Origin of the sequence: Mesorhizobium sp. B2-4-1 (assembly GCF_006442185.1) — a bacterium.
Taxonomy (GTDB): domain Bacteria; phylum Pseudomonadota; class Alphaproteobacteria; order Rhizobiales; family Rhizobiaceae; genus Mesorhizobium.
Map to the genome: position 1 here is coordinate 56,659 of NZ_VFVN01000006.1, position 368,598 is coordinate 425,256.

A 368,598-nucleotide genomic window follows, 5' to 3' on the forward strand; every position below is an offset into this window, starting at 1 on the left:
GGCGATAGGCATCGCGGAAATCCATCTTGGCGCAGAAGCTGCAATTGTAAGGGCAGCCGCGCGACGCCTCGACTTCCGCGCCGAACCCCACCTGGTGGTCGTCGAACCTGTGATGGTGGTGCGCGTGCGCGGCGATCCAGTCCGATGGCCATTCGAGCGGCGGATGGTCGATGAACGAACTGGCGTGAACGCCGCCGTTCGAGATCAGCCTTGCTTCGCTAAAGTAGGCGGTTGACGACACCGCACTCCAATCATCGCGCCGTGCAAGGTCGGCCACGACCTCCTCGCATTCGCCGCGCACGATGATGTCGACGCCGAGCTTGCGCAGCGTTGGCGCCGGTGTCGCCGAGCCATGCGGCCCGACCGCGACGGTGCGCCCGCCCCGCCCGGCAAGGCGGTTGAGAAAATCGGCCGGCACGCGCAATTCCGGCGGCGCGCAGCGCCAGAACAGATAGGTCGGCGCTGTGGTGACGACCGTCATTGCCGGCGCGAACTCGGCCACCCGTTCGGAAAGGCTGGAATTGTCAAGCTTCTGAAGCTGTCCGTCCAGCATCAGCACCTCATGGCCAGCCCGTTCGAGCAAGGCTTTCGAGTAGCCGAGTTCCAGGGGTAGATGCGGTTGGCGGCAGCCGAAATAGATGCTGTCGTCGTAGGTCCAGAATGGGTTGACCAACGCGATTTTCATGCGACGTACCTCTCGGCTTCGGCGTGGGGTTCGAGCCGGTGACGCTGCAACCATTCGGCGAGGTCGCGGATGCCTTCTCGCCACGAAACATGCGCCGTCCAGCCAAGCGTGGTTTGCATCTTTCTCGTATCGGCGACGAAGAAGGGCTGGTCGCCCGTCCGCTCTGCCTCATAGCGGATCGACAGTGCTCGATCCGTCAGGCTGCCGATCTCGCTCAACAGCATGCGCAGGCTGAGCGCATTTTTCGGTCCGCCGCCGAGATTGAACGCCTGGCCCGTGATCGTCTCGATCCGGTCGAGCACGGCCCTGTAGGCTGCAACTGCATCGGAGACGTGCAGGATGTCGCGCACCTGCCTGCCGTCGCCGTAAATGGTTATCGGCCGCCCCGAAAGCGCGCAAAGGAGGAAGTGCGCAACCCAGCCCTGGTCCTCCGTTCCGAACTGGCGCGGGCCGTAGATGCAGCTCATCCGCAGGACCGCCGTCGGCAAGCCATAGGACTTGGCGTAGTCGAGCACGTACTGGTCGGCCGCGCCTTTGGAGCAGCCATAGGGTGTGCAAAAGTCCAGGCTGCGGCCCTCGCCGATGCCCTCGGTGCGGATCGCAGGGTCGCAGGGCACATAGCGCTCGCCCTCCGGGCGAACCGCAATGTCGGGGAGGCTGCCGTACACCTTGTTGGTGCTGGCGAAGATCACCGGGATTCGTTCGCCGCTCTGTCGCGCCGCCTCCAGGACGTTGAAAGTTCCTCTAAGGTTAATGTCGAAATCCTCGCCCGGCCGAACCAGGCTGGTGGTAACGGCGGTCTGCGCGGCCAGGTGGAATATGGCTTTCGACCCCGTGAGGGCCGAAGCCAAGGCGTTGGCGTCGCGCACATCGACGGTTTCCACGGTGAGGCGGCTTCCATGCTTGTGCGACAACCATTCAAGGTTCTGTTCGACACCAGCGCGACTGAGATTGTCGATCACCAGCACCGGCTCGCCGTCCGACAACAGGCTGTCGGCAAGATTGGACCCGATGAAGCCGCTGCCGCCGACGATGGCGACAGGTGCTTCGCGACGGTTGCGCCTACCCGGCTTCATGACACCAGCCCGCGTTCTTCGAGTTCGCGTTTCATGTCGGCGCCGCGATCGATGGCAATCGTGTTGCGCACCCAGGAAACGAAGTCGCCGAGGGAATTCTCCAACTGCCGCCCTGGTTCGAAACCCAGCAGTTCGCGCGCCTTGGAAATGTCGGCGAAGCAGTTGCGAATGTCACCGGAACGCGCTTTGCCGAGCAGCTCGGGCGAGCGGTCCGGCGTTCCCATGGCCTCGGCCAGCAGCCGCGCGACATCGCGGATCGCATAAGCCCGGCCGCTTCCGATGTTGATGACGTGGCCTTTTGCCTGGCGTTGCTCCAGTGCCAGGCGAAAGGCGCGGGCGACGTCACGTACATGAACGAAATCGCGCTTCTGCTGGCCATCTTCGAAGATCATCGGCCGCTTGCCGTTGGCCAGACGCGAGGCGAAGTTGGCCAGCACGCCGGTATAGGGGTTTGAAAGCGCCTGTCCGGCGCCGAAAACGTTGAACAGGCGCAGCGCCACCGCATCGACGCCATAGGCTTCGCCGAAGATCAGCACGGCGCGTTCCTGGGCATATTTCGTCAATGCATAGATGGAGGCGAGATCGATCGGCTTTTCTTCGTCTGTCGGCAACGGCGAGAGAGGTTCACCGTCCGCCGACAAGGGATCCCACTGTCCGCCTTTGAGGTCGTTGGCCTTGCGCCGGGCGTTGCCGACGCGCCGGCCGTCGGGCGTGGCATACAGACCTTCGCCGTAGACGCTCATCGAAGACGCGACGACGATCCGCTCGACCGGGTGCTTGATCAACACCTCGAGCAGTGTTGCAGTGCCGAGATCGTTGGCGCCGACATAGCGGGCGATCTCGTACATGGATTGGCCGACGCCGACTTCCGCAGCCAGGTGAACCACCCCGTCGACGCCCTTCAGCGCCTTGGTGACGGCTTCGCGATCGCGCACGTCGCCCTTGATCAGTTCGGCTCCAGCGGGAAGGTTGACCGCTTCGCCGGCATGCACCTGATCCAGCAATGCATCTAGGATGCAAACCGAATAACCGTGATCGGCGAATTCTTGTGCGACGTGGCGACCAATGAAACCACAGCCCCCTGTGACCAGTATACGTTTCACGACAACTCCTCGGACTGGTGACCTCGGCGCCCCCAACTTCTCGGCAAAAGCTTTGTTCCCTGCGCATCAACAAAGTTCTCCTGGCGGTTTCATTCGACAGCAGGCGCATCGCACCACGCGACGGGTGCTGGAACATTGCCTGCCGTGTGCTGTTAGGACGCTCAACAGTTGCCGCGGTGCGTGCGCGGCGAGAGAGCTGGCTGAAAGGAGATTTCAATGTCGCAATCGCAGACGACCACCAATCACGAGGAGATTCGCAAATGGGCCGAGGAGCGGAACGGCCGGCCGGCAGTGGTGCGAACCAAGGGCGAGGGCGGCATCCTGCGGATCGATTTCGGCGAGCCCGAGGAGGCATTCGAACCAGTCGAATGGGATGAGTTCTTTCGGATATTCGATGAGAACCGTCTGGCTTTTCTTTACCAGGCCAACACCGGCGGCGGGCAAACCAGCCGTTTCAACAAGTTCGTCGAGCGTGACCAAAAGGGCTGACCGAGGGCCGGCTGGCGATCAATCGGAAACCTGGTTCGGCTCAGTTCAGAAGCCTTGCGCCGCCGGACTTTGCCAAATCGCGCATGATGGCGTTAAGCCAGTCTTCGGTGGACTGGCCGATCCGCCTTTGGTCGATGTCACGGATCGCTCGCTCGAGCGTCCTTTCGACAAGCCGGTCGGAGGCTTCCACATCCCCCAGCAACAGACGTGCCGCAAGCCTGAGCTTGGGCAGGAGCGAAAACACGTCATCCGGCGAACTTGGCACAAAGCCGCTCGCCTCAGCCGGGCCTTGCGGCGGGAAAAGGGCGTTGAATACAGCCCCGCTGCCCGAGGATTTTCGCAGGTTGCTGGCATGCCGGAGATGTTCGGGAATGGCGATATCGCTGTCACCGCTGAAAAACACGAACGGGACGCCGCGGCGCATCAGTTCGTCCGCGATCGGAAAGACACGTCGCCCGTTGAGGTTGACGTCGAGGATGGCAGCCTCGGCCGATTCAGTGTGCAATGATGCTTGTTCGACCGTCGCTGCCGGTCCCAGGATGATCGCACCCATATTGCTGAAATAGCGGGCGAGATCTCCGGCTACCATCCATTCGTCTTCGACGATCAGAAGATGCACCCCTTGCAGATCGCGCACCCGGTCATCCTTTCTCGAGCAGTATCTGGTGGAAACAGTGTCCCTCGCCGAGCCTGCTGGCGTTTCGGCACGAGCCCGGCAATTCCACGCCGCTGACTCCATGTGCGTCGGGAGCTTTGTTTCAGATGGACGTTTGGTCATTGAACACGTGAACTCCAAATTCAACGCCATCCGTCGCGACTTGTTCCGTATCTCCGCCGCGCCTATGCTTACCTGCTGTCCAGCCTGCTTCATAAGTGATTTCGCACACAGGTGCCGAAAGGGGAACTTCCAGTGACAGCCCAGGCGAAAAGATTTCCCATCGTGGGCGTCGGCGCGTCCGCCGGCGGGATTCCGGCGATGGAAGGGCTGTTCAAGGGGATGACCGATCAGCCCGGCATGGCGTTCGTCGTCATTACTCATCTCAGCCCTAAGCGAGAGAGCCTGTTGCACGAGGTCGTCGGCCGCTACACCGAAATGGCGGTCGAAATCGCGGCGGACGGCATGGTCGTTCAACCGAACCACGTCTATGTCATGCCGCAGAACGTGACCATGACCATCGACAAGGGAATGCTGCGCCTGCGCCGGCCCAATGGGTTCAGCCAGGAGCGCAAACCCATAGACATCTTCTTCAGCGCACTGGCCGAAGACCAGGGCGAACATGCCGTCGGCGTCATCCTGTCGGGCGGAGATTCCGATGGAACCTTGGGCGCCAAGGCGATCAAGGAGCATGGCGGGCTCACCGTTGCGCAGATCTCCGACGGCTACGGCCCGCGCAACCCCGATATGCCGCAGAGCGCCATCACCAGCGGACTTATCGATATAGCCGCGCCCGCCGAGGAGATCGGCACGAAACTGGAAGCCTTCACGCGCGGCTTCGACGCGTTGAATGGGTTGGCGGAGGAGGATAGCGTCCGCACGGCGGGTATGGAAAAGGTCCTGTCTCAGATCTACGGCATCCTGCGCAGCCACTCAGGCCATGATTTCTCGGGCTACAAGACCAAGACGTTCCTGCGACGCATCAAGCGGCGCATGCAGATCGCGCAGATGCAATCCATTGGCGCATACGTGGAATGGCTGCAGAAGGACCCTCGCGAGGTGATGAACCTTTTTCGCGACCTGCTGATCAACGTCACCAACTTCTTTCGCGATCCCGAGGCCTTCGAGCTGCTCGAGCGAAAGATCGTACCGCAACTCTTCGAAGGCAAGACCGCCAACGACATCATCAGGGTGTGGATTCCCGGCTGCGCCACAGGCGAAGAGGTGTTCTCCATCGGCATCCTGCTACGCGAACATGTGGAAAAGCTCCCGGTCGTTCCGCGAATCCAGATATTCGCGACCGATATCGACGAACCGGCGCTGGCGGTGGCGCGGGCAGGGCGCTATCCCGAAGCCTTGCTGCAGGGACTTTCCCCCGAACGCCGCCAACGGTTTTTCAATGGCGACGGCGACACCTATGTCATCAGCAACGAGATACGGGAGCTGTGCATCTTCTCGCCGCACAGCGTCGTTCGCGACCCGCCTTTCTCACGCATGGACCTGGTCTCGTGCCGCAACCTGCTGATCTATTTCGGCCCAGCCATTCAGAGCCGGGTCATTCCTATTTTTCATTACGCCCTGAAGCCTGGCGGTTACCTTTTCCTCGGCACCTCGGAGAGCGTCGGACAGAACGACGATCTGTTCGCCACCGTCGACAAGAAACATCGCATCTTCCAGGCGCGGGAGCATGCCTCGCCGCATGTCAGGCTGCCGGCCCTCATCGGCGATGGCCGTTCAGGCGCATTCCCGTCCGAGAGCACTGGCTTGAGGAAGGGAGCCGCCGGTTATCCCCTACGCCAGGCGGTCGAGGCGCAGGTGCTGGAGCGCTTCGCCCCCCCGCATGTGCTGGTCAACGCCGAGGGCGATGTCGTCTACTACTCAGCTCGCACCGGCAAATATCTCGAAGCGCCGCAAGGCATTCCCAGCCGGCAACTGTTGACAATGGCGCGCCGTGGGCTGCGACTCGACCTGCGCGCCGCGCTGCGGGAAGCGACGTCGACGCGCCGGACCGTCATACGGGAAAATCTCACGGTCGAGGAGGATGATGAGCGGATCCAGCCGATCAAGCTCACCATTGAGCCGCTGGCGGAACGCGACAATGGCGAGCCGCTCTATCTCGTCCTGTTCGAACCGTCGGGACCTACGCAGATCCGCACAGACCAAGGCGGCAGCCATGACACCGACAGCACCGCCGATCTGGAGCGAGAACTGCGCGATGCGAGGGAGCGCCTGCAATCGACGATCGAGGAATATGAGACCGCACTGGAAGAGGTGAAATCGTCCAACGAGGAACTCGTCTCTGTCAACGAGGAGGCCCAGTCGACCAATGAGGAACTTGAGGCCTCGAAGGAGGAAATGCAGTCGCTCAATGAGGAACTGAACACTATCAATGCCGAGTTGACGAACAAGATCGAGGAACTCGATCACGCCAACAGCGATCTGCGCAACCTGTTCGAAAGCACGGAGATCGCGACCATTTTCCTCGATCGCAATCTAGTGGTGCGGACCTTCACGCCCGCGGCTTCGTCGTTCTTCAGTCTGCGACCCTCCGACGTCGGCCGGCCGCTGACGGACCTGTCGAGCCAGTTGGAGTATCCCGAGTTGAAGCAGCATATCGCCGAGGTGTTCGAGACAGGCGAGACCCTGAACCACCACCTTGCGCGCGACAGCGCCGGGCGGTTTCACATGGTCCATATCAATCCCTATCGGGACAAGAGCAACCGCGTTCAGGGTGTGGTCGTGACACTGGTCGACGTCACCACTCTGGCTCAGGCGGAAGAACATCAGCAGGTTCTCATCTCTGAGCTCAACCACCGGGTCAAGAACATGTTGGCGGTGATCGTCAGCATTGCGAGCCGCACGCGGGAGAAATCCGTGTCGAAGGATGAATTCGCGGAAGCCTTGATCGGACGCTTGCATGCGATGTCGCGGGCCTATGGATTATTGAGCCGGAAAAGCTGGAAGGAAGCTTCGGTCAGCGAACTGCTTCACCAGGAGCTCGAGCCGTTTGGCATTGAACGGTTCGAACTGAACGGCCAGGAGATAGAACTTGGACCGCAACAGGGCCTTTCCCTTAGCATGGCCGTCCACGAACTGGCCACCAACGCGGCCAAATATGGCGCTCTTTCCAAACCTCGTGGCAAGGTGGTGGTGATGTGGTCGATCGCTGACGACATGTTTACGCTTACCTGGCGCGAGAAGGACGGTCCCCCTGTCAATGAACCCGTCGGCAGCGGCTTTGGCCTCACGCTGCTGCAGGGAGAGATCGGCTACAGGCTTGGCGGCCATGTCGAAACCGTTTTTCGCAAGGAAGGCCTCAACGTTCAGATCGCATTTCCCGTTAACCGGAAGGAGGGGTCGTGAACGGCGGACCGCGCGTCCTGGTTGTCGAGGATGAATGGCTAATCGCGGAAGACACCGCGTTAGTCCTGCGTAGCGCCGGTTACCAGGTGGTCGGTCCCGCGCCTTCGGTAGCCGCGGCGCTTCGTCTCGTCGGCTCGGACAAGATCGACATGGCGTTGCTGGACATTCAGTTGAACGGTGAAACGAGCCTGCCCCTCGCGGAGACATTGCAGGCGCAGGGTGTTCCCTTCGCCCTCATGACGGGATTTGGCGCGCGCGACCTACCGGCATCCTTTCGCGACTGCAAATTCGTGCCCAAGCCGGCGACTGAAGCAGCTATCCTGGCTGCGTTGGCCGACCTGGGGTCGCTGCGCGACGTTTCGCGTTGACGGGCACTCGAAGGGCGCCATAGGATCAGTCCAAGGGCTTGTCCGTCGGTCGCGGAGTCGTGCTGGGCTGACGGGGACGACCGGCATTTCGATTGGCTGTGGGATTGTCCAGGGGAGGGGCTGAAGGGTGAGATCCTCCGGCAGTCTTCGGCGTCGGCGATTTCGCCCCTGCGTCCGTATCACCGGCGTCTCGCCTCGGGTGTGGCAAACCATCGGTGTTCGGAGACCGAATAACGGGTTTCGAGCGAGAATTCTCGTTGGCCATGGCGGCACCCTTCTTCCGAACCGAACTCAGCGGGTCAATCGCCGACACAACAGAAAGTTCCGAACTGCCAATGCCGATCGGGCGGGCGTCCAACGGATGCCGGGAATGAGACAGCTCTTGCCTCTGGAACCGCGACATCTCAGCCATGCGGCCGCATAACCACCTTGATGCAACCATCCTGCTTGTCTCGGAAGGTCTTGTAGAGGTCCGGCCCGGCTTCGAGCTCGGCTCTGTGGGTGATGACGAAAGACGGGTCGATCTCGCCATTCTGGACCTTGGCCAGAAGTGGTTCGAGATAGCGCTGGGTATGGGTTTGGCCCATTCGGAAGGTCAGCCCCTTGTTCATCGCGGCGCCGAACGGGATGTGATCGACCAGGCCGATATAGACGCCGGGAACCGAGATGGTGCCGCCCTTGCGGCAGCAATAGATCGCCTCTCGCAGCACATGCGGCCGATCGGTGCCGAGATAGACGGCGGCCTTCACCTTGTCGAGCATGGCGTCGGCGCTGGCGCCGGGGTCGGATTCAGTGCCGACGCAGTCGATGCAGCGATCCGGGCCGCGGCCGTCGGTCATCGCCATCAGTGCGTCGTAGATATTGGAATTGCTGAAGTCGAGCGTCTCTGCTTTGCCGTGTTCACGCGCCATGGCCAGCCGCTCCGGCACCTTGTCGATGGCGATGACGCGGCCGGCGCCGAGCATCCACGCGCTCTGGATGGCGAATTGGCCAACCGGGCCGCAACCCCATATCGCGACCGTATCGCCCGGCTCGATGCCGGCGTTCTCTGCCGCCATGTAGCCGGTCGGGAAGATGTCGGAGAGAAACAGCACCTGTTCATCTTCCATTCCCTCCGGCACCTTGATCGGACCGACATCGGCGAACGGAACCCGCAGATATTCCGCTTGTCCGCCCCAATAGCCGCCGACAAGATGCGAATATCCGAAAAGGCCGGCCGGCGATTGACCCATCGCTTCGGCGGCCTGTTTTGCGTTGGGATTCGAGCGGTCGCAAAGCGAAAACAGCCCGTTCTGGCAAAACCAGCACTCGCCGCAGGAAATGTTGAACGGCACCACCACCCGGTCACCCTTCTTGAATTTCGAATGGCCCTGACCAACCTCCACCACTTCGCCCATCGTCTCGTGGCCAAGCACGTCGCCCGATTTCATCGTCGGCATGTAACCGTTCATCAGGTGGAGGTCGGAGCCGCATATGGCGCAGCAGGTAACCTTGATGATCACGTCGCGGTCATCCTCGATGACGGGATCGGCCACTTGGTCGCAGCGTATGTCGCCTTTGCCGTGCCATGTAAGGGCTTTCACGATGTTGCTCCTGAGTTTCGAGGGTGCGTTTCATTGGTGAGACGCGCGTTTCTCGTGCGTGGCGCCGGAGATGCCGCCGGTCAGTCCTGGGACGCCGAGCCCGGCGCAGCCATCTCGCGGTGCTGTTCGGCCAGCGTACCCGCTGGCGTGACATGCGCAGCGGCGACCTGCAGCTTGTTCTTCCAGCCGCTGACCACCTGTTCTTCGCCAGTCATCATCGCTTCGTAGCCGGCCTTGGCAACGTCGGCCGGATTGTCCTTCTCGTCGGTGCCGACCTTGGTGTCCATCATCTCGGCGCGTTCGAAGAAGCGTGTCTGCGTGGCGCCGGGCATCAACACGGTCACCGTGACGCCGGTGTCCTGCAATTCGTGACGCAAGGCGATCGCGAAGGAATCGATGAATGCCTTGGTGCCGTTGTAGACGGCTTGGAAAGTCCCGGGCATGAAACCGGCGATCGACCCGGTGAAAAGAATGCGCCCGCGCCCGCGGCGAGCCATCTTGGCGCCGAGTTCATGCGCGAGATACACCGTTCCGGTGATATTGGTGTCGATGATGCGCCGGATCTTCCCCCAGTCCTGGTCGACGAAGCCATTGCCGAGCCCGCGTCCAGCGTTGAGAAACAGCAGGTCGATGTCACGCTCGCCAATTCGGGAGATCAGCCGATCCACGCCTTCGACGGTCGCGAGATCGGCCTCGACGGCTTCGACTGCGATATTATGTGAGCCGAGTGCCTCGGCGGCCTGCTGGATTGCCGGTTCATCAGCCGCAACGACGAGATTGTAGCCATCCTTCGCGCAGAGTTTCGCAAGTTCCTTGCCTATGCCGCTCGAGGCGCCGGTGACCACTGCGAGTTTTGCATCCGTCATGATTTCCTCCGTCGTGCCGGCCGAACCAGCAGAGGAGATGATTGTTCCGTGGATCGGTATCGTCCGGTCGGCGCCTGTCGGGAGTCTGACTTCTGCTCTTGGCCGGGCGATGGATTTTCGGAATTCGGGCGGGAACAACCGGATGGTCCCGCAGTTCGGCGCGTGCAGGAGGAACATGATGCAACATGCTGATAAGATCGCGCTCCGGCGTGTGAAAATGCTGGTCGAGCAATATGTGCTGACCAGGAGCAGGCGATATGATTTCGTGTCGACGGAGTTGGCTTGCAGGGCCATTCGTGAGGTGATGCGCAGCCCGATCGAAGATGCCGAACTGGATCGGATGTTGGCCAGAAGCGCGGCCAGGCAGGGGCTTTCGGTGCGATTCGACCGGATGGAAGCTTGGCAGGCTGCTTCGCCATCTCCCACCGAAGGAGTATCGATATGAGAGCCGTGTTGCTGATGCTGGCACTGGTCTGTCTGGCCGGGTGCAACAATCCCGATCCCGACAAATCCAAAGCGGATACGAACAGTCAGCCGGTCGACAAAAACCCCACAACCGACACGAACCCCACCCCACAAACCACCACCGGCGGAGATCAGCAAGGCACCCAACCGGCCCAGCCGGCATCCCCTAAGCCGGCTGGCGGCTAGCTACGGCCTGGCCCACCAGACTGGGACCGCCATAGAGCAGTTCATCGTCTGCGGAAACGGCTAACCACTCTGTGTTGTTGTTTTTGCGCAATTCCTAAGGGAAAGCGCACCGCGCTTTTCCCTGGAAAGCCGTACACACTTTTCCTGGATTGCTTTAGTGGCGCGCCGAGCTTCTCGTTTTGGGTTCCCTGGCAACAATTCTGACGGGAACCGACTTTACGGCGGGGACGTGAGCCTTCTTGGCCCGGTGCCACAGAGGAACCAGGGGATTGAGTTCCGGATAATAACCGGCGCAGTTGCCTTCGGGCACGGAGTAGGGGGTGATGCGCAAACCTCGAACCCGCCGCTCCACGCCATCGTCGGCATGGGTTTCCAGATCGATTTCCTGCCCGGCGCTCAATCCGAACCGCTGAATGTCGGCCTCGTTCATCAACAGGACCATGCGTGTGCCGTGTATGCCGCGCAGTCTGTCATTGTACCCATAGACGGTGGTATTGAACTGGTCATTGGAGCGCACCGTTATGAGCGTCAGCACATTGTGACCCGAAACATCGATGTCCGGGTCTGTTTCAAGCGTCGTCGGCAGCTTGAAATTGGCTTTCTTGTTCGGCGTCTCCCAGACCCGTTTCGAGGCCTTGATATCGCGGTGAAAGCCTCCCGGCGTCAGGAACCGCTTGTTGAACTCACGAAAATGCTGCGGGTAACAACGCTCGATCTCATCGCGGATAAGGGAATAATCGGCGACCCATTTATCCCACGGGATCGAACTCACCCCCGATACGGTGGCCTTGGCCAGTTCCGCCACGATCTTCGGTTCGGAAAGCAGATGCGGTGAAGCCGGCGGACGCGAACCGAAGGAGCCGTGGATACAGGCGGTGGAGTCCTCCATCGAAACGGTCTGGTCGCCGCTCGCCTGATGGTCCCTTTCCAGCCGCGACAGGCAGGGCAGCAGATAGGTCACCGCCCCCGGCAGGAGATGACTGCGGTTGAGCTTGGTGGCGACTTCGACATGCAGCCCAAGCCGACGCCATGCTTTCTCGATCAGGCCGGTTTCGGGCACGGCGCGAACGAAATTGCCGCCGAGTCCGATGAAGCCTTTCACCGAGCCGGCGATGACGCCCTCGCAGGCCTCGACCGTGTCGAGACCCTTCTCGCGTGGCGGCTCGAAATCATAGAACCGGGCGAACTTGTCGAGCGGAACGAGCTCGGGTTTTTCGGATATGCCGACAGTGCGCTGGCCCTGTACATTGGAATGGCCGCGCAGCGGTGAAATGCCGGCGCCGGGCTTTCCCATGTTGCCGCGCATGAGCAGCAGATTGCATAGCATCTGGACGTTCTCGGTACCGTGCCGGTGCTGTGTCAAATCCATGCCGTAATTGCCGATCACCGCGTTGGAGCGGCTGTAGACCTCGGCAACATGTTCGAGATCCGCCTGCGCAATTCCCGAGCGCCTGACGATGTCCTCCCACCTGGCGGCCCGCAGGTAAGCCTCGAATTCGGCAAAACCATCCGTGTGCTCGGCAATGAAATCGCCGTCGAGGACACGCGGATCCCCGTGTTCCCGTGCCGCGTCGTCGAGCGCCAGCACCGCCTTGGCGATGCCGGTCATGGCGGCGATATCGCCGCCGCTGCGGACCTGGAAGAAGTCGCTGGACATCTTCGTGCCGGGGCCCGGCGACAGCATCTCAAGGGGATCTTGCGGATTCTTGAAGCGCTTCAGCCCCCTTTCCGGCAAGGGATTGAAGGTGAATACCGGCACCCCACGTTGACGAGCCTCTTGCAGCGGATGCAGCAGCCGCGGCGCCGTCACCCCGGTGTTGTGGCCAAAAAAGAACATCATGTCGCACTGGGAGAAGTCCTCGAGCTGCACGGTTCCAACCGGCGAGCCGATCGATTCGGGCAGCCCGACCGATGTCGATTCGTGGCACATGTTGGAAGAATCGGGCAGGTTCGATGAGCCATAGATACGCGCAAAGAGCTGATACATGAACGAAGCCTCCAGCGAGGCCCGGCCGGATGTGTAGAAGACGACCGATTTCGGATCGAGCCGCCGGAGCTCCATGCCGATCTCGAGGAATGCGTCATCCCAGGAAACCGGTTCATAGCGGTCAGTGACGGCATTGTAGCGCAGGGGATCCGTAAGCCTGCCTTGTTTTTCGAGGTCACGATCCGGCCAGTCGAGCAGTTCGGTGACCGTATGTCGCGCGAAGAAATCGGGGCCGCAACGCAGCTTCGTCTGATCCCACATGGTCGCCTTCGCGCCATTTTCGCAGAACTCGAAGGGCCGCGGATCGGCCGGCTTGGCCCATGAACAGGAAACGCACATGTAGCCATCGGCTTTGTTCTGCTTGAGCAGCGTGCTCCATATGCCCGACATCAGCAGGCCTTCGCCGTATGCCTTGCGGACCAATGACCTCAGGGATTCCCATCCGCCGGTGGGATGGTTGTATTTTTTTGTTTCGATACGGTCGGTTACGGCAGGTTTCATCGAGATCGTCCTTGAAGAACCGATACCGAACCTCGCCCGTCACCGATTGTTCCCGCGGCTCCGTGCAGTATTGGCGTCGAATCTTGCGTGTCGAAGCCGACGCGACCGAGGAGCGATCGCGGCCGGTCGTGGAACTATTTTCGTGATCGGCTGTTCGGCTTGGGAAGGGAGCCTGGCAATGGTGCGACGCAATGCAGTGCTTTCGCTCGTGATAGCCGCCATCATCATCATCGGCTTCCTCATAGGATTTCTCTATGCCGACATGGGCTGGCATACCTCGCCACTGAAGCGGGCGCCTGAACAGAACCGGGGCGGTAACGCGCCGACGGATACTTCGCCAGCCGCGGGTGTCCGGAAAAATCCCCAGGAAAACACCGAAATGCCGGGGCAGCAGTAGCGACCTCGAACGGGATCCCGCGCGAAAGGATGTCATGCTGTCAGATCCTACCGTGCTGATCTTGATGTATTTTCTGCTGCCGGTCTGGTTGGCCGCCGGATTTGCCGACTGGCTCTGCCATCGCGCCTCTCACATCGAATCGACGACAGGCGCCAAGGAATCGTTGATCCACCTTCTGATGTTCGCCGAGGTCGGAATACCTTTGCTGGCCGCCATGTTTCTTGACGTGAATGCTCTCATCATTCTCGTCATGATCGTTACCTTCTTCGTCCACGAGGCGACAGCGATGTGGGACGTCAGCTACGCCACCACCGCCCGCACCGTCACGCCGATCGAGCAGCACGTTCACAGCTTCCTGGAGATGATCCCGCTGATGGGGCTGGTCAGCGTCATTTCCCTCCACTGGGGACAGTTCCTCGCCTTGTTCGGGGCGGGGACGGAAACCGCGCGCTTCGAACTTGTCTGGAAATCGGAGCAGTTGCCGGTGACCTACATTGCCTGCGTGATGGGCGTGATCCTGATTTTCGAACTGCTTCCCTATCTGGAAGAGCTCGTCAGGGGATTGCGGGCCAATGCCGGGAAACTGATCCCGTCGAAGGCCAGGCGAGGGGATCCGGGCCAGACGACATTGCGTTGACGTGATCGCGCAGCGACACTCCTCCGGCCACTGGCATCGGATATCCAGCCGGTCTGCAAATGCCAGGATCGTTGTGCGGAACATTTCTGTCGGGCGAGCCATTGAGAGAGCGGGCACGGCAGCGATGGGGAGTGCGACGATGGGATTTCTATCCGACCTCGACAAGAAACTGACGGACAATGTCTACGAACATGGCAGCCAGCTCACCGATTCCGCCGCGGATCTCCCGCAGACGGTCGGCGAAATTGTCGAACGGCTGATGCCTTTCGTCCAACCTGAGGCGCGCGAGACGGTCAAGGCTCAGATTCTGGGCCTGATCCACGAGTACAAAGCCGAGCGCACCCGGAGCGCCGCCGAGCAGGATCATCCAGACTGAACTACCCGTTCTGGTCTATCGCGTGAGGCGCCGGCTGGCTGCCGCCCCCGCTGCCCGATGTATCGCGCCCGAACCATATCCAAGCCGCGACAAGCACAATCACCACGATGGCTATCCAGGCAATGAGACGGGGCATCGAGGGATCCTTCCCTGCCAGTCGATCATTTGGGGGCGCGACGATCAGGATGGAAATCGAACCGCCCCGCCGCCTCCTCGTTAATCCGGCTACCGATCCTTTGTTCCGCTCGCGCTGGTCCCTGCCTCGGTTGACGGGGAGGGCGGGCGCGCTAGATCAAAACTTACGCCGAACATGGTTTTCGTTGGTGGGGGAGGTCATTCGTGTGGCGGGTCCAACGCCGGATCTAATTCTTAGCGGTCGTCGCCTTGGCCGCAACAGCGCATGCCTGCTGTTGCTCATGGCCATGTCGACCGCGTGCTCGTCCTCGGACCAGATCGAACAGCAATCCCGAACTGCCGCCTCGACGGCGCAGACCGTATCAATGACGCTTGATGCCTGGGCGGCGGGAGCTGCCCCTTCCAAATATGCTTCGGGCACGCTGCAATCGGCCGGCACGACACTGGCCGATATCGACGCGAAGATCCGATCGGCCACTACGGCTGAACCTGCCGAGCAGGCTGCGTTGGCGGAGGCGGTCAAGGACCTGTCGATCGCGGTGAACCGCGCCCAGGCGGGAGTGCAAGCGGACCGCCGCCCGCAAGTGCAGGAGGCTCAGGAAGATATTCGGACGGCCACGCGCTCCCTGGCCGCCGCTTACTTCAGATATTTCGCGCCGAAGCCATGAAGAAGCTCCTGGAAATATCGCTGGGCATCGTCACCAGTGTTGGCGGCTTCCTGGAAGTCGGATCGATGGCGACGGCAGCCCAGGCAGGTGCGACCTTCGGGTTTCAGCTGATCTGGGCGGTGGTTCTCGGCACCATCTGCATCATTTTTCTGGTCGAGATGGCCGGCCGGTTTGCCGCCGTGAGCCATCACACGATCTCTGACGGGATCCGGGAACGATTTGGCTTCAACGTTTCGCTATGGCCATTGCTTGCCGCCCTGCTGGTCAATTTCATGGTGCTGTCCGCCGAGATCGGTGGTGTTGCCATCGCGCTCGAACTTGCCACCGGCATTGGCTTCCAATGGTGGGCTTTACCCGTGGCTTTGATGGCATGGCTGTTGCTGTGGAAAGGCACGTTCGGACTGATCGAGAAAGGCGTGTCGATACTCGGCCTCGTGACGCTGTGCTTCGTGGTCGCAGCGGTGATGCTGAAGCCCGATTGGACAGCTGTCGCGTCCGGCGCGGTGCCTACACTGCCGGCCCACGACGCGGCGAATTACTGGTACATGGCGGTCAGCATTCTTGGCGCTTCGATATCGCCTTACCTGTTCATGTTCTATTCCTCGGGGGCGATCGAGGACCAGTGGGACAGAAGTTATCTCGGAACCAATCGGGCCATCGCCGGACTGGGCATGGCGTTTGGCGGCACCATTTCGATCGGTGTCTTGATGGTGGCCGCGCTCGTGCTTGCAACGCACGGCATCGATCAGGTCGACGACTATCATCAATTACCGTTGATGCTGATCCCGATATTCGGCTTCTGGGGGTTCGTCCTGTTCGTTGCCTCGCTCGCCATCGCTTGCTTCGGCGCCGCACTCGAGGTTGGGCTGCAACAGGCTTATCTGGTGGCGCAAGGGTTTGGATGGAACTGGGGCGAAAACCTCAAGCCACGCGACGATCCTGGCTTCAGTGCCGTCTACACGGTATCATTGTTTCTGGCCGCCATCCCCATCATGCTTGGGCTCGATCCGCTGAAGCTCACCATTTTTTCCATGGCGCTGACCGCCGCCAGCCTGCCGCTGACGGTAATTCCTTTCCTTTTCCTGCTGAACGACAAGCGCTATGTCGGCGAGCACCGCAACGGCATTGTCTCGAATGCCGCGGTGATCTTCATCATCGGGCTTGGTTTCGTGCTCGCCGTGGTGACCATTCCCCTGCAGATATTCGGAGGCACGTGATGGATTTGCTGCGCGACATCCTCGACAAGCAGATCGTCGACCGCGAGCAGGTCAAGATCGGCAAGATCGACGGGCTGGTGGCGGAGTTGCGGCCGGGCAAGCCGCCGAGGATCATCGCGGTCGAGCTCGGCTCCGTCACCTTGGCGCGTCGCCTCGGCGTACGGCCAGGGCGTTGGATGACGCAGCTCGCGGCAGCGTGGGGCGGCAAACGCCATGGCAAGCCGCACCGGATCGCCTGGAACAAGGTGCAGGACATAGGCGTCGACATCCAGTTCGATATCGATGTGCGCGAAACCTCGATCTTCGCCTGGCAGGAGTGGCTGCGCGACCATGTCATCGGACGCATTCCTGGAGCTTGATGATGTCCACCGTCAACCTCGAACATCTGGCCGGGCGACGCGTTCTCTCGCGGCAAGGCGAAAGCATCGGCTATATCGAGGAGATACGAGCCGAACCGGCCGGCGACGACTTCGTCGTTACCGAATTCCATGTCGGTATCTACGCCGCTTTCGAGCGTCTCTCGGCCTCGACCATCGGCACGGCGGTGCTGGATTTCTTCCGGTTGCGCCGTCGCGACGGCCTGTACCGTATTCCCTGGGACAAGCTCGACATCTCCGATCCTGCACGGCCGCGGCTGCTGTGTTCGACAACGGAACTTTCCGGCATGAAGGGCGCCCCCGAATTTCATCCACGAGGGAGGCAGGATCGATGACGACCCAGGCGGACGGCCGCGCGAAAGTGCTCGAACTCAGCCAAGGTTGTCTGATGCTGTCTGCACCCAGGATGATGCGCCTTACCGCAGCAGGCTGGCTGCCAGGAACACCGCCGCCGCTATCAGCACGACGGCCGCAATCACCATTAGCGGCCAGTTGCTGCGGGGCTGCAGTTCGGGCTCGTTCTCCACCGGCCGCATCGCGTTGGCGAAGCTGGCATCGTTTTCGAATTTTGGCCGGCGAGAACGTTGCGGACCTGCTTCAGTGACCGGGTTCTGCGTGTCCGCCGCCTCGGCGTCGGTCTCGAACGGGGCAACGGCGGGATCGAATCCGGGCGTTTTGTCCCGTGTGGCTCCGGCCTGAACTTCGCCCCTGGCTGCGGCAGGCGTGGAATTTGAAATCTTGGCCATGAACTCTCTCCTCGGAGCTCAATTCGGCAGGTTCGCTCGGTCGACAGATTGACGCTCATGGGTCGCATTTAAAATCAAATCTCGCAGCCGTCGATTTGTTCCGCGCCGCGGTCCCGATGTTGAACGTCTTGTTGATCCTGGCCGGCTGTGGGGCCTGTCCGAGGGCGCTTGCGGCGCATCGCACGGCGCCGGAACAAAGCACATCCTGGCTTGTTAGGGCGCATCGTAAGTTCGCGCATCGACAAGGACAAAGCCAATGAAAACGCGACACCTTCTTGCCTCGCTCGCCGCTGCTTCCATGCTTATCGCAATGCCTGCTTTGGCTGCTGCCGACAGTGCCCAGGATTTCGTCGACAAGGCCGCCGTTGGCGGCAAGTTCGAGGTCGATTCGAGCAAGATTGCCCAGGACAAGGCCCAGGATCAAAGCATCAAGAATTTCGCGCAGACGATGATCCGGGATCATGGCGCGGCCAACGCCAAGCTGGAAACAATTGCCGGCGAACAGAAGTTGAAGGTGCCGACGGCGCTCGATGCGCAGCATCAGGCCGATCTGGATAAGCTCCAGAAGGCACAGCTGCCAGTCGATCCGGCCTATGTGGACATGCAGCGCAAGGCGCACGCCGATGCCGTCAATCTGTTTGAAAGCTACGCCCGCGACGGCGACAACGCGGCCCTCAAAACGTTCGCCCAGCAAACGGTCGGCACCTTGAAGATGCATCGGCAGATGATCGAAAAGATCGCCGCCGCCCAGGACTCCATCACGGGAGCGACAACGCCCGCTGTGAAAACCACGAACACGCCCAATGCCGCGGCCCTGGTGCCCGGCGCAAACAGTTTCACCGAGACCCAGGCAAAGAGCCGCATCGAGGATGCCGGCTATTCCAATGTGTCGAAGCTTGCCAAGGACGATCAAGGCATCTGGCGCGGGCAGGCGACCAAGTCAGGCCAAAGTGTCGCCGTCGGGCTCGACTATCAGGGCAACGTCGTCGCCGACAGCAAGTGAGCCCGATCAGGAGATATCAAAATGAAAACCGTAACTGCACTGTTCGACAACTATGACGACGCAGCCGACGCGGTCGGCGAACTGGAAGCGTCCGGAGTGCCACATTCCGATATCAGCATCATCGCCAACAACTCGGATGGCTGGTACGAGAGAGATCGTTCCGAAGCCGCTGAAGATGCCGCGAGCGGTGCAGGGATAGGGGCCGTGGTCGGTGGCGCCGGCGGTTTGCTGACAGGGTTGGGCGTCATGGCCGTTCCGGGCGTCGGACCTGTGGTTGCGGCCGGATGGCTTGCCGCTACCGCCACCGGGGCGGTTGCCGGCGCGGTGGCTGGTGGTGCGGCGGGCGGTATCATTGGCGCTCTGACGGATTCGGGCGTTTCCGAAAACGATGCAAATGTCTATGCAGAGGGCGTACGTCGTGGCGGTACCTTGGTGACGGCCAAGGTGGACGATGGGCTTGTTCCGGAAGCCGAGGACATTCTGGGTCAGTCCAGCTCGGTTGACGTAATGGAACGCCGCAGGGCTTACGAGGCGGATGGCTGGACCGGCTTTGACGTCAACGCGGGCGACTATGTCCCTGAGCGCGACGGCGGCAGGGCAATAAACCGGCCCTGAAGAACAAGCCTGCCAGGGCGGCGGGGCACTTTGCAGCCAGGCCGGCGTGGGTGCCTCGCCCGAAATTTGATCTTCGGGACATGTACGAGGGATGTTTGGACCGTTGATCGAGTTTGCTGTGAGCCACAGTAGCTACAATCAATCCTTGTCCTGATGATAGAGCCGATCGGTGGCTCGATCGCTTTCTCTGCGTTCTGCGGGACCGCGACGACGTCGAGTGACAATGACGTAGGCCAGCAATACGAGCAGCAACAATGGCCCGCCGGCGACGACGATCAACCACATGACGCTTTCAAACATGGGACGTCTCCTTTCCCTCACAACCGGCAAGGAGAAGAACCGTTCCGCGCGTGGACGACGGCGTCTGGATCAAACTGCCTTCAATTATCGGCCACGTTCGTAGGTTCCGACGAGTTCTGCCTGCTCCAGCAAATGTTTTTGCGCCTCCTGCCAGATACGCTCCACGCCCGTGCTTGCGGGGATAGCAAGGTTCGGCGTGTCGAGCGCCGCCAGCCGGAAGTGGTAGTGATGGACACCGTGGCCCGCAGGCGGTTCAGGGCCGTCGTAATAGGCGTTGCCGAAATCGTTCCGCGCTTGCCTGAGGGCCTGTGGACCCGGTCTGCCGCTTTCCGCTTCGGGCAACTCCTGCACCTCCGGCGAAATGTTGAACACCCCCCAATGGCCGAACATTCCGCTCGGCGCGTCGGGATCCTGGACGACAAGGACGAGGCTCTTTGTGCCGTCCGGTACCCCGGCCCACTTCAGAGGCGGAGATACGTTCTTGCCGTCACGAGTATAGGCTTCGGGGATCTCTCCGCCGTCGGCAAAGGCGGGGCTGCTGAGCGTCAGGGGCATGGTTCGCACTCCTTTGGGGGAACATTCGATCGCATCACCGCCGCCTCGCAAAGCGTGCCGGAATTGTTTGCGGCCATCGAATTGCTTGCGAGCACGTTCCGGCGCGGCTAAGCGCGCTGCGGCTCGAAAGGATTCTAAGATCCCGTCATAAGCGGCTTGAGGACGAATATGGCCAAGAGGCCAATAAAAAACACGGCGGCGATCACGACACCCCAGGTGATGAGCTTTCCGGTACCGCGTTGCTCTTCCTCGCGAGACAGGTCTTCCGGCATTGCGCGGATCCTCCTGTAAGGTTCGGTGATTTTAACAACCTGTTTTGTCGAGGTCCCGGCAGCCAAATCCAGAGCAGGACCCGCAGTTCAACTCGAACGCACCCCGCTCTGGACAGGAAGGCTGCCGGGCGCTTAGCGCCGGGCTGCCCCGCGGCTAAGCGGCTTTCTCAAGAGCCCGCTCATTGACCCCGCCTTCGCCTAAGCCTGTAAGCGCTTCATCGGTTGCCACTTCCTCTTTGAGCGTCTCGTTGAGGAGCTTGACCGCGTCGCTCTTGCCAAGCTGTTCAGCCCACGCGATCAACGTGCCGTAGCGTGCGATTTCATAGTGCTCGACCGCCTGTGCCGCTCCGACCAGTCCTGCATCCAATGCTGGGTCGCCCTTATAGTCGTCGAGAATCTCCGAACCCTCTTCGAGAATGCCGTCGATTGCCGGACAGGTCTTGCCGCGGGCTGGCTTGTCCATCAGGTCGAACACCTGTTCGAGGCGGTCGACCTGGCCTTCGGTTTCCACGCGATGTTTCTCGAACGCCGCCGCGACCTCCTCGGACTCGGCACCCTTGGCCATCTTGGGCAGCGCCTTTAGTATTTTCTTTTCGGCGTAATAAATATCCTTCAGCCCGTCGAGGAACAGGGCTTCCAGCCCTTTCGTCGCCGCCTTCTTCGCAGTCGCCATGTCTTCGTCTCCCTAAGGTTGTCATGAAAGCTCCACCACCGGTGTAGCTTTCCATAACCTTGAACACGGGCCGTTGTTCCCGCCGGATCGAGACAAAGACAAGGACGGCCGTATCTCACACGATCGCACTGTCCCAGCTGACATAGTGCGCATCGCTTGACGCTGGCTGCGGTCCAGCTACCTCTCACCAGCCGGCTGGAGAGAGTGCGTAGCGGGTTTTCGACCTTCTAGTCTAGGTTCGGCCCGTACGCGTGCTGGCGGCCTTCTGCGCTGCTTTCTTTCTTCCGGCAGCACCCTTGGTGCGGACCGCCTTGCGTGCGGCGGCGGACCGGCCTGCAGTGCCCTTCGTCTCCGAGGCTTTCTTGGCTGCGGCCGAGCGCTCCTCGGCCGTCCGGCGCGACGCCGCCTGCTTGGTCTGTCTTGAAAGCGCCTCATGGGATGCCGTGTTCTTCGGCTCGTGCTCGAGAACCTCGGAAACGGCCTTCGAGACCTTGGGGCTGCGTTTTGGCTTACGTTCGCCCTGGCCAACTTCATAGGCGTATTCGGCGCTCTTGCGGGTGCTCTCCTTGACGCTTCGTTTCTTGGGCGGAGGCAGGTCGACGCCTGCGCGGCGCGCCTCCGAAAGGCCGATGGCGATCGCCTGCTTGGTCGAGCGCGCGCCGTGCTTGCCGCGACGGACCTTCTCGATCTTGTCATGCACGAATTCGCCGGCCTGCGTGGTGGGCGATTTACCTTCGCGCTTGTCTTTTTTCGCTTTCTCGATGGTTTTCTTATCCGGCATCGCTTTCTCCTCGTTGGATACAGCGGGACTGGTGGCGGTGCGACGTCGCGACCTCCAGAAAACCCAACGCATCGATGGCGCAAATGATCCGGAGGAAAAGAGACTTTCTCCGCGAGGATCTATGGGCCGGCCGGACGCCACGAGAGCGCCGACAGCGTCGCGAGGCAGAGTGCTGCAAATACAATCGCGGTATTTACCGCATGAGAATATTCCCATTGCTGCCTGAGCGCTTCCCAGTTTGCAGGAACTGTCGTCCAGTTCTGCGTCGCCTGGTTGGCGGGGAGCGTCCAGACAACGAAGATCGCAAGCATGATCGCGAAACACAGCGCCGCAAGCAGGGCGAGCCAAAACGGCCAAGCCTGTGCGCGCACGGAGATCGCCAGCAGTGCATTCACGATCAGCGCGGCAGGCCAGAGAAAACCGAGAATCGCCCATCCGTAATAGATGCCTTGGACGGTGAAATATTCCGGCTGCGGCAGAGATATCTTGTTGGGAAGAGCAGCGAGATGGGCCCCTGCCGGGATGAGCGCGAGGGCCGAAATGACAATGGCGAGAAATTGCAGAACCTTGACTGTCATGGAAACGTCTCCGCGGAATGACTCTTAATGCGCCGACGGCCCAATCGATCTGGCTCTCGGATGAGTCGAGGGCGATGGCTTTGGCCTCACGCCGGCAGTTGGCGCAGGAACCATTGGATCGCGAAGTCCGCGACGTCTTCCAGCGCGCCGGGCTCCTCGAACAGGTGCGTCGCAGCCGGCACGATGGCCAGCTCCTTTTCACACCGCAGCGCCGCGAACGCCGAACGGTTGAGCGCGATCACCTGCGTGTCTGCGCCGCCGACCACGAGCAGCGTTGGTGCCCGGACGTGGGGCAGGGCAGGTGCCGCAAGATCCGGACGCCCGCCGCGCGAGACGACGGCGACCGCTCGATCCGGGCGCTCTGCCGCAGCCATCAGCGCCGCGGCAGCCCCTGTGCTCGCGCCGAAATAACCGACGCGCAGCGCCGACGTTTCCTCGGACATGTGCAGCCAATCGGTGACCTGAACCAGGCGATCGGCGAGCAAGCGAATGTCGAACCGCAACTCGGCGGTAATCTGGTCGATACGCTCCTCTTCGGTCGTCAACAGGTCGATGAGCAACGTGGCGAGTTCCGCCTCGTTCAGCCGTCCGGCCACATAGCGGTTGCGTGGGCTGTGCCGGCTGCTGCCGCTGCCGTGAGCGAAGAGGACGAGCCCACGGGCTTCCTGCGGCAGCGACAGGTTGCCTGCGAGCATTGCGCCGCCGGCGGGAACCTGCACGGCCTTCTCGTTTGTCTTCAGGACTGAGACCATGGCGATCTCCAATTCAATTGGATCGGGCCCTAAACCCCGAACGGATAGGTCTCCGCGAGCTCGCCGGCGTCCCATTGCGAGCTGCGCTCCAGCGGCTCAACCGCCCGCGTCTCGTCGAAATGCAGCAGCATGTCGAATTGCGCGGCAAGGTCGGCATGGAAGTAGTGGCTGGCCCGTTCGGTCTCAGGGCGGTAGATGACGCCGATCGCGCGCTCCAGGAGCCGTCGCGGCAGGGCTTCGCCGTCGCCGCGCAGATCCAGCTGGAAGCGATCAGCCGGGACTGCATGCAGCAGCGCCTCATAGCTGCGCGCCAGGGCAGGCCGGACAACCTTGCGCTCCGCGGGGCCGTCCCAGTTCGATGCCGCCGTCACCGTTCCTTGATACGTCGTGAAGCCGACGAGAAAGGCGTCGCGCTGATGCTTTTCGCGGATAAGCTGTCCGAGGTTGATCTCGCCATGCAGGCTCCTGTCTGTCGCCCTGGCGTCGCCGAGATGGGAGTTATGCGCCCAAACCACGATCTTCGGCGATCGCCCGAGCCGGCCGAGATGAGCGGTGAGAGCGTCGAACGTCTCGGCCATGTGCCGATCACGCAGGTTCCAGGTCGATTCGGGCGCCAGGAACATGGCGCGATAATAGGCCTCCGCATTCTTCACCAGGCGGGCGTTTTGCTGCGCCGCGAAGAGTTCGTCCGCGATGGCGCCTTCGCGTGGCTCGGCCTTCGCCGGGCGCCGCTTCAGCATCTCGACCAGCTGTGCGACCACAGCCTCCTGGCAAGATTTGTCGACCTCATTGCCGGCTATGAAGCCATAAGCCTGCGGGTCAGGGCCGAAATGATCGAAACAGGCATAGCGGCGACGCGCGATCTCCGCCGCGGCCGGGTCGGCCTTTTCGAGATAGCGCAGCACCGCCTTCATCGCGCCATGCAGGGCATAGAGGTCGAGCCCATAGAACCCGACTTTCGGATTGCCCTTGCCGGGCGCTTCATTGTGCCGGCGCAGCCATTCGACAAAATCGACGACGACCCTGTTCCGCCACATCCAGGTCGGGAAGCGTCGGAAATCGGCGAGCGCCTCTTCGGCGTCGATATCCCCGCCTGTTCCCTGAACATAGCGGTTGACCCGGTATGTGTCGGGCCAGTCGGCTTCGACAGCGACGGCGGCAAAACCCTGCTCCTCGATCAGCCGCCGCGTGATCCGCGCGCGCTCCTCATAGAATTCGTGTGTGCCGTGCGAAGCTTCACCGAGCAACACAAAGCGCGCCTCGCCGATCGCCGCCAAGAGCTCGTCGTAGTCTCGCGCGTCTCCGGAGAGCCGAACGACGTGCTTGTGCAATCGGTTTGCCGTATTCTGCGGCGCATCGCGGCCGGACGGTGCGGTTGGTCGCCCCGCCTTGGCGAGAAGGGCGCGGACCTCGTCGTCGCTGGTTTGGGAGAAGTCTTCATACCAGCGCCCGACGCCGATGAGCGGCTGCGGCGTCGTCGCACAGACGACCTCGTCTGCCTCGCTCTCCATCGCCTCGCAGGTGTCGGGACTGCCGACCGGAACGGCCGCAACTATACGGGCAGGCCGCTTTTCGCGCAGCGCCCTGACCGCCGCGCGCATGGTCGACCCAGTGGCGAGCCCATCGTCCACGAGAATGACGATTCGATCCTCCACAAGGAGCGGTACCCGCTCGCCGCGATAGAGGTGCTCGCGGCGTAAAAGCTCCCTCTCCTCGCTGGCAGTGACCGCATCGATGACGTGGGCCGGCACAGCGAGGCCTTCCACGATCTCGTCGTTCAGGACGCGTACGCCGGAGGTCGCGATTGCGCCCATGGCCAACTCTTCGTAACCGGGAACGCCGAGCTTGCGCACGACGAAAACGTCGAGCGGTGCCTTCAATGCCTGTGCGACTTCGTAGGCGACAGGCACGCCGCCGCGCGGCAGCGCCAGCACGGTGACATCATCGCGCGCTGCGAAGTGGCCGAGCTTATCAGCGAGAACGCGTCCTGCCTCGCGACGATCCGAAAAGACAATAGTCATGATCTCAAGCCCAATATTTGCGCCGCGCCCACCCTTTGGGGTCCCGCTGCAAGGCTTTGATTGGCCGAGGCCACACGGGGCGGCAAGGCGTGGCGCAGGCACATCATTGGCGTGTTCGTCGCCAAGAGTTCGAGCGGCGGGCACTCCCAAGTCATCCACCACTGCGCCGATGCTCGGAAACGGCCTAATCCCCCAAGGGTTCCGTGTCGCTCCGGTGCGGCCAGTCCGGATCGCTCCAAAAGCGTTGCCTTTGTTTCCGGAGGGAACAAAGCGGCCTGCCGGAGATTGGAGCACGCAGGAGGAGTTTCCAATGGACAAGGAAGAACTCATAAAGCGACGAGCCTACGAGATCTGGGAGCGCGAAGGCCGCCCGCCGGGCCGAGAGCAGGAGCATTGGGACCAGGCCGTGCAGGAAATAGAGGCGGAAGGATCGGAAGCCGAGCGCGGTCCGGTGGTGCCCGATCCGACCATCGGCAGCGGGTCGGAGCCTCGAAGCTCCTGAAGCGACGTCACTTGCCGCCAAGGAGGAAAAATGCGTCGACCGACTGTTCATTCCGTCGACGCATTCGAGATGGCGTCTCGGTCAACGTCCGAGCAGCGCCCTGAGCCTGGCGAAGATATTGAAACCTTCGCCCATGGCGGCGCGCACGCGAACGGCGACCCACCCGGCTTTCATGGTCGCACCGACGTGGCAATCGCAGACGATGTTGTGCAACTGCCAGTTGGACAGTTCGAAAAAGCGCTTTGCCTCGCCATAGGTGTCGCCTTCCAGACCCTGCGCCCGCAGTATCGGATCTTCGAACGCGACGCTGATGGGGGATTGCACGCAGTAGGCGTTTTCGCGCATGTCGGGGCTCATATATTCGGTGCCCGGAAGCGCTCCGAGGCGCCGTTCAGGATGACGCTCAAGAAGACTTGCCCAGCGCTCCAGGCGTTGGTTCCGCGTCATTGTCGGGCACACCGTATCAACTTGCGCGATTGCGTGTAGTTGTTCGAGTGTATGGGACTTCATGGTCAGCTCCTGTTGATCCAGGTTCCTCCCGCTTCAAGGTGAGTCGCGAGATCACGACAGCGCGCTCGCCGTCGCCGCGCTCCGAACTCTTTGTTGTCGCTGAAGTTCCATCATTTTGAGAATTTGAAGGCTGGTGCGGCGGCAACTCGGCAAACCCCAGGGCCGTTGCGCCACCTCGGTCGGTGCTGGGTCAGCCCCTTCCAACTCCACGCTCCTGGCCCCGGCCGCCTTTCGGCGCAGGAGTGTCGGTGTTCAATGCTGGAGATCGTCGGGCGGGTCCTCCAGGCTCCTGCTGGGGTGAATTTCGTTCGAGAGGGGGATATCCATCGTGCAGATCACCTCGGCATCGGTGAAGCGCAGCGAGCCAGCTCCGCCGATCTCATAGGGCACCACCTTTTCGATCAGCTCGGATCCGAAGCCGCGTCGCGCAGGTATTGCTGCCGGACCATGCAGGTCCTCGATCCAGCGGATCTTCAGCTCCTGTCTGGCGGGCGTGCCACCCACTTTCCAGCTTACGCTGATTGATTTGTCGGCTGCCGACAGCGCGCCATATTTCATCGAGTTGGTGGCGAGTTCGTGGAACGCCAGGCCCAAGGTCTCCGCCGTCTTTCCGGACAAGGAAATATCCGGGCCATCTATGGTGAACTGATCTTCCGTCCGGCCGCCTTGGGACGCAAGCTCGTCAAGGACAAGCATGTCAAGCTGCACGGTGGCCGAGGCCGATCGCATCAGCACATTGTGCGTGCGTGCAAGCGCATTGATGCGGCCCTCGAGGTGAAAGGCATAGTCCTCGACATTGTTGCTGTTTTCAACCGACCGGCGAGCGATCGAACGGACAATGCTCAACGTGTTGCGAACGCGGTGCTGCAATTCGGCGGCAAATGCCTTCGTCGCCTGGAGGCGGTCGCGTGTGACCTGGAGTTCGGCTTCGAGCCGGGCGATATGATCGTCACGTTCGTCCATCTGTTCATCGACATGGCTGAGCCGCATCGACGCGGAAGCATCGCGTTCTTCGGCGGACACACTTTGCGGACGGGAGAATGTACCCGTGACGTCTTTCTTGGGAGGTCTTTTTCCAGCCACCTGTCAGTCTTTCAACCGTTCATCGATCATGCGCGGTGCCAAGCGCATCGTCTCGTCGGCCTTTGGCTCGCGTTCACGCGCCCAGGATTGGCTTTCGTGCCGCCGCGCGCGGTTTTCAGCCGGCGAAAATGATACCGTCGAGCCGGCAGGAGCATTAATGCCGCCGCTGTCGGCGGAAATATGGAGGGCGATAGCAGCGGCCCAGCGGATCGATCGTACCTGCCGATCCGCCGATCAAATCGCGCTTGGCCATCGCTCGCTACCGCCTCCGGTCACGCCGAACCGGCAGAAGCAGGCCAGGTTCCCTATGATGTTTCATTTTTGCGCTCCACTCGATGAGGCCGTGCCTGATCATGCAAAAGGCTCCCTGACGTCCAACAGATGAAGGTAATCAGGATTGAAAAAGGCCGCCGCCTCCAGTTTCGCCAGGTTCTTGATCGTTACAGTGCCGTTGTTGAACGAAATGAGGCCATCGCGCCTGAGATCCTGAAGCGTACGGTTGATGTGCACGTTCGAAAGACCGAGCGTATCGCCCAGGGTCGCCTGGGTTACCGGTAGGGGATAGCTCTTGCCGGCCGTTTCACCAATTGCGTGAAGCCTGTGGAACAGCTCGCAAAAAAGGTGAGCCATCCGCTCATAAGCAGTCCGCTGGCCGATGTTGACGACCCATTCGCGGGTGATCGCCTCGTCGAGCAGCGTGGTCCACCAGAGCGCACGCGTAAGATTGGGATAGCTGTTGGTGAAGCCGAGGATGGCGCTCTGCGGGATCGCCGCAACCTTGGAGCGGCTGAGAGCACCGATCGAGTGGTCCATGCGCCGCAGCAGGAACACGTGAAGATCGCAAAGGTCGCCCGGCACCAAATAGGCAAGGATCTGTCGCCGACCGTCTTCGAGAATCTTGTAGCGGCAGGCAAATCCTTCGAGCAGCAGGTTGACCCCGCCTGTCCGGTCGCCCCTTTGGATGACGTCATCGCCGGCGGCGAATTCGGCGACCTTTGTTGTCGCGCTCTCGATGGCGTCGCATTCTTCCACGGACAGGACCGTGAAATTGGACAGCTTGCGGATAAGCGGGTGCCGCGCGGTCTTCGCTCTCAGGCCAACCGCCGGCTCGCTTCTCTCGTTCATCGCGTGTCATGTGCCGTCGCGGCAACGAACTCGACAATGCTGCCGAATTCCAGAGGCTTTTCAAATCGCCTGATCCCGCCGAGCTCTGCTGGAATGGCCGTCTGATCATAGCCGGTGGCGAAGGCGATCGGAACGCCTTTCGCCAACGACTCGCGGGCAATCTCGAATGTCTGCTCGCCGCGCAAGTTGATATCGAGAATCGCAAAATCGCATTGACCGCTGTTCAGCAATTCGATTGCGGGCTCGACCGTGGCGACCGGGCCGAGCACTATCGCCCCTTGTGTGACGAGAGCCTTACGCAGGTCATCGGCGAGAAAATATTCGTCTTCCACGATCAAAACGCGAATCCCGCCCAGAAAGGCTGATTTCGCCGCTTCCCCGTCCATGGTGCAAGAGCTCTCCCTTTGCAGCGGCCATCACTTGGGACACTACACCGCAACCCGCTGCACTCCCAGTTATATTTCCACCGATGCAGCGGAGGTGAACTCCAAAGCCACCGCCAGCCCCTATTTTCCTGAATCGACATCTTTTTCGTCTGCCGTTTTAACAATTGTGATGGCAGGTTTCGGTGTCCGTCAACACAGTGAGAAAAACGGGGAAATAAGGAGGAGGAACCGATGCCTGTGATCGATATGACCTCGAAGGAACTGATCCGGGCCATCGATCACTACATCAATTCCCGCAGAAATCTCGAATGGCCAATTTCCACGGCGCAGGCGGTGTCAGCCATCCGTTACGAACTGCCAGAATGCACTCTCTCCGACAAAGAACTGGCGGACATTGTTGCCAGCTCAGCAATTCAAAAGCATCGCAACATCGCATTTGACCTGCAGTCGTAGCCATGCTCATGCATGTCGCCCAAAACGCCTCGGTTTGGAACAAAGACATGCATGAAAACAGAAACCTGACACAGGTCGCCCGCCTCGACGCATGCCGGGGCGGGCGCTTTGGAACATGCGGTCATTGAAGGACCTGGACGATTTTCCGGGTTTCCGGGTCGACCAGAACTGTTCGATTGTCGACCACGACGTAGCGGTATTTCACATCGGGAACTTCATGAAGTTCGACCGTATCAGGCACGGTGGATCCGACATTGAGTTCCACGCCGGGCAGTTGGACCGAGGCCAGCGGCTGCTTCTTCACATACTCCTTGATAACGGTTTCTTGCTCCGGCTGGATGACCACATCTTGCGCCGCGGCCGCTCCGGCCCCCGCAAGAAACAGGATGCCCACTGCCGTTCCCAGTAGATATTTTTCCACTTCTGTCTCCATCAGATGTTGGGCAGGGCGCCAAGCCGACGACGCCACCGGCGTTTCGGCAGGTGCGCCCTATGCGCCGAACTTCGCAAAATGCCGGCAGTTCCATCCGCTCCGGAATATATTAGCCTTCGGTGGAACAATCACGGGGTGGCAAAGTTTTGCCGCGAAGGGACTGCCATCCTAGGAGATTTCCCATGAGAACCACTCTGATCACCAGCATGTTAGCGCTTACCCTCGGATGTGGGGCGGCAATCGCGCAGACCCAGCAGCAGTCGGGCGAAGCGGCCCAATCGGGTGGGGCAGACACTTGCGCAGCCGGCTCGGCCAATTGCCAGAAGGGCGGCAGCACCGAGCAGCAGACGCAAGGCAAGGCCGGCATGAAGACCGACGAGCAGGCGCAAGGCAAGGCCGGAGCGAAGACCGATGAGCAGGCGCAAGGCAAGGCGGGCGTAAAGACCGACGAGCAAGCGCAGGGCAAGGCGGGCATGAAGACCGACGAGCAGGCGCAAGGCAAGGCGGGCGTAAAGACCGACGAGCAAGCGCAGGGCAAGCCCCGCATGAAGACCGACGAGCAGGCGCAGGGCAAGGCGGGCGTAAAGACCGACCAGCAGGCGCAAGGCAAGCCCCGCATAAAGACCGACGAGCAGGCGCAGGGCAAAGCCGGCGCGACTACCGATCAGCAAGCGCAGGGCAAGGCCGGTATGACGACCGACCAGCAGGCGCAGGGCAAGGCCGGTACGACTACCGATCAGCAAGCGCAGGGCAAAGCCGGTACGACGACTGATCAGCAAGCGCAGGGCAAGGCCGGTACGACGACCGACCAGAGTTCAACCGCTTCAATCAACAATATATCCGTCGAGCAGAAGACCGAAATCACCAACGTCATCCGCGAGACGAAGGTGGAACCGGTCTCGAACCTCGACGTGGACATTTCGGTCGGCGTGAAAGTGCCGAAGCAGAAGGTGCGGCTGCATCGACTTCCGCACCGGATCGTCGAAATCGTTCCTGCCTATGAGAGCTATGAATATTTCCTCCTGGCCGATGGCAGGATTGTTATTGTCGATCCGAACTCATATGAGATCGTCGCTATCCTGAGTTAGGAACCGAGCCGACCAACAAAAGCCCGCTCTCCATCGAAAGCGGGCTTTTGCGGCGCCTTCGGGCTCGAAAAATGCCAGTCGTGCGTCCCCTATTCACTCCGCTGCCATGTCGGGTGCCCGGCTTCGTACCGGGCCTAGCGCGTCGGCGTTCTGCACCAGTGCGCGCATGTAGCCCAATGCGAAGGCCTTGCCGGCGTGCCATGGCGCGTCGCAGGCCATCTCAGGCGTGTGATCGGGTATCATGACGCCTTGATAATTCTCGTCGCGCAGAATGCGCACAATCTCGGCCATGTCGATGTCGCCGTCGTCGACGAAGGTCTCATGATATTTCGGCACTTTGCCCCGCACATTGCGGAAATGGATATAGCCGATGCGGCCACGCCGCGCGAAACGGCGCACATGGCTGTAGATCTCCTCGGTCTGCGGCATCTCCTGCAGCGAGCCGAGGCAGAGTTCCAGCCCGTTGGCGGGCGAGTCGACGATATCCATCAGCCGATCATATTTCTGCGGCCGGTTGACGAGGCGCGCCGTGCCGCGCAGCGCCTCGGCGGGTGGATCGTCGGGATGCGCAGCCATCACGACACCGGCCTCTTCGGCCACCGGTACGATTTCGCGCAGGAAGACACCAAGCCGTTCCCACAGTTCTTCTTGCGAGACCCTGACAGGCGCGGCGCCGGCTCGGCCCGGCCGGTAGCGCATATTCCAGACCACTCCGTCGGGCAGCGGCAGGTCTGGATCGATGTCGGACAAATCGAGCCCCACGGACATGGCGTCGCCGCGCGCGAATGGCCCGCGCTGCCAGCCCCACACGCCCGCGATCGAGAAGTTGTAGCCTATGCAGGGAATGCCGGCCCGGCCGGCGTCACGCACCAGCCGCTTGAGTCCTTCGAGCTGCCTCGCCCGGTCGGGGCCGCCGAGCAGCACGTCGGACCAGAAGCGCGGCGACAGGTTTTCAATGCCGGCGATCTCCAGGCCATTGTCGCGTACGGTCTTCACCAGTCCGGTGAAATCCTCATAGCTCCACAATCGATCCGTTGAACAATCGCCCCAGCCATCCGTTTCGCTGCCGGCCGACAGCGAGGGATCGCGGCCGCGAAAATAGTTGGTCAGATGCGCAACGACATGCGTTGCGCCGGCCTGTCGGGCAAAGCGGAAATTCTCCGGCGTCAGCGAATCGCGATAGAGGCCAAGTCCGATCTTCATCCGCGCCGCCCTACTTGACGCCGATGCCGGCGGTGAGGCCGCCATCGATCTTGTAGTCAGCGCCTGTGCAGAAGCCGGCTTTCGATGAACACAGGAAAGCGATGAGTTCCGCCACTTCCTCCGGCTCGCCGATACGGCCGAGCGGATGGGCGGCGCCGAAGCGCCTGTAGGCTTCTTCGACATCGGCGTCGCTGCCATTGTCGCCACGCGCCGCCTTCTCGAGGATTGGCGTGCGGATCGAGCCCGGGCTGACCGAATTGACCCGGATGCCGGCCGCGGCATAGTCGAGCGCCAGCGAACGCGTCAACGTGTGGATGGCGCCCTTGGTCGTGGCATAGGCTGCGACGTTCTGCTGGCAGGCGAACCCCTGCACCGAGGCGACATTGACGATGGCACCGCCGCCTCGGCGGATCATTTCGGGAATGCCGAAATGCGCGGTAAGGTAGATCGACCCGACATTGACCGTCATCGCCCGGTTCCAGGTTTCCCAGTCGGTGGTGGTCGCCGTGCCGTAGGGGTGGACCGCCGCCGAATTGACAATGATGTCGATGCCGCCGAACCTCGCGACGCCCGCTGCGACCGCGTCGCGCACCTGGTCGGAAACGGAGACATCCACCGTTTGCACCAGCGCATTCGCTCCGGCCTTGGCGAGGCTCTCCTGCATGGCGGTATTGGCCGCCCGGTCGATGCCGCAGGCGATGATCGCAGCGCCGCCTTGCGCCAGGCGACTCGCAGTGGCGAGCGCGATGCCGGTCGTGCCGGTGATCAGCGCCACCTTGTTCTCAAAATCAGACATGATGCAAATCCTTGGAAGATGCCGGACCCGGATGCACCGGGTTTGCCGCCGACATACGGGCGTTTTCGAGGTCGTCGGGAACGAAGCGCAAGCCGAAATCGAGATGCCGGCTCATCAGGTAGCAGTAGGCAATGCGGTCGCGCGCGCGCAGCGCCGCGATGATCTCGCCATGCGCGTGGCGTGTTTCGCTCAGCACCGGCCGGATGGATTTGCCGACGGTCATGATGTGCAGGATGACCGGCGACAGGAACTGATAGGTCTGCACCAGCATACGGTTGCCGGCGAGCTTCATCAGCGCCAGATGAAAATTGAAATCGCGTTGCGCGGCTTCCTGGACATCCTTGCTGGTCTCGATCAGGTCATTGACCTCATCCAGGGCTTCAAGTTCGGCGGCACTGGCATTGAGGATGATGTGGTCGCCGACGCTCACTTCGATGATGCGGCGAAATCCTTGTATGTCGTGAAAGGACGTTTTCGATATGTCCATCTGCGCGGCGAAAAAATTCTGGATCGCGACATTCTGGCGATCGGCGAGCACCGCGCCGACGCGCGGCTTGGGATCGATCAGCCCATAGGTTCGGATGGTGCGCAGCGCCTCGCGTATCGTGTTGCGGCTGGCGCCGAACAGTTCGCCAAGCTCCCGTTCGGTGGGCAGCACATCGCCGATGGACATGGCGCGATTGCGGATGAGGTCGAGGATCTGCCGCACGGTCTGGTCGACGGCGGAACTGCTGATCCCGGCTTCGTCTGCCGCCTCCATCGAATCGTGGCTCGCCTGTTCCACCGCAAAACTCCTTGCTATTTGTTGGACCACCCTAGGGCTCGATCCACAGGAAATCAACTGTATGGCGACGGAAAGGTTCTGTTGACAGGCTTGTGGTCCGACAATATGGTCGCCGCCAACCCTGAGGAGGCTTCATGGAAAAGTGCTGGCGCTGGTATGGTCCCGATGATCCGGTGACGCTTGAACATGTCAGGCAGGCCGGCGCCACCGGCGTTGTCTCCGCGCTGCACCAGATCTATGACGGCCGCGCCTGGCCTGAGGCCGATGTGCTCGAGCGCAAGCGGATCATCGAGGCGGCCGGCCTGAAATGGTCGGTCGTCGAGAGCATTCCGGTGCACAATTCCTTCAAGGTCGGCGCGCCCGAGCGCGAGCGCTATGCCGGCTACTACCGCGACAGCATCCGGGCGCTCGCCAAGGCCGGCATCGAGACGATCTGCTACAATTTCATGCCGGTGGTGGACTGGACCCGCACCGACCTAATGTATCGCCTGCCGACAACCGGCTATGCGCTGCGCTTCGATGCGATCGATTTCGCGGCCTACGATCTTTTCGTGCTGCAGCGCAAGAACGGTGCGGCAAGCTATACGCCGGCGCGTATCGCCGAGGCCGAGAAGCGGCTGAAGATGCTGACGCCAGAGCAGATCGACCGCATCGAGCGCAACCTCATTGCCGGCCTGCCGGCGACCGAACGCAGCTATAACAGGGACAGTTTTCGCGAAGCCCTGGCTGAATACGATTCGATCGGGCCGAAGGAGTTGCGCGACAACCTCGCCTGGTTCCTGCGCGAGATCATTCCGGCGGCCGAAGAGGAGGGGGTGCGCATGTGCATCCATCCCGACGACCCGCCATTCTCGCTCTACGGCCTGCCGCGCGTGGTTTCGACGGCACAGGACGCGCGTTTCATCCTCAACGCCGTCGACAGTCCCGCCAATGGACTGACCTTCTGCACCGGCTCCTATGGCACGCGCGCCGACAACGACATCGTCCCCATGGTCAAGGAATTCGCCGACCGCATCCATTTCGTCCACCTGCGCAACATCACCATCGAAGAGGACGGCTCGTTCTATGAAGCCGAGCATCTCGAAGGTGGCACCGACATGGCGCACGTCATCCTCGCTCTGATGCAGGAAGAAAAGCGTCGTCGCGAGCAAGGCCGGGCCGACTGGCAAATCCCGATGCGGCCGGACCATGGGCATCTGCTTGCCGACGACATCGGCAAGAAAAAGATCAACCCCGGCTATTCGCTTATCGGACGGCTCAAGGGGTTGGCTGAACTGCGCGGCATCATGCGCGCCGTGGAGCGTTTCGATCTGGCTTGAACCCTGCATCGGCCAGTCGGGAGGATGTGTGTGCTTTTTGCGCAAATGAAAACAAGTTGCGCATATGAAAAATGGTGCTAGTGTCGATGGCGAGCCGGCTATTGCCGGTGCCGGGAGGATTTGAGTGGCATGACGAAGCTGCGCGGACTGGCGTGGGATCATAGACGATGCTGGGGTCCGCTGGACGCCAGCATCGAGTCCTATTGCGCCGCGCATCCCGGCCTGGAGATCCAATGGGACCGCCGCAGCCTCTATGAATTCGGTGAGGGCGCCCTCGGTCCGGTGCTCGGCACTTACGATCTGGTCGTGTTCGACCATCCCTTCATCGGCGATATCGCCCAGGATGAACTGATGGTCCCGTTCGACGCTTATCTGTCGGCCGAACAGATGCATTTCTTCGAACGTGACTCAGTCGGGGCGTCCTGGCGCTCCTACCAGAAGAACAGCCGTCAGTGGGCGCTGCCGATCGATGCCGCCTGCCAGGTCGCCTCCTATCGGCCGGATTTGCTGGAGCGCTACGGGCCGGTGCCCAGCACGCACCAGGACGTGCTGGAGCTTGGCCGGCGCGCGCGCAGCGACGGCAAGTGGCTCGGCCTGCCCTTCGTGCCGACCGACGCCATGTGTCTGCTTCTGACGCTTGGCCGTCCCCAGGAAGATGGCGAGCAATTCATCGCGAAGGAAATGGTCGAGCAGGCGATTGCGCAATTGCGCGAGCTTGTCGCGCTTTCGCACCCGGACTCGTCGAAATGGAATCCGATCCGCTGCTACGACCACATGATCGCGCATGACGACGTTGTCTACGTGCCGTTCGCCTTCGGCTATGTGAACTACGCCTCGAAACCCGACAGACCCCATCTGCGCTTCGCCGACGTGCCCACCCCGCAAGCCGCCGGCGCCTTGCTCGGCGGTGCCGGCATCGGCGTCAGCGCCCAATCGAAGCACAAGCAGGCCGCGATCGACTACGCGCTGTTCCTGTGCTCGCCCGAATACCAGCGCGGCGACTATGTGAAATCTGGCGGACAACCGGGTTCGCTGGCTGCCTGGAAGGATGCCGGGGTCAATGGTCTTTCCGGCGATTTCTTCGGCTCGACGCTGCGGACGATCGCCTCGTCCTATCTGCGTCCGACCCATCCGGGCTTCATCGCCTTCTTCCGCGAATGCGCGCCGCATGCCGCCGCAGCCATAGCCGGTGACATGTCGGCGACCGAACTCGCAGGCCACGTCAACAGCCTCTACCGCGAAACCAGGCAAGTCCAGCCGGAACGGAGCGTCGCCTGATGGCCGCCAGCGTTGCCGAGACGCTCGACGAGGGCGAAAGCGGCCGCAACGGCTATCGCGTGCCGGCGGTGGAGAAGGCGCTCGACGTTCTGGAATTCATGGCCTCCAGCGCCGAAACGCTGACCCAGACCGAGATCGCGACCGGCCTCGGCCGCTCCATTCACGAGATCTACCGCATCCTGCTTCTGCTGGAGAAACGGGGCTATATCTTTCGCACGCAATCGGACCGTTTCCGGCTGTCGTTGAAGCTGTTCGAACTGGCGCACATGCATCCGCCGGTAAACCGGCTGGTAGAATGCGCTCTGCCGGTGATGCGCGAATTGACCGCCAATGCCGACCAGAGCTGCCATCTCGTGGTGCGCGAGGGCCAGAACGCACTGGTGGTTTTGCAGATCGATTCGCCGCTGCCGATGCGCTACTCGGTAGCACTCGGGTCGCATTTCCCGATCCTCGAAACAAGTTCGGGTGCCGTGCTGCTCGCCCATTCGAACCGGGCCGAGCGCGACCGCATCGTCGAGCGCATCGTGGCCGCCGGTGAGGGCCAGGGCACGCGGGCCGAAATCGAGGCGCGGCTGAACGAGGTCGCCAGGCTCGGCTACGAGATGCGCGCTTCCTTGGCCGTTGCGGCCTGCACCAACATCTCCATGCCTGTGCACGATCACACCGGTGCCGTCATCGCCGCGCTAACCGTGCCGCTGCTGCCGCAGAAGGCGGCGCGGTTCGACAGCGAAACCGTCTTCGAAAGCACCCGCGCCGCCGCCGAGAAGATATCGGCGGCACTCGGCTGGGGCGAAGCCACCAACTCCTTACGTGCCGACCCGGAACGGCGGGACTATCCGTTCAGCGACTAACAAAAGCGATAAATCTGGGAGAAGAAAATGCTCTGGTCCAAGTCAATCCTGTTTGCGTCCGCCGCCGTGCTGGCGCTCGGCGCCGCCGCCGCGCATGCCGAGAACATGCCCAAGCGCATCGGCTACGTCACCAACTACGCCACCCATGAGTGGTATCAGAACGTCATCAAGGGCATGAAGGCTCACGGCAAGGAACTCGGCATCGAGGTCGAGGTGCAGGATGCCAATCTCGACATAGCCAAGCAGGTCGCCGCGGCCGAAGACTTCATCGCCAAGGGCGTCGACGTGCTGATCATCACCCCGGTGAACGAAGAAGGCGTGGTGCCGCTGCTGCGCCAGGCCAAGGCCGCCAACGTGCCGGTCGTGCTGGAAGGCAATCCGGTCAAGGGCATGACGACCATGGTCGCCATCTGCGACTACGACACAGGCTATTTCTCCGGCGTCGAGGCCGGCAAATACGCGAAGGAAAAGCTCGGCGGCGTTGCCAAGGTGATGAATGTCGGCCTGCCGCTGCTTTCCGCCACCGTGCTGCGCTCCCACGGCTTCATGGACGGGCTGAAGACCATCATCCCCGATGCGGTCATGGTCCACGATCTCGACGGCGGCGGCAATCCGGACCGCGCTCTCGAAGTGTCCTCCGCGGCACTGGCCAAGAACGCCGATATCAACATCATCTACGGCATCAATGATTCGTCTTCGTTGGGTGGCCTGCAGGCCTGGAAAGCGGCGGGCAAGTCGCAGGATGGCCTGTTGACGGTCGGCACGGGCGGCGAAGGGCTTGCCTTCATCAACGCGATGCAAAACGAGCCTTCCTACCGCATCGAAGCCGCGATGTTCCCCGAGAAGGAAGGCTTTACCGCCATCGATGCCGCGGTGAAGCTTTTCAACAATGAGGAAGTGCCGGAGCACATCGTCAGCCCGACCGCGCCGATGAACGGCGACGATTGGAAGAAGTTCTATGACTATGACGGCACCACCCGCACCATCAAATGGGATGCCGTCAACGCGCTGCAGCCGCCGGCAAAGTGCATGAAGACCTCCGCCGACCTGAAGAAATAAGGCCGGCCGATATCGCCCTTCCCGTGTTGCGGGAAGGGCAGGCGGCCAGGACCTTTCGGTGGCCAAGACAAATGCCGGGTTCGACACGATAGGTTCCAGAGGGACCAGGCAAACGGCCGGGAATGGACTGAAATGAGCGAGCTTACACAGGCCTCCGCGTCGAAGCGTTTCATCGGCGGCAACCTTCTGGGCAGCAGCCAGCTCGTGCTGGGCGCAATCCTGGCCGTGCTGTGCATCGCCATCTCGATCGCGGCGCCGCAATTCTATTCGGAGGCCAACATCATCGCCATCCTGCGCCAATGCGCTCTGGTGCTGATCGTCGCCTCGGGCATGACCATGCTCATCATCACCGCCGAGGTCGACTTGTCGGTCGGCGCGTCGCTCGCCTTCGTCGGCTGCATCGGCATGGCAGTGCTCAATTCCACCCATAGTCTTACGCTCGGCATGCTGGCGGCGCTCGCCTTTGCCGGCGGGGTCGGCCTGTTCAACGGGCTGGTCGTCACCAGGCTCAGGGTGAATTCGCTGATCGCCACCATCGGCACGATGATGATGCTGCAGGGCGGCGTCTATCTGTTCACGCGCGAGGCGGTGCAGAACCACAACCAATTGGCAAGCTTCACCGATCTCGGCGCCGGTTATGTCGGCCCCGTGCCGGTTCCCGTCATCCTGGCGGCGCTGATCTTCGTGGTTGCCTATGTGACGCTGCGCTTCACCACGCTCGGCCGCTACCTCTACGCGGTCGGCGCCAATGAAAAGGCGGTGCGCCTGTCAGGCATTCGCTCGGAACGGCTCAAGCTGTTGGCCTTCGTCGTCACCGGCCTGTGCGTCGGTGTTGCCGGCATGATCCTGTCGTCGCTGATGAATGCCGGCCAGCCGACCGCCGGCCGTGGCTTCGAACTGACGGTGATTGCCGCCGTCATCCTCGGCGGCACCAGCCTGCTTGGTGGCCGCGGTTCGCTGTTCGGTACCTTGCTTGGCGTTCTGGTGCTGAAGGTGATCGACAACGGCATCATCATCCTCGGCTGGAACCAGGATTTGCAGATGGTGGTGCCGGGCATCGTCATCATCCTGGCAACCTATCTCGACATCATCCGGAACAGAGCCAATGTCCGTTGATTTCCTGCATCCTGGCGAAGGCGCGGCCATCGATACCGATGTGCCGGCGCTGGAATTGCGCGGCATCGGCAAGCGCTTTCCCGGCGTCGTGGCGCTCGACAATGTCGACTTCACCCTGGAGCCCGGCAAGATCCATGCGCTGATGGGCGAGAACGGCGCCGGAAAGTCGACGCTGATCAAGATCATGGCCGGCGTCTACGGCAAGGACGCCGGCTCCATTCGCATGCGCGGACGCGAGGTCGACATCAAATCGCCGCGCGACAGCTTGAAGCAAGGCATCAAGGTCGTGTTCCAGGAGATCGCGCTGATCTCCGAATTCACCGTTGCCGAGAACATCTTCCTGGAAGGCTATCCGACCGGCAGGACGGGCTCCATCGACTGGAAGAAGATCCGCGCCGATTCAGCCGCGCTCTTCGACCGCATCGGCTTCAACGTCGATCCGGCGGCGCGCACCGGCTCGTTGCCGGTCAGCCAGCAGCAAATGGTCGAGATCGCCCGCGCGCTCGCTCATGAAGCCCGAGTGGTGGTGATGGACGAGCCGACATCCTCGCTGACGCCGAACGAGGTTTCGCTGCTGTTCACCGTCATCCGCCGGCTTGCCGGCCTTGGCATCGCGGTGGTCTATGTCAGCCACAAGCTCGACGAAGTGTTCGAGATCGCCGACACGGTGACGGTGCTGCGCGACGGGCGCCACATCTCGACCAAGCCGATCGGCGAGCACACCAACGACACGCTGATCCAGGACATGATCGGCCGGCGCATCGAAAATCTGTTTCCCCGCAAGCGTGGCGCACCGGCTAGCAAGGTAGCCCTGTCAGTGGACAAGCTCAGCACGGCGAAGAAGCTCAACGGCGTGTCCTTCGAGGCGCGCGCCGGCGAGGTGCTCGGCTTCTTCGGGCTGATGGGCGCCGGTCGCACCGAACTCGCCAAGGCGATCGTCGGTTACGATCCGATCACTTCGGGCACGATCACCGTCGACGGCCAGCGCCTCTCGCCGCACGATACGCGCACCGGCGTCAGGTTAGGTATCGGTCTGCTCACCGAGGATCGCAAGAGCGAAGGGCTGATGGGCGAGCTGCCTGTCTACCAGAATGCCAGCCTCGCCTCGCTCGGCGCCTTCGCCCGCATGGGCTTCGTCGATAGGGCCAGGGAACACAAAGCGGTGCAGGATTACGTCGACCGCTTCCGCATCAAGACGCCCAGCCTGTTCCAAGAGGTGAAAAACCTCTCAGGCGGTAACCAGCAGAAGGTGCTGATCTCGCGCTGGCTGATGCGTGGCCTCAAGGTCATCGTCGTCGACGAGCCGACCCGCGGCATCGATGTCGGCGCCAAGTCGGAGATATTCGCCTTGATCGACCGGCTCGCCGGCGAAGGCCTGGCGGTCATCATGATGACGTCGGAAATGCCGGAGCTTACTCGGTCTTGCCGACAGGGTCGCGGTGATGTGCGAAGGCCGCCTGACCGCGATCATGCCGCGCGACGAAGCCACGCAGGAGAAGATCCTCAATGCGGCGATCGGATAAGACATGAGCGTTGTGAATACAGTCTCCGCGAAAGCCCGGCCGTCCATGCTGGCGCGGCTCTTTGCCCGGCAGGAACTTGCGCTGCTGGTCTGCCTCGTGCTGGTGCTGGCTTTCTTCTCCGTTACCGTCGAGAATTTCTTCTCCGTGCGCAACATGACCAATGTGCTCGGCCAGGCCTCGCTCGCGCTCACCGCCGGCATTGGCTGCGCCATCGTCTTCATTTCCGGCGAGGTCGATATTTCGATCGGATCGCTGCTGGCGACCATTGCACTGCCGCTGATCATCATCATGAACGACACCAATTCGCTGCTGCTCGGCGTCGGCGGCGCGCTGTTGTTCGGGCTGATCATCGGTGTCGTCAACGGCTATCTCACCGCCTATGCCGGCATCAACTCGCTGATCGTGACGCTGGGCACGATGTTCATCATGCGCGGCGGCGTCTATCTCTACACTGGTCAGCGCGCGATCCCTGACGATGCCAGCCTCGACAGCTTCATCGCGCTGTCGGATGGCCGCCTGTTCAACGTCATCCCCTATTCGGCCGTCATCGCCATCGTCCTGCTCGCCGCCTTCGCCTACATGATGCAGCACCGGCCGTTCGGACGGCAAATCTATGCCGTCGGCGGCAATCAGGAAGTGGCCCGTCTTGCAGGCTACGACGTGCGGCGGGTCAAGTTCATCTGCTTCATCATCAGCGCGCTGCTGGCGACGGTCGCCGGCATCATCCTGGCCGCGCGGGTCGGCTCGGCACAGCATACGGCGGGGCTCAATTTCGAATTCCAGGTGGTTGCCGCCACCGTGCTCGGCGGGGTCAGCCTTGCGGGGGGCATCGGCAGCCTGACCGGCATGGCGCTGGGCGTGCTGATCCTGCAATTCCTGTCCAACGGCCTGCGCGGACTTGGCCTGCCGACCGAGTGGCAGTTGGTCATCACCGGCATGATCATCATTGCCGCGGTCGCCCTTGATGAAGCGAAACGCCGGCTTGCGAATGGAGGCTGAAGATGGCTCGTCTTGAAGCAAAAATCGCCGTCATCACTGGTGCGGCCGACGGGATCGGCCACGCGATCACGCAAGCGATGGCGCGCGAAGGGGCGCATGTCTTCCTGGGCGACATCGCCGACAGCGCTGGTGAGGATTTCGCGGCCGCACTTCGCGCCGCCGGCCACCGCGCCGACTATCTGCATTGCGACGTTTCGCAGGAGGCCGACATTTCAGGCCTCATCGACAGTGCCGTCAAAAAGACGGGACGCCTCGACATCCTCGTCAACAACGCGGCCATTGCCATTGGCGGCATGCCGGTGCACGAGATGACCGACGAGCAGTGGCACCGGCTGATAGCAGTCAACCTGACCAGCGTGTTTCGCGGCTGTAAATACGCGCTGCCGCACATGATCGCGCAGAAATCGGGCTCGATCATCAACATGGCCTCCGCGCAAGGCCACATCGGGCTTGATGGCTGGACCGCCTATGCCGGTGCCAAGGGCGCGGTCATGGCGATGACACGCCAGATGGCGGTTGAATTCGGGCCGCTGAACATCCGCGTCAATTCGATCTCGCCGGGCACCATCAACACGCCGATGAACGACAAACTCATCAAGGAGATCGGCGGCAATCTTGCCAAGGCCTGGGTCAAGATGCATCCGCTCGGCCGTATCGGCGAGCCTTCGGAAGTGGCCGAGGCCGCCGTCTATCTTGCCTCCGATGCCGCCGGCTTCACCACCGGCACCGACCTGCGCGTCGATGGCGGGCTGACGGCGGCGCCGCGCTACGTTCCCGAACTGCTTTGAAAATTTTGAAACGAGACATGACATGAACAAGGCCCTCGAAGGCGTCCGCATCCTCGATTTCAGCCATCTGCTGCAGGGGCCGTTCGCTACCCAGCTGCTCGGCGACATGGGCGCCGATGTCATCAAGATCGAGCGCGCCGGCGCCGGCGACATGTTCCGTGGCATGACCTTCTTCGCCAAATGGGTCGGCGGCTCGGAGAGCCCGAACTTCCTCGCCTGGAACCGCAACAAGCGTTCGATCGCGCTCAACCTGAAGAGCCGCAAGGTGCATGCCATCATCATGGAAATGGCGAAAAGCGCCGACGTGGTGGTGCAGAACTTCCGCCCAGGCGTGCTGGCCAAGCTCGGCTATGGTTATGAGGATTTCAAGACCGTCAATCCGCGCATCATCTATTGCTCGGGCTCGGGCTATGGCGAGGAAGGGCCTTATGTCGAGCGCCCCGGCCAGGACATGCTGATCCAGGGGCTCGCAGGGCTGATCGCCAACACCGGCCGCGGCGATCAAGCCCCGGTTCCCGCCGGCGCCGGCCTCGCCGACCAGATCGGCGCCATGAACATGGTCTACGGCATCCTGTCGGCGCTCTATTATCGCGAGAAGACCGGCAGGGGCCAGAAGATCGAGGTCAACCTGCTGGCCGGCCTCTTGGCGCACCTCAACCAGGAATATGTCGCGGTGCTCAACCTTGGTGAGGACTTCGTGCGGCCGAATTCCGGGATCGGCCATCCCGGCATGCAGGCGCCGTTTGGCATCTACGAGACCAGCGACGGCGGCTACGTGTCGATCGCCATGAGCCCGTTCAAGACGCTCTACGAGGTGCTGGAGGCGCCGCAGCTTGCCGTCTACGACGATCTCAAGACTTTGTTCGACAAGCGCGATGAAGTCTTCGAGAAGGTGAATGCCGAGACCAGGAAATTCGCCACGCAGGATTTGTTGGCGCGGCTGCTGGCAGCCGACATCTGGTGCGCCGAGGTGAAGGATATCCGCCGCGCCGCTGAGGACCCGCAGGTCAAGCACATGGGCATGATCACCAGCTACGACCATCCGCGCGGCGGCAAGGTGCAGGTGGTCGCCCCGGCGGTCAAGATGAGCGAGACGCCCGCGACCATAGAACGGCCGGCGCCGCTGGTCGGCCAGCACGGCCGCGAGATCCTGGCCGAGTTCGGCCTCTCCAAGGACGAGATCGCCGCATTGGAGGCGTCCGGTGACATGACCGTGGACGCCGCCTGACGATGCGCGCCTACCAGACACTCACGGTCGAAACCGCGGGCCGCGTCGCGATCGTCACCTTCCGCCGCGCCGATCAGCTCAACGCCATGAACCGGCTGATGCAAGGCGAGATCACTGAAACCTTCGAGTCGCTATCCGGCGATGCAAGCATCGGGGCGATCGTGGTGACAGGGGAAGGGCGCGGCTTCATGGCCGGCGCCGACATCAAGGAATACGCCGCCCAGACCGGACCGGAATTCGACATTTTCCAAGCTGCCGGCATGCGCATGTACGCGGCCATCGAGAACAACCGCAAACCGGTGATCGCGGCGGTCAACGGCTTCGCGCTGGGCGGCGGCATGGAGCTGGTGCTGTGCTGCGACCTCGTCATCGCCAACCAATTCGCCAAGCTCGGCCTGCCGGAAATCAAGCTCGGGCTGATCCCCGGCGGCGGCGGCACGCAACGCAGCGTGGCCAAGCTCGGCCGCAACCGCGCCAATTTCCTGCTGATGACCGGCGCCATCGTCCCGGCCTCGGAATTCGTCGCTGCCGGTCTGGTCAACGAGATCGTCGAGGTCGACCGGCTGATGCCGCGCGCGCTGGAACTGGCAGAAATGATCGCCGCCGAGCCTGCTGCCGCAATCGAGGGACTGAAGGCGCTGACGGCGCATGCCGTGTCCGGTGATCTGGACGATGGGCTCACCATGGAGCGCGACATATTGGGTGAGCTCTATCGCAGCGAGATCGGCCAGCAGCGCGTCAAGGAGTTCGCCGAGCGGAGCACGACAAAGGCAAAGAAGGGCGGGCCGTGAACGCGGGCGACGATTATCGCGGATTGGGCTGGGCGCATGGCGCGCTGACTGTCCAGCGGCTTGGCGCGATGCTGGCGCCGGTTACGTTCATTCTGGAGGACGGTCGGCAGGTTTCGCCGATGCACATTGCGCCGTGGTCGAACGAGCCGCAGGCGCAAGCGCTGCCAGGCATCCTGCGCAAGTTGCGCGGCGAATGGCCCTGCGTGCCCTTTGGCTATTCGGTGCCGGCCGATGGATGGCCCGAGGACTGGGCTCGGGTGATGGGCTCGCCGGAGGAGGGCGAGGAAGCCCATGGCCATAGCTCCAACCATGACTGGCAATGGCGCGAGAGCGCCAAAGGATCGTTGTCACTGACACTCGCCTATCCAGCCGGAAGCCCGGTCGGGCGTGTCGAGCGGACGGTGACGCCCGATCCGTCGATGCCAGCCGTCGACGTTGAATTCAAGATCGTCGTTCGCCATGCCTGCCGATTGCCGATCGGCTTGCATCCGGTGTTCCGGCTGCCAGCGGAGATCGGCGCCGCCGCGCTGGAACTTGGTTCCTTCGATCACGGTCGCACCTATCCACACGATGTCGAAACTAGCGCTGAACTGTTCGCCCGGAACGCGTCCTTCACTGACTTGTCGAGCGTACCGGCCCGCGCGGGCGGCATGGCTGATGCTTCGCGACCGCCGCTGGTGGCCGACACGGAGGAATTGTTGCAGATCGAGGGCCTGGATGGCACGGTGGCGCTCGCCAATCATGCGGACGGGTACCGCGTGAAACTTTCCTGGCAGAAGGAGCATTTCCCGAGCCTTTTGCTCTGGTACTCCAATCGTGGCCGCAAAGCAGCACCCTGGAACGGGCGCCATGTCGCCATCGGCATCGAGCCGATCTGCTCGCCCTTCGGGGTCGGCCCGGCGACAGCGTTGGCCGACAATCCGATCGCGCAATCCGGCATTGCGACGGCGCAGGAATTCTCGCCTGAAAAACAGTTCGTGACCCGCTATCGCATCGAGGCATCCGCGCTGTGACGAACCGTGCCGCAATGTCCCTGGTCAAGCCGAACCGGCCGCGCTTCACGGATGTCGAAGGACTGGCCGCGATGGTCGGCCATGGCGAATCGTTTGGTGTCGGCGGCCACCATTTCGCCCGGCTGCCGATCGCATTGCTGCGTGCGATAGCCCGGTCGGGCGTCAAGGATCTGCATTACATCTGCTGGGCCGGCGGCTTGCCCCTCGAACTGCTGCTCGAAGCGCATGCCGTGGCTGAGATCGACCTCTGTTTCTCCAGCCTCGACATTTTCGGCTTGCCGCCAAAATTCCGCGCAGCCGCCGAAAGCGGCGCGATACCGGTTCGCGATTGGACGGCGCTGGCCATGATCCAGGCTCTGCGGGCGGCGCAGCAGAACCTGCCCTCGATGCCGTTCCAGCTTCCGCTGGGATCGGGCATGCTGGCGCGCGTGCCGGGTGCGAGCGCCAGACCTGATCCGATTGCCGGTACCGAAAACGGATTCGTCCCGCCGCTGCGGCTCGACACATTCGTCGTCCATGCCCAGCGCGCCGATGAAAGCGGCAATGTGCAGATCATCGGGCCCCGCGCGCTGGACTTCGCCATGGCGGGTGCGGCGCGCAAGGTGCTGGTCACGGTCGAGGAAATCGTGCCGGGCAGGACGCTGCGCCAGGACGGCCGCCAGAGCGTGCTGACCCGCAACCAGGTTTCGGCGATTGCGCTGGCGCCGGCCGGCGCCTATCCGGCCTCGTGCCTGCCGTTTTACGTCACGGATTATCAGCGATTGTCGGAGGCGTTCGCCGACCGGCAAACGCCTTTGGCGGACAATCTGCGCCCGCCTTCCGAGGGCGTGCCGAAGCCGTTGCAAAGAGCTGCGAAGGTTCGAGCTAACACAGCGCTTGCCATGCCGGCGCTTGCGCGCGCCGAAGAGAAAGCATCCGTCGACGAGATCATCGCCGCTCGCATCGCCGCCGAACTCACCAATGAGAGCTTCGCCAGCGCGGGTGCGGTCTCGCCGCTGGCCAACGTCGCCTACCGGCTGGCCAAGGCCACGCACGCGCCGGACATGATCATCGCGACGATGAGCTGCGGCCATCTCGACATCGCGCCGAGCCCGATGATCCTCTCGCTGATCGAAAGCTTCGATTGCGAAACGGCTGTCGCGCATGCCGGCGGCGACGACACCTACTCGACCTATTACCAGGCCGGCGCGGTGACGCACGAGATCGTCGGCGCGGCACAGGTCGACCGGCGCGGCCGCGTCAACACGATCGCACTGCGCAAACCAAGCGGCGGCCTCATCCGGTTGCCGGGGCAAGGCGGCATGGCCGACGTCGCCAACATGCACCGCGATTACCTGCTCTACATCCCCCGCCACTCGATCCAGTCGCTGGTGGACGAGGTCGAGATCGTCAGTTCCGCCCGGGGGTTGCTGACGGCGGCCGAACGCGAGCCGATGGGCTATCGCACCGGCAGGGCGCTGGTCTTCACCGATCTCTGCGTCTTCCGGCTCGACGAGACTTCGAGGGAATTGATCGTCGTCGAAACCATGCCGGACGTCACGCAGCAGCAGATCCGTGACGCCACCGGATTTGCGGTGTCGTTCGACCCCTGTTGCCGCGAGGTCTCGCTGCCTTCCGACAACACGCTCGCCATCTTGCGAAACCGCATCGACCCGCTCGGTCTGCGCCGTCTGGAATTCGTCAGCGCCAAGGAGCGCGGCGCGCTGATCGCCGAGATTCTTGAAGCCGACCGCGCGATGGTCGGACGCTGCATCACCGCGCAGACGGCGCTTGTCGAAAGCTGAGATCCCATGGCCAAGCCGTTGCTCGACATGTCAGCCGCGCGCGTTTTCTTCGACGGCATCTTCACCAGCCCGCGCGTCGCGCATCCGGAGGGCGTGGCCGTTCACCGCGATGGCTCGATCTGGTGTGGCACCGAAACCGGCGACCTGCTGCGGCTGGCCGCCGATGGCGGCTCGGTCGGGCGCATGGGCGGCACCGACGGTTTTCTGCTCGGCATCGCTTTCGACAGCGCGGGAAACTGCTTTGCCTGCGACCTCAGGCATGCCGCGATTTTCCGCTGGGATGCCGCGACAGCGCGCATGGAGCGCTTCGCGTCGGCCGGCATTCGCGTGCCGAATTACCCGATCGTCGACGAGGCGAGGGGTTGGCTCTTCGTTTCGGACAGCGTTGGCCAGGACAATCGCTCGGGCATCTTCCGCTACGATCTCAAGACGGGCGAGGGCGGCCTGTGGTGCCGGGAGGCGATGTCGTTCGCCAACGGCATGGCGATGGCGCCGGACGGCAACGGCCTCTATGTCGTGGAAAGCGACGCACCCTGCATCAGCTATGTGCCGATCCTTGCTGACGGATCGGCGGGGGCTCGTGAGATCGTCGTCGAGGGCGTGCACAATGTTCCGGACGGAGTGGCCTTTGCGCCTGACGGCTCATTGTTCATCTCATGTTATGAGCCCAGCCGTATTTATCGCTGGCAAAAGGACAAAGGTCTCGAAGTGCTGATCGAGGATCCCGCCGCAACCACGCTGGCGCACCCCACCAACATCGCCTTCAAGGGCGACAAGCTCTATACCGCCAATCTGGGTCGCTGGCATATTACCGAGATCGACTTGAGCCTTCTCCAGCAAGGGAAGTAGCATTTCGCAGAAGGTCAACTCGTCGGGCGAAAGGGTTTTGCCAGCGAGGCCGGGAAGTGCAGGGCCAGCATCTGGCGGTTTCGTGAGATCAGCACCAGAACGATGATGGTGGCGAGATAAGGCAGGGCCGAGAGCAGTTCGGATGGCACGTCCAGCCCCAGCGCCTGACCTTGCAACTGAAGGATCGTCATCCCGCCGAACAGCCACGCGCCAAGCAGGATGCGCAGCGGCCGCCAGGTGGCGAAGACCACCAGCGCAAGCGCGATCCAACCCTTGCCGGCAGTCATGTTCTCGACCCAGAGCGGCGTGTAGGCGACCGACAAATAGGCGCCTGCCAGGCCTGCCATCAGCCCGCCGAACAGCACGGCCATGTAGCGGATCCTGATCACGGGATAGCCGATCCCATGCGACGTCTGCGGCGACTCGCCGATCGTGCGCAGCACCAGGCCAGCTTTCGTGCGGTAGAGAAACCAACTGATGGCGACGAACATCAGCAGGGCCAGATAGACCATCGGATCGAAGCGGAACAGTAGCGGACCGATCAGCGGCAGATCGGACAGAACGGGGATGTCGAGGCGGCGCAGTGCCTCGATCGGCTCGCTGCCGAAGCCGCGCCCGAGGAAGGCAGAGACGCCCGAACCGAAGATCGCCAGCGCCAGGCCGGCTGCATATTGGTTGGTCAGGAACGTCAGCGCCAGAACGCCGAACAGCAGCGAGGCGGCCGCACCCGCCAACGCGCCGGCGAGGATCGCCACAGGCATCGGATAGCCCGCGGTGACGGCCCAGAATGCCAATGCGGCGCCCATCAGCATCATGCCTTCGATGCCGAGATTGAGGACACCCGACTTCTCCACCACGAGCTCGCCGAGCGCGGCGAATATCAGCGGTGTGGCGGCAATGACGGTGCCGGTGAAGATGGCGATGAACAGATCCATCAGGCTGTCTCCCGCACGACCCGAAATCCGCTCATCGTGCCGTCTCCAGCGCATGCGTGTCCCGGACGGGTCGCACCAGTCGAACGCGATAGAAGATGAAGAAGTCGGCGGCGAGCAGGAAGAACAGCAGGATGCCCTGGAAGATCCGCGTCAGGGCCGAAGGCAGGCCGAGAGTCATCTGCACACCTTCGCCGCCGAGGAAAAGCAGCGACATCAACAGCCCGCCAAGCACGATGCCGAAGGCGTTCAGCCGTCCGACGAAGGCAACGATGATGGCCGCGAAGCCGTAGCCTGGTGAAATCTGAGGTGAGAGCTGCCCTAGCGGCCCGGCGGCTTCCGCCATGCCGGCGATGCCGGCCGCGGCACCTCCCGCCAGCAGTCCGATCCAGACCGCAGCCGATTCGCGAAAGCCGGCATAGCGGGCGGCAAGCGGTGCAGCCCCGCTCACCGACATCTTGTAGCCGAGGAAGCTGCGGTCGGTGAACAGCCACATCAGGAGCACGGCGACGACCGTGATGAAGATCGACGGGTTGAGCCGATAGGCGGGGTCAAAGGATTCGAACAGGGCCGCCGTCGGCAGAAGTGCCGTCTGCGGATAGTTGAAGCCGGCCGGATCGCGCCACGGTCCGTGCACGAGATAGGACAGGAACAGCGTCGCGATATAGGTCATCATCAGCGTGACCAGGATCTCGTTGGTGTTCATGCGGGCGCGCAGAAAGGCGGGGATTGCCGCCCAGGCCATGCCGGCGCCCATGCCGGCGATGAACATCAGCGGCAACAGCAGCACGCTTTCGGGGTTCGGCCAGAAAAGCCCCACGCCGCTGGCCGCGATTGCCCCCATGGTGAACTGGCCCTCGGCGCCGATATTCCAGACATTGGCGCGGAAGCCGACCGCCAGCCCGCAAGCGATGAGGATCAGCGGCGAGGCCTTGAGCAGCCATTCGGACAGGCCGTTCATGGAAGAGAGCGGCTCGATGAAGAAGGCATGGAGGGTCGCCAGCGGATCATGTCCGAGGGAGGCGAAGAAAATCGATCCGACGATGACGGTCAACAGGGTCGCCAGTGCGGGCGCGGCGACGCGCATCAGCGAGGAGGGCTCCGGCCTTTGTTCAATCCTGAAGCGCATTGTTGCCACCTCCGTTCGCCAATGCGCCGTCGCTCATGCCGCGGCCCGTCATCAGAAGTCCGATCTCCTCGCGATCGGTCGTCTTGCGCTCCAGCGGCGGGGAAACCTTCCCTTGGCAAATGACCAGCAGCCGGTCGCAGATCTCGAACAACTCGTCGAGTTCCTCGGAGACGACGAGCACCGCCGCGCCGGCGCGGCTGAGATCGACGATGGTCTGCCGGATGAAGGCGCTCGCGCCGACGTCAACCCCCCAGGTCGGCTGAGACACCAGGAGGAGCTTCGGCTGGAGCGCGATCTCACGCCCGACGATGAATTTCTGCAGATTGCCGCCGGACAGGCTTTGCGCGGTCGCCTGCGGCCCGTTGGCCTTGACCTTGAACCTATCGATTATGCCGGCGGCGAACGCCTTGGCCCGGCGCCGGTCGACCAGCCCGTTGCGCACCGTGCCGAAGCGGTGCGCGGTCAGCACCGCATTCTCCCACAGCGTGTGCGAGGGCACGGCGCCGCGCCCGAGCCGCTCTTCGGGAACGAAGGCGACGCCGAGCTTGCGGCGCTCGTGCGGGCGAAGGCGGGCTGCGCCGGTTCCGCAAATCCGGATGGCGTCGCTGCGCTCATGCGTGCGCTCGCCGCTGAGCAAGGCGATCAGCTCGGCCTGGCCATTGCCGGAAACCCCGGCCAGGCCGACAATCTCGCCGCCATGCACCTTGAAAGAAATGTCCTTCAGGTCGACGCCGAAATGATCCCGGGACTTCACCGTAAGTCTGTTGACCTCGAGCACCGGTCTGTCGCTTGGCGTCGGCGGGCCGACATGCATTTCAGGCAGCTTCGAACCCACCATCATGCGGGCAAGCTCCAGCGACGTCGTCTCCTTCGGACGCGCGGTGCCGGTGACCTTGCCGTTGCGCAGCACGGTGGCGGTGTCGCAGAGCTCCTGGACCTCGTCGAGCTTGTGGCTGATATAGACGATGCTGCAGCCCTCGGCGGCAAGTTGGCGGAGCGTCTCGAACAGCTTCACCACCGCCTGCGGCGTCAGCACCGAGGTCGGCTCGTCGAGGATCAGCAGTTTCGGCGACTGGAGCAGGCAGCGCACGATCTCGACGCGCTGGCGCTCGCCGACCGACAGGTCGTGCACCTGGCGATGCGGGTCGATGGGCATGCCGTAGCGGCGCGACAGATCGCGGATCTTCTCGGCGAGCGAGGGCAGGTCGTACGCGCTGCTGGCCGAGAGCGCTATATTCTCGACCACCGAAACGGATTCGAACAGCGCGAAATGCTGGTAGACCATTTCGATGCCGAGCGCGCGTGACATCGCCGGGGTGTGCGTGGCGATCGGATTGCCATCGCAAAAGATCTCGCCGGAATCGGCTTGCGTCGCCCCATAGATGATTTTCATCAGGGTGGATTTGCCGGCGCCGTTTTCGCCCAGCACGGCATGGATCTCGCCGGGTTGAATCGACAGCGACACATCGTCATTGGCGACGACGCCGGGATAACGCTTGCAGATGTTGCGCAGTTCTAGTCGCGGATGCATGGCGGGTCCTGCCGTGGCGTGAAGCGAGGTTGGACGGGAACCAGGCAAGGAGACGCCGAAGATATGGACTTGGGCGTCTCCCGGCACTTTTACGGCGATCAGCTCAGCCTGCCGATCATCCCCTTCACGAACCAGTTCATGCCGCGAATGTCGTCATCGGCCAGAACCGAACCGGCGGCAACCTTGACGTTGCCGTCCTGATCCTTCAGCTCCCCGGCGTAGGGATGAAGCTTGCCGCTGCCGATGTCGGCCTCGAGCTGCTTGAGCTTGGCGCGCGCATCGGCGGGGATACCCTCATTGTAGGGGGCCATTTTCACCACCCCGGCCGCCAATCCGTCCCAGCGGACTTCCGGCTTCCAGGTACCGGCGGCCACGGCCTTGGCTGCGCCGACATAGTCGCTGGTCCAATCGAGAACGAAAGAGGTCAGCTGCTTGCCCGAGGCGAATTTCGACATGTCGCTGGCATAGCCGATCGACCAGGCGCCACCTTCGCCGGCGACCTGTACGCCGGTCGCGGTGTCCGTCATCGAGCAGACCACGTCGCAGCCTTGAGAGATCAGCGTCTTGGCCGCCTCCTTCTCCTTGCCCGGGTCGAACCAGGAATTCAGGAAGATGGTGTTGCAGGTCGCGTTTGGATTGACGCTCCGCGCGCCAAGCAGCAGCGCATTTGCCGGACCGACGATGTCGGGGATCGGAAAGCCGCCGATGAAACCGATCTTGCCCGATTTGGACATGTAGCCGCCCGCCGCGCCGGCGACGAAGGTGCCTTCGTAATATTTCGCTTCGAAGGTTCCCAGATTGGCTAGGTGGACGATGCCTGAGCAGTGTTCGAACGCCACCTTGGGAAAGCGCGGCGCCACCTTCTGCATCGGCGTTCCATGCGAAAAGCTTGTGCCGAAGATCAGCCTGTTGCCGGCGCTGGCCAGTTCGCGGAAGACACGCTCGGCGTCCTGCGGCATGAAGATGTTGTCGATGACGGTGAGCTCGACCTTGTCGCCGAATTCGGCCTTGATGGCCTCGACGCCGAGGCTGTGCTGCTTGGTCCAGCCGATCTCGGCGACCGGCGAGACGTAGACGGCACCGATCTTCAGCACCTCCTGCGCCTGTGCGATGGTGCTCAGCGCTCCCGCGCCAAGAGCCGCGCCGGCCGCGCCGCTGTGTTTCAGGAATTCACGTCTCGTCAGTTTCTTCATGATGGTAGCCCTCTGTTGGTCTTTTTTGTTGATGCCCGGCTTGTCGGTGCCCGGTCTGTTCTGGGGATATGGAGGTGGAGATGCGTTGCCGCGTCGCCGCCGCCGGATGCATTCGACAATCTTCGCAGCGGCACAGTCGCGCCGTCGGCCTTGCCGTCGAGATAGGGCGCTAGCGCTTCGGCAGGCGTCATCTCTGGAAACACTGCGCGATCCATGATGTAGCCGCGCACCACCGCGCGGTGGTGGGTGTCGATCAGGTCCATGGCCGGTTTCAGCCGGCCCTTCTCCAGCAGGTCGACGACCCGCGAGTGGTCGTCCAGCAGATTGCAATAGTCGAAATCGGCTGAAATGAGGGAGCGCAGCAGCGTCGTGCGGCGCACCAGCTGCGCGTGGATTTCCTGCATGACCTTGTTGCGGCTGAGGCGTACGAACACGGTATGGAACTCTTGGCCCAGCACGTCGGCCAGCGCATCGTTGCCGGCGGCAACAGCTTGGCGCTGGCGCTCGACATGCTGGCGCAGTTCGGCCCAGCCGGCCGGCCCAAGGCGATCGCTGAGCTGTGCTGCGACGCCCTGTTCGACGAGCGTCAACGCGTCGTAGATCTCCATCGCCTCCTGCATGCTCGGCTTGGCGACGAAGGCACCGCGGTTGCGTTCGATCTGGGCCAGCCCGTCATCGGCGAGCCGGATCAGGGCCTGGCGCACCACGATGCGGCTCACGTTGAATATTTCGGAGAGTTCGCGTTCGCCGAGCTTGCAGCCGGGCACGAGGCGATGGTCGATGATGGCGCGGGTCAGCGTATCCGCGATGGTCTGGGAACGGCTGCTCAAGGCATGGTTCTCCGCCATTTCGACGACATGATCAGCGGGCTTTCGTGATGGCGACATGCCTCGTCAGGACATGACATATCCCAGGTTCAGCTTTCTCATATCGGAATTCAATCATCATAATCTGTCAACACAAAAAAGGATTTTGGACGACAAAAAAATGTTGATTGGTATCCAATCTTGTGGTTTCGTCATCCCGAAACGTCGGGCTAGGTTCATGGTGAAGGGCTAGCCGAGTTGGGAGGGAAGCCGATGGCAACCCGTTGCGTTGACCGCGAGCTTTTGAACGACTGGCACATCGTCGCGGATCAGGAATCGCTAAGCCAGGATACGCGGTTTGCCACATGCCTGCTTGGGGTCGCTCTCTCCGTTCACAAGTGTTCAAACAAGATCGAAGTCGTTCGCAGCGATACGGGCGCCACGCTGAAAAGCGCCCAGCGTTATGGCTTCATCTGGACCTGCCTGGACAAGCCCTGGCGCGACATCATCTATATCCCTGAGGCCAATGAGGCAGACCGGCATCTGGTCAGCGGCGGTTCGATCGCGGTCAAGGTGTCGGGCCTCCGCGCGGTCGAGAATTTTCTCGATATGGGGCATTTTCCCTTCATTCATACCGGCTGGCTCGGCGAGGAGCCGCATACCGAGGTCGCGCCCTACAAGGTTGAGATCACAGCGCAGGACGAGGTGCTGGCGACCGAGTGCAAATTCTATCAGCCGGTGGCTTCGCCGACCGCCAAGGAAGGCTTTGTCGTCGACTACATCTACAAGGTGATCCGGCCCTACACGGTGGCTCTCTACAAGAGCAACCCGATCCAGAAGGACCGGCTCGACGTCATTACCCTGTTCGTGCAGCCGGTGGACGAGGAAAACTGCATCGCGCATCCTTACCTCTGCTATCTTAAGGAAGGCATGGAGGCGGCAACGGTGCGCAGCTTCATGCAATTGATCTTCGCCCAGGACAAACCGATCCTGGAGAACCAGGTACCCAAGCGCCTGCCGCTCGATCCGCGTGCCGAGACCCCGATCCGTGCCGATGCCGTGTCGGTTTCCTACCGGCGCTGGTTGCGTGATCGGGCCGTCACCTATGGCGCGATACCGGCACAAGCCTGATGACGTTCGAGGGCATCCAGAGGATAAAACGATGACAAAATGCTCGGATCCTGTGATCCTCAATCTCTGGCATCCCGTAGGGGCGATCGCCGAGACCATTCCCGGCGCTGTCCAGGACACCGTTCTGCTCGAGGAGCGCCTCAGTTTTGCGGTCGATATGGATGGTGAGCCCGTCGTCTGGCGCTCACGTCCCGATGTAGAACGGGTGGATCGTGTTCCAGGCGCCGACAGACTGCCGGCAAGAAGCGCCTACGGCTATGTCTGGACTTCGCTCGGCTCGCCACCGGCCGAGCTGTTCCCGATCCCGGAATATGAAGAGCCGGACCGCCGCAAGCTCAACGCGGCCACGTTTGGCGTCAACGTCTCGGCACCGCGCGCCATCGAGAACTTTCTCGACATGGGCCACTTTCCCTATGTGCATACCGACATACTCGGCGTCGAGCCGCATACCGAAGTCAAGGAATACGACGTCGAGATATCCCTCGACCGTGACGAGATCCTGGCCACGCGCTGCCGCTTCTTCCAGCCGATGGCTTCGACCGCTTCCGGTGGCGGCGCCGACGTGGACTATGTCTATCGCGTGCCGCACCCCTATTGCTCCGTGCTCTATAAATCGAGCCCGGTCGACGAGGCACGGCGCGACGTCATCGCCATCTTCCTGCAGCCGGTCGACCAGGAGCATGTGCGCTCCCACATGCTGCTTTGCGTGCTCGACGAAGACAATGAAGACAAGGTGATCAAGCGCTTCCAGCAGACGATCTTCGGCCAGGACAAGCCGATCCTGGAAAACCAGGTGCCCAAACGCCTGCCGCTCGATCCGCGCGCCGAAACGCCCATCCGGGCCGATAAGTCGGCCATCGCCTACCGGCGCTGGCTCAGCCAGAAGGGCGTGACCTACGGTGTCATTCCGGTTGCGGCCTGACGAGATTCTTGGAGACGATTGATGTTGGAAGAAGCCAGAAGCCAGTGGCATCCGATCGCCGCTTCCCATGATTTGCCGTACCGCCACGTTTTCCATGGTCAATTGCTCGGCCGGGAATTCGCCGTCTGGCGTGCCGATGACGGCTACGTCAACATCTGGGAAAACCGCTGCCTGCATCGCGGCGTCAGGCTGTCGATAGGCATCAATGACGGGCGCGAGCTGAAGTGCCAGTATCACGGCTGGCGTTATTCGAACCGCACCGCCGGCTGCACCTACATTCCCGCGCATCCTGCCGACGCGCCGGCCCGCACCATCACCAACCGCACCTTCCCGGCGGTCGAGCGCTACGGTCTTGTCTGGTCGTCCGAGGAGCCTCGTGGCGAGGTGCCGGATGTTGCCGCGCTGACCGAAGGCAAGCTGCTCGCCTTGCGCGGCATCGCGGTCAACGCGCCGGCCGACAAGGTCGTCGAAAGGCTGAAGGCCTATCGCTTTCAGCCCAACGCAGCGATCGAAGGCGAGGGCGCGGAAACCATCATCGAGGCCGCGCGGGATTTTGCCGTGGCGCTGCACTCGCACGATGGTGGTGCCGAGACGCGCGGCGTGTTCTTCGTGCAGCCGGTTGATTCAAACCGTTCGGTGATCCGTGGCGTGCTCGATCAGGAGGCCGAAGGGGCCACCCGCATCGCCATCCTGCGCCACCACAATGAGCGGCTTTCCAAGCTGCGCGACAAGGTCGAGCGCGACGTCGCGAACGCACCGGCGCCCGCACCGATCGAGCCGGTCTACGAAAGGGTGTCGGCCGAACTCGCCGAAATGCCCGAAGTGACCGCGCATGGCCGCAAGGCGGCGCTGCGCGTCAGCGTGGCCAGGAAATGGCAGGCGGCCGACGGCGTTGCCGGTTTCGAGCTCCGCCCGATCAAGGGCATCCTGCCGACGTTCCAGCCTGGAGCCCATATCGACGTCCATATGCCCAATAGCGAGATCAGGCAGTATTCGATCACCAACGGCCCTGGTGAAACCGACAGCTTCATCATCGGCGTCAAGCTGGAGCGCGATTCCAAGGGCGGTTCGAAATGCATGCACGAGACTGTGCGCGAGGGGGACGTGCTGGCGATTTCCGAGCCGCGTAACAATTTCCCGCTGCGCCGTGACGCGATCAAGACGCTGTTCGTCGCCGGCGGCATCGGCATCACGCCGCTGCTCGCAATGGCGCAGGCGCTGAAGAACCAGGAACTGGCGCACGAACTGCACTATTTTGCGCAAGGGCAGGAACACCTCGCTTTCGCCGATCGGCTGAAGCATCTCGGCGATGCGCTGAAGCCGCATCTCGGGCTGTCGCCGGACGCGACCGGCGCCGAGCTTCGAGGGATTCTCGCCGGTTACCGGGACGGCATGCATCTCTATATCTGCGGTCCCGGACCGATGCTGGAAGCCGCGCGCAAGATCGCCGCCGAGCAGGGCTGGCCGGATACCGCCATCCATTTCGAATATTTCAAGAACACCAACAAGATCGACGACAGTTCGAGCTTCGAAGTAGCGCTGGCGCGCTCCTGCGTCACGCTGCAGGTGCCGGCCGGCAAGACGATCATGCAGGTCATGCGCGAGAATGGCATCGATGTTCCGTCGTCCTGCGAGCAGGGCGCATGCGGCACCTGCGTCGCCACCGTGATCGAAGGCGAGCCGGACCATCAGGACGTCTACCTCAACGATGCCGAGCGCAAGGCCGGAACCAGGATCATGACCTGCGTCTCGCGCGCCAAATCGGCACGCCTCGTGCTCGACGTTTAGGAACTCCCGATGATCACGCTTTACGATTACGAACTTTCGGGCAATTGCTACAAGCTGCGGCTGCTGATGAGTTTTCTCGGCATCGACTACAAGACAGTGCCGGTCGACTTCTACCCCGGCCGCGAACACAAGTCGGAATGGTTCCTGAAGCTCAATCCGCTTGGCCAGCTGCCGGTCATCGAGGATGAAGGGCTGATCCTGCGCGACGCCCAGGCGATCCTGGTCTACCTCGCGTCGAAATACGATCCGTCGGGCACATGGTATCCCCGGAACAGACCGGCCCTGCTCGGCGAGATCAGCCAGTGGCTGGCCTTCGCCGACGGCATCACTTCGACGGCGTCGGCCGCCCGCCTGCACGACGCGCTGTTCTACGATTTCGACATCGATGCCGCACGCGCCGGCGCGCACCGGCTGTTCCGTATCCTCGACGAGCATCTGTGGTTCGGCGAGCAGCAGGGCCGCGGCTGGATCTGCTCGGCCGATCATCCGACCATCGCCGATATTGCCTGCTTTCCCTACATCATGCTGTCGGAGGAGGGCGGCATTACGCGCCAGGACTATCCCGCCATCCGGCGTTGGTGCGATCGTGTCAAACGCATCAAAGGCTTTACCGTGATGTCGGGCGTGTTCCCGGCGGGGCCGGCCAAGGCCGCATGATTTCTATCGCAACGCCGGGCGATCGATCGTTCCGGCAAGCAAGTTTGGGAGAAAGAAATGAAAACCCGCGCCGCTGTTGCCGTTGCTGCCGGAAAGCCGCTTGAGATCATGGAGGTCGACCTCGACGGCCCGCGCGAGGGCGAGGTGCTGGTCGAGATCAAGGCGACCGGCATCTGCCACACCGACGAGTTCACGCTGTCGGGCGCCGATCCCGAGGGCCTGTTTCCGGCCATTCTCGGCCATGAGGGCGCCGGCGTGGTAGTCGATGTCGGCAAGGGCGTCACCTCGGTCAAAAAGGGCGACCACGTCATCCCGCTCTATACGCCCGAATGCCGCCAGTGCCCGTCGTGTTTGTCGCGCAAGACCAATCTGTGCACCGCCATCCGCGCCACGCAGGGCCAGGGCCTGATGCCGGACGGCACCTCGCGCTTCTCGATCGGGGGCGAAAAACTGTTTCACTATATGGGCTGCTCGACCTTCTCCAACTTTACGGTGCTGCCGGAGATCGCCGTGGCCAAAGTCAATCCCGACGCGCCCTTCGACAAGATCTGCTACATCGGCTGCGGGGTGACCACCGGCGTGGGCGCGGTCATCAACACCGCCAAGGTCGAGCAAGGCGCGACCGCGGTGGTCTTCGGCCTCGGCGGCATCGGGCTGAACGTCATCCAGGGCCTGAAACTTGCCGGCGCCGACATGATCATCGGCGTCGATCTCAACAACGACAGACGAGCCTGGGGCGAGCGCTTCGGCATGACGCATTTCGTCAATCCGAAGGAGATCGACGGCGACATCGTTCCCCATCTCGTCAACATGACCAAGCGCGGCGCCGACCAGATCGGCGGCGCCGACTACACGTTCGACTGCACCGGCAACACCAAGGTGATGCGCCAGGCGCTGGAGGCTTCGCATCGCGGCTGGGGCAAGTCGGTGGTCATCGGCGTGGCGGGCGCCGGCCAGGAGATCTCGACGCGGCCCTTCCAGCTGGTCACCGGGCGGACCTGGATGGGCACCGCCTTCGGCGGCGCGCGCGGCCGCACCGACGTGCCCAGGATCGTCGACTGGTACATGGACGGCAAGATCGAGATCGACCCGATGATCACCCACACGCTCAAGCTCGAGGACATCAACAAGGGGTTCGACCTCATGCATGAGGGCAAGTCGATCAGGAGTGTCGTGGTTTACTGAGGGCGGCCACACGCCGCGGGCCCGAGGACATCCCCGCTTGGACCGACAGGAGCCCTGTCGGCTTGAGAAGGCGGGCCACAGAAATGCCCGGACTTTTCGCTACCTCCAGCCTCCCGGCCAGGTCGGCGTGTTCCCAAAGTCCGGCGTCGACCGGCGGCGTGACCAAGGTGCACCTCGGTTACGCCGCCGGTGCTGTTTGCAGGGCTGAAGGTTGCGGGTGCGGTGGCCGGCAGCTATGTCGGACCGAAAGGTCATGACGAAAAGGCAGAGTTGATGAAAGTCGTTTCCACGTCCAAGTCGCATGGCGGCGTCCAGGGTGTTTACTCGCACGCTTCAGAGGTCTGCGCCTGCGACATGACCTTTGCCGTCTTCGTGCCGCCGCAGGCCAAGGATGGGCCGGTGCCGGTGCTGTGGTATCTTTCGGGTCTCACCTGCACCCATGCCAATGTCATGGACAAGGGCGAGTACCGGCGCCTGGCGGCCGAGCTTGGTCTCATCGTGGTCTGCCCCGACACCAGCCCGCGCGGTGCCGATGTGCCGGACGAGAAGGATAATTGGCAGTTCGGCTGCGGCGCCGGTTTCTATGTCGATGCGACGCAGCAGCCTTATGCCAGGAACTACCGTATGTATTCCTACGTCCTCGACGAGCTGCCGGGATTGATCGCCGCGAACTTCCCTGCCGACATGGCGCGCCAGGGAATATCGGGTCATTCGATGGGCGGACACGGCGCTTTGACGATCGCGCTGAAGAACCCCGACCGCTTCAGGAGTTGCTCGGCCTTCGCGCCGATCGTTCAGCCGACGACCGCTGGCTGGTCGCGGCCTGCGCTCGAGAAATATCTCGGCGCCGACGACAGGGACTGGCGCGCCTATGACGCCACGCTGCTTATCGAGGACGGCCGCCGTTTTGGCGAGTTCCTGGTTGATCAGGGCACGGCCGATGGGTTCCTTGACGAAGGCCTTCGTCCGTGGCTGCTCGATGAAGCCTGCAAGAAGGCCGGCATCGACCTCACCTTGCGCATGCAGGAAGGCTACGATCATTCCTACAACTTCATCTCGACCTTCATGGACGATCATCTGAAGTGGCACGCCGCTCGGCTAGGCTGAAGAACCGCCGGCATCATCAGCGGTAGGGCCTGTGCATCGGCGAAGGCGACATAGCCATGGCGCAAGCGGCGCACGGGTCCGCGCCCGATATCGCGGGCGAGGGCATCGTCAATCCCTATGCGATGATCGAATCCACCCGCATGCTGCTGCAATGACTTGGCCACAACCGCGGCGCCATCGTCGCTGCCATCGAGAAGGAAACTGAAAATGTCCTCGCATAGGATCGCCGTCATCGGCGGTGACGGTATCGGGCCGGAGGTCGTCGAAGCCGGCGTGAAGGTGCTGGAAGCCCTGACCGCTGTCGAGCCGGGTCTGGCCTTCGACTTCAAGCGCTTCGACTGGGGTTCCGATTATTACCGCCGCAACGGCCGCATGATGCCGCAGGACGGCCTCGGGCAATTGGAGGGTTTCGATGCGATCTATTTCGGCTCGGTCGGCGATCCGGACCTTCCCGACGACGTCACCCTCTGGGGGCTGCGCCTGGCCATCTGCCAGGGGTTCGACCAATACGCCAACGTGCGGCCGACGCGCCTCTTGCCCGGGCTGACCGGCCCGTTGCGGCCCGATCTCGGCAAGCAGATTGACTGGGTGATCGTGCGCGAAAACAGCGAAGGCGAATATGCCGGCGTCGGTGGTCGCGCCCATCGCGGACTGCCTATCGAGGTCGGCATGGATGTCGCCGTCTTTACCCGCGCCGGGATAGAACGCATCGCACGTTTCGCCTGCGAGCTTGCGCTGTCGCGCCCCCGCAAGCTTCTGACGGTTGTCACCAAGTCGAATGCGCAGCGTCACGGCATGGTTCTGTGGGACGAAGTCGTGCGCGGCGTGCTTCGCGACTATCCCCGTCTCAGCGTCGACTGGATGCTGGTGGACGCCATGACCCAGCGCATGGTCAACAAGCCCGGCAGCATCGACACGGTTTTGGCGACCAACCTGCATGCCGACATCCTCTCCGACCTGGCCGCCGCGCTGGGTGGATCACTCGGCATCGGCTCGACGTCGAACATCGATCCCTCGCGCAGCCGGCCGTCCATGTTCGAACCCATCCACGGTTCGGCCTTCGACATTACCGGCAAGGGCGTCGCCAATCCGCTCGGATCGTTCTGGACGGCGAGCCTGATGCTTGAGCATCTCGGCGAGCAGGCCGCCGCGCGGCGCCTCATGGTTGCGATCGAGCTTGTCACGGACCGGGCGGAATATCTCAGCCCCGATCTCGGCGGCACCGCGAGCACCGCCGAGGTTACCGCCGCGATGATCGCGGCCCTTCGCGCCAATTAGAGTAATTCCAGGAAAAGTGTGTACGGTTTTCCCGGGAAAAGCGCGTAGCGCTTTCCCTTGGGAATTGCGACAAAAACAAAGAGATAGCGCGGCACGAACAGGCAAGCATGTCATCGAGGGCGTGGCCTCAGGAAGTTCGCGCGCCTTCGGCGTCCGTTCCCCGATATTTAACATGCTCTATGAACGCGCGCAGCTTGGGCAGAACCTGGCGTCTGTCGGGATAATACAGAAAAACGCCCGGCGTCGTGACGGCGAAGGGCGTGAGCAACGCTTGCAACCGGCCATCGGCAATCGGGGCTTCGGTGAGAGGGCCGGGCACCTGTGCAAGTCCGACACCTTGGATCGCCGCGCCAAGCAGTGTCGGGTAATCATGCGCGACCAGCGGCCCGGAGACGATTGCCTCGACGGTCTTGTTGCCGTCGATGAAGGGCCAGGGCGCGATCGATCCGTTGGAGCGGCGCATGCGCAGGCAGGCATGGCCGCGCAGATCGTCGAGGCGCTCCGGCCGTTTCTGCCGGCGCAGATAGCCAGGGCTGCCGACGACCACGAGCGGGAACGGCGGCGTCAGCCGAACCGCGACCATGTCGGCGGCGATGAACTGGCCGAGCCGGATGCCGGCGTCGAACCCCTCGGCCGCCAGGTCGACCAGCTCACCGCTTGCGGCGATCTCCACCTCTACTTCGGGATAGGCCTGGCAAAAGGATGCCACCAGCGGCTCCAGCAGGATCGGCACCACGGCGCGCGGCACAGAGAGGCGCAACAGCCCAGTCGGCCGCTGCCCAAGTTCACGTGCGACTTCGCTTGCGGCGACCAGTTCCTCGAAAGCGGGCTTTGCGCGCGAAAGGAATCGTTCGCCGGCTTCGGTCAGGCCGACGCTGCGCGTCGTGCGCATGAAGAGCGCCGCGCCGACGCGCACCTCGAGCGCGCGCACCGCCTGGCTGATCGCCGATGGCGTGACGCCGAGCTCCGCGGCCGCTGTTCGGAAGCTGCGGTGTTGCGCGACGCCGAGGAACGCCTCCACGCCGTCGAGCGCACCTTTCCGGACTGTGAAGTTCTGCTTCATGCCCCGTCAACATTATCGCGAATAGTCGACCGTTGGAAGCGGGCGTAAATTGCGCCTTACATCTCTTGAGAGGCCATATGTCGCCTGCAACCATTTTCCTGTTACATCTCGCTCTAGGCTACGTGCCTTGGCTGCTCTGCGTCGGCGTGTATGTCTTGCCCCGGCTCAGATCCGTCAACCTGGTCGAGGCGCAACGTGTCATCGCCACGCTGCACAGCTTCCGCTTCTTCGGGCTTGTCTTCATCGTTCCAGGCGTCGTCGGGCGCGATTTGCCGGCTGATTTCGCCACCTTCGCCGCCTATGGCGACTTCGCAACCGGAGTGTTGGCCATGCTGGCGCTTTTGACGACGAGGATACGTCCGCTGTTCCGGTTGTCCGTCGTCGCGTTCAATCTCGTGGGGACGATCGATATCGCCGTCGACTACTATCACGGCAGCCAAGCCGGTCTTCCTGAGCTGGCGGGGCAGTTGGGCGCTGCATACGCGATCCCCGTAATCTATGTCCCACTGCTGATGATCACGCACGTCGTCGCGTTCTACCTGATGGTGCGCCCCCAGATCCAGGCAGCTCGAGTCTTCGCAGGCGACGCGGCCGCATCTCCGTGAGGCAGCAAGTGCCGGTGTACCGGCGCGCCGCGGCGCAGACGCTTCGCGGCGCGCCGGTATTCGACTAATAGGTCGTGCGCCCGCCCGACAGGTCGAAGGTCGAGGCGGTGGTGAAGCTGTTTTCCTTTGAGACGAGCCAGGCGACCATGGCGGCGGCCTCGTCGACCTCCAGCAGACGGCCGCGTGGAATGCGCGAGCGCATGTATTCGATGTGCTCGGGCGTGAGCTGTTCGAGGATTCGAGTCTGCGCGGTGGCCGGCGAGATGCAGTTGACCGCAATGTCATACTGCGCGAGCTCCTTGCCGAGCGACTTGGTCATGCCGATGACCGCCGCCTTCGAAGCGGAATAGGCGGCGGCGTTGGGATTGCCTTCCTTGCCAGCGACGGAAGCGATGTTGACGATCCGCCCGTAATTGCGCGCCTTCATCCCGGGCACCACGGCGCGGTTGACGTAGAAGGTGCCGTTGACGTTGATGTCGATGATCTTCTTCCACGTCTCTATGTCGTAGCTGTCGAGCGGGGCGGCGGGACCGGCAATGCCGGCAGAATTGACCAGGATGGAGATTTTGCCGGCGCTCTCCTCGGTTTTTGCCCGCGCGGCGTCCACCGTCTCCCAATCCGCAATGTCGACGACCAGGGTCGTGGCGGCCTTGCCAAGGTCGCGCTTGGCCGCTTCGAGGCGCGCCTCGTCGACGTCCCATAAGGTGACCGTCGCGCCGGAGGCGACGAAACGTTTAGCCATCGCGAAGCCGAGGCCTTGCGCGCCTCCGGTGACCACGGCGTGTTGGCCGTCAAGATCGATCCTGTTCATGCCGAGCGTTCTTTCTGGTTGCTGAATTGAGGTTGCCCGTTGCGGGCGGGCGATGTCGCTACATGGTAGCGCCGAGGTTCCAGGGCACGAACTCGTTGTCGCCGTAGCCCAGCGATTCCGATTTGGTACGCGCGCCCGATGCCACGCGCAGGATCTCTGCGAAGATCTCCTGGCCTTTGTCGTCCAGCGTGACGCCGTCGAGGATGTCCCCGCAATTGATGTCCATGTCCTCGCGCATCTGCTCGAAAATGAAGGAATTGGAGGCAAGCTTGATCGAGGGCGTCGGCTTGCAGCCGAAGGCCGAACCGCGCCCGGTGGTGAAGCACAATATGTTCGCGCCGCCGGCGACCTGGCCGGTTGCCGAAACCGGATCGTAGCCGGGCGTGTCCATGAAGACGAGGCCGCGTTCGTTGATCGGTTCGGCATATTCCAGCACCGCGCGCAGATTGGTCGTCCCGCCCTTGGCGGACGCGCCGAGCGACTTCTCCAGGATCGTCGTCAACCCGCCGAGCTTGTTGCCGGGAGACGGGTTGTTGTTCATCTCCATGTCGTGCTTGGCTGTGTAGTCCTCCCACCAGCGGATACGCTCGATCAGCTTCTCGCCGACCGCGCGGTTTTCCGCACGCATGGTGAGCAGATGTTCGGCGCCGTAGATCTCCGGCGTCTCGGACAGCACCGCCGTGCCGCCTTGCGCGACAAGCAGGTCCACGGCGGCGCCAAGCGCCGGATTGGCGCTGATGCCGGAATAGCCGTCCGACCCGCCGCATTGCAGCGCGAGCACCAGTTCGGAGGCCGGTTGTGGCGTCCTTTGCGCGGCGTTGACCATGGGCAGCATATCGACGATCGCCTTGACCCCTGCCTCGACCGTCTTGCGTGTGCCGCCAGTCTCCTGGATCGTCATCGTGCGGAAGGTCGTGCTCTCCTCGATATTGTAGGACTGCATCCAGCGCGGAATCTGGAACGCCTCGCAGCCGAGCCCAACCATCAGCACGCCGCCGACATTGGGGTTCGTGGCAAAACCCCACTGCGTGCGCTTCAAGAGGTCGTAAGCGGGGCCTTTGGTGTCAATGCCGCAGCCAGTGCCATGGACGAGCGAGATCACGCCGTCGACATTGGGATAGTCGCGCAGGATGCCGCAGCGGTTGACCTCTTCCACGATGAAGCGGGCGACGCTGGCCGAACAATTTACCGAGGTCAGGACAGCGATGAAGTTGCGCGTCCCGACCTTGCCGCTCGGCCTGCGGTAACCCATGAAGCTCGCGCGCTCGGCTTCAGGGACGACAGGCGTTTGCCTGGCGTTGGTGCCGAACAGATAGTCGCGTTCGAAATTGCGCAGATATACATTGTGCTCGTGAACCCAATCGCCGGCGGCGATCGGTCCGCGGGCGAATCCGATGGTCTGCCCATATTTCACGACCGGCTCGTCCGAAGCGATGTCGCGGATCGCCATCTTGTGGCCGCGCGGTATGCGCGCCTTCGCGGGCATGTCGCCTGCCTTGTCGCCGATCATCAACGGATCGATCGCCAGAAGGATGTTGTCGGCATGCGAAAGCTGGATGAACCGCGCCATTACAAACTCTGAAAAAGCCCCCGTCGGCACAATGCCGCCGAATGGATCGGAATACTAATATAATAGATTGTCAACGGTCAAGCTGCGAACACGGCTCACCAGGCATCGGCAAGCCGGTCGGATGCCAGGTTCGGGACCTCAAACCTGCGCCGCCCGTCTCAGCGCTCAGTCGAGGTCGTCAGTCGAGAAGCTCGGCGGCGACTTCGAGCGTGTTGCGAAATGACGTCTCGAGGTGATGCTCCATTGCCTGTGCGGCGCCCTCGGCGTCGTGACGCTTCAGCGCGTCCAGAATGGCCTCGTGCTGCTCGATCGTCTGCTCGCCATAGCCGGGCTTCGGAATGGCGAGATAGCGGCCGCGATCCATCTGCGCCTTTGAGATGTCGACGGCGCGCCAAATCATCGGCAAGCCGCATATTTCAGCAATGGTGCGGTGAAAGACGTCGTCGAGCTGAATCGCTGTGGCGTACCTGCCGCGCGCAATGGCGAGCTTATGCGCGGCCATGTTGTCTTCCAGCAATTCACAGGCAGCCGGCGTCAGCTTGGCGGCGGCGCGCCTGGCGCTCTCCATCTCCAATGCACGCCGGATGACATAGGCTTCCTCGAGGTCGGCCCGGCTGATGGGAGCAACGTAGGTGCCGGTCTGCGCCAGGATCTTGACGAGCCCTTCGTCGCTGATGCGTTTGACCGCTTCGCGCACGGGCGTGCGCGAGACGCCCAGCGCTTCGGCAATTGCGATCTCATTGATGACCTCACCCGGTTTCAGCCGTCCGACGACGATCATGTTGCGGATCTTGTTGTAGATCTGGTCGCGCAGCGGGAGGGCTCGATTGAGGGTCGAAGGATCTAGATCCATGGAAAATCCCATCGTTCGTCCACCTGAAATGGCAAAATTATTCGAATGTCAAACGGAATGCACCTGCTTGCGACGCGGGGTTCGTTGCGATCCGACGCCAGTGACGGGAGCGGTCAGATCCAGCTTGCCAGAACTATTATATTAGTGCAATAGTGCCGCCCGTTGCGTGATTTTCAGCCTATGGTGAAGTGCCTGGTGCGGATGCGCTGAAAGGGGCCTTCGGGCCGGCTCGAGGCGGGCCGAACCGTGCCTGGAAATGCATTATACTAACATAACGCTGCCAGCCGCGTGCTACCAGGGAGGACCAAGCCTAGATGAGTGCCGCCGCCGATTGTGCCCTGGACATGAGAGGCATCTCCAAGACTTTTCCCGGCGTGAAGGCCCTGTCGAACGTCAATTTCGCCGTCCGGTTCGGCACCGTCCATGCGGTCGTTGGCGAGAATGGCGCCGGCAAGTCGACGCTGATGAAGGTGCTCAACGGATCCTACGCTCCGACCGCCGGCACGATCCTCGTCGGCGGCGCCGAAGTGCGCATGCGGCGTCCCGCCGACGCCCAGGCGCTCGGCATCCGCATGGTGCACCAGGAGATCAATCTTGTTCCCGACCTGACCGTCGCGGAGAACGTCTATCTCGGCCGCATGCCCGGCAAATGGAGCTGGCTGCACAAGGGCGAAATGGTCAGGAAGGCCGCCGCCGTCCTCGACGAGCTGGGCGCGGCCATCAACCCGCGCGCGCGGCTCGGCGACCTGTCGATCAGCCAGCAGCAACTGGTCGAGATCGCCAAGGCCTATGCGGCGCAGCCCAGGATCATCGTGCTGGACGAGCCGACATCGAGCCTGAGCGAGCACGAAACCGCGGCGCTGTTCCGGATCCTTCGCAAGATGCGCGATGACGGCATCGCCATAGTCTACATCAGCCATAGGCTGAAGGAGGTTCTCGAGATCGCCGACGAGGTGACCGTGCTGCGCGACGGCTCAATGATCGAGACCCGTCCGATCGACGGCATAACCGCGGCCGAAATGATCAGGCTGATGGTTGGCCGCGAGGTCGCCAACGTGTTCCCGAAAAGCCCGGCCGCGATCGGCAAGTCCGTGCTGCGTGTCGAACGCATCGGCGACGGGGCGCATTTCCGCGACGTCAGCTTCGATGTGCGCGCTGGGGAGATACTGGGCTTGACCGGACTGGTCGGCGCGGGTCGCACCGAGGTAGCACGCGCCATCTTCGGCCTGTCGCGGCTGGTGGAGGGAACGGTCAGCGTCTACGGGCGCAAGGTCGCCATCAACTCTCCTTCCGAGGCGGTGCGAGCCGGGATCGCCTACGTCCCCGAGGACCGCAAGGGCGACGGCATCATTCCGGGCACGTCGGTCCGCGAGAACATCAGCCTGTCGATATTGCGGCGTCTGACCAGCTTCGGCCGTATCAGGCGCAGCGCCGACCGTTCGCTGGCGGCGACCTCTGTGAAGCAGTTTTCCATTTCGCCGCCCGACGGGGAGCGGCGCATCAACCTGTTGTCGGGAGGCAACCAGCAGAAGGCGGTCATCGCCAAATGGCTCGCGGCCAAGCCCACCGTGCTCATTCTCGACGAGCCGACGCGCGGCGTCGACGTCGGCGCCAAGGCCGAGATCCACAGCATCATCGGCCGGCTTGTCGCTGACGGCATGGCGGTGGTGATGATCTCGTCGGAACTGCCCGAAATCCTGGGCGTCTGCGATCGCGTCGTTGTGATGCGCGACGGCCGCGCATCGGAGGCGCTCGCCCGCGCCGAACTGAGCGAAGAGCGCATCATGGCGCTGGCGACGGGGGAGGCTGCATGACTGATGCGGCCATGGAGACCAGCGGGGCGACCCGCAATGACCGCTTCACGCGCGGCAGCAGGCTTGCCGATGTCCTGTCCAAGGCGGGGCTTGGCTTCGCTATCCTTGCAGTGGTGCTCTACGGCTCATTCGTCAGCCCCGCCTTCTTCACCACAGGCAATCTGCTCAACGTCCTGACCTCGATGTCCATTGTCGGCATCGTCGTCGTCGGCATGACTTTCGTGCTTGTGGCCGGCGGCTTGGCCGACCTGTCGGTGCCGGCCACCATCGCCTGCGGGGCCATCCTTTCGCTCGGGCTGCAGCCAATGATCGGGCCGGTTCCTGCCTTCGTCCTGGCGGTGGCGCTTGCGGGCCTTATCGGCCTGCTCAACGGCGTGCTGGTCGGCTATGTCGGTATCAATCCCATCATCGCCACGCTCGGCATCGGCACCATCGGGCTGGGCATCGTGCAGGCGGCCGTCGGCGGCGTCATCGTCTATGGCAACAATCCCGCATCGGCCGATTTCGCCAAGGGCCGGCTCTTCGGCGTCCCGGTCGTGGTGCTGATTTTCCTGCTGATCGCTCTCATAGGGCATTTTGTCCTCTCGCGCTCCTTCTGGGGCAGGTGGACGCTCGCCACGGGCGGCAATTACAGCGCCGCCGAGGCGAGCGCGGTGCCCGTGCGAGCGGTGAAGGCCGGTGCGTTCGTGATCACGGCGTTGGCTTCGGGCGTCAGCGGCGGCCTGCTGGGCCTGACCCTGCAAAGCGCGCGGCCGCTGATCGGCGCCGGCTACGAGTTCAGCGCCATCACCGCGGTCGTGGTCGGCGGCGTGTCGATCATCGGCGGTTTCGGCTCGGTGCCGAGGGCGATCGCGGGCCTGATCTTCGTGCAGCTTCTGACCAACGTCATGGTGCTCGACGGCGTGCGCACGCCGATCCAGGGTTTTGTCCTCGGCATCCTGATCGTCGGCGCGGTCGGCATGGACGCGGCATTGCGCAAGAGGGGGGTGGCGTGATGAGGTTCCTGGCGCTTGCCTCGCGGCACAGGGTGGTGATCATCCTCGGCCTGACGCTGATCATTTCCGCCCTGGCGGTTCCGGGTTATTTCTCCGCATCGACCCTCGGGCTCGGCCTCGACCGGGCGGCGACGATCGGCCTGATCGCTATCGGGCTTACGGTGCTTCTCGTCGCCGGCCAGATCGACCTCTCCGGCGGCGCGGTGTTCGCGCTGGCGGGGATCATGTCGGTCATCCTGCAGCGCGAGATCGGCATCCTGCCTGCCGCACTTGTCGGTATCCTGGTCGGCATGCTGGCAGGCGCCATCAACGGCGCGCTGGTCGTCGGGCTGAAGGTGAACTCGCTAGTGCTGACGCTGGCGACGATGCTGATCTTCCGCTCGCTCGCGCATTGGATCACCAACAGCCAGCCGGTGACCGGCACCGACATCATGCTTTCGCTGGCGTTCGCCAAGATCCATCTCGAAATCTTCACCATCCGCAGTGCGCTGTTCATCGTTCTGATCGTGCTGCTGCATGTCTGGCTGACGCGTACCATACCGGGCCGAAATGTCTTTGCGGTCGGGTCCAATCCCGCGGCGGCCAAGGAGAGCGGCATCGCCTCCGATCGCATCGTTTTTCTGGGCTTCGTCTTCGCCGGCACGCTCGCCGGTCTCGCAGGCGTTCTCCAGAGTCTCGTCACCAACACCGGTTCGCCCGTCTTCGGCTCGGAACTGACAGTCGCCGTCATTGCCGCGGTCGTGGTCGGCGGAACCCGCCTCGAAGGCGGCAAGGGATCCGCGCTCGGCACGCTTGGCGGCGTGCTGACGATCGGCTCGCTGACCATCGCGATGGAGTTCCAATCCGTTCCCGCATACGTCCAGCAGGTCGTGTCGGGGCTTATCCTGATCCTGCTCGTCGTGCTCGATCGGGCCGTGACTACCAAGGGGAGGGCGCCGGGCACAGGCCCCGCGCTCATTCGCGACAATCCAATCACTCAAGGAGGAAATACATGATCGGGAGGAAACCTATGGTTGGCAAGAAAAGCATGCTCCACATTGCCGCCACGGCGGTAATATTGGCCTCGACGGGCTGGGCCAGTGCAAAGACGGTCTGCTACGTCACGGCCGCGGATTCGCATGCCTATGCGACGCCGGCCAACAAGGCGCTCCAGGCGCGCGCCGGCGAGCTCGGCATCGAGATCCTGAGCCTCAGCCAGGATTTCGACGTCCAGAAGGGCACCGAGCAGCTCAACACCTGCGTCGCGCGCAAGGTTGACGGCATCATCCTGTGGCCGCTCGACCCGCAGGCCTACATACCGGGCCTGGCCCGCGCACAACAGGCGAACATTCCCGCGATCCTCATCAACTCGCCGATGAGCGACGATGCCAAGCCGTTCATCAAGTCGTTCACCGGGCCCGACGTCTACGAGGAAGGCAAGCTTGCGGCCGACTCGCTCAGCAAGGCGCTTGGCGGCAAGGGTTCCGTCGTCATCATCGCCGGCCAGGCCGGCAACGGCACGACGATCGGCCGCGTTGGCGGCTTCACCGATCGTCTCAAGGAAACCAACGCCGACATCAAGGTGCTCGACACTGTCAACGCCGATTTCGACCAGCAGAAGGCGCTGGTGGTCAGCCGCGACCTGATCACCCGCTTCGGCGACGAGATCAGCGGCGTCTACGCCAATGACGACACCATGGCGCGCGGCTTCATCGACGCCTGGAAGGAGGCCAATCCGTCCAAGGCGGCACCGCCGATCGTCGGCATCAACGGCCAGAAGGATGCGTTCGAATCGATCCGCACCAACGAAATGTACTCCACCATCGTGCAGTCGCCGGTCGAGGACGGCCGCCTGGCGATCAACACCATGGCGGAGATCATGGACGGCAAGGAGGTCAAGGACCGTTTGCCGATCCCGCTGACGGTCGTCACCAAGGACAACGTCAACGCGGTCGAGCCGGCGTTCTGATCCCTTGGGGCCGGCTCGGCAGAACCGGGCCGGCTCCTTCGTCTTCTGGCGCGGACGGACGATCCGGCTGCGCTGCTCGTTATAGGAAGGCCTGCCAGCCAAGGCTGCCCGGCACAGTTGGAACTTCCGTTTGCGCCCAGGATTATCCATCCGGGAGAACGCCAATGCCTTCTACGGCCATCCGCAGCACACAGTACCATTTCGCCACCAGGGTGCTCTCGGTCTGGTTCGTGCCGAGCGGAAACCGCTATGACTACGAAGACGTGGAGCCCGAGACCTACGCTGCCTTCAAAGCCGCCTCTTCCAAGGGGCGCTTCTTCAATGAATTCATACGGGATCGCTATAGGTTTCGTCTGGTCGAACGCGCCCCTGAACGCTGATGCACGCCAGCAACAAAGCGCGGTATCGCGGGACTGTTCGTCGGTCACGAATTCGTGCTGACAGGCATACGCCGAACAAGATCAGCAACTTAATTGCCGGATAGTCGTTTCATGATGTCCTCGAGGCCATGAAATGTCTCAAGTTTACGATCTTGCATCCGGTCTGGTGCGGCGGATCTACGAAAAGCGCATCGACGCGCCGGCGATCCTCGATACCGCCAGCGAATTTCCAAACGCCACCAAGTTCATGGCCGCCTGGCAGGCCATCCGCGACGAAGCGCTTGCCGTGGGCAAGGCGCCCCGCTTCCACGACATCATGCCTGAACAGGCCGACATCTCGGCCAATGACGGTCGCGACTGGCGTATGTTCGTGCTCAAGGCTTACGATGTCGCGGTTCCGCAAAATCTCGCGCGAATGCCGGTCCTCGACCGGCTGCTTGCAGAATGCCCTGAAGTGAAGTCGGCGGCGATCTCTTTCCTAGCTCCGGGCAAGCACATTCCCAGCCATCGCGGCCCTTTCAGGGGCATAATGAGGTTCCATCTCGGCCTGGTGATCCCTCGACAGGCAGATGGTCGTCCGGCGACGGTCATGATGATCAATCATCAGGAGAGGCGGATCGCCGACGGCGAGTGTCTGTTGTGGGACGACACGTTCCCTCATGAAGTGACAAACAACGCCGACAAGCCTCGCGTGGCCCTGCTTTTGGATATCTGGCGTCCACGAATGCCGCCCGACATGGAAATCCTGTCACGGCTGATCGTCCACGGCGTGCAGGCAGGCATGCGCCGCAGAGGCGTGTCCTTTTCTGCATGAGGGGAAGGCCCGAGCGCCTTGGCGCGTCAGTCGCGTGGGCCCGCCACCATCCGTGCGATCCGTGTCATGTCCGTGCTCATTTCACGGTCATCGTCAAGCGGGCTGACAAGGGAGCGCACGGCGGCGAAGGTGCGCTGCGGTCCGTCGCCCATGCTGTCGACGACACCGCGCAATTCCACCCCCGTAGCCGCAAAGATCAGTTCCATCGCAACGAGATAACGCAGCCGCTCGACGATCTCGGCTGTCTTGGCCACCACGCGCGGGGCCATCGACGACTGATCCTCGATGCCGTCCGAAACGGCAAGCGGGCTGAGCGACATCGGGTTGGCGAGGTGCCGGATCTCGACTTCCAGCGCGGCAAGCGGTTTCTGCAGCTCCGCATAGCCCTGGCGGCTCCCACCCCTGGCCGACAGGAAGCGCGGCAGCTCCGCCGTTATCGGCGACATCAGCTTCATGCAACGGTTGGCGGTGCCGACCGCGCAATGCGCAAGCGCCTGGCCGAGCTGTTCCCAGGCCAGCGTCATCGCCGTCAGGTCGAAGTTGCCGTTCGAGACGACCCGCTCGATCTCCGGCAGGATAACCGGGTTGTCGCCCGAATGAGCCAGTTCGATCTCCGTCGCCAGCTTCGCCTGTTCGAACGCATGCAGCAGGCCGCCCCACACCTGCGGCACGCAGCGATAGCTGAGCGGGTCCTGGAGACGCCGCGCGGCGTTGTCCTCCCACAGGCCGCTTCCCGCCAGTTCCGCCCGCAGACGCGCGCCGATCTCGCGCTGGCCGAATGCCGGGCGGGCTGACAGCGCCTCCTCGGTGATTGCGCTGACGGATGAGCGGAATGCCTCATAATTGAGGGCCACGGCAGCCAGCGACCAGTCGATAAGATGGGCGACGTCTTCCAGGCACAGGCATGCCGTTCCGGTCGAAAGGCTGTTCGCGACGATGATGGCGTGGCCGTCCTTCTCGCGCAGGTTGAGTGGTTCGAGCCCGGCGAGAGCCAGCGCCTCGGCCGACGGCATGATCTTGCCCTGGAACTCCGCTTCGCCGTCGCCGCGCAGCGCCCTTGCCATATGCCCGAGGGCGGCAAGGTCCGCCGCCCCGATCGATCCCCAACTGGGGATCACCGGATGGACCCCGGCGTTAAGTGCCGCCACAAGGCCCATGACCACATGTTCGGAGGTGCCGGTGCCGCCGGCCGCCATGCCTGAAATCCTTGCGGCCATAAGCGCCCGCACGGCCTCCGTCGGAAGGGCGGGGCCGATGCCCATACTGTGGCTGAGCGGTACGCTATGCTGGAACGCGATCAGGTCGGCCTGCGCAAGCGGAGTATCCACGCACGCACCGAGACCGGTGGTGACGCCATACATGGGCTCGCCAAGTTGCGTGAGATGCTCGATGAGCGTACGGCTCTCGCGGATGCGGCGCATCGCCTGACCGCCCAACTCGAGGCGGGCATTGCGCCGTGCGACCTCGGCCACATCGGCCGCACTGAGCGGCTTGCCGTCAAGCACTACCATTCTGAGTGTCATATCCTGCCCCCATGATCGCTGCCGCCAATGCCGCGCCGGCCTGGCCGCATGCGGCTTGCGGCTGCCAGTTTTGCTGTTTCCGCGGGCCAAACTGCAAGCCATTCCCGTTCCGCGGGCTTCGCCGCGGCAATTCCCGTGTCGACGCCGGCCCATCGCCGCCGGCTTGCCACTTTTCTCGTACACATGGATACCTATATCCGAGAATGAAGCTTTCCCCTAAGCTGACGATGCGTGAAATGGGAGCATGGATTGCGCGGATTTGGCGAAGGCTTGATCGAGAGGCCGCAAACGGTTGCCGAGCAGGTCGCCAATGTCTTGCGCGAGGCCATTGCCAGCGGGACCCTGACGGCCGGCACGACGCTGCGCCAGGATGATCTGGCCGAGCAGTTTGGCTTCAGCCGGATGCCGATCCGGGACGCGCTTCGTCAGCTCGAGGCCGAAGGCATCGTGTCCATCCACCCGACAAAGGGTGCGCACGTCGCCAGAATGGACGGCGACGAGATCCGAGAGATCTATGCCGTGCGCGAACTGCTCGAGTGCGAGGCACTGCGGCTCTCCATTCCCGGCCTGCCCGGCGGCAAGCTGGACGAGGCCGAACAGGTGCTCGATCAGATCGATGCCGAGCGCAATGTCGGCAGGTGGGGCGTGCTGAACCGGGCCTTTCATCTGGCGCTTTATGACGCCTGCGGCAATCGCCGGTTGCTCGGCCTGATCGAGGCGCACCATAATGCGGCCGACCGCTACGTCCGTATCCTGTTGTCGAACCTCGACTACCGCGCCCGCTCGCAGACGGAGCATCGCGACCTCTTGGCCGCTTGCCGGCGACGCGACGCCGGCGAGGCCGTCAGCGTTTTGACGCAGCATCTGCGCCAAGGCAGCGAGACACTGGTCAACGCCATAGAAGGCGACGGTCTGTCGCGAAAATCTTAGAATCTTTGTCCAATTCCGATGGGCGCGCGTGACGGGCTGTACGCCTTCGTCTAGCCGCTGCCGCCAGGGACGCTGCTTTTCAGCCTGCCTGATTTGATCAAATGGAAGAATTGGTTCTGGATTTCTCCCTGAAAATGCGTTTTGAAGAGCACTCCAAATAAAAGTGTGATCAAATTGGAAAGGCTGGGCTATTGACGGTGCAAAAAGAAGAGATCGACATCCAGAATGCGCTGGCTCTTGCCGAGCGCTTCACGATGGCTGGCCGGCGCGCCTTGGTGACCGGCGGCAGCGTCAGCATCGGCCGTGAGATCGTGCGGGTTTTTGCCGAGGCGGGCGCCGATGTGGCCGTCCATTTCGCTCGCGACGCCGACGTGGCATTCGGGCAGCCGGATGCGGCCGCCGAAGCTGTCCGTGAAATTCGCGGGAAGGGCAGGCGCGGCGTCGCCATCGATGCTGATTTCGCTCGGGCCGGAGAGGCGGCTCGCTGTGTCCAGGCGGCGATCGAGGCGTTGGGTGGTGTCGACGTGCTTGTCGTCTGCGCCTCGATCCAGTACCGCACGCGTTTCCTCGATCTACCCGCCGAGCAGATCGAGCACCAGATCCAGATCAACTTCAAGGCGACGATCGAATTGCTGCAGGCCGCCTTGCCCGGCATGAAGGACAATGGCTGGGGCCGTGTGCTGACGATCGGCAGCATCAACCAGACGCGGCCCGAATCCGATCTCGCCGTCTATGCCGCGCTGAAGAGCGCGCAGCACAATCTGTCATTCAACCTTGCCAAGGATTATGCGCCACACGGGGTGACGATCAACAACCTGTCGCCCGGCCTTGTCGTTACCGAGCGCAATCGCTGGCGCCGCGAGGACGCGGCCAAATGGGCGGAGATCCAGAAGGGGTCCGCGCCGATGCAGCGGGCCGGCGAGGCGCGCGAGATGGCGGGAGCGGCGTTGCTGCTTTGCTCCGACGCCGGCAGCTTCATCACCGGGGCGGACCTGCAGGCGACGGGTGGCCGCCATCTCGGCTGGCAATAGCCGAGATTAACCGGCAAAAGCCGGCTCCGGCAGTCCCGCCACGCCGACGTCGAGTGCAAGCAGGCAACCCGCCAGGGGCTCGTTGGCCAGTTGATCCTCCGTCAGCTTCTGCGTTGCGGTCGTCACGTACAGTGTCTTCAGGCCTGGACCGCCGAAGGCGCAGGAGGTCGGCTGAGTGACTGGCAGAGGGACCAGCCTGTCGAGCCGGCCATCGGGCGCGAACCGCGCCAGCGAGCCGCCTTGGTAGCGCGCATTCCAGAGGAAGCCGTCCGCATCGACGGTGGCGCCGTCGGGCTTTCCAGGCGCCGCGTGCCGGTCGGCGAACAGAGACCACGGCCCCACAAATCCGCTCGCCGGGTCGAAATCCGCCCGCTCTATATCGCCTTGCCGCGTATCCGTGAAGTAGACAGTGCGGCCGTCCGGGGCAAAGGCGATCGCATTGGGCACGGCGATCCCGTCGCGGATCCGGCTCGAACTTCCGGCGGCGTTGATCCGGTAAAGCGCCCCGGACGCATGCAGCCCATAGTCCCACATGCTGCCGCAGATTATGCCGCCGCCGGGATCGCACTTCATGTCGTTCAGCCGATGCTCGGGCGGCCCATCCTCCACGCGCGCCAGCAGGCTCAGTGCGCCGCTGGCGGGATCAAATGCGTGGAGACCTTGCCGCAAGGCCACGACGACACCGCCCGATGCTCGTGGAACCACCGAGCCGATGACCTCAGGCATCGGCCACGATGTCACCGCTCCTGTCTCGGGCCGCAGCCTGTGCAGGCAAGGACGCCGCAGATCGACCCAGAACAGCTCTCCGCCCCGCGCCAGCCATGTCGGCGATTCGCCCAGCGTATCGCCCGTCGACGCCGCGACCTCGAACCCGGCCGTCATTGCCGGCCGATATCGGGTTTGGGATCGACGGCGATGCGCGCCAGGAGGTCGTGTTTGGCCTTTTCGATATGCGCGCCCATCAAGGTCGCCGCCGAGCCGGCATCCTGGCGCTCTATGGCCCGGATGATGTGGCGATGATCGTCGATGACGCCATGGAAGCGCCCCTCGTCATAGCCGTAGCGTTGCCAGATCGCCGCCACCAGCAGCCAGTTGCGATCCACCATCGACAGCGCGCCCGGATTGCCGGCCGCCTCGTTGATGACGCCGTGAAAGATGTTGTTGGCATGCGGGACGGCAAGGAAGTCGTCGCTGGCCACTCTTTGCTCAAGCATGTCCTGCGCGGCCTTCAGATCGCGCAGGTGCTCGGCGGTGCGCCTTTCGCTGGCGCGCCGCGCCAGCATCGTTTCGACGGCGCTGCGGATATCGAACAGGTCGATCACAAACGACATGTGGACCGTCCTGACACTGGCGCCGCGATTGGGTTCCAGCACGACCAGTCCCGTGCCGCTCAAGGCGCGCAAGGCCTCGCGGACCGGCATGTGGCTTACGCCATAACGGCCGGCGAGATCGTCGATCCTCAGCCTTGCCCCGAATGGAATGGCTCCGGAAACGATGTCGTCACGAAGAAGCTTCTGAACGTCGGGAATACGCGCCATGCATCCAAGCCTACCCTGATTTGAGCAAATATTGCTCGCACGGCGATCGAAAGAAGTCAATTTTGCCCTTGCCAAGGCGACATTTGATCAAATATTGAGATTTGAAGAGATTGCCACGCTCGCGACGGTTTGGAAACGCCAATGCCACTGCCTGCCTCCGGTGCCGACAAAATCGACGGCCTGCCGCCATTCAGTGGCTACAGGCGGGTCGATGGCCGCGCCGGAATCCGCAATTATGTGCTGATCCTGTGCATCAATGGTTTGGCGCTGCGTGTCAGCGAGCGAATTGCGGCGGGTCTCGAAGGCGCGCTTCTGGCCGCGACGAGCGCGGGCAGGGGGCACATCGAGCCGGACCTCGGCCTGCACCTTGATCAACTTGTCGGTCTCGGCCGCAATCCGAACGCCGCCGCCGTTCTGGTGGTCGGAGTGGATTCGGCGACGACCGAGATGGTCGCGGCCCGCATTTCGGCTTGCGGCAAGCCGGTCGCCAGCGTTTCCTTCGCCGAGCAGCATGAGGACATGCTGTCGGTCATGGGCGAGGGCATCAGGCGCGGCGCGGCGTTGCTGCGCGAGGCTTCGCGGATCCGGCGCGAGAACTTGCCCGGCGCGCAGCTGGTGGTCGGCATCGAATGCGGCCATTCCGACGCGACGTCGGGTCTGGTCAGCAATCCGGTCGTGGGGGCCGCGGTCGATCTTCTGGTTTCGCATGGCGGTACCGTCATTGTCGGTGAGACCGTCGAGTGGCTGGGGGCAGAACATATACTCGCGGCGCGCGCTCGCGATGCAACGGTGGCACGACAGATCCTGCAGGCCGTGGAGCGCAAGGAACGCTTCGCCGCCGCTTCCGGCCACAGCCTGACCGGCAACAATCCGGGCGAGGAGAATATACGCGGCGGGTTGAGCACGATCGAGGAGAAGTCCCTCGGTGCCCTGGCCAAGACGGGAACTTGCCGCATCGACGGCGTGCTCGGCATGGCCGAGCCGGTCACCGCCGGCGGCCTTTACCTCATGGACGGCCCGTCCTTCTCGCCGGAATCGATGACAGGCTTCGCCGCGGCCGGTGCCCAGATCATGCTGTTCACAACCGGGCCAGGCAACAGCACCGCGAGCGCGCTCGCGCCGACGATCAAGATCACGGCGCGGCGCGAGACGGCTCGCCGGCTGCCTGAGCAGATCGATTTCGACGCCAGCCCGGTTTCGGAGGGGATCGAAACCGTCGCCGAAGCGGCGAACCGGCTGCTGGCGACCATCCTCGATGTCGCCGGCGGCACCCTCACCTTCGGCGAGATTTTGGGGGAAGGGCTCGAAGTTCCGACCCGCGTGCGGGGCTCGTTGTGACGGCTATCTCCTCGAACGATGCCGGCCAAAGGACAATGCGCTTTGCGCGCCTGACCAGCCTGTTCGTGTATTTGCGCACGATGGGCCTGTTCGTCCTTGCCTGGTATGTCGGCTCGTTCTTCGTGCCTTCGAAGCTGCTCTTGCCGTCGCCGGTCGCGGTTGCGCTTGCGCTGCGCGATACGGCCCTCAACGGCGAACTGCTCGGCAATGCAGGGATCAGTCTGGCCCGTCTGCTGGTAAGCGTCGCGGCTGCCGCGGCGGTGGCGGTGCCGCTCGGGCTGCTGATGGGCCGCAGCCGGCTCTGGAACGATCTGCTCGAACTGCCGGTGGAGATCCTGCGGCCGATAGCCGGCATCGCATGGATACCGCTTGCGCTATACATGTTCGGCATCGGCCATCGGCTGCCGCTGTTCATCATGTTCTATACCGCCTTCTTCCCGCTGCTGATCGGCACCGCCGCGGGCGCCGCCGCCGTCGACAGGCGGCTCGTCGCGGCGGCCAGCACGATGGGCCTGTCTGGGCGGGCGATCATGCGGCGCGTCATCGTTCCGGCGGCGCTGCCGGCGATCCTGGTCTCGGCACGGCTTGCGGTGGCGGCCTCGTGGACCGCCGTCGTCGCTGCCGAACTGGTAGGAGCGCCGAACGGCCTCGGCTACGCCATCGAATACTACCGCAGCATGCTGTCGACGCCGACGGTGATGGCTTTCATCGTCGCCATCGGCCTGCTCGGCTTCCTGACGGACAAGGGGTTGCGCTGGCTCTCTGATGTCTTGACTCCGTGGGCGCGGACGGAGGTGGCGCGATGAACAGGTTTGCGCTTCGCCTCATCGTTCCCGTGCTGCTGCTGGTCGTCTGGGAAGCTCTCGCGTCCGGCTCCGCCCAGGCGCCACGCCCCAGCACGGTGGCCGAAACGGCCATTTCCATGCTGCGCGACGGCGATCTGGCGGCCGGTCTCGCCACCAGCCTCGGACGGGTCTTCGCCGGCTTCGCGGCGGCGGCCCTGTTGGCGATCCCGCTTGGCATCGCCATGGGCAGCATGCCGGCCGTCGAGCGCAATCTCGATCCGCTGGTCGAGACCTTCCGGCCGATAGCGGCACTTGCCATCCTGCCCCTGGTTATCCTCTGGTTGGGCTCGGGCTCCGGGGCAGCTGTCGCCATCGTTGCCTATGCCGCCTTCTTCCCGATCCTGATCAACACCATCTCGGGCGTGAAGCGTATCGAGCCCAGTCTGATGCGCGCCGCGCTGACCATGGGGCTGGCGCCGCTGACGCGGATGCGGATGGTGCTGCTGCCGGCCGCCTTGCCATCCATTCTGGTCGGCATGCGCATCGGCCTCGGCATCGCCTGGACGGCGATCATTGCCGCCGAGCTCGCGGTCGGCGCCAAGTCCGGCAGCAGCGGCGGCATCGGCCAGATGATGTTCGTCTTCTACGCCTACTCGATCAACCTCAACGGCATGGTGGTCTGCATGATCGCGGTCGGCATCGTGGCCTTCGCGCTCGACCGCATCCTGCGTGCCGCACTCGCCTTCGCCGTGCCGTGGAGCCAGCCATGAGCGATGCCAAGATCCGCCTCGACGGCGTCAGCAAATGCTTCGGGGAATCTGCGTCCGTGGTGGCGGTCGACAGCCTGTCGCTGGACATCAAGGCCGGCGAGTTCATGGCTATCGTCGGCCCGTCCGGATGCGGCAAGACGACCGTTCTCAACATGCTCGCCGGCCTCGACAGGCCGACGTCGGGTACGATGAGCCTGAACGGCAGGCCGATCGAAGGACCGGGGGCCGAACGCGGCGTGATGTTCCAGGACTATGCCCTGTTTCCCTGGCGCACCGTGCGCGGCAATGTCGAGTTCGGATTGATCTATGGGCCGGCCGGGCGAGGGCTTTCGCCCGCGCAGCGCGCCGACCGCGTCAACCGCACCGTCGAAATGGTCGGCCTGACCGGCTCCGAGGACAAGTACCCGCACCAGCTATCGGGCGGCATGCGCCAGCGCGTGGCACTGGCGCGCCTGATGGCGAACGAGCCGGAAATCCTGCTGATGGACGAGCCGCTAGCGGCGCTGGACGCGCAGACCCGCGTCATCCTGCAAGACGAATTGCTGCGCATCTGGGGGCAGGACCGCCCCGCTGCCGAGCGGCGGACGGTCGTCTTCATCACGCACGCCATAGACGAGGCGGTGTTCCTGGCCGACCGGGTCGCGGTGCTAAGCAGCCATCCGGGCCGCCTGAAGCAGGTCATCGACATCGACCTGCCCAGGCCACGCGGCGACGAGACGCGGCGCTCCGGCGATTTCGCCAGGCTCAGCCAATCGATCTGGGAACTGATCCGCGAAGAGGCTTACCGCGCAACGATGAACTGAAACGACAACAGGGAGAGGATTGTCATGAGGAAACTTCTGGAAACCGCATTCAACCGACGCGCAGTCCTGAGTGGTGCCGCGGCTGCCGCGCTGGCCATGCCATCGATCGTGCGGGCGCAGGACCGCAAGCCGGCCAAGGTCTCAATCGGCCGCCAGCCCTACGCGGCTGGCAACTCGCCGCTGACGCAACGCATGATCAACGAAAAGCTGCTCGAGAAGGCGGCCGCCGAACTCGGCTACGACCTGACAGTCGACTGGCGCGACTATCCTTCCGCGCTGCCGATGGTGGAGGCTTTCGTCTCCGGCGATCTCGACATCGGCATGTGGGGCAACACCCCGATCGTGCGGCTGCTTTCGCAGGCGCAGCCGATCAACATTCTCACCGTCGGTGAGGGCCACATGCGCATGGTGCTGGCGACCCGCAAGGGCTCCGCCATCAAGAACATCGGCGACCTCAAGGGCAAGACCGTCGGCGCGCTTGTCGGCGGCGACCCCTACAACGCGCTCTCGCAAATGCTGCTGCAGGAACTGGGCGACGCCGACCCGCGCGCCTTCGGCATCAACATCGTCAACACGCCGACCCAGGCCGTTGCCGCGTCCCTCCCGGAGGGCATGGACGCGTCGGTGGTGATCTACCCGGCCTTCCTCAAGGCGAATGCCGAAACCGGCCTCACCGGGATCATGAATTCGTTCGGCTATACCGAGGCCGGCTACAGCGGACCCGCGGGCGAGGGCGAAGGCCACATGCTGCCCGGCGTCAAGAAGTCGAAATTCTACCCCGACGGCTACTATTTGCACCGTTCCTTCTGGATCTGCAGCGACCGCATCGTCGGCGACGATGCCGCGCTCGGCCAGGCCTTCCTGACGGCCGCGCAACGCGCGCTTGCCGATCTCCAGAAGATCGACCCGCGGGAGATCTCGCAGTCGGTTGTCAAATATTGGGGGCTCGATCCTGCGCTGGGCGCCAAGGTCATCGGCGACGAGGTGCTTTTCCAGCGCGGCTGGATCTGGCCGACCGAAGGCGATGCGGCGGCAATCAGCCAAATCTCCCAGTTCATGGTTGCCGGCAAGATGATTCCTGAGGCGCTGAGCTGGGACCAGGTCAAGGCCGCCTTCGGCAAGGCGGCGCCGCTGCTTCAGAAAGCGTATGAGGGCACGGGCAAGGTGCCGGACGAAAGCGGCTTCACCGACAAGAATGCCAAGGATCTGCGTGGCCTGCCGGCATGGCAGCTCGACCAGTGGAAAGTGCCGTCCTGAGGAGTTCGGGCGGCACGCGCATTCGCAGCAGAGTCATTCAGGGAAGGAAGTTGATCCATGACGTCAGTCGGTTTTGTCGGACTTGGAACCATGGGCGCACCCATGGCCCGCAACGTGCTCAAGGCGGGACACGCGCTGACGGTCTTCGACCTCAATCCCGTGGCGGTGAAAAAACTCGTCGAGGCCGGCGCTCGGGCGGCGGCGTCGCCGCGCGAGGTTGCACAGCAATCGGAAATCGTCATCACCATGCTGCCGGATGCGCCTGATGTGGAGGCCGCCGTGCTCGGTGCCGACGGCATCGGTCATGGCCTCAGGGCCGGCAGCCTCTATATCGACATGAGCACGATCGACCCGCAGACCACCCAGCGTATCGGCGCATGGCTGGCGCAACGCGGCGTCGACATGATCGACAGCCCTGTTGGCAAGACGGTGGAGCACGCCATCGCCGGAACCTCGACGCTGATGATCGGCGGCGATGCCGCCGTGCTGGAGCGCGCGCGCCCGATCCTGTCGAGCATGGGGGCCGACCTCATCCATTGCGGCGGGCTCGGCATGGGGCAGGCAATGAAGCTCACCAACAACCTGCTGGCCAGCGTGCTGATAACGGCCAGCTCCGAGGCGCTGGTCGCCGGCGCCAAGGCGGGCCTGACGCTCGACACCATGATCAACGTGCTGAAGACGACGATGGCCTGGAACCAGCAATTGGCGGTGGCGATGCACAATCGCGCGCTCAAGGGCGACTTCGAGCCAGGCTTCATGGTCAAGCTTGCCCACAAGGATTGCCGGCTTGCCCTGGCGATGAACGACGCGCTCGGCGTCGAGACGCCGGTCGGGGGCGCCACGCTCGCCGTGCTCAGGGAGGCGATGGATGCTGGCATGGCGGGCAAGGATGTCGGCGCCGTGCTGAAGCTGCGCGAAGACGCGACCGGCGTCCAGGTCCGGCTTGCCGGCGCATGACCAAGCCTGGAGCCATAGTGCTGCACGCTGACGACGACGTGGCTGTCCTCGTGGAACCGGTCGAGGCAGGCGCCGAAGTGACGACGCGAGGCGCCCGCGAGGGGGTTGTCCTCAAGGCCGGCGCCGCGTTGCAAGCCGGTCATAAGCTGGCGTTGCACGACCTGGCCGCCGGCTCCACCATACGCAAATACGGCGAGGCGATCGGCCGCCTGACGGCTGCCGTGGCGGCCGGCGATCACGTCCACGTGCACAATCTGCAAAGCCTGCGCGGACGCTGACGCCGGGTCAGCACCCGAACAGGCCAGACCTTATCGATCGACCATGGCCACGCCGTCCTCGCGGTTGCCTCCCGGGCGGTTCACTGCCACATATCGCAACATCATTCGTTCGATATGAGGCCCTCCATGTCCCCCGACAGCCGTCTGCCGGCACGTGCCCTTGCTCCCCGCCGTCATGACGAGATCCTGAGGCGCCTGGGTGTCCAGGGCTCGGTCAGCGTCGCCGAACTGGCCGGCTTTTTCGACGTCTCGCGAGAGACCATCCGCCGCGACCTGAAGCTGCTTTCTGACCAGGGACGGCTCGGCATCGTGCATGGCGGCGCCGCTCGCTTCGAGCCGAGCGAGCCGGCAATGGGCCTGCGCAGCCGGGAGAATGCGCGTGGCAAGGCGGCCATCGGCAGGGCGGCGGCCGGCCTCGTTAGCAGCGGTATGGTGGTCTTCCTCGATTCCGGCACCACCACCTTGGCCGTCGCGCAGGCCATGAATGATCTGCGCGATCTCACCATATGCACGGCCAGCCTGAAGATTGCACTGCATCTGTGCCATGTGCCCGGCATGCGTGTGCACATACTGGGCGGTGAAGTCGACCCGGGCGAGGAGGCCGCTTCCAGCATCGATGCGCTGGATGCAATGGCGCGCTTTCGCGTCGACATCGCCTTTCTCGGCGGCGGCGCGCTATCGCCGGATGGCGAAGTGACCGATTTCACCAGGGCCGGCGCCGAGCAGCGCGGCCGCATGATCGCGCTCGCCGGCAAGGCCTATTTCGTCCTCGACAGCAGCAAGTTCGGCAAGCTGACGCCGCTGAGGATTCCGAACTTCGACCGCACCGCCGGCGTTATCGTCGACGCCCGGCCGCAACCTGCGCTTGCCGACGCGCTTTTACAAAAAGGGCCGGAACTGATCATCGCATCTTGATGTGATATTTTGTGGCTTTTTGACTTGATATTTGACTTTCCTGTGTTAGCTTGCCGACCATCCCTCAAGATGGCGGAACCCTCATGGCACATGAATTTCCAACGCACGCACGCGTCGTGATCGTCGGCGGCGGCATCATCGGCTGCTCCGTCGCCTATCACCTGACGAAGCTCGGCTGGGCCGACGTCGTCCTTCTCGAGCAGGGTCAGCTCAGCGGCGGCACCACCTGGCATGCGGCGGGTCTGGTCGGGCAATTGCGCAGCCATTCCAACATGACCAGCCTGATCAGGTACTCCACTCAGCTCTATGGCGAACTGGTGGCCGAGACCGGTCTCGCGACCGGCTGGAAGAATTGCGGCTCGCTGTCGGTGGCGCGCACCGCCGACCGCATGACGGTGCTGAAGCGTACGGCTGCGTCGGCGCGCGCCCAAGGCGTTGAGATCGACGTCATCTCGCCGAGCGAAGCCGGCGATCTGTGGCCGGTCATGGCGACGGACGATCTGGTCGGCGCGGTCTGGCTGCCTGGCGACGGCAAGGCCAATCCGACCGATCTCACGCAATCGCTCGCCAAGGGCGCGCGCAATCGCGGCGCGAGGATATTCGAGCGCGTCAAGGTCACCGGCATCACGGTGAGAAACGGCGTCGCCTGCGGTGTCGAGACCGACCGTGGCGACATCGTCGCCGAGATCGTCGTCAACTGCGCCGGCCAGTGGGCGCGTAAGGTCGGGCTGATGTGCGGCGTCTCGGTGCCGCTGCATTCGGCCGAGCACATGTACATCGTCACGGGCCGGATCGAGGGTGTGCATCCGGACCTGCCCGTCATGCGCGATCCGGACGGCTTCATCTATTTCAAGGAAGAGGTCGGCGGGCTGGTCATGGGCGGCTTCGAACCGCATGCCAAGCCGTGGGGCATGAACGGCATCCCCGAGAATTTCGAGTTCGCGCTGCTGCCGGACGATTGGGATCAGTTCGAGATTCTGATGGAAAACGCGCTGGTGCGCGTGCCGCAACTGGCGCAAGCCGAGGTCAAGAAGTTCTACAACGGTCCCGAAAGCTTTACGCCCGACAACAATTTTCTCCTCGGCGAGGCGCCGGAGCTGAAGAATTTCTATGTTGGCGCCGGCTTTAACTCGATGGGCATCGCCAGCGCCGGCGGTGCCGGCAAGGCGCTGGCCGAGTGGATCGTCAACGGCGCGCCGACCATGGATTTGTGGCCTGTCGATATCAGGCGCTTCGCCGCCTTCAACAACAATCCGCGCTGGCTGCATGATCGCGTCAAGGAGACGCTCGGTTTGCATTACGCCATGCCGTGGCCGAACCGCGAGCTGGACACCGCCCGACCCTTCCGCCGCTCGCCGCTCTACGACCGGCTGGCCGCCAGGGGCGCCTGCTTCGGTTCCAAGATGGGCTGGGAGCGCGCCAACTGGTTCGCGGCCCCGGGAGAGAGGGCCGGGAACGATTATGCCTTCGGCCGCCAGAACTGGCATGAGGCAGTCAAGCGCGAAATGAAGGCGACGCGCGAGGCTGTTGCCGTATTCGACCAGACCTCTTTCGCCAAGCTTCTCGTGCAGGGCCGCGACGCCTGTGCCCTGCTCAACCGCATCTGCGCCGGCAATGTCGATGTACCGGTCGGTACATCCGTTTACACGGGCGTGCTCAACGCGCGCGGCGGGTACGAAAGCGATCTCACCGTAATGCGACTTGGTGCGCAAAAATTCCTCATCGTCACCGGTTCGGCGCAAGCGGTCCACGACGCCGACTGGATCGCCAGGAACATCCCACCGGACGCACATGCCATCGTGACCGACGTCACCTCGTCCTACGCGGTGCTGGCGCTGATGGGGCCGCGCTCGCGCGATCTCCTGGGCAAATTGTCGTCGGCCGATCTTTCCAACGCCGGCTTCCCCTTCGCCACCATCCGCGAGATCGATATCGGCTACGCTACCGCCTACGCCAACCGCATGACCTATGTCGGCGAGCTCGGCTGGGAGCTGATCGTGCCGACGGAATTCGCCGTCGGCGTCTACGAGGCGCTGCACGAGGCTGGCGGCGAATTCGGCCTCCTGGACGCCGGCTACTACGCGCTTGATGCCTTGCGCATCGAAAAGGGTTTTCGCGCCTGGGGCCGTGAGTTGACGCCTGACATTACCCCCTGGCAGGCGGGGCTTGGCTTCGCCGTCGCCATGGACAAACCGGGTGGCTTCATCGGCCGTGACGCGCTGGTCGAGGCCAAGCCGTCGACGGCGCCGGCAAAACGCATCGTACTGTTCACGCTCGACCATGCCGAGCCGATGCTGTGGGGCGGCGAGCTGATCCTGCGCGACGGCAAGCCCGTCGGCGAGGTCCGCTCGGCCGCCTACGGTCACACGCTTGGCCGCTCGGTGGCGCTCGGGCTGATCGAGAACGAGACGGGCGTCGACGCTGCGTTTCTGGCTAGCGGCCGTTTCGAGATCGATCTTGCCGGCGTTCGCCACGCGGCCAAGGCACATTTGCGCACCCCTTACGATCCGAAGTCGGAACGGGTGAAAGCGGATGTGGAGGAGATCAGGGCCGCCGCCTAATCCGCCGACATCGAACGCGCCATGTCGAGGAAGGCGCGCACCAGCTTGCCGCCGCTGCGTTCGCGCAGGCAGATCAGTGCTTCGTCCATCAACGTCTCAGGCGCGTCGAGCGCGATCGCTACCAGCCGCGAATCCTGGCCGAATTCGGCCGCCGAGACAAAGCCGATGCCGGCACCCGAGGCGACGATCTCGCGGACGGCTTCACGGCCTTCGGCCTCGATCACCGGCCTGAGTTCGACCTTCGATGCCGCGGCCAGATCCTCGAGCTTCTGGCGCGTCTTGGAGCCGCGCTCCCGCATGACCAGCGATTCCTGCGCGAGTTGCTTGAGGCTCAATGATTTCTTGCCCGACAGCGGATGATCGACGGACGCAAAAGCGATGATCGGCGTCGAATTGAGTTTCAGCACCTCGAAGTCGCGTCCGGTCGGCACCTCGCCCAGCACGCCGATGTCGGCATCATAGCTGTAGAGGCTGCTGATTACCGTCTCGGTGTTGCCGGCGCGCAGCGAAACCTGGACGCCGGGATAGCGCGCGCGAAAACTGCCGAGGATGTGAAGCAGATGATGCGCGGCGTCGGCGACGATGCGCAGCGTGCCGGAGCGCAGGGCGCGCGATTCCGTCAGAAGCTCGAGCGCCTGCTGCTCGGTATCGAACATGCGGTGGGTTATTTCGAGCAGCTTCTGGCCCGAATGGGTCAGCGTGACCTGCTTCTTGTTCCGGTTGAACAGCAGCACGTCATATTCTTCCTCGAGCTTGCGCACCTGGTCCGAAATTGCCGGCTGCGTCAGGAACAGCGCTTCCGCGGCACGTGAAAACCCGCCTGATATCGCCACCTGGTGAAAGGCTCGCAATTGAACGTAGCGCATGTTCTCACCTTTCTAGATCCGAGTTCCGGCTGCCAACCTATCATAAGCCTCGCAGGCAAAAAGGCATGAAGGAACGATTCTTCTTATATCTGGGGATGATCGCCCACGGTCACGCACGCGTCATGGATACCACGCAGGCTGCGCTCGGCTGGAGGCGCGATTATCCCGCCGGGCAATAATTCGACTGCAAGCCAGATCATCGGGTGAGCTTATACATCAATACAAAATAACGATTTTACAAATACGTCGTTCCAGCCAAGAATGGCCCCACGTAAAAAGCAGCGGAGGACACTATGCTCGCCGAGACGAAATTTGCCGCGGAGCCGTTGGCCGGTCCGGCGCTGGGCGAGCCATACCTGCTGACGCCCGGGCCGCTCACCACCTCCTATCCGGTCAAGCAGGCGATGCTGCGCGACTGGGGATCCTGGGACGGCGATTTCCGCGCCATGACGTCAGACATGCGCCGCCGCCTGCTGGCGCTGACCGGCGATGCAAAAGGCGAATTCGACTGTGTGCCGATGCAAGGCAGCGGCTCCTTCTGCGTCGAGGCGATGCTGGGTTCGTTCGTGCCGAAGGACGGCAAGGTTCTGGTCCTGGCCAATGGCGCCTACGGCCTGCGCGCGGCCCAGACCATGCAGTATCTCGGCCGCGCCTATACGCTGATCGACAAGGGCGACTACCTGCCGCCGCGCGGCGACGAGGTGGCCGCCGCCCTCGAGGCCGATCCTGCCATCACGCATGTGATCGCCATCCATTGCGAGACCAGTTCCGGCATCCTCAACCCCGTCGCCGAGATTGCCGAAGCCGTCCATGCCAAGGGCCGCAAGCTGCTGGTCGATTCCATGAGCGCCTTCGGCGCCATCGCGCTCGACGTGAACGAGATCCGCTACGAGGCGATGGTCTCGTCCGCCAACAAGTGCATCGAGGGCGTGCCGGGCTTCGGCTTCATCATCGCCCGCAAGAGCGAATTGGAAGCCGCCAAGGGCCGCAGCCATTCGCTGTCGCTCGACGTCCATGCGCAGTGGGCGCATATGAACAAGACCGGGCAGTGGCGCTACACTCCGCCGACCCATGTCGTCGCCGCCTTCCTTGAAGCGCTTCGCCAGCACGAGGCCGAGGGCGGCGTTGCCGGCCGCGGCGCCCGCTACACCAGGAACCGCGACGTGATGGTGGCCGGCATGCGCGAGCTCGGCTTCGAGACTTTGCTCAGGGATCGCTGGCTGTCGCCGATCATCGTCACCTTCTTCAACCCGGCCCACGCCAACTTCGCCTTCGACCGCTTCTACGAGCTGATGAAGGACAAGGGCTTCATCATCTATCCGGGCAAGCTGACCGTCGTCGATAGCTTCCGTATCGGCTGCATCGGCCAGATGGACGAACATGTCATGCGCCGCGTCGTAGAGGCGGCGGCGCAGTCGCTGAAGGAGATGGACGTCGACACCGCCGCTCCTCCCGCCGCGGCAATCGCCGAGCGCGCCAAACTCGCCGCCTGAAGCGGCAGAATTTTTGAGGATTTCGATGAACCAGATGTCTCCCATCAACGTCGCGGTCAACGGCCGCACCTACGCCTGGCCACGTGTGCCGGCCATCGCCATCTGCCTCGACGGCTGCGAGCCGGCCTATCTCGACGAAGCCATCAAGGCCGGGCTGATGCCGGCGCTGGTCAGGATCAAGCAGAAAGGCACGGTGCGTTTTGCGCATTCTGTCATTCCGAGCTTCACCAACCCCAACAATCTGTCGATAGCCACAGGCCGCCCGCCCTCGGTGCACGGCATTTGCGGCAACTACCTCTACGAGCGCGAAACCGGCAAGGAAGTGATGATGAACGACCCGCGCTTCCTGCGCGCGCCCACCATCTTCCAGGCCTTCTACGATGCCGGCGCCAAGGTCGCGGTGGTCACCGCCAAGGACAAATTGCGTGCGCTGCTCGGCAAGGGCCTCGCCTTCGACGACGGCCGCGCGCTGTGCTTCTCGGCCGAAAAATCCGACACCACCACCAAGGCCGAGCACGGCATCAACAATGCCTCGAAGCATTTTGGACTGCCGGTACCGGAAGTCTATTCGGCCGAACTGTCGGAATTCGTCTTCGCCGCCGGCGTCCAGCTGCTGAAGGAATTCAGCCCCGACATCATGTATCTGACCACCACCGACTATGTGCAGCACAAATACGCGCCCGGCGTGCCCCAGGCCAACGCCTTCTACGAGATGTTCGACAAGTACCTGGCCGAGCTTGATGCGCTGGGCGCGGCAATCGTGGTGACCGCCGACCATGGCATGAAGCCCAAGCACAAGCAGGATGGTTCGCCTGACGTCGTCTATGTCCAGGACCTGCTCGACGAATGGCTGGGCAAGGATGCCGCGCGCGTCATTCTGCCGATCACAGATCCCTATGTCGTGCATCACGGCGCGCTCGGCTCGTTCGCCACCGCCTACCTTCCTGACGGCGCCGATCAGGCCGACATCATGGCGCGGCTGGCGAAGATCGACGGCATCATGCTGGTTGTCGACAGCCCGACCGCCTGCGAGCGTTTCGAACTGCCGGCCGACCGCATCGGCGACATCGTGCTGATCTCGACGCAGAACAAGACGATCGGCACCTCGGAACACCGCCACGACCTGGCAGCCCTCAACGAGCCGCTGCGCTCGCATGGCGGGCTGACCGAGCAGGAGGTGCCGTTCATCGTCAACCGCGTGCTGGCCGATTTGCCTGATGAGCCCGTGCTGAGGAACTTCGACGCGTTCTACTACGCGACGATGGCGGCCGCGCTCGCGTGACGGATGGGTCGGGTGCCGGTGTCGCCTCCAAGATGGCGCTGGTCGACCCCACTCCGCCTCGCTCCGCTCGGCACCTCTCCCCGATCGACGGGGGAGAGGAAAGGCGCCAAGCCTGGGGCGCTGACCTCACCTGATTTCCTCTCCCCCGTCGATCGGGGGAGAGGTGGCCCGAAGGGCCGGAGTGGGGGTCGACCCTCGCCGCGACGTACCCAAGAATCTGCTGGAGCAGAGCACATGACCCAACTCGACCCTGCCATCAAAGTTCGCCACGAGCCGATGCGCATCGCCGGCAAGAAGGTTGATGCCGACGACGTTGTCGAGGTGCGCTATCCCTGGAACGACACCGTTATCGGCACCGTGCCTGCCGGCCGCGCCGAGCATGCCCGCCAGGCCTTCGAGATCGCCGCCGGCTACAGGTCGAAGCTGACGCGCTACGAGCGCCAGCAGATCCTGTTCCGCACGGCGGAAAAACTCGCGTCGCGCCGGGAAGAAATCTCTGATCTCATCACGCTCGAGCTCGGCATCTCCAAGACGGATTCGCTCTATGAGGTCGGCCGCGCCTATGACGTGTTCACATTGTCGGCGCAGATGTGCATCCAGGATGACGGCCAGATCTTCTCCTGCGATCTCACCCCGCACGGCAAAGCGCGCAAGATCTTCACCACGCGCGAGCCGCTGAAGGCGATCTCGGCGATCACCCCGTTCAACCATCCGCTCAACATGGTCTCGCACAAGGTGGCGCCGGCGATCGCCACCAACAATTGCGTGGTGGTCAAACCGACCGAACTGACGCCGATGACGGCGCTGCTTTTGGCCGACATCCTCTACGAAGCCGGCCTGCCGCCGGAAATGCTGTCGGTGGTGACCGGCTGGCCGGCCGACATCGGCAACGAGATGATCACCAACGACAACATCGACCTGATCACCTTCACCGGCGGCGTGCCGGTCGGCAAGATGATCGCCCGCACAGCCGGCTACAAGCGCCAGGTGCTGGAGCTCGGCGGCAACGATCCGCTGATCGTCCTCAACGATCTCTCGGACGACGATCTGGCCAGGGCCGCGGATCTCGCCGTCGCCGGCGCCACGAAGAACTCCGGCCAGCGCTGCACGGCGGTCAAGCGCATCCTTGTCCAGGAAAGCGTCGCCGACCGCTTCGTGCCGCTGGTGCTGGAGCGGGCCAGGAAGATCCGCTTCGGCGACCCCATGGACCGCACGACAGATCTTGGCACCGTCGTGCACGAGAAGGCGGCGGCACTCTTCGAAGCCCGGGTCCACATGGCCGCCGGGCAGGGCGCCGAAATCCTCTACAATCCGGGCCGGCAAGGCGCGCTGCTGCCGCCGATCGTCGTCGATCGCGTGCCGCACACATCCGAACTGGTGATGGAAGAGACCTTCGGCCCGATCATCCCGATCGTGCGCGCACCGGACGATGACGAGGCGCTGATCAGGCTCTCCAACTCGACCGCCTTCGGCCTGTCGTCGGGCGTCTGCACCAACTCGTTTCCGCGCATGCAGAAATACATCACCGGCCTTGAGGTCGGCACCGTCAACATCTGGGAAGTGCCGGGCTACCGCATCGAGATGTCGCCGTTCGGCGGCATCAAGGACAGTGGCAATGGCTACAAGGAAGGCGTCATCGAGGCAATGAAGAGCTATACCAATGTGAAGACGTTTTCGCTGCCCTGGTCCTGACCGGACGGCTCGGCTGACAGAACAACCGAGGGAGCGTTCCACGCTCCCTCATTCGCGTTTCGGAGATGGTTATGGCCGCGATCAAAGAGCTTGTGCATACCGAGGGCGATTCCAACACCACGGCGGCCCGCAGCCGCTGGGATTCCGGCCAGGACGATCCACGCATCCGCGGGCTGCTTGACCGCGACGCTTCGGCCTTCATGCACCAGAGCCTGTCCAGCCCTTGTCTTTCGACGATCGCCAAGGCCGAAGGCATCTGGATCGAGGACACCGCCGGCCGCCGTTTCATGGATTTCCACGGCAACAGCGTGCACCATCTCGGCTATGGCCATCCGAAGCTGGTCGCCGCGATCAAGAAACAGCTCGACGATCTCTGTTTTGCGCCGCGCCGCTTCACCTGCGAACCCGCTGTCGAACTGGCCGAGAAATTGGCCGAGTTGGCGCCCGGCGATCTCGGCAAGGTGCTGTTCACGACAGGCGGTTCCGACGCCATCGAGGTGGCGCTGAAGATCGCGCGCGCCGCGACCGGCCGCTTCAAGACGGTTTCGTTCTGGGATGCCTTTCATGGCGCTGGCTTCGGTGCCGCAAGCGTCGGCGGCGAAGCGACCTTCCGTTCCCATATCGCCGGGCCGATGATGACCGGCACCGAACATGTCGCGCCCTGGGACGGCTACCGCTGTCCTTACGGCCACGGCACCCTGGAAGCCTCCGGGCTCGCCTGCGCCAACATGATCGCCTATGTGCTCGGTCGCGAACAGGATGTGGCCGCGGTCGTCGCCGAGCCGATGCGGGCAACGCCCAACCCGCCGCCGCCCGGTTTCTGGAATCGGGTGCGCGAGGCCTGCGACCGGCACGGCACGCTGCTGATCTTCGACGAGATCCCGACCGGCCTTGGCAAGACCGGAAAATTCTTCGCCCATGAGCATGACGGCGTGACGCCGGACATCGTCGTTCTCGGCAAGTCGCTCGGCGGCGGCATCCTGCCGATCGCCGCTGTCATCGCCCGCCGCGATCTCGACGTCACCGGCGGTTTTGCCATCGGTCACTACACCCACGAGAAGAACCCGGTGACGACGCGCGCGGCGCTGACGACGATCGATATCATCCTGGAAGAAGGACTGGTCGAGCGTGCGGCCGAGCTTGGCCGGCATATGCTGGGACGCATGCAGGATCTGATGGGGCGTTCGCCCCATGTCGGCGATGTCAGGGGCAGGGGACTGATGGTCGGCGTCGAACTTGTCGAGGACCGTACCTCGCGCCAGCCCGCGCGCGATCTTGCCGAACGCGTCTTCTATGCCTGCCTCGAACGGGGGCTGAGCTTCAAGGTCAGCCACGGCAACGTGCTGACGCTGTCACCGCCGCTGGTGATTTCGAAAGCCGATCTCGACCGTGCGCTCGACATCGTCGAACGCGCCGTGCTGACGGCCTGACCGTGAAGGCCGTCCGCACCGACCGCGAGCTCGAATGTCCAGGCATCGATGCCGGCTTGCGGGCAAGGGGTGTCGAGCTGGTGACGCTGCCGGACGGCATTTCCGAGGCGGAGCTCAAAGCCGCGGTCGCCGACGCCGATCTGCTCTTGATGTGCTACACGCCAGTCACTGCGGAGGTGATCGACGCGGCGCCCAGGTTGAAGGGCATCGTCAAATATGGCGTCGGTATCGACGCCATCGATATCCCCGCTGCCATGCGGCGCGGTATCCCCGTTGTCAACGTGCCCGAATATGCCGAGGAAACCGTCGCCGAAGGTGCTTTCGCCATGATGGTCGCGCTGGCCAAGCGGCTGCCCGCCATCACCGCGGCGGTATCGCGCGATGGCTGGATCTGGCCCGAGCCGCGCTGGCTGGGACGCGACATTTCAGGCGCCACGCTTGGGATCGTCGGTTGTGGCAAAATTGGCCGCAGCATGGCGCGCATGGCCGGCCAGGGATTTCGTGCGCGGCTTCTTGGCTTCGATCCCGGTGTCGACGCCGAAACGATGCGCGCCGCCGGCATCGAAAAAGCCGACGACCTCCAGGCAATGCTTCGCGCCTGCGACTTCGTCTCAATCCATTGCGTGCTGAACGACAGCACGCGCGGCCTGATCGGCAAGGCTGAACTCGCCTGCCTCAAGCCTTCCGCCATCATCGTCAACGTCTCGCGCGGCGCGCTCATCGACGAGGCGGCCCTTGTCGAGGCGATCGTTTCCGAGCGCATCGGCGGCGCCGGGCTCGACGTCTATTCGGTCGAGCCGCTGGCCAAGTCGGGCCATCCGATGGGCGCGCTTTTCGGCCGCGACGACGTCATCCTGTTCCCGCACCTCACCTTCTTTACGCATCAGGCGATGCGCCGGCTCGAGGACGACACGCTCGCGCGCTGCTTTGAGATTCTCGACGGCCGGCCGGTGATCGTGCGCTCGTCCGACCCGCGGTTGCGGGCGCAGACTTCTGGCGTTTCATTCGTCTGATCATCACCTGCTCAAACGCTTCGACGGCCTGCCCTGAGCAGGCCGAAATATGTTCGCGACATGACTGCGACGGTTCCATGACAACTATCAGATGAAGTTTGCCTGTCATAAAATAAATAGATTTTACTTATCGATTCCCAATCCCCAGAGTTGTCCTAACGACGACGCTGCCGGTACTAATCGAAGCAGAAGCAGAAGCAGCCGGCGCCGTCGCCACAGTGCATCGCAGAATGTGCCATCAATCAAAAAGGGGAACTGGACATGAAATCACGCAACGCAACCACGGTCGCGGCTTTCGCCGCGTTGCTGGCGTCGGCTGCCCTCATCGGACCGGCGATGGCAGATGGCGTCGTCACCATCTACTCCGCCGATGGCCTGCATGACGGCAACGGCAGCTGGTTCGAAACCGAGTTCGCCGCCTTCACCAAGGCCACCGGCATAAAAGTGCAGTATATCGAGGCTGGTTCGGGCGGTGTCGTTGAGCGTGTCGCCAAGGAGAAGTCGAACCCGCAAGCGGACGTGCTGGTGACATTGCCGCCCTTCGTGCAGCGCGCCGCCGCCGGCGGCCTGCTGCAGGATTACAAGCCCGAAGGGGCGGACCAGATCGACGGCGGCACCGACAAATACCGGCCGCTGGTCAACAACTACATGAACTTCATCTACAACAGCGCCGTGCTTTCGGAAGCGCCGAAGAGCTACGACGATCTGCTGGACCCGAAATTCAAGGGCAAGATCCAATACTCGACGCCCGGCCAGGCCGGCGACGGCACCGCTGTCATGCTGCAGATCATCCATGCCTTCGGCGGCGAGGATGCAGGTTTCGAGTTCATGAGGAAATTGCAGGACAACAATGTCGGCCCCTCCGCTTCGACCGGCAAGCTGACGGCGCTGGTCAACAAGGGCGAGCTGCATGTCGCCAACGGCGATTTGCAGATGAACATGTCGCAAATGGCCGACAATCCCAACATCAAGGTGTTCTGGCCGGCGGGGCCTGACGGCGTGCGCTCCACCTTTGCGCTGCCCTATGAGATCGGCCTGGTAACCGGCGCGCCCAATGCCGACAACGGCAAGAAGCTGATCGACTTCCTGCTCTCAAAGGAAGCTCAGTCGAAGGTCAGTTCCGTGGCTCTTGGTCTGCCGGCCCGCAAGGATGTGACGCCGAACGACGCCAATTTCGCGAAGGCGCAAGAGGCGATGAAGGGCCTGACCATCTGGTCGCCGAACTGGGATGACGCTCTGGCCAAGCTGCCTGACTACGTCAAGCGGTGGAACGAAGCGACCGGAAGTTGATCCCTGCCAATCCGGAGGACCATGCCATGTCGGCCGCCGCTTTTACTGGGACCAGTGTCATGGACATCGACGCCGCGAAGGTTCGCGGCGCCGGCTCCAACGTCCATTTCGACAAGGTTGTTGTCGCCTATGGCGCTCACGTCGTCTTGCATCCGCTGACCCTGGATATTGCTCCCGGCGAGATCCTGGCGATGATCGGCCCATCCGGCTCCGGCAAGACCACCGCCTTGCGGGCGGTGGCCGGCTTCGTGCGGCCGAGAAGCGGACGAATCCGCATTGGCGCGACGGATGTGACCGATCTGCCGCCCTATGAGCGCGGGCTCGGCATGGTGGTTCAAAACTACGCGCTGTTTCCGCATATGCGGGTCGAGGACAACGTCGCCTTCGGCCTCAGGGCTCAGGGAGCCGACAAGGCGCTGATCGCCGAGCGGGTCAAGGATGCACTCGGTACCGTCGGCATGGCTGCCTATGCAGGACGCTATCCGCGCGAGCTTTCCGGCGGCCAGCAGCAGCGTGTCGCGATTGCGCGCGCTCTTGCCGTGCGGCCCCGCGTGCTGCTGCTTGACGAGCCGCTTTCGGCGCTGGACGCACAGATCCGCCGCAATATGGTCGAGGAGATCGCCAGGCTGCACCGCAGCCTGCCGGGCCTGACGATCCTCTATGTCACTCACGACCAGACAGAGGCGCTCACCCTCGCCGACAAGATCGCCATCATGCGCGACGGCTCGGTCTGTTCGCATGGACCGACGACCGAGCTCTACCGCCGCCCGCCCAACCGCTTCACCGCCGAGTTCCTCGGCCGCGCCAATCTACTGCCGGTCACCATTGCCGAGGCTGCCGGCTCCAAGGGTTTTGCCGCGGCAAGGCATGGCGACGCGGTGCTGATGGGCACCGGCCGTGACGAGAAGGCCGGCGACAAGAGCCTGCTTTGTATCAGGCCCCAGCACCTCAGCCTGACGGCCGATGGCGACCATACCAATCGCATTGTCGGCACGCTCCTGGAGGTGCACTGGCAAGGCGAACTCACCCATCTCGTGCTCGATGTCGACGGCACGACGGTGCGCGTCTCGGCGACGAGACTGCCGATGGCCCTGCCGGAACCCGGCGCCAAGGTGCCGCTGTTCTTCGCGCCCACCGACACCTCGCTCGTTCCGGAAGACGCCGGTGTCTGAGGCTGTCGCTATCGCCTCGCCAGCGGTCAGGAGAGAGCCTGGCAGATTCTGGATCGTGCCGCCGGCCGCACTCCTGGCCCTGCTGTTCTTCTATCCGCTGGCGCTCATCGCCCGGCAGGCCTTCCTGGACGACAGCGGCGTTGCCAATGTCGCCGAAGTGATCCGCGTCCTGCATTCGCGCTTCTTCCTCAACGCGCTGATCAACACGGTGACGATTTCGGTTACCGCGACTGCCGGGTGCCTGATCGTCGGTCTCGTGCTGGCACTGATCCTGGCCTTCGTTCCGTTCCCCGGCAGCGGCTTCATTGCCAGGCTGATCGACACCTTCATCGCATTGCCGACCTTCCTGGTGACGCTCGCCTTCACCTTTCTCTACGGCTCCGCAGGCATGCTCAACGCAGGGCTGATGGAGACCTTTTCACTGCCGTCGCCGCCCGTCGATTTCCTCTATTCGAGCTGGGGCGTGGTGCTGGCCGAGGTCACTGTCTACACGCCGTTCATCCTACGGCCGCTGCTTGCCGCCTTCTCGCTGGTGGACCGCGGCCAGATCGAAGCGGCAAGCGTGCTCGGCGCGCGGTCGTTCCGCATCGTGCGCCAAATCATCCTGCCGGCCGCCATTCCGGCACTCATTGCCGGCGGGAGCCTCTGCCTGCTGCTCACCGTCAACGAGTTCGGCATCGTGCTGTTCATCGGCGCCAAGGGGGTCATCACGCTGCCGCTGCTGATCTATGGCAAGGCGATCCAGGAATCGGCCTATCAGGTCGCCTGCATCATCGCCCTGATCAACATCGCGCTGTCGCTCGGCCTGTTCGGGCTCTATCGTTTCGCAGCCGGCCGGCTGGGGGTCTAGCCATGCTGGTTTGGTCCCGCTCCGGTCGCCTCGTTCTGTGGCTCCTCTTCGCGCTGATCTTCGGTGTGCTGTTCCTGGCGCCGCTTGCGGTCATTCTCCTGTCCAGCCTTGCCGGCCAGTGGAACGGGGTGCTGCCGAGCAGCCTGACGACGGAACACTACAGCGACGTCTTGCATGGCGCGGCCGGCGATGCGGTCAAGGCGAGCCTTCTCACCGGTTTTGCAGCCAGCGCGCTGGCGCTGGTCAGCGGCACCTGGGCGGCGCTGTCGCTGCGGGTCCAGGGGCATGCGCTGCGGCGCCTGCTGGGCCTGTTGTTCTTCGTCCCCAGCGCCGTGCCTTCGGTCTCCGTCGGCCTTGGCCTGCTGGTCGCCTTCAGCCATCCGCCGCTGCTGCTCAACGGTACGATCGCGATCGTCATGATCGCGCATTTCGTGCTGATATCGGCCTTCACCTTCGGCAATGTGTCGGCCGGACTGGCGCGGCTCTCGCCCGACTTCGAGCAGGTGGCATCGAGCCTCGGCGCGCGGCCGGCCTACCGCCTCTGGCACGTCACCTTGCCTCTGCTCGCACCCTATCTGGTCGCAGCGTTCGGGCTCAGCTTCGCACTGTCGATGGGTGAACTCGGCGCCACCGTGATGGTCTATCCGCCGGGTTGGGTGACGCTGCCGGTGTCGATCTTCAGCCTCACCGACCGAGGCGACATCTTTGCGGGAGCAGCGCTCACCATGATCCTGGTGGTGGCGACCCTGGCGCTGCTGCTCGGTCTGGAGCGCATCACCGCCCGCGCCACGGGATCGTAGCGCTGCCTCAGCCGGGTTTGCGTTCGACGATGTAGATGTGATCCGCGGCCAACACAACTTCGTCGCGCTGGTTGATCACCTCGCAGCGTTCGATGACCCGGCCCGCGGCCGGCCGCTTCGGATCGTCCTGCTTGGCTGCGATGGTGGTGCGCGTGCGGATCGTGTCGCCGATGAACACCGGCTTGATGAAACGCAGCCGATCATAGCCATAGGAGAAGGCAACGGGATTGACGACGCTTGCCGTCAGTCCGATGCCGACCGAGAACACCAGCGTGCCGTGCGCGATGCGCTGCCCGAACGGCGTTGTCTTCATGAACTCGGCGTCCATATGGTGCGGGAAGAAATCGCCTGTGTGGCCGGCATGGACAATGAAGTCGGTCTCGGTAATGGTGCGGCCGCTGGTCAGCCGCGAAGAGCCGATCTCGTAGTCCTCGAAATAGGTGATCTGTTCCATGTCCCGCCTATGGCTTTTCGGCCAGCGGCGTCGCCGGCGCCGCACTCGATTTATAGGCGGCTTCCACCAGCGCCATGGTGTTCCAGGCGTCCTCGACCGAACTGACCAATTCGTCGTCTTCGCCCGCGGCAAAGCGCTGCACATTTGCCATGCGTCCGACGAAAGCGTCGGGGAACCATTCACCGGCGAGCGGCACACTGATCCAGTCCGTTCCGCCTCTTGGATAGATTTCCAGGACGTCGGGTTCGCCGCGCGGATAGTCGAGATTGAGGCCGAGCTTGAGATAGGCGGCCCCTTCGGTGCCGCAGATGCGAAACTCGCAAGCCTGGTGCCGGCGGCCGAACTTGTGGTCGTGGTTGATCGACAGTGCGCAGCGAACCGTGTCTCCATAGTCGAGAATGGCGCTAGTGCGAGTCTGCGCCACCTCGTGGTTGGGATGGCCAAGCGTCTTGGCGTGGACGCCCTTGGGGTCGCCGAGCAGTTGCCGGATCAGGTCTAGATAGTGGATCGAATGCATGGCGATCTCGACACGCGGCGCCTTGAGCAGGAATTCCCACAGTTCCCAAGGTGTCGCCAGCGCCAGCCAGGCGTCGAAGTCGACGATCTCGCCGAGCCAGCCCCTGGCGATGGCGTCCTTGAGGCCCAGCATCATCGGCGCGAAGCGCAGCTGGAAATTCACGGCTGCCTTGAGTTTTCTGGCGCGGCAGATTTCGAGGATTTCGGTTGCCTCGCCGAGGTAGTTGCCCATCGGCTTCTGGATCAGCGCGACCGAACCGTCGGGCAGAGCCTTCAGGATCTCGGCGTGCCGTCCTGGCGGCGTCGCCAGATCGAAGATCGCATCCTTGACGGCCGCCGCTTCCTCGACGGAGTGGAAGGCCGTCACATTCCATTTCTCGGCCAGGGCCTTCGCCTTGGCCTGGTCCGGATCATAAAGGCCGGTAATCGGGAACCCCGCTTTTCGGTAGGCGGGAAAATGGGCATCGCCGACAATCGAACCTGCGCCAAAGGTGACGATCGGCCGGGGCTTTGTAGGCTTAGGCCAGGACTGGATGAGTGAGGCAGGGTCGAAACCGCCTTCAGTCATGATGGAAGACCTCGTCCATCGAAGCCCACCATTCGCCCTCCTTGCGGGTCGCCAGCGGCTCCTGGCAAGGCATGCAGAGGGCCCACCATTCCTGTGTTTTCGGGTCTGCCGCCATCTTGGCCATGTCGGCGGCATAGTCGGTGCCGTGGTATTCGAAATAGGCAAACAGCAGGTTCTCCGGCCGCTTCAGGTAGATCGAATAGTTCTCGATGTTGCAAGCCGAGATCATGGTCAGCACGTCGGGCCAGACGGCGGCATGGAGGCGCACATATTCCTCGACCTTTTCCGGCTTCAGTCCCAGAACCATTCCCATCCGCTGCATGTTCGTTCCCCTATTTCGTGATCGCCGTGGTGAATTCGGCGATGCTCATGGCCTTGACCGCGTCCCAGTCCCAATCGATGCCGATGCCGGGCTCCTCGGGTGCCAGAGCGTGCCCATCCTCGATGCGCATGCGCTTGCCGGTCAACTGGTCAAGCTGCGGAATGTACTCGACATACCGGCCGTTCTGAACAGCGCAGGTGAGGCTGACATGCAATTCCATCAGGAAATGCGGACAGACCGGGATGTCGAAGGCCTCCGCCGCATGCGCCACCTTTAGCCAGGGCGTGATACCGCCAATGCGACCGACATCGACTTGCACGATCGAAGAGGCGCCTTTCTGCATGTATTCGCGGAAATGCCTGATGGAATAGAGCGACTCGCCGATGGCAATCGGCGTCTGCGTCGAATTCGACAGCCTGACATGGCCATCGATGTCGTCGGCCGGCAGCGGCTCCTCGATCCAGGCGAGATCGAGTTCACGCAGCCTCGCTGCGCGGCGGATCGCTTCGTCGACGGAGAATCCCTGATTGGCGTCGGTCATGATCTCGTAGCCGTCGCCCACCGCCTTGCGCACCGCCGCCAGCCGCGCCAGATCTTCCGATCCGTGCGGTTTGCCGATCTTCACCTTCGAGCCGCGAAATCCCTTGGCCTTCGCGGCCAGCGCGTCATCGACCAGCGCCTGCGTCTCGATGTGCAGCCAGCCGCCCTCCGTCGTGTAGAGCGGGCAGCGGTCCTTGGCGCCGCCCGCCAGCTTCCACAGAGGCAGCCCCTGCTTCTTCGCCCGCAGGTCCCAAAGCGCGGTGTCGATCGCCGCGATCGCGATGGCCGTGATCGCGCCGATCGTGGTGGCGTGTGTGGCGAATTCGAGATCGTGCCAGATCGCCTCGATCATGTCGGGGTCGCGGCCGATCAGGCGCGGCGCCAGATGGTCGGACAAGAGCCGCATCACGGACGAGCCGCCGGTGCCGATCGTGTAGCTGTAGCCGGTGCCGACGGCGCCGTCGGAATCGGTGATCGTGACGAGAGGCGTTTCCTGGCTGACGAAACTCTGGATCGCGTCCGTGCGCTTGACCTTCGGCACAAGGTCCACCATCCGCAGTTCTATCTTTTCGATCGTGGCCATGTCGTCAGCTCCGCAATGACTTTCCCGTGTCGGCGGCAAACAGGTGCGCCTGCGACAGGTCGAGGTTCATGGCCACCCGCTCGCCCGATCTCAAAGCTCTTGGGTTCAGCATGCGCGAAACCCAGTCTGCGCCATTGAACTCGACGAACACCAGCGTCTCGTTGCCGAGTGGTTCGGTGACCGTGATCGGCAATTCGATCTGGTGGACGTCTGCGGCACCACCGGAACTGATACCATGGCCGGTCGGGTAGATGTCGTCGGGCCGCAACCCGAACACCACCTTGTTACCCTTGGCGACATTGGCTTTGAATTGGCTAGGCAATGGCAGCTTTTCGCCGCTGGCGAAAACCAGCTGGCCGTCATCGATCGTCGCCTCGTGCAGGTTCATCGGCGGCGAGCCGATGAAGCCCGCGACGAACCGCGTCGCCGGCCGTCGGAACACCTCGTCTGGGGTGCCGACCTGTTCGATATGGCCGTCGCGCATGATGACGATGCGGTCGGCAAGCGTCATCGCCTCGACCTGGTCATGGGTGACATAGATCACCGTCGACCGCACCTTGGCGTGCAGCTTCTTGATTTCGGTCCGCATCTGCGTGCGCAGTTTGGCGTCGAGATTTGAAAGCGGCTCGTCGAACAGGAACACGTCGGGATCGCGTACGATGGCGCGGCCCATGGCGACGCGCTGGCGCTGGCCGCCGGAAAGTTGCGACGGGCGACGGTCGAGCAGCGTGTCGAGGCCGAGGATGGCCGAGGCTTCGGCGACGCGGCGCTCCATATCCTCCTTGGCGGCCCCGGCAATCTTCAGGGAGAAGCCGAGGTTCTCGCGCACCGTCATGTGGGGATAAAGCGCGTAGGACTGGAACACCATCGAGATGTTGCGCGAACGCGGCGGCAAATCGTTGACGACGCGGCCGCCGATCTCGATCGAGCCGGCGCTGATCTCTTCCAGCCCTGCGATCATCCTGAGCGTCGTCGACTTGCCGCAGCCGGAGGGGCCGACCAGCGCGATGAATTCGCGGTCCGCGATGTCGAGGTCGATGCCGTGCACGATCCCGACATTGCCGTAGCGCTTGGTCAGCTTTTGGAGGGAAACCGTTGCCATGGGATCAGCCTTTCACCGCGCCGGAGGTCAAGCCGCCGACAAGGTGTTTCTGGACGATGTAGGTGAGGGTGAGCGCCGGGATGATCATCACCACGGCGAGCGCGCACATGCCGCGCCAGTCGATGGTGAATTCGGCCGTGTAGTCGAGCAGGCCGACCGGCAGCGTCTTGGCGCTGACCGAGCGGGTAAGCTGCGAGGCCAGCGCGAACTCGTTCCAGCAGGTCAGGAAAGCAAAGATCGCGGCGGAGGCGATGCCGGGCCCGGCAAGCGGGAACTCGACCTGCCAGAAGGCCTGCCAGCGGGTGCAGCCGTCGATCTGGGCGGCTTCCGCGAGGTCCTTCGGCACCTGGCGGAAGAAGCCGTCGATCAGCCAGATGGTGAACGGCACGTTGAGCGCGACATAGGCCAGGATCAGTCCGAAATGCGTGTCGATGATGCCGAGCCTGACATAAAGGAAGAACAGCGGCAGCGAGAGCGCGATGCCCGGCACCGTGCGCGTCAGCATCAGGCCGAGGAAGACGCCCGACTTGCCGCGGAAACGGTAGCGCGCGAAGGCATAGCCGCCGGCCATGCCGATGGCCACCGCGATCATCGTCGAGGTCACCGAGATGATCAGCGAGTTGCGGAAATATTCTATGACCGGGATGCCGCCCTTGCCGATCCCTGAGAACATCGCGACATAGGCGTCGAACGAGATCTGCTGCGGGATCCACACCGGCGGCTTGGCCATGATCTCCACCGTCGGCCGCAGCGACGAAAGCACGATCCACAGGCCGGGCAGGCAGATGGTCAGCATCGCCAGGAACAGGCCGATGCGATAGGCGATGCCCAGCAGCCGGCGCTTGAGGCGGGCGGAAGAATTCTCGTCCATCACCACTCCGCGCCGATCTGCGTGCGCGCCGCGGCGAGCTTGTTGAAGAAGTAGACGGTGAAGGCGATCGACAGCAGGATCGAGAAATAGGCCATGGCGTTGGCCATGCCCATCCGCCCGTCGCTGTAAGCGGTGCGCGCCACCAGCGTCCACAACAGCTCGGTGCGGCCGGCCGGCCCGCCATCGGTCATGATCTTGACGATGTCGTAGGCGCGCGCGACGTCGAGCGAACGGATGGTCATGGCGATGTAGGCGAAAGGCATGACGAACGGCCAGGTCACATAGCGGAATGTCTGCCACGGCGTGCAGCCGTCGACGCGCGCCGCCTCGATGGGCTCCTTGGGCATGGCGAGCAGCCCGGCGAGGATCAGGATGGCGAAGATCGCCGTCGACGACCAGATCTCGGCGATCGAGATGGCGATGAAGGCGAGATGGCCTTCGATCAGCCACGGAATGGCATCCCTGGTGATGCCGAGCGATTGCAGGGCGTTGTTCACCAGGCCGATATTGTCGTTGAACATGAACTTGAACTGGAAGCCGACGAGGATCGGCGAGAACATCATCGGAAACATCATCAGCGTGCGCAGGATGCGCTGGCCGCGCGTCGCCTTTTCGACCAGCATGGCGAGGCCGAGGCCCAGCAGCATTTCGAGATTGAGCGCGATGGTCAGCAACAGAACCGTGCGGCCGAACGCCCACCAGAAACCGGCGTTCGCCAGGATCGAGAGATAATTGCGGAAGCCGACAAAGACGAAGAACGTTTCGGGCTTGGTCAGGCGGAAAGGCGTGAAGCTGGAATAGAGCGACAAAAGCAACGGCACCACGACGACCGCCGCCAGCACGATGATCGCCGGAAGCAGCAGCAGGAATGGCGCGGATGGCTTGAAGCCCTTCATTGGGACCCTGTGAGTTGCATTCGATTGCCGCCTGTCGAGCCGGGCGGGGCAGGCATCGTCATCGTGGGAACACCCGAGGCAGTGCGCGCCTTAAGACGCGAGCGCCTCCCCCATGACTGATGGGGGAGGCGGTCTTGGGAGCGGTTCTACAGCTTGCCGGCGTCTTCGAGAATTTGCGTCGCCTTGGCGGCGGCTTCGTCGAGCGCCTGCTTGGACGTCTTGTCGCCGAGGATCGCCGCCTGCAATTCGGGATAGACGGCGTTCGAGATCTCGATCCATTCAGGCGTCTGCGGCACCGCGAAGGCGTGCTTGGCTTCTTCCTGGAAGGCGGAGAGGACCTCCTTCTTGTAAGGATCGTTTTCGGCCTGCTTCAGGTCCCAGTCCCAGACCGCGGTGCGGGTCGGCAGCGGGCCCGCGGCGGCTTCCAGCTTCTGGCTGTCCTCATTGGTGAGCCACCACACCAGCGATGCCGCGGCCTTCTTGTTCGGGCAGGTCTCGGTCACCGAGAAGCCATGGAAGCCAGACCAGCCGGTGCGCTTGCCGGACGAGCCTTTCGGCGCGACCTTGACGCCGACATTGCCGGCGACCTTCGACGACTTCGGATCGTTGAAGAAACCGGCCCAGCCCGGCCAGTCCAAGTTGATGGCGACGGTGCCGGAGGCAAAACCCTGGCCGAGATCGTCCCAGAGATAATTGGTGGTTCCGGCCGGCACGGCCTTGGCCTTGTAGAGGTTGACGAACCAGTCGAGCGCTCGCACGCCGGCTTCGGAGTTGAAGACCGGCTTGCCGTCCTTGTCGAGATACTCGCCGCCCTCGGCCACCACCATCTCGTAGAAGCGGCCGTTGATCGCCTCTTCCTTGCCGGCGAACTGCGTACCGTAGAAATTCGGCGGGTTGGCGAAGAACTCGGCCTGGTCCGTGACCTCTTTCCAGGTGTCCGGCGGCACCAGATCATAGCCGTATTTCGCCTTGAACTTGGCCTTGTTGTCGGCGTTCTCGTAGAGGCTCTTCTGGTAGTAGAGGGCAGAGACGTCGAACTGCGCGCGCGGCAGCATCTCCAGCTTGCCATCTATGGTCGCCGCCTTGATCGCCGATGGCACGAAGGCGTCGATCTCTTCCTTGGGCAGCAATTTGCTGAGGTCGGTATAAAGGCCGGTATACTGCGGCGCGAAGGAGGAATGGTTCCAGCCGACGCACCAGTTGGTGCTGCCCGAGGCGATGTCGGACTTCAACTCCTTGTCGATGTCGAAGCCGTTCTTCTTGGTCAGGATGTTGACCTTGGCGCCGGTCGCCTTCTCCCATTCGGGGATGCGCTCGTAGAGCTTTTCATATTGCTGGCCGCCGATCAGCTTCACGTCGACGGTGACGCCTTCGAACTTGCCGGGCAGGTCGCCGGCAAGGGCTGCGCCTGCGCCTGACGCGAGCAACAAAGCGCCGGCGCACACGCCGGAAAGCAGTCTGTTCATTGGTATCCTCCCTGGGGTGCGCCTTAGCGGCGACCGCAACTCGTCTGATGACAAGAAGCGCTACATTCATATACAAACAAAACATTCATGGAAACGTCAAGGCGAAATTTGTTTCCGCCGGCTGCGTTCCTGCGTATATGAAGAATCGATTTTACTGGAGGGAAGGTCTATGGATGACAGCGAAGACGAGCGGTATCGCGCGCCGGCGCTCGACAAGGGGCTCGACATCCTGGAACTGCTGGCCGGCGTCGACGGCGGCCTGACGCAGGCGGAAATCGCCAAGAAGCTCGACCGCAGCCCCAACGAGTTCTACCGCATGCTGGACCGGCTGGTGCGGCGCGGCTATGTCACGCGGCTCGACGGTGACCGGTATTCACTGACGCTCAAGCTGTTCGGCCTGGCGCAACTGCACGCGCCGGTGCGGCGGCTGGTTTCCTATGCGACGCCGTTGATGCGGGAGCTGGCGGAGACGTCGCAGCAGGCCAACCAACTCGTTGTTTTTGATCGCGGTTCCGCCGTGGTCATCGGCCAGCAGGAGGCGCCGAACTACTGGGGCATCTCGATCCGGGTCGGCGCCCACATCAGCCTGTTCGACACCGGTTCGGGACATGTGCTGCTCGCTTTCCGTTCGCAGGAGGAGCGCCAGATGATGATCTCCGAACATGTCCGCAGCACCGACAATACGGCGCAGCCGCCCGAGTTCTTTGCCCGTCTCGACCAGATCAGGGAACGGGGATATGAGATGATGGCCTCGATGCAGACTGCCGGCGTCTACAATCTGTCGGCACCGGTGCGCGGCTCCGACGGCAAGGCGATCGCGGCGCTTTCGATTCCTTACATCACCGTCGTCAACGCACCGTCCGCGCCGGACATGACCCGCACCATCGAACTGCTGCTGGCCACATGTGAAAAGCTGTCGCGTCTGGCCGGGTCGGCCGTCGGTTCATCGGCGTAATTCTTATTTGAATGAAGAATTCCTCCGTGAGATGATGTGAAAGATACGGGAGGAGCCCTGCCATGATCATCGACACCCACCTGCACCTCATCGACCGCTCGGCCTTGCGCTACCCGTGGCTTGCCGGCGTGCCCGCTCTCAACCGCGACTTCTCCTATGAGGAGTACGGCGTGGAAGCTCAACGTGTCGGCGTCGAGCGTGTGCTGCATATGGAGGTCGATGTCGACCCCGCCGATATCGAGGCCGAGACCGAACGTGTCGAAGGCCTGTCGAGACAGGCCGGCAGCATGCTGGCCGGGGCGATCGCCGCCTGCCGTCCGGAAGAGGCCAATTTTGCGGCCTATCTCGAGCGCCAGCGAGCAAAGCCGTTCGTCAAGGGTTTTCGCCGCGTCCTCCACGTCATGCCCGATGAACTCTCGGAAGGCGCGCTATTCCGGGACAGCATCCGGCGGCTCGGCGGCACCGGGCTCACCTTCGATCTCGTCGTGCTACCGCATCAGATTCCCAAGGCGATCGCGCTCGCCGATCTGGCGCCCGACGTCCAGTTCGTGCTCGACCATTGCGGCGTCCCCGACATCAAGGGCAATGGCGAGCATCCGTGGCGCGAACACATGAGCGAAATCGCGCGGCGTCCCAACGTCGTGGCCAAGATTTCCGGCGTCGTCGCCTATGCGGATCCCGGCAGTTGGACGGTCGAGACGCTGCGGCCCTATGTCGAACACACGATCGGTTCGTTCGGATGGGATCGTGTTGTCTGGGGCAGCGATTGGCCGGTCTGCACGCTGGGTGGCGGTCTCTCGACCTGGGTGGCGACGACCCATGCGCTGCTTGCCGGTTGCAGTGTTGCGGAACGCGACAGGCTCTTGTCGGCGAACGCCCGCAAGCTCTGGCGGCTTTAACCGGCTCCGCTTGGGGTTCTTCAGATCGTCGCCGAAACGTGCCGTTCGCGCCCGTAGAGCGAAACCAGCAGCACGATGATGAAGCCGAGTGCTGCCTGCACCGCCGAGGGCTGGAATCCGAGCCCGATCAGCAGCGTGTTGATCTCGGTCAGCACCAGCACGCCGGCGATAGTGCCGAGATAGCTGCCGCGCCCGCCGACCAGCGCGGCGCCGCCGACGACCACGGCCGCGATGGTCTGGAACAGGTAGGGCTGCCCGACATCGCCATAGGCCGAGCCGGTGAAGCCGAGCAGCAGCACGCCCGCCACCGCGGCGAAGAAGGCGCTTGCCGCATAGGTGATCACCCACATGCGGACGGGATCGATCAGCGCCAGAGGCGCGGCACCCGGATTGCTGCCGAGTGCGTAGAGCCGGCGCCCATAGGGCGTCCGCTCCAGCACCAGGACGACGAGCGCCACCAGCACGACAAGGCAGGGCACCAGCCATGGAACCGGCAGTGGCCCGGCCGATCCGCCGATCGACACGAAGCTCGAAACCGCTTGCGGCGCGGAGCCTGAAGGGAAGCCCGCGGTCCATAAAAGCACCAGCCCTTGCACGACCATGCCGATGCCGAGCGTGACGATGAGCGGCTGGATGTCGAGGCTGCGCGCGATCAGCCCGTTCAGGCCACCGATAAGGATCGCCAGCACGCCGACGAGGCCGCAGACGAGGACAAAATTCCAGCCATCGCCGTAGAGTTGCGCGGCCACGACATTGGCAAAGCCGATGACGAAGGGGATCGACAGGTCGATGCCGCCCATGATGACGACCAGCGTCTGCCCGATCGTGGCGACGGCGAGCAGCGAGGCAAGCACCAGCATGGCGCGCACCGCAAACGGGCTGGAGTAGCCCGGAATGAGGATGGTGCCGGCAAGATGCAGAAGGGCGGCAACACAGAAGGCGCCGACGACACGGGCATTGGTTGTCGCGAATAGATTTCGGCCAGCCATGTCAGCGCCTCCCGATGGCAAAGCGTTCCTGCAGCGCGGTCAGCATCACCGCCAGCACCAGTATGGCGCCGTAGGCGATCTGCAGCACGAAGGTCGAGACGTTGAACGTCGTCAGCACGCTTTGCAGCAGGAAGATGTCGACAGCGCCGATCGCGGCACCCGCGACGCCACCACGGCCGCCGGCAAGGCTGACACCGCCGAGCGCCACGGCGGCGATGGCGATCAGCGTGTAGGTCGGGCCGATGTTGGGATCGGCCGACCCGATCAGCGCAGTCAGCATCAGTCCGGCGCAGCCGCCCAGGATGCCGGTCATGACATAGGCGATGAAGCGCACGAGCGTGACGTCGACGCCGGCCGTATAGGCGGCGCGATCGTCGCTGCCGACCGCCATCAGCTGGTCGTAATAAGGGCTGCGCCGCACCAGCCACCAGAAAAGGAACATCAAGGCGAGCGGCAGAAGCGAGAGTGGGCCCGCCAGGGCTTTCAGCCAGGCCGGCGCCGGGCCGATCGGCGCCGGCAGGATGGTCAGCGTCACCCCCGTCAGGATCAGATAGGTGCCGAGCGTGGCCACGATCGGCTGGATGCGCACGATGGTCGCCAGAAACCCGTTCGCCGCCCCGACCAGCGCACCGATGAGCAGCGCCGCCGGAACAAGCGCCAGCGGCGAGGATATTCCGGCGCGCAGAAAGAGCACCTGGATCACGATGGCGTTGACGAAGCCCATCAGCGGCCCGACCGAAATATCGATGCCGCCGCGCCCGGCGAGGATCACCGGCGTCGAGGCGATGGCCGCACCGATCAGCGGCGCCGCCAGACCAACCAGCGCACCCCAGGAGCCCGGCTGGAACCGTGCCGGGCTCAGCATCAGATTGATCGCCAGCAGGGCGATCAGCAGTACGACGGCGAAGCCGACGCTTCGGCCGAGGGACAGGATGCGTGCGAAGGGTCTCATGCCGCGCGTCCGAACATGGCTGCGATCACGTTCCCGGTGGTCATCGCCTGGCCGGCGATTTCCGCCACGACTTCATTTTCGCGGAACACCAGCACGCGATGGCAGAGAAGAAGGATCTCCTCGATCTCGCTGGACAGGATGACGAGCCCCATGCCGTCGGAAGCCAGCCCGCGAAAGACGTCGTAGAGAACATGCCGGGTCGCCACGTCGACGCCGCGCGTCGGGTCGTTGAGAAGCAACATTGCGGGGTCCAGCGCCAGGGCCCGCGCCAACAGCACCTTCTGCTGGTTGCCGCCGGACAGGGTGGTGATCGGCGCGTCGGGCCGAGGCGCCGATATCGACAGCCTTTCGCGATAGGCCTCGTAGCGCGCCTTGCGCGCCGCCGGGCTGATCAGGCCGAGGCGGGTATCGCGAGACAGCGTCGAGACGGCGAAATTGTCGAGCACCGATTGCGTCGGGAAAATGCCTTTGGCACGCCCGCGCGGAAGATAGGCGATGCCGCTCGATACGGCCTTGCGGAAGCCGGTGATGGCGCGGGATGCGCCGGGCAGATCGAGGGTTATCGAACCGCCAAGCGGCGCGACTAGGCCGGCGAGCATCTCGAGGAAAAGCTCCTGGCCGTGGCCATCCAGGCCGGCGAGCCCAACGATCTCGCCGGCGGCGACCGCCTGCATGATCGGGCTGGCGTCCGGTGCGATGACGAGGTCGCGGATAGTGAGGGCGGCGCGATCAGCCATGCGCCAGCTCCGCGGCGGTGCGTGGCGCCATCGCCTTGAGAAGCTCCGCCGGCGTCGAAGCGCCGCGCTCCTCGGTGCGCACCACGCTGCCGCCGCGCAGGATCGAGATGCGATCCGAAAGCGACGTCACCTCATCCATGCGGTGGGTGATGAACAGGATCAGGCAGCCTTCGCCGGCAAGCGTGCGCATCAGCGAAAAAACGGACTCGCGGTCGGCGAAGTCGAGTGCTGCGGTCACTTCGTCGAGGATCAGGATCTTTGGATCGCGCACGACCGCACGAGCAAGAACGACGAGTTGCTGTGCTGCGAGCGGCAACTGCCCGGCGGGCATGTCGAGCGGAACGTTGGTGACGGCGAAACGTTTGAGGGCGGCGGCTGCCCTGTCGCGCCGCTCGTTGCGGGGAACCGCGCGCCGGACCAGGCCGTCGAGGCCAAGCAGGATATTGTCGGTCACGCTGCGGTCCGGCGCGATCAGCACTTCCTGGAAGACCGTGGCGAAGCCTTGCGCCTGGAAGGCCGAGGGGGTTCCGCCCGAAAACGGCCTGCCTTGCAGCAGGACCGTGCCGCTGTCGGGCTGAACGATGCCGGACAGCAGCTTGACCATGGTGCTCTTGCCCGAACCATTCTCGCCCAGGATGGTGTGGATGGTTCCTGCCCGGAACGCGATCGAGGCGTCCGCAAGCGCGACCGTCTCGCCATAGCGTTTGGATATGTTTCTGATTTCAAGCATGTCGCGTTTCGAAGCTGGCAAGCCGGCCCTCCGAAAGGAGCCGGCTTGTCGAGGTCTTATCTGGCCCAGGCGTCACTTCGCGCAGGCGTCTGGCACCTTCGAATAGTCCCATCCCTTGGTCGGCGCCGGGTTGGAGAAATAGGCGTCGAGCCATTCTTCCGGCATCGGATCCTTGGGCGGCACCGGGAAGATCGATACGGCATCCGTCGTCATGCAGTCCTTGTACCAGGCGCCGAGATCGGCATTGTGGACCGGCGGAATCGGAATGAGCAGCGTGTTCAGCTTCGGCTTCTGGCCGTCGAGCATGCGTTCGCCGACGCGAAACAGCGTTTCGGCGGTCCAGTGCGGCAGCACGGCATGGCCCTCGAAGCGGTACTTGTCGGGATTGGCCTTCCAGTAGCCCAGGGCATCGCCGGTGATCGAACCGGTGATCAGCGGCGCCGGCCGGCCGGCTTCGGCGAACGCCTCCGCGACGACGCGGCTTTCGCTGCCTGTCGTCCACACCGCATCGATCGGCGCCGGGTTGGTGGCGATCGCCTGCAGCACCACCGTCTTGGTGACATTGGCCGTCCAATTGCCGTTGACCGTGCGCGAGATCTTCAGCTTGGGGTTTTCCGCCAGCGCCTTGTCGGCGCCCTGGCGCTCCTGAACCACGATCGGGTGGCCGGCGATGCCCTCGACCAGCAGGATGCTGGCGCCATCAGGCTTGGCCTTGCCGATCGCCGTCATCATGTCGTAGCCCCAGCGCGCATAGTTGGAATCGACATTGATCGCGTTCGGGCTGGTCACCGAACCGGCGGCGGTGATGAACGGGATGCCTGCCTTGGCGGCCGCATCGATGGCGTCATCGAGCGCTGTTGCCGAGCCCGGGATCGAGGTGATGATCGAGCACTTCTTGTCGATGAAGGCGCGGATCTGGTTGATCTGCTGGCTGGCGTCGTTGTTGGAATCCGACACTTCGAAGCTGGAGACGGTGCCGTCGGCGATCAGCCCGTCGACCAGGCGCTTCAGCTCCTTGGTGACGGTGACCCGCCAGGGGTTGCCCTGGTAGGATTCCGAATGGCACCATTTCCATGGCTTGGACGGCGGGTTGAAATTGTCCCAGGCCGATGGCAGCACCTTCTGCGGCGCGCCGTCATATTGCGCCTTGAGTTCATCGGGCAGCCCGCTGATGACGCCTTGCACGTCTTCGGCAAAAGCTGTCGTTGCGAGTGAGGCGAAGGCGGTTGCGGCCACAAGGCCGCGGATCAGGCTTTTCATTTGTCTCCTCCGTTCGATTTTTTCAGGCTCCTCCACCGGCAGTGCCGGTCGCCTGCGCCGGGGCGCTCTGCCGAAACAGGCGATTGAGATCGGCAATAACCTGGCTGGAACGATGCCCTGAGGTCATGCCGGAATTGACGCGGTCGGACGCGGCCTGCTGGAACGCCATGTAACCATCATGGCGAGGCCGCACCCATGCGCCCTCCAGGGTCGCGCGCGTATCGCGATAGAAATTGCCGGTCGCCGCATTGACGGCCTGATCCTCCCAGGCCGCGGCATGGCCGGGCTGTCCGCCGGCCGCGGCATAGGGGCCACGCTGGACCTCGCCGCTGGCGAGCCAGTAGGCGAAATCGGTTGCCGCCTCTTTCGCCTTCGAGAAGGCCGACACCGCTATGCCTGTGCCGCCAAGCGCCGTGCCAATCGGGCCGCTGGATCCGACAACAGGGATGTCGCCAAATGCCAGGCGATGTGGGCGAAACCCGGCCATCGCGTAGGAAACATAGCCGTAGATCAGCGGTGCGCAGACGATCGGGGATCCGGCCTGCGCCATCCGCTCCGAAACGGCGATCGGATCCATCTCGAAGCAGGCCGGGTCGACCAGCGCGGCAATCTCGCGCATTGTCTCGAAGACTTCGCTGCCGGCCTCGCCGTCGATGAGATCGTTGGACGGGTCGGTCGCGCAAGCATGCCCGAGATTGCCTGCGAGCGTGAAGAACACCATCATCGAATGCGGTGGCCGCAACGGCAGCAGCACGCGTGCCTGCCGGGCGAGATCGAGCACTTCGCTCCATCGCGATGGCGGTGCGCCAAGCGCATCGGGCCGCCATGCCTGGACCTGCGTCGCGGCATCGATGGGAAACGCCCAGTGCCGTCCCTGCCATGTGTAACTCGGATAGGACTGGCCGACGCTGCCGGAGGAAAGTGCCGCGCGCTCCGCCTCGCGGCCGGCGACATCGAGCGGCTCCAGGCAGCGTTCGGCGGTGATCTGGCCGACATGCGGATGGTCGATGACGATCAGATCATAGGCGCGCGCCAGTTCCTCGACCGGGAAGGACTCGAAGTCCTGCAGCGAACGCTTGTCCCATTCGACGGCAATGCCGGTTTTCTGCTTCCACAGCGACGAGCAGGCGACCATCGGATCATAGCCGCGCGGATGGTTCCAGGTCATGCCCCTGAGCGTGGGCTTTAGGAAGCGCGTGGTCACAGGCCGAACTCCTCGCGGATCGCGGCGCTATGCTCGCCGATGCGCGGTGCTGCCCGGTCGACCTTGGCCCTGATGCCGTCGACCCTGAGCGGCGAACTGGTGGTAAGGATCGAGACATCGTCCTCGCGCGTCACCGTCTGCAGCATGTCGAGCGACTGGAAGCCCCCGCTTGCCAGCATTTCCGGCCAGGTCAGCACCTTGGCGCACCAGATGTCGGCGGGTTCGAGAACATCAAGCCACTCGTCGACCGTCCTGGTCGCGATCCGCTGCGCGACGATCGCCTTGATGTCGTCGCGCGCGGTGAACCAGGATGCCGGCTTGTCGCGGTAGGGCGCCAGTTCCTCCAGCGACAGCAGGTCGGCGAGTTTCGGGATCGGTGTCATGGCGATGGCGAGATAGCCGTCCTTGGCGGGATAGACGCCGTAAGGTGCCGACAGATAGGCATGCGCGCTGCGGAAGCTGGAGCGGCGCGGCAAACGGCGGCCGTCATTGAGATGCGTGGTCAGTACCTCGAACTGGAAGTCGACCAGCGCTTCCAGCAGGCTGGTTTCGATATGGCTGCCCTGGCCGGTGATGCCGCGCCGCACAAGGGCGGCCAGTATGCCTTGCGCGCATGCCGCGCCCGCCAGCATGTCGCCGATAGCAAGCCCGAACGGCACCGGCCCCTGGTCCTCGTCGCCGTTCAGCCACATCACCCCGGAGCGCGCCTGCGCCAGGAGGTCCTGGCCGGGCCGCTTGACCCATGGGCCGTCCTCGCCATAGCCGCTGATCGAGGCATAGACCAGGCGCGGGTTGATCTTGCGGACCGCCTCGTAGTCGAGGCCGAGCCGTTCGATGACACCCGGCCTGAAATTCTGGATCAGCACGTCGGCCTTCGCCAGCAGGCCGCGCAGCGCCTTGAGATCCGCCTCGTCCTTCAGGTCGATGGCGAGGCTTTCCTTGGCCCGGTTGATGGCATGGAAGATGGTGGAATCACCGCCGATCTCGGTGTCGCTGAGATAGAGCCGGCGCGACAGGTCGCCGCCGTCCGGACGCTCGATCTTGATGACGCGGGCGCCGAGATCCAGCAGCCTGAGCGAGCAGTAAGGCCCGGACAGGAACTGGCTCATATCGACGACGACGAGACCGGCAAGCGGCAATTCGGCTGCTGCCGGCATTTCTACTTCTCCGTCTTGCCGACGAAATCGGCAGGGTTGCGGTACTTCACCGTCTGCAGATGCTCGCAATAGAGAACGAGTTCGCCTTCGCCCTTGAACACCTCGTAGCTGGCGCGGATCAGCCCCATGTCCTTGTAGCGCGGCGTCTTGTCGAGGTTGGAGCGGATCGAATAGATCGTATCGCCGATGAAGACGGGCTTTATGAAGCGGAGCTTGTCGTAACCATAGGAAAACGCATTGACGCAGTTGGTGGCGACGAGCCCCAAGCCAGCCGAGAAGACGAAGGCGCCCGCCACCAGCCGCTTGCCGAAAATGCCCTCTGTCTCGGCAAACATCTGGTCCTGCACGTAAGGATGGATGTCGAGCACCAGCGTGTTGAAAAGGTGGCTGTCGCCTTCCGCCATGGTGCGGCGCAACGAGCGGATCTTCTGGCCGACCGGCCAGTCCTCGTAGAACCAGTTCTCGGCGTTCCAAACCGGCAGGGCGGCATGCGCCTCGGGCATGTTGGCCGGGTGCGTCGAGGCGACGCCGACGGTCGATGAGAACTCGTTCATAGCTGGCTCCGGAAGCTCTGCGCGAGGCACGGCACAAGTTTCGGAACACGCATCAAGGCGCCAGATTGCACGACGTCTCCTCCCGTCAGTCTTCTTTTGTAAATACTATTTTCACATATGGGGTTGCGTTGCAAGCGAGGACGGGCGAAATTTTGGCTGTTTCCGCTGCGCTCGAGCGCCGGCGAAACAGGGAGGAAAACATGCGCGATGCCTGTCTGGTCTTTGTCGGCAGCCTGAACCGGGAGGCGCCCTATTTTCAGGGCGCACGCGGCGTCGGCCTCGGCGTCTACAGCTTCGACGAGGAGACGCTGGAAACACGAAAGCTGGCCGAGACCAGTGACATCGACAATCCGACCTTCCTTTCGGTGACGCCGGACGGTTCGCGCCTCTACGCCAATTCGGAAGTCTTCCCCTGGCGCGAAGGAACGGTTTCGGCCTACGGCTTCGACCGCGCCTCGGGCACGCTCACTTACCTGAACAAGCAGCCGTCACTCGGCAGCATCACCGCGCATAACACCATCACCCGCGATGGCACGAAGCTGCTGGTCGCCAATTACGGCATGGGCGAGGGCGGTCCGGATCGCGCAGTCGCGGTCTATGGCTTCGACGGCGATGGCGCCTTGTCGGCTCCTCTGGCTAGCGTTTCGCACAAGGGCACTGGCCCGAATCCAGCCCGGCAGGAGCGCTCGCATGCCCATAGCGTCACCGAAACCATCGCCGGCGGAACGGCCATCGTCGCCGATCTCGGCATCGACCGGTTGGTGTCCTACCGGATCGAGCATGATGGCAATCTGACCAAACTGGCCGAATCCGCTTTGCCGCCGGGCGCCGGTCCGCGCCATCTCGCCTTGCATCCGAACGGCCGTTTCGTCTTCGTCATGAACGAGCTGGATTCGACCATCGTGTCGATGGCGCTGGACGAGGCGAGCGGCAAGCTCTCGATCATCGACACCAGGCCGGCCGTGCCGGCCGAGGCGCGCCATGCCAACCACTGCGCCGATATCCAGATCTCGCCCGACGGCCGCTTCCTCTACGGCTCCAACCGAGGCCATGACAGTGTGGTCGTTATGGCCGTCGACCAGCAAAGTGGCGCGCTGAGCCTTGTCGGCCATGTCCCTTGCGGCGGCGCCACGCCGCGCAACCTGGCGCTGACGCCGTCGGGCGACCACCTGTTCTCGGCCAACCAGAATGCCGACCGCATATCGATCTTCGCGCGCGACGCCGAGAGCGGCCGGCTGACCGACACCGGCCGTGCCATCGAGATCGGCACGCCGATGTGCGTCAAGATCGTGCGGTGAACCGTGCGCGACATCGGCATCGAAGCTTCGGACTGAAACGGGCCGGAGCTCAGGCCGGGCGATCCGGGTTGACGGGTGGCTTCGCCGGAGCTGTTGACGGAGCATTGAACGAAAAAACCCGCCTGCGCGGCGGGTTCCTGGCGCAACTCAGCACCATAGATAAATATCTACCATAGCTGCCTTCACCCAGTCAAGAAAAAATTCCTATTTTGAGAGCTGCCGGCCATGGAGGCTGCTGACACAGCCGGACCGGCCGTCGTCAGGCCGCCTTTGTCAACGCGAGTTCGCACGCTGGAGCTCAGGCCTGTTGGATTGCCGAGAGCTTCCAGCTCGAGCCATTCTGACGCGTGAAGGTCCACAGCTCCGTCGTCTCCGTGGGATGATCCTCGTCGCCCTCGACGACCTTGCCGCTGGCCCGTTCGCGCATCACGTCGCGCGATTCATAACGCAGGGCCGCCGTGGCATAGTCGCGGTCATCCTCGCGCCAGCTTTCCGCGATGTCGGCCTGCAGGAGGGTGACGTCGGATACCTCGTTCCTGAGGCCCTTCTTCGCATTGTCGGCCAGCTCTTCAGAGAGATAGGACACCATTTCGGGAGTCGTCGTCTTGCGCAACGCGGCATGATCCTCACGCCCGAACGCTTCCTGGACATCGCTCAACAGCTGCTGGAATGCGTCGAGGTCGGTCTGGGCGAGCCGGATTTCATCGGAACCGGTGGCCGCCGCGGAGCCTCCGCCTGAACCGCCGCCAAAGCCGGGAATGGCGAAAGAACGCGCATTGTTGGCATCGCTCTGTCCGGCTGCGCGGTTTTCAAATCGCGAGGCATTGCCAGCGCCCGCGAGCGCAGGGGCGGGGCCACGCGCGGATTGCGACCGGAAGAACCTGATTGCCAGCATGATGGCGCCACCGATCAGCACGGCCTGCAGCAGGAAACCGAACATGCCTGCCAGCCCGCCGAAGCCCTGGCCCAGGAGCAGCCCGATCAGGCCGCCGATCAGCAGGCCGCGCATCATCGTTCCACCGAAGCCGCTCATGAAGCCGGGCCTCTGCGGGCCGGCCTGCGGCTGCCGGGCCGCGGTGTTCACGCCGGTATTGGGCGTCATCGAACGCTCGACCGGAGCGGTCGGCGCCGGAGCGGTCCTGGTCGGCGGCGCTGATTGGAACGTGCGCATGCCGCGGCTGCCGAAACTGCCGCCGCGACGGGCCTCGGCATGGTCTACCGCGACCATGGAGAATGCCAGGAACAGTCCGGCAAACAGGGCGGCAAATCGGCTTGTGCGGGAAATCATCTGGACGGACCTTTATCGATGGGTTTCGGAAATTTTCGACAGACGTCGGGCCGGCTACCGGCGTGCGGTCAATCGAACAGCTCTTCGAAGAACGATTTCTTCCGTTTCGGATAGCGGTGGCCCTGCGAGCGCGCATAGTCGTCATCGCGGTCCCGGCCATGCTGGGGCTGGGAGAACGCTGCCGGCTGTGGCGCGGGCGAGGCCTCCTTGGCCGATCGCTCGATGATCTTGTCGAGTTCGCCTCGGTCAAGCCACACGCCACGGCACTGCGGGCAATAATCGATCTCGATACCCTGGCGTTCGCTCATCACGAGCGCGACGCGGCAGGAGGGGCAAACCAATCCAAGAAGGGAAGACGATGTCATATGGGGCTCCAAACCAAAAGAGATGAGCCCGCTTGACCGAAAGGATGGAAACGGGCCCGTTAAAGCGGTCCGACATCACGGTCGCGAGGTGCGACAGTCAGAGGGGCCCGGCCCGCATGCGAGAATTAGGAATGGAGAACCGCGCCTTCAAGAGCGACATTGTCCGCGAGGATCGAATTTGTTCCCCATCGCTGACGTCATTGCGCTTCGAGCGCTGGGTACCGCGCCTGCGCCAACGACCCCGGCGTCCCTGCTCAGACCGTCACCACGATCTTGCCGAACTGCTCGTTCGACTCGAGATAGCGATGCGCCTCGACGATCTGCTCGAACGGGAAGGTTCTGTCGATGATCGGCCTCAGCGTGCCGGCCTCCAGCCCTTCGAGGATGAACGCCTTGGCGGCTTCCAGCTTCGCCGGGTCGCCGGTGATCTCGTGGACGAGGTAGCCGCGCAGCGTCAATGTCTTGCCAAGCACGGCGGGCAAGGGAAACGGCGTCGGCTCGGGGCTCAACCCGCCATATTCAATGAGAATGCCGCCCCGGGACATCGCCGCCGCGAGCGGCTCGAAAATCGGGCCGCCGATCGCGTCAAACACGATGCGCACGCCTCGCGGCCCGGCGATCCGGCCTAGCCGCGCCTCCAGATCCTCCTCGGCCAGGACCACGACTTCAGCCGCGCCGGCGTCGAGCAGGGCCTGCTTCTTCGTCGAGGTCCGTGTCACCGCGATCGCCGTCGCGCCGACGCTGTTGGCGATCTGGATCGCGGCAAGCCCGACGCTGCTCGAGGCTGCCGTGATGACGACGAAGTCCTCGTTGCGCAGCCTGGCGATGTCGATCAGCGCGCCATAGGCGGTGAGGTACGGCATCCACATCGCGGCCGCGGTCTGCCAATCGAGTGATATCGGGTTTTTGACGACGAGCCCGGCGGGATAGGTAACAAGCTCTCCATAAGCCGGCCAGCGGATCATCGATTGCGGCGGGATGACGCTGACGGCATCACCCGACGCCAGAGCCGTCACGGCTCCGCCGACCGTTTCGATGAGGCCTGCGGCCTCCAGGCCAAGCCCGGAGGGCAGGGTGGGCGTCTCGATATAGGTGCCCGCGCGCAGCAGCGCCTCGGCGCGATTGAGGCCGAGCGCCTTGACGCGGATCTGAACCTCGCCCGGGCCGGGTAGGGGAAGATCCACATTTTCGATCCGCAGGACCTCGGGGCCACCATGCCGATGAAAGCGAACGACGCGCGCCATTGGGTCTACTCCAAATTGTTTGAACCGAAAGGAGCTATGTCGCCAAGGCGAAGTTGGATAAATAGCAATGGGAGCAGAACAGTAGAAACCAGGAGTTTCGAATATGGATCGCCTTGAGAGCATGGCCGTGTTCGTCAGGGCGGTCGACCTCGGCTCGTTCGCGGCGGCCGCGGCCGCACTCGATCTGTCCGGACCGATGGTCGGCAAACACGTCCGGTTTCTGGAGGAGCGTCTCGGCATGCGCCTGCTCAACCGCACCACGCGCCGGCAGAACCTCACCGAGTTCGGACGCGCCTATTACGACCGCTGTCGGCTGGTGCTGGCCGAGGCCGAAGCGGCCGATCAACTCGCCGCCGACCAGCTCTCGCAACCGCGTGGCAAGCTGCGCGTCACCATGCCGGCGCATTTCGGCCGGCACTGCGTAACACCCGTGCTGCTGAAACTGGCGCGGCAATATCCGATGCTGGAACTTGACCTGTCGCTCAGCGACCGCTTCGCCGATCTTGCCGAGGACGGCTACGATCTTGCCATCCGAACCGGCGATCTGGAGGACAGGGCAGGCGTGATCGCGCGCCGCGTCGCGAGCCAGGACATGATTGTCTGTGCGGCGCCGTCCTACCTGAAAATTCAGGGCGAGCCACGGCGGATCGAAGATCTCGCCAATCATCATGCCATCGTATATCGCCGGCTCGGCCAAGCCGTTCAGCCTTGGCTGTTCCCGCGCGAAGGACAACCAGCACAGGAGATCATGCCCGGCGGCCGGCTGCGGCTCGACGATCTCGATGCCATCGCGGATGCTTCGGCCGAGGGCATGGGGCTCGCCTGGTTGCCTTGGTGGCTGGTTCGCGAGCGTATCCAGGCCGGGGCGCTGGTCGAGCTCTTGCCGGACCAGCCGCGATATCTCTATGACTGCCACGCCCTTTGGCTGCAGACGCCCCATTTGCCGCTGAAAGTTCGGCTGGCCGTCGATGCGCTGGCGGCCGCCTTGCCGAAACGGATGGCTTGATCGCTAGCGCTCGCGGCCACTCTCGTTTGGGATCGCGCGGACATTCCGTGGAGAGGCGCCTCGGCTCTTTGAGGCATCGCTTTCCAGTGCCATATGAGGCAAAGCTGGCGGCATGCAGGCGCATTGCAGGAGAGACGGTTGATGACCAAAGGTTCGGATCTGTTCGTGGCGGCCCTCGAGAACGAAGGGGTCGACCGGATATTCGGCATTCCGGGCGAGGAGAATCTCGACATCGTCGAATCCATCCGCCGCTCCTCGATACAGCTCATCCTGACCCGTCACGAGCAGGCGGCCGCCTTCATGGCCGCGACCTATGGCCGGCTCACCGGCAAGCCAGGTGTGTGCATCACCACGCTCGGCCCCGGCGCGCTCAACCTGACGACCGGCTCGGCCTATGCGCTGCTCGGCGCCATGCCGATGATCATGATCACCGGCCAGAAGGGAATCCTCTCGTCCAGGCAGGCACGGTTCCAGATCGTCGACATCGTCGCGGCGATGAAACCGCTGACCAAGCTGTCGCGCCAGATCGTCTCGCCCAAGATGATCCCCTCGCTGGTGCGCGAAGCCTTCCGCGTCGCGCAGGAAGAGCGGCCTGGTCCCGTGCATCTGGAACTGCCGGAAGACATTGCGGCGGCGGAGTGCGATCCGGTTCCGCTGGTGCCGACGCATCCGGTCGAACTGCCGCTGGCCGGTGCGGGCGCGCTCGACCGCGCCGCCCGCATGATCATCGAGGCCAAACGTCCGCTGCTGATGTTCGGCGCCGCGGCGTCGCGGCCGCGCGTCACGCCCGATGTCGCCCAGTTCGTGCTGCGCACCCAAATTCCCTATTTCACCACGCAGATGGGCAAGGGCACCGTGCCCGGCGGCACCGAACTCTACATGGGAACGGCGGCCCTTTCGGAACGCGACTACGTGCACGAGGCCATCGAACAGGCCGACCTGATCATCACCATCGGTCACGACACGGTCGAGAAGCCGCCCTTCATCATGGGCGTCAACGGGCCGAAGGTCATTCATGTCGGCTATCAAACCGCCGATGTCGAGCAGGTCTATTTCCCACAGACCGAGATCGTCGGCGACCTCGGCCCTTCGCTGGCGCTGCTGGCGGATCGCATCGAGGGCAAGATCCCCAACGCGCAGGCCCTGTTGCCGTTGCGCGAAGGCATTCTGAGCCGCATCGCCGCGCGCGCCACGGAAGACCGCTTCACGCCGCAACGCATCGTGCATGACGTGCGCGCCGTGATGCCCGCCGACGGGATCCTTGCCCTCGACAACGGCATGTACAAGATCTGGTTCGCGCGCAACTACCGCACGCGCATGGCCAACACGCTGCTGCTCGACAATGCGCTGGCCACCATGGGCGCGGGGCTGCCGTCGGCGATGATGGCGGCACTGCTCCATCCGCAGCGCCGCGTCATGGCCATCTGCGGCGATGGCGGCTTCATGATGAACAGCCAGGAACTGGAGACCGCCGTCCGGCTCAAGCTCAATCTTGTCGTCCTGCTGCTCGAGGACCACGCCTATGGCATGATCCGCTGGAAACAGGCGGTCGACGACTTTCCGGATTTCGGCATGACCTTCGGCAATCCCGATTTCGTCAAATACGCCGAGGCTTATGGCGCCAAGGGAACCAGGGTCGGCGCGATCGCCGAATTCCGGCCGGCGCTGGAACAGGCTTTTGCCGGCGGCGGCGTGCATCTCGTCGTCGTGCCCATCGACTATTCCGAAAACATCAGGGTGCTCGTCGACGAATTGCGTGAGCGGCTGCCAGCGGTGCAGGCGACCTGACGGCGGCCGGCGCCAAGGCCGTCGATGCCGCGATGCCTGGCTGGCTGGTTGCGAAGGCGTTTTCATCTGGCGTCGGGGGACCATTCCGTCTCGATCAGGGGAATCTGCGGCGCGGCGTCACGCGGCAGTGTTCCCTTGATCCTGGGATCGTCGGCGATTTCGAAGCCGGTCGCAAAGGGCTCAAATCCGCAGGCCCTGTAGAAACCGATGACACTGTGATGGTCGAAGCTGCTGGTATGCAGCCAAATGCGGCTGGGCCGGAGACGCCATGCCTGGTCGAGCGCGCCGGCCATCAGCCGCTTGCCGAAGCCACGGCCGGTCAAGGAGGGGAACAGGCCGAAATAGGTGATCTCGATCTCGTTGTCCTCGGCCACCGAGAACTCGACCATGCCGACATGGGCGCCGCTTTCGTCATGGCCGTAATAGAGATGCTGGCGCGGATCGGCGAAATGCGCGGCGATCTCGGCATCCGACATTTCGGCGGCGCGGTCCCAGAGCCAGCGAGCGCCGATCTCCAGGAAGACCGCGCGGTAGGAAGCATTGTCGGGTTTCGTGATCCTTGTCATGGTCAACGGCCGCGCGAGACCCGGCACCGGCGCGCGCGCTTCCATCCATGTCACCGCATTGACGATCTTGCCGGCCGGCACCCGCCGATAGCCGACCGTTAGATTGGTGATTTCATCAGGCAATCTGCCTTCGGTGACCAACATCTGTCCTCGACCTTCCCCACCGGCGCGCAAGAAGCTGATGCCAACTCTGCGCTCGCCTGCCAAGAGGCTCCCGAGGTGGGTCAAGATTTTTGGCCCACCTGTCCCTTGCGTTTCACAGAGATGGCATATGAGATATGATACACCATCGAACGGAAAGCGGAATATCATGCCTGAGCGAATTGCCGACGAGGCCATTTTGAACGCGGTCGACGACGGCTTCGCGCGGCAGGTGGAATTCCTCGCGAACCTCGTGCGCTTCCCCTCGCAACGCGGCGAAGAACACGCGGCGCAATCCTTCATGGCAGCCGCGTATGAAGCAGATGGCTATACGGTGGACATGTGGCGTGTCGATGTCGATGCGATCCGCGACCTGCCGGGTTTTTCGCCCGTGGCCGTCTCCTATGACGACGCCTTCAACGTCGTCGCCACCCACATGCCGCGAAACGCGACCGGCCGCTCGCTGATCCTCAACGGCCACATCGACGTCGTGCCGACGGGCCCGCTCGATCGCTGGCTGCGCGATCCCTATGATCCGGTCATCGAGGACGGCTGGATGCATGGTCGCGGCGCCGGCGACATGAAGGCTGGGCTCTCGGCCTGCCTCTACGCGCTGGCCGCACTGCGCCGCCTCGGCTATCAGCCGGCCGCGAAGGTCTTCCTGCAATCGGTGGTCGAGGAAGAGTGCACCGGCAATGGCGCGCTCGCTTGCCTGCAGCGCGGTTACCGCGCCGACGCAGCCTTCATCCCCGAACCGCTGGAGCCGAAGCTGATGCGGGCGCAGGTCGGCCCGATCTGGTTTAGGGTCGAGGTCGACGGCGATCCCCAGCATGCGTCGGGCGCTTTCTCGGCCGGCGCCAACGCCATCGAAAAGGCTTTCCTCATCATCCAGGCGTTGAAGCAGCTCGAAATCGTCTGGAACGCGCGCAAGGTCGACGACAGGCATTTCTGCGATCACCCGCATCCGATCCGTTTCAATCTGGGCAAGATCGAAGGCGGCGAATGGACATCGAGCGTCCCCGCGCGCTGCGTGTTCGAGATGCGTGTCGCCACCTATCCCGGCCAGAAGCTGGAGGATGCCAGAGCCGAGCTCGAGGCCTGCATCGCCGACGCGGCCCGCGCCGATCCGTTCATGGCCAACCGCCCGCCCAGGATCACCTACAATGGCTTCATGGCCGAGGGCTATGTGCTGGAGGGCGCCGACGAGATGGAAACCGTGCTGCGTCGTAGCCATACCGCCGTCTGGGGCGAGCCGCTGCAGGAACACGTCACCTCTGCCACCACCGATGCGCGCTTCTTCGGCCTCTACGCTGACACGCCGGCCATCGTCTACGGTCCGATCTGCCGCATGCCGCATGGCTATGACGAAGCGGTGGACCTTGATTCCGTACGCAAGGTCACCCAGACAATCGCACTGTTCATCGCCGACTGGTGTGGGCTGGAGCCTGTCGACCCCGAGGCAAGGCCATGACCGGCGCCGTGACCAATGCATTCGGCGAGACGCTGGCCGAGGACGCGCCCGATGTCTCGATCGCCGATGCGCTTGCCATCCTGCGCCAGCACTACGGCCTTGCCGGCACCGCTCAGCCCTTGCCCGGGGAGCGCGACCACAATTTTCACATCCGCACCGATGGCGAGGGCGAATTTGTCCTGAAAATATCGCATCCGGCGGAAGAGGCCGGCTTCACCGATTTCCAGAACAAGGCGCTGGACCACATCCTTGCGGTCGATCCCGCCTTGCCGGTTCCCTCGGTGCGCAAAAGCCTCGATCGCGATGCGCAGTTTACGGTCAGCATCGGCGGTTCGCAGCCGCGTATCGTCCGGCTGGTCACCTATCTGCCCGGCCAGTTGCTTTCGCGCTCGCCGGTGTCGGCTGCGCAAGATCGCAATCTCGGCATCTTCCTCGCTCGGCTTGGCAGGGCACTGCGCGGCTTTTTCCACCCGGCCGCCGGCAGCGATCTTTTGTGGGATATCCGCAAGGTCGCCAAGACGCGGCCCATGCTGGCACATATCGCCGATGCCGGGCGCCGCGCCATGGTCGAGCGCGTCATCGATGCCTTCGAGGAGCACGCCGCGCCCATTATTCCCAGCCTGCGCGCCCAGATCGTCCACAACGACATGAATTCCTACAATGTGGTGATGGACGCATCGCGGCCCGAGATCGTCAGCGGCATCCTCGATTTCGGCGACATGATCCATTCGCCGCTGATCTGCGATCTCGCCATCGGCGCCGTCTACCGCTGGCCGGCCGACGGCCACCCGCTGGCGCCCGCCGCACGCTTCGTTGCTGGCTACCAGTCGGTGCAGCCGCTCGAGGCCGAGGAGATCGGCATCCTGTTCGACCTGATCCGTGCCCGCCTTGCGCTCATCGCCAACATTGCCACCTGGCAGGCGGAGCGCTTCCCGGCCAAGCGCGACTATGTGCTGCGCCTCATCACCGAGGTCTGGGCCTCGCTCGAGCGGCTGGACGGACTGTCACACAGCGATGCCCGCCGTTATTTCCTCGATCATTCCAATCCGGAGTAGACGCTCGTGTCCCAATCCTCGCCCGCAAATGCCTCCGCCGATGCCGGTGCATCAGCATCCGCGCTGCTCGAGCGCCGTGCCAGGCTGCTCGGCCCGACCTATCGCGCCTTCTACCGCAACCCGATCCATCTCGTGCGTGGCAGCGGCGTTTGGCTCTACGATGCCCACGGACGCAAGTTTCTCGATGCGTACAACAACGTCGCTTCGGTCGGGCACTGCCACCCGCGCGTCGTCGAGGCGCTGTCGGGGCAGGCGGCCACGCTCAACACCCACACGCGTTACCTCAGCGAAATCATCCTCGACTACGCGGAAAGACTTCTCGGCACGCTTCCGCCCCATCTCGGCCATGCCATGTTCACCTGCACCGGCAGCGAGGCCAACGATCTCGCCATCCGCATCGCCCAGCATTCGAGCGGCAATACCGGCGTGATCATCACCGATTTCGCCTATCATGGCGCCACCATCGCCACCGCGCAGCTGTCGCCGGCCGCGGTCGGGGCGAAGGGCGTGCCCGCGCAGCACAGGACCGTGGCCGCCCCGGATACGTTTCGCGATCAGGGCCGGGCCGCACGCGATTTCGCCAGGAATGTCGCCGCCGCCATTGAGGACATGCGCGCACAGAACGTGCGCCCGGCGGCGCTGCTGATCGACTCGGCATTTTCCAGCGACGGAATTTTCTTCCCCGATGCGTCGGCGATGCGCGAGGCCGCCGATCACGTCAGGAAGGCGGGCGGCATCGTCATTGCCGACGAAGTCCAGTCCGGCTTCGGCAGGCTCGGCCAGGGCATGTGGGGTTTCGCCAATTACGGCCTCGAACCTGACATCGTCACCATGGGCAAGCCGATCGGCGACGGGCATCCGATGGCCGCGGTCATCGTGCGGCCGCAGCTTGTTGCCTCCTTCGGTTCCAACACCGGCTACTTCAACACATTCGGCGGCAATCCTGTCGCCGCCGCCGTCGGCATCGCGGTGCTCGATGTCATCGAAGGCGAGGGACTGGTCGAGAATGCGCGCACGGTTGGGGCCTATACGGGCGAGCTGCTGCGGGCTCTGCAGAACCGGCATGCCATGGTCGCCGATGTCAGGCATAACGGCCTTTATTTCGGCGTCGAGTTGACGGCGGAGGAGGACGAGGCGCTGGCCGCCACCAGGACGTCGGCGGTCGTCGAAGCCATGCGCGAGGACGGCGTGCTGATCTCGTCATGCGGTCCGCGCGGGAACGTGCTGAAGATCAGGCCGCCATTGCCGTTCGCCAGGGACAATGCCGAGCAACTTGCCGAAACGCTCGATCGCACCCTGTCGCGCTGGTGAGGGGATAGGAAAGGGTGCGGCAATCGACATGCTGAAGCTCGAACATCAGACCCTGAACGACCGCGCCTATGGCGCGCTCAAGCAGGAGCTGATTTCGGGCGGCTTCAGCCCGGGCCAGACATTGGTCATCCGCAAGCTTGCCGAGACGTTCGGCATTTCGACGACGCCGATCCGCGAGGCGCTGCAACGGCTCGTCGCCGAGCGGCTTCTGGAATTGCAGAACAACCGCTCGATCATCGTGCCCTTGCTGTCTGCGCCGGCCTTCGAGGAACTGACCCGCATCCGCGTCGCGGTGGAGGGGCTGGCGGGCGAGATGGCCGCCTCGCGCATCACCGAAGACGGGCTGGTCGACATACAGGCCACGCTGGCGGGCATGCAGCGCGCGATCGAGGCGGGCGACGCCGGGGCCTATCTCGCGCTCAACGAGGCCTTCCACTTCGCCATCTACCGGCATGCCGGCGCGCCGATCCTCCTCAACATGATCCGTGATCTCTGGGGGCGGGTTGGGCCCTATCTCAAGCTCCTGATGCAGGCTGAGCGCTACAAACCCCAGTCGAACGAGGCGCATCGCAAGATCGTCGAGGCATTGGCGCAGCGCAACGGCGCCGACGTCAGGACCTCCATAGAACAGGACATCGCCACGGCGGCAGCGGTGCTGGCGGGGAACCTTCGCGCGGCCGAATGACGACGCGATCCCGTCGCGCCCCGGCGATCGGCCTATCCGGTCTTGTCCAGCCGGTCGCGAAGCATGCTCCACGGCAGCAGCGCGTTCGGCGCGAAGCGCAGCAGGCTGTGGAACGGCATCGGCGACGGTGGCCCGAAGGGCAGCGGCAGATCGCGGGCGTCGGTTCCACCAGCCCAGTCCGCAAGCACCTTGCCCATGGCCGTGGTCATGGCGATGCCGCGACCGTTGCAGGCGCGACCTGCGATCAGCCCCGGTCCGAGATCGATGAGGTGGGGCAGGAAATCGGGTTCGACTGCTGCCATCCCCGACCAGCCATAGGCGAGCGGCGGCAGGTCCGGGAGCTCGAGATGCCGGGCCAGCCGCCGCTGGATCGTCTGCGGCAGGCGTCGGTCCGCACCGGGGCCGAAGACATGCATGCCGCCGCTGATCAGCCTGTTTTCGGCATCGAAGCGGTAGGTGAAGAGATTGCGTCTCGTGTCGCCGACGCCTTGCCCGCCGGGCAACAGGCGGCTGCGCACCTCGCGCGGCAGCGGCGCCGTCGCGATCTGGAAGATTTTCAGCGGGAAATAGGTTTTCCGAAGCCCCGGATTGAGCTGTCCGCCATAGGCGTTGGTGGCGATCAGCACCTTTCCTGTGCGCACCGAACCCATTTGCGTCTTCAGCGACCAGCCGTCCGCGATACGGTCGATCGCGGCGACGCGCGTGTGCTCGAACAGGCGCGCGCCGGCTTTTTCCGCCACGTCGGCCAGGCCGCGCGCATAGGCGACCGGATTGAGCACGCCTCCTGAACGATCCATCCAACCGCCGACATAACCGCGGGCGCCGGTCAGCGCCTCGATTTCTTGCCGGTCCAACACGACGGCCGGTCGGCCGCGCTCCGCCCATTGCCCCGCGCGTGATTTGACCTTTTCGAGCGCGACAGGGGAATGTGCCGGCTGGATCCAACCGTTCTGCACCGCGTCGCACTTGATGTCGTGCCGCCTGATCAGGCCGAAGACCAGGTCGGCGCTGCCAGCGGCGAAGTCGATCAGCCTCTCGCCGCGCGCGGGGCCTAGATGGGCCTTTATCGCATCCGGATCCATTTTGGCGAAGTTCGGTACGATGAAGCCGGCATTCCTGCCGGTAGCGCCCCAGGCGATGGTTTCGGCCTCGAGAACGGCGACCGAAAGACCTCTGGCCGCGGCATGCAAGGCCGTCGAAAGGCCGGTGAAGCCGCCGCCGACGATGGCAAGGTCGACATCGAGCTCGCCTTCCAGCGCCGGGCGGAGGCGGGTCTCACGGCTGACCGCGTGCCAAAGCGAAAGCGCTTCCTGCCGGGCCATTGCGGTCACGAGCCGCTCTCGCTGGCGGCCACCTTCGCCCGCTTGCCGAGCCGTGCCCGCCGCGGCCGTTCCCCGAACAGTCCGTTGGGGCGGACCAGGAGGATAATGCACAGCATGACGCCGATTGCCACGATCTGCAGGGATGCGGCGCGGGCCTGTTGCTCCGGCGGGAACAGCGCGCTGGTGAGCGTGCCCGACCCGGCCCATATCCCCCAGACCAGGATGCTGCCGATGACGGCACCGGCATTGCTGCCCGAGCCGCCGACGATCAGCATCACCCAGACCTGGAAGGTCAGGATCGGCAGGTAATTGTCCGGCGCAATGAAGCCGGTGAAATGCGCCTGCAAGGCGCCCGCTAGGGCCATGATGGCGCCGCCGACCGCGAAGGCCTGGACACGGTAGAAGCGCGCGCTCTTGCCGAGCGAGATCGCCGCCCGCTCGTCCTCCCGCAGCGCCTTCAGCACCCGGCCCCACGGGCTGCGAGACAGGTGCTCCAGCGCCAGATAGGCGACCAGCGTGACCGCCGAGACGACGGCAAGGTTCGACAGGTTGAACAGCAGCGGCGTCTCGGCGAGGCTGCCGAAAGGGCGCGGGATGAAGCCGATGCCGAACGGACCGCCGGTCAGTTTCTGCGCATTGAGCGCGACCAGTTGCACGACCACGGCGACGCCGAAGGTGGTGATGGCAAGGTAGTCGGATCTGAGCCGCAACGTGGCGATGCCCGTCAGGGCCGCGGCGATGCCGCCGACGACCATGGCGCCGACCCAGCCGGCCAGGATCGGTAGCCCAAAACCGCCCAGACGCGCGGCATCGTCCGGCGTCGTCAGCAGCGCCGATGTATAGGCGCCGATGGCGACGAAGCCGGCGAGCCCGACATTGAAGAGCCCGGTCAGCCCCCATTGCAGATTGAGCCCCAGCGTGACCAACGAAAAGATCAGCGCCGTGGTCAGGAAGAAAGCGCCATAGCCGAGCAGGTCCATCAGCGTTCCTTCACACCAAAAAGGCCGATCGGCCGCACGAACAGCACCGCCATCAAGATGATGAAGGAGACCGCGGCGCGCCATTCGGCGCCGATCAGTTGCACGGCGCCCGCTTCGGCGAGCCCGATGATCAACCCGCCGAGCACGGCGCCCGGGATGCTGCCGATGCCGCCCAGAATGGCGGCCGCGAACATCGGCAGCAGCATGTCGAAGCCCATGAATGGGCGGATCTGCACCAGGATGCCGATCATCACGCCGGCGACGCAGGCAAGCGCTGCGCCGAGGATCCAGGTGACACGCACCACCTTGGCGACATCGATGCCGACGATGCGGGCAAGGGCCGCATTCTGGCTCAGGGCCTGCATGGACCGGCCGGTCTGCGTGCGCGTCATCAACAGGTGTACGCCCAGCACCAGAATTGCTGTCAGCAGCAACAGCGCGATCTGGTCCGGCGTGATGCGGATGCCGAAGCCGACCGGCATGGCGATCTGGATGGCGCGGCTGAAATAGGTCGGGCGTGAGGTGAAGGTGAACTCGAGCAGGCTTCGCAGCGCCATCGAGGCGCCGAAACTTGCCATCACCACGATGATGGCCTGGCCCTGAGAGCGCAGCCGCGCGAACAGCACCTTGTCGAGCAGCAGCGCCAGCAGGGCGGTGAATGCCATGCCGACGACCAGCGCGACGATGAGCGGCCAGCCGAAGGAAAGCGGGGCGATCGGCGCCACCTTGCCGATCGTCGCGCCGATGGCGCCTACGACGGCCAGCGTCGCATAGGTGCCCCAGGCCATGAAGTCGCCATGGGCGAAGTTCGAGAAGCGCAGGATCGAATAGGTCAGCGTCACGCCGATGGCGCCGAGGCCGATCATCGAGCCCGTCAGCAATCCGTCGACGATGAATTGCAGGTTCATGCCGCACTTCCCTTGCCTGAAGGCGCGGCCTTGCCGGCGCTGTCCGGGCGCTGGCCAAGATAGAGCTCGGCGACCACCGGATCGCTCCACAGTTCAGAGGCGATGCCCTCGTGCCGGTCCTTGCCTTCGACCAGCACATAGGCGCGGTCGCCGATGGCGAGCGCCGCCTTGGCGTTCTGTTCGACCAGCAGGATGGTGACGCCGGACTTGCGGATGCCGGCCAGCATCTCGAACACCATCGAGACGAATTTCGGTGACAGGCCGGCCGACGGCTCGTCCAGCACCAGCACCTTGGGATGGACGATCAGCGCCCGCGCCACGGCCAGCATCTGGCGCTGCCCGCCCGACAGATTGCCGGCGGCGATACGGCGCTGGCGCGCCAGGTCGGGGAAGGTCGCGTACATCTCGTCGATGCGGGCGGGAACCTCGCGGCGCTCGATAATGCCGCAGGCAACCCTGAGATTGTCGTCGACCGACATCAGTGGAAACACGTTCTCGGTCTGAGGCACGAAGGCGAGCCCAAGCCGCACCATGGTGTGGGCCGGTGCGGTGGTGATATCCTTGCCGTCGAGGAGAACGGTGCCGCCGGTGACCGGGACGAGACCGGCAATTGCCTTGATCAGGCTCGACTTGCCGGCACCGTTGGGGCCGAGAACGACGACGATTTCGCCCTTCCTCACCGTGATCGAGGCACCGCGCACGATCGGCACGCCGGGCTCGTAACCGGCTTCGAGGTTGCGGACGTCAAGCACGGTCCCGCTCATGCCGCGCCCCCGAGATAGGCCTCGATGACGCGCGGATCGCGCGCCACCTCGTCGGCCGTGCCCTCGCACAGAAGCTCGCCGCCCGCCATCACCAGGACGCGATGGCAAAGCCGGGTCACCATGTCGATGTTGTGCTCGATCAGAAGAAAGGTGATGCCGCTTTTGTTGATGTCGCGGATGCGGTCGATGATGACTTCGAGCAGCGTGGCGTTGACGCCGGCCGCGGGCTCGTCGAGCAGGATGATGGCCGGGTCGGCCATCATCACACGGGCAAGTTCGAGCAGTTTGCGCTGGCCGCCGGAAAGCACCCGCGCCGGTTCGTGCGCCAGCCGGGTGAGCGAGACGAGTTCAAGCAGTTCGGCAGCCTTCTCGGCGGCTGCCTTCTCTTCGGCGGCGACCCGCCACGGGATCAGGAAATTGGCGAGCAGCCGCTCCCCTGCCTGACGTTGCGCGGCGAGCATGACGTTTTCGATCAGCGTGAGATTGGGCAAGGGCCGGGGAATCTGAAAGGTGCGCCCAAGACCGCGGCCAATGCGCAGGTGCGCTGCTTCGCCGGAGACGAGCGCCTCGTTGAGACGTATCTCGCCGCTTGTAGGCAGGATGCTGCCGGCGAGCAGGTCGAACATCGTCGTCTTGCCGGCGCCGTTGGGGCCGATCAGGCCGAGGATCTCGCCCGGGCGGACCTCGAACGAGACATCGTTGACGGCGACAAGGCCGCCGAAACGCCGCACGACGTTCTTTGCTGCCAGAACCGGCGCCTGGGTCTCCGTCCCATGCCGTTTCGCCGTGTCGTTCATCAAGCCCTCTGGCCGAAGCGATCTTTGCCGCTTTCTGATTTTTTGATTTGTGATCACACTTGCTTTGATCACGCTAATCAGCTTTAATTTTCTCCGCAAGCCGAAAACAGGCCAGGCCGTCGAAAAGGCCAAGATCGGGAACGCCATGCAAAGGGCTGCTGTCGAGCGCACCAACGAGGTCATCGCCGCGCAACTCGCGCCGGTCGGCCGCGAGACGGTGCAGGACCGCGTCTATTCCGAATTGCGCCGGGCGCTGATTGGCGGTCTCTTCGAGCCGAGCCAGGTTCTGACCATACGCGGTCTTGCCGATGCGCTGGTCACGTCTACCATGCCGGTGCGCGAGGCGCTTGGGCGGCTGATCACGGAAAAGGCGCTGGAAGCGCTTCCAAACCGCTCGGTGCGGGTGCCGCCGATCACGCTGGAACGCATCGACGACCTCCTGCGCGCCCGTGCCCTGATCGAAGGCGAGGCAATCGCGCTTGCCGCCGCGCGCATGGATCCGCGTCAGATCGCCACCATCGAAACCATTCTCGGTGAATGGGACGAGATGCGGGCGCTGAAGCACAAGAAGGATGTCGACCGCGAGGTGACGCTCAATCAGAGCTTTCATTTCGAAATCTATCGCGCCTGCGGTTCCGCCGTGCTGATCCCGATGATCGAGAGCCTCTGGCTGCAGTCGGGACCCTGCATCCGCGTTGCGATCTATGCCTTTTCCGAGGCCGGCGAGGTCGACACCGCCCATTATCATCGCAGCATCGTCGCCGCGCTTGCGGCGCAGGATGCCCAGGCCGCACGCGAGGCGCTGGTGGCCGACATCAGCCGCCCTTTCGCTTTCCTGCGCGACAAGCTGAAGTTGACGGCAAAAGCGGAGTGAATGCCTGATATGACCAGACGCATCATCAGGATCACCGAGCCGCATTCCGAGCTGTCGGTGACGGCGCAGTTGCTGCCGGAAAAAGCGCCAGAGAACGCAACGTTCCTGTGGTCTTACCTGGCCGAGCCGCGCGTCGTCGCGGGCATTCATGCCATGTGGACCGGCCCGGAAATCTCCTGTCCGATCCCCGCGGCGCATCTGGACGGCGAGGCCTTTGCCCAGGCCTTGCCGGCGGAGAACGCGACGCTGACGCCGCAGCCCGGCGACATCGTGCTTTCCTATGTGCCGCCGCGCATGTGGGGCGGCAACCCGCATGCGATCTTCGACATCGGCCTGTTCTACGGGCAAGGCGCGCGCCTGCTGTTTCCGATCGGCTGGCTGGCGGGGAGCGTCGTTGCGCAGGTGCTGCCTGAGCAACGCGATCAGTTCGCATCTGCCTGCGGCATCATTCGCCGCAATGGCGCCTGCGACGTCACCTTCGCGCGGCTGGAGAGCTGAAATGGCTGAACGCGACGACAGCTTCGAACTTTTCGACCTCCGCGTCGAGGCTGTCGTCCCCGAGGGCAAGCCGGTGTATTGCGGCGCCAGGCCCGGCGACTATTTCGAGCTGAAAGGCGAGATGCTGTCGATGCCGGTGGGCCAGGGATTTTCGATCTATTCCATAGCGGCCGTGCTGCCGCTGCTGGCGGCGAAGCAGCGCCCCACCCATGCCAATGACTGGATGACCTCGGATGCCGAGATCGCCTGTCCCGATCCCAATTGCGCCAGCAGGCTCAGGATCGTCAGGACCGGCAAACGGCGGTTCAGCCACGCCGAGACCACGGCGGTGCCGCTGCCGAAGGAGAGTGAGCAGAGATGACCGCCAAGACTTTCGAACTCAGCCCCGGCTACACAATCTCGCGCGTCATTCGCGGTGGCTGGCAGTTGGCCGGCGGCCACGGCGCGGTCGACCGTCAGCAGGCAGTATCTGACCTGATCGCCACGTTCGACGCCGGCATCTGGACCTATGACTGCGCCGATATCTACACCGGCGTCGAGGAGCTGATCGGAGCGGCGCGGCTGCGTCTGGCCAACGAACGTGGTCTCGATGCCGCCGCCAGGATGAGGGTGCACACCAAGCTCGTGCCAGACCTCGAGCGGCTCGCCGGCATCAGCCGCGATTACATCAGAGGCATAGTCGACCAGTCTCTGCGGCGGCTGAAGACCGAGCGGCTCGACCTCGTGCAGTTCCACTGGTGGGACTATTCAGTGCCTCGCTATGTCGACGCGATGGGTTGGCTCGACGAGCTCCGGCTGGAAGGCAAGGTGCGCAATGTCGGCACCACCAATTTCGATACGCAGCGTCTGGGCGAAATCCTGTCGGCCGGCGTGCCAGTCGTCAGCCAGCAACTGCAATACTCGGTCCTCGACCAGCGTCCGGCGGCGAGCCTCGCCGCGCTCGCCGCGCGCAACGGCGTCAGCTTTCTCTGCTACGGTTCGGTGGCCGGCGGCTTTCTCGGCGACAGATGGCTCGGCGTCGCCGAGCCGGACATGCCGCTCGAAAACCGCTCGCTGGTCAAATACAAGCTGATCATTGACGACTTCGGCGGCTGGGAGCTCTTCCAGGCCCTACTCAGTGTGCTGAAGCGGATCGGCGACCGCCACGGCGTCGACATCGCCACTGTCGCCAGCGCCTGGGTGCTCGAGCAGCCGCAAGTGGCGGCCGTCATCGTCGGCGCCCGCAACCAGGCGCATGCGCTGGCCAATGCGAAGATCATGGATGTCGCGCTCGGGGCCGAGGACCGGGCGGAGATCGGCGCCGTGATCGCCCAGAGCCGGGGTCCCCTCGGCGACGTCTACACGCTGGAGCGCGACCGTCACGGCCGCCACGGCTCGATCATGCACTACAATCTCAACGCGGCCCGGCCATGAGCGCCACCACCGAAAGCCTGTTTTCGCGGGCCAGCACCGAAATCGTCGAGTTGCATCGCTTCTTCGTCGACTGGTTCGTCGCATCGCGCGCCGGCAAGGCCGATTTCAGCCGCTTCGAACGCGTCATGGGCGAAGGCCTGGCCATGGTCACGCCTGACGGCACGGTCCTCGATCGCGATGCGGTGGTCGACCATGTCCGCGCAAGCTGCGCTTCCTGCGACGAAGCCTTCGCCATCTCGATCGAGGACATCCGGCCGGGCTGGCAAACCGGCGGCGCGATCGTCGTGCTCTATGTCGAGGCGCAGTTGCGAGGCGGCAAGCATAGCCGCCGTCAGTCGAGTGCGCTCTTCACCACCAATCCATCGGCGCCCAACGGCGTCGAATGGCGACATCTGCATGAAACCTGGCTGCAGATGCCGGAAAGCTGAACAGGCTCCAGGCGTGAAATTTGGTTCGTGTAACTCGATTCGTGTAGCTCAAGGGGAACAACAATGAGAAAGACGATACTCCAACTCACCACCGCGCTCGCTCTCGTGATGATTGCCAGCGCGGCCCATGCCGCCGACTGCAAGATCACGGTCGGCCTCGTCATGGAATTGACCGGACCGGCCGGTGAATACGGCCAGGCCGGCGCGAAATCGGTCGAGATGGCCTTCCGCGACATCAACGACGCCGGCGGCGTTCGCGGCTGCGATCTGGTGACCGACACGCGTGATAGTCAGAGCCAGGGCAATATCGCCGTCGATGCGGCGACCCAGTTGGTTCAGGTCAAGAAGGTGCCGGTGATCATCGGCGGCATCATCTCCTCGGTGTCGATCCCGATCCTGACCTCGGTCACCGCCCCGGCCAAGATCGTGCAGGTCTCGCCGGCTTCGTCCTCGCCGACGCTGACCGCACTCGGGCGCGACGGCAAGACCAACGGCATCTTCTTCCGCACCATCACCTCCGATGCGCTGCAAGGCGTGGCCGCCGCGAAATACGCCATCGACAAGGGCTTCAAGAAGCTGTCGATCATCCATGTCAACAATGATTTCGGGGTCAACATGGTGGCCGAATTCTCCCGCGCCTACAAAGCGCTCGGCGGCACCGTCGTCTCCGACACGCCCTACAATGAGAAGCAGTCGAGCTATGCCTCGGAAGTCACGGCGGCCATGGCCGGCGAGCCTGACGGGCTTTATCTCGTCAGCACGCCGGTTGACGGCGCCACCGTCGCCCGCACCTGGATTTCGCAAGGGGGCGTGCAGAAATTCCTGCTCAATGACGGCATGAACAGCCCGGACTTCATCGAGTCCGTCGGCGCCGACTATCTCAAGGAGGCCTATGGCACCTCGTCCGGCACCAGCCCGACCGCCTCCACCGACTACTTCACCAAGAACTACAAGGCGTTTTCGGGCATCGAACCGTCCAATCCCGCGGCCGACCGTTCCTATGATGCCGGCGCCATCGTCGGCCTGGCAATCGCCATCGCCGGCTCAGAGGATCCGGCCAAGATCAAGGACGCCATGTACAAGGCGGTCGATCCGGCCGGCGCGCCCATCTTTGCTGGCAAGGAAGAATTCGCCAAGGCGCTCGGATTGATCAAGGACGGCAAGCCGATCCGCTACGAAGGTGTAATCGGCCCGGTCGCCTTCGACAAATATGGCGACATCACCGGTCCGTTCCGCTTATGGAAGATCGTCGACGGCAAGGTAACGACCGACGGTGAAATGACCACGGACGACGTCAACGCCCTGCAGGCGAAGCTCCAATAGGCCGCCACATCAGGCAGTCCGGCACCGATCGCTCGATGCCGGACTGCTCGCAACCTGCCTTGGCCTTGCGCTCTGAAATTCATGTCGTCCACAACAAGGGCTGCGGGCTTCATTCTCCCGACCCGCGTGACAGCCAGCGCCTGCGTCTTTCGCGCTGTTCGGCGAGCTCGGCCTCGTCCCAGTAGCCGATCAGCACGCCGGGCTCGATCAACGGATCGAAGTGCCGCAGCTTGTCGTCGTTTCCCGTCAGCCATTCCTCGGTGGCGGTGATGCGGTTGTTGGGCAGCGCCAGCCAGCGGAACAGCGCCTGCCGTAGTCGTTCGATGTCGGCCGCCGCCGATGCTTCGGTGCCGAGATCGCGCAGTTCGTCCGGATCGCCGTTCAGATCGAAGAACATCGGCGCCAGGCCCTCGCCATGGACCAGTTTGAAGCGGCCGTCGGTGATCATGTAGAGCTTGCAGTCGGCGACCGGCATACCGAGCTTCAGCCGCGCGGCATCGCCGCCATAGTCGTACTCGCTCACCGCGTGGCGCCGCCAGTTCACGTCCTGGCCGGCCAGCAGCGGCGCCAGCGACCGGCCCTCGAGAACGTGCGGCTTCGCCTTGCCGCCGAAGAAGTCGAGGAAGGTGGGCGCGAGGTCGATCATCTCCACCAGCGCCTCCGACGTAGTGCCGCGCGTCGCGTCGGCCTGCCGGCGCGGATCGTAGACGATCATCGGCACCTTGGCCGCGACATCGTGGAACAGGTATTTTTCGCCCAGCCAATGGTCGCCGAGATAATCGCCGTGGTCGGAGGTGAACACGATCAGCGTGTTGTCGAACAGACCGCGCTCCTCCATGAACTCGAACAATCTGCCCAACTGATCGTCGATCTGCCTGATCAGGCCCATATAGCAGGGAATGACCCTTTCGCGGACCTCGTCGCGGGAGAAGTTCCTGGAATAGCGCTCCTGCTGGAAGGCTTCGAAGATCGGGTGGGGCGAGACGCGTTCTGCTTCGCTGCGCACGACCGGCTTTATGTCGGCCTTGCCGTACATGTCGTGATAGGGCGCCGGCACGATGTAGGGCCAGTGCGGCTTGATGTAGGAGAGATGCGCGCACCAGGCTTCGCCCCTTGCCTCGGCCTCCTCGATGAAGCGCATGGCGCGGCGCGTCATGTAGGGTGTTTCCGAATGCTCCTCGGGAATGCGCGCCGGCTTGTCGGCATGGACGAGCAGCCAGCCGTTGAAATTTTCGCCATCCTCGCCTTCACCGGAATTGGCCCAGTGCTCCCACGGATTGGCGGCGTTGAAGCCGTGCTCGCGCAGATATTGGTCATAAGCCGGATCGGGATCGTAGGCGGATGACGGATGCAACCCGTCGTCGCGCTCGAACGGTTCGAAGCCGCATTCGGCGACGCGCACGCCGATGATGGACGTCTTGTCGATGCCGAGGCGCTCCATGCCTTCCTCGTCGGCCCTCATATGCGTCTTGCCGATCAGCGCGCAGCGCACGCCGATCTCGCGCAGATGGTCGCCGAGCGTAGGCTCGCCGACCCTGAGCGGCACGCCGTTATGCGTCGATCCATGCGAGCGGACATAGCGGCCTGTATAGGCGCTCATGCGCGAGGGACCGCATACGGTCGATTGTACATAGGCGTTGGTGAAGCGCACGCCGCGGCTGGCCAGCCGGTCGATATTCGGCGTGTGCAGGGTCTGGTGTCCGGCGCAGCTCAAATAGTCGAAGCGCAGCTGGTCGCACATGATGAAAAGGACGTTGCGGCGGTCTGTCATTGGTCGTCCGTCATTGTGGTTCGCGCAAGACCGGTGTGCCAGAACGGCCGATGTCCTACAACGATGCCTCAAAATATCATTTTACCCAACCAGATGCCTCATGCACTGTGGGAGCCGGGAGGGTCGAAATCGTGCCGTTCGTCACCATTGGCGGCCTTGCGCTGCACCACCGCTATGTCGAGGCGACCGGCACCGCGCGGCCGGTGATCTTCATCAATTCGCTGGGTACCGATTTGCGCATCTGGGACGATGTCATCTCGCAATTAAGCGGTGACATGCCTCTGCTGGTCTACGACAAGCGCGGCCACGGACTTTCCGATATCGGCAGCGGCATCCGGTCGATCGATGATCATGTCGACGATCTCCTGGGCCTCATCGATCATTTCGATCTCGGCAGGGTCGTGCTGTTCGGCCTGTCGGTCGGTGGCTTGATCGCGCAGCGGCTCTATACCCGTCATCCCAGCTGCGTTGAGGCTCTGATCCTGTCCGACACGGCGCACAAGATCGGCACGGACGAGAGCTGGAATAAGCGTATCGCCACCGTCGAGCGCGACGGGATCGAGGCGATAGCCGACGGTGTGATGGAAGCATGGTTCACGCCCGGCTTCCATGCCGCGCGTGCGGCCGACCTTGCCGGTTGCCGCAATATGCTGACCAGGCAGGCGCTGCCGGGTTACATCGGGACATGCATGGCGGTCCGCGACGCCGACCTCACCGAGGCCGCGCGGCGTATCGCGGTGCCGACACTTTGCATGGTCGGCGACCAGGACGGCTCGACACCGCCCGATCTCGTCCGCTCGCTGGCAGCGCTGATCCCCGGCGCCCGCTTTGAAATCATTCCTAATGCCGGCCATGTTCCCTGCATCGAACAGCCGGAGGCGGTGGTCGCGCTGATCCGCGATTTTGTCGCGTCGCCTCCTCCGGGGCAGAAACCTTTGAGCGCGGCTACCCCTTGATCGCCGAGCCGACGATGGAATCGACGAAAAAGCGCTGCAGCAGGACGAAGAGGATGAGCGGCGGCAGCACGGCAAGCGTCGCGCCGGCCATCACCAACCCGGTGTTGACGGCGCCTCTGTTGTAACTCAACAGCCGGCTGAGGCTGATGACGATCGGATAGGCGTCGGCGTTGCCTTGCAGCACGGTCAGCGGCCACAGATAGCTGTTCCAGTGATAGACGAAGGCAAACAGCGCCAATGCCGCGATCGCCGGCGCCACGCTGGGCGCCACGATCTTGAACAGGATCAGCAGTTCGGAGGCGCCGTCCATGCGCGCAGCGTCGATCAGATCGTCAGGCACGCTTGCAATGAACTGGCGCATCAGGAAGATACCGAAGGCATTGGCGAGGTTGGGCACGATGATGCCGGCGAGGCTGGCATTGAGGCCGATCGAGCCGACGAGGCGATAGAGCGGGATCAGCGTCACGATCGGCGGCAGGAACATGGTCGCGATCAGCACCGAGAACAAAAGCGAGCGGCCGGGGAAGTGGTATTTGGCGAAGGCGTAGCCGGCCATCATGCTGGTGATGAGGATACCGGCTGTGGTGATCGAGGCGATGACCAGGGAATTCCACATAGAACGGCCGACATTGACCACGCCCGAAACTTTCCCGTAGGCGTCGAGGCTCGGCGTGTGCGGGATCCACACCGGCGGCACCTGCATGCTCTCGGCCGGAGTCTTGAGACTGGACAGAACCATCCAAACCAGCGGAAAGGCCGACGCCACGGCCACGAGCAGCATGAGCGTGGCCAGCAGCGCCTTGCGGCCGGCGGGGCGTCTGCGCGGCAACCGGCTCGACGATCCCGCGCTCATTCCTGATCCTTCCGGTTGGCAAAGGCGAACAGAGCGCAGACCACGACGATCAGCGACAGCATCAGCATGACGGCCATGGCCGAACCCAGTCCGCCCTGCGCGCGCTCGATGCCGACGCGGCGTATGTGATAGGTCAAGACATTGGTCGAGCCGACCGGCCCGCCCTGCGTGATCAGCGCCACCGGCTCGAACACCTGCACGGCGTTGATGATGGCGATCACCGCGCTGAACAGGAGTGTGCGCCGCAGCAACGGCAAGGTGATGAAGCGGAACTGCTCGAACCGGTTGGCGCCGTCGAGTTTTGCCGCCTCGTAGAGGCTGCCGGAAATCTGGGTCAGCCCCGCAATCGCCAGCACCGTGAAATAGCCGACCTGCTGCCACACATTGAGCAGGACGATCGAGATCAGCGCCGAGCGCGGGGACGACAGAAAGGGCTGCGGGCCGACGCCGATCAGGCCGAGCATCTGATTCAGCGGCCCTTCACCAGGCGAATAGAGTTTCGACCACACCAGCGCCACCGCGATCATCGGTACCATATAGGTGGAAAACAGCACGGTCCGCAGCGCCGTGCCGCCGCCAACATCGTGCTGGTGGACCATCAGCCCGAAGGCGACCGAGAGCGGCAGGATGAGGATGACGGAAAGCGCGGTGTAGATGGAGGTGTTGATCAACGCGCCCTTGAAGTCGCGTCCGACCGATGAGGCGCCGAAAATCTCGCGAAAATTGTCGAAGCCAATGAAGGCCGCATTGGAAAAAGGCGTCTGCGTCGACCAGTCCTGGAAGGATAGCCAGACGGTGAGCAGCATCGGCAACAGGATGAAGATGCCGATCAGCGTCACGGCGGGCGCCAGCATGATGCCCGCCGAGGCACGGTACCTGTTGATCATGGTTCGGTCTACTTGGCGGCGCGCTCCAGGATCGAGGCGGCGTCCGCTTGCGCCGTCGCCTGCGCATCCTTGGCCGAGACCTGGCCGTACTGCAACGCCTCCAGCGTCTGCTGCAGGGATTCCGAGAACTCCTGTCCGCCCGGCACGACCGGGAAGGGCTTGGCGTCGGCCAGCACGCTGACATAGCCCGACAGGAATTCCGAGCCGAGCTTGTCCTTGTGGGCCTCGATATCGGAGCTGCGCGAGGGCAGGATGCCCATCGACATCAATATGTCGGACATCGCCGAGGCGCCGTTCTTGCCGGATTTCGGATTGTTGAGCCAGGCCAGGAATTCCCATGCGGCCTTCTGCTCGGCCTGGCCGGCATTGCCGTTGACCACCGTCATCCAGGAATAGGAGATCGAATGCGGCTTGTCGCCGCTCGGGCCGACGGGGATTGGTGCGGTGGCGATATCCGCGAACCTGTCGCCCATGCCTGCCTTCAGCGCGCTTTCCCACCAATTGGCCATGATGATCATGCCGGTCTTGCCGGAGACGAAATTGTCGAGGAAGGGGCCGGTGGTGTTGGCGTCTGCCGTCGCCATGGCCGGCACGCTGGCGCCCGATTTGATGAGCTCCTCATAGAGCTGGAAGGTCTGCGCGGCCTGCGGAGTGTCCAGCGCCGGCTTGCCGTCCTTGACCAGGTCGCCGCCATTGGAGACCAGCAGCGAGGCGAAGGGGTGGACGACGCCCGCCGCCCAGGAATTGATCATGCCGAAACCCTGCTGGCCGGCATCCTTGTTGGTCAGCTTCTTCGCCGCCTCCTTGAACTCGTCCCAGGTTTTCGGCGCGGCGGCAATGCCGGCCTGCTTGAACAGTGCCTTGTTGTAGTTCAGCGCGTAGACGTCGATCTCGTTGGGAATGCCGTAGAGCTTGCCGCCGACCGACGCGGCGCTCACCACGCCAGCGGGCCATGCTCCCTTGACCTCTTCGGCGACGGGGTCGGGGGCGGGCGCGACGAGCTTGTCGCGGGCGAGCTCAGGCAACCAGAGATCGTAGATGCCGCCGATCGTGGGACCGTCCGCGCCGCCGCCCTGGGAGCGCAGCGTGGTCAGGAGATCGCCGAAGGGAACGGCGCGCACGGTGACGCTGACATCTGGATTTGTCTTCGCATAGTCCTTGGCCGCCGCTTCCAGCAATGCGACCGTCTCCGGCGACCAATGGGTGAGATAGGAGATGTTGACCGACTGCGCCCAGCCGCTGGCGGGCAGGATGGCCAGGCTCGCGGCCAGAGCCAGTTTCGAAGTCCAGGCAAGAGACATCCTCATCCTCCCTCAGGCTAGCGATCACGATGACGTTATGACAACATGAAGCATTGGCGCAAGGGCCCGATTGCGAAAAAGCTGCGCATGGCGCTGTCCCTGATTTCTCTGCTGTCCGTTCACATACGAAATTTACGGTTGAAATACAGGTAGCTATGAAGGAATCATGGTTGATTGGCTTAGCCCAGCCGTTCCCGGAGGGAGTGTCAGACCTCTTGCGGATGCCGCTATGTCGTTATAATGACTTTCCTGAGGAATGACTCTCCGCGGCGTCGATAAAGCCGTGGGACGCCAAGGACAGATAAAAATGGGAGACTGGCAATGAGCATGCTTTCAATTCACCGACGCGCAGCCCTGGGCCTGATCGGCGGCCTTGCCGCCTGCGCTGGCCTGTTCACCAGCCTGCCGGCGCGGGCCGACAGCACGGTGACGCTGTGGAGCTGGCGCACCGAGGACGAAGCCGCGATGCGCCGCATCTTCGATGCCTTCGAGGCCAAGAACCCAGGCATCAAGGTCAACATCCAGTTCACGCCGGATGCCGACTACCAGAACCGCCTGAGCACGGCGTTGCGTGGCGGGCGCGGGCCCGACATCGCCCAGCTCAAGGCCTATGGCGAATTGCAGCCCTTCGTCGAGGCGGGCTATCTCGACGCGCTTGACGAGAGCGTGCCGGAACTGAAGAACATGCCGGACGCGGCCCTTGGCGGCGCGCGCGGCCGCGCCGACGGCAAGCTTTACGGCGTGCCCTATTCGGTGCCGATGATGGGCGTCTTCTACAACAAGGATATCTTTGCCGCGCAGGGCATCGAGGTTCCCAAGACCTACAAGGATTTTGTCGCCGCCTGCGACAAGCTGAAGGCGGCCGGCATCACGCCGATCGCCACCGGCGGCGCCAACGGCTCGGCGTGGGAGCTGGAGATCGGCGTCGGCGTCATCGGCCCGACCGTCTACGGCCCCGGCTTTTACGACGAGATGATGACCGGCAAGGCGACCTTCGAGGATCCGCGCTATGTCGCGGCGCTGAAGCGCTTCGCCGAGCTGAAGCCTTATTTCCCCGACGGCTTCGCCGGGATCGACTACACCACCGCCACCCAGCAGTTCATTGGCGGCAAGGCCGCGATGTTTCTTGGCGGTTCGTTCGAGAATGGCAGCTTCAAATCGCAGAACCCGAAGCTGAAATTCTCGATCTTCCCGTTCCCCGCCGACGATGCGGGGGCAAAGCTCTACACCTCGGCCTTCTCGGACGGCTCCTACGGCCTCGTCTCCGAAAGCGCGAACAAGGAAGCCGCGATCAAGGTGCTGGACTTCATGGCCTCGGCCGAATTCGCGCAGATGTTCGCCGACGAACTCGGCTGGCCGCCGGCCCGCACCGATGTCACGGTGAAGGACCCGGTATTGGCCGAGATGATGGAGATGTCGAAGAACTCGACGCCCTACCTGACGCTGGTCGGCTTCCGCTGGCAGTCGCCGACCGCCTCTTCCGTCCTGCAAGCGGAGATCATCGACATGGTCGAAGGCAACATCGCACCGGAGAAGCTGGCGGCCGACATGCAGGCCGCCGTCGCCACCTGGTTCAAGCCGAAGCAGTAAGGAGCCGGGCCGGCCGCAATGCGGCCGGCCTCCCACCGGGCAAGCCACGCATGATCGATCGTCGCCGCAAAAGCAGCCTGAAGCGAACGCAGCAGCGCATGGCCGTGCTTTTCATCCTGCCGGCGCTGGCCGTCTACGCCCTGTTCGTCCTCTATCCCTTGGCGATGTCGCTGTGGGGCAGCTTCTTCATCTGGAAGGGGCTGCGCATCACCGAGTTCGCCGGCCTGTCGAATTTTTCGCGCCTGTTCGTTTTCCCCAGTAGCGCCAGGCTCTACGGCGCGCTCTGGCACAACACCGCCTGGTTCTTCGGCATCATGGTCTTCCAGAACGGCATCGGACTGCTGTTCGCCTGGCTGCTGTTCCTGCGTGATCGGGGTGCGGCCTTCTTCCAGTCGGTGTTTTTCTTCCCCGCGGTGCTGAGCCCGGTCATCGTCGGTGCGCTGTGGCGCCTGCTGTTGGTGCCGGGCGGCGTGGTCGAATGGGCGCTGAACGGGCTTGGCCTGCATCAGGGCAGCCTGACCGTGCTTGGCAACAGCCACACCGCGCTGGCCATGCTGGTCGCCGTCGACGCCTGGAACTGGATGGGCCTGCCGGTGCTGATCTACACGGCGGGCCTGCGGCAGATTTCGGGCCAGATCTTCGAGGCGGCGAAACTCGACGGCGCCGGCAATGCGCGCATGCTGTTCTCCGTCGCGCTGCCCTTGCTGATGCCGGCGCTGGGCACGCTGACGACTTTGTCCTTTATCAACACCTTCAACCAGTTCGACATCGTCTATGTGATGCAAGGCGTGCAGGGCAATCCGAGCTATTCGACCGACACGCTGGTGACCTATTTCTACAGGCTGGCCTTCGGCGCGGAGGGCGCCGTCGGCATCACCGACATCGGCCTGGCGCTGGCGTTGGGCACCATGCTGTTCCTCATCCTCAGCGTCGGCACGCTGTTGATGCTGCGTTTCTTCGACCGCCGCACGGTGCAGCTATGAGCGCGCTGACCATGGCAGGCAATCCCGTGATCTCGCGCCGGCTTTCGCGGCTGCCCGGCTGGACGGTGCTTGCCCTGTGGACGGCGGCCGTGCTGCTGCCGCTCTACATCCTCGTCGTCTCCTGCTTCAAGTCGACGGCCGAAATCTACGACAACCGGCTCGGCCTGCCGGCAAGCTGGGCCTTCGACAATTTCGTCAACGCCTGGACGCGCGCCGACCTCGGCCACAATTTCATCAACAGCCTGATCGTCACCGCCGGGACGGTCATCCTCAGCATCGTCGTCTCGGCCATGGCCGCCTATCCGCTCAGCCGTTACCGGCTGGGCTGGAACGCCATCATGCTCGGCCTGTTCCTGTCCGGCATCATGCTGCCGATAAGGCTCGCCTCGGTCGAGCTGTTCACGCTGATGCGCAATCTCGGCCTGCTGGATTCCCTGACCGGACTGATCCTCGTCTATTCGGCGATCCGCATTCCCTTCGCCGTCTTCATCGTCGCCAATTTCATGCGCGTCCTGCCCTCCGAACTCGACGAGGCGGCACGCATGGACGGCGCCGGCGAGGTCCGCATCCTGTTCCAGATCATCCTGCCGATGGTGAAGCCGGCGGTGTCGATCGTCGCCATCTTCACGGCGATCGCCGTGTGGAACGACTTCTTCTTCCCGCTGATCTTCATCTTCGACGACCGCTACAAGACCGTGCCGCTGGCCATCAGCGTCTTCGTCGGCCAGTACCGCACCGATTGGGGCCTGGTGTTCGCCTCGCTGGCGATCTCCATGGCGCCGATCCTGATCATGTATTGTCTGCTCGCCCGCCAGATTCGCGAGGGCGTCGGCGCCGGGGGAGGCATGAAATGATCGAGGACAGGATCTATGCCGCCAAATCCATCCTGGTCGTCGGCGCGCATGCCTTCGATGCCGAGGTGATCGCCGGACCGCTGGCGGCGGCCGCCGTACTGAGGGGCACCACGGTGACGTTCCTGCACCTGAGCATGGGCGAGCAGGGCCATCCGTGCCTGATCCCCGAGCATTATTGCGCCCAGAAGGAAGAGGAAGCGGGCAGGGCCGCCGCTCGCCTCGGCGTCGCCATGCGCAATCTAGGCCTGCATGACGCCTTCCTGCCTTCCGATGACGAGACGGCGCTGAAACTGTGCGATGTCATTCGCGAGCTGAAGCCGGAAGTGGTCATAACCCATTGGCACGGCAGCTGGCACAAGGACCATCGCGCCGCAGCCAAGCTGACGCAGACCGGCATCTTCTTCGCCGCCTTGCCGACCGTTGCGCGCGACCATGCCGCCTTTACGCCGGGCTTGCTGCTGTTCGGCGAGAACTGGGAGGACGATGACGGTTTCCGCCCCGAGCATTTGGTCGACGTCAGCGACGGCTTCGAGGCGTGGAGCGAGGCGGTGCATGAATACGAGCTGGCGCGGGGCCTGAGCAGCTTCCCCTATGTCGATTACTACAGCGCGCTCTACCGTCTGCGCGGCTGCCTGCGCGGCACGCGCCATGCGCAGGCCTTCGCGGCGGCCTCGCATTCCTGGAACGCCGGCAGCGGTCTGTTCGCGCCGCCGGCTGCCGGAGGGCGCCGATGACGCGGGTTCTGGCCATCGATCTCGGCGGCACCAATCTGCGCGCCGCCGTCCAGTCCGGCAATGTCAGCGCGCTGGAGAGGCCGAGCCGCGAACCGGCGCCGGCAAGCCTTGATGCCTTCGTCGCCCGTATCGCGGCGCTTTGCGCCGAGGCTGGCGCGGTCAAGGCGTTGGGCCTGGCGGTGCCAGGTCTCGTCGAGGGGTCGGTCTGCCGCTGGATCCCGAATCTCCCTTGGCTCGACGGTGTCGACATCGCGGCGCTGTTCCCGCAATTGCGCGTCGCCGTTGGCAATGACGCGCAGATCGCCCTGCTGGCGGAAGCCGTTGAAGGCAGCGCGAAGGGCATGTCGGATGCGATCCTGCTGGCAATCGGCACGGGCATAGGCTCGGCGGTGCTCGCCAACCACCGCATCGTCGCCGGCACGCATGGCGGCGCCTGCTCGTTCGGCTGGGCCTGCGCCGACATCAAGGACCATGGCGAGGAGCGCAGCGGCTGGCTGGAGCGCGTTGCATCGGGCCGTGCGCTTGACGCGCTTGCCGGTCAGGTCGGCCTTGCCAGCGGCCGCCAGCTGATCGCGGCTGCCCAGGCGGGCGAACTCGCGGCACAGACCTTGCTCGAGCTGCCGGCGCGCCGGCTGGGCACCGCGCTTGCCGGCGCCGTCGCGCTGCTCGACCCCCAGGTGATCCTGGTTTCCGGCGGCCTTGCCGATGCGCTTGACGTCATCGGACCGCCGCTGCTTGCCGCGCTGCGGCGCCAACTGCCGCCGCATCTGCGCGGCATTTCTCTCAAGGCTGGCGCGTTCGGCCCTGGCGCAGGCCTGGTCGGTGCGGCAGTGGCCGGGCAGGCCGGAAGCGGGTGGAGACAGATCCGATGAGTGAAGCCAGTTTTCAGCAGCCGGATCGCAGAAGGCCCGAGCCGCTCTGGTATCAGGTCGAGGAGGCCATCCGCGCCATCGTCAAGAGCGGCGAATGGGCGACGGGCGACCAGATCCCGGCCGAAGACCGGCTGGGCGCGCTGTTCGGGGTCAGCCGCATCACGCTGCGCCACGCTTTGCGCAATCTGGAGGAAAGCGGATTGCTGCGCCGCGAACACGGACGCGGCACCTTCGTGCGCTCCACCACGCTCGTCGCCGGCACCCGCGAACTGACGAGCTTCACTCAGGAGATGGGCAATATCGGCGTCGTTGCCGGCTCGCGCCTGCTCGATTGCAGCCTCACCACCGCCAATGCGGCAGCGGCCGGCGCGCTGGAGATTGAGGAGGGTGACCCGGTGGTGCGCATCCGGCGGCTGCGGCTCGGCAACAACGAACCGATCGGCATCCAGACGGCGCAGCTCTCAGCCGCACGTGTGCCGGGCTTCCTCGACGCCGGCCTGCTGCAGGGATCGCTGTACGAAGCGCTGGAGCGCCACTACGGCATCGTGCCGGTGGCGGCGCGCGAGAATTATCGCGTCGGCGCGGTTGGCGCGGCGGATGCCGAGCTGCTCGATCTGCCGATCGGCAGTCCGGCTTTCGTGGTCGAGCGTATCGCCACCGACGAGCGCGGTCCGTTCGAGTTCACCGTCTCCATCATGCGCGGCGACCGCTACGAGATACGCTCGACGCTGCGCGCCGGGCGCGTCCCGTCAAATCCGCGAAGCTGATCCATCATCACCCAAGCAGACACTTAACAGGAGTACCCACGTGTCCGACCTCTACATTCACCGTCTCGCCGCCCTCATCGACCAGGCAGCGAAAACCAATGAAGCGGCCTTTGGCCAGGCAGCCAGCCGCTTTGCCGACTCGCTTGAAGGCGGCGGTCTGATCCATCTCTACGGTTCAGGCCATTCGGTGCTGCCGGTGCAGGAAGTGTTTCCGCGTTACGGCAGCTATGTCGGTTTCAACCCGCTGACGGACCCGCGCGTGATGTGGCACAATGTGCTCGGCGCCGGCGGCGTGCGTGAGCTGCTGTGGCTGGAGCGCACCGAGAAATACGCCGAAAAATTCCTGGATCATCAGCCGCTCAACAAGGGTGACTCCATCATCATCTTCGGCCACAGCGGCCGCAACTCTTCCGGCATCGATACGGCGCTCTATGCCAGGAAGCGCGGCATCTTCGTCGTTGCGGTCACCAGCAAGAACAATCTCGACAAGCCCGCGACGCACTCCTCCGGCAAGCGACTGGCCGACGCGGCCGATCTCGTCATCGACACCTGCTCGCCGATCGAGGATGCGATCGTGCCGGTCGAGGGCTGGAGCCGTCCGGTCTCCGGCTCTTCGACGGTGCTCGCCATGATCCTGGCGCATGAGCTGGTCGCGCGTACCGCCGAGCAGCTCGCCAAGCGCGGCATCGAACTGCCGGTCTTCGCCTCGCCGACGATCGCGGGCGTGACCCTGCACGACACCGATGTCATCTACGGCGTCTACCGCGAACGCATGCTGGAAGCACAGAAAAAGCACCTGCCGGCCTTCCAGGCGACGATGCGGGGCGAATGATGTTCGGGGCGGGAGGCGTCGCGGACGCCTCCCGCCCATGGATGCGCCCAATGCGAACTTATCATCGTCGATGCAAGACCCGGGCCTATCCCCTTGGCTTCCTTCCGAAGCTCCAGTGTTGCTTTGAAAGCGTAAATAAATAATTTGACGCGCGTAATGACTCTGCGATCTATTGGGAACCGTTAAAACTTGACTGGACAAGTTCGGTCGAGCATTGCTGCTTCCAGGCAACGGCCGCGTGACTGGTGTCGGCCGGGGCGGCGGGCGAGGGCAAGGGACCCTGAATATCGATGGCGGAAAAGACGCACCGCACGATGGATGACTTCGCCCGGGCGTGCGGCGTGTCACGGCCGACCCTGTCGAAATATTTCGATGATCCGACGAGCGTCAAGCCGGCGACGCGCGCCCGCATCGAGGCCGCGCTTCGCTCCTCGGATTATCAGCCGAACCTCTTCGCCCGCAATCTCAACCGCAAGCGCACCCGCAATGTCGGCATCGTCGTGCCGGCGATTACCGATCCGTTCTATGCCGAGATGGTCAGCCGCATTGAACTGCGCTGCCGCGACGAGGGTTTTTGGCCGATCGTCATCTCCTCGCACGGTTCGCCCAGGCTTGAGTCGGAATCGGTCAAGACGCTCACCTCGCTCAAGGTGGCCGGCGCCATCGTGGCCCCGCTGGGATCGGTCTCCGAGCCGGGCGTCTTCGAACGGATGGGCAAAGACATCCCGATCGTCTATTTCGACACCTATATCGAGGGTGACACGCCCTTCGTCGGCAACGACAACCACCAGAGCACGTCGATCATGGTCGATTATCTCTGCCGGTCCGGCGAGCCGCCGGTGTATGTCGACATCCCGCACGTCAACCACAATTCGGGCGAGCGACTGCAAAGCTATATCGAGACGATGCGGGCCGCCGGCCTTGAGCCTGTCGTCATCAACGCGGCGCGCGACTACACCTGGGACTTCGAGCGGATCGGCCATGAATGGATGGAAAGGACGCTCGACAAGGGAGGCCTGCCTGGTCGCACCATCCTGTGCGCCAATGACCGGCTCGCCTTCGGCATCATGTCGGCCGCTTTCACGCGCGGGCTGAAGATCGGCCGCAAGCCCGATTGCGACTTCCGTGTCGCCGCCCATGACGACCACCCGTTGAGCCGCTACACCTGTCCGCCGCTCACCACCATGGCGCAGGACTTCGCCGCAATGGCCGGCCGCAGCGTCGAGATATTGCTGGCCTTGCTCGACGAGGCCCGCCCGCCCGCGCATGACCTCGTGCGAAACGTCAAGCTCGGCGCGACCCTGGTGATGCGTCAGTCGGCCTGAGCGCGCGTCTGCAATTGGAGCCAGGCCGCGGCCTCGCTCATCGCTTGCCGCGCGGCGAGAATGTAGCGGCCCATCGAGACGAAGCCGTGGATCTGGCCCGGCCAGTGCCGCAGGACCAGCGGCACCCCTTCAGCAAGCAGGCGTTCGCCATAGGCGGTCCCTTCGTCGGCCAGGATATCGTGACCGGCGGTCACGACAAACGCCGGCGCCGCGCCTGCAAGGCTCGGTGCCGGCAGCGGCGAAACGCGCCAGTCCTTGATGTCGTCCGGGGTGCGCACATAGTGGTCGCGGAACCAGGCCATGGTGGCGGCGGTCAGTCCAAAGCCGTTGCCGAAACGGCGGTAGCTGTCCGCCGTCTGGCAGGCATCGGTGTTGGGATAGATCAGGATCTGGGCGGCAAGCGGCGGTGCTTGCCCATCGCGGGCGAGCAGTGCCAGCACGGCGGCAAGATTGCCGCCGGCGCTGTCGCCGGCAACGGCGATACGGGCAGGATCGATGCCGAGCTCCCCGGCGTCTTGCGCGATGAAGCGGAGCGCTGCCGCGCAGTCTTCGAGCCCGGCGGGGAATTTGTGCTCTGGTGCCAGTCGATAATCGGGGCAGACGACGAGGGCATTGGCCAGATTGGCCAGCCAGCGGCAGATCTCGTCATGCGAATCGAGATTGCCGATGACCCAGCCGCCGCCATGCAGATAGAGCACGGCGCGCGCGCCGGTTCGCGGTGCGCCGATGCCGCGATGGATGCGGATCGGAACCGGGCCGTTCGGTCCGTCGATCTGCCGCTGCGACGTCGCCGCGACCGGCTCATGTTCGCCCTGCTGCGCCGGGAACGAAGCGTTGTAGGCGGCCCGCGCCGCCGCCACGCTGCCGTTCTCGAACGGCGCACCGCCGGCCGCGCGGCCGATTTCCAGGGCACGCAGAGCATCAGGATCGAGCGTCATCGCAATCTCCGTCATGATTGCATCTAGGCGAGCAGGCCGCGCGCCTCGTCCTCCGAGAGCAGGGCCGGCTGGACGACATCGCCAGCAATGGCGACCGGGTTTTTCGTTTCGCCGGAGTGCAGGATCGCCTCCATGATCTCCAGCACATGCAGCGCCAGATTGCCGGACGCCCGGGGCGTGGCACCTGTCGCGAGCGAACGCACAAGGTCGGCGACGCCGAGCATGCGATAATTGGCGCGGTCGGGCGCGGCATAGGGCCAGTTGCGGGCGCCGTAGAGTTCGCCCTCGCTGGGGAAATCCTTCCACTCGGCGCCGCGCTCGGACAAGGACACGGTGCCGCCGAACGTGTCGGGGTCGGGCAGGCGCAGCGAGCCCTCCGTGCCATGCAGTTCGATCGGATGGTTGGAGTGCTTGAAAACGTCCCATGAGGCGCCGAAGGTGACTGTCGCGCCCGACCGGAATTCGAGCAGCGACAGCACGTTGGTCGGCGTGCCGACCTTGAAGGTCGTGTTCTTGAACGGTCCCTCGGCTGATATCAGCCGCTCCTGCTGGCCCAGCGTCGCCATTGCCATGACGCGTTGGACGGGACCGAGCAAATTGACCAGCATGGTCAGATAGTAGGGGCCCATGTCGAACACCGGGCCGCCGCCCGGCTGGTAGTAGAATTGTGGGTTGGGGTGCCAGTGCTCCATGCCGCGGCCCATCATGAAGGCTGTGCCGGTCACGGCGCGGCCGATGGCGCCATCGTCCATCAGGCGGCGCGCCCGCCGGCCGGCGGCGCCGAGGAAAGTGTCGGGGGCCGAGCCGAGCAGCAGCCCCCGCTTGGCCGCCTCCGACACCAGGCGGCGCCCGTCGCTGGCCGAGGTCGCCAGCGGCTTTTCGGTAAACACATGCTTGCCCGCCGAAAGCGCCGAAAACGAGACGTCGAAATGTGCCGCCGGGATGGTCAAGTTGAGGACGAGATCGATCTCGGGATCGGCCAGCATCGCATCGACGCCGAGCGCACGAATGCCATATTCCTTGGCGCGCAAGGTAGCCATGTCGGCCGAGATGTCGGCGCAGGCGCGCAGCTCGATGCCGCCGAAAAGCGCGGCATTGCGCAGGTAGGTCATCGAGATGTTGCCGCATCCGACGACGCCGATCCCAAGCTTCGTCTTCGATTGTCCGTGCATTTTCTTGTCGTTCCTCCGATGCGGCCACGCTCTGCCCGATCCGTTGCCCGCCAATGGATCATTCCTCGCAGCCGCTATACAACATATTGAATATTGACGCGCGTAAAATTTTTATAGACCATGCGAAACCCAGGGGCGCCAAGGAAACCCAGGGCGGCGTCAAGGAATGAACGACATGACGAAGACGAAGCTCAAGGTCGGCTGCCAGACCTTCACCTGGGAGATGCTCGGCAAGGCCTGGACCGGCGGCCCCAACGATCTCCTGAAGGCGATCGCCGATGGCGGCTATGCCGGCATCGAGATCACCGACACCATGATCGGCCGCTATGCAGGCAAACCGACGGAGTTCGCCGCGGCGCTTGGAGCATCCGGCCTGACGCTGGTCTCCTTCGCCTTCGGTTCGAAAAGCGGGTTCACGCTGAAGGACGAGATCGGCGCCGACCTCGAAGCCGCGAGGCGCTGGATCGATTTCGCTGCCGCCTTCCCAGGTGCGCTAGTCTCGATGGGCTCGGCGACCGTCGTCTCCAACGGCTCGCGCGACGACAAATTCGCTATCGCCGCGGAGGTCTACAACAGGGCCGGCGAGATCGGGCGAAAGGCCGGCGTCCAGGTCGCAGTGCATCCGAGTTCGCACCACAACACGCTGCTGTTCGACCGCGCCGACTACGACGCGATCTTTGCCTTGCTCGAACCCGACCTGGTCGGCTGGGTGCCCGATACCGGCCACATATTGCGCGGCCACAAGGACATGGCCGATACGCTTACCACCTACCGCGACCGCATCCGCTACATCCATCTGAAGGACGTCGACGCCAAGGGCGATTGGGCGATGCTGGGTAAAGGCGTCTGCGACACCCGTGAAGTGATCGAGATCGTCGGTAGGGCGCCGCGCTTCAACGGCTGGCTGGTGCTTGAGGAAGAATCCGACACGGCCGCCGCCGATCCTGCCGGCGCGGTCAAGACCAACCGCCAGACGATGCGCGGCTACGGAGCCTGAGACGATGATCAGGAAACAGGACAGGCGCCTCAGGGTCGGCGTGCTCGGCTGCGGCCCCATCGCGCAGTTCGCGCATCTGGAATCCTGCGTCAAGGCAGGCAATGCCGACCTCTACGCCATCTGCGACGCCGCACCCGACCTGCTCGCCCGCATGGGCGTCAGCTATGAGCCGCGGAAGATGTATGCCGACTATGACGAGATGCTCGCCGATCCGGAGCTGGAAGCGGTCATCGTCGCCACCTCGGACGCCTATCACGTGCCGATGTCGATCAAGGCGCTCGACGCCGGCAAGCATGTGCTGTGCGAAAAGCCGATCGGAACTTCGGTCGAGGAAGGCGAGGCGCTGGCGGCGGCGGTGAAACGCTCCGGCAGGATCCTGCAGGTCGGCCACATGAAACGCTTCGATCCGGCGCTGGAGGCGGCGCGCGACTTCGTCCGCGACGAAATGGGCGAGGTGCTGGCGCTGAAGGCCTGGTATTGCGATTCCACCCACCGCTACACCAACACGGATGCGGTGCAGCCGCTGCCTGTCACCAGCAAGCTGGCGAAGAAACCGTCCGGCAATCCGAAGGCGGATCTCCGGCAGTATTTCATGCTGGCGCACGGCTCGCATCTCGTCGATACGGCCCGCTTCCTCTGCGGCGAGATCACGGCCGTACGCGCCCGTCTCAACGAACGCTTCGGCGCCTATTGCTGGTTCGTCGAGACCGAGTTCGCCAGCGGCGCGCTCGGCCATCTCGATCTCACCGTCGCCGTACGCATGGACTGGCACGAGGGTTTCCAGCTCTATGGCGAGAACGGCTCCGTCATCGCCAAGACGTTCAATCCCTGGTACTTCCGCGCCAGCGAGGTCGATATCTTCCATGAGAAGGACGCGACCTCGCGAAAACCGCTCGGCGCCGACGGCCATTTCTTCCGCCGCCAACTGGAAGGTCTCGCCGACACGGTGCTGAACGGCGCGCCGATGCGCGGCGCCAATGTCGAGGACGGCATTGCCTCGATCCGCGCCATGGTCGCCATTGCCCGCTCTGTCGAGACCAGCGAGCGGATCGAGCTCGCTTCCGTCTCGGGTGCGGTCTGATGCGTCTCGGCGTCTTCGCCAAGACCTTTGCGGGCACCGAGCCGGCTGTTGTGCTGGAAGCAGTGCGGCAGGCGGGCTATGAGACGACGCAATTCAATCTCGCTTGCGCCGGCCTGCCGTCGATGCCCGATGCGGTGCCGGACGCAGCCATTTCGGCCATTCGCGCCGCCGCCCGATCAACAGGCGTATCGCTCGCCGCCCTGTCGGGCACCTACAACATGGCGCATCCAGACAAGGCGGTGCGCGATGATGGTCTTCGCCGCCTTGCCGTCGTCATCGATACAGCCGCCGCCCTCGACATTCCGCTGGTCACGCTCTGCACCGGCTCGCGCAATGCAGCCGACCAATGGGCCTATCATCCCGACAACGCCACACCGGCCGCTTGGTCCGACATGGCCACTGAGATGGAAAAGGCGCTGGCGCTGGCCGAAGGCGCAGGCGTCGATCTCGGCATCGAGCCCGAACAGGCCAACATCGTCACCTCGGCGAAGGATGCCACCCGCTTGATCGCCGACATGGGCTCGAAGCATCTGAAGATCGTGCTCGATCCGGCGAACCTGTTCGAGCATACGACGCCGGAGGAGGCGCGCGCCATCGTCGCGGCGGCGATCGACGAGGCCGCTGCCCATATAGCCATGGCGCATGCCAAGGACCGGCATGCCGACGGCCGCTTTGCCACAACAGGGGAGGGCATTGTCGATTTTCCGGATTTCGTCGCGCGGCTGAACACTGTGAAATTCGATGGCCCGCTTGTCACGCACGGACTGTCGGCCGACGAAGCTCCCGCCGTTGCCGCCTTTCTGCGCCGCCTGCTCCGATGAGCGTCGCACCGACGACCATGCTTCGCGACGATGCTGCGCTTCGTATCTTCGACACGGAGCAAGGCAGGCTTTCCGTCGTCTTCCAGCACGGTCTCGGCGGTGATGCCGCCCAGGTGGCGCAGAATTTTCCCGACAGCCCGTCGCGACGCCGGCTCACCGTCGAATGCCGGGCCCAAGGCGGCTCCGGTGCCGGCCATAAGCGCCCCTTTTCGATCGCCATGTTCGCCGACGACGTGCTGGCCGCCGCCGATGCGGCCGGCATCGAACGCTTCGTCGCCGGCGGCATCTCGATGGGTGCGGCGATCGCGCTGCGCCTGGCCGTCCGGCATCCCGAGCGCGTCAGCGGCTTGGTGCTGGTCCGGCCTGCCTGGGCCTTCGACGCGGCCCCTGAAAACATGCGTCCCTATGCGGAAGTGGCCGAGCTCATCCGAAACCGTCCGCCGAACGAGGCGCGCGCCGTCTTTGCCGCTTCGGCCACGGCCGCCCGGTTCCGCGCCGAGGCACCCGACAATCTGGCTTCCCTTCTCGGTTTCTTCGAGCGCGACAATGCAGCGGACTTCGCCGAAATGATGCAGGCAATCGCTGGCGATGGGCCCGGCGTTTCGCGGGCCGCAGCCTCTGCGCTCTCAATCCCCACACTCGTCGTCGGAAGCGGCGTCGACCTCGTCCATCCCTTGGCGACTGCCCGCGAACTGGTGAAGACAATCCTCAACGCGATCTTCACCGAGGTGACACCGAAGGCCACCGACAGGGATCGCCACTTCGCCGAAATCCGTGCCGCGATCGGCGGCTTTCTCGATAAAAATTTCAACAACCAGGACCAGTCATGATCTCGAAACCCCTTTCAGGCCCGGCCGCCATCGCCGCATTGCCGCGCGATCGTCTGATCGCCGAGTTCTCGCTCTGGTCGGCCGATCTCGCCAATTTCGAGAGCGACCTCAGGCGCATCGAACCCTATGTCGATCTTCACCACATCGATGTCGCTGACGGCTACTTCGCGCCGTCCTTCCTGTTCTTTCCCGATCTGGTCGCCCGTATTGCCAAACTGACGGCCAAGCCCATCCATGTCCATCTGATGGTCGACGGGACAATCGTCGAGGAACAGACGCGCCAATTCATCGAGGCCGGCGCCGACATGATCAGCGTCCATGCCGAGAATGGCGAAGCAGGATTGCGCGCCGTGCGGCTGGCGCGCGAACTTGGCGCCGAAGCCGGCGTCGTGCTGCGGCTGGAAACGTCCGTCGAAGCGGTGAGGCCCTTCGTGTCCGAAGTCGCGTTCGTCACGCTTCTGGGAACCGCGATCGGCGTCAAGGGGCAAGGCCTTTCGGAGAAAGCCTGTGACAGGCTGGGCGCTGCCCGCGCCATCCTGAGGAAAGCCGGCCGCGAGGCGGACGTGGTTCTTGCCGCCGACGGCGGCATCCGCCACGAGACGGTGCCGCTGCTGCGTGCCGCGGGCGCCGAGACCGTCGTTCTTGGTTCGCTCGCCTTCGGTGACAAGGATCTGGCCGGCCGCATCGGCTGGCTGCACGGGCTGAAAGTCGCGGCATGAGCAACGAGGCCGCTCTCGCGATCGATCTGGGCGGCACCGAGCTTCGTGCCGCCCTGGTCGACCGTGATGGCAAGATACTGGCGTTCGCGGCGGTGCCGACGCAGGCGCAGGCCGGTCCCGAAGTGGTGATCGGCCAGATCGAGGCTCTCGCCGCGACCATCCATGCCGAGGCGCCGGCGCTCGCCATCCTTGGCGTCGGCGTCGGCGCGCCGGGACCGCTCGATCCGCTGGCCGGCATCGCCGTCGGGCCGCCGACGCTTGCCGGCTGGCTGGACGTGCCGCTCGCCGACATTCTCGAGCGGCGGCTCGGCCTGCCGGTGCGGCTGGAGAACGACGCCAATGCCGCGGCACTTGGCGAGTGGCGCTTCGGCGCCGGCCACGGTGCCCGTTCGCTTGTCTTCGTCACCGTCTCGACCGGCATTGGCGGCGGCGTCGTCGTCGACGGGCGCATCCTGCACGGCCGCCGCGGCCTTGCCGCCGAGATCGGCCATATGACCATCACCAATGAAGGCGAGCGCTGCATGTGCGGTGTCGTCGGCTGTTTCGAGGCCATCGCTTCGGGCACCGCGCTCGGCCGCCGCGCCAATGCCGCGACGTCGGCCTTCGACGGCTCGACGCTGCGCCGCCTCTCGGCCAACGGCGAGGTGACGGGCCGCCATGTCGTCGATGCGGCGCGGCTGCAGGACGATCTCGCCCTGGCCTTGCTCGAGGAGGAAGCGCGCTGGCTCGGCGTCGGCTTCACCAACCTCCTGCATCTCTATTCGCCCGACGTGCTGGTCGTCGGCGGCGGCATCGCCAATGGCCTCGATCTGATGGCTCCGGCAATAGAGGCGACCATCCGCCAGCGCGCCATGCGCGCCTATCGCGACGTGCCGGTGGTTCAGGCCCAGCTCGGCCGCCACGCCGGGCTGGTCGGCGCGGCAAGCCTTGTCCTGTTCGACGACGGCACAGCCCGCGTGCCTGTCGAAGGGCCAAGCAGATATCCCGGACACGAGGGCGGACACTGATGGTCGAGCTCAAGCTGCGCGGCGTGCGCAAGTCCTGCCGCCTCACACGGTGAACACACGAAAAATGGCCGGAGGCGGCGATGCCTCCGGCCATTTACTATCGCTGTGCAGCCGTGCGGATTACTCGGCTGGAACGATGTCCGCCGGCAGGCTATCGTCGGCCGTTCCCGCCAGCGCCCTGGCCAGTTTGGCCTCGTCGAGTTCGCCTTCCCAGCGCGCCACCACCAGCGTCGCCACCGCATTGCCGACGAAGTTAGTCAGCGCCCGGCATTCCGACATGAAGCGATCGACGCCGAGGATAAGCGCCATGCCGGCGACAGGCACGGCCGGCACCACCGAAAGCGTGGCGGCAAGGGTGATGAAGCCGGCGCCGGTGATGCCGGCCGCCCCCTTGGAGGAAAGCATCGCCACCAGGAGCAGCAGGATCTGGTCGCCGAAGGAGAGGTGGATGTTCGTCGCCTGCGCGATGAACAGCGCGGCCAGCGTCATGTAGATGTTGGTGCCGTCGAGGTTGAAGGAATAGCCGGTCGGGATGACCAGGCCGACCACCGAGCGCTTCGCGCCGGCCTTCTCCATTTTCTCCATCAGCGAGGGCAGTGCCGCTTCCGAAGACGAGGTGCCCAGCACCAGAAGCAGCTCCTCCTTGATGTAGCGGATCAGCGACAGGATGGAGAAGCCGTTGTAGCGGCAGACGGCGCCCAGCACGATAAACACGAACAGGAAAGCGGTCATGTAGAAGGTACCGACCAACATGGCGAGGTTGATGACCGAGCCGATGCCGTACTTGCCGATGGTGAAGGCCATGGCGCCGAAGGCGCCGATGGGGGCTGCCTTCATCAGCACGCTGACCAGCTTGAACATCGGCGCCATCAGCGCCTGCAGGAAATTGAGCACCGGCGCGCCCTTGTCGCCGACCAGCGCCAGAGCGATGCCGAACAGCACTGAAAAGAACAGCACCTGCAATATGTCGCCGTCGGCGAAGGCGCCGACGATGGTCGTCGGGATGATGTTCATCAGGAAGCCGGTGACCGACTGGTCGTGCGCCTTGGCGGCGTAGCTGTTGACGGTCGCGGCGTCGAGCGTCGCCGGGTCGATGTTGAAGCCGGCCCCGGGCTGCACGACATTGGCCACGATCAAGCCGATGATGAGCGCCAGCGTCGAGAAGGTGAGGAAATAGAGCATCGCCTTGCCGGCGACACGCCCGACCTTCTGCAGGTCGCTCATGCCGGCGATGCCGGTGGCGACGGTCAGGAAGATAACCGGGGCGATGATCATCTTGACCAGCTTGATGAAGGCGTCGCCAAGCGGCTTCATGCTCTCGCCGAGCGACGGATAGAAATGGCCGAGCAGGATGCCGACGGTGATCGCCACCAGCACCTGCACGTAGAGTTGGGCGTAGAGCGGCTTGCGCTGCGCGGCGGGCGCGCGTGATTGGTCTGCCATGTGCATCTGCTATCTCCCTGGCCGGAGGGAACGGCACGCGCCGCTCCGCAAGACTTCTCCCATCGCGGCGCTCCGGTCGCTCGCCGCTGTCGGGAGTTTTGCAAGCGCCGTGCCAGATCGAGAAAAGGCCGGAACCCTGGATTCCCGGCAGTTTTGTCCCCGCTTCGATGGAGGCCTGTGCGGATTTCCGCACTCGCCCTTGTTTGCCTGGGCGGAGTTTCGCATTACAGTGGCTGCTGAACAGCGAACGGTGGAGAGGGCAGACGCCGCAGGCAGACACCGATAGCGCATCCCCGGAGTTCGCCGGCCGCGACCTGCTGCGCGAAGCGATGGCCAGGCTGCGTGACGGCCGCTGGCTCATTCTCCTGATCGGCCTGGCAATGCTGGCGGGAGCGGTCGCGATTGCCGGGCGCCTTGCCGCCAACCAGGCTGCCGGCGATCTGCGCGACGGAGCACTGGCAGCCTTGCCGCTGGCGGCGGGCACCTTGACCGGCGAAATCGAAAAGCAGCGTCTCGTTCCCTTGGTGCTGGCACGCGACGATGCCGTGCGCGACGCGTTGCGCCGGGCCGGCAAAACGCAAGAGACGGCGCTCGACGACAAGCTCCGGGCCATTGCCGCCGATGCCTCGGCATCCGCCATCTATGTCATCGACACGGCAGGCATCGCGATATCGGCCAGCAACGCCGGCGAGCCGGGCAGCTTCGTCGGCATCGACTACAATTTCCGCCACTATTTCACCGACGCCATGACCAAGGGCGCCGCCAGCCAGTATGGCCTCGGCACGATCAGCGGCAGGCCGGGACTTTATCTCGCCAGCCGCGTCGATGACGGCAAGACGCCGCTCGGCGTTGCCGTACTGAAGGTCGAACTCGACGGCGTCGAAGCCAATTGGCGCTCCAGCGGCTTTGTCGTCTTCGTCACCGACGAGCGCGGTGTCGTGCTGGCGACCAGCCGGCCCGAGTGGCGGTTCCACGCGCTTGCGCCGCTCTCGGCCGCGGATGCCGCGACAGCTCACGCGCAGCTTCAACTTGCCGAAACCGGCTTCGAACCGCTGCCGATACGACGCGGTGCCGGTGACGGCCTGGCGACAATCGACAATGCCGGAAAATCGCGCCAGTTCGTCGAAGTGGCGCAGGACCTGCCCGGCGCCGTTCCCGGTTGGCGTCTGTGGCTGCTCACGCCTGCCGATGCCGCTTTGACGTCGGCCGCCAACACGGCACGCCTGACCACGCTGCTGGCGCTGCTGTTCACGGGTTTACTTGCCTACGTGCTTCTCAGGCGCCGCCGTGCGCGCCGCGTGAGGCAGGAAGCGCTGGCGCGCATGAATGCTGAACTGGAGAGCAGGGTAAGCACGCGAACGGCGGAACTGACCCGCTCCAACACCGCCCTTGCCGGCGAGATCGCCGAGCGCGAAAACGCCGAGGCCAAGGTCCGCCGACTGCGCGACGACCTCGCCCAGGCCAACCGGCTTTCCATCCTCGGCCAGATCGCCGCCGGCGTCGCGCATGAGATCAACCAGCCGGTGGCGGCGATACGCACCTACGCCGAGAATGCCGGCCGCTTCCTGCATGGCGGCAAGGTCGAATCCGTCTCGGGCAACCTGACATCGATCGTGTCGATGACCGAGCGCATCGGCGCCATCACCAGCACGCTGCGCACCTTCGCGCGGCGACCAAGCGTCGCCGCCTCGCCATTGCCCGTGCGCGAAGCGATCGACGGCGCGCTGTCGCTCCTGTCCGGCCGCATCCGCGATTCCGGCGTGACCGTCGTCAAGCCGCGCGGCACCGCCTCGCCGACGGTCATGGCCAGCCGAATCCGGCTGGAGCAGATCCTGGTCAATCTCTTGCAGAATGCGCTGGATGCCCTGAAGGACCGGCCCGATCCGCGCATCGAGATCGAGCTTGCCGAGCGCGACGACAGGGTGCTGGTTTCGGTGCGCGACAATGGACCTGGCCTCGGGCCGGAAGCGGCCGGCAATCTGTTCATGCCGTTCCAGACCACAAAGGAAAAGGGGCTTGGCCTCGGTCTGGTGATCTCGCAGGAGATCGCCCAGGAACTGGGCGGCACGCTGCGCCTCGATCCGGGCAGCACGAAAGGCGCATCCTTCACCATAGATCTGAGGCGAATTGAATGACTGAGGGATCAGGGCTGGTCGCGCTCGTCGAAGACGACGCGGATCTGCTTCACGCCACCACGCAATTGCTCGAGCTTGCCGGCTTCGGCGTGATCGCGTTCAAGGCCGCGGAGGCAGCGCTTGCCGCCGTCGACCGGGATTTCCAGGGCGTGGTTGTCAGCGATATCCGCATGCCCGGCATGAACGGCTTGCAGCTGTTCGATCGCATCAGGGCGATCGACATCGACATACCGGTGATCCTGGTCACCGGGCATGGCGATGTCGATCTCGCGGTGGCGGCGCTCAAGGACGGCGTCTACGATTTCATCCCGAAACCCTATGCGGGCGAGCGCCTTGTCGAGGCATTGAAGCGGGCAAGCGAAAAGCGGCGGCTGGTGATGGAGAACCGGCGGCTGCACGAGGCCGCCGCACAGGCCGCCGACGGCCTGCCGCTGATCGGCGAGGCGCCCGCCATCCGCCGCCTGCGCGAGACCTTGCGTCAGATCGCCGACATGGATGTCGACGTGCTGGTGGAAGGGGAGACCGGCACCGGCAAGGAGGTGGTGGCGGATCTCCTGCACCGATGGAGCCGGCGCCGCGCAAAGCCTTTCGTGGCGCTGAATTGCGGCGCCCTGCCGGAGACCGTCATCGAGAGCGAGCTGTTCGGCCACGAGCCGGGTGCGTTCACCGGAGCGCAGCGGCGGCGGATCGGCCGCATCGAGCATTCCAGCGGCGGTACGCTGTTCCTCGACGAAATCGAATCCATGCCGCCGCCGCTCCAGGTCAAACTGCTGCGGGTGCTGGAAACGCGCAGCCTCACCCCGCTCGGCTCCAACGAAACGCGCCGCCTCGATCTGCGGGTCGTCGCGGCAACGAAGGTCGATCTAGGCCGGCCGGACCAGCGCGGCGATTTCCGCGAGGATCTCTATTTCCGCCTCAACGTGGTGACGCTGCGCATCCCGCCGCTGCGCGAGCGGCGCGGCGACATCCCGATGCTGTTCGGGCATTTCCTAGGTAACGCCTCGCAGCGTTTCGGCCGTCCTGTCGCGGCCGTGAATGCCGCGGTGAGCGACCATCTCCAGTCGCATGACTGGCCGGGCAATGTGCGCGAGCTCGCGCATTTTGCCGACCGGGTCGCGCTTGGCCTCGGGCCCGACGAGGAGGCCAGGGCAACGTCCGCGCGCTTGCCGGAGCCCTCGGCGGCGCTGCCCGAACGGGTCGGCCGCTACGAGGCGCAACTCATCCGCGAGGCCTTGCGCGATCATGCCGGCGACGTGCGCGGGGCCATCGACGCACTCGGCGTGCCGCGCAAGACTTTCTACGACAAGCTCAAGCGCTACGGCATTTCCGCCTCCGAATTCCGCAATGGTGGCACCCCGGACCGGCACCCTGTTCGGGGACGGACATAGGCGTTGCGCAGGCGCTCCGGCCTTCGTAACTCTGTTCGTCTCCCGTTGCGCATTTCGGATGAGCCATGATCACGACACTTGAAACGACGGCAACCCCCTTGCCCGAGGAGCTCGCCTTTCTCGGCGAGCGGTTGATGGCGTTCAACGACGGCGATGTCGGCGCTTCCGAAAGGAAGGCCCTTGCGGTGTTCGTGCGTGATGAAGCCGGCGCGATTGTCGCGGGCATTTCGGGCTACACCGCCTGGGGCTGGCTTTACGTGCAATGGCTGTGGGTCGACGAAAGGCTGCGCGGTCGGCACATGGCCGGCACGATGCTGGACGCGGCTGAGAAGGAGGCGATGGCGCGCGGCTGCCAGAACGCCTGGATCGACACCTTCAACCCCAACGCCGCCAGGGTCTATCGGCGCCAGGGCTATCAGCCCTTCGGAATACTCGCCGATTTCCCCGTCGGCCGCAGCCGCGTCTTCCTGCAGAAAAAACTGTCGGCGGGCTGATCAACCGGCCAGCCGTCCGCCGCGCATCGGCTGCGGCGCGCCCGTCGTGCTGGGGAAACTGATCGGCAGGCCGCGCAGCACGCGCACCGCCAAAAAGGCAAAACACTCCGCCTCCACCGCGTCGCCGCTCCAGCCGAGGCTTTCGGCCTGCACCACCTCGACACCGGCGCGGCTGGCGATCATTGCCATCATCGTCGGGTTGTGGCGGCCGCCGCCGCTGACCACCAGTCTTTTCGGCCGGCTCGGCAGAAGATCGAGTGCCTTGCCGACCGCGGCGGCGGTGAAGGCGGTCAAAAGCGCGGCGCCGTCCTCGGCGCTCAGGCCATCCGCCATGGTGGCGCCGAAGTCGAAACGGTCCAGCGATTTCGGATAGGGTTTGGTCAAATAGGGGTGTTGCAGCAGCTTGGCGAGCCGGGCTTCGTCGACCGTTCCCCCCCGGCCAAGCGCGCCGTCGCGGTCCATTTCGCCGAGCCCCTTTGACTTGATGAAGTCGTTGAGCGGCGCGTTGGCGGGGCCGGTGTCGAAGGCAACGACATTGTCGCCGCCGTCCCACCAGGTGATGTTGGCGACGCCGCCTAGGTTGAGCACGGCTACCTCGCCACTGGCGCCGGCGCTGCGCATCAGCGCGGTGTGATAGGCGGCCGCCAACGGCGCGCCCTGTCCTCCGGCGCGCATGTCGGCAGAGCGGAAATCATAGGCGACCTTGGTGCCGAGGATCGCATGCATCAACTCGCCGTCGCCGAGCTGCCGGGTCTGTCCGAGCCTGCCGATTTGCGGCGCGCGATGCAGCACGGTCTGGCCGTGGAAGCCGACGACGCCGATATCCGCCATTGTCATCCCATGGCCTTCGACGAGCTCCCTGACCGCCGCCGATTGCGCGCGCGTCAGCGCCTCCTCGGCCTCGCGGAAGATCGCCGGCTCCGGTCCGGCAAAATTCCAGCCCCGCGCCTGCTTAAGCGTCTCTTCCAGCAGCGAGCGGATCGACGGGGGGTAGGGCATCAGCCGGTAGGTGCCGAAATCGTCGATGCGCTCGCCATCTGTCTTGATCAGGGCGACATCGATGTTGCCGTCCAGCACGGTGCCGGTCATCAGGCCGACGGCCCAGATGGATTCCATTATCGAACTCCATTGATGAGATCGCCGACCGCTTGGCGAAGCGCGACGATTCCGCTGTCGAAGTGACGTGTCGGATGGATCCGGTTGGTAAGCAAGGTCCAGGCCTTTCCCTTGTCGAAGTCGATCCACAGCCCCGTACCGGTAAAGCCGGTGTGGCCTATCGTTTGCGGGCTGCACAAGGCGCCGCCGGACCAGCCGTCATAAGGACGCTCCCAACCGTGGGTGCGGGTAGCGGACAAGGGCGTGCGCATCAGCGCGATCGACCGTTCGGATGCGCCGTCCAGCAGCCCTTGGGCGAAATCGAGCACCGAGGCCGCCGTGCCGAACAGGCCGGCATGGCCGGCGCCTTGCAGCGCCGCGCAATTGTCGTCGTGAACCTCGCCGGACAGAACCCGATGGCGCCAGGTGCAGTCTTCTGTTGCAGCGGCGAGATCTGGCTCGGCGGACCACGCAAAGCCCGGACCGGGCTCCATGTCGCGGATGGTTTTGCCCGACAGCCGCTCGAGCGCAAAACCGAGCAGGATGAAATTGATGTCGGAATAGACCGGATCGCGGGCCCGCCATTCCCGTTGCAGGATGAAGGCGCGCAGCAAGTCGGGGTCGCGCCCGTAAGTGTAGATCGGTTCGACGGCCGGGAAGGGCGTCTGGTGCCCGAGGCACTGGCGAAACGTCACCTTCCGCTCCCAGGCACTCGCGTCATATTGGCGAAGGTCCGGCAGCACCGAGACGAGTGGTGCGTCGAGATCGATGGCACCGTCCTGAGCCAGCGCCAGAATGCGCGGCGTGGTGAAGATCACCTTGGTCAGGGATGCCAGGTCGAACCAGGTCTCCTCACGCATCGGTCGCTGCTTAGGCACGAGTTGGGCTGAGCCGATCGCCCTGGTGATGCGGTCGCCATTCCTGTCAACGATGCCGAGCACGCCACCGGGGATGCGCTTGGCGGCAACTGCCGCTGCGAGTGGTTGGAACGCGCGGTCGAAGATCTGGGCGAGGTTGGTCAATGCGGGCCTCCTGAAAGGCCGAGTTCCGTCACACCCCCCTCTGCCCTGCCGGGCATCTCCCCCGCAAGGGGGGAGATTGGCAGAGTTGATGTCCCGCCAGCCTTCCAACATCGGAGATTGGCGAAAGCCGAGGCGACATCCGATCTCCCCCCTTGCGGGGGAGATGCCCGGCAGGACAGAGGGGGGTGCTGTCCCGCCGACCTAACCGAGCCCAGGGCACCATGCATCACCCTTCCACCCTCGCCATATGATCTACCCCAAATTCCTCCCATCTCGCCGGCGCCGGCTCAAACCCTTGCGGGCGCACCAGGGAAGGCACCTGGCGTGTGTCGACCTCGAAACGCTCATGCCGCCGGTCGATGGCCGGAACCGCTGATATGAGCTTCTTCGTGTAGGAATGTTTCGGCGCCGACAGCACCGAGGCCGCGTCTCCGATCTCGACGATCTGGCCGGCATAGATGACGGCGATGCGATGAGCGATCCGCTCGACGACAGCCATATCGTGTGAGATGAACAGATAGGCCAGCCCGAACTCGCGCTGCAGGTCGACCAGCAGCTCCAGCACCTTGGCCTGAACCGAAACATCGAGGGCGGAAACCGCTTCATCCAGAACGACGACCGACGGGTTGAGCATCAGCGCGCGGGCAATGCACAGCCTTTGCCGCTGGCCTCCGGAGAATTCGTGCGGATAGCGCTGCAAACTGTTCTGCGGCAGGCCGACGCGCTCCAGCAGGCTCGCCATCCTGGCTCGCGTTTCGGCGTCCGCCCGGCCGCCATTGGCGATCACCGGCTCCGCCAGGATGCTCTCGATGCTCAGCCGCGGGTTGAGCGAAGCGTAGGGATTCTGGAAAACCATCTGCACGGGCTTGGCGCTGTGCTTTGCCGAGGCCGTCCGGGCGCCCACCGAGAAGCTGCCGCGCGTCGAGCGCACCAGCCCAAGGACTGCTTTCGCGGTGGTTGATTTGCCCGAGCCGCTCTCGCCGACAATGGCCAGTGTCTCTCCCGGCATCAGGTCGAAGTCGATGCCATCCACGGCGTGCACCGCGCCGCTGGCATGGCTGAAGAAACTGCTCTTGAGCGGAAACCGCACCACGAGGCCGTTGACCTCAAGGGCCGGGTCCTTCCTTGCGTTCTTGTCGCGCTGCCCGTCCGTGCGTGTCGCGCGGCCGTGGGCGAAGTGCGGCACAACCCGCAACAGATGCTGCGTATAAGCGTGCTGCGGCCTGTCGAGGACCTGGTTCAGTTCGCCCTGTTCCACGGCCTGCCCGTTCTGCATCACCATTACCGTGTCGGCGATGCCGGCGACAAGGCCGATGTCGTGGGTGATGAAGATCATCGACATGCCGCTTTCCTGCTTGAGCTCCGCAAGCAGCGCCATGATCTGCGCCTGTACCGTCACATCGAGCGCCGTGGTCGGTTCGTCGGCGATCAGCAGACGCGGATTGCAGGCGAGCGCAATGGCGATCATCACCCTTTGCAGCATGCCGCCCGACAGCTGGTTGGGCGTGTATTTCAGCCGCCTTGCCGCATCGGGGATGCGCGACCGGTCGAGCGCGTCCTTGGCCGCCGCCGTGGCCTGCCGGCCGGTCAGGCCGCGATGCAGCCGGAACGATTCCTCGATCTGTGTGCCGATCGTCAGCACAGGATTGAGCGAGGTCATGGGCTCCTGGAAGATCATGCCGATCTCTGCGCCGCGAATCCCGGTCAGTTGCCGCTCGGTCGCGGTCGTCAGGTCGAAGAGACTGCCGTCGGCCCGTTTCAGCGTCATGGCGCCGCCGGTGACGCGGCCGCCGCCGAAATCGATGAGACGGTTGATCGACAGCGCGGTGACCGACTTGCCCGAGCCGCTTTCGCCGACGATGGCCAGCGTTTCGCCGTCGGCGAGGTCGAAGCTGACGCCGCGCACCACCTCATTGGCTTTCGGGTCGCGGCCGAAGCCGACGTTCAGGTCGCGGACCGACAGAAGCGGGATCATGCGAGCGCTCTCCGCATCCTCGGATCGAGGATGTCGCGCAAGGCGTCGCCCAAGAGGTTGAAGCCCAGAATGCTGATCATGATCGCCAGGCCGGGGAAGATCATCAGCCATGGGGCGGTTTCCATCAGATTGCGGCTGTCGCTCAGCATCAGGCCGAGCGAAGCGGCCGGCGGCTGCGTGCCGAGACCGAGGAAGCTCAGGCCGGCCTCGGTCAGCAATGCCCAGGCGAGCGCCAGCGTCACCTGGACGGTCAGCGGCGCGACCAGATTGAGCAGCAGGTGCCGCGTGACGATGTAGCTGGAGCTGCTGCCGAAGGTGCGCGCGGCGTCGACGAATTCGCGCGCTTTGAGCGACAAAGCAGGGCCGCGCACCACTCGTGTGAAGATCGGCGTATAGACGATGCCGATGGCGACCACGCTGGTCCATGTGCCCGGTCCGGCAACGGTGACGATCAGCAGCGCCAGAAGAATGGCAGGAAAAGCCAGCAGCACATCCATGATCCGCATCAGCACGCCGTCCCAGCGACGCCCGAGCCAAGCGGCGGCGAGCCCAAGCACGGTGCCGGCAAGCGCGGCGAAGGCGACCGAAAGAAAGGCAACGGTGAAGGACTGGCCGACGCCCGCCATCAGCCGGCTCGCCACGTCGCGGCCGAACAGGTCGGTGCCCATCCAGTAGGCGGCACTGGGCGCGTGCAGCCGGTCGATCCGGTATTGCGTGATCGGATTGTGCGGCGTCAGTCCAAGCAAACCGAGGATGGCGACCAGGAGATAGACGCCGACGATCACGCCGCCGATACGACCGCTGCCGTGCCCGAGGATGGCGCGCAGCATGCGCATCACTGCTCGCCCAGCCGGATGCGCGGATCGAGCGCGACATAGGCGAGGTCGACCAGGAGATTGACGATCATGAAGTTGAAGGCGATGAACAGCACGCTGCCCTGCACCAGCGCGTAGTCGCGCTGGAGTATGGCGTCGAGCACCATGCGGCCGAGGCCGGGCAGGGCATAGATCTGCTCGACGATGACCGCGCCGCCCAGGAGATAGCCGAATTCAATGCCGCTCAGCGTCACCACGGGGATCAGCGCGTTGGGGAGCGCATGTCGCCAGATGACGCTGCGCGCCGAGGCGCCCTTGCTGCGGGCGGTGCGCACATAGTCGTCGCTCAACACGTCGAGCATGGCCGAGCGCGAGATGCGGGTGACCGAGGCGGCGAAGGCGAAGCCGAGCGTGATGGCAGGCAGGATCAGCTGGCTGAGATTACGCAAGGGATCCTGCCAGAGCGGCGTGAATTCGCCCATGGCCGGCAGCACGCCGAAGCCGGCCGACAGCGCGTAGATGATCAAAAGGCCGAGCACGAAGCTCGGCGTCGACTGGCCGATCATAGCGACGACGCGCACACCGAGGTCGGACAGTTTCTCACTATGCGTGGCGGCGTAGATGCCCGCCGGCATGCCGGCTGCGAGTGCGATGATCATCGACAGCACGGCCAGTTCCAGCGTCAGCGGGAAGCGCTCGAGGATGACGTCCAATACCGGCCTACCATAGGTGACGGAGATGCCGAAATTGCCGTGCAGGATGCCGCCGATCCAGCGCCAGTACTGGACGAACCAGGGCTGGTCGATGCCGAAATAGGCGGCGAGCGCATCGCGCTGTGCCGGCGTCAGCAGGCCGGCTTCGGTGCCCAGCATCGCGGTGATCGAATCGCCCGGCACCATCCGGATCGCCACGAAGACCAGGATCGACACGCCAAGCAGGACGAGAGGAAACGCCGCAAGTCGTCGCATCAGATAGTTCACGCGAAGAAGACCTCTCGTCTAGAGCATGATGCCGAAAAGTGTGAAACGGTTTTCGGACGACATCATGCTCTATCCCTTTGATCTGGAGGCGGATTCAGATTTCAGGTCGATTCAACCTGAAATCATCCGTCTCCAGGGCCGCCCACGGCTACTGCTGGATGGTAACCTTGCTGAGGCTGAACAGCGTGCCCGTCGGCGTCGGCACGAACCCGGCGACGTTCTTCTGCTGGGCGGTATAGCTGTAGGACGTGTAGAGCCAGATCCAGGGCGAGACTTCGGCGAGGTGCTTCTCGAACTCGGTGAAGATCGCCTTGCGCTTGGCCGGATCGGTCTCGGCGCGGCCTTTCTGCATCAGGCTGTCCAGCGTATCGTCGATGTAGTTGGCCACCTTCTGCAGATTGCCTGATTTGGTCCAGTAGCGGTTATACATGGTGTAGGGGTCGGCGCGGCCGCCATTGAGCGCGATCGCCATGTCGAAATCGCCCTTCAGCCAGGCGTCGACATAGACGTTGAGCTCCATCATCTTGATGTCGAGCTTGACGCCGATCTCGGCGAGCTGCGATTGGATGACCTGGGCTTCTGCCGCCGCCGTCGGCGGCTCGCCGGTGGCGCCGATCACGGTCGCCGAAAAGCCGTCGGCAAAGCCTGCCTCCGCCATCAACTTCTTGGCCTTCTCGACATCACGCTTGTAGCAGAAGAGCTGGCTTGGATCGGTCGCAAGTGCTGGGATGGTCAGCGGTCCGGTGACCTTGCCTTCACCGAGCGCGGCGGTGTCCAGAACCTCCTGCCGGTCGATGGCGCAGGAGATCGCCTGGCGCACCTTGAGTTCGGTCATCGGCTTGCGTGACGGATTGAGCTGCAGCACGTTATAGGCCAGCACCGGCGCGCGGTTCAGTTGCAGGCTAGCCTCCTTCGGCACCAGCGTGGCGACGAGCGGATCGTTGAGCAGCGCGAAATCGACCTGCTTGGTGCGCATGGCGGCGAGGATCGCCGCTTCATCGGGCAGCACGCTGATTTCGATACCGTCGACGCCGGTCGCGCCGCCGGCCCATTCCTTGTTGGCGCTCAAGACTTCCTTGGCGTTGGGGTCCCATCTATCGAGCTTGAACGGGCCGGAGCCGACCGTTTTGGTGCCGATCGAGCCGGCCTTGATCTCGGCCGCCGGCACGATGGCCGCGTTGATGTCGCTCATCGCCGTCAGGATCGGCGCGTCGGGCTGCGATAAATGGAACACGACGGTTCCAACGTCCGGCGTGTCGATGCTGGCGATCGACAGGAAGTTGGCGCGGGCGGCGGCGCCTGTCTTCTCGTCCAGGATGCGCTCGAAAGACGCCTTGACGTCGGCCGAGGTCACGGCAGCGCCGTCCTGGAATTTCGCCTTGGGATCGAGCTTGAAGGTCAGCTCCTTGCCGTCCTTGGAGAATTCCCAGGACGTGGCGATGGCCGGGATGATCTGCAGGCTGGCATCGACCCGCACCAGCGGCTCATAGATCAGCTCCAGGAGCCGCAGCGAGGAAAAGGCCGTCTGCTTGTGCGGATCAAGTCCCGTTGCGTCCTGCGACCAGGCCATGTGCAGCGTCGCCGCCTGCGTCGAGACCGTGGCGATGCCGAGCATGGCTGCGAGCGTGACGCCCGACAGCAGCTTTCTTGTGAGGTGAACCATTCTCGTCTCCCATCTTTGCTTGAACCCGATGCCCTTGCAGTTTCTGCGGACCGCTTCCAAGACACACGCGCTTTGGAGCATCGGCCCAGTCTATGCGGCTTCGCGCCGTCTTGTGTAAAGCAGCTTCACGCCGTCTGGTCTCAAGCGCCTTCATGCGTCTCGTCGCTGATTGCCTTTCGCAGGAAACCCCTTGCCTTGGCGAGGGCTGCGCGCGCCTCCTCGACCTCAAGCCCGGTGATGGTCAGCAGGATCGCCAGCTTCACGTCGTTGCCGGTCCGGCCGAGCGCCTGGCGCGCCTGCGCCGCCGTGCAGCCTGTGGTCTGCATCACGATTCTGGTTGCCCTGGCGACCAGTTTCCTGTTGGACGGATTGAGGTCCACCATCAGGTTCTGGTAGCTCTTGCCGATGCGGATCATCGAGGCCGTGCTCAGCATGTTGAGCACCAGCTTCTGCGCCGTTCCGGATTTCAGCCGCGTCGAGCCGGTCAGCACCTCGGGACCGACGACCGGCGAGATGGCGATGTCGGCAATGCCTGCTATGGTCGATGCCGGATTGCAGGACAGGGCGACCGTCGTTGCCCCCACCTGCTTGGCATAATTCAACCCGCCGATCACATAGGGCGTGCGCCCGCTGACCGCGATGCCGACCACCACGTCGTCCGGGGTGAGCTTGATGTCCTGCAAGGCCCTGGCGCCCATCTTGGGATCATCCTCGGCCCCTTCGGTCGAGCGCACCAGCGCGTCGGGCCCGCCGGCGATCAGGCCAACGACCATGCCTTCCGGCACGCCGAAAGTGGGCGGACATTCCGAGGCGTCGAGCACGCCCAGCCGGCCGCTGGTGCCGGCGCCCATATAGATAAGCCGAGCGCCTTTCTGGAAGGCGAGGACGATGCGCTCGACCGCGGCCGCGATGTCCGGCAGCACCTTTTCGACCGCTGCCGGAACCACCCGGTCCTCGTCGTTGATCTTGCGCAGCACATCGATCGTCGGCAGCAGGTCGATGTCCATGGTCCGCGGATTCCGGCCTTCGGAAACCAGCCGGTCCAGCTCGGACATCAAACCTTGCTCGCTCATCCCAGTGCTTTCAAAAATCAGGCCGCTCAGCCTGTTCGGAAGTGGTTCCTCTTTGGCTCCGGCACACGCGTATTTCGTTATGCTACCCCGTTTCGTTAACGTATTAGAATTCAATATTCGGTCCGTCAACGGAAAGATGGAATAAATTATTCCTTCCGCGCTAATGCTTGCCGAGTGACCTGCGGGCAAGAATGATCGCCCCGGAAACCGCGTCGCCATCGGCGGCTTTCAGGCGCCGGCGAACGTCGGGTGCGAGCCATGGTTCGAGCGGACTGGCGAGCCCGCCCAGCAGGGCCACGCGCGGCGCGCCTTTTTCGACCAGAACCCGCACCAGCGTGTCGATCTGTTCGGCGGCCTTTTGCACGATGCGCCGCCCTGCCGGATCGCCTTGGTCGGCGTGGCGCATCACCATCGGCGCCAGGGCCGCATAGTCGGTGGCGCTGGCGCGGTCCATCCAGGCCACGGCTTGCATCGGGTCGTTCTCGAAACGCTGCATGACTTCCGCCAGCAGTGCCGTGCGCTCATGCCGGCCGTCATGGGCGCGCAACGCCAGCTGCACGGCCTTCAAGCCGAAATCGGCGCCGCTGCCTTCGTCGGAGATCGGAAAGCCATAGCCTCCGGCGCGCAGGTCGCGCCCTTCGACGAAGCCGAGCCCGATCGAACCGGTGCCGGCGATGACGATGGCGCCGTCCTGGCCCGAATGCGCGCCAAGGCAGGCGGCGACGCCGTCGCTGACGAAATCGATGCTGGCAAAGGGATGCGCGATCGCCCGCAGCGCCTCCAGCGCGCCCTTGCGGCCGATCCCGGCAAGACCGATGCCGGCGTGGATCCGGGTGGTCTCGGCCGCGCCGAACCCTGCCTCCTCGATCGCCGCGCCAAAGGCCTTGGCAACCGACGCCCAGGCCGCGTCGATGCCGAGCCGCGTCGACGCCGGACCCGAGAGGCCTTGTCCCAGCACGATCCCTTCGGCGTCCTCGATACGGGCGCGGCAGCCGGTCCCGCCGCCGTCGACGCCGAGAAAATAATCGGGGCGGCCGTTGTTCATGCGCTCAGCCGCTCGATGTCGGCGCCGCACAGACGCAGCTTGCGGTCCAGTTGCTCATAGCCACGGTCGAGATGATAGACCCGGTTGATGGTCGTCTCGCCCTCGGCGACCAAGGCCGCCAGCACCAGCGACACCGAGGCGCGCAAATCGGTGGCCATGACTTGCGCGCCATGCAGTTTCTCGCCGCCGCGCACCAGCGCGGTGGTGCCTTGCAGCTTGATGTTGGCGCCGAGCCGCATCAGTTCGGGAACATGCATGAAGCGGTTCTCGAAAATGGTTTCGCGCAGCAGCGACGCGCCCTGCGCGCAGCACATCAGCGCCATGAACTGCGCCTGGAGATCGGTCGGAAAGCCCGGATAGGGTTCCGTCGTGACGTCGGCGGCCTTGAGCGGCCGCTCGCGCGACACGATGAGCCCGCGGTCGCCCGGCCAGACGCCGACGCCGGTCGCCTCCAGCAGTTGCACCACCGAGGCCATGTGCTCGAGCCGGGCATGCGTCAGTTCCAGTTGCCCGCCGGTGATCGCCGCGGCGATGGCATAGGTGCCGGCCTCTATCCGGTCCGGAATGATGTCGTGCCTGGCCGCGCGCCAGTCCGTGTCGCCGGCGATCAGGATGCGATGTGTGCCGGCACCTTCGACACGCGCGCCCATCGCGTTGAGGCAAGCCGCGAGGTCGGCCACTTCGGGCTCGCGCGCCGCGTTGAGGATTTCGGTTTCGCCCTTGGCCGTGGTCGCCGCCATCATGGCGGTTTCCGTCGCCCCGACCGACGGCGAGCTCAGGACGATGCGCGTGCCGGTGAGCCCGTTCGGCGCCGAGGCGACGATCAGCCCGTTCTCGATGGCGATGCGGGCGCCCAGCGCCGCGAGTGCAGCGACATGCATGTCGACCGGCCGCGCGCCGATAGCGCAGCCGCCAGGCAGCGAAACCCGCGCATGGCCGAAACGGGCGAGCAGCGGCGCCAGCACCAGCACCGTCGCGCGCATCTTTCTGACGGTGTCGTAGGACGTCTCTCTGGAAACGGCGGCACGGGTGTCGATCGTCGCGGCATGGGCCGATCGCGTCACCTCGGCGCCGTGCAGCCGCACCACGCCGAGCATGTTCTCGACGTCGGTCACATCGGGCAGGTTGGTCAGTTCGAGCGGGTAGGGGCTTAGCAGCGCCGCCGCGATCTGCGGCAGAGCGGCGTTCTTGGCGCCCGATATGGTGACCGCGCCTTGCAGTCTTTGCCCGCCGACGATGCGCAGTCTGTCCATGGCTGAAACCTTGTGCGCCGGGCCGCGTCCGGGCGCGGCGCTCTCGAAAGCTGTTCCCGAGCTCAATCCGGCCCGCTTGAGAATTAATTCCGCGTTCTTGGCTGTCAATCGAAATTGGAATAAATTATTCCTTGGCCGTGCGGCTGGACGCCAAAGCGCAAGGGGGATCATGTCCGTTCTGAACAGGATCAATGCCAAGCTCGACGGCATGGCGCCCGGCGATCGTGAGATCGGCCAGTACATCGTCGAAAATCCCGAGGAGATGCTGCGGCTGTCGACGGCTGCTCTTGCGGCTGAGATCGGGCGCAGCCAGTCGAGCGTCGTCAAATTCAGCCAGAAGCTCGGCTATGCCAGCTACCAGGAGCTCAAGCTCGCCGTCAGCGAAGCCAAGGCGCGGGAATGGCAGGTGCCGGCCGGTATGATCCACGGTTCGATCGAAGTCGGCGACGGCTATCAGGTCATCTTGAAGAAGCTGATCGGCAGCAAGCTTCTGTCGATGGAGCGGACCGTCGCCGCCAACAGCGAGCGGATCATCTCCAGGGCGCTGGAATTGCTGGATGGTGCGCGCCGCATACATCTGGCCGGCGTCGGCGCCTCCTCGCTGGTGGCGCGTGATTTCTCCTACAAGCTGATGAAGCTTGGCCGCAATGTGCTGCATGACAGCGACAGCCATATCCAGATGGCCAATGCCTCGACGCTCGGGCCTGACGATGTGCTGTTCGCGCTCTCCCATTCGGGCGCCAGCATCGAAACTCTGCGCATCGCCGAGCTTGCCCGCAAGCGCGGCACCATGGTGATCGCGGTCACCGGCCTGCACGACAATCCGCTGAGCCGCGTTGCCGATATCTGCCTCTACACCATCGCCGACGAGGAGCGTGCGCGCTCATCGTCCATCACCGCGCGCGATGCGCAGCTGACTCTGACCGACCTTCTGTTCATCCTCCTGGTGCAGAAGCAGCCGGACGCCAATGACTACGTCCACAACAGCGAGGCGGCGGTCTCGGTGCTGAAGGCCGAATGGTCTTCCTGACATGCCCGGACCGCGTCAGCCCTGACGAGGCACGCCCTTGGCAAGCAGGTAGACGAGATACGGCCCGCCGAGCAGTGAGGCGAACAGGCCGACAGGCAGTTCGTACGGGAAGGCCGCCATGCGCGACAGCCAGTCCGATATGGTCATCAGCAAGGCGCCCAGAAGCATCGCCCCGGCAAGATGAATGCGTGCGCGCCAAAAGCCGAGGAGCCGGGCAAGGTGTGGCGCGATCAGGCCGACGAAGCTCAACGGGCCGACGATCAAAGCGGCCAGCGCGGTCAGGAGCGCGCTGACGACGACCAGCATCAGCCGCCCGCCGGCTACGGGCACGCCAAGTCCGCGCGCGCTGTCGGCCCCGAGCGGCAGGATGTCCAGCCAGCGCGCGGCAAGAAAAAGCGGCAGCGTCAGTGGCAACAGGCAGGCCAGTGCAACGGCTGCGTCCAGGGCGGTCGCCTGGCCGGTCGAACCGCTCAGCCAGCGCAACAGCACATAGGACTGTGTATTGCCCATCGCGATCGTCGCGGTGATCAGCGCGCTGCACAGTGCGCTCATGGCAATGCCGGCAAGCAGCAATCGGTCGGCGCCGAACTTTGCCTTGGCGGCGATGGCCAGCATGGCGGCCAGTGCCGCCAGTGAGCCCGCGGCCGAGCCGGCGAGCTGCCAGCCGAGCCCGGTCGTTGCGCTGACCGTCAGCACGGCGGTCAGACCGGCGCCCGCGCCGGTGCCGACGCCAAGCACTTCGGGGCTCGCCAGAGGGTTGCCGGTAACGCGCTGGATGACCACGCCCGCCGCCGCGAGCATCGCGCCGGCGGCCGCGGCCACGCCGACACGCGGCGCGCGCCAGGAGACGAGATCGGCCAGCAGGTCGCAGCCGGCGATCGACCACCCTGCCGGTCCACGCCCGACGACGAGAGCCAAGGCGGCGGCGGCAAATGTGAGCGCAAGCAGGACGAAGATGATGAGCCATGGCCGGCGAGCCTTGCGCGGTGCCGCGCCATTGGAACCGAGATGCGGCCATTCGAACATGCGCAGCCTCGGCAACAGCCACAGCAGCAGTGGGCCGCCCAGAAGCGCGGTTCCCGCGCCGGTCGGAATGCGCTCGCCGCCGGCTCCGGCGGCGAGCTGGACCAGCCCGTCCGTCAGCCACAGCAGTACTGCGCCGATCAGCGGCGCGGCGACCAGCTTCTGCCGCAGGGTGCGCGCGCCCGAAAGCATGGCGAGCGCCGGCGCGGCAAGGCCGACGAAACCGATGACGCCGATCTGCGCCGCGACAGTCGTTGCCATCCACACCGCAAGCGCGATGATGAGAAAGCGGCTGGTGTGGCGGGCAACGCCAAGGCCGCGCGCCGAGGCGTCGTCGAGGCCAAGGATGGTCAGCGGCCGCAGCAGCATCAGCGCCGCGGCGGCGCCGGCCGCCAGCCTGATCGTCAGCGCGATGGCCGGTTGCCAATCCTGCTGCACCAGCGACCCGCCGCCCCAGATGAACAGCGAGAACAGGTAGTCGCCATTGGCGAGGATCAGCGCGGCGCTGACGGAACTCGCGGTCAGCGCCACCATCATTCCGGCGAGCACGACCGACACCGGCTCCAGCCCGCGCCGCCAGGTGAACGCCAGCACCAGCAGCACAGCGGCGGTGCCGCCGGCAAAGGCCACCAGCCCTTGCGATCGCTCCATCAGCAACGGCGCGTAAAGCGAGGCGAGCGTCATCGCCAGTTGCGCGCCGCCCGAAATGCCGAGCGTCGATGGTTCCGCCAGCGGATTGCGCAGCACATGCTGCAACAGCAGGCCGGACAGGCCGAGCACGGCGCCCGCCAGCACCGCTACGACGGCGCGCGGCAGCGAGCTGTAGAACAGGATGACATGCTGGAGATCGCCCGGCACCGATGCCGGCTGCTGCATGCCGACGCGCCATGCGAACAAGAGTGTGGCCAGCCCCGCGAGCAGGCCCCACAGGATGATGGGCGACAGCGCGCCGCCGATGGTGCGGTGAGGTATCTCGCTTCGGGCCACAGCGCGCTCCGTCACGAAGCATGACCCGCAAGCGCCGCCGTCGCCAGCCGCGCGAAGCGGCGCGCCGACGGCAGGCAGCCGAAATGGTTGATCGCTTCGAGCACCGCGACGCGGCCTTTGCTCACGGCCGGCAGCGCGTTCCACAACGCATTGGTGGGAAGCGAGCGCCCGACATCCGCCGGCAAGGGCGAGACGATCAGGATGGAGGCCTCGGGCACCCGCGCCAGCGCCTCCAGGCCAACGGGTGCTGCCGCGCTGTAACTTGTCTCTTCGGACCAGGCATTGACCAGGCCGAGCCGTGTGAGCACGTCACCGAACATGGAGTCGCGGCCGAAGGCGCGGAAGTGCCTGGAATCGCCGAGGCTGATGACAAAGACCGGCCGGGCAGACGTTGTTGGCAAGGCGGCGCGACGCCGCGCTATGTCGTCGGCGGTTTCGTCGAGGTAACGCTTCGCCTCGGCCGGTCGTCCGAGCTTCTCGCCCAGCGCCAGCGTCGCTGCCTCGGCAAGAGCGTAGGGCGGTACTCCGGCCTCGTAGACGGTTTGCGCGAACACCGGCGCTATGCGTTCCAGAATCGGGCGTTGGTACTCGTAGAAATTGGAGATGACGATCAGGTCCGGCGCGACGATGCGCAACAGCTCGTAGTTGGGCGTGCCGCGCAGTCCGAGATCGGTCACGGTTTGGGGAACGGCAGGCTCGACCGCAATCCTGCGGAACTGGATCAGTTCGGCCGCCGCCGCCGGCTCGATGCCGAGCGCCAGAAGCGTTTCCAGCATGCCCCAATCGATCGCGGCAACATTTGTCGTCGTAGTCCTGCCGGCAACCGGCGGCAGCAAGGCCGCGGCCGTTAGCGCAAGCACCTGCCGTCTGTTGGGCGGATGGATCATCGCCGGCGGGTTCGGTCCATGATTACCAACTCGTGTGCGCCTTCAGCTTGAAGGAGCGGCCTTCGCCGTAGGAGCAGGTGAGCGTTGTCTGGCAGCTCGACACATAGGTCTTGTCGAAAAGGTTGGTGATGTTGAGGTCGACGCCCCAGTTCTCCTTCTCGTAGCCGAGCTTCAGGTCGGCCAGCGTCACCGCCGGAACCTTCGCCGTATTCTCATTGTCTGCCCATGAGGAGCCGATATAGCGCAACCCGCCGCCAATCGAGATGCCGTCATACCAGTCGCCACGGAAGGTGTAATCGACCGATGCGGAAGCCATCACTTCCGGCACGATGAAAGGCGTCTTGCCGATGAGCGCCGGGTTGGCGTCCTTGGTGATGTCGATGTCGTAAGCTGTGAATGCACCGGTAACCCGGAAATCCTCCGTCACGTTCACCTTGCCTTCGAGTTCGACGCCGCGTGAACGCACCTCGCCGGTCTGCATCTGGGTGAAGGGAGTGACATTCGACGGCACGTTCTGGCGGGTCAGGTCGAACAGCGACAGGGTGAACAGGCCATCGATAAAAGTCGGCACGTATTTCACGCCGACTTCGTATTGCGTGCCCTCTTCCGGCTTGAACAGATTGCCCATCGCATCGGTGCCGATGATCGGATTGAAGAAGGTGGCGATGCTGGCATAGGGGGTTACGCCGTTGGCAAACTCATAGGCCAGGCCGGCGCGGCCGGAGAAATCGCCAACCGTGCTGCTCTGCGTGCTGGAGCCCGCCGAGTAATAGGTCGGGCGGTTGTCGGCTTCGAGCCAGCCACGGTCGTAGCGGCCGTTCAGCGTCACCAGCCAGCCGTCGCCGAAGCGCATTTGATCCTGTGCATAGAAGCCAAGCTGTTTCTGCGTCAGGTCCTGATTGAGATAGCTGACGCGAGGTGTCAGCGGCGAACCGTACACCGGATCGAAAGCGTCGATTGGATTGTCATAATTGGGATCGTAGAGGCCGGACGACTGTACCTGGTCGATGTTGTAATATTTGAAATCGACGCCAGCGAGGATCGTATGTTCGATCGCTCCGGTCGCCACCTTGCCTTCGATCTGGTTGTCGGCGAGGAACGTCTTGGCCGTGGTGTCATGATCGAAATTGATCCGCGCCAGCTCGGTCGGCCCTCCGATCGTTGACCAGCCGTTCGGATAGACGCTGACCTCGTTGATGTCGGCGGCGGTGAAACGGGCGCTGGAGCGAACGGTCCAGTCATTGTCGAACGTGTGCTCGAACTCGTAGCCGAGGGAGCCCTGTTCGCGCTTGTAGAGATCGATGCTCGGCTCCGTGAAGTTCGCATCGGGATCGATGCGGCCATAGTTCACGCCGCCGACAATGTGATCGACCACGGTGCCATCGTAGGGCAGGAAGCTGCCGCCATTATGGTTCTCGTCGATGTGGCTGTAATTGGCCAGTATGGTTAGCGTGGTCGCTTCGTCTGGCTTCCAGCTAATGCTCGGCGAGATGAAGCCGCGCCAGCCGTTCTGCAGGTCGCTGTAGGTATCGCCGCCGGCGACCTTGCCCGTCATCCGGTAGCTGACCGTGCCGTTGCTGGCGACATCGCCGATGTCGAAGCCGAGATAGACATTGCCGGCATCGTTGATGCCGGTTTCGACATAGCGCGTGCGTTCGAAATCCGGGCGCTTGCTGACATAGTTGACCAGGCCGCCCGGATTGCTGCCGCCATAAAGCACCGAGGCCGGCCCCTTCAGCACTTCGATGCGCTCAAGGCCGAAGCTGTCGACATAGAAACCGCCGAAACCATAACTGAACAGCTGGAGGCCATCCATGTAGGTGCCGGTGGCCGTTGCATCGAAGCCGCGAATGTACATCCAGTTGGTGTCGCTGTCGGGACCGAAAGGCTGCGCAAAGAGGCCGGCGGTGTAGCGCAGCGCCTCGTCAGCTTTCTGTGCACCCTGATCCTCGATCTCCTGCCGTCCGACCACCGAGACGGATTGCGGGACCTCCTTGATGTCGGTCGCCGTCTTGGAGCCGGTTCTGGTTGTCTTGGCGACGACGCCGTCGACCGGCCCGGTCGCGCTGTCTCCGGCCTCGCCCTCGACAACGACCGGTTCGAGCTGGGTGCTGGATTGCGCCGTCTGCGCGAACGCCGGCATTGGCGGGATCGTCGCGGCAGCGGCGACGCCAGCCGCCAGAAGCGCCTTGATCCGGTAAATTCTGCTCATCAGGAAAGTCCCCGTCTGTCGTCGTTGAGATACTTGATGATTTACCTCAACTTATCAACGGGTCATTGGACTGATTTGGGCGGCTTGTCCATTCTTGTCCAAACCACTGATATCGCGGTGCCGTGTTGCGGAAATGTCACCGGCGGCCGGCGCTCTTCATCCACGCACCCGGGGTCAATCCGACCACGGACTTGAACACGCGGGTAAGGTGCGCCTGGTCGAAGAAGCCGGTGGCCTGCGCGATGTCGCCAAGCGAGGCAGCCTCATGCGCCATCATCGCCTTTGCCCTGTCGATCCGCGCCTGCATCTGCCAGCGATGCGGCGGCACGCCCGTTGCTGCCTTGAAGGCATGGCTCATCGCGGTTTCGGACAGGCCGGTCAGCGCGGCAAGATCAGCAAGGCGGATCCTGTCCAGGCAGTGGGCGTCGATGTAATCCGTGACGAGGCGCAGTTTGCGGCGGGGCAGGGGCGACCGGCGCCTGGCGGCACTTGGCCGGTCTATCTGGAAAAGGCATGCGAACAAGGCGTTGAGCAGACCTTCGCCATAAAGATCATGCAGGTTCCACTCGCTGCCGCATTCAGCGGCGATAAGGCCGGCAAGCGTGGCGATCCGATCATCGCGAAACTGGAGGCGCGAGATCTGCAAGGCATCGCGATCGAGGCTGCGGCCGAAGCGGCGGGTCAGTGTCGCGGCGTCGAAATGCAGGTCGAGATGCCTGATCCGTTTGAGTCCCTCGACGCGGCCGCGGATCGGCACCCCGGCCGGTATATAGGCTGCGGAAAACGCCTGGTTGTGGCGGCGCGGTTCGCCCTGGGCGCCTTCGACGACGAAGGCACCGTCGCCGTCGATATCGAGAGCGACGAACAGCCGGGGGTCGGGAGAGACGTAATAACCCTCGGCATTGTCACCGCATGAGACATCCCAGAGGTCGGCGACGACGCCGTCCCAGACGTGCCATTTCAGCTCGCCGATCACGGCAAATCCCTGAATCCGGCTCTCCATGCGCGCGACGAAGGTCAATTCTGCTTATCCCGGGCATAAACATGATAGAAAAGATCATGTTTATGCCCGGTCAGCGACAGCACCGCAAGCCCTTGCGTTCGAAGGTCGTGCTGAACCGACGCCGCTGCTGTCGGTCAGCGCAGCCTCAGACGCTTTCGAGATAGGTCTCGATCTCGAAGTCGCTGACGTTGAGCGCGAATGTATTCAGTTCCTGGCGTTTGCAGGCGATGAAAGAGTGGCGCAGGATCGCCGGGAAGATCTCCGCCACATGCGTCCCGCTTTCAAAGGCCGCGATCGCGGATGCCCAGTCCGGCGGCAACTTGGCCGGGGCAAGGCCTTGCCCATCATTCCCGGTTGGGTCGCCCGGTGACATCTGCCTTTCGATGCCGACCAGTGCCGCGCCCAGTATGGCGGCAAGCACAAGATAGGGATTGGCGTCCGCTCCCGACACGCGATGCTCGATCCGGCGCGCACCGGTCGGGCCGCCGGGAATGCGGATCGCGACCATGCGGTTCTCGTAACCCCAGGCGACGGCGGTCGGCGCGTAGGATCTCGGCCGGAGCCTGCGGTAGGAGTTGAAATGCGGCGCGAACACCAGCGTGCTCTCGGCCATCGCCGCCAGCAGTCCGCCGACAGCGTGGCGCATAGTGCCGGAGCCCTGGTCGGTGCCGTCGTCGAAGACGTTGCGCCCGTTGGCGTCGACAAGGCTGAAATGGACGTGGAAGCCGTTGCCGGCTCGGTCGCCATAAGGCTTGGCCATGAAGCAGGCGGCAAAGCCGTGCTTGCGGGCAATGCCCTTCACCGTGCGCTTGAACAGGACGGCGTCGTCGGCCGCCCGCAGCGCGTCCGCGACATGGTTCAAATTGATTTCGAACTGGCCGACGCCGTTCTCGGCAATGGCGGTATCGACGGGAATGCCTTGTGCTCGGCAGGCTTCGTAGATGTCGTGGATGAAGGCCTCGAAGTCGTCGATCTCGTCGATTGACAGTGCCGCGTCGGAATCCAGACGCCGCCCGGTGACCGGCGAGACAGGCCCGACCGGTCGCTGCGATTGCGGGTCGACAAGATAGAATTCGAGCTCGGTGGCGGCCACAGGCGTCAGGCCCAAAGCCTTGTAGCGGTCGAGGATACGGGCCAGTGCCCGCCGGGGATCCCCGAGATACGGTGCGCCGCCTTCGTCGGCGAGCCAGAGCGGGATGAGGGCGGTCGGATGCGCCGTCCAGTTCACCGGAAGGATGCCGCGGCCGGTCCATTGGCACAATCCGTCTGCGTCGCCGGTCGAGAACACCAGCGCGTTGCCTTCGATATCCTCGCCCCAGATGTCCAGCCCGATCAGCGAATAGGGCATGCGCAGCTTGCCCTCCAGTGCCTTGCGCGCCTGCTCGACGGGGATGCGCTTTCCCCGCATGATGCCGTTGAGGTCGCACACCGCGGCCCTCAGGCTCTGGATGTCGTTTCGGCTCTCAAGCCAGCTCAGAACGTCCGCAATTGCATCGCCCAATTTCCAACCTCTGGTTTCGAAGGTGCCCGAGCCCTGATCGGCCGCGCTGTCCCTGGTAAAAATGGCTTGTGAGTTTTCGGGATCCATATCTGGCCGCAGCCGGATGTTTCCCTATTTATTCAAGTCATTAGCTGGGATGTCGGGAGGCATTTCAAAACCAGTTGCGCGATCTGCGACCGAAACATAGAGGCAAGAGCGTGGAAAGCCAAGGCTCGGCATCGGGCTTGGCGCGCGCAGGGTGAAGCCGGGATGCCGGCATCACTCTCGGGCATGCGCGGCCGTCGTGGGGATATGAAACGTCCCTATCACAAATCTTGACCTTCCCCGCACTTGCACCTCTGGCCGCTCTCTGGCTTTTTGGGACACCCATCCGAGCGGACTGATTCGTCACGCCGCTCTGCGTCGATTGCCGTTTTGCGGTGTGATCGATCTGGCGGGGCGTGAAGCGCGAGCGACTGGCGAAGGAGAAGACGCATGGCCGAGTTCAAGAAGCCCGAGATCTCCGAGATGAGACCCAAGATCACCGTTGTCGGCGTCGGCGGCGGCGGCGGCAACGCCATCAACAACATGATCGCCGAGCAGCTTCAGGGCACCGAATTCATTGCCGCCAACACAGACGCGCAGGCGCTCACCATGTCCAAGGCGACGCGGCTGATCCAACTCGGCGCGCATGTAACCGAAGGGCTGGGCGCCGGATCGCTTCCCGAGATCGGCCGCGCCGCGGCCGAGGAATCGCTGGACGAGATCATGGACCATCTGGCCGGCACCCACATGTGCTTCGTCACCGCCGGAATGGGCGGCGGCACCGGAACCGGCGCCGCGCCGGTCATCGCCCAGGCGGCGCGCAAGGCAGGCATCCTGACGGTCGGCGTCGTCACCAAGCCGTTCACTTTCGAGGGCAGGCGCCGCATGCAGATGGCCGAAGAGGGCATCGAGCGGCTGCGCGAAAGCGCCGACACCGTGATCGTCATCCCCAACCAGAACCTGTTCCGGATCGCCGACGCCAAGACCACATTCGCCGATGCCTTCGTCATCGCCGACCGGGTGCTCTACGCCGGCGTCAGCTGCATCACCGATCTCATCGTCAAGGAAGGCCTGATCAACCTCGACTTCGCCGACGTCAAATCGGTGATGCGCGGCATGGGCCGCGCCATGATGGGAACCGGCGAGGCGTCAGGCGATAGCCGGGCGATGAAGGCGGCGGAAGCCGCCATCGCCAACCCGCTGCTGGACGAGATGTCGATGAAGGGCGCCAAGGGCGTGCTGGTCTCGATTTCCGGCGGCCGCGACATGACCCTGTTCGAGGTCGACGAGGCCGCCACGAGAATCCGTGAAGAGGTCTATGAAGACGCCGACATCATCGTCGGCGCCATCTTCGACAAGAGCATGGAAGGCCGGTTCAGGGTTTCGGTGGTGGCCACCGGCCTCGACCGCGGGCTCGGCGTGGAAGATGCCGATGCCGGCATGGCGCACGACCATTCCATGCCATTCGCGGCGCGGACGTTGCAATAGGCGCTGCTCGCCGGCGGCCTTGGCCGCTGCCGGGCACCTCGACGTCGCCGGCGCACCACCAAGTTCAGCCTGGACCTGATCACCCGAAAGCGGCTTGCCGAATGGTGCGATCCGCTCACCGGCGAACGCTGGGCGCCGCCGCTTCACCTGGACGGCGGCGACGGTGATCGGATTCCTGCGCTTTCGCTGCCGCTGTTACCCTGACCGGTGCCACGCCCGGTGTTCGCTCGTCCATTCTCGTTGAAAATCAGCGTTTGCAGGCGCTTGGCGCTTGACTCCGATGCGTCCATGTGAAAAATTTTGCAGAAACTGAAAAAAATATCAGAGGGCGGAACGTGGTTGGATTTGGAAACGGCCTCTTGCGCGATGATGAAACCGGCATGGCGGCACGCGCCGCCTGGCTTCATTACGCTGGCGGCCTGACCCAGTCCGAGGTTGCCAAGCGCCTCGGGCTGACCAGCCTCAAGGCCCACCGCCTCATCACCAAGGCCAATCAGGAAGGGCTGGTGAAGGTCTATATCGACGGCGAAGTCTCGGAATGCGTCGAGCTCGAGGACGAGCTGTCGCGCCGCTACGGCCTCGATTATTGCGAGGTGGTTCCCGATTTCGATTCCGAGGAGTTGCCGCTCAAGGCGCTCGGCATCGCCGGCGCGCAATTCCTCAAGCGTGAGATCGAACGCGGCGAGCAGGCGCTGATCGGCGTCGGCCATGGCCGCACGCTCGCCGCCTGCGTGGAATACCTGCCGCGCAGCTCGACAGACAAGATCCGCTTCGTTTCGCTGCTCGGCGGCTTGACGCGGAAGTTCTCGGCCAACCCGCATGACGTCATTCACCGCCTCGCCGAGCGCACCGGCGCCGAAGCCTATGTGATGCCGGTGCCGATGTTCGCCAACACGGTGGACGACCGCGCGGTGTTGCTGGGACAGAAGGGCATCAGCGAGGTTTTCGATCTCGCAAGATCCGCCGACCTTTTGTTTGCCGGCATCGGCACGGCCGAACGCGAAGCCTCGCTCGTCGCCACCGGCATGATCGAGAAGGGCGAGATGGAGGAGATCCGCCGCAATGGCGGCGTCGGCGAATTGCTCGGCCATTTCTTCGACGATGCCGGCAAAGCGGTGGCGACAACCCTTTCCAATCGGGCGCTGGCGCTGGCGCGCGAGGACATCGCCAGCCGCCGGATCGTCGCGGTCGCCGGCGGCAAGGTCAAGGTTCGAGCCGTCAAAGCGGTGCTGGAGGGCCGCTATCTCAAGGGCCTGATAACTGATGAGCGGACAGCGCGATCGCTCGTGGAGGAGACGCCAGTCGGGTAGCCGGCGTCGGTTCAGTTAAAACTACCCTGTGGAGGAGAAGACCAAATGCATGAGAAAGAGAAAGACCTCATTGACGCTTTCCTGCGCGGACAAGTCGACCGTCGTGGGCTGATCAAGGGCCTGGGTGCGATGGGCCTTGCCGCCGGCACGGCCGGTACGCTGCTCAATCTTGGGCAGACCCGGGCGCTGGCCGCCGACTTCGACTGGAAGGCGCACCAGGGCAAGACCATCAAGCTCCTGCTCAACAAGCATCCCTATGCGGATGCGATGATCGCCAACCTCGAAAACTTCAAGCAGTTGACCGGCATGAATGTCGTCTACGACGTGTTCCCGGAAGACGTCTATTTCGACAAGGTCACGGCCGCGTTGTCGGCGAGCTCGCCCGAATACGATGCCTTCATGACCGGCGCCTATATGACCTGGACCTACGGCCCAGCCGGCTGGATCACCGACCTCAATGAATGGATCAAGGATCCGGCCAAGACCAACCCCAACTATGCCTGGGATGACTTCCTGCCGGGCGTCAAGAACTCCTGCGCCTGGAACGGCAAGCCGGGCGGGGCTCTGGGGTCCGAAGACGCCAAGCAATGGTGCATTCCGTGGGGCTTCGAGCAGAACAACATCACCTACAACAAGGGGATGTTCGACAAGGCAGGCGTCAAGGTTCCCGGCAATATGGACGAGATGGTGGCCGCGGCCGCCAAGCTCACCAAGGATGTCGGCGGCGGCGTCTACGGCATTGGCGTGCGCGGGTCGCGCTCCTGGGCGACGATCCATCCGGGTTTCCTTTCGGCCTACGCCAATTTCGACCAGAAGGATCTGAACGTGTCGGCCGACGGCAAATTGTCGGCCGCCATGAACACCGCCCAGTCCAAGGCTTTCCACAAGCAATGGGTGCAGATGATCCAGGAAAGCGGTCCGAAGGACTGGTCGACCTACACCTGGTACCAGGTCGGCGCCGATCTCGGCGCCGGCGCCTCGGCGATGATCTTCGACGCCGACATCCTCGGCTACTTCATGAATGGCGGCGACAACAAGATGGCCGGCAAGCTTGCCTTTGCCGCCTTCAAGGCCAACCCGGAGGCCAAGGCGCCAACGCCGAACATCTGGATCTGGTCGCTGTCGATGTCCAACTTCTCCAAGGACAAGGACGCCACGTGGTACTTCATGCAGTGGGCCTCCGGACCCGAGCATGCTCTGTTCGGCGCCACCAAGATGGATTTCGTCAATCCGGTCCGCCAGTCGGTCTGGAAGGATGAGACGTTCCGCGAGAAGCTGAACAAGAGCTATCCCGGTTATGTCGAGATGTTCGACGCCTCGGCGCCGGGCGCCTCGATCAAGTTCACGGCGCAGCCGCTGTTCTTCGATCTCACCACCGAATGGGCGGCGACGCTGCAAAAGATGGTGGCCAAGGAAGTGCCGGTGGACGAGGGTCTCGACAAGCTGGCCGAAAGCATCAACGGCCAGCTCAAGGAAGCCGGCCTCGGCTAGATGTAACAGAGGACCGGCCAGCCTTGGCAGGCCGGTCCTCACCTGACCTTTTCAAGATTGCGACGCGGGGCCGTAAGGTGGCCGCCAATTCGCCCGACCGGCCGCCTTGCTCCCTTGGGCGGCCGGCAGGGCGGAGCGACAGGGACAACGGAGCAGCACGATGACTGCGGTGGTATCGCAAAGGCCCAAGCCCTCGGGCTTCAGGATCAGCAAGAGAGTGCTGCCGTACGTGCTCAGCCTGCCGGCTCTGCTGGTCTGCATCGGCATCCTGATTCCGTTCCTGACCTCGGTCGTCTATTCCTTTCAGCGCTATCGGCTGAGCCAGCCCTGGGCGCGGCAGTTCAACTGGGGCGACAACTACATCTCCTTCTTCACCGATCCGAAGTTCTGGAACACGCTCAAGATCTCGCTGCTCTATGCCGGCACCACGGTGGTGCTGGAATTGCTTCTCGGCCTGGCCATCGCGCTGCTTTTGCAGAAGCGCTCGACCCTGAACAACTTCATCTCGATCATGCTGCTGATGCCGCTGATGACGGCGCCGGCACTGGCCGCGCTGATGTGGAAGCTGATGACCAATCCCGGCTTCGGCGTGCTGAGCTATCTTGCCAGCCTCATCGGCTTACAGGATTTCCGCTGGGCCTCGTCGCCGTCGACGGCTTTGTTCACCGTCGTTCTCGTCGATATCTGGGTCTACACGCCCTTCATCATGATCCTGCTGCTTGCCGGCCTGCGCAGCCTGCCGACGCAGCCCTTCGAGGCCGCGGCCCTCGACGGCGTGCCGAGGAGCTTCGTCTTCTTCCGCATCACGCTGCCGATGCTGACGCCGTATATCCTGACGGCGACTTTGTTCCGCCTGCTCGATTCCATCCAGCAGTTCGACATCATCTACGCCATGACGCAAGGAGGACCGGGCGACACGCTGACCGTCTTCCAGGTCGAGGCCTATCTCAACTTCTTCCAGTCGACCAATGTCGGCCGCTCGGCGGCGCTGATGATCATCCTGTGGGCGATCACCTATTTCCTCTCCAACATCTTCATCAAGAACTGGCTCAGGCTGCGCGAGCGCGCCCGTGGCCAGGCATAGGACGAGGCAGCCATGGAACACACCTCCTTGCTTGAACGCACCCTGCGCGGCGCGGCACTCACGCTGGTCGTGATCTTCTTCATGTTCCCGATCGTCTGGATCCTGATGATGTCGTTCCAGACCAACGAGACCATCCTGCGCATTCCGCCGCAGCTGGTCTTCGAGCCGACGCTTGCCAACTACACAGCGCTGATCACCGGCAAGCTGACGACCGCCGCCGGCACGCTCGACATCGCCTTCATGCGCAACCTGTGGAATTCGGTGTTCCTGTCGGTGACCTCGGTGGCGGTCTCGCTGCTGCTCGGCGTCCCGGCGGCCTACGCCTTCGCGCGGCACAAGTTCCGCGGCTCGGAGGACATCGCCTTCACGCTGCTGTCGTTCAGGTTCGCGCCGGCCCTGCTGGTGCTGTTGCCGCTTACGCTCTATTTCCAGAAGCTCGGGCTGGCCAACACCTATATCGGGCTGATCTGGGTCTACCAGCTGATCTGCCTGCCGCTGATCCTGTGGATCGTGCGCGGCTATTTCGAGGATATTCCGGCCGACATCGAATATGCCTATCGCATCGGCGGCCATTCCTGGTTTGCCACCTTCCGCAAGATCGCGCTGCCGCTCGCCGGCCCCGGCATCGCCGCTGCCGGCCTGCTTGCCTTCATCTTCGCCTGGAACAATTTCGTTTTCGCGCTGGTGCTGGCCTCGGCCGACAAGCAGCCGGTCACGGTCGGCGCGCTCGCCTTCATCACCTCCTCGGGCATCCAGTACGGCCAGATCTCGGCGGCCATCGTCCTGTCGATCACGCCGACGCTGGCGCTCGCCCTCTATGCACAGCGCTATCTGGTCGAAGGCCTGTCGCTCGGCGCGGTGAAGGGGTAGTTCCATGGCCAGCCTCGAACTCAGAAACCTCGTCAAGCGCTACAAGAGCCAGACCGTGCTCGACAATCTTTCGCTGACCGTCGCCGACGGTGAGACGCTGGTCCTGTTCGGACCCTCCGGCGCCGGCAAGACGGTGCTGCTGCGCCTCGTCGCCGGCGTCATCGACCCCGACGAAGGCAAGATCCTCATCGGCGGCGAGGACATGACCGACGTCGACGCCGAATTTCGTGGCGTCGGCATGGCGTTCCAGAATTTCGCACTGTTTCCGCATATGAGCGCGTTCGACAACATCGCGACGCCGCTGGAGGCCAAGCGCTCGTCGCAAGGCGCGATCAAGGCCGGCGTCGAGAGTGTCGCCAAGCTGTTGAAGATCGCCCATGTGCTCTCCCACAAGCCGCGTGCGCTCTCCAATGGCCAGAAGCAGCGCACCGCGCTTGCCCGTGCGCTGGTCGGCTCGCCACCGCTGCTGCTGCTCGACGATCCCTTGCGCAATGTCGATGCCAAGCTGCGTTTCGAGATGCGTCTCGAACTGCCGCGCCTGCTAGCCGACCGCGGCGCCACCGTCGTCTACGTCACCCAGGATTATAAGGAAGCCATGGCGCTCGGCGACCGCATCGCGGTGATGTCGCAAGGCGTCATCAGCCAGCTCGGCACGCCCGAACAAATCTATCGCGAGCCGGCCAACATCGAGATCGCGCGGCTGTTCGGCGACCCGACCATCAACCTGCTCGACGTCAAGCCGGCGCTTGGCGCCAAGGGAATCCATGTCGCCCTGTCGAATGTGCAGGTCCATCTCGGCGGGGCTCCCGAGACCGCGGTCGGCCGCGACTGCATCATCGGGCTCAGGCCGGAAGCACTGCATTTCGTCGGAGAAAATGAACCCGGCGCCATTCCGGTGACGGTCGAGGCCGAAACCCCGCTCAACGAAAAGATCGTCACGCTGGTGCGCACGTTGCGCGGCCGCGAGATCCTGGTTTCGCGGCCGGCCGGAACACCGGGCCGCAGCGAAGGCAAGGCCCACATTGCCGTCGACGGCAAGAGCGCCCTGTTGTTCGATCGCGCCGGCGGCGAGCGCATCGGCTCGAAGAATGTCGTCAGTTTGCGCAACGGAGAAGCCGCATGAGCGCGAGCGCACTCACCATTTCCGGCGTCGACAAATTCTATGGCCCGATCGACCGGGGCGTCCATGCCGTCAAGAAGCTGACGATGGAGATCGGCAAGGGCGAGATCGTGGCGCTGCTCGGTTCGTCCGGCTGCGGCAAGACCTCGACCTTGCGCATGATCGCCGGCTTCGAGGAGGTGTCGCGCGGCGCGATCTCGGTCGCCGGCCGCCAGGTGCACACGCTGCCGCCGGTCAGGCGCAACGTGGCGATGGCCTTCGAGGGCTATTCGCTCTACCCGCCGCTGACGGTGCGCGAGAACATGGCCTTCGCGCTCAAGGCGGCCCGGCTGCCCAGAAGCGAGGTCGAGGCCAGGGTCGCCAGCATCGCCAAGCTGCTCGAGATCGAGGATATATTGGAGCGTTACCCAAGCTCTATCTCCGGCGGCCAGCAGCAGCGCGCCAGCCTCGGCCGGGCGCTGATCCGCGACGCCGATTTGCATCTGCTGGACGAGCCGATGGGGCAGCTCGAGCCGCAGCTTCGCGCCGTGCTGCGCGGCCGCATCAAGCATTTCATCAAGGAGCGCGGCTTGACAGCGATCCTGGTCACGCACGACCAGACCGAGGCCAATGCGCTTGCCGACCGCATCGCGGTGATGGAAGGCGGCGTGCTGCAGCAGTTCGATACGCCGGACAGGATCAAGGAGCGTCCGGCGAACCTGTTCACCGGCACCTTCGTCGGCGAGCCGCCGATGAATGTCTTCGAGGCCTATGTCGGCGCCACCGCCGGGCGCATCAATCTCAGGCTTCCCGACGGGCTGTCGCTGGACTACGACAAGGACGCCTTCAGCGCTCCCGTCCGCGACCAGTTGCTCAGCCGCGAGCGCGTCGTCATCGGCATCAGGCCTTATGCGGTGCGGCGCTCGAAGGAGGGTGTTCCCGCCAGGGTCTCGGCCAACCAGTGGCTTGGCGACCAGACCCATATCGCGGCCGATTTCGCCGGCGGCTCGCTGGTCCTGGTCGAGCACGACCGCACCCGGCTGGACCTTGGCGCGCCGATCAATGTCAGCATCGACCCGAAGAACCTGCATGTCTTCGACCAGGCGAGCGGCGAGGCCATTTCGCACGGCATGGAGCTCGCCTGATGCGTGATCTCTTGATCGGTATCGACGCCGGTACTTCCGTCATCAAGTCCATCGCCTTCGACACGAAAGGCCGGCAGATCGCCGCCGCGGCAACGCCGAACCATTACGAGACGCTGCCGGGCGGCGGCGCCGAACAGGATCTGGCTTGCACATGGGCGGATGCGGCGGCGACCTTGCGCCAGCTTGCCGACAAGGTGCCCGATCTCGCCAGCCGGACGATCGCCATCGCAGTGACCGGGCAGGGCGACGGCACCTGGTTGATCGACGGCAAGGGCGAGCCGGTGGCAAAGGGCTGGCTCTGGCTCGACGCGCGCGCCGCCGGCGTCGTCGAGGAGATCCGCGCGCGGCCGGAAGACAGGCTGCGCTTCGAAAAGACCGGCAGCGGGCTCGCCGCCTGCCAGCAGGGCTCGCAGTTCGTGTTCATGAAGCGCAACATGCCCGAAATGCTTGGCAAGGCGGCGACGGCGTTTCACTGCAAGGACTGGCTCTATTTCAAGCTGACCGGCGAGCGCGTCACCGACCCCTCCGAGGGAACCTTCACCTTTGGCGATTTCCGCACCCGCGACTATAGCGAGGATGTGCTCGACGTGCTCGGCGTCGCCGACCTCAGGCATTTGCTACCGCCGGTCACAGACGGCACCAGGCACAGCGCCGGTCTGTCGCAGGCGGCGGCCGCCGCCACCGGCATGCTTGCCGGCACGCCGATCGTGCTCGGCTATGTCGACGTCGTCTGCACCGCGCTTGGCGCCGGCCTGCTCGACCGCGAGCGCAAGCCCGGCTGCACCATCATCGGTTCCACCGGCATGCATATGCGGCTGGCCGAGACGCCGGATGACGTGCAGCTCAACGAGGCCGCGACCGGTTATACCATGGCCATGCCGGCGCCCGGCGTGTTCGCGCAGATGCAGTCCAACATGGCGGCGACGCTCAACATCGACTGGGTGCTTGGGCTTGCCTCCGGCATCCTCGCCTCGCAAGGCATCACCCGCAGCAATGGCGAGATGATCGCGCTCGTCGATGCCTGGATCGCGGCCTCGCAGCCCGCCTCACTGCTCTACCAGCCCTATGTGTCGGAGGCCGGCGAGAGGGGGCCGTTCGTCGATGCCAATGCCAGGGCCGGCTTCGTCGGCATTTCCTCGCGCCACGGCTATGCCGACCTGGTGCGCGCCGTCTTCGAGGGATTGGCCTTCGCCGCGCGCGATTGCTACGCCGCCATGGGGCCATTGCCGCGCGAGATCCGGCTGACCGGAGGCGCCGCCCGAAGCCCGGCGCTGCGCAAGATCCTCGGAGCCGCCGTCGGCGCAGACATCCGCACCAGCCAGCGCGAGGAGGCCGGGGCGGCCGGCGCGGCGATGATAGCCGCGGTCTGCGTCGGCCTGTACAAGTCGATGGACGAATGCGTCGCGGAATGGGTGACGCCGCTGCTTGGCGAGGCGGAGCCGAGTGATCGGGACCTCGCCGCGATCTACGACAGGATGACCCCGTCCTACATGTTGGCGCACCAGGCGCTGCGGCCGGTCTGGCGCGCGATGGCTTCGGTGCAGGCAAATTGAGAAGTCGAGTATGCCCAGGAAAATAGCGATCATTGGTGACAACTTCATGCTTCCGGAGGTGTTTCGCGCCAAAATCGAGAAGGTCGCGAGCGGTGACCTCGATGTCAGGACATTGCAGACCGCCTGGCCCGACGAGCCGATGGAATTCGGCGATCCGGCGCTCGGCCTCGACAAGGTCAAGGAGTATTTCGGCCGTCCCGACGAGGTCGTCGAGTTCATTGGCGATGCCGAGATCCTCGTCACCCAGCTTGCACCATTGTCGGAGGGCATGATGCGCCGCCTGCCGGCCCTGAAGCTGGTCGCGGTGTCGCGCGGCGGCCCGATCAACATCGACATGGAAGCGGCGCGCGCGCATGGCATCACCGTCGTCAACGTGCCCGGCCGCAACGCGACCGCCGTGGCCGAATTCACCATCGGCGCCATATTGGCCGAAACGCGGCTGATCCGGGTCGGCCACGAAGCGCTGCGCAGGGGCGAATGGCGCGGCGATCTCTACCGCGCCGACCGCACCGGCCGCGAGCTTAGCGAGATGACGGTCGGCGTCGTCGGTTACGGCAATATCGGAACAAAGGTAGTCAGGCTGCTGCGCGCTTTCGGCTGCCACGTTCTGGTCAGCGACCCCTATGTGCAGTTGAGCGCAGAGGACCGCAACGCCGGCGTCGAACTGGTCGCGCTTGACGATCTCCTATCCCGCTCCGACGTGGTCACGCTGCATTCGCGGGTGACGCCGGAGACGCGCGGCCTGATCGGCAAGGACACCATCGCGCGGATGAAACCCGGGGTGATCTTCGTCAACACGGCGCGCGGGCCGCTGGTCGACTATGACGCACTCTATGAGGCGCTTGTTTCAGGCCAGATCGCCAGCGCCATGCTGGAGACGTTCGCGGTCGAGCCTGTGCCGTCGGACTGGCCCTTGCTGCAGCTTCCCAACGTGACGCTGACGCCGCATATCGCCGGCGCCTCGGTGCGCACCGTGACCTATGCGGCCGAGCAGGCCGCCGAGGAAGTGCGCCGCTATATCGCCGGGCTGCCTCCGGTCAATCCGTGCTGAGGCGGCAGCCATGGTGTGTAAATCCGGCAGCGAGATCGTGACGAGATGAGTGGCGGACCCGAAATCGTCGACCTTTTCGTCATCGGCGGCGGCGTCAACGGCGCCGGCATAGCCCGCGATGCAGCAGGCCGCGGCCTCTCCGTCATCCTGTGCGAAAAGGACGATCTGGCGGAAGGCACCAGTTCGCGATCGGGCAAGCTCGTCCATGGCGGCCTGCGCTACCTCGAATATTACGAGTTCCGCCTGGTGCGCGAGGCGCTGATCGAGCGCGAGGTACTCCTGGAATCGGCACCGCACATCATCTGGCCGATGCGCTTCGTGCTGCCGCACAGTCCTGACGACCGGCCGGCCTGGCTGGTGCGGCTCGGCCTGTTCCTCTACGACCATCTCGGCGGCCGCAAGCGGCTGCCGGCCACCCGCACGCTCGACCTGCGCACCGCGCCCGAGGGCGCGCCGATCAAGGACGAGTTCAAGCGCGGTTTCGAATATTCCGATTGCTGGGTCGACGACGCCCGTCTCGTGCTGATCAATGCGCTGGATGCGCGCGAGCGCGGAGCGAAGATCTTCACCCGAACCGCCTGCACCGCCGCCCGCCGGGAAGGCGGCCTCTGGTCGGTGGAGATGCGCGACGGCAAGACCGGCGTGAAAACCACCGTGCGGGCGCGGGCGCTGGTCAATGCCGCCGGCCCTTGGGTCAACGACATCATCAACCGCGTTGCTGGCCAGAACTCGACGCGCAATGTCCGGCTGGTCAAGGGCAGCCATATCGTCGTGCCCAAATTCTGGGAGGGCCGCCAAGCTTACCTCATCCAGAACAGCGACAAGCGGGTGATCTTCATCAATCCTTATCAGGGCGATCTCGCCTTGATCGGCACCACCGACATTCCCTATGACGGCCGACCCGAGGACGTGGCGGCGGATGAGAGCGAGATCGAATACCTGATCAGGGTGGTCAACCGTTATTTCAAGCGTGGCCTCGCGCGCGGCGATGTCGTCTATTCGTTCTCCGGCGTCAGGCCGCTCTATGACGACAATGCCGACAACCCGAGTGCCGTGACCCGCGACTATATTTTCGAACTCGACGCGCCGGATGCTGAGGCGCCGCTGCTGTCCGTCTTCGGCGGCAAGATCACCACCTTCCGCAAGCTCGCCGAGCATGCGCTGGACAGGATCGCTCCGTTCTTCCCCCGGATGGGCAAGCCTTGGACGGCGAAGGCGCATCTGCCTGGCGGCGACATCGCCAATGCCGATTTCGAACAGTTTCTAGGAGATCTCGGGCGGGAGTATCCATGGATGCCTGCATCGCTGCTCAAGCATTACGGTCGGCTCTACGGCACCAGGACACGTCTTCTGGTCGGCGCGGCCCGTTCGCTCGCGGAACTCGGGCGATGTTTCGGCAAGGATTTCTTCGAGCGCGAGGCCAGTTACCTGTTCGAGCAGGAATGGGCTGAGACACCGGCCGACATTCTCGAACGGCGCACCAAGCACGGCCTGCATCTTTCCGCCGAGGAGAGATCGGCTTTCGAACACTGGTGCGCGAGCCGGCTGGCGAGGGCAGGGTGATGGCAATCATTGCCAATGTAGCGCGACAGGGCTGAGAGGATCGCGATCTTGGCATTCACGCTCTCCCTCAACACCAATCCGCTGGTCAATCGCTTTGCCGAGCCTGACGACCTGGTTGATACCATTGCCTACGACATCGGCATCAGGGACATTCAGCTCACGCATGAATTCGTCAATCCGGGCTGGCCGGCGGCGACGATCGTGAAATTCGTCCGCCTGTTTCGTGGCGCACTCTCCCGCACGGGCGTGCGCGTGACCTCGGGCATGACCGGTCCTTACGGCCGGCTCAACCATTTCGGCCATCCAGACGCGGACGTGCGCCGCTACTATGTCTGCTGGTTCAAGACCTTTGCCGACATCTCGGCCGAGCTTGGCGCCGGCGGCATGGGTACCCAATTCGCGATCTTCACCCATCGCGATTATGATGATCCCGCGCGCCGCGCGCGCCTGTTCGACATTGCACTGGAATGCTGGCGCGAGGTCGCCGAACACGCCCGCGCGGCCGGGCTTAACTACCTGTTCTGGGAGCCGATGTCGGTCGGCCGCGAGTTCGGCCACACGATCGAGAATTGCAGGCTGCTGCAGAATGCGATCGACGCGGCCGGCATGGCCATTCCGCTGGAGATGATGGTCGACATCGACCATGGCGACGTCACCTCCAGCAACCCGGCTGATATCGATCCCTATGCCTGGGCTGAGGCTTTCCCCAGGAAGTCGCCGATCATCCACATCAAGCAATCGTCGATGAACAAGGGTGGTCATTGGCCGTTCACAGCGGCTCACAACAGGGACGGCCGCATCACGCCTGAAAAGCTGCTGGAGACGGTGCGGCGCGGCGGCGGCACCGACAACGAGATCTGCCTCGAACTGTCGTTCCGCGAGCGCGAACCGGTCGACCACCAGGTGGTCGCCATGATCCGCGAATCGGTCGACTACTGGGCGCCCTTTATCGACACGGGCAGGCCTGATCTGCTGCCGAAAACCGGGTAGAGGTCGGGGCGGCAGCCGATGCCACTCGCGCCTGTTGGCGGTCCAACCGGTTGGCCCGCCAGCGAAGCAATCAGATATCCCAGATACATTACATAATGCGAGTATTGCGGCAGCCTGCGTCGCTGATTGCTATAAAAGTACAATGCGAAAGATACTTTTGTTTAACTTCGCCATGCATACTGCGAATTGGTCCGATTTGTTTGTCCGGCTTCCCTCGCGAACTAGAGAATCCGCATGTCGGTTACACGTCGTACGCTGCTCACGGCCGGAAGCGTCGGCTTGCTGGTCGCGCAAGCTCGGGCGGCCAATACTCCAGGACAGCAGGCGGAGATCGCTCCCGTCGTCGGCGACAATGCGCTGCGCATTGCAATGCCGGCCTTTGCCTCCGATCCATTCTTCCCGGCCGATGGATCGGGGAACAGCGGCATAGACATGGAACTGGCCCGCGGCATAGCAGCGGAGCTCGGCGTCGAGCCGGTGTTCGACCGATCCGCCGCAACGTTCGACGGCATGGTGAAACAGCTGACTTCCGGCCAGGCGGACATAGCCATCGGCAAGCTCAGCCGAACCCTTCGCCGTGGCCGCTCAATCCTCTATTCCCGGCCCTATGCCATGCTGCACCAAGGCCTCATCGCCAATCGCCTCAACCTGGCGCGCATCGCGCAAGGCAAACCACCCGAGCAGATCATCCGCGATTTCTCGGGCGATCTCGGCGTGATCGAGGGCTCTTCATTCGCAACCTATGCCGCGACGACCTTCCCGCATGCACAAGTTCATCGTTTTGCAGGCTGGGACATGGTTGTCGATGCGATCCGCGATGGGACGATCGACATGGCGTATCGCGACGATTTCGAGATCAAGAAGCTGATGGTCGACGATCCGTCGATGACGGTCGCCGCGCGCTCGATCACGCTGACCGACAAGGTAGACACGATCGCAATCGGTGTGCGACCGGACAATCCGCATCTCGCGGCGTTTATCGACCTTTACCTCGATCTCGCGCGCGGTCAGCAGGTTCTCAACACTGACGAGATCATCGCGCGCTACCGGTTGGGGAGCAAAGCCTGACGATGGCTGTCACGGAAGCAGCCGGACCCTTGGCTTTCGATTGGCGCCTGGCGGCGAGGCGCATATTGCGCTCGCCCGCGACGACGATTGCGATGATCGGGGCGGGAATCCTTTGCGGCCTCTATTATCCAGCATTTGCCCATGCGATCAGCCCGGTGGCGCAGCTCTACCTGAATTTCCTCAAGATGGTCGTCCTGCCCTACCTGGTCTCGTCGGTCATCTTCTCGATCATGTCGATGGTTCAGGATCCCAACTCGGTCCGTTACCTTGGCCGGGTGGGTATGGCGGTGCTGGTCGTGTCGTTCCTGAGCGTATTGGTGAGTGGCACCTACTCGCTTGTCCTTCAGCCGGGCCAGATCGAGAATCCTCAATCGCGCATCGAGCTTGGCGAGTTCATCAATTCGCAGGGCAGTGTATCCACCGATCTCGCATTCCCCTACCAACCACCACCCAATGAGGGATCCGACACCGGGCATTCGATACTGCTCGATCTTGTACCGAACAACGTCTTCAGCGCGCTGGCCTCCGGTCAAACCATCCAGGTCCTGCTGTTCTGCCTGCTTTTCGGGCTCGCGATGGGCAAGATTCCCCAGCCTTCGTCCATGAGCCTGTCTCAGGCGCTGAACGCGGTTTACCGGGCCTGCACGGTCCTTACCAACTGGTTCATCTGGGGATTGCCGTTTGCAACCTTCATCCTGATCGCGGATCAGACCGCGTCGACCGGAACCAAGCCGCTCACGCTGATGGGCGGTTATCTGCTGGTGATGGGTCTTTCCTGCCTCACATTCATCGCCGGCGCATTTGGCGTTATCGCCATCCGCTCTCGGCGAAGCTACTGGGCCACGATCAAGACCTGTCAGCCCCTTCTCATGGTCGCCATCACCACGCGCTCTACCGTCGCCTCGCTTCCGTGGGTCATAAACCTGCTGAGCGAGCGTCTGCGGTTCAGCCTCGTGGTCGTCGAACTGCTCGTGCCGCTGCAGGCGGCATTGCTGCGGACAGGCCCGGCGCTGCTTTACACGTCTGGTGTTCTTTTCATCGCTCAGCTCTACGGCCGTCCGCTGGCAATCCCCGACCTCCTGCTCGTCGGCATCACCTCGGCGCTTCTCGCGCTCACGACCGGCGGCATGGGCAGCCTGCTCATCCTGTCCCAGATGTCGATCGTCTGTGGCTACCTGAAGATTCCCTTCGAGGCGGCGTTCGCCCTGTTCGTCGCGGTCGACGCGGCCGTCGACACGTTCATGACGCTGTCTAGCGTCTGCACCGTTGCGGCGAGCACCGCAATGATCGCGCCCAGCCACAGGGAGACAACGCAGTCTGTCGAAGCGGCGTCGGAACAGCTCGAAGCCGAGCCCGCTCGATGATCGACCATGGCATCAGCCTCCAGCTCGGCGTCATTGGCGGCCTCGGGCCGTTGGCATCGGCTGACTTCTACTTCAAGCTGACCCGAATGACCCAGGCGTTCCGGGACAATGAGCATGTGCCCGCCGTCATCCTCAGCGTGCCACAGCTGCCTGACAGGACCGAGGCGATCCTTGCCGGCCATGACGGTGCGCTGGCGTCTTTGAAAGCCGCGGTCTCGACGCTCAATGCGCTCGGCGTTGCCTGTATCGCGATGCCGTGCAACACCGCCCATCATTGGTATGAGCAGTTGGCGGCGAGCTCGCAGGCGCGGATCATCCATATCGCCGACGCGGTCGTAGCTGAAACCCATCGTAGCCTGGGCCGAGGCAAGGTTACGATCCTCGCCACGCAGGGCACGCTGGTCTCCGGCTTCTATCGGGACAGGATGTCGGCGGCGGGATTTGAGCTCTGCTTTCCCGCCGTCACGGAATTCCAGGGTCGCGTCGATAGAGCGATCGGCCTGGTCAAGGGTGGTTCGATCGCGGAGGCGGCGAGCGAAACCGAGCGCGCGCTTGAAATCGCGCGATCGGCCGGCGCCGATACGGCCGTTCTCGGCTGCACCGAACTGTCGGTGGTGGCCGCCAGCCTCAACCCTACGAACGGATTGGTCGTCATCGACAGCAATGCAGCCCTGGCGCGAGCCTGTTTGACACGGTTGGGCTTCGCCGCGCAGGACGTTCCGCGACCTCGGCCGGTGTTCTCATCCCGTAAAGAGCTGGAGCGGTTCGGCGGTTCTATCCAACACTGAACCGCTCCGGGAACTGGTCGTTTAGCCGAATTTCGGATCGAGGCTGCCCGCTTTGTAACGCTTGGCCATTTCCGAGACCGGCAGCGGCTTGATCTTCGGCGCGTTGCCGGCGGTGCCGAACTGCTCGAAACGCTCCTTGCACAGCTTCCTCATCGCCGCCATCGCCGGCGTCAGATATTTGCGCGGGTCGAATTCCGAGGGATTTTCCGTCAGCACCTTGCGGATCGCGCCGGTCAGCGCCATGCGGTTGTCGGTGTCGATGTTGATCTTGCGCACGCCATGCTTGATGCCGCGCTGGATCTCTTCCACCGGCACGCCCCAGGTCGGCTTCATCTGCCCGCCATATTTGTTGATGATCTCCTGCAGATCCTCTGGCACCGAGGACGAACCATGCATGACCAGGTGCATGTTCGGCAGGCGGCGGTGGATTTCCTCGATGACGTTCATCGCCAGCACCGCGCCATCCGGCTTGCGCGAGAATTTATAGGCGCCGTGGCTGGTGCCCATTGCAACCGCCAGCGCGTCGACATGGGTGTCGCGCACGAACTGCTCGGCCTGCACCGGATCGGTGAGCAATTGGTCGTGGCTGATCGCGCCTTCGACGCCGTGGCCGTCCTCCTGCTCGCCGCCGCCGCTCTCCAGCGAGCCCAGCACGCCGATCTCGCCCTCGACCGAAACGCCGCCCCAATGCGCCATGTCGACGACGCGCTTGGTGATGCCCGAATTATAGGCGTAGTCGGCCGGCGACTTGCCGTCCTCCTTGAGTGATCCATCCATCATTACCGAGGTGAAACCATGCTGGATCGCGGTGACGCAGGTGGCCTCGTTGTTGCCGTGGTCGAGGTGCATGCAGACCGGGATGTCGGGATGGATCTCGACCAGCGCATCGATCAGCTTGGCCAGCACCACGTCATTGGCATAGGCACGCGCACCGCGGCTTGCCTGCAGGATGACCGGCGACTTGGTCTCCTCCGCAGCCTCCATGATGGCGAGGCCCTGTTCCATATTGTTCATGTTGAAGGCCGGCACGCCATAGCCGTATTCGGCGGCGTGATCGAGCAATTGTCTCAGTGTGATGCGAGCCAACGAATAGTCTCCCGTATCTGGTTTCGAACCTGTGGTTGCAGGCTGTCCGCGCATCGTCCAGCCCACCGATGCTTCTGGCCGGATTTCCGTGCAACCGCAACCGTCAGACACCGTCCCGGCAGCAATTCTTGTTACAGGGCCGTGATGAAAGCCACGGGAATATCCCAGGAAAACATCTCATTATCACAAAAATCATGATAGTTTCAGGAAGAAATATGTTATCTTATCGAGGAGCCAGCGTCGGTTGGCGGACATCGGTAGCAATGAAGAGCGATAGCAGGCGTCAAGGCATCATGGACTTTCTGATGGACGTCGGCGCGGCGAGCGTCGACGATCTTGCCTCACGCTTTGGCATCTCCAGGATGACGGTGCATCGTGACCTCGACGACCTTGAGGAGAGCGGTTTCCTGCGCAAGGTGCGTGGCGGGGCTTCGATCCAGCCGAGCGGTCTCTTCGAAAGCGATTTCCGTTACCGGCAAAAGCAGGCGACAGGGGAAAAGCAGCGTCTTGCGGCGGCCGCCGTGGCAATGATCGAACCCGGCCAGACTGTCATCATCGACGACGGCTCGACGGCTGGCGGCATCGCGCGGCATCTCGCCGATTTCAGGCCGCTGACGGTGATCTCCAACAATCTGGCCGTCATCCAGGACCTGGCCGGCGCCGGGGGCATCGACCTGATTGCGCTCGGAGGCCAGTACAGCAAGAAGTTCCACGGCTTCTTCGGCCTGCTCGCCGAGGCTTCGCTGAGATCGCTGCGCGCGGACGTCGCCTTCCTGTCGTCATCGGCTATCCACGGCGCCTCCGCTTTCCACCAGGACCAGGAGGTGGTGCAGATCAAGCGGCTGATGATGGAAGCAGCGACCCGCAAATATCTGCTGGTCGATCATGGCAAATTCGGCCGCACGGCGCTGCATTTCCTGACCGACCTCGAGGCCTTCGACGCCGTCTTCACCGGGCGCGAACCCGAGCCGGGAATTCGCGGCACGCTGGATGCAGCCGGCGTTTCGTTGACGGTGGTCGCCAACAAGGATTGAGGATCAAGGAGCGCAGGCGTGGTTTATTGGGTCGGTACAAGCTGGAAGATGAACAAGACGCTCGCCGAGGCGCTGGATTTCGCCGGGGCGTTAGTCGGCTTCGTGCCAGGCTTCGACGAGCGCATCCAGCCTTTCGTCATCCCGCCGTTCACGGCGGTGCGCGAGGTCAAGCAGGCGCTGTCGTCGACGCGGGTCAAGGTCGGTGCCCAGAACATGCACTGGGCCGATGCCGGGGCCTGGACCGGCGAGATCTCGCCGCTGATGCTGAGCGACTGCGGTCTCGACATGGTCGAACTCGGCCATAGCGAACGGCGCGAGCATTTCGGCGAGACCGATCGTACCGTCGGCCTGAAGACGGCGGCCGCCGTCAAGCACGGACTGATACCACTGATCTGCGTCGGCGAGACGCTGGCGGAGCGCGAAAACGGCAAGGCCGATGCGGTGTTGACCAGCCAGATCGAGGGTGCATTGCAGTTCCTCGAAGGCGAGGCGAAGGCGGCAAAAATCCTGTTTGCCTATGAGCCGGTCTGGGCGATCGGCGACAAGGGTATTCCGGCCAGCTCCGTCTATGCCGAAAAACAGCAGGCGCTGATCAAGAAAGTGGCCGGCGGCCTGCTGCCGTCCATCCCGCCGGTGCTCTATGGCGGCAGCGTCAATCCCGGCAACGCGGCCGAGCTGATCGGCCAGCCCAGCATCGATGGCCTCTTTATCGGCCGCTCGGCCTGGCAGGCGGAGGGCTACATCGACATCCTCAGGCGCGCCTCGGCGGCGATCTGAACAAACGAAATCTCATCCAAGAAAGGAGACGACCATGAAAATAGCCATTGGAGCCGACAGCGCCGGCAAGCCGCTGCTCGATGTCATCGCCGCGCATCTCGCGACAAAGTCCGGCCTCACCGTCAGCGACCTCAGCCAGGCCGGCTTTTATGCCGACCTGTCGCAAAAGCTCGCCCAGACGATCATCGATGGCGAGAACGACCGCGGCATCCTGTTCTGCGGCACCGGCATCGGCGTCTCGATCTCGGCCAACAAGGTGCCCGGCATCCGCGCCGCACTCACCCATGACACCTATTCCGCCGAGCGCGCCGCCAAATCCAACAACGCGCAGATCATCACCATGGGCGCCCGGGTCATCGGCCCGGAACTCGCCAAGGCGATCGTCGATACCTGGTTGGCCTCGGAGTTCGACGAGAAGGGACCGTCGGCCGGCAATGTTCAGGCGATCAACAAGCTCGATGAAGCGAAGCAGGCCTAAGCCAGGCTTTCGCGCAACGCCTCGATGACGGTCACGGCCGAGGCGGCGCCGGGGTCGATGTGGCCGAGCGAGCGTTCGCCGAGCCGCGAGGAGCGGCCCTTGGCGGCGATCATGTCCTTGGTCGCTTCGGCCCCCAGGCGCGCCGCGTCCACTGCCGCGTCGAGGCTTTCGGCAAGACCTTTTCCCGCCGCATTGCTGGCGCCGGCCGCTTCCGCCGCCGGCAACCAGGCGTCGATCATCGTCTTCTCGCCGATCTCGGCCTTGCCGCGATCGCGCATGCCTTGCGCCATCGCCTGGAACAGCGCGACGACATCCGCATCAGCTAGCGTGGTCTTGCCCTTGACGGCAGCGGCGGCGCGCATGAAGGCGGTGGCATAGAGCGGGCCAGACGACGCACCGACCGCGTTGAGGAACGATTTAGCCGCCATGTTGAGAAGCGCGGTCGGCTCGGTCGCCGCCAGGTCGAGTGGCGCCAGCGCGTCGCGCACTGCGTTGAAGCCGAGCGCCATGGCGATGCCGTGATCGGCGTCGCCGATGACGCCGTCGAGCTGGCAGAGCCGGTCCTTGTCGGCTTCGATCGCCACCGCGATCGCATCGAACATTCTCTTCAGGTCAGCGCTATCGATGCTCACGGATCACTCCTCAGCCGGCACGGAACATGGCGCAGTCGCACGGATGGTCGAGCATGGTCTGCAACTCGCCATCAAGATGGAACAGCGTCACCGAGGCGCCGGCCATTTCGAGCGACGTGCAGTAATTGCCGACCCAGGTCGCATGGATGGAAACGCCGATGTCGTCGAGACGCTGTTTGACACGACGGTTCATGATGTAGAGCTCCATCAACGGTGTCGAGCCCAGCGAATTGACCAGCACCGCAACCTTGTCGCCAGGCGAAGGCGCCATCTCGGCGAGGATCTTGTCCAGCATCTCGTCGGTGATCTCGTCGGCGGTCCCGAGCTTGCCGCGCGCGATGCCCGGCTCGCCATGGATGCCCATGCCGATCTCCATCTCGTCGGCGCCGATCTCGAAATTCGGCCGCCGGGTCTGCGGCAGCGAGCAGGGCGACAGCGCCACGCCCATGGTGAAGGTATGGTCGTTGGCCTTGCGCGCCATGCGCTCGCATTCATCGAAGGAGAGCATGCGGTCACAGGCCGCGCCGGCCGCCTTGAAGACGAAGAAATTGCCGGCGACGCCGCGACGCTTCTGCCGCTGGTCGCGCGGTGCCGAGGCGACATCGTCGGTGGTCAGCACCGTGCGCACCTCGATATCGTCCATGGCGGCCATTTCGGCCGCCATGTCGAAATTCATCACGTCCCCGGCATAGTTGCCGTACGTGAACAGGACGCCGGCGCCGCCGTTCGCCGCCTTGGCGCATTCAAGGATGGGATCGGGTGGCGGCGAGGCAAAGACATTGCCGATCGCCGCCGCGTCCGCCAGGCCCTTGCCGACAAAACCGAGAAAGGTCGGCTCATGGCCGGAGCCGCCGCCGACGACGAGCCCGACCTTGCCGGGACGCGGTCCGTTGCGGGCGATGATCGAGCGCGGGCTGCCGTCCGCGCTCCTGAGATGGCTGGGATGCGCGGCCAGAATCCCCTCTAGCATCTCGTCGACGGCACGGTTGCCGTCATTGATGATCTTCTTGGTCTGCACCGGCATCCTCCCGAACTCGGCATTTTCCCGAGATACTACAGGCTGTTACCGCGATTTCCACCCCGCTCTCGGCTGTTTCAGGCGGCGATGTGCCTTCGCGCCGCCAGAATCTGGAGGCATGCGCCGGCCGCTTCCTTGCCCTTTACCTGGAAGTGCTCGAGGAAGAAGCGGTGGTGCTCGGAGCTGTCGTGGTAATTGTGCGGCGTCAGTACCGCCGAAAGCACCGGCACGCCGGTCGTCAACTGCACATTCATCATGCCGTCGATGACCGCGCCGGCGACGAATTCGTGCCGGTAGATGCCGCCATTGACGACGAAGGCAGCGCCGAGGATCGCGGCGTAGCGACCCGTCTCGGCCAATGTCTTGGCGTGCAGCGGGATCTCGTAGGCGCCGGGCACGTCGAAGATTTCGACGGCAAAGCGGCCGTCGCCCAGTGCAGCAAGCTCCGCCTCGAAGGCAGCGACACACTGGTCGACGATATCCGCGTGCCAGCGCGCCCTGACAACGGCAACGCGGGTCGTTTCATAGTCTTTGTGGGAATGCTGATTCATGGGTCCATCCTTCCGTTTCGAACCAGAATCAGGACGCACGATACGAAAACCGGCCGCCGGGGCGGTCCGTCTTCCGTTTCGTTCTCTTCCATCCGGACTGTAACCGTCGGCTCCGGAATCACACCGGATCTGCTGACCCTTCCGGTTTTGCCGGAAAGCGCTCGCGGGCTTGGGTCCCGCGCATGACCCCGAAAACCGGACCGGTTTTCGGAAAGAAATCATGCGCAATCAGGAGTCCTTACCGCCGGTGGGGACTTTCACCCCGCCCTGAGAACATTAACGGCTTTGTATGGAAGGGCAGGGGCGCCGCTGTCAACCGCGCGCGGGCTGGTGGCCCATCACGTCCTGTGTGGCTGGCGCGTGCGCCAGGCGGCGGCCGAAGCCGCGACCAGCATCAGCAACGCCGCCACCATTGCCGATGCGGCAAAGCCGAAATCCGAATACAGCGGCCCGAAGCCGGTGGTGCCGACAAAGACCGCCAGATATGTCACCGCGCTGTTCAGGCCCATGACCGTGCCGCGCCGTGACGGATCGAGCGCCGACAGGCGCATCACCAGCATGTTCAGACCGAAATGATTGGCGAGACCCCAGGCCGCCACCATGGCGAGCATCATGCCATAGCTGTTGCTTGTCGCGGCGATCGCGACATAGACGATGGCGACGAGCAGGTAAGCGAAGGGCATGACGCGGCGAGCCCCCAGACGATCGATGATGCCGTCGAAGAGCGCCGCCGTGCCGAACCCGGCGCCATAGGCGAGTGCGGCCAGGCCGTTGGCGCTGACCGGCTGGCCCAGCCCGCTGTGCAGATGGTCGCCAAGATAGCCATAGACACCGTAGAAGGCGGTCATGAAAGCGCCGCAGGCGATCAGAAGCGGCACGATGCCGGGAATGCCGAGCGCCTCGAGCGGCGCTGGAGCCGGGCCGGCCTTTCTGACATCCGGGAGTGACGATGCGGTAAGGCTGCCAAGCGCCAGCGCCGCCAGCAGCGCCACGGCGGCAAAGACGGCCCGCCAGTGCACGAGATCGGCAAGCACCGCCGACAGCGAAACGCCGGCCACCATGCTCAGCGTCCATCCGGTCAGCACAACGCCGATCGTCCCGCTTTCCCGTCCAGGTGGGGCAATCGCCGCGGAGCTGGCATAGATTGCCGGCATGGCGACGCCGGCGGCGATGCCGGCGAGAAGCTGCGCGGCGACCAGCGCCGTCACCGTCGGCGCCACCGCGCTTGCGACAAGCGCCAACGTCAGCAACAGCAAGGCCGCCTGAAGCATCCGGCGCGCGCCGACCCGGTCGATGTAGCGTGCCAGGAACAGGGCGCTCGCCGAGGTGCCGAGGCCGAAGGCGGCGGCCGCCATCATAACGACAGGCACGCTGGTCGCTACACGGCCATGGCGGGAGCAATTGGACCCAGCACCAGGGAGTTCGAGCCGATGACGGCGATGCATCCGGTCAAGAGATAGGCCAGCGCCGGGATGGGCGGCCGGGCATTCGCACCCAAGGTTGCTGCTTGATCGCTGTTCGACATATATTCATAATGGCCGTATTTTATTCGGCTACAATCGGGAATTTCCACTATGGACGAAGAAACAAATGGCATTCCGCAGAACAGGCCGGCGCCCCGCGATCTCGACGCGATCGACAGAAAGATATTAGGCGTTCTCGTCGACGACGCCACGGTCAGCTATGCTGAGCTTGGCGATCGTGTCGGCCTCTCGCCGCCCGCCGCGCATGAGCGCGTCAAGCGCCTTCGGCGCAGCGGCGCCATTCGCGGCACGGCTGCCATCATCGACCCCAAGGCGGTCAAGAAGCCGCTGCTGGCATTCGTGCATATCGACACCAAGGGCTGGGGCAAGACGCCGGAGCTGATGGCGGTTTCGCAATATCCGGAGGTCGAGGAGATCCACACGGTTGCGGGCGACACCTGCATGCTGCTGAAGGTCCGCACGGAGGACACGCGGGCGCTCGAAGGCCTGCTGTCGCGCCTCTACGAGACACCCGGCGTCACCTCGACGCGCAGCTACGTGGTGCTGTCGACCTATCTCGAGCGGCCGGTGCAGCCCGGCGTCACGACGCAGTGGCCGGCGCCCAGGCACATGGCCGAGCCCCTGTACTAAGGCCTGATGCCGATAGCGAAGCGGTTTTCGGACGACGTCATGCTCTATCTCTTTGATTTGGAGCTGGACTGGTCGTCTCCGCCGAAAACGGCGCAAAACAAGCAATGATATGCTAATCTCCCGAGCCTCTAGGCAGAGGGCGGGTGATGGCAACGCTGGAAACGGACAAGGTATTCGCTGGCTCCATACCGGAAAACTACGACCGCTATATGGTGCCGTTGATTTTCGAGCCGTTCGCTGCGGATCTTGTAGCGCGAGCAGCGTCCCTGTCGCCCGCCGCGGTTTTGGAGACGGCCGCCGGCACCGGGGTCGTTACCCGAGCATTGGCGCCGAAATTGTCTCCCGGCGCAAGCTATACCGTAACCGACCTCAACCAGCCGATGCTCGACTACGCCGCTTCGCGACAACCTCCCGACGGTCGCATCACATGGCGTCGGGCGGACGCCTTGGCGCTGCCGTTTGAAGATGCGGCCTTCGACCTCGTCTGCTGTCAGTTCGGTGCGATGTTCTTTCCCGACCGGCCATCTGCCTACCGCGAAGCCAGGCGTGTCCTGAGGCCGGGCGGACATTTCCTGTTCAGCGTATGGGATCGCATCGAGGAGAACGTCTTTGCCGATGATGTGACGAATGCTCTCGCAAGGATCTTCCCCGACGATCCGCCGCGCTTTCTGGCACGCACGCCGCATGGCTACCACGACAAGGCAGTGATCCGTCGCGAGCTGGAGGAGGCTGGCTTTTCTCCTGTGATGATCGAGACGAGAGCCGAACAAAGCCGTGCATCCTCGCCGCGCCTTCCCGCCGTCGCTTATTGCCAGGGAACTGTGCTTCGCACCGAAATCGAGGCCCGGGAGGCAGGGAAGCTGCAAGCCGCGACCGACTACGCCGCATCCGCGATTGCAGACAGACATGGCAGCGGCGCGGTGGCCGCCAAAATTCAGGCCCACGTCATCATGGCAACGGCTTAGAGCAATTCCAGGAAAAGTGTGTACGGTTTCCCGGGAAAAGCGCGTAGCGCTTTCCCTATGGAATTGCGCAAAAACAAACATCTAGCTTCCCGACCGGATCGTCTCGAAATAGGCGTCGGTGCCGACCTGGCCGCCCTTGAGCGCGATTTCGAGTCCATCGATTGCGCCGCCGCCATGGGCGACACAGAGCGGTGATCCCGGCGATTGCGGCAACGGCATGCGCACGGTCAGCGCGTCGATGGCCAATTGTCCGAGCGCGTGACTGGAGGTGTCGCCGCCGGCGATCACCGCGCGCTTGAGTTTCTGTTCCACGATTAACCGGCGCAGGATTGTTCCCAGCGCTCGCCCGAGCGTGTTTCGCGCACCTTCGATCCGGTCGATCTCGGCGCCACGGTCGGCCTGTGGGCCAAGCGCGGTGTAGAGGATGACGCTGCGCCCCGCAGCCAGGCTTGCCAATCCGCTCGCGACGGCGCGCTCGATTGCCTCCTTGGCGCCCTCCGTGACCAGTTGCATGGCATCCATCTCGACGCCGTCGAAACCGTGGGCAAGGGCGTGGCGGATCTGCTTTTCGGTGGTCGGCGACACGCTGCCCGAGACCACCGCGAGGCGGTCTACCGGTCCCGGCGGCGCGAACGACGCCTGCCCGGAGGCAATGCCTTTGCCGGCCCATTCGGCAAGCAAGGCATATTCGACGCCCGAGGATCCGACGACGAAGCCATGGCCTTGGTCATGGATGCGCCAGATCTGTTCGCCGACGCGTCTCTGTGTCTGGCGGCTTTCGACATCAAACAGGATGACCGCCCTGTTTTGCACGGCCTGGTCGACCGTTTGCGCGAGATCGTCGGTCTGCAATGCAGCCAGGTCGACAAGGCCGGAGCTGAGACTGGTCTGGCGCGAGAGATGCACGAGCAGGTCTGCTTCGTTCATCGGCGTCACCGGATGCCTGCTCATCACCGGATGCCTGTCGATGCGGAAATACTCGCCGCGGAACGCCGCGAAAAGATTGCCGAAGGCCGTGTAGCGCTTGAGCTGCGGCGCGCCGACGACCATCGGCACGCTACTCTGGCCGAAGATGCGCCGGCCGATCTCGATGGCGCGGCCGATATTGCCGACCGTCGGGCTGGAATCGAAGGTCGAACAGATCTTGTAATGGCAGATCGCCGCTTCGAGGCTCTTCAGCCATTCGAAGGCGGGCGCCAGATTCTGCTCCATCCATTGCGGCGTTTCGCTTCGGCTGGTGCCGGCCAGTCCGACGGCGCGGCAATGGAAAAATCGCGCCAGCAGGCGCTCATCGGGCCGACGCATGAACAGCACCGTCGGCACGCCGCCGAGCTCGAGCGCCTCCATGACATCCGTCGAGCCGGTGAGGTCGTCGCCATAATAGCTCAGGAGCAGGTTCTGCATGGCTTCGCTCAGGCCGCCTTGCCGTCGCTGAATTTCTCGATCGAGCGTGCCAGCTCGGCATGGTTGCGCGCGAATTCGTCGAGGGCAATGCCCTCGACCGCGGCCTGCCACGCTTGCAGCACCGCGCGCACCCCGGCGCCGGGCCCGTCCGGGTGGCTGACGATGCCGCCGCCGCAGAGATAGAGGAGATCGACCGTGCGGCCGGTGCGCTCATAGGTCTCGGGCGCCTGGCCGCCCCATTGGCCGGAGCAGGCCACGGGCAGCGCGCAATCGTATGATGAAAACAGCGGCGTGGTCACCGCTTCGAAAGAGCGGATGAAAGAATCGTCCGGCTCCCAGTATTTCGAGCCGATACCGTTGATCTGGAACTGGTCGACGCCGAGCAGCCGCCAGAATTGCTGCCATACCTTGAAATCCATGCCGAGGCCGGGATGGCGGGTGAGAATGTCCCAGCCATTGCGGTGCGCATGCAGCGCCAGCCCGGAGCGCTTCCTGAGGAAAGCCATGCCGCCGAATCCGATGGAGTTGATGTTGACGACCGCGCAAGTGCCGCCGGCTTCCAGCACCAGATCGTGGTTGCGCATCATCTCGTCGGGATCGGCATGCGAGATGCCGAAGGCGTACATCACTTTCTTGCCGGTCTTTTGCTCGTGGTCGCGGATCAGCGGCATGATCGCCTTCACCCGCTCAGCGAGCGGCGAATAGGCCGGGCTCATCAGCTTCTCGTCGTCCTTGATGAAATCGACGCCGGCTTCGATCAGTTCGCCCACCATCGCGGCTGTCTCGTGCGGCCTGAGGCCAAGCGCCGGCTTGACGATGGTGCCGATGATGGGACGGCCCTCGACCCCGGTCAGCCTGCGGCTGCCGGCAACGCCGAATTGCGGGCCGGGATGGGCGCCCCGATATTGTTCCGGCAGCTTCATGTCGATGACCCGGATACCGGACAGGCCCCTGATCGAATAGGTGCCGCTGATGGCGATCGTCATCAGCGCCGACAGGTCGGTGCCGATGGCGTCGAACGGGAAGCCGATATCGACATCGGCGCGCCGGAAGGGGCCGTTCCCGGATCCGGGAAGCGACGGCTGCTCGGCATCGGGCAGGGGCCTGATCGCCAGCACACGAGCCGCCACACGCGCCTTTAATTCCTCGGTCTCGCCGGGCAGTGGGACGAAGGTGCCGGTCGACTGGTCGCTCGCGATCTTGGCCGCCAGCGCTTCGATGCTGCCAGAGGTTTCGATGCGATAGGTAAGCGTGATCATGGTCTGTCGGCCCGCTCGAAAAGGGTTCGAAAAAAGTTTTGTCGCGCAGGAAATCTGGTATAATGAGTACCTAAGTATTGCAAGCAATATCCCGACTTCGGCAAGAGGGCCGGCTTCGGCAATTCCGGGAAATGAGCGGCGTTTTTCGTTCGGAATGCCTGGAACAAACAGCTGGCGCGGCTTGGCGATTGCATGAAATCGCGGGACCGCTCCAGGCGCAGGCATTCCGGTAATCCTGCCTGGAATGCTAAACAGGAACCGGGCCAGGGAGTGATTCGTCACGATGAACCGTTCGGAGCCGATCGTCCGGCGCAAACTTTCCGACGAAGTCTTTGCAAGGCTGAAGCGGCTGATCACCAGCGGCGAGCTGCAGCCGGGCGACGACATGCCGTCCGAACGCGAGTTGATGGAGCGCTTCGAGGTCGGCCGGCCGGCGATCCGCGAGGCCATGCAGGCGCTGAGCAATATGGGACTGGTCGCCATCTCGCATGGCGAGCGCGCCAAGGTGCTGCAACTAACCGCCAAATCGATCATCAAGCAGGTCGACGGCGCGGCCAAGATCATCCTGTCTTCATCCAGGGACACGCTGGAGCACCTGAAGACGGCGCGCATCTTCTTCGAGCGCGGCATGGTCAGGGAAGCCGCGGAAAAGGCGACCGCCGAGGATGTGCAGCGGCTCAGGGCAACGGTGGCCGAGCAGCGCGCCGCGCGCGGTGATTCCGAAGCCTTCATCTCCGCCGACATGAAGTTCCACACCCAGATATCGGCGATATCGGGCAATCCGATCTATGTCGCCGTCAGCGAAGCCACGCTCGGCTGGCTGAAGGAATACCACACCGAGATGCTGATCTGGACCGGCAAGGAACAATACACGCTTACCGAGCATGAGGAGATCATCGACCGCATTGAGCACCGTGATGCCGACGGCGCCGAAAAGGCGATGATCAAGCATCTCGAACGCTCGCGTGCGTTCTATGTGATGAATTCCGATAAGTAGCTCTAGCCAACCCGGACAATGGCGTAGGGCGACATCGTAAGATGGCCCTGACCCAGTGCCGAAACATCAACAGGGACGTCGTTCGCCGTCAGGTTCGCCAGCCAGACGACAACGTCGCCCGAGGCGGCGCGACCGGCCAGCGCCGCAACACGCGTCTCGTCGCTTGTTTTCGCGGCAACATGCGCGAGCCCAGCCAGTTCGCAAAGCCCTTGGACGGCCCGGAAAATCGGCCGCGGCGATCCCTCGGCGACAGGTTCGCCGGATGCGGCCAGCACGCCGAATGGTCCGGTGATGCTGGACAGTGTCAGCATCTCCAGCCCGGCCGGCGCGACGCGCGCGGCATAGCCAATGGTCCAGGCGGCGGCAAACTGCGCGGCATGGCGGGGATCACGGTTCGCCATGGCAATGCGTTGGCCGGCAAAATTGTCCTTGGTCGCGCCGCCATAGGGGTTCTGTCGCATGGCAATGGTCGACGGGCCGATCCGGTAAGGCTTGTCGCCGAAGATCGCCCGGGTCGACCGGGTGATGAAGGGCAGCGCCTCCAGCGATTGCATGACGCTGAGATCGTCGGCGGCGTGAACGATCGGACAGGTGCAGTGCGTGACGAAATCGAGTTGGTCGGCGGGCACGCGCTTACGGTTGAGCTCGGTGAAATAGCTGAACATGCCGCCGCCGAGGCGGATCCCGGGAAAGGCGCGCCGCGCCGCGGCATAGATTTCTTCCAGCGGCGGGCATGCCGGCCAGGCGCTGCCCGGCGGCGTCGACTGGCGGTCGACCGAAGGCGAGACGGCAACCGCATCGAGCCGCAGGCCGACCCGGCGCACCATATCGGCGACATCGGAGAATTCGGCATCGAGGTCGCCCGTGCAGGCCACCACGCATTCGAGCGTGGTCGAGGCGGGATGCGCCGCGGCGAGCCGGGCATGGGCGTCCAGGCCGTGGCCGCGCGTCGGATCGAAGTGGAACAGGAGTTGCTGCGGACCGAGCCTTGCGAGCATCGGCAGTTCGGCCAGCGTTGCCTCTACGTCCTCGGGATAGACGATCACGCCGACATCGGGCAGCCTTGGCCCGGTCTCGCCGAGTTCGATGCGGACCGGTTCGGCACTCGCGGTCGCGGCGGGCATCCCGGCGCCGCCGGTGAGGCGCAGGCTCACCGTCTGGCGCAGCGGTTCGCCGGCCGGCAGCACATAGGGCCACGGCAAGGCCAGCGGCCGCACATAGGTCTTGTAGGAGGCGTCCGACCAGTTGCGCTGGTCCTCCATTTCGAAAGTATCGCCTTCCATCCTGCATTCGGCGCTGACGCCGGGACGCGCTGCATGGGTGATGGCACGCAGGTCCTTGAAGGGCTGCCATGGGTCGATCAGATCAGGCAGTTCCGTGTCCACCACACTGCCATCGGTGTGCTCCACCGTCACCGGGCTGCCGGCGAGGCCGGCGATCGGATGCAGGATGCAGAAGCCGCAGCGGTTGGTCTCGAAATCGCTCTCCGGCAGTGCGGCCACATCGAAGACCAGCCTGCCGTCGGCGGAGCCTTCGATCGTCGCGTGGAAGCGCAGGCTGCTGCCGCCCGGGCCGGTGCAATTCGCCTCATAGCTTACCGAGAAACGGTCGACCTTCTGGTCGATGGTCAGGTCCGTGAGCTCCGGCTCATAAGTGCCCCAGTCGCGGTCGCGTACGATATAGGCGATGGCGCGCAGCACTTCGGTGCCGGCATGCCGGATTGTGCGCAGATTGCCATTGACCAGCTCGGCACTCAGCGCGCCCGCCTGCAGCAGGATCGGTGCCGCTTCGGCCGCCCGTGTGCCGTAAAGATCGAACACGTCGGCCGTCATTGCAGCAAGGCTTCGATCTGCACCGGTTCGCGGCTCGCAGCACCCGCATAGGCGGCCTCGACCAGGGCGAATGTCTTCAGATTGTCGGCGCCCGAGGTCGCCGGCTCCTTGCCGCCGACAAGGCAGTCGACCCAGTGCCGCTGGATGGCCAGCACGCTTTCCTGGATGTTGTGCCATGGCCGCGAGGCCCAGGGCAGGAGCGGCGGCGAGACATCGCTCACTCTGGTTCCGCTCTTGCCGGTGACGGTCAGCCGGTAGCCCTGCGCCAGCCGGATCGTGCCGTCGACGCCGTCGAGTTCGATAAGTGTTTCCGGGAACGGCTCGGTGGCAAGCTTCGTCGCATAGCTGCAATCGACAACCGACGTGGCGCCGCCGGCATGATCCATGAGCATCGTCGCCACATCCTCGCCGGCGATGGCGGGGTTGATGCGTGTGGTCCGCGCGGTCAGGCTCGTGACGTCGCCGAGCAGGAAGCGGGCGATGTCGAGGATGTGGATGCCGAGGTCCTCGATGATGAAGCGTTTTCCGGTCGCCAGATAGGGCTGGCCGGAAAACACGTCATAGCCGGAGCGGAAGGAGATGCGGCCGAAGAACGGCGTGCCGATCTCGCCCTTGTCGAGCAGGGCGCGCACCGCCTGGATCGGCGACTGCCAGCGGAAGTTCTCATGCACCATAAGCGGCACGTCGGCCTTGGCACAGGCCGCGACCATCGCCTTGGCATCGCCAAGCGTCGGCGCGAACGGCTTCTGGCAGATGACGGGAACACCATGCGTGGCCGCCATCTCGACCAGCGGTCGATGGCTGCCGACAGTGGTGGCGATGTCGACGAAGTCGAGCGTCTCGGCGGTGAAAAGTTCCGCCGCATCGTTGTAGCGCCGCGCCACGCCGAACTGGTCGCCGACGATCCGCAACCGCTCCGGATCGCGGTCGCAGATGGCGACGATCGAGGCGCCCTCTATGTCGCGCCAGGCATGCATCTGGTTGACGGCGAAGAAGCCGCAACCGATCAGCGCTCCACGCAACTCCGCCATGCTCAGCCCGCCTTTGCCATCTGCATCAGGGTAACGCGCTGCTGCAGCCGGCGCTGCGCCTGGTCGACGACGACGGCGACGATGATGACGAGGCCCTTGATCACCATCTGCCAGAACGAGCTCACGCCCATCATCACCAGCCCGTCCGAAAGGATGCCGATGACGAAGGCGCCGACGATGGTGCCGCCGATCGTGCCGCGGCCGCCCGACATCGAAGTGCCGCCAAGCACCGCCGCGGCGATGGCGTTGAGCTCAAAGCTCTCGCCCGTCGCCGGATGCGAGGCCATCAGCTCCGACGAGATGATCAGCCCGACGATTGCCGCGCAGAAGCCGGAGAACATGTAGACGAACATCTTGACCATGTTGACGCGCACGCCCGAGATGCGCGCGGCGCGCTCATTGCCGCCGACGGCGAAGATGTGGCGGCCAAGCGGCGTGTAGCGGGCGAGATAGGCCGCCCCCAGCGCCACCACGATCAGGATCCAGATCGAGACCGGCAGGCCGAGCAGCCGGCCGGCCCCCAGGAAGCCGAAGCCGGTGGTGCCGAGTTCCGGCTTGCCGACGAGATTGGGGAAAGTGCGGCCGTCGGAGGAAAGCAGCGCGAAGCCGCGCGCCACATAGAGCACGCCGAGCGTGGCGATGAAGGGCGCGACGTTGAGCCTGGTGATCAGCAGCCCGTTGACGGCGCCGATCAGCATGCCGACCGCGAGCGTGATCAAGGCGATCTCGACGACATTGAAATAGATGGTGTAGCCGATCTGCAGGTCGATGCCGTTGAGCACGAGGTAGCCGGCCACCATGCCGCACAGGCCGACGATCGAGCCAACCGAAAGGTCGATGCCGCCGGTGATGATGACGAAGGTCATGCCCATGGCGAGAAAGGCATTGAGCGCCACGTGCTTGGCCATCAGGATCAGATTGGCGGCCGACAGGAAGTTCGGCGCGGCGATCGAGAAGAACACCAGCACAGCGATCAGCGCAATGAAGGTTCTGAGCTTCATCAGCGTCAGCAGCGCCGAGCCGCTGGAGGCGGAGGAAGCGGCAGCCTTGGCCGGAATGTCAGTCATCAGCGTTGCTCCCCATGTGCGGCCGGTCCGTGGCCCAGCGCCGACGCGGCGACGATCGCCGCCTCCGTCGCTTCGGCGCGGTCGAATATGCCGGTCAATCTGCCATTGCTCATCACCGCGATGCGGTCGGACAGCGCCATCACCTCGTCGAGGTCCGAGGTGGCGAACAGGATGCCCAGCCCGTCGCGCGAAAGCTTGCGCATGGTGCGGAAGACATCGGCCTTGGCGCCGACATCGATGCCGCGGCTGGGCTCGTCCATCAGAAGCACTTTCGGTCCGGTGAGCAGCGCCTTGCCGATCACCACCTTCTGTTGGTTGCCGCCCGACAGCGACGAGACCTCCTGCGCCGGGTCGGCGACCTTGATTGCGAGTTCCCGCACCATCTGCATCACGGCTTGCCGCTCGGCACCGCCGCGGATGTGAAACAGGCGCACGAAGCGCGACAGGCTCGCCATCGTCAGATTGCTGGCGACCGACAGGATCGACACCAGGCCCTCGCGCTGGCGGTCCTCTGGGATCAAGGCCAGCCCTCGCTGGATGCGGCGCGTCGTGTCGCGCTCCTTCACCTGCTTTCCGGCGATGAAGATCCTGCCGCTGGCATGGCCGTGACGGCCCATGATGCAGTCGAACAGCTCGCTGCGCCCCGCACCCATCAGCCCGTATATGCCGAGAATCTCGCCGGCGCGCAGCGACAGCGAGACGTGGTCGACCGCCAGCCCGCCGGTGACGCGTGGCAGGCAGATCTCCTCGGCGCGGAAGATTTCCGCGCCCGGCACATGGCCTTCGGCCTTGGCGAAGTCCTTGGCGTCCGAGCCGATCATCTGCCGCACGATCCACTGCGTATCGACGTTTTTCATCTGCTCCTGGCCGGTGATGCGGCCGTCGCGCAGCACGGTGATGTAGTCGCCGATGCGGATCAGTTCCTCCAGCCGGTGGGAGATGTAGACGATGGCGACGCCGCGCGCCTTGAGGTCGGCGATCACCTTGAACAGGATCTCGACTTCGGCGGCGCTCAGCGCCGAGGTCGGCTCGTCCATGATGAGGATCTTGGCGTCGAGCGAAACCGCCTTGGCGATCTCGACCAGTTGCTGCTGGCCGATGCGCAGATCCTCGACCAGCATGTCGGGCCGGATGCCGGCTTCCAGCCGCTCCAGGAATTCACCGGCCCGGCGCTCCTGTTCCTTGCGGTCGATCTTGCGGAAGCGGTTGGTGATCTCGCGCGTGGCGAAGATATTCTCGGCGACCGAAAGGTTGCCGAACAGGTTCAGCTCCTGGAACACCATGCCGATGCCGCGGTCGACCGCATCTCCCGACGACGAGAAAGAGACCTCTTCGCCTTCGAGCAGGATGCGCCCTACGGTCGGCTGCTCGACGCCGGCGATGATCTTCATCAGCGTCGACTTGCCGGCGCCGTTTTCCCCGACCAGCACGTTGACCGCGCCCTTGCGCACTTCGAAATTCGCCTGCTTGACCGCGACCGTGCCGGCATAGACTTTCGAGACATCCTCCAGCTTGAGGATGACGTCATGGCCATTGGCCTGGCTCATGGCTTCGGCCCGATCTCGGCCTCCGCCGGCGTCACCAGCGGCAGGTCCTGGCCGCCTTCGATCGTATAGGCGCCGAGCACCTTGGCGGTGCGGCCTTCCAGCGCCTCGCGCGGCAGCTTGGAGAGCACCGTCTTGGCCGCATGGGCGTTGAAAGCTTTGCCGAACTGGGCGAAGTCGATCTGGTTGGTGAAGTCGTTGAACTGGACGAAGTCGAGGCTGTCGCGCAGTGCCGTGCCGCGCATCGCCGGCCCGATCTGGACGCGCGCGTCCGCCTTGCCGTCACCCTCGACGTCGACGTCGATGGTGGCCGCGCGCGACTGCGTATTGGCGGCGACGATCTTGCCTTCGACGCGGACCGCGAAAGTCCATGGCGAATTCGCCTGCTTCTTCGGATTGCCGTATTTGGCGCCGGCCGCGGCCGGATCGGTCTTCGCCAGCGCATGGACCTCGGCGAACGGTCCAGCCTTCTGCTGCAGATAGGGAATGACTTTCGCCGCCCAGATGTCCTCGACCATCTTGTCGGAGTTGAAGGCGGAGGCATTGCCGTCGCCTTGCGCCGATGGCGTCGGAAGGATCTTGCAGGCGCTGAGCGCGATGCCGGCGGTCAGGGCAAGGATCGGCCAACTCGGCTTTTTCTGCATGGCGGTCAAGGGCATCCTGGTGAAAAGGAGCGAGGGACGAACCTCGGTTCGCCCCCCGCTGTTCGCGTTGCGCCGGCTCAGTTCTTGAGCGCGAAGGTTTCCAGCTTGGCGGCATTGTCGCCATTGATGAGCACGCAGTCCATCAGCTGCTTTTCCTTCTCGGGCGACTTCTTGTTCTTGATGAAGTCGTTGGCCTGTTCGACCGCCATCTGCGCCTGTGCGTAGGCAGGCTGCAGCACCGTCGCCTTGATGCCGCCCGAGGTGATGGAATCGCGCACGTCGTTCGATCCGTCGAAGCCGACGACGATGACGTCCTTGCGGCCGGCCGCGGCAAGCGCCGCATAGGCGCCCATCGCCATCGTGTCGTTGCCGGAGATGACGCCCTTGATGTCAGGATTGGCCTGCAGGATCGATTCCATCTTGGAATAGGCCTCGGTCTGGCTCCAATTGGCCGACTGCTGCGCGACCATCTTCAGGTCCGGATAGTCGTCGATGACGTCGTGATAGCCCTTGGAACGGATGCCGGCATTGGTGTCGGATTCCTTGCCGACCAGCTCCACGAAATTACCCTTCTCGCCCATCAGCTTGACGAATTCCTGCGCGCCGAGCTGGGCGCCCTGGTAGTTGTTGGAGACGATCTGAGCCACCGCGACGCCGGTGGCGTTGATCTCGCGGTCGATAAGGAAGGAGGGGACGCCGGCGTCCTTGGCCTTCTGCACGGCGGCGACGGTGGCGTCGGCACCGGCATTATCGAGGATGATCGCCTTCGCGCCTCGGCCGATCGCGGTGTCGATCAGCTCGGACTGCTTGTTGGCGTCGTCGTCATGGACCAGCACCAGCGCCTCGTAGCCCAATTCCTTGGCCTTGGCTTCGGCGCCGACGGCTTCCGCCTTGAAGAACGGATTGTCGTGCGATGGGGTGATGATGGCGATGAGATCCGCCGCGTAGGCGGGCATCGCCGTGCCGAGTGCCAGCACGCCTGCGAAGGCAGCAAGCGTCATTCTGCGTGTCAGTTTCATGAAGTCCTCCCGTTGAAACCCATGCCTCGATCGTTTCGAGGCCTCTATCTACGATTGAATTCGTCAGGCAGGGCCGGCAGCGCGCCGCCCGGATTTCAGAGCCGATCGCCGGCTGTCATCCGAACTGCTCCTCGCTCCGCTCCCGCCGTCCTCACTCGCATCAACTTCAAACTTCAACGAAGCATGACCGATCCGAGTCCGGGAACAGCTAAAGCTAACTGGTATAATGAGTCAACCACTAATTCAGGTGATCTGTATCTAAGCGGCGGCCCTCAGGTAATCCGCTGGATGCTGGCTGCGATCTCTTCCGGTTCGAAGACCCGCTTCCAGTCGTCGCGCATCAGCACCGGCTTGCCGAATTCGATGGCCTTGTTGCAGGCGTCGGAGAACACGCCTTTGGTTTCGCCGAAGATTACGGCGCCGAGCACATTCATGTGGCCGAGCAGGAAATCGAGGGCCGCCTGCTGGTCGACGCCCCGCGCCACGACCTCGTCGACAGCTTCCTTCATGACCACCAGCAGCGAGGCGCACACGGTCTCAGAAAGGCCGGGCTCGAGCAGCGCCATCTGCTCGACGGAAACGCGGTGCGAGCGCATCACCGGCGCCCAGATGATCTTGGCGATGGCCTCGCCCTTGGCGTAGTCCGCTTCCGGTCCCTGCATCAGTGCGCTGACCATGTGCTGCTTGGCCTTGACGCCGCCGAAATAATCCTTCTTGGCCGCCATGTCGGTTTCGTCGTTGAAGATCGGCGGATGGCAGGGGTGGGTGACGAAGTAGGTCAGGTCGGGACGATCAGGCAAATGGCCGGCAAACGGCGCCGCGGCATCGAGAACGATCACCATCGTGCCCGGCGCAAGCTTGCTTTCGATGCTTGCCGCGACCTTGCCGATATGGGTGTCCGGAACCGCCAGGATCACCACCTCGGCGCCTTCCAGCGCCTCGTCGGCACTGACCGTATCGAAGCCCAGCCCGGTCTTCAGCCGCTCGCGCCCGGCGTCGCTGACTTCGACATGGCGGATCGTATAGGGCGAGCCGCGGAAATTGGTCGAAAGGCGGTAACCCATTTTGCCGCCGGCACCGAACAGCGCGATCGTCGTCATCTAGCCTTGCTCCTAAACATTGAACGATGGTCTCGCCAATCGTCACCTTATATACTGGTATGATCACTCTACCATCTTGGCAAGAGAAATCATTGTCACTGCGGCCTGATTGCCGCAGCGCCCGCCTTAGGTTTCGCCGTGGCGTCGCCGGCTGCGCTCTCGAGGGCGGCGGGGTCGATGGCGGCGCGCCGCGACAGCACCTGCCGGCCGGCCAGCGCCAGAACGAAAATGACCACGATGCCCTGGACGATGTCCTGCGCGCCGGGCGGCAGGCCGATGATCTGCATGGTCGTGACGATGAGGATCAAAAGGATGCTGGCGAACAATGTGCCGAGCGCCGTCGCGGAGCCGCCGAAGATCAGCGTCCCGCCCAGCACCACCGCGGCGATGGATTGCAGGAGATAGGGCTGGCCCATTTCAAGAAAGGCGCCGCCGATATAGGCGCCCAGCAGCAGCCCGTTGAGCGAGGCCAGCACCGAGGAGATGATGAAGGCCGAGGCGATGACCCGGTTGTTGCGGATCGCTGCTAGCCGCGCCGCCGCGCGGTTCTGGCCGACTGCCGAGAGCAGTTGTCCGTAAACGGTATAGCGTAGCACGAACGACGTTGCGGCGACGCCCAGGATGGCGATGACTGCCATGATCGGCACGCCCGCGACGCGGCCCGTCGCCAGCGTCTTCAACAGCGGACTGACGGCGAAGCCCGATATCGCGCGGTTCGACAGCAGCGTTGCGGTTGCCAGCACATAGCCCGTCGCCAGCGTGGCGATGATGGCCGGTATGTTCAGCCCGACGACGAGCAGCGCGTTGAGAGCGCCGACCGCAAGGCCGAGCAGGATCGCGGCGCCGACGCCGACGGCGAGGTTGGCGTCCTGGCCCTTGATGGTCAGCAGCGCCACGAAAGCGCTGAGCGTGATCACCGAGGCCACGGAAAGGTCGATATTGCCGCGCCCGGTGGTGACGACGAACATCTGGCCGATGCCGACGACCGTTAGGAACGAGGCCGACAGAACGATACCCGACAGGCTGGAGAGGCTGAAGCGGTTGGTGACGATGGACAGCACCAGCCAGAGCAGCAGCACCCCGATCGCCGACCAGATCCAGCGGTTTTTCTGCGCCCAAGGGCTGAAGGCGGCAAGCGCGTTCATTGTTCGCTCCTGCGGTCCGCGGTCAGGCTGCGCAAGGTCAGCAGGGCGATGAGGATCAATCCCTGCGTCGCCGCATTGAAGTCGCTGCTCACGCTCAGCGTGCCGAGCAGGGCGCCGATCAACGCCAGCGTGACCGCGCCGGCGACGGCGCCGACCGGCGAGATGACGCCGCCCAACAGCGAACAGCCGCCCATCACCACGGCGGCGACGCTGAGCAGGGTGAATGAATTGCCGGAATTGATGTCGCTCGCCGTGTTGATCGCCGTCAGCGACAGGCCGGCGGCGGCGGCGAACAGCCCGGCGACGAGGTAGCGCACCAGCGCGTAGCGCGTCGGCGACCAGCCGGAACGGATCATCGCGGTCGGATTGTTGCCGAAACCGCGCAGCACCACGCCGAGCGGCAGCCGGTCGATCACGAACACCACGATTGCCACCGCGGCGATGAGGATGATCGAGGTTGGCACGAAGCCGAGCGACCAGTTGAACATTGCCGACAGCCATTCGGGGCTGGCGCCGCCCGGCGTCGGCTGCAGCGCATAGCCTATCCCGACCCAGATGAAGGACGCGCCCAGCGTGACGACGATGGCCGGGATCTTGCGCGCCTGGATCAGGCCGCCGAGGCCGGCATAGGCGGCGATCGCCGCAGCCAGCGCCAGCGCGCCGAGCCACGGCTGGTCGTAGAGCAGCGTGGCGCTGAGCACGCTGACGAGCCCCGCGAACGCGCCGACGCCGAGGTCGATCTCGCTGCCGCCGACGATGAACATCTGCGCCGCGGTCACCAGTACCAGCGACAGCGCCGGCATCAGCAAGAGGTCGAGCCCGAAAATGGAGGCGACCGCCGGATTGGCCGAGATCATCACCGCCAGCACGGCGGCGAGGCCGATGAAGGGGGCAGCATTCACCAGCCTGCGGGCAAGCCCGGCGCCGGCAGCGCCGCTGCGTCCCGCACTGGCGGCTTTGTCCGTCTGCTGGGCAAAGGACGCTCCAACGACGGCTGATTCCGTGATCGCCTCGCCGGCCAGTTCCTTGACGATGCAGCCGCCTGAAAACACCAGCACGCGGTCGCAGGCCAGGAGTTCGGCATCTTCGGTCGTGTGCCAGATGAGCGTGCGCCCGCCTCGCGCAATGTCGTTGCAGAGGCGGTAGAAGTCCTGCTTGGTGGCGATGTCGACGCCGCGCGTCGGGTCGTCGAGCAGGACGATCGGCGTGTCGGCGACGAGCGCCCGGGCGACGAGCGCCTTCTGCTGGTTGCCGCCGCTGAGCTCCAATATGTTGGATCCGAAGCGGGTTTCGTCGAGCCGCAGCCGGCCGGCGGCATCCGCCGCTGCCGCGCGGTTGGCGCGGTCCGAGACCAGGCCCAGCGCCGGGCGGCGTGCCAGGGCGCCGATGCTGATGTTCCCAAGCACGCTCCACAAGGGGAACACGCCTTCCTTCTGGCGGTCGCCCGCGATGAAACCGGCTTCACCGTTCCTGGCGACGGCCGCATCCGTTCCGGAATCGGGCTTGAAGATTGCGTGCAGCAACTCCTTCTGGCCGCTGCCTTCGAGGCCTGCCAATCCGATGATTTCACCGCGGCCGATCTCGATGTCGCGGCCGAGTTCGGCCGTCAGGAACCCGGACAATCGCACCAGCGCTTCGCGGCTGCCGGTGGTGGCGGTACCATGCTGGTGGATCGAGTTGGCGTCGCCCCCCATGAGCTGCACCAGCCTGCCGATCGACGTCTCGGCCACATCGCCGCGCCAGGCGGTGCGTCCATTGCGCAGCACGACCACCTGGGTGGCGATGTCGATGATTTCCTGAAGCTTGTGGCTGATGAAGATGAAGGCGAGGCCGGATTTGGCCCGCTCGCGGATGAAGGCCCGCAACTGTCTCGAGCGATCGAGATCGAGCGAGGAGGTCGGTTCGTCAAGAACGATCAGCTTGACACCGGGGGTCGCGGCGGCGCGCGCAATCTCGACCATTTGCCGTTCGGCGATGGAGAGGTGGCCGACTTCGGCATTCACATCGATGCCGTTTGCGGGGAAGACGGCGTCCAGCGCCGAGCGGGCGCGCGCCCTGTAGAGTGCCCGCCAGCCCGGCCGGTTGGCGGCATCCGCCGGAATTTCCAGGAAGAAGTTTTCGGCCACCGAGAGGTTGGCGCACAGCGACAATTCCTGGTGCACCATGCGGATGCCGCGGCGCTGTGCTTCCGCCGTGTCGTAGCCGGCGAAGCCGATATTCTGGCCGGCAAACGAAATCGAGCCCAGGGTCGGCCACATCGCCCCGCACAGGATGCGCATCAGCGTCGATTTGCCGGCGCCGTTGCCGCCGACCAGCCCGATGATCTCGCCGGTGGAGACGGCGAGGTCGATCTCTGCATTCGCCAGCGTCGGTCCGAAGCTCTTGGTGATCCCGGAAAGCGAAACAACGCTCTGCCGGGTCGGATCGGTGAGCACCGCGGCGGCTGCGCCTTCCGGGGCTACGGCGAGATGGGACATTCGTCCTCCGTTTCTTCACGGGCAGGGACCGGGCGCGGCCGTTCCGCGGCGCCCGGTCCCTGGCATTGCCAATCTTACTTGCTCAGCAGGTTCTGCTTGACCCAGTCGAGCGAATAGCTGGGGCTGATGATCTGGCCGCCAGGCAGCTTTGCATATTCCTTGAGGTTGCCGGCATCGACGGTGGCCACCGGCATGATCATCATCTTGGGTGCCTTGGCGCCCTTGAGCAGCGACAGGCCGAGCCAGAAGGCGGCGCCGCCAATGCCGGGCGTCGTGTTCATGGATACCGTCTGGTAGCCGTTCTTGGCGTTCTCCTCGGCCCACCATTTGACGAAGTCGGTGCCGCCGCCGCCTTCGATGATCGGCATCTTGCCGGCATAGTCGCCGCCATACTGGACGAATGCCTGGGCGATGCCGACATCGTCGCTGCCGCCTTGTGCGAGCACGGCGTCGACATGCGGCAGGGAGGGCAGCACGTTGGCGATGGCCGCCTGCGCGACCGACGCGGTCGCCTGGCCATAGACCGTGGCGACAACCTTGACATCGGGATATTTGGCCAGCACCGACTGTTGCGCGTTGAACATGTCGTTGTCGGGCGCCGAACCCTTGACGCCGCGCACCTGGATGACGTTGCCTTTGCCGCCGATCATCTTGAAGACGGCCTCGGCCTGGGCTGCCTTGTAGCCCTTGAAGTCGAAGTTGAGCTGGTAGTTGCAGGGCGCCGAGGCGACCGAATCGAACGAAACGACGATGATGCCGGCCTTGCAGGCTTTTTCGATGATCCCGTTGACCGCGGTTTCCGACGCGGCATCGACGGCGAGCACGTCGACCTTCTTGAGGATCAGCTCGGCGATCTGGCTGTTCTGCTGCGCCACCGAGCCGTCGCCGTTCATGACGATGTAGTCGGCAATCTGACCGGCCGCCTTGGCTTCCTTGGCCGAGGCTTCGAAAGCCTCCACCATCTGGTGCCGCCAGGTGTTGCCGTAATAGGCGTTGGCGAGCGCGATCACCGGCGCATCCGGTGACGCCATTGCCGGCACAGCCGAGACGCTGACTAGCGCGGCGCCGGCAAGCGCCGCCACGGTTGAAAACTTCATGATATTTTCCTCCCAAAAAACACCGGCCGATACGTCGGCCTTCTGCCATTCCGTTACGACATCCTCCGAAAGACGCCATACCAGCTACATGTTATACCAGCATACCAAATAGGCAAGCGGGCACCGGAACCTCGATTGCCGAAACCTCCTTTGATTTAAGGACGAGACGAGCTCAGCCGTCGGCTTCGTTCTTTCCTTGGCCAAACGGAGCCGGCCTGCCCCGGCAACTGGCGACCGGTCCAAATCCGGCCGTAGACGGACGTTAGGTCATCATATATGTAATGTCAATCGATGGCGGGACCCTTGTCTGCCGACGCGACTCGGGATCGATTGTTCCGCGAACACCCAGGGAGGGACGGATGGAGCCGGTCCAGAAAAAGAAACTGTATGTGGAGGTGCTTGACCGGTTGATGGCGGCAATCTCGACATCCGAATTCCCGCCCGGCTCTCAATTGCCGTCGGAAAAGGAACTGATGACGATGATCGGCGTCGGCCGGCCCTCGATCCGGGAAGCGATGCTGTCGCTGCAGCAGATGGGACTTATCAGGATCTCGCACGGAGAACGTGCCCGCGTCATCAATCCGACGCCTGATGTCATCGTCGATCAGGTCTCAGCGGCGATGGTCATGATGCTGGCGACGAACTCTCGCGGGCTTGAAGAACTCAAGGAAGTCAGGCTCTTGCTGGAAACCGGCCTGGTTCGGATAGCCACGCGGCGCGCTACGGCCAAGAGTTTGGAACGCCTCGCGGAGACCTTGCGTCATTTGCGCGAGGCAAAGGGCGACCAAGCCCGGTTTGTAGCTGCCGACATGGAGTTCCACGCCGTCATTGCGGAGATGAGCGGCAATTCGATGATAGCGGCGGTGGCGAAGGGAATGCTCGAATGGCTGTCCCGTTTCAAGCGGGATCTGGTGGCGATGAAAGGCGCCGAGCGGCTGACGGTCGAGGAGCATGAGCGGATCTACAAGGCAATCGCCGGCGGCGATCCGGAAGGCGCGAGCGCGGCAATGGCCGACCACATTGGCCGCGCCAACGAGCTCTATTCGAAACTGGCCGGCGGCGGAGCCGGCTGAGCGGCCGCCGAAATTTTTTTGCCCGAGAAAACTCATATGATGACATGATTTCTTTTTGGTGCTAACGGTCACTCCGTGAACGTCATTCCAGTCGGGAAGCCTGCATTGTCCGGTCGCCTCCGCGCCACCTATCTGATCGAAACCCGCTACCCGCTGGAGGTTGCCGCGGCTGCGATGGCGGGCGAACAATCAAGCGGGACTTTCCGCGCCATACCCGGAGAAACGCCGGAGCTGCTGCGCAAGTTCGGAGCCCGCGTCGAATTCATCAGCGATGTTGCCGAGGTCGACAGCGAGGCGTTGCCGTTCTCGCGCTCGCCAAAAAATGCGACCGTGAGGCCGCGCCGGGCCAAGGTGGGCCTTTCCTGGAACATCGAGAATACGGGGACGGTGCTGGCTTCGGTCTGGTCGACGGTTCTCGGCAATCTGTTCGAGCTGCATCATTTCTCGGCCATGCGTCTCCTCGACGTTACCTTTCCCGATGCCTTCGCAGATGCCTATCCAGGGCCGGCCTTCGCCGTCGAGGGAACGCGTCGCCTGACGGGCGTCGAAGGACGCCCGCTGATCGGTACCATCGTCAAGCCGAGCGTTGGTCTTACCCCGCAGGAGACCGCGACCCTGGCCGACACGCTGATTGCCGCGGGTCTTGATTTCATCAAGGACGACGAATTGATGGGAGACCCTCCGCATTCGCCGTTCGAACACCGGTACGAAGCGGTCATGGCGGTGATAGACGGGCACGCCGACAGGACCGGGCGCAAGGTCATGTATGCGGCCAACATTTCCGGTGACATCGACGCCATGCGTCGCCAGCTGGATCTGATCGAGCGCCGTGGCGGGACCTGCGCCATGCTGGTCCTGAATTCCGTCGGCCTGTCCGCCGTCATCGAGATGCGTCGCCACTCCGCCGTTGCGCTGCACGGCCATCGGGCCGGCTGGGGCCTCTTCAGCCGCTCTCCCGATCTCGGCATGAGCTATCTCGCCTATCAGAAATTCTGGCGTCTGGCGGGCATCGACCACATGCACGTCAACGGGCTGTCCAACAAGTTCTGCGAGCCGGACGAATCGGTGATGGCGTCGGCCCATGGCTGTCTCACCCCGATGTTCGAGCGGGCTGGCCGTCCCGATACGGTCATGCCGGTGTTTTCGTCTGGACAGACCGCTGTGCAGGCGGCCGAGACCTATACGAGGCTCGGCTCGGACGATTTCATCTATTGCTGCGGCGGCGGGATCATGGCGCATCCAGGCGGGCCGGCCGCCGGCGTTCGAAGCCTGCATGATGCTTTCGAAGCCGCGGCGGCAGGGGTTCCCGCACGCGACTACGCCGCCACGCATCCGGAGCTCGAAGCCGCGCTGCAAGCGTTCGGCTGAATTTGCGCCATCGGCGCGCCATCAAGGCAAATGGGAGAGAAGCAAATGACGACATCCGTGGCGGTGCTTGGAGCCGGAGGGAAGATGGGCTTCCGCGTGACGCGCAAGCTTATCGAAGCGGGCTACGATGTCCGCGCCGTGGAGATCGGCGAGGCCGGCCGCAAGCGGCTGGGAGAGGCCGATATCGGCGCCGTCGCCATGGACGAGGGCATTCCCGGCGCCAAGGTGGTGGTAATGGCCCTGCCGGACAATATCATCGGCCAGGTGGCGCGGCAGATCTCGCCGATGCTTGCCGCGGGCACCATGATCCTCATTCTGGATGCGGCAGCGCCCTATGCCGGCGACTTGCCCGCGGATCGGCCGGATCTCACCTATTTCGTCGGCCATCCCTGCCATCCGCCGCTGTTCGGCGAAGAGACGGAATGGGCCGCGCGTCGCGATTACCATGGCGGCATCGCCAGGCAATCGATCGTCTGTGCCCTGATGCAAGGTCCGGAAGAGCACTATGCGCTTGGCGAGGAAGTGTGCAGGGCCATGTGGTCGCCGATCATCGACAGCCATCGCGTCACGGTCGAACAACTGGCGATCCTGGAGCCGGGCCTGTCCGAAATGGTGGCCATGCCCTTCGTCGACACCATGGTCGAGGCCGTCGAGGAGTGCGAACGCAAATATGGCATTCCCAGGAAGGCCGCGCTGGACTTCCTGATAGGTCATCTGAACGTCGAGATCGCCATGTGGTTCGGCTTCTCTCCGAAAGTGCCGTCCGATGCGGCGCTGCGCCTGATGCGATTCGCCAAGGGCGTCGTGGTCCGGGACGACTGGCGCGAAGCGCTCACACCGGCCAAGGTGAAGGAAGCTTCGGAATTGATCGTCTACGGCAAGGGAGCCTGAGCCCTGCCTTCGCCGGCCCGGATCATATCGGTATCGACCGCGCTCTTCGATGGCTATCCCATGGAATTGGCCCTCGAGGAGATTGCGGCGGCCGGCGCCCTCCATGTCGAGCCGGCCTTCATCCGCGGCTATGTCGATTTCGACGAAGGCATGTTTGCGGCTGCGCACGCCGCGAAGCTGCGCCAGGCAGCGGAACATGCCGGGCTGGGGATCAATGCCGTGTCGGCTCATCTCGACCTGTCGGGGGCCGATGCCGTCGACGCCTTGTCCCGCCGCATCGGCTTTGCCGCCGGTCTTGGCGCGTCCTTCCTGATTACCAATGCCGGCCCGGCGAGAAACAGCGCGGCGATCCGCAAAACGATTGACGCCCTCCTGCCGAGGCTGGAGGAAGTCGGCATCGTCCTGGCGCTCGAGAATCCCGGACATGGCCAAGGCGATCTGCTCGGCAGTGCCCGGATGGGGGCAAGCTTCATTCGGGACATCGGATCGCGACACGTGCGCCTGAACCACGACGCCGGAAATGTCTTTACCTACAGCAACGAGACGGTGCAGCCGGCGCAAGATATCGCTGATGCCATCGATGCCGTTGGGCATGCCCATCTGAAGGATGTCGCGAGCACCGGCGAGGGATGGGCGTTTTGCGCCATCGGCGACGGCTCGATCGGCTACGGACCGTACTGGGCAGCGCTTCCCGCGACGCTGCCGGTCAGCATCGAACTGCCATTGCGGCTGCAGCGCCCCCAGCGCCGTGATCCCCAACGGCGGAGCGCGCCGGTGGATATCGCCACCATTCGGAGCGCGCTGCGGCGTTCACTGGATTTCGTCAATTCGCTGGAGATCGCAAAGAGCAGCACCTTCTGAACAGCGAAAGGTGGTTCCTTGCCTTTGCGAGAGCCGGCTATCCACGCTCCGGGAACATCGCCTTCAGCCCTTCACGCGAGGCCTTGGCGACGCCGCGTTCGGTGATCAGGCCGGTGACCAGCCGCGCCGGCGTCACGTCGAAGGCGGGGTTTGCCGCGGGCGTCGCTTCCGGCGAGACGCGCACCTGGGCGATCTCGCCGCTCGCGGTCTTGCCCCACACCAGCGAAACCTCGTCGCCGGAGCGTTCCTCGATCGGGATTTCGGCAAGTCCGTCGCCCACCGTCCAGTCGATGGTCGGCGAAGGCAGCGCAACGTAAAACGGCACGTCATTGTCTGCGGCGGCGAGTGCCTTCAAATAGGTGCCGATCTTGTTGCAGACGTCGCCGTCGGCCGTCGTGCGGTCGGTGCCGACGATGACCATGTCGATTGCGCCGCGCTGCATCAGATGGCCGCCGGCATTGTCGACGATCAGCGTGTGCGGCACGCCGTGGCCGGCCATCTCCCAGGCCGTCAACTGGGCGCCCTGGTTGCGCGGCCGCGTCTCGTCGACATAGACATGGACCGGAATGCCGGCCTCCCTTGCCAGGTAGATCGGCGCGGTGGCCGTGCCGTAGTCGACGGTAGCCAGCCAGCCGGCGTTGCAATGGGTCAGGATGTTGACGGTTTCGCCCGGCTTTTTGCGCGCCGCGATGTCCTTGATGATGGCGAGACCGTTCTCGCCGATGGCGCGATTGAGCCCGACATCCTCGTTGGCGATCTCGCTGGCGCGACGATAGGCGGCTGCGGCGCGTTGTTCCGTCGGCAGCGGCCGCAGGAGCCGCCGCATCTCATCCAGCGCCCAACGCAGATTGATCGCCGTGGGACGCGTCTCGTGGAGCGTCTCCCAGACGGCATCGAGCGCGGCATCCGCCGGATCGTCCGCCATCTGCATGGCAACGCCATAGGCAGCGGTGACACCGATCAGCGGCGCGCCGCGCACCCACATGTCGCGGATGGCGGTGGCGATGCCGTTAACGGTATCGACCTTCACGACACGGAAGTCATGCGGCAGCCAGCGCTGGTCGATGATCTCCACCGAGCGCCCATCGTCGCTCAGCCAGATGGTGCGATAGTGGCGCTCGCCGACGTTCAAATGCGGTTCTCCTGTTCGATCAGCGTGGCCAGTTTGTTGACCTCGTCGATGCTGTGAATATGACGCCTGTTGACGGCGATGTGGCGGCCGAACTCCAGCGCCCTCGCTTCACATGTGGCGCGCAGGTCTTCGTCGGCAATGGTTTCGAAATCGGCATTGTGGGCGAGGCCGAGGATGCGCCGGTGCACCTCGATGCCGGCAAAGCCGAGGAGGTCGTCCCAGATCTGGTGCAGCACATGGTCGAGCGCCTGCTCGGCGCCGAGCCTGTCGCCCTGATCCTCGAACAGGCTCTTTTGATAAAGCATGCCGTTGCGTTCCGTGCGCCACAGATGCGAGAATTCGGTGCGGAACACCGACCATGTCTGCGCTGTGACATCGAGCAGATAAGCGCGCATGGCGTCGCGCTTGCCGCTCTGCTCATGACCCCGCTGCGAGAAGAAGGCCATCCAGAAATTGGCGAGCAACATGCCGACGTCGAACGCCATCGGCCCGTAGAAGGCGAATTCAGGGTCGATCATCCTGGTCTCTGTATCCGTGATCATGATCGAGCCGGAATGCAGGTCGCCATGCAGCAATGTCTCTGCATTGGCGGCGAAAAGATGCTTCAGGCGCTGCGCTTCCACCTTGAGGTCGCGGTCGGCGCGCAACTCGGCGACCAGGGCGTCGAGTTGCGGCGAAGTGTGCCGGTTCATCTTGGCGTCGAAGTAGGGGTCGGAGAACACCAGATTCTCGGTGATGTCGCACAGCTCGACATTGTCGGCGAACAGCGCCAGATCCGCTTTGCGATCCTTGGTCACCATCGAGAAGTCGGAGCCGCGGAACAGGGTGCGGGCCATGAACAGCCCGATATCCCTGGCGATGTTCGGCAATTGCCGGCCCTCGATCAGCGCCCGCCGCAAAATGATGTGCGGCGACAGATACTCCATGATGATCAGCGCCTGGGTCTCGTCGAAATGGTAGATGGCCGGCACCGAGCCCGGCGCGCGCGCCTCCTGCCGTGTCAGCGCGTGATATTCGAAGAAGGAACGCTTCAGCGGCAGCGGCCAGCTGTCGCCGACCAGCCGGACATAGGGCAGGGCCTGCTTGACGACAGCCGCGCCCTTGTCACCCTCGACGATGAAGACGAGGTTCAGATTGCCATCGCCGACCTCGCGCACCTTCCAGCGGCTGGTGTCCTCGCCGATGCGCTGGGTGAGCGCTTCGTTGCTGCCGAGCCGCGTGGCGAGCGTCTCCACCGACAGTGCTTCGAACGGCGTTTTCCCGGTCATCCTCACCTCTCCTGCTCGTCCCTCATAATAGCGGAGCCACGGCGGCGGGGCCAAGCTAGGTAGCGCTCTGGCAATTGTCAATCGTGTTGACAATTGCCGATGTAGCCCATAGCGTCACCGTCAGGGAGGAACGCATGGTCGGCAATGCCGTGTTCCGCGTAGAGGGACTGAGGAAATCCTTTGGCCGTAACGAGGTGCTTGGCGGCGTCTCGCTCGAACTCCATGCCGGTGAAGTGACCGTCCTGATGGGTGCCAACGGCGCCGGCAAATCCACCCTCGTCAAGATCGTCAGTGGCGTCTACGAACGCGATGGCGGTACCATGACCCTGGCCGGCCAGGACTTTGCGCCGGGACGGCCGGCGGAAGCGATCCGCGCTGGCGTCGTCACCGTTCACCAGAACATCAATGACGGTGTCGTCGCCGACCTTGACGTGGCGACCAATCTGACATTGGACAGGCTGAGCGGCAGTGGCGCCACGGTGCTCTTCAACCCGGTCCGTGTGCGTCGCGAAGCCAAGGCGGTTGCCGACCGCATGGACCTGGCGATCGACTTGAAGGCGCGCGTCAGCGATCTCTCGCTGGCCGATCGCCAGATGGTGGCGATTGCCCGCGCGCTGGCACATCAGCCGAAAGTGCTGATCCTCGACGAACCCACCTCATCGCTATCGAGCGCCGAAGCCGATCGGCTTTTTGCGCTGGTCGACAGGCTGCGCGCGCAAGGCGTGGCGATCCTCTATATCTCGCACCGCATGTCCGACATAAGGCGGCTTGCCGACCGCATCGTCTCGATGCGCGACGGCGCCGTGTCCGGCGTCTTCGACAAGAAGCCGCTCGACTACGAAGGTGCGGTCAATGCCATGCTCGGCCGCAAGATCCACCTCGACCAGATCGTCGCCAGGCACTCGGCCAAGGCGGTGCTGACCGTCGAAGGCCTGCGCATCGCCCAGGGCGCCAGGCCGATCTCGCTGGCCCTTGGCGACGGCGAGGTCGTTGCCGTCACCGGGTTGGTCGGCGTCGGCAAGACAGCGCTTGCCGAGACGCTGTTCGGCGTGCGCAGGCCGCTCGCCGGCACCATGACGATGAACGGCAAGCCCTACGCGCCGCGCTCGGCCGGCGACGCGATCGCCGCCGGTGTCTTCCTCGTCGCAAAGGATCGCGCCACCAGCGGCATCGTCGGCGGCTTCAACATCGAGCGCAATGTCAGCCTGCCGTTTCTGAGAAGGATGTCGAACCTGGGCGTGCTCAAGCGCCGCCTGGAACGCGCCACGGCGCGCCGGCAGATCCAGGAATTGGGCATCGTCTGCCGCTCCGAGAAGGACGAAATGTCGGCATTGTCCGGTGGCAACCAGCAGAAGGTGATGGTCGCCCGCTGGATGGCGCAGGATGCAAGGCTGTTCATTCTCGACGAGCCGTTTCAGGGCGTTGATATCTCGGCAAGGCGCGACATCGCCGCCAAGCTGAGGGCAAGCGCCAATGGCCGCGCGACGCTTTTGTTCGTCACCGAACTCGACGAGGCGCTGGAGACGGCCGACCGTATCCTGGTGATGTCGGAGCAGACCATCGTCGGCGAACACCGCAACGCGGACATCGATCTCGATCGCCTGCTGGCCGAGGTGGCCGGTGGGCTGCCGCACAGCGCGGCGTGACCTGCTGGAATTGAAGAGCTGACGATGACAATTGGAATGGAGAGCATGGGTTCGAGTTGGGTAAAAACGGCAGCGGCGCGCGGGGATGCTGAATGACGCAGCGCAACCACGCCATCCGCTACGGTTTCATCGTCCTGTTGTTTGGGCTCGTCGCTTATTTCGCGATTGCCGCCGACGGTTTCGTTTCGCCGCAAAGCGCGGTCTTCATCTTCCAGTCGGTCGCTATCACCGGCGTGCTGGCGCTTGGCGTCACCGCCACGCTGGTCGTTGGCGGCTTCGACCTGTCGATCGGCTCGGTCGCCACGTCAGCCATGATGGCTGCGGCCTATGTGATGGTGGTGCTGGAGCAGAACGCTGTCGTCGCGGTCATCGTCTGCCTGCTGATCGGCGTTGTCGTTGGGCTCATCAATGGTTGGCTGATCGTCTATATGCGCGTGCCGGACCTGCTGGCGACGCTCGGCATGATGTTCCTGCTGGTCGGCCTGCAGCGCATCCCGACCGAAGGCCGCTCGATCGCCACCGGCATGACCATGCCCGATGGCTCGGTCGCCAACGGCAAGTTCGGCGAGGCGTTCCTGGCGCTCGGCCGCCACCGCTTCGACTTCTTCATCCCCAATCTCATTCCGGTCTCGGTGGTCGTCCTGGCGGTGCTTGCGGTGCTGATCTGGTTCTTCCTCGAATACACCCGCTTCGGCCGCATGATGTATGCCGTCGGCTCCAATGAGCGCGCCGCCGAGCTCGCCGGCGCGCCTGTCAAGGCATACAAAATCTGGGCCTATATCATTTCAGGAGTTTTTGCCTCGATCGGCGGTATTTTGCTCGCCGCCCGGCTTGGACGCGGCGACATCGCCTCGGGTAATAATCTTCTGCTCGACGCTGTCGCCGCGGCGCTGATCGGCTACGCGGTGCTCGGCGCCGCCAAGCCGAACGCGTTCGGCACGGCTGTCGGCGCCGTCTTCGTCGGTGTCCTGCTGCAGGGCCTGACGATGATGAACGCGCCGTACTACACGCAGGATTTCATCAAGGGCGCCGTTCTGGTCGTCGCCCTTGTCTTCACCTTCGCTCTTTCCGGCAGGGGCAGGACATAGATTTCGACCGGGTTGCATTTCAACAAGTGGAGGAAACGACGTGAACATCACAAGAAGACTTTTGGGCAAGGCAGCGCTCGGGCTCGCCGGCGCGGCGTTGCTGATGCAGGGGACGGCCCTGGCTGCCGATCGCCCGGCACCGTTCGACAAGCCTGGCGTCAAGATCGCCCTGGTGCGCTATCTCTCGACCGGTGACTTCTTCCAGGCCTATCTGTCCGGCGTCGAGGCGCAGGCCAAGGCCCTCGGCGTCGACCTGCGCGTGCTCGACAGCCGCCAGGACGCCGCCCTCCAGGCCGACATGGTCGACCAGGCCATCGCGCTTGGCGTGCAGGGTATCATCATCCAGCACGGCCTGACGGAATCGATGAAGGACGCCGCCCAGCGCGCGGTCGACGCCGGCATCAAGGTGGTCGCTTTCGACGTCAACGTCGACAACCCCAAGATCCCGCAGATCGAGCAGTCAGACCGCGACCTTGCGCGCCTCGCGCTCGAGCAGGCGGTCAAGGACAATGGCGAGAGCTGGAAGGCCGGCTATGTCTATGTCGCGGGCATAGCCCCGCTCGACCGCCGCAATGAAACATGGGTCGACGTGAAGAAGAAATACTCGGGCATCAACGAAGTCGCCATGTTCGGCACGCTGGACAACCCGATCGCCAACTCGGTCGCCAACCAAGCGCGCTCGGTGCTGACCGCCCATCCCGACATCAAGGTGATGTTTGCTCCCTATGACGAGTTCGCCAAGGGCGTGAAGATCGCCGTCGACGAGGCGGGCCTGAACAAGGACATCAAGATCTATTCGGCCGACATCTCGACCTCCGACATTGCGGCGATGCGCGAGCCCGACAGCGCCTGGGCGGCAACCGCGGCCACCAATCCGGCCGTCGTCGGCCAGGTCTCGGTGCGTGCGCTGGCGCAGCTGCTGGCCGGCGAAGACCCCGGACACAACGTCGTCGTGCCGCCGACGCTGATCACCCAGAAGGACCTTCTCGACAAGGACATCAAGAATATGGAGGACCTGTCGGCCAAGCTGCCGCAGTTCGCCCATGCCGATGTCGCCATGCCGGCCTGGATGCCGAACCCGAACGCGAAGTAGGCCAATCGATATTGCAATTCGCTCACACTTGGAACAGCCGCTTGCAGCAACTGCAGGCGGCTTTTTTGCTGTCTTCATTCGTTGAACAGATCGGAGTAGGAGCCGGTGCGGGCAAGCCGCAGCTCATCGTCGGCAATGCGGTAGATCAAGAGCCAATCAGGTTCTACATGCGCATCCCGATAGTCTTTCCAGTCGCCTTTTAGAGGGTGATCCTTATAACGCGCCGGCAGTTCCAGTCCGGCGATGAGCAGGCCCAACAACTCGCGCAATTTATCGAGATCTTTGCCACGCTTCTCCATGCGCTTAACGTCCCCGCGGAATTGCCCGGAGTGAACGGGCGTCGGCATGTCAGATGCCCAAATCCTTGAACAATTCGTCGGCTGACGCGAAACGCTTGCCTTTGCCTTTTTCCAATTCGGCCATGGCCTTTTGGGTGGTTGCGTTCGGCACCTTCACCGGAAAGGGAAATTCCTTGTCGGCGGCGACGCGGACCAGCAGCAGCCGAATGGCGTCGGAGACCGACAGTCCCATTGCCGCCAGGGCTTCGGTAGCCTGGTCCTTTGTCGCGGCATCAATTCGAGCGCGGACAACCGTGTCCGTAGCCATGTTGCGACTCCCTACTGTTGAGCCACAATGTAGCTACAAACGGGTGTTCTTGCAAGCCTGCCGTCTGCGCTGTGCGTGACGGTGCTACCGCAGCGCCGCCGCGATATTGCCCCCGTCGACCGTCGTTACGTCGGCGGTTGTGCGGTCGGCCAGCGCGTGGTGCAGGAAAGCCTGCGCCACGTCCTGCGCTGTCACCTCCTGGCCGAGCAGATTGCCGGACATGTATTCTTTTTCCGAGACACCGCGCGCGCCGGAACGGCTTGCGATCATGGCGTCGGTCAACAGCCCGGAGCGGATGCGGTCGGCATTGACGGCGTTGGAACGGATGCCATGCGCGCCGTAATCCAGTGCATATTGCCGGGACAGGAACAGCGTCGCCGCCTTCGGCACGCCATAGGCGCCGAATTTCGGACCCGGATTGACCGCCTGCTTGGAGGTGTTGAACAGGAGAGCGCCGCCGGTGCCCTGTTCGAGCATGATGCGCACCGCGTTCTGCGCCACCGACTGGTGGGCGAAGAAATTGAGCTCGAAGCTCTTGCGCAGCAGCGCGTCGTCAAGTTCGCCGATCCGGCCTTCCCAGGCAGCACCGGCATTGGACACCACTATGTCGACGCCGCCATACACGGCGACCGCCTTGTCGAAGGCTGCACGCACCTGCGCCGGATCGGTGATATCGGCGGCGACGCCGATCGAATTGTTGCCCGCTTTCTTGGCCGCATCAGCGGCTTTTTCGCCATCGAGATCGACGACCACCGCATGGGCGCCATTGTCGGCGAAAAGCTTGGCTGTCGCGGCGCCGATCGCACCGGCTCCGCCAGTGATCAGCACGACCTGGCCGGTCAGCGGCTTCGGCTTGTTGGAGGCGAGTTTGGCCTGTTCCAGCGACCAGTATTCGAGCGGGAACAGGTCGGCCTTGGAAAGCGGATGAAAACGGCCGACCGCCTCGGCGCCACGCACGGCCTCGATCCACATTTCGCCGACATCGGAAGCGATCCTGGCATCCTTGAGCGTGCGGCCATGGCCGAACATGCCGAGCCCTGGCACCAGCGTCAGCCGCGGCATCGGGTCGAGCATGGTGCGTTTGACGTCGTCGAGCGCGTCATTGGTGTCGAAATAGGCGCGGTATTCCTTGGCGAAGGCGTCGACATGGCTCTTGATGACGGCCTTGTAGTCGCCGGCCTTGTCCGCATCTGGCGCCGGCACCGCCATCGGCCCGGTCTTGATGCGGATCGATAGGTCCGGCGTCGACACGCCGCGCGCGGCGTAGTCGGCGATCTCGGCCGAATTGATGAAATCGACGATCGCATCCGAGGTGCGGAAATCGCTGATCATGCGGTCGAAGCGGCCTTCGCCGCGTGCCACCGCCACGGCGCCGCGCAACATAGGAGCGATGGAAGCCGGCGTCGCGAGCTTCGCCGGAAGCGCGGCCTTTGCCGCCTTGGGCTTGGCATGCTTGGCTACATACTCCTCGGCGACATTCACATAGTGGATCATCCGGTCGTAGGCCTGCTTGGCGTCGTCGCCGAAGGTGAAGATGCCGTGCTTGTCGAGGATCAGGCCTTCCACATCAGGGTCGGCGTCGAAAACGTCGGCAGCCGCCTTGGCGAGGTCGAAGCCCGGCATGATGTAGGGCACGTAACCCATCTTGGCCCCGAACACCGTCTTCACCAACGGCTTGCTGTCTTCCTGGTCGACGATCGCCAGGATGGCGGTCGAGTGCGTGTGGTCGACGAATTTGTGCGGCAGGAAGGCATGCAGCAAAGTCTCGACCGAAGGATTGGGCGAGGACGGATCGATGAGGTTCGCCCGCTGCAGCGCGACCATGTCCTCGTCGGAGAGCTTGTCCAACGCGCGCGCCTTGATGAGCGCGCCCATCTTCACCGCCGGCAAGCCCTGCGGCTCGATGACGGCCATGTCCCAGCCGCTGCCCTTGACGCACAGCACGTCCCATTCGTCGCCAACGAGGTCGGTCGCCTTGGTCTTGCAGGAAGTGTTGCCGCCGCCATGCAGCACCAGTCGCGGTTCGCCGCCCAGCAGGCGCGTCGTGTAGACGCGCAGCGCGAGATCGCGTCCGACGCCTTTCTTTGCATAGTCGGCAACCATCTTCTCCGCGTCGCCGTCATTCCACAGGTTCTTCATTAGCTTCGTCCAGTTGCTGTCATAGTGGTGAAACAGGAATGCCACGACGCCTTGATGACGGCCGCGGCAGGAATGGTCTCTAGGATACCTTTTTGCCTGGCGCTCCGGCATGATCCAGAAGCCGCTGCGCCATATCGGCGCCGACCACCAGATGCGTGCAAAGGCCGCCGGCGATCGCCGCGAGCAGGGGTTCGAACTTGCTGTTCTCCTGCACCACCATCAGCCGCTTCTGAATGGCGCGCAGCGAGGAAAGCTCCGCCGAGATCACCCGCCGGTTGTAGCCGCAGTCGAGCACCTTGCCCTCGGCATCGATGATCTGCCCGGCAATGACGCCGGCCGCGCCCGCCTTGCGCAGGTCGGCCATTTCGTCTGATGTCAGCGCGCCGCATTTGACCAGATGGCTGTCGGCATCGACGGCGCCGACCGAATACAGCGCCAGATCGCATTCGTGGATGCTCGACAGCTGTTCGCGGATTACAGGCTCGGCGCGCAGGCCGCGCGCCAGCTCTTCGGTGGTCAGCACGAGCGGCGCGTAGAAATTGATGCCCTTGGCGTTGAGCCGCCGGGCGATCTCCATCGTGCACTGGTCGGGACGATAGGAATAGGGCGCGCCGAGATTGCCGCAGAGCTGCACCACGGTGACATCCTGGAGATCGGCGTAGGACATGATGTCGGCGATCATGTAGACGGTGCGTCCCCAGGCGACGCCGATGCGGTCGCCTTTTTTCACCAGTTCGAGAAAGACGCTCGCCGCCAGCACCGCGATGTCGGTGGCGGGATCGGCGATATGGCCGTTTTCCGGCGCGATCCAGACCGCGTCGAGACCGAGTGCATCCTCGAGCTTGCGCGCCATGACGTCGTCGGTGAAAAGCTGGGTCGAGGTCGAGATGTTGACGATGCCGGTCTCTCGCGCCTTGCGCAGATACATGGCAACGGAGGCGCGGGAAATGTTAAGCTGGCTCGCCACCTGGTCCTGGCGCAGGCCATGCGCATAATAGAGCCAGGCGGCCTTGTGGATAAGTTGTTCTGCCGGTCGGATTGCCATGCCTTCTCCTCGGCTGACATTAGTCACGGCTCTCGACAAAAGTCAAACCGCGCGGAGGTACGCAATGCCTTTACGCGCGCCAAATCTAGACCATCATTGCGCCAGACGCGCTTTGTCGTGGCATCGTTGCTGGTGACGCGGCCCGAGCCTGTGGTTAGAACATGTCGGCAAAGGGACATACGGGGAGGACAGGATGGGCAACCCTTACGAACAGGATCTCGACAGGAACGCTGCCAACCACCAGCCGCTGACGCCGCTCACCTATCTGGAGCGGGCAGCCAAGACCTATCCCGATCATGTCGCCATCATCCATGGCCGGCAGCGCGTGACGTATCGCGATTTCTGGCGGCGTTCGCTGCAGCTCGCCTCGGCGCTCTCCAGGCGCGGCATAGGCAAGGGCGACACGGTGACGGTGATGCTGTCGAACACGCCGCCGATGCTGGAGGCGCATTTCGGCGTGCCAATGACCAAGGCGGTGCTGCATTCGCTCAACACTCGCCTCGACGCCGCCGTGATCGCTTTCCAGCTCGACCATGCCGGGACCAGGGTGCTTATCGTCGATCGCGAATTCTCCGAAGTGGTTCGGCAAGCGCTTGACCTGGCCAAGGTGAAGCCCCTGGTCATCGACTATGACGATCCCGACTACGCCGCGGACGCTCCCTATCCGAAGGGCGGTCGCATCGGCACTCTCGACTACGAGGCCTTCGTCGCCGAGGGCGAGGGGAATTTTGCCTGGTCGATGCCTGACGACGAGTGGGACGCCATTTCGCTCAACTACACCTCGGGCACGACAGGCAACCCGAAAGGCGTCGTCTACCATCATCGGGGTGCTGCCCTGATGGCCTACGCCAACACCGTCCATGCCGGCATGGCCAAGCATGCGGTCTATCTGTGGACGCTGCCGATGTTCCACTGCAATGGCTGGTGCTTTCCGTGGACCTTGGCCGTCCAGGCCGGCACCCATGTCTGTCTGCGCTGGGTTCGGCCGAAGCAGATCTACGACGCCATCGCCGACCATGACGTCACCCATCTGTGCGGCGCGCCGATCGTCATGTCGGTGCTGATCAACGCCAGGGATGAGGACAAGCGCCAGTTCCCGCAAGCCGTCACCTTCAACACGGCCGCCGCGCCGCCGCCGGAAGCGGTGCTCACCGGCATGGCCGATGCCGGCTTCGCCGTCACGCATCTCTATGGTCTGACCGAGACCTACGGCCCGGCGGTGGTGAACGAATGGCACAATGAGTGGGATCATCTGGAGAAGGGGCAGAGGGCCACGAGGAAGGCCAGGCAAGGCGTCCGCTACGCCGCGCTCGAAGGCCTCACGGTGATGGATCCCGAAACGATGACGCAGACGCCCGCGGACGGCCAGACCATCGGCGAGGTCATGTTTCGCGGCAACATCGTCATGAAGGGCTATCTCCGGAACCGCAAGGCGACCGACGAGGCGTTCGCCGGCGGCTGGTTCCACTCCGGCGATCTCGGCGTCATGCATGCGGATGGATATATCCAGCTCAAGGACCGCTCCAAGGACATCATCATTTCGGGCGGCGAGAACATTTCCTCGATCGAGGTCGAGGACGCGCTCTACAAGCACCCGTCCGTTGCGTCTTGCGGCGTGGTGGCGCGGGCGGACGAGAAATGGGGCGAGGTGCCGGTCGCCTATGTCGAGCTGAAGCCTGGCAAGACGGCGACCGAGGCAGAGATCATCGAGCATTGCCGCGCGCTGCTTGCCCGCTTCAAGCTGCCGAAAGCGGTGGTGTTCGCCGAGATCCCCAAGACCTCGACGGGGAAGATCCAGAAATTCCGGCTAAGGGAGATGGCGAAGGAGGCGTAGGCCGCATGGCCGCTCTTGCCATGACCTCGACAATTTGCGGCGGGCCTTGTGACTTCGTCATCCCAGGGCGAAGCAAGGACCAAGCGACGCGGCGCAGACCCTAGGATCCATGCCCTGATGTCAGTCAAAAAATGAGGTGGATCAGGAAGTTACTGTAGCCTACAGCAGCCATCCTCGACTGCCGGAGCACGGCCGCAAGGCCACGGCATGGATCCTAGGATTTCCGCGACGTCGCTTCGCGACTGCTCCACCCTGGGATGACGAAGTGCGAGGCGAGCCACCCCCCTCACTGTCACCATCTGTCACCATTTTGTACGCGTACGCCGAATCCGCGTTGACATCGCGTTCCTTTCGATTTACGAGTGACGAAAATCAAAATTCATCACTAGTAAATCGAAAGAGGCTATGTCCGAAACCGCCAACCTCGTCGCCGATGCCGCTCGCCAGGAGAATGTAACGCGCATTCTCGATTGCGCCGAGCGCCTGTTCCGGCACTATGGCTACGGCAAGACCAATGTCGCCGACATTGCCCGCGAACTCGGCATGTCGCCAGCCAACATCTATCGCTTCTTTGCGTCCAAGGTCGAAATCCACCAGGCGGTCTGTGGCCGGATGCTCGGGGCCAGCTACAGGATGGCCTACGAGATCATGCATTTGCCGATCAGCGCCGAGGAACGGCTGCGGCGCTACGTGCACGCGCAGTACAAGATGACGATGGAGGTCATGCTCGACGACCAGAAGGTCCATGAGATGGTCATCGTCGCTCTCGAGCGCGATTGGGGCGTCATCGACAAGCATGTCGACAGTATCCACGATCTTTTTGCCGAGGTGATCCGCGAGGGCATCGCGGCCGGCGAATTCAGGGAACAGGATCCGGTGATTGCGTCGCGCTGCTTCGGCGCCGCCACGGTCATTTTGTGCCACCCGCAGATGGTGGCCCAGTGTCTTGCCAAGACCAACCGGGCAATGCCCGACGACCTCATCGACTATGCGATCAAGGCCTTGAAGAAATAGCCGCCGCCCGCCGGGCGCCGGCAACGACAATCAATCTCCAGTTTGGGAGTGCTAAGGTGTCTTCGTCCAATTCCATTATCCGCTGGCTGCCCGTTGCCGGCCTGATCGTCGCGGCACTCGGCCTTGCCGGTTGTTCCCAGGAGAAGGCGGAGGTCAGGGATATCATCCGCCCCGTCAAGGTCGTCGAGATCGGCGCGGCGCAGACCACCCGCCAGCTCGATTACTCCGGCTCGGTGCGTGCTCGCACCGAGATGAATCTCGGCTTCCGCGTTGCCGGCAAGGTCACCGAGAGGCTCGTCGACATCGGCCAGCATGTCACCTCGGGCGACGTCCTCGCCCGCATCGATCCCTCCGATTACGAGCTTTCGGTCAAAAGCGCCGCGGCGAGCCTTGACGCCGCCGAGCGCCAGGTCGAGACGGTGGATCTCGCCAGGAAGCGCGCCGAGCAGCTTTATGCCAAGAATTTCGCGCCGAAATCGCAGCTCGAGCAGGCGACGCTGGCCTACAACCAGGCGGTCGCGACGCGCGATGCCGCCCGCTCGACCCTCGCCCAGGCTCAGAACCAGGTCCACTATACCGACCTCAAGGCGAGCGAGAACGGCATCGTCACCGCAGTCAGTGCCGATGTCGGCCAGGTGGTCGGTGCCGGCACGCCCGTGATGACGGTTGCCGTCGATGGCGAGAAGGAAGTGCTGATCGCGGTACCGGAAATGGATATTGCCGGCTTCAGGCCGGGCAAGGAGGTCAAGGCAAGCTTCTGGGCGGACGATGCGCTGACGCTTGCCGGCAAGGTCCGCGAAGTGGCCGGCAGCGCCGACCCGCAGTCGCGTACCTTCGCCGTTCGCGTCTCGCTTCCCAACGATCCGCGCGTGCTGCTCGGCATGACCGCCAACGTGCAGGCGTCGATCGACAGCAAGACCCAGCTGGTCTCGATCCCGCTCAGCGCCCTGGCTGAAAAGGACGGCCAGAAGATCGTCTGGGCCGTGGACCGCGGCAGCGACACCGTGCATTCGCGTCCGGTCAAGATCGCGAACTTCACCGCCGATGGCGTCGCGGTTGCCGACGGCCTCAAGCAGGGCGACGTCGTGGTTGCCGCTGGCACCCAGTTCATGACCGACAATCTGAAGGTCAAGCTGTCCGGCGATAGTCTCCAGCAGTCCGCCTCGGCGGCGGACGACGCTGCCACCAGCAGCCTGCGCTGACAGCCAGGCACTACGAAAGCCCCCCTGTCTTGGCGGCGCGAGCCGCAAGACCGGGCAGGCCATGGTTTCCGGGCGGCAGGCGCCCGATCGTCGAGACGCCGGCAAGATGGCTCCCCCGCATCATTGTCGCGTCACACGCGATGCGAGTCTCTCCGCTTGAGGGAGCTTCGCCGCCCGGAAGCCAGACGAAGAACGCATGAACGGCATGATGAACCTGCCCTGCAGATCAATTGGACTGGACTGGCGCCATGACCACCGACAGCAACACTGAAAAGCGGCCTTTCAACCTCTCGCGTTGGGCGATCGGGCATCCGAGCATCGCACGTTTCCTGTTCGGCCTGATCATCCTTGCCGGTGCGCTCGGCCTGATGCGCATGGGCCAGAAGGAAGATCCCGATTTCACCTTCCGCGTCATGGTCGTGCAGGCGATCTGGCCGGGTTCTTCGATCCAGGAGATGGAAGACCAGGTCGTCAACAAGATCGAACGCAAGCTGCAGGAAACGCCGCATCTCGACTTCGTGCGCTCCTACACGCGCGCCGGCAGCGCCATCATCACGGTTCAGATCAAGGGCGACACCAATGCTGCCCAGGTCAACGACGCCTTCTATCAGGTGCGCAAGAAGGTCGGCGACATAGCAGGCGATCTGCCGCAGGGCCTGCTCGGCCCCTATTTCAACGATGAATTCGGCGACACCTTCATCACCTTGCATTCGATCAGCGGCGATGGCTTCAGCTATCCCGAATTAAAGAAGTTCGCCATCCAGGCCCGCGATATGCTGCTGACGACGCCCGGCGTCGAGAAGGCGGTCATCATCGGCGACCAGCCCGAGAAGATCTATATCGACGTCTCGTCCAAGGCGCTAGCCGAGCGCGGCCTGACGCTGACCGACCTGCAGAACGCGATCAAGGGACAGAACAATGTCGACCCGGCAGGCTCTGTCGACACCGGGCTGCGCTCGGTCCGCATTTCGGTCGAGGGCGACGTCACCAGGGCGGCCGACATTCGCGAGCTGCGCTTGCGCGCCGGCAACCAGGTAACGCGCCTTGGCGATATCGCCACAGTGAGCTCGGGGCTGGAGGATCCTTTCGAGCGCAAGTACCGGTTCAATGGCCACGAGAGCGTCCAGCTCGGTGTCGTCATGGCCAAGGGCTTCAACGTCACGGATGTCGGCAAGGACGTCGAGGCGACCTACAAGCGATTCGAGGAGGCGCTGCCCTATGGCGTCTCCGTCGATCAGATATCGGACCAGCCCGAGGTCGTCAGGGACGCTGTCAGCGAGTTCATGCATGCGCTCGGCGAAGCGCTGCTGATCGTGCTCGTCGTCTCGTTCCTGTCGATCGGCTGGCGCTCCGGACTTGTCATTGCCATCGCCATCCCGCTGGTCCTGGCCGCCACCTTCGCCATCATGTACGAGATCGGCATCGACCTGCAGCGCATTTCGCTTGGCGCCTTGATCATCGCGCTCGGCCTGCTTGTCGACGACGCCATGATCGTCGTCGAGATGATGGAACGCAAGCTGGAGGAGGGGCTGGTCAAGATCGAGGCGGCGGGTTTCGCCTACTCCTCGACCGCCTTCCCGATGCTGACCGGCACGCTGATCACCACCGCCGGCTTCATTCCGGTCGGCTTCGCCGCCTCCACCGCCGGCGAATATGTCCGCACGCTGTTCTACGTCGTCGGCATCGCGCTCGTCGTGTCCTGGTTCGTGGCGGTCTATTTCACGCCATGGCTGGGATATATGATCCTCAAGCAGCGCAAGCATGCCGGTTCCCATCACGACGTCTTCGACACCAGCTTCTATCGCCGGCTTCGCTCGACCGTTACCTGGGCCGTGCGCCATCGCATCATCGTGCTGACGATGACGCTGGTGACCTTCGCCACCAGCCTGTGGACCTTCCAGTTCATTCCGCAGAACTTCTTCCCGCAATCGTCTCGCCCGGAAATCCTCGTCGATCTCTGGCTGCCGGAAGGCACCAGCATCAAGGAAGTCGAGACGCAGGCCAAGGCGCTGGAAGCCAAGATGATGGACGACAAGGACAAGCGCTTCATCGCCACCTATATCGGTGAAGGCGCGCCGCGCTTCTTCCTGCCGCTGGACCAGCAGCTCAGGAATCCTAACTTCGCCCAGCTTCTTGTGATGGCCAATGACGAGCCGGCGCGCGAGCGGCTGATCGTCAAGCTGCGCACCATCCTGGCGCAGGACTTCCCCTCCATCCGCGGCAAGGTCGACCGCTTGTTCCTCGGCCCGCCGACAGGCTGGCCGGTGCAGATGCGCGTCATGGGCCCGGACCGCCAGGAAGTGCGGCGCATTGCCGACCAGGTGAAGGCAAAATTCCAGGCCAACCCGCTGCTCGGCGCCGTCCATGACGACTGGCTGGAACCTGTGCCGGCGATGAAGCTGGTCATCGACCAGGACCGCGCCCGTGCGTTGGGCGTCACCTCGCAGCGCATCCGCCAGATGCTGCAGGCGTCCATGTCCGGCGCGCCGTTGGGCGACTTCCGCGACGGCGAAGAAACGGTGTCCATCGTCGCCCGCGAACCGGATGCCAGTCGCACCCTGCTGTCCTCGGTCGATTCCATCTACATCCCGACCGATTTCGGTGGCTTCGTGCCGCTGTCGCAGGTGGCCAAGGTTGTGCCGGTGCTGGAGCAAGGCGTCGAGTGGCGGCGCGACCGCTTGCCGACCATCAGCGTGCGGGCGACCTTGCCCGACGGCGTGCAGTCAAACGACGTCGTCACCAAGATGTACAACGACATGAAGGGCCTGCGCGACGGCTTGCCGCCCGGCTACAAGATCGAGATCCAGGGCGGTGCCGAGGATTCGGCGGAAAGCCAGGCTTCCATCGCCGCCAAGGCGCCGATCATGCTGGCCGTCATCGTCATATTGCTGATGGTCCAGCTGCAGCATTTCGGCAAGGCTATGCTTGTTCTGGCCACCGGTCCACTCGGCATCATCGGTGCGGCCGCGGCCCTTTTGATCAGCGGCGCGCCGTTCGGCTTCGTCGCCATCCTCGGAGTCATCGCGCTGCTCGGCATCATCATGCGAAACTCCATCATCCTCGTCGACCAGATCGACCAGGACATCGCGAAAGGCATGGAACGCTCCGAAGCGATCATCGGCTCGGCTGTGCGCCGTTTCCGGCCGATCGTGTTGACGGCAATGACCGCGGTGCTGGCGCTGATCCCGATCTCGCGCGGCGTGTTCTGGGGGCCGCTCGCCTACGCCATGATGGGCGGCATTCTGGTTGCAACCGTGCTCACCATCCTGGTGCTGCCCGCTGGCTACGCCCTGTTCTTCGGCCGTGAGCGAAAGAAGGTGCCGACCGACGAACAGACGCCCGAACCGGAAACCGTCGAAGGCGTCGAGAGGCCGCAACTCGCTTTGGCGGCTGAATGAACCAAATCGGCCGGTCTCATTTGAGACCGGCCGATTTCTGTTCTTGCGGAGCCGAAGGCCGCTTGCCCGTCAGGCAATCAGATGACGAAAAACCAGTTGGCGATCAGCATTACCGCCACTCCGGCGACCAGCGTCAGATAGGGCAGCATGCCCGCCTTTTTCACCGAGAGGTCCGCTCCCGCCATGCCGAGGTCGGCCAGCATGTGGTCGGGGAACTTGCCGCCGTCCTGGATGTAATGGCGGAAGCAGAACACCGGGATGATCAGCGCCGCGGTGATCAGCCCGGCCCACAGCGCCATCGGGTTCCACACCTTGGCGCCGGCGCCCATGAAGATCGCGTTGACATAGGCGAAGATCGCTCCGACGCCGAGCAGCCAGCTCGGGGCCTTCCACGGCCGCGCGATATGGCCGTTGTCGATGCGATGGATCCAGCCGGCATTGAGGTTGAGGAAGTTGAAGATGATGTAGCCGCAATTGGATACGGCGAGGATGAAGAAGAAGCTTGTCGCGTCGGCCGAGGCGATCGCCAGCACGATCAGGTTGAAGCACAGATCGGTCCACATCGCCCGCGTCGGCGCGCCATGCTCGTTGACGTGGCTGAGGTAGCGCGGCAGCCAGCCGTCGACGGAGCCCTGGTAGAGCGTGCGCGAGGAGCCGGCCATAGCCGTCATGATGCACAGCACCAGCGCCAGGATCATCAGCATCACCAGCAGGCTGTGGATAAGTCCGCCGCCGCCGACCATGCCGGCGAGAGCATCCGCCACGCCTGAGCCGTCGATGATCGGCGTCGCCAGCATGCCGTTGAGGCCGAGCACGCCCTGGAAGGTGAACGGCACCAGGATGAACAGCAGCATGCAGAGCAGGCCGGAATAGAAGATGGCCTTGAAGGTATCGGTGCCCGGGTTCTTGAACTCGGAGGTGTAGCAGACGGCGGTCTCGAAGCCGTAGGTCGACCAGGCGGCGATGAACATGCCGCCGAGCACCAGCGTCCAGCCGGCGATGTTCCAGGCGCCGGGCTCTGGCGCATAGGCGGCGGCCAAGGGAACCAGCGGCGAGAAATTGGCCCAGTTGATCTGGCCGGTGAAGATCGGCACGACGCCGACGATCAGCATCGGGACGATGACCAGCAGGCCGATATATTTCTGCACATTGGCGGTGCCCAGGATACCGCGATGCTGGATCGAGAAGATCATCAGCATCAGCACGGCGCCGATGAAGAAGGTGGCGTTGAAGGTGAAGGACACCGGACCCAGTGTGTGGCTGAACGCCGACCACGTGCGGATCGCCGGAGTCGCCGCCGCGGTCACCGCGGTAATGGCGTCGCCGGCGCTCGTTCCGGCATGTGCCGCGATATAGGCGGCGACCTCGGGCGACGTGTCGGTAAAGATCGGCACCGGCGCCAGCGCATTGAGGATATAGGCGGCGGCGATCGAGCAGCCAAGCGAGAGCACCGGCGACCAGGCAAACCAGTTGCACCACACCGACAAGGGCGCGATGAACTTGGAGTAGCGCAGCCAGGCGGTGGCGCCGTAGATCGAGGCGCCGCCCGATTTGTTCGGGAACAGGCCGGCGATCTCGGCATAGGTGAAGGATTGCAGGAAGCCCATGACCATGGACACCGTCCAGATCAGGAAAGCGAGCGTCCCGGTCGTGCCGGCAATGCCGCCGATCGAGAACAGGACAAGGGCTGGAACGCCGCTCGCCACCCAGAAGGCGCCGCGCCAGTCGATATGCCTGAGCAGCTTGCTTTCGGCAGGCTGGTCCAGGACCGTGCTTATGGTGCTCATGTCGGTGAATTCCCCTTTTTGATGTTCCCCGCCGGCGACGCCTCGGCTGTGCGAAGCTTGCTCCCGGCCAATATCGCCGCGACTTCAGTGTTTCCACTCAGTCGTATTTTTTTCTTAGGAGTGAAGATTGATCCGGCGCGCTTTCACGTCAAGCGTTTTGTCGCGCCGTGCACATCACGCTTGCGGGCGGGCGCACAAATGTGCCCCGCGGCGCCGCCGACGGGCAATCCCGTATGCCCGGAAGGCCGCGGTCAGGAACGCGGCCTGGTCTTCTGCGGATCGTAATGGGCGAAGGCCACGACTCGCGCCGGCAGCCGCTTGGCGTGGCCGTCGAGCTTGCCGATTTCAACTCGCGCGCCGATGGCGGCGTGGGTGACATCGAGCCGCGCCAGCGCGATGGTCTTGTTCAGCACCGGCGAGCGCATGCCCGACGTGACGACCCCGATCTGGGCGCGGCCGACATGCACGCAATCGCCATGGCCGACCGCGACGTTGGCATCGATGTCGAGCCCGACCAGTTTGTTCTGCGGGTTCTCCTTGCGCCGGATCAGCGCCTCGCGGCCGATGAAGTCGTCGGTCTTGGACTTCAGCGGCACGGTGAAGCCGATGCCGGCCTCGAACGGGTCGGTCTGGTCGGAGAACTCGTAACCGGCGAAGATCAGCCCGGCCTCGATGCGCACCATGTCCAGCGCCTGCAGGCCCATCGGCTTCAATCCATGCGGCTGGCCGGCGGCCCAGATCGCGTCGAAGACCTTTTCGGCGTCGCGCGGATGACACCAGATCTCGTAGCCGAGTTCACCGGTATAGCCGGTGCGCGAGACGACGACCGGAACGCCATTGCCGCCGCCGATGCGCGCGACGGCGAAGCGGAACCATTCCAGTTCCTCGATCGACGGCTGCAGCGGCGAGGTCCAGATCACCTTCCTCAGGATATCCCGGCTCTTCGGCCCCTGCACGGCGATATTGTGCATCTGGTCGGTGGACGAGCGCACCAGCACGTTGAGGCCGAGCTTTGTCGCCGTCTCGCGCAGCCATTCGCCGGACAGATCGTCGCCGCCGACCCAGCGGAAATTGTCCTTGCCGAGCCTGAGCAGCGTGCCATCGTCGATCATGCCGCCATGCTCGTAGCACATGGCGGAATAGGCGACCTGGCCGACGCCGAGCTTCTTGACGTCGCGGGTCAGCGTGTACTGCAGCAGCGCTTCGGAATCCGGGCCGGTGACCTCGAATTTGCGCAGCGGCGACAGGTCCATGATCACGGCGTCCTGCCGGCAGGCCCAGTATTCGGCGATCGCGCCTTCCCTGGCGAAGGAATTGGCCAGCCAATAGCCCCTGTACTCGACGAAGTCGCGGGTGTGCTTGGCAAAGCTCGAATGAAAGGAGGTCTCGCGGGTCATTTTCGGTTCCGAATCGGGCGTCATGCGTCTGGCGATCGCACGCGAGAATTTGTGCTGGCCGGAATAGGTGCGCACATGGATGTCGGTCAGGTCCCAGCCATTGGCCGGCGTCGTGTCGTCGGGGCAGGCGGAGGACACGCAGACGATGTCGGTCAGGGCCCGCAGCAGCACATAGTCGCCGGGCCGCGACCATGGCTCGTCGGAGACCATGACGCCATGCGCGTCGATCGCCGTGTTGAAGAAGAAGTTGATCGCCATCCAGCCGGCGCGTGGTGTGACGCCCTTGTCCGACAGCGCGCGGTTGAAATTCTCCGAGCAGTTGGCGTGGCCGGGATAGCCGATGTCATCGTAATATTTGGCGGCGCATGCGAGCGCGAAGGCGTCGTGCCGGCCGCATGTGTCCTGCACCACTTCGACCAGCGGCTCCATGTCCTGGTCGTAATATTTCGAGTGCAGCCCCGGCATCGGATAGCTCGCGCCCATCAGCGTGCGTGTCGTCGTCACATCGAGCGGATGGTCGAGCCCCTTGTCCAGCTTGCGCGCCGAAAAGCACTGGAAGTCGGTGCACTGGCGGCCATCGACGTCGATGATCTGCAGATAGTCGCCGGCTTTGACGAAATAGGATTCCGCCGTCGCCGAATGGACGCGCAGGTCGAGCACCGGATCGGCGAGCGGGTCGGCCAATTGCGACTTCGCCGCCGGACGGATGGTGGCACGCCGCACGATCACGGTAAGCGGCGTCGCCGTATCATGGCCGTCGACCAGCATCGGCCCGCCGGGCGCGGCGATCACCACCGAGCCGACGCGCGCAACGCTGAAAGCCTGTTCGGTGCCGGCCGGCGTGGCGCCGCCGAATACGCGCACCGCCTTGGCTTGGTCGAGCTGCACCTGCCGGCGCGCGAGCCCGCGCCGCAGGGACGCGAGACTGTCATCGCCCTCGGCAAGCAGCGCCTTGATGCCGGCGGCATTGCTGTTGGATTTTTCCCCGAGGATGGAGGGATCGGTCGCACCCGTGCCGTCCCACGCCAGCAGTTCGCAAGCCTGGCCGCCCTCGACATTGCGCACCGTGATCGTGTCGCCGGCCTCGGCCTCGATCAGCACCGCACCATTGCCTTGGACCGTATAGCGCTCCATGCCCGGCGGCAGCGCGATCTGGCCGGGCCGCAGGATCAGGCTCGGCCGGGGTGGTCCGGATGCGACGGCAGGGTAGGGCGACTGGCTCATCTCAGCCTTGCGGTTCGAGAAACAAGTTTGCCTGTGTGTGAAATTATTTTAGCAGCAAGAATAGCAGTGCGGGTGGGTTTGGCAAGGCGGTGGTGGGGCAGGTTCTTCCTTCTCCCCTTGTGGGGTCTGAAGGACGGGGCGAGATCCGTGGCTCGCCCCAGGGCGGTGGATCAGTGCGCAGCGCCGAGACGGTCGAGGGGGTGGGTGACGGAGTGCCGTCATTGCCAAGCTGGAGCACCGCTCATCCGACCTCGCTCCGCGCGGCCACCTTCTCCTACAAGGGGAGAAGGGAAGGGCGCGCGCAAGGCTACGTCACTTCCTCGGAATGGCTGATATCCACACCATATTCCGCCGCCGCATCGAGCATCGTGTGCCACAGGCTCTCGGCAAAGGTCGCGAAGACCAGAGCGTTGAACATCGGCTGTCCGTCCGCCCGATCATTCCCACGCCAGAGCGAGACGCTGGTGTGATCCATCGAGGTTGCGGCGGCAGAGCCGACCGCGAACACACCGGCATGCAGATCGAGCGATGAAAGCTTGGCCAACATCGCCCGCGCCTTGTCACCGGAGATGCTGATCAGCGCCCGCGCATGCGACTGGTCGGATAGCGAAGCCGATCCGGCAAGCAGAGGAGCAAGCGCCTTCATCCCGTGCTTGCCACTCTTCGACAGCACGAAAAACTGATCCGGCCCGGACCAGATCAGCGTGGCGTCCGCAATCCGCACCGCCTTGGGCGCATCCGGACCGGCAATGCCGAAACACGCCGTCGCAGCCCTGGCCAGGTCACCCGCCTTGCCGCGGCGTGCCATCACTTGCACGAGGTCGAAATTGCGGATCTCGGTCAGCGAAACGCCGGCATCGCCCTGCGCGCCATGCGGACCGACGACCAGCGTGCGGTCGAGAGGGCTGCGCGCATCCCAGGTAAATTCAGCCACGCTGGCGCCCTCCATCCGGATCGTAGAAGACGGGATTGCACAGTTCGACATCATACTCCTCTGCGCGCAGCGGATCGTGCGCGCGCACGGTCTCGCCGATACGCTCGCGACCACGTTCCACGAGAGCAAGCCCGATCCATTGATCCGATGTCGGCGAGAAGCAGACTGAGGTGACATAGCCCTGGTCGTTATCAGGTCCGGGCGTCTGGCCCTTCGGAACGATGTGCGCGCCGGAGCGCAGCCGCCGCGCCTTGTCGGTCGGCTTGATGCCGACGACGACCTGCCGGTCCGGCGCGACCAGCGCCTCGCGCCCGGCCATGATGCGGCCCACAAAATCCTTCTTGGTCGACATCATCTTGCCCAGGCCGAGGTCGGCGGCCGTGGTCGTGCCGTTCAGTTCCGGTCCGGCGACATGGCCCTTTTCGATGCGCATGACGCCAAGAGCCTCGGTGCCGTATGGCGTCACGCCGAACGGCTTGCCGGCCAGCATCAGATTGCGCACGAGCGCCTCGCCATAGCGCGCCGGCACCGAAATTTCGAACGCCATTTCGCCGGAGAAAGAGATGCGAAACAGCCGTGCCTTGATGCCGCCGCGCAACGCAACTTCGCGCGCGCCCATGAACGGGAAGCCCTCGTTCGACAGATCCTCTGTCGGGTCGACGATCTCCTTCAGCAGATCACGCGTCTTCGGCCCGGCGATCGAGAATTGCGCCCACTGGTCGGAGACCGAGGTCAGTTGCACGTCCAATTCGGGAAACAGCACCTGCCGGCAGAATTCGAGATGCTGCATCACCAGCCCGGCCTTGGCGGTGGTGGTGGTGAGGAAATAATGATCCTCGGCCAGCCGCGAGGTCGTGCCGTCGTCGTAGACGAACCCGTCCTCGCGCAGCATCAGCCCGTAGCGCGCCTTGCCGACGGCGAGGCTGGAGAAGGTGTTGATGTAGACGCGGTCGAGGAAGGCGCCGGCATCGGGGCCGTGCACGTCGATCTTGCCGAGCGTCGAGACATCGCAGAAGCCGACGCCGGAACGCACCGCCTTGACCTCGCGTGTGACGGATTCCAGCCAGTCCTTCTCGCCCGTGCGCGGATACCATTGCGCGCGCTTCCACAGGCCGGTGTCGACGAAGACGGCACCCTGTTCGACGGCCCAGTGATGCGAAGGCGTCAGCCTTGTGGCGTGGAAAGTCTCGTCGCGGTGATGGCCGGCAAAGGCGCCGATCGCGACCGGCACATAGGGCGGGCGGTAGATCGTGGTGCCGGTTTCGGGAATGGACTTGCCCGACACCGCGGCCATGATGGCAAGGCCGGCGACGTTGGAGGTCTTGCCCTGGTCGGTCGCCATGCCGAGCGTGGTGTAGCGCTTCAGATGCTCGACCGACTCGAAGCCCTCGCGCTGCGCCAGTTCGATGTCGGAAGCAGTGACATCGTGCTGCTGGTCGACGAACGCCTTGCCCTTGCCGGCGACATGCCAGAGCGGCGTCAACGAGAACGCCTCGTCATCGGCGATCGGCGCTGTGCCGGCCTTGCCGCTGCGCCCGGCGTCGAGCGCGGCCGCCGCGCCTGCTGCAAACCCTCCCGCCAGGCAGGCGCCGAGACCGCACGAGCCATTGGCTGCACCGGCGGCGACCATGCCGGGAGGCGCTCCGTCGGGCACGAAGGCGGCGATGTCGTCGCGCCATTTCGGCCGGCCGCGATGATAGGAGGTGAGCCCGACCGCCGGGTTCCAGCCGCCGGAGACGGCAAGCCCGTCCGCTTCCACTTCGGCTCGCGCGCCGCCGGTGAGAGAGACGGAGATTTTCCTCACACCGTCCTTGCCGCCGTCCGCACGGCTGACGGCGCCATGCAGCACCGGGAAGCCGCTCTTCGAGGCGAGCGAACGATGGGCGGGCGAGACGTCAGGCCGTGCGTCGATGACCGCCGCAATCTGCAAGCCTGCGCCGAGTACTGTCTCGACCGTGCGCCAGCCATCCTCATTGTTGGTGAACAGCGCGATGCGTTTTGCCGGCGCGGCGGCATAGCGCGCGACATAGGTCCGCATGGCCGAAGCCATCATCACGCCGGGCGTATCGTTGCCGGCAAAGACGACCGGCCGCTCGAGGGCGCCGGCCGCGACGACGCAACGCCTGGCCACGATGCGCCACATGCGCTGGCGCACCTGGTGCTCGGGCGGCGAGGGCAGATGGTCGTTGACCCGCTCGATCGCGCCATAGGTGCCGCCATCGTAGACGCCGAACAGCGTCGTGCGGGTCATGATGCGGACATCGGGCATTGCCTCGAGTTCCGCCAGGGTTCGCGACAGCCACTCGGCTGCCGGCAGCCCGTCGATCGTGCCGCCATCCGAGAGCAGGCGGCCGCCGGGAATAAAATCCTCTTCGCACAGGATGACGCGGGCGCCGGAGCGGCCGGCGGCAAGGGCTGCCGCAACGCCGGTCGGGCCGGAGCCGGCGACCAGCACGTCGCAATGCGCCCAGGCCTTGTCGTAATGGTCGGGATCGGCAACGCCGGCGGCGCGGCCGAGGCCTGCGGCGCGGCGGATCGCCGGCTCGTAGATCGCCTCCCAGAATTTCGCCGGCCACATGAAGGTCTTGTAGTAGAAGCCGGCGACGAAGATCGGCGCGAAGAGCTGGTTGACCGACATCACGTCGAAATGGAGCGACGGCCAGCGGTTCTGGCTGGCGGCCTCGAGCCCTTCATAGAGCTCGGCGGTCGTGGCCTTGGTGTTCGGCTCGCGGCGTGCGCCGGTGCGCAGTTCGACCAGCGCGTTGGGCTCTTCCGAGCCGGCGGTCAGAATGCCGCGCGGACGGTGGTATTTGAACGAGCGGCCGACCAGCTTGACGCCGTTGGCGATCAGCGCCGACGCCAGCGTGTCGCCCTCGAAGCCGAAGAACGTCTTGCCATCGAAGCGGAAGCTCAGCGGTGACGAACGATCGACGAGGCCGCCAGTGGAGAGACGATTGGACTGGGAGGAAATCACGATGCAGCCCCATGCACTGGCGTCGCGCTGCCCCTCATCGCCCTGCCGCTTCTTACCCTCCCCCTGGTGGGGAAGGTCGCTGCGAAGCAGCGGGGTGGGGGGGCGGCGCCGACCCCCACCCGGACCTGCGGTCCGACCTCCCTACAAGGGGGAGGTAAAGACGTACCGGCCTTCACCGCGGCGCTGAGCTGGACAGAAAAATTCATTTCGCAACCTGCCTCGCCCCGGCGCCCGCCGCCGGCTCCACGGCCGAAATTTCGTGCGTCAGCGTGTTGCGGGTGACCTTCAGCCACGCTCGGCAGCCGCCGCCGTGGTACCAATTCTCGTCCATCACGCCGGCGACATTGTCGCGCAGGTAAACGTAGTCGAAGACGTCGTCCTCCGAAGCGCCAGCCTCCGGACGCATCGGCTTGGCGTCGCCGAGACAGGTGAACTCGCCGAGGTCGCGTTCGCCGCAGAAGGGACAGGTGATGCGCATGGCAGGGCCTTCAGTGCAGGTTCGGTTGGGCGCCCTGGCCCTTTTCGTCTATCATCGCACCAGACCGGAACCGGTCGAGGCGAAAGCGGGCGGCCTCCTTGTGGGATTGGTCGCGGGCCAGCAGGTGGGCAAAGACGAGGCCTGAGCCCGGCGTCGCCTTGAAGCCGCCATAGCACCAGCCGGCATTGAGGTAGAGCCCGTCGACCGGCGTCTTGTCGATGATCGGCGAGCCGTCCATCGACATGTCCATGATGCCGCCCCACTGGCGCAGCAGGCGCACGCGGCCGATCATCGGCATCAGCGCCATGCCGCCTTCGCAGACGTCTTCCATCACAGGCAAATTGCCGCGCTGGGCGTAGGAATTGTAGCCGTCTATGTCGCCGCCGAAGACCAGGCCGCCCTTGTCCGACTGGCTGACGTAGAAATGGCCGGCGCCGAACGTCATCACATTGGGGATGAGCGGCTTGATCGCCTCGGAGACGAAGGCCTGCAGCACATGGCTTTCGATCGGCAGGCGCAGGCCCGCCATCGCGGCGACACGCGAGGAGGAGCCCGCGACGGCCATGCCGACTTTCCCGGCGCCGATCTTGCCACGCGAGGTCTCGACGCCGGTCACCTTGCCGTTGGCGTCGCGCACGAAGCCCGTCACTTCGCAATTCTGGATGATGTCGACGCCGAGCGCGCTCGCCGCATGGGCGTAGCCCCAGACCACCGCGTCGTGCCGCGCCGTGCCGCCGCGCCGCTGCAAGAGCCCACCTTGCACGGGAAAGCGCGCATTGTCGAAATTCAGGAACGGCATCATCTTCTTGACCGCGGCAAGGTCGAGCAATTCGGCATCGATGCCGTTGATGCGCATCGTGTTGCCGCGCCGCGCATAGGCATCGCGCTGCGCATCGGAATGGTAGAGATTGATGACGCCGCGCTGGCTGACCATCGTGTTGTAGTTGAGGTCCTGCTCCATCCGCTCCCACAGCTTCATGGACAATTCGTAGAAGCCGGTGTTGCCGGGCAGGCCGTAATTGGAGCGGATGATGGTGGTGTTGCGGCCGGCGTTGCCGGAGCCGATCCAGCCCTTTTCCAGCACGGCCACATTCCTGATGCCGTACTCGCTGGCGAGGAACCAGGCGGTGGCCAGACCATGCCCGCCGCCGCCGATGATCACCACGTCGTAGCGGTCCTTCGGGCTGGCGTCGCGCCAGGTGCGCTGCCAGTTCTTGTGGCCGGAGAAGGCGGCGCGGGCGAGCGAGAAGATCGAATATTTCATACGTTCATTCCGAGGTCGCTCGCACGCTGCGCCGGTCAGATGTCCAGCGTGTGGTCGCGCTCCCATTGCGTGAAGTGCGAAGCATAGGAATTCCATTCCTGGTGCTTCAGCTTTAGATAAGCCGACGAGAATTCCTCACCCAGCGCCGTCTTGAGCGATTTGTCATTGTCGAATTCGCGCAACGCGTCGAGCAGGTTGAGCGGCAATTTCGGCGCGCCCTCCACCGTGTGACCGTGCTGGTACATATCGATGTCGTAGCGCCTGCCGGGGTCGGCCTTGGAGCGGATGCCGTCGAGGCCGGCGGCGATGATGACGGCTTGCAGCAGATAAGGGTTGGCCGCGCCATCAGGCAGCCGCAGCTCGAAACGGCCGGGGCCGGGCACGCGCACCATGTGGGTGCGGTTGTTGCCGGTCCAGGTCACCGTGTTTGGCGCCCAGGTGGCGCCTGAAATGGTGCGCGGGGCGTTGATGCGCTTGTAGGAGTTGACGGTCGGGTTGGTGATGGCGGCGAGAGCCGAGGCATGTTTCATGATGCCGCCAAGAAAGTTCTTGCCCTTGGCCGACAGGCCGAGCTCCATCGAATTGTCGGCAAAGACATTGGTCTTGCCTGTTTTGTCCCACACCGAGATGTGCGCATGGCAGCCATTGCCGGTCAGTCCCTGGAAGGGCTTGGGCATGAAGGTGGCGCGCAGGCCGTGCTTTTCCGCGATCGACTTGACCATGAACTTGAAGAAAGAATGCTTATCGGCGGTCGCCAGCGCATCGTCGAAGGCCCAGTTCATCTCGAACTGGCCGTTGGCATCCTCGTGGTCGTTCTGGTAGGCGCCCCAGCCGAGCGCCAGCATGTGGTCGCAGATCTCGGCGATGACGTCGTAGCGGCGCATCAACGCTTGCTGGTCGTAGCATGGTTTCGCCGCCGTATCATATTCGTCGGAGATCGTTTTGCCGTCGGGCGAGATCAGGAAGAATTCCGCCTCGACGCCGGTCTTGACATGCATGCCGTCGTTAGCGGCTTCCGCGATCAGTCGCTTAAGCGTGTTGCGCGGTGCCTGGTCGACCTCCTTGTCGTCCATGATGCAGTTGGCGGCGACCCAGGCGACGTCAGGCTTCCAGGGCAGCTGGATAACCGAATTCGGATCCGGCACCGCCAGCATGTCGGGATGTGCCGGCGTGAGGTCGAGCGAGGTAGCGAAACCGGCGAAGCCGGCGCCATCCTTCTGCATATCTGATATCGCCTGCGCCGGCACCAGCTTGGCGCGTTGCCCGCTGAACAGGTCGGTGTAGGAGATCATGAAATATTTGACGTTTTTCGCCCTTGCGAACTCTGCAAGATCAACTGTCACGGAAGTTCCCCATTTTTTGTCGATTGTTGGCCCTAGAGCATATGGCCTTCGGCCCTTTGTTGATCAGAAGCCGTTCTTCCCCGGTATCCAGTTGGTGCCGGCCAGCGGCACGCCGGCCATCGCGGCGGCCTCGATCGTGAGCGCGACGAGATCCTCGGGTTCGAGATTGTGCAGGCTGTTCTTGCCGCAAGCGCGGGCGATGGTCTGCGCCTCCAGCGTCATCACCTTGAGATAGTTCGCCAGCCGGCGGCCGGCGGCCACCGGATCGACCCGCTTCATCAGTTCGGGATCCTGCGTGGTGATGCCGGCCGGGTCGCGGCCCTCGTGCCAATCGTCATAGGCGCCTGATGTGGTGCCGAGCTCGTTGTACTCCGCCTCCCAGCGGGGATCGTTGTCGCCGAGCGCGACAAGGGCAGCCGTGCCGATGGAGACCGCGTCGACGCCGAGCGCCAGCGCCTTGGCGACATCGGCGCCGTTGCGGATGCCGCCCGAGACGATCAGCTGCACCTTGCGATGCATGCCGAGATCCTGCAGCGCCTGCACCGCCGGCCTGATGCAAGCGAGCGTCGGCTGGCCGACATTCTCGATGAACACTTCCTGCGTCGCCGCCGTGCCGCCCTGCATGCCGTCGACGACGACGACGTCGGCGCCGGCCTTCACCGCAAGCGCTGTGTCGTAATAGGGGCGGGCGCCGCCGACCTTGACGTAAATCGGCTTTTCCCAGTCGGTGATTTCGCGCAGTTCGAGAATCTTGATCTCGAGATCGTCCGGCCCGGTCCAGTCGGGATGGCGCGAGGCCGAGCGCTGGTCGATGCCCTTGGGCAGCGTGCGCATCTCGGCGACGCGATCGGAGATCTTCTGGCCGAGCAGCATGCCGCCGCCGCCGGGCTTGGCGCCCTGGCCGACGACGACCTCGATGGCATCGGCGCGGCGCAGATCGCGCAAATTCATGCCGTAGCGCGACGGCAGGTATTGGTAGACGAGCTGCTTGGAATGGCCGCGCTCTTCCTCGGTCATGCCGCCGTCGCCGGTCGTGGTCGAGGTGCCCGACAGCGTCGCGCCGCGCCCGAGCGCTTCCTTGGCCGGGCCCGACAGCGAGCCGAAGCTCATGCCGGCGATGGTGATCGGGATTTTCAGCTCGATCGGCTTCTTGGCATGGCGTGAGCCCAACACGACTGATGTGTCGCAGCGCTCGCGATAGCCTTCGAGCGGATAGCGCGAGATCGATGCGCCCAGGAACAGAAGGTCGTCGAAATGCGGCAGCTTGCGCTTGGCGCCGGCGCCCCGGATGTCATAGATGCCGGTGGCCGCGGCGCGGCGGATCTCGGAAAGCGTGTAGTCGTCGAAAGTCGCGGATTTGCGCGGCGTCGTCGGCGGGTTGCGATAGGTCATGCTGCCTCAATACGCGTCGGCGTTGTCGATATTGAAATTGTAGAGCGTGCGCGCCGAGCCGTAGCGCTTGAATTCAGACGGCTTGACACCGGTGACGCCGGCGCGGTCGAGCAGGCCCTGCAGCAATTCCAGGTGTTCGGGCCGCATTTCCTTGGCGATGCAGTCGGCACCCAGGCTGCCGACCTTGCCGCGCACGAACAGCCGTGCCTCGTAGATGGAATCGCCGAGCGCGTCGCCGGCATCGCCCAGCACCACCAGATTGCCGGACTGCGCCATGAAGGCCGACATATGGCCGATATTGCCGTGCACGACGATGTCGATGCCTTTCATCGAAATGCCGCACCGCGAGGACGCATTGCCCTCGATGACGAGCAGCCCGCCCTTGCCGGTGGCGCCGGCATATTGGCTGGCGTCGCCTTTGACTGTTATCGACCCCGACATCATGTTTTCGCCAACGCCGGGTCCCGCCGAACCATGCACGGTGATGGCACTGCCGGAATTCATGCCGCCACAGTAATAGCCGACGCTGCCGCGCACATCGATGCTGACCGGCTGGTCGACGCCAACGGCGACCGAATGGCTGCCCTTCGGGTTCAACACTTCCCAGGCGGTCTCGTTCGAGCCTGGCGTCAGATTGTGCAGTGCCTGGTTGAGCTCGCGCAGCGACATCTGGTCCAGGTCGAACACCCGGGAGGCATGGTCGCTCGCCGCCGCGGTTGAAAGTTTTGTTGCCGGCATGAACTCAATGCTCCCAGAAATAGACGGTTGCGGGTTCCGGTTCCCAGACTCTCGCATTGTCTATGCCGGGCAGTTTGGTCAGCGCGCGATATTCCGAGCCGAAGGCGACATACTGGTCCGTCTCGGCCATCACGGCGGGCTTGCAGGCGATCGGGTCGCGCACCACGCCGAAGCCGTTCTTGGTGCCGACGACGAAGGTGAAGAAACCGTCGAGATCTGAGAGGGTGCCCTCCAGCGCCTCGCCGAGGTTCTTGCCATGCGCCATCTGCGAGGAGAGATAGGCGGCCGCCACTTCGGTGTCGTTCTCGGTCTCGAATTTCATGCCTTCGCGGACCAGTTCGCGGCGAACGTTGTTGTGGTTGGACAGCGAGCCATTGTGCACCAGGCACTGGTCGGCGCCGGTCGAGAACGGATGCGCGCCCATCGTCGTCACCGCCGATTCCGTCGCCATGCGGGTGTGCCCGATGCCATGCGTTCCGGTCATCCCACGGATGTCGAAGCGGTCGACCACAGCCTCGGGCAAGCCGACTTCCTTGTATATTTCCACGGCTTCGCCGGCACCCATGATGCGGATGTCGGGCCTGAGCGACTGGATGGTCTCACGCGCGGCATCGACCTTTTCGGGCGTGGTCCTGATGACGGCATGCGTCGATTTTACCATGACGCTCACCGGCACGCCGAGCGCCTTGGTGAGTTCGGCGTCCAGTCCACGGAAATCACGCTCCGGCCTCGGCGACTGGATGGTGATCTTGGCCTCGTTGCGGGACGGCGCGCCATAGATCGCGATGCCGGCGCTGTCGGGTCCGCGATCGCTGAGCGATACCAGCATCTGCGACAACATCGCACCGAGCTGCGGCTCCAGCGCCTTGTCCTTGAGGAAAAGTCCAACGATTCCGCACATGCCAGCCTCCAGACCCTTTGTAGCTAAAAATGATGTATCGAATGAGTTCGGGGAATTCAATTGGTATGAAAAAAATATTCCTCTCGTTACGCGTTGTGTTTTGTCCCATCCGGCGGCCCATCGCCTTGTCGGCGCATGGAATGGGCCCATTTGGCGGTCCGGATACGAGCCATCTTGTAGGCGTCGAGGATCGACAGCGCATAGATCAGGAAGCCGCCGGCGTGGCGGCCGACAAAGCTGGCGTCGGGCGGGGCGATCTTCGCCGTCACCCAGGCCAGGATGACCATGAAGAAAAGAAACTGCAGGCCGCGCGTCGGAACGCCCAGCATGACGTGGCCGCTGCCCGGTAGCAGGGTTGCCGCGCCCAGGACGATATATGGGCTGGTAGGTCCGGGCGAGGGGGTTGCGCCGGTCATGCCGCTTTCCGTTCGTTCCTGTTGATCGCGTCGCGCAGTCCCGAAAGGGATACGAGCAGCCGCGAGATCAGCGCCGGGTCGATTTGCGCGTCACCGAAAGCGGCTTGCCGGAAGACACCGTAGCGGGCCCGCTCGGCTTCGGCCAGCAGCCAGACGATACGCACACCCTTTGGCGTGATCAGTAGCTCCTTGGCGCGTCCTTCTGAAAAGGGCTCCAGATGGTCGGCGATGATGTTTTGCGGGAAGCGCACGCCTCTGCGGTCCGTTCGAAGCACCGCCTCGGCGGGAAAGCCGGGCGCCTTCGGCAGCGTGTGGTCGAGATGGTCGAAATTGGAGAATGTCGTCGGCGAGCCCGGCCGCATCATCATGTCGAAGGTGCCGGGCACGGCTGTTTTCTCCGTTATCGATACGCTGAGCCAGCGCGCCGGCAGCTTTCTCGTCGCCAGCGTGTCGACGATGGTGCGCAACTGCACGCGCTGGCCGTTCCACGAGCCTTCCCACGTAACGACGCCGGCAGTACCGTCCGAGACATCTTCGGCGTCGGCAATGACGGCGCGGATGCTGGCCTGGTCGGCGGCGCGCGCCACGGCAGCCCTGTCGCGGCTGCGGCGTGCCAGCCAGGCAAAGTGCAGGACGAGAGCCAGGACAGCCGCCCCGGCAAGCAGTGCTGACGTCACCTCGGACATTTCGTCATGCCAGGCCCGCCCAATTCGGACGGGCCTACTCCCATCAATAGCCCTGCGGTTTCGGCCACGGCATGGTGAACTGGTCGCCGCGCCGTACGAATTTGTAGCGGTAGAAATGGAACCACAGCGAGATCAGGAAATAGAACGCGACCATGGCGATGAGCTGCGAGCCGAAGCCGAGGAAGATGGCGAAGAAGGTCACCACGCACAGGCAGAACAAGACGATCGCCGGCAGCGGGTGAAAGGGATGCGTGTAGCCGCGGCGGATCGAACCCAGAGGCCACTTCTTCCGGAACATCATGATGTTGATGCTCATGAACGTATATTGCAGCACGCCGGACAGGATCGAGAAGGTGATCGCCTGGTTGAGGTCGGCGATAAAGGCGAAGGCGAGCGCGATCGGCAGCAGGAACAGGATCGAGCGGTAGGGTGTGCGGTATCTCGGGTGCACCGCCGAGAACCAGCTCGGCAGGTAGCGATCGCGGCCGAGCGAGAACCAGGCGCGCGCCGCGTCGTTGATGCAGCCATTGGCGGACGCCAGTGCGGCAAGCAGCGTGGCGATGAACAGCAGGTTTTCCAGCAGCGGGTTGCCGGTCAGCTTGCCGGCGTCCCACAGCGGATAATAAGTGATGCCGAGATATTCCCAGGGCATCAGCGAGGCGCAGACATACCAGGTCATGGCGGCGGCGATCAGAAGCGTGATCATGCCGGCCATCGTGCCATAAGGCAGCGAGCGCGCGGGCGAGCGCACTTCCTCGGCCGCCTGCGTGGTGCCCTCGATGCCGAGATAGTACCAGATGCCGAACTGGAAAGCGGCGATGACGCCGATCCAGCCATAGGGCAGCGCGTTCTCTGGGGTGACCAACTCGTTGAGCTTGAGCACCGCGCCTTGCGTCCACGGGCTGACCGAGAAGAACAGGATGACGATAGAGATGTAGGCAATCGCGGTGATGACGAAGTTGACGTTGAGCGTCATCAGCACGCCGCGATAGTTGAGCCATGCCAGGACGACGATGGTGGCGGCGATGAAGGAGTTGTGGGTGAGGCCCTCGACGCCCGCCTTGGCGACGATCGTGTCGCCGAGCAGGATGGCGTCCGACACTTCGAGCATGGTGTAGGCAAAGACCAGGAACAGCGCGACGTTGAAGGCCATCAGCGGCCCGACGATGTGCTTGGCCTGCGCATATTGGCCGCCCGCGGCGGCGACCGTCGACGTCACTTCGGAATCGATCATGGCGACCGAGGTATAGAGCAGCCCGACGACCCAGCAGACAATCAGCGCGGCAAGCGCGCCGCCCTTGTCGGCGGAGAAATTCCAGCCGGTGAACTCGCCGACCAGGACGATGCCCACACCCAACGCCCAGACATGGGCCGGGCCAAGCACCCGAAGCAGCGAGACCCTGTCGCCATTTGTTGCCGAACCCGCAGTTTCAACCACGACCGTCATCGATCAATCCCCACTCAGATCCGGTGTTTTTCGGAAGCGGCTTCAAGTTCGCCTTCGCGCGAGGACGTCAGCACATCCTCGGAGTAGGTCGTATCGACCTTGAACCAATCGTAGAGCATCCACAGCGCAAGCACGATCGAGATGCCCCAGCATGCGTAAGAGAGTACTATCCACATGGTCTGTCCCCGGATTATTTCTCGTCGAACTTCTCGTTGATGACGTCGCGATATTCACGGTCCGATGCCCGGAACAGGAACACGAAATAACCGATCAACACGGCTGCCATGACAACCAGCGTCGGCCAGTCGATGATGTAGTGGAAACGGTTCTGGATGATGTCGTGCGCGGTCTCGGGCGTATAGCCGAGCCTTTCCCAGATCGACGCCATGGTCGGGTTCTGGCCGAGCGCCTCCCAGGTCTTGGCGTCGAGCGCATCGATGGACTTGGCTGCTCCCGCCAATCCCAGTTTCAGCGGCAGCCACAGCGCCACGAAGATGGCGACCACGACGACGGCGATATCGAAGACCTGCCCGGCCTTGCTCTGTTGCGGCGGCGTGTAGCGGGACATGCTTCTCTCCCCCCCTCAGGATTTGCGGTTGCGGTCGTAATTCTTGATGTCGAGCCCGTAGATGAACTCCTTGTCTTCCTTGTAGTGGTTGACCATGGCCAGGATCGCCGCCGTGTTGAAGATCAGCACCGCGGCGGCGGCAATCGCGACGACGGCCTTGATGCCGTCATGCGGGATATGCGGCCATGTCATGAAGAGGACGAAGAGGATCGTCGCCCACAGGCAGATGATCAGGAGCGCGGATCCGCGCAAGTCGGAACGGTACAGCGCCTCGATGCGCTGCTGCAGGTCTGACATCGGTTTTCCCCTTTTTCGACGTCCGGTTCCGAATCCACCGCCCGCCGTTCTCTTTCAAGAGAGTGAAATTTTTTTCATAAATTCAGACCGAATTCGGAAATTGTCAAGACGAATTTACGCAGAGTTAACCGCCTTGTTCGGATGACGAATTTGCCTGACAATGAAATTATTTGCTTTCAGGGGATTGCAGGCCTCCCGCGTTTGCGATCAATATTCGCTCAAAGCTCCAGCCCACGCGCACAGGAGCAGGGAACATAATCAAAATATCAAACGGAGGATCGGATGACGGCATCCTGGAGATTTTCAACCCTGGCGGATCGCCATCGCGCGCTGGGTTCGAAACTCGAAGACTGGAGCGGCATGGGCACCGCCTGGACCTACGACAAGGATGCCGACGAGGAATACATCGCTATCCGCACCAAGGCCGGGCTGATGGATGTCTCGGGCCTGAAGAAGGTCCACATCACAGGCCCGCACGCCTCGCACCTCATCGATCTCGCCACCACGCGCGACGTCGAAAAAATCTATCCCGGCAAATCGGCCTATGCCTGCATGCTCAACGAGGCGGGAAAATTCACCGACGACTGCATCCTCTACCGCACCGGGCCGAATAGCTGGATGGTGGTGCATGGCTCGGGAACCGGACATGAGGAGTTGCAGCGGGCGGCGATGGGCAGGGACGTGTCGCTGCGCTTCGACGACAATCTGCACGACCTCTCGCTGCAGGGGCCGGCGGCGGTCGACTATCTTGCCAGGCACGTGCCGGGCATTCGCGACCTCAACTATTTCCATCACATGCAGACGCAGCTCTTCGGTTTTCCGGTGATGATCTCGCGCACCGGCTATACCGGCGAGCGCGGCTATGAAATCTTCTGCCGCGGCCAGGATGCCGGCACGATCTGGGACAGGATCCTCGACGAGGGCAAGAGCGCCGGCATCATCCCGTGCCGCTTCACTACGCTCGACATGCTGCGCGTCGAGAGCTATCTCCTGTTCTATCCCTACGACAATTCGCAGAAATATCCGTTCGAGAATGAAGGCCCCGGCGACACGCTGTGGGAACTCGGCCTCGACTTCACCGTCAGCCCGGGAAAGACCGGCTTTCGCGGCGCCGAGGAGCACTACCGTCTCAAGGGCAAGGAGCGCTTCAAGATCTATGGCGTGTTGCTCGACGGCAAGGAGCCGGCCGACGAGGGCGCCCCGGTCTATCGCGATGGGAAGAAAGTCGGCGTCGTCACCTGCGCCATGTATTCGCCGCTGGTCGAGAAATCGATGGGCATCGCCCGCCTCGACGTCGACTGCGCCGTCAAGGACACAAGGCTCGAGATCCGCAACAGGAGCGGATCGATCAAGGCGACGGCGCAGCCATTGCCGTTCGACGACCCAAAGAAGACCAAGCGCACGGCGAAAGGCTGAGGCATAGTCGAAGGCGAGGGTTCGAGGCACGAAGCAGAGAATGGCAGCCAAGTCGATCATCAGCCGGCCCGTCTACGGAACCTTGTCTCCGCAGCCCGGCAAGCACCATCTTTTCATCGCCGATGCCGAGGGTGCGCTCGCGATAGCGGACATGGCCAAAACGGCTCCGGACGGGTTCTTCGACGGTGCCGAGATCGTCTTCATTCCCGGGCCGGACGACAGGCAAGTCGCCGCTCTCGAAGCGCTGAAACCGGCGCGCTTCCACCAGGCGCCGTCCTTCGCCAGTCTGCTGCCGCGGCTGAAACAGACGCTTGATAACGCGCATATGGGCCTGCGCCTCTATCTCGCCGGTACCGAAGGGCTGATCGGCCAGGCCATGCAGGTGGCGCTCGATGCCGGCATCGACCACACCGCGATCCAGACCGAACATCGCGGCTCGCTGGCGCGCCGCGTGCAGTGCGTGCATTGCAAGGGCATCACCGAGAATGTAACGACGCAACCCGCCACCTGCTCGCATTGCGGCCTGCTACTTCTGGTACGCGACCACTATTCGCGGCGGCTGGCGGCGTTCCAGGGCGTCTGCATCAATGCCGAGGATCGCAGCGAAATTCCTCCGTTCGAGGAGGTCTTCCGATGAGCACCGGCACCACCAAGCTCGACGTCGTCGTCAGCGATGTTGTGCCCGTCAACGAGCTGGTCACCCGCTTTCATTTCCGCCGCCGCGACGGCGAGCTGTTGCCGACCTTTTCAGGCGGCGCCCATGTCGTGGTCGAGATGCGCGACGGCGACCGCACAAGGCTCAATCCCTATTCGCTGATGGGCTCGCCGCTCGACACGCGCGAATACACGATCTCGATACGTCGCGACGATGTCGGCCGGGGCGGCTCGCTGTTTATGCACCGGAGCGTCAAGCCCGGCCTGGAGATGGTGATCTCCTATCCAGTCAATCTGTTCTCACTCGATCTCCGGGCGAAGAAACATTTGATGCTGGCGGGCGGCATCGGCATCACGCCCTTCATGGCCCAGACCGCGCAGTTGGCAGGCGAGGGCGGCAATTTCGAACTGCACTACACCTGCCGCACGGCTTCGCTCGGCACCTATGCCGATGTGCTGCAACAGCGCTACGGCCGCCGGGTCCGGCTCTATCACGACGACCGCGGGGAACGCATAGACCTCGACCGGCTGCTGTCGTCGCAGCCGCTCGGCACGCATCTCTATGTCTGCGGTCCGGCAGGCATGATCGGCTGGGTGCGCGAGCGCGCCGCCGCGCTTGGCTGGCCACCGGAGACCGTGCATTTCGAGCATTTCGCGGCGCCGCAACCGGGATTGCCCTTCGATGTGACGCTGGCCGTCAGCGGCAAGAGCATCCGGGTCGGCGAGCAGCAGAGCCTGCTCGAGGCGATCGAGGCGGCCGGCGTCGATCCGCCCTATCTCTGCCGCGGCGGCGTTTGCGGCCAATGCGAAACCAACGTCATCGCGTCCGACGGCAAGTTCATCCACAACGACCATTGGCTGAGCGAGGAAGATCATCGCTCCGGCTGCAAGATCATGCCGTGCGTGTCGCGCTTCGAAGGCAAATCGCTGGTCTTGGAAAGATAGGAGGCGAGCTTGGGCATCACCTTTCGCAAGGAAACGTTTCGCGACGACTTCACCTTCAGGAACAGCCCTGAGCACATCAGGCGGTTCCCGTTTCCGTTCCATGAAGACAGCTACATGTATGCGGTCAACATCGAGCCGCATGTCGTCGGTCCGAAGGGCAGCGTGCTGGAAAACCTGATAGATGTCGATGAGCACTATGTCGCCGAGATGCAGGACCGCGCTCTGGTCCTGGCCGAGGATCCGTTGCGCTGCCAGTCGCTGCCGCACATGACGCTCGCCGGCTGGGATCTGCTCGAACTTCTGATGGAGCAGCAGGCGCTGGGCTATCCCGAGCATTTCACGCTGACCCGAGACGGCGATCGCTGGCGCTGGATCAACCGGCCGCTCGGCATCGATGACACCTTCACCTTCGGCGACACAACGACGCTGCCTTACGGGCCGATGGAGTACATCACCCGCCAGAGCCAGGGCGATTTCTGCATCCTCGATCAGCGCGACGGCAATCTTTGGATGGATGCCGGAATGGTCACCACCCAGGCCGACTGGTCGCTCGATTTTGACATCGGCATGAACTTCTTCGAGTGGCACGCGCCGGTACCGCTGGCACATGAAAAGGGGATTTTCGTCAGGGCGCTGAAGTTCCTCATCAACATCCAGCAGGGCAAGCCGGCGCGTCGCCTGAACTGGACCATGACCGTCAATCCGCGCCTCGACACCAGCCCCGAGAATTATCACAAATGGGGCCCGGACCGGGCGACGGTGACGCCCGACAATGTCGGCGACAAGGTGCATCTGCGCGTCGAGTTGCAGAGCTTCTGGCGCCTGCCGCGCTCCAACGCCATCGTCTTCCCGATCCGCTGCTACCTGATCAAGATGGACGAGCTGGTGACGCAACCGAAATGGGCGCGCCGCCTGCACCGCGTCGTCCGCGACCTGCCCGAGGAGCTTGCCACCTACAAGGGGCTGACGCGCTACCGCCCGACACTGGTCGAGTGGCTGTCGAAATTGGATGATGGCAGTGCGACGAGCCCGGGATTCGGGCCGGATTGATTGCTGTATTGACGCTGCCCTCCAAGCAGCCAATCTCCCCCCAAGAGGGGGAGATGCTCGGCAGGGCAGAGGGGGGCGCCGTGGAGCGCAGGCCTTGCCCAATGTCCAACCTCTAACGCTCCGCGAAACTCACCCGCCGCCCAGCCCGGCCACAATCACGACATGCTGGCAGACACTGTCGATGTCGCGGATAACATCGTCGTTCCAGAAGCGCAGGACGGTCCAGCCCAGGGCTTCGAACTTGGCGGTTCTTGCAGCGTCCAATTCCAACGCTTCGGCTTGGCCATGCTGGGAACCATCAAGCTCGACGATCAGCTTTTTGTCCGGGCATGCAAAATCGACGATATGGCCGGCGATAGGCATCTGGCGCCGAAACCCCAGTCCCATCAACCTATGTGCCCTGATCTCATTCCAGAGCTTGAGTTCGGCGTCGGTCATCACCTTGCGCATCCTGCGCGCATTGCGGCGGTTGTTGGAGGATACGAGATTATGCGTCATCGCGGTCCGCCCCCCTCTGTCCTGCCGGACATCTCCCCCTCAAGGGGGGAGATCGGATGTCACTTCGGCTTTCGCCAATCGCCAATGCTGTAAAAAAGGAAATAGAGCCCCGTTAACCCGCGCTCTGCGGATAGCAAATAATCGACAGATAGCGCATGGGCAGTTTCGTCAGCTGCTCCGGTCCGTGCGGGGCGTCGGCGTCGAAGAACAGGCTGTCGCCGGGCTTCATCGGGTAGAGATTGCTGCCGTGTCGGTAAACGACCTCGCCCTCCAGCATATAGAGGAACTCCATGCCCTCGTGCTGGAAGGTCGGGAACACGTCCGAATCCTCGGTCAGCGTGATCAGATAGGGCTCGACGACGACGCCGCTGGTGTTTGAGCCGATATGGCCAAGCAGATTGTACTGGTGGCCGGCGCGCGTGCCGCGGCGCTCGACGTCCAACCCTTCGCCCGCCTTGACGAAAACGGCGCTGCGCTCCTCTTCGAAGCGGCGGAAGAAGGCGGTGACGGGAACACCCAGCGCCCGCGACAGCGCCTGCAAGGTGGTCAGCGACGGCGAGGTGATGCCGTTCTCGATCTTCGACAGCATGCCCAGCGAAATGTCGGTGGCGACCGCCAGATCGGCGACGGTGATGCCGAGCTTCTTGCGGAACGCGCGCACCTCGCGGCCGATCGCCACTTCCAGCACCTTTTCACGCGTGTCGCGGATGGCGTGCGGGTTCTGGGTCAGCGGCGCGCGGATGGTCTTCCCGTCCACCGAGACCTTTGGCAGCGGCTTTGCCTTTGCGCCGCCGGCTCCAGCACCGGCCTTTGGATTTGAAGCGTTTTTCGCCATGTCGCCCCCGGACTTCGCGGATTTATTTCACTCAAGGTGAACATATTCGGTGGCGATACATGAGCGCAGCCGCGTCGGCAAGCCGTCTTATGCCGCATGCGCCAATCCCGCGATTTCGGCCAATGCGGGTTCTTCGCCAGGAATCCGCCTTGCGCAAACGCCGTTCCCGCAGATGGCTGTTGACAGTGCCGGAGGGCCAATTACTGTCACTGCCAGTGAAATTTGTTTCGCTGGGGAAATCAAAAAAATGGAGGCCCGGACATGAACACTCGCGTTGCCGTCATCGGGGCCGGACCGTCCGGCCTGGCACAGCTCAGGGCCTTCAAGTCAGCGGCCGACAAAGGGGCAGACATTCCCGAGATCGTCTGCTTCGAAAAGCAGTCCGACTGGGGCGGCCTGTGGAATTATACATGGCGCACCGGCCTCGACGAGCATGGCGATCCGGTGCACGGCTCGATGTACCGCTACCTCTGGTCGAACGGACCGAAGGAATGCCTGGAATTCGCCGACTACACGTTCGAGGAACATTTCGGCCGGCCGATCGGCTCCTATCCCCCGCGCGCCGTGCTGTGGGACTACATCAAGGGCCGCGTCGAAAAGTCAGGCGTGCGCAAATGGGTGCGCTTCAACAGTCCTGTGCGCATGGTGACCTTCTCGGACGAGACGAAGAAATTCACCGTCACCGCGCATGACCGCACCAACGACGTCACCTATTCGGAAGAGTTCGACAATGTCGTCGTCGCGTCCGGGCATTTCTCGGTGCCAAACGTTCCCTATTTCGAGGGGTTCTCGACCTTCAACGGCCGCATCCTGCACAGCCACGATTTCCGCGACGCGATGGAATTCAAGGGCAAGGACATCCTGATCATCGGCCGCTCCTATTCGGCCGAGGACATCGGCTCGCAGTGCTACAAATACGGGGCGAAGTCGATCACCTCGAGCTACCGCTCCAAGCCGATGGGCTTCAAATGGCCTGAGAACTGGAAAGAGGTGCCGCTGCTCCACAAGGTCGTCGGCAAGACCGCGCATTTCAAGGATGGTTCAACCAAGGATATCGACGCAATCATCCTGTGCACCGGCTATCTCCATTCCTTCCCCTTCCTCACCGACGACCTGAAGCTCAAGACCGCCAACCGCATGTGGCCGCTGGATCTCTATGAAGGCGTCGTTTGGGAGAAGAACCCGAAGCTTTTCTACATTGGCATGCAGGACCAGTTCTACACTTTCAACATGTTCGACGCGCAGGCTTGGTTCGCGCGCGACGTCATCATGGGCCGCATCAAGCTGCCGTCCGCGCAGGCAATGGCCGAGCACGGCGCCAGATGGCGGGCGCGCGAGGAGACGCTGGAAGACGCCGAGCAGATGATCTGGTTCCAGGGCGACTACACCAAGGAACTGATGGACCAGACCGACTATCCCGGCTTCGACGTCGAGGCGGTCAACCAGACCTTCATGGAATGGGAGCATCACAAGGTGGAAGACATCATGAGCTTCCGCGACCATTCCTACCGCTCGTTGATGACCGGCACCATGGCGCCGCTGCATCATACGCCGTGGCTGCAGGCGCTGGACGATTCGATGGAGAGCTATCTGGAAGTGAAGGGCGTCGCGGCGGAGTAGCGGCTTTCAGGCCGGCAACACGACCCAGTCGTGGCGGCTTTCGCCATAGACGGCTTGCGTCGGCGCAGGGAAAGACGGATCGGCGAAACAGCCGACCGCGACAGCGACCGCCTCCGGTTTGCGCGACGGATACCAGAACACCGTCGAGCCGCAGTTTCCGCAGAAGTGGAAAGTGACGGGAAAGCCGCTGTCGGAATTGCGCCGGAATGTCTGGGATGAGCCCTCGATGTCGATCGCGTCGGCATCGAAAAAAGCCGCTATCCCGAACGGACTGCCGGTGCGCCGCTGGCAGTCCAGGCAGTGGCAAAGCGATATTTTGGCCGGCTGTTGCGGACAGCGGATCTGCAATTGGCCACAGGTGCAGCGGGCAATCCTGCTGGTCATGTCTTCCTCCCTTGATAAGTTCGCCGGTTGAGCTTTAACCCAGCCTCGCCCGTGCCTTGGCCGTCCAGGCATTGAACAGCCGGTCGGCGACGATGCCGATGAAGGCGATGGCGAGCCCTGCGACGATGCCGCGGCCCGAATCGGCCTTGGACAGCGCGATGAACACCTCCTGGCCGAGATCACGGGTGCCGACCATGGCGCAGATGATGATCATCGCCAACGCCATCAGGATCGTCTGGTTGACGCCCAGCATGATCTCGGGCAGCGCGAGTGGCAATTGCACGCGAAAGAAAGTCTGGCGCGGCGTGCAGCCCGAAACCTTGGCCGCCTCGATCAGTGCCGGCGGCACCTGCCTGATGCCGTGATTGGTGTAGCGGATCCCCGGCACCACGGCGAAGGCGATCGTTGCGATCATCGCGGTGACGTCGCCGACGCGGAAAAGCATCACCACCGGAATGATGAAGCAGAAGGAGGGCAGCACCTGCAGCGTGTCGATGACGGGCGTGGTCACCTTCTCGAAGCGGTCGCTGCGCGCGGCCATCAGGCCGATCGGAATGCCGATCAGGCAAGCGATGAAAGCCGAGATGCCGCAGAGATAGACGGTCGCCATCGTCTTTTCCCACAGCCCGGTGACGGCGCAGAAGGCGGTCAGCACTGCCACCAGAGCGGCCAGGCGCAACCCGGAAAGCTGAAAGCCGGCAAGGCCGAGCAGGAACACCGCGCCCAGCCACGGAAAGCCCTCGCAGAAGGCCCGCACCGGGTTCAGCACGTTAAGGATCAGCGCCACGCGGAACGCCTCGATGACATCGAAGAAGTTGATCGTCACCCAATTCACCGCCGCTTTCCACAATGGCGCGGTGGTGAAGGTGATCGCCTTCGGCACCGCCGCGAAGGCAGGCACGAAGAGGCCAAGCAGTGTGGTGACGATCAGGATGGCGACGGCCAGCGTCAGATTGCGCCGCCAGAAGGCGGGCTGGACTTGCCGGTGGACGTGACCTTTTGCATGGTTGGCGGCGATGGCCTGGCTCAGCCGGTCGAGCGCGATGGCTAGCGCCACGATGGCCAGCCCCGCTTCCATGGCTTCGCCGACCTTCAGCGCACGCAGCGCCAGCAACACGTCATAGCCTAGCCCGCCGGCGCCGATCATCGAGGCGATGATCACCATGTTCAGCGCCAGCATGATCACCTGGTTGACGCCGACCATCAGCGTCGGCCGCGCCGACGGCAAAAGCACGCGCCACAGTTTCTGCCGCGCCGTGCAGCCGGCCATCTCGCTGAAATCGTCGATCTCGGACGGCACCCGCGACAGGCCGAGCATCGTTGCCCGCACCATTGGCGGCGTGGCGAAGATGGCGGTGGCGATCATCGCCGAAACCGGGCTGTTGCCGAACAGAAGCAGCATCGGGATGAGGTACGCGAAGGTCGGGATGGTCTGCATCAGATCGAGGGCAGGGGAGACCACCAGCCGCTCCGCCCAGGGTTTCCGCCAAGCCCAGATGCCGACGAACAATCCCGTGGCGATGCAGAATGGCACGGCGATGGAAATCAGCGCCAGCGTCAGCATGGCGCTGGTCCATTGGCCGAACAGCGCGATGTAGAGAAAACAGCCGCCGACCAGCATGCCGAGCTTGCGACCGCCAGCGGCATGCCCGGCGAGGAAGGCCGCCGCGCAGATGCCGATCCAGGACAGGCGCGGCAGCACATAGGCGTCGGCGCCGTGGCCGATCTTGAAATTCTTAGCCAGAAGGTCGAGCGCGAAGTCGAGCGGCACGCCGAGCACGGCAGTGATCGACCGCGTCAGCCATGACAGGTTTATTTTTATCCAGCGCATCAGGGCGCTGATCCAGTCGGCGACCGGCACGATCGCCTCGGCCGGATAATTGACGGCCCAGGGGAGACTGTCCTGGAGCAGGAACACGACCAGCACCACGCCAAGCGCTGCGGCCCAGACCAGCAGCCGGGTCTGCGCCGGTCGCGGCCTCGTCCCACTGGCGCTTGCCGTTACTGTCATGCACCGGCTCCTGACCTCTCGATGCCGGCGAGCAGGTCGATCACCGCTTGCGGCGTCACCTCGCCGATCGGCTTGCCGCTGCCGTTGATCACCGCGAACGGTCTGCCGCCCGCCACGATGCTGGCCGAGAAGCTGGCAATCTTGGCCTCCGGCGCCACCGTGCCGCCATGCTCGGCGCCGTCGCAGGCGCGCATCAGGCTCTTCGCCGAGATCACCTTGGCGCGGTCGACGTCGCGGGTGAATTCGGCGACATAGTCTGTCGCGGGATTAACCACCAGTTCCTCCGGCGTGCCGATCTGGATGACTTCGCCATCCTTCATGATGGCGATGCGGTCGGCCAGCCTTGTCGCCTCGTCGAAATCATGGGTGATGAAGACGATGGTCTTGTGCAGCATGGTTTGCAATCGCATCAACTCGTCCTGCATCTCGCGGCGGATCAACGGGTCGAGCGCCGAGAACGGTTCGTCGAGGAACCAGATCTCCGGCTTGGTCGCCAGGCTGCGGGCGATGCCGACACGCTGCTGCTGGCCGCCTGAAAGTTCGCGCGGATAGAAATGCTCGCGGCCGCGCAGGCCGACAAGCTCGATGACTTCGCGGGCGCGTGCTTCGCGCGTCGCACGGTCCTGCCCCTGGATGCTGAGCGGAAAGGCGATGTTGTCCAGCACGTTGAGATGCGGCAGCAGCGCGAAATTCTGGAACACCATGCCCATGCGGTGGCGCCTGAGTTCGATGAGCGCTGCATCCGAGATCTTGAGCAGGTTCTTGCCCTCGAACTCGACCTTGCCGTGCGTCGGCTCGACCAGACGCGACATGCAGCGCACCAGGGTCGACTTGCCCGACCCCGAGAGCCCCATGATGGTGAAGACCTCGCCCTGGCGGATTTCAAGATCGACGCCGCGTACCGCCCCGACCAGTCCGGCAGCGGCGACATCGGCCATGCTGGCCTTGCCGTCGCGCTCGCGGATGAAACTCGCCGCGCTCGAACCGAACAGTTTCCAGACATTGCGGCAAGCCAGCTTTATCGGGCGGGCATCCTTTGGCGCGCCCGCAGCGTTCGGTCCGTGTTCGGTCTTGTCAGGCATTCAAGCGTCCTTCTGGAATATCGACGATTGAGGCCCGGCCGATCGACGGCCGGGTCTCATTCTCCAGTCGGAGCGATCACTGTGCCCAGGCTTTCCAGTCGGCTTCGTGGGCGGCGATCCAGGCGGCGGCGACGTCCTCCGGCGTCTTGCCGCCGAGGTCGATCTCGCCGCTCATCTTGTTGAGCTCGTCGGTGTCGACCGTGTAGGCCTTGGCCACCTTGTAGGCGACGGGCCATTTGTCCTTCATGCCGTTCCAGGCATATTTCCAGATCTCGCCATGCGGCTTGCCGCAATCATATTTGGCGTCGGGATTCGTGCCCCATTTCGGGTCGCTGTAGCATTCGGGCGTGTATTCGGGGAATTGAACCCATTCGCCCTTGTATTTGGCCGGCGCCCAATGCGGCGAATAGATCCACAGCATGATCGGCGCCTTGCGCTGGTAAGCGGAATCGAGCTCCGCGAACATCGCCGCGTCGGTGCCGGCGTGGATGACGGTGAATGGCAATTTGAGTGCCTCGACGCGCTCGTCGTCAAAACCCTCCCAGGTCACCGGACCGCCGAGATAACGACCCTTGGGCGCCGTCTCGGCCGTCGAAAAGGCCTCGGCGCATTTCGGATCCTTCAGCGCTTCCCAATTGGGCAGGCCCGGGCATTTCTCCTTCATATATTCGGGGAACCACCACTCTTCCTTGGCCTTGGGGCCGAGCTTGCCGAGGCGCTCGGTCTGGCCGGTGGCGTCGGAAGCCTTCATCGCCTCGCCGGCGGTCGTGTCCCAGAATTCCAGGCCGATATCGAGGTCGCCATTGGTGAGACCGGTGGTCAGGCTGGAGAGGTAATCGGCGGTCGGATATTCGACGGTGTAGCCGAGCTTTTCGAGAATACCGCCGAGAATCTTGGCGTTGAGATTGACGCTGGTCCAGTCGAACAGCGCGATCTTGATGGGATCGTTGGATTCAGGGGCTGCGGCGTGGACGGAAAGCGTTGGCAGGCTCAGTGCCGCGAGCGCGGCGGCGCCCATGGACAGTTTAGAAACTCCGCTCCGAAATGACATGCTTGTTCTCCTTCAAGCTGTGACGGTTATCGTTCGTTCCCTTCTTGCGTCTTTCTGCCCTTGCTGGGTTTTTTCTTGATTGTGTTGGAAAGACCTGCCGTTGCGCAAGGCCGTTTCCGCCATCGCGCGGCCAAAACCGGCGCAGGTGGATTGTGCTGAGTGTTTGATTTGCGGAAATGGTGCTGAAAGGTCGGCGTCATAGCTGCCGACGGATCGCTGCGACAACGATCACCTGCGGGTCGATTGCCAGCCTTATGACGCCCTGCAAAATGCGAGCCATCAGGGTCCCCTGACCTCGGCTATCGGCCCGGCAAGCCCCATCGCCAGAACCGTTTCATGAGATGAAATTATATATACCAACACTTATCGCGCGCAATGACTAAGGCTTGCTGGATGCATAATTCGGACCGCAGGCGAGGTCGCACCCAACCCACCTGCCGAGCCACCTTACCAGCAGACGTAGCCGCCATCGACGATCAGGTCGAGGCCGGTGACGAAGCTCGACGCGCGGCTGGCCAGGAACACGGTCGGCCCGACCATTTCCTCGGGCGTCGCCATGCGCCCCATCGGCGTGTCGCGCTTGAAGATCTTGATCTCCTCCGCCACCTCGGGCCTCTTGTTCATCGGCGTCAGCGTGTAGCCCGGGCTGACCACGTTGACGCGCAGGCCGCGGTCGGCCCACTCCATGGCGAGGCTCTTCGACATGTGGATGACGGCGGCCTTCGAGGAATTGTAATGCGCCTGCGTCAGCCCGCGATTGACGATGGTGCCCGACATCGAGGCGATGTTGACGATCGAGCCCTTGCGCCGCGCCAGCATCTTGCGCGCTTCGGCCTGGCAGGAAAGGAACACGCCGGCGACATTGACCTCGTGCACCTTCCGCCACGTCTCCAGGGCCATTGTCTCGGCCGGCTCCGATCCGGCGATGCCGGCATTGTTGACGGCAATCGTCAGGGCGCCGAGTTCGCTCTCGACGCGGTCGGTCGCCGCCGCGAGATCGCTCTCGGACGTCACCGTGCCCGTCAGCACCAGCGCCTTGCGCCCAAGCGCGGTGATACGCTGTGCGGTCTCCTCCAGCCCGCCCTTCGATGCATGGCCGAAACAGGCGACGTCGGCGCCGGCCTGCGCCAATCCGATCGCGATTGCCTGGCCGATGCCGCTGCCGGCACCGGTAACCAGCGCGACATCGCCGTCCAGCTTGAAAAGATCCATCGATAACCCTCCCTGCTTCAGGGAGGGTATGCGCTGTCCCGCGTTCCGATCAAGCCTTCAGCGCGGGCATTGCGACACGGCTAGAAATAGCCGTCGGAGGCGGCCGTGGCTTCTTTCGGGATCTCGACGCCGTCGACCAGGATCTTGTCGACCAGTTCGTGATGGAAGCAGACCAGGCCCTTGATGCGCTCCGCCTCATGCACCGGCTCGGGATAGTACCAGACGAGGTTCTCGTGGCGCTTCTTGCCCGTCGTCACGTGATAGTAGTTGGAGATGCCCTTGTAGGGGCAGCGCGAGATGTAGCGGCTGGGCGCGAACATATCGAGCCGCGTGTCGGAGATCGGCAGATAATGGCGTACCGGATGGCCGGTCTCGAACAGGAACACGCCGCGCCGTGAATCGGCGACCTGCTCGCCGTCCAGGATGACCTGCACCCGCCGTGAGGACGGCAGGCAGTCGACCCGCCGGAACGGGTCGCGGGCGTGGACGAAGATCTCCTCGTCCTCCTCATACCAATGCGTCATCTTGGGCCAGTAGAAGGACATGTAGTCCGCGATCGGTGGGCAGCCCTTGACCGGGTCGAGATAGCGCCAGGCGGCATCCTCGACCAGCGTGATGCCGGTGTTGAGCGAGTAGTGCGTGGCCAGGCCCTTGAACGGATCTTCCGTCGTCGTCCTGCTCGGCAGCAGGAATTCCTCGCGCACGTCGCTCATCGGGAAATAGTAGACCGGCAGGTGATCGGATTCGTAGAACACCAGCGCCCTGGTCGTGTCGGCGACGATCATCGATCCCACTTGCACGCGCAGCCGCTTCTGCATCGGCATGGTGAAGGCGACGTAGCCGGGCTCGAACTCATACTGCACGATCGTGTCGAGCAAGGGAAAATGCGGCCCGCGGCCGCGCAAATGAGGCTTGCGAATGGTAGTCTCCCGTTTCTTTTCTTTTGTCATAGAGTGCTGGCGCAAAGCGAGATGGACCTGGATTGAGTCGTCTCGGAGTGGGTTTCCGGGCGGCGGGCTTCTCCTGAGTCGAGCGGCTCGAACGATGGCCCCCCATCGCCCTTCGCAGCCCCGCTGGCGGATAGCCTCGCCGCCCGAAAGCAGAAATTGTCCATCCAGCCTCTATCCCAGCGACACCCGGTCGAGCAGCAGGCCGGCGGCGATCGGCGGCAGCCCGCTGACATTCTTGCGCACCGGCACCAGGAGGTCGGGGAAATAGCTGAAGATGACAGGCGTCTCGTCGAGCAGCAGCTTCTGGATGTCTGACGCCGCCGCCCGCTGCGCGCCGATGTCGAGCGCCTTGAGATAGGAATTGACCATGCCGTCATAGGCGGCGCTCTTGAAATGCGCCGCATTCCACGGGCCGTCGCTGACCAGCGGGCTTTTCAGGAAGACGTTCGGCACGCTGCGATGGGCGTAGTCGGTGATGCCGAGCGGGCTGTCCAGCCAGTCCGATTGACCGAACACCGCCTTGCCGTAATATTTGTCCTGGTCCTCGATGTTGAGCGAGACGCGCGCGCCGATCTCCTTGGCGAAGTTCTGGAACAGCTGCGCGTAGCCGGGAATGTCGGAGTAGCGCAGCGTCGTCAGCGTGATGTCGAAGCCGCTGCCGAGGCCCACGGCTTCCATAAGCTGCTTGGCCTTGGCGATGTCCTGGGCGCGCTGCGGCACCGTTCTGTCGGTCGCGGGGAAGGCCGCCGCAAACGGGCTGTCATTGCCGGTCGCCGCCATCCCGCGGCACAGCCCATCCACCAGCTTGGAACGGTCGATGCACAGCGCCAGCGCCTGGCGCACGCGCTTGTCGGTGAAAGGCGCCATGTCGCAGCGCATGTGGAGCTGGCGGTGCGCGGTCGAGGCGACGCGCAGCACGGTGATGTCGGGGCTGTTCAGCACCACTTGGCTGACATCGAGCGGAACGGCGTCGAGAATGTCCACTTCGCCGGCCTGCAGCGCCAGGATGCGCGGCTGGACATCGCCGTAGAATTTGAACTCGAGCCGGTCGGGCAACGCCTTCTCGCCCCAATAATCGGGGTTGCGGATGAAGGTAGCGCCGACTTTCGGCGTGTAGCTCTCCAGCCGGAACGGGCCGGTGCCTTCAAAGGTCTTTTCGTAGTCGCCCTTGTAGCTCGCCGGCAGGATGACGGCATTGTAGTTGTCGATCGACACCGAATAGGGAAAGCTGCCGTTCGGCACGTCGAGATGGAAGGCGACGGTGTGGTCGTCGACCTTGCGGGTGCCGCCCTTCGACAGCAGGCCCTTGAACACCGAAAGCGCGTTCGAGGCCCCGTCCGGGTCGGCCAGCCGGTCGAAGGTCGCGACGACGTCGTCGGCCTTGAAGTCCTCGCCATTGTGGAATTTCACGCCCTTGCGCAGCTTGAACGTCCAGACGCTGCCGTCCTCGTTCGGCGACCAGCTTTCCGCCAGCACCGGCTTCAGCGTGAGGTCCGGCTGTGTGACGCAGAGGAATTCGGCGGTCTGGAAAACCAGCTGGTAGCTGCCGCTGTCGTAGTAGGTGACGGGATCGATGGCCCCGCCTGGCGGCGCCACGCCGGCGCGCACCGTGCCGCCCGGTTTGCCTTCGGCGCGGGCTTCTTGCGTGCCGAGACCGGCGGCGGCGACAAGGCTGCCCAAGAACGGCAGCGAAAGGCCGAGAACGCTGCCATGGCGCAGGAAATCGCGCCGGTCGAGCCGGCCGGCCAGCAATTCGTCGACAGCGGAATTTTCGATTGCAGTGAGATTCCGGCGGGCGATGTCGATCCTCTCGAAATGCTTCGGCATGGCTGCAATCCTCGCTTGTCTTGGGGCAGGCCATCTAGTTCATCGTTGACCGCGAGCGGAAAGCGATATTTTTTGATAGGGGCCATCGGAATTTTCGATGCGGAGAGCCAAGGCATGGACACCGAAAACCTGCGCAGTTTCCTGGAGATTGCCGAGCATGGCAGCTTCACCGTCGCGGCCAATCGGCTGAACCTTGCCCAGTCCACCGTCAGTGCGCGGATAAGAGTGCTGGAGGAGCAGTTGGGGCGACGGCTTTTCATCCGCGACCGCGATGGCATCACGCTGACGCCGGCCGGCCGCCAGTTCCTGCCGCATGCGTCCGCCATCACCCGCACCTGGGAGCAATCGAGGCAGGACATCGCCGTTCCCGATGGCTATGAAACACTGCTCCGGCTGACCGCGCCCGCCTATCTGTGGGAGCGCATCACTTCGCCATGGGTCGAATGGATGCGCGCCGAGCGGCCGAACGTTGCGTTACGGCTCGAGGGCAGTTTTCCCGATCTGGCGATCGACCAACTGGCCGAAGGCCTGCTCGACATCTGCATCCTCTATCTGCCGCGGCCGCATCCCGGAATCGTTTACGAAACGCTGGCCGTCGATCAGGTCGTGCTTGTCCAGCATGCCGCGCAGACGAAGCCATGGACCGAGAACTACATACTGATGGACTGGGGGCTCGAATTCCGCATCGAGCATGATCGGGCGTTTGCCGGCATGGTCAAGCCGGCCATTTCGGCCGGCCTGGTCTTCATCGGTTTGCAGCACGTGCTGTCGCAGCAAGCCGCCGCCTATCTGCCGCTCAGCGCCGTCAGCGGCCATATCGAGCGCGGCGAAATGAAACGCGTCGCGAACACGCCCGTGTTCCAGCGGCCGATCTATCTTGCCTATCCCAGCAATCCGGCGTCGTCGGATGTGCTCGACGTGGCCTTGGCGGGATTGCGGGCACTGACGAGGGATTGGGCCGGCGAGCAGGGCTTTGCCGAGGGCGACCGGTCCTTCAGCATGGCCGGCCATCCGTGAAGGGCAGGGGCCGTATGTTCGGCTACGCCGGCTCGGTATCGACCGCTGCCGGCCTCTGCAGCCTGGCGAGTTCCACATAGGGAATATGGCAACGGATCGAGTGTCCGGGGCGCGCCTCGGCCAGCGGCGGTTCCTGTTGTTCGCAGATCGGGCCGATCTTGCGTGGGCAGCGCGTGTGGAAGACACAGCCCGGCGGCGGATTGGTGGCGCTGGGGATTTCGCCGTCGAGACGGATGCGCGCCGTCTCGGTCTGGTCGAGCCTGGGCACGGCCGACAGCAGCGCTTCGGTGTAGGGATGATGCGGGCCGGAGAAAACGTCCTCCGACGGCCCAAGCTCCATGATGCGGCCGAGATAGAGCACGGCGATTTTGTCGGAGAGGTAGCGCACCACGCCAAGATCATGCGAGATGAAGATGTAGCTGACGTCTTCCTTCGCTTGCAGATCGGCGAGCAGGTTCAGGATCGCGGCCTGCACCGACACGTCGAGCGCCGAGGTCGGCTCGTCGCACACGACGATGCGTGGATCGCCGGCGAAGGCGCGCGCTATGGCAACGCGCTGTTTCAGTCCGCCCGACAGCTGGCGCGGCTTCACGGCCAGATGCCGGTCGGTCAGCCGCACCGAGCGGACGAGGTCGTCGAGGCGGGCCTTGAGCGCCTTGCCGCTCAAGCCCGCCAGCCGCTTCAGCGCGCGGCCGATCAGATGCCTTATCGAATGCGACCGGTTGAGTGCGGAGTCCGGATTCTGGAAGACGATCTGCATCGCCTTGACCTGGTCGTCGCTGCGGTCCCCCAGCCGCGGCGCCAGCGCCTTGCCCTCGAGCTCGATGCTGCCGCCGTCGTCGGGCGGCACGAGGCCGAGCAGCAGCCTGGCGAAAGTGGTCTTGCCGCTGCCGGACTCGCCGACCAGCCCGAGCGTTTCGCCCGGCCTGAGATCGAGCGACACGTCCTTCACCGCGCGCAGCGAATGGCCATGGCTGGCAAAGGTCTTGTTCAGCCCGGCGACCCGCAATACCGGCGTGGCTGCGGCTTTCGGCGCGGCGGGCGCGTCGCTGGGCGTCGTGCGCGGGAGGGATTGCGCCTTCTCGTGATAGTGACAGCGCGACAGCCGGCCGCCCAGCTCGTAGAGCGGCGGCAACTCGTTGCGGCAGCGGTCTGTAGCGAGAGCGCAGCGGTCGGCGAAGGGGCAGCCCTTGATGTCGGCCCCGATGCCGGGCAAAAAGCCCGGGATGGTGTCGAGGCGGCCCTGGTCCTTGCGCTGGCCGCCGCGCGGCAGGCAGCGCAGCAGCGCTACCGTATAGGGATGGCGCGGATCGTTGAAGACGGCCTCCGTCGGCCCTTCCTCGACCAGCATGCCGGCATAGAGCACGCCGACGCGATCGCACATGTTGGAGACGACGGCGAGATTGTGGCTGATGAACAGGATCGAGGCCGACAATTCTTGCCGCAGCTGCGCGATCAGGTCGAGCACCTCGGCTTCGACGGTCGCGTCGAGGCCGGTCGTCGGCTCATCCAGGATCAGCATCGAAGGATCGTTGGCCAGCGCCATGGCGATCGCCACGCGCTGCTGCATGCCGCCGGAAAGCTGGTGCGGATAGCGTTGCATGACGCTGGCCGGATCGGAGATCCGCACCCGGTTGAGCATGGCGATTGCGCGATCCTCGGCTGCCTGCCCCGTTTTGCCCCCAAGCTCGAAGATCTCGGTCAGCTGGCGACCGATGCGGATCGACGGGTTGAGCGCCTTGCCGGGGTCCTGATAGACCATGGAGACGCTTTCGGCGCGCATTTGCCTGAGCGCCTCGGCATCGAGCTTCATGACGTCCTGGCCGTCGAGCGAGATCGCGCCGCCTGATATCGAACCGTTTCGCGGCAGGTAGCGCACGACGGAAAGGGCGACTGTGGATTTGCCGCAGCCGGATTCGCCGACCAGCCCATAGGCCTCGCCTTGGCCGATGGTGAGACTGAGATTGCGCAGCACCGCCCGGTTTCGGCCCGAAACACGATAAGCGACCGACAGGTCGTCGAGGTCGAGTGCGTTCTGGGCCTTGGCCTTCCGGGTCTTGGAGGGTTCAGTCATTGAAGGCTCCATGCACGCCGTCGGCCGCCAGATTGACGCCGATCACCAGCGAGGCGATGGCGAGCGCGTCGAACAGCACGGTCCACCAGAAGCCGCCGCCGATCATGCCGTAATTGCTGGAAATCGAGAGCCCCCAGTCCGGCGACGGCGGCTGGATGCCGAAGCCCATGAAGGAAAGCGTGGCAACCGCGAAAATGGCATAACCAAGCCGCACGGTCGTTTCAACCAGGATCGGCGGAATGACGTTGGGCAGGATCTCGACGAACATCGTATGCAGCGCACTCTCATGCCTGAGCTGGGCCGCGGCGACATAGTCGAGCTCGCGCTCAGCCAGCACCGCCGAGCGCACGGTGCGCGCGATGATCGGCGCGAAGCTCAGGCCGATGACCACGATGACGGTGGTCTTGGACGTGCCGAGCGCCACGATGGCGAGCAGCGCCACGATCACCACCGGGATTGCCATGAAGGCTTCCAGGATGCGGCTGACGACATCGTCGACGATACCGCGGAAGTAACCGGTGAGCAGCCCGAGCGCCGTGCCGGCCACCGTCGCCAGCAATGTCGCCAGCGGCGCCACGGTCAGGATGTCGCGCGAGCCGACGATGACGCGCGAGAAGACGTCGCGGCCGATCTGGTCGGTGCCGAACCAGTGTTCGGCCGAAGGCGGCGCCAGCGCGTTGATGATGTCGTCGGCGAGCGGATCGTAGGGCGCGAAATGTTCGCCGAACAGCGCACAGGCGACCCAGAACAGCACGATGGTGATGCCGACGAGGAAGGTGCCGGAGCGAAGCAGCGAGGACAAAACCTCCGCCAGGGGGCTGCGCTGGCGGGTGTCGTCCTGTCTGGCGGGACTGGTCTGGACGGCGCTCATTGTTCTGACCCCAGCCGGATGCGTGGATTGAGCACGGAATAGAGGAAGTCGGCCACAAGGGTGGCCACGGCATACACGATGCCGATGGTCAGGATGCCTGATTCCAGCATCGGGAAATCCTTGCCGCGCGCAGCGGTGAAGATCAGCGAGCCGATACCCTGGTAGCGGAACAGCGTCTCGATCACCACGAGGCCGCCGATGAGATAGCCGGTCTGGGTGGCAATGACGGTGATGGTGGGCAGCAGCGCATTGCGCAGCACATGGCGCCAGATCACCGTGCGCCAGGGCAGGCCCTTGAGCACCGCGGTTCGCGTATAGTCGGAATCGAGCGCCTCGATCATGCCCGAGCGCGCCATGCGCGCGATATAGCCGAACAGCACCAGGAACAGCGGCAGCGCCGGCAGGATCAGGTAGTAAAGCTGCGTGAAGAAACCGGCATCACGCGGCCATGCCGCCGAGATCGGCAGCCAGCGCAGCCAGACACCGAAGATCAGGATCAGGATGATGCCGGTGACGAACTCCGGCAGCACCGTCACCGACAGGCCGCCAAGGCTGATGATGCGGTCGAGCGGCCGGTTGAGGTTGAGGGCCGCGACGACGCCGCCAAGGATGCCGATTGGCACCACCAGCACGAAGGCGACCGCCGCCAGCTTCATCGAATTGCCCAGCGCATCGATGACGAAGGGGGCGACCGGCGAGCGGAAGATGTAGGACGTGCCCATGTCGCCCTGGACGAAGTTTGAAATCCAGCTCCAGTACTGGGCAAGCAGTGGCCGGTCGACGCCGAGCGAATGGTTGAGCGCATCGACGGCGCGCTGGTCGGCGAACGGCCCCAATATGGCGCGCCCGACATTGCCTGGAAGCACCTGTCCGCCCAGAAAGACCATGATGCTGAGCAGGAACAGCGTGACGAGCGAAAGCGAGACGCGCCGGACAAGGAAGGAGAGAATGGCTAACACTCCCTGAGTAGCCAGCTCCCGTCAGGAAGCTGGCTGTTATAGGATTGGCTTTCCCTTCCGCTCAGGCCTTCGACGCCTTTTCCAGGAACAGCTGCGACATCGCGGTCGGCTGCACGCCGGCCACGCCCTTCGCCGTCGCCGTCAGATAGTCGTAGAAATAGCCGAAGATGACCGGCGTCTCCTCGAGCAGAAGTTTCTGGATCTTGCCTGCCGTCGCCTTCTGCGCTTCGAGATCGAGGGCCGCGATATAGCTGGTCGCCAGCGCGTCGTAGTCCTTGTTCTTGAAGTGCGCCGCGTTCCACGTGCCTTCGCTCTTCAGCGGGGCGGCAAGATAGACGTTCGGCACGCCGCGGTGGCCGTAGTCGGTGATGCCCATTTCCGAGTCCAGCCAGTTCGATTTGCCGAACACGGCGTCGCCGTAGTAGGCGCTCTGGTCGAGGATGTTGAGCTCGAGCTCGATGCCGATTTCCTTGACCCAGTTCTGGATGAGCTGGGCGTATTCGGGGATTTCGAGATAGCGCTCGGTGGTCAGCGTCATCTTGAAGCCCTTGCCCGCGCCCGCCGCCTCCATGAGCTGCTTGGCCTGCGCGATGTCCTGCTTGCGCTGCGGCACGCTCGCATCGGTCGAGGGATAAACCGGGGCGAACGGGCTGTCGTTGCCGGCCACGGCGCGCCCCTTCATCAGGCCCGCGACTAGCTTGTCGCGGTCCAGGCTGAGCGCGATGGCGCGGCGCACGCGCGCATCCTTCATCGGCCCGTCGTCGCAGCGCAGGTGCAGTTGCTGGTGCGCCGACGATTTCAAGCTGATGATGTCGATGTTGGGATCGTTGAGCAGCGCCACGCCAGACAGGACAGGCATCTGGTTGATGATGTCGACCTGCCCGCCCTGCAGCGCCAGGATCATTGGCTGCATGTCGGCAAAGAACGTGAATTCGGTGCGTTCCGGCAGCGCCTTCTCGCCCCAGTAGCCTTCGTTGCGGACGAAGGAAGCGCCGACCTTCGGCGTGTATTTGTCGATCTTGAACGGCCCGGTGCCGTCGAAGCTCTTTTCGTAGTCGCCCTTGTAGCTCGCCGGCACGATGACGGCGTTGTAATTATCGGACGACACCATGTAGGGAAAGTTGCCGTTCGGGGCGTCGAGGTGGAATTCCACCGTGTAGTCGTCGACCTTCTTGCTGGCGCCCTTCGACAGGATACCGGTGAACACCGACAATGCGTTGGACGAGTTGGCCGGGTCGGCGATCCGGTCGATGCTGGCCACCACGTCGTCGGCCTTCATTTCGCCGCCTGAGTGGAACTTCACGCCCTTGCGCAGCTTGAAAGTCCACACCGAGCCGTTGTCGTTCGGCTTCCAGCTTTCAGCCAGCGCCGGCTTGAGCACGAGATCGGGGCCGTCGACGCAGAGGAACTCCGCGACTTGCTGCATGATCAGCAGGCCGCCGGCATCGGCGATGGTGACAGGGTCGATCGTCGCCGCCGGCACGCTGCTTGCGACGCGGATCGTGGCGCCTGGCGCGCCTTGCGCCCGGGCGAGCGACGGCATGGCACCGAGGCCCGCGGCCGTGGTGATGCCGCCCAGCAGCGGCAGCGACAGGCCGAGCAGGCTGCCATGGCGGATGAAGTCGCGGCGGCTGACACGGCCGTCGACGAGACCGTCGATGAGGTGATTTTCGAGCGGCGAGCGATTGCGCCGGATGAGGTCGAGAATGCGATAATTCTTGCTCATGGGTTTGACCCTTTCCCCTGTTTCTTATGGTTGACGAAAATTCGCGACTATACCGTTTCCGGTCGCCAGAGGCCTGTAGACCGGGACTGTAGCACGCGGTTTTGTCCGGTCCATCCAGTCCTTGGCGCGGACGTGCCGGTTTCTGGGCTGCACTGCTTCCTCTAGTCCGTGGCCACCCTTTCCGACCGGGATCGCGGCGGCTGGCTTCTGCTGTTGTGGCCGGCCGCCCTCATCTAGTTCAGCGGCAAACGACGGTAAGTTCCGGGCTTTGCCGGATCGTGATATTTGTTGCAGGGCCCGTTCTCGGCGAAGTTGCGATGGCAGGCAGCGAGCCGTTCTCGCGACAATGTGATGCCGAGACCGGGCCCCTCCGGCACAGGCACGACATTATTCCTCGGGCAAAACGGTCCTTCCTCGGTGATGTCGGTCGGTTGCATGCGAAACAGCGACTGGTTCGGTTCCCGTATCCAGCCGAGCGCCGCGCATAGATGCAGGTAGGCGGCGCTGCCGATGCCGCTGTCGCCGCTGTAGCACCAGAAATCGATGCCGGCGTGCTCGCAGGCGCCGACGAAGCGCAGCATGCGGCCGATGCCGCCATGCGCGGTTGGATTGCCGACGAAGGCGTCGGGCACCTTGAGGTCCATGGCGCGGGCGATGTCGATGTTGTGGGTCGAGAACGGGATCGAGCAATGGCGCCTGAGTTCGCGCATCTCCTCGATCGTCGCCACTGGATCCTCCCAATTGCGCACGCTAAGCTCTTCCAGCGGCCGTGCCAGTCGCCGGGCGGTGCTGAGCGAATAGGCCTGGTTGGAATCGATGCGGATCATCGCATCGTCGCCGAGCTTCCTGCGGATCAATTCGATCATCTTCAGCGAGATTTTTGGATCCTGCGTCGAGAACTTCCCTTCGAAGAAGGTCGTTCCGTGGGTCTCATGAAGCTCGACGCAGTAGTCGGCGACTTCCTCCGGCGTCGTCTCGCCTTTCACCCTTGGCCCGTCGCCGCGCAGCGAAAAGTAATCGGTGAACGGGATCTCCTTGCGCACGGCGCCGCCGAGCAGTTGGTAGAGCGGCTGGTTCCACACCTTGCCGCGCAGGTCCCAGAGCGCCATCTCGATCGCGCCGAAGGCCATGATGCGGGCGCGGTCGTTGATCGACTGCACGCCGGTCCAGTAGGGGAGGCAGACATGCTCGGCGCCCGCGATGTCGAAGGCGTCGCGGCCCACGAGCCGCGGTGCCAGGATGTCGTTGATGATCGCGGCTGCTGCCGGCGTCGGTGCTTCGCCGAGGCCGATCAGGCCATCTTCGGTCTCCACTTCGACAATGGTCGGCGAGAAGCCGTCGAGTTCACCGAACACCCAGGCATAAGGCGCCTCGAGCCTGAGGTTGATCGGCGTCGCCTTGATGCCGCGGATTTTCACCGGCCGACCTCGAAGAAGGGCTTGCCGAGAAGATCCGGGACGACGTCGATGCCGAGGCCCGGACCATCCGGAACGCCCATGCGGCTGCCGGTGACCGGCGGCTTGTTCGACGCCGTGCGCACCGTCACCCATTCGTGGAACGCGATGGCGTGCAGGCGGCGCTCCTGCGGCGTCGACAGCGACAGATGCGCCATGGCTGCCGTGTCGATCTCGGCGCCGCCGGTATCCTCGACGGTGATCATGAAGCCGAGGTCGACGGCGACATCGCGGATCAGCCGGGTCCTGCCGACGCCGCCGAGCCGCGAGATCTTCAGCGTCAGCCCGTCGGCCGCGCCTCGGCGATGGATTTCCAGCATGTCCTCGAGCGAGGTGACGGATTCGTCGAGCACCATCGGCTTGTCGAGCATGCGGCGCACCGACATGTTTTCCTCGATCGTCGTGCAGGGTTGCTCGAATGTGTAATCGATCGAGCGCGTCGCATCGGCGAACTGGCGCGCCTGGTAGGGCGTCCAGCCGGCATTGGCGTCGCAGAAGATGACAGTGTCTTTCGGCACTGAGGCGGCGACCGCCGTGACGCGTTCGATGTCGTCGCGGACGTTGCCGCCGACCTTGACCTGCAGCCGGTGGAAGCCGTCCTGGACGATGCGCTGCGCAAGGGCGGCCATGGCATCGACGCTGCCATGGGTGACGACCTTGTAAAGCTCGGCCGTATCGCTCTCCTTGCCGCCCAGCATCGTCACCAGCGGCACGTCGGCGGCGCGCGCGGCGAGATCCCAGCAGGCCATGTCGAGCGCCGACTTGATGTAGGGATGCCCTTTGAACACGATGTCCATCAGCCGGCCGATGCCGGCGAGGCCGCGCGGGTCGTGGCCGATGAGGTGCGTGGCGATCTCCATAACGCCGGCACGGGCGCCCGCCGGGAAGGCGGCCGAATAGAAATTGCCGAGCGGCGCCATCTCGCCCCAGCCGGTGATGCCATCGTTCGAGGTGATGGCGACGATCACCGCGTCGAAGGCGTCGGCGACGCGCCCCTTCGACATGCGATAGGGGCCGTCCACGAAGGGCTGCGCGACATGGTAGGCTTTGATGGTTGCGATCTGCACGTTGATGTCCGTTGTCCGCTGGGGAAGGATCAGGCGCCTTTCGACGGGCGCCGTTCGAGAGCGCGCGCGTAGGCAAGAAGCTCTTCGAAGTCGTGGTCTATATGCTCGCGGGCGTGGCGCTGGGCAGCGCGCATGTCGTCGCCCTTGAGCAGCCGCACGTAAGTCTCGTGAACGTTCTCGGCAGGCACCGCTTCGTTGCGTGCCTGCTGGTGCAGGGCAAAATACATCTGCAACCGGCTGGTCAGCCGTTGCCATGTTTCCAAAAGAACGGAATTGTCGGCCCATTCGTGAATCAGGCCATGCAGTTGCAGCGCGGTTTCGATCTGCCTTGTGGTGTCGCGGTCGCGCGTCGCCTGCTTCACCGCCTCATGGCGCCGGTCGAGCTCATCGAAAAAGCGCCGATCGCGCAGCTCCCATGTCCGCTCGATGGCGAATTCGTCGAGCACCTTGTTGAGCGAGTAGACATCGTCGATGTCCTTGGCGGTGACATTGATGACGAAGGTGCCGGCATAGGGGATGCTGGTCAGGATGCCTTCCTGCACCAGCTCGCGCATCGCTTCGCGCAAAGGCGCGCGGCTGACGCGCATCTGCTCGGAAATCCGCAGCTCGTTGAGCTTCTGGCCCGGCTCCAACTGGCCGGTCAGGATTGCCCGTCGCAGCAGCGCCACGATCTCCGCGCGTCGGGTCGTATCCGCGATTGGACTGAAATCCGCCTTTGCCATCCCGGCCACTCCCGACGAAACAAGGGCAAGACAAGCAGATTGTCGACAATCTAACAAGGACTTTTGCGGCTTTTTTCACATGGCCGGTACTGGTCGGGCGGAGCTGCTCGCAAAAGCGGCGCCCGCGACCTGTGGGAAGGCCGGGGCGCCGCGCTGAAACCGGGCCTGCGGGGGAGTCAGGTGGCCGGTTTCTGTGGCAGTGGCGAAATCGGCATTCCAGGGCCGATCTTCTGCAGATTGCCTGTTATCACCTGGTCGCCTTCCGTGACTCCGCTCAGGATGGCCACCAGGTCGCCGCTGGTCGGCCCGGTCGAGACCAGCCGCTGGTCGACCGTGTTGCCCTTGCCGACGACGTAGAGATATTTGCCGAGCTGGCTCGAACCCAGTGCCACCTGCGGCACCATCAGCGCATCGGGCTGCTGTTTGACGTGCAGCCGGACGCGGACATATTGGCCAGGCAGCAGCGCGAACTTGGCGTTGCCGATGGTGGCGCGCGCGGTGATGGTGCCGGTCGAATGGTCGATCGTGTTGTCGATGAAGGTGAGTTCACCCTTCTGATGGGCTTCGGTCTCGCCCGGGAGCAGCACCTCGACCTCGATCGGGCCGGCGGCACGAGCTTCCTCGATCTGCGCCAGATCGCTCTCGCTCGGATTGAAGGTTACATAGATCGGGTCGAGCTGCACCAGCGTGTTGAGCACCGTGCCGGCGACGCTGACCAGCGTGCCGATCGAGGCCTGGTTACGGCCGATGCGGCCTGCGAAGGGAGCGCGAATCTCCGAATAGCTCAAATTGAGCTCGGCCGAGCGGACCGCCGCCTGGTTGAGCGCCAGCGACGCCTGCGCCTCGCGCAAGGTGCTGGTGCGCTGGTCGAAGCTGTCCTTGGCCAGATAGCCGCTCTTGGCGAGCTCGGTGCCGCGGCCGAGATTGGAGCGGGCATAGTCGAGCGTCGCTGTATCACGCTGCACCTGCGCCTTCGCCTGGTCGAGCGCCACCTGGAAGTCCTGCGGCGCGATCCTGTAGAGGAGGTCGCCTTTCCTGACGTCGGCGCCGTCTTCGGCGGCTTGCTCTTCCAGGTAGCCCGGCACTCTGGCCTGCAGCGTGACGCTGCGGATCGGTTCGGTGCGGGCGGCATAGTCGAGATAGATCGGGATCGTCTTCTTCACCACGCTGGTCACCGGCACCGGCATGACGAATGCCGCGGGAGCGGGCGTTGCCGCTCCGGCCGTGCCGGCATTGAGGCTGAGGCTGCCCATATCGAGCAGGTGAACGCTCGCCACCGAGATTGCGCCCAGCGCGACAGCGGCGCCCAAAGCGATTTTCCATTTACGCATGTTCAGTCTCCAATCTTATTCGGCCGCTTGCGCCATGGGCGGCAAGGCGGGTTCGGCAGTTGGTTCGGAATGCAGGGAAGCGGGCTCGTCGCCGCCGCGGCGTTCGCGCAGCTGTTCGATGACCGCATAGAAGACCGGCACGAACACCAGCGACAGGATGGTCGCCGCCACCATGCCGCCGAAGACGGTGGTGCCGATCGATTGACGGCTGGCAGCACCGGCGCCGGTCGCGAACATCAGCGGCAGCACGCCCAGGATGAAGGCGAAGGCCGTCATCAGGATCGGCCGCAGCCTCAGCCGTGCCGCTTCCATCGCCGCTTCGACGATGCTGAGCCCTTCTTCGCGCCGTCGCCGGGCGAACTCGACGATCAGGATGGCGTTCTTCGCCGCCAGGCCGATCAGCATGACGAAGCCGATCTGCGAGTAGACGTCGATCTGCATGCCGCGCACCCACAGCACCACGAACGCGCCGAACAAGGCGAGCGGCACTGCCAGCAGCACCATGAACGGCATCGCCCAGCTCTCATATTGCGCCGCCAGGATCAGGAAGACGAAGACGATGGCGAGGCCGAAGACGACCGACGCAATCGATCCCGCCTTGAGCTCCTGGAAGGTGATGCCGGTCCATTCGAAGCCGAAATCCCTTGGTAGAGCCGTGGCGGCGGCCCGTTCCATGGCGGCGACCGCCTGGCCCGACGAATAGCCGGGCGCGGCGCCGCCATTGATCGAGGCCGAGGCGTTGTTGTTGTAGTGCGGCACCGTTTCCGGGCCGACGAACGGCACCAGCTTGCCCAGCGTGCTGAGCGGCACCATGCCGCCGGAGGCATTGCGCACATAGAGCCGCGAAATGTCGGCCGCACCCGCGCGTGCATCCTTGTCGGCCTGGATGGTCACCCGGAAGGTGCGGCCGAACAGGTTGAAGTCGTTGACGTAGAGCGAGCCGAGATAGATCTGCAGCGTGTTGAAGACGTCAGGCAGGTTGAGCCCGAGCAGCTTCGCCTTGGCGCGGTCGAGGTCGTAGTTGAACTGCGGCGTCGAGGTCGAGAATGGCGAGAAAAGCTGCTGGGGGTTGATTTCCGGCTGCTTGCGCGCCTCGGCGATCACGGCTTGCGTCGCGTCGTTGAGCGCGGTGCTGCCGCGGCCGGTAAGGTCCTCGACGACGAATTCGAAGCCGCCCGTGGTGCCGATACCCGGGATCGAGGGCGGATCGAAGGAGAGCGCGAACGCCTCCGGGATCTGCATCAGCTTGCCGCGCACGTCGGCGACGAGCTTGGAGGCGCTCTGGTCGGGACCGCGCTCCTCCCACGGCTTGAGGATGGCGAATTCGACCGCGGAATTCGACTGCGCCGCGCTGGTCAGGAAGTTCAGGCCGCTGATCGAGCCGACGATGTCGACGCCGGGCGTCGCCTGCAGGATGTCGCGCGCCTTCTGCGCCACCGCGTCGGTGCGTTCCAGCGAAGCGCCGTCGGGCAACTGGATGACGACGAAGAAATAGCCCTGGTCCTCGACCGGAAGGAAGGTCGAGGGAAGCTTCGCCCAGACGAAATAGGTGGCGACCAGCCCGGCTGCGAACAGGCCGAGCATGATCCAGCGCAAACGGATGAGGATGCGCACGCCATTGGCATAGGCATGCGACAGCCTGTCAAAGCCCGTATTGAACCAGCGGAACAGCACGAATTGCGTGCCTTGGCGATGGCGCAGGAAGGCGGCGCTCAGCGCCGGGCTCAGGGTCAGCGAATTGAAGGCGGAAATGCCGACCGAGATCGCCACCGTCAGCGCGAACTGGTTGTAGAGGCGTCCCGAAACGCCGGGGATGAAGGCGACCGGCACGAAGACGGCCATCAGCACCGCTGTCGTGGCGATGATCGGACCGGTGACTTCGGCCATGGCGGCCTTGGTAGCCGCCAACGGTTTCAGCCCGGCCTCGAGCTGTCGTTCGACATTCTCGACCACCACGATGGCGTCGTCGACGACAAGGCCGATCGCCAGCACCATGCCGAGCAGGGAGAGCATGTTGAGCGAGAAGCCCATCATCTCCATGACGACGAGCGTCGCTACCAGCGACACCGGGATGGCGATCGTCGGAATGATTGTGGTGCGCCAGCTTTGCAGGAAGATGAAAACCACGGCGACGACGAGGACCAGAGCCTCGCCGAGCGTGATCAGCACGTCATGCATGGAGGCCGAGACGAAGCGCGTCGTGTCGTAGTGCATGGCATAGCTGACGCCCTTGGGGAAGCGGGCGGACAGCTCCTGCATCTTGTCCTTGACGCGCTGCTGCAAATCGAGCGCGTTGGAGCCGGGCATCTGGTAGACGGCGAGCACCACGGTCGGGTCCTTGCCGAAAAAGGCCGACGACGAATATTGCAGGGCGCCGAGTTCGATGCGGGCGACGTCGCGCAGCCGCACCAGCGAACCGGTGGTGGTGTTGGCGCGCACGACGATGTCGCCGAACTCCTTGGGATCGCTCAACCGGCCGACGGCATTGACCTGCATCTCGAAAGCGGTGCCGGCAGGCGCCGGAGACTGGCCGATCTTGCCGGCGGCCACCTGGACGTTCTGCTCGGCAATGGCGTTCTGGACGTCGACAGCGGTGATGCCGAGATTGGCGAGCTTGTCCGGATCGAGCCAGACGCGCATCGAATAGCGCCGCTCGCCGAATATCTGCACGTCACCGACACCGGGCAGCCGCTTCAGCGGGTCGACCACTTGCAGATAGGCAAGGTTCGACAGCGCCACCGGATCGACGGAACCGTCGGGCGAGGTGAGATTGACGATGAGGACAAAGTTCGGATTCTGCTTCTTGATCGTCACGCCGCCCTGATTGACGATCGCCGGCAGCGACGAGGCAGCCTGCGAGACGCGGTTCTGGACGTCGACGGCGGCGGTGCTCAGGGAATAGCCGACATCGAAGGTGATGGTGATCGTCGAGGAACCGTCATTGGAGCTGGTCGACGACATGTAGGTCATGCCTTGCACGCCGTTGATCTGCTGCTCCAGCGGCGTCGTCACAGTGTCGGCGACCACCTGCGCGCTGGCTCCCGGATAGTGGGCGCTGACCACGACCTGCGGCGGTGTGATGTCGGGAAACTGCGAGACGGGCAGCAGGAAATAACAAATCGTCCCGGCGAGCACCATGATGATGGCGATCGCCGAGGCGAAGATCGGGCGGTGAATGAAGAAGTTTACCACGACACGCACGCCTCTCCGGCTGCTCTTGCCCTGCCGAACGCAGTGGCAACCCTGGACAGCCTCTGGCCGCGTCCGAACTCTTCCGACGAACGGAGCAACGGCACCTCGCCGCGCTGCGAACCGGCAAGCGTGCGCAGCATTGTTTCGAAAGCGCGCGGATCGACCCCGTCGGCTTTCATGACCAGCCGGATCATCGGATCCCGAACGGCTTCATCTATGGTAAGATCGCGGCGCTGTGGCATTGGCCGGCTCCTTGTCTGTCGATTCGCAGCCCATGCTCGCGAACCGTTTTTCATCTCTTCACCGGCCGGAGCCGCATGAAATGCAATTTTTCGCCCGCCCCGATCTGGCCGGACCAGATCACGGTCTTGTTATTGACGGCGGACGCCACAGGTGTTACCAGTAAGTAACATTCTGGAAGTTACAGACCGGTAACACCCTAGTCAAGAGGTGGCCGAGGGATTTTTGGAAACGAAAGGAGATCAATGATGACAGACGGCGTCGTGGAGCGTCCTCGTCCCCGGGATCGGATCCTGGAGACGGCGCGCGACATGTTCCACAAGCACGGCATCAAGGGCGTCGGCGTCGACGCCATCACCGAGGCTGCCGGCACGAACAAGATGACGCTCTACCGTCATTTCGAATCCAAGGACGATCTGATCATCGAATGCCTGCGCGCCACCGCATCAAAGGCCGGCGCGATGTGGGACGCATTCGAAGCCGAGCATCCGGGCGACAAGCTCGCGCAACTGCATGCCTGGGTTCGCAAGGCGGCCGAGATGCTTACGGCCGATTGCCGGGGCTGCGACATGGCCAACGCCGCGGTTGAGCTGACTGAACCCGACCATCCGGCCAGGCGCGTGATCAAGGAACTCAAGGAAGCCCAGCGCGAGCGCCTGGTGGCGCTCTGCCGGGGCGCCGGCATCGGCCAGGCCGAACTTCTGGCCGATACGCTTTCGCTGCTGTGCGAAGGCGCGCGCGTGAGCGTGCAGACCGTTGGCACCGAAGGTCCCAGCGCGCAATTGGTGCGCATGGCGGAAGGGTTGATCCAGTCCTTCAGGGGCGGAGCCGCCGCGGGCTGATCCATCGGCAAGGCTCATTGGCGCCGGACAGCGCGTGCGCTTCCGGTCTGCCGTGGCTTTGATGTTGCGTGGATTCCCTGCCGTTCCCGGAAATGTCCGGCATGCAATAAAAAAGCCCGCTGCCGGGAGGAGGTGGCAGCGGGCTCGATTTCGAATGTGGTGCGGGAGGAGGTGCACCCCACTCAGCGCCGGCATCGCATCTGGGAGGAGTAGATGGCCGACAACCAGAAGCTATGAGTTGCCCAATGATTCGGCAATCGTGAATCGTGCATAGCAGCTGTGCAGATTCGCCGTATCGCTCGCGACGTGACCGGAAGGCCTCGCGGGCCGCGTCACTGCACCGGGACGTTTTCCCGGAAGATCAGCCGCGGCTCGATGAATTTCCGCGTCAGGTAGGGCGCCGATGATGCGATCGAGCCAAGCAGGCGGATGACCGATTGCTCGGCGATCAGCCTGGCATTCTGGTCGATGACGACGTCGGCCAGATCGTCGACGAGATAGCCGCGCGTTTCCCTCGTCAGGTCGTGACAGATGAATACCGGTTTGCGGTTGGGCCTGGCCTCCCGGATGGCCTTGGCAACGCCGGAGCGTCCGGCTCCAATGCAATAGATGCCGAGCAGTTCCGGCTCGTTGCGCAGCGCCTTCATGGTTTCGGCATAGCTGGCATCGGTCTCGTCGTTGATCTCGACGGCGCTGCTGACGCTCAGGTTGGGGAACTCCTCGCCGAGCACGGAGCGGAAACCCATCTCACGTTCCTCATGGCCGCGATAGGAGCGCGAGCCGACCACCATCGCCAACTGGCCCTCGCGGTCGCCGAGGAAGCGCCCCATCAGGAGTGCGGCGGTCCGTCCCGCCACCCGGTTGTCTATGCCGACATAGGCCGAGCGTGGTGCGGCCGGAATATCGGACACCAGCGTCACCAGGCGAATGCCGGCCTCGACGATGTCGCGCAGGATGTTGCGCGTCCTGGGATGATCGACGGCGATGACGCCGACGCCGTTGGCTTTCAGCGACAGGTTTTCGACGGCGGTCTGCAAAGCGTTCGGCGAGATTCCGGCGAGGTTGTGGATCCGGCACGAGGCAACGAGCGGCAGGCGCGAGGTATAATCCTCGATATGCATGGCCAGATCCTGCATGAAGGCGTTGCTGCCGATCGGCAGGAAGAATTCCAGATTGGCCGGCCGCGAGGGGAGCGTTACCTGATCGGCGACCGGCAGATAGCCGAGCTGCTTGGCGGCCTCCATGACGCGCTGCCGGTTGGCCGCGCTGACCCCCTTCCGGTTGTTGAGCACCCTGTCGACCGTCGCCGTCGACAGTTCGCAGTTCCTGGCGATGTCAGAGACGGTGGCTTTCATGCCGCAACCCTATTGCCGATGCGATGGCACGCCAGACGGCCGATTTGAGCGGCGCCGATCGCGCCCATCGCCCGGACGCCCATTCTGCTGTTTCGCAGGGATGTTGCCCTCGTCCTCAATGCGATCCCTTGCCATCGGCGATGGCGTCGCGGATCTCCTTGTCCGACATGCCGGTGATGACGCGTTCAACCTCCGCCACGCTGGTCGTCTTGGGGTCGATGTCCCCGGCCACCACCTTGCCGCGCCGCATGACGACGATGCGGTCCACCACCTGGAAGACATGGTGGATGTTGTGCGCGATGAAGATGCAGGAATGGCCGGAATCGCGCGCGCTGCGCACGAAGCTCAGCACGCCCTGGGTTTCGGCGACGCCAAGATTGTTGGTCGGTTCGTCGAGGATGATGAGATCGCTGTCGAAATGCATGGCGCGCGCGATCGCCACCGCCTGGCGCTCGCCGCCGGAGAGCGAGCCGATCGGCGTGGTCGGCGGAATGTTCTTGGAAATGCCGACCTGCTTGAGCAGGTCGCGGGCGACCGTGTTCATCGCCTCCTGGTCCATGCGGTTGAGGAAGCGCGGCGGCTTGATCGGCTCGCGCCCGAGGAACAAATTGCGGGCGATCGACAGTTGGGTGACCAGCGCCGAATCCTGGTAGATGGTCTCTATGCCGTTGGCGATGGCGTCGCTGGTGTTGCGCAGGTTCACCTTCTTGCCGCGGATGAAGATGTCGCCGCTGGTCAGCGGCACCGCGCCCGACAGCACTTTGATCAGCGTCGACTTGCCGGCGCCATTGTCGCCGAGCAGGCCGACGATCTCGCGCTCGTTGACATGGAAATTGGCGTCCACCAGCGCCTGCACGCGCCCGTAGGACTTGCGGATGTTCTGCATGCGGATCAGTGGCTCGGCCATGGTTCACGTCCCTGCCTGATGCCGGCGTTCCAGCCATGAATGAAGCGCCATCATGCCAAGGATGATCGCGCCGATGAAGATGTTGTAGGCAAGGCCGGGCACGCCGATCAGCACGATGCCGTTGCGCATGACGCGCAGGATCAGGATGCCGAGCACGGTGCCGATGATGGTGCCGCGCCCGCCCGTCAGCGCCGTGCCGCCGATCACCACCATGGCGATGACCTCGAGTTCGTAGCCGGTGCCGCTGTTGGGGTTGGCCGCCGAGGTGCGCAGCGAGGAGATGACGCCTGCAAGCGAGGCCATGACCGAGGACAGCACGAACAGGCCGATCTTGACGCGGCTGACATTGACGCCGCGCGCCCTCGCAGCGTTCGGGTTGCCGCCGGCGGCCTGGATCCAGTTGCCGGTGCGGCTTTGCGTCAGCACATAGCCCAGCGCGATGGCCGCGGCGATGAACCAGAACAGCGACATGTAGATGCGGAACGGGCCGATGAAGAAATCGCCGACCAGCGCCTCCGCCAGCCAACTGCCCTCGGCGCTCCAGGTGCGCTGCGGAAAGCCGTCGGTGACGAACAGCGCGGTGCCGCGCACCACCAGGAGCATGCCGAGCGTGACCAGAAAGGACGGGATCTTGAGCTGCGTGACGAACCAGCCATTGACCAGGCCGATGAAGGCGGCGACCAGCAGCGCGAGGACGAAGCCCATCTCCAGCGAGGTGAGGCCGCTGTTGAACAGCGTCCACATCAGCACCGGCGAGAAGCCGAACAGCGAGCCGACCGAAAGGTCGAATTCGCCCGACGTCATCAGCAACGTCATCGCCAGCGCGATCAGCCCGAGCTCGACCGTGAAGGCCAACGTGTTGGAGATGTTCTGGGGTGACAGGAAGTCGTGGTTGAAACCCCAGAAGACGGCGATCTCGACGACGAGCAGCACGAAGGGGCCGAATTCCGGCCGCGCGATCAGGCCTTGGACAAGCGAACGATTTTCCACGTGTAACCCGCGACTGGTTGGAATGGGCCGGACCATCGGGCCGCATCAAACGGCTCGATACCAGGCGAAAGGGCGGGACGCCGCACGCCCGGTGGACGCGCGGCGCTGGAGATCAGGGGCTATTTGCCGGACAGGATTTTGTCGTAGATCTCGGCGGTGTCTTTCTCATAGAGCGCGCCGGTGATGACGTTGAAGCCCGGGGGAATGCCGCTGGCGGCCATGTTGGCGAGCGACAGCGCGACATAACTGGTCGCCTGCGGATCCTGCCACTGGCCGGCATTGACGTAGCCGTTCAGCACTTCCTGGGTGGTGTCGAGCGAGTTGCCCCAGCCGACGACGGGGATTTCGCCGGGCTTGACGCCGACTTGGTCGAACACGCGTTTGATCGAGCCGGTGACGAGGTCGCCAAGGCCGATGATCGCCTTCACCTTAGCCTTGTTGGCGGTGAGATAGTCGACCATGCGGTTGATCACCTCGGCCTGGTCGAGCGTCGCCTCGGTCACCTCATAGGTGATGCCGAGCGGCTCGAACACGCTCTTGATGCCTTCCTCTTCCTGCACGCCGTAGGTGGCGCCGGGAATCTCGACAGGCATCCAGACGAAGTCGCCCTTCTTCACCAGGCCCTTGTCGACCAGATACTGCGCCCAGTGCTTGCCGAAGGTGACATTATCGCCGCCGACATAGGCGTTGAAATTGGCCTTGGGATCGGGCGTGTTGAAATTGATGATCGGAATGTTGGCCGCGCGGGCTTCCTTGACGATCTCGACAAGGCTGCCCGGATCGGGGCTGGTGGTGGTGATGCCGTCGGCCTTGGCCGAGATCGCGGCCCGCACCGCCTCCTGCTGCGAGGCGACGTCGCCATTGTGGAACGAGGTGTTGACGGTATTGCCGGTGTCCTTGGCCCATTGCTTGGCGCCGGCAAGGAAGTATGTCCAGACCGGATCGGCCGGGCCGCCATGTGAAATCCAGTAGAACGTCTTGGCCTGCGCCGCCGCCGGAATGACCGTCAGCGCGACCAGCAGGCCGTATAGAACCACTCTTAGCCGTGTCAGCATTTGATTTCCTCCCGTTTGAAACTGATCAGTTCGAAACCGCCCTCTTGATCGGGCAAGACCGCGTCCTCCCCGCCAACGTCGTGTTGGATGATCAGAGCATCCTCTTTTTCGACAAATGGCAAGCCTCCGCCCGTCAGTCGTAGTCGGCGCCTGACGGGGCGCCATCAGCGGTCCCATCAGATTGCATCAGTTCGGATGATTTTCCGCGGCAGGTGATACCGGCCTCGAGGGTCGCCGGAGCGATGATTGACCGCCCTCGGGTGAACCCAGAGCTAGAGGAGGCCGGCCCTGGCAAGATCGCGCATCAGATGGCTGGCGCCGTAGGTCCAGTGCGGGCAGTCCGGCGACAGTCGCACCCGGTTGACCAGCGCGCCGAATTTCTCCGACGAGATGGTGACGATGTCGCCGACCTTATGGGTGAAACCCTTGCCCTTCTCGCCGCGGTCCTTCGAAGGCACGAACATGGTGCCGAGATAGAGCGCCAGGCCGTCCGGGTACTGGTGATGCGGGCCCATGGCGGCCGCTACGAGCTCTTCGGGAGAGCGGCTGATCTCGGCCATCGAGCTCGCGCCCTCCAGCGAGAACCCGTCCTCACCTTCCACTTTCAGCCGGACCACGGCCCGCTTTACGTCGTCGATGGAGAACGTGCCGTCGAACAGGCGGATGAAGGGGCCGAGCGAGGCGGAGGCGTTGTTGTCCTTGGCCTTGCCGAGCAGCAGCGCGGAGCGCCCTTCGACATCGCGCAGATTGACGTCGTTGCCGATGGTGGCGCCGAGGATCCTGCCGCTTGAGGCGGCGATCATGGCGATCTCCGGCTCCGGATTGTTCCAGGTAGAGACGGGATGCAGGCCGACATCGGCGCCGAAACCGACCGAGGCCATCGGCTGGCATTTGGTGAAGATCTCGGCGTCGGGGCCGATGCCCACTTCCAGATATTGCGACCAGGCGCCGCGTGCGATGAGCTTGGCCTTGATCTCCATCGCTTCCGGCGAACCGGGCTTGAGCTTGGACAGATCGTGGCCGATCAGCCCGGCAATGTCGGCGCGGATGGCGTCGGCCTTTTCCGCCGAACCGCGCGCCTGTTCCTCGATGACGCGTTCCAGCAGGCTGACGACGAAGGTGACGCCCGAGGCCTTGATCGCCTGCAGGTCGACGGGGGAGATGAGATAGGGCCTTGCCGGATCACGCGCGGCCTCGAAACTGTTGGCCGCGATATCATCGAGCGAGCCGATCGGCTTGCCCTTGGCCGAGCGCACATAACCGGGCGGATCGGCCATCTCGCAGATATCGCGCACGGTCGGCGCCGTGCTCGACGTGATGTCGAAGACGGTGCCATCACGCACCGTGACCACCAGGGGATGCGCGGCGTCGCTGCTTCTGGCGCGCCCGACAAAAAGGCCTTCGGCGGGCAGATGCATCGGGTTTGTCATGCGTGCGGTCCTCTGATCATCAAAAATGCGGCTCGCTGGTTCGGCGCGGCACTTTCACCGGATTCCTGTCAAAGGTCTATCCCGTTTGTGGTGAGCCAGGCGCCATGTCTGCCGGCGTCGTCGGCGATTGGCGTACCGCAAGGAAGCACTCCTTCGGGGGTTGAATGCATGCGGCGGTGCGGGAGTCCCGACGCCTGCGTCATTTTTCCGGCTTGCACATGTTCTCGTTTTGTTCTAATATGCCCAACCTGAGTCAATGGGCGGACGAAATCAGTGAGTGGGCAACCCGCATTCGGAACCGCGAAGAACGGCCAGGCCTTTTTCCGATGGGAACAGGCCGGGAAGCATTTCCACCGGCTGTTCTTTGCCATCCTCGTCGGCAGCGCGATTGCTGGTCGTCTCGCGCGAAAGGCCATTGCCTTGAACCGTGAGTTCGGATTGCAAGGCTGGCTGGTTCCGGAAAATCACATCCACATCTCGCTTGTCGGCCTCGGCGACCATGAGGAGTACCCGCAGGAGTTGGCAGAGGCCGCCTGTCATATCGGATCGATGATCGTTGCAAAGCCCTTCGAGGTCTCGTTCGATCGCCTGTCGGCTTTTGGCGGTGGTGCACTGGTCCTGCGCGGCAGCGATGGCAATCCGTCGCTGCAGAAGTTCTGGCGTGACCTGACGGCGGTGATCTCGGACAGCCCGCTAAAACCCTTTCTCACCAGGTCCATCGAACCGCATGTTACATTGCTTCGTGATGAAGTGGGCGTCCCCAGCATTCGCGAGCGGTCGATCGACCCGATCGGCTGGACTGTCCGGGATTTTGTGCTGATCCACAGTCTCATTGGGAAGGGCGCCTACAAGCAGCCCGGACGTTGGCGGCTGACCGGCCAGGACGATGCACTGCCCGCCATGTGAGAGCCTGCATCGTCCTCGCATAGTCCGCGCGGTCCATCATCCTGACATGGCATGTCAGCTACCAGACGGCACGACGATGGCAGGCCGCCAACCTTTCCCTATTTGCAATGCGTCTGAACAGGAGGAACACATGACCAACACGGAAATTGCCAAGGATTTCACGGAGCTTCTCAAGCGCGGTGACTACGAAAGTGCTGCCGAGAAATACAATGCCGACGACATCGTCAGCTATGAGGCCATGGAGGGGCCGATGGCCGTCTGCCGCGGCAAGGACGCCGTCAAGCAGAAAGGCCAGTGGTGGCAGGAAAACAACGAAGTCCATGGCGGCTCGGTCGAGGGCCCTTATGTCAACGGCGACCAGTTCGCCGTACGCTTTACATTTGACATAACGCCCAAGGCCACGGGCCAGCGTGTCACCATGGACGAGGTTGGCCTGTACACGGTCAAGAACGGCAAGATTGCCGAAGAGCGCTTCTATTATTGAGACGGGTTTTCGGCTGTCGGCACATTTCGCCGCATCCTGAGCGGCCAGGATCATGTCCTGGCCGCTATCCGACCTGATGCACATCGTCGTCACGGATGGGCGACCGCGCGCCCGCCATTGAATAAACTTACTCTTCGATGGTTCTGCCGGGCCGCTGGCAAAGCGCGCCGGGGCTGCTTAATCTGCGGCCAGATTCGAAGTCCGGAAGGCACCTGTTTTGACGATCACCATGTACGGCATCACCACCTGCGACACGATCAGGAAGGCCCGCGTCTGGCTGGAGGGCCACGACGTGCCTTACCGGTTCCACGACTATCGGGCGGAAGGCATCGAGGCGGGCAGGCTGGATGGCTGGGTCCGCAAGGTCGGCTGGGAAAAGCTGCTCAATAAGGGCAGCACCACGTTCCGCGAGTTGCCGGACAAGGATAAGCCGGGCCTGGATGAAAAGAAGGCCAAGGCACTGATGCTGGCCAAGCCGACGATGATCAAACGGCCTGTGCTCGAGGTTGGCGACCGCATCCTGGTCGGGTTCAAGCCGGATGTTTATGAGGCGGCGGTGGTCGGGAAGTAGGGCGCGGTACACTCTCAGTTCGTCATCCTAGGGCGGAGCAGGGAGCGAAGCGACGCGGCGCAGACCCTAGGATCCATGCCGTGACTTTTGGGCGTCGCAGCCGTGCTGATTCTGCTCCGTTGCATTTCCGGACGGACGTCACGGCATGGATCCTCGGGTCAAGCCCGAGGATGACTAAGGGACAGGTCACTGTCCTCTCAGATACCCCGCCAGTGCCACGGCATTGTTGTGCGCCTCGTCATGGGCGCCGTAGAGCAGCGTCACCTTGCCGTCGCGGAGCAGGGCGCGCAGTTGCGCCACGGCCTCGCCATTGCCTTCCAGTTCGGCACGATACCGCTTCTGGAACTCGGCCCATCGTTCGGGCTCGTGCCCGAACCACTTGCGCAAGTCGGTGCTCGGCGCGATGTCCTTCAGCCATAGCGCCAGCGCGGCATGCTCCTTGCTGACGCCACGTGGCCAGACACGATCGACCAGGACCCGCTGCCCGTCATCGGGCGAGGGTGGTTCATACACCCGTTTGACCGCGATCTCGAAGGTCATCCGCTCTCCTTCGTGCGCTCCCGTCAGGCCCACTCGCCCTTGCGCATGACCGGCACGCGACTGCCGTCCCTGCCGACGCCGTCGATGTCGATCTTGTCCGAGCCGATCATCCAGTCGATGTGGATGAAGCTCTTGTTGCCACCGCGCTCCGCGATCTCGGCCTGGCTGAGCGAGGCGCCGTCGACGAAGCACTTCGAATAGCACTGGCCGAGCGCGATGTGGCAGGCGGCGTTTTCGTCGAACAGCGTGTTGAAGAACAACAGGCCGCTCGCCGAGATCGGCGAGGAATGCGGCACCAGCGCCACTTCGCCAAGCCGGCGTGCGCCCTCGTCGGTGTCCAGCACTTTCTTCAGCACGTCCTCGCCCTTCGAAGCCTTCGCCTCGACGATCCTGCCGCCCTCGAAACGCACCGAGATCTCGTCGATCAGCGTGCCCTGGTAGGAGAGCGGCTTGGTCGATGAAACATGGCCTTCAACCCGCCGCGCATGCGGCGTGGTGAAGACCTCCTCGGTCGGGATGTTGGGATTGCAGGTGACGCCGTTCTTGGCGGTGGAGGCGCCGCCCATCCACTCATGGCCGTCGGCCAGCCCGACCGTCAGGTCGGTGCCCGGCCCGGTGAAATGAAGCGCATGGAAAGCATGGCCGTTGAGCCATTCGGTGCGGCTGCGAAGGGCGGCATTGTGCGCCTTCCAGTTGCCGATCGGATCTTCCACGTCCACCCGCGAGGCGGCAAAGATGGCGTCGGCGAGCTTGGCCACCGCAACGTCGTCGGCATCATCGGGGAAGACCTGCTTGGCCCAGGCGAGATCGGGATAGGCGACGATGTTCCAGTTGATGTCGAAGCCGGTGATCTTTTCCAGCGCCGGCTGGTAGGCCATCGAATTGGCCTTGTTGGCGCGCGCCACGTTCGCCGGGTCCTGCGCCGACAGGAGCGAAGGATCTTCGCCGCGCACGGCAAGTCGCGCCGCATTGTTGGAGAAGGCTTTGGCCATGCCTTCATAGAGCCAGCCGGCGGCGCGGTCGAAGCCGGCGTCGGCGCCATAGCGAAAGCGCGCCAGCGTGATCTCGTCATCGTTGAAGATCGGCGTCACCAGCCCCGCGCCGGCCTTGTAGGCATGCTCGACGATGCGCCGGGTCAGCGGCAGCGCGGCGATGGAGGAGGTCAGCACCAGGTCCTGCCCGGGCTGCAATTGCAGCCCCACCTTGATGGCGACTTCCGCCAGCCTGTCGAGCTTCACCCGGTCGATCGTTGCGGAAACGCCGCGCGAATGTGTGGTCATGATCCTGCCTGCCGTAGTTTGATGTCGGACTCTACATAGACCGGCGCCACGGTGCTTTCCACCGTGATCGCATCGCTCGTGCCCGTCTTCGCGGAGCCGAACCGCGCCATCGTCGCCTCGATCTCTTCCCTGATCCAGAGCTTGAAATCCCGGACCTTGCGGCTTTCGGCCTTGGCGGCGGAGGTCACCAGCCAATAGCCAAGCCCGCTCTGGGCGCGGATCCCGAACGGCGCGACGAGCCGCCCGTCCGCCAGCGCGTCGGCGGCGAGCAACTGCCAGCCCAGCATCACGCCATGGCCGGCAATCGCCGATTCCAGGCAAAGCATCGGATCGGTGAAGCGAGCGCCCTTCAGGAAGGTGACGGGTTCGACACCGGCCGCGGCGAACCAGCTTTCCCAGTTGATCATCGCCCGTTCGTCGGTGATCGCGCAGGTCTGGGCAAGGTCTTCGATCGATTTCAGTTTCTTCGCTATCGAGGGTGCGCAGACCGGGAACACCTCTTGTGCCAAAAGCAACTCCGCCTTGCCGCCCGGCCATTTGCCGTCGCCGAGCCGGATGGCGATATCGATATCGGAATGGTCGAGGTCGGCCAGCCGCACCGAGGCGTCGATGCGCAACAGCACGTTGGGATGCCGGGTGAAGTGATGCGACAGCCGCGGCAGCAGCCATTTCGAGGCGAATGCCGGCGCCACGGAAACCACCAGCGTGCATTGGCGCGCCTCGTCGGCCAGCGCCACGGCCTGGGTGAGCTCGCGGAAACCCGCGCCGAGGCGCATCGCGAACATGGCGCCGAATTCCGTCAGGACCAGCCCCTTGGCCGTTCGCTCGAACACGGCCTGGCCGAGCTGCTGTTCCGCGCGCTTTATCTGCTGGCTGACGGCGCTGGCCGAAACGTTGAGTTCGCCGGCGGCCGCGGCGAGCGAACCGAGGCGGGCAACGGTCTCCACGGCGCGAAGGCCGTTGAGGTGGACGCGGTTGAGCATGGCCATTGAGTTTTTCTAAACCAGCGGGGCTGAAATCTCAATTGAAAGTGATGCCGAAAACGCAGACTTTCACGGGACAGGCCTGCGGAGGCTGACATGTTGAGGCTGTTATCGTCGCTCAAGATAGTATTCCCTGTGCACGAGCCGCCATACGGTGGCGAAGCGGTCGCCTGGCTGGCCGATCCGCTTGCGCATCCCGTGCTCGACGCCATGTCGGAGCGTGAGCTCGGCGACATACCGTTCCGGCTGACGGCGCGACGCACCGCCCACGAGACGGCGCAAGCGGGCTGCCGCTGATTGGTGCTGACGGTCCGGCGCCTGGCCCAACGCAAGCACGTTGTGTCGCCGGTCTTCGCACTTATTGTGCACCGCGATGACATCCGCCACCTCAACAGCGCTGCGGTTCGCTTTCGCCGGCATGATCGCCATGGCTGTCGCCATGGGCATTGGTCGTTTCGTCTATACGCCGATCCTGCCCGGCATGATGGAAGAACTCCATCTGTCGGCGGCCGATGCGGGCTGGATCGCGTCGGCCAATTATCTCGGCTACCTCGCCGGCGCCTTTGCCGCGGCGGGCGGCTGGGCGCATGGGCGCGAGCGCCTGCTGATGCTGGCCGGCCTCGGCGCCAGCGCCTTGCTTGCCGCGCTGATGGGGCTGTCGGATACGATCGCCGCGTTTCTCGTCATCCGCTTTCTTGCAGGCCTGGCCAGCGCCTTTGTCATGGTGTTCCTGGCCAGCATTGTTTTCAGCCATCTTGCTGCGGCCGGCCGCAGCGATCTGCAGGCGTGGCATTTCGGCGGCGTCGGCCTCGGCATCGCCCTGTCCTCGGTGCTGATGGCGGCCCTGGTCAGCGAACATGCCGGCTGGGCGGCGGGCTGGCTGTGGTCGGCGGCGATCTCGGCTTGTGGCTTCGTCGTCGTGGCGCTGCTGGTGGACAGCGGTCCGCTGGCCAGCGGCGATACCGGCCGCGAGCCGGCGCTGCCAAAAGACCGCTCGCTGACCAAGGTGATCGTCGCTTACGGCTTGTTCGGCTTCGGCTACGTGGTAACGGCGACCTTCCTTGTCGCCATTGTCCGGCAAGGCGGCGGCGGACGCGTGTTCGAGGCGGTGGTCTGGATGGTCACCGGTCTTGCCGGCTTTCCCTCGGTCTGGCTCTGGCAGAAGATATCGGCACGGATCGGCCTTTACACGACCTATGCGCTGGGATGTTTCGTCGAAGTCGTCGGCATTGTCGCAAGCGTCGCGGCAGGCGGGCGCACCGGGCCGCTGCTCGGCGGCCTGCTCGTTGGCGGCACGTTCATTGCCATCACCGCGATCGGCCTGCAGACCGCGCGGCAACTGGCGCCACAAGCTCCCCGGCGGACCTTCGCCTTGATGACGGCTTCGTTCGGTCTTGGCCAGATCATCGGCCCGATTGCCGCCGGGCTCCTGGCGCAGGCGTCGGGCGATTTCTTCCTTGCCTCGATCGCCGCCGCGGCCGTTCTGGTCGCCTCCGGCGTCATCATATGGTCGGCCGCGCCAAAATCGCCATGATTGTGGGTTTGCTCGGTGCCGGGCATCGGGCATGGGCATTTTCTTTCCCCCTAATGTGTGACTTTATGCCCGCTGAACTCAGCTGATTTGCGCAAAAACCGAGGAATTCGCCACAGTGTTCGTATCCTTCTTCCCGCAGCCGAAGCTGTTTTTCTCTTCGGCCGCCGTCTGGAGCCTTGCGGCGATCCTGTTCTGGTTTTTCGGGGGTGAGCAACTGGGCGCCGTCTTCGGCCTGCCGCCGGCAGCAGCCGGTGCACCGCCCATTATCGGCATCGCCGTCCTCGTCTCGAAGCCGTTTCTCTGGTTCTACATCTACTTCGCGTTCTGCGTGGTCGCTTTCTATGCGTTCTGGAGCTGGTATTCGCCGCATCCGTGGCAACGCTGGTCGATCCTGATGACGGCGGTCATCCTGTTCTTCATCTATTTCAATGTGCAGGTCAGCGTCGCCGTCAACGCCTGGTACGGGCCCTTCTTCGACTATGTGCAGGGGCTGATGTCGGGCACCGGAAAATCGACCAACGCCGAATTCTACATTGGGCTGGCCGATTTCTCGTGGCTTGCGCTGGTCGGCATGAACGTGCAGGTGGTCAACGCCTTCATCGTCAGCCATTGGATCTTCCGCTGGCGCACGGCGATGAACAACTATTTCGTCGAGAACTGGGGCAGGCTGCGCCACATCGAGGGCGCCTCGCAACGTATCCAGGAGGACACGATGCGGTTTTCCCAGATCATGGAAGATCTGGGTTCCAGCTTCGTCCAGTCGATCATGACGCTGATCGCCTTCCTGCCGGTCATGATCCAGTTGCAGGCCCATATAACCGAGTTGCCGATCATCGGCGCGATCCCCCAGCCATTGGTGGTCGCGGCACTGGCCTGGTGTCTGTTCGGAACGATTTCGGTCATGATTGCCGGCATGAAGCTTCCAGGGCTGCAGTTCCGCAACCAGCGCGTGGAGGCGGCCTACCGCAAGGAGCTCGTTTACGGCGAGGATCATGCCGACCGGGCCCAGCCCGCCACCACCGCCGCGCTGTTCGCCAATGTTCGCCACAATTATTTCCGGCTGTATTTCCACTACATCTATTTCAATGTCGTCCGGTACACCTACCTGCAGGCCGACAATATTTTCTCGCTGCTGATCCTCGGGCCGTCGCTGGTCGCCCACAAGATAACGTTCGGCGCGCTGAACCAGATTTCGAATGCATTCGGCAAGGTGACAGGTTCCTTGCAGTTCCTGCTCACCTCCTGGTCGACCATCGTCGAACTGCAATCGGTGCATAAGCGCCTGCGCGCCTTCGAGGCGACGCTGCAGGGCGAGCCGCTGCCGGAAATCGACCAGCGCTATCTGGCGCGGCAAGGCGCCGAGGATCCCGCTTAAGTCAGGAAAGACCTGGGTGCGAAACGGGTCGGCGGCTCAGCCGCCGACGGAAGCCTGCTTCTGGCCAGAACCCTGCCGCGAGATGTAATCGCGAAAACTGATGCATTCGACGTCTGATTTGACGCAGACCTCGCCGGCAAAACGCTCCAGCGCGTTCCAGTAGGCGCCGTCATTCATCAGCGCGAAATGGAAGCCGAGTTGCAGCGGAACGCGCTTGCCCCGGTATTGATCCTCGAAGGCGGCGCGGAAAGCCTGGTAGGTGCGGTCCGCGAACTCGCCTGCCTTGCTAGGCCGCTCGAAGCCGCCGGAATGCCTGACATAGAGATTGTAGTCCATGGCGATCACCGGCCGCGATTTCGGTCCTTCCGGGATCTGCGGCAGTGAAAAGCGCGCGAGGCCGGCGGTGGTCGGCGGCTGGACCGGGCCGCGCGAGACGCCGCTGGCGTCGAACCGGTAACCGGCGGCGGGCAGCGCCTCGTAGAGCGCCTTGCTCGTCGACAGATAGGGCGCGCGGAAGCCAACCACCGCATGCCGCGCGAAATCGCGCCAGCCGGTCGGCTCGGGCTCGATGCCGTTGATCGCATAGGCGTTTTCGAGGATGTGCTCGAACGAGGCGAACTCCTTCAGCCAGTCGGCCTTGCTCCAGTCCTTGCCGTCGAAATGGCCGCAGCCATGACTGGCGATGTCATGGCCTTCCGATGCCGCAAGCCCGATCTGCTCCAGCCGCTGGCTCACTTCCTGCGTCGAGGCGGCGAAGCCGATGTTGGATTTGCCCGATGTCTTGCCCGGCGCGGTGTATTGGCTGCGCGTTTCGGGTGACAGCAGGAAGACACAGGAGAGGAAATAGGTGAAATGCGCTCCGGTGCGCTTCGCCAGCGCCCGGCTGCGCTTCCATTGCGAGATGTCGCGGGCGCTGTCGAAGGAGATGATGACGACCTGCTTCGGCCTTGCCGGCAAAGGCGCCCGCGAGCCGGGTGGATCGGCGAAAGCCGCACCGGCCGTGGCAAGCGAAGCGAGACAGAACGCGGCAACGCGAGACGAAAAGAATATTGGCAACAGCTACTGACCCCGGACGGTTTTGGCCCCGCTATAGCGCAAATGTGGCGTGGGTGCGGTGGCCTTTTCGTCCGTTTGCCCCGCGAATAGGTGATTTTCCGGTCGAACCCCTTCCATGCCGACAAAATTTCGCTAAAACGCGGGCTCGCGAACGCTCCGGCCCGGGGCAGGAATGGTTTTATTGATGTCCGACGACAGTTTTATCCGTGAAGTCAACGACGAGATCCGTCGCGAACAGGCGCAGAAGCTGTGGGACCGTTTCGGCCCGGCCCTGCTTGTGGTCGCGGTGCTGGTCGTGCTCGGCACCGCCGCCTTCGTCAGCTACCGCTACTGGGACGAGACCCGTGCCAACCGTTCGGGCGATGCTTTCTCGCAAGCGTTGAAGCTGGCCAATGACGGCAAGAACGACGAGGCGCTGACCGCGCTCGATCAACTGGAGAAGGATGGCTACGGCGCCTATCCGCTGCTCGCCCGCATGCGCGCTGCCACCGTCAAGGCCGACAAGGGCGACGTCGATGCCGCCGTCAAGGATTTCGACGAGGTGGCGGCCGACGCCGCCATTCCCCAGGGCATTCGCGACATGGCGCGGTTGAGGGCGGCGCTGCTGCTGGTCGATCACGGCTCCTTCGCCGATGTGTCGAGCCGCGTCGAGGCCCTGACCTCGGACACCAACACGCTGCGCCACACCGCGCGCGAGGCGCTCGGGCTGGCCGCCTGGAAGGAAGGCAAGACCCAGGATGCGCTGAAGCTGTTCGACCAGATCGCCGCCGATGACGGTGCCCCGCGCAACACCCGTGAACGGGCGACCCTGATGTCCGAGCTGATCCGCGGCTCGGGCAGCGCGTCGTGACATATGAGCTTCAAAGTCGCCATCATTGGCCGGCCTAACGTCGGCAAATCGACTCTTTTCAATCGGCTGGTGGGAAGGAAGCTGGCGCTTGTCGATGACACGCCGGGCGTCACCCGCGACCGCCGCGTCCATGCGGCAAAGCTTTACGACCTGCATTTCGACGTCATCGACACTGCGGGTTTCGAGGACGCCGCCGCCTCGACGCTGCCCGGCCGCATGCGTGCGCAGACCGAGATCGCTATCCGTGAGGCCGACCTGATCTTCTTCACCGTCGACGCCAAATCCGGCCTGTTGCCGGACGACCGGACCTTTGCCGAGATCGTGCGCAAATCCGGCAAGCCGGTCGTGCTGGTCGCCAACAAGGCCGAGGCGAAGGGCGCGCAGGGCGGCATGCTGGAGGCCTGGGAGCTCGGGCTTGGCGAGCCGGTTCCGGTCTCGGCCGAACACGGCCAAGGCATGCCCGACCTGCGCGACGCGGTGATCGCCGCACTTGGCGAGGCGAGAGCCTTTGGCGAAGATGAGGACGACGACGAGGAGATCGCCTCCAGCGAGGTGCTGATCGGCGAGGATATCGCCGATCCCGACGCCGACGAGGTGCCGGCCTATGACGACACCAAGCCGATGCGCATTGCCGTCGTCGGCCGCCCCAATGCCGGCAAGTCGACGCTGATCAACGCGCTGATCGGCGAGGAGCGGCTTTTGACCGGACCGGAAGCCGGCATCACCCGCGATTCCATCTCGGTCGATTGGGACTGGCGCGGCCGCCGTATAAAATTGTTCGACACCGCCGGCATGCGCCGCAAGGCCAGGATCCATGAAAAGCTCGAGGTCATGTCGGTGCAGGATGGCCTGCGCGCCATCCGCTTCGCCGAGATCGTCATCATCGTGCTCGACGCCACCATCCCGTTCGAGAAGCAGGATCTCCAGATCGCCGACCTGATCATCCGCGAGGGCCGCGCGCCGGTGATCGCCTTCAACAAATGGGACCTGATCGACAATCCGCAGGAACTCTTGGCCGAACTGCGCGAAAAGACCGAACGGCTTTTGCCGCAGGCGCGCGGCATGCAGGCGGTGACGGTTTCGGCCGAGACCGGACGGGGCCTCGACAAGCTCATGGAAGCCGTCATCCGCACGCACAAGGTCTGGAACAGCCGCGTCTCGACCGGCAGGCTCAATCGCTGGCTGGAAGGCATTCTTGCGCATCATCCGCCGCCCGCGGTTGCCGGTCGCCGGCTGAAGGTCAAATATGTCACGCAGGCCAAGACGCGCCCGCCGGGCTTCGTCGTCTCGTGCTCGCGCCCGGATGCGATGCCGCAATCCTATGTCCGCTATCTCACCAACAGCCTGCGCGAAGCCTTCGACATGCCGGGCGTACCGATCCGCATGGCGTTGAGGACTTCGGACAATCCCTTTGCCGGCAGGGCCAAGAAGCGCTGACGTCCGGGGGAAGGGTGCCAACCCTTCGACGCGGTGTAGACCCTGGAATGACGAAGAGGGGTTGCGACCAGGGCCTAGGCGACCTTCAGCAGGTTCTCATCCGTCCGCGCGCCCTCCGGTAGTGCCTGCCGCGCCGCTTCCAGCAGGATATCGGCGAGGCGGGCGGCCACCGGTTCGGGTTCGGCATCCCTGCGGTGCAGGAACAGCGTCATCCTGGGCAGCGCCGGCAGACCGGCAATCTCCGGCGTCATCGCGCTGACGCTGGCCGGCAGGCCGATGTCGGTGCGGATCGTCAGCCCGAGCCCGGCTGCAACAGCCGCCCAGATGCCACCAAGGCTCGGGCTGGAGAAGGCCATACGCCAGGGCAGGCCGGCGCGGTCGAGCGTTTCGGTTGCGACCGTGCGCAACAGGCAAGGTGCTTCCAGCGCCACCAGCGGCAGCGGCTCGCCATGGCGCAGGCTGGTCTCGATGCGCTTTGCCGGGCCGATCCAGCGCATCTGCACGTCGGCGACATGCTGGCTGTATGGCAGCGTCGCGCCGCTGTGCCAGGCAAGTGCGATGTCCAGGCTGCCCGAGATGATCCGCTCCGCGAGCTCATGGCTGCGCGCGATGCGGGCCTCGATCTTGACTTTGGGATGGGCACGGGCGAAGCGGCCGAGCACGTCAGGTAGCACCGCCTCGCCAAAATCCTCCTGCAGGCCGAGCCGCACCCAGCCTTCCAGCTCGACATCATGGATGGCGGCTGCCGCCTCGTCATTGAGCTCGACCAGCCGCCGCGCATAGCCGAGCATGGTCTCGCCGGCTTCCGTCAGCGCCAGCCCGCGTCCCGACTTGCGGAAGATCGGCGTCGCCGCCTGCTCTTCCAGCTTCTTCAACTGCGCGCTGACCGCCGAGGTCGAGCGGCCAAGCCGGTCGGCCGCCTTGGCGAAGCTGCCAAGCTCCATTCCGGTGACGAAGCTTCTGAGGACGTCGAGGTCGAATGTCACGCGTCGCATGATAATCCCGTTTTTTAGGATTGTGCGTCAAAAACTTCCTGATTTTATGGACAAAGCTATGGCGATAGACATGCGCCGTCAAGGCCGGTCACCGGGCCGCAAACGGGAATGAAACCATGTCCGCCACCGTCACCCGCACCGATTGTCAGTCGACGCCACGGGCCGAAGGCTCCGGCTCCAGGACCTTCGCGCCCAACCACCGCTGGAAGGTGCTGGGCATCGGCGTCGCCGCCAATGCCGGTTTTTCCGCTACTTTCTCCGGCATACCGGCAACCGCGGTGCTGATGCGGCAGGGCTATCATCTCGGCAATGCTCAGCTCGGCCTGGCGCTTGGCCTTCTCGGTCTGGGCGTTGCGCTCAGCGAACTGCCCTGGGGCCTGCTCACCGATCGCTGGGGCGATCGCCGTGTGCTTTTGACCGGGCTCGGCGCCACGGCGGCGTGGCTGTTCCTGATGGCGTTGCTCATCGTTCCATCCTCGTCCGGCGAGCCGGGCGTTCATGTCCTGGCCGCTGCCTTGCTCGTCACCGGCCTGCTCGGCGGCAGCGTCAACGGTTCGAGCGGCCGCGCCATCATGGGCTGGTTCCGCGAAGGCGAGCGCGGATTCGCCATGAGCATCCGGCAGACGGCGGTGCCGCTTGGCGGCGGGCTGGGCGCTCTTGTCCTGCCCTCGCTTGCCGCCAGGCATGGCTTCGCGGCGGTCTATGGCCTGCTCGCCGCCTTCTCCGTGATCTCCGCCTTCTTCGCCTGGCGCTGGCTGCACGAACCGCCGACGCAGGGTTCGGCCGCGCCGACCGTTCTGGCCGGGCCCCCGCCGCTGCGCAATGTCGAGGTCTGGCGCATCGCAGCGGCCATCGGCCTGCTGTGCTTTCCGCAAGTGGCCGTACTCACCTTCGCATCGGTCTTCCTGCACGACTTCGCCGGCATGGGGACCCTGGCCACCAGCGCAAGCCTCGCCGCCGTGCAGACCGGCGCCATGGCGATGCGCGTCTGGAGCGGCCGCTTCACCGACCGCCACGGCAACCGCCGGCCGTTCCTGCGCCTGTGCAGTGCGCTCAGCGCGCTTGCCTTCACGCTGCTCTGGCTGCTGGTCCTGGCCAGCCCGACCATATCAGGCGGCCAACCCGTCGTGATGGCCACGCTTCCCGTGATGCTGATTGTCGCAGGCATCCTGGTCTCCGCCTGGCATGGCGTCGCCTACACCGAGCTTGCCACGCTTGCCGGCGCTGGCCATGTCGGCACCGCGCTCAGCCTGGCCAACAGCTTAGTTTTCATAGGTTTCTTCCTGGTTCCGGTGGCCATTCCGGGGCTCTTGCATCTCTGGTCCTGGCCCGGCGTTTGGTTGTCGGCGGCGGCGTGCGCGTTGATCGCGTGGCCCATCTTCCTGCGGCCGGCCTCCATGTCCGTCCCGCCGCAAAACCGCCCCACTTCGCAACCACGAGCCTGAGCCGACCGGGAAAACCCGATCGAAGCTGTTAACGTCCCATCAAGGTTAATGCATCATTTTGCTCTCCAGTGGGGTCAGTAGCGTTCCTGGAGAGAGTTCCGTGCATCGACGTGTCTTGACGCGCCTTGTTGCCGTCGCCGGTGAGAAGAAACGCAGCCTCGTGGCACCTTTCATCGTCGGCCTCGGCATCTGGATCGGATTTCCGACGGTTTCCGCCTACCAGGATATGACGAGCCTCGTTTCCGGCCTCGAGGCGCCGACCCGCTGGAATTCCTATGTCGAGAAATCCGTCGCCGGATCGGTCCATGCCGCCGAGATGCCGTTTGTCGACGACGCTGTGACGGGTTCGCTCTCCGGATCGGGGGTGCGCCTGCCCGGCGTCGGCGCCGTCTCCTTTCGCGGCAAGGGCGGCAAGGTCAGCACTACGCCTGATGAGGACCGCATCGTGCGCGCCGACAAGAAGGGCCGCATCGTCCAGATCTCTCCCGTCGCCCCGCCGAAGAACTTCAACGCCGGCTCGATCTTCGAGCGCACCTCATCCCTGCTGCGGCCCAGCATGGACAGCGGCCTGAAGATGGCTTTCGCCAAACCCCAGATCAAAGGCAAGGAAATCCAGATCGCCGCGGCATTCCACGCGCGTGAGGACAAGAAGCCGGATCCCGGCGTGTCGCCCATGCTTGCCGCCCTGGTCAACAACGATCATCCGGATGTGCTGGCGACGGCCTATGCGCAGGCCGCGCCCGATTATGCCAAGGCGTCGCCCTTCGAGGCCCTGCTCCAGGACGAGGAGCCCAACAACGGCCGTTTCATCCCGCCGATGGCCAAGGGCGACCATTCGTGGATCCAGAATCCACTTCCGGCGAGCGTCTTCTCCAAGCCCGAGCAGAAATGCCTGGCCAACGGCATCTATTTCGAGGCGCGGGGCGAATCCGTGCGCGGCCAGGCCGCCGTCGCCCAGGTCATCCTCAACCGTGTCCGCAATCCGGCCTATCCCAATTCGATCTGCGGCGTCGTCTACCAGAACGACAGCTGGTTCAACCGTTGCCAGTTCTCCTTCGCCTGCGACGGCAGGAAGAAGCGCATCGACAACCCGGTCGCCTACAAGACTGCGCAGGACGTCGGCATGGCGGTGACCGCCGGCAAGGTCTTCATTCCCGAAGTCGGATCGTCGACCCATTACTATGCCAATTACGTCCATCCCAACTGGGCGGGTACGATGCAGAAGATGACCAAGATCGGCCTGCATATCTTCTACCGCACCTATGGCGGCGGCTGGAGCTGAACGCCCGATAGGCGTCCATATTTTTGCGCGGCTGCGCGGTCTCTCGAAGAGCCGTCGCGCGGAGGATTCGCTCAAGGCGTCCGCGCCGCCATGGCGGGCACGATGTCGCACCTCTCTATTATATTGATTTCATTGTATAAAATACATGGTAACGAACTTCCGCCCGTGGCTTGACGGGCGCAAACCCTCTAACTATGTTGCCGGCGACTTTAGAAGCGGACGGACGGTGACGGTCTGCCCGGGCAGGGGGGTTGCGATGGCCGATGAAACTGGGCCAGGCGGAACCGGAGAAACCGGCCGCGGCAAGCAGCACGAAGCCGCCATCCGCGACGACGAACTTGAGCGCCGCCGGCGTGAACTTGAAGCATCGCTTGCGACAAGACGGCCGGACCGGCTCGAGGGGAAAGACGCGAAACCAGTGACCGGGTACGGTCAGGCACTCAAGCTGTCCAGCGAGTTCATCGCCGGGGTGGTGGTCGGTGCCGCCATCGGCTGGATCATCGACCGTCTGGCGGGGACATCGCCATGGGGTCTGATCGTGTTTCTGCTGCTTGGTTTTGGCGCGGGCGTGCTCAATGTCATGCGTTCGGCAGGCGTTGTGGCGGAATTCGGACAGGGCGACAAATCGCGCTCTGGCCGCGACGACAGCAAGTGACCGCCCTTCAGGCGGCATTTGGAAATAGCCGCCTTTCGACGGGCGGCATGGTAACAAGGCCGCATGCGGCACTGACGGGGTTTGAACGTGGCAGCTGACAAGGTCGATCCGATCCACCAGTTCCATATCAACAAGCTGATACCGATCGATATCGGCGGCTACGACTTGTCCTTTACCAATTCGGCGCTGTTCATGGTCGCGACCGTGGTTGTCGCCGCGGCATTCCTGTTTCTGACGACGTCGAGCCGCAGCCTCGTTCCCGGCCGGCTGCAATCGATCTCCGAAATGGCCTATGAATTCGTCGGCAACATGTTGCGCGACGCCGCCGGCACGCAGGGCATGAAGTTCTTTCCCTTCGTGTTTTCCCTGTTCATGTTCGTGCTGGTCGCCAACCTGCTTGGCCTGTTCCCCTATTTCTTCACCGTCACCAGCCACATCATCGTCACCTTCGGCCTCGCCGTCTTGGTTATCGGCACCGTGATCGTCTACGGTTTCGGCAAGCACGGCCTTGGTTTCCTCAAGCTGTTCGTGCCGCAAGGCGTGCCGGTGTTCCTGCTGCCGCTGGTGGTGCTGATCGAAGTGATCTCCTTCGTCTCGCGCCCTGTCAGCCTCTCGGTTCGTCTGTTCGCCAACATGCTCGCCGGGCACATCACGCTGAAGGTCTTCTCCGGCTTCGTCGTCAGCCTCTCGGCGCTGGGCGCGGTCGGCGTCGCTGGCTCGGTGCTGCCGCTGGCGATGGCCGTGGCGTTGACCGCGCTCGAACTGCTGGTCGCCTTCCTTCAGGCCTATGTGTTCGCGGTGCTGACCTGCATGTATCTCAACGACGCCCTGCACCCGGGGCACTGATAAAAAATTTCCGGCGCAAGAGTTTTCAACATTGCCGCCGGAATGGAATCGCAACGGAATTTCAGATCCAAAGGAGTTGAACAAATGGACGTAGAAGCAGCAAAGTACATCGGCGCCGGCATCGCTTGCCTCGGCATGGGCGGCGCGGGCATTGGCCTCGGCAACATCTTCGGCAGCTATCTCTCGGGCGCGCTGCGCAACCCGTCGGCCGCCGATGGCCAGTTCGGCCGTCTGATCTTCGGCTTCGCCGTGACCGAAGCTCTGGGCATCTTCTCGCTTCTCATCGCGCTGCTGGCCCTGTTCGGCTGAGCCCCTGTTTGGCTGAGCCGCTATTTGGCTAAGCTATGGGAAGATTGGACAGGCCGGCCGCGAGAGCGGCGGGTCTGATATCAGGGGATAGTCCATGTTCGTGACATCTGCCTTTGCGCAAGAGTCCGCGCCTGCCACCGAGGCTGGCCACGCTGCGACGGAAGGCGACACGCATTCCGGCACCAGCGTGCCTGCCGAAGCTCATGGCATGTTTCCGCCATTCGATCCGGCGACGTTTCCGTCGCAGCTTCTTTGGCTGGCGATCACGTTCGGGCTCTTCTACCTCTTCCTGAAGAGGGTGGTGGTGCCGCGCGTCGGCGGCATCATCGATGTCCGCAACGACCGTATCAGCCAGGATCTCGATCAGGCCGCGAAGTTGAAGGGCGAGGCCGACGCCGCCGTTGCTGCTTACGAGCAGGAGCTGGCGGAAGCCAAGAAGAACGCCAACGCCATCGGCCAGCAGGCCAATGACGCGGCCAAGGCGGAAGCCGAGACCGCGCGCAAGAAGATCGAGGCCGCGCTCGACGAGAAGCTCGGCGAGGCCGAGGCGCGCATCTCTTCCATCAAGGCCAACGCCATGAAGGAAGTCGGCAGCATCGCCGAGGACACTGCCTCGGCGATCGTCGAGGCGCTGGTCGGCGGCAAGGCCAGCAAGGCCGAGATCGCGGCCGCGGTCAAGTCCGTGGCCGGGTGAGGAGCGCATCATGGACGCCACATCTCTTGCAACGCTCTGGGCCACGATCGCCCTGGTCATCTTTTTGGGTATCGCCATCTACATCAAGGTGCCCCGCCTGATCGCCAAGGCGCTCGATGCCCGCGCCGCCAGGATCAGCAGCGAGCTTGACGAGGCGCGCAGGCTGCGCGAGGAGGCCCAGCAGTTGCTTGGCCAATACCAGCGCAAGCGCAAGGAAGCCGAGCAGGAGGCCGCAGACATCGTCGCCGCGGCCAAGCGCGAAGCCGAACTGCTCGCCGCCGAGGCGCACAAGAAGACCGAGGACTACGTCGCGCGGCGCACCGCTCTTGCCGAACAGAAGATCGGCCAGGCCGAGCGCGAGGCGATCGGCGAAGTGCGCGCCAGCGCCGTCGACATCGCCGTCGAAGCCGCTCGCACGCTGCTCGCCGGCAAGATCGACGCCAAGGCCGGCGCGGATTTGTTCAAATCCGCGCTCCAGGATGTGAAGGCGAAGCTGAACTGAGCCTTGACCGACGCAGAACAATCAAAAGCCGCCTGGGCAACCTGGCGGCTTTTTTGTTGGAGCAGTGCGCAGAAGCTGCCAATCTCCCCCCTCGTGGGGGAGATGCCCGGCAGGGCAGAGGGGGGCGCTGTCCCGCCAGCCTGTCAGACAATCCCTCAGACAATCCCTGCGCTGCCTTGCGACTTCTGCGTGAGTAGAAGTAGTTCTGGAAGGTAGCGATCTTTCGCGCCCCCCTCTGTCCTGCCGGACATCTCCCCCACGAGGGGGGAGATCAGCTATATCGCTGCCGGCTCACTCCAGCCCGGCGAAGCTCTCTTCTTCCACCACCTCGGCACCTTCAAGCCTGAATGGCGCGAACGACACGCGGTGCAGCCGCGCCACCGGCCCGTGCGTCTCGATCGCGGTGCGATGGCGGACCGTGGCATAGCCCATATGCACTTCGAAGCCGTAGTGCTGGTGATGGCTGCCGCAGCCGCACATCATGCGGTCGCGCATCACCTTGGCGACGATCGAGGCGGCGGCGATGGATTGCGAGCGCTGGTCGCCCTTGATCAGCGCGCGCCCCGTGCAAGGCAGGCCCGGCGGCACGTCGCGCCCATCGGCAAGCGCGAGCTTCGGCTGCACCGGCAGGCCGGCGACCGCACGGCGCATCGCCTCCAGGCTCGCCTTGAGGATGTTGCTGCCGTCAATGCCCTCGGCGCTGACCGAGGCCATCGACACGCCGAGCGCGGAGCCGATGATGCGCACGAACAGCGCCTCGCGTTGCAAATGGCTGAGCCGTTTGGAATCGTCGAGGCCGTCAGGGATGTTGGCAGGGTCGAGCACGACCGCAGCCGCCACCACCGGTCCGGCCAGCGGGCCGCGTCCGGCCTCGTCCATCCCCGCGACCGGCCACAGGCCTTCGGCCATCGCCTTCGTCTCGAAGGAGAAATCGGGTTTCTCGACGATTTCGAAGAGAGGCGGAGAATCAGAACGCGCGCGAGCCATGTTGCGGCGAGGTTCGCATCGGCTCTGATTCTCCGCAAGTCCCTCCGGGTCGGGTGGGGCGCCGGACCGGGAGGGCACCGTCTGCAGGCCGGGGCAGGCCGGACGGGATTTTTTCGCCACGGCGGCAAACAGCCGCGGTCGTTCAAAGCAGCATCAACTGCTCCTGGTCCTTGCCGGCGGCGACGAACTGGTCGGTCCGCAGCGTGCGCCGCTCGGCATTGAGACCGAGCCGCTTGGCGGTGATTTCGAAGCGCCGGCCGATCTGCCAGGCGTAAGGACCCGCGCCCTTCATGCGCTTGCCCCATTCCGAATCGTAATCCTTGCCCTCGCGCATCGAGCGGATCAGCGACATCACATGGCGATAGCGGTCGGGATAGTGGCGCAGCAGCCAGTCCTTGAAGATCGGGCTGACCTCGAGCGGCAGACGCAGCACGACATAGCCCGCCTCGCGTGCGCCGGCATGGTGCGCCGAATCGAGGATGCGTTCCATCTCCTGGTCGGTCAGCCCGGGGATGATCGGCGCCACCATGACCGAAGCAGGGATGCCGGCATCCGCAAGCTGCCTGATCGCCTCCAGCCGCTTGGCCGGCGTCGAGGCGCGTGGCTCCATGGTGCGCGCCAGCATGCGGTCGAGCGTCGTCACCGACAACGCCACCTTGGCGAGGCCCCGTTCGGCCATGCGTGACAAGATGTCGATATCGCGCGTCACCAGAGCGGATTTGGTGACGATGCCGACCGGGTGGCCGCGCGCCTCCAGCACTTCGAGGATCTCGCGCATGATCCGGTGCTGCTTCTCGATCGGCTGGTAGGGATCGGTATTGGTGCCGATGGCGATGGTCCGCGGCTGGTAACCGTCCTTCGACAGTTCCTTGTCGAGCAGGCGCGCCGCGTCGGGCTTGGCGAACAGCTTGGATTCGAAATCCAGCCCCGGCGACAGGCCCATGAAACTGTGCGTAGGCCGCGCAAAGCAATAGACGCAGCCATGCTCGCAGCCGCGATAGGGATTGATCGAGCGGTCGAACGAGATGTCGGGCGATTCATTGCGGGTGATGATGGTACGCGGCTTCTCGACCTGTACCTCGGTCTTGAAGGGAGGCAGTTCCTCCAGCGAGTTCCAGCCATCGTCGAAGACATGCCGGCTGACCGGCTCGAACCGACCGGACGGGTTGATGCCTGCCGACCGGCCGCGGTTGCGGTCGGGGCGGACGCGCATGCCGTTCTGCTCGATCATCGCGTTGGCCATTTCGGCTCGTCCTGCTCCGAAGGCGGCAATGTCGGCGCGCATGATCGGTTCCATCTTCGCCCGCTCCCAGGGACTGTCCATGTTGTTTCGAATCGCTCTGCTCATGAATTTAATCCTATTTGCCGAACGAGAACAAAGCAAGAACTTTCTATGGTGCGCCGCAAAAACTGGCGCTGCGTTCCGCTTTCCGCTATTCGGCACACGATGCTCACCGTTCTTATCGAGACCCACAATGACGAGGAGGGCCTCGCCCGCACGCTGGCGACGCTGATCGGCGGCGCGGTCGAGGGCGTGGTGCGCGAGGTCATCGTCTGCGACACCGGTTCCACCGACCAGACCCATCGCGTCGCCGAGCATGCCGGGTGCCAGTATGCGACCGACGGCGTCGCGGCGGCCATCCGGCACGCGAAAGGCGATTGGCTGTTGCTGCTGGAACCGGGCGCGCGGCTGGTCGACGGATGGATCGACGATGTCGTTGCGCATACAGCGAGGCAAACCATGGCGGCGCGGTTTTCACGCACACGCGCCGGCCGCGCGCCATTCCTGGCCCGTATCTTCTCGGGAAACCGTGCCTTGGCCGACGGGCTGCTGATCAGCAAGCGCCAGGCCACATCCTTGTCGAAAAGAGCCGGCAGCGCCGAGGCTCTCGCTCGCGGCCTGGCGACCAAGCGGCTGGATGCCGAAATCTGGGCCGCTCCGGCAAAACAAGAGCACCGCCCGTCCAAATGATTTTGCAGCTGCTCTGTCTACGTGCGTTGCACATGTGACGCGCAGCTAGCTTCCGATCACGCGGGTGCCGGCGCGCAGGCCGCGGCTGATGAAGGAAGTGGTTTCGGTGTCTCGCGGTCCTCGCGCCGGCGCTTCCACGGCGAGCCGGTCATTCGCTAAAACGCATCTCCACAGGCATCCAGCGAAGACGACGTCTGGCTTGACGCTCTGCCTTGCTTTCCGCGTCGTAGTCGACCGGGATCGGTTCCTGACTGAACGACCTTTGATCGTCCAGGGCGTTGATGATGACGATTGCCCTGGCATCGTCCTCTCCGGCGATTGCGGCGGTATAGACACCGCATTCACCGCAGATCAGGTAGTCGGCCGTCCCCAATCCAAAACGGTATTTCTTCAATCGCTGGATGTCCTTGACTGAGATGACCAGCCTGCCGTCCGGATCGGCGACGGCGCGCGAGCCATGCTTGGTACAGAACGAGCACTGGCAGGCGCGAACCTCGATTGTCGATGGATCGAGCTCGGTTGAAAATCGAAGGCGTATGTTGCCGCAATGGCACCCGCCATTATGCACTGTCATCGCGTCCGCCCGTCTTCAACGGCGATGGCCGCCGCCGCGAGACGATACGTCCTGCCGCATCCGGTTTGGAATGGTCTTTCGAAGGCGAAGGCGGTGTTCTGCCTGGCAAACGCGGCGTGAAACCAGCGCCTTGCCTCGGCTTTCACGGAGCCGACATGCCGCGCCGCAGGTGCTCGTCCAGGCGCGGCATGATCTCGACGAAGTTGCAGGGCATGTGCCGGTAGTCGAGCTGCGCCTTCAAGATGCCGTCCCAGGCATCCTTGCAGGCGCCGGGCGAGCCCGGCAGCACGAAGACGAAGGTGGCGTTGACGACGCCGCCGGTCGCCCGGCTCTGGATCGTGGAGGTGCCGATCTTGTCGTAGGAAATGCGGTGGAACACCTCGGAAAAACCATCCATGCGCTTTTCGAAGATCGGCTCCAGCGCGTCCGGCGTCACGTCGCGCCCGGTGAAGCCGGTGCCGCCGGTGGTGATGACGACGTCGATGTCCTTGTCACGCGACCACGCCAGAACCTTGTCGCGGATCTTGTCGCGGTCGTCGGTGACAATGTCGCGGGCGGCGAGGATGTGGCCGGCATCCGCGATGCGATCGGCCAGCGTCTGGCCGGACCTGTCGTCGGCAAGGCTGCGCGTGTCGGAAACGGTCAGCACCGCGATGCGGACCGGAATGAAGGAACGGCTCTCGTCAGTCCTGGCCATGGGCATCTGCCTCCGCCGTCATGCTGCGCGTCGCGGCGACGAACCAGTCGGGTTGCCGGGCGCGGATGTCCGCGGCCGCGCGCTTGGCGACATTGCCGGTCTCGAACAGGCCGAAGCACGTGGCGCCGGAACCCGACATGCGGGCACAACCGGCCCCGGCCTTGTTCAGCACCGAAAGTGCCTTGCCGATGGCGGGCTCGATGGCGCGGGCCGCCGGCTCGAGATCGTTGCGCGTTATCTCCAGCCAGTTGCGCAGGCCGTGGAAGTCAACCACATGCGGCAGCGGCGGCAGCGCATCATTGTCGCGCCGCGACAGCGCGTTGAATACGTCGGCGGTCGAGACCGCCTTGCCGGGATTGACCAGCACCAGTCCGAGCGCCGAGAAATCAGGCACGATCGACAGCTCCTCGCCGATGCCGCGTGCAATCAGCGGCCTGGCTGCCAGACACATGGGAATATCGGCGCCAAGCGAAAGCCCGATCCGCGCCAGCGCGACATCGTCGATGTCGAGTTGCCAGCTTGCCGCAAGCCCACGCAGAACTGCTGCCGCATCGCTCGACCCGCCGCCGACGCCGGAAGCGACGGGCAGGTTCTTTTCGAGCTTGATGGCGACCGGCGGCGTGCCGCGAGGACCGGCTGCCTGCCGCAGCGCGTCACGCGCCCTGAGCACCAGATTGCTGCCGTCGACGGGAACATCCGGAGCGTAGCGGCCGGACACGCTGAAATCGTCTCGCTCGGCAAGCGCGATCTCGATCCTGTCGCCAAAGCGCGTGAACACCGCCAGGCTTTCGATCAGATGATACCCGTCATCGCGCCTGCCGGTGACATGCAGAGCGAGGTTTATCTTGGCGGGCGCCGGCCATATCCGGACGCGCTGGCCGGATTCCAGGCTCTCGATTGCGAGTGAAATGAGGATCAGTCCTTGGCCAGCCGGTACTCGCCGGTCTTCGGATCCTTCACCAGCGTCCCCATCGCGCCGTTTGCCGTCTGCTTTTCGGTGCGCCGCACCTTGGCGGTTACACGCTCGGCCTCGCGGATGAAGGTGCGGTAGCCAAAATAAGCGGCGATCCCGACGACGGCGAAGAAAATGATCTGCGGCATATCAAAACTCCTCCCACGCTGGGCCGGCGAAGGGCGGCCGGTCGGGTCGGTTGGCGCATGTCGTCCAAAGGCGGTTTCTGGAGAAAAACGACATGCATGGAACTTCGAGGTTCATGCTAGACGGTTTTGCCGGGTTTTCAAAGCCCGAAGCGCGCCCACAAAGCGCGCTCTTGCGCCGCATCGATCACGCCCCCGGTGGCAGCGGCGGCAATATCGGGCGCCGAAAATCCCTTGCTCGAGCCGAACAGCCCGAAGCGGCCGAACAAACCGCGCGGCGCCGAGATCAGCTTGAGTTGGGTTTTCGCCCCGAACCGCGTCTTGAGCACGGATCGCATGTCGCCGAGCGCATCGACAAGCCCAAGCTCCAGGCCGCGCTTGCCGGTCCAGAACAGGCCCGTGAACAGGTCGGGATCGTCCTTGAGCTTGGTGCCGCGCCGCTCCTTGACCAGATCGATGAAGGTTTCGTGCACTTCGAGCTGCAGCGCCTTCAGCCGTTCGATGTCTTCCTTTTTCTCGGGCTTGAATGGATCAAGCACCGACTTGTTCTGGCCAGCGGTGTGGACGCGGCGCTCGACGCCGATCTTCTTCATCAGCTCCGGGAAGCCGAACGAAGCCGAGACCACGCCGATCGAGCCGACGATGGACGACGGGTCGGCGAAAATCTCATCGCCGGCGACCGCGATCATGTAGCCGCCCGAGGCAGCGACGTCCTCGACGAAGACCAGCACCTTTCTGTTCTTCTCGATCGCGAGGTCGCGGATACGCTTGAAGATCAGCCGCGACTGCACCGGCGAGCCCCCGGGCGAATTGATGGAGATGGCGATGGCAGGCGCGTCGAAGGAAAACGCCTTTTCGATCAGCCCGGCGGTGGAGGCAAGCGACAGGCTGGGACGGAACGGGCCGCCGCCCGCCAGGATGGTGCCGTGCAACCGGATAACCGGAATGGTGACGACCGTGGAACGCCAGGATTTCGGCAGCAGGCGGTTGAAAAGGCGTTTCACTGAGGTCGATCTCCGCTCGATGGGTTGCCAGCATGTAGGAATTTCAAGGCCAACGGCAATGCCGCGGCCATCGCGGCCAGTTTGTGTTCAATCTCCGAACAGGGAGGCGAGGCCGTTGTTGATCATCTCCGTCCGTTCCGACGGGCCGTCGCCCGTCTGCGCGTGAAGCATCAACGGCGGCCGGATGGCGAGTTTGCCGCGCGCCCCGAACGTTGCCCTGACGATGATGCGGATCGCCGCGGCATCGGGACGGGGATGCACGGCCAGCATCTCGGCGTCGCCGAAACGGCCCGCGATCGCATCGAGAAGCGAACCGAGTTGCTCGGGCCGCGCGATGACGGCAAGCCCGCCGCGCGGCCTGACCACTGCTGCGGCACTGCGGATCCAGCCCTCTAACAGCCCGTCCTCCATGACATGCGCTTCCTTTCTCAAGCGCTCGGGCGTGGCGCGGTCCTGCGCGGCGTTGAAGGGCGGATTCATGATGACGAAATCGAAATCATTGTCGCCGAGGCCGGCCGCCGTCCTGGCGCGGCCCGAAAGCGCGACATTGGCGACGAGCACCGAAGCGCGGTCGACGAGGTGAGCGTTGCCGGGATGCGCGAGCGTGGCCGCGGCGAAAGCCGCCATTTCCGGCGCGCGTTCGACCAGCACGGCCCGGGCCGTCGGGCAGCGCGCCAGAACGGCAAGTGCCGCGGCACCGGCGCCGGCGCCGAAATCGGCGAGACGCCCGCCGAAGGAGGACGGCACGGCAGCCGCCAGCATCATGGCGTCCATGCCGGCGCGATGGCCGCCATGCTTGGGCTGCACCAGCCAGAACCGGCCGCGATGGAAGGCATCGACCGTGTGGGCTGGCGTGTCCGGGGCGAGGGCGGCTGGCGCGGCGGACATTATTTTTGGCGGATCTCGTTGGCGATGCCGGCATCCGTCAGGATGCGCCGCGCCGCGTCGGCCTTGTCGGCGTCGACCATGACGCGCCGCGGCAGGATGCCGAGCGAGCCGTCGAGCACGCTCATATTCTGGTCGGCCACGAAGCAGCCGATGCCGGCATCGCGCATCAGCGATTCGACGAAGGAGATGATGACGGCGTCGTTGGTGCGAATGAGCTCTATCATCGGACGAAACTCTCAGTTTGCCGCGTTCATGTAAACGCATGCGAGGCCCGAAACCAGAGAAGCCGCGCCAATTCGCCACTTGCCGTGGCCGCGTTCGCCGCCCTAGAGTCCGTAACGGAACTAAGGGTGCCGTCGCACGCGTTACATCAGACGGGAGAGTTTGTCGTGGGTGTCGTTCTCAACATCGAAAACGGAAAGCGGGAACCCGCCTCCATCAAGGATCTGATCGACCTGACGGCGGCCGACATGGGGCGCGTCAACGAATTGATCCTGTCGAAGGCCGGATCCGATGTCGAGATGATCCCGGAGGTCGCCAACCACTTGATCTCGTCGGGCGGCAAGCGGCTCAGGCCAATGCTGACGCTCGCCGCCGCACAGATGTTCGGCTATGCCGGCGAGGGCCACGTCAAGCTCGCTACATCGGTCGAGTTCATGCACACGGCGACGCTGCTCCACGACGACGTCGTCGACGAGAGCGGCATGCGACGCGGCAAGAAGACGGCCCGCATGATCTGGGGCAACCAGGCGAGCGTGCTGGTCGGCGACTTCCTGCTTGGCCAGGCATTCCGCATGATGGTCGATGTCGGTTCGCTGGAGGCGCTCGACATCCTGTCGAGCGCGGCCTCGATCATCGCCGAGGGCGAGGTCATGCAGCTTGCCGCCGCCAAGAACCTGGAGACCACCGAGGACGAGCATTTCGCCGTCATCAAGGCCAAGACCGCGGCCCTTTTCTCGGCTGCCGCCGAGGTCGGCCCCGTCATCGCCCAGGCGACGCGCAACGACCGCGCCGCCTTGCGCTCCTACGGCATGAATCTCGGGCTCGCCTTCCAGCTGATCGACGATGCGCTGGACTATGGCGGCACCAGCAAGGATCTGGGCAAGAATGTCGGCGACGATTTTCGCGAGGGCAAGGTGACGCTGCCGGTCATTCTCGCCTACCGGCGCGGCAGCAAGGCCGAGCGCACCTTCTGGAAGCGGGCCATCGAGGACAATGTCACCGATGACGCCGGCCTCGGAAAGGCGATCGGGCTGATGACCCACCACGGCGCGATCGCCGACACGATCGGGCGCGCCCGTCATTTCGGCGAGATCGCCCGCGACGCGCTGGCGCCGCTGGAGGCGACGCCGCAGAAATCGGCGCTGATCGACGTCATCGACTTCTGCATCAGCCGGGTGAACTGAGCCGCTGCCTTTCACGCAGCTCTCCTCTGGCTCGTGCTGGGGAGAAATCCGTGAATCCTTCTCCGCCGCCTCGACAAGCTGCCCGGCTGCAAATTATCTATAAAACATGGCAAAGGGCACGGACGACACCATCGCGGTGCGCATCGGCAAGGTTCTGGCGGATCGCATCATCTCGGGCGCGATCGAGCCGGGCGCCCGGTTGCGGCAGGACCATGTCGCCGAGGAGTTTAATACCAGCCATGTGCCCGTGCGCGAGGCCTTTCGCCGCCTCGAGGCGCAAGGCCTCGCCGTCAGCGAACCGCGCCGCGGCGTGCGCGTGGCGGCTTTCGACCTCGGCGAGGTCAAGGAGGTCGCCGAAATGCGGGCGGCGCTCGAAGTGCTGGCGCTGCGCCACGCGGCGCCGCATCTGACCTCCGCTATTCTCGATCGGGCCGAGGAGGCCAGCAAGGCCGGCGACAAATCCCGGGACGTCAGGTCGTGGGAAGAAGCCAACCGCGCCTTTCACCGGTTGATCCTGACGCCATGCGGCATGTCGCGTCTTCTCGCCACCATCGATGACCTGCACGCCGCAAGCGCCCGTTTCCTGTTCGCCGCATGGCGCTCGGAATGGGAGACCCGTACCGACCAGGACCACCGGGCGATATTGGCCGCCTTGCGGCAGGGCAACACCGAATCGGCCGCGGCGACATTGGGGCGGCACGTGCAATGGATTGGCCGCAAGCCGGTCAGGACAGCCTCCGGCACCACGCGAGAGGCCTTCGCGATCGTGGGCTAACCGCCTTGCGCAAGGCGTGCCTTGCCATCGTCCGAAAATTGTGGCTTCGATAATAGATCGAAGGCAAAAATTATCTATAATTTTGGATCGACCAAGGGAGCCCCTATGACCGACATCGCGTTCTCGTCCGCAAAACCGTCCTTCAGCCCGCTCCGGCTTCAGGAGCGATCGCTCGGCTGGCAGGCGGGCGCCGTCGTGCTCGGCACCCTGTTCCTGGCGCTGTCCTCCTACATCGAGGTGCCGATGGTGCCGGTTCCGGTGACGATGCAGACCTTTGCCGTGACGCTGGTCGGCGCGCTCTACGGCTGGCGGCTGGGCGCGATCACCATCGCCGCCTGGCTGGCCGAGGGTGCGGTCGGCTTCCCGGTTCTGGCCGGCGGGGCTGCCGGCGTACAACATTTTATTGGCCCGACGGGCGGCTATCTCTTCGCCTTCCCGGTTGTCGGCGCACTGGTCGGCTGGCTGGCGGAGCGCGGTTGGAACGGCGGCAGGGTCGTGCTTGCCTTTGCCGCCATGCTGCTCGGCAACCTGCTGTGCCTAGCCCTTGGCACGGCGTGGCTCGCCGTCATCATCGGCGCCGAGAAGGCTGTTGCCTTCGGCTTCCTGCCGTTTGTCCTCGGTGGCCTGCTCAAGTCGGCGCTTGGCGCCGCCACGCTGATGGCGCTCCCGCGCGGCAAGGCGAAATAGCGCCAGCCGTGACGATAAGGCTGCGCGCTCATCACCTCCTTTGCCTGCTCACCTATGTGGGCAAGGGATACAGCCCCGCATTCACGGCCAACTACGACGGTATCGCGCAGCGCCTTGGCCGGGGCGAGGACATACTGGTCGTGTCCGGCCCGGACGACATCTGCGCACCGTTGCTGGATGAACAGGAGCCACATTGCCTGCGGGACAGCGCCGCCGAGCGGGACCGGCTTGCCGCCCACGATGCCGGCGCCTTGCTCGGGCGACCAATCCGGGCCGGTGCGCGCCTCGATCCCGGTGCGGACATGCTGGCGCGGATGCGGCAGGCCTTCTCGGCCGGCCTCACGCGCGAGGCCTGCCGAGGCTGTGAATGGAGCGGCCTGTGCAGCGCGGTGGCGTCAGGCGGATATCAGGGCGCGCGCCTGCGGCCCTCCGGTCTTCCGGGCACTCCTGACGCCGATGCGCCGGTTTCGGGCTGAAAGCCGTTCTTTGCCGGCATGGTTTGTTAATCGGGTGACCCGATTGTGAATTCGAGGCGGATTGAAGCGTGACCCCAAAAAGGCCATGCTTTTCTCCGAAAGATCGAATCTACGTCGATCCCGCTGACGCGGAGATGGCGCCTGGCTGAAAGGGATACGATGCAGCAGGGACGTGCGCGCTGGCTGACAAGGCTGGCACTTGTGACGGGCATGGCGATTTCGGCGCTGCCGGCCTATGCCAAGCAGACCACCGAACCGGTGAAGATCACATCTTTCTCGGGAGCCTATCTGGCTGCCCGGATCGCCGAGGGTGACAACGACCTGGATAATGCCATTGCCTACTACAAGCAGGCCCTGGCCTTCGATCCAAGCGATACGGGCCTGCAGCAGAGCCTGATGCTGTCGCTGATCGCGCAAGGCCGCTTCGACGAATCCCTTGTCTATGCCGACAAGCTCAAGGAAGTTCCCGACGTCGAACGGTTCTCGCGCCTGGCGCTGGCGGTCGATTCCTTCCACAAGAAGGATTTTTCCAAGGCGCAGTATTGGTTGAAGCTGTCGCTGGAATCCGATCTCGACCGGCTGATCTCCGGCGTCATGTCCGGCTGGGCCCAAGAGGGCGCCGGCGACCCCAGCGAGGCGATGGCATCCATCGACAAGCTGCAGGGGCCGGACTGGTTCGGCCTGTTCAAATCCTTCCACCGCGCGCTGATCGCCGACGCGTCCAACATGCCTGAGAAGGCCGACGCGATCTATGCCGCGACCATGCAGGACACCGCCGCCGGCAGCGCGGCTCCCGAAACATGGATGCGCAATGCGCAGGCCTATGCCTCGTTCCTGGCCCGCAAGGGCGACAGGGCCAAGGCGGTATCGGTGCTCGATCAGGCCGAGGCGTTTTCGCCGGGCAAGCTGGAAATTGTCGCCTTGCGCGACAGGATCAGCAAGGGCGACAAGATCCCGCCCTTCATAGCCGGCCCATCCGACGGCGCCTCCGAGATATTGCTCGATCTGGCAACCGCGCTCAATCGCGGCGGCGGTGAGCCTTTCGTCAGGCTCTATCTGCAATATGCGCTGGCGCTGAAACCCGACAGCGATGCCGCCCTGGTGCAGCTTGCCGCCGTTTCCGAACAGCTGAAGGACGGCGAGGGGGCCATCGCGCTCTACCGACGGATACCGGATACCTCGCCGCTGAAGGAGCTTTCGGACTTACAGCTTGGCCTCAATCTGGCCGATCTCGATCGCCATGACGAGGCGATCACGCATCTGAAGGCCTTCGTCGATAAGCATCCCAACGACATGCGCGCCTATCTGGCGCTTGGTGGGGTCTATTCGTCGAAGGAGGATTTCCGTTCCGCCGCCAATCTCTACGACAAGGCCGTCGAGGCGCTGAAGACGCCGACCGCCGCCAACTGGAATATCTTCTACCAGCGGGGCATCGCCTATGAGCGGCTGAAGGAATGGCCGAAGGCCGAGCCGAATTTCCGCAAGGCGCTGGAATTGCAGCCCGACCAGCCGCAGGTGCTGAACTATCTCGGCTATTCCTGGGTCGACATGAATATGAACCTGAAGGAAGGCCTGGCGATGATACAGAAGGCCGTCGATCTCAGGCCGAGCGACGGTTACATCGTCGACTCGCTGGGCTGGGCCTATTTCCGCCTCGGCAGGTACGATGACGCGGTGCGCGAAATGGAACGCGCGGTGTCGCTGAAGCCGGAAGATCCGGTGCTGAACGACCATCTCGGCGACGCCTATTGGCGCGTCGGCCGCAAGCTGGAAGCCACCTTCCAGTGGAACCAGGCGCGCGACCTGAAGCCGGATCCCGACGTGCTTGCCGCCTTGCAGCAGAAGCTGATGAAGGGACTGCCGCCGATCGAGTCCAACACGGCGCAGGAAACCCCCAAGGTCAAGCCGGCACCGGCTGCGCCGAAGGGCTAAGATGAAATGATGTTGCTCGCGAACGGGGCCCTTGTCGGGCTCCGTTTTCGTTGGCAGCCGTGTCAGAACAGCTTGCGGTAGACGACGAAGCCCGAGCGTTCGCCGATCCTGTCGTAGAGCTTCATGGCGGTGTGATTGGTCTCGTGCGTCAGCCAGTAGACCCGGCCCGAACCGGCCGCCTGCGCCCGCTCGTAGACGCCCTCGATGAGAGCCCGGCCGATGCCCTTGCCGCGCAAGGTCTCGTCGGTGAAAAGATCCTGCAGATAGCAGTTCGGCGCGACCGCCGTGGTGCTGCGGTGGAAGAGGTAGTGCACGAGGCCGACGAGCCGTCCTTCACTTTCGGCAACCAGCGCATGCACCGGCTCATAGGCGTCGAAGAAGCGCGACCATGTCATGGCGGTGATCTCGCTTGCCAGCGCCGTCTCGCCCGAGCGCCCGTAAAACGCGTTGTAGCCGTCCCACAGCGGCAGCCATTGCGCGAAATCCTGGCGCGTGACCGGGCGGACGGTGATGGAGTTGGGCATGGCTGACCTGTTGTCTGGCGAGACGGAGTTGTGAGCGTTCACCAGAAGGCACGTGCTCATCGCCGGCAATGGGCCAGCCGCTCGCAAAGCTTTCGACATGCCTCGCGACGCCCGCGCCTTGCTTGACGCTTCGCCGCCGTGTCTCTAGGACGGGGCCGCAAGTCAGCCCTTGCAGCCGAGGCCACCGTGACGATTGAAATCCCCGCCCATATGCATCCCAGCCGCTCCTTTCAGGGGCTGATCCTGACTCTGCACAATTACTGGGCGGACTATGGCTGCGTGATCCTCCAGCCCTACGACATGGAGGTCGGTGCCGGCACCTTCCATCCGGCCACGACGCTGCGGGCGCTTGGACCGAGGCGCTGGAACGCCGCCTACGTCCAGCCTTCGCGCCGCCCCAAGGACGGCCGCTACGGAGAGAATCCGAACCGGCTGCAGCACTACTACCAGTATCAGGTGATCCTGAAGCCCAATCCGCCCAATCTGCAGGAGCTCTATCTCGGCTCTTTGGCGGCGATCGGCATCGACCCGCTGCTGCATGACATCCGCTTTGTCGAAGACGATTGGGAAAGCCCGACGCTGGGCGCCTGGGGCCTTGGCTGGGAATGCTGGTGCGACGGCATGGAGGTGTCGCAGTTCACCTACTTCCAGCAGGTCTGCGGCATCGAATGCGCGCCGGTTGCGGGCGAGCTCACTTATGGTCTGGAACGGCTGGCCATGTATGTGCAGGGCGTCGACAATGTCTACGACCTCAATTTCAACGGCCGCGACGGCGCCGACAAGGTCACCTACGGCGATGTCTTCCTGCAGGCCGAGCAGGAATATTCGCGTCACAATTTCGAATACGCCGACACGACGATGCTGCTGCGCCACTTCGACGATGCCGAGGCCGAATGCAAGGCACTGCTCGATGCCGGTGCGCCCGCATCGAACGACAATCTGCCTGTGCACCGCATGGTGTTTCCCGCCTACGACCAGTGCATCAAGGCCAGTCACGTCTTCAACCTGCTCGACGCGCGCGGCGTGATCTCCGTCACCGAGCGGCAGAGCTACATCCTGCGCGTGCGCAATCTGGCGAAAGCCTGTGGCGAGGCGTTCTTGAAGACGCAGGCCGGCGGATTGGCGGCCTGATCTCAGGCACCCTCCCTCATCAAATCGAGGGAAGCGTTGATCGGCGATAGAATCTGGCCGCTCGGGCCGGCTATTATGCGCAATGCTTGGCGCACGCCCGGCATCGAGAAGGCGCCATGGGCCTGAGCGGTGAAGCAGGCGCTGAGCGCCAGGATTTGCAAAAGTCTGGATACCGTGTTCATGGTCGTTCAGCCAATAGCTCTCTGCCTGAGCGTGGGTCGCTTCAGCGCTGCGTTCGGTTCATGGAAATCTTTGATCCAAGGACGGGTGGGATCATCCCGTCCCGACAGGACGCCCAAAATTTCTGGAAAGGGTGACAGCGGCCAGCCGAGTTGCTATGGCCTCTTTACCTCCCCCTGGATGGGGGAGGTCGCCGCGAAGCGGCGGGTGGGGGTGACAGCGCGACTTCTCATGCCGAAACTCGATCGGTTCAAACTGCGGTCGGTGCAACGGCTTCGTGCGGCGATGACCGACGAAGAACGCATCTTGTGGCGGCACCTATGGCGCATCCCGGTGGAAAGGCACTCATTTCGCAAGCAGGCGTCGGTCGGTATTTACTTCCCTGATTTCATCTCGCACCGCCTGAAGCTGATCGTCGAGGTGGACGGCGCTCACCACAGTTTCGATCGTCAGCAACGACACGACGAAATTCGGACAAAATGGTTCGAAAGTCAGGGCTATCGTGTCATCCGTTTCTGGAACCACGAAATCAAAAACGAACTGGATTCCGTGCTCGATACGATCTATGCGGCGGTGGAAGAACGAAAATCAGACCTTCGCCCGTCAGACGCCGAAGGCGCTTGAGATTGAGACGCCGCCACCCCACCCCGGCGCTGACGCGCCGACCCTCCCCATCGAGGGGAGGGTGAGGAGCTATCCATGCCTGACCTGCTTCTAGAACTTCGCTCCGAGGAAATCCCGGCCCAGCCGCGCGCCCGCAGCGCCGGAGGCGCGAGGACGCGCGAACAGGAAAATGGCATGCGGGCGGAGACACTCTGATGCCGGACCTTTTGCTCGAACTTCGCTCCGAGGAAATCCCGGCCCGCATGCAGCGCAAGGCGGCTGGCGATCTGAGGAAGATGCTGACCGACGACCTGGTCGAGGCAGGGCTGACTTACGAGGCGGCGCGCGAGTACTGGACGCCGCGGCGACTGGCGCTCGATATCAGGGGGCTGACCGCGCGCTCGAAGGATATCAGCGAGGAGATCAAGGGGCCGTCGACGACGGCGCCGGAACAGGCAGTCCAAGGCTTCCTGCGCAAGGCCGGGCTTTCCTCGGTCGCCGAGGCACACGTCCATTCCGACCCGAAGAAGGGCGATTTCTACGTCGCCCATGTCTCGAAACCGGGCAGGGCGGCGGAAGAGATCATCGCCGGACTGGTGCCTGATATCATCCGCAATTTCCCGTGGCCGAAATCGATGCGTTGGGGGCCGGCCTCGGCCAAGCCCGGCTCGCTGCGCTGGGTGCGGCCGCTGCAATCGATCCTGTGCACCTTCGGTCCGGAAACCGAGGAGCCGGTCGTGGTCGATTTCGAGATCGACGGCATCCGCTCGGGCAATGTCACCTACGGCCACCGTTTTCACGCGCCCGGCGCCATCATCGTGCGTCGCTTCGACGACTATGTAAGCAAGCTGGAAGCGGCCAAGGTCGTGCTCGACGCCGACCGGCGCAAGGAGATCATCCTTGCCGATGCCCGCAACCTCGCTTTCGCCAACGGGCTGGATCTGGTCGAGGACGAGGGGCTTTTGGAAGAGGTGTCCGGGCTGGTGGAATGGCCCGTGGTGCTGATGGGCGCGTTCGAAGACGCTTTCCTGGCCATTCCGGCCGAGGTGATCCGCCTGACCATCCGCGCCAACCAGAAGTGCTTTGTGACATCGCGCCCAATCTCCCCCCTCGAGGGGGAGATGTCGGCGAAGCCGACAGAGGGGGTCGGCACGACGGGACGCGACTCCCTTTCGCACACAGAGGACGCCGGCGCTCCACATGAGACGACCCCCTCTGCCCTGCCGGGCATCTCCCCCTCAAGGGGGGAGATCAGCGAACTTTCCAACCGCTTCATCCTCACCGCCAATATCGAGGCTAGTGACGGCGGCAAGGAGATCGCCCACGGCAACGGCAAGGTGGTGCGCGCGCGCCTCTCCGACGCGCTCTATTTCTGGACGACCGACCAGGGCGATCTGCCTGATCTCGCTGAGCTCGAGGGGTCGGCGAAAAAGTTCGGGCTTGACCTGAAGAAGCCTCTCGACCAGCGCATCGCGCGCCTCGACCACCTCAATGTGACCTTCCATGCCAAGCTTGGCACGCAGGGCGCGCGCGTGGAGCGGATCAGGCGATTGGCGGAGGAACTGGCGCCGCTCGTCGGCGCCGATCCCGCGCTCGCCGCTCGCGCCGCGGTTCTCGCCAAGGCCGATCTGACCACCGAAGTCGTCGGCGAGTTCCCGGAATTGCAGGGCGCCATGGGCCGCAAATACGCGCTGCTCCAGGGCGAGCATTCGTCCGTGGCCGCAGCCATCGAAGAGCACTACAAACCGCAGGGGCCGTCCGATTACGTGCCGAGCGATCCGGTGTCGATCGCCGTCGCGCTCGCCGACAAGCTGGATACGCTTGTCGGCTTCTGGGCCATCGATGAAAAGCCGACAGGCTCGAAGGATCCTTACGCGCTGCGTCGCGCTGCGCTCGGCGTCGTGAGGATTTTGGTCGAGAACCGCATTCGACTGGGGCTGACGACGATCTTCGGCAGCGCCTCCATGAATTACACGGTTGGCAGTACGGATCAGGTCCGAGACCTCCTCGCCTTCTTCCACGACCGCTTGAAAGTCTACCTGCGCGATCAGGGCGCTCGCCACGACCTGATCGACGCTGTCATCACGCCGCAGTCGGATGACCTGCTGCAGATCGTACGCCGCGTCGAGGCGCTGGGCTCTTTCCTAGATACCGAGGACGGCAAGAACCTGCTTGCCGGCACCAAGCGCGCCGCCAACATTTTGGCTGCCGAGGAGAAGAAGAAAACGGCGATCGCCGAAACCGTTGAGCCGGCGCTGTTCCGCGAGGATGCCGAGAAATCGCTGTTCGCGGCGGTGAATCAGGCCGAGAGGCAAGCCGGCGAAGCGATTCAAAACGAAGACTTTTCCGCCGCCATGCTGGCGCTTAGCGTTTTGCGCGAACCGGTTGATTCATTCTTTGAACGCGTTCTCGTGAATGATGAGTATCAGGCCGTGCGCGCCAATCGATTGGCGCTGCTCGCCCGCATCCGCGCGGCCACCGACCAGGTTGCGGATTTCTCCAAGATCGCGGGCTAAAGAGACTTCAGGCGGCGACACTCGTCCACGGCGCAAAAGCGGCCTGTCCGGCAATGGTGCCGGACGCCGGACCGACGTCAAGACAGCCGCTACTTGAGCTTGCCGACCCCAGGGACGGGCTGCTGCGCTGCCGCCGCCGGCGCGGCTGCCGGTGATGTCGCCGGGGTCTCCTGCCCATTCGCCGCTGGTGCCGCTGAAGCGGTGGCGGTTGCAGGGGCAGTGGCCGGCGCCTTGGCCTGCGTGGGCGTCGAGAAGGCGCTGCCGACAATACCGCCGCGAATGATCATCGGGTTTTGCAGGAAGCCGTGCCGCGCCTCAGGCGCGTTCGGGATCGCTGCCACTTTTTCATAGGTGACGTCAGGTTCACCGAGCGCGGTGACCGACCGCATATCGCCTGCCTTGGCAGCATCGGCTGCCTCCAGCGTGACAATGGACGGCGTTGCGGACGGCGCGCCGGGAAAGACCAGTGACGAGGCCTGGGCCCCGCCGGCCATCGCCGCCAGCGTGATAGCAAGCGTTCCCCAAATACGCACAGACACGATGAAAGCTCCCCATTACCCGAAGCCGCACGATAGCGGGTCGGAATTGATGCCGGCTTTCGCGGAACCGTAGCATTTTAGGGATTGTTAAATCGCCAAGGGCCGGGCTTGCCCCTTGGACGCCATCGTACTACGCAGCCGGCATTCGTGAGGTGACCAGAGTGGCTGAAATTCTTGCCGTCGGCGAGGCGATGGAACGGGCATTGGCGCTGCTTGAAAGCGGCGATGTGGTCGCCATTCCGACCGAGACCGTCTATGGGCTCGCCGGCGACGCCACCAACGGCGTTGGCGTGGCGCGTATCTTCGAGGCCAAGGGTCGGCCGCGCTTCAACCCTCTGATCGCCCATGTCGCAGACATGGCGATGGCCGAGCGCATTGCTTTGTTCGATCCGCTGTCGAGGAAATTGGCGCTTGCGTTCTGGCCGGGTCCTTTGACGCTGGTGCTGCCGCAGCGGCCCGGCAACGGCATTCATCCGCTGGTCAGCGCCGGGCTCGACACGATCGCCTTGCGCATGCCGAGGGGCTTTGGCGGCGACCTGATTGCAAGGCTTGGCCGGCCGCTTGCGGCTCCCAGCGCCAATTCCTCCGGCAGGATCAGCGCGACGACGGCGCAGGCCGTGGCGGCTGATCTCGGCGCACGCATAAAGCTGGTCGTCGATGGCGGCGCGACGCCGGTCGGGCTGGAATCGACCATCGTCAAAGCCGAAGAGGGAAAATTGCGTCTGCTGAGGCCCGGCGGCATTGCCGCCCAGGAAATCGAGGCGGTCGTCGGCATGGACCTGTTGCGCGGCGCCAACGCCGGTGTCGAGGCGCCGGGCATGCTTGCCTCGCACTATGCGCCTGACGCCGCGGTGCGGCTCAACGCCGGGACCGTCGGCGAAGGCGAGGCGCTGCTGGCCTTCGGCAAACGTCGCGCCGAAGGCTGGCAAAAGGCGGCCGCCTGCCTCAATCTGTCCGAGGCCGGTGACCTGCGCGAAGCGGCGAGCAATCTTTTCGCCTACATGCAGCAACTCGATCGCAGCGGCGCGCGGACCATCGCCGTGGAACCCGTTCCCTTCGACGGGCTCGGCGAAGCGATCAACGATCGGCTTTCACGGGCCGCCGCGCCGCGTGACAATAGCTTGCCGCCAACCTAGTTTCGCGCACATGACCGACATCGCCGAGATTCCCGACACCGCTCTCATCGACCGCTTCGCGGCGATCGTAGGCGAAAAATACGCGTTGCGCGACCAGCGCGATATAGCACCCTACATCACCGAACGGCGCGGGCTATGGCATGGCGCGACATCGCTCGTGCTGCGGCCAGGCAGCGTCGAGGAGGTCAGCCGGATCCTGCGGCTGGCGACCGAGACGGCAACGCCAATCGTGCCGCAAAGCGGCAATACCGGGTTGGTCGGCGCCCAGGTGCCGGACAGGTCCGGCCGCGAAATCGTGCTGTCCCTGTCGCGGCTGAACCGCATCCGCGAGATCGATGTCTTATCCAACACCGTGACGGCGGAGGCCGGCGTCATCTTGCAGACGTTGCAGGAAGCGGCCGATGCCGCAGACCGGCTGTTTCCGCTGTCGCTGGCCGCGCAGGGCTCCTGCCAGATCGGCGGCAATCTTTCCTCCAATGCCGGCGGCACCGGCGTGCTGGCCTATGGCAATGCACGCGAGCTCTGCCTCGGCGTCGAGGTGGTGTTGCCGACCGGCGAAGTGTTCGACGATCTGCGCAAGCTGAAGAAGGACAATACCGGCTACGACCTCAAGAACCTGTTCGTCGGCGCCGAAGGCACGCTCGGCATCATCACCGCCGCCGTGCTGAAACTGTTCCCGAAGCCGAAAGGTCGCGAGGTCGCGTTCGTCGGCCTGCCGTCGGCCGAGGCGGCGCTGTCGCTGTTCAGCCTGGCGACGGACCGCGCCGGCGCCGCGCTCACCGCCTTCGAACTGATCGGCAAGCGGCCCTACGATTTCACGCTGGCGCATGCCCAGGGCGTGGTGCGGCCGCTGGCGCAGGATTGGCCGTGGTATGTGCTGATGCAGATCTCGTCCGGCCGTTCACCAGAAGATGCCAGGGCCTTGATCGAGGACGTGCTCGGGGCCGGGCTGGAACAGGAAATCGTCGGCGATGCGGTGATCGCGGCCAGCCTTGCGCAAGGCGATGCCTTCTGGAATTTTCGCGAGGTGCTGCCCGACGCGCAGAAGCCCGAGGGCGCCTCGATCAAGCATGACATTTCGGTCCCGGTGGCATCGATCCCACGTTTCATCGAAGAGGCCGCCGGCGCGGTGGCTTCGGTCAGCCCCGGAGCGCGCGTGGTCTGCTTCGGCCATATGGGCGACGGCAATCTCCACTATAACATCTCGCGGCCCATCGACGGCGACGACCAGGCGTTTCTCGATCTCTACCACCCCATGAACAAGGCCGTGCACGACGTCGTGCGCTCCTTCCACGGCTCGATCTCGGCCGAGCACGGCATCGGCCAGTTGAAGCGGGACGAACTGATCGCCACCGCCCCGCCGATGGCGATCGACCTGATGCGCAGGGTCAAGCAGGCCTTCGACCCGGCCGGCATCATGAATCCTGGTAAGGTTATCTGATCCTTTCGGATTCAAGCGCTCGGTCGCATTCCGATAACCATCCCCGTGATCAGCAAAATTTAACCGACTTTCTTAAGCGCGGCGGTAAGGAGGCCGCGCTACTGTTTCCCCATAACGAGGCCGGGAAAACTGGCCCGGAGAGAACCGGACACCGGCTCTCAGGAGAAACAGGAAGGCATTCAATGAACACTGGACTGAAGCCAGTCTGGGCGGGACGCAACATGCGCCTCGACCCATTCCGCCTGCCGCAGGTGGTAAGCTACGCCACGCGCGACGACTATGGCGACGTGACCTTCACCATCGACCACCGTGGCGCCGTGATCCGCCGCCTGCTCGAGATGAGCGGCGTACCGGCGATCATCGCTCTGCCCGCCAATGCGTTCCGCGGCGTTGCCGCCCGCGCGATGGAGGACCCGGAAGGTAACGTCACGGTGACTTTGGAACTCCTGCACAATGATCCGATGCTGTCGGTGCCGCTGCTGGTGGCCGACGATCTCGACGACGTCGCCGCCGACTGGCGCGCCTGGGCCGACGCCTATCGCCTGCCGATGCTGTTGATCGAATCGGACGGCATCGCCCGCACGCTGGAGGAATCGCTCGGCGCCGCCATCAAGACGCTGCCGCCGCAGGACCGCCGCAAGGGCCGCGTTTCGACCATGCGCCGCCCGCGCTTCCTCGCCCGCCGCAGGGCGGGTGACCTCGGTCTCAGGCTGGTGATCGGCGGCGAGGAGATCATCGCGCGCGAATAGGCTGAAATTCTGTCTGGAAGGCTGGCGCCGGCTAGCGCCACCTTCTCTCCGTAAACGGGGAGAAGGAAAAGAAAACTACACCAGTGGCTTCAGCGCCACCCACAGCGCGCCGCCGATGAGGCCGAGGAAGATCAGCCAGCCGACCTGGTTGTTCGACCTGAACAGCCGCAGGCATTGATCCGGATTGTCGATATCCAGCACCAGGATCTGCCGCGCCATGTGGGCGCCGGCGGCGATAAGTCCGGCCAGAGCCACGACAGGGGCCTGCGCTGACGCGAAGGCGATGGCGAAGCAGACAAGCGCGCCGCCGTAAAGCCCGGCCAGCCACGACTTGGTGTTGTCGCCGAACAGGCGCGCGGTCGAGCGTACGCCCACGATGGCGTCGTCTTCCTTGTCCTGGTGCGCATAGATCGTGTCGTAGCCGATCACCCACAGGATCGAGCCGAGATAGAGCATGATGGCCGGCCCGTCGAGGTCGCCGAACTCAACCGCCCATCCCATCAGCGCGCCCCAGGAAAAGGCAAGGCCGAGAACCAGTTGCGGCCAGTTGGTGATCCGCTTCATGAATGGATAGATGGCGACGATGGCCAGCGAGCAGACGCCGAGCAGGACGGCGAAGCTGTTGAACTGCAAGAGCACGGCAAGTCCGACCAGTGCCTGCAGGATGACAAACAGCCACGCCCCACGCCGCGTGACCTTGCCCGACGGAAGCGGCCGCGAGCGCGTGCGCTCGACCTGATTGTCGATGTCTTCGTCAGCCAAGTCGTTGTAGGTGCAGCCGGCGCCGCGCATGGCGATGGCGCCGGCCAGGAACAGCACGAGATACAAGGGCGCCGGCAGCAGTGAAAGCAGCGGATCGCCCGGGCGCGGGTAGGCGCTGGCCGCGAGAGCCGCGGACCACCAGCACGGCCACAAAAGCAACTGCCAGCCGATCGGCCGGTCCCATCGGGCAAGCTGTGCGTAGGGCCATATCGGCCGCGGCAGCACGCGGTAGACCCAATGGCCGTTCGGCGCGTCGGCGACGCGGCCCTGGGCTGCTTTCGACTGAACCGTTTCCATGACGATGGAGTGGCAGCAGCCGCGCAAACCGTCAAGCGGCGAGCAGGGCAGTGGCATTCGTCAGCGCTTCAGGAGGCGAAGATGTCGCGGGTGGAGAACCAGCCCTTTGCCACGTCGATGAAGGCCAGCACGGCATTGGGCAGGCGCTGATGCGTGTCATGGGTGAGGATGATGCGCTGCATGGGCAGCGGATCGGAAAGCGGTTTGCAGACGAGAGGCAAGCCGTCATAGCTGCGGTCGCCATGCGGCCTCGTGTAGCTGACGGCGACGCCGAAGCCGTTGGCCACCATGCTGCGCTGGAGTTCGAACGAGCTTGTCTGCCTGTCGGCGATCGGCGACAGGCCACGGCTGCGGAACAGGTCCAGCATGTGCTGCCAGCTATGCGGCTGGTCCGTCGTGATCAGCGGATAGGCGGCCAGATCGGCCAGGCTGACATCGGGACGATCCGCCAGCACGTGTCCGGCCGGCAAAAGCGCATGCGGCCTGAGTTCATGCAGCAGGATACGGGCGAAATGCGAAGGCAGGCCGAGATCGTAGGTGAGCCCGAGGTCGACGGCGGCATCGCCGAGGCGCCGCCCGAGCGTCTCGAAGGTCTCGTCGCGCACGATCACTGCAACCTCAGGATGGCGTTCCGAGAAGGCGCGGATCAGGGCCGGCGCGAAATAAGGCGCCAGATCTTCGAAGCATCCGAGCACCAGTTCGCCCCCGAGCGCCGACTTGCGCGAGCCGAGACCGATGAGCTCGTCCGTCTCGGCAAGGACCTGTTTCGCCTTGGCCACCACGGCGCGGCCGAAGGATGTCAGCGAAACGCCGCTTCCGCGCTGGCGCACGAAGAGTTTCTGGCCGAAATCCTGTTCGACCGCGTCGATGGCCACCGAAATGGACGGCTGTGAAACGTTCAACGCCCTGGCCGCGCGGGTAACGCTGCCATGGCGAGCGACGGCAACCAGATAGCGCAATTGCGTGAGGGTAGGGCTCATAGAATATAACTATATGACGGATCAGAAGTTATTATTTTACTGAATGAAAGAGGGTTGCGATAGTGGCATCGATCCCTGAAAGGAGAATGCCATGGCTTCCCGGACCGCACCTCGCGCGATCGACACAGGCTTGATCGATGCGCGGACAATAGCGGATTACCAGCGCGACGGCGCTGTCTGCATCCGCGGCGCTTTCAAGGACTGGGTCGAAACGATCGCCGCCGGCATCGAGCGCAACATGCAAAACCGCAGCGCCACCGCCTCGGACATCGCCAACGGCCGCGGCAGCTTCTTCGACGACTACTGCAACTGGGAACGCATTCCCGAATTCGTCAAGCTGGTGCGCGAATCGCCGGCGGCCGAACTGGCGGCCGCGGTGATGCGGTCGCGCACGGCGCAGTTCTTCCACGATCATGTCCTTGTCAAGGAACCGGGCACCCAGAAGCCGACGCCCTGGCATCAGGATATCCCTTACTACTTCGTCGACGGCCGGCAGACGGTGAGCTTCTGGATCCCTATCGACCCTGTAAAGGAGGCAACGCTGCGGCTGATTGCCGGCTCGCACAAATGGGACAAGATGATCCTGCCGGTGCGTTGGCTCGACGACAGCAATTTCTATGCCGACGAGGGCGACTACCTGCCGGTGCCGGATCCAGACACGGACCCCTCGCTGGAGGTGCTTGAATGGGAAATGGAGCCGGGCGATGCCATCCTGTTCGATTTCAGGACAGCGCATGGCGCGCGCGGCAACCTGACCGCGGCGCGGCGGCGGGCGCTTTCGCTGCGCTGGGTCGGCGACGACGCCCACTATGTCGAACGGCCGGGGCGCACCTCCCCGCCCTATCATGGCCATGGCATGCAGCCGGGGCAGAAGCTGCGCGAGGACTGGTTCCCGGTCGTCTTCCAGGGCTGAGGCGCTTGCCCGAAATCGGCGGCGGAGTACGCCGCCGATTTCGGGCGGGGGTAACGTTCCCGTGCGCAATTCCGATCAAAGCGCCCGGATGCCTTGACCCGTCGTCCAGAGAGCAATAGCGGGTTCTCTGGAAGATTACAGGCATCAAGAGGTGGCCATGAACGTTCTTCTTCTCGGCTCCGGCGGCCGCGAACATGCGCTCGCCTGGAAGATCGCCGCGTCGCCCTTGCTGACCAAGCTTTATGCTGCGCCCGGCAATCCTGGCATCGGCCGCGAGGCGGAGCTGATCAAGCTCGACATCGCCGATCATTCCGCTGTCGCCGCCTTCTGCAAGGACAGAGAGATCGGCCTCGTAGTGGTTGGGCCGGAAGGGCCGCTGGTGGCCGGCATATCAGACGATCTGCGTGGCTGGGGCATCCGCGTCTTTGGCCCGTCGCGTGCGGCGGCGCGGCTCGAAGGATCGAAGGGCTTCACCAAGGATCTCTGCGCCAGATATGACATCCCCACCGCCACCTATGGCCGTTTCTCAGACCTGGCATCGGCCAAGGCCTATGTCGAGAAGATGGGCACGCCGATTGTCATCAAGGCCGATGGCCTTGCCGCGGGCAAGGGCGTCACGGTCGCAATGACGATGGATGAGGCGCTGGCCGCGCTCGACGCCTGTTTCGACGGCTCTTTCGGCACGGCCGGCGCGGAAGTGGTGATCGAGGAGTTTCTGACCGGCGAGGAGGCCAGCTTCTTCTGCCTGTGCGACGGCACTACAGCACTGCCCTTCGGCACCGCGCAGGATCACAAACGCGTCGGCGACGGTGATGTCGGCCCCAACACCGGCGGCATGGGCGCCTATTCGCCGGCCCCGGTAATGACGCCGCAGATGGTAGAGCGCACCATGCGCGAGATCATCGAACCGACCATGCGCGGCATGGCTTTAACGGGTGCATCCTTCGCCGGCATTCTCTTCGCCGGGCTGATGATAACGGACGAAGGGCCGAAGCTGATCGAATACAACACCCGCTTCGGCGACCCCGAATGCCAGGTGCTGATGATGCGGCTGAAGGACGACCTGCTGGTGCTGCTCAATGCCGCCGTCGATGGCCAGCTCGCGCACATATCGGCGCGCTGGAGCGACGAGGCGGCACTGACCGTCGTCATGGCCGCGAGGGGCTATCCCGGCACGCCCGAAAAAGGCTCGGTCATTCGCGGGCTCGATGAGGCTGCCAGCGAAGGCGCCCAGATTTTCCATGCCGGCACCGCCATCAATGGCGGTGCGCTGGTCGCCAATGGCGGTCGCGTCTTGAACGTCACCGCGGTCGGCGCGACTGTCGGCGAGGCGCAGGAGAAGGCCTATGCCGCGCTCGACCGTATCGATTGGCCGCAGGGCTTCTGCCGCCGCGACATTGGCTGGCAGGCCGTGGCGCGCGAAACGGCAGGAGCAAGCTGACCGCAAGCATCCGGTCGCGCGCTTTCAGCGTTTGCCCCGGTCGAGTTCGGTAGAAGCGGTGCTCACCGGGTCCGCCGCCGCAGCGAAGGCGGCTTCGAGTTGCGCTGGAGTGCGCTGCCCGGTGCGCTTCCAGGCGACATATTGGACGATGCCGAAGATCGGCCGCCGCGGCACCGTCTTCACGACAGGCATGCGGAACCCGTCGCGGAATTTCGACCAGCGCGAACCAAGCACCGCGACCATTTCCCCGAAACTCGGCGGCGTCGCCACATCGGCGTAGATGAGGGTGGTCTTGCCGGCCAAAGCGGCTTCGCGCGAGAGCGGCACCGGTACGCTGGCGAGATAATCCGCCGGCACGTCGATCAGCCCGCCGAACGGCCATTGCTGGCGCAGCGTGGCGGCATTTGTCGGCGCGACGTTGACGTCGATGTCGTCCGGCGTCCCGGCTACCCTGTAGGGGCAACGGAAGCGGCCGCAATTGGCCTGGGCCGAAAACTGCCAGAGCGCATAGCCTTGCCAGTTGCCGATGGGAAAATGCACGTCGATGTCAGGCTTGTAGCGCGCGTACCAGAGCGGCAGCCGCGACAGCAGCCGGTATTTGTAGCTGTTGTCGGCGATATACTGGGCGGTCTTGCCATTGGTGTAGAGTACCGGGAAGCGGCCGATGCGCCGATGCACCTGGCGCACGAACGCCTCGGCGTCGTCGAGCGACATCCATTGCGCGGGATCGATGCCTTCGATGTCGAGGGCCATGAGGTCGTCCGGCGCGGGATCGGCGAAATCGAGGAAATTATTGGCCTGCTCGACCGGATTGCCGGGGCGGGCGAGGTGATAGGCGCCCCATTTTAGGCCGAGCGCCTTGGCCACGACCTTGCGCGTCTGGAACAGTTCGCGTGTCACCGCATGGCGCTTCCACAGCGCCTTGCAGAGTTTTACCCCGGTATCGTCTCCGGAGCAGGAATAGGGCGGCGACATGCCGTCGGAGGCTTTGTTGATGAAGCCGACGACGCGCTTGTCCGTGGCAAGCTGCGCCCAGTCGATGGAGTTGTATTCGTAGGCGTCGACGACAAGCGCCCGATCGGCACTTTTCCACGGCTCGGAGAAATCCGAGGCCCTTGCCGCCGGTGTCAGCGCCATCATCGCCGCGAGAGCGATCGCTGGGCGGCGAAGAAGATGCGCCGTTCTTTTCAAACAGGGAATCCCCGTTGATCGAAGGCAGATCCTGAACCGCCATGGTTAAGGATTTGCTTTCAAGGCAATGCGGTCCGTCAGCCGAACAGCTTCAACGCCGTCGCTACCGATAGGAACAGCGACAACGGCCGGTCTTGAAATGGCCTGAAACCATATTTGCAATAGAAGGCGGCGGCCATGTCGTCCTTTGCGTCGACGATCAGTGCGAAGGAAGCAGGAGCAGCTTGGGCGCAGCGCCGAAGTGCATCCACGATCAGTATCGATCCTACTCTTTTTCCCTGATATCGGGTATCAACTGCCAACCTTCCGATCAATATGGCGGGCAGGACCGGGTAACGCGGTACGCGTCTTGTCAGGTCTTCCGGCAGAGAAGTGATGGGCACATTTGACGCTGCAAGAGTGTAGTATCCGGCAATGAGATCGACATCACGGTCCGCGGCGACAAAGCAGTTGCTAACTCGGCGTTTGACGTCCTGGCTTGCCAACTCGTGTAGATATTGGCCGAGTGCCAGCACGCCACAGCTGAATGTCTTACGATCATACGATCCGCCCAGCGGCTCGATGATCAAGCCTAGACTCACCGGGATTCGACGACAACTCGCTTGTAGGCGTCGGCGGCTTTGCGCAGCGCTTCATTAGGTTCGGGCGGATTGAGAATGGCCTCTACCAGAGCGAGCTGATCCTCGATGGACAGGCGGATGATAGCGATCTCCTCAATGGTGCGTTGTGCAGCTTCCTGCGCTGCGGAGACCACGAAGTCGCTGACGCTGCGGCCCTGGATTTCGGCGGCACGTTTCACCACACCCAGCATATCCGGGGATATCCGAGCTTCGAGACGGGAGGTACGGGTCAGTTGGTTTGTCATTTCGATCACCTCTAGCACGGTATGTACGGGAATACATATCAAGTGCGACGGTCAGCGCGGCCGAATGGCTGAACTTCAAACGGATCCGGCGCGGGCTGTTGCGGCAGCGTGCCTTCGGCCGCGCGTTTGCGATGATGGGCGAGCGAGCATTTCGGCGAGCACAATATACCGCGATCCGACCAATAGGCGGCGCCGTTTTCCAATTCACCGTGATAGTATGAGAACCCCGCCGCCCGGTAGGGCAGGCCGCACTCGATACAACGGTAGGCGTCAGGTCTGGCAAGCATGAGTTGGTTTCCAGTCGGCTGGTTCTGGTCTGTTGCCGGTCGATTTTGACCCGGCGTCCATCGCATTTAATACGAGCCGGCGCGATTACAAAATCAGCGTGACAAAATTTGACGTTTACGTAAAAAGAAGATGGGCGATCGCCCAAAGGCGAATACGGTGTGTGGCAAGCAGGTCCCACTCAGGTCCTAGGATCAGCCTGGCCGATGCATCAGGAGGAGCGAGCGGCATGTATCTGGCACCGGTCGAGGACATCGCGTTCACCCTCAAGCATGTGGCCGGCCTGAAGCCTGCCCTCGATGACGGCACGTTCGGCGATCTCGGCGAGGATCTCGTCGACGCCGTTCTTAGCGAGGCCGGCCGCTTCGCCACCGAAGAGGTCGCGCCGCTCTACAAGATCGGCGACGAGCACGGCGCGGTGCTGAAGGACGCGGCAGTGACCATGCCGCCGGGCTGGAAGGAACTTTATCGCCGCTGGATCGACGGCGGCTGGAACGCGCTCTCCGGCCCGGAAGGATATGGCGGGCAGGCGCTTCCGACCATGCTCGGCGTCGCCGCGCTCGAAATGTGGAATTCCGCCGCCATGGCCTTCGGCATTGGCCCGACGCTGACCATGGGTGCGGTCGAGGCGCTCGACAAGCACGCTTCGGAAGAGCTCAAGGCCAAGTATCTCGCAAAGCTCGTCTCCGGCGAGTGGATGAGCACGATGAACCTGACTGAGCCGCAGGCCGGCTCGGACCTCGCTGCCTTGCGCACGCGCGCCGAACCGGCCCGCGACGGCACCTACCGCATCTTCGGCCAGAAGATATTCATCACCTATGGCGAGCATGATCTCACCGACAATATCGTCCATCTGGTACTGGCGCGGCTGCCTGACGCGCCTGCGGGCACGCGCGGCATCTCGCTCTTCCTGGTGCCGAAATTCCTGGTCGGCGCGGACGGCTCGCCTGGCGCACGCAACGACGTCTTCTGTTCGGGCCTCGAGCACAAGCTCGGCATCCATGCCTCGCCGACCTGCACCATGATCTATGGCGACGGTTTTCAGGGCGCCAAGCCCGGCGCCATCGGATGGCTGATCGGCGAGGAGAACAAGGGGCTGGCCTGCATGTTCACCATGATGAACAATGCCCGCCTCGCCGTCGGCATGCAGGGCGTGGCGGTCGCGGAAGCCGCGACCCAGAAGGCGATTGCCTATGCCAATGAGCGCCGCCAGGGCAAGGCGGCGGATTACGCCGGTGCCGGCATGGCGCCGATCGTCCATCACCCCGACGTGCAGCGCAATCTCCTGACCATGAAGGCGCTGACGCAGATCGCGCGGGCGATCAGCTATTCCTGTGCCCATGCCATCGACCTGGCGCGCGTATCGTCTGGTGACCAGGCGGCGCATTGGCGCGACCGGGCCAACCTGTTGACGCCGCTTGCCAAGGCTTTTTCGACCGATATCGGCGTCGAGGTCGCCTCGCTTGGCGTCCAGGTCCATGGCGGCATGGGTTTCATCGAGGAGACGGGGGCTGCGGCACTCTATCGCGACGCCCGCATCGCGCCGATCTACGAGGGCACCAACGGCATCCAGGCGATCGATCTGGTGACCCGAAAACTGCCGCTCGGCGGCGGCGAGCATGTGCACGGCTTCATCGCCGAGCTTGCCGCTGTCGCCAGCGCCGTGCGGACATCGAATCTCGAAGGGTTTGGCCATACGGCCGATGCTCTCGACCGCGGGCTCGACGATCTGACGCAAGCGACACGTTTCCTGCAAAAACTGTCGGCCGATGGCCGGACTGGCGAGGCGCTTGCCGGCGCGACACCCTATCTCCGGCTGGTCTCGCTTGCAGCCGGCGGCGCCTACTTGGCGCGGGGCGCCCTTGCCGATCACGGCCGCGTCGCCCTTTGCCGCTTTTTCGCCGAAAACCTGCTCGGCGAGACAAGTGCCTTGAAGGAGCGCGTTGTCGACGGCGCCGCAAGCCTCGCCGCTGCCGGCAGGACATTGATTTCCGCCTGACGTTCACAAGGAAAGAACCGTGACAGACCATATCCTCGTCGAGCGCCAGGGCGCCATGCAGATCATCCGCATAAACCGCCCGGACAAGAAGAACGCGCTGACGCGCGCCATGTACGCCAAGATGTCGCAAACCTTGGCCGAAGGGGATGCGGATCCGGCAATTCGCGTCCATGTCTTTCTCGGCGTGCCCGGTGCCTTCTCCTCCGGCAACGACCTCGCCGATTTCATGGTCGTCGCCACTGGCGGCGAAGGCGGCACGGAAGTCTGGGATTTCCTGATGGCGCTGGCCAGGGTCGAAAAACCCATCGTCTCCGGTGTCGACGGCATCGCGGTCGGCATCGGCACCACGCTCAATTTGCACTGCGACCTGACCTTCGCCACGCCGCGCACCGTGTTCAGGACACCCTTCGTCGACCTCGGCCTTGTGCCCGAAGCGGGATCGAGCCTGCTGGCGCCGCGCATCCTGGGCCAGCAGGGCGCGTTCGCGCTGCTCGGCCTTGGCGAAGGCTTCTCGGCCGAACGCGCCAAGGCCGCTGGTCTGATCTACGAAGTTGTCGAGGAAGGAGCGCTGGAGGCGTCGGTTCTGGCGGCCGCCGGCCAGATCGCCGCCAAGCCGCCGCAGGCGCTCAGGATCGCGCGCGACCTGATGCGCGGCTCTCGCGAGGACCTCGTCGCCCGCATCAACGTGGAAAGCGAGCATTTTCGCGAGCGGCTGAAATCGGACGAAGCCCGCGCTGCACTGACGGCATTCATGACCAGAAAAAAATAGTTCGGCCCCCGCCTCCCTTAGATGGGGAGGTCGGCCCGCAGGGTCGGGTGGGGTGGAGCGCCGACCTATCCCGCGTGCCTCGGTCGCCACTGGCCAGCCCGGGCTAGGCGCAGTGAGGATGTCGGCGCTAGTTTACAAACTCAGGGATAAAGCCGCGTCTTCTCCCAACCGCCCCCGGCATTGCGCGAAAACACCACGCGGTCATGCAGCCGAAACGGTCTGTCGTGCCAGAACTCGATCGTCTTCGGCACGATGCGGAAACCCGACCAGTGTTTTGGGCGCGGAATCTCGCCGATGGCGTAGCGGGCCGTGTATTCGGCCACCGCCTTTTCCAGCGCGAACCGGCTTTCCAGCGGCCGCGACTGTTTCGAGGCCCAGGCGCCGATGCGGCTGCCGCGCGGCCGTGTCGCGTAATAGGCGTCGGCCTCGGCATCGCTGACGATCTCCACCGGCCCGCGCACGCGCACCTGGCGGCGCAGCGATTTCCAGTGGAAGCACATCGCCGCCTTCATGCTGCCTAGGATCTCCCGGCCCTTGGCGCTTTCGAAATTCGTGTAGAACACAAAGCCGCTCTCATCGAAGCCCTTGAGCAGCACCATCCGCACATCCGGCATGCCCTCGGCATCGACGGTTGCCAACGCCACGCCGTTGGGGTCGTTCATTTCGCTTTTGGTGGCATCGTCCAGCCATGCGGCAAAAAGGCGAAACGGCTCGGCGGCCTCGGTAAAGTCACCGCTTGTTAACTCAGTCTCACTCATAGTTTTTCTCAAATTTTCATCAAACAGGGGAGGTTGCCGATTGTCGCGTATCGCGCAAGCTTTTGACAGCAGGCAAGGCAGCCTATTTGCTTCAGCCAGCGCCAAAGCCGCGATCGTGATGATTGCCTTGCCGCTTGCCGCATGTGGCGCGGGCGGCTTCAGCCTGCAAAAAGCCGAGGTCGATCGCTCGATCCTGACCGGCAGCATTTCGGCTCCAGCCGCGTCGGCCGATTCGGACCGCGATTCCGACCAGACGACGATCGGCAACGCGGTGTCCTCCGCCGACATCGAGCAGCTCGGCGGTCAAGCCGTGCCGTGGGCCAATGCCGGTACGGGTTCGCGCGGCTCCATCACCGAACTGGCGGAATTGAAGGACGGGGGTCAGACCTGCCGCCGCTTCAAGGCTTCGCGCGAAAGCTTTGACGGCGTTGCCATGTTCGCGGGCGAACTTTGCCTGGCCAGCGCCGGCGGCTGGCGTATGCAGGACTTCAGGGCGCTTTGATCTTCCACCTCTGAAATAACGTCCAGCACTGGAATTTCTTCCTATGCGAGCGCATATAAGAGGCGACCATGGACTCACTCTTTCTCCAGGGCAGGAAGCATGCGCGACCCCTATGAGGTGCTGGGCGTTGCAAAGAACGCATCGGCCAAGGACATAAAATCGGCGTACCGCAAACTCGCCAAGAAGCATCATCCGGACCAGAATCCGAATGATCCCAAGGCGAAGGACCGTTTTGCCGCGGCCAATCAGGCCTATGAGATCGTCGGCGACGAGAAGACCCGTGCCGCTTTCGATCGCGGCGAGATCGACGCCGACGGCAAGCCGCGTTTCCAGGGCTTCGAGGGCGCCCCCGGTGGCGGTGACCCCTTCGGCGGTTTTCGCCGCCAGCAGCAGGGAGCCGGCGGTTCGCGATTCGAGTTCCGCTCCGGACGCCCTGGCGGCGATCCGTTCGATGGCAACAGCGATATCTTCAGCCAGATTTTTGGCGACGTCTTCTCCGGCTCGCGCGGCCCCGGCCAAAGCGGGGCAGGAATGGGTGACCGCCGCCAGCCGGCAACCGCCGCCGACCTCAATGTCACGCTCGACATTACCATCGAGGAGGCGGCGAACGCTGAAAAGGTCACGGCGATGTTCCCTGACGGCCGCAAGGTGGCGGTCAAGCTGCCGGCCTATGTCGAGGACGGGCAGACCATCCGGCTGAAGGGGCAGGGCGAGCAAGGGCCGGGCCAGCCCGGCGACGCGTTGGTCAAGATCCGCTTCCGCCGGCATCCGCGCTACCGCCTGGAGGGCCGCGACCTGCATGCCGATTTGCCGGTGGGGCTGGCCGATGCCGTGCTTGGCGCCAAGGTGGCCGTCGAAACGCCGACCGGCAAGCTCGCGGTCAACGTTCCCGCCTGGTCGAGTTCGGACAAGGTCCTGCGCCTGAAGGGCAGGGGCCTGCCGGAAAAGGCCGGCGGCCACGGTGATCTCTACGCCCATGTGCGCATCATGCTGCCAGAAGGCGGCGACAGCGCGCTCGAAGGGCTGTTGCGCAGCCAAAAAGGCTGATTGGCGGCTCTTGTCCCCGAACTGTCCCGTTTGAGCGCTTGAAGGGGCTCTGTGCCTGTGCGATAGGGCTCTCCACAAACAAGAAATCTTGCGGAGAGCACGCATATGGCGGGTGGACAGGGCCTGATGGCCGGCAAACGCGGCCTGATCCTCGGCGTCGCCAACAACAGGTCGATCGCCTACGGCATCGCCAAGGCATGCGTCGACCACGGCGCCGAGATCGCGCTGACCTATCAGGGTGAAGCGTTCAAGAAGCGGGTCGAGCCACTGGCTGCGGAACTCGGCGCCTTTGTCGCCGGCCATTGCGATGTGACCGATCCGGCGAGCCTCGACGAGGTTTTCGCCAATGTCGCCAATCATTGGGGCAAGCTCGACTTCCTCGTCCATGCCATCGCTTTTTCCGACAAGGACGAACTGACCGGCCGCTATGTCGAGACGACGCGCGATAATTTCCTGCGCACGATGGATATTTCGGTCTATTCCTTCACCACCATCGCCAAGCGCGCCGAGGCGCTGATGACCGATGGCGGTTCGCTTTTGACGCTGACCTATTACGGCGCCGAAAAGGTGATGCCGCATTACAACGTCATGGGCGTCGCCAAGGCCGCACTCGAGGCCAGCGTGCGTTACCTCGCCGTCGATCTCGGCGCCAAGAAGATCCGCGTCAACGCGATCTCGGCGGGCCCGATCAAGACGCTGGCCGCTTCCGGCATTGGTGACTTCCGCTACATCCTGAAGTGGAACGAGTACAATTCGCCGCTGAAGCAGACGGTCACCCAGGAAGAGGTCGGCGATTCCGGCGTCTATTTCCTGTCCGACCTGTCGCGCGGCGTCACCGGCGAAGTGCATCATGTCGATTCCGGCTATCACGTCGTCGGCATGAAGGCGGTCGACGCACCTGACATTTCGACAGTCAAGGATTAACTCCTCCGCCTATCCTCCGCCCAGGCCCTGGCCCGACCTCCGGAAGACCTGATGTACCCGCTGGTTTATATCGTGCGCCACGGCCAGACCGCGTGGAATGCCGAATTCCGGCTTCAGGGGCAGGCCGATACCGACATCAACGCGCTCGGCCGCGAGCAGGCGAGCGCAAACGGGCATCGGCTGGCTGACCTGATCTCCAATCCCGCAGAGTTCGATTTCGTCGCCAGCCCGATGCGGCGCACGCGCGAGACCATGGAGCGCATTCGCGCCGCCATGAAGCTCGACCCGGCTGCCTATGGGACCGACCCCCGCCTTGTTGAAGTGAATTTCGGCGACTGGCAGGGTTTCACCTTTGCCGAGCTGGAGACGCAATTTCCGGGTGCGAGCAGGACGCGTGCGCTGGACAAATGGAACTTTCAGCCGCCGGGCAAAGATGCCGAGAGCTACCAGATGCTGCTCGAACGGGTAAAGCCGTGGTTCGACGCGCTCGAGCGCCAGACAGTCTGCGTGACGCATGGCGGCGTCATGCGCACCTTGTTTCGCTTCGTGCTTGACATGGCCGAGGATGATGCGGCGAAGCTGGCGATACCGCAGGACCGCGTGCTCAAGCTGGAAGGCGACAGCCTGGGGTGGCTTTAGGCACCTGGCACGATCCAGGAAGGCTCATGCAGGCTGTCGGTTGCGGGGTGCATAAAACGGCTGTAACGGCTCAACAAACGCCGAACAGCCGATTTGCATTGGAAGCCTAGTCGGAGTCGCTGTCAGGCAACTGCATATCGGTGACCACGTTTTCGCCATTGGTCACGTCATAGGCGATGACGATGTCCATGCCGGGCTTCAGCGCGTCGAGATCGGTTTCCGCGTTCAGCTTGTAGGATTTGCCGTCGTCCAGCGTCAGGGTCAGCGCGTCCTTGTCGATCTTCTTGATCAGGCCTTCGGTCTGCCCGGCGAAAGCGGCGGTGCAAAGCAGGAATGTGGCGGCAACAGCGCCAATCAGGGTACGCATCATCGTCCTCTTTGGTATTGCGCCGGCATGGGTAGCGGCGGATCCTCAACGGCGAATGGAGCAGAGCAGAAACCAATCGAATGTGTCAAAACTAAATCCGAAGATCACGGTTTGACCCCTGTGGAAAACGCCAATAGAAGGCAGGCTTCAGTCGGCTCCGATGCCGGGCAGGGCACTTTGCGATGTCTCACAACACGTTCGGCCATCTTTTCCGCGTCACCACCTGGGGCGAAAGCCATGGGGCCGCATTGGGCTGCGTGGTCGACGGCTGCCCACCCGGCATCCGCTTCACGCGTGACGAAATCCAGGCCGAACTCGACAAGCGCCGGCCCGGCCAGTCGCGCTTCGTCACGCAGCGCCGTGAGCCTGACGAAGTGAAGGTGCTGTCGGGCTTCATCCTTGACGATGACGGCGAGACGATGATCGCGACAGGTACGCCGATCTCCATGCTGATCGAGAATGTCGACCAGCGCTCGAAGGACTATGGAGAGATCGCCCGCCAGTACAGGCCGGGCCATGCGGACTACACCTATGACGTCAAATACGGCGTGCGCGACTATCGCGGCGGCGGCCGATCCTCGGCGCGCGAGACCGCGGCTCGGGTCGCCGCCGGAGCCCTCGCCCGCAAGGTCGTGCCGGGCATGGTGGTGCGCGGTGCACTGGTATCGATGGGCGAGAAGTCGATCGACCGCGCCAACTGGAACTGGAATTTCATTGACGACGCGGACAATCCGTTCTTCACGCCGGATCCGGCGTCCGTTCCCGTTTTCACGAGCTATCTCGACGGCATCCGCAAGGCGGGTTCCTCCGTCGGCGCCGTGATCGAGATCGTCGCCGACGGCGTTCCGGCCGGCCTCGGCGCGCCGATCTACGCAAAGCTCGACCAGGATATCGCGTCAGGCCTGATGTCGATCAACGCCGTCAAGGGCGTCGAGATCGGCAACGGCTTCGAGGCCGCCCGCATCACCGGCGAACAGAATGCCGACGAGATGCGCATCGGCAATGACGGCCAGCCGGTGTTCCTGTCCAACAATGCCGGCGGCATCCTTGGCGGCATCTCGACCGGCCAGGCGATCATCGCCCGCTTCGCCGTCAAGCCGACGTCTTCAATCCTGACGCCCCGGAAGTCGATCGACAAGGACGGCAACGACGTCGAAGTGATGACCAAGGGTCGCCATGATCCGTGTGTGGGCATTCGCGCCGTACCGATCGGCGAGGCGATGGTTGCCTGCGCAATCGCCGACCATTATCTGCGGCACCGAGGACAGACAGGCAAGGAAGGCAGTAGGGCAGTAGGGCAGTAGGGCAGTATGTTAAGCTGCCCGCGAGACGAGCAATTTTTCCTTTCCCCTACCGCCTTACCGCCCTATTCCCCTACTCCCTTGCGAGCGAAGCGAGCATTCCATGTCTTACGACCAGAAGAAGATCGTCGAAGCAATCCGGGCCTTCGAGCGCGGCGAGATCGTCGTCGTCATGGATGATGACGGGCGCGAGAACGAGGGCGACCTGATCGTCGCCGCCGTCCATTGCACGCCGGAAAAGATGGCCTTCATCGTGCGCAACACTTCGGGCATCGTCTGCACGCCGATGCCGCGCGAGGAGGCCAAGCGCCTCAACCTTGCGCCGATGGTCGCCGACAATGATTCGGCGCACACCACCGCCTTCACGGTTAGCGTCGATTTCAAGCACGGCACCACGACTGGCATTTCAGCTGACGACCGCACGCTGACCGTGCGCAATCTCGCCAACGGCAATGTCGGCGCCTCCGATTTCGTCCGCCCCGGCCACATCTTCCCGCTCATCGCGCGCGAAGGCGGCGTGCTTATGCGTTCGGGCCATACCGAGGCGGCCGTCGATCTGTGCAAGCTCGCCGGCCTGCCGCCGATCGGCGTGATCTCGGAACTGGTCAATGATGACGGCACCGTCAAGCGCGGCCCGCAGGTCGCGGCTTTTGCCGAGGAGCACGGCCTCAAGCAGGTCTCGGTCGCCGACCTCATCGCCTATCGGCAACGCAAGGAAACACTGGTCGAACGCGTGGCATGCTCCGAGATCGACACGCTCGGCGGCAAGGCGCAAGTCTTCACCTACACGCTGCCCTGGGATTCCATGCATCATGTCGCCGTCGTCTTCGGCGACATCCGCGACGGGGAAGAGGTGCCTGTGCGTCTGCACTCCGAGGACGTGGTGACCGACGTCTTCGGCACCAGCCACCGGCTGGACGCCATCATGAAGGCGATGGGCGAGCGCAAGCGCGGCGTCATCGTCTATCTGCGCGAGGGCTCGGTCGGTGTCGCCCACCAGGAGCGCAACCGGCCGGCGAGCGGCGACGGGGAGGACCACGAAGAGGCGCGCCGCCGCGAGAATGAATGGCGCGAGATCGGGCTCGGTGCTCAGATCCTGAAGGATCTCGGCATTTCCTCGATCAATTTGATCGCCTCGCGCGAGCGCCACTATGTCGGCCTCGAAGGTTTTGGCATCCACATCGCCAAGACCGAGATTCTCTAGATTCGACGGCGGCAATAGCGTCCGATCCGCTGAACCGGACGCGTCATGGTTCATTCCGCGGCAGCGACGGCCGCTTCACACCCATCCAACTCGCATTTGTGAGTGGCAAGACTGCGCTGGCCGAGCAGCACCGTGACCAGCGCGATGCCGCCCGCGACCACCGAGACCCAGAACCCGTTCTGGGCGCCGAACGCATCCACCACCGCGCCGGCGGCGAAAGAGCCCAGCGCCATGCCGATGCCGATTCCCGTTGTCACCCAGGTAATGCCCTCGGTCAGCATCGCTTCCGGCACATGCCGTTCGATCAGGCCGAATGCCGTGATGAAAGTCGGCGAGATCGCCACGCCGCTGATGAAGACGGTCAGCGCCAAAATCGGCACGCTGTCGGCGGTGAGCGGCAAAATCGTGCTGACTGCGATGATGGCGACCGCGACGGTCAGCTGGCGCTGTAGCGGCGTCTTGAGGTTGAGCGCGCCGACCACGATGCCCAACACGAACGATCCCAGCGCATAGACGCCGATCACCAGGCTTGCGGCACCGGCTTGGCCGAACTCCTTGGTGATCGCCACCGTGCTCACTTCCGTCGTCGCGAAGGTCGCGCCGATGAAGATCAGGGCGAAGGTGATGATCTGTACCGGCCGCAGGCGGATTGCCGAGCCAGTCGAACCATGGTCCACCGGCCGCACTTTCGGCTCCGTCGATCGCTGCAGGATGAATGCTATCGAGCCCAAAGCGAGAAACAACGTGCTCGCCAGCATGCCTGCTTCCGGAAACAGCGCCGCACTGAGGCCCACCGACAGCGACGCGCCGGCGATATAGACCAGTTCGTCGGCCGCCGATTCGAAGGCGAAGGCTGTGTTCATCTCCGGCCGGCCGCGAAAAAGCTCGGTCCAGCGCGCGCGCACCATTGCCGGCATGCTGGGCATGGCCGCTGCCAGCAGCGCCGACACGAACGATGTCCATACCGGCCAATCCTGGTTGGCCGACGCAATCAGCAGCAGGAATGCCAGCACGGAGATGATGGTGGTGGGCACGACGATCCATGTCTGGCCGAGGCGGTCGACCAGCCTGGAGATCTGCGGCGCCAGGAAAGCGTTGGCCAGCGCGAATGTCGCCGAGACGGCACCCGCCAGCCAGTATTCGCCACGCGTCTGCGACAGCATCGCCACGATGCCGATCGGCGCCATGGCGATCGGCAGGCGCGCCATGAAGCCTGCAGCGGCAAAGCCCTTGGCGCCAGGGGCTCGAAAGATCTCGGAATAGGGGTTCTGCATGGTCCGTTCCTCGACAAAAGGCGATTCGGAAATTACATACGACGCGTATGAATACTAAATAGATCATACGTCGCGTATGTCAATTGGCATACGTGACGTATGTGGATAAGGCCAGAAGAGATGCACAAGCCCCGCAGGGAAATGATCGCCGAAACGCGCGCCAAATTGATTGCCGCGGCCCGGCATGCGTTCGGAACGATTGGTTATGCCGAGGCATCGATGGATGATTTCACCGCATCGGCCGGGCTGACGCGCGGTGCGCTCTATCATCATTTCGGGGACAAGAAGGGGCTTTTGCAGGCGGTTATCGCCGAGATAGACGCCGAGATGGCGGCACGAGTGAATGAGGTTGCAGCGAAAGCACCGACCCGCTGGCAAAGCTTCGTCGACGAATGCACGAGCTACATCGAAATGGCGCTGGAGCCGGAAATCCAGCGCATCATGTTTCGGGACGGTCCGGCCGTGCTGGGGGATCCCGCGCAATGGCCGAACGCCAATGCCTGCGTCGCGTCGATGACCGATCACCTGACGACGCTGCAGGGCGACGGGGTGGTTGTCCCGGGCGTAGACCCCGAGACCGCGGCACGGCTGATCAACGGGGCGAGCAGCCAGGCGGCGCAGCGGATCGCCAATTCGAACGACCCGGAAGCGACGTCGAAGACCGTGGTGGCGGCATTCAAGCAACTGCTCGAAGGATTGTTGAGGAAGGATGCCGGAGCCGCCTGACGACGGCAGGCCGCCGGCAGCTCTGGGCATGCCGTATCGGCAATCAAATCAAGAGTTTGTCAGACTTTTCGCATGTTGCCGCCTTGAGGCGTGCGATCGTTGATTTGAGCGGAACTTCGCCCTGTCCGCAAAACGTCTCGCTCATGATCAGCTCGGGCAGCGGCAGCCGCCGCCCCCAGCCATGTGTTTCGAGGTCCGGTTTCGGCGCGAACTCCGAGACACGGCCGACACAGAGATAGGCCACCGGCGTCACATGCTCGGGAATCGACAGAAGGCCTTTCAACGCCTGCGCCTCGATAATGCTGACCCAGCCGACGCCGACGCCTTCGGCGCGCGCCGCCAGCCAGAAATTCTGCACCGCGCAGACCGTGCTGTAGAGATCCATCTCGGGATTGTGCCAGCGTCCCAGCGGCGAACCCTGTGAGCGTCGGCGGTCGCAGGTGATACAGATATTGAGCGCGCTTTCGCAGATGCCTTCCAGCTTGAGCTTGCGGTAGAGCGCCCGCCGCTCTTCCTCGATCGCCGGCAATTCCTGCTCGCGCGCCGCGAGGAACAGGTCGCGCACCTGTTCCCGTCGTTCGGTGCCACGAATGACGATGAAATTCCATGGCTGCATGAAGCCGACCGATGGCGCGTGATGGGCGGCAAGCAGCAGCCGCGCCAAGACCTCGTCGTCTACGGCCTCTGATGTAAAATGGCTGCGGACATCGCGCCGCGTGAACATGGCGCGGTAGACCGCATCGCGCGCCATCTGGTCGAATCCGTCACCCACGGGGATGGTCATATTGTCCGGCATCGCTTGTCCCCTTGCGATTGCAATCAACTGCCGTCCGCCTGACCATGCGGATGACGATGCCTGCCAGGCCGGTCTTCTGGCTCGGGATCAACCCGCATCCGGCGCCTTCCCGTCATCGACAGTGGCATTTACCGGCGCGGTCCCCCTTACAGCGTTGGGCACGCCACGGTATCAAACCGTGTTCCCGATTCTCCCGCTCGCGGCGGGCACCAGGCAGTGGCCGGGACTTTACGACGAAGCCCCTGCGCCGCCAATCCCCGCGGCGACGCGAATGGACGCAGGCGCGATTTTCCCCAGCCATCAGGCCGCAATGCATGGCCATCGCCGCGCCGGGGCACTAGATAGGGAGCATGGCCACTCGTCTCTACACCCATCCGATCTTCCTCGAGCACATCACGCCACCCGGCCATCCGGAGCGGCCGGACCGCTTGCGCGCCATTGAGCGCGTGCTCGACGACGAGGCTTTTGCCGCGCTCGACCGCCTCGAGGCGCCACAAGGCGATGAGGTCACCATTCTCTACGCGCATCCCGAGGATTTCGTCGAGCGGGTACGCGCCGCCATTCCCGAGACGGGCATCGCCCGCATCGATGCCGACACAACGGCCAGCCCGAAGAGCTGGCAGGCGGCGATCACCGCGATCGGAGCCGCCAACGCCGCCGTCGACGACGTCTTTGCCGGCAGGGCAGACAACGTTTTCGTCGCCGCCCGGCCGCCCGGCCATCATGCCGAGAAAGCGACCGCGATGGGCTTCTGCCTGTTCAACACGGCGGCCATCGCCGCACGTTATGCACAGCGCAAACACGATATCGAACGTGTCGCCATCGTCGACTGGGACGTGCATCACGGCAACGGCACGCAGGATGTTTTCTGGGACGATCCGTCCGTGCTTTATTGCTCGACGCACCAGATGCCGCTCTACCCCGGCACCGGAGCAAAGAACGAAACCGGCGCCGGCAACATCGTCAACGCGCCGCTTGCGCCGCAGACCGGCAGCGAGGCGTTCCGCGATGCCTTCCTGTCGCGCGTGCTGCCCTCGCTCGACAATTTTGCACCCGACCTGATCATTATTTCGGCCGGCTTCGATGCGCATCATCGCGACCCGCTGGCCGAGATCAACCTGACCGAGGATGATTTCGACTGGGCGACCGGCCAACTCATGCAGCGCGCGGCGCGCCACAGCGGCAACCGGCTCGTCAGCCTGCTCGAGGGCGGCTACGATCTGCAAGGATTGGCATTTTCGGTCGCCGCCCATGTCGGGCGACTGATGAAAGGATGAATGATGGCTGGTGAAACCAACGAAGACGTCAAGGCGATGAGCTTCGAACAGGCTCTCGACGCGCTGGAGAAGATCGTCGATGATCTGGAGCGTGGCGATGTGCCGCTCGACCAGTCCATTAGGATCTACGAGCGCGGCGAGGCGCTGAAGGTGCATTGCGACCGGCTGCTGAAGGCGGCCGAGGACAAGGTGGAGAAGATCAGGCTGTCCCGCGACGGCAAGCCGGTCGGGACGGAGCCGCTGGACGCGGATTGAGGCACGCAGCCGTCTCTCTGGTTTTTGACATGATCATGATTGAGGATAGAACGCGTCCCGATTGAAACGGCTCCAGGACAAGAGGAGATACGGAAGCGATGTGCAGAAACATCAAGACCCTGTTCAATTTTGATCCGCCGGCGACCAACGACGAGGTGCGCGATGCAGCCCTTCAATTCGTTCGCAAGCTGAGCGGAACGACGCGGCCTTCGAAGCAGAACCAGCACGCATTCGACCATGCCGTCGAGGCCATCGCGGCGTCGGCGCGCGAGCTTCTCGATTCGCTTGAAACCAACCAGCATCCGCGCAATCGCGAGGAGGTTGCGGCCAAGCTGCGGGCGAAGGCGGCGATCCGCTTTGCCTGATCTGGCCAAAGCAGCCATCGGCCGCTGACAAGGAGAGTTCATGAGCTTCTTTCCCGGGAAGGATCCTGAAGCCGGCGATGCCTTTGCCAGCGACCAGATCGAATTGATGGTCATTCCGAACGCCAAGGACATTGGCGGTTTTCAGGTTCGCCGCGCCTTGCCGACTGCCAAAAGGCGGCTGGTCGGTCCCTTCATCTTCTTCGACCGCATGGGCCCGGCCATCCTGCGTGCCGGTCAGGCGCTCGACGTCCGGCCGCATCCTCATATCGGCCTGTCGACGGTCACCTACCTGTTCGACGGCAGGATCAGGCATCGCGATTCGCTCGGCACCGAGATGGTGATCGAGCCGGGTGACGTGAACCTGATGACCGCCGGCCGCGGCATCGTCCATTCGGAGCGCACGCCGGAAGAACTGCGCGGCGCGCCGATGTCGATCTCGGGGCTGCAGACATGGTTGGCGCTGCCGGACGGCAAGGAGGAAGTGGCGCCGGTTTTCGAAAACACCGCTGTCGCGCGGCTTCCCGACATCGACGCGGAAGGCGTCAGCGGCCGCATCGTTATAGGCGATTTCCAGGGGCTGCGTTCCCCGGTGCGAGCCGATTCCGAGACGCTCTACGCCGACCTCAGGCTGGCGCCCGGCGCCAGCGTGAAAATCCCTGCTGACGCGGAAGAACGCGCCATCTATACGCTGGAAGGCGAGGTCTCGATTTCCGGCGACGTGTTTCCGGCGGAACGGCTTCTGGTGTTCCGGCCCGGCGACGAGATCGTCGTATCCTCACAGGCTGGTGCCCATTTCATGCTTTTCGGCGGTGCCTCGCTGGGCTCGAAGCGCTACATCTGGTGGAATTTTGTCTCGTCCTCCAAGGAGCGCATCGAACAGGCCAAGCAAGAATGGAAGACCGGCCGCTTCGACATCGTTCCCGGCGATGAGGAAGAGTTCATTCCACTGCCGGAAGGCTGAGGAAGTCGACGACGGGGCGTGCCTTTCGCGTCATTTGGCAGGCATTTACTTTCGCCTGCCGGCGGCCTATCCCGCGCATGAACAGAAGCTTGGGCCTACCCGTGAACGCAACGCCGCATACGCCGCTTCTCGACAAGGTCCGCATCCCGGCCGAGCTGCGCACGCTTTCCGAAAGCGAATTGCCGCAACTGGCATCGGAGCTTCGCCTCGAACTGATCGACGCGGTGTCGCGCACCGGCGGTCATCTCGGCGCCGGGCTTGGCGTGGTCGAACTGACCGTGGCGCTGCACTATGTCTTCAACACGCCCGATGACCGGTTGATCTGGGATGTCGGCCACCAGGCCTATCCGCACAAGATCCTGACCGGGCGCCGCGATCGCATCCGCACCCTGCGGCAGGAGGGCGGCCTCTCCGGCTTCACCCGCCGCACCGAAAGCGAATACGATCCGTTTGGCGCCGCCCACTCCTCGACGTCGATATCGGCCGGCCTCGGCATGGCGGCGGCCCGCGATCTTGCCGGCGGCCGCAACAATGTCATCGCTGTCATCGGCGACGGCGCCATGTCGGCCGGCATGGCCTACGAGGCGATGAACAATGCCGGTGCGCTCGACGCCCGCCTGATCGTCATCCTCAACGACAACGACATGTCGATCGCCCCGCCGACCGGCGCCATGAGCGCCTATCTGGCGCGCCTGGCCTCTGGCAAGGCCTATGTCGGCCTGCGCGACTTCGGCAAGAAACTGACCTCGTATCTTGGCAAGCGTGCCGACCGTGCCATCACTAGGGCGGTCGAGCATGCGCGCGGCTACGTCACCGGCGGCACGCTGTTCGAGGAGCTCGGCTTCTACCACATCGGTCCGATCGACGGTCACAATCTGGACCATCTGATCCCGGTGCTGAAAAATGTCCGTGACAATGGCAAGGGCCCCGTGCTGATCCATGTCGTCACCCAGAAGGGCAAGGGCTACGCGCCGGCCGAGGCCGCGGCCGACAAATATCACGGCGTCAACAAGTTCGACGTCATCACCGGCGCTCAGGCCAAGGCCCCGGCCAACGCGCCGGCCTATACCAAGGTGTTCGCCGAAAGCCTGATCCGGGAGGCCCAGGAGGACGAGCGCATCGTCGCCGTCACCGCCGCTATGCCGGGCGGCACCGGGCTTGATCTGTTCGGCGAAGTGTTTCCGGCCAGGACCTTCGACGTCGGCATCGCCGAACAGCATGCGGTGACGTTCGCGGCCGGCCTCGCGACCGAAGGCTACAAGCCGTTCGCGGCGATCTATTCGACCTTCTTGCAACGTGCCTACGATCAGGTCGTGCACGACGTGGCGATCCAGAAATTGCCGGTGCGCTTCCCCATCGATCGCGCCGGCTTCGTCGGAGCCGACGGCGCCACCCATTGCGGCGCCTTCGACACCACCTTCCTGGCCTCCCTGCCGGGCTTCGTCGTCATGGCGGCGGCCGACGAGGCGGAACTGCGCCACATGGTGCGCACTGCGGCAACCTACGATGACGGCCCGATCGCCTTCCGCTATCCGCGCGGCAATGGCGTCGGCGTCGACATGCCCGATCGCGGCTCGGTGCTCGAAATCGGCAAGGGCCGCATCATCAGGGAAGGCGGCAAGGTGGCACTCCTCTCCTTCGGCACGCGCTTGCAGGATTGCCTGATCGCGGCCGAGGAGCTGGGCGCGGCCGGGCTGTCGACCACCGTCGCCGATGCGCGCTTCGCGAAGCCGCTCGACGAGGACCTGATCCGACGGCTGGCCCGCTCGCACGAGGTTCTGGTCACGGTGGAGGAGGGCGCCGTCGGCGGCTTCGCCAGTCACGTTTTGCAGTTCCTCGCCCATGAGGGCCTGCTGGAAAGCGGCCTGAAAGTGCGCCCGCTTGTGCTACCGGACGTGTTTGCCGACCACGCCAAGCCGGAAAAGATGTATGCCGATGCCGGTCTCGATGCCGCCGGCATCGTCCATACGGTTTTCACCGCCCTCGGGCAGGCGGCCCACGCCCAGCGCGCCTGACTCGACACATCAAGCGCTTGAATCGGTTTGCCGGCTCGATGTCGTAACGCATTGTTGACATTGCGGTTTGGCGTTTTGCTTACCGTGTCTCTTGCCCGTTTTTCAACGGCACGCTGCTAGGTTCTGGCCAGGCAGGGAGACAACAACAGTGAAGACGCTTCTGTGGGGCATGGCGATCCTGACCGCCATCGCAGCGCCGGCCATCGCCGGAACGCGCTACGACCGCAATCTCGAGAAGGCGGCCGTGGATATAGTCGCCAGCAGGATGGGGCATATCAGGGGCGGCTTCTCCTACAAGCAGCTGCCGCAGCTTGTTGTCCCGCCGGACGCCGCATCGGCATCCGCCGCGCCAGTCGAGCGCCCGCGCAGGGAAGTTGCCCGCGATCGGGATGACGGCCTGTCTCCCGCCGTCGAACGGCAGGCTCCCCGCACCATCTTCTGATCTCGCCCAAATCAAACCACCCAAATCAAAACCACATGTCGCGCACGCAGCGGCCATCGCGCGGCAGATCGTCGTAGGTCTCGAGACCGTCGAAATGGTCGATCGGCAGGTCGGCCACGGCTTCCGGCGGCGCAAGCCTTACATTGACGGCGATCCGCGTGCGACCGGACTCGGCTGAGCGCAAACCGCGCCAGGCAAGCACGCACGCACATGTCGGGCAGAACAGGATCTCGAGCGTGGGTTCGGCCTTGCCGGCACGTTTATAGCTTTTTATCGGCCCCACGACGCGGATACGTTCATCGACAAAGTCGTAGGCCCAGAGCGCGCCGTAACGTCGGCACAGCGTGCAGTTGCAAGCGGTGATCGGCCCGGGATGATCGCCCTTCAAGGTCCGTGGGCCGCACCGCAATGGCAGGTTCCCGTAAGCATCCGTCCTCCTTCGCCTTCGGCAGCAAAACGGCGTTTCTTCCTTATCATCGTGGCCGACCTGATGCGATATGCGACTGGCCGCGAGCGGCTCTCTGCGGTCGCTGCCCTGCGGCGATGTTGCTTCTCCTGCTCCAATCTCCTTGCCTTCGCCGCCGGCTTTCGCCAAGGAAGACCGATGAATTTTCCCCGGCCAGCCAGCACGCGCCAGCGGCTCGACGATCTGCTCGTAGCGCGTGGGCTGTTTTCCAGCCGCTCGCGTGCACGTGACGCGATCGAACGTGGTACGGTAACTGTTGATGGCGTCATTGGCCGCAAGCCGGGTCAGGCCGTGCAACCGGAATGCGTCATCGCCGTTAATGACCCGGCCCAAGGCTATGTCTCACGCGCGGCGCTGAAGCTGATCGCCGGGCTCGACCATTTCGGCCTCGATCCGGCCGGCTGTGAGGCGCTCGACATCGGCGCCTCGACCGGCGGATTCACCCAGGTCCTGCTCGAACGCGGCGCGACCCATGTCACGGCGATCGATGTCGGTCACGGACAGATGCATGCTGATATCGGCAAGGACGCGCGCGTGACGGTCATCGAGGGGCTGAACGCCCGCGATCTCTCAACCGCCGATCTTGGCGGCCGGAGTCCGGACTTCATAGTCTCCGACGTCAGTTTCATTTCACTGAAACTGGCCCTGCCGCCTGCGCTTGCCATCGCCAAGCCGGGTGCCGCAGCGATGTTTCTGGTCAAGCCGCAGTTCGAGGCGGGTCGCGAGGCGATCGGCAAGGGCGGCCTGCTGAAAGACCCCTATCATGCCGCCCGTGTCGCCGGCTTGCTGCAGGATTGGCTGGATGCCGTGCCCGGCTGGCGCTCGCTCGGCTTGCATCTGTCGCCAATCGAGGGCGGTGACGGCAATCGCGAATTCCTGCTTGGTGGGGTCAAGGACCGATGAGCGCACGCTTCACCATCAAAAAGCTTGGCGCCCAGGGAGATGGCATCGCCGACACCGAAAGCGGCGATCTGTTCATTCCTTTCACGCTGCCAGGCGAGGTCGTCACCGCGGCGCGTGAAAGGGATCGCGCCACGCTGATGGCGCTGATCGAGGCCTCGCCCCTGCGCATCGAACCCGCCTGCCGACATTTCGGCGAGTGCGGCGGCTGCGCCCTCCAGCATTTGGAGGCGCAAGCCTATCAGCAGTGGAAGCGCGAGAAGGTCGTGCATGCGCTGAGAGGCATCGATTGCGAAATAGGCGGTCTGGTCGCCTGCGCGCCGCACACGCGCCGCCGCGTCGTGCTCGCCGCCAGGCGCACCGAAACAGGCATGCTGCTCGGCTTCAATCGCCATCTGTCGCCGGAAATCATTTCCATCTCCGAATGCCCGATCTCGCTGCCTGGGATCGTCAGCGCGCTCGACGGCTTGAGGGCACTCGCCGAATTGATCTGCGCCACCCCGAAATCGTTTCGCATGGCGGTCACAGTGACGGATTCCGGCCTCGACGTGGCGGTGCATGAATCGGGCAAGCTCGGCGAAAACCAGCGCCGCATCGCCGCCAATTTTGTCATTGCGCAGGGCTTTGCCAGACTGTCCATCGATGACGAGATCATCATCGAGCCGAAGAAGCCTGTCGTCATGTTCGGCAGCGTTGCCGTCGCGGTGCCGCCGGGCGCCTTCCTGCAGGCGACGGAGGCAGCCGAACGGACCATGGCCGATATCGTCGGCGGACATCTGAAACGTGCCAAAAAAATTGCCGATCTCTTCGCCGGCTGCGGCAGCTTCGCCCTGCGGTTGGCCGCGAGATCGGAAGTGCATGCGGTGGAGGGCGATGCGGCCGCACTTTCGGCGCTCGATCGGGGTTCACGCTTCGCCACCGGCCTGAAACGCGTGACCGGCGAGCGCCGAGACCTGTTCCGCCGTCCGCTGACGTTCAAGGAGTTAAACGCCTTTGATGGCGTTGTCTTCGATCCGCCCCGCGCGGGCGCGGAGGATCAGTCGAAGCAGATCGCCCGCTCGGATGTTCCATTCGTTGCCGCGGTCTCCTGCAACCCGGTGACGCTCGCGCGGGATTTGCGCATCCTCATCGACGGCGGCTACGCGGTGAAAAGCGTGACGCCGATCGATCAGTTTCTGTGGTCGCCCCATGTCGAGGCTGTTGCCTTGCTGGAGAAGCCGCGGAAAAGACGTTAGGCGCTTAGAGCATTTCCTATTTTGGGAGAATCGTAGGATTCCCAAAACCGGATGTTTGTGATTCAAGATGCTGGCTGGATTG

351 protein-coding genes, 4 pseudogenes and 2 riboswitches (1 of these 357 only partly in view) are annotated in these 368,598 nt (G+C 64.0%); of the genes and pseudogenes, 182 read left to right on the forward strand and 173 right to left on the reverse strand.

Features of this window, described 5'->3' with window-relative positions; genetic code table 11:
• The 3 genes in view from FJ949_RS16710 to FJ949_RS16720 are tightly spaced (each overlapping or abutting the next) and all read right to left on the reverse strand, a layout consistent with a single transcriptional unit that may run on beyond the window.
• Positions 1-685 carry the 5' portion of a TIGR04295 family B12-binding domain-containing radical SAM protein gene (locus tag FJ949_RS16710; RefSeq protein ID WP_140497414.1) on the reverse strand. Its footprint begins 608 nt before the window's first position, so the window shows 685 of its 1,293 coding nt (coding positions 1-685); its start codon is at positions 683-685; the stop codon falls past the left edge of the window.
• Complete coding sequence (locus tag FJ949_RS16715; protein ID WP_140497416.1) at positions 682-1,761, reverse strand: NAD-dependent epimerase/dehydratase family protein; 1,080 nt, start codon at positions 1,759-1,761, stop codon at positions 682-684. Before FJ949_RS16715 ends, FJ949_RS16710 begins: the two co-directional genes overlap by 4 nt.
• Positions 1,758-2,864 (reverse strand): SDR family NAD(P)-dependent oxidoreductase, encoded by a 1,107-nt coding sequence (locus FJ949_RS16720; protein ID WP_140497418.1) that lies wholly within the window; start codon positions 2,862-2,864, stop codon positions 1,758-1,760. The genes FJ949_RS16715 and FJ949_RS16720 overlap by 4 nt, the downstream gene beginning before the upstream one ends.
• 216 nt (positions 2,865-3,080) lie before the next feature.
• On the opposite strand from FJ949_RS16720, the gene FJ949_RS16725 reads away from it, so the two are divergent.
• The gene (locus FJ949_RS16725) at positions 3,081-3,353 is read left to right on the forward strand and encodes a hypothetical protein (RefSeq protein ID WP_140497420.1); all 273 of its coding nucleotides are present in this window, start codon (positions 3,081-3,083) and stop codon (positions 3,351-3,353) included.
• Positions 3,354-3,393: 40 nt separating this feature from the next.
• Here FJ949_RS16725 and FJ949_RS16730 read toward each other — a convergent pair whose 3' ends face one another.
• Complete coding sequence (locus FJ949_RS16730; RefSeq protein ID WP_140497422.1) at positions 3,394-3,990, reverse strand: response regulator; 597 nt, start codon at positions 3,988-3,990, stop codon at positions 3,394-3,396.
• 273 nt (positions 3,991-4,263) lie between these two features.
• Between FJ949_RS16730 and FJ949_RS16735 the strand changes: the two genes are divergently transcribed.
• Both FJ949_RS16735 and FJ949_RS16740 read left to right on the forward strand, forming a co-directional pair.
• Positions 4,264-7,371, forward strand: a complete 3,108-nt coding sequence (locus tag FJ949_RS16735) for a CheR family methyltransferase (RefSeq protein ID WP_140497424.1) — start codon at positions 4,264-4,266, stop codon at positions 7,369-7,371.
• Complete coding sequence (locus tag FJ949_RS16740) at positions 7,368-7,739, forward strand: response regulator (RefSeq protein WP_140497426.1); 372 nt, start codon at positions 7,368-7,370, stop codon at positions 7,737-7,739. Before FJ949_RS16735 ends, FJ949_RS16740 begins: the two co-directional genes overlap by 4 nt.
• Before the next feature lie 404 nt (positions 7,740-8,143).
• Here the strand turns inward: FJ949_RS16740 and FJ949_RS16745 are convergent, their stop codons facing one another.
• From FJ949_RS16745 to FJ949_RS16765, 3 genes are all read right to left on the reverse strand, one after another.
• Complete coding sequence (locus tag FJ949_RS16745) at positions 8,144-9,322, reverse strand: zinc-dependent alcohol dehydrogenase (protein WP_140497428.1); 1,179 nt, start codon at positions 9,320-9,322, stop codon at positions 8,144-8,146.
• An 80-nt stretch (positions 9,323-9,402) separates the two neighbouring features.
• Positions 9,403-10,188 (reverse strand): SDR family NAD(P)-dependent oxidoreductase, encoded by a 786-nt coding sequence (locus tag FJ949_RS16750; protein WP_140497430.1) that lies wholly within the window; start codon positions 10,186-10,188, stop codon positions 9,403-9,405.
• A gap of 805 nt (positions 10,189-10,993) precedes the next feature.
• Positions 10,994-13,327 carry an FdhF/YdeP family oxidoreductase gene (locus FJ949_RS16765; RefSeq protein WP_140497434.1) on the reverse strand — a complete coding sequence of 778 codons (2,334 nt, stop codon included), beginning with the start codon at positions 13,325-13,327 and terminating at the stop codon, positions 10,994-10,996.
• A 178-nt stretch (positions 13,328-13,505) separates the two neighbouring features.
• On the opposite strand from FJ949_RS16765, the gene FJ949_RS16770 reads away from it, so the two are divergent.
• The 7 genes from FJ949_RS16770 (at position 13,506) to FJ949_RS16800 (ending at position 17,469) form a co-directional block, all read left to right on the forward strand.
• Positions 13,506-13,724 (forward strand): hypothetical protein, encoded by a 219-nt coding sequence (locus FJ949_RS16770; protein ID WP_140497436.1) that lies wholly within the window; start codon positions 13,506-13,508, stop codon positions 13,722-13,724.
• Positions 13,725-13,758: 34 nt separating this feature from the next.
• Positions 13,759-14,361, forward strand: a complete 603-nt coding sequence (locus FJ949_RS16775) for a diguanylate cyclase (RefSeq protein ID WP_140497438.1) — start codon at positions 13,759-13,761, stop codon at positions 14,359-14,361.
• Between the two features lie 139 nt (positions 14,362-14,500).
• On the forward strand, positions 14,501-14,737 hold the full coding sequence (locus FJ949_RS16780; RefSeq protein WP_140497440.1) for a hypothetical protein: 237 nt from the start codon (positions 14,501-14,503) through the stop codon (positions 14,735-14,737).
• Between the two features lie 416 nt (positions 14,738-15,153).
• Positions 15,154-15,540: a hypothetical protein gene (locus FJ949_RS16785; RefSeq protein ID WP_224647132.1), complete on the forward strand. Its 387-nt coding sequence runs from the start codon at positions 15,154-15,156 to the stop codon at positions 15,538-15,540.
• Complete coding sequence (locus FJ949_RS16790) at positions 15,537-16,757, forward strand: Nramp family divalent metal transporter (protein WP_140497442.1); 1,221 nt, start codon at positions 15,537-15,539, stop codon at positions 16,755-16,757. Before FJ949_RS16785 ends, FJ949_RS16790 begins: the two co-directional genes overlap by 4 nt.
• Complete coding sequence (locus FJ949_RS16795; RefSeq protein ID WP_140497444.1) at positions 16,757-17,116, forward strand: hypothetical protein; 360 nt, start codon at positions 16,757-16,759, stop codon at positions 17,114-17,116. Before FJ949_RS16790 ends, FJ949_RS16795 begins: the two co-directional genes overlap by 1 nt.
• 2 nt (positions 17,117-17,118) lie before the next feature.
• Positions 17,119-17,469, forward strand: a complete 351-nt coding sequence (locus FJ949_RS16800; protein ID WP_140497446.1) for a hypothetical protein — start codon at positions 17,119-17,121, stop codon at positions 17,467-17,469.
• A gap of 81 nt (positions 17,470-17,550) precedes the next feature.
• Here FJ949_RS16800 and FJ949_RS16805 read toward each other — a convergent pair whose 3' ends face one another.
• The gene (locus FJ949_RS16805) at positions 17,551-17,880 is read right to left on the reverse strand and encodes a hypothetical protein (RefSeq protein WP_140497448.1); all 330 of its coding nucleotides are present in this window, start codon (positions 17,878-17,880) and stop codon (positions 17,551-17,553) included.
• Between the two features lie 256 nt (positions 17,881-18,136).
• On the opposite strand from FJ949_RS16805, the gene FJ949_RS16810 reads away from it, so the two are divergent.
• Positions 18,137-18,883: a DUF4142 domain-containing protein gene (locus FJ949_RS16810; protein ID WP_140497450.1), complete on the forward strand. Its 747-nt coding sequence runs from the start codon at positions 18,137-18,139 to the stop codon at positions 18,881-18,883.
• Positions 18,884-18,904: 21 nt separating this feature from the next.
• On the forward strand, positions 18,905-19,498 hold the full coding sequence (locus tag FJ949_RS16815) for a general stress protein (protein WP_140497452.1): 594 nt from the start codon (positions 18,905-18,907) through the stop codon (positions 19,496-19,498).
• 138 nt (positions 19,499-19,636) lie between these two features.
• Here the strand turns inward: FJ949_RS16815 and FJ949_RS16820 are convergent, their stop codons facing one another.
• The 8 genes from FJ949_RS16820 to FJ949_RS16850 all read right to left on the reverse strand — a co-directional run bounded on the left by FJ949_RS16820 (position 19,637) and on the right by FJ949_RS16850 (position 25,430).
• A complete protein-coding gene (locus FJ949_RS16820) occupies positions 19,637-19,798 on the reverse strand; it encodes a hypothetical protein (protein WP_140497454.1) in 162 nt (53 codons plus the stop codon).
• Between the two features lie 84 nt (positions 19,799-19,882).
• Complete coding sequence (locus tag FJ949_RS16825) at positions 19,883-20,353, reverse strand: YbhB/YbcL family Raf kinase inhibitor-like protein (protein ID WP_140497456.1); 471 nt, start codon at positions 20,351-20,353, stop codon at positions 19,883-19,885.
• A gap of 134 nt (positions 20,354-20,487) precedes the next feature.
• Positions 20,488-20,625 (reverse strand): hypothetical protein, encoded by a 138-nt coding sequence (locus tag FJ949_RS30365; RefSeq protein WP_181167175.1) that lies wholly within the window; start codon positions 20,623-20,625, stop codon positions 20,488-20,490.
• Between the two features lie 154 nt (positions 20,626-20,779).
• Complete coding sequence (locus tag FJ949_RS16830) at positions 20,780-21,298, reverse strand: ferritin-like domain-containing protein (RefSeq protein ID WP_140497458.1); 519 nt, start codon at positions 21,296-21,298, stop codon at positions 20,780-20,782.
• A gap of 232 nt (positions 21,299-21,530) precedes the next feature.
• Positions 21,531-22,079 (reverse strand): DUF6496 domain-containing protein, encoded by a 549-nt coding sequence (locus tag FJ949_RS16835; RefSeq protein WP_140497460.1) that lies wholly within the window; start codon positions 22,077-22,079, stop codon positions 21,531-21,533.
• A gap of 119 nt (positions 22,080-22,198) precedes the next feature.
• Positions 22,199-22,657, reverse strand: a complete 459-nt coding sequence (locus FJ949_RS16840; protein WP_140497462.1) for a DUF1772 domain-containing protein — start codon at positions 22,655-22,657, stop codon at positions 22,199-22,201.
• 86 nt (positions 22,658-22,743) lie between these two features.
• The gene (locus FJ949_RS16845; RefSeq protein ID WP_140497464.1) at positions 22,744-23,409 is read right to left on the reverse strand and encodes a dienelactone hydrolase family protein; all 666 of its coding nucleotides are present in this window, start codon (positions 23,407-23,409) and stop codon (positions 22,744-22,746) included.
• Between the two features lie 29 nt (positions 23,410-23,438).
• Entirely contained in the window at positions 23,439-25,430 is a 1,992-nt protein-coding gene (locus FJ949_RS16850) for an erythromycin esterase family protein (protein ID WP_224519081.1), read from the reverse strand.
• A gap of 310 nt (positions 25,431-25,740) precedes the next feature.
• Between FJ949_RS16850 and FJ949_RS16855 the strand changes: the two genes are divergently transcribed.
• Positions 25,741-25,932: a DUF2934 domain-containing protein gene (locus FJ949_RS16855; protein ID WP_140497466.1), complete on the forward strand. Its 192-nt coding sequence runs from the start codon at positions 25,741-25,743 to the stop codon at positions 25,930-25,932.
• An 81-nt stretch (positions 25,933-26,013) separates the two neighbouring features.
• On the opposite strand, the gene FJ949_RS16860 is transcribed toward FJ949_RS16855, so the two are convergent.
• Positions 26,014-26,442 carry a hypothetical protein gene (locus FJ949_RS16860; protein ID WP_140497468.1) on the reverse strand — a complete coding sequence of 143 codons (429 nt, stop codon included), beginning with the start codon at positions 26,440-26,442 and terminating at the stop codon, positions 26,014-26,016.
• A 252-nt stretch (positions 26,443-26,694) separates the two neighbouring features.
• The gene (locus tag FJ949_RS30685) at positions 26,695-27,036 is read right to left on the reverse strand and encodes a sensor histidine kinase (protein WP_224519092.1); all 342 of its coding nucleotides are present in this window, start codon (positions 27,034-27,036) and stop codon (positions 26,695-26,697) included.
• Between FJ949_RS30685 and FJ949_RS30690 the strand changes: the two genes are divergently transcribed.
• Positions 27,019-27,657 carry a hypothetical protein gene (locus tag FJ949_RS30690; RefSeq protein WP_246670975.1) on the forward strand — a complete coding sequence of 213 codons (639 nt, stop codon included), beginning with the start codon at positions 27,019-27,021 and terminating at the stop codon, positions 27,655-27,657. The two genes, FJ949_RS30685 and FJ949_RS30690, sit on opposite strands and share 18 nt — an antisense overlap.
• A gap of 219 nt (positions 27,658-27,876) precedes the next feature.
• Here the strand turns inward: FJ949_RS30690 and FJ949_RS16870 are convergent, their stop codons facing one another.
• Positions 27,877-28,650, reverse strand: coding sequence for a Crp/Fnr family transcriptional regulator (locus FJ949_RS16870; RefSeq protein ID WP_140497473.1), 774 nt, complete (start codon positions 28,648-28,650; stop codon positions 27,877-27,879).
• A complete protein-coding gene (locus FJ949_RS16875) occupies positions 28,647-29,036 on the reverse strand; it encodes a response regulator (protein ID WP_140497475.1) in 390 nt (129 codons plus the stop codon). Before FJ949_RS16875 ends, FJ949_RS16870 begins: the two co-directional genes overlap by 4 nt.
• A gap of 231 nt (positions 29,037-29,267) precedes the next feature.
• Here FJ949_RS16875 and FJ949_RS16880 point away from each other — a divergent pair, with 231 nt between their 5' ends.
• Positions 29,268-29,489, forward strand: coding sequence for a hypothetical protein (locus FJ949_RS16880; protein WP_140497477.1), 222 nt, complete (start codon positions 29,268-29,270; stop codon positions 29,487-29,489).
• A 121-nt stretch (positions 29,490-29,610) separates the two neighbouring features.
• Here FJ949_RS16880 and FJ949_RS16885 read toward each other — a convergent pair whose 3' ends face one another.
• Positions 29,611-29,910, reverse strand: coding sequence for a DUF1236 domain-containing protein (locus tag FJ949_RS16885; protein ID WP_224519082.1), 300 nt, complete (start codon positions 29,908-29,910; stop codon positions 29,611-29,613).
• A 194-nt stretch (positions 29,911-30,104) separates the two neighbouring features.
• Between FJ949_RS16885 and FJ949_RS16890 the strand changes: the two genes are divergently transcribed.
• Positions 30,105-31,010: a DUF1236 domain-containing protein gene (locus FJ949_RS16890; protein WP_140497481.1), complete on the forward strand. Its 906-nt coding sequence runs from the start codon at positions 30,105-30,107 to the stop codon at positions 31,008-31,010.
• Between the two features lie 93 nt (positions 31,011-31,103).
• On the opposite strand, the gene FJ949_RS16895 is transcribed toward FJ949_RS16890, so the two are convergent.
• The 3 genes from FJ949_RS16895 to FJ949_RS16905 are packed head-to-tail and all read right to left on the reverse strand — an operon-like array spanning position 31,104 to position 33,793.
• Positions 31,104-32,213: a mannonate dehydratase gene (locus FJ949_RS16895; RefSeq protein ID WP_140497483.1), complete on the reverse strand. Its 1,110-nt coding sequence runs from the start codon at positions 32,211-32,213 to the stop codon at positions 31,104-31,106.
• Between the two features lie 10 nt (positions 32,214-32,223).
• Positions 32,224-33,009, reverse strand: coding sequence for an SDR family oxidoreductase (locus tag FJ949_RS16900; RefSeq protein ID WP_140497485.1), 786 nt, complete (start codon positions 33,007-33,009; stop codon positions 32,224-32,226).
• Entirely contained in the window at positions 33,002-33,793 is a 792-nt protein-coding gene (locus FJ949_RS16905; RefSeq protein WP_224647130.1) for a FadR/GntR family transcriptional regulator, read from the reverse strand. The genes FJ949_RS16900 and FJ949_RS16905 overlap by 8 nt, the downstream gene beginning before the upstream one ends.
• 134 nt (positions 33,794-33,927) lie before the next feature.
• Between FJ949_RS16905 and uxuA the strand changes: the two genes are divergently transcribed.
• The 13 genes and pseudogenes from uxuA (at position 33,928) to FJ949_RS16970 (ending at position 48,391) form a co-directional block, all read left to right on the forward strand.
• Positions 33,928-35,112, forward strand: coding sequence for a mannonate dehydratase (uxuA, locus tag FJ949_RS16910; protein ID WP_140497487.1), 1,185 nt, complete (start codon positions 33,928-33,930; stop codon positions 35,110-35,112).
• A 129-nt stretch (positions 35,113-35,241) separates the two neighbouring features.
• Complete coding sequence (locus FJ949_RS16915) at positions 35,242-36,390, forward strand: extracellular solute-binding protein (RefSeq protein WP_140497489.1); 1,149 nt, start codon at positions 35,242-35,244, stop codon at positions 36,388-36,390.
• Positions 36,390-37,241, forward strand: coding sequence for an IclR family transcriptional regulator (locus FJ949_RS16920; RefSeq protein WP_140497491.1), 852 nt, complete (start codon positions 36,390-36,392; stop codon positions 37,239-37,241). The genes FJ949_RS16915 and FJ949_RS16920 overlap by 1 nt, the downstream gene beginning before the upstream one ends.
• Before the next feature lie 27 nt (positions 37,242-37,268).
• Entirely contained in the window at positions 37,269-38,300 is a 1,032-nt protein-coding gene (locus FJ949_RS16925) for a sugar ABC transporter substrate-binding protein (RefSeq protein WP_027027652.1), read from the forward strand.
• 132 nt (positions 38,301-38,432) lie between these two features.
• Entirely contained in the window at positions 38,433-39,416 is a 984-nt protein-coding gene (locus tag FJ949_RS16930) for an ABC transporter permease (protein WP_140497493.1), read from the forward strand.
• Between the two features lie 142 nt (positions 39,417-39,558).
• Positions 39,559-40,665: pseudogene (locus tag FJ949_RS16935) on the forward strand (sugar ABC transporter ATP-binding protein); the annotation flags it as partial.
• A 427-nt stretch (positions 40,666-41,092) separates the two neighbouring features.
• Positions 41,093-41,938 carry an ABC transporter permease gene (locus FJ949_RS16940; protein WP_246680014.1) on the forward strand — a complete coding sequence of 282 codons (846 nt, stop codon included), beginning with the start codon at positions 41,093-41,095 and terminating at the stop codon, positions 41,936-41,938.
• 2 nt (positions 41,939-41,940) lie between these two features.
• Entirely contained in the window at positions 41,941-42,726 is a 786-nt protein-coding gene (locus FJ949_RS16945; RefSeq protein ID WP_140497497.1) for an SDR family oxidoreductase, read from the forward strand.
• 22 nt (positions 42,727-42,748) lie between these two features.
• Positions 42,749-43,954: a CaiB/BaiF CoA-transferase family protein gene (locus FJ949_RS16950; protein WP_140497499.1), complete on the forward strand. Its 1,206-nt coding sequence runs from the start codon at positions 42,749-42,751 to the stop codon at positions 43,952-43,954.
• Between the two features lie 2 nt (positions 43,955-43,956).
• On the forward strand, positions 43,957-44,745 hold the full coding sequence (locus FJ949_RS16955) for an enoyl-CoA hydratase/isomerase family protein (protein ID WP_140497502.1): 789 nt from the start codon (positions 43,957-43,959) through the stop codon (positions 44,743-44,745).
• Complete coding sequence (locus FJ949_RS16960; protein WP_140497504.1) at positions 44,742-45,758, forward strand: hypothetical protein; 1,017 nt, start codon at positions 44,742-44,744, stop codon at positions 45,756-45,758. Before FJ949_RS16955 ends, FJ949_RS16960 begins: the two co-directional genes overlap by 4 nt.
• Before the next feature lie 14 nt (positions 45,759-45,772).
• Positions 45,773-47,542, forward strand: coding sequence for a CoA-transferase (locus tag FJ949_RS16965; RefSeq protein ID WP_140497506.1), 1,770 nt, complete (start codon positions 45,773-45,775; stop codon positions 47,540-47,542).
• A 6-nt stretch (positions 47,543-47,548) separates the two neighbouring features.
• Positions 47,549-48,391: an SMP-30/gluconolactonase/LRE family protein gene (locus FJ949_RS16970; RefSeq protein ID WP_140497508.1), complete on the forward strand. Its 843-nt coding sequence runs from the start codon at positions 47,549-47,551 to the stop codon at positions 48,389-48,391.
• A gap of 14 nt (positions 48,392-48,405) precedes the next feature.
• On the opposite strand, the gene FJ949_RS16975 is transcribed toward FJ949_RS16970, so the two are convergent.
• From FJ949_RS16975 to FJ949_RS16995, 5 genes are all read right to left on the reverse strand, one after another.
• Complete coding sequence (locus FJ949_RS16975; RefSeq protein WP_140497510.1) at positions 48,406-49,326, reverse strand: ABC transporter permease; 921 nt, start codon at positions 49,324-49,326, stop codon at positions 48,406-48,408.
• A gap of 31 nt (positions 49,327-49,357) precedes the next feature.
• On the reverse strand, positions 49,358-50,452 hold the full coding sequence (locus FJ949_RS16980) for an ABC transporter permease (protein ID WP_140497512.1): 1,095 nt from the start codon (positions 50,450-50,452) through the stop codon (positions 49,358-49,360).
• Positions 50,436-51,983, reverse strand: a complete 1,548-nt coding sequence (locus FJ949_RS16985; RefSeq protein ID WP_140497514.1) for an ABC transporter ATP-binding protein — start codon at positions 51,981-51,983, stop codon at positions 50,436-50,438. Before FJ949_RS16985 ends, FJ949_RS16980 begins: the two co-directional genes overlap by 17 nt.
• A gap of 98 nt (positions 51,984-52,081) precedes the next feature.
• Positions 52,082-53,176, reverse strand: coding sequence for a BMP family ABC transporter substrate-binding protein (locus FJ949_RS16990; RefSeq protein ID WP_140497516.1), 1,095 nt, complete (start codon positions 53,174-53,176; stop codon positions 52,082-52,084).
• Positions 53,173-54,006 (reverse strand): GntR family transcriptional regulator, encoded by an 834-nt coding sequence (locus FJ949_RS16995; protein WP_140497518.1) that lies wholly within the window; start codon positions 54,004-54,006, stop codon positions 53,173-53,175. Before FJ949_RS16995 ends, FJ949_RS16990 begins: the two co-directional genes overlap by 4 nt.
• Positions 54,007-54,255: 249 nt before the next feature.
• Here FJ949_RS16995 and FJ949_RS17000 point away from each other — a divergent pair, with 249 nt between their 5' ends.
• From FJ949_RS17000 to FJ949_RS17035, 8 genes and pseudogenes are all read left to right on the forward strand, one after another.
• Positions 54,256-55,113: an aromatic ring-hydroxylating dioxygenase subunit alpha gene (locus FJ949_RS17000; RefSeq protein ID WP_140497520.1), complete on the forward strand. Its 858-nt coding sequence runs from the start codon at positions 54,256-54,258 to the stop codon at positions 55,111-55,113.
• Positions 55,114-55,144: 31 nt separating this feature from the next.
• A complete protein-coding gene (locus tag FJ949_RS17005; protein ID WP_140497522.1) occupies positions 55,145-56,035 on the forward strand; it encodes an aromatic ring-hydroxylating dioxygenase subunit alpha in 891 nt (296 codons plus the stop codon).
• A gap of 21 nt (positions 56,036-56,056) precedes the next feature.
• On the forward strand, positions 56,057-57,823 hold the full coding sequence (locus FJ949_RS17010; protein ID WP_140497524.1) for a Rieske 2Fe-2S domain-containing protein: 1,767 nt from the start codon (positions 56,057-56,059) through the stop codon (positions 57,821-57,823).
• Between the two features lie 9 nt (positions 57,824-57,832).
• A complete protein-coding gene (locus FJ949_RS17015; protein ID WP_140497527.1) occupies positions 57,833-58,480 on the forward strand; it encodes a glutathione S-transferase in 648 nt (215 codons plus the stop codon).
• A 57-nt stretch (positions 58,481-58,537) separates the two neighbouring features.
• Positions 58,538-59,665 (forward strand): S-(hydroxymethyl)glutathione dehydrogenase/class III alcohol dehydrogenase, encoded by a 1,128-nt coding sequence (locus FJ949_RS17020; protein WP_140497529.1) that lies wholly within the window; start codon positions 58,538-58,540, stop codon positions 59,663-59,665.
• A gap of 273 nt (positions 59,666-59,938) precedes the next feature.
• Positions 59,939-60,772, forward strand: a complete 834-nt coding sequence (gene fghA, locus FJ949_RS17025; RefSeq protein WP_140497531.1) for an S-formylglutathione hydrolase — start codon at positions 59,939-59,941, stop codon at positions 60,770-60,772.
• Positions 60,773-60,816: 44 nt separating this feature from the next.
• Positions 60,817-60,921: pseudogene (locus FJ949_RS17030) on the forward strand (isocitrate/isopropylmalate family dehydrogenase); the annotation flags it as partial.
• Between the two features lie 58 nt (positions 60,922-60,979).
• On the forward strand, positions 60,980-62,050 hold the full coding sequence (locus tag FJ949_RS17035; protein WP_140497533.1) for a tartrate dehydrogenase: 1,071 nt from the start codon (positions 60,980-60,982) through the stop codon (positions 62,048-62,050).
• A 127-nt stretch (positions 62,051-62,177) separates the two neighbouring features.
• Here FJ949_RS17035 and FJ949_RS17040 read toward each other — a convergent pair whose 3' ends face one another.
• Positions 62,178-63,113 carry a LysR family transcriptional regulator gene (locus tag FJ949_RS17040; protein WP_140497535.1) on the reverse strand — a complete coding sequence of 312 codons (936 nt, stop codon included), beginning with the start codon at positions 63,111-63,113 and terminating at the stop codon, positions 62,178-62,180.
• Positions 63,114-63,190: 77 nt separating this feature from the next.
• On the opposite strand from FJ949_RS17040, the gene FJ949_RS17045 reads away from it, so the two are divergent.
• On the forward strand, positions 63,191-63,718 hold the full coding sequence (locus FJ949_RS17045) for a hypothetical protein (RefSeq protein ID WP_140497537.1): 528 nt from the start codon (positions 63,191-63,193) through the stop codon (positions 63,716-63,718).
• A gap of 64 nt (positions 63,719-63,782) precedes the next feature.
• Here FJ949_RS17045 and FJ949_RS17050 read toward each other — a convergent pair whose 3' ends face one another.
• From FJ949_RS17050 to FJ949_RS17060, 3 genes are all read right to left on the reverse strand, one after another.
• Entirely contained in the window at positions 63,783-64,529 is a 747-nt protein-coding gene (locus FJ949_RS17050) for an SDR family NAD(P)-dependent oxidoreductase (RefSeq protein ID WP_140497539.1), read from the reverse strand.
• 58 nt (positions 64,530-64,587) lie between these two features.
• Positions 64,588-66,099: an altronate dehydratase family protein gene (locus FJ949_RS17055; protein WP_140497541.1), complete on the reverse strand. Its 1,512-nt coding sequence runs from the start codon at positions 66,097-66,099 to the stop codon at positions 64,588-64,590.
• 178 nt (positions 66,100-66,277) lie between these two features.
• Positions 66,278-66,952, reverse strand: a complete 675-nt coding sequence (locus FJ949_RS17060) for a GntR family transcriptional regulator (protein WP_140497544.1) — start codon at positions 66,950-66,952, stop codon at positions 66,278-66,280.
• A gap of 314 nt (positions 66,953-67,266) precedes the next feature.
• Here FJ949_RS17060 and FJ949_RS17065 point away from each other — a divergent pair, with 314 nt between their 5' ends.
• The 6 genes from FJ949_RS17065 (at position 67,267) to FJ949_RS17090 (ending at position 72,903) form a co-directional block, all read left to right on the forward strand.
• Complete coding sequence (locus FJ949_RS17065) at positions 67,267-68,766, forward strand: sugar ABC transporter ATP-binding protein (RefSeq protein WP_140497546.1); 1,500 nt, start codon at positions 67,267-67,269, stop codon at positions 68,764-68,766.
• Positions 68,763-69,761, forward strand: a complete 999-nt coding sequence (locus tag FJ949_RS17070; protein WP_181172066.1) for an ABC transporter permease — start codon at positions 68,763-68,765, stop codon at positions 69,759-69,761. Before FJ949_RS17065 ends, FJ949_RS17070 begins: the two co-directional genes overlap by 4 nt.
• Positions 69,761-70,756: an ABC transporter permease gene (locus FJ949_RS17075; RefSeq protein WP_140498090.1), complete on the forward strand. Its 996-nt coding sequence runs from the start codon at positions 69,761-69,763 to the stop codon at positions 70,754-70,756. The genes FJ949_RS17070 and FJ949_RS17075 overlap by 1 nt, the downstream gene beginning before the upstream one ends.
• A 14-nt stretch (positions 70,757-70,770) precedes the next feature.
• Positions 70,771-71,709: a sugar ABC transporter substrate-binding protein gene (locus tag FJ949_RS17080; RefSeq protein WP_140497548.1), complete on the forward strand. Its 939-nt coding sequence runs from the start codon at positions 70,771-70,773 to the stop codon at positions 71,707-71,709.
• Between the two features lie 164 nt (positions 71,710-71,873).
• Positions 71,874-72,089, forward strand: coding sequence for a KTSC domain-containing protein (locus tag FJ949_RS17085; protein ID WP_140497550.1), 216 nt, complete (start codon positions 71,874-71,876; stop codon positions 72,087-72,089).
• A 247-nt stretch (positions 72,090-72,336) separates the two neighbouring features.
• Positions 72,337-72,903, forward strand: coding sequence for an aspartyl/asparaginyl beta-hydroxylase domain-containing protein (locus tag FJ949_RS17090; RefSeq protein WP_224646570.1), 567 nt, complete (start codon positions 72,337-72,339; stop codon positions 72,901-72,903).
• A gap of 26 nt (positions 72,904-72,929) precedes the next feature.
• Here FJ949_RS17090 and hutH read toward each other — a convergent pair whose 3' ends face one another.
• Positions 72,930-74,426, reverse strand: coding sequence for a histidine ammonia-lyase (hutH, locus tag FJ949_RS17095; protein ID WP_140497554.1), 1,497 nt, complete (start codon positions 74,424-74,426; stop codon positions 72,930-72,932).
• A 249-nt stretch (positions 74,427-74,675) separates the two neighbouring features.
• Here hutH and FJ949_RS17100 point away from each other — a divergent pair, with 249 nt between their 5' ends.
• On the forward strand, positions 74,676-75,356 hold the full coding sequence (locus tag FJ949_RS17100) for a GntR family transcriptional regulator (RefSeq protein WP_224646568.1): 681 nt from the start codon (positions 74,676-74,678) through the stop codon (positions 75,354-75,356).
• A 197-nt stretch (positions 75,357-75,553) separates the two neighbouring features.
• Complete coding sequence (locus FJ949_RS17105; protein WP_224617896.1) at positions 75,554-76,387, forward strand: SDR family oxidoreductase; 834 nt, start codon at positions 75,554-75,556, stop codon at positions 76,385-76,387.
• A gap of 6 nt (positions 76,388-76,393) precedes the next feature.
• On the opposite strand, the gene FJ949_RS17110 is transcribed toward FJ949_RS17105, so the two are convergent.
• Positions 76,394-77,269 carry an SMP-30/gluconolactonase/LRE family protein gene (locus tag FJ949_RS17110; protein ID WP_140497558.1) on the reverse strand — a complete coding sequence of 292 codons (876 nt, stop codon included), beginning with the start codon at positions 77,267-77,269 and terminating at the stop codon, positions 76,394-76,396.
• A complete protein-coding gene (locus tag FJ949_RS17115; protein WP_140497561.1) occupies positions 77,266-77,925 on the reverse strand; it encodes a GntR family transcriptional regulator in 660 nt (219 codons plus the stop codon). Before FJ949_RS17115 ends, FJ949_RS17110 begins: the two co-directional genes overlap by 4 nt.
• A gap of 141 nt (positions 77,926-78,066) precedes the next feature.
• On the opposite strand from FJ949_RS17115, the gene FJ949_RS17120 reads away from it, so the two are divergent.
• The 9 genes from FJ949_RS17120 (at position 78,067) to FJ949_RS17160 (ending at position 87,589) form a co-directional block, all read left to right on the forward strand.
• Positions 78,067-79,263: a UxaA family hydrolase gene (locus tag FJ949_RS17120; RefSeq protein WP_140497563.1), complete on the forward strand. Its 1,197-nt coding sequence runs from the start codon at positions 78,067-78,069 to the stop codon at positions 79,261-79,263.
• A gap of 35 nt (positions 79,264-79,298) precedes the next feature.
• Positions 79,299-80,069, forward strand: coding sequence for an ABC transporter permease (locus FJ949_RS17125; RefSeq protein ID WP_140497565.1), 771 nt, complete (start codon positions 79,299-79,301; stop codon positions 80,067-80,069).
• Positions 80,066-80,818 (forward strand): ABC transporter permease, encoded by a 753-nt coding sequence (locus FJ949_RS17130; RefSeq protein ID WP_140497567.1) that lies wholly within the window; start codon positions 80,066-80,068, stop codon positions 80,816-80,818. The genes FJ949_RS17125 and FJ949_RS17130 overlap by 4 nt, the downstream gene beginning before the upstream one ends.
• Entirely contained in the window at positions 80,815-81,621 is an 807-nt protein-coding gene (locus tag FJ949_RS17135) for an ABC transporter ATP-binding protein (protein WP_140497569.1), read from the forward strand. Before FJ949_RS17130 ends, FJ949_RS17135 begins: the two co-directional genes overlap by 4 nt.
• A 24-nt stretch (positions 81,622-81,645) precedes the next feature.
• Complete coding sequence (locus tag FJ949_RS17140; protein ID WP_140497572.1) at positions 81,646-82,878, forward strand: PhnD/SsuA/transferrin family substrate-binding protein; 1,233 nt, start codon at positions 81,646-81,648, stop codon at positions 82,876-82,878.
• 57 nt (positions 82,879-82,935) lie between these two features.
• Entirely contained in the window at positions 82,936-83,835 is a 900-nt protein-coding gene (locus FJ949_RS17145) for an NAD(P)-dependent oxidoreductase (RefSeq protein WP_140497574.1), read from the forward strand.
• Positions 83,832-84,113 (forward strand): UxaA family hydrolase, encoded by a 282-nt coding sequence (locus FJ949_RS17150; protein WP_140497576.1) that lies wholly within the window; start codon positions 83,832-83,834, stop codon positions 84,111-84,113. The genes FJ949_RS17145 and FJ949_RS17150 overlap by 4 nt, the downstream gene beginning before the upstream one ends.
• Positions 84,114-84,239: 126 nt before the next feature.
• Positions 84,240-85,028 carry a DeoR/GlpR family DNA-binding transcription regulator gene (locus FJ949_RS17155; protein WP_140497578.1) on the forward strand — a complete coding sequence of 263 codons (789 nt, stop codon included), beginning with the start codon at positions 84,240-84,242 and terminating at the stop codon, positions 85,026-85,028.
• Positions 85,029-85,111: 83 nt separating this feature from the next.
• Positions 85,112-87,589 (forward strand): FAD-dependent oxidoreductase, encoded by a 2,478-nt coding sequence (locus tag FJ949_RS17160; protein ID WP_140497580.1) that lies wholly within the window; start codon positions 85,112-85,114, stop codon positions 87,587-87,589.
• Here the strand turns inward: FJ949_RS17160 and FJ949_RS17165 are convergent.
• Positions 87,586-88,455, reverse strand: coding sequence for a LysR substrate-binding domain-containing protein (locus FJ949_RS17165; RefSeq protein ID WP_140497582.1), 870 nt, complete (start codon positions 88,453-88,455; stop codon positions 87,586-87,588). The genes FJ949_RS17160 and FJ949_RS17165 overlap by 4 nt on opposite strands.
• Before the next feature lie 293 nt (positions 88,456-88,748).
• Between FJ949_RS17165 and FJ949_RS17170 the strand changes: the two genes are divergently transcribed.
• The 9 genes from FJ949_RS17170 (at position 88,749) to FJ949_RS17210 (ending at position 99,477) form a co-directional block, all read left to right on the forward strand.
• Complete coding sequence (locus FJ949_RS17170; protein WP_140497584.1) at positions 88,749-89,948, forward strand: 2-aminoethylphosphonate--pyruvate transaminase; 1,200 nt, start codon at positions 88,749-88,751, stop codon at positions 89,946-89,948.
• Between the two features lie 25 nt (positions 89,949-89,973).
• A complete protein-coding gene (phnA, locus tag FJ949_RS17175; protein WP_140497586.1) occupies positions 89,974-91,230 on the forward strand; it encodes a phosphonoacetate hydrolase in 1,257 nt (418 codons plus the stop codon).
• A gap of 234 nt (positions 91,231-91,464) precedes the next feature.
• Positions 91,465-92,922, forward strand: a complete 1,458-nt coding sequence (gene phnY, locus FJ949_RS17180) for a phosphonoacetaldehyde dehydrogenase (protein WP_140497587.1) — start codon at positions 91,465-91,467, stop codon at positions 92,920-92,922.
• A 71-nt stretch (positions 92,923-92,993) separates the two neighbouring features.
• Positions 92,994-94,352 carry an aspartate aminotransferase family protein gene (locus FJ949_RS17185; RefSeq protein WP_140497589.1) on the forward strand — a complete coding sequence of 453 codons (1,359 nt, stop codon included), beginning with the start codon at positions 92,994-92,996 and terminating at the stop codon, positions 94,350-94,352.
• Between the two features lie 2 nt (positions 94,353-94,354).
• Positions 94,355-95,365 (forward strand): NAD(P)-dependent oxidoreductase, encoded by a 1,011-nt coding sequence (locus tag FJ949_RS17190; protein ID WP_140497591.1) that lies wholly within the window; start codon positions 94,355-94,357, stop codon positions 95,363-95,365.
• 261 nt (positions 95,366-95,626) lie between these two features.
• Entirely contained in the window at positions 95,627-96,655 is a 1,029-nt protein-coding gene (locus tag FJ949_RS17195; protein WP_140497593.1) for a 2-aminoethylphosphonate ABC transporter substrate-binding protein, read from the forward strand.
• Between the two features lie 59 nt (positions 96,656-96,714).
• Positions 96,715-97,827: an ATP-binding cassette domain-containing protein gene (locus FJ949_RS17200; RefSeq protein WP_224646565.1), complete on the forward strand. Its 1,113-nt coding sequence runs from the start codon at positions 96,715-96,717 to the stop codon at positions 97,825-97,827.
• The gene (locus FJ949_RS17205; RefSeq protein WP_140497597.1) at positions 97,820-98,677 is read left to right on the forward strand and encodes a 2-aminoethylphosphonate ABC transporter permease subunit; all 858 of its coding nucleotides are present in this window, start codon (positions 97,820-97,822) and stop codon (positions 98,675-98,677) included. Before FJ949_RS17200 ends, FJ949_RS17205 begins: the two co-directional genes overlap by 8 nt.
• Before the next feature lie 2 nt (positions 98,678-98,679).
• The gene (locus FJ949_RS17210; protein ID WP_140497599.1) at positions 98,680-99,477 is read left to right on the forward strand and encodes an ABC transporter permease subunit; all 798 of its coding nucleotides are present in this window, start codon (positions 98,680-98,682) and stop codon (positions 99,475-99,477) included.
• A 7-nt stretch (positions 99,478-99,484) separates the two neighbouring features.
• On the opposite strand, the gene FJ949_RS17215 is transcribed toward FJ949_RS17210, so the two are convergent.
• The 8 genes from FJ949_RS17215 to FJ949_RS17250 form a co-directional block, all read right to left on the reverse strand.
• Positions 99,485-99,931 (reverse strand): MaoC/PaaZ C-terminal domain-containing protein, encoded by a 447-nt coding sequence (locus tag FJ949_RS17215; RefSeq protein WP_140497601.1) that lies wholly within the window; start codon positions 99,929-99,931, stop codon positions 99,485-99,487.
• Between the two features lie 7 nt (positions 99,932-99,938).
• Positions 99,939-101,015 carry a Gfo/Idh/MocA family oxidoreductase gene (locus tag FJ949_RS17220; RefSeq protein WP_140497603.1) on the reverse strand — a complete coding sequence of 359 codons (1,077 nt, stop codon included), beginning with the start codon at positions 101,013-101,015 and terminating at the stop codon, positions 99,939-99,941.
• Positions 101,008-101,337: an L-rhamnose mutarotase gene (locus FJ949_RS17225; RefSeq protein WP_140497605.1), complete on the reverse strand. Its 330-nt coding sequence runs from the start codon at positions 101,335-101,337 to the stop codon at positions 101,008-101,010. The genes FJ949_RS17220 and FJ949_RS17225 overlap by 8 nt, the downstream gene beginning before the upstream one ends.
• A gap of 10 nt (positions 101,338-101,347) precedes the next feature.
• Positions 101,348-102,460, reverse strand: a complete 1,113-nt coding sequence (locus tag FJ949_RS17230) for a mandelate racemase/muconate lactonizing enzyme family protein (RefSeq protein WP_140497607.1) — start codon at positions 102,458-102,460, stop codon at positions 101,348-101,350.
• A 4-nt stretch (positions 102,461-102,464) separates the two neighbouring features.
• Positions 102,465-103,562 (reverse strand): sn-glycerol-3-phosphate ABC transporter ATP-binding protein UgpC, encoded by a 1,098-nt coding sequence (ugpC, locus tag FJ949_RS17235; RefSeq protein WP_140497609.1) that lies wholly within the window; start codon positions 103,560-103,562, stop codon positions 102,465-102,467.
• A gap of 4 nt (positions 103,563-103,566) precedes the next feature.
• Complete coding sequence (locus tag FJ949_RS17240) at positions 103,567-104,433, reverse strand: carbohydrate ABC transporter permease (protein WP_140497611.1); 867 nt, start codon at positions 104,431-104,433, stop codon at positions 103,567-103,569.
• Positions 104,433-105,329, reverse strand: a complete 897-nt coding sequence (locus FJ949_RS17245) for a sugar ABC transporter permease (RefSeq protein WP_140497613.1) — start codon at positions 105,327-105,329, stop codon at positions 104,433-104,435. Before FJ949_RS17245 ends, FJ949_RS17240 begins: the two co-directional genes overlap by 1 nt.
• A 146-nt stretch (positions 105,330-105,475) precedes the next feature.
• Complete coding sequence (locus FJ949_RS17250; protein ID WP_140497615.1) at positions 105,476-106,795, reverse strand: sugar ABC transporter substrate-binding protein; 1,320 nt, start codon at positions 106,793-106,795, stop codon at positions 105,476-105,478.
• Between the two features lie 169 nt (positions 106,796-106,964).
• Between FJ949_RS17250 and FJ949_RS17255 the strand changes: the two genes are divergently transcribed.
• A complete protein-coding gene (locus FJ949_RS17255) occupies positions 106,965-107,750 on the forward strand; it encodes an IclR family transcriptional regulator (protein ID WP_140497617.1) in 786 nt (261 codons plus the stop codon).
• Between the two features lie 62 nt (positions 107,751-107,812).
• Positions 107,813-108,649: an amidohydrolase gene (locus FJ949_RS17260; protein ID WP_140497619.1), complete on the forward strand. Its 837-nt coding sequence runs from the start codon at positions 107,813-107,815 to the stop codon at positions 108,647-108,649.
• 20 nt (positions 108,650-108,669) lie between these two features.
• Here the strand turns inward: FJ949_RS17260 and FJ949_RS17265 are convergent, their stop codons facing one another.
• The 8 genes from FJ949_RS17265 to FJ949_RS17300 all read right to left on the reverse strand — a co-directional run bounded on the left by FJ949_RS17265 (position 108,670) and on the right by FJ949_RS17300 (position 116,232).
• Positions 108,670-109,638, reverse strand: a complete 969-nt coding sequence (locus FJ949_RS17265; RefSeq protein ID WP_140497621.1) for an ABC transporter permease — start codon at positions 109,636-109,638, stop codon at positions 108,670-108,672.
• Between the two features lies 1 nt (position 109,639).
• On the reverse strand, positions 109,640-110,590 hold the full coding sequence (locus FJ949_RS17270) for an ABC transporter permease (RefSeq protein ID WP_140497623.1): 951 nt from the start codon (positions 110,588-110,590) through the stop codon (positions 109,640-109,642).
• On the reverse strand, positions 110,587-111,327 hold the full coding sequence (locus tag FJ949_RS17275) for an ATP-binding cassette domain-containing protein (RefSeq protein ID WP_140497625.1): 741 nt from the start codon (positions 111,325-111,327) through the stop codon (positions 110,587-110,589). Before FJ949_RS17275 ends, FJ949_RS17270 begins: the two co-directional genes overlap by 4 nt.
• Complete coding sequence (locus FJ949_RS17280; protein ID WP_140497628.1) at positions 111,320-112,057, reverse strand: ATP-binding cassette domain-containing protein; 738 nt, start codon at positions 112,055-112,057, stop codon at positions 111,320-111,322. The genes FJ949_RS17275 and FJ949_RS17280 overlap by 8 nt, the downstream gene beginning before the upstream one ends.
• 72 nt (positions 112,058-112,129) lie before the next feature.
• Positions 112,130-113,317 carry an ABC transporter substrate-binding protein gene (locus FJ949_RS17285; RefSeq protein ID WP_140497630.1) on the reverse strand — a complete coding sequence of 396 codons (1,188 nt, stop codon included), beginning with the start codon at positions 113,315-113,317 and terminating at the stop codon, positions 112,130-112,132.
• A 22-nt stretch (positions 113,318-113,339) separates the two neighbouring features.
• A complete protein-coding gene (locus tag FJ949_RS17290) occupies positions 113,340-114,485 on the reverse strand; it encodes an extracellular solute-binding protein (RefSeq protein ID WP_140498094.1) in 1,146 nt (381 codons plus the stop codon).
• Positions 114,486-114,517: 32 nt separating this feature from the next.
• Positions 114,518-115,678 carry a CaiB/BaiF CoA-transferase family protein gene (locus tag FJ949_RS17295; protein ID WP_140497632.1) on the reverse strand — a complete coding sequence of 387 codons (1,161 nt, stop codon included), beginning with the start codon at positions 115,676-115,678 and terminating at the stop codon, positions 114,518-114,520.
• Between the two features lie 2 nt (positions 115,679-115,680).
• Positions 115,681-116,232, reverse strand: a complete 552-nt coding sequence (locus tag FJ949_RS17300) for a MaoC family dehydratase (RefSeq protein ID WP_140497634.1) — start codon at positions 116,230-116,232, stop codon at positions 115,681-115,683.
• Between the two features lie 200 nt (positions 116,233-116,432).
• On the opposite strand from FJ949_RS17300, the gene FJ949_RS17305 reads away from it, so the two are divergent.
• Positions 116,433-117,530: a lactonase family protein gene (locus tag FJ949_RS17305; protein WP_140497636.1), complete on the forward strand. Its 1,098-nt coding sequence runs from the start codon at positions 116,433-116,435 to the stop codon at positions 117,528-117,530.
• Between the two features lie 298 nt (positions 117,531-117,828).
• On the opposite strand, the gene FJ949_RS17310 is transcribed toward FJ949_RS17305, so the two are convergent.
• From FJ949_RS17310 to FJ949_RS17320, 3 genes are all read right to left on the reverse strand, one after another.
• Complete coding sequence (locus tag FJ949_RS17310) at positions 117,829-118,818, reverse strand: Tim44 domain-containing protein (protein WP_140497638.1); 990 nt, start codon at positions 118,816-118,818, stop codon at positions 117,829-117,831.
• A 68-nt stretch (positions 118,819-118,886) separates the two neighbouring features.
• Positions 118,887-119,183: a zf-TFIIB domain-containing protein gene (locus tag FJ949_RS17315; protein ID WP_140497640.1), complete on the reverse strand. Its 297-nt coding sequence runs from the start codon at positions 119,181-119,183 to the stop codon at positions 118,887-118,889.
• 254 nt (positions 119,184-119,437) lie between these two features.
• Positions 119,438-120,427, reverse strand: coding sequence for a zinc-dependent alcohol dehydrogenase family protein (locus FJ949_RS17320; protein WP_140497642.1), 990 nt, complete (start codon positions 120,425-120,427; stop codon positions 119,438-119,440).
• 103 nt (positions 120,428-120,530) lie between these two features.
• On the opposite strand from FJ949_RS17320, the gene FJ949_RS17325 reads away from it, so the two are divergent.
• Positions 120,531-121,433: a LysR substrate-binding domain-containing protein gene (locus tag FJ949_RS17325; protein WP_140497644.1), complete on the forward strand. Its 903-nt coding sequence runs from the start codon at positions 120,531-120,533 to the stop codon at positions 121,431-121,433.
• Positions 121,434-121,574: 141 nt separating this feature from the next.
• Positions 121,575-123,221 carry an acetolactate synthase large subunit gene (locus tag FJ949_RS17330; RefSeq protein WP_140497646.1) on the forward strand — a complete coding sequence of 549 codons (1,647 nt, stop codon included), beginning with the start codon at positions 121,575-121,577 and terminating at the stop codon, positions 123,219-123,221.
• Positions 123,222-123,283: 62 nt separating this feature from the next.
• Here the strand turns inward: FJ949_RS17330 and FJ949_RS17335 are convergent, their stop codons facing one another.
• Positions 123,284-123,931 carry a GNAT family N-acetyltransferase gene (locus FJ949_RS17335; RefSeq protein WP_181167178.1) on the reverse strand — a complete coding sequence of 216 codons (648 nt, stop codon included), beginning with the start codon at positions 123,929-123,931 and terminating at the stop codon, positions 123,284-123,286.
• Between the two features lie 166 nt (positions 123,932-124,097).
• Between FJ949_RS17335 and FJ949_RS17340 the strand changes: the two genes are divergently transcribed.
• Genes FJ949_RS17340 through FJ949_RS17355 form a run of 4 tightly spaced genes read left to right on the forward strand, consistent with a single transcriptional unit; the run spans position 124,098 to position 128,450 of the window.
• Positions 124,098-125,399 carry an ArgE/DapE family deacylase gene (locus tag FJ949_RS17340; RefSeq protein WP_181165160.1) on the forward strand — a complete coding sequence of 434 codons (1,302 nt, stop codon included), beginning with the start codon at positions 124,098-124,100 and terminating at the stop codon, positions 125,397-125,399.
• Positions 125,396-126,454 carry a phosphotransferase gene (locus FJ949_RS17345; RefSeq protein ID WP_140497648.1) on the forward strand — a complete coding sequence of 353 codons (1,059 nt, stop codon included), beginning with the start codon at positions 125,396-125,398 and terminating at the stop codon, positions 126,452-126,454. The genes FJ949_RS17340 and FJ949_RS17345 overlap by 4 nt, the downstream gene beginning before the upstream one ends.
• A 6-nt stretch (positions 126,455-126,460) precedes the next feature.
• The gene (locus tag FJ949_RS17350) at positions 126,461-127,765 is read left to right on the forward strand and encodes an aspartate aminotransferase family protein (RefSeq protein ID WP_140497650.1); all 1,305 of its coding nucleotides are present in this window, start codon (positions 126,461-126,463) and stop codon (positions 127,763-127,765) included.
• Positions 127,766-127,793: 28 nt separating this feature from the next.
• Positions 127,794-128,450: a GntR family transcriptional regulator gene (locus tag FJ949_RS17355; RefSeq protein ID WP_140497652.1), complete on the forward strand. Its 657-nt coding sequence runs from the start codon at positions 127,794-127,796 to the stop codon at positions 128,448-128,450.
• A 32-nt stretch (positions 128,451-128,482) separates the two neighbouring features.
• On the opposite strand, the gene FJ949_RS17360 is transcribed toward FJ949_RS17355, so the two are convergent.
• From FJ949_RS17360 to FJ949_RS17380, 5 genes are read right to left on the reverse strand one after another with little or no spacing between them, the layout of a single operon-like run.
• Positions 128,483-129,781 carry an FAD-dependent oxidoreductase gene (locus tag FJ949_RS17360; RefSeq protein ID WP_140497654.1) on the reverse strand — a complete coding sequence of 433 codons (1,299 nt, stop codon included), beginning with the start codon at positions 129,779-129,781 and terminating at the stop codon, positions 128,483-128,485.
• The gene (locus FJ949_RS17365; RefSeq protein ID WP_181167662.1) at positions 129,778-130,755 is read right to left on the reverse strand and encodes a branched-chain amino acid ABC transporter permease; all 978 of its coding nucleotides are present in this window, start codon (positions 130,753-130,755) and stop codon (positions 129,778-129,780) included. The genes FJ949_RS17360 and FJ949_RS17365 overlap by 4 nt, the downstream gene beginning before the upstream one ends.
• On the reverse strand, positions 130,752-131,660 hold the full coding sequence (locus FJ949_RS17370; RefSeq protein WP_140497658.1) for a branched-chain amino acid ABC transporter permease: 909 nt from the start codon (positions 131,658-131,660) through the stop codon (positions 130,752-130,754). The genes FJ949_RS17365 and FJ949_RS17370 overlap by 4 nt, the downstream gene beginning before the upstream one ends.
• A complete protein-coding gene (locus FJ949_RS17375; RefSeq protein WP_140497660.1) occupies positions 131,657-132,424 on the reverse strand; it encodes an ABC transporter ATP-binding protein in 768 nt (255 codons plus the stop codon). Before FJ949_RS17375 ends, FJ949_RS17370 begins: the two co-directional genes overlap by 4 nt.
• Positions 132,421-133,221 carry an ABC transporter ATP-binding protein gene (locus FJ949_RS17380; protein ID WP_140497662.1) on the reverse strand — a complete coding sequence of 267 codons (801 nt, stop codon included), beginning with the start codon at positions 133,219-133,221 and terminating at the stop codon, positions 132,421-132,423. The genes FJ949_RS17375 and FJ949_RS17380 overlap by 4 nt, the downstream gene beginning before the upstream one ends.
• 145 nt (positions 133,222-133,366) lie before the next feature.
• On the opposite strand from FJ949_RS17380, the gene FJ949_RS17385 reads away from it, so the two are divergent.
• The 6 genes from FJ949_RS17385 to FJ949_RS17410 all read left to right on the forward strand — a co-directional run bounded on the left by FJ949_RS17385 (position 133,367) and on the right by FJ949_RS17410 (position 137,757).
• Positions 133,367-134,095, forward strand: a complete 729-nt coding sequence (locus FJ949_RS17385; protein ID WP_140497664.1) for a GntR family transcriptional regulator — start codon at positions 133,367-133,369, stop codon at positions 134,093-134,095.
• Between the two features lie 9 nt (positions 134,096-134,104).
• Entirely contained in the window at positions 134,105-134,593 is a 489-nt protein-coding gene (locus tag FJ949_RS17390) for a DUF3830 family protein (protein ID WP_140497666.1), read from the forward strand.
• A gap of 1 nt (position 134,594) precedes the next feature.
• Entirely contained in the window at positions 134,595-134,954 is a 360-nt protein-coding gene (locus FJ949_RS17395; protein ID WP_140497668.1) for a TIGR04076 family protein, read from the forward strand.
• A complete protein-coding gene (locus FJ949_RS17400; RefSeq protein WP_140497670.1) occupies positions 134,951-136,006 on the forward strand; it encodes an aldo/keto reductase in 1,056 nt (351 codons plus the stop codon). The genes FJ949_RS17395 and FJ949_RS17400 overlap by 4 nt, the downstream gene beginning before the upstream one ends.
• Positions 136,003-136,434, forward strand: coding sequence for a DUF4440 domain-containing protein (locus tag FJ949_RS17405; RefSeq protein ID WP_140497672.1), 432 nt, complete (start codon positions 136,003-136,005; stop codon positions 136,432-136,434). The genes FJ949_RS17400 and FJ949_RS17405 overlap by 4 nt, the downstream gene beginning before the upstream one ends.
• A gap of 63 nt (positions 136,435-136,497) precedes the next feature.
• Positions 136,498-137,757, forward strand: coding sequence for an ABC transporter substrate-binding protein (locus FJ949_RS17410; protein WP_140497674.1), 1,260 nt, complete (start codon positions 136,498-136,500; stop codon positions 137,755-137,757).
• Between the two features lie 109 nt (positions 137,758-137,866).
• On the opposite strand, the gene FJ949_RS17415 is transcribed toward FJ949_RS17410, so the two are convergent.
• On the reverse strand, positions 137,867-139,528 hold the full coding sequence (locus FJ949_RS17415) for an alkaline phosphatase family protein (protein WP_140497676.1): 1,662 nt from the start codon (positions 139,526-139,528) through the stop codon (positions 137,867-137,869).
• A 131-nt stretch (positions 139,529-139,659) separates the two neighbouring features.
• On the opposite strand from FJ949_RS17415, the gene pcaD reads away from it, so the two are divergent.
• Positions 139,660-140,484: a 3-oxoadipate enol-lactonase gene (gene pcaD / locus FJ949_RS17420; protein ID WP_140497678.1), complete on the forward strand. Its 825-nt coding sequence runs from the start codon at positions 139,660-139,662 to the stop codon at positions 140,482-140,484.
• On the opposite strand, the gene FJ949_RS17425 is transcribed toward pcaD, so the two are convergent.
• From FJ949_RS17425 to FJ949_RS17435, 3 genes are read right to left on the reverse strand one after another with little or no spacing between them, the layout of a single operon-like run.
• A complete protein-coding gene (locus FJ949_RS17425; RefSeq protein WP_140497680.1) occupies positions 140,474-141,337 on the reverse strand; it encodes a carbohydrate ABC transporter permease in 864 nt (287 codons plus the stop codon). The two genes, pcaD and FJ949_RS17425, sit on opposite strands and share 11 nt — an antisense overlap.
• Complete coding sequence (locus tag FJ949_RS17430; protein WP_140497682.1) at positions 141,334-142,224, reverse strand: sugar ABC transporter permease; 891 nt, start codon at positions 142,222-142,224, stop codon at positions 141,334-141,336. The genes FJ949_RS17425 and FJ949_RS17430 overlap by 4 nt, the downstream gene beginning before the upstream one ends.
• 8 nt (positions 142,225-142,232) lie before the next feature.
• Positions 142,233-143,525 (reverse strand): sugar ABC transporter substrate-binding protein, encoded by a 1,293-nt coding sequence (locus FJ949_RS17435; protein ID WP_140497684.1) that lies wholly within the window; start codon positions 143,523-143,525, stop codon positions 142,233-142,235.
• A 321-nt stretch (positions 143,526-143,846) separates the two neighbouring features.
• Between FJ949_RS17435 and FJ949_RS17440 the strand changes: the two genes are divergently transcribed.
• The 8 genes from FJ949_RS17440 (at position 143,847) to FJ949_RS17475 (ending at position 151,482) form a co-directional block, all read left to right on the forward strand.
• Positions 143,847-145,115 (forward strand): extracellular solute-binding protein, encoded by a 1,269-nt coding sequence (locus tag FJ949_RS17440; protein WP_140497686.1) that lies wholly within the window; start codon positions 143,847-143,849, stop codon positions 145,113-145,115.
• Between the two features lie 50 nt (positions 145,116-145,165).
• Entirely contained in the window at positions 145,166-146,098 is a 933-nt protein-coding gene (locus FJ949_RS17445; RefSeq protein WP_140497687.1) for a sugar ABC transporter permease, read from the forward strand.
• On the forward strand, positions 146,095-146,952 hold the full coding sequence (locus FJ949_RS17450; RefSeq protein WP_140497689.1) for a carbohydrate ABC transporter permease: 858 nt from the start codon (positions 146,095-146,097) through the stop codon (positions 146,950-146,952). Before FJ949_RS17445 ends, FJ949_RS17450 begins: the two co-directional genes overlap by 4 nt.
• The gene (locus FJ949_RS17455) at positions 146,949-147,686 is read left to right on the forward strand and encodes a PIG-L family deacetylase (protein WP_140497691.1); all 738 of its coding nucleotides are present in this window, start codon (positions 146,949-146,951) and stop codon (positions 147,684-147,686) included. The genes FJ949_RS17450 and FJ949_RS17455 overlap by 4 nt, the downstream gene beginning before the upstream one ends.
• Entirely contained in the window at positions 147,683-148,558 is an 876-nt protein-coding gene (locus FJ949_RS17460; RefSeq protein ID WP_140497694.1) for an ROK family protein, read from the forward strand. The genes FJ949_RS17455 and FJ949_RS17460 overlap by 4 nt, the downstream gene beginning before the upstream one ends.
• Positions 148,555-149,325, forward strand: coding sequence for a GntR family transcriptional regulator (locus FJ949_RS17465; protein ID WP_140497696.1), 771 nt, complete (start codon positions 148,555-148,557; stop codon positions 149,323-149,325). Before FJ949_RS17460 ends, FJ949_RS17465 begins: the two co-directional genes overlap by 4 nt.
• A 40-nt stretch (positions 149,326-149,365) precedes the next feature.
• The gene (locus tag FJ949_RS17470) at positions 149,366-150,157 is read left to right on the forward strand and encodes an SIS domain-containing protein (protein ID WP_140497698.1); all 792 of its coding nucleotides are present in this window, start codon (positions 149,366-149,368) and stop codon (positions 150,155-150,157) included.
• 290 nt (positions 150,158-150,447) lie between these two features.
• Positions 150,448-151,482, forward strand: coding sequence for a LacI family DNA-binding transcriptional regulator (locus tag FJ949_RS17475; RefSeq protein WP_140497700.1), 1,035 nt, complete (start codon positions 150,448-150,450; stop codon positions 151,480-151,482).
• On the opposite strand, the gene FJ949_RS17480 is transcribed toward FJ949_RS17475, so the two are convergent.
• Both FJ949_RS17480 and FJ949_RS17485 read right to left on the reverse strand, forming a co-directional pair.
• A complete protein-coding gene (locus FJ949_RS17480; RefSeq protein ID WP_140498100.1) occupies positions 151,470-152,420 on the reverse strand; it encodes an alpha/beta hydrolase in 951 nt (316 codons plus the stop codon). The genes FJ949_RS17475 and FJ949_RS17480 overlap by 13 nt on opposite strands.
• Positions 152,421-152,443: 23 nt before the next feature.
• The gene (locus tag FJ949_RS17485; RefSeq protein WP_140497702.1) at positions 152,444-153,592 is read right to left on the reverse strand and encodes a Gfo/Idh/MocA family oxidoreductase; all 1,149 of its coding nucleotides are present in this window, start codon (positions 153,590-153,592) and stop codon (positions 152,444-152,446) included.
• A 175-nt stretch (positions 153,593-153,767) separates the two neighbouring features.
• Between FJ949_RS17485 and FJ949_RS17490 the strand changes: the two genes are divergently transcribed.
• From FJ949_RS17490 to FJ949_RS17515, 6 genes are read left to right on the forward strand one after another with little or no spacing between them, the layout of a single operon-like run.
• A complete protein-coding gene (locus tag FJ949_RS17490; RefSeq protein ID WP_140497704.1) occupies positions 153,768-154,589 on the forward strand; it encodes a sugar phosphate isomerase/epimerase in 822 nt (273 codons plus the stop codon).
• A 4-nt stretch (positions 154,590-154,593) separates the two neighbouring features.
• A complete protein-coding gene (locus FJ949_RS17495) occupies positions 154,594-155,670 on the forward strand; it encodes a Gfo/Idh/MocA family oxidoreductase (RefSeq protein ID WP_140497706.1) in 1,077 nt (358 codons plus the stop codon).
• A complete protein-coding gene (locus tag FJ949_RS17500; RefSeq protein ID WP_140497708.1) occupies positions 155,670-156,491 on the forward strand; it encodes a sugar phosphate isomerase/epimerase in 822 nt (273 codons plus the stop codon). Before FJ949_RS17495 ends, FJ949_RS17500 begins: the two co-directional genes overlap by 1 nt.
• Positions 156,488-157,321 carry an alpha/beta hydrolase gene (locus FJ949_RS17505; RefSeq protein WP_140497710.1) on the forward strand — a complete coding sequence of 278 codons (834 nt, stop codon included), beginning with the start codon at positions 156,488-156,490 and terminating at the stop codon, positions 157,319-157,321. Before FJ949_RS17500 ends, FJ949_RS17505 begins: the two co-directional genes overlap by 4 nt.
• On the forward strand, positions 157,318-158,040 hold the full coding sequence (locus FJ949_RS17510; RefSeq protein ID WP_140497712.1) for a ribulose-phosphate 3-epimerase: 723 nt from the start codon (positions 157,318-157,320) through the stop codon (positions 158,038-158,040). The genes FJ949_RS17505 and FJ949_RS17510 overlap by 4 nt, the downstream gene beginning before the upstream one ends.
• Positions 158,037-159,047 (forward strand): ROK family protein, encoded by a 1,011-nt coding sequence (locus tag FJ949_RS17515; RefSeq protein WP_140497714.1) that lies wholly within the window; start codon positions 158,037-158,039, stop codon positions 159,045-159,047. The genes FJ949_RS17510 and FJ949_RS17515 overlap by 4 nt, the downstream gene beginning before the upstream one ends.
• A 120-nt stretch (positions 159,048-159,167) precedes the next feature.
• Here the strand turns inward: FJ949_RS17515 and FJ949_RS17520 are convergent, their stop codons facing one another.
• Positions 159,168-160,496: a dicarboxylate/amino acid:cation symporter gene (locus FJ949_RS17520; protein ID WP_140497716.1), complete on the reverse strand. Its 1,329-nt coding sequence runs from the start codon at positions 160,494-160,496 to the stop codon at positions 159,168-159,170.
• 323 nt (positions 160,497-160,819) lie between these two features.
• Here FJ949_RS17520 and FJ949_RS17525 point away from each other — a divergent pair, with 323 nt between their 5' ends.
• The 3 genes from FJ949_RS17525 to FJ949_RS17535 all read left to right on the forward strand — a co-directional run bounded on the left by FJ949_RS17525 (position 160,820) and on the right by FJ949_RS17535 (position 164,507).
• Positions 160,820-162,625, forward strand: a complete 1,806-nt coding sequence (locus FJ949_RS17525; protein ID WP_140497718.1) for a sensor histidine kinase — start codon at positions 160,820-160,822, stop codon at positions 162,623-162,625.
• Positions 162,622-164,013 (forward strand): sigma-54 dependent transcriptional regulator, encoded by a 1,392-nt coding sequence (locus FJ949_RS17530; RefSeq protein ID WP_140497720.1) that lies wholly within the window; start codon positions 162,622-162,624, stop codon positions 164,011-164,013. The genes FJ949_RS17525 and FJ949_RS17530 overlap by 4 nt, the downstream gene beginning before the upstream one ends.
• 65 nt (positions 164,014-164,078) lie before the next feature.
• Positions 164,079-164,507, forward strand: coding sequence for a GNAT family N-acetyltransferase (locus tag FJ949_RS17535; protein WP_140497722.1), 429 nt, complete (start codon positions 164,079-164,081; stop codon positions 164,505-164,507).
• Here FJ949_RS17535 and FJ949_RS17540 read toward each other — a convergent pair whose 3' ends face one another.
• The 9 genes from FJ949_RS17540 to murA all read right to left on the reverse strand — a co-directional run bounded on the left by FJ949_RS17540 (position 164,508) and on the right by murA (position 175,428).
• A complete protein-coding gene (locus FJ949_RS17540; RefSeq protein ID WP_140497724.1) occupies positions 164,508-165,623 on the reverse strand; it encodes an anhydro-N-acetylmuramic acid kinase in 1,116 nt (371 codons plus the stop codon).
• A complete protein-coding gene (locus tag FJ949_RS17545) occupies positions 165,623-166,624 on the reverse strand; it encodes a serine hydrolase (RefSeq protein WP_140497727.1) in 1,002 nt (333 codons plus the stop codon). Before FJ949_RS17545 ends, FJ949_RS17540 begins: the two co-directional genes overlap by 1 nt.
• Positions 166,625-166,850: 226 nt before the next feature.
• Entirely contained in the window at positions 166,851-168,599 is a 1,749-nt protein-coding gene (locus FJ949_RS17555) for an ABC transporter ATP-binding protein (RefSeq protein WP_140497731.1), read from the reverse strand.
• Positions 168,596-169,435, reverse strand: coding sequence for an ABC transporter permease (locus FJ949_RS17560; RefSeq protein WP_140497733.1), 840 nt, complete (start codon positions 169,433-169,435; stop codon positions 168,596-168,598). The genes FJ949_RS17555 and FJ949_RS17560 overlap by 4 nt, the downstream gene beginning before the upstream one ends.
• On the reverse strand, positions 169,435-170,394 hold the full coding sequence (locus tag FJ949_RS17565; protein WP_140497735.1) for an ABC transporter permease: 960 nt from the start codon (positions 170,392-170,394) through the stop codon (positions 169,435-169,437). Before FJ949_RS17565 ends, FJ949_RS17560 begins: the two co-directional genes overlap by 1 nt.
• A gap of 148 nt (positions 170,395-170,542) precedes the next feature.
• The gene (locus tag FJ949_RS17570) at positions 170,543-172,057 is read right to left on the reverse strand and encodes an ABC transporter substrate-binding protein (protein ID WP_140497737.1); all 1,515 of its coding nucleotides are present in this window, start codon (positions 172,055-172,057) and stop codon (positions 170,543-170,545) included.
• Between the two features lie 140 nt (positions 172,058-172,197).
• The gene (murQ, locus tag FJ949_RS17575; RefSeq protein ID WP_140497739.1) at positions 172,198-173,130 is read right to left on the reverse strand and encodes an N-acetylmuramic acid 6-phosphate etherase; all 933 of its coding nucleotides are present in this window, start codon (positions 173,128-173,130) and stop codon (positions 172,198-172,200) included.
• Between the two features lie 160 nt (positions 173,131-173,290).
• Positions 173,291-174,175, reverse strand: a complete 885-nt coding sequence (locus FJ949_RS17580) for an N-acetylglucosamine kinase (protein ID WP_140497741.1) — start codon at positions 174,173-174,175, stop codon at positions 173,291-173,293.
• On the reverse strand, positions 174,172-175,428 hold the full coding sequence (gene murA, locus FJ949_RS17585; protein WP_140497743.1) for a UDP-N-acetylglucosamine 1-carboxyvinyltransferase: 1,257 nt from the start codon (positions 175,426-175,428) through the stop codon (positions 174,172-174,174). Before murA ends, FJ949_RS17580 begins: the two co-directional genes overlap by 4 nt.
• 169 nt (positions 175,429-175,597) lie before the next feature.
• On the opposite strand from murA, the gene FJ949_RS17590 reads away from it, so the two are divergent.
• The gene (locus tag FJ949_RS17590) at positions 175,598-176,458 is read left to right on the forward strand and encodes a MurR/RpiR family transcriptional regulator (protein WP_140497745.1); all 861 of its coding nucleotides are present in this window, start codon (positions 175,598-175,600) and stop codon (positions 176,456-176,458) included.
• A gap of 15 nt (positions 176,459-176,473) precedes the next feature.
• Here the strand turns inward: FJ949_RS17590 and fhuB are convergent, their stop codons facing one another.
• The 5 genes from fhuB to FJ949_RS17615 form a co-directional block, all read right to left on the reverse strand.
• On the reverse strand, positions 176,474-178,468 hold the full coding sequence (gene fhuB, locus FJ949_RS17595; RefSeq protein ID WP_210242141.1) for a Fe(3+)-hydroxamate ABC transporter permease FhuB: 1,995 nt from the start codon (positions 178,466-178,468) through the stop codon (positions 176,474-176,476).
• 11 nt (positions 178,469-178,479) lie between these two features.
• Positions 178,480-179,328, reverse strand: coding sequence for an iron-siderophore ABC transporter substrate-binding protein (locus FJ949_RS17600; protein ID WP_224646559.1), 849 nt, complete (start codon positions 179,326-179,328; stop codon positions 178,480-178,482).
• Between the two features lie 49 nt (positions 179,329-179,377).
• On the reverse strand, positions 179,378-181,567 hold the full coding sequence (locus FJ949_RS17605) for a TonB-dependent siderophore receptor (protein WP_140497750.1): 2,190 nt from the start codon (positions 181,565-181,567) through the stop codon (positions 179,378-179,380).
• A 136-nt stretch (positions 181,568-181,703) separates the two neighbouring features.
• Positions 181,704-182,588, reverse strand: a complete 885-nt coding sequence (locus tag FJ949_RS17610; protein WP_181171738.1) for an AraC family transcriptional regulator — start codon at positions 182,586-182,588, stop codon at positions 181,704-181,706.
• Positions 182,589-182,715: 127 nt separating this feature from the next.
• The gene (locus tag FJ949_RS17615) at positions 182,716-184,071 is read right to left on the reverse strand and encodes a glutamine synthetase family protein (RefSeq protein WP_140497752.1); all 1,356 of its coding nucleotides are present in this window, start codon (positions 184,069-184,071) and stop codon (positions 182,716-182,718) included.
• A gap of 474 nt (positions 184,072-184,545) precedes the next feature.
• Here FJ949_RS17615 and ftsZ point away from each other — a divergent pair, with 474 nt between their 5' ends.
• The 14 genes from ftsZ (at position 184,546) to FJ949_RS17685 (ending at position 200,959) form a co-directional block, all read left to right on the forward strand.
• On the forward strand, positions 184,546-185,583 hold the full coding sequence (gene ftsZ / locus FJ949_RS17620) for a cell division protein FtsZ (RefSeq protein ID WP_140497755.1): 1,038 nt from the start codon (positions 184,546-184,548) through the stop codon (positions 185,581-185,583).
• Between the two features lie 335 nt (positions 185,584-185,918).
• A complete protein-coding gene (locus tag FJ949_RS17625; protein ID WP_181165158.1) occupies positions 185,919-186,893 on the forward strand; it encodes a sugar-binding transcriptional regulator in 975 nt (324 codons plus the stop codon).
• Between the two features lie 45 nt (positions 186,894-186,938).
• Complete coding sequence (locus FJ949_RS17630; protein ID WP_140497757.1) at positions 186,939-188,384, forward strand: extracellular solute-binding protein; 1,446 nt, start codon at positions 186,939-186,941, stop codon at positions 188,382-188,384.
• A gap of 160 nt (positions 188,385-188,544) precedes the next feature.
• Positions 188,545-189,468 carry a sugar ABC transporter permease gene (locus FJ949_RS17635; protein ID WP_013896837.1) on the forward strand — a complete coding sequence of 308 codons (924 nt, stop codon included), beginning with the start codon at positions 188,545-188,547 and terminating at the stop codon, positions 189,466-189,468.
• A 12-nt stretch (positions 189,469-189,480) separates the two neighbouring features.
• Positions 189,481-190,338, forward strand: a complete 858-nt coding sequence (locus FJ949_RS17640; protein WP_140497759.1) for a carbohydrate ABC transporter permease — start codon at positions 189,481-189,483, stop codon at positions 190,336-190,338.
• Positions 190,339-190,342: 4 nt separating this feature from the next.
• A complete protein-coding gene (locus FJ949_RS17645) occupies positions 190,343-191,461 on the forward strand; it encodes an ABC transporter ATP-binding protein (protein WP_140497761.1) in 1,119 nt (372 codons plus the stop codon).
• The gene (locus tag FJ949_RS17650; protein WP_140497763.1) at positions 191,458-192,582 is read left to right on the forward strand and encodes an ABC transporter ATP-binding protein; all 1,125 of its coding nucleotides are present in this window, start codon (positions 191,458-191,460) and stop codon (positions 192,580-192,582) included. The genes FJ949_RS17645 and FJ949_RS17650 overlap by 4 nt, the downstream gene beginning before the upstream one ends.
• Complete coding sequence (locus tag FJ949_RS17655; protein WP_140497765.1) at positions 192,582-194,135, forward strand: FGGY-family carbohydrate kinase; 1,554 nt, start codon at positions 192,582-192,584, stop codon at positions 194,133-194,135. Before FJ949_RS17650 ends, FJ949_RS17655 begins: the two co-directional genes overlap by 1 nt.
• Positions 194,136-194,145: 10 nt before the next feature.
• Positions 194,146-195,186: a 2-hydroxyacid dehydrogenase gene (locus FJ949_RS17660; protein WP_140497767.1), complete on the forward strand. Its 1,041-nt coding sequence runs from the start codon at positions 194,146-194,148 to the stop codon at positions 195,184-195,186.
• 45 nt (positions 195,187-195,231) lie between these two features.
• Positions 195,232-196,749 (forward strand): glycerol-3-phosphate dehydrogenase, encoded by a 1,518-nt coding sequence (locus FJ949_RS17665; protein ID WP_140497769.1) that lies wholly within the window; start codon positions 195,232-195,234, stop codon positions 196,747-196,749.
• Positions 196,750-196,797: 48 nt separating this feature from the next.
• A complete protein-coding gene (locus FJ949_RS17670) occupies positions 196,798-197,739 on the forward strand; it encodes a TIM barrel protein (RefSeq protein ID WP_140497771.1) in 942 nt (313 codons plus the stop codon).
• 234 nt (positions 197,740-197,973) lie between these two features.
• Positions 197,974-198,807 carry a transporter substrate-binding domain-containing protein gene (locus tag FJ949_RS17675; protein ID WP_181168569.1) on the forward strand — a complete coding sequence of 278 codons (834 nt, stop codon included), beginning with the start codon at positions 197,974-197,976 and terminating at the stop codon, positions 198,805-198,807.
• A gap of 2 nt (positions 198,808-198,809) precedes the next feature.
• Positions 198,810-200,171: a cation:dicarboxylase symporter family transporter gene (locus FJ949_RS17680; protein ID WP_140497773.1), complete on the forward strand. Its 1,362-nt coding sequence runs from the start codon at positions 198,810-198,812 to the stop codon at positions 200,169-200,171.
• Positions 200,168-200,959: an amino acid racemase gene (locus tag FJ949_RS17685; protein ID WP_140497775.1), complete on the forward strand. Its 792-nt coding sequence runs from the start codon at positions 200,168-200,170 to the stop codon at positions 200,957-200,959. The genes FJ949_RS17680 and FJ949_RS17685 overlap by 4 nt, the downstream gene beginning before the upstream one ends.
• Before the next feature lie 21 nt (positions 200,960-200,980).
• Here the strand turns inward: FJ949_RS17685 and fba are convergent, their stop codons facing one another.
• A complete protein-coding gene (fba, locus tag FJ949_RS17690) occupies positions 200,981-202,045 on the reverse strand; it encodes a class II fructose-bisphosphate aldolase (protein ID WP_140497777.1) in 1,065 nt (354 codons plus the stop codon).
• 263 nt (positions 202,046-202,308) lie between these two features.
• Here fba and FJ949_RS17695 point away from each other — a divergent pair, with 263 nt between their 5' ends.
• Genes FJ949_RS17695 through FJ949_RS17705 form a run of 3 tightly spaced genes read left to right on the forward strand, consistent with a single transcriptional unit; the run spans position 202,309 to position 204,334 of the window.
• Positions 202,309-203,079, forward strand: coding sequence for a DeoR/GlpR family DNA-binding transcription regulator (locus FJ949_RS17695; protein ID WP_140497779.1), 771 nt, complete (start codon positions 202,309-202,311; stop codon positions 203,077-203,079).
• A gap of 18 nt (positions 203,080-203,097) precedes the next feature.
• Positions 203,098-203,856 carry a triose-phosphate isomerase gene (locus FJ949_RS17700; protein ID WP_140497781.1) on the forward strand — a complete coding sequence of 253 codons (759 nt, stop codon included), beginning with the start codon at positions 203,098-203,100 and terminating at the stop codon, positions 203,854-203,856.
• A 34-nt stretch (positions 203,857-203,890) separates the two neighbouring features.
• Positions 203,891-204,334: an RpiB/LacA/LacB family sugar-phosphate isomerase gene (locus FJ949_RS17705; RefSeq protein ID WP_140497783.1), complete on the forward strand. Its 444-nt coding sequence runs from the start codon at positions 203,891-203,893 to the stop codon at positions 204,332-204,334.
• Here FJ949_RS17705 and dhaL read toward each other — a convergent pair.
• The 4 genes and pseudogenes from dhaL to FJ949_RS17725 form a co-directional block, all read right to left on the reverse strand.
• Positions 204,331-204,966, reverse strand: coding sequence for a dihydroxyacetone kinase subunit DhaL (dhaL, locus tag FJ949_RS17710; RefSeq protein ID WP_181172064.1), 636 nt, complete (start codon positions 204,964-204,966; stop codon positions 204,331-204,333). The genes FJ949_RS17705 and dhaL overlap by 4 nt on opposite strands.
• Before the next feature lie 10 nt (positions 204,967-204,976).
• Complete coding sequence (locus FJ949_RS17715; RefSeq protein WP_140497785.1) at positions 204,977-205,984, reverse strand: dihydroxyacetone kinase subunit DhaK; 1,008 nt, start codon at positions 205,982-205,984, stop codon at positions 204,977-204,979.
• 77 nt (positions 205,985-206,061) lie between these two features.
• Positions 206,062-206,535, reverse strand: coding sequence for a 6,7-dimethyl-8-ribityllumazine synthase (locus FJ949_RS17720; protein ID WP_140497787.1), 474 nt, complete (start codon positions 206,533-206,535; stop codon positions 206,062-206,064).
• A gap of 76 nt (positions 206,536-206,611) precedes the next feature.
• Positions 206,612-206,814, reverse strand: a riboswitch (FMN riboswitch).
• A gap of 59 nt (positions 206,815-206,873) precedes the next feature.
• A pseudogene (locus FJ949_RS17725) lies at positions 206,874-208,060 on the reverse strand (MFS transporter).
• Positions 208,061-208,109: 49 nt separating this feature from the next.
• Between FJ949_RS17725 and FJ949_RS17730 the strand changes: the two are divergent.
• Entirely contained in the window at positions 208,110-208,649 is a 540-nt protein-coding gene (locus FJ949_RS17730) for an Lrp/AsnC family transcriptional regulator (RefSeq protein ID WP_140497789.1), read from the forward strand.
• A gap of 146 nt (positions 208,650-208,795) precedes the next feature.
• Positions 208,796-209,614: a methyltransferase domain-containing protein gene (locus FJ949_RS17735; protein ID WP_140497791.1), complete on the forward strand. Its 819-nt coding sequence runs from the start codon at positions 208,796-208,798 to the stop codon at positions 209,612-209,614.
• Between the two features lie 81 nt (positions 209,615-209,695).
• On the opposite strand, the gene FJ949_RS17740 is transcribed toward FJ949_RS17735, so the two are convergent.
• Both FJ949_RS17740 and oiaX read right to left on the reverse strand, forming a co-directional pair.
• Entirely contained in the window at positions 209,696-211,018 is a 1,323-nt protein-coding gene (locus FJ949_RS17740; protein WP_140497793.1) for a four-carbon acid sugar kinase family protein, read from the reverse strand.
• 8 nt (positions 211,019-211,026) lie between these two features.
• Positions 211,027-212,277: a 3-oxo-isoapionate-4-phosphate decarboxylase OiaX gene (gene oiaX, locus FJ949_RS17745; RefSeq protein ID WP_140497795.1), complete on the reverse strand. Its 1,251-nt coding sequence runs from the start codon at positions 212,275-212,277 to the stop codon at positions 211,027-211,029.
• 283 nt (positions 212,278-212,560) lie between these two features.
• Between oiaX and FJ949_RS17750 the strand changes: the two genes are divergently transcribed.
• Complete coding sequence (locus FJ949_RS17750) at positions 212,561-213,274, forward strand: transcriptional regulator NanR (protein ID WP_140497797.1); 714 nt, start codon at positions 212,561-212,563, stop codon at positions 213,272-213,274.
• Positions 213,275-213,276: 2 nt separating this feature from the next.
• Here the strand turns inward: FJ949_RS17750 and FJ949_RS17755 are convergent, their stop codons facing one another.
• From FJ949_RS17755 to FJ949_RS17800, 10 genes are all read right to left on the reverse strand, one after another.
• Positions 213,277-215,106 (reverse strand): hypothetical protein, encoded by a 1,830-nt coding sequence (locus FJ949_RS17755; RefSeq protein WP_140497799.1) that lies wholly within the window; start codon positions 215,104-215,106, stop codon positions 213,277-213,279.
• Positions 215,103-216,137, reverse strand: a complete 1,035-nt coding sequence (locus FJ949_RS17760; protein ID WP_140497801.1) for a Gfo/Idh/MocA family oxidoreductase — start codon at positions 216,135-216,137, stop codon at positions 215,103-215,105. Before FJ949_RS17760 ends, FJ949_RS17755 begins: the two co-directional genes overlap by 4 nt.
• Positions 216,138-216,139: 2 nt before the next feature.
• Positions 216,140-217,204 carry an ABC transporter permease gene (locus tag FJ949_RS17765; protein WP_140497803.1) on the reverse strand — a complete coding sequence of 355 codons (1,065 nt, stop codon included), beginning with the start codon at positions 217,202-217,204 and terminating at the stop codon, positions 216,140-216,142.
• Entirely contained in the window at positions 217,204-218,751 is a 1,548-nt protein-coding gene (locus FJ949_RS17770) for a sugar ABC transporter ATP-binding protein (protein ID WP_140497805.1), read from the reverse strand. Before FJ949_RS17770 ends, FJ949_RS17765 begins: the two co-directional genes overlap by 1 nt.
• Positions 218,748-219,392: a DUF2291 family protein gene (locus FJ949_RS17775; RefSeq protein ID WP_140497807.1), complete on the reverse strand. Its 645-nt coding sequence runs from the start codon at positions 219,390-219,392 to the stop codon at positions 218,748-218,750. Before FJ949_RS17775 ends, FJ949_RS17770 begins: the two co-directional genes overlap by 4 nt.
• 77 nt (positions 219,393-219,469) lie before the next feature.
• Positions 219,470-220,411 carry a D-ribose ABC transporter substrate-binding protein gene (locus FJ949_RS17780; protein WP_140497809.1) on the reverse strand — a complete coding sequence of 314 codons (942 nt, stop codon included), beginning with the start codon at positions 220,409-220,411 and terminating at the stop codon, positions 219,470-219,472.
• A gap of 272 nt (positions 220,412-220,683) precedes the next feature.
• Complete coding sequence (locus tag FJ949_RS17785) at positions 220,684-221,511, reverse strand: phosphogluconate dehydrogenase C-terminal domain-containing protein (protein WP_140497811.1); 828 nt, start codon at positions 221,509-221,511, stop codon at positions 220,684-220,686.
• Between the two features lie 95 nt (positions 221,512-221,606).
• Positions 221,607-222,656, reverse strand: a complete 1,050-nt coding sequence (locus FJ949_RS17790) for an ABC transporter permease (RefSeq protein WP_140497813.1) — start codon at positions 222,654-222,656, stop codon at positions 221,607-221,609.
• On the reverse strand, positions 222,653-225,133 hold the full coding sequence (locus FJ949_RS17795) for an ATP-binding cassette domain-containing protein (protein WP_140497815.1): 2,481 nt from the start codon (positions 225,131-225,133) through the stop codon (positions 222,653-222,655). Before FJ949_RS17795 ends, FJ949_RS17790 begins: the two co-directional genes overlap by 4 nt.
• 74 nt (positions 225,134-225,207) lie before the next feature.
• On the reverse strand, positions 225,208-226,230 hold the full coding sequence (locus FJ949_RS17800) for an ABC transporter substrate-binding protein (RefSeq protein ID WP_140497817.1): 1,023 nt from the start codon (positions 226,228-226,230) through the stop codon (positions 225,208-225,210).
• Between the two features lie 359 nt (positions 226,231-226,589).
• Between FJ949_RS17800 and nanR the strand changes: the two genes are divergently transcribed.
• The 4 genes from nanR to FJ949_RS17820 all read left to right on the forward strand — a co-directional run bounded on the left by nanR (position 226,590) and on the right by FJ949_RS17820 (position 230,423).
• Positions 226,590-227,303, forward strand: a complete 714-nt coding sequence (nanR, locus tag FJ949_RS17805; protein WP_140497819.1) for a transcriptional regulator NanR — start codon at positions 226,590-226,592, stop codon at positions 227,301-227,303.
• A gap of 105 nt (positions 227,304-227,408) precedes the next feature.
• Positions 227,409-228,671, forward strand: a complete 1,263-nt coding sequence (locus FJ949_RS17810) for a ribulose-bisphosphate carboxylase large subunit family protein (protein ID WP_181171567.1) — start codon at positions 227,409-227,411, stop codon at positions 228,669-228,671.
• 45 nt (positions 228,672-228,716) lie between these two features.
• The gene (locus tag FJ949_RS17815; protein WP_140497823.1) at positions 228,717-229,562 is read left to right on the forward strand and encodes a phosphogluconate dehydrogenase C-terminal domain-containing protein; all 846 of its coding nucleotides are present in this window, start codon (positions 228,717-228,719) and stop codon (positions 229,560-229,562) included.
• A 60-nt stretch (positions 229,563-229,622) separates the two neighbouring features.
• Positions 229,623-230,423 (forward strand): sugar phosphate isomerase/epimerase, encoded by an 801-nt coding sequence (locus FJ949_RS17820; protein WP_181172063.1) that lies wholly within the window; start codon positions 229,623-229,625, stop codon positions 230,421-230,423.
• A gap of 37 nt (positions 230,424-230,460) precedes the next feature.
• Here FJ949_RS17820 and mtnA read toward each other — a convergent pair whose 3' ends face one another.
• Together mtnA and mtnK are read right to left on the reverse strand one after the other, a co-directional pair.
• Positions 230,461-231,555: an S-methyl-5-thioribose-1-phosphate isomerase gene (mtnA, locus tag FJ949_RS17825; RefSeq protein ID WP_140497827.1), complete on the reverse strand. Its 1,095-nt coding sequence runs from the start codon at positions 231,553-231,555 to the stop codon at positions 230,461-230,463.
• Positions 231,552-232,823, reverse strand: a complete 1,272-nt coding sequence (gene mtnK, locus FJ949_RS17830; protein ID WP_140497829.1) for an S-methyl-5-thioribose kinase — start codon at positions 232,821-232,823, stop codon at positions 231,552-231,554. The genes mtnA and mtnK overlap by 4 nt, the downstream gene beginning before the upstream one ends.
• Before the next feature lie 134 nt (positions 232,824-232,957).
• Between mtnK and FJ949_RS17835 the strand changes: the two genes are divergently transcribed.
• The 3 genes from FJ949_RS17835 to FJ949_RS17845 all read left to right on the forward strand — a co-directional run bounded on the left by FJ949_RS17835 (position 232,958) and on the right by FJ949_RS17845 (position 236,650).
• Positions 232,958-234,469 carry a sugar ABC transporter ATP-binding protein gene (locus FJ949_RS17835; protein ID WP_140498112.1) on the forward strand — a complete coding sequence of 504 codons (1,512 nt, stop codon included), beginning with the start codon at positions 232,958-232,960 and terminating at the stop codon, positions 234,467-234,469.
• 92 nt (positions 234,470-234,561) lie between these two features.
• A complete protein-coding gene (locus tag FJ949_RS17840; RefSeq protein WP_140497831.1) occupies positions 234,562-235,557 on the forward strand; it encodes an ABC transporter permease in 996 nt (331 codons plus the stop codon).
• A 40-nt stretch (positions 235,558-235,597) separates the two neighbouring features.
• The gene (locus tag FJ949_RS17845; protein WP_140497833.1) at positions 235,598-236,650 is read left to right on the forward strand and encodes a substrate-binding domain-containing protein; all 1,053 of its coding nucleotides are present in this window, start codon (positions 235,598-235,600) and stop codon (positions 236,648-236,650) included.
• A gap of 74 nt (positions 236,651-236,724) precedes the next feature.
• Here FJ949_RS17845 and FJ949_RS17850 read toward each other — a convergent pair whose 3' ends face one another.
• From FJ949_RS17850 to FJ949_RS17865, 4 genes are all read right to left on the reverse strand, one after another.
• A complete protein-coding gene (locus FJ949_RS17850; protein WP_140497835.1) occupies positions 236,725-236,997 on the reverse strand; it encodes a type II toxin-antitoxin system YafQ family toxin in 273 nt (90 codons plus the stop codon).
• Between the two features lies 1 nt (position 236,998).
• The gene (locus FJ949_RS17855; protein WP_140497837.1) at positions 236,999-237,256 is read right to left on the reverse strand and encodes a type II toxin-antitoxin system RelB/DinJ family antitoxin; all 258 of its coding nucleotides are present in this window, start codon (positions 237,254-237,256) and stop codon (positions 236,999-237,001) included.
• A gap of 84 nt (positions 237,257-237,340) precedes the next feature.
• Positions 237,341-239,395, reverse strand: coding sequence for a bifunctional aldolase/short-chain dehydrogenase (locus FJ949_RS17860; RefSeq protein WP_140498114.1), 2,055 nt, complete (start codon positions 239,393-239,395; stop codon positions 237,341-237,343).
• Between the two features lie 79 nt (positions 239,396-239,474).
• Positions 239,475-240,440, reverse strand: coding sequence for a sugar-binding transcriptional regulator (locus FJ949_RS17865; RefSeq protein WP_140497839.1), 966 nt, complete (start codon positions 240,438-240,440; stop codon positions 239,475-239,477).
• 193 nt (positions 240,441-240,633) lie between these two features.
• Between FJ949_RS17865 and FJ949_RS17870 the strand changes: the two genes are divergently transcribed.
• From FJ949_RS17870 to FJ949_RS17885, 4 genes are all read left to right on the forward strand, one after another.
• Positions 240,634-242,274, forward strand: a complete 1,641-nt coding sequence (locus FJ949_RS17870) for an acyl-CoA synthetase (protein WP_140497841.1) — start codon at positions 240,634-240,636, stop codon at positions 242,272-242,274.
• 405 nt (positions 242,275-242,679) lie between these two features.
• Positions 242,680-243,288 (forward strand): TetR family transcriptional regulator, encoded by a 609-nt coding sequence (locus FJ949_RS17875; protein ID WP_140497843.1) that lies wholly within the window; start codon positions 242,680-242,682, stop codon positions 243,286-243,288.
• Positions 243,289-243,344: 56 nt separating this feature from the next.
• Complete coding sequence (locus FJ949_RS17880) at positions 243,345-244,490, forward strand: efflux RND transporter periplasmic adaptor subunit (protein WP_140497845.1); 1,146 nt, start codon at positions 243,345-243,347, stop codon at positions 244,488-244,490.
• A gap of 248 nt (positions 244,491-244,738) precedes the next feature.
• Positions 244,739-247,888, forward strand: coding sequence for an efflux RND transporter permease subunit (locus FJ949_RS17885; protein WP_140497847.1), 3,150 nt, complete (start codon positions 244,739-244,741; stop codon positions 247,886-247,888).
• A gap of 77 nt (positions 247,889-247,965) precedes the next feature.
• On the opposite strand, the gene FJ949_RS17890 is transcribed toward FJ949_RS17885, so the two are convergent.
• From FJ949_RS17890 to FJ949_RS17965, 16 genes are all read right to left on the reverse strand, one after another.
• Positions 247,966-249,675, reverse strand: coding sequence for an APC family permease (locus FJ949_RS17890; protein ID WP_140497849.1), 1,710 nt, complete (start codon positions 249,673-249,675; stop codon positions 247,966-247,968).
• Positions 249,676-249,926: 251 nt separating this feature from the next.
• Positions 249,927-252,296 carry an aminomethyltransferase family protein gene (locus FJ949_RS17895; protein ID WP_140497851.1) on the reverse strand — a complete coding sequence of 790 codons (2,370 nt, stop codon included), beginning with the start codon at positions 252,294-252,296 and terminating at the stop codon, positions 249,927-249,929.
• 307 nt (positions 252,297-252,603) lie between these two features.
• On the reverse strand, positions 252,604-253,230 hold the full coding sequence (locus tag FJ949_RS17900; protein WP_140497853.1) for a sarcosine oxidase subunit gamma family protein: 627 nt from the start codon (positions 253,228-253,230) through the stop codon (positions 252,604-252,606).
• Positions 253,223-256,204, reverse strand: coding sequence for a sarcosine oxidase subunit alpha (locus tag FJ949_RS17905; protein WP_140497855.1), 2,982 nt, complete (start codon positions 256,202-256,204; stop codon positions 253,223-253,225). The genes FJ949_RS17900 and FJ949_RS17905 overlap by 8 nt, the downstream gene beginning before the upstream one ends.
• 202 nt (positions 256,205-256,406) lie before the next feature.
• On the reverse strand, positions 256,407-256,682 hold the full coding sequence (locus FJ949_RS17910; RefSeq protein WP_140497857.1) for a sarcosine oxidase subunit delta: 276 nt from the start codon (positions 256,680-256,682) through the stop codon (positions 256,407-256,409).
• A 10-nt stretch (positions 256,683-256,692) separates the two neighbouring features.
• On the reverse strand, positions 256,693-257,946 hold the full coding sequence (locus FJ949_RS17915; RefSeq protein ID WP_140497859.1) for a sarcosine oxidase subunit beta family protein: 1,254 nt from the start codon (positions 257,944-257,946) through the stop codon (positions 256,693-256,695).
• A 35-nt stretch (positions 257,947-257,981) separates the two neighbouring features.
• Positions 257,982-259,289, reverse strand: coding sequence for a type III glutamate--ammonia ligase (gene glnT / locus FJ949_RS17920; RefSeq protein ID WP_140497861.1), 1,308 nt, complete (start codon positions 259,287-259,289; stop codon positions 257,982-257,984).
• Positions 259,290-259,352: 63 nt separating this feature from the next.
• Positions 259,353-260,681 carry an FMN-binding glutamate synthase family protein gene (locus FJ949_RS17925; protein ID WP_095771140.1) on the reverse strand — a complete coding sequence of 443 codons (1,329 nt, stop codon included), beginning with the start codon at positions 260,679-260,681 and terminating at the stop codon, positions 259,353-259,355.
• A 6-nt stretch (positions 260,682-260,687) separates the two neighbouring features.
• Entirely contained in the window at positions 260,688-261,419 is a 732-nt protein-coding gene (locus tag FJ949_RS17930) for a GXGXG domain-containing protein (RefSeq protein ID WP_140497863.1), read from the reverse strand.
• A gap of 4 nt (positions 261,420-261,423) precedes the next feature.
• Positions 261,424-262,320: a glutamine amidotransferase family protein gene (locus tag FJ949_RS17935; RefSeq protein WP_140497865.1), complete on the reverse strand. Its 897-nt coding sequence runs from the start codon at positions 262,318-262,320 to the stop codon at positions 261,424-261,426.
• An 86-nt stretch (positions 262,321-262,406) separates the two neighbouring features.
• Positions 262,407-262,736 (reverse strand): hypothetical protein, encoded by a 330-nt coding sequence (locus tag FJ949_RS17940; protein ID WP_140497867.1) that lies wholly within the window; start codon positions 262,734-262,736, stop codon positions 262,407-262,409.
• Positions 262,733-263,422 carry a hypothetical protein gene (locus tag FJ949_RS17945; RefSeq protein ID WP_181165153.1) on the reverse strand — a complete coding sequence of 230 codons (690 nt, stop codon included), beginning with the start codon at positions 263,420-263,422 and terminating at the stop codon, positions 262,733-262,735. Before FJ949_RS17945 ends, FJ949_RS17940 begins: the two co-directional genes overlap by 4 nt.
• A gap of 43 nt (positions 263,423-263,465) precedes the next feature.
• Positions 263,466-264,869, reverse strand: a complete 1,404-nt coding sequence (locus FJ949_RS17950; protein ID WP_140497869.1) for an amino acid permease — start codon at positions 264,867-264,869, stop codon at positions 263,466-263,468.
• Between the two features lie 14 nt (positions 264,870-264,883).
• Positions 264,884-265,045 carry a hypothetical protein gene (locus FJ949_RS17955; RefSeq protein ID WP_140497871.1) on the reverse strand — a complete coding sequence of 54 codons (162 nt, stop codon included), beginning with the start codon at positions 265,043-265,045 and terminating at the stop codon, positions 264,884-264,886.
• Positions 265,046-265,059: 14 nt separating this feature from the next.
• Entirely contained in the window at positions 265,060-265,437 is a 378-nt protein-coding gene (locus FJ949_RS17960; RefSeq protein WP_140497873.1) for a hypothetical protein, read from the reverse strand.
• A gap of 15 nt (positions 265,438-265,452) precedes the next feature.
• Entirely contained in the window at positions 265,453-265,734 is a 282-nt protein-coding gene (locus FJ949_RS17965; protein WP_140497875.1) for a hypothetical protein, read from the reverse strand.
• A gap of 282 nt (positions 265,735-266,016) precedes the next feature.
• Between FJ949_RS17965 and FJ949_RS17970 the strand changes: the two genes are divergently transcribed.
• From FJ949_RS17970 to FJ949_RS17985, 4 genes are read left to right on the forward strand one after another with little or no spacing between them, the layout of a single operon-like run.
• Positions 266,017-267,150, forward strand: a complete 1,134-nt coding sequence (locus FJ949_RS17970; RefSeq protein ID WP_140497877.1) for an aminomethyltransferase family protein — start codon at positions 266,017-266,019, stop codon at positions 267,148-267,150.
• A 40-nt stretch (positions 267,151-267,190) separates the two neighbouring features.
• Positions 267,191-267,787: a dimethylamine monooxygenase subunit DmmA family protein gene (locus FJ949_RS17975; protein WP_140497879.1), complete on the forward strand. Its 597-nt coding sequence runs from the start codon at positions 267,191-267,193 to the stop codon at positions 267,785-267,787.
• Entirely contained in the window at positions 267,784-268,749 is a 966-nt protein-coding gene (locus tag FJ949_RS17980) for a PDR/VanB family oxidoreductase (RefSeq protein ID WP_140497881.1), read from the forward strand. The genes FJ949_RS17975 and FJ949_RS17980 overlap by 4 nt, the downstream gene beginning before the upstream one ends.
• Positions 268,750-268,758: 9 nt before the next feature.
• Complete coding sequence (locus tag FJ949_RS17985) at positions 268,759-269,799, forward strand: DUF3445 domain-containing protein (protein WP_140497883.1); 1,041 nt, start codon at positions 268,759-268,761, stop codon at positions 269,797-269,799.
• Positions 269,800-269,928: 129 nt separating this feature from the next.
• Here FJ949_RS17985 and FJ949_RS17990 read toward each other — a convergent pair whose 3' ends face one another.
• Both FJ949_RS17990 and FJ949_RS17995 read right to left on the reverse strand, forming a co-directional pair.
• On the reverse strand, positions 269,929-270,297 hold the full coding sequence (locus FJ949_RS17990; protein ID WP_140497885.1) for an endonuclease domain-containing protein: 369 nt from the start codon (positions 270,295-270,297) through the stop codon (positions 269,929-269,931).
• A 112-nt stretch (positions 270,298-270,409) separates the two neighbouring features.
• A complete protein-coding gene (locus FJ949_RS17995) occupies positions 270,410-271,132 on the reverse strand; it encodes an XRE family transcriptional regulator (RefSeq protein ID WP_140497887.1) in 723 nt (240 codons plus the stop codon).
• A 261-nt stretch (positions 271,133-271,393) separates the two neighbouring features.
• Here FJ949_RS17995 and FJ949_RS18000 point away from each other — a divergent pair, with 261 nt between their 5' ends.
• Positions 271,394-272,752, forward strand: coding sequence for an NAD(P)/FAD-dependent oxidoreductase (locus tag FJ949_RS18000; RefSeq protein ID WP_140497889.1), 1,359 nt, complete (start codon positions 271,394-271,396; stop codon positions 272,750-272,752).
• 6 nt (positions 272,753-272,758) lie between these two features.
• On the opposite strand, the gene FJ949_RS18005 is transcribed toward FJ949_RS18000, so the two are convergent.
• The 7 genes from FJ949_RS18005 to FJ949_RS18035 form a co-directional block, all read right to left on the reverse strand.
• Positions 272,759-273,136, reverse strand: coding sequence for a GFA family protein (locus FJ949_RS18005; RefSeq protein WP_140497891.1), 378 nt, complete (start codon positions 273,134-273,136; stop codon positions 272,759-272,761).
• Between the two features lie 34 nt (positions 273,137-273,170).
• The gene (locus tag FJ949_RS18010) at positions 273,171-275,147 is read right to left on the reverse strand and encodes an ABC transporter permease subunit (protein WP_140497893.1); all 1,977 of its coding nucleotides are present in this window, start codon (positions 275,145-275,147) and stop codon (positions 273,171-273,173) included.
• A complete protein-coding gene (locus tag FJ949_RS18015) occupies positions 275,144-276,229 on the reverse strand; it encodes a glycine betaine/L-proline ABC transporter ATP-binding protein (RefSeq protein WP_140497895.1) in 1,086 nt (361 codons plus the stop codon). The genes FJ949_RS18010 and FJ949_RS18015 overlap by 4 nt, the downstream gene beginning before the upstream one ends.
• 76 nt (positions 276,230-276,305) lie before the next feature.
• Positions 276,306-277,280 carry an ABC transporter substrate-binding protein gene (locus FJ949_RS18020; RefSeq protein WP_140497897.1) on the reverse strand — a complete coding sequence of 325 codons (975 nt, stop codon included), beginning with the start codon at positions 277,278-277,280 and terminating at the stop codon, positions 276,306-276,308.
• Between the two features lie 447 nt (positions 277,281-277,727).
• Positions 277,728-278,492: an SDR family oxidoreductase gene (locus tag FJ949_RS18025; RefSeq protein WP_140497899.1), complete on the reverse strand. Its 765-nt coding sequence runs from the start codon at positions 278,490-278,492 to the stop codon at positions 277,728-277,730.
• A gap of 80 nt (positions 278,493-278,572) precedes the next feature.
• Complete coding sequence (locus tag FJ949_RS18030; protein ID WP_140497901.1) at positions 278,573-279,442, reverse strand: DUF427 domain-containing protein; 870 nt, start codon at positions 279,440-279,442, stop codon at positions 278,573-278,575.
• 171 nt (positions 279,443-279,613) lie between these two features.
• Positions 279,614-281,269 (reverse strand): ABC transporter substrate-binding protein, encoded by a 1,656-nt coding sequence (locus tag FJ949_RS18035; RefSeq protein ID WP_140497903.1) that lies wholly within the window; start codon positions 281,267-281,269, stop codon positions 279,614-279,616.
• Between the two features lie 114 nt (positions 281,270-281,383).
• Here FJ949_RS18035 and FJ949_RS18040 point away from each other — a divergent pair, with 114 nt between their 5' ends.
• Positions 281,384-282,286, forward strand: a complete 903-nt coding sequence (locus FJ949_RS18040) for a LysR family transcriptional regulator (RefSeq protein WP_140497905.1) — start codon at positions 281,384-281,386, stop codon at positions 282,284-282,286.
• A gap of 22 nt (positions 282,287-282,308) precedes the next feature.
• On the opposite strand, the gene FJ949_RS18045 is transcribed toward FJ949_RS18040, so the two are convergent.
• From FJ949_RS18045 to FJ949_RS18090, 10 genes are all read right to left on the reverse strand, one after another.
• Entirely contained in the window at positions 282,309-284,360 is a 2,052-nt protein-coding gene (locus FJ949_RS18045) for an ABC transporter ATP-binding protein (RefSeq protein WP_140497907.1), read from the reverse strand.
• On the reverse strand, positions 284,353-285,231 hold the full coding sequence (locus tag FJ949_RS18050) for an ABC transporter permease (RefSeq protein ID WP_140497909.1): 879 nt from the start codon (positions 285,229-285,231) through the stop codon (positions 284,353-284,355). Before FJ949_RS18050 ends, FJ949_RS18045 begins: the two co-directional genes overlap by 8 nt.
• Entirely contained in the window at positions 285,228-286,181 is a 954-nt protein-coding gene (locus FJ949_RS18055; RefSeq protein WP_140498118.1) for an ABC transporter permease, read from the reverse strand. Before FJ949_RS18055 ends, FJ949_RS18050 begins: the two co-directional genes overlap by 4 nt.
• Positions 286,182-286,251: 70 nt before the next feature.
• Positions 286,252-287,916, reverse strand: a complete 1,665-nt coding sequence (locus FJ949_RS18060) for an ABC transporter substrate-binding protein (RefSeq protein WP_140497911.1) — start codon at positions 287,914-287,916, stop codon at positions 286,252-286,254.
• A 233-nt stretch (positions 287,917-288,149) separates the two neighbouring features.
• The gene (locus FJ949_RS18065; protein ID WP_140497913.1) at positions 288,150-289,334 is read right to left on the reverse strand and encodes a mandelate racemase/muconate lactonizing enzyme family protein; all 1,185 of its coding nucleotides are present in this window, start codon (positions 289,332-289,334) and stop codon (positions 288,150-288,152) included.
• Positions 289,331-290,437, reverse strand: coding sequence for a mandelate racemase/muconate lactonizing enzyme family protein (locus FJ949_RS18070; RefSeq protein WP_140497915.1), 1,107 nt, complete (start codon positions 290,435-290,437; stop codon positions 289,331-289,333). Before FJ949_RS18070 ends, FJ949_RS18065 begins: the two co-directional genes overlap by 4 nt.
• A gap of 29 nt (positions 290,438-290,466) precedes the next feature.
• Entirely contained in the window at positions 290,467-291,159 is a 693-nt protein-coding gene (locus FJ949_RS18075; RefSeq protein ID WP_140497917.1) for a GntR family transcriptional regulator, read from the reverse strand.
• 176 nt (positions 291,160-291,335) lie between these two features.
• Complete coding sequence (locus FJ949_RS18080) at positions 291,336-292,490, reverse strand: efflux RND transporter periplasmic adaptor subunit (protein WP_140497919.1); 1,155 nt, start codon at positions 292,488-292,490, stop codon at positions 291,336-291,338.
• A gap of 15 nt (positions 292,491-292,505) precedes the next feature.
• Positions 292,506-295,682: a multidrug efflux RND transporter permease subunit gene (locus FJ949_RS18085; protein WP_140498120.1), complete on the reverse strand. Its 3,177-nt coding sequence runs from the start codon at positions 295,680-295,682 to the stop codon at positions 292,506-292,508.
• Positions 295,676-295,924 carry a hypothetical protein gene (locus FJ949_RS18090; RefSeq protein ID WP_140497921.1) on the reverse strand — a complete coding sequence of 83 codons (249 nt, stop codon included), beginning with the start codon at positions 295,922-295,924 and terminating at the stop codon, positions 295,676-295,678. Before FJ949_RS18090 ends, FJ949_RS18085 begins: the two co-directional genes overlap by 7 nt.
• A 246-nt stretch (positions 295,925-296,170) precedes the next feature.
• On the opposite strand from FJ949_RS18090, the gene FJ949_RS18095 reads away from it, so the two are divergent.
• Positions 296,171-296,764, forward strand: a complete 594-nt coding sequence (locus FJ949_RS18095; RefSeq protein WP_140497923.1) for a TetR/AcrR family transcriptional regulator — start codon at positions 296,171-296,173, stop codon at positions 296,762-296,764.
• A 332-nt stretch (positions 296,765-297,096) separates the two neighbouring features.
• Here FJ949_RS18095 and FJ949_RS18105 read toward each other — a convergent pair whose 3' ends face one another.
• The 5 genes from FJ949_RS18105 to FJ949_RS18125 form a co-directional block, all read right to left on the reverse strand.
• A complete protein-coding gene (locus tag FJ949_RS18105; RefSeq protein WP_140497925.1) occupies positions 297,097-298,119 on the reverse strand; it encodes a LacI family DNA-binding transcriptional regulator in 1,023 nt (340 codons plus the stop codon).
• Positions 298,120-298,234: 115 nt separating this feature from the next.
• Positions 298,235-299,026, reverse strand: a complete 792-nt coding sequence (locus FJ949_RS18110) for an ATP-binding cassette domain-containing protein (protein WP_140497927.1) — start codon at positions 299,024-299,026, stop codon at positions 298,235-298,237.
• 3 nt (positions 299,027-299,029) lie between these two features.
• The gene (locus tag FJ949_RS18115; RefSeq protein ID WP_140497929.1) at positions 299,030-300,016 is read right to left on the reverse strand and encodes an ABC transporter permease; all 987 of its coding nucleotides are present in this window, start codon (positions 300,014-300,016) and stop codon (positions 299,030-299,032) included.
• 119 nt (positions 300,017-300,135) lie between these two features.
• Positions 300,136-301,071, reverse strand: a complete 936-nt coding sequence (locus FJ949_RS18120; protein ID WP_140497931.1) for a substrate-binding domain-containing protein — start codon at positions 301,069-301,071, stop codon at positions 300,136-300,138.
• A 272-nt stretch (positions 301,072-301,343) separates the two neighbouring features.
• Entirely contained in the window at positions 301,344-302,501 is a 1,158-nt protein-coding gene (locus FJ949_RS18125) for a fumarylacetoacetate hydrolase family protein (RefSeq protein WP_140497933.1), read from the reverse strand.
• A 273-nt stretch (positions 302,502-302,774) separates the two neighbouring features.
• Here FJ949_RS18125 and FJ949_RS18130 point away from each other — a divergent pair, with 273 nt between their 5' ends.
• The 3 genes from FJ949_RS18130 (at position 302,775) to FJ949_RS18140 (ending at position 304,462) form a co-directional block, all read left to right on the forward strand.
• Complete coding sequence (locus tag FJ949_RS18130; RefSeq protein WP_140497935.1) at positions 302,775-303,407, forward strand: 2'-5' RNA ligase family protein; 633 nt, start codon at positions 302,775-302,777, stop codon at positions 303,405-303,407.
• Positions 303,408-303,537: 130 nt separating this feature from the next.
• Positions 303,538-303,891 (forward strand): nuclear transport factor 2 family protein, encoded by a 354-nt coding sequence (locus FJ949_RS18135; protein WP_140497937.1) that lies wholly within the window; start codon positions 303,538-303,540, stop codon positions 303,889-303,891.
• A gap of 217 nt (positions 303,892-304,108) precedes the next feature.
• Complete coding sequence (locus FJ949_RS18140; RefSeq protein WP_140497939.1) at positions 304,109-304,462, forward strand: ArsC family reductase; 354 nt, start codon at positions 304,109-304,111, stop codon at positions 304,460-304,462.
• A 186-nt stretch (positions 304,463-304,648) separates the two neighbouring features.
• On the opposite strand, the gene FJ949_RS18145 is transcribed toward FJ949_RS18140, so the two are convergent.
• Genes FJ949_RS18145 through FJ949_RS18155 form a run of 3 tightly spaced genes read right to left on the reverse strand, consistent with a single transcriptional unit; the run spans position 304,649 to position 307,271 of the window.
• Complete coding sequence (locus tag FJ949_RS18145) at positions 304,649-305,002, reverse strand: DUF488 domain-containing protein (RefSeq protein ID WP_140497941.1); 354 nt, start codon at positions 305,000-305,002, stop codon at positions 304,649-304,651.
• 23 nt (positions 305,003-305,025) lie between these two features.
• Complete coding sequence (locus FJ949_RS18150; protein ID WP_140497942.1) at positions 305,026-306,282, reverse strand: aminopeptidase; 1,257 nt, start codon at positions 306,280-306,282, stop codon at positions 305,026-305,028.
• Positions 306,279-307,271: a LysR substrate-binding domain-containing protein gene (locus tag FJ949_RS18155; protein WP_140497944.1), complete on the reverse strand. Its 993-nt coding sequence runs from the start codon at positions 307,269-307,271 to the stop codon at positions 306,279-306,281. The genes FJ949_RS18150 and FJ949_RS18155 overlap by 4 nt, the downstream gene beginning before the upstream one ends.
• Before the next feature lie 90 nt (positions 307,272-307,361).
• Between FJ949_RS18155 and FJ949_RS18160 the strand changes: the two genes are divergently transcribed.
• From FJ949_RS18160 to sbmA, 3 genes are all read left to right on the forward strand, one after another.
• Complete coding sequence (locus tag FJ949_RS18160; RefSeq protein ID WP_140497946.1) at positions 307,362-307,562, forward strand: hypothetical protein; 201 nt, start codon at positions 307,362-307,364, stop codon at positions 307,560-307,562.
• Between the two features lie 76 nt (positions 307,563-307,638).
• Positions 307,639-308,799, forward strand: coding sequence for a YbfB/YjiJ family MFS transporter (locus FJ949_RS18165; protein ID WP_140497948.1), 1,161 nt, complete (start codon positions 307,639-307,641; stop codon positions 308,797-308,799).
• Between the two features lie 115 nt (positions 308,800-308,914).
• On the forward strand, positions 308,915-310,174 hold the full coding sequence (sbmA, locus tag FJ949_RS18170) for a peptide antibiotic transporter SbmA (RefSeq protein ID WP_140497950.1): 1,260 nt from the start codon (positions 308,915-308,917) through the stop codon (positions 310,172-310,174).
• Between the two features lie 36 nt (positions 310,175-310,210).
• Here the strand turns inward: sbmA and FJ949_RS18175 are convergent, their stop codons facing one another.
• Positions 310,211-311,224, reverse strand: coding sequence for a polysaccharide deacetylase (locus FJ949_RS18175; protein ID WP_140498122.1), 1,014 nt, complete (start codon positions 311,222-311,224; stop codon positions 310,211-310,213).
• A gap of 190 nt (positions 311,225-311,414) precedes the next feature.
• On the opposite strand from FJ949_RS18175, the gene FJ949_RS18180 reads away from it, so the two are divergent.
• On the forward strand, positions 311,415-312,080 hold the full coding sequence (locus FJ949_RS18180; protein ID WP_140497952.1) for a tetratricopeptide repeat protein: 666 nt from the start codon (positions 311,415-311,417) through the stop codon (positions 312,078-312,080).
• A gap of 3 nt (positions 312,081-312,083) precedes the next feature.
• Positions 312,084-313,517, forward strand: coding sequence for a ribosome biogenesis GTPase Der (gene der, locus FJ949_RS18185; protein ID WP_140497954.1), 1,434 nt, complete (start codon positions 312,084-312,086; stop codon positions 313,515-313,517).
• A gap of 74 nt (positions 313,518-313,591) precedes the next feature.
• On the opposite strand, the gene FJ949_RS18190 is transcribed toward der, so the two are convergent.
• A complete protein-coding gene (locus tag FJ949_RS18190; RefSeq protein ID WP_140497956.1) occupies positions 313,592-314,512 on the reverse strand; it encodes a LysR substrate-binding domain-containing protein in 921 nt (306 codons plus the stop codon).
• A 116-nt stretch (positions 314,513-314,628) separates the two neighbouring features.
• On the opposite strand from FJ949_RS18190, the gene FJ949_RS18195 reads away from it, so the two are divergent.
• The 7 genes from FJ949_RS18195 (at position 314,629) to FJ949_RS18225 (ending at position 320,245) form a co-directional block, all read left to right on the forward strand.
• Positions 314,629-315,957, forward strand: a complete 1,329-nt coding sequence (locus FJ949_RS18195; protein ID WP_140497958.1) for an MFS transporter — start codon at positions 314,629-314,631, stop codon at positions 315,955-315,957.
• 100 nt (positions 315,958-316,057) lie between these two features.
• A complete protein-coding gene (locus FJ949_RS18200; RefSeq protein WP_140497960.1) occupies positions 316,058-317,239 on the forward strand; it encodes a cell wall hydrolase in 1,182 nt (393 codons plus the stop codon).
• A 256-nt stretch (positions 317,240-317,495) separates the two neighbouring features.
• A complete protein-coding gene (locus tag FJ949_RS18205) occupies positions 317,496-317,894 on the forward strand; it encodes an AtpZ/AtpI family protein (protein ID WP_140498124.1) in 399 nt (132 codons plus the stop codon).
• A gap of 87 nt (positions 317,895-317,981) precedes the next feature.
• Positions 317,982-318,740 carry a F0F1 ATP synthase subunit A gene (locus FJ949_RS18210; RefSeq protein WP_140497962.1) on the forward strand — a complete coding sequence of 253 codons (759 nt, stop codon included), beginning with the start codon at positions 317,982-317,984 and terminating at the stop codon, positions 318,738-318,740.
• A gap of 84 nt (positions 318,741-318,824) precedes the next feature.
• A complete protein-coding gene (locus FJ949_RS18215) occupies positions 318,825-319,049 on the forward strand; it encodes a F0F1 ATP synthase subunit C (protein WP_140497964.1) in 225 nt (74 codons plus the stop codon).
• 94 nt (positions 319,050-319,143) lie between these two features.
• Positions 319,144-319,743, forward strand: a complete 600-nt coding sequence (locus tag FJ949_RS18220; protein ID WP_140497966.1) for a F0F1 ATP synthase subunit B — start codon at positions 319,144-319,146, stop codon at positions 319,741-319,743.
• 10 nt (positions 319,744-319,753) lie between these two features.
• Positions 319,754-320,245: a F0F1 ATP synthase subunit B gene (locus FJ949_RS18225; RefSeq protein ID WP_140497968.1), complete on the forward strand. Its 492-nt coding sequence runs from the start codon at positions 319,754-319,756 to the stop codon at positions 320,243-320,245.
• A gap of 291 nt (positions 320,246-320,536) precedes the next feature.
• On the opposite strand, the gene FJ949_RS18230 is transcribed toward FJ949_RS18225, so the two are convergent.
• Positions 320,537-321,232: a ribonuclease HII gene (locus FJ949_RS18230; protein WP_140497970.1), complete on the reverse strand. Its 696-nt coding sequence runs from the start codon at positions 321,230-321,232 to the stop codon at positions 320,537-320,539.
• A gap of 142 nt (positions 321,233-321,374) precedes the next feature.
• Entirely contained in the window at positions 321,375-322,529 is a 1,155-nt protein-coding gene (locus FJ949_RS18235) for a PA0069 family radical SAM protein (RefSeq protein ID WP_140498126.1), read from the reverse strand.
• A gap of 150 nt (positions 322,530-322,679) precedes the next feature.
• Between FJ949_RS18235 and FJ949_RS18240 the strand changes: the two genes are divergently transcribed.
• Positions 322,680-323,204 (forward strand): glycosyltransferase, encoded by a 525-nt coding sequence (locus tag FJ949_RS18240; RefSeq protein ID WP_140497972.1) that lies wholly within the window; start codon positions 322,680-322,682, stop codon positions 323,202-323,204.
• Between the two features lie 148 nt (positions 323,205-323,352).
• Here FJ949_RS18240 and FJ949_RS18245 read toward each other — a convergent pair whose 3' ends face one another.
• The 7 genes from FJ949_RS18245 to FJ949_RS18275 all read right to left on the reverse strand — a co-directional run bounded on the left by FJ949_RS18245 (position 323,353) and on the right by FJ949_RS18275 (position 327,689).
• Positions 323,353-323,598, reverse strand: a complete 246-nt coding sequence (locus tag FJ949_RS18245) for a hypothetical protein (RefSeq protein WP_140497974.1) — start codon at positions 323,596-323,598, stop codon at positions 323,353-323,355.
• Positions 323,599-323,920: 322 nt separating this feature from the next.
• Complete coding sequence (moaB, locus tag FJ949_RS18250; protein WP_140497976.1) at positions 323,921-324,475, reverse strand: molybdenum cofactor biosynthesis protein B; 555 nt, start codon at positions 324,473-324,475, stop codon at positions 323,921-323,923.
• The gene (locus tag FJ949_RS18255; protein ID WP_140497978.1) at positions 324,462-325,364 is read right to left on the reverse strand and encodes a 4-(cytidine 5'-diphospho)-2-C-methyl-D-erythritol kinase; all 903 of its coding nucleotides are present in this window, start codon (positions 325,362-325,364) and stop codon (positions 324,462-324,464) included. Before FJ949_RS18255 ends, moaB begins: the two co-directional genes overlap by 14 nt.
• A 26-nt stretch (positions 325,365-325,390) precedes the next feature.
• On the reverse strand, positions 325,391-325,576 hold the full coding sequence (locus tag FJ949_RS18260) for a hypothetical protein (protein WP_140497980.1): 186 nt from the start codon (positions 325,574-325,576) through the stop codon (positions 325,391-325,393).
• A 137-nt stretch (positions 325,577-325,713) separates the two neighbouring features.
• The gene (locus tag FJ949_RS18265) at positions 325,714-326,577 is read right to left on the reverse strand and encodes a S49 family peptidase (RefSeq protein WP_140497982.1); all 864 of its coding nucleotides are present in this window, start codon (positions 326,575-326,577) and stop codon (positions 325,714-325,716) included.
• 87 nt (positions 326,578-326,664) lie between these two features.
• A complete protein-coding gene (locus tag FJ949_RS18270; protein WP_140497984.1) occupies positions 326,665-327,465 on the reverse strand; it encodes a methyltransferase in 801 nt (266 codons plus the stop codon).
• Positions 327,465-327,689 (reverse strand): DUF2007 domain-containing protein, encoded by a 225-nt coding sequence (locus FJ949_RS18275; protein WP_135901951.1) that lies wholly within the window; start codon positions 327,687-327,689, stop codon positions 327,465-327,467. The genes FJ949_RS18270 and FJ949_RS18275 overlap by 1 nt, the downstream gene beginning before the upstream one ends.
• A 165-nt stretch (positions 327,690-327,854) precedes the next feature.
• Here FJ949_RS18275 and FJ949_RS18280 point away from each other — a divergent pair, with 165 nt between their 5' ends.
• From FJ949_RS18280 to FJ949_RS18300, 5 genes are all read left to right on the forward strand, one after another.
• Entirely contained in the window at positions 327,855-328,871 is a 1,017-nt protein-coding gene (locus FJ949_RS18280) for a polyprenyl synthetase family protein (RefSeq protein WP_140497986.1), read from the forward strand.
• 106 nt (positions 328,872-328,977) lie between these two features.
• On the forward strand, positions 328,978-329,646 hold the full coding sequence (locus tag FJ949_RS18285; protein ID WP_140497988.1) for a GntR family transcriptional regulator: 669 nt from the start codon (positions 328,978-328,980) through the stop codon (positions 329,644-329,646).
• 105 nt (positions 329,647-329,751) lie between these two features.
• Positions 329,752-330,333 (forward strand): biotin transporter BioY, encoded by a 582-nt coding sequence (locus FJ949_RS18290; protein ID WP_140497991.1) that lies wholly within the window; start codon positions 329,752-329,754, stop codon positions 330,331-330,333.
• An 8-nt stretch (positions 330,334-330,341) separates the two neighbouring features.
• A complete protein-coding gene (locus FJ949_RS18295; RefSeq protein WP_140497994.1) occupies positions 330,342-330,809 on the forward strand; it encodes a DUF1284 domain-containing protein in 468 nt (155 codons plus the stop codon).
• Positions 330,810-330,968: 159 nt separating this feature from the next.
• A complete protein-coding gene (locus FJ949_RS18300) occupies positions 330,969-332,741 on the forward strand; it encodes a tetratricopeptide repeat protein (RefSeq protein WP_140497998.1) in 1,773 nt (590 codons plus the stop codon).
• Between the two features lie 62 nt (positions 332,742-332,803).
• Here FJ949_RS18300 and FJ949_RS18305 read toward each other — a convergent pair whose 3' ends face one another.
• A complete protein-coding gene (locus FJ949_RS18305) occupies positions 332,804-333,265 on the reverse strand; it encodes a GNAT family N-acetyltransferase (RefSeq protein WP_140498002.1) in 462 nt (153 codons plus the stop codon).
• Between the two features lie 210 nt (positions 333,266-333,475).
• Between FJ949_RS18305 and FJ949_RS18310 the strand changes: the two genes are divergently transcribed.
• The 3 genes from FJ949_RS18310 to glyS all read left to right on the forward strand — a co-directional run bounded on the left by FJ949_RS18310 (position 333,476) and on the right by glyS (position 337,695).
• Positions 333,476-334,396 carry a glycine--tRNA ligase subunit alpha gene (locus tag FJ949_RS18310; RefSeq protein WP_181165179.1) on the forward strand — a complete coding sequence of 307 codons (921 nt, stop codon included), beginning with the start codon at positions 333,476-333,478 and terminating at the stop codon, positions 334,394-334,396.
• Between the two features lie 129 nt (positions 334,397-334,525).
• Positions 334,526-335,200, forward strand: coding sequence for a DUF559 domain-containing protein (locus tag FJ949_RS30695; protein ID WP_224617678.1), 675 nt, complete (start codon positions 334,526-334,528; stop codon positions 335,198-335,200).
• 194 nt (positions 335,201-335,394) lie between these two features.
• Positions 335,395-337,695: a glycine--tRNA ligase subunit beta gene (gene glyS, locus FJ949_RS18325; protein WP_140498009.1), complete on the forward strand. Its 2,301-nt coding sequence runs from the start codon at positions 335,395-335,397 to the stop codon at positions 337,693-337,695.
• A gap of 89 nt (positions 337,696-337,784) precedes the next feature.
• Here glyS and FJ949_RS18330 read toward each other — a convergent pair whose 3' ends face one another.
• Positions 337,785-338,234 carry a hypothetical protein gene (locus FJ949_RS18330; RefSeq protein ID WP_140498011.1) on the reverse strand — a complete coding sequence of 150 codons (450 nt, stop codon included), beginning with the start codon at positions 338,232-338,234 and terminating at the stop codon, positions 337,785-337,787.
• 161 nt (positions 338,235-338,395) lie between these two features.
• Between FJ949_RS18330 and FJ949_RS18335 the strand changes: the two genes are divergently transcribed.
• From FJ949_RS18335 to FJ949_RS18345, 3 genes are all read left to right on the forward strand, one after another.
• On the forward strand, positions 338,396-339,370 hold the full coding sequence (locus FJ949_RS18335; RefSeq protein ID WP_181172062.1) for an L-threonylcarbamoyladenylate synthase: 975 nt from the start codon (positions 338,396-338,398) through the stop codon (positions 339,368-339,370).
• Between the two features lie 10 nt (positions 339,371-339,380).
• Positions 339,381-340,811 (forward strand): FAD-binding oxidoreductase, encoded by a 1,431-nt coding sequence (locus tag FJ949_RS18340; protein WP_140498017.1) that lies wholly within the window; start codon positions 339,381-339,383, stop codon positions 340,809-340,811.
• Positions 340,812-340,993: 182 nt separating this feature from the next.
• The gene (locus FJ949_RS18345; protein ID WP_140498020.1) at positions 340,994-341,560 is read left to right on the forward strand and encodes a DUF6101 family protein; all 567 of its coding nucleotides are present in this window, start codon (positions 340,994-340,996) and stop codon (positions 341,558-341,560) included.
• Positions 341,561-341,635: 75 nt separating this feature from the next.
• Here FJ949_RS18345 and ubiA read toward each other — a convergent pair whose 3' ends face one another.
• Together ubiA and FJ949_RS18355 are read right to left on the reverse strand one after the other, a co-directional pair.
• Positions 341,636-342,619 (reverse strand): 4-hydroxybenzoate octaprenyltransferase, encoded by a 984-nt coding sequence (gene ubiA, locus FJ949_RS18350; RefSeq protein WP_181172069.1) that lies wholly within the window; start codon positions 342,617-342,619, stop codon positions 341,636-341,638.
• A 68-nt stretch (positions 342,620-342,687) separates the two neighbouring features.
• The gene (locus FJ949_RS18355) at positions 342,688-343,599 is read right to left on the reverse strand and encodes a LysR family transcriptional regulator (RefSeq protein WP_140498023.1); all 912 of its coding nucleotides are present in this window, start codon (positions 343,597-343,599) and stop codon (positions 342,688-342,690) included.
• A 91-nt stretch (positions 343,600-343,690) separates the two neighbouring features.
• Here FJ949_RS18355 and FJ949_RS18360 point away from each other — a divergent pair, with 91 nt between their 5' ends.
• Positions 343,691-344,512 (forward strand): phytanoyl-CoA dioxygenase family protein, encoded by an 822-nt coding sequence (locus FJ949_RS18360; protein WP_140498025.1) that lies wholly within the window; start codon positions 343,691-343,693, stop codon positions 344,510-344,512.
• Between the two features lie 157 nt (positions 344,513-344,669).
• On the forward strand, positions 344,670-345,953 hold the full coding sequence (purD, locus tag FJ949_RS18365; protein WP_140498027.1) for a phosphoribosylamine--glycine ligase: 1,284 nt from the start codon (positions 344,670-344,672) through the stop codon (positions 345,951-345,953).
• 24 nt (positions 345,954-345,977) lie between these two features.
• On the opposite strand, the gene FJ949_RS18370 is transcribed toward purD, so the two are convergent.
• The 4 genes from FJ949_RS18370 to FJ949_RS18385 form a co-directional block, all read right to left on the reverse strand.
• Positions 345,978-347,093 carry a glycoside hydrolase family 25 protein gene (locus FJ949_RS18370; protein ID WP_140498132.1) on the reverse strand — a complete coding sequence of 372 codons (1,116 nt, stop codon included), beginning with the start codon at positions 347,091-347,093 and terminating at the stop codon, positions 345,978-345,980.
• A gap of 128 nt (positions 347,094-347,221) precedes the next feature.
• On the reverse strand, positions 347,222-347,713 hold the full coding sequence (locus tag FJ949_RS18375) for a GNAT family N-acetyltransferase (RefSeq protein WP_224646555.1): 492 nt from the start codon (positions 347,711-347,713) through the stop codon (positions 347,222-347,224).
• Between the two features lie 8 nt (positions 347,714-347,721).
• A complete protein-coding gene (locus tag FJ949_RS18380; protein ID WP_140498031.1) occupies positions 347,722-348,009 on the reverse strand; it encodes a DUF1778 domain-containing protein in 288 nt (95 codons plus the stop codon).
• 38 nt (positions 348,010-348,047) lie between these two features.
• The gene (locus FJ949_RS18385) at positions 348,048-348,296 is read right to left on the reverse strand and encodes a hypothetical protein (protein WP_140498033.1); all 249 of its coding nucleotides are present in this window, start codon (positions 348,294-348,296) and stop codon (positions 348,048-348,050) included.
• A 227-nt stretch (positions 348,297-348,523) separates the two neighbouring features.
• On the opposite strand from FJ949_RS18385, the gene FJ949_RS18390 reads away from it, so the two are divergent.
• Together FJ949_RS18390 and FJ949_RS18395 are read left to right on the forward strand one after the other, a co-directional pair.
• Complete coding sequence (locus FJ949_RS18390) at positions 348,524-350,293, forward strand: acyl-CoA dehydrogenase (RefSeq protein ID WP_140498035.1); 1,770 nt, start codon at positions 348,524-348,526, stop codon at positions 350,291-350,293.
• 19 nt (positions 350,294-350,312) lie between these two features.
• Positions 350,313-351,062: a crotonase/enoyl-CoA hydratase family protein gene (locus FJ949_RS18395; RefSeq protein WP_140498037.1), complete on the forward strand. Its 750-nt coding sequence runs from the start codon at positions 350,313-350,315 to the stop codon at positions 351,060-351,062.
• Between the two features lie 140 nt (positions 351,063-351,202).
• On the opposite strand, the gene pdxH is transcribed toward FJ949_RS18395, so the two are convergent.
• Positions 351,203-351,820 (reverse strand): pyridoxamine 5'-phosphate oxidase, encoded by a 618-nt coding sequence (gene pdxH, locus FJ949_RS18400; protein ID WP_140498039.1) that lies wholly within the window; start codon positions 351,818-351,820, stop codon positions 351,203-351,205.
• Between the two features lie 40 nt (positions 351,821-351,860).
• Between pdxH and FJ949_RS18405 the strand changes: the two genes are divergently transcribed.
• From FJ949_RS18405 to FJ949_RS18420, 4 genes are all read left to right on the forward strand, one after another.
• The gene (locus tag FJ949_RS18405) at positions 351,861-352,322 is read left to right on the forward strand and encodes an RT0821/Lpp0805 family surface protein (RefSeq protein WP_140498041.1); all 462 of its coding nucleotides are present in this window, start codon (positions 351,861-351,863) and stop codon (positions 352,320-352,322) included.
• 99 nt (positions 352,323-352,421) lie between these two features.
• Positions 352,422-353,369 (forward strand): DnaJ C-terminal domain-containing protein, encoded by a 948-nt coding sequence (locus FJ949_RS18410; protein WP_140498043.1) that lies wholly within the window; start codon positions 352,422-352,424, stop codon positions 353,367-353,369.
• Between the two features lie 105 nt (positions 353,370-353,474).
• Positions 353,475-354,293: an enoyl-ACP reductase FabI gene (fabI, locus tag FJ949_RS18415; RefSeq protein WP_140498045.1), complete on the forward strand. Its 819-nt coding sequence runs from the start codon at positions 353,475-353,477 to the stop codon at positions 354,291-354,293.
• Between the two features lie 51 nt (positions 354,294-354,344).
• Positions 354,345-354,932, forward strand: a complete 588-nt coding sequence (locus tag FJ949_RS18420) for a histidine phosphatase family protein (RefSeq protein WP_140498047.1) — start codon at positions 354,345-354,347, stop codon at positions 354,930-354,932.
• Between the two features lie 106 nt (positions 354,933-355,038).
• On the opposite strand, the gene FJ949_RS18425 is transcribed toward FJ949_RS18420, so the two are convergent.
• Positions 355,039-355,299, reverse strand: coding sequence for a DUF1344 domain-containing protein (locus FJ949_RS18425; protein ID WP_140498049.1), 261 nt, complete (start codon positions 355,297-355,299; stop codon positions 355,039-355,041).
• 182 nt (positions 355,300-355,481) lie between these two features.
• Here FJ949_RS18425 and aroC point away from each other — a divergent pair, with 182 nt between their 5' ends.
• Both aroC and ribB read left to right on the forward strand, forming a co-directional pair.
• The gene (gene aroC / locus FJ949_RS18430; protein WP_140498051.1) at positions 355,482-356,603 is read left to right on the forward strand and encodes a chorismate synthase; all 1,122 of its coding nucleotides are present in this window, start codon (positions 355,482-355,484) and stop codon (positions 356,601-356,603) included.
• Positions 356,604-356,703: 100 nt separating this feature from the next.
• Complete coding sequence (ribB, locus tag FJ949_RS18435; RefSeq protein WP_140498053.1) at positions 356,704-357,804, forward strand: 3,4-dihydroxy-2-butanone-4-phosphate synthase; 1,101 nt, start codon at positions 356,704-356,706, stop codon at positions 357,802-357,804.
• Positions 357,805-357,854: 50 nt separating this feature from the next.
• On the opposite strand, the gene FJ949_RS18440 is transcribed toward ribB, so the two are convergent.
• Positions 357,855-359,078: an MFS transporter gene (locus tag FJ949_RS18440; protein WP_140498056.1), complete on the reverse strand. Its 1,224-nt coding sequence runs from the start codon at positions 359,076-359,078 to the stop codon at positions 357,855-357,857.
• Positions 359,079-359,198: 120 nt separating this feature from the next.
• Between FJ949_RS18440 and FJ949_RS18445 the strand changes: the two genes are divergently transcribed.
• The gene (locus tag FJ949_RS18445) at positions 359,199-359,804 is read left to right on the forward strand and encodes a TetR/AcrR family transcriptional regulator (RefSeq protein ID WP_140498058.1); all 606 of its coding nucleotides are present in this window, start codon (positions 359,199-359,201) and stop codon (positions 359,802-359,804) included.
• A 43-nt stretch (positions 359,805-359,847) separates the two neighbouring features.
• Here the strand turns inward: FJ949_RS18445 and bluB are convergent, their stop codons facing one another.
• Positions 359,848-360,600 carry a 5,6-dimethylbenzimidazole synthase gene (gene bluB / locus FJ949_RS18450; RefSeq protein ID WP_140498060.1) on the reverse strand — a complete coding sequence of 251 codons (753 nt, stop codon included), beginning with the start codon at positions 360,598-360,600 and terminating at the stop codon, positions 359,848-359,850.
• A 48-nt stretch (positions 360,601-360,648) separates the two neighbouring features.
• A riboswitch (cobalamin riboswitch) is annotated at positions 360,649-360,829 on the reverse strand.
• A 121-nt stretch (positions 360,830-360,950) separates the two neighbouring features.
• Between bluB and FJ949_RS18455 the strand changes: the two genes are divergently transcribed.
• The 6 genes from FJ949_RS18455 to FJ949_RS18480 all read left to right on the forward strand — a co-directional run bounded on the left by FJ949_RS18455 (position 360,951) and on the right by FJ949_RS18480 (position 365,915).
• The gene (locus FJ949_RS18455; protein WP_140498062.1) at positions 360,951-361,877 is read left to right on the forward strand and encodes a histone deacetylase family protein; all 927 of its coding nucleotides are present in this window, start codon (positions 360,951-360,953) and stop codon (positions 361,875-361,877) included.
• Positions 361,878-361,880: 3 nt separating this feature from the next.
• Positions 361,881-362,132, forward strand: a complete 252-nt coding sequence (locus FJ949_RS18460; protein WP_140498064.1) for an exodeoxyribonuclease VII small subunit — start codon at positions 361,881-361,883, stop codon at positions 362,130-362,132.
• Positions 362,133-362,230: 98 nt separating this feature from the next.
• Positions 362,231-362,497 carry a DUF2277 domain-containing protein gene (locus FJ949_RS18465; RefSeq protein ID WP_010914875.1) on the forward strand — a complete coding sequence of 89 codons (267 nt, stop codon included), beginning with the start codon at positions 362,231-362,233 and terminating at the stop codon, positions 362,495-362,497.
• A 40-nt stretch (positions 362,498-362,537) separates the two neighbouring features.
• Positions 362,538-363,458 (forward strand): pirin family protein, encoded by a 921-nt coding sequence (locus FJ949_RS18470; RefSeq protein WP_140498066.1) that lies wholly within the window; start codon positions 362,538-362,540, stop codon positions 363,456-363,458.
• A 77-nt stretch (positions 363,459-363,535) separates the two neighbouring features.
• Positions 363,536-365,473: a 1-deoxy-D-xylulose-5-phosphate synthase gene (gene dxs, locus FJ949_RS18475; protein WP_181167185.1), complete on the forward strand. Its 1,938-nt coding sequence runs from the start codon at positions 363,536-363,538 to the stop codon at positions 365,471-365,473.
• A 148-nt stretch (positions 365,474-365,621) separates the two neighbouring features.
• Positions 365,622-365,915, forward strand: coding sequence for a hypothetical protein (locus tag FJ949_RS18480; protein ID WP_140498068.1), 294 nt, complete (start codon positions 365,622-365,624; stop codon positions 365,913-365,915).
• A gap of 25 nt (positions 365,916-365,940) precedes the next feature.
• On the opposite strand, the pseudogene FJ949_RS18485 reads toward FJ949_RS18480, so the two are convergent.
• Positions 365,941-366,344 (reverse strand): annotated as a pseudogene (locus FJ949_RS18485) (GFA family protein).
• 175 nt (positions 366,345-366,519) lie between these two features.
• Here FJ949_RS18485 and FJ949_RS18490 point away from each other — a divergent pair.
• Entirely contained in the window at positions 366,520-367,284 is a 765-nt protein-coding gene (locus tag FJ949_RS18490) for a TlyA family RNA methyltransferase (protein ID WP_140498070.1), read from the forward strand.
• On the forward strand, positions 367,281-368,516 hold the full coding sequence (locus FJ949_RS18495; protein ID WP_140498072.1) for a class I SAM-dependent RNA methyltransferase: 1,236 nt from the start codon (positions 367,281-367,283) through the stop codon (positions 368,514-368,516). The genes FJ949_RS18490 and FJ949_RS18495 overlap by 4 nt, the downstream gene beginning before the upstream one ends.
• Positions 368,517-368,598 lie beyond the last annotated feature (82 nt).

Bases quoted from the DNA above. Each gene is read 5' to 3' on its own strand.
- FJ949_RS18135 (WP_140497937.1), top strand. From the start codon at position 303,538: ATGACCAACACGGAAATTGCCAAGGATTTCACGGAGCTTCTCAAGCGC.
- FJ949_RS17580 (WP_140497741.1), bottom strand. From the start codon at position 174,175: ATGAACAACGGCCGCCCCGATTATTTTCTCGGCGTCGACGGCGGCGGG.
- FJ949_RS17270 (WP_140497623.1), bottom strand. From the start codon at position 110,590: ATGAGACCCTTCGCACGCATCCTGTCCCTCGGCCGAAGCGTCGGCTTC.
- FJ949_RS18150 (WP_140497942.1), bottom strand. From the start codon at position 306,282: ATGACCACACATTCGCGCGGCGTTTCCGCAACGATCGACCGGGTGAAG.
- FJ949_RS17160 (WP_140497580.1), top strand. From the start codon at position 85,112: ATGGCACATGAATTTCCAACGCACGCACGCGTCGTGATCGTCGGCGGC.
- FJ949_RS18260 (WP_140497980.1), bottom strand. From the start codon at position 325,576: ATGCCGCAGATCATTTTCTTCGCCGTCGTCGGGATCGCCGCTTATTTT.
- FJ949_RS18215 (WP_140497964.1), top strand. From the start codon at position 318,825: ATGGACGTAGAAGCAGCAAAGTACATCGGCGCCGGCATCGCTTGCCTC.
- FJ949_RS18145 (WP_140497941.1), bottom strand. From the start codon at position 305,002: ATGACCTTCGAGATCGCGGTCAAACGGGTGTATGAACCACCCTCGCCC.
- FJ949_RS18095 (WP_140497923.1), top strand. From the start codon at position 296,171: ATGACAGACGGCGTCGTGGAGCGTCCTCGTCCCCGGGATCGGATCCTG.
- aroC (WP_140498051.1), top strand. From the start codon at position 355,482: ATGTCTCACAACACGTTCGGCCATCTTTTCCGCGTCACCACCTGGGGC.
- FJ949_RS18230 (WP_140497970.1), bottom strand. From the start codon at position 321,232: ATGGCTCGCGCGCGTTCTGATTCTCCGCCTCTCTTCGAAATCGTCGAG.
- FJ949_RS18030 (WP_140497901.1), bottom strand. From the start codon at position 279,442: ATGACAAAAGAAAAGAAACGGGAGACTACCATTCGCAAGCCTCATTTG.
- FJ949_RS17915 (WP_140497859.1), bottom strand. From the start codon at position 257,946: ATGAAATATTCGATCTTCTCGCTCGCCCGCGCCGCCTTCTCCGGCCAC.
- phnY (WP_140497587.1), top strand. From the start codon at position 91,465: ATGACCCAACTCGACCCTGCCATCAAAGTTCGCCACGAGCCGATGCGC.
- FJ949_RS17010 (WP_140497524.1), top strand. From the start codon at position 56,057: ATGTTGGAAGAAGCCAGAAGCCAGTGGCATCCGATCGCCGCTTCCCAT.
- FJ949_RS17795 (WP_140497815.1), bottom strand. From the start codon at position 225,133: ATGTCCCATCTCGCCGTAGCCCCGGAAGGCGCAGCCGCCGCGGTGCTC.
- FJ949_RS17895 (WP_140497851.1), bottom strand. From the start codon at position 252,296: ATGAGCCAGTCGCCCTACCCTGCCGTCGCATCCGGACCACCCCGGCCG.
- FJ949_RS17475 (WP_140497700.1), top strand. From the start codon at position 150,448: ATGGCGGAAAAGACGCACCGCACGATGGATGACTTCGCCCGGGCGTGC.
- FJ949_RS18160 (WP_140497946.1), top strand. From the start codon at position 307,362: ATGTTGAGGCTGTTATCGTCGCTCAAGATAGTATTCCCTGTGCACGAG.
- FJ949_RS18460 (WP_140498064.1), top strand. From the start codon at position 361,881: ATGGCTGGTGAAACCAACGAAGACGTCAAGGCGATGAGCTTCGAACAG.
- FJ949_RS17290 (WP_140498094.1), bottom strand. From the start codon at position 114,485: ATGACCTGGAACCATCCGCGCGGCTATGATCCGATGGTCGCCTGCTCG.
- FJ949_RS17780 (WP_140497809.1), bottom strand. From the start codon at position 220,411: ATGAAACTGACACGCAGAATGACGCTTGCTGCCTTCGCAGGCGTGCTG.
- FJ949_RS16990 (WP_140497516.1), bottom strand. From the start codon at position 53,176: ATGAAGAAACTGACGAGACGTGAATTCCTGAAACACAGCGGCGCGGCC.
- FJ949_RS17790 (WP_140497813.1), bottom strand. From the start codon at position 222,656: ATGAACGCGCTTGCCGCCTTCAGCCCTTGGGCGCAGAAAAACCGCTGG.
- FJ949_RS17275 (WP_140497625.1), bottom strand. From the start codon at position 111,327: ATGGCTGATCGCGCCGCCCTCACTATCCGCGACCTCGTCATCGCACCG.
- FJ949_RS17945 (WP_181165153.1), bottom strand. From the start codon at position 263,422: ATGTCCGAGGTGACGTCAGCACTGCTTGCCGGGGCGGCTGTCCTGGCT.
- FJ949_RS17185 (WP_140497589.1), top strand. From the start codon at position 92,994: ATGGCCGCGATCAAAGAGCTTGTGCATACCGAGGGCGATTCCAACACC.
- FJ949_RS17020 (WP_140497529.1), top strand. From the start codon at position 58,538: ATGAAAACCCGCGCCGCTGTTGCCGTTGCTGCCGGAAAGCCGCTTGAG.
- uxuA (WP_140497487.1), top strand. From the start codon at position 33,928: ATGGAAAAGTGCTGGCGCTGGTATGGTCCCGATGATCCGGTGACGCTT.
- ubiA (WP_181172069.1), bottom strand. From the start codon at position 342,619: ATGGAAACGGTTCAGTCGAAAGCAGCCCAGGGCCGCGTCGCCGACGCG.
- FJ949_RS16860 (WP_140497468.1), bottom strand. From the start codon at position 26,442: ATGAAGTCCCATACACTCGAACAACTACACGCAATCGCGCAAGTTGAT.
- FJ949_RS17310 (WP_140497638.1), bottom strand. From the start codon at position 118,818: ATGATTTCCCGCACAAGCCGATTTGCCGCCCTGTTTGCCGGACTGTTC.
- FJ949_RS17380 (WP_140497662.1), bottom strand. From the start codon at position 133,221: ATGAACGACACGGCGAAACGGCATGGGACGGAGACCCAGGCGCCGGTT.
- FJ949_RS18465 (WP_010914875.1), top strand. From the start codon at position 362,231: ATGTGCAGAAACATCAAGACCCTGTTCAATTTTGATCCGCCGGCGACC.
- FJ949_RS30365 (WP_181167175.1), bottom strand. From the start codon at position 20,625: ATGCCGGAAGACCTGTCTCGCGAGGAAGAGCAACGCGGTACCGGAAAG.
- FJ949_RS17330 (WP_140497646.1), top strand. From the start codon at position 121,575: ATGACCAAAGGTTCGGATCTGTTCGTGGCGGCCCTCGAGAACGAAGGG.
- FJ949_RS18360 (WP_140498025.1), top strand. From the start codon at position 343,691: ATGGCTTCCCGGACCGCACCTCGCGCGATCGACACAGGCTTGATCGAT.
- FJ949_RS16715 (WP_140497416.1), bottom strand. From the start codon at position 1,761: ATGAAGCCGGGTAGGCGCAACCGTCGCGAAGCACCTGTCGCCATCGTC.
- FJ949_RS18380 (WP_140498031.1), bottom strand. From the start codon at position 348,009: ATGACAAACCAACTGACCCGTACCTCCCGTCTCGAAGCTCGGATATCC.
- FJ949_RS18275 (WP_135901951.1), bottom strand. From the start codon at position 327,689: ATGATAGAGCTCATTCGCACCAACGACGCCGTCATCATCTCCTTCGTC.
- fabI (WP_140498045.1), top strand. From the start codon at position 353,475: ATGGCGGGTGGACAGGGCCTGATGGCCGGCAAACGCGGCCTGATCCTC.
- FJ949_RS17855 (WP_140497837.1), bottom strand. From the start codon at position 237,256: ATGGCTACGGACACGGTTGTCCGCGCTCGAATTGATGCCGCGACAAAG.
- FJ949_RS18425 (WP_140498049.1), bottom strand. From the start codon at position 355,299: ATGCGTACCCTGATTGGCGCTGTTGCCGCCACATTCCTGCTTTGCACC.
- FJ949_RS16795 (WP_140497444.1), top strand. From the start codon at position 16,757: ATGGATTTGCTGCGCGACATCCTCGACAAGCAGATCGTCGACCGCGAG.
- hutH (WP_140497554.1), bottom strand. From the start codon at position 74,426: ATGACACTCAGAATGGTAGTGCTTGACGGCAAGCCGCTCAGTGCGGCC.
- FJ949_RS17740 (WP_140497793.1), bottom strand. From the start codon at position 211,018: ATGCAGAACCTGCTCCTGAGCTATTATGGCGACGACCTCACCGGCTCG.
- FJ949_RS17960 (WP_140497873.1), bottom strand. From the start codon at position 265,437: ATGTCCCGCTACACGCCGCCGCAACAGAGCAAGGCCGGGCAGGTCTTC.
- FJ949_RS17640 (WP_140497759.1), top strand. From the start codon at position 189,481: ATGGAACACACCTCCTTGCTTGAACGCACCCTGCGCGGCGCGGCACTC.
- FJ949_RS17230 (WP_140497607.1), bottom strand. From the start codon at position 102,460: ATGGCCACGATCGAAAAGATAGAACTGCGGATGGTGGACCTTGTGCCG.
- FJ949_RS18035 (WP_140497903.1), bottom strand. From the start codon at position 281,269: ATGCCGAAGCATTTCGAGAGGATCGACATCGCCCGCCGGAATCTCACT.
- FJ949_RS16880 (WP_140497477.1), top strand. From the start codon at position 29,268: ATGCCTGTGATCGATATGACCTCGAAGGAACTGATCCGGGCCATCGAT.
- FJ949_RS17535 (WP_140497722.1), top strand. From the start codon at position 164,079: ATGATCACGACACTTGAAACGACGGCAACCCCCTTGCCCGAGGAGCTC.
- FJ949_RS17200 (WP_224646565.1), top strand. From the start codon at position 96,715: ATGGACATCGACGCCGCGAAGGTTCGCGGCGCCGGCTCCAACGTCCAT.
- FJ949_RS17970 (WP_140497877.1), top strand. From the start codon at position 266,017: ATGACGGCATCCTGGAGATTTTCAACCCTGGCGGATCGCCATCGCGCG.
- FJ949_RS18050 (WP_140497909.1), bottom strand. From the start codon at position 285,231: ATGAGCGCCGTCCAGACCAGTCCCGCCAGACAGGACGACACCCGCCAG.
- FJ949_RS17495 (WP_140497706.1), top strand. From the start codon at position 154,594: ATGATCAGGAAACAGGACAGGCGCCTCAGGGTCGGCGTGCTCGGCTGC.
- FJ949_RS17250 (WP_140497615.1), bottom strand. From the start codon at position 106,795: ATGAACAGACTGCTTTCCGGCGTGTGCGCCGGCGCTTTGTTGCTCGCG.
- FJ949_RS17040 (WP_140497535.1), bottom strand. From the start codon at position 63,113: ATGAAGCAGAACTTCACAGTCCGGAAAGGTGCGCTCGACGGCGTGGAG.
- FJ949_RS18060 (WP_140497911.1), bottom strand. From the start codon at position 287,916: ATGAGCAAGAATTATCGCATTCTCGACCTCATCCGGCGCAATCGCTCG.
- FJ949_RS18310 (WP_181165179.1), top strand. From the start codon at position 333,476: ATGCATCCCAGCCGCTCCTTTCAGGGGCTGATCCTGACTCTGCACAAT.
- FJ949_RS17870 (WP_140497841.1), top strand. From the start codon at position 240,634: ATGGGCAACCCTTACGAACAGGATCTCGACAGGAACGCTGCCAACCAC.
- pdxH (WP_140498039.1), bottom strand. From the start codon at position 351,820: ATGAGTGAGACTGAGTTAACAAGCGGTGACTTTACCGAGGCCGCCGAG.
- FJ949_RS16765 (WP_140497434.1), bottom strand. From the start codon at position 13,327: ATGAAACCTGCCGTAACCGACCGTATCGAAACAAAAAAATACAACCAT.
- nanR (WP_140497819.1), top strand. From the start codon at position 226,590: ATGGAGCCGGTCCAGAAAAAGAAACTGTATGTGGAGGTGCTTGACCGG.
- FJ949_RS18015 (WP_140497895.1), bottom strand. From the start codon at position 276,229: ATGCCTGACAAGACCGAACACGGACCGAACGCTGCGGGCGCGCCAAAG.
- FJ949_RS17765 (WP_140497803.1), bottom strand. From the start codon at position 217,204: ATGACTGACATTCCGGCCAAGGCTGCCGCTTCCTCCGCCTCCAGCGGC.
- FJ949_RS17165 (WP_140497582.1), bottom strand. From the start codon at position 88,455: ATGCGCTACGTTCAATTGCGAGCCTTTCACCAGGTGGCGATATCAGGC.
- FJ949_RS17530 (WP_140497720.1), top strand. From the start codon at position 162,622: ATGACTGAGGGATCAGGGCTGGTCGCGCTCGTCGAAGACGACGCGGAT.
- FJ949_RS17775 (WP_140497807.1), bottom strand. From the start codon at position 219,392: ATGCAGAAAAAGCCGAGTTGGCCGATCCTTGCCCTGACCGCCGGCATC.
- FJ949_RS18025 (WP_140497899.1), bottom strand. From the start codon at position 278,492: ATGGATCTTTTCAAGCTGGACGGCGATGTCGCGCTGGTTACCGGTGCC.
- FJ949_RS17910 (WP_140497857.1), bottom strand. From the start codon at position 256,682: ATGCGCATCACCTGTCCCTTCTGCGGCGAACGCGACCTCGGCGAGTTC.
- FJ949_RS17355 (WP_140497652.1), top strand. From the start codon at position 127,794: ATGCTGAAGCTCGAACATCAGACCCTGAACGACCGCGCCTATGGCGCG.
- FJ949_RS16855 (WP_140497466.1), top strand. From the start codon at position 25,741: ATGGACAAGGAAGAACTCATAAAGCGACGAGCCTACGAGATCTGGGAG.
- FJ949_RS18105 (WP_140497925.1), bottom strand. From the start codon at position 298,119: ATGAAAGCCACCGTCTCTGACATCGCCAGGAACTGCGAACTGTCGACG.
- FJ949_RS18235 (WP_140498126.1), bottom strand. From the start codon at position 322,529: ATGGAACCGATCATGCGCGCCGACATTGCCGCCTTCGGAGCAGGACGA.
- FJ949_RS17940 (WP_140497867.1), bottom strand. From the start codon at position 262,736: ATGACCGGCGCAACCCCCTCGCCCGGACCTACCAGCCCATATATCGTC.
- FJ949_RS17975 (WP_140497879.1), top strand. From the start codon at position 267,191: ATGGCAGCCAAGTCGATCATCAGCCGGCCCGTCTACGGAACCTTGTCT.
- FJ949_RS17060 (WP_140497544.1), bottom strand. From the start codon at position 66,952: ATGGATCTAGATCCTTCGACCCTCAATCGAGCCCTCCCGCTGCGCGAC.
- FJ949_RS16955 (WP_140497502.1), top strand. From the start codon at position 43,957: ATGCGCGCCTACCAGACACTCACGGTCGAAACCGCGGGCCGCGTCGCG.
- FJ949_RS16775 (WP_140497438.1), top strand. From the start codon at position 13,759: ATGCTGTCAGATCCTACCGTGCTGATCTTGATGTATTTTCTGCTGCCG.
- FJ949_RS18075 (WP_140497917.1), bottom strand. From the start codon at position 291,159: ATGGCAAAGGCGGATTTCAGTCCAATCGCGGATACGACCCGACGCGCG.
- FJ949_RS18455 (WP_140498062.1), top strand. From the start codon at position 360,951: ATGGCCACTCGTCTCTACACCCATCCGATCTTCCTCGAGCACATCACG.
- FJ949_RS17245 (WP_140497613.1), bottom strand. From the start codon at position 105,329: ATGAAGGGCTTCAAGCCATCCGCGCCATTCCTGCTGCTGCTTCCGGCG.
- FJ949_RS18080 (WP_140497919.1), bottom strand. From the start codon at position 292,490: ATGCGTAAATGGAAAATCGCTTTGGGCGCCGCTGTCGCGCTGGGCGCA.
- FJ949_RS16915 (WP_140497489.1), top strand. From the start codon at position 35,242: ATGACGAAGCTGCGCGGACTGGCGTGGGATCATAGACGATGCTGGGGT.
- FJ949_RS17210 (WP_140497599.1), top strand. From the start codon at position 98,680: ATGCTGGTTTGGTCCCGCTCCGGTCGCCTCGTTCTGTGGCTCCTCTTC.
- FJ949_RS17935 (WP_140497865.1), bottom strand. From the start codon at position 262,320: ATGTGCGGAATCGTTGGACTTTTCCTCAAGGACAAGGCGCTGGAGCCG.
- fghA (WP_140497531.1), top strand. From the start codon at position 59,939: ATGAAAGTCGTTTCCACGTCCAAGTCGCATGGCGGCGTCCAGGGTGTT.
- FJ949_RS18010 (WP_140497893.1), bottom strand. From the start codon at position 275,147: ATGACAGTAACGGCAAGCGCCAGTGGGACGAGGCCGCGACCGGCGCAG.
- FJ949_RS17000 (WP_140497520.1), top strand. From the start codon at position 54,256: ATGGCAACCCGTTGCGTTGACCGCGAGCTTTTGAACGACTGGCACATC.
- FJ949_RS16770 (WP_140497436.1), top strand. From the start codon at position 13,506: ATGGTGCGACGCAATGCAGTGCTTTCGCTCGTGATAGCCGCCATCATC.
- FJ949_RS18420 (WP_140498047.1), top strand. From the start codon at position 354,345: ATGTACCCGCTGGTTTATATCGTGCGCCACGGCCAGACCGCGTGGAAT.
- FJ949_RS17695 (WP_140497779.1), top strand. From the start codon at position 202,309: ATGAAGAGCGATAGCAGGCGTCAAGGCATCATGGACTTTCTGATGGAC.
- FJ949_RS16725 (WP_140497420.1), top strand. From the start codon at position 3,081: ATGTCGCAATCGCAGACGACCACCAATCACGAGGAGATTCGCAAATGG.
- FJ949_RS17980 (WP_140497881.1), top strand. From the start codon at position 267,784: ATGAGCACCGGCACCACCAAGCTCGACGTCGTCGTCAGCGATGTTGTG.
- FJ949_RS18040 (WP_140497905.1), top strand. From the start codon at position 281,384: ATGGACACCGAAAACCTGCGCAGTTTCCTGGAGATTGCCGAGCATGGC.
- FJ949_RS16825 (WP_140497456.1), bottom strand. From the start codon at position 20,353: ATGCCCCTGACGCTCAGCAGCCCCGCCTTTGCCGACGGCGGAGAGATC.
- FJ949_RS16965 (WP_140497506.1), top strand. From the start codon at position 45,773: ATGTCCCTGGTCAAGCCGAACCGGCCGCGCTTCACGGATGTCGAAGGA.
- FJ949_RS17520 (WP_140497716.1), bottom strand. From the start codon at position 160,496: ATGCACATGGCAGACCAATCACGCGCGCCCGCCGCGCAGCGCAAGCCG.
- FJ949_RS17090 (WP_224646570.1), top strand. From the start codon at position 72,337: ATGGCCGCCTGGCAGGCCATCCGCGACGAAGCGCTTGCCGTGGGCAAG.
- FJ949_RS16970 (WP_140497508.1), top strand. From the start codon at position 47,549: ATGGCCAAGCCGTTGCTCGACATGTCAGCCGCGCGCGTTTTCTTCGAC.
- FJ949_RS18270 (WP_140497984.1), bottom strand. From the start codon at position 327,465: ATGTCCGCCGCGCCAGCCGCCCTCGCCCCGGACACGCCAGCCCACACG.
- FJ949_RS16945 (WP_140497497.1), top strand. From the start codon at position 41,941: ATGGCTCGTCTTGAAGCAAAAATCGCCGTCATCACTGGTGCGGCCGAC.
- FJ949_RS17385 (WP_140497664.1), top strand. From the start codon at position 133,367: ATGCAAAGGGCTGCTGTCGAGCGCACCAACGAGGTCATCGCCGCGCAA.
- FJ949_RS17840 (WP_140497831.1), top strand. From the start codon at position 234,562: ATGACGCAGCGCAACCACGCCATCCGCTACGGTTTCATCGTCCTGTTG.
- FJ949_RS18190 (WP_140497956.1), bottom strand. From the start codon at position 314,512: ATGCGACGCGTGACATTCGACCTCGACGTCCTCAGAAGCTTCGTCACC.
- phnA (WP_140497586.1), top strand. From the start codon at position 89,974: ATGAACCAGATGTCTCCCATCAACGTCGCGGTCAACGGCCGCACCTAC.
- FJ949_RS17155 (WP_140497578.1), top strand. From the start codon at position 84,240: ATGTCCCCCGACAGCCGTCTGCCGGCACGTGCCCTTGCTCCCCGCCGT.
- ugpC (WP_140497609.1), bottom strand. From the start codon at position 103,562: ATGGCAACGGTTTCCCTCCAAAAGCTGACCAAGCGCTACGGCAATGTC.
- FJ949_RS17430 (WP_140497682.1), bottom strand. From the start codon at position 142,224: ATGATCAACAGGTACCGTGCCTCGGCGGGCATCATGCTGGCGCCCGCC.
- FJ949_RS17485 (WP_140497702.1), bottom strand. From the start codon at position 153,592: ATGCACGGACAATCGAAGACGAAGCTTGGGATCGGCGTCGTCGGATGC.
- FJ949_RS18490 (WP_140498070.1), top strand. From the start codon at position 366,520: ATGAATTTTCCCCGGCCAGCCAGCACGCGCCAGCGGCTCGACGATCTG.
- FJ949_RS18370 (WP_140498132.1), bottom strand. From the start codon at position 347,093: ATGATGGCGCTGACACCGGCGGCAAGGGCCTCGGATTTCTCCGAGCCG.
- FJ949_RS16975 (WP_140497510.1), bottom strand. From the start codon at position 49,326: ATGGATCTGTTCATCGCCATCTTCACCGGCACCGTCATTGCCGCCACA.
- FJ949_RS18440 (WP_140498056.1), bottom strand. From the start codon at position 359,078: ATGCAGAACCCCTATTCCGAGATCTTTCGAGCCCCTGGCGCCAAGGGC.
- mtnK (WP_140497829.1), bottom strand. From the start codon at position 232,823: ATGACCGGGAAAACGCCGTTCGAAGCACTGTCGGTGGAGACGCTCGCC.
- FJ949_RS17395 (WP_140497668.1), top strand. From the start codon at position 134,595: ATGGCTGAACGCGACGACAGCTTCGAACTTTTCGACCTCCGCGTCGAG.
- FJ949_RS17335 (WP_181167178.1), bottom strand. From the start codon at position 123,931: ATGTTGGTCACCGAAGGCAGATTGCCTGATGAAATCACCAATCTAACG.
- bluB (WP_140498060.1), bottom strand. From the start codon at position 360,600: ATGCCGGACAATATGACCATCCCCGTGGGTGACGGATTCGACCAGATG.
- der (WP_140497954.1), top strand. From the start codon at position 312,084: ATGAGCTTCAAAGTCGCCATCATTGGCCGGCCTAACGTCGGCAAATCG.
- FJ949_RS18045 (WP_140497907.1), bottom strand. From the start codon at position 284,360: ATGACTGAACCCTCCAAGACCCGGAAGGCCAAGGCCCAGAACGCACTC.
- FJ949_RS16850 (WP_224519081.1), bottom strand. From the start codon at position 25,430: ATGACTATTGTCTTTTCGGATCGTCGCGAGGCAGGACGCGTTCTCGCT.
- FJ949_RS17125 (WP_140497565.1), top strand. From the start codon at position 79,299: ATGCGCTTTGCGCGCCTGACCAGCCTGTTCGTGTATTTGCGCACGATG.
- purD (WP_140498027.1), top strand. From the start codon at position 344,670: ATGAACGTTCTTCTTCTCGGCTCCGGCGGCCGCGAACATGCGCTCGCC.
- FJ949_RS18195 (WP_140497958.1), top strand. From the start codon at position 314,629: ATGTCCGCCACCGTCACCCGCACCGATTGTCAGTCGACGCCACGGGCC.
- FJ949_RS17965 (WP_140497875.1), bottom strand. From the start codon at position 265,734: ATGTCAGACCTGCAGCAGCGCATCGAGGCGCTGTACCGTTCCGACTTG.
- FJ949_RS17035 (WP_140497533.1), top strand. From the start codon at position 60,980: ATGTCCTCGCATAGGATCGCCGTCATCGGCGGTGACGGTATCGGGCCG.
- FJ949_RS16805 (WP_140497448.1), bottom strand. From the start codon at position 17,880: ATGGCCAAGATTTCAAATTCCACGCCTGCCGCAGCCAGGGGCGAAGTT.
- FJ949_RS18355 (WP_140498023.1), bottom strand. From the start codon at position 343,599: ATGAGCCCTACCCTCACGCAATTGCGCTATCTGGTTGCCGTCGCTCGC.
- FJ949_RS17265 (WP_140497621.1), bottom strand. From the start codon at position 109,638: ATGGCTGGCCGAAATCTATTCGCGACAACCAATGCCCGTGTCGTCGGC.
- FJ949_RS18345 (WP_140498020.1), top strand. From the start codon at position 340,994: ATGAACACTGGACTGAAGCCAGTCTGGGCGGGACGCAACATGCGCCTC.
- FJ949_RS17195 (WP_140497593.1), top strand. From the start codon at position 95,627: ATGAAATCACGCAACGCAACCACGGTCGCGGCTTTCGCCGCGTTGCTG.
- FJ949_RS18090 (WP_140497921.1), bottom strand. From the start codon at position 295,924: ATGCCACAGCGCCGCGATCTTACCATAGATGAAGCCGTTCGGGATCCG.
- FJ949_RS17305 (WP_140497636.1), top strand. From the start codon at position 116,433: ATGCGCGATGCCTGTCTGGTCTTTGTCGGCAGCCTGAACCGGGAGGCG.
- FJ949_RS17630 (WP_140497757.1), top strand. From the start codon at position 186,939: ATGCATGAGAAAGAGAAAGACCTCATTGACGCTTTCCTGCGCGGACAA.
- FJ949_RS17320 (WP_140497642.1), bottom strand. From the start codon at position 120,427: ATGGCGCGCGTCGTTCGCTTTCATCGGCATGGTGGCCCCGAGGTCCTG.
- glyS (WP_140498009.1), top strand. From the start codon at position 335,395: ATGCCGGACCTTTTGCTCGAACTTCGCTCCGAGGAAATCCCGGCCCGC.
- FJ949_RS17735 (WP_140497791.1), top strand. From the start codon at position 208,796: ATGGCAACGCTGGAAACGGACAAGGTATTCGCTGGCTCCATACCGGAA.
- FJ949_RS18410 (WP_140498043.1), top strand. From the start codon at position 352,422: ATGCGCGACCCCTATGAGGTGCTGGGCGTTGCAAAGAACGCATCGGCC.
- FJ949_RS17500 (WP_140497708.1), top strand. From the start codon at position 155,670: ATGCGTCTCGGCGTCTTCGCCAAGACCTTTGCGGGCACCGAGCCGGCT.
- FJ949_RS17325 (WP_140497644.1), top strand. From the start codon at position 120,531: ATGGATCGCCTTGAGAGCATGGCCGTGTTCGTCAGGGCGGTCGACCTC.
- FJ949_RS17950 (WP_140497869.1), bottom strand. From the start codon at position 264,869: ATGACGGTCGTGGTTGAAACTGCGGGTTCGGCAACAAATGGCGACAGG.
- ftsZ (WP_140497755.1), top strand. From the start codon at position 184,546: ATGGCCGAGTTCAAGAAGCCCGAGATCTCCGAGATGAGACCCAAGATC.
- FJ949_RS17445 (WP_140497687.1), top strand. From the start codon at position 145,166: ATGATCGATCGTCGCCGCAAAAGCAGCCTGAAGCGAACGCAGCAGCGC.
- FJ949_RS16895 (WP_140497483.1), bottom strand. From the start codon at position 32,213: ATGAAGATCGGACTTGGCCTCTATCGCGATTCGCTGACGCCGGAGAAT.
- FJ949_RS17065 (WP_140497546.1), top strand. From the start codon at position 67,267: ATGAGTGCCGCCGCCGATTGTGCCCTGGACATGAGAGGCATCTCCAAG.
- FJ949_RS17490 (WP_140497704.1), top strand. From the start codon at position 153,768: ATGACGAAGACGAAGCTCAAGGTCGGCTGCCAGACCTTCACCTGGGAG.
- FJ949_RS17815 (WP_140497823.1), top strand. From the start codon at position 228,717: ATGACGACATCCGTGGCGGTGCTTGGAGCCGGAGGGAAGATGGGCTTC.
- FJ949_RS17415 (WP_140497676.1), bottom strand. From the start codon at position 139,528: ATGACAGACCGCCGCAACGTCCTTTTCATCATGTGCGACCAGCTGCGC.
- FJ949_RS17605 (WP_140497750.1), bottom strand. From the start codon at position 181,567: ATGAGCAGAATTTACCGGATCAAGGCGCTTCTGGCGGCTGGCGTCGCC.
- FJ949_RS17285 (WP_140497630.1), bottom strand. From the start codon at position 113,317: ATGAAAAGCCTGATCCGCGGCCTTGTGGCCGCAACCGCCTTCGCCTCA.
- FJ949_RS16925 (WP_027027652.1), top strand. From the start codon at position 37,269: ATGCTCTGGTCCAAGTCAATCCTGTTTGCGTCCGCCGCCGTGCTGGCG.
- FJ949_RS17645 (WP_140497761.1), top strand. From the start codon at position 190,343: ATGGCCAGCCTCGAACTCAGAAACCTCGTCAAGCGCTACAAGAGCCAG.
- FJ949_RS18340 (WP_140498017.1), top strand. From the start codon at position 339,381: ATGACCGACATCGCCGAGATTCCCGACACCGCTCTCATCGACCGCTTC.
- FJ949_RS16985 (WP_140497514.1), bottom strand. From the start codon at position 51,983: ATGCATCCGCGACTAGAACTGCGCAACATCTGCAAGCGTTATCCCGGC.
- FJ949_RS17820 (WP_181172063.1), top strand. From the start codon at position 229,623: ATGGAATTGGCCCTCGAGGAGATTGCGGCGGCCGGCGCCCTCCATGTC.
- FJ949_RS16950 (WP_140497499.1), top strand. From the start codon at position 42,749: ATGAACAAGGCCCTCGAAGGCGTCCGCATCCTCGATTTCAGCCATCTG.
- FJ949_RS18005 (WP_140497891.1), bottom strand. From the start codon at position 273,136: ATGACCAGCAGGATTGCCCGCTGCACCTGTGGCCAATTGCAGATCCGC.
- FJ949_RS17140 (WP_140497572.1), top strand. From the start codon at position 81,646: ATGAGGAAACTTCTGGAAACCGCATTCAACCGACGCGCAGTCCTGAGT.
- FJ949_RS17440 (WP_140497686.1), top strand. From the start codon at position 143,847: ATGAGCATGCTTTCAATTCACCGACGCGCAGCCCTGGGCCTGATCGGC.
- FJ949_RS18495 (WP_140498072.1), top strand. From the start codon at position 367,281: ATGAGCGCACGCTTCACCATCAAAAAGCTTGGCGCCCAGGGAGATGGC.
- FJ949_RS17120 (WP_140497563.1), top strand. From the start codon at position 78,067: ATGCCACTGCCTGCCTCCGGTGCCGACAAAATCGACGGCCTGCCGCCA.
- FJ949_RS16840 (WP_140497462.1), bottom strand. From the start codon at position 22,657: ATGACAGTCAAGGTTCTGCAATTTCTCGCCATTGTCATTTCGGCCCTC.
- FJ949_RS17045 (WP_140497537.1), top strand. From the start codon at position 63,191: ATGTCGCCTGCAACCATTTTCCTGTTACATCTCGCTCTAGGCTACGTG.
- FJ949_RS17370 (WP_140497658.1), bottom strand. From the start codon at position 131,660: ATGAACCTGCAATTCATCGTCGACGGATTGCTGACGGGCTCGATGATC.
- FJ949_RS18220 (WP_140497966.1), top strand. From the start codon at position 319,144: ATGTTCGTGACATCTGCCTTTGCGCAAGAGTCCGCGCCTGCCACCGAG.
- FJ949_RS18445 (WP_140498058.1), top strand. From the start codon at position 359,199: ATGCACAAGCCCCGCAGGGAAATGATCGCCGAAACGCGCGCCAAATTG.
- FJ949_RS17555 (WP_140497731.1), bottom strand. From the start codon at position 168,599: ATGATCCCGCTTCTGTCGGTCCGCGACCTGAACGTCGGCTTCGGCCGC.
- FJ949_RS17455 (WP_140497691.1), top strand. From the start codon at position 146,949: ATGATCGAGGACAGGATCTATGCCGCCAAATCCATCCTGGTCGTCGGC.
- FJ949_RS17005 (WP_140497522.1), top strand. From the start codon at position 55,145: ATGACAAAATGCTCGGATCCTGTGATCCTCAATCTCTGGCATCCCGTA.
- FJ949_RS17515 (WP_140497714.1), top strand. From the start codon at position 158,037: ATGAGCAACGAGGCCGCTCTCGCGATCGATCTGGGCGGCACCGAGCTT.
- FJ949_RS17835 (WP_140498112.1), top strand. From the start codon at position 232,958: ATGGTCGGCAATGCCGTGTTCCGCGTAGAGGGACTGAGGAAATCCTTT.
- FJ949_RS17655 (WP_140497765.1), top strand. From the start codon at position 192,582: ATGCGTGATCTCTTGATCGGTATCGACGCCGGTACTTCCGTCATCAAG.
- FJ949_RS16750 (WP_140497430.1), bottom strand. From the start codon at position 10,188: ATGACGGATGCAAAACTCGCAGTGGTCACCGGCGCCTCGAGCGGCATA.
- FJ949_RS17505 (WP_140497710.1), top strand. From the start codon at position 156,488: ATGAGCGTCGCACCGACGACCATGCTTCGCGACGATGCTGCGCTTCGT.
- murQ (WP_140497739.1), bottom strand. From the start codon at position 173,130: ATGAGCGAGCAAGGTTTGATGTCCGAGCTGGACCGGCTGGTTTCCGAA.
- FJ949_RS17510 (WP_140497712.1), top strand. From the start codon at position 157,318: ATGATCTCGAAACCCCTTTCAGGCCCGGCCGCCATCGCCGCATTGCCG.
- FJ949_RS17315 (WP_140497640.1), bottom strand. From the start codon at position 119,183: ATGACATCGTCTTCCCTTCTTGGATTGGTTTGCCCCTCCTGCCGCGTC.
- FJ949_RS17720 (WP_140497787.1), bottom strand. From the start codon at position 206,535: ATGAATCAGCATTCCCACAAAGACTATGAAACGACCCGCGTTGCCGTT.
- FJ949_RS17460 (WP_140497694.1), top strand. From the start codon at position 147,683: ATGACGCGGGTTCTGGCCATCGATCTCGGCGGCACCAATCTGCGCGCC.
- FJ949_RS17930 (WP_140497863.1), bottom strand. From the start codon at position 261,419: ATGCCGGCAACAAAACTTTCAACCGCGGCGGCGAGCGACCATGCCTCC.
- FJ949_RS18390 (WP_140498035.1), top strand. From the start codon at position 348,524: ATGTATCTGGCACCGGTCGAGGACATCGCGTTCACCCTCAAGCATGTG.
- FJ949_RS17300 (WP_140497634.1), bottom strand. From the start codon at position 116,232: ATGAACGAGTTCTCATCGACCGTCGGCGTCGCCTCGACGCACCCGGCC.
- FJ949_RS17540 (WP_140497724.1), bottom strand. From the start codon at position 165,623: ATGGAATCCATCTGGGCCGTCGGCCTGATGACCGGCACCGTGCTGGAC.
- FJ949_RS18110 (WP_140497927.1), bottom strand. From the start codon at position 299,026: ATGGCCGAGCCACTGATCCGCATGCAGAACATCCGCAAGTCCTACGGG.
- FJ949_RS18020 (WP_140497897.1), bottom strand. From the start codon at position 277,280: ATGTCATTTCGGAGCGGAGTTTCTAAACTGTCCATGGGCGCCGCCGCG.
- FJ949_RS17450 (WP_140497689.1), top strand. From the start codon at position 146,095: ATGAGCGCGCTGACCATGGCAGGCAATCCCGTGATCTCGCGCCGGCTT.
- moaB (WP_140497976.1), bottom strand. From the start codon at position 324,475: ATGGCCAGGACTGACGAGAGCCGTTCCTTCATTCCGGTCCGCATCGCG.
- FJ949_RS17220 (WP_140497603.1), bottom strand. From the start codon at position 101,015: ATGACTGAAGGCGGTTTCGACCCTGCCTCACTCATCCAGTCCTGGCCT.
- FJ949_RS17925 (WP_095771140.1), bottom strand. From the start codon at position 260,681: ATGACCTATCGCAACCCGCCGACGACGCCGCGCAAATCCGCGACTTTC.
- FJ949_RS17130 (WP_140497567.1), top strand. From the start codon at position 80,066: ATGAACAGGTTTGCGCTTCGCCTCATCGTTCCCGTGCTGCTGCTGGTC.
- FJ949_RS17675 (WP_181168569.1), top strand. From the start codon at position 197,974: ATGTCGGTTACACGTCGTACGCTGCTCACGGCCGGAAGCGTCGGCTTG.
- FJ949_RS17405 (WP_140497672.1), top strand. From the start codon at position 136,003: ATGAGCGCCACCACCGAAAGCCTGTTTTCGCGGGCCAGCACCGAAATC.
- FJ949_RS16940 (WP_246680014.1), top strand. From the start codon at position 41,093: ATGACCAATGTGCTCGGCCAGGCCTCGCTCGCGCTCACCGCCGGCATT.
- FJ949_RS17410 (WP_140497674.1), top strand. From the start codon at position 136,498: ATGAGAAAGACGATACTCCAACTCACCACCGCGCTCGCTCTCGTGATG.
- FJ949_RS17050 (WP_140497539.1), bottom strand. From the start codon at position 64,529: ATGAACAGGATCGATCTTGACGGCCAACACGCCGTGGTCACCGGAGGC.
- FJ949_RS17400 (WP_140497670.1), top strand. From the start codon at position 134,951: ATGACCGCCAAGACTTTCGAACTCAGCCCCGGCTACACAATCTCGCGC.
- FJ949_RS17650 (WP_140497763.1), top strand. From the start codon at position 191,458: ATGAGCGCGAGCGCACTCACCATTTCCGGCGTCGACAAATTCTATGGC.
- FJ949_RS17560 (WP_140497733.1), bottom strand. From the start codon at position 169,435: ATGCGCATGCTGCGCGCCATCCTCGGGCACGGCAGCGGTCGTATCGGC.
- FJ949_RS16810 (WP_140497450.1), top strand. From the start codon at position 18,137: ATGAAAACGCGACACCTTCTTGCCTCGCTCGCCGCTGCTTCCATGCTT.
- FJ949_RS17570 (WP_140497737.1), bottom strand. From the start codon at position 172,057: ATGGTTCACCTCACAAGAAAGCTGCTGTCGGGCGTCACGCTCGCAGCC.
- FJ949_RS17850 (WP_140497835.1), bottom strand. From the start codon at position 236,997: ATGCCGACGCCCGTTCACTCCGGGCAATTCCGCGGGGACGTTAAGCGC.
- FJ949_RS18000 (WP_140497889.1), top strand. From the start codon at position 271,394: ATGAACACTCGCGTTGCCGTCATCGGGGCCGGACCGTCCGGCCTGGCA.
- FJ949_RS17215 (WP_140497601.1), bottom strand. From the start codon at position 99,931: ATGGAACAGATCACCTATTTCGAGGACTACGAGATCGGCTCTTCGCGG.
- FJ949_RS16800 (WP_140497446.1), top strand. From the start codon at position 17,119: ATGTCCACCGTCAACCTCGAACATCTGGCCGGGCGACGCGTTCTCTCG.
- FJ949_RS17750 (WP_140497797.1), top strand. From the start codon at position 212,561: ATGAACCGTTCGGAGCCGATCGTCCGGCGCAAACTTTCCGACGAAGTC.
- FJ949_RS17875 (WP_140497843.1), top strand. From the start codon at position 242,680: ATGTCCGAAACCGCCAACCTCGTCGCCGATGCCGCTCGCCAGGAGAAT.
- FJ949_RS18470 (WP_140498066.1), top strand. From the start codon at position 362,538: ATGAGCTTCTTTCCCGGGAAGGATCCTGAAGCCGGCGATGCCTTTGCC.
- FJ949_RS17170 (WP_140497584.1), top strand. From the start codon at position 88,749: ATGCTCGCCGAGACGAAATTTGCCGCGGAGCCGTTGGCCGGTCCGGCG.
- FJ949_RS17435 (WP_140497684.1), bottom strand. From the start codon at position 143,525: ATGTCTCTTGCCTGGACTTCGAAACTGGCTCTGGCCGCGAGCCTGGCC.
- FJ949_RS17260 (WP_140497619.1), top strand. From the start codon at position 107,813: ATGATCATCGACACCCACCTGCACCTCATCGACCGCTCGGCCTTGCGC.
- FJ949_RS16870 (WP_140497473.1), bottom strand. From the start codon at position 28,650: ATGAACGAGAGAAGCGAGCCGGCGGTTGGCCTGAGAGCGAAGACCGCG.
- FJ949_RS17295 (WP_140497632.1), bottom strand. From the start codon at position 115,678: ATGCCGGCAGCAGCCGAATTGCCGCTTGCCGGTCTCGTCGTCGTCGAT.
- FJ949_RS18300 (WP_140497998.1), top strand. From the start codon at position 330,969: ATGCAGCAGGGACGTGCGCGCTGGCTGACAAGGCTGGCACTTGTGACG.
- FJ949_RS17590 (WP_140497745.1), top strand. From the start codon at position 175,598: ATGTCCGTTCTGAACAGGATCAATGCCAAGCTCGACGGCATGGCGCCC.
- FJ949_RS16890 (WP_140497481.1), top strand. From the start codon at position 30,105: ATGAGAACCACTCTGATCACCAGCATGTTAGCGCTTACCCTCGGATGT.
- FJ949_RS17785 (WP_140497811.1), bottom strand. From the start codon at position 221,511: ATGACGACGATCGCGCTGTTCGGTGCCGGCGGCAAAATGGGTTACCGC.
- FJ949_RS16780 (WP_140497440.1), top strand. From the start codon at position 14,501: ATGGGATTTCTATCCGACCTCGACAAGAAACTGACGGACAATGTCTAC.
- FJ949_RS17685 (WP_140497775.1), top strand. From the start codon at position 200,168: ATGATCGACCATGGCATCAGCCTCCAGCTCGGCGTCATTGGCGGCCTC.
- FJ949_RS16815 (WP_140497452.1), top strand. From the start codon at position 18,905: ATGAAAACCGTAACTGCACTGTTCGACAACTATGACGACGCAGCCGAC.
- FJ949_RS17760 (WP_140497801.1), bottom strand. From the start codon at position 216,137: ATGGCGGAGTTGCGTGGAGCGCTGATCGGTTGCGGCTTCTTCGCCGTC.
- FJ949_RS17080 (WP_140497548.1), top strand. From the start codon at position 70,771: ATGGTTGGCAAGAAAAGCATGCTCCACATTGCCGCCACGGCGGTAATA.
- FJ949_RS17240 (WP_140497611.1), bottom strand. From the start codon at position 104,433: ATGGACGAGAATTCTTCCGCCCGCCTCAAGCGCCGGCTGCTGGGCATC.
- FJ949_RS18225 (WP_140497968.1), top strand. From the start codon at position 319,754: ATGGACGCCACATCTCTTGCAACGCTCTGGGCCACGATCGCCCTGGTC.
- FJ949_RS17075 (WP_140498090.1), top strand. From the start codon at position 69,761: ATGAGGTTCCTGGCGCTTGCCTCGCGGCACAGGGTGGTGATCATCCTC.
- FJ949_RS17885 (WP_140497847.1), top strand. From the start codon at position 244,739: ATGACCACCGACAGCAACACTGAAAAGCGGCCTTTCAACCTCTCGCGT.
- FJ949_RS17730 (WP_140497789.1), top strand. From the start codon at position 208,110: ATGGACGAAGAAACAAATGGCATTCCGCAGAACAGGCCGGCGCCCCGC.
- FJ949_RS17635 (WP_013896837.1), top strand. From the start codon at position 188,545: ATGACTGCGGTGGTATCGCAAAGGCCCAAGCCCTCGGGCTTCAGGATC.
- FJ949_RS17425 (WP_140497680.1), bottom strand. From the start codon at position 141,337: ATGAGCGCGGGATCGTCGAGCCGGTTGCCGCGCAGACGCCCCGCCGGC.
- FJ949_RS17800 (WP_140497817.1), bottom strand. From the start codon at position 226,230: ATGAAGTTTTCAACCGTGGCGGCGCTTGCCGGCGCCGCGCTAGTCAGC.
- FJ949_RS17015 (WP_140497527.1), top strand. From the start codon at position 57,833: ATGATCACGCTTTACGATTACGAACTTTCGGGCAATTGCTACAAGCTG.
- FJ949_RS17055 (WP_140497541.1), bottom strand. From the start codon at position 66,099: ATGGCGCGGTTCATCCAGCTTTCGCATGCCGACAACATCCTTCTGGCG.
- FJ949_RS18290 (WP_140497991.1), top strand. From the start codon at position 329,752: ATGACCGACATCGCGTTCTCGTCCGCAAAACCGTCCTTCAGCCCGCTC.
- FJ949_RS16785 (WP_224647132.1), top strand. From the start codon at position 15,154: ATGGCCATGTCGACCGCGTGCTCGTCCTCGGACCAGATCGAACAGCAA.
- FJ949_RS16875 (WP_140497475.1), bottom strand. From the start codon at position 29,036: ATGGACGGGGAAGCGGCGAAATCAGCCTTTCTGGGCGGGATTCGCGTT.
- FJ949_RS18125 (WP_140497933.1), bottom strand. From the start codon at position 302,501: ATGACAAACCCGATGCATCTGCCCGCCGAAGGCCTTTTTGTCGGGCGC.
- FJ949_RS16830 (WP_140497458.1), bottom strand. From the start codon at position 21,298: ATGGCGACTGCGAAGAAGGCGGCGACGAAAGGGCTGGAAGCCCTGTTC.
- FJ949_RS18120 (WP_140497931.1), bottom strand. From the start codon at position 301,071: ATGCTGACACGGCTAAGAGTGGTTCTATACGGCCTGCTGGTCGCGCTG.
- FJ949_RS17770 (WP_140497805.1), bottom strand. From the start codon at position 218,751: ATGAGCCAGGCCAATGGCCATGACGTCATCCTCAAGCTGGAGGATGTC.
- FJ949_RS16920 (WP_140497491.1), top strand. From the start codon at position 36,390: ATGGCCGCCAGCGTTGCCGAGACGCTCGACGAGGGCGAAAGCGGCCGC.
- FJ949_RS16790 (WP_140497442.1), top strand. From the start codon at position 15,537: ATGAAGAAGCTCCTGGAAATATCGCTGGGCATCGTCACCAGTGTTGGC.
- FJ949_RS18240 (WP_140497972.1), top strand. From the start codon at position 322,680: ATGCTCACCGTTCTTATCGAGACCCACAATGACGAGGAGGGCCTCGCC.
- FJ949_RS18155 (WP_140497944.1), bottom strand. From the start codon at position 307,271: ATGGCCATGCTCAACCGCGTCCACCTCAACGGCCTTCGCGCCGTGGAG.
- FJ949_RS16930 (WP_140497493.1), top strand. From the start codon at position 38,433: ATGAGCGAGCTTACACAGGCCTCCGCGTCGAAGCGTTTCATCGGCGGC.
- FJ949_RS17280 (WP_140497628.1), bottom strand. From the start codon at position 112,057: ATGCTTGAAATCAGAAACATATCCAAACGCTATGGCGAGACGGTCGCG.
- FJ949_RS17085 (WP_140497550.1), top strand. From the start codon at position 71,874: ATGCCTTCTACGGCCATCCGCAGCACACAGTACCATTTCGCCACCAGG.
- FJ949_RS17070 (WP_181172066.1), top strand. From the start codon at position 68,763: ATGACTGATGCGGCCATGGAGACCAGCGGGGCGACCCGCAATGACCGC.
- murA (WP_140497743.1), bottom strand. From the start codon at position 175,428: ATGGACAGACTGCGCATCGTCGGCGGGCAAAGACTGCAAGGCGCGGTC.
- FJ949_RS18205 (WP_140498124.1), top strand. From the start codon at position 317,496: ATGGCCGATGAAACTGGGCCAGGCGGAACCGGAGAAACCGGCCGCGGC.
- FJ949_RS18305 (WP_140498002.1), bottom strand. From the start codon at position 333,265: ATGCCCAACTCCATCACCGTCCGCCCGGTCACGCGCCAGGATTTCGCG.
- FJ949_RS17755 (WP_140497799.1), bottom strand. From the start codon at position 215,106: ATGACGGCCGACGTGTTCGATCTTTACGGCACACGGGCGGCCGAAGCG.
- FJ949_RS16820 (WP_140497454.1), bottom strand. From the start codon at position 19,798: ATGTTTGAAAGCGTCATGTGGTTGATCGTCGTCGCCGGCGGGCCATTG.
- FJ949_RS17255 (WP_140497617.1), top strand. From the start codon at position 106,965: ATGGATGACAGCGAAGACGAGCGGTATCGCGCGCCGGCGCTCGACAAG.
- FJ949_RS17340 (WP_181165160.1), top strand. From the start codon at position 124,098: ATGCCTGAGCGAATTGCCGACGAGGCCATTTTGAACGCGGTCGACGAC.
- FJ949_RS16845 (WP_140497464.1), bottom strand. From the start codon at position 23,409: ATGGTCTCAGTCCTGAAGACAAACGAGAAGGCCGTGCAGGTTCCCGCC.
- FJ949_RS17990 (WP_140497885.1), bottom strand. From the start codon at position 270,297: ATGACGCATAATCTCGTATCCTCCAACAACCGCCGCAATGCGCGCAGG.
- FJ949_RS17525 (WP_140497718.1), top strand. From the start codon at position 160,820: ATGGCCAGGCTGCGTGACGGCCGCTGGCTCATTCTCCTGATCGGCCTG.
- FJ949_RS18165 (WP_140497948.1), top strand. From the start codon at position 307,639: ATGACATCCGCCACCTCAACAGCGCTGCGGTTCGCTTTCGCCGGCATG.
- FJ949_RS17110 (WP_140497558.1), bottom strand. From the start codon at position 77,269: ATGACGGCCGGGTTCGAGGTCGCGGCGTCGACGGGCGATACGCTGGGC.
- ribB (WP_140498053.1), top strand. From the start codon at position 356,704: ATGTCTTACGACCAGAAGAAGATCGTCGAAGCAATCCGGGCCTTCGAG.
- FJ949_RS17705 (WP_140497783.1), top strand. From the start codon at position 203,891: ATGAAAATAGCCATTGGAGCCGACAGCGCCGGCAAGCCGCTGCTCGAT.
- FJ949_RS17465 (WP_140497696.1), top strand. From the start codon at position 148,555: ATGAGTGAAGCCAGTTTTCAGCAGCCGGATCGCAGAAGGCCCGAGCCG.
- dxs (WP_181167185.1), top strand. From the start codon at position 363,536: ATGAACAGAAGCTTGGGCCTACCCGTGAACGCAACGCCGCATACGCCG.
- FJ949_RS17955 (WP_140497871.1), bottom strand. From the start codon at position 265,045: ATGTGGATAGTACTCTCTTACGCATGCTGGGGCATCTCGATCGTGCTT.
- FJ949_RS17150 (WP_140497576.1), top strand. From the start codon at position 83,832: ATGACCAAGCCTGGAGCCATAGTGCTGCACGCTGACGACGACGTGGCT.
- FJ949_RS17995 (WP_140497887.1), bottom strand. From the start codon at position 271,132: ATGGCGAAAAACGCTTCAAATCCAAAGGCCGGTGCTGGAGCCGGCGGC.
- FJ949_RS17865 (WP_140497839.1), bottom strand. From the start codon at position 240,440: ATGGCAATCCGACCGGCAGAACAACTTATCCACAAGGCCGCCTGGCTC.
- FJ949_RS17345 (WP_140497648.1), top strand. From the start codon at position 125,396: ATGACCGGCGCCGTGACCAATGCATTCGGCGAGACGCTGGCCGAGGAC.
- FJ949_RS17680 (WP_140497773.1), top strand. From the start codon at position 198,810: ATGGCTGTCACGGAAGCAGCCGGACCCTTGGCTTTCGATTGGCGCCTG.
- FJ949_RS17115 (WP_140497561.1), bottom strand. From the start codon at position 77,925: ATGGCGCGTATTCCCGACGTTCAGAAGCTTCTTCGTGACGACATCGTT.
- FJ949_RS16980 (WP_140497512.1), bottom strand. From the start codon at position 50,452: ATGCGCTTCAGGATTGAACAAAGGCCGGAGCCCTCCTCGCTGATGCGC.
- FJ949_RS17860 (WP_140498114.1), bottom strand. From the start codon at position 239,395: ATGAAGAACCTGTGGAATGACGGCGACGCGGAGAAGATGGTTGCCGAC.
- FJ949_RS16900 (WP_140497485.1), bottom strand. From the start codon at position 33,009: ATGTCTGATTTTGAGAACAAGGTGGCGCTGATCACCGGCACGACCGGC.
- FJ949_RS17225 (WP_140497605.1), bottom strand. From the start codon at position 101,337: ATGCAGCGGATGGGAATGGTTCTGGGACTGAAGCCGGAAAAGGTCGAG.
- FJ949_RS18285 (WP_140497988.1), top strand. From the start codon at position 328,978: ATGGCAAAGGGCACGGACGACACCATCGCGGTGCGCATCGGCAAGGTT.
- oiaX (WP_140497795.1), bottom strand. From the start codon at position 212,277: ATGATCACGCTTACCTATCGCATCGAAACCTCTGGCAGCATCGAAGCG.
- FJ949_RS17660 (WP_140497767.1), top strand. From the start codon at position 194,146: ATGCCCAGGAAAATAGCGATCATTGGTGACAACTTCATGCTTCCGGAG.
- FJ949_RS17145 (WP_140497574.1), top strand. From the start codon at position 82,936: ATGACGTCAGTCGGTTTTGTCGGACTTGGAACCATGGGCGCACCCATG.
- FJ949_RS16835 (WP_140497460.1), bottom strand. From the start codon at position 22,079: ATGCCGGATAAGAAAACCATCGAGAAAGCGAAAAAAGACAAGCGCGAA.
- FJ949_RS17890 (WP_140497849.1), bottom strand. From the start codon at position 249,675: ATGAGCACCATAAGCACGGTCCTGGACCAGCCTGCCGAAAGCAAGCTG.
- FJ949_RS17390 (WP_140497666.1), top strand. From the start codon at position 134,105: ATGACCAGACGCATCATCAGGATCACCGAGCCGCATTCCGAGCTGTCG.
- FJ949_RS18385 (WP_140498033.1), bottom strand. From the start codon at position 348,296: ATGCTTGCCAGACCTGACGCCTACCGTTGTATCGAGTGCGGCCTGCCC.
- FJ949_RS17665 (WP_140497769.1), top strand. From the start codon at position 195,232: ATGAGTGGCGGACCCGAAATCGTCGACCTTTTCGTCATCGGCGGCGGC.
- FJ949_RS17135 (WP_140497569.1), top strand. From the start codon at position 80,815: ATGAGCGATGCCAAGATCCGCCTCGACGGCGTCAGCAAATGCTTCGGG.
- FJ949_RS18180 (WP_140497952.1), top strand. From the start codon at position 311,415: ATGTCCGACGACAGTTTTATCCGTGAAGTCAACGACGAGATCCGTCGC.
- FJ949_RS17480 (WP_140498100.1), bottom strand. From the start codon at position 152,420: ATGACGCTCGATCCTGATGCTCTGCGTGCCCTGGAAATCGGCCGCGCG.
- FJ949_RS17375 (WP_140497660.1), bottom strand. From the start codon at position 132,424: ATGAGCGGGACCGTGCTTGACGTCCGCAACCTCGAAGCCGGTTACGAG.